This window comes from Pirellula sp. SH-Sr6A, from assembly GCF_001610875.1.
Classification (GTDB): Bacteria; Planctomycetota; Planctomycetia; order Pirellulales; family Pirellulaceae; genus JBKCUI01.
Genome location: NZ_CP011272.1, coordinates 3,852,260 through 4,313,632, shown reverse-complemented (window position 1 = coordinate 4,313,632; position 461,373 = coordinate 3,852,260). Strand labels below are relative to the sequence as shown.

Annotated in this window: 346 protein-coding genes, 4 tRNA genes and 1 pseudogene (2 of these 351 only partly in view); 193 read left to right on the top strand and 158 right to left on the bottom strand. The window is 54.5% G+C overall.

Translation table 11 applies throughout. The features are described from left to right. Positions 1-216, bottom strand: the 5' portion of a protein-coding gene (locus VN12_RS16490) for a hypothetical protein (protein ID WP_146677863.1). It extends 1,299 nt beyond the left edge of the window; 216 of the gene's 1,515 nt are visible here — the first part of the coding sequence; the start codon lies at positions 214-216; the stop codon falls past the left edge of the window. Positions 217-496: 280 nt separating this feature from the next. Here VN12_RS16490 and VN12_RS25900 point away from each other — a divergent pair, with 280 nt between their 5' ends. From VN12_RS25900 to VN12_RS16460, 5 genes are all read left to right on the top strand, one after another. Next, complete coding sequence (locus tag VN12_RS25900; RefSeq protein WP_168164467.1) at positions 497-2,470, top strand: hypothetical protein; 1,974 nt, start codon at positions 497-499, stop codon at positions 2,468-2,470. 268 nt (positions 2,471-2,738) lie between these two features. Then, positions 2,739-3,830, top strand: coding sequence for a Flp pilus assembly protein CpaB (gene cpaB / locus VN12_RS16475; RefSeq protein ID WP_168164466.1), 1,092 nt, complete (start codon positions 2,739-2,741; stop codon positions 3,828-3,830). A gap of 175 nt (positions 3,831-4,005) precedes the next feature. Next, positions 4,006-5,520 (top strand): type II and III secretion system protein family protein, encoded by a 1,515-nt coding sequence (locus tag VN12_RS16470; protein ID WP_168164465.1) that lies wholly within the window; start codon positions 4,006-4,008, stop codon positions 5,518-5,520. Between the two features lie 27 nt (positions 5,521-5,547). Next, positions 5,548-6,783, top strand: coding sequence for a CpaE family protein (locus VN12_RS16465; protein ID WP_146677859.1), 1,236 nt, complete (start codon positions 5,548-5,550; stop codon positions 6,781-6,783). Positions 6,784-6,788: 5 nt separating this feature from the next. Then, on the top strand, positions 6,789-7,808 hold the full coding sequence (locus tag VN12_RS16460) for a nicotinate-nucleotide--dimethylbenzimidazole phosphoribosyltransferase (RefSeq protein ID WP_146677858.1): 1,020 nt from the start codon (positions 6,789-6,791) through the stop codon (positions 7,806-7,808). A gap of 78 nt (positions 7,809-7,886) precedes the next feature. Here VN12_RS16460 and VN12_RS16455 read toward each other — a convergent pair whose 3' ends face one another. Beyond that, positions 7,887-8,924: a zinc-dependent alcohol dehydrogenase gene (locus VN12_RS16455; protein ID WP_146677857.1), complete on the bottom strand. Its 1,038-nt coding sequence runs from the start codon at positions 8,922-8,924 to the stop codon at positions 7,887-7,889. Positions 8,925-9,118: 194 nt separating this feature from the next. On the opposite strand from VN12_RS16455, the gene VN12_RS16450 reads away from it, so the two are divergent. From VN12_RS16450 to VN12_RS16430, 5 genes are all read left to right on the top strand, one after another. Beyond that, a complete protein-coding gene (locus tag VN12_RS16450) occupies positions 9,119-9,862 on the top strand; it encodes an FKBP-type peptidyl-prolyl cis-trans isomerase (protein ID WP_168164464.1) in 744 nt (247 codons plus the stop codon). Between the two features lie 15 nt (positions 9,863-9,877). After that, entirely contained in the window at positions 9,878-11,275 is a 1,398-nt protein-coding gene (locus VN12_RS16445; protein ID WP_146677855.1) for a UTP--glucose-1-phosphate uridylyltransferase, read from the top strand. Between the two features lie 81 nt (positions 11,276-11,356). Then, complete coding sequence (locus VN12_RS16440; protein WP_146677854.1) at positions 11,357-12,436, top strand: mannose-1-phosphate guanylyltransferase; 1,080 nt, start codon at positions 11,357-11,359, stop codon at positions 12,434-12,436. A 52-nt stretch (positions 12,437-12,488) separates the two neighbouring features. Further along, positions 12,489-13,964 carry a sulfatase gene (locus VN12_RS16435; RefSeq protein WP_146677853.1) on the top strand — a complete coding sequence of 492 codons (1,476 nt, stop codon included), beginning with the start codon at positions 12,489-12,491 and terminating at the stop codon, positions 13,962-13,964. A gap of 42 nt (positions 13,965-14,006) precedes the next feature. Then, positions 14,007-14,687, top strand: a complete 681-nt coding sequence (locus VN12_RS16430; RefSeq protein WP_146677852.1) for an ABC transporter ATP-binding protein — start codon at positions 14,007-14,009, stop codon at positions 14,685-14,687. Here the strand turns inward: VN12_RS16430 and VN12_RS16425 are convergent. The 4 genes from VN12_RS16425 to rlmN all read right to left on the bottom strand — a co-directional run bounded on the left by VN12_RS16425 (position 14,684) and on the right by rlmN (position 18,760). Beyond that, positions 14,684-16,078: a glycerate kinase gene (locus VN12_RS16425; protein ID WP_146677851.1), complete on the bottom strand. Its 1,395-nt coding sequence runs from the start codon at positions 16,076-16,078 to the stop codon at positions 14,684-14,686. The two genes, VN12_RS16430 and VN12_RS16425, sit on opposite strands and share 4 nt — an antisense overlap. Positions 16,079-16,152: 74 nt before the next feature. Further along, positions 16,153-16,458, bottom strand: a complete 306-nt coding sequence (locus VN12_RS16420; RefSeq protein WP_146677850.1) for a hypothetical protein — start codon at positions 16,456-16,458, stop codon at positions 16,153-16,155. Positions 16,459-16,604: 146 nt separating this feature from the next. Next, the gene (locus tag VN12_RS16415; protein ID WP_146677849.1) at positions 16,605-17,612 is read right to left on the bottom strand and encodes an FAD:protein FMN transferase; all 1,008 of its coding nucleotides are present in this window, start codon (positions 17,610-17,612) and stop codon (positions 16,605-16,607) included. Between the two features lie 23 nt (positions 17,613-17,635). Then, entirely contained in the window at positions 17,636-18,760 is a 1,125-nt protein-coding gene (gene rlmN / locus VN12_RS16410) for a 23S rRNA (adenine(2503)-C(2))-methyltransferase RlmN (protein WP_146677848.1), read from the bottom strand. Positions 18,761-19,042: 282 nt separating this feature from the next. Here rlmN and thiC point away from each other — a divergent pair, with 282 nt between their 5' ends. The 3 genes from thiC to VN12_RS16395 all read left to right on the top strand — a co-directional run bounded on the left by thiC (position 19,043) and on the right by VN12_RS16395 (position 22,111). Next, entirely contained in the window at positions 19,043-20,389 is a 1,347-nt protein-coding gene (gene thiC / locus VN12_RS16405; protein ID WP_146677847.1) for a phosphomethylpyrimidine synthase ThiC, read from the top strand. 77 nt (positions 20,390-20,466) lie between these two features. Beyond that, a complete protein-coding gene (locus VN12_RS16400) occupies positions 20,467-21,402 on the top strand; it encodes an alpha/beta hydrolase family esterase (protein WP_205855065.1) in 936 nt (311 codons plus the stop codon). 133 nt (positions 21,403-21,535) lie between these two features. After that, positions 21,536-22,111 (top strand): tRNA-(ms[2]io[6]A)-hydroxylase, encoded by a 576-nt coding sequence (locus tag VN12_RS16395; RefSeq protein WP_146677846.1) that lies wholly within the window; start codon positions 21,536-21,538, stop codon positions 22,109-22,111. Positions 22,112-22,230: 119 nt separating this feature from the next. On the opposite strand, the gene VN12_RS16390 is transcribed toward VN12_RS16395, so the two are convergent. Beyond that, positions 22,231-25,644, bottom strand: a complete 3,414-nt coding sequence (locus tag VN12_RS16390; protein WP_146677845.1) for a tetratricopeptide repeat protein — start codon at positions 25,642-25,644, stop codon at positions 22,231-22,233. 281 nt (positions 25,645-25,925) lie between these two features. Between VN12_RS16390 and VN12_RS16385 the strand changes: the two genes are divergently transcribed. Continuing rightward, the gene (locus VN12_RS16385) at positions 25,926-26,906 is read left to right on the top strand and encodes an NAD-dependent epimerase/dehydratase family protein (protein ID WP_146677844.1); all 981 of its coding nucleotides are present in this window, start codon (positions 25,926-25,928) and stop codon (positions 26,904-26,906) included. Positions 26,907-26,934: 28 nt separating this feature from the next. Here VN12_RS16385 and VN12_RS16380 read toward each other — a convergent pair whose 3' ends face one another. From VN12_RS16380 to VN12_RS16365, 4 genes are all read right to left on the bottom strand, one after another. After that, entirely contained in the window at positions 26,935-27,801 is an 867-nt protein-coding gene (locus VN12_RS16380; protein ID WP_146677843.1) for a hypothetical protein, read from the bottom strand. A 34-nt stretch (positions 27,802-27,835) separates the two neighbouring features. After that, a complete protein-coding gene (locus tag VN12_RS16375; RefSeq protein ID WP_146677842.1) occupies positions 27,836-28,630 on the bottom strand; it encodes a hypothetical protein in 795 nt (264 codons plus the stop codon). Between the two features lie 43 nt (positions 28,631-28,673). Next, positions 28,674-29,357, bottom strand: coding sequence for a hypothetical protein (locus VN12_RS16370; protein WP_146677841.1), 684 nt, complete (start codon positions 29,355-29,357; stop codon positions 28,674-28,676). A 101-nt stretch (positions 29,358-29,458) separates the two neighbouring features. Beyond that, the gene (locus tag VN12_RS16365) at positions 29,459-29,941 is read right to left on the bottom strand and encodes a DUF2752 domain-containing protein (RefSeq protein ID WP_168164463.1); all 483 of its coding nucleotides are present in this window, start codon (positions 29,939-29,941) and stop codon (positions 29,459-29,461) included. Positions 29,942-30,084: 143 nt separating this feature from the next. Between VN12_RS16365 and VN12_RS16360 the strand changes: the two genes are divergently transcribed. From VN12_RS16360 to VN12_RS16340, 5 genes are all read left to right on the top strand, one after another. Further along, positions 30,085-30,837 carry a flagellar hook-basal body protein gene (locus tag VN12_RS16360; RefSeq protein ID WP_146677839.1) on the top strand — a complete coding sequence of 251 codons (753 nt, stop codon included), beginning with the start codon at positions 30,085-30,087 and terminating at the stop codon, positions 30,835-30,837. Positions 30,838-30,896: 59 nt separating this feature from the next. Then, positions 30,897-31,700, top strand: a complete 804-nt coding sequence (gene flgG, locus VN12_RS16355) for a flagellar basal-body rod protein FlgG (RefSeq protein WP_146677838.1) — start codon at positions 30,897-30,899, stop codon at positions 31,698-31,700. Positions 31,701-31,704: 4 nt separating this feature from the next. Continuing rightward, positions 31,705-32,964 carry a flagellar basal body P-ring formation chaperone FlgA gene (gene flgA, locus VN12_RS16350; RefSeq protein WP_146677837.1) on the top strand — a complete coding sequence of 420 codons (1,260 nt, stop codon included), beginning with the start codon at positions 31,705-31,707 and terminating at the stop codon, positions 32,962-32,964. A gap of 9 nt (positions 32,965-32,973) precedes the next feature. Next, positions 32,974-33,804, top strand: a complete 831-nt coding sequence (locus tag VN12_RS16345) for a flagellar basal body L-ring protein FlgH (protein ID WP_146677836.1) — start codon at positions 32,974-32,976, stop codon at positions 33,802-33,804. 208 nt (positions 33,805-34,012) lie between these two features. Further along, positions 34,013-34,381 (top strand): hypothetical protein, encoded by a 369-nt coding sequence (locus VN12_RS16340; RefSeq protein ID WP_146677835.1) that lies wholly within the window; start codon positions 34,013-34,015, stop codon positions 34,379-34,381. Positions 34,382-34,979: 598 nt separating this feature from the next. On the opposite strand, the gene VN12_RS16335 is transcribed toward VN12_RS16340, so the two are convergent. From VN12_RS16335 to VN12_RS16325, 3 genes are all read right to left on the bottom strand, one after another. Further along, the gene (locus tag VN12_RS16335; protein WP_146677834.1) at positions 34,980-35,528 is read right to left on the bottom strand and encodes a hypothetical protein; all 549 of its coding nucleotides are present in this window, start codon (positions 35,526-35,528) and stop codon (positions 34,980-34,982) included. Between the two features lie 516 nt (positions 35,529-36,044). After that, positions 36,045-37,454, bottom strand: a complete 1,410-nt coding sequence (locus tag VN12_RS16330; RefSeq protein ID WP_146677833.1) for a BNR-4 repeat-containing protein — start codon at positions 37,452-37,454, stop codon at positions 36,045-36,047. Between the two features lie 82 nt (positions 37,455-37,536). Continuing rightward, positions 37,537-38,799 carry an NAD(P)/FAD-dependent oxidoreductase gene (locus tag VN12_RS16325; protein WP_146677832.1) on the bottom strand — a complete coding sequence of 421 codons (1,263 nt, stop codon included), beginning with the start codon at positions 38,797-38,799 and terminating at the stop codon, positions 37,537-37,539. 97 nt (positions 38,800-38,896) lie between these two features. On the opposite strand from VN12_RS16325, the gene VN12_RS16320 reads away from it, so the two are divergent. Next, positions 38,897-40,222 carry a coproporphyrinogen-III oxidase family protein gene (locus VN12_RS16320; protein ID WP_146677831.1) on the top strand — a complete coding sequence of 442 codons (1,326 nt, stop codon included), beginning with the start codon at positions 38,897-38,899 and terminating at the stop codon, positions 40,220-40,222. After that, positions 40,219-40,701, top strand: a complete 483-nt coding sequence (locus VN12_RS16315) for a glycine cleavage system protein H (protein ID WP_146677830.1) — start codon at positions 40,219-40,221, stop codon at positions 40,699-40,701. Before VN12_RS16320 ends, VN12_RS16315 begins: the two co-directional genes overlap by 4 nt. Positions 40,702-40,706: 5 nt before the next feature. On the opposite strand, the gene VN12_RS16310 is transcribed toward VN12_RS16315, so the two are convergent. Together VN12_RS16310 and VN12_RS16305 are read right to left on the bottom strand one after the other, a co-directional pair. After that, positions 40,707-42,230, bottom strand: coding sequence for a S26 family signal peptidase (locus VN12_RS16310; RefSeq protein ID WP_146677829.1), 1,524 nt, complete (start codon positions 42,228-42,230; stop codon positions 40,707-40,709). After that, a complete protein-coding gene (locus tag VN12_RS16305) occupies positions 42,220-43,491 on the bottom strand; it encodes a PQQ-binding-like beta-propeller repeat protein (protein ID WP_146677828.1) in 1,272 nt (423 codons plus the stop codon). The genes VN12_RS16310 and VN12_RS16305 overlap by 11 nt, the downstream gene beginning before the upstream one ends. Positions 43,492-43,530: 39 nt before the next feature. On the opposite strand from VN12_RS16305, the gene VN12_RS16300 reads away from it, so the two are divergent. The 3 genes from VN12_RS16300 (at position 43,531) to VN12_RS16290 (ending at position 48,491) form a co-directional block, all read left to right on the top strand. After that, the gene (locus tag VN12_RS16300; protein ID WP_240491168.1) at positions 43,531-44,472 is read left to right on the top strand and encodes an SMP-30/gluconolactonase/LRE family protein; all 942 of its coding nucleotides are present in this window, start codon (positions 43,531-43,533) and stop codon (positions 44,470-44,472) included. Between the two features lie 71 nt (positions 44,473-44,543). Next, entirely contained in the window at positions 44,544-47,315 is a 2,772-nt protein-coding gene (locus VN12_RS16295) for an FAD-binding and (Fe-S)-binding domain-containing protein (protein WP_205855064.1), read from the top strand. Then, a complete protein-coding gene (locus VN12_RS16290) occupies positions 47,316-48,491 on the top strand; it encodes a galactose oxidase (protein WP_146677826.1) in 1,176 nt (391 codons plus the stop codon). Positions 48,492-49,592: 1,101 nt separating this feature from the next. On the opposite strand, the gene VN12_RS16285 is transcribed toward VN12_RS16290, so the two are convergent. Beyond that, the gene (locus VN12_RS16285; protein ID WP_146677825.1) at positions 49,593-50,744 is read right to left on the bottom strand and encodes a trans-sulfuration enzyme family protein; all 1,152 of its coding nucleotides are present in this window, start codon (positions 50,742-50,744) and stop codon (positions 49,593-49,595) included. After that, a complete protein-coding gene (locus VN12_RS16280; protein ID WP_146679960.1) occupies positions 50,741-51,934 on the bottom strand; it encodes a trans-sulfuration enzyme family protein in 1,194 nt (397 codons plus the stop codon). Before VN12_RS16280 ends, VN12_RS16285 begins: the two co-directional genes overlap by 4 nt. Positions 51,935-52,538: 604 nt before the next feature. Here VN12_RS16280 and VN12_RS16275 point away from each other — a divergent pair. Both VN12_RS16275 and VN12_RS16270 read left to right on the top strand, forming a co-directional pair. Then, entirely contained in the window at positions 52,539-53,846 is a 1,308-nt protein-coding gene (locus VN12_RS16275) for a hypothetical protein (RefSeq protein WP_146677824.1), read from the top strand. A gap of 2 nt (positions 53,847-53,848) precedes the next feature. Beyond that, positions 53,849-55,075 (top strand): class I SAM-dependent methyltransferase, encoded by a 1,227-nt coding sequence (locus VN12_RS16270; protein ID WP_146677823.1) that lies wholly within the window; start codon positions 53,849-53,851, stop codon positions 55,073-55,075. Here VN12_RS16270 and VN12_RS16265 read toward each other — a convergent pair. The 6 genes from VN12_RS16265 to VN12_RS16240 all read right to left on the bottom strand — a co-directional run bounded on the left by VN12_RS16265 (position 55,072) and on the right by VN12_RS16240 (position 61,403). After that, positions 55,072-56,247, bottom strand: coding sequence for an ATP-binding protein (locus tag VN12_RS16265; RefSeq protein WP_146677822.1), 1,176 nt, complete (start codon positions 56,245-56,247; stop codon positions 55,072-55,074). The two genes, VN12_RS16270 and VN12_RS16265, sit on opposite strands and share 4 nt — an antisense overlap. A gap of 76 nt (positions 56,248-56,323) precedes the next feature. Then, complete coding sequence (locus VN12_RS16260; RefSeq protein ID WP_240491167.1) at positions 56,324-57,226, bottom strand: anti-sigma factor; 903 nt, start codon at positions 57,224-57,226, stop codon at positions 56,324-56,326. Next, positions 57,223-57,879 carry an RNA polymerase sigma factor gene (locus tag VN12_RS16255; protein WP_240491166.1) on the bottom strand — a complete coding sequence of 219 codons (657 nt, stop codon included), beginning with the start codon at positions 57,877-57,879 and terminating at the stop codon, positions 57,223-57,225. The genes VN12_RS16260 and VN12_RS16255 overlap by 4 nt, the downstream gene beginning before the upstream one ends. 121 nt (positions 57,880-58,000) lie before the next feature. Beyond that, entirely contained in the window at positions 58,001-60,013 is a 2,013-nt protein-coding gene (locus VN12_RS16250) for a heavy metal translocating P-type ATPase (RefSeq protein WP_146677821.1), read from the bottom strand. A 4-nt stretch (positions 60,014-60,017) separates the two neighbouring features. Beyond that, positions 60,018-60,362 (bottom strand): translation initiation factor, encoded by a 345-nt coding sequence (locus tag VN12_RS16245; RefSeq protein ID WP_168164461.1) that lies wholly within the window; start codon positions 60,360-60,362, stop codon positions 60,018-60,020. 108 nt (positions 60,363-60,470) lie between these two features. Next, entirely contained in the window at positions 60,471-61,403 is a 933-nt protein-coding gene (locus tag VN12_RS16240) for a hypothetical protein (RefSeq protein WP_146677819.1), read from the bottom strand. A 386-nt stretch (positions 61,404-61,789) separates the two neighbouring features. Between VN12_RS16240 and VN12_RS16235 the strand changes: the two genes are divergently transcribed. The 4 genes from VN12_RS16235 to VN12_RS16220 all read left to right on the top strand — a co-directional run bounded on the left by VN12_RS16235 (position 61,790) and on the right by VN12_RS16220 (position 66,397). Further along, positions 61,790-63,094: a putative sugar nucleotidyl transferase gene (locus VN12_RS16235; protein WP_146677818.1), complete on the top strand. Its 1,305-nt coding sequence runs from the start codon at positions 61,790-61,792 to the stop codon at positions 63,092-63,094. Between the two features lie 81 nt (positions 63,095-63,175). After that, positions 63,176-65,134 carry an ABC transporter ATP-binding protein gene (locus VN12_RS16230; protein ID WP_146677817.1) on the top strand — a complete coding sequence of 653 codons (1,959 nt, stop codon included), beginning with the start codon at positions 63,176-63,178 and terminating at the stop codon, positions 65,132-65,134. 30 nt (positions 65,135-65,164) lie between these two features. Continuing rightward, on the top strand, positions 65,165-65,716 hold the full coding sequence (locus tag VN12_RS16225) for a YqgE/AlgH family protein (protein ID WP_146677816.1): 552 nt from the start codon (positions 65,165-65,167) through the stop codon (positions 65,714-65,716). Positions 65,717-65,719: 3 nt separating this feature from the next. Next, complete coding sequence (locus tag VN12_RS16220) at positions 65,720-66,397, top strand: hypothetical protein (protein WP_146677815.1); 678 nt, start codon at positions 65,720-65,722, stop codon at positions 66,395-66,397. 5 nt (positions 66,398-66,402) lie between these two features. Here VN12_RS16220 and asd read toward each other — a convergent pair whose 3' ends face one another. The 5 genes from asd to VN12_RS16195 form a co-directional block, all read right to left on the bottom strand. Beyond that, positions 66,403-67,530 carry an aspartate-semialdehyde dehydrogenase gene (gene asd / locus VN12_RS16215; protein ID WP_146677814.1) on the bottom strand — a complete coding sequence of 376 codons (1,128 nt, stop codon included), beginning with the start codon at positions 67,528-67,530 and terminating at the stop codon, positions 66,403-66,405. Positions 67,531-67,566: 36 nt separating this feature from the next. Next, the gene (locus VN12_RS16210) at positions 67,567-68,856 is read right to left on the bottom strand and encodes a glucuronate isomerase (RefSeq protein WP_146677813.1); all 1,290 of its coding nucleotides are present in this window, start codon (positions 68,854-68,856) and stop codon (positions 67,567-67,569) included. Between the two features lie 13 nt (positions 68,857-68,869). Beyond that, complete coding sequence (locus VN12_RS16205; RefSeq protein ID WP_146677812.1) at positions 68,870-69,121, bottom strand: MoaD/ThiS family protein; 252 nt, start codon at positions 69,119-69,121, stop codon at positions 68,870-68,872. A gap of 51 nt (positions 69,122-69,172) precedes the next feature. Continuing rightward, positions 69,173-70,234 carry a phosphoribosylformylglycinamidine cyclo-ligase gene (gene purM / locus VN12_RS16200; protein WP_146677811.1) on the bottom strand — a complete coding sequence of 354 codons (1,062 nt, stop codon included), beginning with the start codon at positions 70,232-70,234 and terminating at the stop codon, positions 69,173-69,175. A gap of 204 nt (positions 70,235-70,438) precedes the next feature. After that, complete coding sequence (locus VN12_RS16195; RefSeq protein WP_146677810.1) at positions 70,439-70,738, bottom strand: hypothetical protein; 300 nt, start codon at positions 70,736-70,738, stop codon at positions 70,439-70,441. Positions 70,739-70,947: 209 nt separating this feature from the next. Here VN12_RS16195 and efp point away from each other — a divergent pair, with 209 nt between their 5' ends. After that, positions 70,948-71,520 (top strand): elongation factor P, encoded by a 573-nt coding sequence (gene efp, locus VN12_RS16190; protein WP_146677809.1) that lies wholly within the window; start codon positions 70,948-70,950, stop codon positions 71,518-71,520. A gap of 92 nt (positions 71,521-71,612) precedes the next feature. Next, entirely contained in the window at positions 71,613-72,857 is a 1,245-nt protein-coding gene (locus tag VN12_RS16185; protein WP_146677808.1) for a protein-L-isoaspartate(D-aspartate) O-methyltransferase, read from the top strand. Between the two features lie 239 nt (positions 72,858-73,096). Here the strand turns inward: VN12_RS16185 and VN12_RS16180 are convergent, their stop codons facing one another. Continuing rightward, entirely contained in the window at positions 73,097-73,960 is an 864-nt protein-coding gene (locus VN12_RS16180; RefSeq protein ID WP_146677807.1) for an alpha/beta hydrolase family protein, read from the bottom strand. Between the two features lie 77 nt (positions 73,961-74,037). Beyond that, on the bottom strand, positions 74,038-75,960 hold the full coding sequence (locus VN12_RS16175) for a hypothetical protein (RefSeq protein WP_146677806.1): 1,923 nt from the start codon (positions 75,958-75,960) through the stop codon (positions 74,038-74,040). Between the two features lie 180 nt (positions 75,961-76,140). Between VN12_RS16175 and VN12_RS16170 the strand changes: the two genes are divergently transcribed. The 3 genes from VN12_RS16170 to VN12_RS16160 all read left to right on the top strand — a co-directional run bounded on the left by VN12_RS16170 (position 76,141) and on the right by VN12_RS16160 (position 79,204). After that, positions 76,141-76,743, top strand: coding sequence for a phosphoesterase (locus VN12_RS16170; RefSeq protein WP_146677805.1), 603 nt, complete (start codon positions 76,141-76,143; stop codon positions 76,741-76,743). 41 nt (positions 76,744-76,784) lie between these two features. Beyond that, positions 76,785-77,744: a prenyltransferase/squalene oxidase repeat-containing protein gene (locus tag VN12_RS16165; RefSeq protein WP_146677804.1), complete on the top strand. Its 960-nt coding sequence runs from the start codon at positions 76,785-76,787 to the stop codon at positions 77,742-77,744. 137 nt (positions 77,745-77,881) lie between these two features. Beyond that, positions 77,882-79,204 carry a sugar porter family MFS transporter gene (locus VN12_RS16160; RefSeq protein ID WP_146677803.1) on the top strand — a complete coding sequence of 441 codons (1,323 nt, stop codon included), beginning with the start codon at positions 77,882-77,884 and terminating at the stop codon, positions 79,202-79,204. Here the strand turns inward: VN12_RS16160 and VN12_RS16155 are convergent. Next, positions 79,197-79,700 (bottom strand): peptidylprolyl isomerase, encoded by a 504-nt coding sequence (locus tag VN12_RS16155; protein WP_146677802.1) that lies wholly within the window; start codon positions 79,698-79,700, stop codon positions 79,197-79,199. The two genes, VN12_RS16160 and VN12_RS16155, sit on opposite strands and share 8 nt — an antisense overlap. A 151-nt stretch (positions 79,701-79,851) precedes the next feature. On the opposite strand from VN12_RS16155, the gene VN12_RS16150 reads away from it, so the two are divergent. After that, positions 79,852-80,571 carry a hypothetical protein gene (locus VN12_RS16150; RefSeq protein ID WP_146677801.1) on the top strand — a complete coding sequence of 240 codons (720 nt, stop codon included), beginning with the start codon at positions 79,852-79,854 and terminating at the stop codon, positions 80,569-80,571. 12 nt (positions 80,572-80,583) lie between these two features. On the opposite strand, the gene aroB is transcribed toward VN12_RS16150, so the two are convergent. From aroB to VN12_RS16135, 3 genes are read right to left on the bottom strand one after another with little or no spacing between them, the layout of a single operon-like run. Then, the gene (gene aroB / locus VN12_RS16145; protein ID WP_146677800.1) at positions 80,584-81,675 is read right to left on the bottom strand and encodes a 3-dehydroquinate synthase; all 1,092 of its coding nucleotides are present in this window, start codon (positions 81,673-81,675) and stop codon (positions 80,584-80,586) included. Beyond that, entirely contained in the window at positions 81,672-83,243 is a 1,572-nt protein-coding gene (locus VN12_RS16140) for a protein kinase domain-containing protein (RefSeq protein WP_146677799.1), read from the bottom strand. The genes aroB and VN12_RS16140 overlap by 4 nt, the downstream gene beginning before the upstream one ends. Positions 83,244-83,292: 49 nt before the next feature. Then, positions 83,293-84,414 carry a fatty acid desaturase family protein gene (locus VN12_RS16135; RefSeq protein ID WP_146677798.1) on the bottom strand — a complete coding sequence of 374 codons (1,122 nt, stop codon included), beginning with the start codon at positions 84,412-84,414 and terminating at the stop codon, positions 83,293-83,295. Between the two features lie 389 nt (positions 84,415-84,803). Between VN12_RS16135 and VN12_RS16130 the strand changes: the two genes are divergently transcribed. Beyond that, positions 84,804-86,885, top strand: a complete 2,082-nt coding sequence (locus VN12_RS16130; RefSeq protein WP_146677797.1) for a vWA domain-containing protein — start codon at positions 84,804-84,806, stop codon at positions 86,883-86,885. Positions 86,886-86,921: 36 nt separating this feature from the next. On the opposite strand, the gene VN12_RS16125 is transcribed toward VN12_RS16130, so the two are convergent. Then, the gene (locus VN12_RS16125) at positions 86,922-88,067 is read right to left on the bottom strand and encodes a type IV pilus twitching motility protein PilT (protein ID WP_168164460.1); all 1,146 of its coding nucleotides are present in this window, start codon (positions 88,065-88,067) and stop codon (positions 86,922-86,924) included. Between the two features lie 127 nt (positions 88,068-88,194). Between VN12_RS16125 and yhdJ the strand changes: the two genes are divergently transcribed. Further along, positions 88,195-89,055 carry an adenine-specific DNA-methyltransferase gene (gene yhdJ, locus VN12_RS16120; protein WP_205855063.1) on the top strand — a complete coding sequence of 287 codons (861 nt, stop codon included), beginning with the start codon at positions 88,195-88,197 and terminating at the stop codon, positions 89,053-89,055. Here the strand turns inward: yhdJ and VN12_RS16115 are convergent. The 4 genes from VN12_RS16115 to VN12_RS16100 are packed head-to-tail and all read right to left on the bottom strand — an operon-like array spanning position 89,052 to position 94,377. Then, on the bottom strand, positions 89,052-90,176 hold the full coding sequence (locus VN12_RS16115; RefSeq protein ID WP_168164459.1) for a type III polyketide synthase: 1,125 nt from the start codon (positions 90,174-90,176) through the stop codon (positions 89,052-89,054). The two genes, yhdJ and VN12_RS16115, sit on opposite strands and share 4 nt — an antisense overlap. Next, complete coding sequence (locus tag VN12_RS16110; protein WP_205855062.1) at positions 90,173-91,333, bottom strand: NAD(P)/FAD-dependent oxidoreductase; 1,161 nt, start codon at positions 91,331-91,333, stop codon at positions 90,173-90,175. The genes VN12_RS16115 and VN12_RS16110 overlap by 4 nt, the downstream gene beginning before the upstream one ends. A gap of 38 nt (positions 91,334-91,371) precedes the next feature. Further along, entirely contained in the window at positions 91,372-92,100 is a 729-nt protein-coding gene (locus VN12_RS16105; RefSeq protein WP_146677793.1) for a methyltransferase domain-containing protein, read from the bottom strand. Then, positions 92,101-94,377 (bottom strand): efflux RND transporter permease subunit, encoded by a 2,277-nt coding sequence (locus VN12_RS16100; RefSeq protein WP_146677792.1) that lies wholly within the window; start codon positions 94,375-94,377, stop codon positions 92,101-92,103. It abuts the gene before it with no gap. Between the two features lie 121 nt (positions 94,378-94,498). Between VN12_RS16100 and VN12_RS16095 the strand changes: the two genes are divergently transcribed. The 5 genes from VN12_RS16095 to VN12_RS16075 are packed head-to-tail and all read left to right on the top strand — an operon-like array spanning position 94,499 to position 98,397. After that, the gene (locus VN12_RS16095; RefSeq protein ID WP_168164458.1) at positions 94,499-95,239 is read left to right on the top strand and encodes a YceI family protein; all 741 of its coding nucleotides are present in this window, start codon (positions 94,499-94,501) and stop codon (positions 95,237-95,239) included. Continuing rightward, the gene (locus tag VN12_RS16090; protein WP_146677790.1) at positions 95,236-96,072 is read left to right on the top strand and encodes a class I SAM-dependent methyltransferase; all 837 of its coding nucleotides are present in this window, start codon (positions 95,236-95,238) and stop codon (positions 96,070-96,072) included. Before VN12_RS16095 ends, VN12_RS16090 begins: the two co-directional genes overlap by 4 nt. Next, the gene (locus tag VN12_RS16085; RefSeq protein ID WP_146677789.1) at positions 96,069-96,806 is read left to right on the top strand and encodes a methyltransferase family protein; all 738 of its coding nucleotides are present in this window, start codon (positions 96,069-96,071) and stop codon (positions 96,804-96,806) included. The genes VN12_RS16090 and VN12_RS16085 overlap by 4 nt, the downstream gene beginning before the upstream one ends. A gap of 59 nt (positions 96,807-96,865) precedes the next feature. Beyond that, complete coding sequence (locus VN12_RS16080) at positions 96,866-97,759, top strand: sensor histidine kinase (protein ID WP_146677788.1); 894 nt, start codon at positions 96,866-96,868, stop codon at positions 97,757-97,759. Next, a complete protein-coding gene (locus VN12_RS16075; protein ID WP_146677787.1) occupies positions 97,756-98,397 on the top strand; it encodes a response regulator transcription factor in 642 nt (213 codons plus the stop codon). The genes VN12_RS16080 and VN12_RS16075 overlap by 4 nt, the downstream gene beginning before the upstream one ends. Positions 98,398-99,327: 930 nt before the next feature. On the opposite strand, the gene VN12_RS16070 is transcribed toward VN12_RS16075, so the two are convergent. Beyond that, positions 99,328-100,758, bottom strand: a complete 1,431-nt coding sequence (locus VN12_RS16070) for an IS4 family transposase (protein WP_146677786.1) — start codon at positions 100,756-100,758, stop codon at positions 99,328-99,330. Positions 100,759-101,050: 292 nt separating this feature from the next. Here VN12_RS16070 and VN12_RS16065 point away from each other — a divergent pair, with 292 nt between their 5' ends. The 3 genes from VN12_RS16065 to VN12_RS16055 all read left to right on the top strand — a co-directional run bounded on the left by VN12_RS16065 (position 101,051) and on the right by VN12_RS16055 (position 107,764). Continuing rightward, on the top strand, positions 101,051-102,208 hold the full coding sequence (locus tag VN12_RS16065) for a hypothetical protein (protein ID WP_146677554.1): 1,158 nt from the start codon (positions 101,051-101,053) through the stop codon (positions 102,206-102,208). 1,128 nt (positions 102,209-103,336) lie between these two features. Beyond that, positions 103,337-106,228, top strand: a complete 2,892-nt coding sequence (locus VN12_RS16060; RefSeq protein ID WP_146677785.1) for a PSD1 and planctomycete cytochrome C domain-containing protein — start codon at positions 103,337-103,339, stop codon at positions 106,226-106,228. Between the two features lie 24 nt (positions 106,229-106,252). Then, complete coding sequence (locus tag VN12_RS16055) at positions 106,253-107,764, top strand: DUF1501 domain-containing protein (protein ID WP_146677784.1); 1,512 nt, start codon at positions 106,253-106,255, stop codon at positions 107,762-107,764. A 6-nt stretch (positions 107,765-107,770) separates the two neighbouring features. Here the strand turns inward: VN12_RS16055 and VN12_RS16050 are convergent, their stop codons facing one another. From VN12_RS16050 to flgC, 3 genes are all read right to left on the bottom strand, one after another. Next, positions 107,771-109,483 (bottom strand): flagellar M-ring protein FliF C-terminal domain-containing protein, encoded by a 1,713-nt coding sequence (locus VN12_RS16050; RefSeq protein WP_146677783.1) that lies wholly within the window; start codon positions 109,481-109,483, stop codon positions 107,771-107,773. Positions 109,484-109,553: 70 nt separating this feature from the next. Continuing rightward, the gene (fliE, locus tag VN12_RS16045; protein ID WP_146677782.1) at positions 109,554-109,883 is read right to left on the bottom strand and encodes a flagellar hook-basal body complex protein FliE; all 330 of its coding nucleotides are present in this window, start codon (positions 109,881-109,883) and stop codon (positions 109,554-109,556) included. A gap of 2 nt (positions 109,884-109,885) precedes the next feature. Beyond that, complete coding sequence (gene flgC, locus VN12_RS16040; RefSeq protein WP_146677781.1) at positions 109,886-110,305, bottom strand: flagellar basal body rod protein FlgC; 420 nt, start codon at positions 110,303-110,305, stop codon at positions 109,886-109,888. A gap of 199 nt (positions 110,306-110,504) precedes the next feature. Between flgC and VN12_RS16035 the strand changes: the two genes are divergently transcribed. The 5 genes from VN12_RS16035 (at position 110,505) to VN12_RS16015 (ending at position 118,659) form a co-directional block, all read left to right on the top strand. Continuing rightward, positions 110,505-111,998 carry a hypothetical protein gene (locus VN12_RS16035; protein ID WP_146677780.1) on the top strand — a complete coding sequence of 498 codons (1,494 nt, stop codon included), beginning with the start codon at positions 110,505-110,507 and terminating at the stop codon, positions 111,996-111,998. A 110-nt stretch (positions 111,999-112,108) separates the two neighbouring features. Further along, positions 112,109-112,549, top strand: coding sequence for a hypothetical protein (locus VN12_RS16030; protein WP_146677779.1), 441 nt, complete (start codon positions 112,109-112,111; stop codon positions 112,547-112,549). Positions 112,550-112,628: 79 nt separating this feature from the next. Next, positions 112,629-114,092 (top strand): IS66 family transposase, encoded by a 1,464-nt coding sequence (gene tnpC / locus VN12_RS16025; RefSeq protein ID WP_146674972.1) that lies wholly within the window; start codon positions 112,629-112,631, stop codon positions 114,090-114,092. Positions 114,093-114,102: 10 nt separating this feature from the next. After that, positions 114,103-115,947 (top strand): serine/threonine-protein kinase, encoded by a 1,845-nt coding sequence (locus tag VN12_RS16020; protein ID WP_146677778.1) that lies wholly within the window; start codon positions 114,103-114,105, stop codon positions 115,945-115,947. A gap of 39 nt (positions 115,948-115,986) precedes the next feature. Further along, positions 115,987-118,659, top strand: a complete 2,673-nt coding sequence (locus VN12_RS16015) for a hypothetical protein (protein WP_146677777.1) — start codon at positions 115,987-115,989, stop codon at positions 118,657-118,659. Here the strand turns inward: VN12_RS16015 and VN12_RS16010 are convergent. Then, positions 118,629-120,113, bottom strand: coding sequence for a hypothetical protein (locus tag VN12_RS16010; RefSeq protein WP_146677776.1), 1,485 nt, complete (start codon positions 120,111-120,113; stop codon positions 118,629-118,631). The genes VN12_RS16015 and VN12_RS16010 overlap by 31 nt on opposite strands. Positions 120,114-120,155: 42 nt before the next feature. Further along, positions 120,156-122,789 (bottom strand): DUF11 domain-containing protein, encoded by a 2,634-nt coding sequence (locus tag VN12_RS16005; RefSeq protein ID WP_146677775.1) that lies wholly within the window; start codon positions 122,787-122,789, stop codon positions 120,156-120,158. Between the two features lie 618 nt (positions 122,790-123,407). Between VN12_RS16005 and VN12_RS25895 the strand changes: the two genes are divergently transcribed. The 3 genes from VN12_RS25895 (at position 123,408) to VN12_RS15980 (ending at position 129,980) form a co-directional block, all read left to right on the top strand. Continuing rightward, the gene (locus tag VN12_RS25895; RefSeq protein ID WP_168164457.1) at positions 123,408-127,730 is read left to right on the top strand and encodes a vWA domain-containing protein; all 4,323 of its coding nucleotides are present in this window, start codon (positions 123,408-123,410) and stop codon (positions 127,728-127,730) included. Positions 127,731-128,010: 280 nt separating this feature from the next. Then, positions 128,011-128,700 carry an RNA polymerase sigma factor gene (locus VN12_RS15985; RefSeq protein WP_240491164.1) on the top strand — a complete coding sequence of 230 codons (690 nt, stop codon included), beginning with the start codon at positions 128,011-128,013 and terminating at the stop codon, positions 128,698-128,700. Then, entirely contained in the window at positions 128,697-129,980 is a 1,284-nt protein-coding gene (locus tag VN12_RS15980; protein WP_146677774.1) for a zf-HC2 domain-containing protein, read from the top strand. The genes VN12_RS15985 and VN12_RS15980 overlap by 4 nt, the downstream gene beginning before the upstream one ends. Positions 129,981-129,987: 7 nt before the next feature. Here VN12_RS15980 and VN12_RS15975 read toward each other — a convergent pair whose 3' ends face one another. The 3 genes from VN12_RS15975 to VN12_RS15965 are packed head-to-tail and all read right to left on the bottom strand — an operon-like array spanning position 129,988 to position 133,448. Beyond that, on the bottom strand, positions 129,988-131,526 hold the full coding sequence (locus VN12_RS15975) for a glycoside hydrolase family 10 protein (protein WP_146677773.1): 1,539 nt from the start codon (positions 131,524-131,526) through the stop codon (positions 129,988-129,990). 12 nt (positions 131,527-131,538) lie between these two features. After that, complete coding sequence (locus tag VN12_RS15970) at positions 131,539-132,045, bottom strand: YaiI/YqxD family protein (protein ID WP_146677772.1); 507 nt, start codon at positions 132,043-132,045, stop codon at positions 131,539-131,541. Further along, a complete protein-coding gene (locus VN12_RS15965; protein ID WP_146677771.1) occupies positions 132,042-133,448 on the bottom strand; it encodes a polysaccharide lyase family 1 protein in 1,407 nt (468 codons plus the stop codon). The genes VN12_RS15970 and VN12_RS15965 overlap by 4 nt, the downstream gene beginning before the upstream one ends. A 366-nt stretch (positions 133,449-133,814) precedes the next feature. On the opposite strand from VN12_RS15965, the gene VN12_RS15960 reads away from it, so the two are divergent. From VN12_RS15960 to VN12_RS15875, 18 genes are all read left to right on the top strand, one after another. Further along, complete coding sequence (locus tag VN12_RS15960) at positions 133,815-134,846, top strand: threonine aldolase family protein (protein WP_146677770.1); 1,032 nt, start codon at positions 133,815-133,817, stop codon at positions 134,844-134,846. Between the two features lie 48 nt (positions 134,847-134,894). Beyond that, positions 134,895-134,978, top strand: a tRNA-Leu gene (locus tag VN12_RS15955). Positions 134,979-135,788: 810 nt separating this feature from the next. After that, the gene (locus VN12_RS15950; RefSeq protein WP_146677769.1) at positions 135,789-136,040 is read left to right on the top strand and encodes a helix-turn-helix domain-containing protein; all 252 of its coding nucleotides are present in this window, start codon (positions 135,789-135,791) and stop codon (positions 136,038-136,040) included. Positions 136,041-136,237: 197 nt separating this feature from the next. Then, positions 136,238-136,314 (top strand) — tRNA-OTHER (locus VN12_RS15945). Positions 136,315-136,569: 255 nt separating this feature from the next. Beyond that, a tRNA-OTHER gene (locus VN12_RS15940) sits at positions 136,570-136,663 on the top strand. A 158-nt stretch (positions 136,664-136,821) separates the two neighbouring features. Next, positions 136,822-137,166 carry a carbon storage regulator gene (locus VN12_RS15935; protein ID WP_168164456.1) on the top strand — a complete coding sequence of 115 codons (345 nt, stop codon included), beginning with the start codon at positions 136,822-136,824 and terminating at the stop codon, positions 137,164-137,166. After that, a complete protein-coding gene (locus VN12_RS15930) occupies positions 137,150-137,671 on the top strand; it encodes a GNAT family N-acetyltransferase (RefSeq protein ID WP_168164455.1) in 522 nt (173 codons plus the stop codon). Before VN12_RS15935 ends, VN12_RS15930 begins: the two co-directional genes overlap by 17 nt. Positions 137,672-137,673: 2 nt before the next feature. Beyond that, complete coding sequence (locus tag VN12_RS15925) at positions 137,674-138,195, top strand: GNAT family N-acetyltransferase (RefSeq protein ID WP_146677766.1); 522 nt, start codon at positions 137,674-137,676, stop codon at positions 138,193-138,195. Next, entirely contained in the window at positions 138,170-138,511 is a 342-nt protein-coding gene (locus VN12_RS15920) for a hypothetical protein (RefSeq protein WP_146677765.1), read from the top strand. The genes VN12_RS15925 and VN12_RS15920 overlap by 26 nt, the downstream gene beginning before the upstream one ends. Then, positions 138,508-138,918, top strand: a complete 411-nt coding sequence (locus VN12_RS15915; protein ID WP_146677764.1) for a hypothetical protein — start codon at positions 138,508-138,510, stop codon at positions 138,916-138,918. The genes VN12_RS15920 and VN12_RS15915 overlap by 4 nt, the downstream gene beginning before the upstream one ends. Then, positions 138,905-140,005: a tyrosine-type recombinase/integrase gene (locus VN12_RS15910; protein WP_146677763.1), complete on the top strand. Its 1,101-nt coding sequence runs from the start codon at positions 138,905-138,907 to the stop codon at positions 140,003-140,005. The genes VN12_RS15915 and VN12_RS15910 overlap by 14 nt, the downstream gene beginning before the upstream one ends. A gap of 473 nt (positions 140,006-140,478) precedes the next feature. Then, complete coding sequence (locus VN12_RS15905; protein ID WP_146677762.1) at positions 140,479-140,793, top strand: hypothetical protein; 315 nt, start codon at positions 140,479-140,481, stop codon at positions 140,791-140,793. Next, positions 140,786-141,154, top strand: coding sequence for a hypothetical protein (locus tag VN12_RS15900; RefSeq protein WP_146677761.1), 369 nt, complete (start codon positions 140,786-140,788; stop codon positions 141,152-141,154). Before VN12_RS15905 ends, VN12_RS15900 begins: the two co-directional genes overlap by 8 nt. A 40-nt stretch (positions 141,155-141,194) precedes the next feature. Continuing rightward, positions 141,195-141,794, top strand: coding sequence for a hypothetical protein (locus VN12_RS15895; protein WP_146677760.1), 600 nt, complete (start codon positions 141,195-141,197; stop codon positions 141,792-141,794). A 344-nt stretch (positions 141,795-142,138) separates the two neighbouring features. Next, positions 142,139-143,215: a hypothetical protein gene (locus VN12_RS15890; RefSeq protein ID WP_146677759.1), complete on the top strand. Its 1,077-nt coding sequence runs from the start codon at positions 142,139-142,141 to the stop codon at positions 143,213-143,215. Positions 143,216-143,303: 88 nt separating this feature from the next. Then, a complete protein-coding gene (locus VN12_RS15885) occupies positions 143,304-144,992 on the top strand; it encodes a ParB/RepB/Spo0J family partition protein (RefSeq protein WP_146677758.1) in 1,689 nt (562 codons plus the stop codon). Beyond that, positions 144,986-145,177 carry a hypothetical protein gene (locus tag VN12_RS15880; RefSeq protein WP_146677757.1) on the top strand — a complete coding sequence of 64 codons (192 nt, stop codon included), beginning with the start codon at positions 144,986-144,988 and terminating at the stop codon, positions 145,175-145,177. The genes VN12_RS15885 and VN12_RS15880 overlap by 7 nt, the downstream gene beginning before the upstream one ends. Positions 145,178-145,302: 125 nt before the next feature. Next, complete coding sequence (locus VN12_RS15875; protein WP_168164454.1) at positions 145,303-146,508, top strand: helix-turn-helix domain-containing protein; 1,206 nt, start codon at positions 145,303-145,305, stop codon at positions 146,506-146,508. A 62-nt stretch (positions 146,509-146,570) separates the two neighbouring features. On the opposite strand, the gene VN12_RS15870 is transcribed toward VN12_RS15875, so the two are convergent. Beyond that, positions 146,571-147,200: a hypothetical protein gene (locus tag VN12_RS15870; protein WP_146677755.1), complete on the bottom strand. Its 630-nt coding sequence runs from the start codon at positions 147,198-147,200 to the stop codon at positions 146,571-146,573. 115 nt (positions 147,201-147,315) lie between these two features. Continuing rightward, a complete protein-coding gene (locus tag VN12_RS15865) occupies positions 147,316-148,044 on the bottom strand; it encodes a DNA-methyltransferase (protein WP_146677754.1) in 729 nt (242 codons plus the stop codon). A gap of 275 nt (positions 148,045-148,319) precedes the next feature. Here VN12_RS15865 and VN12_RS26835 point away from each other — a divergent pair, with 275 nt between their 5' ends. The 16 genes from VN12_RS26835 (at position 148,320) to VN12_RS15785 (ending at position 162,402) form a co-directional block, all read left to right on the top strand. Continuing rightward, the gene (locus VN12_RS26835) at positions 148,320-148,571 is read left to right on the top strand and encodes a helix-turn-helix domain-containing protein (protein WP_146677753.1); all 252 of its coding nucleotides are present in this window, start codon (positions 148,320-148,322) and stop codon (positions 148,569-148,571) included. Between the two features lie 4 nt (positions 148,572-148,575). Next, the gene (locus VN12_RS15855; RefSeq protein ID WP_146677752.1) at positions 148,576-149,706 is read left to right on the top strand and encodes a trypsin-like peptidase domain-containing protein; all 1,131 of its coding nucleotides are present in this window, start codon (positions 148,576-148,578) and stop codon (positions 149,704-149,706) included. Next, positions 149,694-150,194 carry a fatty acid desaturase CarF family protein gene (locus VN12_RS15850; protein WP_168164452.1) on the top strand — a complete coding sequence of 167 codons (501 nt, stop codon included), beginning with the start codon at positions 149,694-149,696 and terminating at the stop codon, positions 150,192-150,194. Before VN12_RS15855 ends, VN12_RS15850 begins: the two co-directional genes overlap by 13 nt. Continuing rightward, positions 150,191-150,508 (top strand): hypothetical protein, encoded by a 318-nt coding sequence (locus VN12_RS15845; protein ID WP_146677750.1) that lies wholly within the window; start codon positions 150,191-150,193, stop codon positions 150,506-150,508. The genes VN12_RS15850 and VN12_RS15845 overlap by 4 nt, the downstream gene beginning before the upstream one ends. A 115-nt stretch (positions 150,509-150,623) precedes the next feature. Further along, positions 150,624-150,776, top strand: coding sequence for an HNH endonuclease signature motif containing protein (locus VN12_RS26830; protein WP_409994283.1), 153 nt, complete (start codon positions 150,624-150,626; stop codon positions 150,774-150,776). After that, positions 150,777-151,232, top strand: a complete 456-nt coding sequence (locus VN12_RS15835; protein ID WP_146677748.1) for a P27 family phage terminase small subunit — start codon at positions 150,777-150,779, stop codon at positions 151,230-151,232. Continuing rightward, positions 151,229-153,022 (top strand): terminase large subunit, encoded by a 1,794-nt coding sequence (locus VN12_RS15830; protein ID WP_146677747.1) that lies wholly within the window; start codon positions 151,229-151,231, stop codon positions 153,020-153,022. The genes VN12_RS15835 and VN12_RS15830 overlap by 4 nt, the downstream gene beginning before the upstream one ends. Before the next feature lie 2 nt (positions 153,023-153,024). Next, positions 153,025-154,602 (top strand): phage portal protein, encoded by a 1,578-nt coding sequence (locus VN12_RS15825; RefSeq protein WP_146677746.1) that lies wholly within the window; start codon positions 153,025-153,027, stop codon positions 154,600-154,602. Continuing rightward, positions 154,599-155,252 (top strand): HK97 family phage prohead protease, encoded by a 654-nt coding sequence (locus VN12_RS15820; protein ID WP_146677745.1) that lies wholly within the window; start codon positions 154,599-154,601, stop codon positions 155,250-155,252. Before VN12_RS15825 ends, VN12_RS15820 begins: the two co-directional genes overlap by 4 nt. Then, positions 155,243-157,186, top strand: coding sequence for a hypothetical protein (locus tag VN12_RS15815; RefSeq protein WP_146677744.1), 1,944 nt, complete (start codon positions 155,243-155,245; stop codon positions 157,184-157,186). The genes VN12_RS15820 and VN12_RS15815 overlap by 10 nt, the downstream gene beginning before the upstream one ends. A gap of 856 nt (positions 157,187-158,042) precedes the next feature. After that, positions 158,043-158,339 carry a hypothetical protein gene (locus tag VN12_RS15810; protein WP_146675972.1) on the top strand — a complete coding sequence of 99 codons (297 nt, stop codon included), beginning with the start codon at positions 158,043-158,045 and terminating at the stop codon, positions 158,337-158,339. Further along, the gene (locus VN12_RS15805; protein ID WP_146675973.1) at positions 158,339-158,746 is read left to right on the top strand and encodes a hypothetical protein; all 408 of its coding nucleotides are present in this window, start codon (positions 158,339-158,341) and stop codon (positions 158,744-158,746) included. Before VN12_RS15810 ends, VN12_RS15805 begins: the two co-directional genes overlap by 1 nt. 23 nt (positions 158,747-158,769) lie before the next feature. Then, positions 158,770-159,693, top strand: a complete 924-nt coding sequence (locus VN12_RS15800) for a hypothetical protein (protein WP_146677743.1) — start codon at positions 158,770-158,772, stop codon at positions 159,691-159,693. A 33-nt stretch (positions 159,694-159,726) separates the two neighbouring features. Then, positions 159,727-160,302 (top strand): hypothetical protein, encoded by a 576-nt coding sequence (locus VN12_RS15795; protein ID WP_146677742.1) that lies wholly within the window; start codon positions 159,727-159,729, stop codon positions 160,300-160,302. 200 nt (positions 160,303-160,502) lie between these two features. Continuing rightward, positions 160,503-161,978 carry a phage major capsid protein gene (locus VN12_RS15790; RefSeq protein WP_146677741.1) on the top strand — a complete coding sequence of 492 codons (1,476 nt, stop codon included), beginning with the start codon at positions 160,503-160,505 and terminating at the stop codon, positions 161,976-161,978. Positions 161,979-162,054: 76 nt separating this feature from the next. Continuing rightward, positions 162,055-162,402: a hypothetical protein gene (locus tag VN12_RS15785; RefSeq protein WP_146677740.1), complete on the top strand. Its 348-nt coding sequence runs from the start codon at positions 162,055-162,057 to the stop codon at positions 162,400-162,402. Here the strand turns inward: VN12_RS15785 and VN12_RS25890 are convergent. After that, positions 162,399-162,572, bottom strand: a complete 174-nt coding sequence (locus tag VN12_RS25890) for a hypothetical protein (protein ID WP_168164451.1) — start codon at positions 162,570-162,572, stop codon at positions 162,399-162,401. The genes VN12_RS15785 and VN12_RS25890 overlap by 4 nt on opposite strands. 95 nt (positions 162,573-162,667) lie before the next feature. Here VN12_RS25890 and VN12_RS15780 point away from each other — a divergent pair, with 95 nt between their 5' ends. The 11 genes from VN12_RS15780 to VN12_RS15730 all read left to right on the top strand — a co-directional run bounded on the left by VN12_RS15780 (position 162,668) and on the right by VN12_RS15730 (position 170,871). Continuing rightward, positions 162,668-163,270 carry a head-tail connector protein gene (locus VN12_RS15780; protein ID WP_168164450.1) on the top strand — a complete coding sequence of 201 codons (603 nt, stop codon included), beginning with the start codon at positions 162,668-162,670 and terminating at the stop codon, positions 163,268-163,270. Beyond that, positions 163,267-163,587 carry a phage head closure protein gene (locus VN12_RS15775; protein WP_146677738.1) on the top strand — a complete coding sequence of 107 codons (321 nt, stop codon included), beginning with the start codon at positions 163,267-163,269 and terminating at the stop codon, positions 163,585-163,587. Before VN12_RS15780 ends, VN12_RS15775 begins: the two co-directional genes overlap by 4 nt. Next, entirely contained in the window at positions 163,584-163,988 is a 405-nt protein-coding gene (locus tag VN12_RS15770; RefSeq protein WP_146677737.1) for a DUF3168 domain-containing protein, read from the top strand. The genes VN12_RS15775 and VN12_RS15770 overlap by 4 nt, the downstream gene beginning before the upstream one ends. Beyond that, positions 163,989-164,450 (top strand): hypothetical protein, encoded by a 462-nt coding sequence (locus VN12_RS15765; RefSeq protein WP_146677736.1) that lies wholly within the window; start codon positions 163,989-163,991, stop codon positions 164,448-164,450. 29 nt (positions 164,451-164,479) lie between these two features. Beyond that, the gene (locus VN12_RS15760; protein WP_146677735.1) at positions 164,480-165,031 is read left to right on the top strand and encodes a hypothetical protein; all 552 of its coding nucleotides are present in this window, start codon (positions 164,480-164,482) and stop codon (positions 165,029-165,031) included. 250 nt (positions 165,032-165,281) lie between these two features. Beyond that, complete coding sequence (locus tag VN12_RS15755; protein WP_146677734.1) at positions 165,282-165,881, top strand: HK97-gp10 family putative phage morphogenesis protein; 600 nt, start codon at positions 165,282-165,284, stop codon at positions 165,879-165,881. Then, complete coding sequence (locus tag VN12_RS15750) at positions 165,882-168,101, top strand: hypothetical protein (protein WP_146677733.1); 2,220 nt, start codon at positions 165,882-165,884, stop codon at positions 168,099-168,101. Positions 168,102-168,141: 40 nt separating this feature from the next. Then, on the top strand, positions 168,142-168,975 hold the full coding sequence (locus tag VN12_RS15745) for a hypothetical protein (protein WP_146677732.1): 834 nt from the start codon (positions 168,142-168,144) through the stop codon (positions 168,973-168,975). Positions 168,976-168,981: 6 nt separating this feature from the next. After that, positions 168,982-169,302, top strand: coding sequence for a hypothetical protein (locus VN12_RS15740; protein ID WP_146677731.1), 321 nt, complete (start codon positions 168,982-168,984; stop codon positions 169,300-169,302). A gap of 4 nt (positions 169,303-169,306) precedes the next feature. Continuing rightward, complete coding sequence (locus VN12_RS15735) at positions 169,307-170,497, top strand: hypothetical protein (protein WP_146677730.1); 1,191 nt, start codon at positions 169,307-169,309, stop codon at positions 170,495-170,497. Beyond that, positions 170,476-170,871, top strand: coding sequence for an ERV1/ALR-related protein (locus tag VN12_RS15730; RefSeq protein ID WP_146677729.1), 396 nt, complete (start codon positions 170,476-170,478; stop codon positions 170,869-170,871). The genes VN12_RS15735 and VN12_RS15730 overlap by 22 nt, the downstream gene beginning before the upstream one ends. Here the strand turns inward: VN12_RS15730 and VN12_RS15725 are convergent. Together VN12_RS15725 and VN12_RS25885 are read right to left on the bottom strand one after the other, a co-directional pair. Then, positions 170,845-171,141 (bottom strand): hypothetical protein, encoded by a 297-nt coding sequence (locus VN12_RS15725; protein WP_146677728.1) that lies wholly within the window; start codon positions 171,139-171,141, stop codon positions 170,845-170,847. The genes VN12_RS15730 and VN12_RS15725 overlap by 27 nt on opposite strands. Continuing rightward, entirely contained in the window at positions 171,128-171,691 is a 564-nt protein-coding gene (locus VN12_RS25885; protein WP_168164449.1) for a tyrosine-type recombinase/integrase, read from the bottom strand. Before VN12_RS25885 ends, VN12_RS15725 begins: the two co-directional genes overlap by 14 nt. 238 nt (positions 171,692-171,929) lie before the next feature. Between VN12_RS25885 and VN12_RS25880 the strand changes: the two genes are divergently transcribed. Continuing rightward, positions 171,930-172,117, top strand: a tRNA-Phe gene (locus VN12_RS25880). 285 nt (positions 172,118-172,402) lie between these two features. Here the strand turns inward: VN12_RS25880 and VN12_RS15715 are convergent. The 6 genes from VN12_RS15715 to VN12_RS15690 all read right to left on the bottom strand — a co-directional run bounded on the left by VN12_RS15715 (position 172,403) and on the right by VN12_RS15690 (position 188,537). Further along, positions 172,403-174,217, bottom strand: a complete 1,815-nt coding sequence (locus VN12_RS15715) for a phosphatase PAP2 family protein (RefSeq protein ID WP_146677726.1) — start codon at positions 174,215-174,217, stop codon at positions 172,403-172,405. A 12-nt stretch (positions 174,218-174,229) separates the two neighbouring features. Further along, on the bottom strand, positions 174,230-183,613 hold the full coding sequence (locus VN12_RS15710) for an RHS repeat-associated core domain-containing protein (RefSeq protein ID WP_168164448.1): 9,384 nt from the start codon (positions 183,611-183,613) through the stop codon (positions 174,230-174,232). Positions 183,614-183,638: 25 nt separating this feature from the next. After that, positions 183,639-183,878, bottom strand: a complete 240-nt coding sequence (locus VN12_RS15705; RefSeq protein WP_146677724.1) for a hypothetical protein — start codon at positions 183,876-183,878, stop codon at positions 183,639-183,641. Between the two features lie 34 nt (positions 183,879-183,912). Next, complete coding sequence (locus tag VN12_RS15700; protein ID WP_146677723.1) at positions 183,913-184,713, bottom strand: pentapeptide repeat-containing protein; 801 nt, start codon at positions 184,711-184,713, stop codon at positions 183,913-183,915. 83 nt (positions 184,714-184,796) lie between these two features. Beyond that, positions 184,797-186,656 carry an SUMF1/EgtB/PvdO family nonheme iron enzyme gene (locus VN12_RS15695; protein ID WP_146677722.1) on the bottom strand — a complete coding sequence of 620 codons (1,860 nt, stop codon included), beginning with the start codon at positions 186,654-186,656 and terminating at the stop codon, positions 184,797-184,799. 456 nt (positions 186,657-187,112) lie between these two features. After that, positions 187,113-188,537, bottom strand: coding sequence for a hypothetical protein (locus VN12_RS15690; RefSeq protein ID WP_146677721.1), 1,425 nt, complete (start codon positions 188,535-188,537; stop codon positions 187,113-187,115). An 87-nt stretch (positions 188,538-188,624) separates the two neighbouring features. On the opposite strand from VN12_RS15690, the gene VN12_RS15685 reads away from it, so the two are divergent. Both VN12_RS15685 and VN12_RS15680 read left to right on the top strand, forming a co-directional pair. Further along, complete coding sequence (locus VN12_RS15685; RefSeq protein ID WP_168164447.1) at positions 188,625-189,278, top strand: ECF-type sigma factor; 654 nt, start codon at positions 188,625-188,627, stop codon at positions 189,276-189,278. 112 nt (positions 189,279-189,390) lie between these two features. Continuing rightward, positions 189,391-192,738: a serine/threonine-protein kinase gene (locus VN12_RS15680; protein ID WP_146677719.1), complete on the top strand. Its 3,348-nt coding sequence runs from the start codon at positions 189,391-189,393 to the stop codon at positions 192,736-192,738. Positions 192,739-193,265: 527 nt separating this feature from the next. On the opposite strand, the gene VN12_RS15675 is transcribed toward VN12_RS15680, so the two are convergent. Together VN12_RS15675 and VN12_RS15670 are read right to left on the bottom strand one after the other, a co-directional pair. Further along, positions 193,266-194,747: a serine/threonine protein kinase gene (locus VN12_RS15675; protein WP_146677718.1), complete on the bottom strand. Its 1,482-nt coding sequence runs from the start codon at positions 194,745-194,747 to the stop codon at positions 193,266-193,268. A 237-nt stretch (positions 194,748-194,984) separates the two neighbouring features. Then, complete coding sequence (locus VN12_RS15670; protein ID WP_240491163.1) at positions 194,985-195,326, bottom strand: transcriptional regulator; 342 nt, start codon at positions 195,324-195,326, stop codon at positions 194,985-194,987. Between the two features lie 278 nt (positions 195,327-195,604). Between VN12_RS15670 and VN12_RS15665 the strand changes: the two genes are divergently transcribed. Continuing rightward, the gene (locus VN12_RS15665; protein ID WP_146677717.1) at positions 195,605-198,343 is read left to right on the top strand and encodes a hypothetical protein; all 2,739 of its coding nucleotides are present in this window, start codon (positions 195,605-195,607) and stop codon (positions 198,341-198,343) included. Positions 198,344-198,356: 13 nt separating this feature from the next. On the opposite strand, the gene VN12_RS15660 is transcribed toward VN12_RS15665, so the two are convergent. Continuing rightward, a complete protein-coding gene (locus tag VN12_RS15660; RefSeq protein WP_146677716.1) occupies positions 198,357-199,592 on the bottom strand; it encodes a M48 family metalloprotease in 1,236 nt (411 codons plus the stop codon). Between the two features lie 264 nt (positions 199,593-199,856). Between VN12_RS15660 and VN12_RS15655 the strand changes: the two genes are divergently transcribed. Next, positions 199,857-201,362, top strand: a complete 1,506-nt coding sequence (locus VN12_RS15655) for a PPC domain-containing protein (RefSeq protein ID WP_146677715.1) — start codon at positions 199,857-199,859, stop codon at positions 201,360-201,362. Here the strand turns inward: VN12_RS15655 and VN12_RS15650 are convergent. Beyond that, on the bottom strand, positions 201,355-202,785 hold the full coding sequence (locus VN12_RS15650) for a 2-oxo acid dehydrogenase subunit E2 (protein WP_146677714.1): 1,431 nt from the start codon (positions 202,783-202,785) through the stop codon (positions 201,355-201,357). The two genes, VN12_RS15655 and VN12_RS15650, sit on opposite strands and share 8 nt — an antisense overlap. 101 nt (positions 202,786-202,886) lie before the next feature. Then, on the bottom strand, positions 202,887-205,616 hold the full coding sequence (gene aceE, locus VN12_RS15645; RefSeq protein WP_146677713.1) for a pyruvate dehydrogenase (acetyl-transferring), homodimeric type: 2,730 nt from the start codon (positions 205,614-205,616) through the stop codon (positions 202,887-202,889). 399 nt (positions 205,617-206,015) lie between these two features. Here aceE and VN12_RS15640 point away from each other — a divergent pair, with 399 nt between their 5' ends. Beyond that, a complete protein-coding gene (locus VN12_RS15640) occupies positions 206,016-207,392 on the top strand; it encodes a metal ABC transporter permease (protein WP_146677712.1) in 1,377 nt (458 codons plus the stop codon). 1,459 nt (positions 207,393-208,851) lie between these two features. Here VN12_RS15640 and VN12_RS15635 read toward each other — a convergent pair. Together VN12_RS15635 and recQ are read right to left on the bottom strand one after the other, a co-directional pair. Continuing rightward, positions 208,852-210,030 (bottom strand): exo-beta-N-acetylmuramidase NamZ domain-containing protein, encoded by a 1,179-nt coding sequence (locus tag VN12_RS15635; protein WP_146677711.1) that lies wholly within the window; start codon positions 210,028-210,030, stop codon positions 208,852-208,854. A 93-nt stretch (positions 210,031-210,123) separates the two neighbouring features. Next, a complete protein-coding gene (recQ, locus tag VN12_RS15630) occupies positions 210,124-212,376 on the bottom strand; it encodes a DNA helicase RecQ (protein WP_146677710.1) in 2,253 nt (750 codons plus the stop codon). Positions 212,377-212,613: 237 nt separating this feature from the next. Here recQ and VN12_RS15625 point away from each other — a divergent pair, with 237 nt between their 5' ends. From VN12_RS15625 to VN12_RS15600, 6 genes are all read left to right on the top strand, one after another. Beyond that, the gene (locus tag VN12_RS15625; protein ID WP_146677709.1) at positions 212,614-213,642 is read left to right on the top strand and encodes a zinc-binding dehydrogenase; all 1,029 of its coding nucleotides are present in this window, start codon (positions 212,614-212,616) and stop codon (positions 213,640-213,642) included. Between the two features lie 168 nt (positions 213,643-213,810). Next, entirely contained in the window at positions 213,811-214,788 is a 978-nt protein-coding gene (locus VN12_RS15620) for an ABC transporter ATP-binding protein (RefSeq protein WP_146677708.1), read from the top strand. 39 nt (positions 214,789-214,827) lie between these two features. Further along, positions 214,828-217,146 (top strand): ABC transporter permease, encoded by a 2,319-nt coding sequence (locus VN12_RS15615; RefSeq protein ID WP_146677707.1) that lies wholly within the window; start codon positions 214,828-214,830, stop codon positions 217,144-217,146. A gap of 59 nt (positions 217,147-217,205) precedes the next feature. Further along, positions 217,206-218,939: an Hsp70 family protein gene (locus tag VN12_RS15610; protein ID WP_146677706.1), complete on the top strand. Its 1,734-nt coding sequence runs from the start codon at positions 217,206-217,208 to the stop codon at positions 218,937-218,939. 3 nt (positions 218,940-218,942) lie between these two features. Continuing rightward, complete coding sequence (locus VN12_RS15605; protein WP_146677705.1) at positions 218,943-219,641, top strand: hypothetical protein; 699 nt, start codon at positions 218,943-218,945, stop codon at positions 219,639-219,641. Positions 219,642-219,671: 30 nt separating this feature from the next. Next, positions 219,672-221,297 carry a J domain-containing protein gene (locus VN12_RS15600; RefSeq protein WP_146677704.1) on the top strand — a complete coding sequence of 542 codons (1,626 nt, stop codon included), beginning with the start codon at positions 219,672-219,674 and terminating at the stop codon, positions 221,295-221,297. 39 nt (positions 221,298-221,336) lie between these two features. Here VN12_RS15600 and VN12_RS15595 read toward each other — a convergent pair whose 3' ends face one another. Further along, positions 221,337-221,867: a hypothetical protein gene (locus VN12_RS15595; RefSeq protein ID WP_146677703.1), complete on the bottom strand. Its 531-nt coding sequence runs from the start codon at positions 221,865-221,867 to the stop codon at positions 221,337-221,339. Between the two features lie 93 nt (positions 221,868-221,960). Between VN12_RS15595 and VN12_RS15590 the strand changes: the two genes are divergently transcribed. Both VN12_RS15590 and VN12_RS15585 read left to right on the top strand, forming a co-directional pair. Beyond that, positions 221,961-224,129, top strand: a complete 2,169-nt coding sequence (locus VN12_RS15590; protein WP_146677702.1) for a M3 family metallopeptidase — start codon at positions 221,961-221,963, stop codon at positions 224,127-224,129. A gap of 187 nt (positions 224,130-224,316) precedes the next feature. Next, positions 224,317-226,788, top strand: a complete 2,472-nt coding sequence (locus VN12_RS15585; RefSeq protein WP_146677701.1) for a hypothetical protein — start codon at positions 224,317-224,319, stop codon at positions 226,786-226,788. Here VN12_RS15585 and VN12_RS15580 read toward each other — a convergent pair. Both VN12_RS15580 and VN12_RS15575 read right to left on the bottom strand, forming a co-directional pair. Continuing rightward, entirely contained in the window at positions 226,785-227,795 is a 1,011-nt protein-coding gene (locus tag VN12_RS15580) for an AAA family ATPase (RefSeq protein ID WP_146677700.1), read from the bottom strand. The genes VN12_RS15585 and VN12_RS15580 overlap by 4 nt on opposite strands. Before the next feature lie 14 nt (positions 227,796-227,809). Beyond that, entirely contained in the window at positions 227,810-230,854 is a 3,045-nt protein-coding gene (locus VN12_RS15575; protein ID WP_146677699.1) for a VWA domain-containing protein, read from the bottom strand. Positions 230,855-231,078: 224 nt separating this feature from the next. On the opposite strand from VN12_RS15575, the gene fhcD reads away from it, so the two are divergent. From fhcD to VN12_RS15525, 10 genes are all read left to right on the top strand, one after another. Beyond that, on the top strand, positions 231,079-232,008 hold the full coding sequence (gene fhcD / locus VN12_RS15570; RefSeq protein WP_409994282.1) for a formylmethanofuran--tetrahydromethanopterin N-formyltransferase: 930 nt from the start codon (positions 231,079-231,081) through the stop codon (positions 232,006-232,008). Between the two features lie 193 nt (positions 232,009-232,201). Continuing rightward, positions 232,202-233,473: an excinuclease ABC subunit UvrC gene (locus tag VN12_RS15565; RefSeq protein ID WP_240491437.1), complete on the top strand. Its 1,272-nt coding sequence runs from the start codon at positions 232,202-232,204 to the stop codon at positions 233,471-233,473. Between the two features lie 2 nt (positions 233,474-233,475). After that, entirely contained in the window at positions 233,476-235,026 is a 1,551-nt protein-coding gene (locus tag VN12_RS15560) for a pectate lyase (RefSeq protein ID WP_146677696.1), read from the top strand. A gap of 21 nt (positions 235,027-235,047) precedes the next feature. After that, a complete protein-coding gene (ggt, locus tag VN12_RS15555; RefSeq protein WP_146677695.1) occupies positions 235,048-236,820 on the top strand; it encodes a gamma-glutamyltransferase in 1,773 nt (590 codons plus the stop codon). A 39-nt stretch (positions 236,821-236,859) separates the two neighbouring features. After that, positions 236,860-237,420, top strand: a complete 561-nt coding sequence (locus VN12_RS15550; protein ID WP_146677694.1) for a GNAT family N-acetyltransferase — start codon at positions 236,860-236,862, stop codon at positions 237,418-237,420. Positions 237,421-237,531: 111 nt separating this feature from the next. Further along, positions 237,532-238,644, top strand: a complete 1,113-nt coding sequence (gene dnaN, locus VN12_RS15545; RefSeq protein WP_146677693.1) for a DNA polymerase III subunit beta — start codon at positions 237,532-237,534, stop codon at positions 238,642-238,644. Between the two features lie 35 nt (positions 238,645-238,679). Continuing rightward, positions 238,680-239,642 (top strand): deoxyhypusine synthase family protein, encoded by a 963-nt coding sequence (locus VN12_RS15540; protein WP_146677692.1) that lies wholly within the window; start codon positions 238,680-238,682, stop codon positions 239,640-239,642. A 4-nt stretch (positions 239,643-239,646) separates the two neighbouring features. Continuing rightward, positions 239,647-242,835 (top strand): hypothetical protein, encoded by a 3,189-nt coding sequence (locus VN12_RS15535; RefSeq protein ID WP_146677691.1) that lies wholly within the window; start codon positions 239,647-239,649, stop codon positions 242,833-242,835. Positions 242,836-242,998: 163 nt separating this feature from the next. Then, the gene (locus VN12_RS15530) at positions 242,999-243,628 is read left to right on the top strand and encodes a sigma-70 family RNA polymerase sigma factor (protein ID WP_146677690.1); all 630 of its coding nucleotides are present in this window, start codon (positions 242,999-243,001) and stop codon (positions 243,626-243,628) included. Between the two features lie 10 nt (positions 243,629-243,638). Further along, a complete protein-coding gene (locus VN12_RS15525) occupies positions 243,639-246,029 on the top strand; it encodes a serine/threonine protein kinase (protein WP_146677689.1) in 2,391 nt (796 codons plus the stop codon). A gap of 62 nt (positions 246,030-246,091) precedes the next feature. Here the strand turns inward: VN12_RS15525 and VN12_RS15520 are convergent, their stop codons facing one another. Continuing rightward, positions 246,092-246,778 (bottom strand): MIP/aquaporin family protein, encoded by a 687-nt coding sequence (locus VN12_RS15520; protein ID WP_146677688.1) that lies wholly within the window; start codon positions 246,776-246,778, stop codon positions 246,092-246,094. Positions 246,779-247,033: 255 nt separating this feature from the next. On the opposite strand from VN12_RS15520, the gene VN12_RS15515 reads away from it, so the two are divergent. Continuing rightward, positions 247,034-250,657 carry a beta strand repeat-containing protein gene (locus VN12_RS15515; RefSeq protein ID WP_146677687.1) on the top strand — a complete coding sequence of 1,208 codons (3,624 nt, stop codon included), beginning with the start codon at positions 247,034-247,036 and terminating at the stop codon, positions 250,655-250,657. Between the two features lie 193 nt (positions 250,658-250,850). Here VN12_RS15515 and VN12_RS15510 read toward each other — a convergent pair whose 3' ends face one another. The 14 genes from VN12_RS15510 to VN12_RS15435 all read right to left on the bottom strand — a co-directional run bounded on the left by VN12_RS15510 (position 250,851) and on the right by VN12_RS15435 (position 265,921). Further along, on the bottom strand, positions 250,851-251,261 hold the full coding sequence (locus VN12_RS15510) for a hypothetical protein (protein WP_146677686.1): 411 nt from the start codon (positions 251,259-251,261) through the stop codon (positions 250,851-250,853). Then, the gene (locus tag VN12_RS15505) at positions 251,251-251,613 is read right to left on the bottom strand and encodes a hypothetical protein (RefSeq protein WP_146677685.1); all 363 of its coding nucleotides are present in this window, start codon (positions 251,611-251,613) and stop codon (positions 251,251-251,253) included. Before VN12_RS15505 ends, VN12_RS15510 begins: the two co-directional genes overlap by 11 nt. A gap of 59 nt (positions 251,614-251,672) precedes the next feature. Beyond that, the gene (locus VN12_RS15500; protein ID WP_146677684.1) at positions 251,673-251,861 is read right to left on the bottom strand and encodes a hypothetical protein; all 189 of its coding nucleotides are present in this window, start codon (positions 251,859-251,861) and stop codon (positions 251,673-251,675) included. A gap of 60 nt (positions 251,862-251,921) precedes the next feature. Then, on the bottom strand, positions 251,922-253,034 hold the full coding sequence (locus tag VN12_RS15495) for a hypothetical protein (RefSeq protein ID WP_146677683.1): 1,113 nt from the start codon (positions 253,032-253,034) through the stop codon (positions 251,922-251,924). 238 nt (positions 253,035-253,272) lie between these two features. Next, positions 253,273-253,701, bottom strand: a complete 429-nt coding sequence (locus tag VN12_RS15490; RefSeq protein ID WP_146677682.1) for a hypothetical protein — start codon at positions 253,699-253,701, stop codon at positions 253,273-253,275. A 314-nt stretch (positions 253,702-254,015) separates the two neighbouring features. Beyond that, positions 254,016-254,741: a hypothetical protein gene (locus VN12_RS15485; protein WP_146677681.1), complete on the bottom strand. Its 726-nt coding sequence runs from the start codon at positions 254,739-254,741 to the stop codon at positions 254,016-254,018. 183 nt (positions 254,742-254,924) lie between these two features. Next, on the bottom strand, positions 254,925-255,419 hold the full coding sequence (locus tag VN12_RS15480) for an SHOCT domain-containing protein (protein WP_146677680.1): 495 nt from the start codon (positions 255,417-255,419) through the stop codon (positions 254,925-254,927). A gap of 764 nt (positions 255,420-256,183) precedes the next feature. After that, a complete protein-coding gene (locus tag VN12_RS15470) occupies positions 256,184-256,606 on the bottom strand; it encodes a hypothetical protein (protein ID WP_146677678.1) in 423 nt (140 codons plus the stop codon). A 788-nt stretch (positions 256,607-257,394) separates the two neighbouring features. Beyond that, the gene (locus VN12_RS15465; RefSeq protein ID WP_146677677.1) at positions 257,395-258,012 is read right to left on the bottom strand and encodes a hypothetical protein; all 618 of its coding nucleotides are present in this window, start codon (positions 258,010-258,012) and stop codon (positions 257,395-257,397) included. Between the two features lie 486 nt (positions 258,013-258,498). Further along, positions 258,499-258,993 carry a hypothetical protein gene (locus tag VN12_RS15455; protein ID WP_146677675.1) on the bottom strand — a complete coding sequence of 165 codons (495 nt, stop codon included), beginning with the start codon at positions 258,991-258,993 and terminating at the stop codon, positions 258,499-258,501. 151 nt (positions 258,994-259,144) lie between these two features. Next, positions 259,145-259,549, bottom strand: coding sequence for a hypothetical protein (locus VN12_RS15450; protein WP_146677674.1), 405 nt, complete (start codon positions 259,547-259,549; stop codon positions 259,145-259,147). Positions 259,550-260,194: 645 nt separating this feature from the next. Further along, positions 260,195-260,602 (bottom strand): DUF4279 domain-containing protein, encoded by a 408-nt coding sequence (locus tag VN12_RS15445; RefSeq protein WP_168164446.1) that lies wholly within the window; start codon positions 260,600-260,602, stop codon positions 260,195-260,197. Positions 260,603-261,422: 820 nt separating this feature from the next. Then, complete coding sequence (locus VN12_RS15440; RefSeq protein WP_146677672.1) at positions 261,423-262,865, bottom strand: DUF1501 domain-containing protein; 1,443 nt, start codon at positions 262,863-262,865, stop codon at positions 261,423-261,425. Between the two features lie 8 nt (positions 262,866-262,873). Further along, positions 262,874-265,921, bottom strand: a complete 3,048-nt coding sequence (locus VN12_RS15435) for a PSD1 and planctomycete cytochrome C domain-containing protein (protein ID WP_146677671.1) — start codon at positions 265,919-265,921, stop codon at positions 262,874-262,876. A gap of 210 nt (positions 265,922-266,131) precedes the next feature. On the opposite strand from VN12_RS15435, the gene VN12_RS15430 reads away from it, so the two are divergent. Continuing rightward, the gene (locus tag VN12_RS15430) at positions 266,132-267,553 is read left to right on the top strand and encodes a N,N-dimethylformamidase beta subunit family domain-containing protein (protein WP_205855060.1); all 1,422 of its coding nucleotides are present in this window, start codon (positions 266,132-266,134) and stop codon (positions 267,551-267,553) included. A gap of 27 nt (positions 267,554-267,580) precedes the next feature. Here the strand turns inward: VN12_RS15430 and VN12_RS15425 are convergent, their stop codons facing one another. The 5 genes from VN12_RS15425 to VN12_RS15405 all read right to left on the bottom strand — a co-directional run bounded on the left by VN12_RS15425 (position 267,581) and on the right by VN12_RS15405 (position 273,266). Further along, positions 267,581-268,858: a hypothetical protein gene (locus VN12_RS15425; RefSeq protein WP_146677670.1), complete on the bottom strand. Its 1,278-nt coding sequence runs from the start codon at positions 268,856-268,858 to the stop codon at positions 267,581-267,583. Between the two features lie 14 nt (positions 268,859-268,872). Further along, positions 268,873-269,814: a GGDEF domain-containing protein gene (locus VN12_RS15420; protein ID WP_146677669.1), complete on the bottom strand. Its 942-nt coding sequence runs from the start codon at positions 269,812-269,814 to the stop codon at positions 268,873-268,875. Further along, the gene (locus tag VN12_RS15415) at positions 269,811-271,082 is read right to left on the bottom strand and encodes a serine/threonine protein kinase (protein ID WP_168164445.1); all 1,272 of its coding nucleotides are present in this window, start codon (positions 271,080-271,082) and stop codon (positions 269,811-269,813) included. Before VN12_RS15415 ends, VN12_RS15420 begins: the two co-directional genes overlap by 4 nt. Before the next feature lie 130 nt (positions 271,083-271,212). After that, positions 271,213-272,394 (bottom strand): glycosyltransferase family 4 protein, encoded by a 1,182-nt coding sequence (locus tag VN12_RS15410; protein ID WP_146677667.1) that lies wholly within the window; start codon positions 272,392-272,394, stop codon positions 271,213-271,215. After that, positions 272,391-273,266, bottom strand: coding sequence for a DMT family transporter (locus tag VN12_RS15405; RefSeq protein ID WP_256388144.1), 876 nt, complete (start codon positions 273,264-273,266; stop codon positions 272,391-272,393). The genes VN12_RS15410 and VN12_RS15405 overlap by 4 nt, the downstream gene beginning before the upstream one ends. Before the next feature lie 266 nt (positions 273,267-273,532). Here VN12_RS15405 and VN12_RS15400 point away from each other — a divergent pair, with 266 nt between their 5' ends. The 3 genes from VN12_RS15400 to VN12_RS15390 all read left to right on the top strand — a co-directional run bounded on the left by VN12_RS15400 (position 273,533) and on the right by VN12_RS15390 (position 275,550). Then, positions 273,533-274,069 carry a MaoC family dehydratase gene (locus tag VN12_RS15400; protein ID WP_146677665.1) on the top strand — a complete coding sequence of 179 codons (537 nt, stop codon included), beginning with the start codon at positions 273,533-273,535 and terminating at the stop codon, positions 274,067-274,069. 4 nt (positions 274,070-274,073) lie between these two features. Continuing rightward, positions 274,074-274,868 (top strand): M90 family metallopeptidase, encoded by a 795-nt coding sequence (locus VN12_RS15395; protein WP_146677664.1) that lies wholly within the window; start codon positions 274,074-274,076, stop codon positions 274,866-274,868. A gap of 202 nt (positions 274,869-275,070) precedes the next feature. Next, a complete protein-coding gene (locus VN12_RS15390) occupies positions 275,071-275,550 on the top strand; it encodes a hypothetical protein (protein ID WP_146677663.1) in 480 nt (159 codons plus the stop codon). A gap of 304 nt (positions 275,551-275,854) precedes the next feature. Here VN12_RS15390 and VN12_RS15385 read toward each other — a convergent pair whose 3' ends face one another. The 5 genes from VN12_RS15385 to VN12_RS15365 form a co-directional block, all read right to left on the bottom strand. Further along, entirely contained in the window at positions 275,855-276,310 is a 456-nt protein-coding gene (locus VN12_RS15385; RefSeq protein WP_146677662.1) for a hypothetical protein, read from the bottom strand. A 246-nt stretch (positions 276,311-276,556) separates the two neighbouring features. Further along, positions 276,557-279,379 (bottom strand): VWA domain-containing protein, encoded by a 2,823-nt coding sequence (locus VN12_RS15380; RefSeq protein WP_146677661.1) that lies wholly within the window; start codon positions 279,377-279,379, stop codon positions 276,557-276,559. 7 nt (positions 279,380-279,386) lie between these two features. Next, the gene (locus VN12_RS15375) at positions 279,387-281,807 is read right to left on the bottom strand and encodes a BatA domain-containing protein (RefSeq protein ID WP_146677660.1); all 2,421 of its coding nucleotides are present in this window, start codon (positions 281,805-281,807) and stop codon (positions 279,387-279,389) included. A gap of 4 nt (positions 281,808-281,811) precedes the next feature. Continuing rightward, positions 281,812-282,714 (bottom strand): DUF58 domain-containing protein, encoded by a 903-nt coding sequence (locus VN12_RS15370; RefSeq protein WP_146677659.1) that lies wholly within the window; start codon positions 282,712-282,714, stop codon positions 281,812-281,814. After that, positions 282,683-283,729, bottom strand: coding sequence for an AAA family ATPase (locus VN12_RS15365; RefSeq protein ID WP_146677658.1), 1,047 nt, complete (start codon positions 283,727-283,729; stop codon positions 282,683-282,685). Before VN12_RS15365 ends, VN12_RS15370 begins: the two co-directional genes overlap by 32 nt. A gap of 307 nt (positions 283,730-284,036) precedes the next feature. On the opposite strand from VN12_RS15365, the gene VN12_RS15360 reads away from it, so the two are divergent. The 4 genes from VN12_RS15360 (at position 284,037) to trxA (ending at position 288,879) form a co-directional block, all read left to right on the top strand. Then, positions 284,037-284,768, top strand: a complete 732-nt coding sequence (locus VN12_RS15360) for an ABC transporter ATP-binding protein (protein ID WP_205855059.1) — start codon at positions 284,037-284,039, stop codon at positions 284,766-284,768. Continuing rightward, the gene (locus VN12_RS15355) at positions 284,731-287,142 is read left to right on the top strand and encodes an ABC transporter permease (protein WP_146677657.1); all 2,412 of its coding nucleotides are present in this window, start codon (positions 284,731-284,733) and stop codon (positions 287,140-287,142) included. Before VN12_RS15360 ends, VN12_RS15355 begins: the two co-directional genes overlap by 38 nt. Beyond that, entirely contained in the window at positions 287,139-288,371 is a 1,233-nt protein-coding gene (locus VN12_RS15350; RefSeq protein ID WP_146677656.1) for an efflux RND transporter periplasmic adaptor subunit, read from the top strand. The genes VN12_RS15355 and VN12_RS15350 overlap by 4 nt, the downstream gene beginning before the upstream one ends. A 178-nt stretch (positions 288,372-288,549) precedes the next feature. Beyond that, positions 288,550-288,879: a thioredoxin gene (gene trxA / locus VN12_RS15345; RefSeq protein WP_146677655.1), complete on the top strand. Its 330-nt coding sequence runs from the start codon at positions 288,550-288,552 to the stop codon at positions 288,877-288,879. A gap of 801 nt (positions 288,880-289,680) precedes the next feature. Here the strand turns inward: trxA and VN12_RS15340 are convergent. From VN12_RS15340 to VN12_RS15325, 4 genes are all read right to left on the bottom strand, one after another. Then, positions 289,681-290,838 carry a hypothetical protein gene (locus VN12_RS15340; protein WP_146677654.1) on the bottom strand — a complete coding sequence of 386 codons (1,158 nt, stop codon included), beginning with the start codon at positions 290,836-290,838 and terminating at the stop codon, positions 289,681-289,683. 813 nt (positions 290,839-291,651) lie between these two features. Continuing rightward, on the bottom strand, positions 291,652-293,082 hold the full coding sequence (locus VN12_RS15335; protein ID WP_146677653.1) for a c-type cytochrome: 1,431 nt from the start codon (positions 293,080-293,082) through the stop codon (positions 291,652-291,654). A gap of 191 nt (positions 293,083-293,273) precedes the next feature. Next, a complete protein-coding gene (locus VN12_RS15330; RefSeq protein WP_168164443.1) occupies positions 293,274-295,952 on the bottom strand; it encodes a cation-translocating P-type ATPase in 2,679 nt (892 codons plus the stop codon). Between the two features lie 239 nt (positions 295,953-296,191). Beyond that, positions 296,192-297,244, bottom strand: a complete 1,053-nt coding sequence (locus tag VN12_RS15325; protein ID WP_146677651.1) for an RluA family pseudouridine synthase — start codon at positions 297,242-297,244, stop codon at positions 296,192-296,194. A gap of 270 nt (positions 297,245-297,514) precedes the next feature. On the opposite strand from VN12_RS15325, the gene VN12_RS15320 reads away from it, so the two are divergent. The 3 genes from VN12_RS15320 to VN12_RS15310 are packed head-to-tail and all read left to right on the top strand — an operon-like array spanning position 297,515 to position 301,385. Then, positions 297,515-298,660, top strand: coding sequence for a substrate-binding domain-containing protein (locus VN12_RS15320; protein WP_146677650.1), 1,146 nt, complete (start codon positions 297,515-297,517; stop codon positions 298,658-298,660). Then, positions 298,657-299,880, top strand: coding sequence for an ABC transporter permease (locus VN12_RS15315; protein WP_146677649.1), 1,224 nt, complete (start codon positions 298,657-298,659; stop codon positions 299,878-299,880). Before VN12_RS15320 ends, VN12_RS15315 begins: the two co-directional genes overlap by 4 nt. Next, on the top strand, positions 299,877-301,385 hold the full coding sequence (locus VN12_RS15310; protein ID WP_146677648.1) for a sugar ABC transporter ATP-binding protein: 1,509 nt from the start codon (positions 299,877-299,879) through the stop codon (positions 301,383-301,385). The genes VN12_RS15315 and VN12_RS15310 overlap by 4 nt, the downstream gene beginning before the upstream one ends. Before the next feature lie 70 nt (positions 301,386-301,455). Here the strand turns inward: VN12_RS15310 and VN12_RS15305 are convergent, their stop codons facing one another. Continuing rightward, entirely contained in the window at positions 301,456-302,478 is a 1,023-nt protein-coding gene (locus VN12_RS15305) for a BON domain-containing protein (RefSeq protein ID WP_146677647.1), read from the bottom strand. Positions 302,479-302,858: 380 nt separating this feature from the next. Here VN12_RS15305 and ybeY point away from each other — a divergent pair, with 380 nt between their 5' ends. The 8 genes from ybeY to VN12_RS15265 all read left to right on the top strand — a co-directional run bounded on the left by ybeY (position 302,859) and on the right by VN12_RS15265 (position 312,891). Next, positions 302,859-303,350 carry an rRNA maturation RNase YbeY gene (gene ybeY, locus VN12_RS15300; RefSeq protein ID WP_146677646.1) on the top strand — a complete coding sequence of 164 codons (492 nt, stop codon included), beginning with the start codon at positions 302,859-302,861 and terminating at the stop codon, positions 303,348-303,350. A 150-nt stretch (positions 303,351-303,500) separates the two neighbouring features. Beyond that, positions 303,501-304,703, top strand: coding sequence for a 3-dehydroquinate synthase (locus tag VN12_RS15295; RefSeq protein WP_146677645.1), 1,203 nt, complete (start codon positions 303,501-303,503; stop codon positions 304,701-304,703). A 107-nt stretch (positions 304,704-304,810) separates the two neighbouring features. Beyond that, positions 304,811-305,434, top strand: a complete 624-nt coding sequence (locus VN12_RS15290) for an anthranilate synthase component II (protein WP_146677644.1) — start codon at positions 304,811-304,813, stop codon at positions 305,432-305,434. A 79-nt stretch (positions 305,435-305,513) separates the two neighbouring features. Beyond that, entirely contained in the window at positions 305,514-307,049 is a 1,536-nt protein-coding gene (gene aroE / locus VN12_RS15285) for a shikimate dehydrogenase (protein WP_146677643.1), read from the top strand. Continuing rightward, entirely contained in the window at positions 307,030-307,566 is a 537-nt protein-coding gene (locus VN12_RS15280; protein ID WP_146677642.1) for a YraN family protein, read from the top strand. The genes aroE and VN12_RS15280 overlap by 20 nt, the downstream gene beginning before the upstream one ends. Positions 307,567-307,662: 96 nt before the next feature. Beyond that, entirely contained in the window at positions 307,663-308,673 is a 1,011-nt protein-coding gene (locus VN12_RS15275) for a cytochrome c (RefSeq protein ID WP_146677641.1), read from the top strand. 47 nt (positions 308,674-308,720) lie between these two features. After that, positions 308,721-309,596 carry a DUF4339 domain-containing protein gene (locus VN12_RS15270; protein ID WP_146677640.1) on the top strand — a complete coding sequence of 292 codons (876 nt, stop codon included), beginning with the start codon at positions 308,721-308,723 and terminating at the stop codon, positions 309,594-309,596. A 106-nt stretch (positions 309,597-309,702) separates the two neighbouring features. Beyond that, complete coding sequence (locus VN12_RS15265) at positions 309,703-312,891, top strand: PSD1 and planctomycete cytochrome C domain-containing protein (RefSeq protein WP_146677639.1); 3,189 nt, start codon at positions 309,703-309,705, stop codon at positions 312,889-312,891. Between the two features lie 317 nt (positions 312,892-313,208). Here the strand turns inward: VN12_RS15265 and VN12_RS15260 are convergent, their stop codons facing one another. Continuing rightward, positions 313,209-314,693, bottom strand: coding sequence for a sulfatase (locus VN12_RS15260; RefSeq protein ID WP_146677638.1), 1,485 nt, complete (start codon positions 314,691-314,693; stop codon positions 313,209-313,211). A 151-nt stretch (positions 314,694-314,844) separates the two neighbouring features. Here VN12_RS15260 and VN12_RS15255 point away from each other — a divergent pair, with 151 nt between their 5' ends. From VN12_RS15255 to VN12_RS15245, 3 genes are all read left to right on the top strand, one after another. Next, entirely contained in the window at positions 314,845-317,355 is a 2,511-nt protein-coding gene (locus tag VN12_RS15255; RefSeq protein WP_168164442.1) for an FtsX-like permease family protein, read from the top strand. An 87-nt stretch (positions 317,356-317,442) separates the two neighbouring features. After that, a complete protein-coding gene (locus VN12_RS15250; protein ID WP_146677636.1) occupies positions 317,443-318,339 on the top strand; it encodes a DUF58 domain-containing protein in 897 nt (298 codons plus the stop codon). Further along, positions 318,336-320,324 carry a vWA domain-containing protein gene (locus tag VN12_RS15245; RefSeq protein ID WP_146677635.1) on the top strand — a complete coding sequence of 663 codons (1,989 nt, stop codon included), beginning with the start codon at positions 318,336-318,338 and terminating at the stop codon, positions 320,322-320,324. Before VN12_RS15250 ends, VN12_RS15245 begins: the two co-directional genes overlap by 4 nt. A gap of 82 nt (positions 320,325-320,406) precedes the next feature. Here VN12_RS15245 and VN12_RS15240 read toward each other — a convergent pair whose 3' ends face one another. The 11 genes from VN12_RS15240 to VN12_RS15190 form a co-directional block, all read right to left on the bottom strand. Further along, entirely contained in the window at positions 320,407-320,817 is a 411-nt protein-coding gene (locus VN12_RS15240) for a hypothetical protein (protein ID WP_146677634.1), read from the bottom strand. A 640-nt stretch (positions 320,818-321,457) separates the two neighbouring features. Next, entirely contained in the window at positions 321,458-323,449 is a 1,992-nt protein-coding gene (locus tag VN12_RS15235; protein ID WP_146677633.1) for a flotillin family protein, read from the bottom strand. Between the two features lie 9 nt (positions 323,450-323,458). Further along, on the bottom strand, positions 323,459-324,154 hold the full coding sequence (locus VN12_RS15230) for a hypothetical protein (protein ID WP_146677632.1): 696 nt from the start codon (positions 324,152-324,154) through the stop codon (positions 323,459-323,461). A 99-nt stretch (positions 324,155-324,253) separates the two neighbouring features. After that, the gene (locus VN12_RS15225; protein ID WP_240491162.1) at positions 324,254-325,279 is read right to left on the bottom strand and encodes a class I SAM-dependent methyltransferase; all 1,026 of its coding nucleotides are present in this window, start codon (positions 325,277-325,279) and stop codon (positions 324,254-324,256) included. A gap of 87 nt (positions 325,280-325,366) precedes the next feature. After that, the gene (locus VN12_RS15220) at positions 325,367-328,726 is read right to left on the bottom strand and encodes a DUF6797 domain-containing protein (protein ID WP_146677631.1); all 3,360 of its coding nucleotides are present in this window, start codon (positions 328,724-328,726) and stop codon (positions 325,367-325,369) included. A gap of 105 nt (positions 328,727-328,831) precedes the next feature. Further along, positions 328,832-330,259, bottom strand: a complete 1,428-nt coding sequence (locus tag VN12_RS15215) for a M28 family peptidase (protein ID WP_146677630.1) — start codon at positions 330,257-330,259, stop codon at positions 328,832-328,834. A gap of 154 nt (positions 330,260-330,413) precedes the next feature. Then, the gene (locus tag VN12_RS15210; RefSeq protein ID WP_146677629.1) at positions 330,414-331,784 is read right to left on the bottom strand and encodes a DUF1552 domain-containing protein; all 1,371 of its coding nucleotides are present in this window, start codon (positions 331,782-331,784) and stop codon (positions 330,414-330,416) included. Then, positions 331,774-334,203: a DUF1592 domain-containing protein gene (locus VN12_RS15205; RefSeq protein WP_168164441.1), complete on the bottom strand. Its 2,430-nt coding sequence runs from the start codon at positions 334,201-334,203 to the stop codon at positions 331,774-331,776. Before VN12_RS15205 ends, VN12_RS15210 begins: the two co-directional genes overlap by 11 nt. A 135-nt stretch (positions 334,204-334,338) precedes the next feature. Beyond that, positions 334,339-335,451, bottom strand: a complete 1,113-nt coding sequence (locus VN12_RS15200; protein WP_146677627.1) for a serine hydrolase domain-containing protein — start codon at positions 335,449-335,451, stop codon at positions 334,339-334,341. Beyond that, complete coding sequence (locus VN12_RS15195; protein ID WP_146677626.1) at positions 335,448-335,897, bottom strand: carboxypeptidase regulatory-like domain-containing protein; 450 nt, start codon at positions 335,895-335,897, stop codon at positions 335,448-335,450. The genes VN12_RS15200 and VN12_RS15195 overlap by 4 nt, the downstream gene beginning before the upstream one ends. Before the next feature lie 54 nt (positions 335,898-335,951). Further along, a complete protein-coding gene (locus VN12_RS15190; protein WP_168164440.1) occupies positions 335,952-337,031 on the bottom strand; it encodes a DUF1559 domain-containing protein in 1,080 nt (359 codons plus the stop codon). A 544-nt stretch (positions 337,032-337,575) separates the two neighbouring features. Here VN12_RS15190 and VN12_RS15185 point away from each other — a divergent pair. Further along, the gene (locus VN12_RS15185; protein WP_146679952.1) at positions 337,576-338,148 is read left to right on the top strand and encodes a DJ-1/PfpI family protein; all 573 of its coding nucleotides are present in this window, start codon (positions 337,576-337,578) and stop codon (positions 338,146-338,148) included. A gap of 78 nt (positions 338,149-338,226) precedes the next feature. On the opposite strand, the gene VN12_RS15180 is transcribed toward VN12_RS15185, so the two are convergent. The 3 genes from VN12_RS15180 to VN12_RS15170 all read right to left on the bottom strand — a co-directional run bounded on the left by VN12_RS15180 (position 338,227) and on the right by VN12_RS15170 (position 343,786). After that, entirely contained in the window at positions 338,227-339,582 is a 1,356-nt protein-coding gene (locus tag VN12_RS15180) for a hypothetical protein (RefSeq protein ID WP_146677624.1), read from the bottom strand. 63 nt (positions 339,583-339,645) lie between these two features. Next, a complete protein-coding gene (locus tag VN12_RS15175; protein WP_146677623.1) occupies positions 339,646-341,124 on the bottom strand; it encodes a DUF1501 domain-containing protein in 1,479 nt (492 codons plus the stop codon). Beyond that, complete coding sequence (locus VN12_RS15170) at positions 341,102-343,786, bottom strand: PSD1 and planctomycete cytochrome C domain-containing protein (protein ID WP_205855058.1); 2,685 nt, start codon at positions 343,784-343,786, stop codon at positions 341,102-341,104. Before VN12_RS15170 ends, VN12_RS15175 begins: the two co-directional genes overlap by 23 nt. A 167-nt stretch (positions 343,787-343,953) precedes the next feature. Between VN12_RS15170 and VN12_RS15165 the strand changes: the two genes are divergently transcribed. Then, the gene (locus tag VN12_RS15165) at positions 343,954-344,955 is read left to right on the top strand and encodes a redoxin domain-containing protein (protein WP_146677621.1); all 1,002 of its coding nucleotides are present in this window, start codon (positions 343,954-343,956) and stop codon (positions 344,953-344,955) included. A 58-nt stretch (positions 344,956-345,013) separates the two neighbouring features. Then, positions 345,014-345,427 carry a GxxExxY protein gene (locus tag VN12_RS15160; RefSeq protein ID WP_146677620.1) on the top strand — a complete coding sequence of 138 codons (414 nt, stop codon included), beginning with the start codon at positions 345,014-345,016 and terminating at the stop codon, positions 345,425-345,427. A gap of 591 nt (positions 345,428-346,018) precedes the next feature. On the opposite strand, the gene VN12_RS15155 is transcribed toward VN12_RS15160, so the two are convergent. Both VN12_RS15155 and VN12_RS15150 read right to left on the bottom strand, forming a co-directional pair. Next, positions 346,019-348,037, bottom strand: coding sequence for an FG-GAP repeat domain-containing protein (locus tag VN12_RS15155; protein ID WP_240491161.1), 2,019 nt, complete (start codon positions 348,035-348,037; stop codon positions 346,019-346,021). Between the two features lie 71 nt (positions 348,038-348,108). After that, positions 348,109-348,561: a bis(5'-nucleosyl)-tetraphosphatase gene (locus VN12_RS15150; protein WP_168164439.1), complete on the bottom strand. Its 453-nt coding sequence runs from the start codon at positions 348,559-348,561 to the stop codon at positions 348,109-348,111. Positions 348,562-348,723: 162 nt separating this feature from the next. Between VN12_RS15150 and VN12_RS15145 the strand changes: the two genes are divergently transcribed. The 5 genes from VN12_RS15145 (at position 348,724) to VN12_RS15125 (ending at position 356,186) form a co-directional block, all read left to right on the top strand. After that, positions 348,724-349,494, top strand: coding sequence for an MBL fold metallo-hydrolase (locus VN12_RS15145; RefSeq protein WP_168164438.1), 771 nt, complete (start codon positions 348,724-348,726; stop codon positions 349,492-349,494). Between the two features lie 75 nt (positions 349,495-349,569). Then, entirely contained in the window at positions 349,570-350,313 is a 744-nt protein-coding gene (locus VN12_RS15140; protein WP_146677617.1) for a hypothetical protein, read from the top strand. A 70-nt stretch (positions 350,314-350,383) separates the two neighbouring features. After that, entirely contained in the window at positions 350,384-351,547 is a 1,164-nt protein-coding gene (locus tag VN12_RS15135; protein WP_146677616.1) for a hypothetical protein, read from the top strand. 115 nt (positions 351,548-351,662) lie between these two features. Beyond that, positions 351,663-353,765 (top strand): hypothetical protein, encoded by a 2,103-nt coding sequence (locus tag VN12_RS15130; protein ID WP_146677615.1) that lies wholly within the window; start codon positions 351,663-351,665, stop codon positions 353,763-353,765. A gap of 102 nt (positions 353,766-353,867) precedes the next feature. Continuing rightward, on the top strand, positions 353,868-356,186 hold the full coding sequence (locus tag VN12_RS15125; RefSeq protein WP_205855057.1) for an ABC transporter ATP-binding protein: 2,319 nt from the start codon (positions 353,868-353,870) through the stop codon (positions 356,184-356,186). A gap of 19 nt (positions 356,187-356,205) precedes the next feature. On the opposite strand, the gene VN12_RS15120 is transcribed toward VN12_RS15125, so the two are convergent. The 5 genes from VN12_RS15120 to VN12_RS15100 all read right to left on the bottom strand — a co-directional run bounded on the left by VN12_RS15120 (position 356,206) and on the right by VN12_RS15100 (position 363,109). Continuing rightward, a complete protein-coding gene (locus VN12_RS15120; protein WP_146677614.1) occupies positions 356,206-357,888 on the bottom strand; it encodes a hypothetical protein in 1,683 nt (560 codons plus the stop codon). Continuing rightward, positions 357,885-358,844 carry an ATP-binding cassette domain-containing protein gene (locus VN12_RS15115; RefSeq protein WP_240491160.1) on the bottom strand — a complete coding sequence of 320 codons (960 nt, stop codon included), beginning with the start codon at positions 358,842-358,844 and terminating at the stop codon, positions 357,885-357,887. The genes VN12_RS15120 and VN12_RS15115 overlap by 4 nt, the downstream gene beginning before the upstream one ends. A 170-nt stretch (positions 358,845-359,014) precedes the next feature. Then, positions 359,015-359,956, bottom strand: coding sequence for a cysteine synthase A (cysK, locus tag VN12_RS15110; RefSeq protein ID WP_146677613.1), 942 nt, complete (start codon positions 359,954-359,956; stop codon positions 359,015-359,017). A gap of 49 nt (positions 359,957-360,005) precedes the next feature. After that, positions 360,006-361,652 (bottom strand): cysteine desulfurase, encoded by a 1,647-nt coding sequence (locus VN12_RS15105; RefSeq protein WP_146677612.1) that lies wholly within the window; start codon positions 361,650-361,652, stop codon positions 360,006-360,008. Further along, positions 361,652-363,109, bottom strand: a complete 1,458-nt coding sequence (locus tag VN12_RS15100) for a family 2B encapsulin nanocompartment shell protein (protein WP_146677611.1) — start codon at positions 363,107-363,109, stop codon at positions 361,652-361,654. The genes VN12_RS15105 and VN12_RS15100 overlap by 1 nt, the downstream gene beginning before the upstream one ends. 413 nt (positions 363,110-363,522) lie before the next feature. Between VN12_RS15100 and VN12_RS15095 the strand changes: the two genes are divergently transcribed. The 5 genes from VN12_RS15095 to VN12_RS15075 all read left to right on the top strand — a co-directional run bounded on the left by VN12_RS15095 (position 363,523) and on the right by VN12_RS15075 (position 370,228). Further along, complete coding sequence (locus tag VN12_RS15095; RefSeq protein ID WP_146677610.1) at positions 363,523-363,762, top strand: hypothetical protein; 240 nt, start codon at positions 363,523-363,525, stop codon at positions 363,760-363,762. Between the two features lie 903 nt (positions 363,763-364,665). Then, positions 364,666-365,610, top strand: a complete 945-nt coding sequence (locus VN12_RS15090) for a DUF1559 domain-containing protein (protein ID WP_146677609.1) — start codon at positions 364,666-364,668, stop codon at positions 365,608-365,610. A gap of 47 nt (positions 365,611-365,657) precedes the next feature. After that, positions 365,658-366,056 carry a hypothetical protein gene (locus VN12_RS15085; protein ID WP_205855056.1) on the top strand — a complete coding sequence of 133 codons (399 nt, stop codon included), beginning with the start codon at positions 365,658-365,660 and terminating at the stop codon, positions 366,054-366,056. 31 nt (positions 366,057-366,087) lie between these two features. After that, positions 366,088-368,775: a DUF1553 domain-containing protein gene (locus tag VN12_RS15080; RefSeq protein WP_146677607.1), complete on the top strand. Its 2,688-nt coding sequence runs from the start codon at positions 366,088-366,090 to the stop codon at positions 368,773-368,775. Positions 368,776-368,872: 97 nt separating this feature from the next. Beyond that, positions 368,873-370,228: a DUF1501 domain-containing protein gene (locus tag VN12_RS15075; RefSeq protein WP_146677606.1), complete on the top strand. Its 1,356-nt coding sequence runs from the start codon at positions 368,873-368,875 to the stop codon at positions 370,226-370,228. A 27-nt stretch (positions 370,229-370,255) separates the two neighbouring features. Here VN12_RS15075 and VN12_RS15070 read toward each other — a convergent pair whose 3' ends face one another. After that, entirely contained in the window at positions 370,256-370,759 is a 504-nt protein-coding gene (locus tag VN12_RS15070; protein ID WP_146677605.1) for a hypothetical protein, read from the bottom strand. A 368-nt stretch (positions 370,760-371,127) separates the two neighbouring features. On the opposite strand from VN12_RS15070, the gene VN12_RS15065 reads away from it, so the two are divergent. After that, complete coding sequence (locus tag VN12_RS15065) at positions 371,128-373,347, top strand: YXWGXW repeat-containing protein (protein WP_146677604.1); 2,220 nt, start codon at positions 371,128-371,130, stop codon at positions 373,345-373,347. Between the two features lie 67 nt (positions 373,348-373,414). Here the strand turns inward: VN12_RS15065 and VN12_RS15060 are convergent, their stop codons facing one another. Continuing rightward, positions 373,415-374,344 carry a universal stress protein gene (locus VN12_RS15060; protein ID WP_146677603.1) on the bottom strand — a complete coding sequence of 310 codons (930 nt, stop codon included), beginning with the start codon at positions 374,342-374,344 and terminating at the stop codon, positions 373,415-373,417. Positions 374,345-374,511: 167 nt separating this feature from the next. Here VN12_RS15060 and VN12_RS15055 point away from each other — a divergent pair, with 167 nt between their 5' ends. Then, positions 374,512-375,345: an NIPSNAP family protein gene (locus tag VN12_RS15055; protein ID WP_146677602.1), complete on the top strand. Its 834-nt coding sequence runs from the start codon at positions 374,512-374,514 to the stop codon at positions 375,343-375,345. A 109-nt stretch (positions 375,346-375,454) separates the two neighbouring features. Here VN12_RS15055 and VN12_RS15050 read toward each other — a convergent pair whose 3' ends face one another. The 3 genes from VN12_RS15050 to VN12_RS15040 form a co-directional block, all read right to left on the bottom strand. Beyond that, positions 375,455-376,747 (bottom strand): PQQ-binding-like beta-propeller repeat protein, encoded by a 1,293-nt coding sequence (locus tag VN12_RS15050; RefSeq protein WP_146677601.1) that lies wholly within the window; start codon positions 376,745-376,747, stop codon positions 375,455-375,457. Between the two features lie 73 nt (positions 376,748-376,820). After that, positions 376,821-378,131: an SPFH domain-containing protein gene (locus VN12_RS15045; protein WP_146677600.1), complete on the bottom strand. Its 1,311-nt coding sequence runs from the start codon at positions 378,129-378,131 to the stop codon at positions 376,821-376,823. A gap of 130 nt (positions 378,132-378,261) precedes the next feature. Next, a complete protein-coding gene (locus VN12_RS15040; protein ID WP_146677599.1) occupies positions 378,262-379,155 on the bottom strand; it encodes an NAD(P)-dependent methylenetetrahydromethanopterin dehydrogenase in 894 nt (297 codons plus the stop codon). Between the two features lie 188 nt (positions 379,156-379,343). Between VN12_RS15040 and VN12_RS15035 the strand changes: the two genes are divergently transcribed. The 6 genes from VN12_RS15035 to VN12_RS15010 all read left to right on the top strand — a co-directional run bounded on the left by VN12_RS15035 (position 379,344) and on the right by VN12_RS15010 (position 385,575). Then, positions 379,344-380,051: a hypothetical protein gene (locus VN12_RS15035; protein ID WP_146677598.1), complete on the top strand. Its 708-nt coding sequence runs from the start codon at positions 379,344-379,346 to the stop codon at positions 380,049-380,051. Between the two features lie 318 nt (positions 380,052-380,369). Beyond that, positions 380,370-382,205: an HlyD family efflux transporter periplasmic adaptor subunit gene (locus VN12_RS15030; protein WP_146677597.1), complete on the top strand. Its 1,836-nt coding sequence runs from the start codon at positions 380,370-380,372 to the stop codon at positions 382,203-382,205. Between the two features lie 23 nt (positions 382,206-382,228). Then, the gene (locus VN12_RS15025; RefSeq protein ID WP_409994281.1) at positions 382,229-382,996 is read left to right on the top strand and encodes an ABC transporter ATP-binding protein; all 768 of its coding nucleotides are present in this window, start codon (positions 382,229-382,231) and stop codon (positions 382,994-382,996) included. A 53-nt stretch (positions 382,997-383,049) separates the two neighbouring features. Next, the gene (locus VN12_RS15020) at positions 383,050-384,318 is read left to right on the top strand and encodes an ABC transporter permease (RefSeq protein ID WP_240491159.1); all 1,269 of its coding nucleotides are present in this window, start codon (positions 383,050-383,052) and stop codon (positions 384,316-384,318) included. A 38-nt stretch (positions 384,319-384,356) separates the two neighbouring features. Further along, positions 384,357-384,668: a bacterioferritin-associated ferredoxin gene (locus VN12_RS15015; protein WP_146677594.1), complete on the top strand. Its 312-nt coding sequence runs from the start codon at positions 384,357-384,359 to the stop codon at positions 384,666-384,668. A 445-nt stretch (positions 384,669-385,113) separates the two neighbouring features. Continuing rightward, complete coding sequence (locus tag VN12_RS15010) at positions 385,114-385,575, top strand: hypothetical protein (protein ID WP_146677593.1); 462 nt, start codon at positions 385,114-385,116, stop codon at positions 385,573-385,575. Positions 385,576-385,604: 29 nt separating this feature from the next. Here the strand turns inward: VN12_RS15010 and VN12_RS15005 are convergent, their stop codons facing one another. From VN12_RS15005 to VN12_RS14990, 5 genes are all read right to left on the bottom strand, one after another. Next, positions 385,605-386,030 (bottom strand): hypothetical protein, encoded by a 426-nt coding sequence (locus VN12_RS15005; RefSeq protein ID WP_146677592.1) that lies wholly within the window; start codon positions 386,028-386,030, stop codon positions 385,605-385,607. A gap of 1,019 nt (positions 386,031-387,049) precedes the next feature. Continuing rightward, the gene (locus VN12_RS26640) at positions 387,050-387,184 is read right to left on the bottom strand and encodes a hypothetical protein (RefSeq protein ID WP_256388090.1); all 135 of its coding nucleotides are present in this window, start codon (positions 387,182-387,184) and stop codon (positions 387,050-387,052) included. Positions 387,185-387,320: 136 nt separating this feature from the next. Continuing rightward, a complete protein-coding gene (locus tag VN12_RS15000) occupies positions 387,321-390,044 on the bottom strand; it encodes a DEAD/DEAH box helicase (protein ID WP_146677591.1) in 2,724 nt (907 codons plus the stop codon). A 25-nt stretch (positions 390,045-390,069) separates the two neighbouring features. Then, positions 390,070-391,563 carry a malate dehydrogenase (quinone) gene (gene mqo / locus VN12_RS14995; protein WP_146677590.1) on the bottom strand — a complete coding sequence of 498 codons (1,494 nt, stop codon included), beginning with the start codon at positions 391,561-391,563 and terminating at the stop codon, positions 390,070-390,072. Positions 391,564-391,697: 134 nt separating this feature from the next. Next, complete coding sequence (locus VN12_RS14990; protein ID WP_168164437.1) at positions 391,698-393,086, bottom strand: basic secretory protein-like protein; 1,389 nt, start codon at positions 393,084-393,086, stop codon at positions 391,698-391,700. 88 nt (positions 393,087-393,174) lie between these two features. On the opposite strand from VN12_RS14990, the gene VN12_RS14985 reads away from it, so the two are divergent. Next, complete coding sequence (locus VN12_RS14985) at positions 393,175-394,275, top strand: NAD(P)-binding domain-containing protein (RefSeq protein WP_146677588.1); 1,101 nt, start codon at positions 393,175-393,177, stop codon at positions 394,273-394,275. A gap of 70 nt (positions 394,276-394,345) precedes the next feature. On the opposite strand, the gene VN12_RS14980 is transcribed toward VN12_RS14985, so the two are convergent. Beyond that, positions 394,346-395,050 carry a DUF1080 domain-containing protein gene (locus tag VN12_RS14980; RefSeq protein WP_146677587.1) on the bottom strand — a complete coding sequence of 235 codons (705 nt, stop codon included), beginning with the start codon at positions 395,048-395,050 and terminating at the stop codon, positions 394,346-394,348. A gap of 2 nt (positions 395,051-395,052) precedes the next feature. Continuing rightward, positions 395,053-396,372 carry a hemolysin family protein gene (locus VN12_RS14975; protein WP_146677586.1) on the bottom strand — a complete coding sequence of 440 codons (1,320 nt, stop codon included), beginning with the start codon at positions 396,370-396,372 and terminating at the stop codon, positions 395,053-395,055. Positions 396,373-396,684: 312 nt separating this feature from the next. Between VN12_RS14975 and VN12_RS14970 the strand changes: the two genes are divergently transcribed. Next, the gene (locus tag VN12_RS14970) at positions 396,685-396,903 is read left to right on the top strand and encodes a BON domain-containing protein (RefSeq protein ID WP_146677585.1); all 219 of its coding nucleotides are present in this window, start codon (positions 396,685-396,687) and stop codon (positions 396,901-396,903) included. A gap of 32 nt (positions 396,904-396,935) precedes the next feature. On the opposite strand, the gene VN12_RS14965 is transcribed toward VN12_RS14970, so the two are convergent. The 3 genes from VN12_RS14965 to VN12_RS14955 all read right to left on the bottom strand — a co-directional run bounded on the left by VN12_RS14965 (position 396,936) and on the right by VN12_RS14955 (position 399,678). Next, the gene (locus tag VN12_RS14965; RefSeq protein WP_146677584.1) at positions 396,936-397,361 is read right to left on the bottom strand and encodes a GNAT family N-acetyltransferase; all 426 of its coding nucleotides are present in this window, start codon (positions 397,359-397,361) and stop codon (positions 396,936-396,938) included. A gap of 62 nt (positions 397,362-397,423) precedes the next feature. Beyond that, positions 397,424-398,710: a TCR/Tet family MFS transporter gene (locus tag VN12_RS14960; protein WP_146677583.1), complete on the bottom strand. Its 1,287-nt coding sequence runs from the start codon at positions 398,708-398,710 to the stop codon at positions 397,424-397,426. 11 nt (positions 398,711-398,721) lie between these two features. Beyond that, entirely contained in the window at positions 398,722-399,678 is a 957-nt protein-coding gene (locus VN12_RS14955; RefSeq protein ID WP_205855055.1) for a sugar phosphate isomerase/epimerase family protein, read from the bottom strand. A gap of 341 nt (positions 399,679-400,019) precedes the next feature. Between VN12_RS14955 and VN12_RS14950 the strand changes: the two genes are divergently transcribed. The 5 genes from VN12_RS14950 to VN12_RS14930 all read left to right on the top strand — a co-directional run bounded on the left by VN12_RS14950 (position 400,020) and on the right by VN12_RS14930 (position 409,843). Continuing rightward, positions 400,020-401,321, top strand: coding sequence for a DUF1501 domain-containing protein (locus VN12_RS14950; RefSeq protein WP_146677582.1), 1,302 nt, complete (start codon positions 400,020-400,022; stop codon positions 401,319-401,321). A 21-nt stretch (positions 401,322-401,342) separates the two neighbouring features. After that, the gene (locus VN12_RS14945) at positions 401,343-403,772 is read left to right on the top strand and encodes a PPC domain-containing protein (protein ID WP_146677581.1); all 2,430 of its coding nucleotides are present in this window, start codon (positions 401,343-401,345) and stop codon (positions 403,770-403,772) included. 119 nt (positions 403,773-403,891) lie between these two features. Then, entirely contained in the window at positions 403,892-406,405 is a 2,514-nt protein-coding gene (locus tag VN12_RS14940; RefSeq protein ID WP_146677580.1) for a DUF1549 domain-containing protein, read from the top strand. A gap of 16 nt (positions 406,406-406,421) precedes the next feature. After that, positions 406,422-408,878: a c-type cytochrome domain-containing protein gene (locus tag VN12_RS14935; RefSeq protein ID WP_205855054.1), complete on the top strand. Its 2,457-nt coding sequence runs from the start codon at positions 406,422-406,424 to the stop codon at positions 408,876-408,878. A 14-nt stretch (positions 408,879-408,892) separates the two neighbouring features. Beyond that, complete coding sequence (locus VN12_RS14930; protein ID WP_168164435.1) at positions 408,893-409,843, top strand: phosphodiester glycosidase family protein; 951 nt, start codon at positions 408,893-408,895, stop codon at positions 409,841-409,843. Here VN12_RS14930 and asnB read toward each other — a convergent pair. Both asnB and floA read right to left on the bottom strand, forming a co-directional pair. After that, entirely contained in the window at positions 409,817-411,739 is a 1,923-nt protein-coding gene (gene asnB, locus VN12_RS14925; protein ID WP_146677577.1) for an asparagine synthase (glutamine-hydrolyzing), read from the bottom strand. The genes VN12_RS14930 and asnB overlap by 27 nt on opposite strands. A gap of 45 nt (positions 411,740-411,784) precedes the next feature. Beyond that, on the bottom strand, positions 411,785-412,768 hold the full coding sequence (gene floA, locus VN12_RS14920; protein WP_146677576.1) for a flotillin-like protein FloA: 984 nt from the start codon (positions 412,766-412,768) through the stop codon (positions 411,785-411,787). Between the two features lie 284 nt (positions 412,769-413,052). Here floA and VN12_RS14915 point away from each other — a divergent pair, with 284 nt between their 5' ends. Then, positions 413,053-414,396, top strand: coding sequence for a Gfo/Idh/MocA family protein (locus VN12_RS14915; protein ID WP_146677575.1), 1,344 nt, complete (start codon positions 413,053-413,055; stop codon positions 414,394-414,396). A 97-nt stretch (positions 414,397-414,493) separates the two neighbouring features. On the opposite strand, the gene VN12_RS14910 is transcribed toward VN12_RS14915, so the two are convergent. From VN12_RS14910 to VN12_RS14890, 5 genes are all read right to left on the bottom strand, one after another. Continuing rightward, entirely contained in the window at positions 414,494-416,425 is a 1,932-nt protein-coding gene (locus VN12_RS14910) for a CehA/McbA family metallohydrolase (RefSeq protein ID WP_205855053.1), read from the bottom strand. 127 nt (positions 416,426-416,552) lie between these two features. Beyond that, positions 416,553-417,065, bottom strand: a complete 513-nt coding sequence (locus VN12_RS14905) for a DinB family protein (protein WP_168164434.1) — start codon at positions 417,063-417,065, stop codon at positions 416,553-416,555. A gap of 40 nt (positions 417,066-417,105) precedes the next feature. Then, on the bottom strand, positions 417,106-417,972 hold the full coding sequence (locus VN12_RS14900) for a universal stress protein (RefSeq protein WP_168164433.1): 867 nt from the start codon (positions 417,970-417,972) through the stop codon (positions 417,106-417,108). A 237-nt stretch (positions 417,973-418,209) separates the two neighbouring features. Further along, positions 418,210-419,697, bottom strand: a complete 1,488-nt coding sequence (gene cls / locus VN12_RS14895; RefSeq protein WP_146677571.1) for a cardiolipin synthase — start codon at positions 419,695-419,697, stop codon at positions 418,210-418,212. A gap of 21 nt (positions 419,698-419,718) precedes the next feature. After that, positions 419,719-420,429 carry a metallophosphoesterase gene (locus VN12_RS14890; protein WP_146677570.1) on the bottom strand — a complete coding sequence of 237 codons (711 nt, stop codon included), beginning with the start codon at positions 420,427-420,429 and terminating at the stop codon, positions 419,719-419,721. A 140-nt stretch (positions 420,430-420,569) separates the two neighbouring features. Between VN12_RS14890 and VN12_RS14885 the strand changes: the two genes are divergently transcribed. Both VN12_RS14885 and VN12_RS14880 read left to right on the top strand, forming a co-directional pair. Then, on the top strand, positions 420,570-422,045 hold the full coding sequence (locus VN12_RS14885; RefSeq protein WP_146677569.1) for a S1C family serine protease: 1,476 nt from the start codon (positions 420,570-420,572) through the stop codon (positions 422,043-422,045). Positions 422,046-422,153: 108 nt separating this feature from the next. Then, positions 422,154-422,876 (top strand): pyridoxine 5'-phosphate synthase, encoded by a 723-nt coding sequence (locus VN12_RS14880; protein ID WP_146677568.1) that lies wholly within the window; start codon positions 422,154-422,156, stop codon positions 422,874-422,876. A gap of 16 nt (positions 422,877-422,892) precedes the next feature. On the opposite strand, the gene VN12_RS14875 is transcribed toward VN12_RS14880, so the two are convergent. After that, the gene (locus tag VN12_RS14875) at positions 422,893-424,257 is read right to left on the bottom strand and encodes a sigma-54-dependent transcriptional regulator (RefSeq protein WP_240491158.1); all 1,365 of its coding nucleotides are present in this window, start codon (positions 424,255-424,257) and stop codon (positions 422,893-422,895) included. 380 nt (positions 424,258-424,637) lie between these two features. On the opposite strand from VN12_RS14875, the gene VN12_RS14870 reads away from it, so the two are divergent. Then, complete coding sequence (locus VN12_RS14870) at positions 424,638-426,041, top strand: MFS transporter (RefSeq protein WP_205855052.1); 1,404 nt, start codon at positions 424,638-424,640, stop codon at positions 426,039-426,041. Here VN12_RS14870 and VN12_RS14865 read toward each other — a convergent pair. Then, on the bottom strand, positions 425,976-426,548 hold the full coding sequence (locus tag VN12_RS14865) for a hypothetical protein (RefSeq protein WP_146677567.1): 573 nt from the start codon (positions 426,546-426,548) through the stop codon (positions 425,976-425,978). The two genes, VN12_RS14870 and VN12_RS14865, sit on opposite strands and share 66 nt — an antisense overlap. Before the next feature lie 195 nt (positions 426,549-426,743). Here VN12_RS14865 and accB point away from each other — a divergent pair, with 195 nt between their 5' ends. Genes accB through VN12_RS14850 form a run of 3 tightly spaced genes read left to right on the top strand, consistent with a single transcriptional unit; the run spans position 426,744 to position 429,559 of the window. Continuing rightward, on the top strand, positions 426,744-427,259 hold the full coding sequence (accB, locus tag VN12_RS14860) for an acetyl-CoA carboxylase biotin carboxyl carrier protein (protein ID WP_146677566.1): 516 nt from the start codon (positions 426,744-426,746) through the stop codon (positions 427,257-427,259). A 21-nt stretch (positions 427,260-427,280) separates the two neighbouring features. Beyond that, positions 427,281-428,636, top strand: a complete 1,356-nt coding sequence (accC, locus tag VN12_RS14855) for an acetyl-CoA carboxylase biotin carboxylase subunit (protein WP_146677565.1) — start codon at positions 427,281-427,283, stop codon at positions 428,634-428,636. An 11-nt stretch (positions 428,637-428,647) separates the two neighbouring features. Beyond that, positions 428,648-429,559, top strand: a complete 912-nt coding sequence (locus tag VN12_RS14850) for a dihydrodipicolinate synthase family protein (RefSeq protein WP_146677564.1) — start codon at positions 428,648-428,650, stop codon at positions 429,557-429,559. A 156-nt stretch (positions 429,560-429,715) separates the two neighbouring features. Here VN12_RS14850 and VN12_RS25875 read toward each other — a convergent pair whose 3' ends face one another. Continuing rightward, a complete protein-coding gene (locus VN12_RS25875; protein WP_168164432.1) occupies positions 429,716-431,209 on the bottom strand; it encodes a DUF11 domain-containing protein in 1,494 nt (497 codons plus the stop codon). Here VN12_RS25875 and VN12_RS25870 point away from each other — a divergent pair. The 6 genes from VN12_RS25870 (at position 431,208) to VN12_RS14820 (ending at position 439,293) form a co-directional block, all read left to right on the top strand. Next, entirely contained in the window at positions 431,208-432,053 is an 846-nt protein-coding gene (locus tag VN12_RS25870) for a hypothetical protein (protein ID WP_168164431.1), read from the top strand. The two genes, VN12_RS25875 and VN12_RS25870, sit on opposite strands and share 2 nt — an antisense overlap. Before the next feature lie 397 nt (positions 432,054-432,450). Next, positions 432,451-433,926, top strand: coding sequence for a decarboxylating NADP(+)-dependent phosphogluconate dehydrogenase (gene gnd, locus VN12_RS14840; protein ID WP_146677562.1), 1,476 nt, complete (start codon positions 432,451-432,453; stop codon positions 433,924-433,926). Between the two features lie 39 nt (positions 433,927-433,965). Next, the gene (locus tag VN12_RS14835; RefSeq protein WP_146677561.1) at positions 433,966-434,895 is read left to right on the top strand and encodes a hypothetical protein; all 930 of its coding nucleotides are present in this window, start codon (positions 433,966-433,968) and stop codon (positions 434,893-434,895) included. A 107-nt stretch (positions 434,896-435,002) separates the two neighbouring features. Continuing rightward, positions 435,003-436,733: a DUF1549 domain-containing protein gene (locus VN12_RS14830; RefSeq protein ID WP_146677560.1), complete on the top strand. Its 1,731-nt coding sequence runs from the start codon at positions 435,003-435,005 to the stop codon at positions 436,731-436,733. Positions 436,734-436,773: 40 nt separating this feature from the next. Then, positions 436,774-438,144: a DUF1501 domain-containing protein gene (locus VN12_RS14825; RefSeq protein ID WP_205855051.1), complete on the top strand. Its 1,371-nt coding sequence runs from the start codon at positions 436,774-436,776 to the stop codon at positions 438,142-438,144. Between the two features lie 39 nt (positions 438,145-438,183). Next, the gene (locus tag VN12_RS14820) at positions 438,184-439,293 is read left to right on the top strand and encodes a WD40 repeat domain-containing protein (RefSeq protein ID WP_146677559.1); all 1,110 of its coding nucleotides are present in this window, start codon (positions 438,184-438,186) and stop codon (positions 439,291-439,293) included. Positions 439,294-439,431: 138 nt separating this feature from the next. Here the strand turns inward: VN12_RS14820 and VN12_RS26825 are convergent, their stop codons facing one another. Together VN12_RS26825 and VN12_RS26820 are read right to left on the bottom strand one after the other, a co-directional pair. Continuing rightward, positions 439,432-439,863 (bottom strand): fasciclin domain-containing protein, encoded by a 432-nt coding sequence (locus VN12_RS26825; protein WP_409994280.1) that lies wholly within the window; start codon positions 439,861-439,863, stop codon positions 439,432-439,434. Then, positions 439,849-440,301: pseudogene (locus VN12_RS26820) on the bottom strand (fasciclin domain-containing protein); the annotation flags it as partial. The gene VN12_RS26825 and the pseudogene VN12_RS26820, both read right to left, overlap by 15 nt. A gap of 258 nt (positions 440,302-440,559) precedes the next feature. Between VN12_RS26820 and VN12_RS14810 the strand changes: the two are divergent. Further along, positions 440,560-441,465 (top strand): DUF4105 domain-containing protein, encoded by a 906-nt coding sequence (locus VN12_RS14810; protein WP_146677557.1) that lies wholly within the window; start codon positions 440,560-440,562, stop codon positions 441,463-441,465. A 162-nt stretch (positions 441,466-441,627) separates the two neighbouring features. Beyond that, positions 441,628-443,133 (top strand): TolC family protein, encoded by a 1,506-nt coding sequence (locus tag VN12_RS14805; RefSeq protein ID WP_146677556.1) that lies wholly within the window; start codon positions 441,628-441,630, stop codon positions 443,131-443,133. A gap of 501 nt (positions 443,134-443,634) precedes the next feature. Here VN12_RS14805 and VN12_RS14800 read toward each other — a convergent pair. Next, a complete protein-coding gene (locus VN12_RS14800; protein WP_146677555.1) occupies positions 443,635-445,263 on the bottom strand; it encodes a hypothetical protein in 1,629 nt (542 codons plus the stop codon). A gap of 447 nt (positions 445,264-445,710) precedes the next feature. Between VN12_RS14800 and VN12_RS14795 the strand changes: the two genes are divergently transcribed. Further along, a complete protein-coding gene (locus tag VN12_RS14795) occupies positions 445,711-446,868 on the top strand; it encodes a hypothetical protein (protein ID WP_146677554.1) in 1,158 nt (385 codons plus the stop codon). Positions 446,869-447,456: 588 nt separating this feature from the next. Here VN12_RS14795 and VN12_RS14790 read toward each other — a convergent pair. Continuing rightward, complete coding sequence (locus tag VN12_RS14790) at positions 447,457-448,290, bottom strand: transposase (protein WP_168164430.1); 834 nt, start codon at positions 448,288-448,290, stop codon at positions 447,457-447,459. Positions 448,291-448,560: 270 nt separating this feature from the next. Between VN12_RS14790 and VN12_RS25865 the strand changes: the two genes are divergently transcribed. Beyond that, a complete protein-coding gene (locus VN12_RS25865; protein WP_168164429.1) occupies positions 448,561-448,965 on the top strand; it encodes a hypothetical protein in 405 nt (134 codons plus the stop codon). Between the two features lie 166 nt (positions 448,966-449,131). Further along, entirely contained in the window at positions 449,132-450,442 is a 1,311-nt protein-coding gene (locus tag VN12_RS14780; RefSeq protein WP_240491436.1) for a flavin monoamine oxidase family protein, read from the top strand. Positions 450,443-450,463: 21 nt separating this feature from the next. Here VN12_RS14780 and VN12_RS14775 read toward each other — a convergent pair whose 3' ends face one another. The 7 genes from VN12_RS14775 to VN12_RS14745 all read right to left on the bottom strand — a co-directional run bounded on the left by VN12_RS14775 (position 450,464) and on the right by VN12_RS14745 (position 460,821). Then, positions 450,464-450,751: an adenosylmethionine-8-amino-7-oxononanoate aminotransferase gene (locus tag VN12_RS14775; protein ID WP_146677551.1), complete on the bottom strand. Its 288-nt coding sequence runs from the start codon at positions 450,749-450,751 to the stop codon at positions 450,464-450,466. 111 nt (positions 450,752-450,862) lie between these two features. Next, positions 450,863-451,747, bottom strand: a complete 885-nt coding sequence (locus VN12_RS14770) for an S-adenosyl-l-methionine hydroxide adenosyltransferase family protein (protein ID WP_168164427.1) — start codon at positions 451,745-451,747, stop codon at positions 450,863-450,865. Then, positions 451,740-454,580 carry a TlpA family protein disulfide reductase gene (locus tag VN12_RS14765; protein ID WP_168164426.1) on the bottom strand — a complete coding sequence of 947 codons (2,841 nt, stop codon included), beginning with the start codon at positions 454,578-454,580 and terminating at the stop codon, positions 451,740-451,742. Before VN12_RS14765 ends, VN12_RS14770 begins: the two co-directional genes overlap by 8 nt. 56 nt (positions 454,581-454,636) lie before the next feature. Further along, positions 454,637-455,689 (bottom strand): squalene--hopene cyclase, encoded by a 1,053-nt coding sequence (locus tag VN12_RS14760; protein ID WP_240491435.1) that lies wholly within the window; start codon positions 455,687-455,689, stop codon positions 454,637-454,639. 59 nt (positions 455,690-455,748) lie between these two features. Beyond that, complete coding sequence (locus VN12_RS14755) at positions 455,749-456,663, bottom strand: hypothetical protein (protein ID WP_146677547.1); 915 nt, start codon at positions 456,661-456,663, stop codon at positions 455,749-455,751. A gap of 13 nt (positions 456,664-456,676) precedes the next feature. Further along, the gene (locus tag VN12_RS14750) at positions 456,677-457,522 is read right to left on the bottom strand and encodes a hypothetical protein (protein WP_146677546.1); all 846 of its coding nucleotides are present in this window, start codon (positions 457,520-457,522) and stop codon (positions 456,677-456,679) included. Beyond that, complete coding sequence (locus VN12_RS14745; protein ID WP_146677545.1) at positions 457,519-460,821, bottom strand: hypothetical protein; 3,303 nt, start codon at positions 460,819-460,821, stop codon at positions 457,519-457,521. Before VN12_RS14745 ends, VN12_RS14750 begins: the two co-directional genes overlap by 4 nt. A gap of 281 nt (positions 460,822-461,102) precedes the next feature. Between VN12_RS14745 and VN12_RS14740 the strand changes: the two genes are divergently transcribed. Then, positions 461,103-461,373, top strand: the beginning of a protein-coding gene (locus tag VN12_RS14740; RefSeq protein ID WP_146677544.1) for a hypothetical protein. 806 nt of this gene lie beyond the right edge of the window; only the first 271 of its 1,077 coding nucleotides appear in the window; its start codon is at positions 461,103-461,105; the stop codon falls past the right edge of the window.

Genomic DNA, 461,373 nt, shown 5'->3' with positions numbered 1-461,373 from the left:
TGAAGATCGGAGCCTGGAGGGCTCTTTCGCCTTGCCGGAAACAGGCAATTCTTCGACCGGAACCGGAACCGGAGCAGGGGCAACCTGCTCGATCGGGGGAGTCACCCCTTTCGAAGGGGATTCGGTCGTTCCTCTGGCCCTCTCCGATTTTTTCGATTGGGGCGAAAGGGAAGGGGTTCCGAGCATATTTGCCAAGCTATTCCAATGGTCCGACATAACCAATTTTCATCGAAAAAGAAGTGTTGGAGGGTGCGCTCGGATCGGGCAACGCGCTGGCCAATGAACGGTCTGCATCCCTGCGCTCCGAATACCCGCATTGTAGCAGTCAAATCCGCTTTACGGGATAGAGAGTTCCTGGAGCGTGGGGATAAATTCATGCTTCCGCGCGAAACCTCAGGAAGAAAGTTGACACTCGCCCGCGCGGCGCCTTAATCTAAGTATGGTGCGCCTTCCTATTTCCTCTTCTCCAGCTGCCAATCTTCGGCGGAGCGGTCCTATGAGCAAGATACATCGAAAGTCCCCGAAACGTGCCGAACTGCGTCGTCGGTTTGTCGCCTTGGTGATCGGGATCGGTCTTGTGACCCCTGTCTCCTGGTCGGAGCCCCTCCACGCGCAGGGCAATGCTCCCACTCGGCTCGAGGTGAAACTGACAGGCAAAGCGCGCGACGCCAAACGATCGGATAAGAGCAAAGAACTGAAGGCCGGGACATCGCTCGATGCGACGATGCAGTACTACAGCGAGTACCTGATTCCCCTGCTCACTCAAGTGGATACCAATCCCGCAAAACCAGATGGGAGTGATGACGCCGTCGGGAAGATCGCGGACGTCAATTTGGCGAGGAAGGACATCGTCGATGATGACATTGGCCAAGCCCTCGCGAGAGCCAGCAAGCCGTTTCGAGCGGAATACAATCGTCGATTGCTGGGGGAACTCTATAAAGTCATACGAAAAGACGCGGGATTCAGCACGACGTCTCGGGTGTTGACGTTCCATATCGCCATGCAGCTCTACAGCGAACCCGCCGGAAACACCCCCGCCGTTACCGAGCCCCGCGTATACAACTTGATCGAAATCGCACTCGACCCGACGGAACTAGACGCAATCCAGTACATGGCCGTCGATACCCTCGAAAAGTCCTTGAAGATCAAACCCACCGATCCAAAGGATGCTGCGACCGAGGAAATTCGACTCAAAATTACCAATAAACTGGCACCTCTGCTAACAGTGGTCGCTCCCTATCACCGGCTTCCAGAAGCCCATCAAAAAATGATGGAGCAATCCCTGCTGGCGATGACGGCGCTGGCAACGACGGGTGATCCCAAGGCGGAATCGACGAAAATTGCGACCGCAAAAGTGGCGAGCTTCGTTTTGGAAGTCCTCCAAGACGCTCGCTCATCGGAGTGGCTCAAAGAAATTAGCTGTATGTGCTTCGGCCATATCAATCTCGCTCCAGATACTTACACCCCCGAACAAATCACGACCATCTCCAACGAGATCGCAAAGTTCGGCCTCAAATCCGACAAGTTGTGGAGAGCCAAGGTCGCGAGCTCGGGCCCCATGGGAATGGGCTCCGGTGGTTCGGGATACGGCTCAGGTGGATATGGGAGCGAATCAGGTGGATATCCAGGAGGGAGCGGCGGACCCGGAGGCCCTGGAAGCGGTGGTTATGGCGGTGAAGGGGAAGGTAGCGGAATATTCGGTGGGTACGGCGGAGCTCCCACTCAATCGCGAGCTCCTCAACCTGCCGATCTCAAAAATGCTCGCCGCCTACTCAATCAAAGACTGGAACGCATCCACGTTGCGCTCAACGGCGCCACGGGTGCAGCGTCTGCGCAGACGGCAAGCCGCCCCGAAAGCGGGCTGATAAAAATCATTCCGGAAGACGAAAAGTACAAGATCAAGTACGCGATTGAGAAATTGCAAGAACTCCAGAAGGTTCTCAACGACACCGCTAAGTTCAATGACTTGAACGCACTTCGAACGCTGGTCGCTTCACCGATGTACGAGTTGCGAGTCGCGTTCAAGGATTTCTCGGGCGAGCAAACTACGACCGAAGATCCCACATTCTCGCCTTTTGGACCGTTTGGCGGCGCGGGGGTGGTCGGTCCTGGTGCAGGCGGTCCTGGTGCAGGCGGTCCTGGTGCAGGCGGACCTGGTGCCGGTGGACCTGGTGCCGGTGGACCTGGTGCCGGTGGACCTGGTGCCGGTGGACCTGGTGCCGGTGGTCCTGGTGCCGGTGGTCCTGGTGCCGGTGGTCCTGGTGCAGGCGGTCCTGGTGCAGGCGGACCTGGTGCAGGCGGACCTGGTGCCGGTGGTCCTGGTGCCGGTGGTCCTGGTGCCGGTGGTCCTGGTGCCGGTGGTCCTGGTGCCGGTGGTCCTGGTGCCGGTGGTCCTGGTGCAGGCGGACCTGGTGCAGGCGGACCTGGTGCTGGCGGACCTGGTGCTGGCGGACCCCCTCGAAACAACTAAGACGCAATCTCGATCGCTTGCATAGCGAGCGTTGCTTCATCGAAACGGCAGGGCCCAAGACAGAGTTTGGGTTCTGCCGTTTTTTCATGGGGCAAGGATTCTCCCGACAACAGCGGCCGGCTGGGATTTTGTCATCGCGCATCGGACGAAGACTCGATGAGCAGAGTCGAGTGAAATCGCATCCTCTGGTTCAAAAATGAGCTAGGTTTGCATTGTTGGCATGGACGCCTATCCCTGTTTCTTCGGTCGATCCGATGAGAGGCGTCTCATGCGTGCCAAGTCGTTGTTGTTGTTGCTTATAGCGCTAGGGTGTGGCATCGTCGCCTCGGTAGCGGTCAGCCAAGTCGTTTTGGATCAGAAGGGTGGTGTGGCAGTCCAGACTGCCGAAATCCTCGTGATCGCCAAAAATGTTTCGGCTGCTTCCAAGATCACACCCGATTCCGTGCGAATCGAGAAGTGGCCAGCCGACAAAGTTCCCCAAGGAGCCTTGGTCGACCTGAAGCAAATCGAAGGCAAATTTGCCAAGCAACCACTCTATGTCAACGAACCTTTGATCGAAATCAAGCTTGCCAACAAAGGGAAGGAGCTGGTGATTCCCGAAGGTTACCGCGTCTTCGATTTGGTCGTCAACGAGCAAAATGGTGGTAGCGGTTACATCAGCCCCGGAGATCGAGTCGATGTTTTCGGCTTCTTTGAAAAGGGGATGAAGATCAAAACCTCCGGCACCGTTCGGGTACTGGAGAATTTAGAGGTATTGATGGTCGACGGCATTGCGTCGATCGATCCCGATGCCCCGACGACCGCGCGTCGTTCTTCGAGCACGTTTCAATTGCTGGTGAAAGACAAGCAGTATGCGGTGCTGGATACCGCAGCAAACCTTGGGAAGCTACGCGTTGCACTTCGTCCGCCCGAACTATCGGAAGAAGCGAAGAGCAGGATGGATGACGGCGAAAGCTTCATGGCTTGGTTGAAGGAATCCGAGGCACCTCGCTCCAGCGAGCCGAACGCTGTCAGCTTGGTTCGAGAAACTGTCGAACAACCAGCTGCACCGAAGATCGAACACGAGATGATGATCATCACACCGGAGGGTTCGAATCGGTTCCGTTGGAAGGAAGGCGACAAGATGCCGCGCAAGGTGGATGAGGGGGCTGAAGAGGGAATCGAAGGCCTTTCGACCAGCGGTATTCAGAGCGGTACACCATCGGCATCCAGTTTTGCACCTCCCGCATCCGCTGGAGTCAAAGAAGTAGCCGATTCGGGTAACGCGAAGGGAAGCGAACGCCCCAATCTCAACTGGGATCCGGCTGGGGGGAGTTGGCAACTTGGGGGATTTAAGGCAGCCTACCCACCCTCGAAGTAATCTCCTACGAGCCGAACGGTCGATACTTTCATGTGAATCCGTTTAGTCGTTAAATGCTGTCTAAACGGAGTCGCGATCGCAGGATGCCGGTCGCTGGCAATGGAATGCCAAGAGTGGGATGGAACCGAATCGGAGGCTATCCCGACGCCTTCTTTCACAGGGAAGTGAATTGCAAATGGGACGCGGACTTAACTCTCTAAACGGAATTCTGCGAGCGTGCGCCGTCATGGGAATCCTCTGCGTCAGCGCAAGGCTGTCGGCGGGGGAAGGGGATAAACCGATTCCAACGGGGAGGATGACGGTGACCAAGCAGCAGGAATCGCTGCGAATGATCGTCTCCACTTCGCAGTATCTCACTTTCCCCCAGCCCATCGTGACTGCCACGATCAACAATCCAACCGTTCTCAATGTCCAAGCGACGCAGAAGAACGAAGTCTTGGTTTCCGCCTTGGCCACCGGCGTGACTCAAATCGATGCCAAGGGATTGGATGAAACGATTTACAACGTTCAAGTCGTCGTGACGGGCGATGCTCGCGAATTGCAGTCAATCTTGGACCAGCACTTTCCCACTGCGACGCTCAGCGTTCAACCCATACGCGACGCCGTTATCATTTCAGGGCAAGTCACTTCGGACGAGCATGTCGAGCAAGTCGTTACCATCGCAGAAGAGTTTTACCAGCGGGTTATTAACAAGATTGAGGTCATCGGCGTTCATACGATCATGCTGCAGACCCAGGTCATGGAAGTTTCGCGAACGAAGCTTCGGCAGTTGGGAATCGACTGGAGCATGAGTTTCGGAGACGACTTTGTCACAACCAGTGCGAGTGGCCTGATCGCCCCCGGTGCAACGACTGGTGCGCTGCTGAATGCTGGAAATGAAACGTTTAAATTCGGTGTGGTGGATAGCGGCAATCAGTTTTTCGGGCTGGTAAGATCGCTCCGTCAAAACAATCTCGCTAAGGTTTTGGCGGATCCGACGGTGGTAGCGATCGACGGCCGACCAGCCAGTTTCAACTCCGGCGGCGAGTTCCCGATCATTGTTCCTGCAGGGTTGGGGCAAGTCGGTATTGAATTTCGTGAGTTTGGAACCCGTCTGGACTTCGTCGCGAAAGTGCGTGGCGATGGTCGGATTTGGTTGGAAGTTCGTCCCACGATCAGCGAAATCGATCCCGGGCGAAGCGTAACGATCGCAGGGACCAGCGTACCTGGCATACGAAGCCGATTCGTGGACACCGCAGTCGAAATGCGAGCGGGGCAGACGCTCGCTTTGGCTGGTCTGCTGCAGGTGCGAACGGAGGCGGAGAGCAGTGGACTTCTCGGGCTATCTGATCTTCCCTATCTCGGCGCTCTCTTCCGAACCAATCGCGAAGTACAGAACGAGGTCGAGCTTTTGATCTTGGTGACACCTAACTTTGCGGCACCGATGGATTGCCACGAAGTCCCCATGGGTGGCCCCGGATTCAACAGCGACAGCCCCGTCGACAAGGAGTTGTACCTGAAAGGCTACATCGAGGTTCCACCCGCTTGCGGACCCGAAATTTGCCCGCCAACACAATCCCAATCCGGAACAGTTCTTTACGGACAGGCCTCTTCGCCGACCGATACCTCCTCGGGAGTTCGCCAGGCGTCGCCTGTTCAAGCGACCAATGCAAGCTACGCTCGGCCTCTGCCACCCGTTCCTCGCCAATAACCCGTCAAACTCGATCAACTTTCCATCATGAGCAATGTTTTACGGTTAGCGATTGTCGATCCCAACGACCATTCTCGCGAGAAGCTGAAATCGATGCTCCTCGGGATGGACATTGTCTGGCTGGATGCAGAATGCTCTCGCTATGAGTTCTTTGCGGATGTCGTCGAACAGTCGCACCCCGATGCAGCAATGATCTGCCTCGATGGGGGGCCAGATCGGGCACTCGCTTTGATGGACAAGCTTCGGATGTCGGCCCCGGACTGTTTGATCTTCGCCGTGTCATCCAGCACCGACGGTCAGATGATTCTGAAATCCATTCGGTCGGGGGCTCGCGAATTCCTACCGCTGCCCATCGATGTGGAGGAGCTGTACTCGGCTCTTGAACGCGCGTTGCAATCGAAGTACGGGAGCGGGGATAGCAAAGCGCGTGGCTGCAAAGTAATCGCGGTTTCCGGGGCAACCGGTGGCGTCGGCTGCACATCGATCGCCGTCAATATCGGTTGCAATTTGGCTCGCAAACCCGAAAACTCTGTGGCTCTCGTCGATCTCGACTTGGCCCTCGGAGACGCCGACGTTTTCCTGGACTCGATTCCCGACTACAGCCTGGTAGACGTAACCGAAAACGTTTCACGACTCGACTTCCAGCTGCTTCGAAAATCGTTGACCAAACACTCTTCCGGTTTGTATTTGCTCCCGCGACCCGTGCAATTGCAGGACTTGGATTTGATCAACCCGGACAGTCTACGACGGGTGTTCGGGCTCCTGCGAGCATCCTTCTCGCACGTCGTCATCGACATGTCAAAGGCTTTTTCGCACGTCGACTTGACCGCGCTCGAGATGTCCAACGAAATCGTCTTGATGGTTCAGCTCGATCTACCATGCCTCCGAAATATGGTTCGTCTTCTGATGAGCCTCCAACAAATGGAATCGATTCGGGATAAAATCAAAGTCGTGGTGAATCGGGCTGGGCTCGAAAGTGGGCAGATCAGTTTGAAGAAAGCGAAAGAGACCATCGGTCGCGAGGTCTTCTTTCAAATCCCCAACGACTATCGAACAATGGTCGAAATGCGGAACAACGGGCAACCGCTGATCGAACAAGCTCCCAAGGCTTTGATCACGCAAGCGGTCATGCAATTAACTGAACTCCTGGACAGCGGAGTCATTACCTCCACCGAGGAAGCCACCAAAGGAACCATCGACAAGGGTATCGCGAGCGGCTGGAAGAATTTTTGGCCCGGTCGATCCGCAGCCAAAGCAAAGTAACGGTTATGTCATTGAAGTCGGCACAAATCCAATCTCATCTCGATTCCCTTGCGAAATCACACGGAGCGTTGGGACGATGGGAAGAGTTAGCTGCCCACCTTTGTCGAATAGAACAATCCACTGCACCTGAGATCCGACCTGCAGAGTTGTTGGTCTTTGCCGCCGATCACGGTTTTGCCTTGTCCGGAATCGGTGACGCGGCGCGCGGCATGACAACGGTGATGATGGAGCAGATGGCGATCGGGGGAACGGTCGCGGCAGTCGTCGCCGAGTCGTACGGAATCGATCGTCGGGTGGTCGACGTCGGAGCAGCTCGGCCAGCGCGCATCTCCCACCCGAAGCTTGCAAACCGCTCGGTTCGAATGGGAACCGACGATATTTCTCACGCTCCCGCCATGTCTCTCTCCGAGCTTCGCGAGAGTTGGAAGATTGGCATGGATGAGGCCCGAATGGCCCAGCTTCGAGGGTCCAAGGTTTTGATTCTTGGCGCGATGGGTACCGGAGGAGAACTCGTCGCAAGCTGCTTGGCTAGGCTGTTGGCAGACGCGCCGCTCGATTCGGTTTGGGATACGGAATCCACCCCACTGTTCTCGGAGCCCGCCGCCGCAAGAAGCTTGATCGAGTCCGCGACGGATCGCGTTTTGCAGCGGAGCGGGTATGAGATCGATGACGCAGGGCTCGCAGAAGTCTGTGGTCTGGAGATCATCGCGATGGCTGGCGCGATCGCGCAGGCGGCCAAACAACGGCAAGTCGTCTTGCTGGATGGAGTCGTTTCGACCTCGGCGGCTTTGATCGCCGAACGTATGGTCCCTGGTTCCGTTGGCTCGATGATCGCAGCGGGGCGTTCCGGCACTCGAATCCACGACCTTATGCTTGAAAAGCTGGGGCTCTCACCCTATTTGAATTGGAATATCCGGCAGGACGAAGGATCGAATGCACTCGCCCTTTACCCGCTGCTGCTCGGTGCGGCCGCTTGGTGCCGCAAGACAATTCCGACGAGCGAATTGATATTCCCCAATCCTTGATCGATCGCGCATCAGTCAAGTTCCCCGCTATTGCGAGAAACCATGCCAAACGGGCATCTCTTCGCCGCGATCCGACCTTTAGCGATTGGGCGTGACGATGACCTTCATCGCCCCCTTCTCACCCGCATAGAGCCGATCGAACCATTGAGGCACTTCCTCGAGCGATGCCGTCGCGGTGATCAATGGCTGCACTTGGATCGCCCCAGAGGATAACAACTCAATGCACTGAGGTATTTCGCCGTTCGAGGCACAGGATCCGAAGACCGAGAGTTCGCGTGTGACAACAGTCTGAAGAGGCAGTTCCACAGCAGGAGTTAGATTTCCAACCAACGTCACCGATCCTCCGCGCCGCACGACTTGAAAACAAGTGCTGACAGTAGGTTTTGCACCGACGACTTCCATGCTCGCGTCGGCACCTCGTCCGTTGGTCCACTGCATGACGCGTGCAACTGGATCCTCTTTTTTCGGATTGACCGAGTGGGTCGCACCCAACTTCAACGCCAGTTGCAGCTTTTCGTCCTCCAAATCGATAGCGATGATCTTGGCAAAGCCCGCAAGCTTCAGTGTTTGAATACAAAGCAGTCCGATCATGCCTGCACCGACAACCACTACCGATCCCCCGAGATGCTTGGGTGTGCGGTTCGTCGCGTGGACGGCGATCGAGACCGCTTCGATCATGGCGGCGTGTTCAAAAGGGAGCGATTCGGGAATCGGGTAAGCAATGTGCTGTGGTACCGTGACGAATTGTGCAAATGCACCTTGCCTGCGGAACTCGTTGCAAGCCACCCCGAGGACTTGTCGGTTCTCGCACAAGTTGATCGAGCCCGCGCGGCAGAAATGGCATTTCCCACACGAGACGGTGGAGTCAAAGGTCACGCGATCGCCGACGGAAAATCCACGCACCGCTGAACCGACTTCCACGACGATTCCTGCTGCTTCATGCCCCATCACCAGAGGAGGAATACGCCGTCCCGAGCTGCCATCAAAACCATGGATGTCGCTGCCGCAAATCCCACACGCTTTGACTTGTACCAAAAGGTCCTCAGGACCGCATTCCGGTTGAGGAAGGTCGACAACGGCGAGTTTCTTGTACTCTTGCAGCAGTAAGGCTTTCAAAATGCAGGTCCTAGAGAGGTATAGAGGAACAAAAACGAGAAGAAAAAATGGTTTCGCCAGCGGGGGTTGGCAGAAAATGCCCTGGGATCGCATTACGATGTCGGGTAGTCTCTACCAAATCGCTGATTGTAACCATTCTAGCGACGCCCCCTAGTTCGTTTCACGATCGATTTTTTGTCTTAGGAAAATACGTTATGTGTTGGAAAATAAAGCTCGTTGGCCTTTTCATGATCGGTATGGGGACCGTGGCATCAGCTCAAGAACCAATAGGCGGACAAACTCAAGCTCCAGCTCCGATCGTCGCGGGTAATCCCCCCGCTGCGAATGCCTCCAAGGCCGATTGCAGCTACTTCCTCGGCTTCGATTTCGGATCAGGTTTGGCCAGTCGGAAGATGACCGAACAGGACATCGATGCCAAGGAACTGCTCGCCGGTTTGGTCGATGCATTGGCTAGCAAGAAACCTCGATTGAGCGAAAAGGACATGGATAGTGTCGTCGCCACCCTCAACAGCTTGATCCAAAAGAAATTGATGGAAGTAGCCAAGGCCAACCTGGATAAATCCAATAAGTATTTGGAAGCGAACAAGACCAAGGAAGGCGTCCAGACCCTCAAGTCTGGTCTGCAATACCAAGTCCTCGCGACCGGCACCGGCAAACAACCGACCGTCGCGGATACGGTCATGGTCCACTACGAAGGCAAGTTGACCGATGGAACCGTGTTCGATTCGTCGATCGCACGGGGTGAGCCTGCCAAGTTCCCTGTGGGCCGTGTCGTCCCGGGCTTCGCCGAAGCGCTCCAGCGCATGAAGGTCGGAGACAAATGGTTGGTCACGATTCCACCAGGACTCGGCTATGGCGAGCAAGGAGGACCAGGTGGTTCGATCGGTCCGAACGAAGTCTTGATTTTCCAATTGGAACTGCTCGACGTTCTGAAGTAAACAAAGGTCCCAGGCATGATGCAGCTCGAATGGGAATCCCTCAAGGAACGATTGCAATCGTTCTGCCAAGACCAGCTCCTCGCTCACCTGCAATCGCTTTCCGATCCCGATCGGATTCGCTTGCAGGAGGAAATATCCGCAATCGACTTTGACGAATTGCGCCGTACGATCGAGGGACAAGGCCAAAGCGTCGACTGGCATGCCCTGGCCTCCCGGGCCATGCCGCCCGATGCGATTCGATTGAACGAATCTGCTTCGGTGCAGCGAGCTGCTTATGATGCGGGTGAGAAGGCGATTCGCGACGGAAAGGTCGCGATGATCCTCGTCGCAGGCGGACAAGGTACCCGCCTGGGGTTCGACAAACCAAAGGGAATGTTCCGAATCGGTCCGGTTTCCCATCGCAGTCTCTTTGCGATGCATGCGGATTCCCTTCGAGGCGCCATGAAGAAGTTTGGAGTTTCCATCCCGCTTCTCATCATGACTAGCCCCGCGACCGACGCAGAGACCCGCGAGTACTTCGAATCCCACCATTGGCTGGGGCTTTCCAAAGACCATGTAACGATCTTCCAGCAGGGAACCATGCCGGCGGTCGATCGCGAAACGGGTGCAGTTCTATTGGAATCCCCCGGTCGCATTGCGATGAGTCCCGATGGCCACGGCGGTATCGTCAAAGCATTGAGAACTCACGGCATTCTCGATGCGTGCCGAGCCGAAGGCATCGAGTATTTCTTTTACGCGCAAGTCGACAATCCACTTGTTACTGCATGCGACCCCACGCTTCTCGGACATCACATTCTGGCAGGGTCGCAGATGACGACCCAGGTCGTTCAGAAGCGGTTCGCAACCGAGAAAGTTGGAAACGTCGTCTCGATCGACGGAAAAACACAAATCATCGAGTACAGCGATCTTCCCTCCGAATTGGCCGAGCAAACCAACGAAGATGGATCCCTCCGACTCTGGGCGGGCAATATTGCGGTTCATGTGATGGATCGAACATTTCTGGAGAGGTGCAGCCAAGATCCTGATTCCCTTCCAATTCACCTCGCCAACAAAGCGGTCCCTTACCTTGATCCATCGGGCCAAATCGTTCGTCCCACCTCTCCCAATGCGATCAAATTAGAACGATTTGTATTCGATCTTTTGCCGAGGGCCTCGAGAGCGATTGTCGTCGAGGGGGACGCAAAGGATGTCTTTGCTCCTGTAAAGAACGCTGACGGAGCCCCGACCGACACTCCCGCGTCTGCCAAACAAGCCATCAGCGATCGAGCCAAGAGATGGCTTGCCGAGGCTGGGGTAGAATGCACCCCGGAGTGTCTGGTAGAAATTCATCCTATGTGGGCTTGGGATGCCGATGACGTCAAATCCAAGATCCAATCCCAAGGAACCATTCATTCGGACACCTATTTCGCGTGATGGCCCACGAAAGCTTGGAGTGAGTTTCGAAGGCGAATCGATTCGCCGGTATTCAAGATTGAACGAGCGAGAGAGTGCAACATGCTGCATGCAGTGATCATGGCAGGTGGTTCGGGGACCCGTTTCTGGCCTGCGAGTCGGCAGATCAAACCCAAGCAGCTGTTGAAGATGGGGGGGGCACGAACCATGCTTCAAACGACTTTCGATCGTTTGAATGGATTGGTTTCCAGCGAACACGTCTTGGTTCTAACCAACCAACAACTCACCGACGCAGTCGTTGCGCAGCTGCCCGATCTTCCTGTTGAACATATCGTGGGCGAACCGTGCAAAAGGGATACCGCACCCTGCATCGGTGTCGCCGCGTCGCTTGTCCAAGCCGCTGACAAAGACGGCATCATGGTCGTGATGCCATCCGATCATGTGATCGAACCTCGCTCCGAGTTCCACCGCGCTATCAAAGCCGGGGTCAAATTGATCGAACAAGATCCATCGCGCATCGTTACCTTCGGCATTCGACCGACCTACGCCGCAGAATCGTTCGGATACATCCAACGAGGCGCTGGGATCGATAGCGTTCCGGGAATCGCCGCTTTCTCCGTCGAACGGTTTCGCGAAAAACCCAATCGGGCAACTGCAGAAGAGTACATGGCCGCCGGCACCTTTTACTGGAACAGCGGTATCTTCCTCTGGAAAGCATCGACCATCCTCGAAGCGCTGGAGTCGTTCGAACCCGAGATTTACAACCACATCGAAAACATCGCGAAAGGCATCGGTACCAAAGATTTCCAAACCGTCTTCGCGACCGAATTCGCCAAAATCCAGGGCAAGTCGATCGATTTCGCCGTCATGGAACGCCACCAGAACGTTTGCGTCATCGAAGCTCCCTTCGCATGGGACGACGTCGGAAGTTGGCAGGCGATCGCACGCTTGATCAAACCGGATGGACAAGGCAACGCGGTCGATGGTCCCTATCTACCGATCGACTCCTCCAACATGATCATTCGCAGCGAAGCCGATCACCTGATTGTGACCATCGGCATGAAGGACACCATTGTCGTCCATACCCAAGACGCCACCCTCGTTGCCCCCAAGGAAGAGGAAGAACGCGTGAGGGATGTGGTGAAACAATTGACTGAGCTCGGACATCAGCAATACCTGTAAGACGACTTCATTTCCATCGCGCTGGCTCCCTTCCTCCTACAGGCTACGCATCATGCGAATTGCGACTCTCCTAGCATGTTGGTTTGGTTACTTATCGGCATGTCTCGCATCGAGCATTGCGTCTGCAGCGGAGGTTCGATCTCCGAACATCGTTGTGATCTTCATCGATGATATGGGTTACGCCGACATCGGCCCCTTCGGTGCACAAGGTGTCGTGACTCCCCACCTGGATCGAATGGCGAAGGAGGGACGCAAGTTCACGGACTTCATTGTCCCAACTGCTGTCTGTTCGGCATCGCGCGTCGCACTGCTCACCGGTTGTATTCACGAACGGGTCGGAATTCGTGGAGCGTTGGGACCGCAAGCGAAAATCGGTATCTCTTCATCGGAAACGACCATGGCAGAGATCTGCAAGTCGAAGGGATACGCTACTGCGTGCTTCGGCAAATGGCATCTGGGCCATCATGCTCCATTCCTACCTACACGCCATGGGTTTGATGTCTACTACGGCCTACCCTACAGCAACGACATGTGGCCCTTTCATCCCGAGGACATTGCTGCAAGGAAAACAAATCCAGCTCGCAAGCCAAACTATCCCAATTTGCCGATGTTCGAAGGCGAAGCAATCGTCGATGCCGAAGTCACCGCAGAAGATCAAAAGCGAATGACGCGAGATTACACGCAGCGCGCCGTTCAGTTCATCACGGCGAACTCGCAACAGCCCTTCTTCCTCTACTTGCCACACAACATGGTGCATGTACCCCTTTACAGCTCCGAGGACTTTGAAGGGAAGGGGGCCGGACCCTTCGTGGATGCCGTTCGCGAGGTGGACTGGTCCGTAGGAGAGATCCTGAAAACGCTGGATGAACTCCACCTCAGCGAGAACACTCTGGTCGTATTCACATCCGACAATGGCCCTTGGTTGAGCTATGGATCCCATGCAGGTTCCGCCGGTCCTTTGCGGGAAGGGAAAGGGACATCCTGGGAAGGAGGGATTCGCGTCCCCGCCATCATGCGTTGGCCAGGTAAGATACCCTCCGGGACGCAAAGCGATGAATTGATGTCCACCATCGACCTTCTCCCTACAATCGCCTCTCTGATCGGAGCCTCCCTTCCCTCGCACAAAATCGACGGGCAGGACATGACCCTAACCATGACCCGCACCGATCTCAAACCCCCACCTGACGGAATCGGGGACCGGACCATTCCCATTTATTACGCCGATGGCCAGCTGCAAGCTTTGAGGAGCGATCGCTGGAAAATGGTCTTCCCTCATACCTATCGATCCTTGGGAGACCGACAAGGTAAATCGGACGGGACACCCATCGCCTACCTAAACGAATCGGTCGAATCGACCGAACTCTATGACCTCGTTTCCGACATCGGCGAAAAGAACAATGTTGCGGCCCGACACCCGGAAATCGTCCAGCAATTGGAACGTCTAGCTGAGGAATGGAGAGCGGATCTGGGAGATTCGCTCCAAAAGAAAAAAGGCAGCGGGGTGCGTCCTGTGGGCAAACTGGAATAATAGAACGAGAATCCAAGCCCCCCTTTACCCGCAAGGTTTGCAATGAGTGCACTGATCGCTCGAAATATCTCCAAGTTCTATCCAACACCGGCAGAAGACCTCGTTATCCTCGAGCATGTCGACCTCACCTTAGAAGCCGGTCAAAATGCAGCCATCATCGGACCCAGTGGTTCGGGCAAGTCGACGCTCCTCCAAATCCTCGGAGTTCTCGACCGCCCAACCAGCGGGACCCTTTCGATTCGGGATCAAGATCCGTTTGCTCTCTCGGAAACCGCACAAGCTCGCTTTCGTAACGATCACATTGGTTTCGTCTTCCAAGACCATCATCTTCTTCCGCAGTGGAACGTGCTTGAAAACACCTTGCTTCCTGGTTTAGCGCAGGGGAGACCAGATGCCGCGATGCGCCAGCGCGCTCACTACCTTCTCGAAAGGGTTGGGCTACAAGATCGATTGCATCATTTGCCAAGCCAATTATCGGGCGGTGAGAGAGAAAGAGTTGCGGTGGCTCGAGCGCTTCTTCGCAAGCCTCTATTGGTCCTCGCGGACGAACCGACAGGGAATCTGGACGAAGAGAACGCGGCCAAGATATCGGACCTCCTCCTCGCGATGCCTCGCGAAGAGAACGCCATCTTGATCGTGGTTACCCACTCCATGGAATTGGCCCGCAAGATGGAACGCTGCTTTGAGCTCAAGCAAAAAAAGCTTCAGCCGAAATCGTTTTAATCCCGGATCAAGATCACGCGTAGATCGCAAACATTCGTGTTCGTTGGCCCGGTCACCAACAGCCCATCCGCTTTCTCGAAAAAGGAATACGCGTCGCACCGCGCCAGATAGTCCTCGGATTCCAGCCCCTGTTTTCGGGCTGCCTCCACGACCTGATGATCGACGAACGCCCCCGCTGCTTGCGTCGGCCCATCTTCTCCATCCGTGCCGGCGCACACGATCGAGACGCAACGCGCTTCGCGGAGTTTCGGATGGGAATGATTCTCCAGCAAATGGAGCAGGGTGAGCGCAAGTTGCTGATTGCGTCCGCCGCGACCGCAGAGCTCGATCCGTGGCAATTGCACCGTCGGCTCCCCACCGCTAATAAGACAATCGGGTTGCCCGGTCTCCACGGCCAGCTCCATGGCGCGTAAAAGCTTCTCCGCTACCCCGCGCACGTCTCCTTCGCTCGCGCGATTCGATTCCATCCAATACGCGTACCCCAACGCGACAGCTTGCGTGCCCGCAGCATCAACGGCCGTCGCATTGTTGGCCAAGACATGCGTCTCCACGGGACATCCTTTCGACCCGAGCGATTCGTCCGGCGATTTCGATCTCGTCTCGAGACATCGTCGAATCGACGGAGGTAGCTCTCGGTGAGGATCGAATCGTGCAATGATCTCCAATGCGAGCTTTGGGTTGGGTGGAGGTTCCAGAATGGTGGGGCCTGATCCAATCAAATGAAGTGGGTCGCCAAGCACATCGGACAAGACCAATGAAACAACACGTTGCGCCCGAGAACATGCGCGCGCCAGCCCTCCACCTTTGATCTGACTCAGCGCACGTCTCACTTCGTTGAGCTCTTCAATTTTCGCTCCGTTTCGACTGAGATGCCGGGTGAGAGCCACCTTGTCCTCCAGCAGAAGTCCGGGAAGGGGCGAGGGCATCAATGCACTAGCGCCGCCCGAAAGGAGGCATAGAACCAATGTCTTTTCGTTCGCGGAGCGAGCCAATCGGAGCATCTGCTCGCATCCCAGCATCCCTTCCCGCGTCGGCTCGTTAATTCCCGCAGGTCGCGCCGCATGCAATGCTATACGGCGATGGGCCACTGCCATTGGCGACTCGTCAAAGCTGCCGCGTGGGGCATGCAACCATCCCTCTAGTCTTTGACGAGGTGGGTTGGAAGAATTCCATATCGATTCGAGCCCCGCAGCCATTGCCGCAGCGGCTTTCCCTCCTCCCAAAACGAGGATGCGATCGATCCCACGCAAGGAATACCGACCGATATCTTCGATCAACAATTGCTCTCGATCGAATCGAATGCTTCGCTCGATGAGCCGATCACCCCGAACCGATTCGACTCCGGCATTCCAGATATTGATGGCTTGTAGAGTTCGTGGTTTGATCGTCAATGCAATCCAAAACAGAGAAATACATGAAGAATCACGAACCAACTCGCCAAGTGGTACCCATCTACCGTTCGCAATTAGTTTTTGCTGAAACCGAGCGGAGAGGATACTTCCTTGGCTAACGGGTTTTTGATGTACTGTCGGAAACAGTCTTTGCAGAGATCGAACTGTTTACGTTGGTAGATTTCATCGCTGAACACCGAACTGCAAATTTCATCTGCGGAATCCAGCATGTCTTGAAGATCATCCAGATGATCGGGATCGTCGACCAGCTCATGCTCGTCTCCGTCGACACCCGCTTCGATCTCGATGGTAACTGTGTACCGCAAATCGCATTGAGGATCGATATCTCGTTTGCAACGATCACAGCAGTATCGAATCACGATCAAACTCCTTGGAACGAGGGAGAGAAGAGAGTGTGCGGGAGTGAGGTTAATCCTACACCCTAATTCCCGACACTCGCAACTATTTTGACGAAAAGTCGAGTGTGCGTCCTACCGCATCGGCTATCCCTGTTCGATCCCCGCGGTTAAGACGGAATCCATTGTCCCTGTTGCAAATTGCAAGTAACTATTTCGACTTGCCCGCTGCGCTCGCCGGGAAGAATCGCCAACATCGCTGTATCCGGATTGTTCTCACAGTACGCGATAGCGCGATCGATCCCCAAGACATACAGACCGGTTGCGAGCGCATCAGCCCATCCAGCGTTCGGATGCAGGATAGTTACGCTCAGCACTCCTTCGGCAGGCCATCCGGTCCGTGGATCGATGATGTGTCCGAAGCGTTTCCCTTTGAAGTAGAAGAATTGGTTGGCCGGCCCGCTAGTTCCAAGCGATTGATCGAACAGCCTCAGCATCCCCAACAATCGCTCGCTTTGCTCCGGATGTCGCACTGCAATGCTCCAACCGGTCTTGATTTCCGAAAACTCTTGCTCCCCTCGACATCGAATACTGCTTTTCCCTCCGTGAAACGCATATTGCTCGACACCTTGGTTCTCTAACCAGTCCGCAGCCATATCGATCGCCAATCCCTTGCCGATCCCACCGGGATTGATCTCGACCGGAGCCTCGTAGCGAATGGTGTTCGCATCGATGTCGAGATGAATGTGATGGGTCCCCACCTCGCGAAGTGCTTGTTCGATTTCGGCGGCACCCGGCATGATTCCTTGCCTGCGAAAGAACCCCCATGCTTTGGAAAGTTTGGTCGCAGTAAGATCAAACGCACCCTCTGTACGTCGGTGCACTTCCAGGCCCAATGCGACCAATGCTTTGGTCGATTCCGAGATCGGCATCGCGGTTGCCTCTGCCCTCGCATTGATCAAACTCAATTCGCTGGCAGGTTTGTAAAGACTCCATTGTTCTTCGAGGTAGGAGATCGTCTCGAGGGCATGGCAGGCCAACTCGGGACCATTCGTCGGCTTGCCTGGATGCAACAGAACTTCAAATCGACACGCCATGGCGTCGCGACCGATCTCTAACAGATACCCGGACGACCAAGGTGTGGGGCCGCTAGGTCCATTCGACGCCGAAGGTTGCATAATCGGTGTTGGTGCGGGGTAACCTAGGGCTCAAGCGTGACCAACGAAGGTCCTGCAAACGGTTCGTTCTGCCGCAATCGCCGGAGCTGACCACAAGCGGCTTGGATGTCATTTCCCTTGCGTTGACGGAACATGACATTGATTCCACCGTCCACCAGCGTGCGTCGGAATTCATAGATCGCGTCCGGGGACGGTGTTTCGTACGGCAGACCAGGAACCGGGTTGTAGGGAATGACATTGAGCATCGCGGTGCGTCCACGAAGCAATTGCACCAGCTCTCGAGCGCACTCGGGAGAGTCGTTCAAATCTTTAAGAAGAACATATTCAAAGGTCAACCTGCGCCCGGTCGCTTGAAAATAACGATCGGCGGCAGCCAGAATGGGCTCGATCCCGATCTTCTTATTGACGGGGACCAGCTGGCTTCTCAACAAATCGTTCGGAGCATGGAGGCTGATGGCGAGATGGTAAGGGGACCGATCCTCCGCGAGCTTGTCGATCGATGCGGGTATTCCCACCGTACTGATGGTGATCCGTCTGGGACTGATCCCCAATCCGATTTCAGGATCCTTGGCCACCGCCAATGCATCGAGAACGCGTGGTAGATTCGCCAAAGGCTCTCCCATCCCCATCATGACAATGTGGCTCAGCCGTTCGTCCGGAGGGAGCAGCCGCTGCAGTTTCAACATTTGCTCAAGGATTTCGGCCCTCGTCAGATTGCGATCCACCCCATCGAGACCACTCGCGCAAAACACACATCCCATCGCACAACCGACTTGACTGCTCACGCAAATGGATCGACGAGGGCCATCCCGAAGCAAAACGCATTCGATGCGTCCCCCATCGTGCAACTGCAGGAGTAATTTTTGCGTTCCATCTTCGGAGTCCTGCGTCTCCACGGTCGTCGATCGAAAGAAATCAAAGGCTTCTTCCAATTCCAATCGCAACGCCTTCGGCAAATCCGTCATATCGGCAAACGAAGCCGCGCGGCGATGGTACACCCAAGCCAAAATTTGCTTCGCTCGGTACCTGGGGTGCCCCCTGCCGCTGAGCCAAATGGACATGGCATCGAGGGATTGCTCCAGGATGGAAGGTTTTTCGATGGGATTGCTGATGGGTTTGCTGGGAGGCGGAGTAAGTTCGAGAGTCATGCCGTCAGGCCGAAAGAAGAATGAAAGCCGCGTTGAGAGTGCTTCCTTATTGTAGTCCTGTCGGCCAGGAAGGGCTAACGCAAAGCTTGCCAGCCGAAACATCCGGTTCAAATTTGGGCGAAAGCGAACCAATTGCTGGTTTTGTGGAATTCCGCTCTTCGGTAAAATCCGGGTGCACCGCGAAGGTCTGTCTCAAGGGAGGAGATGCAATTTCTCCTTCAAAGGGACGGTCAACCAGCGGACAATCTCTATCCCAAAACTCTATTTGGAGTATCCCAACGAGTGACTACGAATTTAGGTTCGACTCAATATACGGCAGCAGTTGCAGGCGAAATCACCCCGGAAATGGAGTTTGTCGCCACGCGTGAGAAACTCCCTGCAGAGACCATTCGCTCCGAAGTCGCTGCAGGACGCATGGTTATCCCTGCAAATAAAGTCCACTTGGCGGGCCGTTTGGAGCCGATGTGCATCGGAATCGCTGCCAAATGCAAGATCAACGCGAACATCGGAAACTCCGCCGTCACCAGCAACGTGGCAGAAGAATTGGAGAAACTCCACGTGTCGGTCCACTATGGAGCCGACACCGTCATGGATCTCTCCACCGGTAAAGACATCGACAACATTCGCAAAGCCATTATCGAAGCGTCTCCGGTTCCGATTGGTACGGTCCCCATCTACCAAATGTTGGAGGAACTCGGCGGCAACATTGAAGACATGCGGGCCCAGCATTTCCTCGACATGGTCGAACATCAAGCCAAGCAAGGGGTCGACTACATGACCATCCACTGCGGTGTGCTGCTCGAACACCTGCACCTTACGGTCGAACGAGTAACGGGCATCGTTAGCCGCGGTGGATCCCTCATCGCAAAGTGGATGATGGCCCACCGTAAACAAAATCCGCTTTACGAAGCGTTCGACGATCTTTGCGACATCATGCGTCAATACGATGTGACTTGGAGCTTGGGCGACGGCCTTCGCCCCGGTTCGATCGCCGACGCGAGCGATGCGGCGCAGTTCGCGGAACTAGATGTTCTCGGCAAACTTTGCAAACGAGGATGGGAGCGCGGCACCCAAGTCATGGTCGAAGGGCCGGGGCACATCCCCATGGACCAAATCGACATGAACATCAAGAAGCAGATCGAAGTCTGCCACGGCGCCCCCTTTTATGTTCTTGGACCCTTGGTCACCGATATCGCCCCTGGCTATGACCATATCACCAGCGCTATCGGTGCTGCCATGGCGGGCTGGAGCGGAGCAGCCATGCTTTGCTACGTCACCCCGAAAGAACATTTGGGGTTGCCCAACCGAGAGGACGTCAAACAAGGGGTGATCGCTTACAAGATCGCTGCCCACGCGGCCGACGTCGCGCGCCGCCGCCCCGGTGCACAAGAACGCGATGATGCTCTCTCCCGTGCTCGTTTCGGTTTCGATTGGAACGAACAATTCCGATTGTCGCTCGATCCTGAAACCGCACGCTCCTATCACGACGAAACGCTTCCCCAAGACACGTTTAAGAGCGCTCACTTCTGCAGCATGTGTGGCCCCAAGTACTGCTCCATGCGCATCACCGAAGACATCCGCAAAATGGCGGCTGAATCGGGTGAAAATGAACTTGTTCAACTGAAGTAGTGTCACATTCCACCAAAAGCGGGAGCGACGCTCCCGCTTTTTTTATATCGATTCCTTGTCGAGAGAGGTCGCCGATCATGCGATACGATGCAGCCAAATTGCTGCCCCCGTGCCTCGTCCCGATTTTCATGGCCCTCGTCGTGATCGACACAGCGGACGCCCAACGGAGTCTACTTTCTCCCGGAGGCGTCTCTCCCAAAACTCTGCGAGTCCAGGAGGTGGATAGGGAGTACCTTCTCGCATTGCCAAAGAATCTGCATCCGGCACGGCGAACAGACCAAGCGGATTCGCTGCCCCCTTCCAATACGAATGGGGACAATTCGGTGCATCCAATTGTTTTTGTCTGGCACGGACATGGAGGAGGTATGAGGCATTCGGCCCGAACCTTTCGGATCCACGAACTCTGGCCCGAGGCGATTGTGGTGTATCCACAGGGACTTCCCACTCCTGGCATGACGGATCCCGCTGGAAAGAAGAGCGGTTGGCAGAAGTTTGATGGTGATCAAGACAATCGAGATTTGCTATTTTTCGATGCCCTCCTGGCGGATCTAACCCAGTCGTATGCCGTGGACCGCATGCGTCTGTTCTCAATGGGCCACTCCAACGGCGCTGCATTCACGTATCTCCTCGCTATGGCAAGGCCTGGAGTGCTCGCTGCCATCGCTCCCTCGGCGGCCCCCGCGCGAGGCGTCCGCGCAGGTCTTTTCGCGGGTGACCCTCTCGCCAAAATTCCACCTCTCCCTGTCATGCACATCGTCGGAAAGGATGACAAGGTAGTTCCCCGATCATGGCAAATCCCCACCATTGACGCCTTCCGGAAAAAGAATGAATGCTCCTCCGATTCAAAACCGTGGGAATCGGGATGCGTTATCTACGAATCCAAAGTGGATGCACCCGTCGTGGTGATGGAACACAGCGGAGGACATACTTACCCCCAAGAGGCAAATGCAAAGATCGTTCAGTTTTTCAAGCAACATTCTCGTACAGACCGGGTAAAGCAACCCCCTCCATGACGAGAGGTATTGGTTTTCTGTCCCCGAAGCGACGGGCCGAAGAAGACCCTCGACATGCGCGATCCAGTTGGTTTCGTGTCACCGTTATAAGTCGTCCCGTCCCGTTCCTTGACATTCGCGGTTTCCTTCCCTCATGTTGCATCTACAAAGCGAGTCCCAAACGCGTTGGCTTCGACAAGTCGATGCCCATTTGGAAGAAATCCTGATCGATCATGCGCATTGCGAATACAAGGCGGCAGCGACCGCGATGAACTTGCTCGGCGCTTACATCGAAAACACCGAATTAACTCGCGAGATGACGCGCATCGTGGAAGAGGAGCTTGAACACTTCCATATGGTTCTTGCGTTGCTAGAAAAGAGAGGGATTCCGTTTCGCAGGCAACGGCCCGGCAATTACGGCAAATCGCTAAACGAATTGGTCCGTCCCACCGAACCGCACCGGGCGGTGGATCGGCTCTTGATCGCAGGGTTGATCGAAGCCCGATCGTGCGAACGATTCGATCTGCTCCGTCAACATGTTTCGGACTCTGAGCTAGCCTCGTTCTACGGCTCTCTATTCGAATCCGAAGCCCGACATCACACCACCTACGTTCGATTGGCCAAGCTCTTTGATACGGATGCCAACGTCCGCGCACGCCTTTCCGAACTTTCGGCCGAAGAGACAAAGATTATTTCTATCGGAAATCCGTTGCCGCGAATGCACAGCTAATTACGGGCGGATCCCAGCTAATTTCTGAGAACTCGCAGTTAGTTTCCCCGCAATGACCGCGAGTTGCTTTCCAATGCAACGCGAGTACCGTCCCGATTACTCGCGTCGCAGGCCACAGGCTATCGTCGCAACTCTGCGACTCGTTCTGACGCTTTGCTGGCCAATTCGTGAGAAGCATGGTTTTGGACGACAAACTCGTAGAACTTCACCGCGTTGTCAATCGCCTTTTGCTTTCGCTCGCCTGTCAAGTCGGATATTAACAACTCGGTGCACCGCCCCGCTTCAAACGCTGAGCGAGCCTGCCAATTCTTGATTTCCTCGGGCGCTTGCGTGGCGCCATATCCGTACATGACCTTCTGAAATTCCGCGATGGCCTTGGCAAAGTCGCGTTCTGCGAACAAGACTTCACCGATCATGAAGCGAGATCTCGCACCAAGCTCGTTGCGATGGTTTTCCGCGACCTCGCTATACGCAGTGATTGCTTCCGCTGGCTGTTTCAGATTTTGTCGAGCATAGGCGAGCTCGTAGAGGGCGATGGGGCGGTAGGGAGACTCCGGATACTTCGACACCAAGTCGCTTGTCCAAGCCTCCGCTTCCTTCCAGCGTTTGAGCTCTCGAGCTGATTGCCCACCGTGGAGCAATGTCAACGCTTCGATTTGGTCTCCTACAGGAACACCGTTCGAAGAGGCCTTTTGAATCGATGATCGAAGGCTTTCATATTCCTTCCAAGCGTCGGCGAAGTTGCTTTGTTTCAACAGACTTTCGGCGATCATAAAGCGAGCATCGGTCGAGAGCTCCCCTTTTGGAAACTCTTTGAGTTGCTGACGGAACTTGGTCGTCGCGGTCTGGAAATCTGCTTGTTGGAAGAATGCCCAGCCCATTTTGTAAAGAGACTTTTCTTGCAGCTCCAAATCCAGCGTCTTGCTCGCGGCCACTTGATAGGCCTGGATCGCTCGATCGTATTTCGAGCTATCGTACTCGGCTTGCCCTACGTGAAAGTAAGCTTCCGCCGCCAGAGGACTGTCGGGATATTGCTCGACCAACTTCTCGAACTGCTGAATGGCGCTCGCCGTGTCTCCCTTGGCCTTGTAGGTCCACGCAAGTTCATATTGCGCTTTGTCTGCCAGCGGGAAGTCGAGTTTCTTTTCTTGCACCAATCGCTGAAGCTTCGAAATCGCTGCGATCGCTTCATCGTGCTTTTCACCGGCCACCCAACTCAACGACTGCTCGTACAGAATCTTGACCGCGATATCGTCGGTAAGCGATGCTGTCGCGAGTTGCTCTAATGTCGCCAGTGCTTCGTCCGCTTTGCCAAGCTGACGAAGGCAAATGGCTTTTGCAATCTTTGATTCCACTCCCAGACTATCGGTTCGATCCGATTGAGCTAAGGGAGAGACCAGTTCGAGAGCAGGCTGGTACGCCTCCTGCTGGATCAAGACGAACGCTTTTCCGTAGGTTGCATAGTCGCGGAGCCCCGATTCCTTCGAAGAATCGAGAACGCCGTCGTATGCACGGAGGGCTCGCGGGAGATCTCCCATGCCGGCCGCAATCTGTCCGATGCGGAACTCTGCCTGTCCGCGGAGACGGGATTGGGGAGTTCGCTTGACGAGCCCTTCGAGAGCCGCAATCGCCTTCCCATCCTCCTTTTTCTGAACCATCGCTTCGGCCAGCGTTATGGCTGTTTCATCCGCCTGTGGCCAATCCGAGGAAGCTGCGAGGGACTCCTCCAACGAACGGATCGATTCGACCAGCTTGCCAGTCTTCAGTTGGCTGGCACCTTGCAGGAACAAGGCTTCCGCTTTGGCTGCCGGTTCCAAATTCTGCTTCAGGAGCCGCTGGCTGGTCGCGATGGTTTTCTCCCACTGTCCGGCTAGATAATGAGCAACCGCGAGACGTCCTTCCCACGTCGGCCGAAGCGGATCGTTAGGCTGAGCGGCAATCAGTTGCTCAAACGCATTGATTGCCGATTCATGTTGGCCCAATTGCAAAGTGGATTCGGCTCGGATGTAAGCCACATCGGGGGCTAACGGATCACCTGCGTATCGTTTTGCAAAGGCTTCGCTCCAACGCTGCGCGTCGGCAAGCTCGCCGAGTTGCAGACCGCAGAATGCGGCATTGTAAACAGCTCGCGGGGCTAAGGCATCCTCGGGAAACTCGTTCGCGATCTGTTCATAGATCTTCTTCGCCTCGCCGCGCTTGGCGGGCTGGGTGTTCAAACTATCCGCCAAGTCCATGTAAAGCAAAGAAGCCGACGGAGTCTTCGATCCCCAAGTCAACGCGTCCTTCGCGACCGCAGCGATGGCCTCTTCTTTTCCTTGCAGCATCTTGATCTGGCAGATCCAGTGGGCCGCTTCCGCTGCCCTTTCGTCTCGCAATGGAAGCAATTGCTCAAATGCGAGAACCGCCTCGTCGTATTTCTTCTCTCGCATCAACGACTGGCCCGCCGCTAGGGACGAGTTCTTCGCGTACTGAGAACTGGGGTATTCGTCTGCGAGACGCTGATACGCCTTAGCCGACTCGCGATAGCGACCGTCCTTCGCCATGGCAAACCCGTATCGATAGAGAACGTAATCCGCGTTTTTCAAGGTCGCAAACGAATCGGACTGGAGCAGTGCATCGAAAAGCAGAATGGACTTCTTCGCATCCCCTTGAATCAACGCCAAGTCGGCGGTCCGCATGAGGACTTCGTTCTTCAAGGAATGATCCGAATACTTTTGCAGGAAGGACTCGTATGTTTCAATCGCCAGCTGCGGCTGCTTCAACTCCTCATAGGTGAGTCCGAGTCCAAAGATAGCATCTGGCCTGACTGTAGAGTTTTCGAGCTTTTTGTTTTGAATGAGTTGGCGATAAAGACTCACCGCCTCCTCGGAACGTCCCAATCTCGCTTCCGCTTCTGCAGCGTAGTAGAGCGCTTTATCGAGGAAGCTCCCATCCGGATATTTGGAGACGACCATTGCGAGGACCTTGGCCGCCTCGCGCAGAGGCGAATCAGCCGATGCTTCTTTGCCGACCGGCGCGCTCGACAGGAAATGACTTTGGTAAAGACTCCATCCCAGATTGACGAGGGCCTCTTCCCGTTGCTTCAGATTCGGATCCTGCAACGCTAGTTTGAACTCTCGCACCGCGCTAGGGAATTCAGGCATGTCCTGCTGAAGGTAGCACACCCCCAGGAAATGGTGCGCACTCGCTACCGAGGGGTCGTTGGGGTATTCCTGAAGCAGCTTTTTCCAGTTCTCAATGGCGAGAGGGTAAGCCCCGTTGTTCTGGGCATTCGCGGCATCCGCAAACAACTCGCGGGCCCTCTCCGCGTTCTTTTCCTTGTCCGAAAGCTTCTTCAAACTCGATGCTGGAGCTTGGGAGGCAGGTGGCTTTTGCTGGGCTACACCCGTCAATGCCGTACACTGGAATGCTAGGGATGAAACCAATAGGAGGCGGAGCCGCCTTCGCCAACTCCTGCGCGAAAAGTCAGCGACTCGAGCTTGGAAGCAGGGAAGTTGACGAAGGGTTCGCAATAAGGAAGACTTCTGGGCCATAACGGTTCCGACGGTCTTATGGATCGAGACTAGGGTTACAACTAGGGAAATCGGCGTTGGCCAAACCCATCCCGTAGTTTACCGTAGTAGGATGCAGCCGGAAAGTTTGTGAGGGTGCAGCAGCAATCCCGTAAACGTCAGACTCGCCCCTGTCCGTCTTAACTCTCCGACGCAAATCTTTTCCCTTATCGCTCCAACTTCACACCCGCTTCGACTCTTCCCATTTCGCACCCGCCTACCACTTCAAACTTTCGGCCTCCCGTTTTTGCTATCTATTCTCCATGCGCATTCTTATCACTGGCGGCAGCGGCTTCATCGGATCCCATCTCACAGACTATTTGCTGGCTCAAAATCACTCGGTCATCGTTGTGGACGATTTCAGCACGGGTAGCCGCAACAACTTGAAGCACTTGCGCGGCCACTCCCGTTTGGAGGTGATCGATGCGGATTTGGGAAATCCCCAGTTGGTCCGTGATGTGTGCGAAGGGGCGGATCAAGTCTACCACTTGGCAGCCGCCGTCGGAGTGGCATTGATCGCGAAGCAACCGATTCAAACAATCCATCGCAACATCTACCCCACCCAGCTTCTCCTGGATGAATTGCGCCGAATACACTTAGCAGGAAAACCGGTTCCGCTCTATTTGGCGAGCACGAGCGAAGTCTACGGAAAGAACCCAAAGTCGATCTGGAATGAAAACGACGATCTCGTCTTTGGTTCAACCACCAAACCCCGATGGAGCTATGGGGCCAGCAAAGCGATCGACGAATTTCTTGCTTTGGCCTGCGTGCGAGAGTGCGGCATGAAGATTATCGTCGGTCGGTTTTTCAATGTCGTCGGGCCACGCCAGACAGGAGCGTACGGAATGGTACTCCCACGATTCGTCGCGGCCGCGATGAAGAACCAACCCATCGTGGTCCATGACGATGGTCACCAGGAGCGTTGCTTCGCGCATGTGCGAGATGTCGTCTTGGGCTTTACCACATTGATGAATACCGAGTCCGCCTTCGGCCGTATTTACAACATCGGCGCAGACTCCCCCATCTCGATCTTGGAACTGGCCCAACGAGTCCAACAGATCGTCAATCCGAATGCCCCGATCGAGTTTCAATCCTATGCTAGGGCCTACGACGAGGATTTCGAAGACATCCGCCGCCGAGTTCCGGATCTTACTCGTATTCGCGAAGCGATTGGCTACTCCCCTTGTCACTCTATCGATGACATTATCCGGGATGTCTGGTGTACGATGCAATCGATCGACTGACCTTCCAGCGATTTCCTTGTTGGAATTCCTACCGACTCAATCGTGCGGACTTGCTCATCGCACGCCTTTCGTTCAGACCGTTCTCACTCGAATTGGCTCGAGGTTGTTGGTAGAACTGAATGAATTGCTCTCTCCAAGTTCGGCGCGTTTCCTCGCTCAACCGACGGCTTAAAAAACCTGCCGCTGTCCCTTTTTGCAAATCCCCGATATACGTCTGGAGCGCAGAACGACCATCTGCACCTTGGTTCAACAAAAACGCTACAACGCTCCAAGCATCCCGATACCCTTTTGCATCGAGTGTTTCCAGTCGCAATTCTTCGAGCTCTTCAAGTTGCACGATCTGACCAAAACGAAGCTGAGCACGGACCGCAGGTCCATGGATGGGATGATGCCACGAATCGGAATGGTCGGTTTCGAAGTACTCGGCGAGCCCTTCATCTAACCACAACGGAAGCTGGATTCCCGACTGGTGCAGTAGCGCATGGGTACACTCATGCCGCGCATCCTCGATCCAATCGGAATGGAAGTAGGTGATGACGAGGCTTTGCCCGCGATTTTGTATGAACAAGGCGCGCCGTTTGGGAACGCTGGGAAAGTGTTTCGTCAAATACAATTCGTATTCATCGAAGTTTTGAAGAACGACGACTCGTACGGCATCGGAGCTCAAGCTGACTCGGAGTTCTGTCTCAATTTGCTTGGGAAGCTGCTCCAGTTTCAGAGCAACCGAATGAAGGTTTGCAGCTGCGACCGTGCTATAGACCGCAAACGAACCATAATGACAGCATGTTGGCCACTTCGACAGATCCGGTATCCCCTGCTGTGCCCGCAATGGTCTGGATGCCAAACAGAAAGCAATCATCACGATCAGGGACCAAGGCCATCGGGCTCGAGTCATTACCGGAACCTCCTGCTAGAATCGTGAGGTTCGGCTATTTCACACCGAAGAAATCTGTGGCACGTACAAACGCAAACTGATTCTTCCATCCTTGAATCAATTGCAACTCTTTACGATCCTCTTCGCTCAACGAATCCTTCTTGAGCATTCTCGCTGTCAGCTCTTGCGCCCCGGAACTCGTACGCGTCACCAGCTTGAGCTCCATCGGCAGCAGTCGCTCATCGAGCAACAATTGATTGAGCTTCATTCGCAATTGCGGCGGTTTGTAAGGGGGGAAGACGGCCGCGAGCTTTGTCGCCGCATTGGCATAATCGGCATAACGAACGGCCATAATCTCCATCGATGGCTTGCTCGTTTTGACACGATACTCCACCGTCGCATCACCGATCAGCAAGCTGTTCGGGTCGGGGCGACTCTCTTGGAATTCGACAGGTTTGGTGCGAGCCAACAACTCCGTGAGCATCGAATCGAGCGATGCGAGTTCGATCTCGGTCATCTTCCGTTCATGGGTGTTCAAGAGCGTCAGCATCTGACTCTGCGAATCCAATATGGTCACCTTGCCCTGCTGATCATTGAGCTCGATCGACAGATGTTCGGTGAACAAGGTTTGGAACTGGGCAACCGGTGGTTTCGATGCGTCGCTATAAATATCGACATCCAATCGAAAGCCCACAGGAATGGCTTGAAAAGTATTGGCAGTTGGAATTGCACTTTTCGACGAGACAGTTCGAACGTCTTGCGCTCGGAGCATTCCAAATCCTCCACCAAGGAACATGATTGCCGACAGGATGAATCGGAATGCAGCAGGGATCGACATTGGTTTTGTCATTCGTTCCTCACTCGAACAAGCACGACAAATAGGAAGGGCGACTCTAGAAGCCTGCCGAGGAAATCGCCGCATCACGTGCGACATCCGTGGCCGGGTCGTACGGATAGAAACTTCGCGAGACTCTCTCGGCCAAGGTCATTAGATAAACTCGGCGAAAGGTCGCTTCATCCATGTCGGTAACCGGGGCACCTGTCTTTGGATAAATGAACTCCGGATGCAGCTTGCGAAATACAATCTCTCTGCCATCCTTGCACTTGTAAGTCGTGACCGAGGCTGAGCACTGACCTTTGTAAAGAGTCTTCCCATCGTAGAGCTTCAAGTCCGAGACATCGATATCAATAACGAAATCCGCCCCGAGCCTTTCTCCGACTTGAATCGGATCGACTTTGCCAAGCTGCTGATCTTGGATCATCCGATCCACTTCGTCTTGACTGATCATCCGAACCTTCTTCACCTTGTTCTGCAAAAGCAAATTGATGTTTCGGGCCAATACCAAGCTCGAAGCGTCCGACGTATGCACGCCGTTGTTGCTAACAAGAACCGCGACCTTCTTTTCCTCTAAGCCCTCAAACTCGGCCGGATTGTTCCGTCCCTTGATCGCATAGAGTAGATTCGAAGCCAACCGGACACAGCCGGTGGTGGTAATACACAAGAGGGAAAACAGACAAGCGATCGCCCAAGCAGATGGGAACGAGCGACTCGCTTTGACTTGTATAGTAGGAAGCATGCAATGAGCCCGTCGCAATGACTGACCGGGATTAAGATCCAACACGTACTGGGCTTATAGAAAATGTCCTATGCGGTCGCCATCCCAACTTCCACGTTCTTTTATACCGTGAGCTTCCACAACCAGTCGGCAATCGCCACCACCAACGCGACCACCATTAGCCCGACGGAACCCATCGCAAACCATCGACTTCGATAGGAGGTCCCCCTTACGCTCGCCCACGCCCAGTAAAAAGCGGTAATCCACGCTTGGAAGAATAAAAGTAGGCCAGCAGGATTCGCTCGGGCGGCAGCAACCCAATCTCCCCGCATCGCCAAGGACCAAGAGGTCGTCATGCCACACGACGGACATCGCACTCCCCAAACCTCCATCCAGGTGCAACCGGGCAGTCCCAATTGACGATGCGTTCCCAACCCCTCCGTCGCAGGACTGAGCTGAGCCGCAATCGTGAGCAAGGCAAACAAACCGCAGCTCATCAAACCATAGGCGCACCGTACGGACCGTGTGAGTTTCCGTCCATCCGAAAAACAATCCAACCGCCGCTCGGTGGTCTCGGCATCGTCGAAATCGGGTTTCGCAGGCAAGCTTGGTCGACCGGGTAGGATGGGAAACACTCCTTGGAATCGAAGAATCGTCTTTGTCTCGGAACGGGAGGGAGACTGATGTTTCGGCGATTTGCAGGAATCGCTAAAGTCGCCGAACCGCATCTGTCGCCGAGGAGGTCATTATGCCATACGGAATCTACTTGTCAGCTGCCGGAGCGCATGTCCAGAACCACCGATTGGAAGTCCTCAGCAATAACCTAGCGAACATCAACACACCTGGGTTCAAGCAAACGTTTGCCGTGTTGCAAAGCAGGCATAACAAGGCAATCGAAGAAGGCATGATCTCGCCCAATTCAGGAACCTTAGCCGATATTGGGGGCGGAGTCCGAATCCAACCGACCGAGACTTCCTTCGAGCAAGGCCCCATGGAGCGGACCGGCAATCGCACCGACTTTGCCATGAACGACACCGACAGCTTCTTCGTCATCCAACGAGGCGATGAGCAGTTTCTGACTCGCGCCGGCGGATTCGTTTTCAATTCCTCCGGACAACTCACCACCACTAACGGCGATCTGGTTCTCAGCACCGAAGGGAACCCGATCCAGATCGATCCGAGCAATCGATACGATGTCCATGAAGACGGCACGATCCGACAAAATGGGGCAGCTACCGCCCCCATGGTCGTTCGTCCTCAGAACTTGGGAGACCTTTCTCGAGCCGGGGACAATCTTTTCAAGCCGTTAGCGGAGACGCAACCTGTTCCGCCGAATGAACGCGCTGTCGTCAGCGGTTTTCTAGAGCGATCCGCCGTCAACCCGACCATGGCCATGATGGAACTCATCGAAGCTTCCCGAGCCTACGAATCCAATCTTCGCCTCATACAACATCAAGACCAAGCCTACGGGAACTTAATCGGTCGCATCCTTAAAGAATAGCCTTACAGGCCGATGCGAACGATCGAAAGCATTCCCCACTTACCACGGAGACCGTATTCATGAGCGTGCAATCACTTTACACCGCAGCGACCGGCATGGATGCCATGCAAACCAAGCTGGATGTGATCGCTAACAATCTTGCCAACATGAACACGACCGCCTTCAAACGGGATCGAGCCAACTTCGAAGATTTGCTCTATCGCCAAGAGGTCTATCCCGGGATTCAAGATTCGCAGCAAAACCCAACCCCCGTCGGTGTCGAAGTCGGGCTCGGGACGCGCGTTCAAAGCACGCAAAAGGACTTCACTCAAGGGACTATCGAACAAACAGGTCGAGAACTCGATATCGCCATCGAAGGAAGGGGATTCCTGCAAGTCTTCGACCCTGTGACCCAAACGCAGCAATACACCCGAAGCGGCAATCTCGATATCAACGCAAACGGTCAGTTGGTAATCGGATCGGCCCAAACGGGCCGATTGCTCGATCCCCCTATCGCGATTCCACAAGACGCGACATCGGTCGTTATCAACTCGAACGGGCAGGTCATGGTGCGGCAAGTCGGACAAACGCAGCTTACTCAAGCAGGCGAAATCCAAATGAGCGCGTTCATCAACCCCGATGGATTGCTCAAAGTAGGCGAGAACCTCTACCAAGTCACCGACGCCAGCGGTGCCCCTCTCCCAGGCCAGCCCGGCCTCAACGGCCTAGGCATCATCCGCCAGAATTCTCTCGAAAAGTCGAACGTGGAGCCGGTCCGCGAACTTATCGACCTGATCACCACGCAGCGCGGTTTCGAACTGAACTCGCAAGCGATCCAGGCCGGAGATCAAATTCTCCAGCAGATTGCGAATCTACGCAGATAAAACGATGGCTACCCACGTAACCGTTTCCCGTATCCTGTGCATTCTATTCGCCGTCAGTTGCTTCACAGCTCTGAACCGTCGGTCCTGGGGACAAACTGCGCCCCCCTCGCCACCGCGTGCGCTCTTTGAATCCAAGACCACGATTCGATTGAACGCTTCCTCGAAATGTGCCCATAATATCTTGCGGTTGAAAGATATCGCAGACGTGCAAGGTTCGACGGCCTCATCAAAACGACTCGCCGAACTCCCCATTGCCCCGACCCCTCCAGCAGGTCGCCAACAAGAGTGGTCCCGATCCGATGTCGAGAAGGCCCTCCAATTGCGAGGAGTCGATGTGTCCACTGTGCAATGGGAAGGAGCACCACTCTGTCGAGTGAATCGAGTCGCAGCGACCCAAATCGTAGATCGACCTCCTCCCGACCCCAACATCCTACCTGCGAGCGCAGTTCGAGCTTCCGGTACGATCGCGTCCGAACAAAAAAATGCACCAAACCTTGCCACCGACGCGATGTCGATCGATGACAAAGGATTCGTGACAGCCTTTACAACGCCAGGTGCCGTCGCACAAGCCGAACGGATCGCGCAGACCGCTATCGAAAACTATCTTCAAACCCAGACGCAGTCGTCCGCCGAGTTCCTGGTCAAACCTATCCTCCCACCCAACCTCGCGCAGACCATCCTTCAGCGGCGGCAAATTATCGGAATCGCGGGGGGGCAACCTCCGTACGAAGGACTTCAATCCTTCGAATTCCTCGTTCGATCCCCTACAGGCCAAGAGAAGATCACCGTCCATGCGGAGATCAAGCTCCCGGAGTTGATCCTCGTCTGCACCAAGGCTCTTCCGAAAGGGCATTGGATTCGCGCGGAGGATTTGACCTACCAGACCTTGCCCAGAGGCTGGAAGGACGGAATCCAGAACTGCTATACCGACCAAGACGAATTGATCGGTAAGGAACTGAAACGGGGCGTGAGCGCCAATCAAGTCCTCAAACGAGGCGATGCTGGAGCCCCTACGTTGGTCGAATCAGGGGATGCCGTCAAAATCGAACTGGTCCTCGGAGGTGTGGTGATCGAAACCAATGGAAGAGCGGTGGAAAGTGGCGGGCAGGACGATCTCATTCAAGTCGAAACGGCAGAACACAAGAAACGACTGCTAGCTCGCGTCCGATCCGAACGGGTTGTGGAAGTCTACTCGAGCGGGCATTCTCCCCTCCCCCCATCGCCATCCTTATCGTCCAAATCCAAACCGCGCATGACGCGATAGGTGAACATAATGAAATCGCTTGCCATCCACCTCGGTCTGATCGTCGCCGCAACCTCCCACCCAGTCACCTGCTGGGCACAGTCGGGTAGTCTGTACCATTCGCCTGTTCGACAAGTCAGCTATCAACAACCGGCCGCACCGCGCTCAGCCACTCCCACCGCTCCTGGTGCTATGCAACCAGGTAGCATCCCACCGGGCGCGATACCCCCGGGGGCAATTCCTCCCGGCGCGATTCTCCCACCGGGCGGCTCCCCCTACATGCACTCCGGTCCACAACAGACCGCATCAGGCCTAGCGACCTCGTGGACTTACATTCCACCCGCCCAAGCTCGGACCGTCCGCATGCATGACATCGTCTCAATCCGGGTGGACGAATCAGCGACTTCCTTGCTCTTAGGGAATGCGACCTCTCGCAAGACGACATCCTATGATGCTGTTGTCCGCGACTGGATCCGGATGGTCGGACTGGATACGATCAAACCAGCACCCCAATCCGATGGCGACCCGCGAGTTCAAATCAATGAGAATGAGGTCTATCGCGGAGACTCTACGTTGAGAACGAGTGAAAACATCACCTTCAATATCGCCGCGCAAGTTGTGGATATCCTTCCCAACGGTCTCATTGTTTTGGAGGGGAATACCACCATTTCGCTGAACGATAACAGCATGGAGGTCTCCCTCATCGGCACTTGTCGCAGTGAAGACATCCAAGCCGACAACACCGTCTTGAGCCGAAACTTGGTCAACAAACACATCAAGAAGCGGGAGGACGGTCACGTGCGAGACGGTTATGCACGCGGATGGCTCACCCGACTATTTGCCAAAGTTCGCCCCTTCTAATCCCATTTCTGAATCTGCCTGACCATGCGTGCCAACGACGGCTCTCCTGTCTTTGACATGACAAGCGCCTGAATGATCTCAGGTTCAGCAAGGAGTCGAAGAGACCAGTTACCGAAGGGAACACCACGAACACGAATGGAGTCACCCACGGAATGCAAAAAGTGTCGCTGCGGTTCGCCCCAAAGGATCTGATTCCAAGAATCCCATCTTGGCAGCACCGACAGCGACGACGATCAGCGAGCAAAATGCAGCTTGGGCGAAGTACGAACGGGTCGAAACGGAATTAGAGCAAACTCGTAAAGATCTCCTTAGATCACTTCCGTCGAGAACCAAAGAGCTCCTTCCAGGGAAAGAGTTCGGAGAACCCAAATTCCGTTTTCATTTCAATCAAAGAGAATCGTTTTACAAAATCGTGGCAACTGGTGACGACTACATCTTGGTGGAAAGTTCCATTGCTCCCACGAAACGACGCGTCATGGCAATGCGGTTCATTTCTTCGATTTATTGGCGCGATGAATTGGAGTTTAGCTCGTCGGTAGAGTATATCGACAAAGGAAATGAGAAAGCCAAGCGATGAACGGCGATAGAGCGAACCTTCGCTCTCTACCTCATTGTCCCTCCTCGCCTTAGCGCCTTGGCGAGAAACGGATTTGTCGGCCCCGATCTGGGAATCGCAAATGGGGATAAGAGAAGAGGGGTGCGTGCCAAGGCGCAAAGCTCGCAATCGGAAATGTCTTGAGAGCTCTCTCTTCCGTGTTCGCCGATCACCACTTAGTTTCCTTGCGACAAGCGAGAGCCCCCGACTGTTCCCTTCTTTTTCCATTCGGTCCCCACTCTCCCCCTCCGCGCCTTAGCGCCTTGGCGAGAAACGGATTTAAAGTCCCCGATCTGGGAATCGTAAATTGGGATGAGAGAGGAGGGTTGCGCGCCAAGGCGCAAAGCTCGCGATCAGAAATGTCTTGAGAGCTTTCTTCTCCATGTTCCCAACCGCTACTTTTCCGTACGACAAGCGAGAGCCCACGACTGTTCCCTTCTCTTTCCATCCGGTCCCCACTCTCTCCCCTCCGCGCCTTAGCGCCTTGGCGAGAAACGGATTTGTCGGCCCCGATCTGGGAGTCGCAAATGGGGATAAGAGAAGAAGGTTTCTCGCCAAGGCGCCAAGCTCGCAACCAGATTTAGTTGGTCGCTTGCTTCCACTTCCACGATGAGCGGATATGTGAAACGGCATCACCGATATCGACTCCTTCCGTCGCACCAGCCATCAGCAAATAAGCCTTTCCATCACGATAGACGATAATCATATTTCTAGGTGTTCCAAGGTCATTGCTTGACGTTGTTGCAACAACAGCTTCCTCGCCATCGAAATCCAGAGCATCGGACGAAACGTTGCCGCCAACACTTTTTGCGAAACTCTCGGCAAGCTGTCTTGCAGTTGGGGCCGCAGGCATTCCAACGTCAATTTTGATCATCGCTTTCGCGTTTTGACCATCCGTTCCATCGAGCAACAGCATCGCCTTTGTCTTCTCACGATCCGGAGGAACAGCGGTCCATCCCTTCGGTATCGAGAAAGAAAAATCACCAAAGGATTGCGCTGCGTCCGGCTTGTATGTTTCGGTGGAATTCGTGGCAAACGAATTTTCGGTACCTGCGGGCAAGGAATCGGTATTTTCTTTGCAACCCGCGACACAAAACATAGCGAGCAACAAGTAAGAACGTCGTTTCACTTTGATCTCATCTTTCGAACTGGGGGGTCTATTGTTTCCCATTCCGGGGGTAGTCATTGGATCTTGGACGGTTAACGAAATCACTCGATGCACCCAAGCTACGACATACGGGAGAACGGTATACGGGAGAACGGGCAATTAAAGAGTTCGGATCATAGCATCTCTCCGAGCCAGAATGTTATCGTTGCGGGCGATTCAAACACCAACGCTGCGATCCACCATGCAGGGAGCGAGCATGGACGCTCCTGAAAACCAAAACAACTGACCAAGAGTCCGTTCACCGAAAAAACCAGACTGTTTCAGTATGGGTTTCCAAAGCCTAACGGGAACAACAAGACTCGAACCATTGAATGTTTTCCGAATGCTCTTTGGCACTTCAAGAGGTACAGTGAACTGCGACAGCGATTGATGAAGAAGGCGGCGTTAAAACGCATCTCTATCGCGAGGTGAGGTTGGCAACTTGGAGATTGCAATAACAAGCATGCGTTACAGGTGTCTCTAGCCGGAATGGGCCAATTACTTGCGAGGAACAAGCTCGGGAGTGCCGAAGTCGCCATCGATTTTCTCCGGCAATCGCCAAACCTTGTCCCCATGCGAATCGGTGAAGTACAAGCGCGATGGGCTAAACGAATCTGGATTGCCATCTGCCCAAAATGCATAAAACGGGTCCTTCGCAAATCTGGGTCTGCGGACGTAGTTGTGATTGAGCTTGCTTCCTCGCGTCACTTCGCGTGCATCGCTCCACGTCACGCCGCCATCGCGACTTTCCATCCACACGATTTCACCACCCCCTCCCCAAGCCTGCGGGCCAGGTCGACTTGGGATCAGGATGCGCCAGTGGTTTCCCTCCACATAAATACTCCCCATATCGTAATTGTGATCGGTCGTGGCGATCATTTGCGTTTTCCACTCGGAGCCTGTCCAGCGGGTTAATCGAAACTCGCGCGGGCTGTTTTCTGGCCCCGGTTCATGCCCCTTGCTGGTCACATAGAGCAGGACAGGGTTCCCAGCAAAATCAAAATGGAGATCGCAAGCGTACTGATTCAGTCCCTCCTTCGCATAGTCGATCACCAATGCAGGGTTGACTACTTCGGTCAGAGGAAGATCGAGCGATCGACCATCGACGGTGACCCAAGTTTCACCACCGTCCCTGGTTTCCATGTAATACAGGTTGGTCCGCTCATCGACGTTTCCACCTGGGTGGTAATTGAAAAAGGTTCCAATCCTCTCATCACCTGTAGGACCGAGAAAATACTCGCTCACTTGGTAGTGACCACCCATCCCCGCTAACTTCTTTGATTCCGACCAATGCAATCCGTCGCGACTTGATTCCCAATAGAGTTCTCGCCCTTTCGTGTACTTGGTAAACAAATGAACCCAACCATTCCGTTTCGAATACCACGGTTGCGGGTAAGTCATCTCCGTTTCGCGGACCAGTTGAAATCGATCGATTGACCAAGGTTCTTCGCTGCGATAGAGGAAGCCAGGTCGTTTACGACCGCGTCCGCTGATAAAGACCCACACATAGCCACGCTCGTCAAGCTGCAAACTCGCGTTGTCGTGCGGATCGTCCACTCCTTGCTTGTCATGCACGACAACTGGTCTGGGAACTTGACCTGTTTTGTGATCGAAGTAGGAGACCATGATCAGCAAATGCCGTTGATCGGCTTGCGGCGTACCACCGTAGGTGAAGAAAGTCCGATCCACTTTCGGCGAATAGACTGCGAGAGGATTGTGGCTCGAGGTGTAAGTTCCTAGTCCACCGGAATACTTGTCACCATGCTTGGAGAACTGGCCAAGGGTGAACCATAAACCTCGATACCCGTCCAACCGCTTGTCTTGCCCGAATGAGTGCGAAGGTGGGGTGATTATCAACAGGGAGAGTCCGACGATGACCCATCGCACGCACGAATATCCCAAACGCATGTCGCACTCCTCCGTAGCAAGAAAAGGTAATGATCACGCAAAATTGGTTGACAAGGTTAGCGAGAGGTCGCGAGGCCAGTGCCTAGAGATGCAACCCCGCTGCATGACCGGTGCTCCAGGCCGCTTGAAAATTGAATCCACCGATTGGACCATCTAGGTCCAAAATCTCTCCAGCGAAGTAGAGCCCTGGTTGTTTGCGACTCTGCATGTCCTGAAAGTTTACCTCGCCGAGAGCCAGGCCGCCTGCCGTCACCTCTGCTTTCGGATACCCACGCGTTCCGTGGATAGGCAAGGACAACGCTTTGATCCGTTCCAGCAATTGGTTCCGATGCTTCTTAGAAAACTCCGCCGCATGAACTTCTTCCGGCGCACCGATTTGTTTCATCAAGCAAGCGGCCAGACGTTTCGGAATATGTGTGCTCAACAAATTGGTAATCGATCGATTCGAGTTTTGCATCGCGTCTAAAAGCCATCGCTCGCACGCTTCCCGGTTTAGGTCGGGGAGCAAGTCGATGTGGAGCGACAATTTCCAATCCTCCTTTGCATCGGAAAAGCAACGTGATACGTTCATAGCGGTCGGACCGCTGCACCCAAAGTGAGTCCAAAGGAATCCGCCGCGAGAAACGGACCGTTCCATTGGGATCGTCTTACCGTCGGATTGAAGCACTTTCGCCGTGATGGAAATATCGTCGAGCGTCAAACCGCTCAGCTCCTGGGCCCAAGACGTATTTGAAAGGAGAGGGGTAAGGGCGGGGCGCAGGGGTGTAATCGTATGCCCGAACTGGGCGGCCCAAGGGTATCCGTCCCCGGTCGTTCCACAGCCACTGAAACTGAGCCCTCCGGTCGTAATGAGAAGGGAGTCGCAGCTCAGCTGCAAATCTTCACCGTCCCGTGATGCGAAGACCGTAAAACCGCCCGAGGGATTCGGTACGACATTTTGGACGGGTACGCCGGTCCATAAGGCGGCGCCGGCCTGTGCAAGCCGCCTGACGATCGCGTCGCGAACATCGAGAGCGCGATCGCTCGCCGGGAAGACTTTTCCGGTCTCCTCGACTTTGGTGGCCACACCCAACGCCTCGATTTCTCGAACGACATCCTGGGGAGAAAGTCGCTGCAGGACGGACAAGAGGATCTTTCCTTGCTTGCCGAATGCGTCGGCAATCTTCCGTTGATCGCAATGGTGGGTGATGTTGCAACGTGTCCCACCCGACATGAGAATCTTCACACCCGCTTTGGTGTTTTTCTCCAGCACCAAGATTTTTTTACCGCGTGCCGCAGCGGTCCCTGCTGCCCACAAACCAGCAGCTCCTCCTCCGACGATGATGGCGTCCCAATGGTGATGCATAAGCGAATTCAAAGGAGTTCTATCGAGACGAAGGGAACAATGTCGGGTAAACTAGTGGGACTCTGAGTCCAGAACACAAAAACACTTTGTACTCGCGATGACGACTGAAGCAACCAAAACCGAGATTGGAAGTTACTTTATTTCCAATTATCCACCCTACTCCCAATGGAACTCCACATCGCTCCCATTGATTGAGGAGGCGATGAAGCAGCCTCCGCGCGACGTTCCACTGGGGCTGTATCTGCACATACCCTTTTGCCGTAAACGTTGCAAATTCTGTTACTTCAAGGTTTTGACCAACGTCAACGCCGAAGAGATCGAACGTTATGTTTCGGCTCTATCGAGAGAAATCGAGCTGGTCTCCAGTCAGCCTGCCATGGGGGGACGGCCCATCCGCTTCGTCTACTTTGGAGGCGGAACACCGAGCTTCTTGAGCGTCAAGCAACTGCGATCGTTGTTCGAACGGTTGCACCGAAGTCTTACTTGGGAAAAAGCGGAAGAGGTTACCTTCGAGTGCGAGCCTGGCACGTTGAGCGAGTCGAAAGTGCAGACGCTCCGCGAGCTGGGAGTCACCCGTCTCAGTCTCGGTGTAGAGAATTTTTCCGATGCGATTCTCGAGGAGAACGGTCGCGCCCACCTGACCAAAGAAATCTATCGTGCGTGGGAGTGGATCCGCACCGCCGGCTTCCCAAACGTCAACATCGACTTGATCTCCGGTATGGTGGGAGAAACGTGGGATAACTGGAAAGAGAACATTCGACTGGCACTGGAACTCTCCCCGGAGAGCCTCACCATTTACCAAATGGAACTCCCCTTCAACACGGTCATCTCCAAAGGGTTGCTCGAGTCGAAACAGGAGGCCCCCGTCGCGACTTGGCAAACCAAACGAGATTGGGTTCGCTACGCGTTCGAGGAATTCCAAGCGGCCGGGTACAGCATCAGCAGCGCCTACACGCTCGTCAAGGACCCGAACAAAGTAAACTTCTCGTATCGGGACAACCTTTGGACAGGTGCAGATTTGCTTGCAACCGGTCTGGCCAGCTTCGGGCACTTGTCCGGAGTCCACTACCAAAACGTCCCCGAGTACGCGCAATACTTATCGATCTTGCTCGACGAGAATCGACTTCCTCTCGGCCGAGCTTACCAACCGACCCCAGAACAGAGCCTTATTCGCGAGCTGATCCTGCTCCTGAAAAAGGGTTACTTGGATGTGGAATACTTCGAAGGCAAACATGGTGTTTCGATCGTCGAGAAATTCCAATCGCAATGGAACGAATTGGTCGACGAGGGCTATGCGACGCTCGTGTCCAACGACGATAGCAAAGTAGTGCGGATCGAACTCACCATCGACGGACTCCTTTGCGTTGACGGCTTGCTCCCTCGGTTTTTCGAACCCCACCTCCGCGGAGTTCGCTACACATGAGCGAGCAACTCACTTTCGCGATGGGGGAGTTCATCGCCGAGTTGCCATGCGATCGACACTATATCAAGAACCACATGTGGGCTCTTGAAGTGCAGCCCAACGTCTTTCGATTCGGTTTTTCGGCCTATGCCGTTCGGCTGCTCCAAGATATCTACTTCATCGATTTTGATGTAACCCCCGGCAGCGCGCTGTCCAACCGACAAGAGTTTGGGAATATCGAGAGCAAGAAAGCGGAGAGCGGCATGTACGCTCCCATCCCAGGCCAAATCGTTTCGATCAATGAGCGTTTGCTCGACGACCCGTCTCTTATCAATGTCGACAAGTACGGCGATGGTTGGCTTTTAGAAATAACCCCCCCGACGGGAGATCATCAAGATCTCGGCATCCTCACGCCAGAGCAATATGTCGAACACCTTCACGCCGCCTGGGATGTTGCCCAAAGAACCATCAAAGGCCAAGCCAACACGGACGAAGAGTAGTCTCTTCACGGCCCGTGCGATGGTATGCCCTGAGAATCAGCGGTGTCCGTATCCGTTTGCTCACGCTGCGGGAGCAACTCCCGCTGCCGAAGAAGATTTTCGAGACCGCTGCGGTCCCATTCCATGACTCCAGCGATATCGGTGAGCTCAAGCCCTGTTTCCCATCGTTGTCGCGAGTCGTTGGAAAGGGTCACATTGTCGCCGAGCAATACCAAACCTTCGGAAGAATCAAATCGCTGCACCGGACCATCTCCTGCTCCACGGTAGTACGTGTCTCGAAATACTAAAATCTGACCCAAATCCATTTCACCAAATAGGCAGTGCAACTCCACAGGAGCGACTTGCCCTAGCCCAATCTCGGTTTGTGGAGATGGCTCGCTACCGATGGAAGAAATCTCGCCGAGGGAAACGCGGAGTAACTCCCGGTGGTTCAGACAAAGAATTCCATCACCATCGACGCATGCCCACACAAGCCACGCAGCCTTATCCCGGAAGTCTTGCGAGGGGACGATGGCGTTGGCTTCCGTTCCAAGACTCGAAATCGACCAGTCGCTGCCTGAGACGTCGATGGTCGACATCCACTCCAAGCTTGGGGAGCGAAGGGTGACGCGCATCCCCCACTCTTCGCTCCATCGATCCAGCTTGATAGCCACGCCGATATCCTCGACCGCGACCAATGCGTGCGAGTCGTGAAGATTCCCGATATAGCGGTTGTCGATCCAGCCCCCGTCCGATGTTTGAAAGAACAGATCGGAGTTTTGGCTACCCAGGCTAATCCTTCCGGAGTAGAGATGGGAGCCGTCGGTCCATCGATGGCGTACGGGTAAAGAAGCTGTATCGATAGAATCTTGTCCTTCCGAGGCCACGGAGATCGAAGGTGCTGGATCGTTGGCATGCAGGAGAACCGCCTGCTGTAAGAGCTGTGTGATCGACTTCTTCCAGGGTCGATCGTCGACCCACACGTTTCCCTGCCGGATTTCTACGCGTTCGTTAGGAAACCCTACCACCCGTTTGATTTCTCGCAAAGTTTGATCGGGTGATTGGAGTACCACCAGGTCGCCTCGTTTCAGCCCTTCGAAGTCCGTTGACTCACGTCGACTCGATCGCTTGGCCGCCATGAGGCGGCGCGGCCAATAAGTGATCCGATCCGTCTGGCCGAATGTTTCGAGCGAGGTAGAAATCTCGTTCGGCTCTTCCTTCAGGGAGATGGGGTCGCTCGAAAGGGAACCGCACGTAGGACATCGAAACGGAGTATCGCTCCATACCGAATCGCGCCCGAATCGATGACTCCAGCGACACTCGGAGCAGCGCCAATTCATCGAGGGCCCCAGAAGCGTAGGTTCCATCGAGTTCCCTGCCACCAGCGCGGTCCGGGGCGTCTTGCCACGTCGCATCAATACCAGACCTGCGACCGCTAACGATACGGCGAGGAAGAGCAGTAGACCTATACTGCTGCACAGAAACCATCGGCTTGTTTTTCCGATGGTCGCATTGCCGCGATGTTCGCTGAGAGTCAGGTTACTGGCCAATCCGATACAACCCCTTCTCCGTGCGAATGATCCAGTCCTTACCGAGGACTGCATACGTTGCGAAGATACGGCCAGGGAGTTGATTGCGGTGCAATTCCTCCAATGCCTCGCCGACTCGATACACGATCGCCTCCCCGGTCTCGCTCTGCATGATGAGTTTATCCCCTAAGAGCATGAGCGATGCGGAATAGTTCCCCCCGATGCGTTTCTTCCAGTTCTCTTTCCCTGACTTGGTGTCGACCGAAGCGGCGATACCCGAGTCGCTTACCGTCAAGATTTCATCTCCGTACGGCACGAATGAGGGGGTATTCGGCGCACCACCGCGATAGGACCAACGCAAATGGGTTTGGGTAACATTGCCGGATCCGGTAGGATCGATCGCGAGAATTTTCGGAGTCATGTAGCCTGTGCTGATGTACACGAGACCTTGATGGTAGACCGGACGGGGGATGACCGAGAAACCGTCGTAGGTCACATACCAAAGAACTTTTCCGGTTGCTGGATCCAAACTTTGCACGATATTCGACCCAGGTGAAACGACTTGTTCGGCTCCATTCACAACGATCCACTGGGGTGTACAAAAGGAAAAGGGCTTGTCGCAAGTGATCCCGCGAGGCGTCTTCCAAACTTCTTTGCCGGTCTTCTTATCGAGGGCGAGCGTGTAAGGCTGATCTCCTCCATCGCAAGTTAGAATCAGAAGATCTCGAACCACGATGGGCGAGCCTCCATTTCCGTGCGTGGGAGGGTAGACGTGATCGCGATTGGTCCAAACGATGTTGCCATCTAGGTCGGTACACGCGGTTCCTTGATGGCCAAAGTGGAGATAGAGTCGATCTCCTTCCAAAACGGGAGTGGGACTGGCATGCGAGTTCTTCTTATGAATCGAAGGGGCGTCTTCGGGCTGCTCCAAGATCGTTTTGCTGAAGAGTCTTGCTCCGTTCTCGGCGTTGTAGCATTCGAGCACGAGCTTTTGAGCTCCCGCAAGCGGATCGGGGGATTTCGACGAAACGTCTTGGATCGCCGTCGTCACATAGATTCGGTTCCCGGAGATGACAGGTGAGGACCAACCGAGCCCATTGGTCTGCGCGACCCACCGAACGTTCTTTTCTTCACTCCATTCCAACGGCAAATCGTTGGCAGGGAGGACTCCGTTTTGCAATGGGCCCCGAAACTCCGGCCAATCCGCCGCGGAAGGTGTCGCGAGAAGAGCGCTCGAGATGGCTACGGACAAAAGGCTTGGCAAGTATAATCGACGGTTCATAAGAAATACGTTCTCGGAAAAATGAAGGAGAAGAGCACCTTGTTCACAAAACCTACGGCCCGCAAGTCGCCGATGAATTGGCTTGCTTGCCCTATGCTGCTCGGAGTTGTCTGGTTCGGACAGAATCTTTCCCCCGCGAGGTTGCTGGGACAGGATTCAGTCACACTCTCTTCGGACGCCAAGGTAACGTTAGTCGCCGATGGCTTCAAGTTTACCGAAGGCCCGGCGGCAGACGCAGACGGGAACGTTTACTTCACCGACCAGCCCAATGACCGAATCATGAAAGTGGATTTGGAGGGGAAGGTGACGGAGTTTCTCAAGCCAGCAGGGCGCAGCAATGGCATGTTCTTCACCGCAGACGACAAACTGATCGCCTGTGCGGACGAGAAGAACGAGATGTGGGAGATTCTCTCCGACGGAAAGCACCGAGTTCTGTTCAAGGATTTTGAAGGAAAAAAACTCAACGGACCCAATGATTTGTGGATCGATGGGAATGGAACGATCTACTTTACCGACCCCTACTACCAACGCCCTTGGTGGGAGCACAAAGAAAAACCGCAGTCGAGCAGCTGCGTCTACCGAGTCGACCGCGATGGCAGCAACATCACACGTGTCGACGATGCGTTGGTCCAACCCAACGGGATCGTAGGAGATGCTAACAAACGACTGCTCTATGTCGCCGATATCGGGGATAAGAAAACCTACCAATACACGATTGCGAAGGATGGATCGTTGGTGGACCGCAAACTCTTTTGCTCACAAGGCTCCGATGGGATGACCATCGATCGAGATGGGAACGTCTATTTGACGGGGGGAGAAGGCGTCACGGTTTTCAATAGCGAAGGGAAAAAGATTCAAGTGATCGTGGTTCCTGAACGATGGACAGCCAACGTTTGCTTCGGTGGAAAGGATCGCAAGACCCTCTTCATCACCGCATCGGACTCTCTCTACACCATCCCCGTTCGCACGCAAGGCTTCTAGTGCTTCATAACGCTTCTCAACAACGTCTTGTGTCCCATTCCTCGTCTCGACCTCTTCCCTGTCGCCATAGCTTGACCGAGCTATGGCAGCGTTATGCGTTTGCTAACGACGCGGGCCCTTACCTCTTGGTCCCGCAGGCGGTGCTCCAGCCAGAGAACGAGGTAGAGATTCAACAAATCTTTGCTGCCTCCCAGCGAGAGAGAGTTCCGGTGACATTCCGTGCCGGCGGAACGAGCCTCTCTGGACAATCGGTCACCGATGGTTGGCTCGTCGATATCGGACGTTACTGGCGCAACATTCAGCCCATCGACGGTGGCGCTCGTGTGCGCGTTCAGGGTGGAGCGATCGGAGGTTTGGTGAACGCCAAACTGCGTCCCTTCGGTCGAAAGCTTGGCCCCGATCCCTCCTCCATCGGATCCGCGATGATGGGGGGCATTCTTTCTAACAACTCCAGCGGCATGTGCTGCGGCGTCGCGAACAATGCTTATCACACCGTCGAATCAATCCGATTCATTCTCCCGGATGGATCCGTTTGGGATACAGCCCTCGAACACGAAGCGGATCGCTTTGAAAAAGAGCAAAGCGGTCTCGCATCTGAGTTGCGGGCTCTGCGCCATGCGGTACTCACCAACAGCGACTTGCACGACAAGATCCGGCGAAAGTACTTGCAAAAGAACACCGTTGGATATTCGTTGAACGCATTGGTCGACTACGAGCGGCCATTGGATATCCTCTCCCATTTGCTGATCGGTGGTGAAGGGACCCTCGCCTTCATTTCTGAAGCTGTGTTGCGAACGCTCCCTGATCATCCTGAAAAAGCCACCGCGCTCGCCTTCTTTGCCGATGCACATGCGGCTTGCGGGATCATTCCCGATTTGATCGATGTCCAGTGCGATGCAGTCGAATTCATGGACCGAGCATCCCTCGAGTCAATTCGAAACTTGGATGGAGTCCCAGATGGACTTTCCGACAGGCTGCGAGATCATCAGCAGCTCATGGGATTGCTGTTTGAATTCCAAGCTCCCGACGCGGATGCCCTCTCGGACAAACTGGAACGATTCACCTCGCAGTGTGCACCGAACATGCGTGCCCTGTCTTCCGTTCAATTTACTCAGAACAAAAAAGAGCAGGCCAATCTCTGGAAGCTTCGCAAAGGAATGTATCCGGCGGTGGCAGCGGTCCGCGGACGTGGTGAAGCAGCGATTCTGGAGGATGTAACCTTCCCACTTGAAAGGCTGGGGGAAGCGATCGAATCATTGCAAGAGCTCTTTGCCAAACATCAATACTCCAATGGCATCATCTTTGGACATGCGCGCGATGGGAATCTGCACTTTGTCATCTCGCAGGCTATGAATGGGCAGAAGGACATCGACCAGTACTCTCGATTCATCGACGAAATGGTCGATCTCGTGGTCCATCGATTCGATGGTGCTCTCAAAGCGGAACATGGCACGGGACGAAACATGGCTCCCTTTGTCGAAACCGAATGGGGAACCGAAGCGGTGGAGATCATGCGGAGGCTGAAACGTGCCGTCGATCCCCATGGACTCCTCAATCCCGATGTAATTCTCTCCAGCAAACCAACGATTCACCTGGATCACATCAAAGACCTACCGGTAGTAGAAGATGTCGTCGACAAGTGCATTGAATGCGGAGCCTGCGAGCCCCGATGTCCTAGCCGCGATTTCACCCTTTCGCCCAGGCAGCGTATTGTCCTTCGCCGCGCACGAGCACGCATGATAGCTGCAGGACAAATCGAGCTCGCGAAACAATTGGATCGAGACTACGAGTTCGCCGGAAAAGCGACTTGCGCGACCGATGGCTTGTGCGCACTCGATTGCCCAGTGGCCATCAACACCGGTGATTTGATCAAACAGCTACGAGCCGAATCGAAGACCTCTGTAGAACGAGAGGTTGCTAAATCGGTTGCGAAGAATTTTGGTATCGCGGAAGGTCTTGCCTCGAGCGCCATTGCCACCGGTGCAGCAACTAGTTTTTTTCTCGGCGATGACTTGCTGACCTCGCTGACCTCCTGGATTGCCTACGTTCTACCCGGTTTTCCGCAATGGCACGCAGGGATTTCGCAGGACTGGGATCCAGCCTACCGTTCGCTGCTCAGCGACGCCGAGACCGCGGAATGGATCTATATGCCCACGTGCATGTCCCGCATGTTCGGGGGAACCATAGCACCGCTCGTCCAAGTCGCCGGGAGAGCCAACGCAAAGATTCATATTCCATCGGGCATGCAAGGGCTATGTTGTGGACAAGCGTTTGCGTCGAAGGGGTTCATGGAACCGGCGCTCGCCAAACAAGCGGAGTGGGTTGATGCTATGTGGGAATGGTCCGATCGTGGCGAGCGCCCCGTCGTTCTGGATCTCGGTTCCTGCACGACTTTCTTAAAGACAGGGATGATCGATCTCGATCCGGTTCGAAAGGAAAGATTGCAACGTTTGCGAATTCTCGATTCTGTTGAGTTTGCCGAGGCGATGCTTCCTCATCTTCGAATCCGTAAAATAAGCGACCCGATCGCCATCCATTCGGTCTGCTCGAATCAGAAGAGCGGTCTGGACGGCTCGATGCTCGCGGTCGCGAACGCTTGCTCCGATCAAGTCATACAGCCGCACGAAGGCCGTTGCTGCGGCATGGGGGGAGACAGAGGATTCGAAATCCCGGGCTTGATACTCAGCGCGGGGGCCAATGTAGGCCCCAATATGGAGCAGGCGGGTTGCTCGGTGGGGTACACCAACGCGAGATCGTGCGCGATCAGTTTGTCGAGCAGCAGCGGCAAGCCTTGGCATAGCCTTATGCACTTATTGGAAGAATGCACCCGCGAGGACGATTAAATGGGTGCATCTATTTGTTCCATTCTTCAGCGAATCCGCTCGTGTCGGATAGATGCTCTTGGGATCGCACTTGGAGTGGGATTGCTGTTTTACGGAGCATCGCAGGGGCAAATGGATTGGCAGAAGCTGCCCCCGTTACCCGATCCGCATGGATTCGCCGGTGCTTTCGTCGGGCTCGTCGACGAGGAACTGATTGTCCTCGGGGGAGCCAATTTTCCGATCGCGCCGCCTTGGGAAGGTGGTATCAAACAGTGGAGTCGCAAACGGTATCGCTTGACGAGCCCGGACTCGTCGTGGGTCCAATCAGACGACTTCCGCGAAGAGATTGGGTATGGTGTTTCCATCACGACCGCCGAGGGAATGGTGTGCATTGGCGGAAGCAACGCCCACAAGCACCGCGATGCCGTATTTCTATTGCAACGCGATAGAAGTTCCGATCGCACCAACGCTTTGGAAGAGATCCCGCTTCCATCGTTACCCAAACCACTCGCCAATATGTGCGGAGTGCAATCCGGCGGGTATCTGTATGTGATGGGCGGGAGCGAGACTCCGGATGCCACGCAGTCTTCGTCAGCCTTTCTCCGACTGCGTTGGGAACGCAAAACACTTGAAGCGTTTGCGACGACCGATGGTTCGACCGATTGGCGATGGGAATCGCTCCCAGCCTGGCCTGGGGCTCCTCGGATGCTCGCCACCGCAGCAGCGATCAACGACACAGTCTTGCTCGCGGGAGGAGTCGCCTTGTCAGCCGATGCGAAGGGAAAGCCGGTCCGACGCTATTTGCAAGACGCTTTTATTTATTCCCCACAACGGGGTTGGGAGCAGATTCTCGATATGCCGACGCCGCTCGCAGCATCCCCTTCGCCGGCTTGGGTGCAGCAAGGAGTTCTGCGCATCTTTGGAGGGGATACGGGTTCGCGGGCTTCTCTCGCTCCTTCGAGCGATCACCCGGGCTTTTCTGGGTCGGAGTATGTTTATGACATGGAGAAACGTCAGTGGAGCGTTGGGGGAGAATCCCCCGTGGCTCCTGTCACGACGACGACCGTTTGGTGGCGAGGGAAATACATCATCCCAACAGGAGAAGTCCGTCCAGGTGTTCGAACGCCCAGTGTTTGGGCCGTTGGAAAGGGATCCAATCCATACAAGGAAACGCCCCCGGATCCGGGAAAGTTTTGATTTCAAGCATGGAAACGCGGGGGCGCTGATTTTTCTTACATGGCGCTAGTGGCAACGTGTGACTCTTCGAAGAGTCCTTGGCGGACGAACTTTTGGAAATCGTCGGCGTATTTCGGCCTAGAAAACGATTCACCGCGGAGGGCGAGGAGAGACGCGGAGGGAAGACCTATGATGGGACCAAAGAATAGGTGCCTTCGATTTCTTTAGCCTATCGTCCGCTCACGCCGAGGTTTAAACCGAGCGCTTTGTAATGCCAAATGAATGCCGAAGGCATAGCAGCTTGTAGCCGGCGGTTGAGCGTTAGCGACACCGCCGGCTTGTTTCATAAAGGATATTGCATCCAGAATGGATGCCAACCGATGCCGTTCCGTAGCCTCGTGAACCGGTTTCCTTGGCTTTAGTCCCGGTAAGGACGTTCTGGTCTTAGTCCCGGTAGGGACGGCATAGAATAGCCCAGCCCTTTAGGGCTGGGTAAAAGGCGAACGCCTCTCAAGTCCCGGTAGGGACGAAAGATGGTTTTCCACGCCCCCCGTCAAGATCTCACCCGCACGCGATTCGAATTTTTCAAAGCACCCCGATACCATCCATCGCGTACGGCGCATACCAAGAAGCCACACCCATTCGATATTGCCTCGCATCGTGACGACACAATTTCACGATGCCGGGATATTCTTTCGTCCCTACTGGGACTTCGGGCATGGGTTGCATCCCACCCAGCCCTGAAAGGCTGGACTAGTTTATGCCGTCCCTACAGGGACTAAAGCCACTCGCCACTCGCGGAGCCCAAAGGTTGGGTGTCTTCTCATGAAACCGATTTGGTGGTTCAACCGCGGAGGGCGCGGAGAGGATGCCGAGTCGTTGTTGAGAGCGCGCGCTTTCCGACGCGTTTGCTGAATCGTCGCCTTCTCTTGCGTTCGGTTCTTTTCTTTGCGCCTTAGCGCCTTGGCGAGAAACTGTCCGCTCCAATCTCCGTTAGCCAACATCTCCACACATGAACGTCTGTCTAGCTGGAACCACGGGCTTGGAGGTCCCAGCACTGCAAGAACCTTCATCGCCCCCTCGATATCTCGCGTGTGACTTTCTTGGTCTTCCAATACTTGATCAAGTGCACGCGATGTGGAGGGCTTGATCGATATCTGCCTTGAGGTCTTCGATGTCTTCGAGCCCAACCGAAATTCGGATGAGGGAGTCGACGATTCCGAATTTGGCGCGGGCGGCCGCATCGTAGCTGGCGTGGGACATCGAGGCGGGTTGCTCGATGAGCGATTCGACGGCTCCAAGGCTCACGGCGAGTCCAAAGAGCTTGGTCGACTCACACACTTTCTTCGTCTGAGCGAAATCGCCTCGAATCTCAAAGGATACGACAGCACCAAACCGATCTCCCATCAGTCGCTTTGCCAAATCGTGTTGCGGATGGCTTTCGAGGCCAGGGTAAAGGACCCGGCTGACCAACGGATGGGTTTCGAGCCATTGCGCGATTTCCAGCGCCGCTTGGGATTGCTCCTTCATGCGAAGGTCCAGGGTCTTGATCCCGCGTTGAAGCAGGAAACATTCCAGACCGGCGAGAACCGCTCCGGTTGCATTTTGAATGAAGTAGAGCTCTTTATGCAACTCCGGATCCTTGGTCGCCAACACTCCGGCGAGGCAATCGCTGTGTCCGCCAAGATACTTCGTCGCTGAGTGCATTACGATGTCGGCACCGAGTTCGAGCGGTCGCATGATGGCTGGCGATGTGAAAGTGCTATCGACACCCAACCAAGCACCATGGCGGTGCGCGATCTCGGCGATCGCGGGCAAATCGGGGATCGACATCAATGGATTGCCGATACTCTCGACCCAGACCATCTTTGTGTTCGGCCGCATCGCCGCTTCGAACTGCTTCAAATCGTTGACCGGGGTGAGCGAAACAGAGATCCCGGATCGGTTGCAAATCTTGTGGAGCAATCGGTACGCTCCGCCGTATATATCGCTTCCGGCGACGATGTGATCACCGCTGCGGAGCAGCATCGTCGCGCCGTGAATGGCTGCCATCCCGGAGGAGAATGCCAGCGCCCCGCAACCTCCCTCTAAATCCGCGAGGGTGCGTTCGACACCCGCTCGCGTCGGCGAACCGCTTCGGGAGTAATCGAAAGCCCCCCACGTTCCCGCACCGGGCTGAACGTAAGTGGTAGCTAGATAAATGGGTGGTACGACCGCGCCGGTAGCTGGGTCAGGTTCGGAGCCAACATGGATTGCCCGCGTGCGAAATTTCATGATTCCAATGCTTGTTTCAAGTCTGCGATCAAGTCGTCTGCGTCTTCGATTCCACAAGCCATTCGGATCATGTTGTCCGCGATCCCGAACTTGGCCCGCTCCTCCGGCTTGTAATCGAAATAACTCATGACCAGAGGTTGCTCGATCAACGACTCCACACCCCCCAAACTCGGAGCGATGCGAGGGATTCGGCACGCATCGATGACGGCACCTGTTTCTTTCCAATCCGCATCCTTGACCAAAAACGTGATCAAGCCACCGTAACCGCGCATCGTCCTCTTCGCGACTTCGTGCGTGGGATGCGATTCGAGGCCGGGATAATAAACGTGTTCGATCCGAGGGTGATTGGCGAGGAATTGCGCGATTCGCATTCCGTTTTCATTGTGCCTTTCCATTCGCAGTGCGAACGTCTTCAAGCCCCGTTCCAGCAAATACATGTTGTGCGGAGAATTGATCCCTCCCAGGATCCCACGGAGCTTGCGTACATCTTCCAGTTTCTCTTTGCTACCGCAAATGACGCCGGCGAGCAAATCGTTATGGCCCCCCATGTATTTCGTCGCGGAGTGCCAAACATAGTCGACACCATAGTCAATCGGTTGCAGATTGTACGGAGTCGCCAGAGTCGCATCGATCAATGTCTCGACTTCATGCGCTTTCCCAATCGCAACGAATTGTTCCAGATCGATGCAGCTCAAGTGAGGGTTGGTCGGCGACTCGCTGACGATCATCTTGGTCCGCTCGTTGATCGCAGCCTCCATGGCAGCATAATCCCCCGTTTTGACTTGCCGGGTGACCACGCCAAATCGCGACAAGTGCTTGGCGCAAAACTCGCGGCTTCGGTGATAGCACTGGTCAAAGAAAACAATCTCGTCGCCGGAACTGAGTTTGGCCATCAGTAGTCCGACAATCGCTGCCATTCCGCTAGAATATATGATCGCATCCTCTGCATGATCGAGAGCGGCCAACTTTCGCTCGACCACCTTCTCGTTTGGATTTCCGTAACGACCATACTCCTCACGATCTTGCTTCTCCGTGATGTAGTCGAGGATGCTTTGAGTCGACTCGAAGGTGTAGGTGCTGGCACAGCAAATCGAGTCGGTGATGGCAGCATTAGGCTTTTGACGGGCCTCGCCAGCATGAACGCTGGTGGTACTGAATCCTGCTCGCCGCGCGGTGGGTTCGAAATTCATGCGATCGGTATTGGAACTGGAGGAGGTTTGGGTGGAAGGGTCTTTCTCTTTCGAAGACAACGCGGATTCAGCATTCATGAACGGAGCACCCTTGTGGAGGAACCATGCCTTGCTCGATCGAACAATCAACAAACAAGACCCATGGAATGTTTCCCGAGAAAACGGATCGACAACAACTCGGTGTCTGAGAGCGACTCTCCGCGTAGAAGCTGGTGTCCGAATGGGACGAAGGCCCTGGCAAGAAATCCCTCCAGGCACCCGCGGGTAAGAACGCTGTGGCTCGACCGCAAAATGGCGTTCGGCGAACAACAGTGGCTTTTTAGCAGTGAGGCTGCAAGCGGCCGCAAATCCCTGAAAACATCACTAGTCTACCTCGCTCGTACGAGGGGAGCAAGAAGTTTTGTTGCGGGCCGCGCAGAGAAGTTCTACGGTCGAGCGTTGAAGCGCGAGGACTTTGCCGCCTAGCGAATCCGCGCAAGCTCCTTTTGGCCGGTGGCATTCCAACGGGAAAGTCCCTATCCTTACACTTGGACGGCGTTTCTGCACCGAGTGCAAAACGATCTACCGAGGCCACCCCTGAACGCATTCACGTTTCGACCACCCTATGACCGACGGCCCCCCCGCTTATTCGACACTCCTTTTCGATCGCCCGAAATGGACGCGTGGCTGGATCGTTGGGTGTCTTGGGATGGCGTCCTTTTTCTCCACCGTCCGAGTTGGTCTCGCTCAAAATGGACAAGACGCGGCCACCCCGACGGAACAGCTTGGTCTGGTAGTGCCCCCGCGCGAGAATGCCGAGAACCGAAACGATGAGGAGCGGGGCCAACTAGCGAAGTGGATCGAAGACCTTTCGGCACCGCGGTTTCAGACACGCGAAGATGCCACCGAAGCGATTGCTGCCCTCGGCGAAGATTACCTTTCCGATCTTGAAAACGCTCTCGGTTCGCTCCGCTCTCCGGAAGCCAAAGCCCGGCTGAGTGGAATCGTCGCCAAGCGAAAGGAGGAACGCAAACAACGGATTACGCGTGAATTCCTCCGCTCCCGAGAGCTTAGTCCGACACATGAATTCCAAGGTTGGATCAGCTTTAGCATGGCTACCGGGTTTTCCGATCGGAAGACCAAGGCGATGTTCTTGCAACTGCTGCAACCGTTTCCTTCCCTGATCTATACGAAAATCGAAACGGCCGACGAAGCGTATAAGCAAGCCAGTTTGGTCGCGGGGAATATCTCCCAACGGCTCGACATCGCGGGGGAAGTGACTTCCGAAGATGGCATCGCACTGGCTTACTTAGTGGCCCTTTGCGAAGACAAACTGGATCTGGGCTTGGAACGAACCAGCCACCGCGTTTTCTCCCGGAGTCCCTTCGCGACCTACCTGTCGCTCAACAAACAGACCCCCAACGCTTTATCCTCTCTCTACTCCAAATTCGCCGTCCGCGCCACCGACAAGCGAATGGTTTTTTTAACCTGCTTCAATGGTGAGATTCCCGCGGCCCGGCAAGTGGCCATCGAGTACTTGTCGCAGGATGACGCAATCAAAGATTCCGAGTCGTTCGAACTGGCCATGCAGGCTCTTGCGAAATTCGGGACCAATCAAGACATCCCCATTGCAGAGCGGTGGATCGAGAACGCGACCGTCATCAATCAATTCCAACGTATCGCGTCGCCTGACCCGAACGAATTTCGGTCGGCGAATTACATCATTCAAGCAAGAGACTTGGCCCTCATCACAAGTATCCTTCTTCATCGCGAGAACCCGTACCTCTTCTTTCCCCTCTTTCGCGCCCACCCATTGCGAGGCTTCACGACCGATACCGTCGGCTTTCCCGAAGGAACCACCGAGGAGACACGGCAGCAGATTCTCAAAGACTGGCGGGATCATTTGAAAAAAACTCCGAAGCCGCTTAGCTGACCATGAACGCATTCGAGGTTTTCGGGAAGGAATTGGCAGAGGACTGCCAGTGGTGGACCTCTGCAAACGGGCAGTCCGTTTGGACCTCCCTGCTCGCATCCCCTGCGTTCCAACCTACACAGGCGGGGATGGACAAATCCACGCTGCGAAGACGACTGGATTTCCTGCGTCTGCAACTTTCCTTTCAAACATCGGCGAAGCAAAAGTTCCCAGACCCGGAGCGTTGGTTTTGGACTCGCCAGCTCCTCGAACAATCCAGTGATTTTTGGTGCGCTACGGAATCTGCCCAAGACTTTCCGGCGGGTGAACTCGTTGCCGATCTCTGCTGCGGTGCAGGTGCCGATGCGATCGCGTTAGCACGGCGCAGCAAACAAGTGCTGGCCTGCGACTGTGACCCGCACGCACTGCAATTGGCATCGCTCAATGCAGCAATGCACGGTCTGGATTTGAAATTCATTTTGAATCGTGCTGAGTCGGTAGAACTAAGTCGCGACAGCTGGATTCACATCGACCCTGATCGTCGCGCAGCAGGGAAGCGCGCGACCTTTCAACACGCCTTTGCGCCCGAATGGAAAGACGTCGAGTCGATGATCGATCGATGCCGTGGTATTTCGATCAAGGTTGCGCCGGGAACGCGTTACGAAGGGGACAGGCATCCTCCCGTCGTTCGATTCTTGTCCCGTCAGCGATCCGTCCGACAACAGCGATGGCTTTGGAATTTGGACCGTTGGCCTCAAGACTCGATCGTCGTTAGCGCCATGAGTAGGGAGTCTTGGCATCACGAGATCTTCAGACGATCGGAATGCGAAACGAGCGAATGCCTTGCTGACCGGGAAGTCGAACTCAAGAATTACATCGGGGATTACGATCCAGCCTTCCGAGCAGGAGGTGTCTCAGCCCCATTCGCCGAACGTCTTGGGTGCAACATTCTGTTCGAAAACGGATATCTGACATCTGGAGCACCGCTCGAGCACCCGTTGGTACGATGGTTCAGAGTATTGGAGCTTACCAGCTTGGATCGTAAAAGGCTTGCCGCCTATTCCCGATCCGCAAACGCAAGAACCTGGGAACTGAAGAGCCGAGGTTGCGATATTGACTTGGACTCCCTTCGCAAACAGCTGCGGACCGATCCGACTTCGGACCGGACGCTCACTCTTCTTTGCACCCGAGTCGAAGGCAAAAACCGCGGAATCATCGCCGAAGAAGTCCACGGTCTGCCCGTTGTCTAAAGATCGAGACTATCGAGCTGATCGATCAAGGAATCGAGGGCGTCGCGAGATGGCTTCGTCGCGCCACCGTTTTCTGCCACCAATGAAGCCGCCGTCGCGGGCTTGGAACTGCCAGGAGACGTCGCCGAGCCAACTGCAGCCCGCCCAGCGAGAATCAACTGCTCGTCTCGTTCTCGAGCGGCAGCGGCGACGGGATCTTCATTACGATCCGGTGCACCGAAGAGCTTCGACAAGTCGATTTTGAACGCACCACCCGATTCCACAGGCGCACCAGCGATCGCGGGCGATTTGTGTTGGGGGAAAATGATCGCGTTTTCTGGACAAACGCGGGAGCACGCGGGGCAGCCCTTTCGACAATTGTCAGGTTGCTCGACGAGTATCGTTTCCGCACGATCCACTCCGTAGACTCCGAAGAGGCAGAAGTCGATGCACTCCATGCAGTTGGTGCAACGACTGTAGTCGATGACCGGATACCATCGTCTCGCAGGATGCTCATCGATCCGAATCGGAGTAATCCCGAGAGGAGACTCGTGGACGATGGGAAGTAGATTCTCCTGGAGCGTGCTCGGAGGTGTCGTCGAGGATGTGGCATCGAGCATCCCGAGCCTGTCCGTCGACAACGCGGTACTGTTGGTGGGGTGCAGGAACCGCTCGAGAGTCAGCGTTTCACGATCTTCGGTGGAATCCAATCGCTCCAGATTCAGGATGCGGCGAAACTCCGTTTCAAAGGCTTCTAACCGATCGCTGGCTCGAAGATCGATCGAGTAGATCCCGCGATTCGGACGGGGATGGATTTTGACAACGCGATCTTCCTCCCGTTCGTCGACTGCGTCCTCGGTTTCGTCTTCGTCGTCATCCGCATCCAACTTTGCGTCCGGATTGATCAACTCGACATCCCCCGGAGTACCGCGAATGTCCATGCGATCGAGAATCCAATGGGCAGCGCGATCGAAGAGCCAAGTCAAAATGACGAGTGGACCTTTCCACTGACGGATACGAGCCAAACTCTCGCTGTCGTTCCCAAGGTCGTAGAGATGCGGGACAACGAGTGATACCGTATTAGGGAGCCGAGCCGCCATGTCTGCGATCCCTTCCTCCAAAGCCCGCTTTTCTGGGCTACGGCTTTGCCCCTGGGAGAGAATGACCAGCAGTCCATGGTTTTCTTGGATCATACGTCGCGCGGGGATGGAGGATCGATGCGTTGGAGGGTCCTATAGAATACCAGTGCGCTGCGCAGATGGACAGCGTTTACCGGGCAGAAACAACCGCGAGCAAGGGGAGACGCGATTGATCGGAGACGACAACCCCGCCTGGCTTTTCGATGGTAATAGCGAACAAGGTCGGATCGTCTACTTTCAATTTGGCGTGGATGGGCAATACGACTTCACCTGCTTGATCAATATCGAAAACGCCGCCATCCACCGGTTTGCTGTCTCGATTGGGATCGAGAATCCAAAGCTGGTACTGTTCCTGGGTTGGATCGTTCGGCTTCAAACCTTGGATGCGCATGTAGCCCTTTTGAAATTTGGAACTCCACACGACGTCGCCCAAATCCGAACTCTCCTCCGAAGTCGTCGCCGATGCGTCGCCTGGACGAGTCCACGATACGCGCACCAAATCCTCGGCAGAGGCGAGCAATGCAGCGCGGTCGACCGCCGCTTGTTGGAGCGAACCGGGTCGAGCCCTCCCCCCCGCTATTCCATCGTTCCAATTGGGGAGCCAACTGGCAATCGCCAACGCGGTCGCCGCAACAGCTGCAAACCATCCCACCATCTCGCGCAATTCCATGGAGCTAGTGGGCTGCGTCCGCTGGGTTACTTCCACAGCAGGCGATGATGACGTTGCAGAAAGTGCCCCGCCCAAGGTGGAACGACTGAACAACCGGAGCTCATCGCTCGCCGTGTGGGCGCTCCATGCCTGGGATGAAAGTCGCTTTCGCAAGTCATCAGGCATGGGGGCGATGCGAGAGGATTGGCTTTCGAAAGTGAGCAGGGCTCGAGCCGCTGCTACTTCTGTTCGCTCGACAGCAGACTCCACCTCTTCGGACGAATAGGACTGGAGTTCTGCCATTTCCTGATCGTTGAGATCGCCCAAGACAAATCCCGCGATCAAATCCTCGAATCGTTGGTCTTGGTTAAAGGTCGCTTTCATCGTGACACTCCCTGCCGCAACGCTCTCCGTTCCATACACTCCCTCAGCTGAATCAAGCTTCGGCGCGCGTAAGTTTTTACCGTGCCGAGTGGAAGACCAAGTTGCTCAGCGATCCGTGAATGCGAGTCACCAACTTGAATCGATCGACGCAAAACGTCGCGATGCACGGAATTGAGTCGATCTAAACATTCGAGCGCCTTTTCCGATTCGTCTAAGATATCGACGAGCTCGCTGGAGTCCGCCGCAGGCAACTCCGCTTCCGAACCGATACTGGCGACTTCGAGCGAGCGACTCGACTTTCGAAAACGATCGATCAGCTTTCGTCGCGCGATCATCGTAATAAATGTGGATTCGGCCGATTTCTCCGCATCCCATCGATGCGCTTTCTGCCAAATCTCGACGAAGATTTCCTGCGTCGCATCTTCGGCGTCGGCATGGGTCGACGTGAAGCGATTGGCCAATGACCATACCAGCGATCCATAGCGCTGGATACACTCCTCGAAGGCTGCTTCCTCGCGCATCGCGATGCGTTGAAGGATTGAAGCGTTGGACATCTCGTTACGCCGTGAACCGGACTGTCTCGCCGGCTGCAATGTTTTGGTGCGGGATGGGGGGGAAACTGACAAGGTATCCCGAATCGATAGCGTCGACATGGTGGTGAGGACTCCTTCGCAAGAACCGTAGCGTTCTACGTCAGAACCGAGACGACGGATTCAATAGTTTAGTTCAGCGCAAGCTTTCTCTGCAGTGCTGACGCCAAAAAGTGTGCCAAATTTAACCGTCCAAGTGGCCGGTTGTTCCCTCTCGACCCACACCGCGCAGGGAATCGGGAATACGGGTCCACAACAGTCGGATGCCGTTGAAGACAACCAACAAGGTGCTTCCTTCGTGCCCCAAAACTCCCATCCACATCGGAAGATTGAAAAACGACGAAGCGACCAACAATCCAATCATCGAAAACGAGAAGAACAAATTCTGCCGAACGCGACGGTTCGCCACGCGACCTATCCAAATGGCGATCGGAAGCGCGCTCAAATTATCTCGCATCAACACCACGTCTGCCACTTCGAGCGCCACATCGGACCCCACTCCCCCCATCGCAATGCCGACGTCCGCCGTAGCCAGCGCGGGGGCATCGTTCACACCATCCCCCACCATCGCAATACATTTTTGTCCCTCGCCGAGTCGAACAAGATGCTTCACCTTTTCGTCCGGCATCAGTCCGGCGACGATTTCGTCGAACGGCAATTTTCCAGCGATCGCCTGCGCAACCCTTGGATGGTCTCCCGTCAACAAGACAATCTTCGGAATCGCCAACCCCTTGAGGGTCTTCAGCGTGGAATCGGTGTCCGATCTCAATGGGTCGGTAACGCTGATGATCCCGAACATACCCGGATCGGAGGTGACGACTGGCAAAGCCGTCTCGCCACGCTCGCGCATCTTGCTGACTTGCTCTTGAATGGAAGCAGGGAAGGGGTGGTCATGGCTTTCAAAGAGAGATTCCTTTCCAATCCCAACCCATACACCATCGATGCTCGCATGGACGCCTAGCCCCGTATGGCTATGAAACTCTTGAAGCACGACGTTCGGAATGGGTTCACCCCGTTTCGCGAGCTCATCGAGGATGGGCTGAGCCAACGGATGTTCGCTCTGCGTTTCCACCAGTGCCGCGTACGCGAGTAGTTTGTTGGGGGAGCAACCGGGTGGTGTCCAAATTTCTTGAACTGTCGGTTTGCCCATTGTAATGGTCCCCGTTTTATCCATGGCCAGGACATCGATCGTTCCGAGATGCTCGATATGAGTCCCCCCCTTGACCAGTACTCCATGCCGTCCCGCGAGGGCGATCGCGGAAAGCATCACCGATGGGGAACTGAGGACCACGGCGCAGGGTGAAGCAGCGACAAGCAGAACCATCGCATGGTAGAACGCATCGTTTGCATCCGAGCGATTCCAAAATAGCGTTGCAAAGAAGGTGACCAACGCACCGACGATGACAGCGATCACATAAGGCTGTTGCCACGTATCGACGAATCGTTCGGTGGCCGTCTTTTTGGTTTGCGCCTCGTGAACCATGGCGACAATTCGTTCCAAGGTTGTATCGCCGATCTCTTTGCGCATCTCCACCACGACGGTCCCAGCGCCGTTCATGGTTCCCGAGTAAACGTCAGCTCCTTTTTGTTTGGCAATCGGACGGCTTTCTCCCGTCAACGTGGATTCATCAACCCATGTCTCCCCATCCACAATTTTCCCATCGACCGGATATCGCTCTCCAGGTCGAACTCGAACGCAATCACCTACTGCCAGCGATTCGATGGGGACCGATTCCTCCTGCGGCGCAGTCGATTGACTCGAATTCACGACAAGCCGATTCGCGGTGCTGGGGCGCAGACGAATCAACGCCTCGATAGAACGATTGGTACGGTACGAAGCAAACGCTTCGAGTGTTCCGCTCAACGAAAAGAGGAACAACAGAATGACCCCTTCTACCCAATCTCCAAGGATCGCAGCTCCTAGTGCGGCCAAGATCATGAGCAGATCGATGTTCAATTTGCGATGCCACAAACTAATCGCGGCTTCTGTTGCCGTCTTGTTGCCACCGGCCAGATAAGCACCCACGAGAGGGATCAACGCCCCGTATTGATACTCGGGCGATAGAAAACGTTGAAGCAAAAAACCAGTCAGTCCAAGCGCAAAACAAACGAACGTTTGAATCGCCTCCCATTTCGGTGGCTCGGAATGCTCGCGCTTCAAACTCTTCGAGGGAATAGCTGGAATATTCTTTTCCATTGGGTTATTTCCCTTTTCCCTTCGCAATGCGATAACCGCGGTCGATCAATGCCGATTCGATTTTCGTCTTATGATCCCCTTGGATTTCCAACCAATCCTCGCCGCAGCTACCACCCGCACCGCACTGATTTTTAAGCTCGAGCAGAAGCTGTTGAATTTGCCCGAGTGGGCACGCAAAGCCTGCAACTTGGGTGACGAAGCGTTGATTCTTTCGCTTTTCCAGTCGAACCGAAACGCGCTGTTTGCCTGGGGGAACATCCGGAGGCGGACACGTGCAGACCTTGATGTCTTGATGACAACGCTCGCACAGGACCGGGCGTTCTAATGATGTTCCGTCGAATAAACCCAAAGCAAACCACCGAACTTTAGAATGGGAAACGAACAAAGGGAGCGCGATCGTGCACTCCCTTCATTGTAGCGGCTTCCCTGTATCGGCTCGAAACCGAACTACCTGGTCTTAACGATAAAGATTGTTCGGTTGAGGCAATCCTGTCGCCGTTTGAGGCACATTCACGCCGGGCAGCCCGGTGTTGGGTGCCCCGGTCGCGGAAGGCTGGCTGAAGTCATAAGACGTTTGGCGAGCGGTGCTTCCCGGACGATAAGGAGCAGCACCGGCATAGATGGGTGCAGCATTCTGCTGTGGCGTGTAGGAAGCGGGAGCTGCATTGGGCATGGAACTCATCGTTCCTGCTGGCATGCCTGCTGGAAGGCTTGCCATGTTCGTGCTGCTCATACCAACCGGCAGAGCAGGCACTCCGGCGGGAGCGCTCGGCATTCCATAGGGAGCTGTTGGTTGGGGGGCGCCATAAGCTGACGCGGTCGCCAACGTCGGACTGCTCGGTGGAGGTGCCATACCGTTCGAACCGGCCCCCGGAAGACCAAAACCAGATGGAGCGCCTGCAGGTGCCCCGTTCATCGCGAAGCTACCCGTGGGAGCTCCCGTCGGTACACCAGTGGGTGCTCCCGTCGGTCCATAGCCCGTTGGCGCAGTGAACCCGGTTGGACGGTTACCCGTGCTCGTTACGTAAGGCCCTGTTTGATAGCCATTTGAAGCAGCCGCTCCACCCGCGACGGGACCCGCGGATCCAGCCATGCCAGTTGGCGTACCGTAAGGCGATGTCTTGGCCGTCGAAGCCAACATGTTCGGAGTGTTGCGTAGCGCAGGACTAGTCGGTGCACCCGAGGCAGCTAATCCAGATCCCATCGAAGCAGCCGACGGTGAGCTAATGCTCGGGTTGCTACCAGCCAATGTCGATTCCGATGGCTTTTTGCTCCACGAGAACATGCTCGCACCCGGCATTTTCCATCCGCTCTTGCAACCGACTTGGGTACCGCCCACGATGAGCACAACGAGAGCGAGTTTGTTCCAATTTGCGATTTTCGTTCGCATAGCTAACAATCCTTTGATAGCACTCAACCCCGTTTCCAACCGCGAAGGTTCTTCGTTGTCAGGGCATTCGATGACTTGTGACAGGTCTGCCTGGATGGGCAGCGATGGCGTGACCTGCCACCGTTGCTTTTTCTTATCGGACCGTTGTCTTCGTTTTTTTAGTTACAAACGGAAAAAATTACCAAGTTTACCGGGCGAGCAATATTTCCATCGAGGTGTATAGACAAAGCGTCTCGCACGGGTCAATAGGTTTGCTGGCGAGTTGCCGTTCCATTTTATGGGAAGGGTCTCTATTGTCACGACGCCCCAAACATTTCGGTCCGCGGCATCGCGCCGCATTGGCATCACCCCGATGGACTCCGAACTTTTCCTGCAGGGAACCGAACATGACCATCGTCGTCTTTGAAGATCCACAGTGCGAACTCTTGGCTCCCATTACCCTCGCACGCTTGGCCGCGACGGTGACTTGCGGTAGCTACCGACTGGTCGACTTTTTGGAACTGCTATCCGACGACGTTTTCGCAGTGTCGCGTCCCCACTTGCAAGCGATTCAACGGATCGACTTCCCCTCCCTCAAGTCATTGGAGTCGGAAGCGAACGGGATCGCCGAGGACCGACCCGTCTCGGTATTCCTCAACGCGCGAGTAGCTCCTACTGCAAGCAACTTGGCGACACTTCAAACAATTCTCGATGGGTTGCAGCAAGGGGATGCTCCTCTCCCTCCCAGCGTCATCATGGATCGGGAACACGTCGCGGCGGTGATCGGTCCTCCTTGGTCTCTGCACGATTTGTTTCAGTCCGGCTATCTGGGGATGGAGGAACTCCTCGAAAAGGCAAAACAATTTCACCCGATCGATGCTGCGCTTTCGACGATCGGACTGCCGCACGAATTGATCCAAATTCATATGGATTGCATCCGAGAGAACTTAGACCTGCGGATTCGTCTCTCGCAAATGGAGTCATCCGGCTCCCCGGCGCTGACCCAACTCAGCGATGGATTGTTCGTAGCCGAAGGCGCGACGGTAGGGGATTATGTGTTGAGCGACACTCGAAAGGGACCGATTATCGTCGACCGAGGCGCGGAGATCGGTCCCTACACACTTCTCCGCGGTCCGATTTATATCGGTCCGAAATCACGGATCTTGGAGCATTCGGCCATCAAGGATGCGGTCTCCCTCTGCCATACGACCAAGATTGGTGGTGAGGTAGAAGCATCGATCGTCGAACCGTATACGAACAAACAACACCACGGATTTCTCGGACACAGTTACCTTGGCAGTTGGATCAATCTGGGAGCGGGAACCTGCAACAGCGATCTCAAGAACACCTACGGCACGGTGAATATGGAATACGGCTTTGGAAAATCCCAAACGAATATGCAGTTCCTGGGCTGCATTATGGGAGACTATTCCAAAACAGCGATCAATACCGGGATCTTTACAGGTAAAGTCATCGGGGTCTGCAGTATGATGTACGGATTCGTGACGAGCAACGTTCCGAGTTTTGTGAACTACGCGCGACTCTTCGGTCAATTGGCGAGCCTACCGCCCGAAGTGATGGTTAGCTCCCAACAACGCATGTTCTCCCGGCGCAATGTCCAACAACGGGGATGCGATGTTCAATTGATCTACGACATGTATCGCTTGACGCAGATCGAACGGGATCGACAGGGAGACGCCCTCGCCCTGTGAGGGTCCTAGCCCTTTCTCAACATCCGGCTACTGTGTAGCATCGAGGGATCCCATTTACCCTTTGCAAGCCGGATTTTAAGCATGCCAGTCAGCAAATCAGAGTTCCAGAAATATCTGGCAACTCTCCCCTCCCGGATCAAGGAGGAAAAGAAGTCGAAAGAAATCGACTCCTACCACGCGTCGATGTCTGGCAAGGACAAAGATGCTCTTGTCAAACGGACCCACCGCTCCTTCTGGCAATTGTTCCGAGCATTCTGGCAATTGCTCGCCGGCTACCAAACGAAGATCTATCTCGGTTTGGCTTCTCTGACGATCTCCACCCTGCTAGCTCTGCTCCCCCCGCTCGGTACCAAAGTCGCCATCGATGGCGCGTTGACGAATCCCCCGGCCCCTCTCCCCGACTCCCTTGCACGATGGGTTGGTTCTCCCGAACCGATCACGCTCCTCGTCGGCATCGCCATCGCCGTTGCCCTGGTGACCTTGGTCCGCACCGCGATCCACCTCTATGGACGATGGCTTTGCACGCAAGCGGTCAACCAAGTCCAAATGTCGATTCGCCGCCGAGTCTTCGACCACATGCTCCACATGCCGCTTCACAAAATCCAACAGCTCAAATCAGGCGGCGCTACCAGCTTGATCCGAGAGGATGCGGGCGGAATCGCTGACCTTATCTTCAGCATGGTTTACAACCCATGGCAAGCCGTTGTACAGCTTCTGGGAAGCTTGTTGGTCCTGATGTTGGTGGATTGGCGATTGTTGGCAGCCGGTCTTCTGCTATTGCCTGCAGTCTATTTCAGCCACCGTACCTGGATTTATGCCATTCGCCCGCTGTACCGGGACGTTCGCAATCGTCGTCAAACCATCGATGCCAACACGACGGAAACTTTTGGGGGGATCCGAGTCGTTCGAACCTTTGCGCGTCAGCGGAGTGAATCGAAACGATTTCTTTGGTGGAGCCATGTGCTCGTCCGCCAACAGCTCATGGTTTGGTGGCGAACCAGATTGATTGAAATCGTTTGGGAAGTCATCATCCCCCTGGCTTCGACATCCCTGCTTGTCTACGGCGGATGGCAGATCCTCCAAGGAGAACTGACGCTTGGTGACCTGATGATGTTCCTTGTCTATCTCACCATGCTTCTCGGTCCGATCGCCACGCTCGCGGGGAGTGCGGTCCAGTTCCAGAACAACTTGGCAGGGCTCGATCGCATCCTCGACCTTCTGGCGTCTCCCCGGGAACTGGTCGATCATTCCGGATCCAAACGCGTTTCCCGGTCACAGGCGAACGGCCACGTCGAGTTTGAGAATGTCTGGTTCAAGTATCCAGAAAATGAAAGTTGGGTTCTCCAAGACGTGAGCTTCGACGCCGAACCCGGGACCACCATCGCCATCGTCGGGAGAAGCGGCGCGGGAAAGAGCACGCTCTGCAATCTTGTCGCCCGTTTCTTTGATCCGGACCGTGGATCGATTCGCCTCGACGGGACAGACCTCCGCGATATTCGACTCCATTCCTATCGCCAACTCCTCGGAGTTGTCGAGCAAGACGTTTTCCTGTTCGATGGAACGATCGCGGAGAATATTGCGTATGGACGTCGCCACGCGACCCAAGATGAAATCGAGGAAGCGGCTCAAGCGGCAGCGGCCCACGAATTCATTCTGCAATCCCCCCACGGGTACGAAACCAAGATCGGCGAGCGAGGCTTTAAGCTCAGCGGAGGCCAGCGACAACGGCTGGCTATCGCCCGCGCCATTTTGGCGGACCCCCGTATCTTGATTCTCGACGAGGCGACATCCAATCTGGACAGCGAAAGCGAAAAACGCATTCAAGAAAGCTTGAGTATCCTGCTTCGTAACAGGACTTCGTTTGTCATCGCGCACCGACTGAGTACGATAATCCATGCAGATCAAATCCTGGTGCTGGACGCAGGGCAAATCGTTCAACGCGGAACTCACCGGGAGCTGATGGAGCAAAACGGCGTCTACCAGCAAATGGTGCGACTCCAAATTGAAAGCCCCATCATGCAGGAGTTTGTGGACGAATAATCGATTGGTTGCGTTCTAGCCGGTAAGCCTATGGATATACAACTTGCAGGAAGATGTCTTCTCGCTTCCCCCTTCATGGAGGACAGCAATTTCAGCCGTTCCGTCGTGCTCATTCTGCAACACTCCGAACAGGAATCATTCGGGTTGGTACTGAATCGTCCTACGGACTTTACAATGTCCAAAGTGGTTTCGATGGTTTGCGAATTGGAGTGCGTGCATTCCGAGCCGCTCTATTACGGTGGCCCCGTCGATGGCCCTCTCATCGCGATCCATGACAGCCCCAACGTGGGAGGTCACCCCTTTTCGGAGATGCTCTATGTGACAAGCGACCAAGACGATCTCAAAAAGCTGTTCGTCACCAAATCGGCCCGCGTGAAACTCTTTGACGGATTCTCGGGTTGGGGCCCTGGGCAATTGCAATCCGAACTCGACACCGGAAGCTGGTTGGTATCCGACATTACCGTAGAAGAGATCCTTTCCACATCGGATCTCTGGGACACCATGGTCAAGCGCATCGGACACCAAATCCTGGCTACAGGACTAGACCGAGCACAATCGGTCGCCGACCCGAGTTGGAACTGATCGATGGGACGCGCCCCGAGAGCCAGCGAAGGGGGCTTCCCCTATCTAACGGTCTGCCGAGGTCTCGACGGGCTGACGATCTTCCCCGACGACGAAGCGTTCCAGGCGTTCACGAGCATCCTGCAGGAGTCGCTGGAGCGATGTGAGCCACGCCTACTCGCTTATGCGCTATTGCCGGACCAATGGCTTGCGCTGGTGGTCCCACGCAAAGATGGCGACCTTTCGAAATGGATCGGATGGATCACTTCGGTGCACGCGATGCGCAATCGCCATTTGACACCGGACGCACCGAGTCGGGGCATCTATGAACGCCGCTACCGTTCGTTTCCCGTTCAAGATAACGAGCGCATCCTCGATGCGATACTGTATATCGAATCGCTTCCATTGAGGCTCGGCATTACCTCGGATCCGACAGCATACCATTACACCTCGATGCACCCAAGAGCTTCGGCGGATTCGAAGACATCGAACTGGATTTCACCTCCTCCCGTTCATTTGCCTGCATCCTGGGAAAGCCAGCTTCGAGAAGGATTAGACAACGAGAAACTGGCGGCAATCCAAAAGTGCATCAAACGAGGCGCACCTTACGGAGATCCCGTTTGGGTCGAACGGATGGCAAAGCGATTCCGATTGGAATCGACGCTCCGCCCTCGCGGTCGCCCACGCAAGCCAACCGACTAGCGACTTTAGCCTTCCAACCAGATGCGGAGCATGCGGCGAAGAGGTTCGGCAGCTCCCCAAAGAAGTTGATCTCCCACGGTGAATGCAGAGAGGAAACGCCCTCGGTTACTCGGTTCTAAATCCAATTTTCGCAGTCGACCGACAGGGCAAACGAGTCCGCCCGTTACCGCAGCCGGTGTAAGCTCTCGCATGGAGGCTTCACGCTCGTTGGGAACGACCTTAGCCCACGGATTGGCGGTTGCCAGCATGTCTACGATTTCGTCGATCGGCACATCCTTTTTTAACTTGATCGTCAGGGCCTGACTATGACAACGCATTGCACCGATGCGCACACAGACTCCGTCAACCGGAATCGTATTGGGTGCCAGGCCCAGGATCTTGTTCGTTTCGGATCTCCCCTTCCACTCTTCTTTGCTCTGACCGTTCCCTAGATCTTTATCGATCCAAGGAATCAAACTCCCCGCCAAAGGGGCGCCGAATTGAGAGGTTGGATAGTCCGACGAACGAATCGTACCAGCAACTTGTCGGTCGATTTCCAAGATGGCCGAAGCTGGGTCTGCGAGGAGATTGGCAACGCTGCCGTGCGCGACTCCCATTTGTTGCAAAAGCTCGCGCATGTTTTGCGCGCCTGCGCCCGATGCAGCTTGATAGGTCATGCTGGTGAGCCACTCGACGAGATCATTTCGGAAGAGCCCGTGCAACGCCATCAGCATCAACGACACAGTGCAATTACCACCAATATAAGCGAGGACGCCCTTCTTCAGTCCATCGCGAATGACATGGTCATTCACGGGATCGAGAATGATGATCGAATGCTTGTCCATCCGAAGGGTCGATGCCGCGTCGATCCAAATCCCGTTCCATCCGCTGGTACGCAATTGCGAATAAATCGACGATGTGTAATCACCTCCTTGGCAGGAGACGATGGCGTCCATCTTCGAAAGAATCGATATATCGGTTGCCGATTGCAGAATCCCCGACCCGGACCCGCCGACCTGAGGCGCTGCACCCCCTGAATTTGATGTCGAGAAAAAAACGGGTTCGAAGTGCTGGAAATCACTCTCCGCCGCCATGCGCTGCATAAGGACGGACCCGACCATCCCACGCCAACCGACCAAACCTACCTTCTTCACGATACCCTCGATTCCTCAGGTGCTGCCTGGAGTGTTTTATTGAATTTGGAAGATTGTCTCGACGTTACCCCGTAGGATTTGGCGTCCCAAGTCGATCGCTTTGGCTTCGCTCCACCCTCGTCCCACGCAATATTCGGATGCCAAGGTCTCCGCCAACAGTCGTTTGTACATTCGGAATTTGGGGAGAATGAATTCCAGTTTGTAAGCATCGCTGTAATAGCCGATCTGCTTATTGCGAGGTATGGCTTCGATGCGCCCTCGCAGGTCATGCCGGATGTAATTGGGAGTATTGCTATACCACCAATGTCCGTGTGTGAGGACGTTGGGAAAGATCCACGCGAAATCGACGAGCTCTTGGTTGGTGACCGACGCGAGCACCGAAATCGGGAACATAAGCTTGGTAAATGCATTAAACAACTCGCTGTACTGAACGAGTGAAACGCGCGAGTCATACAAATCCTGGCCTTGGAAAACGCCCCCAGGATAGACCTTCCTGTTCACCCCAATCATCAAATCGAAAGGGAGCCCATGAGCGTCGGAAAGTTCTGCAATCTTCCAAAAAACCCATTCCGCTATCGTCTGCTTGGCGGCATCGGAGGCATCGAGCCCTCGCGAAAGGATTTCGTCCATCGCTTTGGCGGCGACGGCGGAATCATCGGTGTATGCCTTGGGGGAAAACCACGGCGGAAGAGAGATCGCGCAGGCTCTGGCTTGGTTCGCGCAAAAGTGTTGGAACAACTTGGCGATTGCCTGCTTGAGAACCGATAGATTAGAAGATTCCAAGCCGGTCGCTTTGGCCAAACGCTCCCGAACCGCAGGATTCGCCAAGTGAAACACCAGGTCATCGGTTCGCAAGCAAGGGACATAGCGCTGGGTGTCGAAGCCCTTCAGCGAATCATCAAAATCGTTCGTCAGAAAAACTTTTTCCACACCGCTTTTGCGTAGGACTTGTTCTTCCCAGTCAGGCTGTTGCATGCACTCGGACGCGAGGTCATACACCTCTTCCCAGTTCGAAGAATCGATTTCTTCCCCCTGAAACCCGAACAGTTCTCGAGCTAGCTCGAGGAACCAAGACCACTGAATCGTGTTGTCGATGTTTCCTAAGTGCGTGAAGAGACGGGAGACTTTCTCTCGCGAAGAAATCCCCGGCTCCTCAATCTCCGTCTTGGGCTTTCCAGAGGAGTGAGCCAGCTCCGTGTAGTAATGGTACCCGAGCAAATCGGCTAGATCGCGCGACGCAGCGCTCGTGGGATTGATATGGGAGTGCGAGTCGATAAGAACGATCGCGTCGAGCTCTTGAAAAAGGGTTGTGGCCTGAGAATTCATAGGGAACAGCCTTTCAGCCTCCACTGACGGGAGGAATCAATGCGACTTCAAGGTTAGGAAGGTCGGGAGTGATGAGAAACTGGGAATCAACGATCTCGTGGTTGACCGCGAAGCGAGACGAGGCAAGGTAGGACTTGAGCCCTGGGACCTGCGCCCCCAAAGACTCTGCGATCTGTGCAATCGTGACAGGCAATTGAAGTTCGACTTCGACGGTAGTCGCGTCGGCGGCTTCCCTCGCCCCTCCGAACAGCAAAATTCGCATCATGCCCCCAATAAATCAAAATCGAGCGAGGCTCGAGTTGGAATGCTCGAAGTCTTACGAACGGTAGCGACTCTTTCCGGTACCCTCGACTGCCTCCCCGATGACGGAGCAAGCAAGACCTTGCGAGCGAATCAACGCCTGCACGCTGTCGGCATAGTAAGGACTTACAGCAAAGACCAAGCCGAGTCCCATGTTGAACACATGCTCCATCTCGTGCTGCTCGATTTCACCCAATTGCTGGAGCCATCGAAAGACTGGGAGAACTTCCCATGAGCCTCGTACGAACTCCAAATCGACGGTTGGGGGTAGGATTCGCTCGGTATTTTCCAGCAGCCCGCCCCCTGTGATGTGCGCAATCCCGTGCACGACCGACTTCACTTTGTATCGGCTCAAGACAGATCGAACCACTTTGCTGTAAATCAAGGTGGGGGTGAGCAAGGCATCGGCTACCGTGGTGCCCAAGTCAGCCACATGGCTATCGATATCGAGCTTTGCCTTATCGAAGACCACTTTGCGGACCAAGCTGAATCCGTTGCTATGTAGCCCCGATGAAGGGACTCCTATCAACACATCCCCCGCCGCGATGGCATTTCCAGAAACCAAGCGTTTTTTATCGACAACCCCAACACAAAATCCCGCGAGATCATACATGTCGTCGTGGTAGTGACTCGGCATGATCGCGGTCTCGCCCCCGAGCAAGCTGCACTCGGCATCGATGCATCCATCGGAAATTCCTCGCACGATCGCTTCCAAGAGAGGGGGATTGTCCTTCCCCATCGCCACGTAATCCAGAAAGAACAACGGCTCAGCGCCGGTGCAAAGAACATCATTTACGCACATCGCGACCAAATCGATCCCGACCGTGTCATGCTTGCCCGCCCGCTGAGCGACCTGCAATTTCGTACCCACTCCATCGGTCCCCGATACCAAAATCGGTTCTTCGTAGTTGCGAGCAAACAGCGACTTGGCAAAGTCGAGCGCGTAGAGACCTGCGAATCCTCCATCGTTGCGAACGACGCGAGGTGTGAAGGTGCGGTGCATGAGCGACGGCAGCTTCTGCATCGCTTGTTCATAAAGCTCGAGATCCACCCCGCTGTCTTTGTAAGTCGTTGCCATCGGCGAATCTAAGATTTTCTGGTTGGGAGCCGTTCACACGCTGAGCCGCAGCGAAACGATGTGCGAGAAGCAGTGCGACAAGCGATTGGATTCAGGGAACAAAAGTCGGGCTATTATGGCCTTTTTTCTCGCCTCGTGAAGTCAACTCGGGAGACCAACCGAAGAGATGTTTCCCACGCGAGCAAGGACTGGGGCAAAATCGAACTACTCGAGCCGAACGTGGGTTACCCCATGCGCTACCATCCACTCGAGCCAACGCTCCTGATCCTCGGTCAATTCGATTTCCGCGACCGACTCGGCATCCAGCGGCGAAACCAGGGTGAAGATCCCGTCGTCGAGCCACCGCTGGGCGTCCGCCGCCTGAATCCAGTACTCGCTCCGACCGCACGCCGGTGCTCCAGGCGTATCGGAAGGGGTCATGAAGTAAACGATTTCCTTGCGAAATCGCTCCGGCATGTCGATGGAACCTGCCTTCGACTGATCGAGCGAAACGACTTTCACCATGGTGTTCTGGGTTGGTTTGTGAAAAGGGCCTGGAAATAATCAGGCATCGACCGGCAGGGCAAACGCCGACGGGGGCTCAAGATGGCGTAGCCGATCGCGACAGGATCGCCTAAACTTTCGGTTTTCAGGCAAGGTCTCGGGAGAGGTTTCCCGACGGGCTTCGCCGACGTTTCGACGACCTACTCCCGTTCCTCATTAGCGAGTTTTCTGTGGCATCTTACAAGACCAGTGACCTGAAAAAGGGCCTCAAAGTCCAAATCGACGGCGAACCATACCTCCTCTCCGAAGTCCACTTCGTCAAGCCAGGCAAAGGAAACGCCCTCTACAAATGCAAACTGAAGAACTTGATCCGAAACACCGTCCTCGACCGAACTCTCAAGGGTGGTGACGAATTGGAAGTGGCCGACGTCGAAGAAGTCGAAACCCAATTCCTGTACAACCAAACCGGCACTTTCGTCTTCATGGACATCGTTTCGTTCGAACAATTCGAACTGTCGGCCGATCAAGTCGACGAGAACTGGAAATACCTCAAAGAGGGAATGCCGGTGGCGATGGTTCTCTTCAATGGAAACCCCATCACCATTTCCCCACCTTCCCACGTCACCTTGAAAGTCATCGAGACTGAGCCGGGCGTCAAAGGGGATACTGCCACCAACGTCACCAAACCTGCGAAGGTGGAAACAGGGGGAGAGTTCAACGTCCCTGGCTTCATCAAAGAAGGCAACGTCATCAAAATCGACACCCGCACCGGCGATTACGTCGAACGGGTCAGCATGGACTAACGCTTTTTCGTTGTCCTCACCATTAGCATCGTGGATAATGCACCGATTCCCTCGGTGCATTTTTTGTTTCCCTTTCGGAGACTGCCGGTACTATGCGACTCCCCCTTCTTCCCCTCGCTTTCGGTTTCCTTATCGCCATGCCGATCATCACCTCCGCGCAGCCCCCCGGACGTTTCTTCAACAATGACCCCGAAGAACAGTTCCGCATCCTGCGCGAACGACTGATCGACAATGTTCTTATCCCAGGTGGCATCACCGACCAGCGAGTCCTGAACTCGGTAAAGACCACGCTTCGCCATCAGTTCGTTCCCAAACAGCACATCGCCAAGTCCTACCAAGACATCGCGATCCCGATCGGCGAAAGCCAGACCATCAGCAGCCCCTTCATCGTCGCACTGATGACCCAAGCGTTGGAACCAAAGCCGACGGACAAAGTTCTCGAAATCGGAACCGGGAGTGGCTACCAAGCGGCGATCTTAAGTCCGCTCGTCCAGGATGTGTACACCATCGAAATCGTCGAGGAACTAGGCTACCGAACCAAACAACTGCTTGCAGATTTGCAATACACCAACGTCCACTGTCTGGTCGGCGACGGTTTCAAAGGCTGGCCCGAACATGCCCCTTTCGACAAGATCATTGTGACATGCTCCCCTGAAAAGGTCCCGCAACCTCTACAGGATCAACTCAAAGAAGGTGGGGTGATGATCATTCCCGTCGGAGAGCGCTACCAACAAATGCTCTGCCGAATGAAAAAGATCAACGGGGTCCTGGAAAAGGAATCGCTACAACCGACGCTGTTTGTGCCGATGACAGGACAAGCGGAGGCGAGCCGGGAGATCGCCCCAGACCCAGCGAACCCCAAACTTCTCAACAACAGCTTTGAGGAAGATCTCATCAAAGAGTTTCACGTTCCGGGATGGTACTACCAGTTCGGTTGCACCGTCGTGGAGGACCCCGCGGCGCCCGAAGGAAAACGAGTCGCTGAGTTTTCAAGCGACGACCCCAGCCAACCGAGCATGCTGCTGCAAGGCCTGGCTCTGGACGGTCGCGTCGTGAAGCGAATCCGCCTAGGAGCCTGGATGAAAGTCGATGAAGTTCGAATCGGTCCAGACCGCACGCGTTCCCCCTCCGTAGCGATTCAGTACTTCGACGAAAAACGCAATCTGATCGGGTACAACTACGTCGGTGGACTCAAAGGAACACTTCCATGGAAACGCCATGAAGATGAATTCCGCGTCCCCGCAGCGACCCGCGAAGCCATCGTTTCGATCGGCCTGTTCGGCGCCCAAGGTACCGCGCGTTTCGATGGCGTTTTTCTCATCCCCAATACCAAATAACCCCCGGCCGCGACAATTCGCTGAAGCAGCGAGAATGACTACAAGCGTGATCGGGTCACGGTTGCGCTTTGGACTGCTCGGGCTCTAATTTGGGGCTCTGTCTGCTGGCGGGCGCTGGATCGATGGGAGCTACTGGGCCGTTAGGCATGACGGGAGCACCAGAGGAGGGGGCATTAGCCCGATGGAATCCGTCGGCACATGATTCCATGGAACAAACTGCGGCGACGGGGCCGATTCGATCAACGAGCAGCAGCTTTCTTGGCGTTTTCGATGGCGAAATCAACAAGGCGTTGTTCGCGAAAAAATCCTTCCCAAAAACTGTGGCCTTGGCCCGGTGCAACGATGAGTTCCACCAAATCACTAGCACCGGCCTTTTCATAGCGACGCTTGAGCTCGGCAGAGTTCTCGTCGAGTGGCACTACTTTGTCCTCGTCGCCATGGATGAGGACAATCGGGATTTTCGACTTTGCCAGAACATTGATTCGGGAGATAGGATTCAGTTTTTCGTTCTGCGAGACCAGTTCGTCGGATGTGAGTCCATATGCTGGAGCCGCTTTGTCTAATTTGGGATACGTCCTGAAATCGAACACAGGATAGATACCAATGATTCCGCTCACCTTTTCTGGATGAGCGATTGCCCAACTGCTGACCCAAAGGCCGCCACGACTTCTACCAAAACAACAGGCCTTCGGTGCAAAGCCGTGTTCTCGAATCAATATCTCGTACAGCTTAAGAAACACTTGATGACTTGAGGGATTCCCATAGGCTTCCCCAACATTCACGCCCGCGACGGCAACTCCCGCCGTCAAGAACTGTTCGTGCATCCAACGCTCCGCTTCATCGGGGTAAGCGGGGAGAGTAGGAGCATAGAAAATCCAAGGCTGCGGCTGGGAGCGTTTCGACTCTTCCGGCAGGAAAACAAAAGCGCGGTGGCCGTCGATCGTCCACGATTTACCGGGAAGCTCCAGCCGAGGAGGTGCACCGGTTTGTTTTGGTGCGGCCCGTTGCGTTTTGGATTCTCCCGTTTGGCCCAGGACTGCCGACGGATTCGTATTGCTCCATCCCATGACGAGACAGAGCATGCAAATAAGCGAAGAACGCATCAGCGAGGCAACTCCTAGGACGGAGAAAGGATTCGAAAGGTGAGTGCGCACGGGGAACGAATCCCATCCACAGGGGATTACTTTTCTTCTTTTCGAAGCACGTAACTCTGGATCGACCACCCGTCTTCTTCGGTTCGGATCACGCTCCCTGCGGGCATAAAGTAGCCACGGATTTCGTCGAACGGCGGCAACGTATCTCCCTTGAGCTTTTGCTCCTGCTCTCGATTTTTATGCTTGGGATCGAGCAATCGATCGAGAACCGTTGCGAGAATACTTCGGGAAGCGTTCAACTTTCCTTCGCGGAAAAGTTCATATTGCATCTCAAACGACCTGTCGGTTCGGTCGATTTGCAATGCACTGACAGGGCTTCCACCGGAGATGGCATCCATGGTGCTCCGAGCGCGTTGAACGTCAGGCTGCTTGTTGAACTCTGACTCCGAAGGGGCAGACTTCACGCGATCGATAAGCTCTTTGATCAATTCCGTATCCGAGCCGAAAACAAAATAGCCTTCGACGATGCTGATCGCATACTGCTCAAGCAACGGCTCGTCGGATTCTTCTTCTTCCTCCGCATTGCCTGCGGTTTTGGGACTACCGAAATCGAGTTCCACTTCGACTTCTTCTTCGTTCTTGAAGCTCCATATCCGGTAGCCTTCGTAATCCTCGGGAGTGCTGATAGTCTCGTTGCTCCCGTAACGATCCACGACGCGGTTGAGTTTTTTGTCGGGATCGTTCAATCGGAGCAAGACCAAAGAACGTTTGCTCTCCGGCGTGACGGGTTTCACGATTTCGGTGGAGAGGAATAACTCGGTCGAAAGGTAGGGAAGCACCTCCTTGGTTATGTCGATCTGGGGACCCTGTGAGTCATCACGAATCCCCTCCATCATCGCTTCGAAAGTTTTATCGCCGATGTAGGCATCGACGATGTACTGGAACTTGGGGAAGGCTTCTTTCAAATTCCATGAAAAACCAAGGACCAATGCGCTTTCTTTGTTGAGCCAAACCGGGGGCTCCAGCTTTTCGACATTTGGGAAATCCAAGATCTCCACCGAGGGCTTGACCGGTTTCTCCAGCTTCACAAACCCGTGATGAAAGACATCGAAATCGCTTTCGTTGAAATGAACGTGTCCAATGGCACAGCGAATCGCATCGAAGCCTTGCTCTTCGAGAAGCTTGATCAAGTCCTGTTGGTTCTTGGGTGGTTTGCCGCTGATCGAACGAAGGAGTTTGGCGATTCCAATGGGTCGGACGAAATACTCGACTTCGGCCGGGCCATCACCTTTCACTTTCGACAAAGCGTCTTGGTAAAGAGGGGAGTCGGCGAGCGCACCGGTTCGATTCCCACTCTGGGCAGCCAACAACTCGGTCATCGTCGCTACGTCATCGGTCGCGATCAATTGACCACCATGCACGGCATAGTTGGACTCGAGGATTCGATTCTCATCCGAGGGGGATGGGACAAAGTATTGCGTGATCTTGACGCCCTTATCCTCCCATGTCTTGACCTGGGCTTTGCGATCCTTGAGCTGCTGTTCGACTCGCTTGAGAAATTTGTCGGCTTCGTCCGTGTTGTCGCCGATATCGATGACCAACCCGATGGAATAAGGCTTCTCGCCCGTGCGTGCAATCCATCCCAAGGTGGTTTGTCCGGCCGAGAGATGTTCCAAGTCATCGACTTGAAGGCTCAGCTGCCAACCTGCATCGCTGAACCGAGACTGAAGTTCTTTTCGCTGCGTTTCCCAGAAAGACACCAGCTTGTCATCGATGGCGAGCTTTCCGAGCTGGGTTTTGTTCCAGAGCTCCAAAAAAGTGGGGGTGTCGGGAAGAGTAATCAAGGCCTGCGTGGTGTCTGGAAACATCTTGCTGGCCGGAACAGACTCCGCCCATGCATCGCCCGCAGGCAAGCCGAGCGATACAAGCCCCATCGACAAGATCACCTTCCTCAATTGTCGACGAATTTTCCCGTGCGGTCGGATGGCACTCTTATGTGAGCTTGGCACCGATGTCCCTCCTCGTTGCATTTTGTATCGAAATCCTAATAGTCAGCGCGATTCAAACCGTGTATCGTATCGCAAACCCATGGGAGATGGGAGCCCGGCTTGTGGATGGAAGCCTGTCGGCATCCTGCACTCCTCTCTCTCGTCTCGAGCTCGAATCCTCCTTATCTCCCCTCAATCGCGATGGCCAAAGACGAAGAAGTACTCGTAGTGCCCGCACGGCTCCTTGACGAACTAGGTTCCTTTTCCGGATTTCAGCACAATGTCGATCGCTATCTGCCTGCGATCTTGGACCGAAACAATCAGTCGTTTCTTCCCCGGAGCATGGTCGAGGACGACCCCTCGTTCAAACAGCTGATCCCCTACATTATTCTGGAATGCAGCGATGCGAATCAAACGCAACTCTTCCAGTACACCCGTGGAAAAGGACAAGGGGAAAAACGTCTCCATGCTAAAAAATCGATCGGGATCGGAGGGCATATCTCCATCGAAGACACAACGGGAGACGATTGGTACAACACCGGAATGCAGCGAGAGCTAGAGGAAGAAGTAAAAATCGAATGCGGTGGGCAACAACGGGTGGTCGGTTTGATCTACGACGACAGCACCGAAGTTGGTCGCGTTCACCTCGGTGTTGTTCACATCATGCAACTTTTCTCCTGCAAAGTTTCCAGCGCTGAAGAGGATCTTCAATTCGCAGGTTTCCAAACAATCGATCGGATCCGAACCGAAATCGGTCGCTTCGAAACCTGGTCGCAGCTTTGCATTCAGCACCTGTATTCCTAGTTCGGTTTCAATCCAAGACCCCAACCCATCCTGATAATGCCATGCACGACAGCTTGGAATTCGGATATCTGGAGCGTCTTACGATTCAATTGACCGCCGGCGCTGCCCTTCTGCCGGACACGTTGCGAGAGCGGCATGCCGCCTATATCCTACGCTCGCAACGTGAAGATGGAGGTTGGGGAGGACGCGAAGGGAGTAGCGATCTATACTACACCTCGTTCGCGCTTCGCTCGTTAGCTATCCTCGGTGAACTCCAAGGAACCGTAGCTGACAACGCGAGCCGCTTTCTGTTCTCGCGCACCGAACACCAAGAATCGATTATCGATCTCCTCTCCTTGATCTACGGTGCCTCGCTCATCGAAGCGTCCACGGAAGCCCATCCCCTTGCGTCCCTTTCCATCGATTGGAAAGGGCGATTGAGCGATCTGCTTCATCGCCTTCGCCGCGACGATGGTGGATTCGCGAGAATCGAACAAGCCAATGTCGGGAGCACGTACCAAACCTTCCTGGTTACTATCTGCTTGGAACTGCTAGAGCATCCACTTCCAGCCGACGACCCTGCCGTCGCTTTTTTATTGAAACAACGGCGCGACGATGGTGGGTTTCTCGAGGTTCGAGTTGCCAAACGATCGGGAACCAATCCAACGGCCGCTGCCATCGGCGCCCTCCGAACCTTAAACGCTCTCGAACCCGAGGTGGCATCGACGGCTGCCGAGTTCCTTTTGGATGTTCAGACCGACGAAGGTGGCTTTCAAGCCAACACGCGGATGCCACTCCCCGATTTGCTCAGTACCTTCACCGCCTGCGTCACCCTTTGGGACCTGCAACGCCTCGACGACGCGGACACTTTTCGTGCCTATCGATACGGAACGAGCATGGAACGAGAAGCCGGAGGATTCGCCGGTTTTGAATTGGATGACTCTCAAGATGTCGAGTACACGTTTTATGGTCTCGGATTGCTCAGCCTGCTTTCCCCGTGGATCGCCGATTCGCCACTCTGATTGGGCTATACTGCTCATGGCTTCTGATCGCGTCACGTCTCCTGATCGCGGCTAACGCACGCACCTGGCTATTCGAACGTTATCCGGAAGCTCCGAATTTCCTTGCACTCCTCTCCCCTGTCGTCGAAGGCACCTCGGTGAACGCATCGAATAAACTCTTCTTCTGGTCGTTGACATCGGCTCTCGCGGGATTCCTCTTCGGATTCGATACCGTTGTCATCTCCGGTGCAGAAAAAACCATCCAGTCGCTGTGGCAACTATCGGATTTCGAGCACGGTATCGCGATCAGTTCTGCCTTATGGGGAACCGTGCTAGGATCGATGATCGGACAGTTTCCCACGGATCGTTACGGCCGTCGCAAGACACTGCTTTGGATAGGAATCCTGTATCTGGTGTCCGCGGTTTGGTCCGGACTGGCTACCGGCCTCTGGACTTTCTCGATCGCTCGTTTTATCGGAGGCGTCGGTGTCGGAATCTCCACGGTCACCAGCCCCCTCTACATCGCAGAGCTATCCCCTCCGCATCGACGCGGACGATTGGCCGGTCTTTTTCAATTTAATATCGTCCTTGGAATTCTTATCGCACTCATTTCCAATGCATTGATCGCCCAATCCGGGAGCGAACACGCATGGCGATGGATGCTCGGCGTCGAAGCTTTCCCGGCACTTTTGTATACCGCCATGTGCGTTGGGTTACCCGAGAGTCCTCGCTGGCTGGTCGCATTTCGAAACGACACGCAGGGAGCCCGCGAAGTGCTCCGAACTCTCGATCCCGACACTACACCGGAACAACTCGACCAAGACTTGGCTGCACTTACCGCTGGAAGGGATACCTCCCACCCTTCGAATCGGTCGTCCCACGCTCCCTTCTGGTCCCGATCCCTCGCACTCCCTATCGCGATCGCCTTCCTCGTCGCCTTTTTTAATCAGATGTCGGGCGTCAATGCGATCCTTTACTTCGCGCCTCGTATATTTGAATTGACGGGACTGGCGGAGCAAGCTGCATTGCTGCAGTCGGTTGGCATCGGTGTCACCAATCTCATTTTCACCTTCGTCGGCCTATGGCTTATCGATCGATTGGGACGCAAAACGCTGTTGATTCTAGGCTCGTTTGGCTACATCGCATCGCTCGGCCTGTGCGCGTGGGCGTTTTCGACCAAGACCTATTGGTTGGTTCCTGGGTGCATCTTTGCGTTCATCGCCGCCCACGCGATGGGGCAAGGGGCCGTGATTTGGGTGCTCATTTCCGAGATCTTCCCCGACCAGCACCGAGCCAACGGTCAAGCCCTCGGGAGCTTTACCCATTGGATCTTTGCTGCCCTGCTAACGCTCGTTTTCCCGATCGCAGTCACCCAATTTGCTCCGGAAGTGATCTTTGGGTTTTTCTGCTTCATGATGTGCCTGCACCTGCTTTGGGTTTTCGCCATGGTCCGCGAAACCAAAGGTGTGCCCCTTACTTAATACGCTTGATGATGTGCCAACCGAACTTCGATTTTTCGGGATCGTACTCGGCTAATCCATACTCACCTACCTGCAATTTGAACCCGACATCGCCGAACGCGGCCACCATGCCTCCGCGAGGAGAAACCGAACGGGTCGGATCCGCAGGGACTCCATGATTTGCCATCGAGTAGATCCCTGGTGCGGAATCGTCCGTGAATTGACGGACGATTTCATCAAACTTGTCTCCCGCTTCCAGCATCTTCATAAGGTCCTTGGCTAACGCTTCCGCTTCCTCCTTGGTTCGACGCACGGGCTGATCTCCCAAAGAGCCTTGGAAGGCGATCAAGCAATGTTGAACCGTTACCTCCTTAGGCTCGCCATTGGGAAGGAGCTCCTCGGAGGTCGCGGTTGGAGAAGCTGCCGGCTTTTCACTCGGAGGCGTACCCGGGGAGCAGGAAATTCCCACAAATGGAACTAAGATCCATGCACAAACCAGTATTTTTCGATGAGTCATAGTAGATTGAGAAGGGATGGTGCTGAACAACTTTCTAGTAGTGTAGTACTAGTCCCACCATGCGGCAAACAGAGTTCGTTCTCCACCGTGTTTCGCGCCCGCCTCCCCAGTTCCTGACTCACTTTTTCCTTCTTCGTGGCTCCTTTCCCCTATGTTCGCATCCATCCAATACGCCACTGTTCCCTTGCTGATTCTATCCGTTTGCTTGACCACCAACGCTCGAGCGCAAGAGAAGGAACCGAACCAGCTGCGAAGCTTTTTCATCTTCCTCACGACAGGACGCACCACGGCAGGAGTCGAAAAAGAGGAAGTGCAAAAAATGCAAAAACTCCACATCGATAACTTCGTCGCACAAGGCAAAAAAGGTCTGCTCTTTGCCGCGGGTCCCGTCGCCGACCCTCAAAAAACCTTGCGAGGCATTGTCGGAGTTCGGGCGCAAGATCGAGAGCGAGTTCCCGAGCTATTCCGCGATGACCCATACGTCGACCAAGGATTCATGAAACTTGAAATCAACGGTATCGATCGCGAGCTTGGGAAATTCGAAATGATCTTGGATCCGGTCGGCATGGAGGAGCATCGACTCGCTCTCTTCACGAAGAAAGAGTCCGTGGAAGCCCCTTCGCAATCAGAAAGAAACCAACAATGGGAATATTGGCAACAGGTCGCGCGAGAAGGCAAAGCCTCCGCCGCATTTCAATTCGACGATCGTTCCCCACGGCTCTCCGTTGCGATCCTGAAAAATACAGGAGAAGCTTCGGTGCAAGAGTTAGTTCAGAAGGACCCGCTGTTGGGTGGCGGAAAAGTGGATAGTCAGATCATACCTTTGTATGTGTCGAAAGGTGTCTTGAACTATCGAGCCGAAAGCAATTAAACCGCGGTACCACTAGAGAAATGCTTCAATAGCCCGTCGCACCTCGTCCGCACCCATATGCTTGACCGAGCGAACTTCCCCGATTTTCACGGGGAGAATAAGGGTCAGTACTCCATGCTCATTTTTCTTGTCCGATTGCATCGCCGATAAAATTGCTTCGCAGTCCATTCCTGGCTCGCATCGGGTGGGCAACTCCAGACGTTTTAAAAGCTGAGTCTGTCGCTCCCACGATTCGCGCGGCCAGAGGTTGTGTTCGGCAGCCAGCCACCCGGCCATCGTCATCCCGATGGAAATCGCCTCTCCATGCAAATACTTACCATAGGTGGTGATGGCCTCGATGGCGTGGCCAAACGTATGACCGTAATTGAGGACGGCTCTTAGTCCCGTCGTTTCACGCTCATCGCTCGATACCACTTGGGCCTTCAACTCGCACGAACGTTGAATCAGTTTCTCCATCGCCTGTGATTCCCGGCTCAGGATAGGTGCAACGTTTTGTTCTATCCACTGGAACAGCTCCGGATCGAGGATGACTCCGTATTTGACGATCTCCGCGATTCCGCTGCGAAATTCTCTTTCTGGCAAAGATTGCAACACGGTTGTATCGATAAGAACTGCATGGGGCTGCCAGAATGCACCGATTGCATTTTTGGATTGCGGAAGATTGATGCCGGTTTTCCCACCGACGCTGCTATCGACCATCGCCAAGAGCGTCGTGGGCACCTGAAAGAATCGAACGCCTCGCATGTAGGTCGCCGCGGCAAACCCAGCTAAATCGCCCACCACTCCCCCGCCGATCGCAATCACCACGGATTTGCGATCCATTCGAGCAGCTAACATTGCCTCCCATATGGACGACAGGGATGCGACGGATTTGCTTCCTTCACCGCTGGCCACTCGATAGCCCTGCACGCGGATACTACGACTAGCAAGTCGATCGGTAAAGGCTTCTCGCAATGAATCGAGATGCTCGTCCCAAATCAAGAAAGCATGCTGTAGGGATTCCAAGGAATCCAAACATCGCTGCAGGTTCTCTTCCCATTGACCGGTACCGATCCAAATGCTGTAGCTTCGTTCTTGCAAGTCCACTCGGACCGATTTTGTCATGACCTGTGAAGTTGGTTAGAGTGTTGTTTCTCAGTGGCGAGCACGACGCGCGTTCTCGACAAGTAATCATGAAGGGATTGACGATCCTTTCGGAAAATCGCCAAGGCAGCATCGGTAGCCACAAATAGGACTAAGGCCAAATCGGGCCACCTGCCAATTCCCTCATAATAGAGAGTCAGATAAATCACCAAAGGCCCAATCCACGAAATCGCATTGCGGAGCACTTCGCGGGTCACCATCTGTTCTCGACGAGGTGTCAGTCCATTCTCCTCGACAATTCGCAATTGAAACAAATATCTTCCGATCGATCGCCAACCGCGATAAATGAATGTCAGATAGATCGCAGGTACGATGAGCGAAATAAATGCGATGATCGGAACCATCCACTGAAACGCCTTGAACGCCCGATCCCGCAGCAGAAGAATGACGATGGCGAATGGTAGCAAGCACACGAGTAGGAAAAGTTGGTCCACCAAGTACGCCATCACGCGGGATGCCATCCCTGCTGTTGTCGTACTCACTGGTTCGATCGCTTGCAAATCCTCCAGCAACTCGTCGTAGCTGCGATAGCGATCCTCCGGCTTCTTCGCGAGAAGTCGAAGGACAACAGATGCGAACTCTCGAGGGATTTGATTCGGCCACACTTGAGGGAAATCGATGGTGGCAGTGATATGGGTGCTCAAACGCTCGCGCACCGTATCCCCTTGCAAAGCAAAAGGTGTCCTTCCAAAGACCAGCTCAAAAAGAGTCACCCCCAGTGCGTACATGTCAGACTGGATCGTGTTGGAACACTGCAACAACTCGGGGGCGAAGTAGGCCGGGGTTCCAGAGACCGATTCGGTGCGATTCTCAGAGGTCGTATTACTCGAAAGTCCGAAATCGGAAAGCTTGATATTGTTGTCCAAGGTAAGCAAGAGATTTGCCGGCTTGATGTCTCCATGCACGATCCCGAATTGCGACGCGTGATCCAATGCCGATACAACCTGGATACCGTATCGGATCGCGTCTGCGTAAGGAATCTTGCCGTCCTGTTTCAACTTCTCGGCCAACGTAGGTCCGGGCAATAACTCCATCGCGAGAAAAGGCTCTTCTCCCTCGCGCCCGACGTAATAGATTGTCACGACATTGGGATGGTTCAGCCGAGCCTGAGCAATCGCTTCGCGCAGGATAGCAGCCACCCGCGAGTCGACGGTTTGGTTTGGCTGCCGCATGACCTTCACAGCAACGAAACGTTGAAGGGACGTATCGAGCGCTCGATAAACCGAACCCATCCCTCCCACACCGAGCTTTCGGTCAAGTCGAAAATGCCCGTAATGATCTTGGGGCAGCTCGTCGGATTCGCTTAAATCAAAACAACTGAGATGGGAGGGCTCCTCCAAGCCGGTGATAGAGACCGTCGCGCTCATCGCCGTCTTCAACGCTTCCGGCTGCACGTGCCTTTGGCAGTCAGGGCACCTGCCACCCAAATTCAGATCGACCCGAAACTCCGTTCCGCATACGCAGCGATAAAGCAGATTGCGTTGCGCTGCGATGTGCGGAGTGAGATCGGCGGTTTCGGTGGGGTCCATGCCCCAAGTTTACTCGGAGCCCGGATATTTTGCAGTCGTTTTGCAATCGCTACGCAGCTTGCGATAAGCCCCCAGAACGAGAACCTGTGACTTTGGGACGGGACTGCTGCGATGCAGCACTCCGTTTCCAAAGCCCCGCAATCTCAGCGATCAAACTCTTCTTGACCGTCTCTCGGAAGATGCTGTCCGCAGGAAGCCCCGCCATCAGACTTCGGTGGGCTTTCCCCAAATTATGGTAAGGAATGCTCGGGAAAAGGTGATGGGTCGCATGATAACGCGTTCCCGTCGGGCCCCATAATTCGGTGAACCAAGGGCTGTATGGATAATCGCACGAATCTAATAGCTGCTGCTCAAAGGAAAGCTCGGACCCTTCCCCCGTCCAACGGTGCGCACCGAGCGTTCGGACATTGTTCATGACAATCATGGAAACGCTTACCGCGTACGCATAGAACCAAAAGGGATCCCACCAAGTCCCAGCAATCACAGGGCCATGCAACAAGATGAACCACGCAATTGCGAGGCAAGCGACCTCTTGCAACCGCATGATTCGGTAGACTTTCTCGCCCGCCTCAGGGCGGACATAACTGATATCCATAACCATCGTCGAGGCACGCGCGAACGTCCATTGGCGCACAGACGGATAAACCCAAGCGATGGGAGTGAGTATTCCCCAACGGATCAAAGCGACAAACGGCGTGACCAATGTGCCGAGCATGTACCAGACAATGGCGCTCGGGGGTTGATGGCTCAAATTCAGATACTCCGCGTCCTCTTCCGTTCCATAGGACTTCCTGCGGTGATGGTCGATGTGGGGGTAGTAAGTGAATGAAGGAATCATAAAGGGAATCCCGCACAAAGCGTTCCACACGATCCGAAACGCTGTCCAGCCTTCCTTGGGCAAATGAACCAACTCGTGGGTGAACATCGCGGCCCGGAGGTACAGCAAGACATTGGCCGCAAACAATCCAGCCTGGATTGCCCACGAAACCGGGGATGAGAGGTCGAGCCACCTCCAAGAATTCACATTCAGCGAAAAGCACGCGTGACCCGCGATAATAGTCACCAAAAAATCGGTCCAAAAAACCCAAGGCACGGGCCTATGGAGGTCTTTCACAAGCTCTTTCGCTTGTCGGATGGAAAACTTGGGCGTCTCGAGCGAAGTGAGTTCCATGGTATCGGTCCGGAAAAAAGTTCCGCAAAGGAAGAATCACGGCAAAACCATTATCGACCTTCAATCCATTTCCATACGTTCTCGCCACTCCAGGCTGAAATCCTTTTCCAGATTACCCAAATCACGACCACTTTCAGCACCTTCCCTACCACTTTTTTTAGGGGGCTTTCAACATCGCTCGCTGGACCGAACTGCCGCCTTGACGTTGGAATCGAGCGATTTTCGGGACTCCCCGTAAAAAGTGAGTATTTTTGCTACGCTCCAAGACCTTAAATCGTTGAACGTACTCGGCGGAGACGGGAGAATAAAAAAGCTCGGCAACGACTAGTGGGTTCGCCCCCCAAAATCGGTTCCCCCTAAGGTCCCATCAGTTCTGAAACGCAAAAACCATGCTACGACGACCAAAGGATCACACCGACTCCAACCCACCAACTGATCTCCAGCCCGCTCCCGCAGCGGAAATGGGCACGGAAGGTCTCGAAGAGGATGGGGGAGACGAGGAGTCCGGTAGCTGGGTCGATGCGGACACAAAATCCTTCTTGGTGAGCATGCTGGTCCATGTCGCCGTGATCGTCGGTTTGGCCTCGTTTACCGTCGTCACGCAGCCAGAAGTACTGCAAATTCTCATCCAGTCGACTCCGACGGAAATCGAACCCCCTCTTCTCGATGTCGTCAGTGACTTGGCCTACTCCGAAGCCCCCTCCGAAGAGATAGGGGCAAATTCGGAAGGGCTTGCCGATATGGCTCTCTCCACCGCAGCCTCCTTAGCAACAATCTCCGAGCTTCCATCGACGCCTATCGACGTATCCATTCCAACCGGAGAATTGAACGTGTCGATCGATATCCAAAAAGCAATCGGCATCACCGAAGCCCCCAACGCGGTCAAGGGTATGACCGGAGTGGGAGTCACAGGGACCGATGGAGCCGTCGACCGAATCACCTACGAACTCCTGCAAGCGATCGAGCAACGCCCGACACTCGTGGTCTGGTTGTTCGATAGCTCCGTCTCCATGGCGAAACGACGCGATGAAATTCGCAACCGATTCGATCGCATCTACGAAGAACTTGGAATCGTTCAAGAAGAAAAGAAAAAGAGATCCGCTGGCGTCGACCTGAGCCAACCCCTTCTGACAGGAATCGTTTCGTTCGGACAGGACGTTAAATTCCTCACGAAGAATCCCACGGCAGACTTGGGCGAAATCCGTGAGGCAATCGAGGGGATCGAAGTCGATGAATCAGGAGTCGAAATGGTCTTTACCGCGGTCAAAACCGTCGCGGACAAGTACAAAACCATGCGAGTCTCCCGCGGTCCCGATGACCCAGAACGCAACGTAGTCCTCATCACGATCACCGACGAACGGGGCGACGACGCGGCTGCAGCAGACGAAGCGATCGCGCTGTGCAGGAAATTCGGAATCCAATCCCACGTCCTCGGTGTTCCCGCCCCGTTTGGCCGCGAATTCACTTACATCAAATTCGTCGACCCAGATCCCAAATACGATCAGACGCCCGACTGGCGGCAAGTCGATCAAGGACCCGAGACACTCGTTCCCGAACGCGTCCAACTCGGCTACCAAGACAATTACTACGAGGAACCGGTCATCGACTCGGGGTTCGGTCCCTACGCTCTCTCACGCATGTGCTACGAAACAGGTGGTATCTATTTCTCGATCCACCCGAATCGAAAAGTGGGACAGCGCGTGCAAGCAAGCGACGTGGAAGCCTTTGCATCGCGAATGAGCTACTTCTTCTCCCCCGATGTTATGGAGGCCTACCGCCCCGATTACTTGTCTGACTCCGAATACATGAACCGCATCAAAAAGAGCCCGCTGCGCGCCGCATTGGTTCAAGCGGCTAAGCTTTCACGCGTCGGCACACTCGACAAACCTAAACAAGTCTTCATCAAACGAGAAGAAGCGACCTTCATACGCGATCTCACCCTCGCCCAACAAGAGTCCGCGAGACTCGCGCCGGAACTTTTTCAAATGTGCGCCATGCTTGCAGAAGGCGAAAAATTCCGATCCCGCGAGACCTCGCCGAGATGGCTGGCGAGCTTCGACCTCTCCTATGGCACTGCCCTCGCCGCCAAAGTCCGCGCAGAATCCTACAACGCGATGCTGGCCAAAGCGAAACGAGGAATGCCTTTCGAACAGAAGGAGAGCAACACATGGAATCTCAAACCGAGCGACTCCGTGGGTGGCGATAGTAAATTGGAAAAGGAAGCGAAACTGGCTCGCGAACTATTGCAAGGAGTCGTCGATCAACACCCCGGTACCCCCTGGGCACTCCTCGCTTCGCGTGAACTCGATCATCGCGTCGGCTGGGAATGGGAAGAGAGCTTCACCGATCTGAATCCGCCCCCACGCAACAATAACCGTCCCGCCAATAACAATCCGCCACCTCCCGCACGCGACGACGAAGCTCGCATGCTTAAACCACCACCTCCCAAGCGCCCTGCGACCAAAATCTAGCACTGCCACTCTGGGATGTCTTGATAAGATCTCGCCCTACGATCGATCGACCATCCATAGCTCGGCAACTTCTTTACGGACCAAACCGCCAGCTACCAACCTGCGAAGGGACTCGTCCATGGTGACCATCCCTTCGTTTCGACCTGTGAGTATGTAGTTGTCGACACTTTCGAGCTTTCCATTTCGGATCGCTGCGCCGATCGGCGCGTTGTTGAAGAGAATCTCCAGCGCAAGCTCTTGTTTTTCGTTCGGAGTAACGCTCTCGATCAATCGCTGGCAAATGACAGCGCGGAGCGAAGAAGCCAACTGCGATCGGACTTCATTCTGTACCGACTGCGGAAAGAAATCCGCATAACGGGAGATCGCCCCCTTCGCGTCGCGTGTATGCAAGGTGGAAAAGACCAAATGCCCCGTCTCGGCAGCGCTCAACGCCATCTTCGCTGTTTCTTGATCTCGAATTTCACCGACCAAGATCACGTCGGGGTCTTGCCGAAGCCCATACTTCAAACCGTCATGAAACGTCTCCACATCGGTCCCTATTTCCCGTTGCGTCACCAAGGAAGCGGGACAAACGGGAAACCGATACTCGATCGGGTCTTCAATCGTGACGATCCTGGAACCACCCTGTCGATTCAATCGCTGGATAATCATCGCCAGCGAAGTGCTCTTTCCCGCCCCTGTAATCCCGGCAAACAGAACCAATCCATGGGGAAACTCAATCAATCGACGTGCAATATCTTCGGGGAACGATGCCCAAGAAAAGCTAGGGATTTGATCTGGAATGAAACGAATGCATGCACCGACCTTTCCGTTACTCAAGAAGAGATTGATCCGCAATCGAATCGTTTCTTCATCGAATCGAACTGCGATAGCAAGATCGCAATTCTTAACAGAGGCCATTCGCGTCAGCTTCTCGTCGGTGACGATAGGTCGGAGGGCATCGAGAATCCGCTCTTCTGTGAGCGATACATTTTCGATCGGGACTAGCTTTCCAAAAGTTCGAAGCATGGGTGGATAGTCCGCGATCAGGTGAAGATCCGACGCTCCTCGCTTTGCTCCTTCGCCAAACCAAGTGCGAAAATCTCCTTGGATTGAATCCCATTCCCATTCGATGGCCATTTCATCCTCCAGCCGCTCTGCAGCATTTTCGATCGTTGTTTTGTTTGGGCGGGAGGCTATCATAACCGCGTGTCGCCAAGGAGTGCGCGACATGGAGAACGATTCAACCACATGACTATGGCCGATGATTCCTATGGAATACCATCTCCATCACTCGCTAGTCTGGCGAGGCAATTGAGGAGCACTCACTTTGCGGGATGATCACAAGACCATCGAACGATTCAGCCGAGACGAGGAGCATGCCATCTATTGGGGAGATGTCCTGAAAGTCATGGAGGAGTGTGTTCCCGATCAATCCATCGATCTTCTTTTCGCGGACCCACCCTATAACATCGGCAAGCAATACGATTCGTTTTTGGACCGTTGGGAATCCGACGAAGCCTACGCGGATTGGTGCTATCAATGGCTGGCACTCGGGCTCCGAAAACTAAAGCCAACAGGATCGCTCTACGTCATGTCCAGCACACAAGCGATGCCGTATCTCGATTTGTTTCTCCGCAAGCGATCCACAGTGCTGGCGAGAATCGTGTGGCATTACGATAGCTCGGGAGTTCAAGCGAAGCGGAAATTCGGTTCGATGTACGAACCGATATTGCACTGTGTTATGAATCCGAATCAATACACCTTCAACGCCGATGCGGTACGTGTGGATGCCCCCACGGGCTCGGTCCGACGCTTGATCGATTATCGCAAATCTCCCCCCGTTCCCTACAATAGCTCTAAAGTTCCAGGGAACGTTTGGGAGTTCCCCCGTGTTCGCTATCGTATGAACGAATACGAACATCACCCAACTCAGAAACCGGAAGCACTTTTGGAACGGATGCTTCTCGCTAGCAGTCATCCTGGAGATTGCATTCTCGATCTGTTCTCTGGGACCTTCACCGCGAGCGCCGTCGCAAAACGCTTGGGACGCCGATCGATCGGAATCGAACAATCGGGCGAATACGTCAAAATTGGTTTGAGAAGGCTTTCGATCTGCGAAACCTTCCAAGGAGAACTCCTCGTTCCCATCCAAAAACCTTACGTCCGAAAAAATAAGAGCTTGCGTTAGCCGGGAACCTTTCGGAGAAGCATGAGCTCCGCATGAAGCCCAGGGCCGAACGCAATCATAAGACAATAAACCGGGGAGGTAGAAGCGGGATCCAAGCCAGCGGTGATTCGTTCGAGAATGAAAATCACGGTTGGGGAAGACATGTTTCCGCATTCCCGAAGGACTGCTCGCGAGTCCTCCACCTTGCTGGCCGGCAATCGAAAAGCGGCCTCGCAAGCATCCAAAATGCGAGGGCCTCCTGGGTGGATTGCCCAGTGATCGATCTGCTCGATCGACAGTCCGTGCGAAGAAAGCCAATGGGAAACCGGTTCATGCAAGCTGTTTCGGAGTACGCTTGGCACTTCGGGGGAAAGCTGCATGACAAATCCATGGTCGCTGATCTTCCACGACATGGCTCGATCGGTATCAGGAATCCAAATCGAATGGGTCGATAAAATCTCCCACCCCTTGTCAGCGGCCGTCACGGCGTGATTACGATGGACCACCATTACTCCTGCTGCTCCATCCGCAAACAACGCATTGGCGACGAGTTGCTGTGGGTCGTCCGTGTATTGCTGATGAAGGCTACAAAGTTCGACGGCGCCGACGAGCGCAATCGCGTTCGGATCGGCTCGAACAATCGCATCCGCTGTTCGCATTCCGTTGATCATACCGTGGCACCCCATAAACCCAACGTGCGTTCGGTGAATGTGGGGACTCATTCCGATCGCACCCATAAGCCGATGATCGATACCAGGCGCGCAAAATCCAGTGCACGAAACTGTGATCAAGTTGTGTATTTCCGTGGGATGGATACCGGCATCTTCCATCGCGTTTCGACACGCAGCTTCCAACAACGGAGGCGCGAACTGTTCATAGGCTGCCATGCGTTGACTAGTCGATGGGCCATTCGTCGATTCGGCCCTAGGTAAATAGAAGTCCTGGGGAACTGAATCCGATTCGGCTTGATCATGAAGCAAAACGGAGTAACGATGACCGACTCCCGACTTTCGATACAAAGCAGGTATTGCATGATTCCACCGCAAACTGATCTCCAGACTGCTCGCGAGACGCGCGGCATCCTCCTGATCGATTCCGATCGAAGGGAGCTGTGTTCGAAACGACCGCAGACACGCCGTCATTGCATTGCCTTTCTGACGAGAAAGCGACGAACTGGAGGGAATACATCCAGTCCTCGCAAAATCCATTTGCATCGATTGGGTTTTCGCGCCTGCGCAGCAACCCATGTCGCCACCCAAGTCTTCGTCGAGCGTTCCTGCCGCGCCCAGTCGTTCCAATGCTTGGCTAATTGCATCCATCCTTCTTCTTGAGAAGAACCAAACAATGCAGCCAATCGCTTCGCACTAGCGAACGCCCAGGACATGCCTTCTCCCGTGAATGGCTCGACGTAACCGAGCGCATCTCCAACTAAGAATGTTCGTCCGATCCCCACCACGGCAGAGCTACGGGTCAGGGGTGGAGTTGCGAACCACTCTGTATGGAGTCTCCCAAAGAGGCTATCGCGCTGGCAATCTTGAAGAATGGAATCGACCGTCCCCCCGATACATTGCCGGTTCTCAATTCTATCGGGATCGATGGCTGCAGCGAAATCAACATATCCGTCATCCGAGAGACAAATCCCCAAATATCCGGACTTGCCCACGAGCATATGAAGCTGCCTTTGGGCGACGAGCGATCGCAACCATTCGCAGCTTCCAAGCTGAGAATGCAAATCCGATAAATGACAAAGAGCGTGTACACCAATCCTAGAACGATCTGAGATCTGTTGATTCCATCTCGGATCCTTTTGAATAGGAGAACGGGTCAGTCCAGCCGCGACGGCCACCATCCCTGCGTGAACAAATGTTGCCGCACGTGTCTCCCCTTCCTTCTGCAATTTCACAGTCGCTGGTCCCGATTCGCCTGCCTCCACGACTGTTCCGCGTGTGTTCCAGCGAATCTCGCATCCCGCAGCAATGGCTGTCTCTGCCAACACTTGATCGAGTGTCGAACGTCGAATGCTAAGCATGGTGGGCACTTTCCACGAAGACAAAGTCCCTTGGCAATCAACGACGAGTTCCTCGATTGGAGTTCCTAGCGCCATGACCCGTCCCAGGATTCCTAGTTCTTTCAAGTGCCCTTGAGCACGACGGTTCAGACAGCCACCACATACTTTTTCACGTGGAAACGTCTTTGCCTCCAGAATCAAAACCCGATGCCCGCCTCGAGCCGCTCGGATCGCAAAACTAAGGCCCGCCACTCCAGCACCGATCACGACGCAGTCCCAATCAGTTTCCAAAATTGGATGCGATTTTGAATCGTGGGTGACTGCCTCCATTACTCAGTCCGCTCCCATCTTAAAAGGAATCGCATTGGCCAACATCTTCGAACGGAGATGGGATGCAGTCCAGCATCCGCAGCGATCTCGCGAATTTCCGAGATAGTGAACGCGGCTCGAACCGATTGCGGACCATCGAAATGAACGATCGGAGAACGGGAGAGCAATCGGCACCCCGATTGAGCTAGCAGCCAACCTCTTCTCGATCGGATCAAATCGTCCACGACCAAAGCATGCTCCGCGAGCGATGCCATCCGAGCTAAAAGTTCCAACGATTGCCCATCGGTAAAGTGATGCAAAAACAGCGAGCAGTAGACGATGTCAAACGGTCGAGGTTTCTGCGCCGCTAAGCTCGTATCTAACGCATTGCGACATTCGAATCGAACTTCGCATGCATGCTTCGTTGGGGCAAGTCTTCGATCGCGATTTGCGGTCGCTTGCGCGACGGCCGTTTCGCTAAAGTCCCATCCGGTTACCGATATGGGATGGTGATTTGCTATCCGACTTGCAACGTCGCAAGCGATGTCGCCGCTCCCGCACCCCAAGTCGAGGATACGGCAATGTTTTAGCTTCCTCATCTTGATCAATGCGTTGATTTCGGCGGCGATGCGCTTCGCCGTTCCACTCCATTGATTGATGAGTCTCAGACCAGCCAAAGCCAATTGGTGTTCGGCGATGTCCAGCTCTGGATCGTCCATTAGCTCGGGGACTAGGTGACGTGTATGCATCTACGCCTCGACCGCAGGAGATAAGGAATCAGGTTTTCGATTGGGCGCCACCCAATGACCGAATCGCGTCTGTAACAAGGCAGGGAGCAAACAAAGGTCCCCTACCAAAGCGAGGGATAGGATCGAAATCATCAAGAACGCGAACTGTCTGGTTGGGTTGAAATCCGCAAACAAGAAAGGAAGCATCGCGCAACATGCGATCACCGTCGTTTGGATCATCGCTTGCGCACACGCGACGAATGTGCGTTGGACCGCGTCGGCAGCAGAGTAACCAGCCTCTTTCTCCTTGCGATACCAACAAATGAAATGAAGTGTATCGTCCACGGCAATTCCAAGTGCGATACTTGCAGTCAAGATCCCGGCAATGTCCAGCGAATAACCGAGCCACCCCATCGCTCCAAACGCCATGGTTACCGGAAGTACGTTCGGCACCATCACCAACAATCCACCCTTCACACTCCGCACGATCCACATCATCACCGGCGTGATCAATGCAAACGCGGAAAGAAAGCTGTAACCCAAATCGGATAGTAACGCTACTTGTGTTTCATGCATCACGGGTGCTAAACCCGTAACCGTGACGACCGCATCGGATTTTTCCTGGTCGAGACACTTATGGACAGCGGCCTCCAATCGATCGGTCGCCTCTCGATAACTCATCGATGTTAACGCAGAGACTTTCGTCGCCAACCGCCACGAAGTCGCCGTGGGAGAATCATGCAGGAAGCCACGCTCCTGTAATTCCGAAAATGCCCCTTCGATCCTCTGCTTGTAGACACCCCGTTGGGCAGCACCTCGCACCCCCCTAGCCTCCCCGATTTGCGGTAGAAAGGTCGCCGCGGAGAGGGTCGCACCAACCTCCGAGAGCTCGTCGACTTCTCGTTGCACTATCGAAACCAATCGAGCTTGCTCTAAAGAATTGGCTGAACTGTTTGCGTCAAATCGAAGTACAATCTCCACCGAAGCAATCGGCCCGAGATGATCTTCAAACCAATCCATATCCTGCGACACGGGGTCCGAAGGTGGGAATAGATCGCAAAACTTCGTCGATGCATTCAACTGTGTCACTCCCTCCAATGAAAGACAAAGCAACAACATTCCGACTGTAGAAATCCACGCCGCGTTCTGCGACTGCCATCGTAGGTAGCGAATGGCGAGGAACAAGAACAGCGATGGTCGCCCGGTATCTTGCGACGTATCTTGAGGCGTATCTTGAGGCGTATCTTGAGGCGTATCTTGTGACGGGTGGGAGGGCCTGGCAACGCCGAGCAAATACGGAAAGTAAACGAGCAACATAACGGTCGCTATCCCAAGGGCAACTGCAGACAACCCTCCAAACTCCCGAACTGGGGAAAGCTCGCTCACGAGCAGCGACCCCATGCCGAGCATGGTTGTCCCTGATGAAAGGATACACGGCCAAAATCCATGTCTGACCGCTTCCCATCCCGCTCCCTGTTTGGTGGGCTGTCTGGAATCTCGCTGGTAGTTCACAAGGTGAATGGCCCCCGAGAGGGTCAGCATAAAGATCAACGTCGGCAAAACGATGAGCACCGCACTGAATTGAAATCCACCGTAGTAGACCAAGGAGACCGATACCAGTTGCCCAGCCGTTGCCAAGAGGAATGCAATCAATGCGTAACGCCAACTTCTTAACAACAAGCAAGCCATAACAACCGCAGCGATCGAAGATGGGATCACCAACTGCGATAGACTCTTTGCCGATGCGACATCGATTGCGTATGACTCGTACAAGGAGCCTACCATGCGGAGCGAATCACTCCCTAAAGACTCCGTCTCGTCTGCGGCCCGTCGCACGCGCCGGATCAATTCCGCGTGATGATCGACACCAGTAGGCGAAGCGATGAGAAACAACGCACACGTCCCATCAGCACCTAGCAACGTTCCCTGCAACCGCTCTCTCGCCTGCTCGGGGCGAAGCCGCAGTGGTTCTCCTTCGAGAGTCGCCAACACCTCGGGAGTCGTCACCATCGAACTCACGAAACCATCATCCACCACGGAATCTTGAAGCTTGGATGCCAGTGCCGGAATGCGAGGATCATCGATAGTCGCACCGTCCCAAGAAACCAATAATGTCTGATCGCTGCCGAATTGTTGCTGAAAGCGATCGTACGCTCTTTTTTCTGGACGGGAGGAGGGAAGCCATTCATGCACCCCAGCCGATCCTATGGGCAAGTGAACCGTGGCATTCAGTGCAAAGGGGATCGCAACCATCGCAATGAGCGCGACGATCCAAGTACGATGACAAAAAAAATTCACGGTCTCTGCTTTTCCGACTAGTCAATGATGCCGACTGCATGCTAACGTGATCCGCATACTTCTTTTGCAATCAGGCGCTCCATTGCAACCAGTCTCATCCTAACGACGAAAGGATTTCGAGGTGAGAGCAAATCTATTATTCGCAAACACTTGCAAGCAGATCGCATGGCTCAAGGAGTCATTAACCCAGAAGCGATCAGTCTTGGCGTGCAAGATCACAATGTCTGTCCTTCTGCTGCTAGGTTGGTTTGTTTCCCACGCGACCGCGCAGAACGGGACTGAAAAAAATTGGGTAGCAGGGGAAATCAACACCGAATTCAGCCGCGTTTTCATTTTTGTAGACAAGGCAGGTTTGGTAGGCCATCAACACGCAGTCGAGGGGCGACTAAAGGATGGACATCTAGTTATTAATGATGACAAAAAATCGTCCATTACCTTTGATATGAAAAGCTTTGATGCGGATACGCCTCTTGCCAGGAAATACCTGTCAATACAAAGTGAAATTGATGAAGAAACAAGAAAGAAGGTGAATGAGAACATGCTTGGTCTCGAAATACTCTCGGTCGAACACTATCCTGAAGCGACGTTAAAAAACGTCAAATGGAAACCGACAGGAAAGACCTCGAAACGGAATCTGCCAGAGTATTTACTGGAGGGTAACTTCACGTTGCATAAAACAACACGACCTATCCAGGCGGTATGCGATGCCGAGCTCAAAGATGGTTGGCTGCATGTCCGAGGCGCATTTCGCATTTTGCAGTCGGACTACAGAATCAAACCATTCAGCAAAATGATGGGGACTGTCGGAGTCAAAGATGAGCTTCGAATCTACGGGGATCTTTGGGTCGTTCCAGCATCATGATTGAGTGTCCAGCGATTGAGAAGCGAGTGATCCAAAGTCACTACGATGTGAGCACCTTGTTCTATCGACTCTTATGGGGGCCACACATCCATCACGGCTACTGGGAGGGGAGCGAACCACCCGCCACAGCGCAACTCGCATTGACAGAGCGCCTCGCCGGGCTCGCGGAAATACGGAATGGCTCCGTCGTCTACGACATTGGCTGTGGAATGGGTGGTTCTTCTATTTGGTTGGCTCGAAAGAGAGATTGCCACGTTACAGGGGTTACGCTCAGCCCGGTACAGAAGCATTGGGCAACCCTCGCGTGCCTGGGCCGTTCGTTTCACAACAGACCCAAATTCCGCTGTAGCGACGCGGAATCCATCCACTTCGACGCGCAGTCGGCTGACTATGTATGGAGCATCGAGTGCACGGAGCACTTGTTCGATAAGCCAGCTTTTTTTAAACGGGCTGCAAGCTGGCTTAAGCCTGGTGGGAGATTTGCATTGTGCGCATGGTTAGCGGGCTCACCACCTTTGGATTCCGATCGTGTTTCGCAAGTCGTAAAAGTGTGTGAGGGGATGTTCTGCCCATCGCTCGGTACCCAAGACGACTACGTACAATGGTTTGAACAAGCAGGTATGCGCGTGGTGCACCAAGGTCTGTGGACTCGCAATGTCGAACGTACTTGGGAGATTTGCAAACGCCGTGTCGAACAATCGGGTGTGCGTCTGATTGCCAAACTACTTGGCCGTAACCACACGCTGTTTCTGAACCATTTTGATGCCATTCTCAATGCGTATCGAAGTGGAGCCATGGAGTATGGATACTTTGTCGCGGAGAAGGTCGGATGATACGTTTGGCAGGGATGCTTTTCGGAATTGGGACACAATTGCTGTTTCTCTACACGGTTGTTTTTCTTTTTCTCTTCCTCCGATATGGGACCGAACAGGGCTTCGCCTCCTGGTGGTTGACGGATTTGGTGCTTGCAATCGGATTCGCTTTGCCACACAGCCTGTTGTTGGCACCACCGGTTCAAAAGCGGATCAAAGTTTACCTCCCTGCCGCTTGGATTGGATGTGTTCACTGCTCGGTGACCTGCGTTAGTTTGCTGGTCCTGTTTCACTTTTGGGGGCGCAGTGACACCTACATCTGGAATCTGCACGGAGCTAGCGAGTCTGTCGTTCTAGGGCTTTTTTACCTTTCGTGGGCGGCGCTTTTTTACAGTCTTTGGTTAACGGGGCTTGGCTATCAGACGGGATTGACTCCTTGGTGGTATTGGCTCCGAGGAGAGAAACAACCCCAGCGACAATTTGTTACCCGCGGAGCCTTTAAGTGGATGCGGCACCCTGTCTATATGAGTTTCCTTGGGTTGATCTGGTTCACTCCCCAGATGACCTTGGATCACGCAATCCTGACGACGGTTTGGACTTTCTACATCTATCTGGGTAGCTACTTCAAAGATCAGCGATTGATTCGTTATATAGGGCAACCGTATGTGGAATATGGAACGCGAGTCGTCGGATTCCCCTTGATCGGTTTCGGTTCATTGCGGAAACTACCATCGACGATGAAAACCGAATCGTAATTCGCATAGAACCTTTCGGAACATGACTCTGCTCCCAATCTGCCATCGCGGTCTCAAACATGACCGATAGGCTCGACCTGACCCCGTACCCGGTTAAGCCCCTTAAACTTTACGCGATCGTCCTGTTGCTCTCCTTTGGGGCGGAGTTCGTCGTGATGTCGCTCCTGCCGTACATCCTCCCAATCGGTAGCAGCGTGGTCTTCGAAGCAATCATCGACTCCTGCCTGCTGACCCTTCTTTTAGCACCTGCTCTTTGGTTTTGGATGATCCGACCCATCCAGCAGCTTGCACAAAGCCGCATGCTCTTTTTGCGTCGGTCCATGTTCGCGCAAGAATCCGAGCGGCAGCGGCTTCGGCAGGAATTACACGACGGAATCGGGCAATCGATCACCAGCGTACTCCTCCACCTCCGCGCTATGGAGGAATCACCGCAGTCCGCCGAAATTCGCAGTGAACTATCGGAAGTCCGAAAAACCGGAGCCGATATCCTCGTTGAATTGCGTCGACTCGTGTCGGGACTTCATCCTGCCGTTCTCGACACTCTAGGGTTGTCGCAGGCGATTGAAAAGTTGGTTCGGGATATGCAGCCATCCTCCAAAGCAATTATCTCGACGGCATTCAAGGGAATGGATACCATCTCGTTCGAACGCAACTACGCCACAACGGTGTATCGAATTGTTCAAGAAGGGCTGGCGAATGCGATCAAGCATGCAAACGCCGCACACATTCGCGTAGAGTTGTCCAATGATCAGCAAGAGCTTCACGTCCGTGTGCAAGACGATGGTATCGGCATGGCTCTTTCTCGGGCGCTACCGACGGCATCCGGAAATGGCCTCATTAGCATTCGCGAGCGAGTCATGTCCGTGGGAGGGCAGGTGGAGGTCTTGAGTTCCGAAAAAGGGACTACTGTTCATGCGGTCCTACCCGCTCGCACAGAGGACGTATCATCGTGACGCAAACGCAAGTGCTACTGGCAGACGATCATGCCTTGGTGCGGGCAGGTATTCGACTACTTATCGAAACCCAGAGGGACTTCGAGATCGTAGGGGAGACGGGATCGGCAAGCGAAACGATCCAAGCAGCCCAGAATTTGCAACCCGATCTGATTCTCTTCGATCTTTCCATGCCTGGTGGAGAACCATCGCAGACGATCAACCATCTTCGATACCAAAATGCGAAGAGCAAGATACTTGTTGTGACGATGCACGATGATCGAGAAATAGTAAGAAAGATGCTTGCAAGCGGTGCGCACGGGTACATCGTTAAATCGGTAGCCGATGTCGACCTCCTCAATGCAATGCGATCGGTGATGGACGGAAAGCTCTATATCAATTTGGGAATTGCAGCCGAGACCCATGAAAGAGCATCCAGTCAAGCTCCAGAGAAAGATCCATTGGAAGACCTCAGTCAACGAGAGAAAGAAGTTCTCGGACTCTTGTTGCGGGGATACACGAATCAGGCCATCGCAGACCAATTGCGTGTTGGTGTAAAATCGATCGAGTCGTATCGATCGCGCATGATGACCAAACTCAACCTTGCTTCGAAATCAGATTTGATGGAATTCGGAATCCGCCACGGATTGATTTACTAGCTTTGCCCCTACCCGCTCTCGTTTTGCCTCCCCACGGAGTCACCAACGTCGCGCCATCGCGACGAAAAAAACAGCCCTTATAACTTGTATTGAGCATTTTCCAAAGCGACATCAATCAAGGTTAGTAAGCTCCCCTGGCCCGAATCAGCTCCATTAGATGGGTGCCTCCCAACGCTGGTAATGATTTACGAGAGCATGTTGTTTGCGAGCGATTGAAGCTGGTCGTTGATCGAGCAAAAATTGTGGGTGTCTCCTATTCAACTCCCCCCTCAAAAGGTGGGTGCCTCTTATTGAGGTGTTGCGTCTTGGCGCCGTTGCGAGAAAACTCCCTCCATCCTGTTGGATGGGTGCCACACAACGCTGGTAATGATTTGCGAGAGCATTTTGTTTGCGAGCGATCGAAGCTGGTCGTTAATGGGCTTTATGTTCGGCTCGCCGGTTTGACGCATGCGTTTCTTGCGTGGATAAGTGCGGCTGTTCTTTTCGCTTTGCCGGGACGACTCGTCAGCAAGAACACACAAAGACAGTTGCCTAGAAAGATCCACCTTGATACCACTCAATCGAGAGACCAGCTCCATTAGATGGGTGCCTTCTATTTCCCTCCCCCCAATCTCCCCCCGTTAGGTGGGTGCCTCGAATCCCCGCCCCCTCAAAAGGTGGGTGCCTCTTATTTACTTATTTAATCGAGGAAGGTGCGACCATGGTCCGCCTTGGATCCACACAGTTTCACTCTTCGATGGTGTCCTAATGCCGATGCGTCTACGCCCCCCAAAAGGTGGGCGCCTCCTATTTCCGCTATTTCCGCCCCATTAAGTGGGTGCCCCGAATCCCCGCCCCTCCCCTTTTGCGTCTTGGCGCCTTCGCGAGAAACCCTCCCCCCCATTAGGTGGGTGCCTTGAATGGCACTGTAATCGATTTGCGTAAGTCGTTTCATTCAAATCGGTTATCGCCTTTATAGAGTCGCTTTTGGAGTTGTTTTCTGGGTTCGGTCATCAGCGCGTATTGGTCGCGGCGTCGCTTTACAACTCGCGGTTCAATCCGCCCCGGACGGTTGCCAACCTTACAGTTCGCAATCCGCTCGAGGAGAAATCTGGCGTAACGCTCAAGTTGCTTGCCGCGAAGATGAGCCGTCACCTCCTGCCAACTCGCTAGGATGTACTGGCTAGCACAGACGAAGCTGATCTCTCGCGGCCGCTTTCCAGAGAGCGAAGCGGCAGAGCAAATCGTTGTTCGAATCAAGTTGTAGGCAAGAAGCGTCGTCCATAACTCTCGCCTGACCATCTCGGGCGATAAGCATCTCACAAAGTTTAAATTCATAAACGTCTTGATAGAACGGATGTCAAGTTCTGCATTCCAACGAAAGCTAAACAGATCGGATATCTCCTCATAGCTAACACCCTGGTCACCCTTGTGCTCTAGCAATGTTGTCACAATGATAAACGGGCCTGATTTACGGCCCGGAGCTTCGACCGTATATCGCAACTCCCGTAATTCGATCACGAGCGGTAAGGATTGGTACATCTCGTGGCTCATCCAGGCCGGACGAGCGGGACGATACCACTGAATCAAGTGATCTTGTTTACCCAATCGCTTTCCAGTTCGAAAATCTGTGTGTCCCTTCTTCCTGCGAAAACAAACATGAACGTTCAATTTCATGAACATCGCGATCAACCAGTAGTTACAAAAGAAGCGGTCAGCAATCACGATATCTCCCGCTGAAAAACCTTTGAGCAACCGACGCAGAAGACTGGTTTCGCCCGTTTCTTTTCCGCTGAAGGGACCGACCGTTGCATCAAGCAAACAACCTGTGGCCAACGACATCACAGCCAAGACACGAGCAATAGGAAAACCAATCCCTGGCTTTTGGGCAGTATGCTGCGGATACTCTTTCTGGTTCTTTCGCGTATCGGGCATTTTGAAAGTAAATCCATCAATAAGCTTGGCATGCATAGACTTCCAGAGCCATTTGGACTCCACCTTGGCTTCCGCTTCAGAGGCAACACCAAGGCATAGTTCTTTCAAAGCGTCCTCGGGAAGCTTTGCTCTTGCGCGACAGTAGTTCCCCGTATCGGCCCCGGGTGCTGACTTCCCGTGAAGAGTAAAGAATGCCGTAATACGAGCGACGGCGGACTGGCAAGCGGCTTCTTTCCCATCACGCATAATTTGCGACATGAACGCCCACAAGACAATTGCGGTGGAATAGATCCCATTCATCGTGCAACCGTGCTTGCGAAAAACATTTCTGATGTGCTGCTCGCAAAGAATCGATGCAAACGGCAGTCCGGGTTGCAGCAGGAAAGCCTTGATGGAATCTCCAAAGCTGAAATTGGCTTGAGATCGCCTTGGTGGTATAGAGACCAAAACAAAACCCTCCTTGGTTTATGTTTAGGCAACTTAACCAAGGAGGGACGATCAAAATCATAGCCAAGAAAATGGGTTCATAGCCAGAACAATCTTCAAGGCGAGCGAGATTCTAAAGAAAATTCCCGCTCTGTCGCTAGGGGGAACTGCGCGATCATTGGAGATTACAGTGCCATTCGTGGGTGCCTCTCATTTACCCCTCTCCAAAAAGTTCACCTATTTGGTTGCATCCCTTCCTTCAATCCCATAAGGTGATGGGATCTACACCCCGAACTTCTTGGAGAAATCCACCATGTCCAGCACGCTCCGCTGTGAGCAGTTCGTCAGCGACGAAATCTGCCTTGTTCATTGCTACCATCGCTGTGTCCGTCGTGCCTTTCTTACTGGCTTCGATCAGCTCACCCAGAAAGACTACACCCACCGCAGAGAATGGATTCGCCAGCGCCTGGAGTCCCTGGCCTCTGTCTTCGGTATCGACGTTCTCCAATATGCCGTCCTATCCAATCACCTCCATGTCATCCTCCGCAATCGCCCCGATGTCGTGAAGACTTGGTCCGACGTAGAAGTCGCCACCCGCTGGCTAAGACTCTTTCCAGGCACCCGAATCCTCGATGTCTTGGCCGAGCCCAACGAGGAGGATGTCCGAAGCGCTGTAGCCAATCCCGAGAAGATCCAAGAGTATCGCAGCCGACTCTCCGATATCTCTTGGTTCATGCGTTCTCTCGCAGAAGTCATCGCCAGGCGAGCCAATGCAGAAGATGAATGCAGTGGCTGCTTCTGGGATGGCCGATTCAAAGCGAAGCGGCTACTCGATGAAGCGGGTTTGCTGGCCTGCGCCATGTATGTGGATCTCAATGTCTTGCGCGCGAACCTGGCCGCAACAATCGAACTCTCGATGCACACGTCGGTGTTTGATCGAATCGAGGCTGCCAAGGGAGCGATGATCGAATCCTCGGCTCTGGATCGTATTCCCTTGTCCCGGGAGGAATCGATCGCGAGGAGGACCAAGATGACGCTCGAGGAGCAGAAGAAGGCTCGTAAGCAGACTGGCCCCCGTCCACTGGTCCCCCGAGACGCCTGGTTGGCCCCTTTGACGCTCGACCCCGAAGTGGACGCGTTTGATCCGCAGGCCAGCACCAATGGTCTGCGCGCCAGCAACCGAGGGTTCTTGACGATGAACCTGGAGGACTATGTGAAGTTGTTGCAATGGACAGCTAAGCAGCAGGATCATCCGCCAGGGAGCGTGTGTCCGGTTCCTGAATCCTTAGAGCCCTTGTTTACCGGCTTGGGAGTGGAACCGAGCATGTGGTGCGACTTGGTGTGGAACTACACCAAGTACTTTGGGACAAGCCGTTGTAGTGGGAATCCCAAGGCGATGATCGCCGACGCGGAGCGGACCCACAAGCGCTGGAGTCGCGGCCAGCGCCAAGCTGCCGCTTGCTTCGCCTAGCGGGCAGCGCTTCGCGACAACTGGCCAGTAGCAAGGAGCAAGTAGCAAGTGGCTCCGCTAGCTCCGGTTCCCCACCTTGGAGCCTGAGCCAGAACCCCGCTCTCCAGTCTCCCGCTCTCCCATCTCCCTCACTTCGCCCTCCTGCATCTTCGGGGCCGGTTCGCCGCTGCGCCCATCCGAGCCCAATCCCCCCGAATTCCAGCCCCCCAGGCCACTTCAGCCCCACCCCCCTCCGTCCCCCCCAAAAGATGGGTGCCTTCTATTGGGAATGACTGCCTTGGTTAGGTGGGTGCCCCGAATCCCCGCCCCTCCCCTTTTGCGTCTTGGCGCCTTGGCGAGAAACCTCCCCCCCCCCCATTAGGTGGGTGTCTTCTATTTAATTAGGTGGGTGCCTCTCATTTACCCCCTCCAATCGCTGGGTGCCTGCTATCGGGAATCGGGGCCGGAATCGGGAATGGGTGGGTGCCTGCTATCGGGAGAAGGGCTTAGGCTGATGCGACCAAAGATTAAAGTCACGAACAATACGGTGTACGGGTTCTTTCGACCGCTGCAATAGGTGAGTGCCTACTATTTGTTTGGGTGGGTGCCTACTATTTGAAGAGCGATTGCGCCGCAATGAGTGGGTGCCTCGGATTTGGTGATCGCGTTTCGTTGCGTCTTGGCGTCTTTGCGAGAACTCTCCCTCCAAAAGATGGGTGCCCACTATTAAGCCTTGGAGTCTGAGCCAGAACACTCGCTCTCCAGTCCCCCTCTTTCCCATCTCCCTCTCTTCGCCCTCCTGCATTCTCGGGTCCGGTTCGCCGCTGCGCCCATCCGAGCCCAATCCCTCCGAATTCCAGCCCCCCAGGCCACGTCAGCCCCCACTTCCACCCCAAAACCCCGTCCCCCCTCCATCCCCTCCCTTCAAAAGATGGGTGCCTACTATTAAGCCACTTCCGCATCCACTTCCACCCCACCCCCTCCAAAAGGTGGGTGCCTGCTATTGGGAATGCTATCGGGATAGATGGGTGCCTCAGATTTGGTGCTATTGAGAAGGTGGGTGCCTGCTATTTGCCTTTGGGATGATTGGATAAGGTGGGTGCCTGCTATTGGGATGATAAGGTGGGTGCCTGCTATTGGGATGCCTTTTTGAGTAGACTAGAGAATGAATTGATCCTCGCTGTACGCCCTCCCTCCCACTTGTACCGCCTTGCCGGACCCTTCATGCGATTTCTCATTACTGGATGCATTGTCTCCATCGGATGTCTTGGCATCCTCATCAGCCAGCCATCGCTGGCCTCCGGAGCGCCCCAGGACGCACGAAAACCTAATGTACTCCAATCCGATTCGACCAGGCTCGAAAAACGGGTGCGAGACCTATTCGCAGGAAAATGCTTGGAATGCCACGGCACAGATGCTCAAGAAAGTCATCTGCGACTTGATCGACGTCGATCCATGCTAGAAGGTGGAGATTCGGGGGAACCGGCAATCGTGGTCGGCGATGGTGCCCATAGTCATCTCATTGCGTTGGTTCAAGGAAAAGAGGCTGGCAGGATTATGCCGCCAGAGGAATCCAATCGACTTTCCAAAGAAGAAATCGAAGTCCTCATCGCGTGGATCGACGCTGGCGCGCCATGGCACTCTCCTGACTCCGAGGACCAAAAGGATCCTCCACTTCCCAACCATTGGGCGTTTCAACCTCTGCAGTCTCCCGAACCACCTTCGATCGCCAGCCCCTTTATCGCAAATCCAATCGATTCCTTCATCCTCGAACGACTCAACGAACAAGGCATTGCACCGAGCCCCGTCGCATCTAAACGCATGCTGATCCGAAGACTCTATTTGGATATGCTGGGGGTCCCGCCCACTCCGGAAGAGATTCTCTCGTTCGAACAAGATCATTCACTAGAGGCTTATTCGAATCTCGTGGAACGAGTGCTTCAAAACCCCCATTACGGGGAGCGATGGGGACAGCACTGGCTCGACTTGGTTCGTTTCGCAGAAACCAATGGCTTCGAAACCAATCGCGAACGCCCCAATGCTTGGCCGTACCGGGATTACGTCATCCGCGCATGGAATGCGGACAAATCCTTTTTTCAATTCGTTCGCGAACAGATTGCGGGAGACGCGTTGGGAGTTCCGGAGGCGACTGGTTACTTGGTTGCGGGTCCCTACGATCTTGTGAAGAGCCCCGATCCTTCGTTGACGCTCATGCAGCGACAGAACGAGTTGGACGATATGGTCGGGACTACGGGGACCGTTTTTCTCGGGCTTACTGTCGGATGCGCTCGTTGCCACAATCACAAGTTCGATCCGATCCGACAAACCGACTACTACGCGATGCAATCGATCTTTGCGGGCGTCCAACATGGGGAACGAAAGCTATCCTTCAGCGAATCAACTCTGCAATCTCTGGCGCACATCGACGAGCGATTAGCAGAGCTCCGAGAAAGCTTGGCCCCCTTTTTAAAAGATCCCTACCGATTTCGCCCCCCAGTGAACGCCGCCAGAAATACGGAATCGTTTCCTTCGGTGGAGGCACGGTTCCTCCGCTTTGTAGTTGAAGATACCAATAGCGGAGAACCTTGCATCGACGAGCTTGAAGTCTTTTCCAAAGAAAAGAACGTCGCTCTCTCCTCCGAAGGATGCATTGCGACCGCATCGAGTTCCTTACCAAATTACGAGATTCACCAGCTCAAACACATTCACGACGGCCGGGGGGGCAATTCTGCGAGTTGGATCTCGAACGAACCCGGTAAAGGGTGGGTGCAGTTGGAGTTCCCGGGGGCGATGCGGATCGATCGTGTTGTTTGGGCTCGCGATCGAGACGGGCGATTCTCCGATCGGCTGGCCACTCGATATCGAATCGAAATCGCGGAAACGCTTGGTAATTGGAAACAAATCGCTTCATCCGAGGATCGCATGCCTCCCTCGGACGCAGCGTGGACATCCCGTTACGATTTCGGTCGCCAGGCAGAAATCGACGCCCAGCGCGGAAGAAGCTTGCTCGACGAATCTCTTGAATTGGAACAACGCCGTCAGCAGTTGATCGCATCGCGGACCGTGTACGCGGGAGTCTTCGAACAGCCCGCACCGAGCCATCGCTTGTTTCGCGGCGAGCCCACATCCCCACGCGAGCGTGTTGCACCTGGCACGATAGCAGCCTTAGGTAGCCTCGCGATCGACGATACGACACCCGAACAATTCCGCAGGCTAGCACTGGCCGACTGGATCGCATCGCCGGACAACCCGCTAACGTCTCGCGTCATTGTGAATCGAGTCTGGCAGTACCATTTCGGAAAAGGGTTGGTGGAAACTCCCAATGATTTCGGAGAAGCCGGCATTGCACCAACGCATCCGGAATTGCTCGACTATCTCGCTCGGTATCTAGTGAACAACGACGGTTCGCTCAAGCAGCTGCACCGGCTCATCCTGCATTCCTCCACTTACCGTCAGAGTAGTGAATCGCGAGCGGAATCGATGCAAAGGGACGGAGGGACGCAGTGGTGGTGGCGATTTCCTCCTAGGCGATTGGAAGCGGAAGCGATTCGCGACGGTATCCTCGCAGTTACCGATTCACTAGATCGTCGCATGCACGGCCCGGGTTTCAGCGGATTCGAAGTCGAATTAGAAAACGTACGCCATTATTTCCCAAAACAGAAATACTCAAGCGAAGATTGGCGGCGTATGGTCTATATGACCAAGGTCCGCATGGAACGAGAATCGGTCTTCGGTGCATTCGATTGTCCTGACTCTTCTATATCGGTTCCGAAAAGAAATCGATCTACCACACCGATGCAGGCCCTCAATCTGTTCAACAGCCCTTTTGTGCTGCAACAGGCGCAGCTTCTGGCGAATCGATTGAATAAGGAATGTGGTTCGGATCTGGGATCTCAAGTCGAACGAGGATATTGGCTGTGTATGGGGCGGCCTCCTTTGCCGGACGAGTTGCAGGATGCTCTTTCATTCATCGATGCAGAAGGAATCGTTCCCTTCTGCCGGGTCCTTTTGAATTCAAACGAGTTCGTCTTTCTCCCTTAAATCGCGTCCCAATCGGTACCAAGCATGTCGACATTCACGATCCCGCAAAGTTCGCACTTGCTCGAGCGAAGGGCATTCTTGGCTCACTCAGCAACAGGACTAAGCGGAATCGCGCTGGCAGCAATGCTCTCCGAGCAAGGATTGTTACGAGCTGAAGAAGAACTCGATTCAACCGTTAGTGGGAAGGCTCCAATTCGTCCGCCGATCGATCCTTCCAAACCCTTTGCAGCTAGGCCGACGCACTTTCCTGCAGCGGCCAAGCGAGTTCTCGTGATTTTCTGTTCAGGGGCTTGCAGCCACCTTGACACCTTTGATTTCAAACCCGAGTTGATCCGACGTCACGGGCAGCCACTCCCGGGCGCCGACAAGTTGATCACATTCCAAGGAGAGCAAGGGAATGTGACGAAGAGTCCTTGGACCTTTCGTCCCAGGGGAGAGTGCGGAAAGATGGTTTCCGATTTGCTACCGCGTTTAGGGGCGTTGGCCGATGACATGTGTTTCGTTCACTCGGTACATGGGAAGACCAACACCCATGGACCTGGAGAGAACTTCATGTCCACGGGCTTCACGCTCGATGGCTTTCCTAGCATGGGGGCGTGGACAACTTATGCATTGGGGACCGAGAATGAGAATCTTCCCGCATATGTCGCCATTCCGGATCCAAGAGGCACCCCACAGAATTCGGTCAACAATTGGGGGCCAGGCTTTCTCCCGGCTGCATACCAAGGAACCGATTTCAATGCCTTAAAGCCGATTCGCAATTTGGCGATACCCGCGTCCGTCTCACCGGAGTCCGATCGCCGTGCCCGCGAGTTTTTGAAACAGATGAACGAGCGGATGCAGGAGCGTTATACGGGGGACAGCGAATTGGCGGCTCGCATTGCGAGCTACGAGTTAGCGGCTCGAATGCAACTCAGCATCCCAGAGGTGAGCGACCTTTCGACGGAAACCGCCGCAACGCTTGCGAATTACGGCGCCGACGACACCACCCATCCCTTGAAAGCCTCTTACGCCAAGAACTGCCTTCTCGCTCGAAAGTTGCTCGAGAAAGGAGTTCGCTTCGTGCAGCTTTTTAACGGTGCCTACCAAACAGGAGGAGAGGGAGTAAGCAATTGGGATGGTCATAAGGCACTGGAGCAACAGTACAACTTGCATGGCCCAGTGCTCGATCAACCGACAGCGGCGTTGATCCAAGATTTGAAACAACGAGGAATGCTTCAAGACACCTTGGTCGTTTGGTGCACGGAGTTTGGGCGAATGCCAACCTTTCAGAAGGGAGCGAGTGGTCGGGACCACAACCCCGAGGGCTTCACATGCTGGATGGCGGGTGCCGGCGTCAAGGCCCCATTCAGCTTCGGTGCAACCGACGAATTCGGTTACAAAGCCGTCGAGAACAAAGTATCGGTGCACGATTTCCATGCCACCATCTTGCACCTGCTGGGATTGGACCATGAACGTTTGACGTTTTACTACAACGGTTTAGAACGTCGCTTGACCGATGTGCATGGCCAAGTCATCCGCGAGATTCTGCGCTGAAGTGAACTAGGTTTGCGTTCCGCCGATCCAGTTGCGAAGGAGGGTGGCTGCAGCGTCCGGATTTTCGCGAACCATGGTTGTAAGGTTTCCTTTCAAGTCACCGCCGGTGATCTTGAATTTAGGTGGCACTCCTGGTTCAGAACTATTCGATGCACCCGAGCCCAATTCGTCATCGTCCCCTGTGAGGCTTGTCAGATTAAGGTCGATTGCGTCATCGATCGGGATATCAAAACCGTTCTCAAACGGTCGGTCGTCGGTCGATGGCGCAGTTTTCGCGAAGCTTCGCATCGACACGATTGCGGCGAGTGCGATGGCAGCCAGCATAAGTGTCTGCCACGACTGTTGGAGCCAATCGACTGTCTGCGTCATGACCGAGGGGCCTGCTATCTCTTCGCCGGGGAAGTCGACGTAGTGGCTGACGGTGATGTTTGGGACTTTGGCCTCTCCTTCGACTGACGTTTGAACGATAGCCGTCAATACGCTTTTGACGTTTGCCTCAACCTTTTGCTTCACTGTCGCCAGCGTGGCTTCATCGAAGGGTGGGGCATCTTCGGTCTTCTTGTCCGGGTTCAGTTGCATCCATTCCCCGAGGTAAGCGGTTCGATAGTAGGAAAACGGAAGGAGGATCGAGAAGGATACTTGTTTGGTTTGCAAACCTGCTTCGCGAATGGTGGAAAGAGTGCTACCCACGACTTGTTTGGAACTTTCCGTCGACTCCTTTTCCTTATTGATTTGTTCGGGAGTCGGGCTGATCGATGCGCTGCGATTGGCCAAAGCGTTCGGTTCGGTTCCGGGTCTTCCCCCTGGCCCCATTTTTTGTAGATCCGAATCCCGTTTCGATGTGCTGGATTGCACTGTGGTCGGTTTGGGATCGTATTTGATGTTGCTTGTTTCTTTACCCAAGGTCGGATCGATGTCGACGTTGACTTCGATTCGAACATTTCCGTAGTCGGTAAGTAGCTGTTGGGCCCGCCGCTTGAGGTCTTGCTCCCTTTGTTTTTTGATCTGGTAGTAGCGTTCTTGTTCGAGAGCGAGTGGGTCGTCTTCTCCTGTCCGTGTTTGCCCGGTGCTTAGGTCGAGCAGAGCAATGTCAGCGGCACCGAGTCCAGCGATGGACTTTTGCACGTACTGCATAATGCTTCGGGACTGATCGTTGGTAAGTCCCGTGTTGTGTCGAGGCAGGATGGCGATCGAAGCTACTTTGGGACGTTTCGATGAGAAGCCTTCCCTTTTTTCATCGAAGGTCACAAACGCTTTGTGAACAAAAGGCATCGTTTCCAAGGATCGCGAGATCGAGGAGAGTTTGGCTGAGAGTTGCTTGGCTTCGGTTGTTCGGGTCGATTCCAGGAAATTGCTTTCCTTCAATGCCTCATCTAGTTGCGAGTGGAGGCCGCCAGGCAGAACTTTTGCTTCCGCGACGGCTTTCAGGTATTCCGTTTTGTTAGCCGCAGGAATTTGGATCCGGTATCCCACGCGGTCCCATTCGCGGAGCCCAGCGGCGCTAAATGCCATCTCGAACCGGCTAAGCTGTTCCTCGCTGAAGCTCTCGCCGTCGAACAAATAAGTCGTCTCGCCACTGCCGGAGCGGTAGTTCGTGGCGAGCATCCCTACGCTGGCCGCGATCGCGGCAACGAGAAGAACGGCGAGAACCCGAGCTTGTGCCGTCATCCCTGCAAACAGGGTTTGCAGTTGTTGCGAGAGCTTGGTGAGTTGATTCATGTTCTGCGTTTCGTGTTATGTCGGCGGTTCTTTTGGTTCGATCGGCGCGGAGCCGGTGGCTCCATCCGCTTTAGACTCGTATGGAATTCAATTCTTCGTAGGCTTGCATGAGTTTGTTTCGGATTTGGACCAGCAGGCGAAAGGACATGTCCGCTTTCTGAACGCTCGTGAAGACTTCCGCTTGGTTGACGTCGCCGCCTGAGAGTAGCTGTTCGACTAGGTCTTGAGAGTCCAATTGGTGCGCGTTCACACGACCGATTCCTTCGGTCATTAGCGAAGCGAAGGGAGTCTCTTCTTGGGGTTGATCGTCAACGATCTTTTGGCGTGACGCGATCTGATCCAGTAATTGCTGGACTCGATCTTGGTGATGGGAAAAGAGTTCCTGGCCTCGCAACTGCATGATTAAGCCAGGATGCTCAGGGTTTGACGGGTCATCCCTTTGGTGACTTCAATCACCCCGACGTTTGCCTCGTAGGCGCGCGACGCTTCGAGGGCATCGACAAACTGTTCATTCATGTCGATATTCGGGTAGGCAACATACCCCTTCCATTTCCCTTCGGTGATAGCCAAAGGGTGATCGGGTTGGTAGCGGTATTTGGGCTCCGATTGATCGATCTCAACCTTGTCGATTTTCACACCAGCCGCTCCTCCTTCGGCTTTGTCTTCGTCGGTTTTGAAGACCACGAAGCGAGGTTGATACGGTTTGTTTTCCCCCTCTTCGTTTTTCAACGTCGACATATTTGCGATATTGCCGGAGATCGTGTTCAAGCGGACGCGCTGCGCCACCAAAGCACTGGTGCTAATATCCAATGGAGAAATCATGTCGGCCTCCTGCCATAGTTTGCAATCGACGGCGGTTCAAACTCCCACCCGGTCACCGAAGCGGCTCGGAAGTGGGGAAGTCGGTGCAAAGCGCACCGGTTTGTTCGAGCTTTAGCAAATCCCAGAAAAATTTCCAAGATGCCTTCTAGAAGCGTGGTAAATTGGGGAGACTGAACAAGCAGAGAGGTTGCATCCAGGTATGACAGAACAAGAATTTTTGCAGCATCACCAGCTGACTCGGAATCCATTTTCCGACGAAGACGCTCAAACGGACGCCGTTTTCCGGGATTATTGTATTTCTGGGATTTTTCATCCGTCCTGGAGCAAGGTCGTTGGCGACGCTAGCCAACCCGCCACCTCGATCGTCTTCGGCCCGAAAGGCTCAGGGAAGACCGCCATCCGGTTGCAACTGAAGAAGCATATTGCTAGCCACAACGAGAAAAACCCGAATACGAAGGTCTATTTGGTTGAGCTCGATGATTTCAACGCTTATCTAGGACCGTTCCAGCAGCGGTTTTCCAAGCGGGTTCAGGCTCATCCAGAGAAAGTACTGCAGGGGTTGCATCTGTGGGACCATATGGACGCAATTCTGTCCGAGGCCATGACGCCCCTGGTCGACCAGATCCTGGGCGTTCATTCTTCGGTGCGACCGATTGAACATAACCTTGCCATCGATATGTTGGCGACGTTGGACCGCGGGCAGAAACGGGACCTTTTGTTGTTAGCGTCGGTGTATGATCGATCGTCGGTGGGAACGCATGCCGATCGAGTCCAGCGGCTTCGTTCCAAGCTTCGATTCTACTCACTGTCGACATGGCTCCCTCTTATCGTCGGCGTTTTAGGGACGTTGCTGGTCATTGGACTTGGTGTCTTCCTCGTGCAATCGGAGGTGCTTCAGCTCAAGCGGATGCTATGGTTCATCCCCATTGGACTGGTCATAGCTTGGGCACTCTACGCGCTTCGATGGATTCGATGTTTTCAGTTGGCTCGACGCATTGTTCGCAATCTACGCGTCATCCCGCGAGACGTTGGGCAGCTTCGAGGGTTGATGATGCGATTTTCCGGCAAGGAGCTTGATGAACAGCCGCTGCCAGTTTCGAATCGTTCTGACGATCGCTACGCGTTGCTAGAGAAACTGCAATTGCTGCTCCGGTCCCTCGGTTACCCAGGGATGATTGTGATTGTCGATCGGGTCGATGAGCCCGATTTGGTCAATGGCTTGGCCGAGCGGATGAAGCTTCTGGTTTGGCCGCTGCTCGACAACAAGCTGCTCAAGCACGATCATTTCGGAATAAAAATGTTGCTTCCGAGCGAGTTGCAGTATTTCGTCGATCGGGAAACTCGCGAGTTCCATGAGCGTGCCCGGTTGGACAAGCAGAATGTCGTTCCATCGTTCGATTGGACAGGGGAGGCGTTGTACGATTTGCTCGCCGCCCGCATGAAAGCTTGCTCGAATGGCGGCAGTCCGGTAAGCCCCAAATCCTTGTTCGAGAATGGGCTAACCGAGAGCAGAATGATCTCTGCGTTTCAGTCGCTGGGAACTCCTAGAAACCTTTTCCGCTTCATGTACAGGCTGATCACGGAACATTGCAAACGATACCGTTCGGAGACACCGCAGTTTCAAATTTCCGTTGAATTGTTCGAAGCGACGCTCGCCTTGGCTATTTCGGAAGAGAAGCGAACGACTGGCTGAGCGGCGTTCCAGTGGAGCGAGAAAGAGGAATCGGGTATTCTAGGAGGTGATTTGGCACGAACGAGTCACGGACTCTTCGCCTTCACAATCCTTCGGATAAATCTCTTCGCATGAACGATGAACCTGATGATAACTCCGAGTTGGAGTTGGATCGAGCGCTTCTAGAATTCATGCGCCGCTATGACGTGGGGAATCCCGAGGATCGCGAAACGTTCCTGCAGCGTTATCCTCAATACGCAAGCCACCTCAGCGAGCTTTTGGATACGGCGGACTGGATCGAATCGATGGCCGGACCGATGCTGGCCCAAGCCGAGGAACTGGATCGAGAGTCCCGCGCGCCGAAGCCAATCGAGGACGAGAGCTTGCCGTTGTCCCAGTCGATTGCGGATCCGAACGCAGTGACTCTTCCTGGCGTCGGCAGTGGGAACCTCAACGCGAGGTCCTTATCCCCGGACGAATCAACCCTTCCCCCTCCTACGCGGACGCTTTCGCGGCAAGGTAGCTTTTCGGCACTCCCCAATCTCGACAATACACAAGCCACGTTGCCGTAACCGTTCACGGGTCGCGCCAACAAAATGGAAAAACTGATCTAGACACGGAAGAGGTGTTTGGGACACGACATAGATTATCGTGTCTCCACCAACATCATCCCATCCGCTGATCCCTGCTGAAATCGACGCCGAGATGACTCCGGCGGTTCGGGCTTTTGTGCACGCGTTGATTGCTGGCTTTCAGTCCCAGATCAACATCCTGCAATCGCAGATCGTTGATTTAAATGCGAAAATCTCGGATCTCGAATCTCAAGTCAAGAAACTGACCCCTCAGAATTCCTCAATACCGCCAAGCAGCGTGCATCCCCACGCCAAAGCTCTTAAGAACAAACCCAAGAGCGGTAAAAGTCGTGGTGGACAAAAGGGACACCCTCGCCACCAGCGTGCGTTGGTCCCGGTTGACCAATGCGACTCTATAATTGCGCTGATGCCTTCGACGTGCCGTTGTTGCCAAAAACCACTGTCCGGCGAAGATTCTTCACCTATCCGTCACCAAGTTTATGAACTTCCGGTCATCAAGGCTTTCATCACCGAATACCAGCGTCATCGACTCCATTGCACCCGATGCGGCACAACAACATGTGCTGAGCTTCCAATAGGTGTACCGAGTGGACAGTCCGGACCGAGGCTGATTGCATTTACCGCATTACTGATGGGACACTTTCGCCAAAGCAAACGCCTAGCGTCGGAATTTCTACGCGACCTACTGAACATTCCCTGTTGCCCTGCAACCACCGTCAAGATGCAGGACATCGCATCGGCAGCGCTCGCCAAACCGCACGAAGAACTCCGGCAATCGCTTGCATCAGAGCGCAACGTCTTTATGGACGAAACCCCCACTAAGCAGGCCAACACCAAGGCCTGGCTGTGGACGGCCGTAGCAAATCAATTCGTCGTTTTTTCTGTTTTCGCCAGTCGCGCAGCAACTGCGATCGAATCGCTTCTAGGTTCTAATTTTGAAGGCATCATCAACTGCGACCGTGCGAAGATGTACTATGTTGCGAAACATCTGCAATGGTGCTGGGCTCACTTGATTCGCGATATCCAAGCGATGATCGATTCGAAGGTCCCGGATCGTGTCGGATTCGGTACTCAAGTCATGAAAGAGGTCAAAGAAGTTTTTCGTCTATGGCATCGATTCAAGCAAGGCCAGATCGAATGGGAGGAATTCCAGAATTCAGCGATCCCAATAGCCAAGAAGATCAATGAACTTCTGTACGCAGGAATGGGAAGTCACGATTCGAAGTTGCGGAATCAGTGTAAATCGCTGTATGTGCACCGAAACCGGTTATGGCTGTTCATCAGCAATCAAGGGCTTGAACCAACGAACAACCGCGCCGAACGAGCGTTGCGCAAGGCTGTCATTTATCGAAAGTTATCTTTTGGAACGCAGTCGGAAGGCGGCAGCAGGTTTATCGAGCGCATCTTTAGCGTTGCAGCAACATGCCGCATTCAAAATCGAAGCGTCTATCAGTACCTTGTTCGAGCCATCGAAGCCAAACTAACAAATCAGCCAGCCCCCAAGATACTCCCCACCCCGTGAACGGTTACCGTTGCCCTGCCGTTTCGGTGACTATGTATTAGAAAAGGTATTAGGGCGAGGTGGTATGGGCGTCGTTTACTTGGCGACCCAATCCAACTTAAGTCGCCAGGTCGCAGTCAAAATGATCCGTTCGGGTGCGTTGGCGAGCGACGATGAAGTCATCCGATTCTATGCTGAGGCCCGCAGCGCAGGGAGCTTGATGCACCCTTCGATCATCACGATCTACCACTGCGGGGAGCACGAGGGACATCATTTCTTTTCGATGGACTACGTCCCCGGAACCGACTTGGCCAAAAAGCTAAGCGAGGGGCCCATGAACGTCCGGGAGGCTGTTCGGTATGTTCGAGATGTCGCTCGGGCCATCGATTACGCACATTCCCAAGGGGTCGTTCACAGGGATTTAAAACCGGCCAACGTTCTGATCACACAGGATGATGAGGTCGTCTTAACCGACTTCGGATTGGCCAAACGCATAGGCGCCGACGAAGGCCTCACCGCGACGGGGGCGGCTCTAGGCACCCCCAGCTACATGTCACCCGAGCAAGCCGCGGGGAAGAGCGAAGAGCAGGGCGCGTCGACCGATGTTTATGCGATGGGGGCGATTCTTTATGCGTTGCTCGTAGGCAAGCCCCCTTTCCAAGCCGAGACGGTCCTGCAAACCATGATGCAGGTCATGAACCGTCCAGCCCCTAGCGTTCGTTTATCCAGGCCGGATGTCCATCCCGATCTGGATACGATTGTCATGAAGTGTTTAGAAAAAACACCATCGCGACGCTATGCCACGGCCCGCGAATTAGCGGACGATCTCGAACGCTTCTATCAGGGGTCTCCCATTTCGGCGCGCCCCCCATCGATGTGGAGACAGGCCAAGTACTGGCTGTCCAACGTACCGATCATCGCGGCTCTATCGGGATCGCGAAATGTCGAGCCCACGCGTTCCCAACGCATGACCCAAAATATCGTCCTCTTCCTGCTCTTCGCCGGATTGGTGACTTGGCTCGTCGGTCCCCGAATGCTGGAAGTCGTTCATGACAACACGCTTCCCCGACGCGTCACGATCGCCTCGGGGTCCCCGGGAGGGATGTATTTCCAGTTTGCAGGTCAAATTTCTGCCGAAATCGAACGCGAAACTGGATTGCACCCCAATGTGATCCCAACCAATGGTTCCCTAGATAATTTGAAGCAGCTTCAGGACGGCAAGGTACACCTAGCGATCATGCAGGAATCTGCCGTACGATCCGATCAAGTCGCGGTGGTTGCACCTTTGTTTTACGAAGCAGTGCATATTTTGGTGAGAAAGGAATTGGGCATTCGTCGTATCGAAGATATCGCCTCCAGACGCGTCATGCTCGGTTCCAAGGCCTCGGGTACTCGACAAGCTGCGATACGTTTGATTTCTCATTTCGATATGGATGTCGATGAACTCTCCACCATCGATGGCGATTGGTTTCAAGAGGATCTGCGCCGCCAAGCGGAAGTGGTGGTCGTTGTGGTGAAAGTAGGGCAACAGGGCGTACGGGATATGCTGCATGCAGAAGGCTTCGAAATGTTACCTATCAGCAATGCGGCAACACTGGCACTTGAGGAGCCGATGTTCCGCCCGTACGAGATACCCATGAAGGATTATGGCCTCGACGGGGCAGGTTCGGTGCAAACGCTTGCAACGACGGCATTGCTCGTCGTACGACGAGATGCACCTTCCAGATTGGTCAGCGAGTCACTTCAGGCGATCTATCATCAAAGCCCGGCCGGCGCGAGTATCAGTGGCCTGATTCCGTTGGAGTTGGCTGTCAACTGGCAAGGTCTCCCTTATCATGAGGCAGCGCGTCGATTTTACCAGCAGTACGAACGTTGATTCGAGGTTTCTCAGAGCTTTCGCTCATTGGATGGTCTTATGCCCCGTAAACCGAGAGAGCGATGGTACAGCCTGGATGGCCAAGCAAAATCCAGATCAATAGCCTACGAGAAATCGACGGGAACGAGGCGATTGGTCTCGCTCGCCATGCTGCTTGCCCTGGTGATTATTTTGATCCAGCGTGTGTCCGACGTGAAGCAGATTGAGAAAGTAGGGCGTGCGGTCGGACTCTTTCCGGCCTCCTCTCCAACTATCGAAGAGTCCCTCCCCACTGCTACGGCGTCGGATTCGACTCCTGTATTGCCAACCGGCGATTTGGTGAATGACTCACTTGTTTCGGAATTCGAGTCACTGCGTTTGCGGAGCCGAGCCGCAGCCCTGCAGTCCCGAGTCGAAATGTGGACCGCACTCTTGAAGACTCTTTCCGATGAAGGCGTCACATCGATGGCGACGAAGCGATGGGCCGATGCCGATTCCGTGCAGGAACTGTCGCCATCCATCGAGGTTTGGAGAGAAAGCAGCCTCTCGAAAGTGCGACAATGGATTCGATCGACTTCGAGTTCCGATGCGGGGGAAACCGAATTACACCGGTCCGCCTACCACGAAATCGAGGCGTTACTCGAAACGGCCGATGGATGGAATCAAGTATCCCGACCGTTGCAACTCGCCCTGGAGCTTCGTGTCTTGCAGGAGTTTCAAGATAACAGTATTTGGCGACCGTCGGAGCAGATCGCATTGCTCCGCACCGGGGCGCGGGCTAAACGTCTGGCAGCCTTACTACAAAAAGAAGCATGGCTTTGGAACGATATCCCTGTCGTTCAAAGCTCTCAACTGATGTCCCCGTTCAGCGAATCAATTCGAGGGGTGCCGATTCGGTTTCGAGGTGTCATTGGGAAAAAGGACGAACGGATCGGAAAGATCGATCGACCAGGCTGGGAACCATTGGAATATGAGGTGCTCTGGGTAAAACCAAATGATGCGAGCAGTCAACCGATCGCCATTCTCCTTCCTAAAGACGGAAAGAGTCCGCTGAAAACTATTCAAACTGGGGAGAGCATCGACGTCGTCGGACTTTATTGCAAACGATTCGCATATCAGTCTCAACGAGGCAGCGAAATTGCACCTGCCATCCTCGCTGCAGAAACCCGAAGTGATTTCGAACAAACCGCTGCACCACCAGGGCCCTATGCCGTATGGCTTCGCAATCTGCTTAGCGTCGGAGTGTGGAATCCGCCCCAGGACGTAGAAGCTCCGTACCAGGCGATTTTGGGTGCAGTCGCACCTGTTCTTCAGAATGCGACCGAAGAAGATTGGGAAGCGAACGAGCAATCGCTTTCCAACGTCGTCGCGTCGTTATTGGTGGAATCGCAGCGTCTGCATGATCTTGCAGACACACTTCTGACCCTCCACTCCCCATGGAGAATCACGAATGAAATCGAGCTCGCAGAAAGAATCGGCATTGTAGTCAATGTCGAGCGAATTTCTTTAAGCACTGCTCCCCTATCAGAAGCAGCGTCTTCGAGTGGAATGGCTGCATTGCTTCGATCTGGTATGGATTCGGCATACCGATTGAGAGTGCAGGTTACGGGCCAACTCGAACAGCGGACCCAAAACGAACCGTCTGATGCACCGAAGTCCCAAGAGATGATCGTATATTGCAACCAGATCCCCAAAGAATGGACTGCAGGCATCCAGGGTAGTGTGGCGGCAGTACGTCAACCGGTCGTTCTGCGTGGATTTCTTGGCAAACGCACGGGTAGTGATTCGATGGCGGTAACTTGGTTCGTCGCCGACCATCTTCGTTGGCAGATACCCCCCGATCGGTTATCGAATCATGAGTACGACGGTACGAATTGGATACCGCCCCTCTCTCGAGCCACGCAGCGGCTTTTGCAAATGGGTTGGTCGCTCGATCGCAAGGAACTCGTTTCCCAATTGCAGCGTCCTCCTCGTGCCCTTGCAGGCTCCGAGCTACCTGCTTTGTATTCATTGTTGCGGCTAGAAACCGAGGGAGCATCCAAGCAAGACTCGGAGTGGGATTTCAAAAAACTGGAACGGGAGGACTTGGCAACTTTGCTGAAGCGATCGTTGCGCAATCAAAGGGAATTGGGCGACGCGACTTGCATGCAACCCGTGAAATCAAGTGGTCGGATCGTTCGCATTTCCAAGATCGAGGTCGAGGACTCGTCGCAGCGAAAACTTTTGGGACGAGACCACTACTACCAACTGGATTGCATGGTGGATATCGGGAATACCACTTTTGAAATCCCTACGGATCGGGACCCGATACTTTATCACCACGAATACCCAGCGACGGGATTGGTGAGGGACCTTCCAGAGTGGTTGAGTCAAGCTCCATCGCCGGATCGGGGCGGAACGATCGGAGACGAGCTTCTGGATACCTCGATGAGCTTTCCGCGGCTTCGTTTTGCGACCAACGCTTGGCTCTATCGATTCTGGAGTTATAAAACCGAGGAGATGACGGGGAGTATGGGACAGCAGCATAGGCAGGTCGTCCCCCTCCTTGTGATTCATGACTTCCAACCGACAGCGGTCGGTTTCGTTCCCACGGCCTCGGTACCTGACTCGTCGGCCACTCTTTGGTCTCGCACGCTGAGTTGGATCATCCCACTCCTCGCGATTGGTGCCATGTGGTTTTACGTTCGTCGCTATAGCAAGAATCAGCCCCAACGTCGCCAGCTCAAACCATAGGTGGTGAGGACGCTGATTGCTACGAGGCCGAGCGCCAGCCCGGCATCTTGGTTCTGGACACCGTAATGGAGCAATTCGAACATCCGCATCGAAACCGGTGTGACGCTAGGTGGAAGCACGAGCAAGTAGGATTCGAGATTGGCGAATCCGACAAAGAATGCAGCGAGAACTCCTACGCAAAATGGCCGTGCGAGCGCTCTCCAATGGGCTTTGCGCGCCGTCCCGTCGAGAGCTCGTAGATCACCGAATCGTTGTTCCCATCTCCAGGCAGCAACCCAAATCGATCCGAAAAGAACCGGAGCGCAACGGGTTTGAAGAGCCAGGACGGGAGCGGCGAGCGTGTCGTTTCCCATCCAACCGAGCCAACCGGTTTGATCCACGAGGCATTGTTGAATCGACCAATTCACCAGCGGGCCGGGGAGTGCAAAGCAAAAGGCGAATGCCGCAGCAATCCAGGCGCTTCGGTAGAGAATCGAAGTGCGAGACCCGGCGAATGCAATTGCGATTGCAATGAGCGAGATTCCGATCGCCAGCAAGGTCGTATAGAAACTGATGGCCAGACTCCACTGCAACTCGGGAATGAACTCTCGGGTTGCAATAAGAGAATCCAAGACGGAGCGGAGACTCCAAGTCCGTTGGATGGTGCCGTCGATTTGAATGACCTGCCACCCAGCCTTGATCACCAGCGCGAGGACAGGCAAACCGACAAAGCAAAACGCGATGCACCATGCGAGAATGCCAGCTCCCCACTTCATCGAGCGAGGGGATAGGTGCGAAACCAAGGAATGGTTATCGAATTCTCCCCCAATGCGCGTCGCCAAGGAAAGAAGTGTTACTCCTGTCATGATGGCGATCGCAGCAGCATAGAGGAACATACCCACCATGGGTGCCGATCGCGTTTTTTGAAATTGAACTTGCTGGTAAAGCGTTTCCGTCCACGTGGGAACACGAAACAAATTGGTCACTACCATATCGTTAGTCGTTAGCACGGCGATCAAGAGCCATGCGAGAGCGATCCAAGGAAAGGAGTCCCGCAAGGCTACTCTCCAGAATGCCGAAACCAATCCTCGTTCGAGCAGCGCAAGTCGAAAGGAATCGTTGAGGGACCGTTCGAACGCGATGGAGACGAGCAAGAAACCAAGCGGCAGCCACGAAGCAGCTTGAATCCAAATGCAAGCCAGGATGGCATAGCCAGGATGAAGCGCCGCGGTGACTTGATTCCATCGCAGCACACTTTGATCACCGAATCCAGCGCTCCACGCAGTCGCTTGAACGTAGAGGGGAACCAACACCAACGACAGAATGGCTGGGCGGAGCAATCGTCCTCCAGGTATACCGACAATCACCGTAGCAAAGGCCAACACGACACTCAGAGCCAGACAGAGCGTCGCGGTTCCTAGACTCACGTACAACGAGTGAAGCGAAGCATCGAATGCGGGTGTGTCCCAAAGCATAGGGTTTTCTGCAATTGCCAGGACGCTCCGCCCGGAGCGTCATCAGTCTTCAGTTTCGATCGGTCCGCTTGCAAGAAATCGGGTCGATTCTTCTTGGAGGAGATTCGCATCTCCAGCGTCGCATTTTACTTCTGCGCGGAATCGATGCACCCCTTGCTGCGAAGCTTCTGCAAAAACACGGAGCGTGAGCTTGGTCCCTGCGTCGACGCTACCGATCGGTTCAAAGAGGACTTGCCCCGGCTGAATTCGCCCTTCGGCACCTTCAAATCGTACGGGTTCGATCCCTTCCGAAAACTGTGCAAGGACTTGGACACCGGTGGCTGCTTTGCTTCCACGGTTATGGATCTCGATTTCATAAACAACAGGCTGCCCCACCGGTGCGGGCGCGATCGGATCTTTGACGGTGAGTTTCAAATCGACAATCGAATCGATCAGTGTCGTATGCGATGAAGTGAGTGGCCGTCCGTTTTTGCAAGCAGCTGCGAACTCCAAAACATTCCCTCCTGTTTCGCTCATCGCAAGTCCGAATGGAAATGAGACCGATTCTTGCGGTTGTAATCGTTTGATGTCCCAATGGATCGTATTCCCTTTGCGAATTGCCCCGGATGGCAAGTTGGATGGGCTCGCGCCGTCGGGAATTCGCAAGGTGCATTCGGTGTTTGAGGCAGCGACGTCACCTCGATTCACGACCGTGACTCGGTATTCTGCGGCAGTTCCTTGGAAAAATTCATTGGGGCCAGTCCACGAAGCTTCGAGAACAGCCTGTTTGACCTTCACCTGGATTTCCCCATTGGCCTCCAGATTGGCAACTTCACTTCGCGCCGTCGCCGCGACAGGAATCGTACCGTTTTGTTCGAACAGCAGTTCGACGTCGATCACCTTCTCGTCACCGGGTAGAACATCACCTACCTTGGATTGATTGCTGCCGTAGTTACCAGCCTGGAGAACCACTTCTACATTCTTTGCCACGGCGTTGCCTGGATTGCGGATTCGCAATCGGTAATTTTGAGGAGCTCCAAATTCGGCTTCGGAAGGTCCTTCGAGAGCAACTTCAAGTTGTGGTTGTTGTACGCGGATCGCGTATTCTTGGGACTGCGGGACGGCGGTCCATTCGATTCCCATGGCGAAATGCTCGGGTTTGACCGTGCGCAGGATCATTCGCAGGGAAACTTGCCCACCCGCTTGGAGCTTTGGGATCTCCCAACCAATCGCATTTTCCTCGGGTGCATTCTCTGGTTCCGATTGGCCATGTGAAGCAGACAGTTGTCCGACTTCTACTGAGGCAGGGACGGAAATGCGGAGCAGGAGCCCATTCAAGTCGACGTTTCCTTCGTTCTTTGCCAAGATCTCGAAGGCCGCATCTTGTCCCACCAACAATGCATCAGGGCCTTGTACGGATACGCGAACCCCGGGCAGTTGCATCATGCCGAGAGAAGGTTTTGTATTCCTGGTGTCGAGGTTTGATCCTTTTTGGGGCGATCGTTGTTGGGGCGGGGACGCTTCAACTGGATGGGTAGTCTCTGTAGTCGTATTTGATGGAATGGAAGTCGTCGTGCTTGTTGAGTGAGTCGCTGTAGGGAGAGTTGCCTCGCCCTTTGCTGCACGCGAACTGATCGGTTGGGTAGGAACTTTGGTGTTACTCGAGCGTGTGGTGAAGACACGAGGCACCTCTAGTTCGTCCGCCCTCGCTGTTTCGATAGGTCGTTGGAGCGGTGTGGTAGTGTTGGATGGATTTTGGTTGGTGGTAGCTGGAGAACGTTTCGAATGGGAATCGCTCGACAGATCGATGAGGCTGGGCACTTCATCCTTTTCCCTATCGTTGCGAACGGAAGGGCCAGGAGTAGGAGCGAGCGGCATGGAGTCCGAGCTCCGGCGCGACGAGTTGTTCACTGGTAGACGTGAAGCTGGCGTACTGCTGGAAACCGGTTCGGAACGCGTGGAGACATCGGACTTATTGGGGTTGCCAGCACCTCGGTAGGATAGCGGGGAGTCGTCTGCATCCGGTGTTGCGAAGGTACCGGGCGTTGAGAAGGTACCGGGCGTGCTCCGACTTACGACGGGAGGTGCGACCTCGAGTGGCGAGTTGGATTTGGGTGAACGAGCAGGAGTTGGAGGAGGGATCACGATTTCCTCCAGTTCGATCTCGCTTTCCTCACGGTTGGGAGCTAAGCGGGGCCGAGGGAGATTTTTGAAGGGCTCGCGGAAAGGGCGATTGGGTTCCTCGGAAGCAGCGGATGGCGTAGGTGGAGTGAGCGCCGGGGTATCGTCCGTTGGATTCGGCTCGTCGACATTTTGGCGAAATACGCGGTTGGTGAATGATTTGAGGGGTACGAGCAAGCCGCCACGGGTTTCGGGTTGGGCCGCGGCACCTTCCTCTGGCAATGAGGGTTTGGTGCGTGCGGGGCGAAAGAGGGTCGAACCGGGTTTGAGTCCAGTGGCCGGTCGGGCGGGTTTCGGCGCCGGTTCCGAATCATCAGCAGGTTTGCGGGCAAAGAGTTTGCCGAATGGGTTGGAGAATGAGGGCTTCGGCGAGTCCAGTTCGTTTGCCCTCGCGTCGGGGGCGTCGTCCGATTGTGCGGGGGAGGCCGAGGGAGAAGATGCCACCAGGAGCAAGGCCACGATCAAGCATCCTGGCAGGGTGCGCGAGCGAACGGGGGTGTTTCCTAAAAGCGACATCGATCAACTCCGTGATTTTTTCTGTTGCGAAGGGGGTACCTCAACAAAGAGTCTTGATAAGGAGAGAGCCCTTCCTCTCGTCCTATCGGGAATCGGGAGTGGGAAGCTGAAACGAATAGGCAGAAGTTGCCGACTTTTCCGAAATCGCCGGCCATTCCCGCGTACGATATTGCAACACCCCGCACAATCAACAGCAGCAAAACGAGCCTTCAATCTTTCCTCCGCGGGGCTTGCAAATCCCCTCTTCGGTTTTCCAAGTGGTTTTTGGTGGGCAGCCGAACTTTCTCCCCAGATTTTCCATTTTTGGAACGGAATACGCAGTAGCTTCCTAGAGCACCCTTATTCCGCAGTTCCTTTTGGCTTGACCATCCCGCCTCGCCGGGGCTTGGCCCTGTCACGACGCGGCTTGGCAGCGACATGGGGATCGGAGGGGGTGTTCAAGCGTCTAAAGAATGCGTCAACCGGAGGTCGATCGCGGAAGATCGGCTTAGGGTTGGGGCTGTTTTGTTAGGGAATTGCGATGTTTTTAATGGCATCCGGCCTTGGCGAGAAATACGATTAGACGGTAGTTGGACCAATTTCTTCTCATCCATTCGAGCCGGTTTGGAGCGAATCGTTATGCGACTGTTTCTGGGTATGAATCGAGCTCTTTTGCTCGGCGTCGGGCTTCTTTGGAGCTGTTCGGCGTTGGCAGCGGATCAGAGTTCACGCATGCTGACTTTTGAGGATCGTGGGCAGACTCATTTTGCGTTGAGTTTGACGACTTCTCAGTTGGAAGCGGTACCGGGCAAAGCGAAGCGTGTTGCGGTGGTAGTCGACACATCGGCGTCGCAGAGCGGGACCTACCGCAGCGATTCGCTGGAGCTTGCCGAGCGAATTTTGGCAGGTTTGTCGGACGCATCGGTGGTCGCGTTGTTAGGTTGTGACATCGAACCGTCCGTGTTGGGGGTGGGTGCTCCCGGGAGTGCGGAGATCGCTTCGGGAATTGAAAAGCTGAAGCAGACTGTTCCATTGGGGACGACCGATTTGGTGGCAGCGTTGTCGAAGGCGCGCGAGGTGTTAGGCGAGGGGAACGACGCGAGTATTTTGTACATAGGGGACGGGTTCCATCGTTGTAATTTGTTGGAGCCGAAGGGATTTGAGTCGTTGATTCGGACGTTGCGAGAGACCCGAACAACGGTGAACGCGATGGCGATTGGGCCGGACGCCGATGTGGAGTTTTTGGCGACGATTGCGAATCACACGGGTGGTATGGTTCACGTCCATCGCAATATTGCGGGCGCTTCCAATCAGCAGATGGCGGTGCAATTGGCGAAAGAGTGCACGGCTCCCGTGTTTTGGCCCAGCGATGCGACTTGGCCCGATTCGATCGAGGTAGCGTATCCCGAGATGGTCCCTCCGTTGCGAACTGACAGGGATTCGATTTTGGTTGGAACGCTAAAGGGACCGACAGCCGAGGGTCGAGTGTCTTTGCGAGGCGTCATCGCAGGCAAAGAAGTAGGGTTGGACTGGTCGGTTCAAACCGAGGGGCTCAATCCCGACTTAGCTTTTCTTCCGAAGGTGGTTGAGAAGGCTCGACTGGACGGTGGATTGCTTTTGCCGACGGCGGGCTCGGACGCGTTGAAGTCCTTGGGAAGTGTTTTGATGTCCAGTTCGGAAGAATTGGTGAAAGACGCCCGATATGCGTTGGGGAGCGGGGATCGCGAGTCGGCGATTGCGATTGCGACCGAGGCATTGAAGCGTTCGCCGAACAGCCTCAGTGCTAAAAACGTTTTGGACGCCGCGATGGCGATGGAGTCGACGGATAATCCTGCGAGACGCCCCGCAGCTTCGAGCGACGCATCGAAGGGGGCCGAGCTTCCGAAAGAGAAGCCCGTGAAGGCGCCGAGCGCCAGGCCGAAGATTGTGAAGTTTATCGCGTTCCAGGCTGGAGACGATCCGTTTGGTGCACCGGCGACGCAGCCAGCCCAGGACCCTTTCGAAGACGACAAGTCAGCGGCTCCGCCATCGAATGTTGTCCCGCCATCGACTCCTGTCGTTCCAGCGGAACCGGCTCCTGCTCCTGCTCCGGCGTTGAGTTCGGATGCTGGCAGTATGCTGGGCGCTCCCGGTGTAGCCTACGATGAGCTTGCTGATGCCGGAGAGCTTTTGCGAGAAGATGAATCGTTGCGAAGAGTCGCAGCCCAGCAACTGGAAGCACAGGTCAAGGCGGAGATTGCCTCGGCTCGTCGCGCCAGCATGCCGGGTGCGCCGTCGACAGATTACAGCGCCATGAAATTGTCCTTAAAGGCGTTGCTGGACCAAGTGAGAAGAGCTCCTGAGCTGGACGCAGGGAGCCGGGTTCGGCTTGAGAAGTCGGTTGCGGAAGCGATTCAGCGGGCGGCGCGCGCTGAGGCGGCCAAACGGGAAGAGATTGCTCGGGAAGAGGCAGTTCGATCCGCGCAGTCAGCGACTCAGCGCCTGTTGGCCGAGTCCGAACGGCGTGAAGAGACGATCAAGCAGTTGGTAGACCGTTACGATTCGCTGATGCGACAACAAATGTACTCCGCAGCGAATACAGAGGTTGCCCCCCAGATCACCTCGTTGGATCGGGAATCGGTGATCGACGTGGTGACGAACTTAGAGTCGAACATGGCAGCAAATGCCCGTCTGATCGAAGACGTCATCAACCAACGCAACAAAGCCTTCGTCGATTCTCTTTACTTGAATGAAGTGGGCTTGGTGCCGTTCGTCGACGAACCACCTATCCGTTATCCACCGCACGATGTTTGGCAAGCTTTGAGCCGTCGTCGCCTGGAGCGATATGGTTCGATCGATTTGTCCGGCGGTAAAGAATCCGAGCGCAAGATCTATAGGTCTTTGGATGAAAAGGTCAACGTGGACTTTAACGGTCTGCCCCTTTCTGCGGTTCTCTCTCGGTTCGCGGACGATCAGGGTATTCCGATCGTTCCCGATGAAAAGGCTTTGGAGGAAGAAACGATTTCGTTGGACGAACCTATCACTCTCCAGTTGGCCTCAGACGTCTCCTTCCGATCAGCTCTCAAGCTGATTCTCGAACCGTTGAATTTGACTTATGTCATTGAAGACGAAGTCATGCGTATCACGACCAAGCAGAGCTCGGCCAATGTTGTCCGTGTTTATCCCGTCGGTGACCTTGTCATTCCCGTTCTTCCCGGCATGGCTGGTGGCGGGATGATGGGAGGTATGGGTGGCATGGGAGGCATGGGCGGTGGCATGGGAGGTATGGGCGGCATGGGTGGAATGGGCGGCATGGGAGGAATGGGCGGCATGGGCGGCATGGGTGGTGGCATGGGCGGGATGGGTGGCATGGGGATGGGTGGTATGGGAGGTGGAATGTTCGACGTGAACGACACCACCCAGAAATCACCCTCCGCTGCGAAGTCGCCCGCTCAACTCGTCGATGAGATTTCTTCTGACGATGAGAACGTAAAGTTGGCTGCTGAAACCGAGCTCTCCAAGTGGGTCTTGTCGAAGATGACGGCTGGGAAGAAGGAGATTGAGGCGGGGAACACCCAAGAGGCTACACGTCACTTCCAAGAAGTAATCGACACGGTCAACGAGGCGATGCGTCGCTCACTGCCGGCAGCTTGGATGTATGACGCGCTTAGCACAGCCATGCAAGCCAACGAGTACTCTCCGCAATCGATCCGTCGTGTTCTCCTGTCTGCTCTCGATTATGGCGCGGGAGAGGAGGATGCGATCAAGATCGCTCGGTACCTGAGCGGCGCGGGCATGAAAAAGGAGGCATTGAAGGTGCTGCGAGACGTCCATGTCTCGAGTCCGATGAACAAGGATGCCCTTTCTCTAGCACTGGCGATTGCCACCGATACCGAAGACTTGGATGGGATGCGTTGGGCTTCGGCTGGCGTGCTGCGTCAAAGCTGGACGGATGATGCATTGCCATTGATCGAAAAGGCCCTACTCACTGCGAGGGCTTGCTATATCCGTATGACCGACAACAAAGAAACGATGAACGCGTATACCTTCGAGCAGGAGCTCAAGGATGCACGTACCCGCGATTTGATTGTCCGAGTTGTTTGGACCGGGGATGCCGACTTGGATATCTCGGTGGAGGAGCCTGCTGGAACGGTTTGCGATCAACAGAATTCGCATACCGCATCGGGAGGAGTTCACTTGGGTGACGGTTCGTCCTTGGGCAAGTCTGCGAAGGACGGCTACTCTGAGTCGTATGTTTGCGGTCAGGGGTATGCAGGAGCCTACAAGATCATCATCAAGAAGATTTGGGGCGAAGTCGCGGGTGGTAAAGTGACCGTCAACATTTTGTCGGATTATGGTACTCCCGAGGTAAAGGTGATCCAACAGGTCGTTGAGATGGGCCCGACCGCTCCGATGGCGGTCGTCATTGCCCACGTGAAAAACGGTCATCGATCTCAGCCGATCGAAGAGGCCTATTTGGCAAAGGTGAGAACCGCGAAGAATGCGATGGGTGCCGCGATTCTCGCGCAGCAAGCAGGGAATGCAGCCAACAATGGCGCCCCGAACAACGGTGCTGCCGGCGCGAACAACAACGCGGACGCCGGGTCGCTCAGCGATCTTGAGCTCTTTTGGGCGAGGTATTGGGCAGCCCAGAATAACAATGGCGGACTCAACAACGGTCGACTGCCGTTCTTCGGGCGCGGCGCCGTCGGTTACCAGCCACAGATCACCGTTATCCCGTCGGGTGCATTCATGACACCGCTGGCGGTCATTTCAGGTGATCGACGATACGTTCGAATCGGCTTTTTGCAGCCTCCTAGTTTCAACGACATCATCTCGGTGGATACGTTCAATATTTCCACTGGAACGACCGGCAACGGAGCGGGTGGTGGATTGGGCGGTGGAGGTCTCGGTGGCGGCGGTCTCGGCGGTGGGGGTGGTCTTGGCGGTGGTGGAGGATTCGGAGGAGGCGGGTTGTTCTAACCCCTTTTCGACGAGTTCCCCGATCGGGAGATACCTTCGGCGTGTAGATCGACGCCGAGACGTTCAATTGCTTTCATAATGAGGGCTCGGGTTTTCCGGGCCCTCTTTTTTTGCTTGTAGCAGGAGAATCGGACGCCGGAAGAAAGAACGAACGGGGGGATTGCTCGTCCGTCCGCCTCGAGGTGTTATGATAGGAGCACAGAAAGTTAGTTCGGAGCGTCAGGAACTTTTCCGATCTCGCCGTGTTTCTAGCTAGACCCCAGTTGCAAGAGCAGACAATTTGAGCGATCAACCCAACCCGACGGAAGCAGCAGCTATCGATCCGGACGTAAGTCTGATGCTGCGCGTCCGCGAGGATGATGCTGTCGCGTTCGAAATGTTAATTGACCGGCACCAAGGGAAGATTATTCGATTTATGCTGGGTTGGGTTTCCAATCCCCAGCAGGCAGAGGACTTGGCACAGGACGTATTCCTTCGAGTCTTCAAAGCTCGGAAAACGTATTCTCCCACCGCCAAATTCACAACTTGGCTTTATCGTATCGCCCACAACATTGCCTCGAATCACCTTCGAGACAGTTCCCACCGAAAAGAATATCAGCTTTCCAAAGGAGCGGATACATCCACCTCCGGCGTTATGCTGGAGAACATGGCTGTTGCTCCTAGTGGATTTCAGCCAACCCGCTCCATGGAAAGCAATGAGAGATCCAACATTGTTTTGCAGGCGTTGCAAGCGTTGGGAGAGCGTCAGCGCACCGCTATCATGCTAAGCAAATTCGAAGGAATGAGTTACCAGGAAATCTCGGATACCATGGGAATGAGTGTGCAGGCGGTTAAATCATTGCTGAGCAGAGCCCGAGTAAACTTAAAGAATTTACTCGAACCCTACGTTTCTGACGGTTCCCCGCTCGGCGCGACCTCCGTCGAATCCGACGAAATGCCCCAATCCAGTAGCGAGGCATCGCGAGAATGAATCCGAATCTCGAACCCTCTTTTGCCGACGAAATCGATGAGCAGCTCACCGCCTACTTGGATGGTGAACTCTCTGCATTGGAATCCAATCGACTTGAACAGAAGCTCGTGCACGACGAGTCGCTTCGTTTGCGTTTAGCGGAGCTTCGACGAGCTTACGATCTCCTGGATGATTTACCCGAAACGCCTCATGATCAGAGATTTACTCAGAGCACGATCGAGCATGTAATTCAGAAGGTTAAGGAATCGCCAGGGTCAGACGATGCCCTTGGTTCGGTTTCCGATGCATCCGGACGCACTGACTTCTGGAGAGCCATGGTTTGGAGCAAAGTGTGGGGGAGGTACAGGTTACCCATCCTCCTAACCACCTCGGTCCTGATAGGCGGATCCGCAGGATTGATCGCCAGAGGTTTGGTCAATCAGGCAGAGCTTCGCCGCTTGAACCTAATCGCGAATATCTCAGGTCTCGTGGACGTCAACGAGTTGGACGTTGCCAAACGGCTCAGCCAGGAGTCCGTAGCAATTCGCTACTTGAAGGCACGTTATTCGGACCGGATTACTTCCAACGTTCCTGTAAGAATTCGAGAACTTTCGGGCTGGATCGAGCAGCTTACCCCTGTGCAACAAGCCCATTTGATGAGCGAGCGCGAGATCGTTCAACGCATGAATCCCGAATCGCTTGAAAAGTATCGCGAGCTCGAGGATCGAATTGAAGAGCTGCCCAACGGAAACGATGTTCAAGAAGTGGTGAGGCTCATTGGTCTCGTTATGGATCAGCTCGCTAATTCGGAGCGCCGCGCTCTAGACGGAATGCCCATTGAAGACCGCATCCAACATTTGAAGGGTCGAATTTATTTCAAGGCTGCGGACTACTATTTCACACAGTCTCTTTCGCACGCGGACCAACAAGCGATCACCGATTGGAGCGCCAATCATTTAGAGCCTGCTATTCTGTCCAGCAACAACCGATTCAGCGAGCGAGACATCAAGAAACTGATCAATGGATTCTTTATGTTCATGATCCGAAACTGGGACGAGGAGCGGCAGGCATCGCTGGTAGCTCCCTTGATGGCAAACCTCTCCGATGACGCCATTGTGTTGATGTCGGGATTGAAGCCGATGGAGCAACTGCAGATCCTGTTCAATAACTTGGCCCCGAATCGTCAACCTTCAAGAGAACAGATGCTCGATTCTTACAGTCGCATTCCGCCGGCGAATCGAGAGGATTTCGATCTGAAGGATCCCACGATCAGCCGTATGTATATTCAGAGAACTCGCTAGGTCGCGTTCAATTCTCAGGTAGCGAAACTATCTTTGGCGTCCCCATGAAACCAGCGCCATTGATTGCAGCGATCGCGATCGCTCGCGGTTCCTTCCCTGCTTCGCCATCGACATGGTAGTCCCGTGTCGCGCCCCCGACGATGGTGGTCCTCCAGGCTGACTGGTACAGGACATACACACACCATTGCCGGACCGCATCCGGATTCGATGTTTTCCACGTCACTTGATAACCGTCAGAAGGATGGCTTTCGATTTGAACCATGGGGGCTTCCAATGTTTGCCCATCGATCCACTTGCATTCGGGCGTTAGTGCCACGTTCGAGTAAGCGTTCTCTCGTAATCGATCGCTAATCCCTTCTCGATTTCCCATCAAGGCCTTCATGCTGAAGTGAATGGCTCCATGGCTGCCCGGCATGTATCGGGAGAGAAAGACTTGGTTCTCAATCTGCTCGGGCGAGTAAGGACGTCCCTTGTCACCGATGCGGCCCGTGTAGAGACCCGGCGCGAGATGACGATTTTGTAGGTTTTCTTGGCTCCACCAAGCGAGTAGTGCTGGAAAGCTTTGCTGTTTGGCCGTGATAGACCAGTACAATTGAGGAGTGTAGTAGTCGCACCATCCTTCATTGAGCCAGAGCTTCGCATCCGCGTACAGTTTGTCATGTTGGGAAAATCCCGCGACGCTCTCCGGATACCCGGGTTTCCAAATACCGAACGGGCTGATTCCAAATTTCACGTGCGGCTTCGTCTTTTTGATCTCCCCATAAAGTTGCTTGATAAAAGCATTCATGGAATCGCGTCGCCAATCGTCTCTCGCGAGTTTTCCTCCAGCCGATTGGTATGCGTTCCAAGCAGGATCATCTGGAAAGGGAATATCGTCGACGGGGTAGGGGTAAAAGTAGTCATCGATGTGTATGCCATCGACATCGTAACGACGAAGTACGTCTAGAAAAACAGCCAACGAATGCTCGCGTGACTCTGCCTCACCTGGGTCCAGCCAAAGGTAATTCGTCTTATCGTTCCCATATCGCTTCACGAGCTGAGGCTTGGTTTGGCTGATATGGCTCGAGCTGTCGGCATAAGTCTGTCCCGAGTTTTTTGCCCGGAAGGGGTTGAACCATGCATGAAGTTCTAACCCGCGGCGATGCGCTTCGTGAATCCAAAACTCCAATGGGTCGTAATAGGGATCTGGCGCGGCGCCTTGTTTTCCGGTCAAAAAGTAGCTCCAGGGCTCCAGTTTGCTTTCGTACAACGCATCGCAGCTGGTTCGCACTTGAAGCACTACCACATTCATTCGCAACTCCGCGACCTTGTTCAATATCTCGATCGCTTCTCGCTGTTGCTCTTGAGTAGATAACCCTGGTTTGCTCGGCCAATCAATGTTTGCAACGGTCGCGACCCACACTCCGCGGTATTCGCGTTCGACTTTGGGAAGGTTTGGAAGCTTTGCACCTTCGCCAGCACTTTGGGGCATGGCCATGTTCTGAAGTACTGCGAACGACAGAAGCAAATATAGCCACCTAAGGAAGCGGTATGAGTTCGAATTCATCGTTATCAATTCCTAGGATTTCTTTCGCATTGCTTTGGTAAGGATTCGATCGAGGGCGGATGCAAATGCCGTTTTGTCTTGAGCGCTATAAGGAGAGGGCCCAGACACTTCCATCCCCGCCCCACGCGCCGCATCGAGCAAGTCTCTGGCAGCCAGACGACTGCGGACATTATTGGCATCGAGGATCAATCCGCGAGGGTCTAAAACCAATATTTCTCGATCAACCAGTTGGGAGGCTAAGGGGATGTCTGCGGTGATCACCAAATCACCCGGGCACGCATGGTCGACGATATAACGATCCGCCATGTTCGCACCACTCGCAACGGCGATACTTTGAACTCGTCCGCCGGAGGGTGGTGCAAAGATACTTTGATTAGCGACGAGACGGACTGGAAGACCCAGCCTTTTGGAAGCGCGGAAAACAATTTCTTTGACTTCGCGAGGTGCCGCGTCTGCATCTACCCAAATCGTGAAGGCAATGCTCTCTTGCAAAGGAGTGTTGCTGGTATCGTCGTTCATCGATCTGCTAACTCGTTGAGGTAGAACTCTACAAAGGTGTAGCCAGCGTGGCGGTCGTCATCCGATTCCCCGTGAGAGACGACTCGTTGGCCATCGAGCGGGTCCATAGGATTCAGCCGATGCTGAAGTTCCCAAGCGTCGGGCATTCCATCTTGATCGGAATCCTGGGGAGGAGCAGCCTTCTCGAGACCTTGTAGGAACCAATCGTCGCTCGGTGCCGGGGGAGCGCTGCGTCCCCAGCTGCCAGTCTGAGATCGGACCTCTTCAATAGTTTGTTGGGTCACGTGATCTCGAGGCCAGCAGCCTGCTTTGCGGAGTACCAACTCGTAGGCATCCTTCGGTCTCACAAGCTGGATCGGGGGCGTAGCAGCCGGAACATCCAACTCACCTCCGTTGTTGTTGAACTGCAACCATTTCGGCGCGCTACCCGGCTGAGTTCCCCATTTCCAATACTTGGGATGCCCTTGGACGCCCCAATCTTCGAAGTAGTTCTCGTGGACGAAATAGTTCATCTTGGGTGATAAAGCAAAGGGATAGATCCTATCCTTCGTTTGAGGCCCCCGACAATAGTAGTTTTTGTGAAGGTTGACAGCACTTTTCGCGCGATCGCCGTGACCATCGTCGGTGTAGCCACCCCTGCAGTTGTAGATCACGTTGTTGCAAAAATCGCCTGCAGCATCTTTGCGGTAAGGTGCCATACAGGGGACCCTTCGAGCATGATGCGCCCACAAATTGTGGTGAATGGAAACGGCGCCGCTATCCTCCGCTGCGGAAATAACTCCGTAGTTGTGTTCTCCTTTATCATGCCCTTGGTTATCCGACTGTTCTATGGTGCACCATTGGACGGAGATATGGTGCGCATGATAGAGGTCGATCATCTCGTCGTTTCCCCAACTGAGCGATAGATGGTCGAGCATGATGTTGTAAGTGCCAGTTTTTCGTGGGCCCTGGCCCCCTAGTTGGATGCAATCGCCGCCGGCTCCTGTTGCGCGGCGAGGACGCACCCGCAGGTGTCTCAAAATCACGTCGTGCACCCCGTGGTCATAGCTGGAGACAACTCCTTCAATCGTGATCCCGGCTCCCGGGGCAGTCTGTCCTGCGATCGTGATATTGGGGTGGGTGATCCGAATGTCGCCTCGAATAACTCCGCTCACTTGGAAGACAACGATGCGAGGTCCCTCCGTGCGACAAGCTTCGGCCAGGCTTCCGGGCCCCGAAGCGTCGAGATTCGTAACGGCGATCACTTTGCCTTCTCTCCCACCTCGACTAACGGCTCCCCATCCCTCTGCGCCGGGAAACGCGACGACAGCTATTTCCGCCCCGCCATTCGCTTCGGTGCCGAGTGCGAAAAACGATGCCAGCCCAAAAACAAACGAAATTCGAAATGCATCGCGGACAAGCATAGGACAGATCCCACCACAAGTTGCATAAAAAACGGTTGGAAGAAAATTAGGAGGGACAACTCAACTCGAGGTTGTAGGCATCGCGATGGAATCGATTGGCCCGCCGTTCGTTTGGCTCTGCATGCCGTTGAACCGTTTGAACGCGAAACCAATATCAAGACGTGGCATTGTAACGTATGCGAGTGGCTTCCAGCGTTACGTCCGAGTGCCAACAACATTGGAAACTTGAACAGAACCGCGAGCTCTGATAGAAAACGTCGAGCCCATTCATCGAGCCGTGACGTCGAGCCTGTTCGGTGTAGCAATCAAAAGCCCCACGATGGTTCGCCATCGCATCCACTACTTCTGCATCCACTACCATCATCCATGATTGATCTTCGCAGCGACACCGTAACGCGACCAACAGCCTCGATGTTGAAGGCAATGATGTCCGCGCAGGTAGGGGACGACTTGATCGATATCGATCCGACGGTAATCGCATTGCAGGAGAGGATCGCATCGATGCTTGGAAAGGAAGCAGCGATTTTTATGCCCAGCGGAACGATGACCAATCAGATTGCGCTGCGATGCCACTGTTCGCCGGGTGACGAGTTTCTTTGCGAGAGCCAGAGTCACATTTACAACTACGAGCAAGGAGCATTCGCTCAGTTGAGTGGACTTGTCGCGCGGACATTGGAAGGATCGAAAGGATTGCTTGCTGCTTCGCAATTGACAGGAATTCGGCGCAACGAAGACGACCATCTCGTATCGACTCGACTACTTTGTTTGGAGAACACGCATAATCGAGGAGGTGGGAAGGTATATCCGCTCGAGCTGACGGAAGCGATTTGCACTCAAGCAAAGCAGCAAGGAATCGCGTGCCATTTGGACGGTGCAAGGCTCTGGAATGCGAGTGTCGCGATTGGCTGCACGCTGGAGGAATTATCGAAACCATTCGATTCGGTCAGCGTTTGCTTCAGCAAGGGGCTCGGTGCACCTGTGGGGTCTTGCCTAGCTGGGACCAGAGAGTTAGTCCGAAAAGCAAGACGTGCGAGAAAGTTGTTTGGGGGTGGGATGCGGCAATGCGGGTATCTCGCGGCGGCGGCACTTCACGCGCTCGATCACCACATCGAGCGGCTCGTCGAAGATCATCATCACGCCGCGATGCTCGCCGAATCCATTGCTGGAATTCCGTTCTTTCAACTTTTGGACCCGGTTCCAGACACGAATATCGTGATTTTCCGAATCGAGCAGGAATGGGGGAGTGCTAAGGATTTTGCCGATCGATGTTTGGAGCACGGGGTAAGGGTCATGGCATTTGGACCGCAGAGCGTCCGGTTGGTAACTCATTTGGATGTAACGAAGACGGAGATTGAAGCGGCATGCAAAGTATTTCGCCAGGTTTCGAAGATGGCTTGACGAAGCTCGGATAGGCTTTAAACTTCGTCGATATTGTAGCAATCCATTGCGGCCGTGGCGAAACTGGCAGACGCGCTAGCTTGAGGGGCTAGTGGGAGCAATCCCTTGGAGGTTCGATTCCTCTCGGCCGCACTGATAAATCTGGATGCGAAAAGAACGGTAGTTCGAGAACTACTGAATTCAACATGTTTTTCCCAATTTTGTCCGTTTCACTGGGCAGGACACGCCTGCCGTTTACCAATAGATCAGTGATCAGCCAAATCTCGAAAACCGTCAGGCGACGGTGCATTTCTCGATCTGGCTTCAAGGATGGCGATCACTTCATCCAATAAGGAAGGAGTTCGATGCTTGTGAAATCCATGCGCATGTATGTCGCGTTCACGCGCGACTGGACGTTTGGCGAAGTTTCTACCCAAGAAATTTCTAAGCGCTCGTGCTGTGGGGATTCTGCTAGTCGCAGTCATTTTTATGGCGAAGGAATACGCCGTCTCCTTCAATTCAAATCGCTCCTCTTTGGGCACGGAGGCGTCTAAGTGTCAGATTCTAAACCACTAAGCTCGAAGTCTACGGACATAGGTAAGACTGCTCGCACTGACCGAAGTCACTCGAAAGTCGAGTGCTCTGAAAGATCTTTCGAAACTGGTGCGAGTGTTATGTTCGGTAAGTCGAACCAAGCAGCCCTTCATAACTACGAGATGGTAATAAACCGAAGTGTTGGCGATGGGTTATACGAGTGTCTTTGGACGGACCACAAATCCATCTTCCGCTCTCACGTTTTTCACAGGTCCCTATTGACGGAATACGATGAGGACGTGGCGACTCAGCTTGAGGAATATGACGAGGAAAATCCACCTGTCGGGTGAAGAGTTACGTGATTCGGAATTTAGCTAGAAGAAGATTTGCTCGTTCAATGTTGATGGCTATCCTTAGGGGATGATCGAAATGTCAACTGCACTAAGCCCCTCAAGTTCAACCCAGTGCTTCATTCGTGGTGTACGGGTCATGATGGGGCACAAAGGGATTTCAGAAACTCAGCTCGCGAAAAGCTGGGGGCGCACAATTCAGCAGGTGAATCAATTCTTGCTCGGGAAGAATGGTAACCCTTCCCTCAGAACCTGCGATCAGCTCGCGGAGGCTTTGAACGCCACGACAATCGAAATCCTCCAAGCCGGGGCAAAGGAAATCGAGGACTAAAAAAAATCTTTTACCTCCCCTTGCATCGCTAAATAAATTCTTTTAGAACATTGCCCGCTGAATCTGATTCAGCGGGCTTTGTTCGTTTCTGGGCCGCGTGGTCCGCGAGCTTTGCCTCATCGCGATCGACGCACTGGGCGCGTCAACGCGATTTCTGAATCAGGCCAAGCCCCGATGACTCCAATTCGTATCGGGTAGCCGCCTTAGCTCTGTCGGTAGAGCAGTCCCTTTCCTCCTACTGGGACCGGCGCGGGTTCGACTCCCGCAGGTGGCTTGGTTTCGATTTCCATTGTCGAAGATTCAACATGCTCACCAACTCAGAAACGACCGGTCTGAAAGCTTTTCGGGAGGCGATGCGATCTGCAGACGCACCGAGGCCCGAACCACCAAAGCGGAGCTCGCAATCATGCGAGTCAGTCTGTGTCGTTGCTAGTCGGGGAACGTCGGTGCAGGTCTGTTCCATGAATCAAAAGACGATCGGACTTCGGGTGCCATTTGGTGCGATGGGATTCCGTCTCGTCGAAGTTTCGCTGCCGTAGCTCAGAAGGAAGAGCGTCCCCATTCTTTGCCGCGCCAAGGGCCGAAGAGGGGGAAGGTCGCAGGTTCGAGTCCTGCCGGTGGTTTGCCCTCAACACGCCAAGATAGGTTTCGGGCGTGACTAGCGAAAGCGTGTTGAGGGCTTAACTCCTAGTTGCACCGAGTGCAACTTGCAAGCTGCATCGCCAGTTCGTAAGGACTGGCGATGCAGGATTTTCAGAGTCCCCAACATGGAGGAGGCGTCATGCTATCCCTTAGACGCAGGGTAGGTCAGTCGATCATCTTGGTCGCTGACGAAATCCGAATCAATCTTAGGTTGATCTGCAGGAACGGCGATGAGGTCTTGCTGCAAGTCAGTGCTGTCGACGACTCGGCCGCTGGAGACGGAGAAATTGCTGCGGTCGTGAAAAGGGTCCGCAAAGAAAGCTTTCTCCTGAAGATCGGAAAGATTGATGTGACGATCTGGGTCGTCAATTTCAATGACCAGGGAGTTCTTCTTAGCTTCGATGCTCCTCCCGAAGTTGTTATCTATCGTCGCGAAATCACGCGATCCGTCGCGGCAGGAGGCAGCAATGGAAGCTCCTCGTGACGCCACACAGTCCCAAGCTCGCTGGAGATGGATGCTTCGCTCCGACATCGAGGCAGTCGCGAGAATCGAACGTAAGGCGTTTCGCTTTTCAAAGCATCCTTCGTTCCAACCATATTCGCTGCAGCAGATCGCCAGATTGCTCAGAGAGGGGCATGTCTCCGGATGCGTGCTTTGTCAGGATGGCTGCGTCGTAGCCTATTCGATTCTAGGGCACTCCAGGGACTACATCGCCATATACAGAATCGCAGTCGATCCGGACCATCAACGGAGCGGTCTGGGAACTCGACTCGTCCAGGGGGTCAAACGATCCGTGGAGGCCTGTAAACGCAACAAGATCCTAGCGGCAGTGCCCGATGATTTGGTCCGAACACAAATCTTCTTCCGCTCGATGGGGTTCAAGGCGTTGCATCCCAATGGAAGCGACCTTTATCGATTCATCTGGCTGAATCCACCCTCTCGAATGGAAACGGAGGCATTTCATGCAATCATCAAGAAAGCGTTTTAATTGTGGAAGATCAAATGGACATCCCGCAGCACGAAGTCAGGTGGAGACGGATGCTTCTCTCCGATTTTGAGCTAGTTTCCCGAATTGAGCATAGGGCTTTTCTCTCTCCAACGCATCCGTATTTCCAACCATATTCGCGACAACAGTTCGAGAAATTACTGCGAGAGAGATTTGTCTTTGGCTTCGTGCTTTATCTGGGTGAGTGCGTTCTGGCTTATTCGATTTGCAAGTTCAGCCAAGAAGATACTTTTATTTACCGAATCGCAGTCGACCCCGACCATCAAAGGACTGGTGTTGGAGATCTGCTTGTCCAACTCATCAAAGCATCAGTAAAGGGATCCGGACGCCACGATGTGCTGACCGTTGTGCCTGCCGATCTACTCGTGGTGCAGTTGTTCTTCCGCTCAATGGGCTTCAACGCGTTGCGTCCAAGAGAAAGTGACCTTATTGAATTCATCTGGCTGTACCCACCCTCTCGCATGGAAACGGAGGCATTTCATGCAATCATCAAGAACGCGTATTAAGGTTGCGGTCGAACCGCCGATTCCGATGGCTTTCGCTGTCGAACGAGTGTCCAAGTCATGGCTCATGGAAATCGGTGGTTCGTTGGGCTCCGACCGATGGAACGGTTTTCAATACATCGATTTTGGGATCAAGGAGACGGATGAAGCGTTTTTGTGGCTCCGTTGCGTTCTTAGTCATCCCCTGGAGTTTCATGTTCTTACAAGTCGTAAGATTTTCCCGATGCCCAGCGGTCTAGCGCTCGGCGGACGAAAGTATCGAACACGTCGCGACGTCATCGAGCTCTTGAAAGCCCTCGGTGCGAAGGTGAAGCCATGAAGCGTATCGCAGACGTTCAAAAACAATTGATCGCGGCGAGCGATGTCCTCTTGGTGGCAAGACTCAAGCGGGGAGATCTCGTTTCAATATCGGTCTCTGGCTGCTCGAAGTCGCTCACAAGAGTAAACGTTGATCCCGACGCGTTCTTGAGATTGCTGAAGACGCTGGCGGTTGATGTGCGAAAGGTTCACGTGGAGCATGAGAACGATTTCGTCTACGCGAATTTCGAGTCCAAAGGGTTCCTTTGGGCGACGTGCGCCTGGAGCAAATCCAATTTCAATCGTGCCGCCTGGGAAACGCTCTCTAACGGCGTGGGCGCCCTTCTCGAGACGCAGCAGGCCAAGCTCGTCGATCGTCGCAATCTAGCTCGGCTGCCGGCACCGGAGGTAATCGATGTTTTGCCGTGACCAACGACATCAAATCATCTTTCGCCACTACTGCGGTCCTCGCGAGGGTAGACAAGACACGTTGAGCTTGGGTCGATTCCGTCTCAGCGATCGCGAATGGTCGGGCATGAAGCGACATGTGGAGCGGATACTCGAGGCGCAGCGATCGGAGGCTCCGGTACCTCGATCCACCGCGGACTGGCTCAAATCGATTCCGCGGAAACAGTTCGAGTATTTGCAATCGCGCCTTCTCGAGAAGCAATCGAATGGGTGCGAACCGGCTCGGCTTGCGCTAGCGGAATGGATCGACGAATACGAAGCAGCTCGGCAGGAGATGAACACGAGCGTTGCAACGGACGAGGCAGTGCTTCGCGATGTTCGCAAGCTGCTTCGCTGCGGCAACGACGTAAGTCACATCGATGAAGGGTGTCTCTCTGATCTCATGGTCGACCTCGGTGAAGAGAACCATTATGTCGAGAACACTCTAGCTCGGCACGCGAAGCATTGGAATCTATTTTTCGAATGGCTCCGTACTAACAACCCGGACGCAATCGACTCCAATCCTTGCGAAGCTCTCAATCGATCGATTGCACCTCGCGAGAAAGATACAGTGCAGTGGGAATGGATTGACCAACTGGTCGCGTCCTGCCGCACGGTGGAGGAACGGTACTGGCTGCGGTTCGTACAGTGGACAGGCTGCCGGCTGCGCGAGGGGCTCACGCTGCGTGCTTGCGATGTTGAGTTGAATCGCAACCGAATCCTCTTGCAGGAGAGCAAGAACAACCGAATTCGCATCAACCCGATCTACCCTGCAATTCGCGAATATCTGCCCGATCTGCTCAGAGGGCTGGGCCCAGGCGATCGGGTGCTCTCGAGGATCACCGAGAACAACTGCTACGAATGGCTCTACGAATTACAGGATCGCGTGGGTGTGCCAAGGTGGAAGCCTCCTTACAACGCGTTTCGCGCGACTCGTGCGAATCAACTCGCTGCAGATCCTACCATCACCGAGCATCAAGCTGGATTGCTCCTGGGGCATTCTCCGGCCGTCGCTAGACGCAACTACCTATCGATCGACGATTCGCTTCTCGAGAGGTTAGCGTCATGAGCAAGACCCCGCGACAGAGAGCTTTCGAGCGAGACGATTCCGAATGGCAGCCGGAGCTAGGAACGGTTGTGTTCGTGCGATCGAGGCAACGTCATCTTTCGCGAGTGTGTGGAAGAGGAACGGTAACAAACCAAAGTTTGCTGATAGGCGACTGTGTTGAGGTAACTATCAAGTCCGGAACGAGGGTTCGGACTGAAATCTGGTGTGTTGATGATCTACGACCGGCGATGAGTCCGGGAGGAAAGATTTCTGGAGGTAACGAATAACATGTGCGAATTCACTTCCGAACGGATGGATCCACATCGTGTCGAAATCTATCTATCTGCGTTAACGCACTCGGAGCTGAGCAAGCGAGCTCTGTCCCCAGAGGAGTCGCGATTCATCGCACGAATGCGATCGCAGCATCCGGATCAGTGCAGGCGACTCGATCGACAAGTAGAACGAGACCTAAAGCGCAAAAAGGAATCCTCACCGTGGTAGCAATGGACATTCCTAAGGACGACCCGCAACGCGAGCTATTCGCACTGTTGAAATCGGCGTCCGTCGTCGTGTTAACGATTGGAAGCGGTGATGACGTCAGTCCCGCGACTGCCATGCAATTGGGCGTTGCCGTCGCATACGACAAACCGATCGTCGCAATCGTCGATCAAGGAATCAAGGTTCCTACAAAGCTATCGAAGCTCGTCGATGTGATGATCTACCGTGGCGACAACCCAATCAAGCTGGCTGAATCGATTCAATCGGCAGTGCTCGCGCTATGCAAAGGAAAGGCTACTGAACATGGGTAGAACTCAGACTATAGATTCCATCGCATTGATTCTATCGAAGATCCAGTTTCGCGACTGGGAGTTCAGCGTTGGACCGAGCGGAGAGTCATATCTCATGCAGGTTTGTTTCACCGCGATCGATTCAAAGACTTCCGTTCCGGCAAAGCAAAGCGGCCGCAAGTGGTACATATCGAGGTTTGCGACCAAAAGCGAAATTGTACAAACAGCGCTCAAGGCGGTTCTGACCGCACTCGAACACGAGGCGAGGGAAGACTTCAAGTACCGCGGCGAGACAATCTTTGCTCCCCATTTCGACGTGGACTCGATGGTGGAGGGATGTTTTGATATCGACGTGAGAATACCTCCCGGAGCGATTTTCTAGCAGCACCTCACATGCGCGGACAAGAAAGGAAGCATCCGGAATGATCGATGAACGAGTCAATCGAATTGCTCACGTGCTCTGGGCAGCTAATACCGCTCCTATATTGCGCATGGAGTTCTACTGCATCAAATCAACCATCTGTCATCGCCTGGGAACCGACGATGGGTACGACGTTCAGCGGATCGATCACGAATGCTGGACGTGTGGAGGCGATGGAATATTTCATTCGTTTGACGCTGCCTTTTCCGATGAATGCTGGAAGTGCTGCGGCACAGGAGTGTACAGCTCTCTATTCGTGGAACTGAAGCGATGGAAGCTAGGGAAGCATGTGTTTCACGAGCCAATACGGCGTCTCTCTAGAATCGAGGCCCAGCCTCGCAATGTCAACATTCGAGGCAAGGTCCAGCATGCGAGCTGCTCCTGGTCACAATCTGCCAATGTGGCGATAGGCCGGTTATTCGATCGGTCGTACTACTGGAACTGCATGGGCACATTGCCCGATCAACGCTTTGGATTGGCGCTCCGCCAATGTGAAGCACTCAGCAGATGGATATTCGGTGAAGATTGGAACCGAATGTATGTCAACGTACCCGCAGCCACGACATGGCTTGAAAGGAAGGAGGTGATCATGAGCCCCTAGCGATCGAGTTTCGCGACGATCAATCCGAATGAGCATTCCTCGCGTGTTCGAAAACGCCTGAGTGAGATCGCGGACTGTTCGGACAATTCGACTTCGGTGAACAACGGTGTTCGCAAAAACTGAGCTTCGGCTTGGACCGTTCGTTGTGTGCCACTGACTCAGGAAGCTTTGCTTTTTGAGACCGCTAAAGGCACGTCTTGATGTGCTTAGCATGCTAGTTCAAAAGTACTGAAAACCATAGTCCTATTCAGACTATGGTTTCCACGGATTAAGCGTTGAAAAAGTGCGACTTTACAACGCGAGTTACAACACACCATTCCGACACGATGCCGGAGGCAAAAACGATGAAAGAGCAGAATCTCCCGCTCTTCGAATACGCAAATGGATGCGCTCGCGACAACGAGGTTCAGGAAATCGCGAGAAGCAGCATGATCTCTACGACGGAGGTCGCACTGGACTTCCTAGGCATTGGACGCGAGGACGCGGCAGGGAAGCTGCTGAGGACGGTAGTGAGGCTTTGTGGTCTTCGACCATTCACTCGGACTCGGATGCAACTACTGAAGGAACTGGATTGCAGCCAAAGAACGCTGCAGAGAATCCTGCGACGCCTCCAAGACTCCGGGTTGGTTCGAGTTGGCCATGTGGCTGGCAATCAAAACATCGTCGCCATTCAAGCGGTGTGGACGAACATCGTTGAGATGGCTGAACAGACCTCCGAAGTCATATGGGCATCGGATGCCCGGAACCATTCCAAGGAATCTTCAAAGGTGGCTGTGGGGGCGACATTTGACGCGACATCGACCGCGACATCAGGGGCGACATCGACGCGACACGAAGCCGGCATCGACGCGACACGAGAGGCGACATCGGAGCGACATCGCGACGACATCGGAGCGACATTTGAAAATCCCTCTTTATATAACGCTAATACGCTTAATCGCTGCCGCAGTCGCTTTGAAGAAGCGGCGACGACGGCCGTTGATCGAAACATCGGAAGACAAGAAATCGAGGAAGCATTTCACCAGATCGTGAAATGCGTACCCCGCCACCAGCAGACCTTGGTTGCCGACGTGGCATGGGAACTCGCATTCGTCTGCCTCGTCGCGCAACAACTGACCGGTTGCGATCACCTCGCCGAACAACGTGATTCGATCCGCTCCAAGGAGCGACTGACTTCCCCAGCGAACTACCTGCGGAACAGCGCTCGTGGGATCTGCGATGACGTAGGGCTCGGATACCTCGACCTACGGTCTAGGTGCCCCAAGCGGCCGCCCAGCCCCGCACTGGAGCGACGAACGCTCTCGAAGCCGCCGGCGAGTCCAGTCTTCGTAGAACCACCACAACGAGCCACCGGCTTCAGCGACGAAGAACGCCAACTAATCGCGAGCTTTGGCCGGCGAACCCGCGACGCGCCTACCTAGCTAAGAACTCCACGTTTCGTCTCATCAAAAAAGGGCCGTGAGACTTCACCTCACGACCCCCTGGCATCCCCGAAAGGACAATTGAACTATGGCATCCACGACAGCAAAACGCAAGACAACCAAGCCGACCACAAACAAAAGCATCCAACCCCGGTGGGAGGAAGTTTCCGGATCCGAACAGCTGCACGAGCTCACCCAAGCGAATGAAATCCAAGACATACCGTTGTCGAAGATTCGGCCGCATGCGAACAACCGCAAGCTGTGGAATGATAACTCGATCGACGAGCTCGCCGAGTCGATACGCGAACTCGGACAGCTGGAACCAGCGACAGTGCGAGCTACGAATGATCCGCAGTATCCATACGAACTGCTGAGTGGCGAGCGACGATTTCGAGCGCTAGGCAAGCTTGGCAAATCATCAATCAGAGCGACGATCGTTTCCGAGGAAACGCCAGACGCCTTGGTGCGCATGGCAGCCGCAAACAGCAACCGTCGTGACCTGGATCCAATCGAAAGGGCAGAGCTTATCGTCCTGCTCATGCAACCTATCGAAAAGGGCGGCTCCGGGCTCGATAGACTCGCCGCAGGCAAAGCCGTAGGTTTTCAAAGCGAGAGTGGAACCAAGAATGCACTCCGAATGCTTCGGCTTCCGAAGTCGATCCGTGACATGGTCAAGAACGGAAAGCTAAGCGAACGAGCTGCTCGAAAGTTGATTCCATTCGTCGACTATGACGACTTCATGCGTGAAATTGAATCAGAATTGCGGGACGACGATTCAAGGGCTGATCTCATCGCGGAAGATGGTTGGCCCTATTGGCTCACGCGACTGTTCGATCAACACACGCGGCCGATGGATGAACGCGAGATATCAACGGGAAATCTCGTCCACGGGTACTGGGGGCGTCACAAGATGCTCTTCACTCCAACTGAAGAGCAAATGGTGATGCTGGCTCCAGCGACGTTCAGCGACAACGGCGAGAAGATGATCGTCACATTCAATTGCGACCTTTGGGACAAACTACAAACGCCTTTTGTGAAGAAAATCTTCGAGAAGGGAAACCGACTCCCCAATCGTAAGGCATCCGCGACCGAACCAGAGAAGCCCCTTTCACCGGAGGACAAGGCTACAGAAGAGAGCTTGAAGAGGATCGAAGCGAACAAGCGACTGAAGGACTACTCGGCAAAATGGGTGTGCATGGCACTTCGGCTGCAACTCACTCAAAGCGCCCTAGGGGCGGACATGATGACAACGTTTCCGTTCGTGCTCCGGGCGTACCTTTACTCAAACCGATTCGATCACCTCGCTGATTGGGCGTTTGCCGAATGTGACATTGAAACAAAGCCCATAAGCGGCCCCTGGGGACCACCCACAAAGATGCCCATTACCGCCAACACGACAGCCATGGTTTCGATGTGGAGGCTCATGCTTTGGCCGGTGAGTTCGAAAGAGCGATCGCATGAGGGACTGGCAGCGAAAGGGAATCTCCCTGATCTCGACAAGCTTCCGCACATTCAGGATCACCTTGTGAAGGCACTCGCCAAAAGATGCTCGGTGGGCATGTTGGACTTCTGGCGAGACGCTGAGCATGAGGATGGCCCACAAAAGCGACTCCTCGGAGTATGGCTCGGCCGACATACCACTGAGCAGCTGCTGAAGCTTTGCAAAGAGCTAAAACTTCAGCCTTCGGTGTCTAAGAAATCGGAGCTGGTGGAATTCGTGTTGAGCTCGCATCAATCCAAGAAGTCTCTACCGATTCCAAAGGCAATTTCATGTTGAAGCAGATTCGATTGCGATATCGAGTCCTCGCCAAGAGAGGCGGAAGGGTGCTCTACACCGGCGGATTTGGTGGACCAAGATATGGGACCATCAAGTCCGCTCGGAACGGGTATCTACGCATTCTCTTGGATGATGACAAGTGGGCAGGAAGCTACCATCCGACTTGGGAGCTGACCTATCTTTAATCGTCGCTCAAATCGATCTCCGACTAATCGCAAATCTGTTAGAATCCGAGGCTTCTGGTTCTGACACGCAAGTATGCGTTTTCAGTTTTGAATTGCCCGATACATGCCTTGCCCGGAGAATAATCGTGATCGACAAGAGTTTCAATGAAATCACCGGTTCTGATATTCAACGACTCGTCGACGAAAGAGTTCCAGAGTCACGGATTCTAGACTACAAGGAGTGCATCAATTTCAAGTCAATTGACGAGAAGTTGGAGTTTCTAAAAGACCTGTCTTCATTAGCGAACTCCATCGGGGGATATCTGATTTACGGTGTGTCAGAAGAAAGATCAAAAGAAGGTAAACCAACTGGACTCCCGAAAGAAACTGTTGGCGTGAACGTTTCAGAGGCCGATAGCATTATCCAACAACTTGAGAGCATCGCGCGAGACGGGATCGAACCTCGTCTGCCCGATCTGCATTTTCGGGCGGTTGCGATAAATTCAACGAGTTCTGTCATTCTTGCCCGTGTAGGTGAAAGCTGGTTTAAACCCCACTATGTATCCTACAAAGCGAGCAGCAGATTCTTCATTCGTACGAGTTGCGGCAAGATGCCACTAGATTTCCAAGAGGTAAAAAACCTAGTTATTGGCTCGGAGGAACTTCCAAACCGTATTCGGTCTTTCAGGAACGAAAGGATATCTAAAGTCCTGTCCGGAGAAACATTACTGCCGATCAGCGAGAAGTCACCAATCGTCGTCTTTCACATAGTTCCCGTTAGTTCATTCAGAATGAAGCAGGAGGTCGACTTTACCAAGTTCTCGACCAATCTACAACTTCTGCCGACCGCTACGGGAATGCAACACTTCTGCCGCATGAATCTCGACGGTTTAGCACGATACGAAGTCGGTGGGACGGACTCCAGGCTTTATGGGCAGGTACAGCTCTTTCGTTTTGGAGCTGTCGAGTTCGTTGATGCATTTACAATCGCGGACAGCGACAGCATCCCACAGCGAATTGTTCCGGAAAACGAAATCGAAAAGAATCTACTAACTTGGATGAAGAGCTCCTTCAACATGTTTAAGACTCTTGACATAGAAGGTAGGTGCTTCTGCTTTTTATCAATCTTGAATGTAGACGGGTATCGTCTTGGCGATACACGTAGCATTAGCTTAGGCCTTAACTTCACTACAGACAGAAGGCACTTGTTCATTCCAGAGCTTGAAGTGGACATTGCGGATCGTTGCGAATCAGCGGTAAAGCCTCTCTTCGACGCGTTTTGGCAATGCTTTGGTTTTTCTCAGTCTAAAAATTTCGATGGTGCTGGAGAATCGCTTTGGAAGTTTTACTAGCTGTACCGATTGAGCCATCGGAGTCTTGAGGCTTCGGGAATGTGGTCGTAGTCCTATCGGTTTCAACTTTCATCTGACTCCGGCTCAAGATACACACAGGGCATAAGAATTGTCATGCCCTTAATGTTACCAGACCCTTCCTTCACGACCTGATACTCGACGTCAACGACACGCATTGCCGAACCATTTCGCGGAACGATTCTTTCGCCAACACGAGGTACAGCTGGAGAGAAGCAAGCGTGTAATTTCTTGTGAGTTTCTGGAGTTCCGTCGAATAGCTCTAAGTAGTGAAGAGCTCCGAGCCAATCTGAACCATTTTCGATACCTCCTTTTAGCCCATGGAATGGCATGCCAGGTTCCGTGAGCTTACGAATGGCTGTTACAAATCGCCCTTCTAACAAACACAATTCGAGTACCGCCCAGGCTACCGACTCATCCAATCCAAGGCGCCTTAGCTCATCCTTCACATACATCGAGTTTGGCTCGTTCGGATCCTTGTCGATTGCATCCAGAAAATCTTCGACAGCCTCCTGTTGATCAATCGAAACAGAAAACTCGTATTCTTCCGAGGAGAATGCCGACTCGAATCCACTCTCCAGCGCAAAGGCCCTTGCTAGAAGTTGAGGATTGCCTGATGCCCATCTGCGGAGTCTCAGGATCTCTGCAAGTAAATGCCCGATGTGAACTGCCATGTCTACGCCAATGTTGTTAGGAAGTAAGTGATTCCAAGGACTTCGCACGAGTATAGAGGACAATCACGTATGATGCTATGAACCAGGATCGCCTTGAGACGCAATTTGCTATCCCTCATTTAATCCCGACAGTGGGATCGCGATGTGTCTCATCAAGCCTCTCGACAATGCTGTCGCAGTAGACTTGATTGAGTTCGATACCGGTGGCTGCAATCCCCAACTTCTTGCAGGCAACAAGTGTTGTTCCCCCTCCCGCGAATGGGTCCAATACGGTTCGAACACCATCAGCGAATCCAATACACCATTCGATCAACGCTAAAGGTTTCTGAGTTGGATGAACGCGATGATCTCTATTGGCTTTCGCTCGATGGTAGGTGAAGATCCGTGACGCCTTCCAAAAGTTTGTCCATGCAAACTCACAGTCCGCGAGGGAGAAGTTCCTCTGACCTTTGTCCCATACCAACCAACGCATTGAAGGTGTGAGCATGTCGCTAAAGTAATTGCCTCCCCAAATGATCTGATGCTTGCACCGTTCCATCATGAGATTGAAGCAAGATGCTGGCGGCCGTTCGCGGTCCCAGTCCGTGTCTCCATAGTCTCTCCATGTCCCCTTCCCCTTCTTCGCTTGCTTCCTGCCACCGCAGTTGTCAGCTCGAATGCCATAGGGTGGATCGGTGAGGAGTAGATCGAAGTTGTCGAGGTAGGGAAGGACGTGACGACAATCAGCATGGTAGAGCGTGATACCACCTGACGAGTAATAGGGCTTGATGGGAAGTTCAGGACGCTTGGCAGGCTTCCAACTCTCGGTGGACTTAGACAACAAAGCAGCGGCAGACGATGCCATGATTAACCTCGCTTGGATCGAACTTGATGCAGACTCATGATGAACGTCAACGACAGACAAAGAGCGTTGACGTTGGGGCTGTATCGTCCACCCATCAAGGTGAGTTCAATCTCACATGAGGAATCCCAACAAAGAATCTACTGCGATTGCCCTCACATGCGGAATGAGGATGACGGCCGAACTCGGCGACGGTAGGGGGGCAAAATCTTAGCGTCCGCGAATTAGCGTTGACCGCGTAGCAGGCGCGCACATTTTTGAGAGTGTTTTAGGGGGGGGTGTTTAGGTACATTGCAACCACTCCCCTCGCCCTTTGTATACTCCTCGCCGGATTCTTAAACGTGAGATCTCGTCAGTGGCAAAGGTTCAAGGCTGGGCTACAACGTAAACAGCTCAGCCAGCTCGATCGGATTCGAGTCGTCGCAGCCTACAGGGCTGGCGGACGATCGGTCGACATCGCAAGACAATTCGGTATACACCGCGCCACGGTCTGGAGAATCTCAAGGGTTCTTACGAAACGAAAGAGGTGAGAAGATGCTGCGCGCTGCAGTAATCGGTGCAATCGTTCTGATGGCATCAACGGCCTTTGGCCAACGACGAGTGGTGGATTGCCCGACGGGAAAATGCCCACTTGTTGCGGCTCCGCCCGCCACCGTCAGCAGCGGAGCTGCGGTCACGATCGCCACGCTCAATACGGAAGATTCCAAAGACTTGTCCAGTTCGAATCAGATTCGCTCCGAGGTAGCGAGCGCTGGGGGAGGCGATCCCTTCGAGCAAGTGATCAGGGCAACGGTCCGCGTGACAGTCAGCGGTGTTTGCGGGAGTGGAACCGTAGTGGGACGGGACAAGTCCGGGCGGGCTTTGATCCTAACTAACGCCCACGTTGCTGGCACCACGAAGGGACGGACTGTCAATGTTGAACGTTGGGAAACCAACGGAAGGAGCGAGAAGAGCACCGCATCGATCATTGCCAGCGGATACGGCCGCGGAATGTCGTTGGACTTTGCAGTACTCCGAGCGGCCGATGGATTCGCTGGTGACGTTAAACCCGTACCCATGGCGAATCGGCAGCCGGACACAAGCACTCTGATCACAACTTACGGATGCCCGCGGTGTGAATGGCCATCGCTGCAAGTACTCCGACTGAATCGATCGGAGGGACAGATTCTCACTTGGCACCCCGAAGCCATTGGCGGCCGATCCGGATCGAGCGTGATCGATTACACGGCAAATGGCCCGGAGGTCGTTGGTCTCCTCACGTGGGGTGGTGGCGGGGAAGGCTTAGGTCAATCCATGCCTTTCGTCTTGAATGCTCTCCAAGGTCGATTGCCAAAAGCTCTCGAGTCTCTGCCACCCTATGCGAAAGAGGTGAGCGATTCCGCGGAAACGCGTTTCGTTCGAACCGCCTGGCCGACGCAGGACATTGAGCCAGGCGACGAGGATCTCCTCGAGAACGTAACGGGTGGCAAACTCGGGAGGAAGCCCCCAAAGGAAAATCCTCCTGCCGAACCGGACACTGGAATCCTGAATCGCAACCCGGATCGCCCTGTGGTTCAATGGATGGGAAGCATGTTTCTATTCGCCCTGGCATTCGGGTTCGGACTCTTCAACGGTGCGATACTAGGCTTCGTCTTCAAGGAGAGAATCAGCAAATGGTTTTCGTAACCGAGCTTTTGGTAGCTTGGTTGCTCGCTGATTTTCTCTCGGGTGTCTGGCATTGGATCGAGGATCGATACTTCGAAGAATCGTGGCCGATCATTGGCAAGTACATTGCCAAGCCCAACACCCTGCATCACGCACAACCAGCTGCATTTCTTCAGAATGGCTATTGGACACGGAATTGGACAACCATCCTTCCGGCCGCAATCGCATTCGCACTTTACCCCTCGTGGGTGTTCGTATTCGTTTCACAAGCAAACGAGATTCATGCTTGGGCTCACCAAATATGCAGCTCATTCATTCGCATGCTTCAAGAGGTCGGTTTGCTTCAGAGTCCTCGCCATCATGGTGAACATCATCGGAGCCCGTTCGAAGTCCGATATTGTGTCATGTCGGATTGGTTGAATCCATTCCTTGATGCGATTGAGTTTTGGCGATGGTGTGAATACTTGCTCAGCCCTTTCATACGTGTGAAAGACGATAGGACAGCATGACTCTCGAAGAGAAACTCAAGGAATGGCATCGCTGCAATACGAAGCGACTTGAACACACGCGTGAAGCGAAGTCTCTACAGAGTCGCTGCGAGCAGCTCGAGCTAGATTTTGAGGCAGAGCTAAAACGCTCCAAGCGATCATCGATTGTTCGATGTGGATTTACGCTTTGCTGGACCAAAGGTAGGGCTTCGGTCGCTTGGGCAGAGGAGTACTTGAAGGCCTTTGGGCCCGAGAAGGTTACGAAACTGAAAGCACAAGCGGCTGCGGCAGCATCCAAGGTGCTTAGCATAGAGGCGCCGAAAAGCGTTGGCTGATCGCGCCCGTCGATTGCAGAAGCGTACTTCATTGCGAAAGAACAGCGCGAAGCGTGGTTACGATCGACAGTGGAGGAACGCTCGCATCGGTTTCCTCCGCGAGAACCCGATCTGTGTGGAGTGCGCTAAAGACGATCGCTACATCGCTTCAACAGTTGTCGACCACATAACTCCGCATCGTGGCGACGAAGTTCTGTTCTGGGCCCGATGGAATTGGCAAGCACTCTGCAAGCGATGCCACGACAGCAAGACCGCACGAGGTGAATAGATGGCCAAGAAAATCGCCAAGAAGTCGACGCCTTCCAAAGTCGCAAAAAAGTCCCAGCCAATCAGACAGGTCCCTAGCCCTGCAGGCTTTGATCTATGCCCAATCGGTATTGCTTATTGGGAACGGATCGCCCCACAACTCGTTGAAATCAACTTGCTCACGGAACTACATCTCGAAACGTTTGCCGAATTGTGCAGGACCTACGGAGAGTATCGCACCCTGACAAAGTGGCTCATCGATGATCCTTCGAGGGCGACCTTCACATCCGAGAGTGGATACGAGTCCGAGTCTCCCCAAGTTCGAATGAGAGAAAAGGCCCTTGCAACGCTGCAAAAGCTCTGGCCCAAATTCGGTCTTCATCCATTTAGCCTCGCACAAATGCGAAAGCATGGCGGTATTCCTTCTAACAAGGGCGCCGCCATCCAAGCATTCGCCCATAGAAAGTACGATCGGTGATCGGTCCTAAAAGCCAAAAGCCGAACAGCACAAACATTCTATCTCTTCGCAATAAAGCACGGCGAGAAGGATGGCTCAAGTACTTGCGCCAGGGCGCTGGGGAGGAAGCCGACGAACGAGCAATGCTCGAAGGTTGCGTATTCGATCCTCGTCGGGCCGATCATTGGCTTGAATTCGCAGAACAACATGGCACATTGACGGAAGGGGCCTGGGCCGGACAACCGTTCAAGCTCACCCCGTGGCAAGCCGTGTGCTCCTCGCAATTCTTCGGCTGGGTCAAATACAGCGAGGAGTGGGGCTTCTGGGTCCGCCGGTATCGAATGTGGTACCTCGAACTTCCGAAGAAGAACGGCAAGACTCCATTCCTTTCGTTGCTCGGAAACTATTTGCTGTTCGCGGATTCGGTCGGATTCGGCGGGGTGATGCGTCAGATCGCTTTGTACCTTGCAGCGACAACGAAAAAGCAGGCACAGAAGTGCTTGATGCATGCCATTCGGCAGATTCGCAACAGCCCAACACTCGAAGAAGCTTGCAAGATCAAGAAGCTTGAGGGCTTTTACACCGTTGAGTATGGAGACTCTACGTGGGAAGTCATAGCTGCGGATCCAGCATCGGCAGACGGCGTGAACGGCCATTGCCTAGCGGACGAGTTTCACCGGTGGAAAGGATTCGAGTTTTACAACGCATTGAAGTGGATGCTTGCTTCGCAGCCGGAGGGCGCATTCATCGCCTGTACTACCGCTGGGGAAGAAGGCGAAAACGTTTGCAAATACACACACGACCATGCGGTCGACGTGAATTGTGGTCGCGTGATCGATGAAACGTTTCTCGGTACTGTTTATGGACTGAGCCAAGACGATGACCCACATGATGAAGAGAACTGGAGGAAGGCGAACCCTTCGCTCGGTACCGACAGAGATTCCCCGCTCAAACTAAGTACCTTCCGCGCCGACTACCTAGCCGCGAAGGACGATCCATCGACATGGTCGGATTTCAAACGATTGCGGCTCGGTATTTGGGCGACTTCTTCCAATAGTTGGATTGCTTCGTCTCTCCCACGCGGCCTGCAGGATTGGGATGCTGGGCCAACGGAGCGAAAGAACGCAAAGAAGCGTATCGATTGCTACAGGAACTACGATGATGATTACCTCAAGAAAATCGACGCTGTCAGTAGTTCGTTGGGACTCGACTTAGCGTCGATTCGAGATACGGTTTCCGCTGCGTTATCCATTGAAGATCAGAACGGAATCGTTTGGACAAGGATGTGGTTTTGGCTGCCGGAGGCAGAAGCTAGGAAGCAAGCGAAGCAAATCAACTACTTACGATGGTCAGAGCAAGGGTTCATTAAGCTCACTCCCGGTAGATCGATCGACTATCCCATTCTGACCGCGGATCTCGTAGAGATCATTCGAACGTTTCACGTAAACGAGTTCTATTACGATCCGCATCAAGCGGAGCACATAACTCAGGAGCTCGAAGCCGCGACCGAGGCTGAACGTGTCGAGTTCTCGCAACAGATCATTCATTACGGTCCCGTCGTCCAAGAATGCGAACGTCGCATTATCGCACAGCGAATACGCCACAACGGAAATGCCGTGATGACTTGGCAGATGGGAAATGCAGTTGCGATCACCAACACCAACGGGTTCAAGCGATTGGTGAAGAACAAAAAAGGGGGCATTCAAAAAGTGGATGGACCTCAAGCACTGCTCATGTCGTTGCAAACAGTAGCAAGTCGCGGAGTCGAAGTCGATGACGACGGCGAAGACGACGTCTTTACTTTGGATTAACTATGGGAAACTGGATTACAAGAACACTAAGCCGAGCGGCTTCTTGGGTTTCGCGTTCCCTCGAAGATCCTAGTCAACCTGTGACGGTCGATTCATTACTCGCCGATAGCGGTGAATCATTCGTTGGTGATGCGGGCGCAACGGTCACCGCATCGAAAGCACTGGGGTATGCGCCACTCCACCAAGCTGTTTCGATGATCTCAGGGGATTGTGCGAAGCTTCCACTCAATGTTTATCGTCGGACTGACATGGGGCGCACGGTTGCCACTGACCATCCAGTGCAACGCGTTGTCCATCGTTATGGGATGGCGAATGAAGAAATCAATTCCTACAAGTTTTGGAGACGGCATTTCGCGTGTGCTTTGCTTTGGGGTAACGCCTACGCTTGGATCGACCGAAGTAACCGCGGAGATGTGGTCGGACTCTACCAACTGCTCCCTGACCGGACTTGGCTGGAGAGAGTGAACGGAGTACTCGTATGCCGAACCCAAACCCAACGCGGTACCCGGACCTTTTCGAAGGACGACATTCTTCACCTCGAGGGACTTTCGATCGACGGTATCGCTGGGGCCCACGTGATCCGATGCTTCCGGCAGGACTTCTCAATTGCTCTGGCAGCTAAACAATTCGAATCACGGTTCTTTAAAAACAATATGAGCGCGGGCGGTATCCTGCAGGTGAAGCAGGGGACCAATCCCAACAAAGTCAAAAAGACTCAGAAGGAGATCGACGAGAAATTCGCGGGGTCAGACAAGGCATTCAAAACACTGGTCATTCGCGACGCAATGCAATGGATATCAACCCAAGTCGATCCACAAAAAGCACAGCTGCCGCAACTGAAGGAAGACCAGGTTCGCGAAGTTGCGAGAATGTACAACCTCCCTCCGTCGAGGCTGGGCCTGAAGGACTCGGTGAGCCACAATTCTCTCGAGGCGGATAAACAAAACTACCACGATGGGGCGTTGTCCCATTGGCTCGTTGGCAACGCGGCCGAATGCACCACCAAACTTCTAACTCAAGAGGAACGTGATGCAGGAATGTACATCGAAAACAACATCAATGCGTTGTTGTGGGCGGACGCGCTGACTCGAAATACCATCGCCATCACCGGTATTCAGTCGGGGCGATTCTCGCCAAACGAAACGCGAGGCTGGGAGAACTACGACAGCTACGAGGGTGGCGACACCAAGTACATCCCACTAAACCTACAGGCGATCGAACCGGGCGTTTCCGCGGAAACGGGTTTCAGGTCTCGACGCCGCAAACGCACTTCTCGCGTCCACTCATCTCACGGTACCGCATATCGAGCTCTCCTCGAGGAGGCTTTTGGTCGAGCGATCAATCGAATCTGCATACGCAGCGATCGCAACAAGCCTCTCGAGGAAGATCGACAGAACGTCGTCGCGATCGTAGAGAACGTCATGAGAAACGTTTCCGCCCTGGTCGGATCGACCTATGCGAACGAGGCGAACGAGTGGTTTGACTCGCTTCTCGGTCTGGACGCGTCTAGCCTTCGCGTCCACGCCGAGGCGAGCAGCCGAGAATGGATCGACAAACTCCTGAAGGGTGAAAAGCCATGATGCACCATAGACGATTCTCTGTGCCAAATATGAAATCAACCGAACGTCGGTTGGTGATTCAGAAGCGTAACGCCACTAGTGACTCGAATGTTATTCGGGGTTACGGCGCCGTGTTTTATAACGAGTCGGATCCTCAAACTGAGTATTGGCTTTGGGATGATTTGGTGGAGAGGATCATGCCAGGAGCCTTTGACCGTGTCATCAAGGAAGGCCAGGATGTGCGGTGCTTGTTCAATCACGATATGAACTACGTCTTAGGCCGAACGCTTTCGGGCACGTGCCGTATCAACACCGACGGGGTCGGACTGTACTACGAGTGCGACGAATCGACGAACGATCCGCAGTGGCAAAGCGTGGCCGAAAAGCTAACACATGGCGATGTGACCGGATCTAGCTTCTCGTTCTATCCATCGGCCACCATCTGGGAAACGATCAAGGCCGAAGGAAAGACCTTCGATGTTCGATGGATCAAGGAAATTGGAGTCTGCTATGACGTTGGTCCCGTAACCTTTCCCGCATACAACGCTGCGACGTCGAGTCGATCGATTTGTCCACAAGAGCGAACCTCCCTACTCGGAGAACGAAACGAGTTCTGGCGATCCCGTGACGACGTGTCGGTAAGATTAAGGGAGCTTGAGAAATGGGAGTAACCCCAGGCGTACCTCGTCAAGGTGGACTCAGTACTGAAGATGTACAGTCAGCGATTACGGCCGCTCTCGCTGCATACACTCCAACAGCAAACCTCGCACCCATCGCGACGTCTGGCTCCGCATCCGATCTCATCACCGGCACGCTCGCAAACGCACGGCTCTCGCCCCAGGTTGTCCGCAGCGACTTCTCTTACTCGGATCCAGCGTGGATTAACGCGATCGCGGCGAGCAAGCTTAGCGGAACGATCTCCGATGCAAGACTATCGGCCAACATCCCTCGCTTAGATACCGTCAACGCATTCATTGCGAGCCAGGTTTTCAACGCGTCCGTGGTGATCGGCGGATTGCTCGGTCCTCGAATTCGCCAATCGACGGGGCAAGTATTTCGCCTCAACACCAACGACGACTTAGCCCGCGCAGGCCTGGAGCTTGGGGACCTCAACGCTAGTGGTAACGGGTCTATCACGGGAACCCTCCAAATCGGTGGAGCGGCCGGGCATCTTCTGCGCTGGAACGTGGGTGCTGCCGCGCTGGAGGTTCGCGATTCGGCCAACGCGTTCTACCGCAAGACGCGGTTAGGCGAGTTGCAAATCATTTCTGATACTGGCGGCAACTTTGGTACGCCATCAAATGCCAGGCTTGGGTTCTTAAGTCAGGTCGGTGGCTACATCGCGGGTGCGATCAGTGGTCGTACTTACTCTGGCAGTGCGATCTACGGTGACATCGTAATATCTGCCAGCCCATCTATCGGTACGGGCCAAAATGACTACTCCGGCTTAACCGATGACCTCGCGATTCGCGGCAACACGGGCAACGTGGAAATCAATCGAGGTCTCCTTGGGATTGGAATGGCGGGCCAATCAGCTCGCTCAGTCTCGATCCTTCCCGTAAACACAGGCGATCGAACCGGCGTGCGAGTCTATGACTATGGGGCATTCGCGAGTGCGGTTTCGCAAACGGGATTCGAGGTCGCGTACCTCGGAGGAACGCTGTCCGCCCCGGCGACTCCGGTATCAGGGCACTACCGAAACATTCTTAGCTTCAAGACTGGCGGGACCAACGGTTTGGTATCTGGGTCGCCGTCCTTTGCAATCCGCAGCACCATCGGAAGCGTGATTGGCTCGTCGCTTTGCGAAGTAAACACCTCGTTCATGGTGACTCCTACCATCACGGGCGTGACAACTGCCGTCCAAACGATCTTTGGACAGTCAGGCCTAGTTGATTTCCCAATCGGGCAAATCCAACTCGGTACCAATGTTCGCCTTAAGAACAACGCAGGCTCGCTCCAAGCACGCAACAGCGGGGACTCCGCATTCGCGAATCTCGAAGCGGCCGTCATCACCTCGGCGTTCCAAACCCTTGCGGGCGATCCGAGCACGCTTGATATTGCTACTGGCTTAGGGCGTCTCGTTAAGAACACTCTCACAAACGAGATCGCCAAGTTCATCAACGATGCTGGCGTGATTCGAAGGATCACCACGAGCCCGCCCTGGTCGTCGATCCTCAGCAAACCAACAACGCTCGCGGGATACGGGATTACCGATGCTGTCGCTTCGAACGATGCGCGCATCACCAATGGAGCCATAACATTCCTGATCGATGGGGGAGGCTCTGTGATCGCAGTCGGTGAAAAGTCGCTCCTCTTCCGCGTGCCTTACAACTGCACAATCACCGGCTGGGAGCTCGTCGCGAACGCATCCGGATCGATCGTAATAGACGTCTGGAAGGACTCGTACGCGAACTTCCCACCGACGAACGGGGATTCGATCGTCGCGGCCGCAAAGCCCACGCTCGCCTCCCAGGTCAAGGCTCAATCGTCGACGCTGACCGGATGGACCACCGCATTGAACGCTGGGGACTACATCAAGCTCGAAGTCGAATCAGCATCGACCGTAAATGTCGCGGTACTCACTCTCACGGTGACGAGGACATAGCATGGCAGTGGTGACTCGATGGTTTTCAACGACATCGGCAGGGGCAGGCGATGGGACATCGTGGGCTGATCGTGCTCAATTGGTGAGTGGTGCTACGTGGTCGAGTGTAATCACCGGCTTTAATTTCTCTTTAGGTGATTCGCTTGAGTGCAGAATTGGGCCAGGAACTTATGCGTACACAGCAACGTTGACCAACGCTTCATTTACAACCCCCCCTACAAGATCTAACCGAATATACATTATTGGATCAGATTCGTGGGGAATGCCGATTCAACCCAGCGGTTGGATTTCGCCAGTACCAATCTACCCGTCAACTAACTACCCGTTATTCACGTCTAGCTCCGGAGTGGGGTTGTTCGGGGTAACCTGGCTGGAAGTAGCTTTCATCAAAGCAATAGTATCGTCTAACGGAAGCATCATCGGTGCCCCAGTAGTTATGTTTTGTGATTTAGAAAACACGGCTAGCCACGCGTCTGCAAGATGCTTCTCCATAACCCGTCTTGGTATGCACTTTGTAAATAACAAACTTAAATGCTCTGGTTCAATCTACGACAGAATCATAGACATTCAGGATTCAGGGTACGCCAACATTATAAATTGCCGACTAGAAGGAAACGCGTCTGCTTCATCCGGCGGAAGGCATGGACTGACCGCCAATTCATGGCAACCGGCAAATAACTATAAAAACCTAACTATCGTGAACAATCCGGGTACAGCGATTCACATAAACGCAGGCAGTCCAAGTTGGTATGGAGAAGGTCTAACGAATTCCATTTTGAGCAACAACGGAAGAGGTTATTACGTTGATCCAAACGCAAGTATAGCTGGAAGTATTCCAATTACTTTATCTGGGAACATGATAACTGGCAACGCGACTTATGGCGTTGAGCTAGGAACCAACAACGACGAAGTATGGCTCCTCAATAATCGATTTCGCAACAACGGAACTGCTGACTACAACTCACTGCTAAACGTCCCATTCACTAGCAACTACACCGCAGCCGGGACCGATGCCGATGAGTTCGTCGATGCTCTCAATGGTGACTACCGAATCAAGCTAGGCTCCGCGTACTGGGGCAAAGGCATCGGTGCAGGCGACGAGCCCTCCAGCGGTTCTTTCATTCTTCCTTCTAACTCCGCATGGGTAGCGTAATGTTTGCATCACCGACGATTCCTACGAATCCCGAGTCTTTGCTGATCGCGAAAGAGTTGCTCGATTCCAGCAATTCGACACTCGCTAACCTCGCCAAGTTCAGACGGGAGCAGTTCCAACGGTTCTGGTACCAATCGCGCCAACAGCTTCGGACGCGACAGGATGTTAACGAGATTCTCTCTCAAATGGACGCGGCATCGCCCGGTCAATCTGCTCGGTTTTTTGCAAGTGCGAAGGCACTAGTGGACCTCATCGAAGCCATTTCGGGCGAACCGATGGAGCCTGAAGAATGGATGCCTCCTTATGAATACACGATTGATCCGGAGACTTATTCACTCCGAATGACGATCCCGCCTGAACCCGAGTCCGAGCCTGAGCCCGAGCCTGAAGCTGAACCCAACGAGTAAACGCTATACCTACCGAGGAAACCATGTCAGAAGTTCGTTCCGCATTGCCTTACATTTCGCACCTTCGCGTGACCAAGCGCCCCACGATCAAGTGGGAGCCTATCGGCTACGACGCTCAAAACGGTGAGGATCTTTACCGCCAGGGGGTCGATCTCCCCGGCATCGAGTGCGAAGTGACGCCCTACATGGGAAGCGTGAAGGGGCCAGCCGCAACGTATCGATTCCCCCTGAAGGCCTTCTTCGAGGCGAACTTGGCCAAGCTGCAAGCCAAGCCGCAGAAGAACGACCAGGACAACGCTGCGATTGCCAACTTGCAAGCTACGATCGCCAATCCGGAGACGATTTGGGCCGAGTCGATTCTGCTCGCCGGAGGCCTCCCAACGCTCACCGCATTGTGGCAAGACGTGTTTAGCGACGCGCTCGACGAGTTCACGGAGTGGAGCGAACCCGAAGTAGCGGCCGGTGGAATCCCACTCTACGTGCGCGAGATGCAATGGGACGCTCGCATCCCCTACGAGTCTGCCAAGTCGATCACCCTTAAAGTGGGCCTGTTCGATACCGAACAGGAGGAAGGCGCTCCTGCGTTGTACACGCTCAGTTTCGAGGACGCCGCGACGCGGGCCCAACGCGAGGCCTACAACGCGCAGCTCGTTCAACGCATCACGCAGCTGACGGCCGCGATCGCGGGACTTCCTGAAGGTCCAAGCGAGACGCGAACGCAAATGGAACAGGAGCTCGCTGGATACCAAGCCGAAAAGGCCCAACGCGACGCAGTCGAGAACGGACTCATGAGCGATCTACTATCCAACGCGTCCGTGCAGCAATCGCTCCCGACGTTGCTGGTGGCGATCCTCGGTGCATTGAAAGCCGTCTATTGGCCCGACCTCGACATGCAGATGGTGCAAGAGCGACTGGCCGAAACGCTCGGAGAGTTGGCAGCCGCGTAAAAAACTTCTCTTCACAACAAATAGTTGGCAGCGATGGAAACACTCACTTTTACCGCACAATCTGGTGTCCTGGACTTCTACGTTCTCCCTGAAGGCTCCTCGCTTGCCGCGTGGGACACCAACGCGGAGTATCCGATAGAAGGTGAGAGCGGGCATTACAGCGTGGAAGTCGATCCCAGCATTGCTACGGTGTGGAGGTTGTTTCGTGGATCAACTCAACCTTCATCCTGGAACGATTGGCTTGAGGTATTTCGTATCCAATCGATTGCGGTGCTACCGACCCAAGGTATGGACGACAGGGATTACTCTGTTGCAACAATCCAGGCGAGCGTAGACGCGGATCTTTCGATAGCCAGAACAGTCCGCGATGCCGCTAACGAACCAGTTCTCTTACCAACTTGCGACTTCGTATTATGCGACAAGAACCAGAAGCACCTCGCAACGATCCCGCCCACGATCTCGGGCGCTAGCTACACGGTTCAGGTGCCACGATCGCTGACCAAGTTGGAACGAACGATCTTCTTTGCACTGAGGATTCGCGACAGCTCGAACCTTGATTTGGATCGAGGCACAATCCAGTTTGTCTACGCGGCGACCGCGCCGGTTTAGGTACTTTGCAACCGTAAATTTTGTGCCTGTATATTGTCCCCGGAATTTGCCCAGTGACTCTCACGGGCCAGACGTCTAGACGCTGGCACGTTGGACTATCTCACTTTTGCCAGCGTTCATACGCGACGGTGGGCAGCAATCGCAGCCGGTAAGGCTTGCACCGTCAATTCATAGTGGGTCCGACATTCCGAGGTAAGACAATGAGTGTAATTGCAGAGAAGCGTAAGAAGGCTGCTGAGCTTGCGGCAGAGATCAAGAAACAAGGCTCGGCGTATAACGAGCGAAAAAAGGCTTCCGAGAAAGATCCAGCAGTCAGTCTCTGGCCTGATGAAACGCGATCCGCGTGGGATAAGGTCAACGCCGAATACGATTCCTTGAAGAATGAACTGAAGTCGCTCGAGGATGACGAGTCGATCAATAACCGCATCACCGAGATCAACGAGTGGGAAGGACGTTCGACTCAACACGGAAAACAAAAGCCTGGACTCGATGACACCAACCCGGCCACCGGTCGAGCTTACGGTGAGGATTTCGAGGATCGCGAGGAGGCTCGTGCTTTTGCTCAACGTCAAGCGGACCAGCGGCAGTTCATGCGGGCCTTCATCGTCTCGCACATCAATCCCGATCTGATTGATCGCGATATGCGTTCGGCGTGCCAGCGACTCGAAGTAGAACCTAGCCGTCCATCCATCCGTTGCCAATTGCTCGACACCGAAAAGCACAAACGGCTTCAACGGGCTGCAAGGCTCACAAACCACGCCCTTCTTGAAGATCGGCTCGAAGAAGAACACCGGAGCATGAGCAAGGGTGGGGTCGGGACCGGTTCTGAATTGGTCCCAATCACCTTCATCAATTCGATTGAATTGGCGATGTTGGCAACGAGTCCATTCTTCGCATATGTGGATTTGATGCGAACCGAAACGGGCGAGGAGATCAAGTGGCCGATTGGTGATGACACAGCGAACGAAGGGACTCAGATCAACGAGGCCCAGGACATCAACGCGCTGGCTCAACCAGATGCCGTCCTACAGCAACTCTCTCTAAAAGCCTACGACTTCACCTCGAACTTCATCAAGGTTTCCGAACAACTCAGTCGTGATTCCCTGCCCCGAATTGATCTGATTGTGGGGAGCATGATTGGAGAGAGACTAGGACGCATCAAGTTGCGTCGCGCAACGTTGGGCAACGGAACCACCCAGCCAGGAGGGGTCGTGACACAGGCTGCAGCTGGAGTAACGGCCGCACTCGCCGCCGCCATTGGCGCAGACGACACGGTCAAACTGCAGCATGCTGTGGATCCAACGTATCGAGGGAATGGCATGTACATGGCCCACGATATTGTGATTCAAGCTTTGCGGCTGCTGAAGGATACCCAAGGCCGATATCTTTGGGCATCCGGATTGAAGGATGGAGTCCCAGACACTCTGAACGGCCAAGCGATCATTTACAACCAGTACATGGCTAGTACGATCGCTACCACACAAATAACGATGCTCTACGGAGACTTCCGATACTACAAGGTTCGAGAAGTCGGGAACATCGTTATCAAGAAGCTCATTGAACGCTTCGCGGAGACAATGCAAGTTGGGTTCATGGGGTACCAGGCCATGGATGGACGATTGCAGCGCTGGACCGCTGACGCCCCATGCCCAGTGAAGAAGCTCACCCAAGCTTAATCATCGTTTGCGTTTCAAGTCTCCCTTCGTGCTCGATCGACTCGCCCCGATCGAGCATTTTCTAGGATCAATCTTTATGGCTCATGTGATTGTGCTCGCATCGTTGGGTGGGACCGATTTTACCATCATCCCCAACCAACTTTTGGAATGTACCGACGAGGAAGCTGAAAGGCTTGTTGACTCGGGTCAGGCCCGTCGACTACTCAAATCCGAACCGACTGAATTGCAGTTGGAAACGGTCTTTCGACTGCCAGTAACGGTGGCGATTGAAGAACCTGGCTCGGAACGGACCGACGAGTCCGACCTAGAAACCGAATCGTCCGAAGACGGTGGAGACTCGAACTCGGACGATGAAGTCAATTCGAAACTCGAATCGGAAACACAACCATCACAGCCATCCAATGGACGTCGCCGAAGGAACTAACGTGTTTGCTGGATCCGGAGGACTTGGAAGAAGAGTCCTTCGGAGACATCTACCTCAGTTGGTTCGATCTCTCGAAGCGATTTCGACGTGACTTCACCATCGAATTGCTTCGGTCCCCGATCGCGAGAGCCAAGCCAAGGCTCGGGGTTATGGAGTTGGAATGCGATCACCACCTCCTCGCCACAGCATCTAGACGATGGGTGTTGTTCAGCTTCGCAACGAAGCGATTGTTTCGAGACCTTTGGATGTACAGGGAAGCCTACGAATGCGCATCGCGAGAATTTCCGAAAACACGTTTTGGGTGGTCACTCCCGAACGTGTTAGACGCAATTCGCGAATTCCCGATACAACCGAAGACGATTGGATCATCGAAGCAATCGAATCAGCCCACGAATACATCGAGGAGTATTTAGGATGTTGCATCGCGATGGCAGATTATCGGATGACGCTCGATCGGTTTCCGCGGAAACGAGGATCGATCGATCTGCCCGTATGGCCTGTAAAAGAGGTTGCGAGCGTGCAGTATGTGGATCCGACCGGTGCCGTGCAGTCGATCGAACTCGACAAGATAGTACAACCGGCGGACAACGGCCGATTCAGCCTCCGACTCAAGGACCATGAGTGCTTCCCAAGTACTCGAGCTACCCCAAACGCGGTGAGCATTACCTTCACTGCGGGTTGGAGCGAGGTTGAAAAAGTACCCAAAACGTTGACGCGAGCTGCTCTGATGCTCACTTCGCACTGGTACGAAAACCGCGAGACCGTGCTCATTGGAACGATCTCGAAAGAGATTGAACACGGAACCGTCGCAATGCTCGAGCAATTGAGACCCGCGGAAGACTACACGGCCGGAGAGGTGTGCGAATGAGGGCGGGTAGGCTTCGCCATCGAATCACGATACAGCGACGTGAACAAAACTACGATGACTTAGGTCACGAACAAGGGGACTGGAAAACAATCGCCTCTGGGCACCCTGCGTTGGTCGAAGATCTTAGCGGGCGCGAACTCGAACGATATCGTCAGATCGTTGCTGAAGTGACGACGAGAATTACCACCCGACGAAGCGCAGCCAACTTTAAAGACCGCATTCTGTTTCGCGGACGGATCTTGAACGTGTTGTCCCAGACTTATAACGAGATCGAAACCGAGCAAGAGATACTCTGTGCGGAGGTCCTGCAAGGATGAGCCACGCGACCCTACCCGACCTCATCCGCGAACGATTGAAATCGATTCCCGAGATTCACCAGAAGATTGCGGGGAGAATCCATTACCAACAGATTCCCCAATCATCGACCTATCCGCATATATGGTTCGCTCGCCGAGGATCGAACACCGATGACCTCATGGACAGCGATGGGATTCTGAGGGATCGATATGTGGTCGAGATCGTAACCAAAACATTCGATGACCAATTGGTCACTGCCGTGATTGATGCACTTCAATTCGATGGAATCGCACTACCTTCCATGACCGTCGCAACGAGCGACCTCGACGAGGTAGATGACGAATATGCGTTTGAATCCGGCAACGGTGATTCCGCCCTTTGTATGCACGCATTCGTGCTAACGCTTTATGTAGGTGACTAAATGCCAAAGAAGAAGAAGCTTGGAGCAGGAACGCGGGTCTCGATTAATGGAGTAGTCTTTGAGTTCTTCGAGGAGTTCACACCTCCAGAGCGTTCGCGGGGACTTACGGATGTCACCACCATGGAGGACGATGCTGTCGACTCTCTCGACCATGACCCACCAGACTACGGTAGTTTAAAACTGGTCGGTATGTACGACCCCGACGATGCGGGCGATAAAGCAATCGAAGACTTCTTTGACAATGACGACATCAACGAACGCGAGGCGACGATCGTTGTCTCGTACCGTCGAACCGGAACAGGAACTGCCCCCGCGGCGTCTACCTGGACCTACAACACCATCACTTATACCTGCCGAATCAACAAGATTGCGCCAAGTGGCGTCAAACGCACCGAAGGTATCAAGGTGGAAATCGAAGCGAAGGTTACCGCGAAACCGGTACGCGCAACTACTGGGGTTTAATTTCACACTTCAACCAACACTTGAAAGCCATGGATTACCTAACCAAACTTCGACAGAACCGCGAAACCGCCGTCCGAGCAAATCCGGTGGCGGTACCTGAGCTGCAACATTTGTTCAAGCCGGGTGAGCCAACGCTCTTCTATATCGCGACCTTGACCGCCGTTGAAAAGGATCGAATGGATGACGCTTATTCGTCGTTCTTGAAACGCAACGAGATCTCAGACAAGGACTCCCGAGACCTGTATCGATCCTTCGTCGTGGCATATTGCCTGTGCGATGATAAGAACGAACGGAGTGCGACCGATGACGACACACTCGACCAGTTGGTCTCCTATGTCGCGGAGACCGGTAACAAAATCATCGGCCGATTGTTCACAGTCTGCAACGGCGCGAATCGAATCTACGGTCTCGATGAGGAATTAAAAAAAAGCACCGTAGCGGGAGCCCCGCAGGCGAAGAGCGAAGATGGCAGTGGCGAACAGCCCTCTACCTCGGCTTCCCGTCGCGGACCGCGTGGCTCAGCTGCATCAGTGCAGCCGAATACGCAGAGCTCCGAGACCTCTGTCAGCTCGAGTTCCTAGGACTCGATCGACTGGATCTGCATGCGGCGTCCATATCGCCGCTCGGGCTGGAGCCATCGCAGTTTCAGTATGAGGCTACCCCCGAGGCCTCCGACGATGACTTCGATGATATCTGCGAGGCTTCAGGGATTTAGTTTCCGCGGAAACGATTCCTACTCAGACTCCTTGGAGGCCGTCTCTCTATGTCAACACTTACTCAGGGCGAGACTAGAGGGACGGCTTTCGTGTTTACGATCATCAAGACAAGAGCATGCCTCGCAAAATCACGATGGTTCTGACCGGATCCGAAGAACTCAACAGAAAGCTTGAGGAGCTCACAAGCAAACAAGCAAAGGAAGCAATTCGCAAAGCGGCGAGGCCCGCTCTTCAACCCACGTTGGCTGCCGCACGTGCGAACGCCCCGAAACGATCTGGCAGGCTCCAGCGATCGATCAAGATTCGAGCGATCAAGCGATCGAGGAGTCGCATCGGGGCACGAGTCACCACCGCCAAGAGCGATAACCAATTCAGTGGCAAGACGTTTTATGCGGCTTTCCAAGAGTGGGGATGGAAGACCGGCAGCCGTCGGGGGGAGCTCAACGCTGTCGCTCGCCGAATAGCGAACCAACTCCGACGCGAATCCCGAGCGGCCAAGGGATTGAAGAAGCGTGGTTCAGACTTCCGAGCTCGGCAGGAGAATTACTTCGCGAGCGAGGGAGCTCGCCGAGCTGCTCGACAAAAGATAGCCATCCGGCGACAGATCCCAGCCAAAGAGTTTTTGCGGCGAGCGGCGCGGAGCACGAAGAGCCAGGCATTGAAGCTCTATTCCGACTCCATTCGCACCTACATTCGATCGATCGCGAGGACCTAGATGGCAGTCGTTGAAACGCTAGATATCGTGCTAGGTGCAAAGACCCAGCAAGCGGACTCGGCTCTTCGCGATTCGATCAACGAAACGCGCGCGGTAAAGAGAGAATTCGATTCTCTCTCATCCAGCATGTCCTCATTCGAACCGATCACCGTGGCAGTCACCGCCGGTATTACGGACATGCTAGGTGCGATCCCCGGAGTATCGGCCGGGATTCAAGTGTTCCAAGCGACTGCACAAGCACTTAATGCGGTATTTGCCGCACGGCATGCAGCTGGAGCAGCTCGCATCGAAAAAGCTCTGGAGGGCGTTAAGTCTAAATCCAAGGATGCTGTCCAAGAAATCAAGGTGATGAGGACGGAGCTTGAAAGAGCAGCCGATGCAGCAGACGACATCATCGACGTCGACTTCACCGTGATCAACACCGGTGCGCCCAAAATTGGAGCGGGACGCGGATTGATACCGCGTCCAACTTCTCAAAACAATTCCCTGAAACCTTTTGAAGTTGGGCAGGGGCGATCCCCAGAAGCTCAGAAAGCCTACGAGAGATCAATCGATGAGGCACTCGTAAAGACTGCGACGTATCGGAGTACTTGGACGGCGGCCGGTGGTGCATCTCGTGCCGCCACCGCATTGGGTGCGGCCGGTGCGGCCGCCGTGGCAGCTGGTGTGGGCATCGCCGTCGCAGGGATCGCCGGAATGGCAATCGCCTGGAGCAACGTCAGTGCACAAATGGCCGTCGTCGATGAGATCGCAGACTCTGCGAGCAAACTGGGCATGTCGTTTCGCGACCTTTCAACGATGCGACTCTCGCTCGCTGAGACTTCGGGAATGGATCCCGCTTCGATTGACAACGCGATCCAGAAGATGACCGTCGGGCTGTCTGACGCCGCGAGCAAACAATCGGGAGAACTATTCGACAAGCTCTCGGCTGCCGGACTCAACGCGGGCGAGCTTTTAAAGATGGGCCCAGCCAAAGCCATGGAAGAGATCATGGCGAAAACCCAGGACCTGCAGAATCCGACCGACCAATTGGTACTCGCGTATGAGTTGTTTGGGAAACAGGGTGCTGCTCTGGTCTCGAGCCTTCGCGATGGCCCAGACGCCTTACGCGATATGGCAGACTGGGCCGATCGGACGGGTGTCAATCTGAGTAACGCGCAAGCGGAACAAGTGGGAGCCGCGAACGATGCCTGGGGTCGACTCGAAATGATTGCGACGGGTGCATGGCGGCAAATCGCGGCGGAGTCCTCACCGGTACTGCAGGTGATCTACGAACAGATCGGCCAGGGGGTGATCAGTTTCAGCGGCTACCTCGACTATCTGCCCAGCATAATCGACAACACAGCCTACTTTGCGGGAGTGCTCTACGATGTCTACGAACTCGTGACCGTGGTCCAATCGACGATGCATAACATCGTCACCCTGAACTGGTCGGAAGTCGGGAAGGATATTGAATCTGCCTTCACCTTCAACACGGGACGCAAGAACATCGAGGCGATCCAAAAGGCCCGCGATGAGGCTGCCGATTCCGCATCCAAGAAGGAAAAGAATCTTACCAACAACGAGAGTCAATTCGCTGCTTACGAAGAACAGAAGCAGAAGGCCAAAGAAGCGGAGGCGGCCGAAGCCGAGCTGACGAAAGAACAGAAGCGACAGGCAGACGAGCGACAGCGAGCTGCCCAGCAATCCGAATCGGCCGTGAAGAAGCGTTTCGACGCCTATCGTCAGGAAATTGAGATTCAAAAGATTCTTGGCTCGATGTCAGCGAAGCAGGCCGAGGAACGTGAGCAAGAAATTCGCGAACGTGTCGCGCTGCATTCAGAGTTACGTGAACATGGCATGTTCAACTTCTCTCGAATTGACGCGTTGGCCGATCAAGCAAATGCCCTCAAGAAGCAAAACGAGGAGCGTCAACGATTAGAGTCGAAAGCTTCGGACCTCAACAAGCAGTATAACCCCGCCTCTCAATTGCGAGAGACGATGCGTGAACTGATGGGCATGCGGCAGCAGGGGTTGATCAGCTCGGACACCTTCCGGAAAGCCGCTCTCGAAGCGGGGAAGAAGGATATGCCCGACTACAAGGGGGCTGTCAGTGCTCAAGCAGGATCGGTCGAGGCTTACAAAATACTCCTCGATCGCGAGAACAGCACGAAGTCGGAACAGATCGCGATAAAGCGTGCAACAGAGGCTTCCGTCGATGTGCTACGCAATGCTTACTGAGTGTCGTGCAATCAGGCGTAACAGTTGGAAGGGCAAGATAATGGCGACGTTACTTAAAGGAGTTCAAAAGGGCAAAGGTGGATCCATACGGAAGTCTGGATCGAATATGGTGTACACCGAACGTCATCGCTACATCGTTCTGTCCGATGTGAAGAATGAGTCAGTACTGGCTGTTCTATCAACACCTGGGTTGCCGCAGGTTATGGTCTCGTCGATCAGCGGGACTGGCGGACAATGCGTATGCGTAGGCCTCGATCCCAAACAGGACGAAGGTAGCCCATTCACATGGTTCGTTGACAGCGAGTGGTCGACGGAGTCGGAGAATCAAACTACTTCATCCAATCCGGATCCCACGACCTGGGTCCCACGATACTCGGGTAAGGTCGAGACCTATCCCGAGGTGATTTACAAAGACTTCTCCACGCCACCAAAACCCTATCTCAATTCGGCAAAGGACAAATTTCCAGAGCCGTTGATCGTTCGAAGACCTGTGATCGTCTACGACTTCTTTCAATACGAAGCCCCGACGGTGACGGACGTACAGATCGGCGATCGCAACGACACCATCAACTCCGCGACCTTCAAGGGCTTCGGTGCCCAGACTCTGAAGCTCACGGTGACGGGGTTTGAACGAGGGTTTTACTTTGGGTACGACTGCGTGCGAATCAATTACTCGGTCGCTTACAAAAAGAACAAGTGGCTCAACACCCCTCTCGATATGGGTTATAGCTACCTCACGTCGACCGGAGAGCGGATCGCAACAGACAAGATCGTTTGCCTGAATTCGGACGGAACAAAGAAGTCCGACAACGCCACACCCGATACGTTGGAGTTCAAGGAATTCCCTGAAATCGCATTCTCCTTCTTACGGTAGGGAACCATGAACGCTCGGCCTGATATCGTCGGATTTAGCCCATCGGATGCAGACCTACTTCTCGCGATGATCGGAGCAGCTGGCGGGCAAGAACTTTCGGTGCAAAGGAGACCACGCCCCCTGGGTATCAAGTGGGGCTTCACGAAATCGGGAGGGCTGGGAGCAAACACGAGTGGTGCCGTTTTCCTGCAGGAGCCAACAGCAGCGGGCTGGGCAAATCACACAGAGGTGATTGCATGGAACCGTGGCTCTGCAATCGCAGCAAGCAAACTCTTAATCCTCATTTCGATCGACAGTCGATGGTGCGCCTTCGAAGTCTGTCCATAAAACCATGAAGCTCTTTAAGAAGTGTTGCTCCTGTTGTGATAGCTCCGTCAATCCGGATATCTCGCAAATGAGCTTCTCCAGTTTGGATGGACTCCATCCCGTTTCTTTCTCTGCCACGCCGATACGCGTCGCGAAAAACCAAGTCGCTTCGTTTGGAATCACTCCGGGGTTCGAAATTGTTCCCCCAAGTTCTGCGAACAATGCGAGTTGCCCTTGGCCATCCACGCCGAGTTCGGACTTCCACAACAGCGGATCGCGGAACATAGGCAGCGACATCGCCGCAAACTGTTGTTGGGCTGCCGTCGCGGTACCTTCGACGCCGGTCAGCTCAGCCGGTCAGGAGTATCGGTACCGATGGTCCTTCGAAAGTACGGTTGTGAATGACAAGCTATGGAGAGCAACCGTCAATCACCTTTGCACGACGGACGGATTCGAATGGCAGGATTCCACGCGAACCAGCTACTACGACCTAGTGACGAAACGGCATCTCATCGCAAAGAGATACTTGTTCGCCGTGGGCGTCAAAGCATGTTGGGTTGATTCCCAAATCCAGCTGACTGCTCGCGTGTGGTACAAGGACTGGCGGAGGCTTAGCAATTTCTCGTTCTTCCGAGAACGGTTTATCTCCTCGGGATCCGCAACGTTCACCGGCTATCGATCGGATCTAGGCACTTGTGGTCCGAAGACCGGGCTTGCAGCAAGCGACTTCTGGACATGCGGATCCAGCACGAGGCCCACCGAGCCAGACTGGCTTGATGGAATCAACGTTTCCAATTGTCTCGACTGCAGCACATCGACGGGATTGACGGACGCGACCATCAGTCCGCTCAATTGCAATATGGAGTTCGCGGATCGAACGATGACTCTACCCACTGGGGTTTGTTCCGTCGCTGGCACCCATGTCTTCTCAAGCGGATTCGGTTCCTCTCCAAAATACGATGGCAGCTTTGCTTGCATCACAAGTTCTCTTCTCCCGTGCACGTGGAGATACCCCACTCCGAAGTGCCCGCTCGGGGTCGATCCCTATCCAGTGTTTCCTGTTCCGATCGACGAAACCAAGCCTGTGACGGGGAACGTTGACTTCGATGAGTATGACGAGGTGCAGACGGTCGACACGGCCGAAGATGAATTCGAGTCAGGAGTTCCAGTCGTGATGAACTGGTGGACAGAGCCATGGACAATCACGATCAGCTAAACATCTCACGACCTGCCCCATCCGGTTGGGTGGGAAGCGAATCAACCATCCCCAGAATCAATTCGTTCGAACTCGCACCCGGTTGGGAATCGCTACATCGCATTGCGAGCGAGCTCACCGACTGGGGGCTCATCTCAGCATGGTTTCAAGAATGGGAGTTTAGGTCCGTTCCCTGCGGTGATTGCTGGAAGCACTGGCGAGAATGGAAGAAAGGGAGTCCGCCACCGTTCGACGACCGGCTCGCGTTTTACTGGTGGAGCCACCGGGCGCACAACGCGGTGGCCGCTCGGATCGGCAATCCGGTCTGGAGCAAGGAAGAGTTCGATGCGGAATATGGGGGCTACGAACTAATGGGGTTCATCGACTCGGAGTGATGTATCGCCATCCTCGTCCCATCCCTCGTCGTCAAAGAGCTCTTCGTCGCCATCGTCCTCGTCGTCCCAGTCTTCATCGTCTTCGCCAAACATTTGGGTGAAGAAATCGGCTTTTGCAGGATCTATCCCCAAGGAAATCTGGTTCTTAACCCTATTCCAAGTCGGCTGCTGCTCTGGCGTCGAGAACACGCTGTCGTAAAACTCCAGAAGCTTTAGACAACGTTCACGTTCCTCCTGAACTGCTCGTTCGATGTCTTCATCGGATGTCATGTGGGTGGCTCGGTACGGAGTATTGCCGAAGAGCTCGATGGTCGATGTAGTGCTTTCTAACGATGCGAGTTCCGCTCGTATGGCCCAACGACTCGGCCGCCGCCGACTCTCCATGGGAAATGTAGATTTGCGTCGCGTTCGACTTTCTCAGTGTACCAAGATTCTTGCCGCGAACTCGCTTGAAACCGTATCGTTGGGCGTCTTTGAAAATCTTCTCCATCCACCTTCTTGCGCAGCCCCATGTCAGCGGAAAGATGCGATCTCGCGACGGATCTTTGATCGCCGCGAGTGCTTGAATAGATTCTTCGCGTAGGAAGGTGATGTGTGGTTTTTGCGTTTTGTTCTGAACCAACAAGATGGATTTCTGATACGAATCAAATTGGCTCCAGGTCAATCGAAACAGATCGCTCGGCCGTAATCCCGTGTCGTACGCGACCCATATGAGCGCATAGAAAAAAGGCCCTGCAGCAACACCGAAGTGAAGGCTTCCACTAAGTTCCTTCGAGGCTCGCATGACGGCAACGATCTCTTCAGGCGTCCAGGCTGTCACTGGCTTTTCGACCGGTTTTGGACGCCTCAATCTTCTGATTTCGTATGAAGATTTCCCTTGAGTTTCGGTCAAATAATTCCAAACACGACACAGTCCTCTTCTGTAATTACCAGCGGTCGTATTCGAGACTTGACCCTGCATGTGCTGAATGAATTTGTTGAGATTTGCTGTATTCAAATCCTCATCTTCAGTCGCTCGTCCGAGGAATTCGGAGAATCGCTTTACTGAGCGTCTGTACAGTCCAATGGTTGTGACATCCAAATCGCATTCCGTTGTGATTTGGTCAACGATCGTGGTGAGTAGCATCGTGACCTCCGCGTGAAAAAGGCTAGGAAAATCAATCTAGCTCGCGATTTTTGACATGCCAGATATTTGGACCATGGACTGAAAATCCATGTGTCGCCGGTTCGATCCCGGCCCTGACCACATTCGAACCTCTGCTTTTGCAGAGGTTTTTTCATTTCTGGGCTAACTGCCATACTTCTCGCAGGGTCTCTCGCCAAGGCGCAAAGCTCGCAACGGAGCAAAAACAGTGAATCGATTACTAGATTAACGGTGCCAATCGGTTTTCAATCTTGGCGGGCTTGGCGCCTTGGCGAGAGAATGGGGCATGACGTGGGGAACGCCCTCGTCGCTAGATGGCGGGCTGCTTTTCAGTGAGCTTCACGAGGTTCACGCTCTGGATGGTGACACCATCGGGCAAACCCACCGCTAATTTTTCTCGAGAAGCAAACGCTCGGTAACGAACGCACCGATTTGTTCGCCTAAGTTACGACCTGCCAGATCGTCGAATTGAAAGTGGATTCCGCCAAAAATTCGGCTCTGTGCGGCCTCCTCCGCCGCTTCGCTAAAACTGGTGAAGTGACGTGTCACAATCTGCCTCGGATCCAATGGCCGTTGCTCGGCTGCCCCATGGCCATCGCTTTGGCTATAGAAAGAAACATGATTGCCGAACAAGTGTGTTAACACCGCGCTGGCGGCACCGCTAAAGGTGCTGTGCCCAGAAGTGTACGATGGAAATGGTGGTGTCTTGAGCAATGGAATCCAAGTAGGATCCCTCTGAGTATCCGTGCTTCCGTCTTGATCGGCTTGCCGAATGGCATCGATGGGTCGCCACACACCATAATAGTACTTGGCATCCCACGACGCGATCCCCGCGTCTGCCATCGCGATATTCAACAACGCAAACGTCCGAGCCGTTTCTATTAAATCGGTCGATTGTTCGATCGTGACATCCGTAGCAATGCTATTCCAATGCCCTGGCGGGGTCGCGGTCCCACCTCCATCCGCCCAAAACAATGCGATCTCGGTCTGTTCGGTGGTTCGCTCGCTACTATGAAATCCCCCCATCCGCATCACTTCATCCACAGCGGTCTGATACTCAACGCTGGTGATCGAAGGAGGCGGTTCAGGACGAAGCGAATCGCCACGCTCCAACGCAAACGGCTTAACATTGGGCCATTGAGGAAGGAGGGGGGGCAAATAGTCGGGAAATGTGCGTCGCCATGCTCCCACTGCGGACGACGGTTCGTAGATCGAACTCGACTTCATTCCATCATTGACTCGATCCGCGAGAATAGCTTGTCCAACCCGCTGCCCTAATGCAACTCCCAAGGTTTTTGCAGGGCCATCAGGTATCTGTACAAGCGTCTCTTGGAGCGACGCTTGCCAAACAGCAATTTCGTCTACCGCCGAATAGAGCGATTTGGCAACTTCGAAAGCGGCCGCTGCAGCCGCCGCACTCTCAGACGCATCGGTTTGTTCTGACAAATCGACGCGATAGCCTTCGTATTGCCCCGTGACGGCGTTCGCTGCGTCGAACATCGCACTGTGAATCATCGCCAGATTGCGGGCGACCATAGGTGGTTGTGCCGTGACGATGCGCCCTGGGTAGGGATCGTTTGAAGTCGTCGTCCATTGTCGAACGATATTGAGCACCGAAGCGTTCCAATCCTGAATGGTGTTTCCGCGTCGGACTTCCAATGTCTGCGTCGATTGCCGTCCCAATTCATCGCGAGCCGATAGACGCACGGTCTGGAGCCCTCTCGAAAGCGATAATGCAGCGGAGAATCGCCCTTCACCATCCGAAGTCATCGATTGCGAAACGCTATCGTCTCCAAGCACCGACACCGTGACCACGGAATTCGCAAGCGTTTGCCCTTGGATGGTGATACTTGGAGATAAAACCACACCATTGTTATTGGGGTCGGATGCGGGTGCGACTCCTCCAACGACGGTTGCCTGTATGCCTTGGTATCGATTGATGGAGTTGATGACCATCAAGGGGTCGAGGGGCGTCACCCACCGATCGCCATCGACATCATAAAGTGGAGTTGTGGAATGCTGGGAGCGAGGTGACAACTCTCGCGAGCCCTCGCTATTGATGCTGTTGATGAGCATCAAAACATCTTGTGGCGTAACAAGCGACGATTGGTCGACATCACACAGAAGCCCGGTGTTCTGCCAATCGCTCGCCAACAAGTCGCGGGATTCTAATTGCTCTATCGTTCGCAGGCGGTGTTTCATGACGAATGTTCTCTAGTACTGTACACCCATGAGTTGCGCTTCTTTTGCCATCAGCATTGTTCGCATGGAAAGTAATTCATCGAAGTTCTCAATGGTCTGCCGACCAGCAGGACGGCAGGACTTTGCGTATCGAGCCTTATATCGCTCAATTTGTGCGGTAAGCTGACGAATCATCCGTCTAATCTCATTTAACTCCGCCTGCCGAGTTGCAAACTCTACGGGTGAAAACATGAAGCCATGAATCCCAGCAAGTGCATTGCTCAGTCCAGCAACACCTTCCTGGCCAAGGTACCCCGCGGTATCGAGTGTTTCTCGCAACCTAGGAACACTGGGGGTTTTGGAGCGAATATCCCGGACAACACCATTCATCGCCCTTTGATTGGCGGCTGATCCAGAAGACGTTTCATCGAAGGCACTCATCCCGCTCGGATCTCGATTGCTAACTGGATTGCTTTCCACATAACGGTAGATATTCGCGTCCCCCCCTTCGAATCCAATCGGATCTTCGCTTAGAAAACGCCCGATCGCAGCGTCGTAGTACCGCGCGCGGTTGTATTGCATGGCCGTTTCGGCATCAAACTCCCGGCCGGTGTATTTGTATCGCGTTTCAACCGTTGGATTCGATTCGGATAGAACATTGCCGTAACTGTCGTACTTGAACTGATTGACCACTTCACCGCGATTGTTCACCAAGTCGCGAACGGTACCCAAATGATCGGTCAGCATCCACTGAACGCCGCCACTTGCGGACTCTTGCGCCAGGACTTGATCGACCGAAGGACCATGCAGATAACGCATCGCCATGGCCAACGGTGCTGGACCGCTGCCATCCGAGTCGAGCAAGTCGGCGAGAACATTGTCTCCATCGTAGACGAAGGCCGTGATCGCTCCATCCACTGCATCGGCAGGTGTCGTGTCGACCTTCCTCGTTAATCGTCGATTCATGGCGTCATAGGTGTACTCGACAACCTGCGCGGGCGCCCCCGTAGAACTTGACCGGTCTATTACGCTCGCCAAGCGATTGCGATGGTCCCAGGTAAACTCGCGGACCGCTCCGTTGTCGATTCGCGTACGAGATATCAAGTTTCCTTCGAGATCATACGCGTATTGATTCGTACCATCGCTGGTGAGACGATTGTTTCCACTTTTTCCCGCAACTCCATCCCCTACAACATAACGGGTACCATGTTGGTGCGATGATGTTCGATTGCCCGTCGCGTCGTACGCATAAAACTCATCCGGATTGGCCGGGTCCACGTGATTCGCCGAAGTCAATTGATCGCGTTTATCGTAAGCGTAATTGATTGCGCCATCGATATCGACAACCCGTGTGATCCGATTTGCGGAGTCGTAAGAAAATGCAAAGGAATTGAGTAACGCATTGACGGGATTGCGATGCGAAATGTCCGTCAAGCGATTCAACGTGTCGTAGATAAAACTCGTTGTTGCTACCGGCTGTACACCGGCCATGTCGCCGAAACGCGAGAGCGACGCGAATTGTCCCTGTCCGTTGTACTTTATGTCGACGCGCTTTTCTGAAATAGTCACCATCGAACCCACGGCGCGAGCCTGCGTCAGCGTGGTCAAACGATTGAGGGCATCGTACGAGTATTCGTTGATACCCCCGATAACACCATCGATGGTATCCATCGTGGATAGAACATTACCTACCGAGTCGTAGGTTCGATCGAGAATGGCCGATGGTGCTCCGTTTCCCCCACCCGTCTGCTCGCGTACTGGTCGGTCGAGCGCATCGTAGGTGACTTGATAATTGCTGCTGCCATCTTGAACACGGGTAAACCGACCCGCTGCGTCATAGGAATAGAGGACGGAGTTCGTCTTCACATTCTGCGCATCGAACCAATGTTCCTGGACCAATCGGCCGAGATCGTCGTACTCAAAACGGGTCGTACGTCCCACGCGGTCGACCTGTGCGACTAATTCGTTCGCCCCGTTGTACGAATACGACTTTACATTCCCCATCGGATCCGTTTCCGAGATAAGCCGATCGCGTGCGTCATATAGAAATTGCGTGATATTGCCACTCGCATCTGTCACCGAAGTCAGATTGTTGTCCGCATCGTATTTGAAACGAGTCGCGAAGCCAGCGGCATCAATAGTTGTGGTAACACGATTGCGATCGTCGTACTGCATTCGCGTTACGTTCCCGAGCGGGTCCGTGACGCTGGTAATATTCCCCGCTTGATCGTACGCGTATTTCGTGGTGTTCTGCCCCGAATCTGTTTCCGACGATAAGCGATTCAACGAATCGTAAGTCGACGAGGTGGTTCGTCCCAGCGGGTCGGTAACTGTTCGCAAATTGCCTGCTGCGTCGTAAGTGAACGTCGTGATGGGAGACGCAAGTGGTCCACTACCGTCCGGGTCTGGTTGCGTAAGCCGCACGATTCGGTTCATCGAGTCGTACTGGTAAGTGGTACGATGGCCATTTTCGTCCACCACTGCCGAAATATTGCCGGCGGCGTCGTATTCATAAAGGCTTCGTGTTTCTAGCAGCGTTCCTTTTGCCTCTTTTCGCGATCGGAGTCTTCCCTGCGCGTCGTAATCCAAGTCCAAGACTCGTCCCAAAGGATCGGTCTCTGTTTCGATTTGCCCCGACGCCAAATACGTAAAGCTTGTCAACAAATCGTCGTCACCTCCCGGCTGGCCGACGATCCTGGTGACCGATCGTGTATTGCCATTCATGGGGTCAATGTCGAACTCCGTGCGCCGCCCTTGCTGATCGGTATGGCTGGTCAGTTGACTAAATGTCGGATCGTACGTTTGCTTCGTCATGCTCAATGCTCCACCCGACAAAGGCGAAACAGGCTTGATCGGTTGAGATGACAGGACGATCCCGTATTCGAGCGGTGCTTGCGAGGAACCGCTGCGTCGCAACGTATAGGTCCCCGCTTGAGAGAATTCCGCCGTACCCTCCCATTGAAAAGTATTGGGGCCTGTTTCAACGTAGGTCCAAACAATCTCATTATTTTCCCAGTACCCCTTGGTCTCGGAGTGCCGACCAACCATCCACTGGGTGCTTTCGGTTTGGAAACGAATACTCTCCCCTGCAGCCACATCGAAACGACGAATCACATCCTCAAATTTCAATGAATTGGTCCCGGAGAGTAACGTGTCGCGCGATACCTTGGGGGCTGTATCGATACGGAGTAGCCGTAGGGCTAAGGGTTGGCCATTATGCACGTAAACTCGAACTAAATGAGTACCGCTTTTGGCAACAGAAAAGGGACTCGATTCGAGAGATGTGGTTGATGCGAGCATGCTACCATCGGGTGATTCGATATAAAGCGACACTGGTGAATAAGGCATCCCGCCATGGAACGAATTCGGCCAGATCATGTCGATCGTCAGCTCCTGACCCGCTGTGGCTTCGAAGGCGAAGGTCTCGAAAATGCCGCGCGGGCTCGGAGCAGGAAGGGAGTAGATGGTTCCCGGATTCATTCGCGTGATGGAAGAGTATTTCGCGAGGATAAATGCGTAGGGGACCGTTCCCAAAAACGGCGCATTTCGACCTACGACACGAACGGAGTAAACTCCTGAATCGGGTAATACCAAATTGAGATCGCCGTCCGTGGGGGCGGTGGCGAAGATGCTGCCGGAGGGGCCAGCAATTTGCACACTGTCACTCCGATACGGGTCATAAAACCCGGTTTGCCGAAAGAGAATTTGTTGACCTGCATTCCCCGAGAAGGTTGCCACGATGTCACCATCTCTCGCAGTCCCTGCTATCAAGGTGTCAAATCCCAACATGGAAACGAGCGTGTCGTTGGCTAGCGAAATGAGCCACTCATAAGAAACCGGTGCGACCGAATTCTGGTCACGTCCCATCACGAGGATACGATGCAGACCTGTTTCCGAAATCCCAATATGTTGAACTAGGTTCGTTCCCGTATCCGAAATCAGCCTACCGCTGGGGGAATACACTTGCAGCCTTGTTGACGCAGTGGATTGTTCCAATCGCACACGTTGACCTGCACCCGCGTCGAATTGCAACCAGTGAGCCTCCGAACCGCTATCGAGCTGACCCGAAAAAGGACTTTGAATCGACGCGCGGGGAACAGAGGCTATATCCGTTAATCGAAACTCATAATTCAAAGGCTGGGTACCGTACGGGTAAGACAACCGCAATCGATACGATCCTGTCGCAGGCAGGGTAAACGGTCCGAAATCCATTTCCGCATTACTCTGCAGGGAAAGTTGATTTCCGTCAGGCCCAATCCATTCCCACCTAAGTCCGGTGGAGATGGGGCCTGCCATCGAGCGTCGATCGAGATGGAGCGTAGTTCCCCTCCTTCCCTGAAAGGTGAAACTCTCGATTTCATTGATCTCCAAACGACCAGAGACCGTCTGTCCGAAGAGGATAGGATTTTCGCTCTCCGATGGTGGTAACAATCGAAATCCAAAATTGTGGGGAGACCTATCGTCTGCATCCAGCGGATATTTGGCGATGAGGACAAATTCATTGGAGTCACTCTCCCCCCGGTAACTTGTAAGATTGGCGTACTGATTGTAGAGACCATCAAATAAGGTCACTCCTTCTCCCACAATCTTCGCACCGGTGATGAAGGAGATGCCAAGATTCTTTACGAAGACGTTCGAGTTCGGGGTAGCTTGGAATCGAAAGTACTGCAGCTCGCCCCGAGTCGTGAATGTTCCCTTGATGTCTTGGGTCATATCGACCATGGGAATGCGATTCAAACCAAGGCTGCTAAACGTAAAAGTCGTCGGACTACTCGTTTTGTCAAAGATTAAAAAGTACTCACCTGTGTGGGGAAGGGTAAGGATTCCATCCAGGTAGTTTTCTTGGTAGGAAGAATCGGAGGAAATGATTCGTGGGGATGCATTTTCCATGCTTAAAACAAATCGCTGACCGGCGACGCCGTTCAGTCGATAGATTGCCGATCGGTCGTTTGCTAAGGTACCTTTGATCGTGGAGTCGAATTGGGCCGGCGTGGCCGATTCGAGATCGACGATGGTAAAGCCGTAGCCGGTAACTTGATTGAGCGGACCTTTCAGTAGCAGTTTGAACGTTCCAGAGCTCGGTAACTGAAAGACTCTGTTGCGAAATGAATCTATCTCGCTCTGTTCAAGAATTCGATCCTGTGGATCCCGCAATTCCAGTATTGCACCGCTATATGCACGTTGGAGGTCGAAATAAACAAGTGCCCCTTGCGAACCGCTAAACTTGTATTCGCGTTCCTCGTTGGGTTGCAACGAGCCTGAGTAAGTCGTTCCATAGCCCATTTTGGTTTGGGGGACGGAATCGATCAGATTCGCCGTAAATTGTATCGTCTGCGGATTTATCGAATCGCTTGCCCGAACCTCATAAATCAAATAATACTCTCCGCTATCCTGCATTAGGATTTGGAATTCATCGACTGGACCGTTTGGAAAGCGAATAGGCCATACCTCGGTCCCATTCGGACCAATCACGATCCAACGATCCGACTCAGCGGGCGATGAGTGTTGAAACACCAGCCTCTGATCTCGCTCGGCGTTAAAACGGTAGACGACGTCTTCGCCCGCTGCGATCGAAAGGTGTGTTTGCTTTCCCCATTCGATCTGCTCCGCCGAACTCATCGACCGAATGGCCCCAAAGTACGCGCCTTGCGGGCCCGTGACCTGGACCGTGTACGTTCCGTTCTCCGGAAGTCGATCCATATCTTCTCGGAGTTTCGTACCCGAAGGGGTATAGACCGTAATGGCCAGCGAACTGCTGTACTTTTCGCGAATTTTGTCGATCCAGTAGCGTTCTCCAACCTTGCCAATAAAACGATACAAATCCTTCTCACCGTTTCTCCTGAAGTCACCTGCCATAAGTCCAATCATCGAGGGGTTTTCACCTAGCCGGACCGAAAGATTGTCTTGAGACGTCAGTAGATTGCCTTGTTCATCAAACGTATTCAAAGTGACGTATCCTCTCGCGTTGGTGGCGGTGACTGGCAAGTTGCGTTGGTCGCGGGAAACGTTAGGAAGCAATCCAAGACTATCGCGTTCGGATACACTCTGGCCGCGATCATCGAGCAGGCTTTGCGTCAGATTCCCGTTGACATCGACGAAAGAGGATTGCTGTAGAGAGATTCTCCCGGCGATGGGATTGGCCAATGGAGTGAGAATCGGATCCGCTGCCGTTTGTTCGGGTCGAAATAAACCTTGGACCTCGATCGGAAAATACTGTCGCACGGATCCATCCTTGCGAACGACGTCGGTTACGCGTCCGTGAAATCCATAGTTGGAACTTTCGACGTTGCCTAATGGGTCGGTTTCACCTGTCATGCGATGCTCGCTATCGTAGCGCCATTGGCGCGTCGAACCGTCAGGATCGGTGACTCGGATGAGATTCCCATTTCCATCCAGGTTAAGTCGAGTCTTGCGGGACGCTGGATCGTTGATCTCCACCAGGCCCGGTGAGTAGGATAGCGTTGTCTCTAAGCCGACGGGGTCAGTAAGCTTTGTAAGCCGCCCGGCACTGTCGTACGCGTATCGGGTCTCATTTCCATTGCGATCCGTCAAAGAGATCAGCTTTTTATTGGAACCATATCGCTCTACCGTCTGATCTGGCCAAACACGTTGGAATGTTCCGTTTGGCAACTTGCTCAACGTAGCGAACTCTCCCGATGGGCGATCGTATTGTCCATCGGCTTGCTTAGGATAGAGTGTTTCGCTGCCATCACCGTTGATAATCAAAACAGATCCATCACTGTTCTCGACGAGCTCCAGGAGCCCGTCGATTCCCCAGCCCGATCCCAGATAGCTGCTGCGGCTATTGACCGATGTGAACTGCCCCTTTGATTCGTTGAGCGTGCCAATGAATCCACGTTCGCCAGCATAGCCCAACATGCCGGACCGAAGGGTATAGTCGTAGACTCCTGTCGGTTGGTCACGCAAATCTACTTGCAGAGCGGCACCGACCGAGCCTGCTTCTGGTTCCAGACGCCAAATGTTTTTGTTGCCACTCAGCCCGTGGCCGCCAGCGAAACCAGGAACTTCCGTTGTGATTCCATTTCGGCTCACATCGAGTTCTGCGATCAATCGTACCGCACTCGGGACCGAAAACTGATTGGGATCCAACTCATCGAAGGTAAAGCGAACGATCGGTCTAGGGTCAGCACGCAACGAATCGTACGACAACACAATCCCTCGCGAAACTCCTTGCGACCGGTACGTGACCAATTCATGAGTTTCGAGAAGTGCTCCGGAGTACATCTCGCAACTGGATGTCGCCTCAGCTTGGACCGGACAGACCTCGGGCTCTTTCTTCTTAATTCGAGGTCCCGACGAGGCCGGTGGGCCAAAAAAGTGCCAGCTAGAATTTCGAATGCCACCGCTGATCGTTTCGATGACGCTACCGTTGGAACTGACTTGTCCCGTACCCACGTTGTCGAACTCGCCCGTGATCGGATTGATGGACCACAAATCCATGAGGCTACCGGGTGCGTAGCCTCCTCGATTGGGAAGCGACAAAGGAGTCGGTGTGGTGAAGACCATTTCTCCCGGTTGAATGGTCACGACTAGATCGGCGAGCAAGCCTTCGGGTAGCGCAGCAGGGGTCAGAGTAACAGGTACCTCTGTCATGCTAAGAATGCCGGTGAACGGGGTCCCCTGCTGGTTCATCAAGGTGCTGGCCGCGACCTCGACACTAGCCCCGGGAAGGGCACTCGATGTGACGACGGTATTGCGTAAGGGATCGATGGTTTTTCCGCTGGCAACGTCGATCTCGGGCAGATAGATCGGTCGTTCGATCAGGTTATTCACATTCGCATAGACTTCATGCTCAAGAATAAACGCAAGCTTCTCCGCAATGAACGGATACACCTTTGTGCCGCTATAAAGCTCGCCACGGACCTTGATTGCATCGCTGACGACGGTACTGGAACCGAGATCGAGCGTGAACGAACCATCTGCGGATGTGAGGCCTTGGACAGACCCAATCTGGATCGGCATTCCTGCAATCGGCTGCCCGTTCACTTGCAAGATCTTTCCAGAGACTCGAGTCGTTGTTATTGGATCGGGCACGACGTTCAGCACTACCGAACGGGTTGTTTCGAGCACACCGTCGCTGGCAGACACCTCAAACTGATAGGTTCCGACTTGCGATGGACTGGGCTTAAAAGTCAAAACTCCGGATGAATTGATTTCACCCGTTGCCATGGAAACACTACCGTCGCTCGTCTTCATCGAGTAGGAAACGAAATCGCCGTCGGGATCGGAAGCAGAGAGTCTCACCTGGAGAACCCCGCCGGGCATGACCGTCAGCGCAGGAATCGTCGCAAGCGTCGGAGCGCGGTTGGCCGAAGCAAAAAGCTTGGGACGAATCGAGAAGGGAACCAAACTCGGATTATCGAATTCGATAGCGACAGTCTCGGACCAAGAACTCCGAGCCAATCCCCCGCGTTGGATAGCAGGTTTTACATTGAGGTAAGGGTAGCCCTCTGGCGTTGTCCCAGACCGGCCGCGAAGTGAAACCGAAAGAGGAAGACCGGGAAAGGAAATGGCAACCTCTCTTCCGATCGAGTCGCCATCGTTTCGAAGTTTTAGTTCAGCAGAAAATCGTCCCGTCAAAGAATCGAGTCGGACGTTTTCTACCTGTACATGAATGGTATCCACTGGTGACAGACTCGCCAAGTTAAGCGATCCACCTGCTGCATTGGGGGCGCTGGTCATCGACCATTTCGGAGCGAGAGTTCCTTCTACGTCTACCTCGTTACTGAGAGGTTGAATTGCGACACGCGACCCGCTGTCCGCATCCGCCTTGAGCAACTGAAACTTGAGCACCCCTGTGTCTCTGGAAGCGAGTTCGCTCACATTGATCGTCAGTACGGAACCGTCCCATCGGACTCGGCCTGGAATAAACTCAGCCTTCGTTCCCGCGAGCGTAAACAAGGCGGTTCCATCGATTCCTCGATCCAGGAGCGTTTGGGTGGGATCAGCAGGATCCACCAGATAGACAGCCAGCAGATCCTCGAGAGCGGATGACCGATCCGACGTGTCGAATTGGCTATCGATACGAACACGAAACTCCCTCGTTCCACTCGATTGCCCCAAAGTAATTGTCACGCTGGTTTCTTGAACGAATCGGCTTTCATTCTCAGTAAGACTGCGTATGCCAACGCCGTGGGTGTTGATATGGTTCACGACATTCAGGACGTCCAATGCCGACACCCCGTGGTCACCATCCACGTCCAAGTAGGGCAAACCGGTACTGCGATTTGCTGGAAGAGTTCCGGTCCCCTGTGCATTGATGTAATTGATGACGGTTAATGCGTCGAGAGGCGAGATCGCTCCATCTCCATCCACATCGATGGAATCAACGGGATTGCGCCAATCGGCATTGAGCAATCGGCGATCTTCCAATGTCTCAACGAAGAGACTTCTCAACTTGGATCGCTTGTAGTGAGCTCTCCTAGACCGAGCGGAACGATTCGTCGAAGATGCGAGGGAGCGAAAGGAGGGAGTCATGAGGAAGCACGAGTCTTGAAGCAGGATCGAAGAAGGTGGATCGGGGAGGCATTGGCAAGGTCAGCGTCGTAAAGGTCCACCCCAGCAGCGGTGCAAATGGCTTGACAGCCGTCGAGATACGATCGCTTTGAGCGAGGAAAGCGATCGTATTCAGCGAAGAAAGCAGAATTGCAGGACTTCGCATGCGGTGGACGGCGTTTGGTCGAAAAGTATTCGATTTATTTAGATTTACCAAGGAATTCGGCCAACGTGACTTCCCCGTCTCCATCGGCGTCTTTCTCCTTCAAACCTTTCATCTCCGAGCCAGACAAAACGCCATCTTCGTTCTTGTCCAGTTTTTGAAAGGCAGCCTCGTCACCAGACTTGTTCGTTGAAGGCGTCTTTTTGGGTTGAGCTTCCTCTTCTGGTTTGGTTTCAACCAAGACGAGTCCTTTACCTTCGATGTCAAAGCCCTTTGGCCAACGTGTGAACTGATCGTATTGAGCCTTGCGAAAGTTTGTGCGATCGAAAAGTGTAGCAGTCGACAGGTCCGCACCTCGCAGATCCGCCATGTAATAATCGGTTCCGTAAATCTGATTGAAGCCCTTCGTACCCCGCAGCTTCGCTTCTCTCATTTTCATTTCCACTGTATTGATGTTGTTCAAATCGACCCCCGAGAGATCTACTTTATTAAGGATTGCCATGTACACAGATGCTCTGAAATCGCAACTTCGGAAGTCAGAGCCGGTTAGATCAGCGTAGGCAAAACTTGTACCCTGCAGCACAGAACCTTGGAAATTGCAGTCATGCAGGCTGGAATTATCAAACCTGGCATTGGTCAAAATGGCATCAGTGAAATTGGCGTCATTCAGGTTTTTCTTGCTGAAGTCCCGGCCGGTTAAATCTTGACCTTCAAAGTCGTGCTTGTACACGCGAGGCTTCTTGTCCGCTTTGTCCTCTTTGTCATCTGCGGAAACCACGGCAGCTGAGAAAAACAGCATGTATGTCGCAATGAAAGAGGTTATTTTTAGTGAGTGCATTCGATATTTTCCTTTCGAGGGATAAAATAAAACGTGTACGTTGAGCCATAACTACCATCTGGGCATGTCGATCTAATGCGCTGCTATCGACTGATATTGGATTGTTCGCAAACGACGCGAAAACCTAACGCCTTATGCGTATATCCAGGCGACTGAGCTCGGCGCGACGCGGATCGGCATTGACCGACATCAGAAAGATAGGATCCTCCACGGATGACCTTGCTATTTCCACTAACTGGCCCCGTGGGATCTGTCGCATCGCTCCACATGCGTTGCTTATTCTCTACCGTGAACGAAGTGGAAATTGGCGTTGTGAGCAGCTGGTGCATTTTTTCTAAGAGAGCTCCAGGATCGTCATCCGTGTCATATATCGAAGAGAGATTCAGGCCCATCGGCTCTTCTCGGTAATTGTCATAACACCACTCGGTGACATTACCATGCATGTCATAAAGTCCAAACAAGTTGGGTGCGTGTCGTCCCACCATTTGCGTTCTTCCCATCCATTCGCCCCGGCGGGCATACCAATAGGGTTGGTCGCATCGAATGTTCGCCTGCTCGCCGTCGATAACTTGACCGGTGGAGAACGCAGAAACGCTTCCGGCACGACAGGCGAATTCCCATTCGGATTCGGTTGGAAGACGATAGACTCGCCCCGCTGAAACTTCTTCGGGTCGTTCGGTCAGCTTTTTGCAAAACTCAAAGGCGTTCAACCAAGAGACTTGTTCGACAGGGAATCGCCCGGTCCTAAGATCCCCGACCTCCGTGGCACCTTCCCCGTCGGGGGCATGGTAGCTGGGGTTATAGCCCATCACCAATTCAAACTCGGATTGCGTCACTTCATGGGTACCCATGAGAAGTCGCTTGGAAATGATGACGGCACGAAGTGATTCATTTGGATGTCGTTTGTACTCCGACTTTGCTGAACCCTTGATATAGCTGGAACGTGGGAGCAGGACTAAAGACATGCCGAGCGAGTTCTTTACCACTTCGCCCGGTCGCAATCGTGCGAGAGCCGCTGTGATTTTCGGTTTGGCCAGAACAGGCGCTAGGGCAAAGACTCCGACGACATCATGACCGATCACCCGGATAGGAGTTTGATTTCGGCCTGGGAACAACGCGCTGACATGAGCCGGGACTTCGGCCAAGACATGTCGATAAAGTTCGTCGCTGTCCACGATTCGGTTCTGATCAAAATCAGCTTGCCCCTCGAGACCTCGGACAAAGCTCAAGGTGAATGCCCCGTGCCCCACCTCTCGATCTTCGCTCGAGACCTCATCGCGACGGCAAGCGGCAAAGGTGATCAAACCTTGAGCCTTCTGGAAAGTCTGATCGACGTTTTCTGTTATCGTGAAGCCGGAAGTGATTCCGCCACCGCCGGAGTGACAAGAGTCCAAAACTAGCAACTTTTGAGCAGCGAGACACTCTTGAAGCATCGTTCGTAAGTCGTCAATCGTTAGGGATGTTTCTTTCGCACGCTCCCCATCGAAATCGATTGGACACACAAATCCGATTCGTTTTGGATTCAGAATCGTTCCCTCCGTCCACAATCCGCCATGACCGGAAAAGCTGATGAGGATGGTATCTTTCGATGTTGCGTTCGACAGAAACTGTCGGATTTCACGACGAAGATTCACGAGTGTCGGCCGCAGGGCAGGATTCTCCTGCTGGTCCGTCATCTCCAATATGCCATCCGGATCGTAACCGCAACGATCGCGCAGAGTAGCCGCCAGAAGCTTGGCATCCTTCACGCAGCACTTCAACGGTCGGGTTTGATACGCATCGATCCCAATAACAATCGCTAGTCGACGCCCGCGAGTCAGTTGATTCTCCAACTCCTTCGTAAACGCTTGATGCGCATTGGCGGTAGGCTTCTGTTCCTGGGCTTGGGCCCACGAACTCAGAAAAAGAGCGATGGTGACCGTGCATCGTATAAAAAGCTTCATGAAATGAACAACCTAACCTGATGAGCCATACCATTCCCGTTCTGCTTAATCACCATCGGCAAATTTCTAGTGACAGCGGTTTTAAAAACATCTAGCAATAGCCTGTGGCTTTGATCGCAAGGAAAAAAAGCGTGAGACCAATCAAGCAACCGTGATAAACAAGCAACACCCTCATCCATCTGTCCCACGGTGAGTCCTCCCAAGTTCCGAGGCGAGCTACATCACCAATACAAACCCAGAGGAGTGATAAAGCCAAGCAAATTGCGATCGGAGTCAAGGCCAGCAGGACCTGTGCGAAAAGTTCTGGCGGGGCAATCCGATGTGCGATGGGAACCCAAACGGCGAAATGGAACCCGTACAACACGAGAAGGAGTTGTAACTCAGGCCTAACAAATCGTTGCCCCATCGTCTTTCGATTGCCCTACAGTGGAATTGCTTCTGCTCGTCCAAGGAGTTTTACGGTTTGGGTGGCACAATAGTGTCGACAGCCGACGGGAGATCGGCTCCATCGTTTGTCGGTGCATCGCTTTCGTCTTTTACAGGCTCGATACTCATCGCAACAAAGAATGCCTTCAGTCCGACAAACTGCATGTTGTGCGTGACGAGCACTTTGCCTTTTGGACCTGAAAGGCGGTGCGAGATAGTAAAGAACTTCCCTTTATTATTCTCATCAAAATCCACGCCTGCTGACTCAAGTTCCACTTGAACCGATTGGGTTCCACACTGATTGCGAATCGTTCGGAAGATTTCCAAAAACGGCTTATCCCCCACTTGCTTTTGAATGTCAGGATGGAACATTTCGAATGCTGCCGTGTCTTCTTTGGCAATAATATGCCGAATCATAACTTCGCATGACTTGCTATAGAACTTTGCAAATCTGGAAAGGAGTTCATTTCGATCAGCAAGCAGGTCTGCAAACATCTTTTCATGGAGCTTCTCGATTTGAGGACTTTTTAAGTCGATTCCGAGTAAAGCGTTATCGAACACCGTTAAGACAATCGACACTTTTCCTTTGTCGCAACGAAGCTGTGCAACGTGCAAATACTGCCCCTCCCTTCCGGCATCTTTGATTTCGACTTGATCGTTGGACGGAGGGCTAATTTTGCCGTGGCTTTCGAAGACATGCTGCGTGAGATATTGAATGATCACGCTATCGACGATTTGGTTAAGCTCGGGCCGAAACATCTCCTGAAGCGCCCTCCCATCTCGCCCATTGATCGCTTCCACAACAGAGAGCATAAGATCACCGCTTTTGACATCTATCGGTGGAGGCGGCAAATCTTCGCCAACAGCGGCATCCAAGAAGACGTTTGCCATGAACTCGCCCAGCAAGATCTTCTGATCGTGGTCCGTATCCCATTGGCTCAAGCCCCGTGCTTCCGAACCGGTGAGTTTGCCATCCTCGTTGGTATCGATCCAATTGAATCTGCTAACCCCGAATTCGACGATGCCGTTGTAAGCAAGCTCTTTTAGCTTAGCCGCATCGATACGGACTGCGCGATCCAACTCTTCCAAGGTAATCCGACCGTTACCATCTTCATCCGCGAACTGATAACCGTTGATTTCAGTACCTGAAAGCCTGTCGTCCTCATTGGTATCTCTCGCGTCGAAGATGGCCTTTATCTGTTCAGAACGCGTTTTTCGATGACGCAGTAACCCGGCATCGAACTCTTTCCTTGTAATTTCGCCATCGGGTTCATCGGAGGGCTCGAAATCCAAAGTCAAAAATGGCTTCGCCTCGTTTCCGCTAAGGACTCCATCCTCGTTCCAGTCGAACATTTTGAATACATCGGCCCCCATGAGGCTTGTCGAAGTCCAGAGCGTAAGCAAAACGGCGACCGTCAGTGCCGAGAGGGAGGATAACCGAGAAATTGCTGTCATCGCTGTTCTTTCCGTTTACAATGGGGAGCACGCCGTACCCCGCAATAGAGGCGAGCCAATTCCTCAATCACGGTTTATGGAATCTTTGTGACATCTCAACGCGAAATTCTCGGCCATACTGAGCAGGAACCCGTTTCCGTTTGGATTGAGCAGCTTGCCGCCGCTGATCATGATGCAGCGAGTCGGTTGTGGGCCCATTTTTGTGAGCGATTGGTAGTCTTTGCACGCAGTCGAATGAATCCGTCTGCGCGACGCATTTACGATGAAGAGGACGCGGCCGTGAGTGCGTTTCGCAGCCTCTGTCGAGGAATCGAGGCGAAACGATTTCCAGATGTTGGAGACCGCGGGAATTTGTGGGCGTTGCTGGTAGTTATCACCAGCCGAAAGATTGCCAATCAGTTTCGCTACGAACATCAGCAACGTCGAAATGCGAACTTGACGCTCAACGAATCGATGCTGCAGTCCAGCGACGGATCGGGCTTTGAATTGCTACAATCCTTGCCGTCGCACGAGCCGACTCCGGCATTTGCTGCAGAGGTTGCCGAGATGTCCGAGTACCTCATGAGCAAGCTCCCTGAACCGGACTTGAAGAAATTGGTTCTGCTCAAATTGGAAGGGCACACCAACGAAGATATCGCAGAACTGATGAATGTCACGCGACGAACTGTGCAAAGGAAACTGGAGAGAATAAGGCGCATTTGGCTCGAGTTCCCGGAACTACTTGCCCCTCAAAAAAGCTAACTCTTACCTGTCACCCTTTTCCCGGCAAGAGTTATTCTAACCACGGAGGCAGGTCTCTAGCCTTACTCTCCTTCGCCAAACAAATGGGCTCGTCCCCCCTACCCGTGCCTTTATGAATTCATTCGATCCTGATTTTTCTGAAATCTCCAACGAGCAGTTGGCAGAGATCGATTCGTTATGCAGTGAATATGAATCTCAACGCACAGATGGTGCAAACGTCACGATCGAATCGTTTCTTCAGACGGCGAACAACGCAATACGCTCTCCGCTACTCCGCGAGTTGCTCCAAATCGAAATGGAGATTCTCGATGCGTGGGATCAGCTCTTTTCTCCTTCTCTGCTCATTGAGCGATTCCCTGATCAAGAGCAATTCATACTCCGTTGCTGGAAATCTCTGAAAACAAGACTCGAGCTTGAATCAACATCGAAACCAGCGAGCGACACACTCGATAAGCCTTCTTTGAATGGCAGTACGCATGACGAGAGAGCTTCGCGTCCGACTATGTTGCAAACTCTCAGCGTGGAGTCCTCGCATGGAAAGCATTCTGATCGCTTTCGTATCATCAGAAATCTTGCACAAGGGGGAATCGGTAACGTCTATGTCGCCTTCGATCATGACCTGCAGCGCGAGGTCGCCCTAAAAGTACTCAAAAGAAAATTCGCAACCGATAAGGCCATCCTGCAACGTTTCGAAGCGGAAGCGACAGTTACGGGCAATCTCGAACACCCGAACATCGTTCCAATCTATGCAACTGGAAGGCGGTCCGACGGCCGCCCCTATTACGCGATGCGATGGATTCAAGGGCGATCGATGCAGTCCGCGATCTCCGATCTGCACGGCCAAACCGATCTGTGCCTCGATTTCCGAAAGAACACTGCGGCACGCGATCTTATCCTCCGATTTGTAACCGTTTGCAGAGCAATGGGATTTGCACACTCTCGAGGTGTACTTCATCGCGATCTCAAACCCAGCAACATCATGGTCGGTGAGTTCGGTGAAACCTTGATTGTCGATTGGGGGCTTGCAAGAGTCATTGGCTCTACCTCAAAAGACCCTCAATCATCTAGTCTGCCCCGGGTAGACATTCGATTCGAGTCAAATAAAACCTTAGACGGGACCATCGTCGGAACACCTGGATACATGAGCCCCGAGCAAGCCATTGGGTGCAATGAAGAGGTCGCGGTTACGAGCGACATCTACTCATTGGGAGCAACGTTGTATCAAATCGTTACCAATACAATTCCCCATGCACACACGGGTATTGTGTCTTCGCCGGAATCCTATTGCGATCGCTGCTCCCTACCTGCCGATCATCAGTCGAACACCCACGTCTGCGTTGAGCACCAAATCAAGAATGGGAATCGGCTTGACGTAGGTCCCCTCACCAAGGTCCCACCTCCGTTGGCTGCGATTTGTCGACAAGCGATGCAGCAAGATCCACATAAGAGGTACCTGAGCGCGGGATTGATGGCTGCGGATTTAGAAGCTTGGTTGCTGGATGAACCGGTGTCTGTTCTTCCTGAGACAAGCTTTCAGAAAGCACGTCGTTGGGCGAGAACACATCCCTCTTTAGTAACGGGCGCTCTGGCTAGTCTTCTCGTTGCTTTTGTTGCAATGGGAATCACTTTGAATGTTCTGTCAGTGAAAAATGAATCTCTAGAGCAGTCCAATCTCCGTGAGCAAGCGTCCGCAAGGGCGTCGGCTCAGAACGCCGCAATCGCAAAGTTTCAGAGCGAAGAAGCAGTGCGGCAACGCCATCGTGTCCTCGGAATCTTGAACGCATTTCTTGTCGATGTCGAACGCGGATTGGCTCAGGTTCCAGGCAGCGCTGCCGTCCAAAAAAATGTCTTGGTTACGGTGCTCAATCAACTGGGTCAGATTTCAACCGAATTTGCCGACGACCAAGTCAGCTTAAGCAACGCCATGGCGTTAATGGACTTGGGGGATCTCTTTTCAAAGGTCGGCACCAAAGACATCAAACTCGATCTCCCTCGCTGGAAACAGCTCCCCATCTCGCCATTGGAGGCAGCGGGCGAAATGTATGCTGAAGCGATGAGTATCGCCCTTCGCAGTGAAAGCGAGAACGGCGAAATTCCCATGCGATTGATCGCAACGATTCAATTCAAGCAAGCGGATATATTGCGTCAAACCGCTCGCTCCTCGGATGCACTTCTCTTGCTCGAGAAATCTCTAGCAACCCGGAGAGAATTGCTGGCCAATTCTTCTGATTCCTTAGAAGCAGCTGTCGATGTGGTCTCCTCCATCGACCTCCTCGGACAAATGCGATTGCAAGATCAAGATATCCATGGAGCTACGGAGGCTTTTGTGGAGTCACAAAGCATCTTGCAATCATTGCTGACAAAGTTTCCCGATACGCTCGACGTCAAACGTCGATTAGGTGTCACGTATTCGAGGCTTGCAGATATCGCTTTTAAGCAAGGAGATCTCGATCTCGCATCTCAACTATATGATCAAGATCGCGCCATTGCCGAAGAGATGTATCGCTTGGATCCAAACAACGGGACTGCGAAACGCGACTTATGCGTCTCTCTCGATCGTTTGGGGAATATGTCGGCCGAACGTGGACAATTAGAGCCAGCCATGGTTTCGTATCTAGAATCCCGGCGCCTTCGAGAAGAACTCATCGCGGCCGAGCCCACCAATTCCAAATTGATCCGCGAACTATTCGTTTCGTACATGAAATGCGGGGACACTCGAATGCTCTTGAAAGCGATCGATCTCGCAAAATCGGATTACGTAAAAGCCTTTGAGCTCGCGGAAAAAATGGCAAAGCTCGATCCGCAAAGCATCACTGCCAAGCGATTTCAATCCCTATCGGCTGAAGTGCTGGCGGATGTGGCCCTCGCTCAACTGCAATATGACGACGCGATTGTCTACGCAAGAAAATCACTGGATATCAGCTTAGAGCTTGCAGAGAAGGACCCGTCGGATGGGCAGATGCAACGCGATCTCTACATTTGCTATGTCAAAGTAGCTAAAGTGCTTATCATGAGAGGGGAGTTCGACGAGAGTGTCACCCAACTCAATCTCGCGCTGTCAATCGTCCAATCGATCTTTGAAAAGCAGCCCGAATCTCTTGAGGCTGTTCAAGACTATGTTTTTGTGCTGCTAAAAAGGGCAGAGGCTTATCTCGAGTCGAAGCAATCATCCCTGGCCCGAAAAGATTGCGAATCAGTCATTCGCATCGTGACCGCTATTCCTGAAACCAATCGACAGGACGCGATGACACGTCGTAGATTATCGAACGCGTCGACAATGCTCGGAAAGGCTTTCCTACAGGAGGGCAACGTCGATCAAGCTCGAAGTGCATGGGAACAAGCTCGTAAGTTGACTTTGGAAATGATCGATGAAAATATTCGAGTCGAACAAATGGAGCTCGATTTAGAGGAAATCGACAACCTTTTGACCTCCTTGGATCGCAAAGAATCGAACGAGTAACATCCGTATAGAAATGAAAATGCACGGATGGAGCTTTGTCGCGAGCTCGGAAGCAAATAGGCCTGCAGCGCATTTGAATGGAGAGGGCTTTTAAATTCTGATGGCATGCCTATCGAAATGGAAGGAGCACCTCGATAGAGGGATGTGTAAACACCGCCATCTATTTCATTCTCGAGTCGATTGGATCGACAGAATTCACTATAGATGAGCCCTATTTTCAAAGACACTTGCGACGCGCACTAGGACAAACCGATCCAATCGCGGAACTCAAGTAGCAACACCTTGAACTGACTCGTGGGTCAGAATCCATCCCTCTTGCTTCCACTTCCGTCACGCATCCGCCTGATACTTCGACATTCACAGCAGTCCTCACCCATCTAATCGGCCTCTCGCCAAGGCGCCAAGCTCGCAGCGGAGCAAAAACAGTGAATCAATCACTAGATTAACGGTGCCAATCGGTTTTCAATCTTGGCGGGCTTGGCGCCTTGGCGAGAGAATGGGGCATGACGTGGGGAACGCCCTCCTAGCTAGATGGCGGGCTTCTTTTCGGTGAGCTTCGCGAGCGCCTGCCGCAGCTCACGGACTTTTAGAGGCATCGGCAAAAGCACATGCTTCGCACTGGTGTTGGCACCCCGGATGATATGCTGCTGTTTGGGGTCCACGAGCATGATGGCAGGAATGTCCTTGGTATGCTCCTGCTCGCTGAATGTGTTGAAGGCTTGCAACGCAAGGTTCCCGAGATCGGGTGCGCAGAAGACGATACAATCCGCTTGCACCGACTCGTCCGGAGTGAACTTGCTCAACGCGCGATCGGGATCGCTATAAATCAAAACACGATAGCCGCGCTTCTTGAGCTTCTCCCGCAAGATGTCTTGCAACTCTTGCTTGCTCTCCACGATCATGACGGTCTTCCCTTCACCTTCCTTTGCCTCCTCCTCGTCGATGACCATGATTTCGTGTCGTTGGGTGATTCGCTTTTCCGCTTCCGGATTGTCTAACTTCTTGATGGCCGATTGGACATCGACCAGCATTGCACCCGGCGTTTGATACCTCTTTTCAGGATCGAATTCGAGCGCTTTGTTGCAGATGGTGTAAACCGACTCGGGCAATTCCTTTACCACTTCGGACAAGGACGGGAAGTCATGAAATCGTGTTACGTTCAATCGTTGCGAACGCTCGCGCGTTTCCACTAGCGCAGGCTTGCCGGAGAGGACGTTGTACATCATCACCCCGACGAAATAGATGTCGGAGCGCGTATCCCCTTTGCGAACCCCTGTCCCGCGTTCCAACGCAGCGTAGTCAATCGCCCGGGCACTAGGACAGTCCGCGATGGCTTTATCGGAAGAGGTATCGGCTAGTGCTGCGAGACCAAAGTCCACCAGCTTGCAACGGCCGCTGGAATGAACCAACACGTTGGACAACTTCAAGTCACGGTGAGAGATACCCTTTTGGTGGGCGAAATCCAATCCAGCACAAATGTCTTGAACGACCTGAAGACCTTCTCGAACTGCGAACTGCTTTCGAATCTTTAGAATTTCTCGAAGCGTCTCCCCTTCGACAAACTCCATGACCAAGTAGGGGGCGCGAGGATCGTTGACGATCTCATGAATCGTGACGATGTTGGGATGCCGCAATTGCAATCCCATGCGGCCTTCGCGCAAGAATTGCTCGATCTGCGACATGTCTCCACGATGCCGACTGCGGAGGACTTTCACGGCGACGACACGTCCCGTATCGCGATGCACCGCGCGGAACACCCGGGCGAACGTCCCCGCTCCAATCATGTAGAGGACTTTGTAGGGCCCGTAGTAATAGCCTAGCCTCTCCCCGGTGAGCAGCCGATCCAACTGAAAATTGGTGAGCAACCCTTTTCTCAACAACATGGCCTTCACGTCTTCCAAACTCACGTTGTCGGACCGAAGCTCGGTCCATACGCGGTCAACATCGACGGACGATGCCAAGTCGAGGTCCAAGACCCGTTGGGTTAAAGAGCGAGGGGTGAATTCCATAGGAGGCAATGTTCAATCGGAGGAGGATGGAGGATGCCAGGGCTCACGCGGTGGATCGAGCGTCCTGAACACCCCCTCTAGCATAGTTCAAAGTGGTTCCGGCGGCCAAGGAAACAAAACAAGCGGGCTGACAAGGAAGTGGCGATTCCTCGTCAGCCCGCTTGAAGGCTCTTTCGAGTTTGCATTGTTCGAGTCGGAGTTCGTCCAATGCAATCTCGGCCCTATCCAACCCCATCACTACTCGGAATCATCTTCAGGTCGAAATTCGTCCTGACTTTCTCCTTGGCTACTGTCCCCCAACATCTCCGAAATTTGCTTCTGATACGTATCTCGCTCGCGACGAGTCGCTTCCAAATCGAACACGAGATACTTCATGTCCAATCGGAGTTGGCCGATCGACTCCTGAACCAACTGCAGAATCTTGCGGCGTCGGTTCGTGCTCTCCACGACACGTTGGAAAGCTGGCTGAATGGCCAACCGGTGCTCCGCGGGCAAGGCGTCGATCACCCGTTGCAGATCCAACAATTCGCTCGGCGTGTCTTGAACCGCGTTGTCGGTGGAATGAGCTGCTTGACTCATGATCGTTTCCTAGTTTGTTGTGGGTGACGGCTTTGCCGAAAGGTTGGTTACCGAAGATATTCCTCAAGAAATGCAGCAGCCGTGCCGAACACCCTAGAGGCCCGCTAGCATTCACGCTAAACCTATGCTAGTCAAGGACTTAGGAAAATCGAGATAATCCGTGCACTTTTCCTAAAGCGCAGAGCTTGTTGCCGATTCGCAACACGAATCCGTGTGGCATTCAAACTTAAGTCCTGCTAGAAGTGAGACTTAGGATGAAAGTCGCCAGGTGGATCAGGATGATTCGATTTCTCTACTTACTCTTCGACGATTGTTGCGAAAAGTCAACCGACGGGCCGGTCGTGCGCCGGGGGTTGGCTTTGGCGATTGTTCTTAGCTACCTGCTGATGGCCTCTGGATCGATCGCATCGGGACAATGGATCGAGACGTTTGATCGTCCTGGCGAGTATTTCCGGCTTTGGCGCGATGACTGCCGAGCGGTTCTCCAACGTCCCGCACGATCCGAGCCAGGTGTCGAGACCCTGGAACTGAGCTTCGGACACGGAACCTATGTCCACCTCCTCTATCCCATCGAGCCATGCGCGGTGGTCGATGATCTCGCCGCCTCGATCCGTCTGCGCTGCGTCCATGACGGCCTGAGGCTCGCTCTACGCGTCGTCTATCCCCATTCGTCCCACCAAGCGACCAGCGATCCGCTCTACACGTTGGTCTTTGGGACGGCCGCGGAGGGTAATGGGCGATGGTCCACCTCGACCGTTCGCAACATACGGCGAGAAGTGGAAACGCATCAGCGACTCTTACGGGTCAAACACGGCCCCGATATCGACTTCAGCCAACCCTATGTCGACGCGGTGGTTGTCGACGCTTACCGGTTTCCCGGAACGACCAAATTGCAGATCGATGACCTTCAAATCGAAGGAATGATCGCACCCTCGAACTTGGCCTCCACGCCGAGCACCGAGCCGCGACCGAACGAACCACCCCTTAGCGCAGCAGAACGATTGAACTTGATGCAATCGACGGTTCCTCGATGGATCCAATATCACGGAGAAAGTTTCGAACTCCTGCAACAACTCGGATTCAATGGGGTCATTGCACCGCGAGCCGATGATACACGGTTGGTCGAGCAAGCTTCCGCCACCAAACTGGCTGTCATCGCTCCGCCCCCCTCCTTCGTTCCCGCCGATTCCCTACAAACCGAATTCTCGCACGTTCAAGCTTGGATGCTGGGTTGGGAACTGAACGAATCGAACCTGGATTTCGCGCGACACCAAGTCGCCAAATTAACCCAATTTCCTCCCTCGCTCGCACGTCCGACGATCGGAGAAGCGATGGAAATGTACGGTTCGTTCAGCAGACTGACCGACTGGTTGGCGGTACCGACCCCTCACACGACGCGCGTTCGATCCTTTGACGAGACGGATGAAATCCTTCGCTCGGAATCCCGCTCGCTCGCGGGTAGATCCATGCCCCTCACCTCGATGGTCACGCAAATGTCCAGCGAATGGATGGAACAAAAAGCGATGCTCCAAAACATCGTCGGAGGGGATGCGATCGGACTGCCGGACTACGATTTTGTGGGCTCTCGCCTTGCGGTCTATCGAGCCATGATGCAAGGGACACGAGGCTGGATCTTTCGCTCCTCAGGCCCCCTCGATCGAGGAGATCCCACGACGACCGCCCGCGCTCAAGGCTACAAGTCGATCAACAGCGAAATCGATCTATTTAGCCCTTGGATCCATTCCAACCAATACGCTTGGAAGTCCGTGACAACCGATTCTCCCCATCACCGCGCGGCCGTACTCACCGCTCCGAACAGCCAACTCACTATCGTGGTCGCCAGTGGCCCGATGGACCAGATCTGCCCCGTCGCCCCTGACACCGAACGATTGCAAATCGCAATCCCAACCGCGGGTCAAGTTCGACACGTGTTTCGTATCACTCACGGTCATCTCGAAACGCTCCGTTCCGAACAACGAAACGATGCGGTTTACGCCTTGATCGATCGCCCCGGTCTGATCGAGCAAATCGTCACGGTCGTCGATCCCAAACCGATTGAATATCTAAGAACTCAATTGGAGTTACGTGCATCGACCATGATGGAAGGGAGAATCGACGCGGCCGAACAAGCCCTCACTCTCTCGCAAATGGCTTTCGTTGCCCAGAAACTCCCCCCTTCCCACCCGAACTGGGACCGAATCCAACGCGCTAGAACACTGCACCATGAAGCTCTCCACGCGATGAGCCGATCAAACACAGTTACAGCATTGAAGAAAGCGGACGAATCGATCCTTCTCTCCCAACGGGTCATGCGTCAATCCTGGGAAGAAGCCGTTGCCCAGTTCCCCTCGTTCCAAAGCAGCCCGTTCGTCGCCTCTCCTCTTGCGCTCCCGCTTCACTGGGAACTGAACCGAATTCTGCAAGGCAGACCGTGGCCCCCTCTCGGTATGCCAGGAGTTCCTATGCTCAGTTGGGAAGCGATGCAGCAGCAAGGTTGGCGCGTCGATCAACGGCTCACCGATTCCATCTCCACGCACGTCACCGTCTCAATGACGGAATCGGGGGGAGCTCCGGTGCTCACTCTTGTTTCGGCCTCCGCATCCGGCCAACCGGTACCAACCGGATACGCAGGGGCAGCAATGCGAGTCTCCAGCGCGCCCATCGTGGCCCCCGTCGGTTCGATGGTCCATATCCGTGGCGAGGTCCTCATCGAATCTCCCCCCAACGAACCTCAAAGTGGACTCCTTATCAGCGATTCCCTCGGTGGGGAATCCCTCGGCCAACTCCTCTCGGCCGCAGATCGAGCCGATACACCTTGGAGAACGTTTGGTCTCTACCGCATGGTCACCAATCCAGCGGGGTTCCAAATCCACTTCGAGACCCGAGGAGCCGTGCAAGCACAGATCCGAAATTTGCAAACCGAGATGATTATCCCAAGCCCACCTCGGGGCATCCCTGTCCGCTCCCTCGAGCCAGACGAACAGCCCGAAATCCCCGACGAACTGCTTCGCCCCTAAGCCCGCAAGAAACTCAAAACGCCATGGGACTCTGATAAGGTGCAATGCGTTGTTGAAGACTCGGATGCGTCCAACTCGTGCGTTCCATACGATTGTCGCGATAGATGCGACCCAGTACCTGGATATACTGCGACGCGGCCTCTTCGGAGTTCATCCCAAACCACCTCTCTCCCATCCGTATTGCAGCCCGATCGGCATCCATCTCGGTCCACCAGCATGTCGCAATGACGAGGATGCCGAATACCAATCCAATCGAGAGCATCGCGCACACCAAAAGCCAACCTTCCAAAGTCTGCAGCGTCCCGAGCATCGCTGGAACTCCGATCCAAGCAGGAAGCAGTCGGACCCACGAATGAAAACGTCGAACATGCGCGATTTCGTGTAGCACGATCCACTCGATCTGCCGCATCGTGTAGTTGAGAAGAAGCCGGTCGGTAATTAGCAGCCGCTTCCCTCGAAAACCACTGACGATCGCAGCATTTGAAAAGCGGCATCCCGTGGGCCACAACAGCACTCGAGGAGGACGAACTCCTGCGCGGCGCCACAACCCTTGTATGTGATGGGCGAAAGTTGGTTCCATCTTGCCTGCCCCAGTCACCCAGATCATCCAATAGGGCAGGATCCATGAAGTAATCGCCCCAGCCGCGACGAGCGTAACGCAGAGCCAAAACGTGTCTTTCCAAACCGCACCTTCCAATCGTTGGTTTCCCCATGGGATAAGCGATACCATCCCGATGTCTCGCTGAAAAAGCCACGATATGGACTCTGTCGCGACGGAAACACCCACCAACACGATCCCCAGCACATTCCCCTTCAAACATCTCCAGCCCGAACGATCAAATAGAACGAGAAGAAACAAAACCGTGGGGAACGCGGACAACACAAGCGTACCCGTCCAGTGCCCTGCGACTCCCCCCATCTGGCCGAATAATTCTGGCCACCCTAAAAGGGCCAGAACAAAAGGTTGCACCAGAAGCCAAATGGCAATACAGAACGTCGGAGATGCGCAGCACGCCATCCAACGGTTCTCATTCCGGTGCGCGATCGCATTTCGATGCAGCGTCCGCATCGATAGAAAAACAAGAAGCAGCGTGAGAACATGGATGAGGAGGATCCCGACCAATCCGATGCGATCCAAGGTTGGACTGGCTGCCATCCCAAACCTTGCCCGAACGTTTTCGATCAACCACGCTGCAGGCCAAGCAGCCAGCACGGAGGGTATCCAGAATACATTCAAAACGGGGGTCATCGCCTTCGACTCGCTCCTGAGAGGGTGCGGTTCCGAAAGAAATCTTTACGGTCGAGATTCCATTGTCCTCCCATCGTAAAAAGCCAGGGACCCTTCTCGCGATGGAATACCGGCCACGAAACTTCACTCAATTTGACTTCGTTCCTGTTGTAGCGAATGCGCAAAGGTTAACTGGGAGAAGCGGCTAGCATCCCAGTCCAAGGGAGACGATAATGAGGTTCTCGCTCGCCCCCCCCATTGACTCCCCTCCCGCCGGCTCCCCTCATGTTTCTTCTGCCAAACTCGCTGCTGCGATCGGTTCATCGCTTCCGTTCCAGCCTCGCCGCCGCATCTTTTCTAACGACACTTGCCACCACAACTTTCCTCCCGGCGGCCGAAAAACCGCAGTGGACGAGGCTCATGCCGGCGGGTGCGACCGCAGGCGCATCCACTCCGGTCGACGCCTCGGGTACGTTTACCTCTTGGCCGGTCCAAATCTGGTGCAGTCACCCCGGCGTGCACTGGAAATGCTTGGAAAAAGCAGGTTCTTTTGAAGTCTCCGTGAATGCCGGTGTACGTGACCAAGTCGCCTGGGTCCGCCTCTACAACGAAGCGGGAGCCACGCCAGCTAAACCGTTTTACGTTTCCCCCCGCGCGACGAAGACGGAAAAGGAGCCGAACGATCGGATCCTGGAAGTCACGGAAACATTGCACGACAACGAGGTCACCTACGGTCTGCTCGAGAAGAATGGCGATGTCGACCATTACCGACTGGCGCTCCGGGCGGGCGAACCCTTTTCCGCCACGCTCGACGCTACCCGCTCGCTTCGCTCGCCGCTCGACGCGCACCTCCAACTTCTCGACGAACGGGGCTTTGTCCTCACGGAAAATCTCGACCGATACGGCTATGATCCGGGAATTGCTTTCCAACCCAAAAAAGACGGAACCTATTATTTGCGAGTCTTCGGGTTCCCGGTCGAGCCCGATAGCACCATCTCGTTCCGCGGAGGCGCTGACTGGTGCTACCGACTGCAATGGCAACGAAGCCAGCTTCCATTCGATGCGTTCAATGCAGAAGGGATCTTGTTACCATCGGTTGCACCCGAGGGCCCATCTCCCACATCCAAGGATTCGGCCGCGACCGTCTCCCTCCCTTTGGATACCCAACGCGCGATTCTTCACAACAAAGAAACACACTTCTATCGGATTCAAAACTTAGGGGGCAAGTCGCTGGAGATCCAATTGCTCGCCCAATCCATCGGTTCGTACCTCGATGCAACGCTCACCATCACCAATAAGGAAGGAAAGCAAGTCTCGTTTCAAGATGACGACAAGACGAATCGAGATCCCAAACTGGTATGGCAAGTCCCCGATAACGAAGAGTATTGGGTGAGCGTTTCCGATTTTCATAAACTCGGTAGCGAGGACCGCGTGTACCGACTTCAAATCCGAGAACGCCTCACGAGTTTGCTTGCAACGGCTCCCGCCGAACTAAAAGAAAGCAAAGCCAATGAAGAATTCGAATGGAGCATCGCCCTCGAACGAATCAATAATTGGACAGGAGACGTCGAAGTCCTCGGAGTCGGGCTCCCTGCCGATGCAGTACTGACCAATACCCAATTCGCCGTGACCAAAGATGGTCCCAAAGCGCACGCGGTTAAAGTCAAGCTGCCGACGCCGTGGCAAGGCCCGTTTGCACTGCAATTGAAGCTGGCCGGAATCGAAACGCCAGTTACCGTCGCCGGCCCCACTCAGGCCGGCGTATGGATTTCCAACGTGGTGACTAAATAGCGAGCAGCAGTCTGCTCGGAGCTTCGAGATACGCAATAATGTCGTTCAAGAATCGGGCAGCTGTCGCACCGTCAACGAGACGGTGGTCATAGGCCAAACTCAAGGGCATCATCAATCGCGGTTTGATGGAATCGTCATCCATCACCACAGGAAGCTTGCGAGAACGACCGACAAGCAAAATCGCCACTTCCGGTACATTCACGATCGGGGTGGAATAAGTCCCACCGATCGCTCCGAGATTGCTGATCGTGAAGGTTCCACCTCGCAGATCACTCACGGCAAAGTCATTGCTACGAACTCGATTTGCGAGATCGGCTAACGCGTATGCAACGTCTGGAATCGACATCCGGTCGGCGTTCTTCAGGGTTGGAACGACCAATCCGCGGTCGCTATCCACGGCGATACCGAGGTTCACGTAGTCCTTGTAAATGATCTGCTCATTTTCCATATCGAGCGCCGCGTTGAGCGCTGGGTGGTGTTTGAGCGCCGTCGCCACAGCCTTGATCAAAAACGGCATCGTCGTGAGTTTGATCCCTCGCGAGGCGTAATCATCTTTGCTGGTTTGTCGGAACGCTTCCAGCTCGGTAACGTCGGCATCGTCAAAGTTCACCACGCGGGGAACCGACTCCCACGAGCGATGCATTTGATTAGCGATCGTCTTTCGAATCTTGGTCATTCGATCCACGCGAATCGGACCGTAGTCGTCTTGCGAGGGTGTGCCAGGCAGATTGGCCGCCGGGCTCTTCGACGCGCTCTTGGATTCACTGATTCCGGACGTAGGTGCGGGTGCCGCAGGAGCTGGTGTTCGGGCTGCTTGGCTCGCGTGGCGCACGACAGCCATCACGTCTTCACGCGTGATGCGACCTCCTTCACCTGAACCGACCACACTGGCCAAATCGACCCCCACTTCCCGTGCCAAGCGGCGGATGGCCGGACCCGCGGGAATCACGTCATCGGCGAACGGTGTTCCTTCGTTGTCAACCGCAGGGGCAGGTGCGGGAGCCGCAGCGACAGGCGCTGCAGGAACGGCGACTGGCCGAGCAGGAGCGACGGGAGCAGGACGGACGGGTTCTGGTTTCGGTGCAGCCGCTTGTTGCGGAGCTGCTGCTGGGGCGGGTGCTGCAGCCGGTTGTGGCGTTGGTGCTGCAGCAGCGGGGGCCGGGGCTTTGGCTGGAGCAGGAGCGGCTGCTCCCGATGCTTCAATGGTCGCGATAACGGTCCCGACGGGAACGCTCTCCCCTTCCTTGACCGTGATGCTCAGAATCTTGCCTGCTGCCGGCGACGGAACCGAGACAGTTGCCTTATCGGTTTCCATCTCGATGAGCGATTGTTCTTTCTTGACGACGTCACCAACGCTCACGAGGATTTCGAGAACGTCGCCAGATTCGATGCCTTCGCCAAGGGAGGGAAGCTTGATTTCCATGTCAGGATTCTGTTGAGTGAAGCGAACGAGTTTTGAAAATGTCCGAGTTCGGTTCCGAACTCCGATAGGGGAGCCGACGTTGCATGAAGCAACACGGCGCACTAAGCAAACAGGGGATTCGGTTTCTCGGGATCGAGTCCCAAATCTCGAATCGCTTGGGCAACGACCGCAGGTGCGATCTTTCCTTGTTTGCTCAATCGATACAACGCTGCAATGGTGATCGAGACCGCGTCGACTTCGAAGTGACGACGCAGAGCAGGTCGCGTTTCGCTGCGCCCCATCCCATCGCATCCAAGCACGTAGTAGTCTTGGCTGAGGTAAGGGAGCAACTGCTCACCGACTGCTCGAACGTTGTCGCTCGCGGAAATGATCGGCCCCTCGACTCCGTCCAACACCGATTGAATGTACGACTTCATCTCGGGCTGATCCGGGTGAAGCATGTTCCAGCGCTCGCAGCTTTGTGCATCGCGACGCAGCAATGTGTAACTGGTCACGCTCCAGGCATCGCTGGCGATTCCATAGTTTTCAGCCAGAATCTGTTGTGCTTCGAGCACGTGTCGCAATATGGCTCCACTACCAAACAGTTGCACCCGAGCTTTGGCCCCGTCGACTTCTTGAGATTTGAAGCGATAGATACCTTTGATAATACCGTCTTCGACACCTTCCGGCATCGCCGGCATGTCATAGTCCTCGTTGTGGACCGTGATGTAGTAAATCGCCGTCTCACCTTCTTGATAAAGTCGTCGCATACCATCGAGGACGATGACGACCGTTTCATACGCCCAAGCCGGATCGTAAGCTCGAACGGTTGGGAACGCGATCGCGTTGAGGTGGCTGTGGCCATCTTGGTGCTGCAGGCCTTCCCCGTTGAGGGTCGTCCGGCCTGCAGTTCCTCCAATAAGGAATCCCTTTGCCCGCATGTCAGCGGCTGCCCAAATCGAATCGCCGATTCGTTGGAAACCAAACATCGAGTAGTAGATGTAAAACGGAATCATATTGATCCCGTGAGCCGAATAGGCGGTGCCTGCAGCGACGAAGCTACTGATCGAGCCGCACTCGGTGATCCCTTCTTCCAGGATCTGTCCGTCCTTGGCCTCTTTGTAATAGGCGACCTGATCCGAATCGATTGGTTCGTACAGCTGCCCCGCATGGGCATAGATGCCGATTTCGCGGAACAAGCCTTCCATACCAAACGTCCGGGACTCGTCAGGCACGATGGGAACGATCTGCGACCCGATTTGCTTGTCTTTGACCAACCGACCCAACAAGCGGACGAAGCCGTTGGTTGTACTGATGGTCTTGCCTTCCAGCTGGGCACCTATGAACTTGCGATAATCCTCGAGCGAAGGGGTTTCCGTCTTCGGATGAATGGTGGGGCGGCTCGGGAGAGAACCACCCAATTGCTTGCGCCGGTCCTTGAGATATTTGATCTCATTGCTCGACTCGGGCGGCTTGTAAAACGGTGCATTCGCGACTTCCTCATCCGAAATCGGAATACCGAATCGGCTGCGGAACTCCAGAAGTTCCTTTTCGTTCATTTCTTTTCGGTTGTGAGCGATGTTCCGTCCCTCGCCCGCTTCTCCCAAACCGTAGCCCTTGATGGTCTTCGCCAAGATGACCGTGGGCTGTCCTTTGTGCTCAACGGCTGCCTTGTAGGCTGCGAAGACCTTCTCAGGATCGTGACCGCCTCGCTTCATCTTCTCCAGCCGCTCGTCGGAGTAGTTCTCGACCAGCTTGAGAAGCTCGGGATATTTCCCGAAGAAATGCTCGCGGATGTAGGATCCAGGCATACCGGTGTACTTTTGGTACTGACCGTCCACGACTTCGGTCATGCGTTGCACGAGGAGACCCGATTCGTCTTTTTGAAGCAGCGCGTCCCAATCGCTTCCCCAAACGACTTTGATCACGTTCCAGCCGGCTCCTCGGAAGACCGCTTCGAGCTCTTGCATGATCTTGCCGTTTCCGCGCACCGGACCGTCGAGCCGCTGCAGATTGCAGTTCACAACAAAGATCAAATTGTCCAGCTTTTCACGGGAAGCAAGCGTAATAGCCCCGAGGGTTTCGGGCTCATCGCATTCGCCGTCCCCAAGGAATGCCCATACTTTTTGCCCCCGCGTGTCCTTAAGACCGCGGTCGTTGAGATACTCGTTGAACCGGGCTTGGTAGATCGCCATGATCGGCCCGAGCCCCATCGAAACGGTGGGATACTCCCAAAAATCAGGCATCAACCAAGGGTGGGGGTAGCTGCTGAGGCCCCCTTCCGGTTGCAATTCGCGACGGAAGTTCTCAAGCTTCGCCTCTTCCAATCGGCCTTCGACGTACGCCCGCGAGTACATCCCTGGGGAGGCATGCCCTTGGAAATAGACGATGTCGCCGCCGTAACCGGATTCGCCCCGCCCTTTAAAGAAGTGATTGAAGGCGACTTCGTAGAGAGTAGCGGAGCTGGCAAAAGTGCTAATGTGCCCCCCTTGCCCTTTGTTTTTCGTGTTCGCGCGAACGACCATCGCCATGGCGTTCCAGCGGATGATGCTCTTGATCCGCCTTTCTAGCTCCCGGTTTCCGGGGTACGCGGGCTGCTTAGTCGCAGGAATCGTATTGATATACGGGGTCGTCGTTTCGAAAGGGATATCGACCCCTTCTGCCCGAGCCCGGTTTTCCAAAGCCTTGATCAGATAGCGAACGCGCTCCTCGCCCTTGCTTTTGCGAACATAATCCAAGGATCCGAGCCATTCGCCCGTTTCCGCTGGGTCCACATCGATAGGCGCTGCGACTTGGCCCGCCGCTGCCAACACCGAAGGGTCGACTTCTCCCAAGACTTCTGCGTCCGACATATTCCGTCTTTCTCAATGATCCAAAACGAGTTAGCAAAGGCAGTCTCCTGCCCCGCTAGGATAATTGCAAAACCTAGCATTGTCGCGAAATTGGTAACCTACGTAAAGATCCGAAAAGCTTATGGAGCTAGGTTCTCTTCAGACAGACTGCATTACAAGTGCGACTAATACTGGTTTGATTCTGTTTTTGCTCGTGCGATTTTCGCTTTCGCATCCCCCCTGCCTAAGCTGGATCCGGCGAAGCTAGCGGACTTCTGTGCCCACGGCGGCTCCACGGAGAGCACGAGACGACTGGCTGGCGACTTATTAGGGAAAATAGGCCCCGCACCACAAGACGTCTCGCCCCGATTCATTACAGTAAGACCTGCAAGAAACTCCACCCAATAAACTCCACAATGGATGAGCAGGTTCGAAGTTCGCATGGTTTGGGATTGGGAAATCGATGGTTGGATCGTCTTGGCCGGCTCTCTGGCGGCTGCCTGCGCGGCTGTTTTAGGCTCTTTCCTACTGCTGCGGCGCTTGAGCTTGCTCGGGGACGCAATCAGCCACTCCGTATTACCGGGAATCGCAGCCGCCTACCTTTTCACCGGAGAACGAGCCTCTTGGAGCATCTTCATCGGCGCTGCGATCACCGGGCTGGCGACGGTTTGGCTGATCGAATCGATCCGTCGTTTCGGAAACGTCGAGGAGTCGGCCTCCATCGGGATCGTCTTCACGTCCATGTTTGCGGTGGGGCTCGTGATGATTGTCCGTGCCGGCGACCACGTCGACCTTGACCCCTCCTGCATTCTCTACGGGAACCTGGAGACTTCGATCCTGGACACCGTGCCCACGCCCATCGGGGACATCCCGAGGGTTGTGCTCACGCTCGGGGGTGTGATGATTTTGAATCTCGCGGCGGTAGCCATTTTCTACAAGGAGTGGAAGGTGACGACTTTCGACGCCGCTTATGCGCAGTCGCAAGGTATTCCGAGCCGCTTCTTTCATTACCTTTTGGCTTCCCTCGTCGCCGTCACCTGCATCGCAGCCTTCGAAGCAGTCGGTAACATCTTGGTCATCGCCGTCTTGATCGTCCCCGCAGCGATCTCCTTCCTTTGGACCGCCCGTCTTTCCGCCATGCTGGCGTGCTCGGTTTCGGTCGCCGTTTTGATCGCCATCACCGGACACCTTGCTGCAATCTGGCTACCTCCTCTAGCGGGCCTGCGCTCGGTGAACTCGGCAGCCATGATGTCCGTCGCCGCCGGTCTATTCTTGGCAGCAACAATCTTGATCAGCCCTCGCGGCGGCTGGCTCTTTCAACGATGGCAACAGCTCGCGATCGCACGAAAAATCCTGCAAGACGACGTTCTTGCCTATCTTTATCGTTTGCAAGAACAATCGGCTGCACCGACCGTTCACCCCTCAACGAGTGCATCCACTCCCCCGATGTCGACGCAACCGTTCCATAGGAACGAGATTGCGAAGAAACTGCATGCCTCCCCTACGAGAATGGCGCAAGCTCTTCAGCAACTATCAACTCGCCATGCCATCGCGGTACGGGGTGATGAAGTCGAGCTCACGGAACAAGGATTGCGCGAAGCCCAGAACTTGGTCCGTTCCCACCGATTATGGGAGCAGTACCTCTCTATCGAAACGAACTTGCCGGACAATAAAGTCCACCCGCACGCAGAGTCCTGGGAGCACTTCACCAACTCGTCAATGCGGGGCGAATTGGACCAACGGACCGGCAACGCTCCTACCGACCCCCATGGACGTACGATCCCTCCGGAATCGTGAGATGGCTCTTGAACGTCTCTCGGTCGTGGAAGAGCACGGCTCGCTAGGGGGGGATTGAGAATGGAATAGTGGTCGAGCGTGCAGACGCTGTCGAGGACGACAGCTAGACAGAGAACACCAGCTCGACGTCGAACGGCTCGTCCTCGACCGTTCTGCATCGCCTTGTGGCTCCTAACAACTCAGCAGCGCAACCGGTTTTGCTTTCTGGCTTTCGAGACGTGGTCTGGCGTGCACAAGCTGTCGAGGACGACAGCTAGACAGGGAATACAGCTTACAAGCCGAACGGCTCGTCCTCGACCGTTCTGGATCGCCTTGTGGCTCCTAACAACTCAGCAGCCTAACCGGTTTTGTTTGCTGGCTTTTGGAATAGCGATCTAGCATGCAGAAGCTGTCGAGGACGACAGCTAGACAGGGGACGACAGCTACACGTCGAACGGCTCGTCCTCGACCGTTCTGCATCGCCTTGCGGCTTCTAACAGCTCAGCAGCGCAACCGGTTTTGCTTTCTGGCTTTCGAGACGTGGTCGGGCGTGCACAAGCTGTCGAGGACGACAGCTAGACAGGGAACACAGCTACACGTCGAACGGCTCGTCCTCGACCGTTCTGGATCGCCTTGCGGCTTCTAACAGCTCAGCAGCCTAACCGGTTTTGTTTGCTGGCTTTTGGAATAGCGATCTAGCCTGCAGAAGCTGTCGAGGACGACAGCTAGACAGGGAATACAGCTACAAGTCGAACGGCTCGTCCTCGACCGTTCTGGATCGCCTTGTGGCTCCTAACAACTCAGCAGCGCAACCGGATTTGTTTTCTGGCTTTCGAGACGTGGTCTGGCGTGCACAAGCTGTCGAGGACGACAGCTAAACAGGGAACACAGCCTCATGTCGAACGGCTCGTCCTCGACCGTTCTGCATCGCCTTGAGGCTTCTAACAACTCAACAACGCAACCGGTTTTGCTTTCTGGCTTTCGAGACGTGGTCGGGCGTGCACAAGCTGTCGAGGACGACAGCTAGACAGGGGACGACAGCTACACGTCGAACGGCTCGTCCTCGACCGTTCTGGATCGCCTTGCGGCTTCTAACAGCTCAGCAGCGCAACCGGTTTTGCTTTCTGGCTTTCGAGACGTGGTCGGGCGTGCAGAAGCTATCGAGGACGACAGCTACACGTCGAACGGCTCGTCCTCGACCGTTCTGCATCGCCTTGAGGCTCCTAACAGCTCAGCAGCGCAACCGGTTTTGCTTTCTGGCTTTCGAGACGTGGTCGGGCGTGCGGAAGCTGTCGAGGACAACAGCTAGACAGGGAACACAGCTACACGTCGAACGGCTCGTCCTCGACCGTTCTGCATCGCCTTGCGGCTTCTAACAGCTCAGCAACGCAACCGGTTTTGTTTGCTGGCTTTTGGAATAGCGATCTAGCCTGCAGAAGCTGTCGAGGACGACAGCTCGACAGGGGACGACAGCTAGACATTAGGGGTACAGCCAGAACGGTCGAAGCTCATGGCGGAACGCTTGTTCCTCCTCTTCCCATACACTTGCGATTTCCTCCCAAGGAACTTCAGCTTCGATCGCCAACCGCTCGCGATCCGATCCAAATAGCAAATCGATCGCGATGGGATTCTCCACGAATTCATAGATTTCGGTGCGCCATCGAAATTGCTCGATCGATTGGCGACGCATGGATTGCAAGAGCGCTAAACCAACTCGAACGGGTCGAAAATCGGCGCGATCGAGAACGTGGATTTGCACTCCACCACAATCGCTATTGGCGTGTTTCTGAAATGTCGGTCGGAAACAAACCGGTCGAAAATAAACACCGGGTATCCCCTGAGCGTTCATTTCTTCCGCCAAACGGGAAGCATCGATCCACGGTGCGCCACAGATTTCAAATGGTCGGGTAGTCCCTCTCCCTTCGCTCAAAAGGGTTCCTTCGAACAAGCACTGCCCCGGATAAACCAATGCCGTGTCGAGAGTCGGCATATTCGGCGAAGGCATCACCCACGGCATGCACGTTTCGTCTGCGTAACGATCCCTCTCCCACCCCTGGCATCGCACAACCTGCAAAAGCTCACCGGGCAACCCAAGTTTATCCGCATAAAAGTGCGCCAATTCGCCCATGGTCATACCATGGCGCACCGGGATGTTATGCGCACCGACAAAACTTTCATAGCCCGGCCGCAATACAGGACCTTCGACCTCCAAACCGCCCAAAGGATTGGGGCGATCAAGGATCATCACGGGGAGTCCCATCGGCAACGCGACTTGCATGCAATACAACATCGTCGCTTGGAACGTATAGAATCGAGTCCCGATGTCTTGCAAATCGATCACCAGAACATCCAAGCCTTCGAGGGACTCTTTGCTGGGATGCAAACTCGCGACATCCTTGCCGTACAAACTCACCACGCGTGTAACGGTCCTGGATTCCTCTTCCGTGACACCGATCAAGTCCTGTGCTTGGCCATGCAAGCCGTGCTCGGGCCCGAAGATGGCTGACAATGTCAACGGGGCTTCCGCGAATCGCTCGAGCGAACTTCGCAACGTGCGATCGACAGCCGCTGGATGGGTAACCAACCCAACTCGCTTGCCCCGCAACGGCTGAAACTCCTCGTCGATCAAAACATCCAACCCGCTTTTCACTGAAACCATCTATTCACTGTCTTGCCGTTTTGGTTTTTAGAAAAAGGAAGATCGCCAAATGGTTGAACCATTCGAAATCCTACTGCTCACCCCGTGACGGATTTAGCGACCGACCTGCGACCCTTGAAACGATAACACGATGCGGATCGTTTCGTAATCCACCGTCCCCTTCAAGTATTCGAAGATGGGCTTCAGACGATCGGCCTGCGTCACCCTGGCCGCCTCCAACACCTTCGCCTCCACGTCGCGACTCACCCAAGGCTCGATGCTCTCGCAGGGTTCGGATTCCAGCCACTCAACCAGATATTTCGCAATGGTGCTCTTCGAGAGCTTCAGGGCAGTCGCGACCGCGTCGATCGACTCCTTGCGCCGAAAGTATTTCCTCGCATCTTGCTGTCTCCCTGGAATGACTTCGGGAGGAGCACCCACCGATCCCGCCCCAACGCCCCGCGAATCACTCGCGCGGATATCGCTGAGCACCCGAACATCGCGATTCAACGATCTCTCCGCGGAGATTCGTTCGATGCATGCAAAAAAGGCTTCGCCGTATGCCTTGCATCGCGACTCACCCATGCCATGAATCGATCTCAATCCGTCCCGTGAACTGGGACGGACCGCCGCCATCTCCAAAAGGGAGCGATCGTTGACGATCACATACGGGGGTAAGTTCGCGTCTGATGCAAGCTGCTTTCGAACTTGCCTCAACGCCTCGAAAAGGGACGGATCGGCAGCTTCGGTGAGCAAATTCGCGGTTTGCGTCTGGTTGATTTTCTTCGGAGCCGATCGCAGCAAAATGGGGGTGACGGTGCCTCGCAGAACTCCCTTTGCGTCGCTTCCAAGCTTCACAATGGGGAACTCGCCTGCCTCGATCCGCAACATCTGCTGACCTACTAACTGATAGACCCAATCTTGGATCTGCTCCTTCGTGTGGCCTTTCAAGATACCGTAGGTACTCAATTGATCATGCTTGCGCGCTCGCACCTCTTTCGTGTTGGCTCCGAGCAAAACTTCGGTGAGGTATTTCACCCCGAATCGCTCGTCGATGCGAAAGACGCAGGACAGGATTTTCTGGGCAACCTCTTTGGCTTCATGGATGCAATCGGTTTCCCCAAGACAGACATCGCACGCGCCGCACGACGGCCTAGGATAGGTCTCGGCAAAGTATTCGACCAACGCTCGGTGCCGGCACTTGGGAACTCGACAGTAATTCACCATATCTTCCAAATGCTGCAACGTGGACTGCAGGATCGCTTCGTCGGCGTGGGCATCCAACAGACTCTTCTCGGTCAGTCTTCGGATGGTGATGGCATCGGCCGCGGAAAAGAACAAGGTGCAGTCGGCGGGAAGCCCATCTCGTCCTGCGCGGCCCGTCTCTTGTTGGTAGTGCTCGATCGATTTCGGCATCGCCGCGTGCACGACGAACCGAACATTGGAACGATCGATCCCCATCCCAAAGGCGACCGTCGCGACCACCACGTCCACGGTCTCGCCGACAAAGGCCTCCTGGGCTCGCTTCCGTTCTTCGTGGGTCATACCAGCGTGGTACCCGACCGCTGAGATTCCCTTCGAGACAAGGTACGCTGCGTGCTCCTCGACATCTCTGCGACGCATGCAATAGACGATTCCGCCGGTCCCTCGCGCTCGATCGCAAATCTCGTAGACCTGCGTGAACAAGTTCTCGCGAGGGATAATGCGGTAATTCAAATTGGGGCGATCAAAGGAGCTGACGAGCACATTGGGATCGCGCAGCTGCAGTTGTGCCACGATGTCCTGCCGCACACGTTGTGTGGCCGTCGCGGTGAACGCGTGGATCGCGGCTTTGGGAAAACTGCCACGCAGTTGACCCAGTTGTCGATACTCAGGACGAAAATCGTGCCCCCATTGGGACACGCAGTGGGCCTCGTCGATGGCAAACGTATGGGGCGGATACTCCGAGAGAAAGCGAAGGAAGTCGTTGGTCAACAAACGCTCCGGTGACACGAACAGCAACCTCGCTTCGCCGGAACGGACCAAACGGGCAGCTTCCCGTTTTTCTTCGGCGTTCAACGTGCTATCGACTCGCACCGCGCACACTCCCACCGATCGCAACGCGTCGACTTGATCTTTCATCAATGCCAACAACGGAGAAACGACAACCGTCAATCCACCGGAGTAGACCGCAGGCGCTTGATAACAAAGCGACTTGCCACCCCCAGTCGGCATAACGACCAGCGTATCGCGTCGTTGCAAAATCGATTCGACTGCATCGCGCTGCGATGGCCTAAGAGAATCGTAACCCCAGACTTTCATCAGCATCTGGGAGAAGGCGGATTCGGTGACGATGGAATCCACGGGAAGAGCGGGCGTGCTACTCATGTTTTTTGTCCTTCGAGTTTTACATTGCAAGAAACCTGTCAAAGCGAATACAACTCTGTATCCCGACAGAGTTCATACCTAAAAGTGTATCGAAATCGAAGCCGCAAATCGACCGGCAGCGACAAAGTTCCCGGCATATGCTTTAATAGCTCGCCGGTTTCCAAAACCGGTTTCACCCAGTTTGCTCCTTGCTTGCTCCTTGTTTTCCTCCCCCTCGCTGCCGTTGGATCCCCCGCTATGTCGACTTCTCCTGCCGTCGTGAATTTCGCACCCCAAAAGGGCTCCGTTGAGATCCGAGAAATCGAAACTCCCAACATCGGAGATGAAGACGTCTTGCTCGAGGTAAGCAACGTGGGAGTATGCGGCAGCGATCTCCACCAATGGACCGCCGACCACTCCTGGCCCGTCAACTACCCCGTGGTATTGGGGCACGAGTTCGGTGGCACGATTGTGGAAAAGGGCTCGCGCGTTGTCGGTTGGGATATTGGAGATCGAGTCGTTAGCGAAACCGCTGCGATCATCGACCCCAACAACCCGATGAGCCGGCAGGGGCGGTACAACCTCGATCCCACTCGTAAAGGATTCGGGTATGGTGTCCATGGTGCCATGACGCGTTACGTCCGAGTCCCATCGCGAATTTTGCATCATGTTCCCGACCATCTTCCCTTTGAGCAAGCATGCCTCACCGAACCATGTTGTGTCGCGTATAACGCCGTGGTTAAAAACGCCCACATCGAACCGGGGGATCGCGTCGTCGTCCTCGGACCTGGCACCATCGGTATTCTCTGCGCTGCGATGGCGAGACTTTGCGGTGCCGAGGTAGCCATTGTCGGCTTGGAAGCGGATCGTCATCGTTTGAACATCGCCGCCGAGAACTACGGTTGCATCCCCATCATCGGCGACGCGAAGGCTTGGGCGATGGAACGCGACGGCATGGGAGCCGACGGAATTATCGACGCGGCGGGTGCGAGCATTACGTTGAAAATTGCCCTGGATCTCGTCCGGCCCGCCGGCTGGATTAGCAAGGTCGGTTGGGGCCCTCAACCACTCGGTTTCAACATCGATCCCTTGGTGCAAAAGAATGTTCGCCTGCAGGGAAGCTTCAGCCACCACTGGGCGATTTGGGAACGGGTAATCGCCATCCTTGCTAGCGGCCAACTCAACGTTCGCCCGATCATCGGCGGAGTCTGGCCCATCGAGCAATGGCACGAGGCATTCGAGAAGATGCATTCCGGCGAGGTCGTGAAGTCCGTACTCAAACCGTAGGCGATTCGCCATGGTAGAAACTCGGTGGGAATAGACGGCTTTTGATTTCCGCAGCCTTTTCTTTCTGATAGGATTCTCGAGGACGTCTTCAAGACGTTCCCCAAGAATTCGTGACCCTCGACGAATTCGAATCGCAATTCTCGTCTCCACTCGATCGATGGGTACCCTATGGCTGCAGCCATCTCTGTTGAGCAACTTTCTAAGACCTACAGCGAAGGCATCTTGTTTCGCAAACATCACAAGGCGCTTCAAAACGTCAGCCTGGATGTCCGAAACGGTGAAGTCTTCGGACTCCTCGGCCCCAACGGCGCCGGCAAAACGACCTTGATCAAGATCCTCCTCGGCATCCTCCACCCGAGCAAAGGAAAGGCGACCGTCCTCGATATGGAGGCCGGAAGCAAAGCGGCTCGACGGAAAATTGGCTACCTTCCCGAGAACTTGATCTTCCCCCGACACCACACCGGTCGCAGCGCCCTGTACTTCTACGGCCGCCTCAGCGAATTGACCGATTCTCAAATCGCCGCCCGCGAGCGTGAAGTCTTCGACATGGTCGATCTGACCGGTCGGGAACACGAACCGGTTCGCCGCTACTCGAAAGGGATGAGACAACGGTTGGGGCTAGCCCAAGCCCTTTTGCATGATCCCGAACTGCTCATTATGGACGAACCCACCGACGGCCTCGATCCGATGGGACGATCGCAAATCCGGGACTTGCTCACCCGCCTCAAAGCGCGCGGAAAGACGGTCTTCCTCAACAGCCACATCCTGCAAGAGGTCGAACTTATCTGCGATCGCGTCGCGATCATGGCATTGGGACAACTGCGAGGCCAAGGCCCCATCGATGAACTGATTCGCCAAAACCCGCTCGCCCAACAAGGTGCGGTGATCCTCGAACTGCAATGCCCCGAAGGAACATCGATCGAGGCATTCTTCTCCCAGACCCATCCAGTCAGTATCGTCCCCCTTTCGGAGACCGAGCGCGTCTATCGCGTGGAATTGAGTTTGCCCGATCAGATTTCCTTGGACCATTTGATCGACCGCCTCCGAACCCAACAAATCAGCATCTTGGCCGTCGAGCGATTCCGACCGAGCCTAGAACAAGTCTTCATGAGCTTCGTAGGTTCTGTTCCTCCCCACTTACGATAACGCCCCGAACAAAATCCCCGGACCTCATCTTCTGTACCTATGAAACCCTATATTGCCGTTCTCTACGACAGCTTCTTAGAGTCCATTCGCTCTCGCGTCCTGTGGATGCTCCTGGCCGCTTGGACATTGCTCTTAGCTGCCCTCTTTCCGTTGACTATTTCGTCGACGGAGAGCTATCGCATCGCGCGCCGTACCTTCTCGTCGGAGAATAGCGCCAAAGCCATTATGGACTCGCTCGCCGATGCGTCCGCGGGCAAAGGTTCAAAAGCAGCTCGGGCCATCTACGCGAAACTTAGCGAAGAATTCCAAACCATGCTCCAACAGCGCAAAGAGAGCGATCGCAAGATCGCAATCGGATCGCTGCTGGAAGAACTCAATCGATTGCTCACCATCGAAGACCTCTACGACGCAGAAGCTTGGCCCACCGCCGAACGACGCAAAGAGATCAAGGAATTGGTGGAGAAACCCGCCCTCAGCGAAAGCGAACGAGAACGGCTCAATCGCCGACTCATCGATCTCGCGTTTCCGAACCGACTCAGCTCGTCGGACGGCCAAGCCACTTTGATCACTTGGGCCAACATACCGCTCGGCCAACCTCTACCTCTGTCAATCGATGGGTTACGCCCCATCATCGAGAGAACCATATTCCCGTTGGTTATGCGAGTTGGGCTGGGAATCGCAGCGATGCTGATCGCAATCATCATCACCAGCCCCATGATCCCTGACATGTTTCAAACAGGCTCTCTCCATCTATTGCTCAGTAAACCCATCTCTCGGAGCCTCCTCTTTCTCACCAAGTTCACGGGCGGTTGTATCTTTGTCGCCGTCAATATCGTCTACCTCCTGATCGGTCTCTACTTATTTGCCGGCTTACGACTTGAGATTTGGAACACCGGAATACTCTGGTGCATCCCTTTGTTCGTTTTTATGTTTATGGTTTACTACTCGGTTTCGTCGCTCGTCGGACTGATCTGGAAAAACCCGATCATCTGCGTTGTCGTCACCGCCGTTTTCTGGGCGGTTTGCTTTGGTGTCGGGACGATCCATTTCTTCTTCGATGTGGCGATCAATATCCAACCCCAGGCCACTCGCATCTATGCGATGAACGACACGGTGGTGATGGGGAACGCCCAAGGACGGCTGCTTATTTGGGATGCAAAGGAATCGATCTGGCGCACGGCCTATGGTGAAGTCGACGGTCAGCAACTACTCGGTCCTGTATGGCTCCCCGAACAGAAGAATCTTTACTTCGCTCGGATCAATGCCACTCCCTTCGGCTTGGGCAGAACCTTCGATACGAAACTTGAATTCGCGAGACTCCCCGATGTGGCCGATGCCAACGATAAAACCTTTCGCTCGAAACCTTGGGCAGATGGCCGAATCGATAGCGGTCCCGAGCTCCCCAGCAGTCCCACGCAAATCATCCCTTGGAAAGATTCTCTCGCCGTCGTGACTCGAGATGGGCTTTTCGCCTTTGACCCAACCAAGAGCGCCAGTGAAGAAACGCAATTTCCGGGTTTGTCGTCCATGTTCCAAGCCTTCGGGGTAAACACAAACAAAGCCGTCTCAGCCTTCCGACCCATTTTGAAAGGGACAGAATTCGGGAAGTCATTCGATCTGTCGGTATCCCCCTCCTTTGCGACGATTTGTTCGATCAGCAATGGGGAAGTAACCATTTGGAAGGAGTCGGAAAAGGAATTTGAATTGCAAAGCTCCTTCCCACTCGAGGGCGACAAAAGCCTTGTCAGTTTGATCGCCTGCAACGACCAAATCGCCATCGTTTGCCCGAACGGCGAAGTTCCTATACTCGTCGATGTCGCCAGAAAGGAAGTCGCTGGCAAACTGGATCAACTCGGGCGAACGTCGATCAAACAGATGCGTGTCGACGCCGAGGGACGATTTGCGCTTTTGGACCAAGACGGATCGGTATGGATCGTTTCCTCCGATGGCAAGTCGCTGGAAAAGCCCCGACTAACCGGACAAGGTGCCGTGCTAGCCATCGCATTCGCACCAGACAATCAACTCTGGGTATCGCATCACGTCACGCAAGCGGATCGATGGGATTTGAACGCAACCCGCTCGACAGCCGCCGTTCGACCTTCATTAACCGGGCTCGAGATGGCCTTCCGTTATCTGATTGATCCTTTTTACCTGCTCAATCCGAAACCCGCTGCAGTCAATCAAACCATCGAGTACATGTTGGTCAAACCCAATAACAAGGCACTGGCGCTAAGTGCCGATGATTTGAATCGGCCCAAGGAACAATTGGATCCTTGGCAGCCGATCTACAGTAACACCGCATTCATCCTCGTCATCCTCGGAGTCAGCTGCTGGTATCTTTATCGACAAGACCTCTAGGACAAATCATAATGTCATTCATCGCGATGACGAACTTGCCTTTTGCGTGAACCACCCCGATGTCGAACGTTATTGGAATCGACCTAGGTACGACCCATTCCCTGTGCGCGGTTTTTCGAGAGTCCGGCCCCGTTCTTATCCCCAATTCGCACGGTGGATACCTCACCCCCTCGGTCGTCGGGATGTTGGAATCGGGGGAGATCGTCGTCGGGAGCGCGGCAAAGGAGTTGCGTGTTACCCACCCCGAACGAACCGCCTCCTGCTTCAAACGCTACATGGGCTCCGACCGAAAGATTCAGGTTGGGCCAAAAACCTTTCAACCCTACGAGCTCAGCAGTCTTGTACTGAAATCGCTGGTAGCCGACGCAGAGAACTTCCTGGGTGAAGAGGTCACCGAAGCGGTCATTACCGTTCCAGCCTATTTCCATGACCACCAACGGCAGGCGACCAAAATCGCAGGCGAGCTTGCCGGCCTGCGCGTGCGGAGGATCATCAATGAACCGACGGCAGCAGCGCTGGTGTATGGATTTCATGCCCGTGACCAAGAACGCCAGCTATGTGTGATCGATCTCGGCGGCGGTACGTTTGATGTGACTGTCATGGAGGTCTTCGAAGGGACTTTGGAGATTCGCTCCACCGCCGGGGAAAGCATGCTCGGTGGCGAAGACTTCACCGACCGCATCGTCTCAGCCGTCCTCCATCACGAGAAACTTCAACTCGAGATTGCAGAACTAAAACAACCCCTCCGCGTCGCTCGTCTGCGCGTGGAATGCGAACAGGCCAAACGAAAACTCACCGCCGAGGAAGTCGTTCGGATTCGATTGCCCGACCTCGATGGGTCCATCCCGGAGAATCCAAAGGAGTTCCGAGTCGATCGACAAACGTTCGCGCGTTTGAGCGAAACCCTGATGAAGAGGATCTCGACTCCGATCGATCGAGCGCTGCGCGATGCCAGTCTTTCACCCGGAGAAATTGATGACGTCCTGCTTGTCGGTGGAGCAACCCGAATGCCTGTTTTGCAGGACTATGTCCGATCCTATTTCGGCAAGCCGGCGATCATGGAACACAACCCCGATGAAGTCGTCGCGCTCGGAGCCGCCATCCAAGCAGCCTTAATCGAAAACGATGCTGCAGTAAACGATCTCGTGATGACGGATGTATGCCCCTTCACACTCGGCGTCGAAATCGCAAAAGAGTTCGGAGGCCAAACCACTGCAGGCTACTTTTATCCCATCTTGCATCGCAACAGCACGATCCCTATTTCCCGTGAGGAAGTCTTCTACACCGTTTCACCGAATCAGAAGCAAGTCGAGGTTAGGGTATACCAAGGGGACGCCAGAAAGATCGTTGACAATATTGCATTGGGCTCGCTTTCGGTGAAGGACATCGCTCCAGGACCAGTTGGGCAACCGATTCACATTCGGTTCACCTACGACTTAAATGGCCTGCTCGAAGTGGAGGCCTACTCGGCGGGCGGTAAAAAACATCGCACTGTTTTGACCAACCATGTCCACGGCCTCAATGAAGATCAAATACGCGATGCCGTCGAGCGACTTCAAGCCCTGAAGATCTACCCTCGCGAGAATTTGGAATATCAAAAACTCGCTCGGTTCTGCGAGCGTATGCTGGGGGAAATCAATCGAGATGAACGAAAACAGCTTGATCGTGCACTGGACTATTTCGAGGAAGCGATGGCGTCGTGTGACAAAGAAGAATGCGAAAGAGCCGAGAGGGTGGTGCGAACGGTCCTCGAGGAACTGGGTATTGAATACTTCGAGAACGACGACGAGTAGTGAATGATTAGCGAACGAGAACGCGATTACTTGCAGACAACACTCCGCATGAACCCGATGTTCGAGTCAGGGGAACTTTTGACGCTTCGTCGAACCCTCCTGCAAAAAGAACGACTGGATCACGAAGACGCTATCGCCAACGACGATCGACGCACCCAACGGGACGCACTTCGAGCCCACATCCGAATCATCCAACGCGACTTTTGGAAACTGCCTATCGATCAGCTTGACCAACTAATCGGCGCGTTGGAGACCAAAAACTTTCCTGAACTCGGACCGGTTGCGAATCGATTGCGAACAGTCGCCAAGTGCCGAGTAGACTTTCCGAAACTAGGACAAACCCCAGGTATGGATATGGGTTTGTTCAACGCATTCAAAACCATCGTGGTCCTGCCTCCCGGAGATGCTGTCCGCGTCAAATCGCAATTCGCTCGATCCATACCAGACAAAAAGCATCTCAAAGCAATTCAAAAAGGGGTGCAAGTAGTCCAGAGAGAGTTTCCCCATCTGATGGAATTGGAAAAGGATTGGTTTACCACGCTTTCCAATATGACCCGAGTGAGTGCGACTGCTCAATCGAACGCGACGGGGTTGGAGTCGGTCAAGAATGCACTCTCATCGATCTTCGAACTCCCATGGTACACCTGGTGGATCGCTGCGATGGTGATCAAAGCGATTCTCCTTACGACGCAACGTCCATAACAAGGCCCAAAGAGGAAAGAGCGATTCAGTATGGCTGCGGACGACGTGCATTGGGACCGATTGCCAAACGACCCAACAGGCTTTTTTGACCTGCCCAACGGCTTCGACCGCAAAGATCTTAAACGCTCGTACGGCCGCCTGATTCGCATCTATAAACCGGAGACACACCCGGCAGAATTTCAGCGAATTCGCGAAGCGTACGAAAGTCTGGAAACAGAGCTTCGATACGGTGTGACTCGCGAGCTCGAACGAGAAAAAAGTTCTGCATGGGAAATTGAAAAGCAACCTTCGACAGGAGACCAGACACACCCCACCCACGCGACAAACCAACTAGACGTCCCTCCGCCCCCCGTCGCTCCGAACGTTGAAGTAGAACCAGAAGCGTACTACAAACATCTCATCCGATCACAAACAAAATCCCCTCGAGACTACTTTGAGTTGGCCATTCTTTCCGACCTCCTCGATCGGGAAGACCCACAACGTTTCTTGAAGTGGTTGCTGACGGGACTCAAGCAATATCCCACGGACCCCGGATTGCTTCGACTGGTACGAGAACATTTGACGACCGACGTGGACACCGATTCTGCATTCTCCATTCTGGTGACTTTGAGCAAGATCGTTCCCCCCAACGCATTCTTCCCAACCAGCGAACCTCTCTGGGAGAGAATCTATCGCGAAGTCCCATTCGCCAAGGTATCGCGATGGCTCGAGGCATGTGAATCCAACTTCCAGCAGCGGCTGACCATCCATCATTTGATCTTCTACATCCACAGCCTCAAGCGACTGGCTTGGACGGCAAATTGGGACTGGATCCAGGAGAAGTGGCAATGGATCCAGTCTCACGGAAGCGAGATCCCAAACGGTTTCGATCAGGACCTAGAGTTCTTGGAATTGCTTCTCGACTACATCCAGATTGACAGGGAAAAGATCGGAGAGAATTCGATCCGGCAGTGGATCGACGACATGCTTCGAGCCTATTGCATGGATCCCTGGATCGTCGCGGCGGGAAAGATCGCGGAGGCGCAAGATGAGATCGCTCGCAGCAACCAACGCTTCATGGAAACATTTCCAGCTTTGAATTCCAAGGATGATTATCGTGTACTGCTTCTCACGCAAATGGCGGCTTGGGACGCGATGGATCAACTCAATTTATCTCTATCCGACCAAACATCTCCGTCGCTCATGAGGCAAGCGGACTTGGCCGTCGCCGAGCTTCGCAAAGAATACGAACTGCTCGAACGGAGCCTTACTCGGATGGAAAACCAGAAGGTTGTACTCCCATTTTATGGCGTCATGCTCGTCCCATTGCTCTTGGCTTGGGGGATCGGCGGCAACGGTACATTTGCCATGTTGAGCATCTTCTGGATTTTAGGCATCAGCCTGTGCTACATCACTTTCTTCAAACGACGCGTTGTGAAGCCTTGGGTGGAAAAGAAAGCGAGAGAGATGTGCTTCGATGCGTACGAAAAAATGTTTCGTCCTCGTCTTTTCATGTATATCCAAGGCAGTCGCGTCACCCCGAGCGCCGCAGCCGAGTGCTTAAAGGAATCCGCACACCAAACAGGTTCGGGGAATGTGATCGACGTAATCTTCACCTACGCGGCAGGGGATATGGGATTGCGAGGATACCACGTCGCGCAATGCTTCCTTCACTAACCGTTGGCCCACTCGAACCGTCTTCCTCGAAAGTTCGGATCAATTCGAGTTGTAAGCGATATACATCACTCCTGATCGATAATAGACTCGCAATTGTTTGCCATTCGGAGCGGGCTCGGTGGCATACGTCCTCTCTGGGTTATCGAGTTTCAGTTTCTCACCATCGTTAACTTGCATCCCGTTCTCCACGGCACGGAGGTGCCAAGCGTGCGAGGCGACCCAACGGTCCAGATTCTCCGGATCCATTCGATAGGAGGCATAGAGACGATAGAAACTCGGCTCGTACGTCAAACATTGTTCGCTCGGCAGAGCATCGTTTTGCCACCGATGCCAAACCGCAAAGACGGACGGCAGGTAAGAATCCAAGCAAAAGACTCCCAGAAAAAACCATATGGGTATCGCGACGAATGCAATAGTTCCCCACCCCACACGCCAGACCTTCAGGATGGCCGCCAAGAGCAGCGCAACTCCGTAGGTCGCCCCGAGAATGGCCATCATCGAACAAAGATAAATCAGACCAAGGTTCATATCGTTTCGGAGGGAGGCGATCCTGGTATTTTCCGCTATCATTGAATCATTCCGATCCGGAGTTTCTTGGGGCCGGATTGCTATGGTCGATTCTATCAACGTTTACGTCACTATCCCAGAAGGAGTTTCGCCGTGATGCGAGGTCGAATTATCCGGTTGCTCGCAGCAGCCACCCTGTTGCCATCCCTTCCTTCCTTCGCCCAAGACTTGATTCAACCCAACTTGAAACTGCCATCCACCCTTCGTTTTGCTTCTATGACCAACTCCAACCCTCTGATGGTTCCCAGCTCCCTACCCCATTTGGCACCCGAGTTTGGCAAGATCCAGGACGAGCACTTCCTCCCGGCCTTCGATGCGGGCATGCGGGAACAAATCGAACAGGTCGAAGCGATCGCAGAGACGAAGGCGGCTCCCACTTTCGAAAATACGCTGGTCGCATTGGAGAAAACCGGTGAGATGCTGCGCCGCGTCCAAGCCATCTTCTTTAACTTGGCATCCGCTCACACCAACGAAAAGATCCAGTCGATCGAAGAGGAAATCGCCCCCAAACTGGCCTCCCACTACGACGATATCTACCTCAACAAAAAACTGTTCACCCGTGTTGAAACGCTTTGGAACAATCGCCAGTCCTTTCGCGACTGGAATGAAGAACAGCAACGACTGCTAAAGGAATACTACGAAAGCTTCGTCCGCGCAGGAGCCAAACTCAACGATCAAGAGCAAAAGAGAATCCGCGAGATCAATGAACGTCTTTCGTCCTTAACGACGCAATTTCAGAACAACCTGCTGGCCCTTACTAAGGAGCGTTCGGTCTGGATCGACGATGCCGCCCAATTGAAAGGCATGTCGGACGGGGACATAGCGGCAGCCGCTGAAGCGGCCAAAGAGAAAGGTCGCGAAGGGAAGTACCTGCTCACGATCACCAACACCACGCGTCAACCGGTTCTCATCTCTTTGAAGAATCGCGACACGAGAAAGAAAGTATGGGAGGCCTCCGCCAATCGAGGGCTGGGAGAAAATGGTGGTCTCGACAACCGTCCTTTGGTGCTGGAGCTGGCGAAGCTCCGAGCCGAACGAGCGAAAATCCTGGGGTACGCGAGCCATGCAGCGTTTACGCTAGAGAATCAGATGGCGGCGACACCGCAAGCCGCTTTCAAAATGCTGCAGGATTTGGTGCCAGGCGTTGTTTCGAAAGCGAAAGCGGAAGCAGTCGAGATCGCTGCCGCCATGAAAAAGGATGGAATTGCAGACGACGTACAGCCTTGGGATTGGGAGCACTACGCGGAGAAGGTACGGGCAGAGAAGTACGAGGTCGACGAGAGCTTGATCAAGCCCTATTTCGAATTGGAGAATGTGCTTCACCAAGGTGTTTTCTACACGTTTGGCAAGCTCTACGGAGTCGAGTTTCGGGAACGAAAGGATTTACCGGTCTATCATCCTTCGGTGCGCGTTTTCGATGTCCTTTCGAAGGACGGAAAGCAGATCGGTCTCTTTTACGCCGACTACTACCAGCGTGACTCCAAGCGCGGTGGGGCCTGGATGGACGCGTTCGTCAATCAATCAAAACTGCTTCATCAACTGCCGGTGGTCGTCAATGTGATGAATATCCCCCAGCCTGCAGCCGGGGAGCCAACGCTACTGAGCCTGGACCACGTTATGACCATGTTCCACGAGCTCGGTCATGGAGTGCACGGTCTCTTCTCGAACGTGGAGTACCCCTTGCTCTCCGGTACGTCGGTACCTCGTGATTACGTCGAGTTTCCATCAACCTTCCATGAAGATTGGGCCATCGATCCCGAGGTCTTGGCAAACTACGCCAAGCACTACAAGACAGGCGAATCGCTTCCGATCGATCTTCTTAACAAGAGTATTCTCGCGAACAAATTCAACAAAGGCTACGAGACCTTGGAATACCTCTCGGCTGCGTTGCTCGATCTAGGATGGCATTCAGTAGGGTCCGACACTTCGATTTCAGATGTCGAGTCGTTCGAGCGCGAACTGCTGGCGCGGTATGGCGTCGACTACAAACCCGTTCCACCTCGCTACCGAACCTCCTATTTCGCCCACGTTTGGTCAGGTGGCTATTCGGCAGGCTACTACGCCTATCTCTGGAGCGAAGTCCTGGCTGCGGACGCCTTTGCCCACATGCGGGCCAATGGTGGCCTCACGCCCGAAAATGGTCGAAAGCTTCGAGAAACGGTTTTGTCTCGCGGCGGATCCCGGGAAGTCATGAAGCAGTACATCGATTTCCGTGGCAAAGAACCGACTGTCGACGCATTGCTGGAGCGACGCGGACTCAAGTAATTTGCAGCAATCGACGGAGATCGAGCAAAAAAGCAGAACCGAGCGCCTCAGCGAGATGTACAGTCAGAAAGGCCAAGGAATTGTCCTTGGCCAAGCGACAGGGGTACTCCAGGTCGCTCGATAGCGATTGTCGGAGCTGTAGCGATGAATCCGACAGCGATGGCGTGAAGAGTCCGTTGAGGTTTTTATGCAGACCAGATCGAATCCGTTGGCAAAGAGGTGCTGGACGGCAATCGTCGCACTCGCGGGCACGCTAGCCGTCCCTTCGTATTCTCTCGCACAGAACCGCGTCTACTTCACCCTCAACAACGGCATTACGATTGGCCCGGCTCTCCGGTCCGATATTGAATCGATCAAAAAGGAGGCTTCCATCAACAGCAGTGCGATGGGGGGTGCCAAGGTGATCGTGGAAGCGGACGACGATTTGCGCCGTATCTACTTCCACCGGATGCAGATCACCGACGGAAACAACGAACGATGGACCATCGCTCGGCCTCAGGTCAAGATCGAGTTGCCCAACAAAGATCGGGCCGCCGACACCCGCCGCTCACAGCCCATCACCGCCTTTGCGGAAACACCGCAACCCTTTGAGTTCAGCGATCTCGGACGTCGCTTCTATCGATTTAGCGATGGCAAGATTGCGGTCCAAGGGATCACGGAAATCGCACCGAGCTATGTCCGGGTCGAAGGTCTACAAGGTGCCGAAGGAGACTTTGCGTGGGATATGCGACTCTCTCTCGACGCCATCCCCCCCGAAACTCTCCGAGCCATCCTCTTGCGAAACGCAGACCCGACCAAAGCGCGTTCGTACCTGGATATTGTCGAACTCTACGAGACAGCTAAACGCTACACCGAAGCCCGCGAGATGCTGGTCTACGCGATGCAAAAATTCCCAGAGCTTGAGAACAATCGCTCCAGCTTGAAACGCTACGACCAGTTGGCGGCCGATCAGCTTTTCACGATTGCCGACATCGCAAAACGTCGCGCGGGTCAGCACACATTCGCCAAACGGGTACTGGACAGCTTCGACTACGAACTCCTATCCCTCGAGACCAAACTAAAGGTGGAGCGTCAGAAAGAACTGATCGCCGAAGAGAAGAACGAACTCGACACTGTCATGCAGTGGATTCGAGAGGATTTGGATCAAATCAAAGATCCAACCATCCAGTCGGAATTGAAACCGCTCGCCGACGAAATCCAGCGATTCTTGACTCCGGACACGTCAGAACGGTTCGCCGACTATCGCCGATTAAGGCAGAATACGAAACCGGAATTGAGAGCCGCATTAGCCATTGGCGGCTGGATCTTCGGTCCCGGTAGCGCCGATGACAACATTTCGCTCATCGCATCGGCGGTCAAGGCCCGGCAGATCATCCAGGACTACTTGGGTGCACCGACTCGCAACGATCAATTGCTGGAGGAGCTAGCGAAGCTGGAGGCGGGAACACCTCGGTACGCTTCAAAAATCGTTGCCTACATGGCGCCACCGGTCGTAACTCCCGATGCGAACATCTACCCCTTTCGTTCGATCCCGGACCCTAATCAGCCCGAACAGATCGCTGAGACCGTTGTTCCAGGACGCTACCTCCTGGAGGTCCCATTGCGAGGTCGATTGCAGGGTCAGTCAGCATCCTATCTCGTTCAGCTTCCCCCTGAGTACAACCCCTACCGCCGCTACCCGTGCGTGGTCACGATGCACGGGGACATTTCCACCCCCGAGGATCAAATCAATTGGTGGTGCGGACCGGTCGACCCTTCCAATCAACGCTGTTGGGGAGAGGCCTCGAAAAACGGCTACATCGTGATCGCTCCTAGTTGGGGCCGAACGACGATGCCGAACTACAACTATACCGAAGACGAACATATGTTCGTCCTGAGCTCGCTGTTCGATGCCAAGCGGCGCTTCAGCATCGATACCGATCGCGTCTTTTTATCGGGGCATGAATCGGGTGGTACCGGCGCCTGGGATATCGCCCTTGCTCACCCTGACCTTTGGGCGGGTTGTCTCGTCGTATGTGGCACCGTCGACAAATATGTCAAACAGTATTGGCCCAACACGCGATACGTCCCGTTTTATTTCGTCGATGGAGAGCTCACCGCAATCGCAACGCGGGAAGGGATCAAATCGCACCACATGGCGAATGAACGCGTCTGGGATAATCTCTTAAAGGACCGCAACTACGACGTGATGATTTCCCTCTATCGCGGTCGCGGACTTGACCATTTTCAGGACGAAGCAGCCCGCATGATCGAGTGGATGAACGCCCCAGGTCATGTACGAAAATTTGCCCCCGATCGATTTGAGGTGAAGACCGCAAGGCACGGAGATCGCTATTTCTGGTGGTTTGAGACCGAGCAGCTCTTTGCAGACAAACTAGTCCACCCGCTCCTCTATCGCGACGGATCGGAGTACAAAATCGAAAGCCGAATTCTCAAGGAATCCAACACCGTCGACTTGGAAATCGTCCCCGCAGATCGCTACACGGTGAACCTGACATCCGATATGGTCGACATGACCCAAGTCATCACCGTTCGACACAAAGGGGGACCAACGAAGCGAATCGAACCCAAGTTCGATTCGAAGACATTGCTGCGCGATGTCCGAGAGCGGGCCGATCGGCAGCATCCCTTCTGGGTTCGAATCGACATGCCTCGCTAATTCAAATCGTCGGCTCGTTCGGAGACTTTCTCCAAAATATCGAGCAATACGCGATCGGTATCAATCCCCTCGGCCTGGGCCTCAAAGTTCAATAAAACCCGATGCCGCATGGCCGGCAAATAAACACGTCGTATATCTTCAAAGCTGACATTGTATCGGCCATCGAGCAATGCCCGAACCTTGGATGCCAATGCGATGGTCTGAGCCCCGCGAGGACTGGAGCCCCATCGTATGTATTGATTGGTGATGTCGGGTGCCAACTTCCCTCCCGGATGTGTCGCGAGAATGAGTCTGGCTGCATAATCTTGAACGTGCTTCGCCAGAACAACCTGCCGCACCAAAGCCTGCCAATGGCGAATCTCTTCGCCATCCATCACCTTTTCAGGCTTGATCACCTCTCCACGCGTGGTCCGATCGATGATGGTATTGAGCTCTTCCCGCGAGGAATATCCCACCACCAACTTGAAAAGAAACCGGTCCAATTGCGCCTCCGGCAATGGATAGGTTCCTTCTTGTTCGATCGGGTTTTGCGTTGCCAGTACGAAGAAGGGCTTTTGAAGCTCGTAGCGATGCCCAGCGACGGTAACCGTTCCCTCTTGCATCGTTTCAAGCAAAGCGGATTGGGTCTTCGGAGTGGCTCGGTTGATTTCATCCGCTAGACAGATCTGTGTGAAGATCGGCCCCCGCTGGAATTGAAATTCGCGGCGTCCATCGTTCTCCACGATCATATTGGTCCCGAGGATATCGGAGGGCATCAAGTCGGGTGTGAACTGAATCCGGTTGAAGTCGAGCGACAAGGTCTCCGAGAGCGTCTTGATCAACATCGTCTTACCAAGCCCCGGTACTCCTTCGAGCAAGCAATGGCCGCCGACAAACATCGCGGTCAAGACGCCGTTGACGATGTCATCGTGTCCCACGATGACGCGGCCTATCTGCTCGCGAACAGCGGCGTAGCGATTGCGAAAGCGATCGGCTTCTTGTTGCATCGATTCAGCGACATTACTCATGGAGTCCTCGGTCATCAGGGTTGTTTCTTCGCTTTGCGTTTCGCTTCTAACAGCCGAGAAGTATAGCTAGTTTCTTCTTCGGGCTGCATCGACGGAGCAGAGGCGGACGGGGCATGGGGAGAAGGCGATTGGGGCGATGATGGATTGAACAGATCTTTAGCACTGGACGATTCAGAGTCCAACACCGTTTCGGAGAAAGTCGTATTGGCAATTTGACGATTCATGTCATCGGCAACACCGCTCTTGCTCGAACGGAGTCTCTCCAAACTTTTCGCGCGTTGCACATCGACCTCGCGGATTTCTTTGCCCGAGAATCGGCTCGCCAGCTTCTGAATCGGCTGGATGAGATCGACCGCAACTCGGCGCACGAATACATCGGCAAAGAAAAATGTGGCTCCGATTGCGACTGCAAATGGCCAGACATCTTTTAAACTTTTCGCCGGAGGTAACCCGGGTCGATACGTATCCATTTCCACAATTCTTTCTATCGATTCGGTTTCGAGCGGCTCTTCCAAAAGCCCTCCCTCGCCGCCGACGGGTTGGTTTTCAGCAAGCTGACGTAGCAACCTCATATTCGCTTGGCGAACTCTATATTCATCAGAAAAGGGGATAGTGATCCCGGTCGTGATCGGTGGCTTATTCGGCCCCGGAATGACACTCAACATGTAGCTGCCCGCTTGCTCGGGCACCATCTCTCCGACATAGCGACCGGGGGCGGTTTGTTTCATCGCGACATTGACAGGCTTCAAATCGGGACCGACTGCAATGGCCCCCATATCGAGATAATTCAAAAAACCATCTTCGCTGTCGAGTGCCGTCACGACGATCTGGACTCGCCCATCCTTCATGTTCGTGGCAATGGAGTATTTTCCGTCGTCTGCCGAAGGTCGCATGACCCATCGGATCAATTGGGAGTAGAATTGATCATAGATCCCGGAATCGACCCAATCCTTGGCCCATCGATGCCCTGCGTCGGTCGAAACGACAGCCGTCCGGCCGAGGCCATACGTCCAAGTCGCCAGTATCGAAGCGTTCTCCTTTTCATCCGGCTTAGGAGAGAGAATCGGCACTTCGACGAGCGGGCTCTCCTTCAGCTCGGTGAATACGAAACCGCTGATCGGAGGGAGGTTGCGAGGCAGCCCCGACAGGATCTCATGCGGGGACTGGACATAAGGAGTCACGCCACCTTCGGGCTCGTACACCAAAGGCTTCGCGACGCGTCGCGCTTCGCGCATGAAGATTCGCGGTAAGGCATTCGGATTGGTGACCACGTAGTAATTGCCCCCCGTCTTGTTGGCAATCCGTTTCAGCTCCGCATGACCTGCGGGGCCGTGCGTCCCTACCGCAACGGTCGAAATTTTGATTTGAGCCGATACGTATCCGTTCAATACAGAGTTTGTAGCCTGCGCGGGATCGCCGTCGCTGATCACGATCATGTGTTTGAGCGAGGCGGGTACGACTTTAAGTGATGTGAGCGCCATGCTGAGAGAAGAGTCAAAATTCGGCATATCTCCTGGGGTCATGTTGTTGATTTTGGAACGCATGGCGGACCGGTTCTCTCCCACCTTAAGCATCCCCGTTTTTTCCCCCCATAGCCACTTGTCCCCCGACATGTCGTACTGGACAACTCCGCAATAATCCTGGGGACCGAGCGCATCGAGTGCCGCTTTGCCGATCATCTTCTGCCAGTAATTTCCACGTTCCATCTCGGACGCGTGCATGACCATGGCCAGGGCGCCCACGGCCTCGATCTTGTTGTTCTTGATCGCGAAGTTCACAGGCATGGCCTCCTCCAATTTGGAGTTGGTCCAACCTCCGGCACCGAATGCCTCTGGCCCTCCAATCATCACGATCCCCATCCCGAACTGCTGGACGCTCTGCACCAGCATGTTGATTTGCTCGTCACTGAACGCGACGACTTGTGTCGACTCGTCCCCCGTCGTGCGTGGGGTTCCGGCCAAGATAACCGCGTCGTAGCTCTGCAGCTCGATTAGACTCGTGAACATGGTCGACGTCGTCCGCGCGTCCACTTCTAAATCGTTTCGCCGAAGGGATTCGATCAAGTTCTGGTATTCCCCTGGACGGTTTGCATCCTCGATCAACATCACGCGTCCCTTGCCCCGTGCGTAGGTGAACGCCGTGGCTTTGTTGTTCTGTGGGATCGTATCGCTTGATTTGTCGTCCGGGATAAATTCCGCTTCGTAAACGAAACCTGCATTCGTCTCGATCTTGTGAGGAATCGGAATAACATTGGTGTCGCGATCGAGCTGGTAAGGGGCATCCGCGAGGACTTCGGTTTGATTACCGATTCGGCGCACCACCTTCAATCGACCGTCCACCGGCTCGTCGTTCCCCGACTCGTTATAGCGATTGATGACAACGCGGGCGTCGACGGTTTGCCCCTCGCGCACGAAACCGGGTATATCGATCTTCTCGACCAAGATCTCGGTATTCGAATCCAAACGGATCGGGACGACATCGATGCCGATCCCGTTTTCGGCCAAGCGCTGGGCAGTCGATTCGGCGGCCCCAAGCGTTTGATTGCCATCGGTGAGGATCACGATCCGCTTGGACGAATCTTCGAGAAAGCTAGCCTGTGCTAATTTGAGAGCGCTCTCCAAATTCGTAGCATCGGTCCTACCTATGTTCGCCTCAGGCCGTGAAATATTCGGCAAATCCTCGTCGAGGGGTGGAAGCTCGATCGACGCTTCTCGACCAAAGATAATAAGACCGGCGCGATCGTTGCGATTGGTCCGCCGATGCTTCTTCACACTTTCGATCGCATAGTCGAGCATCAACTGCCGTTTGGCAATCGGGATCGAGTCGCTCTGGTCCAGCAAATAAATGACCGTCAACCGATCGCTCGACCAGATCCATTGAACCCCAGCGATCGCAAGCACAATCAGCAGCAATACCACCGAACGGAAAACAAGGGCCAGCGATCGCCTCCATGGTCCCAAGCCGGCTAGGGAGCGTCGACCGATCCACCACGTGATTGGGATCACGACAAGCAGCAGGAGCGCCCACGGGGTTTCGAATCCGATTTCCATTCGTCCCATGATAGTGGCGAGTCCAGTGATGGCGTTTTCAGCGTGCGAGAACGGGGAAGCTGACAGAGCCTACCCAAATCCATGCCCATCGGGCGACGCTATTATGCCTCAAAACGACCTGGGTTCGCCAGTAACCGAAGCAATAAATAGAGAGTCTCGCTCTTTAGGCTTCTGTTCGATCGACCATGGTACGTAGAATAGTGGTCTGCACTTCCTGCCCTTCTCCACACAAGATTCATCCCCCGCAGGTTTTATCGTCAGGAATGAAGATTCACGGAATCGAGATCGAAAATACGTTCGCCGAGGCTTTTGACATGACAGCGACACGGATCGTCATCACCGCTGCCGAATTGGCGTGGGCCCTGCGAGCCGCGGAAGCTATGACGGGGTTCGCTACCAGCGTCATCGGCTGCGGAGTGGAGGCCGGGATCGAAGGAGAAGTCTCGGAATCGGAGACCCCAGACGGTAGGCCAGGTGTCTCGGTCCTCCTGTTCAGCATCTCCGGAAGCGAACTGGAAAAACAAGTTGTCCGACGTGTGGGCCAATGTGTACTGACTTGCCCGAGCACATCTGTGTTCGGAACCATGCAAGGCGAGAAGCGGATCGCCATGGGATCCAAACTACGATACTTTGGAGATGGATTCCAGATTTCGAAACGGATCGGAAACGAACGCTATTGGCGAATCCCAGTGATGGATGGTGAATTCGTTTGCCAAGACACCATTGCCCGACAAAGCGCCGTCGGAGGCGGAAACTTTCTGGTGCTGGCCGAAACCATTCACGGAGCCCTCCGCGCCTGCGATGCAGCCGTTCAAGCCATCAAGCAAATACCGGATTGCATCACCCCGTTTCCGGGAGGGGTCGCGCGAAGCGGATCAAAAGTGGGCTCGAAATACAAAATGCTCGGTGCCTCCACCAACGATGCGTTCTGTCCGACCCTTCGAGAATTGACCGATTCCCTCATCCCGAACGAAGCCAGCGCCGCATTGGAATTGGTGATCGACGGCCTTTCTCCCGCGGGTGTCGCCGAAGCGATGCGAGTGGGCATCCTCGCTGCATGCCAAGCCGGGGTGCAGTGCGGTGTTCAGAAAATCACCGGTGGGAATTACGGCGGAAAACTCGGCAAACACCATTTTTACTTGCACCAAATCCTCCATGGATGAACGAGAACCGACTAACGAGTTGGAAGAACTCGAAATCGAATGGGATGCGAACACTCCTGAACGAGACGAGCACCTAGCCGAGGACACGCCTGAATTAAGACGGCGCGTCGATGACTTGCTCCGCAACAACCTTGGATTTCGCAGATCGGCCGAGAAAGCTCGCGAGTTTCCACAGTCCCCAGGCGTCTATCTGATGAAGGACACCTCCGGGGTCGTTATCTACATTGGAAAGGCCAAGAATCTTCGTTCCCGAGCTAGCAGCTATTTCCACGCTGCGGCAGCCGAGGAAATCCGTACCGCCGAATGGATTCACGAGATTGCTGATATCGACTTCATGCTCTGCGCTAGCGAAGTCGATGCATTGCTGACTGAAAATCGATTGGTCAAGGATATCCAACCTCGACACAACAAAGATCTGAAGGACGACAAGACATTTCCTTATCTCATGATCACGACCCATGAAGATTTCCCTCGCGTCGAAGTAACCCGTACCCCCAAGGACCGAGGGGCGAAGCTCTACGGACCCTTCACGAGTGCGGGGCAGCTGCGTGGTGCATTGCAGGTGATGCAACGGATCTTCAAATTTCGCACCTGTTCGCTCGATATCGACGAAGGGGATCCTCGTTGGGATTGGTTTCGTCCCTGCTTGCTCGCTTCCATCCACCAATGCACGGCACCTTGCAATCGACGTATCTCCAAGGCCGATTACAAACGAGACATCCGCCGGCTCCAAACCTTTCTCGAAGGGGGAAGCGAAAAGCTACTCAAACAAATGCGAACGGAGATGCAGGATGCATCCAAAGCCCTCGAGTTTGAAAAGGCGGCGCGTTTGCGGGACGAAATCCGCCTGCTGGAGAACTTGGGGGACCGGGGCGATATCGATGTCCACGCGCAACCCGAAGTATTTTATGTCGATCCCAAGAAAGGTATGCGTGCGTTGCAACGGGTCTTGCAAATGGATCGCGAGCCCCGCGTGATCGAAGGTGTCGATATCGCCCACCTAGGCGGAGATGATACGGTCGCCTCACTCGTTCAATTTCTGGATGGCCTCCCATTCAAACCCGGTTACCGTCGCTACAAGATTAAAGATGTCAAAGGAATCGACGACTTCCGCAGTATCCATGAAGTCGTCTCCCGGCGATTCCGTCGCATGAGCGATGAGCAAGACACATTTCCCGACCTGTTGATGATCGATGGTGGAAAAGGACAACTGAACGCCGCCCTCGCCGCCTTTCGGGACCAAGACATCGAGCCTCCCACCATGATTTCGCTGGCGAAACGGGACGAAGAGATCTATCGTCCGGGAGACAGCGAACCCATTCGATTGGGCCGAGAATCCTTCGCTCTCCGACTGTTACAATATGTCCGCGATGAAGCCCACCGATTCGCGCAGCATTACCACCATATCCTGCGCCAGAAAAGCACCTTTGAACAAACGTTTCGCCCTGGCCCCAAAGGATCTTAGCCGTGGACAAAACCACACCTTGCACCGAGGCAACAGCGAGTTCCGCGACAAACCGTCCCGGGTCCTGGCCGCGGACGCTTCGAACGCTTTCTCCCGCTATTGTTTTGATCATGTTTTTCGCCGGGTCGATCGGCATGGCACAAGAGAGTGGGTCCGAAGTACCCCGCACGGAGATCCTCGAAGCGATCCAAAAATCGGTGCGCTACTTCCGTACCCAAGTCGCGGTCCAAGGGGGTTACGTCTACCAAGTTAGCGCAGACGGACGTTATCGAGAGGGAGAAGGAGATGCTCGTAACGACATCGTTTGGGTCCAACCTCCGGGAACTCCTGCCGTCGGAATGGCGTATCTCGAAGCCTTTCGCGCTACCAACGAACCGGAACTTCTGGATGCTGCCAAGGAGGTCGCCGAGTGTTTACAAAAAGGACAACTGCATAGCGGAGGCTGGCAAAACAATATCTTGCTCGGCAAAGAAGATCGAGCCAAGTTTGCGTATCGTACTGAGGGTCCCATCCGAAAGAAGGCAAAGAACTGGTCCAGCCTCGACGATGATCAAACTCAATCGGTCATTCGTTTCCTCGCTTTGATGGATCACACGCTGAAGGGAGAGGACTCTCAAGTCCACGCAATGCTGGAATCGGCACTGCAAGGATTGTTGGCCAACCAATTCCCCAATGGGGCTTGGGCTCAAGGTTTTGAGAAACTTGACACGACCAAGGTGCATCCGATTGTTCCTGCCAGATTCCCGAGTGATTGGCCTCGTCAACATCCGGGAGGGGATTATTGGGTTTATTACACGCTGAACGACAACGCGCTGGTTCGAGTTTTGGACACGCTGTGGATGGTCTATGATTTGACAGGCCGGGTCGAAATTCGAGAGGCAGCGCTGCGCGGAGCGGATTTTTTATTGCTAGCCCAGATGCCGGAACCACAGCCCGCTTGGGCTCAACAATACAACTGGGACATGGAACCGGTATGGGCTCGCAAATTTGAGCCTCCCGCCATCAGTGGCGGTGAATCCCAGCAAGCCATCGAGCATTTGCTCGATGTGCTGGATCGAACCGACGATCGCAAATACCTCCACGCTGCCGAGAAGGCTCATGCTTATCTCAGCGGATTGGAGGATGGCAAACAACTGGCCCGCTTCTACGAGCTTCAGACAAACAAGCCTCTCTATTTCACACGGGATTACCAACTGACCTACGACCCGTCCAATGTTCCCACGCATTACGCCTTTCGCGTTCCAAGCCGGTTGGTAGCCATAGGGAGACGGATCGAAAATTGGAAAGAGCGAGAGGATGCGGACCAACCCCCCGATGCGATTCCCCGCGAGCGGCCCGACGCAAAGCCTCGCCAATGGAAGGACCGCTACCCCAAGCCATCGCAGGAAGAAGTGCGGCGTGTGATCGATAGCATGAACACCGAGGGAGCTTGGATGGAAAACGGAAAGCTACGATACGTCAAAGCAACCGACCATGATGGACGCGTCATCCGATCCGAAACCTTCCTCCGCAATCTTCGTATCCTCAGCGGCGCCGCAGCGCATTCGAAATAACACGCAAGACAGGACTATCAGATGATTTCAAGACGATACTTTCTGGGAAACACGGCGGCGGTAGCGGCTCTCGCACCAGCATGGTCTTTGGCCCAAGACAAGACTGCTCCATCAAGTGCTTTGCAGCGCGTCGATCAAGGCTCCAATGTGGCAGCGACCGTTCACCCAATCGCATCCTTGGCATCGGCCGAAATGATGCGACGGGGTGGAAACGCGATCGATGCAGCGGTTGCCGCAGCTGTATGCCTGTCGGTGGTAGATGGTCATAACTCGGGAATCGGCGGCGGATGCTTGATGATGATCAGGCTGGCGGATGGCTCGCTCCACGCCATCGACGGCCGTGAGAAGGCACCAGCCTCCGCAAACCGCGACATGTTTCTTCGCAACGGAGTGGCTGATGTGAAGCTGAGCCAAGACGGAGCGCTCGCATGCGGCGTTCCCGGAATGATCGCCGCACTCCACTCAGCCCACCGTCGATTCGGCAAACTCCCTTGGGGGGATCTATTCGAGCCCGCCATTCGAGCTGCTCGCGACGGGCATCCCATGTCCAGATCGACCCATGCGTCGATCAAAAACGAGGAATCGGTTCTGAAGCGATTTGCGGCTTCACGAGAAGCGCTCTTCAAAACCGACGGCAGCTTGTACGCCGTAGGGGAAACCTGGGTGCAAGCCGACTTGGCCAACACATTGCAGCAGATCGCGAAAAAGGGCGTGGACTACTTCTATCATGGCGAGTTTGCGTCGCGATGCGCCTCGCATTTGAAAGAACAAGGGGGTGCACTGACCGAGAAAGACTTCGCGAACTATCGCGCGGTGGACCGAGTTCCGCTAAAGACCTCCTATCGCGGGTACACCGTAGTCGGATTCCCTCCACCAAGCTCTGGCGGAATTCACATCCAGCAGATGCTGCAGATGCTTTCTCATTTCCCTCTTAAGGAATGGAGCGCTGAGAAGGGGGGCCTCCCCTTTTATCACGTGCTAGCCGAGGCGATGAAACTGGCCTTCGCGGATCGAGCGTACTACTTAGGTGACAGCGATTTTGTCGAGCTCCCTGCGTTCTTAACCGAAACGTCTTACACGGATGAACTAGCCAAGAGGATCCAACTCGATCGAGCTACCGCGGTGCCGGGTCATCTTCCGTCGAAGAGCAAGGAAGCGGACGACGGCAAAAAGCACACCACACACATGACCATGGCGGATGCGTTGGGAAATTGGGTTGCCATGACAGCCACAGTGAACACCGGCTGGGGGAACAAGATGATCGTTCCAGGAACGGGCGTTGTACTCAATGACGAGATGGACGATTTCAGCATCTCCCCGGGGGTTCCCAACGCGTTTGGGCTGATCGGATCGGCCGCTAACGCGATCGAACCGGGTAAACGCCCCCTATCGAGCATGAGCCCCACCATGGTGCTCGATTCCAAAGGAGAGCCTCGCTTGACCTGCGGGGCCGCAGGCGGCCCGCGTATCATCAACGCGACCTTGCAGAACGTGGTTCGAGTTCTAGATCTAGGAATGACAGTGGGTGATGCGATTGCAGCCTCTCGACTCCATCATCAGTGGCAGCCTGATGTACTGAGTTGTGAAGGAAGTCTAGGAGGACCATTCCAAAGAGACGCACGCGCCGAGAATTCGGTCTTGGAAGAGCTGAAAAAGCTCGGTCACGATGTTAAGATCTCGGGATCGATCGCTGTCGCGCAAGGGATCGAGCGCCTCGCGCCGCCGCAGTCAGGAAAATCGACTTGGCGGGCCGCATGCGACCCCAGAGCCGATGGACGGGTCGCGACAGCTTAACGTTCCCGTTTTCGCATAAAGTGTTCGCAGTCTCGATCGATGCCAGTTGTTTATTTCAAGCGTTATCGAATGCACTTCGATCTTCGAGAGTCTCCGATTCCAGAAGAGAGGCCTCGCGCATCGATCGACTACCTCGGTTGGGATGAACGGCTCGTGGCCCATCATGGATTGGCAAAATGGGAAAGCTTTCGCCGCGAGATGGACGTGAACGTCTTCCCCTGCTTGGGCGATCGCGAGGGGTGCAAGCAGTTGATGCGGGACATTGCCCGTCGGGACAATTTCGTACCCGAGTCGACTTGGCTGGCCGTGCAACGGAACGAGCAAGATCGGTTTGGCATCGCATTGGGAACCATTCAGGGGCTGCGTGTGAGCGCCGATGTAGGAGCGATTCAAAACATCGGCGTTCTTCCCTCGTACCGAGGCTTAGGAGTAGGGCGTGAGCTCATCCGCCGCAACTTGATAGGATTTCGCGATGTCGGGTGCCGCAAAGTGCAGCTCGAGGTCACCATTCACAATTTCGCCGCGATTCGACTCTACGAATCCATAGGTTTTGAGCGAGTAGAGACGGTATTCAAAATTGGGAATGTGCCGGTCTCCTGACCCACCTTGAGGACCGACATGCACTTTAAAAACGCAGGTTTTCTGGTACAACGTCCGTTCCCCCGAACGCTGGTTTAGCGTTTCGATTTCCCTCTTTGGGTAGGAATTGCCATGAAGATCGTTTGCAACCGAGAAAAATTCCAAAGCGCCTACCAGATTGCGGCGGCTGTGGCCCCGATTCGATCCCCCAAAGAGATCTTGATCAATGTGAAACTGGACGCGCGCGGCGACAAAGCCGTGCTGATGGCTACCGACTCCGAAGCGGGCATTCGATTGGAAATGGACGATGTCGAGATTGCGGTTCCCGGCGTCGCTTTGTTACCCCTGCAGCGAGTTGGCAACATCCTCCGAGAGTGCAGCGATGAAGTATTGACCATCGAACTTACGGAAAATTCTCTCGACATCCGAGGGGACCACTCGGAATTCCATCTGCCCAAGATCAATCCCGATGAGTTCCCCAGCGTCACTCCCTTTCAAGAATCCGCGTACTACGAAGTCCCAGCTAGACTCTTCAAGGAGTTAGTAAAACGAACGGTGTTCGCAACCGATGTCGAGAGCACCCGATATCAACTCGGAGGCGTTCTCTTCGAAATGGAGGACGACCAAATCACGACGGTTGCAACCGATGGCCGCCGACTAGCCTGCATGCACGGCAAAGGTGTCGCGATCGGAGGCTTCAAAAATAGCGGAAACTCGACAATCGTACCAACGAAGACGTTGCAGTTGATGGAACGATCCATCTCGGATGGAGACGATCTCGTCTGCATCGCAGCTCGCGCCAACGATATTCTCATCCGAACCAATCGATGCACCATCTTCTCGCGACTCGTGGAGGGGCGTTATCCCAACTGGAAACAAGTCATGCCAAGTCGTGAGGGCCGCACCAGAATCGATGGATTGGCGGGCCCGTTCTTCACAGCGATTCGTCAAGCTTCGATTGTGGCCGACACCGAATCCCGCGGCGTCGACTTCACCTTCGGCAATGGCACACTGGTCGTCGCAGCGAGGGCTGCCGATATCGGCCAATCCCGTATCGAGATTCCGATCTCGTACGATGGCGAATCGATCAATATCACGATGGATTACCGCTACGTAATGGATTTCTTCAAAGTGCTGGATCCGGACAAGGCGTTCGCACTCGAGGTTCGCAGCAATGCAGAACCGGCATTGTTTTCGACCGACGACGGATACACCTACGTCGTTATGCCGATGGCCCGACAATAAACCACTTGGACTGCGAGAGACGAGGATCTAGAGCGATGAGTATTTCCGCCTTCATGGAAAAACACTACCGGCACTTCAACGCACGAGAGACACTGGCTGCCGCGAAGAGCTACCGACAGTTCATGGACCAAGGCGGGGCGATGATGGTCTCGCTGGCGGGAGCCATGAGCACCGCAGAACTAGGGGTCTCGCTCGCGGAAATGATACGCTCGGGAAAAGTCCACGCAGTGTCATGCACAGCGGCAAACCTTGAAGAAGATCTCTTCAATTTGTTTGCTCACAATGAATACAAGGTCATCGAGAATTGGCGAGCGCTCACCGCTCAAGACGAATTGGCTCTGCTACAGTCCGGGTACAATCGGGTTACCGATACCTGCATCCCCGAGACGGTCATGAAGCATATGCAAAGCCGACTGGTCAAGTATTGGAAAGAGGCCTCGGAGAAAGGGGAGAGCTACTTTCCCTACGAGTACATGTTCAAAATTCTCGATGAACCGGATCTGAAGCAGCATTACCAGATCCCCATCGAACACTCGTGGATGATGGCCGCCAAAGAAATGGGGATCCCCGTCTTTTCTCCTGGAATCGAAGACAGCACCCTCGGTAACATGTTCGCGGCTCGCGTCATCGATGGCACGGTCAAGTCGCATCATGCCCTCAAAAGCGGCACCGAACAGATGCAGCACCTCGTCGAATGGTACCGCGGCATAGCGACGGATCGCAAAGTGGGATTTTTTCAAATCGGAGGAGGGATTGCAGGAGACTTTGCTATTTGCGCCGTCCCTTTGCTTATCCAAGACCTCGAGGAGGAAATCAATCGCTGGGCGTACTTCTGCCAAATCAGCGATGCCGAAACCAGTTACGGCGGTTACTCGGGAGCGGTACCCAATGAGAAGATCACTTGGAATAAACTGACGGTGGAAGCGCCCAAGTATATGATCCACAGCGACGCGTGCATCGTCGCACCACTCATCTTCGCTTACGTGCTCGGACAATAATGCGGTGGAACTGAACTCAACCCAGTTTTGGGAACGGCTCGAACAATCTGGCTTGGTCACGCCGGAACAAGCAACGCAATGGCGTGAGGACATCGAGCAATCCGTCGGAGGAGCCAATCTGCTGCATCCTAACAAGGTTGCTTCCGAACTCATTCGAACCGGCCGTATCACTCCCTTCCAGTTCAACGCTCTTCTCGAACCCACAGTTCCTCGACTTCGAGTGGGCCCCTACCTGCTTCAAGACACTCTTTCAGATCGACTGGGTCCGAACTGGTATGAAGCCATCGAGTCGATTCGAAACAAAAACAAGTGGGCCTTTGCACTCTCACCCGAACAGCTATCGAGCGATGCCATTCGAGCCAATCCGCCCTCTATCGAGTGGGGGCGACTCCACGCCAGATTAGAAGCACCAGGGCTAGATCGCTGGGAGGCTACTTTGCTCGAACCGGGAATCCTCGCGGTATTCTGCGACCCGATTTCCGGCGATTCGCTATCCAACAAGCTGGCTTCTGCCCCGATCGACTTCGCTCCATCGATTGCATGGATTCGATCCCTCGCCGCGTCGCTCGGAAGATTGCATTCGAATCAATTGGTTCACGGTTGGCTCGCTCCGGAAGCCGTGTGGATATCCTCAAACGGAGAAGCCACCCTTCGCCGCGATCCTATCTTTCCTCCCTGCTCCCCTTACCATTGCGATTCGATCAGCTGCTTAGCGCTCGATAACGTCGCTCGCTTCGGATCCGCATCGCCCGAACTTTCCCTGCCGGATTACCTACCCGACCCCTCTTGCGATTTGTACGCATTAGGCGTCCTTTGGGCGACCATGCTGCTGGGAAAATCACCTTGGCCCAATTCCCATCGCCTCGATAAAGCGGGTTGGCGCAAAACGCATCAGCAAGTGCTGCTGGAATTGCCACCCTCGATACCGGAGAACGTTCGCCGCTGCATTCACCATTTGGTCGCCAAGAATCGTCCAGCCCGATTCCCCTCGGTCGACTCCCTCTTGAAACAACTCGATTCCCTCACCGACAAAGTCAAACTGGTAACATCACCGAATGACTCCGTCGCGCCGGCCAGATTAGCACCATCTCCGAGGGAATCCACGACACCAGTCCAAAGCGCCACATCACCGAAAGAATCGAATACCGCAGCGAAACCCGCTTCGTCACAGAAAGTCTCCGCCGCCCCCACACAGCGCGCCACATCGCCGAAAGATACCACCTCCCAAACCCAACCTGCGACAAAATCGAGCGACTCTGTCACTCCGTCAAAACTAGCACCTTCAGCGAAGGTATCCGCCACACCAACACAACCCACGCCATCACCGAGAGATTCAGCAACTCCCACAAAGCCCGCTGCACTTCCGAAGGAATCTCCAACATTAGCCCAGCCCGCAGCAGCGCCCAAGGAATCCGCCGCTCCAGCCCAGCCCGAGACTTCACCTAGGAACCCCTCCGCTCCGCGTCCCCCGACCGGCACGCGCAGCGCGTTGGTTCACAAGAAACGCAAACGCAAACCCAAGTGGGTCCTACCCGCGCTCGGGATCGGATCGGTCGTCTTGCTGGGCGGGCTTATCGCGGTATTACTCCAGTCGGGAGGATCACCCGTTCCAAGACCCGAACCCGAGGTCAAGATAGTTGAAGTCCCATCGAACTCGGGTGCATCGCCTAGTTCCAGCAACACCAATACAACCACTGCGCCCAGCGATCCGCTCGCCGAGTTTTACACCGTTGTGAAAGACGACGGGACTTCTCTGTGGGCGCCACCCCATGCAGGGGTTCCATACTCCATCGACATGTTCCCACCCGGCCCCGAAGCCTTGGTGTATTTCTCAACGGACGCGTGGACTGGCAAAGGTCCCTTTCAGTCGATCCAACCCTGGGTACTGGAAACTCTTCCTGATTGGAAGCGATTGATCGATAGCGTTCCCTTTGCAAAGGACGACTCGATTTCCCAAGTTGCGATTGCTCTCTACCCAAAAAGTGGCTCTGAGGTTTTTGAAATCGCTCTTCGATTCCACTTAGAGAATGCAAAGACCGTAGAGTCTCTCTTGGAAAAGCTTCCTGGATTCGAGGCCAGCCCGTTACCGAACGAGCCCAAACAAGGAGTGTGGACCAACGGCGAATGGTCCATTGCCATCGAAGGCCTTTCGCTGGACAAAGCGTATTCAACAAAAAAACTAACGGTTGCACCGAAACAGCTGGTGCAGACACTGGTAGAAATAGGTGGACGAAGTGTGCCGTTGCGAAGACAGATGGACATGCTTCTGCAGTCCAGCGATAGCCGATCCGATCTCTTCATTTTGGCAGCTCCTAGCTTTCTTTGGGGGGAGGGTCGCTCGTTATTCCGTCAGACACCACGTTTGCAGTCGTTAGCGCAAGGACTGTGGGGGGATGAGGTTCAAGCGGTCTCTTTCACTTGCACAGCCTCCACCGAATTGTATGGCGAATGGCGCGCGGCATTATCCGATTCGACGTTGTTGGGTAGGAAGGCCGCCGAGTTGAAACAGGCTCTAACAACAGCTCCTGATTACCTAGAACAACAATTGATTGCAGCTCCCCCACCTGCGTACTGGCGAGCCATTGCGCTGCGTATGCCCCAGATGGTCCGCGCCGTGATGAACAACAGTCGCTTCGGCTTGGAAGATGGGCAGATCGTGAGTAACGTCTACCTTCCACCGGAGTCGCTCGGCAATCTTGCAGTAGGCGTTTGGATGAATCTGCAAAACTCCAGTGAGGGATCGCCGGCTATCGCTGCGCAACCTAAACCGCAACCTAAACCAGAGAATGTCGAGGATCTGCTGGACCGCCCGATTTCCATTGCATTCGAGCAGGAGTCCTTGGAAATGGGTTTGGCGGCGATCGCCTCCGAGTTCAACGATTCGGTCCTCAAGGGAAGTCCGCCCGTGAATTTCACCATCAACGGAGGTGCTTTTCAAAAGGATGGGATCACACAGAACCAGCAGGTCCGTGCCTTCAACCAGAATGGAATTCCGCTTCGAACGGTCCTCACCGATTTGGTTCGACGAGCCAATCCGGTAACCACCGTGCAGTCTCCGACGGAGAAGGACCAGAAAGTCGTTTGGGTTCTGGTCGAGGATCCGAATTCCCTGGGCGGAAAACGTATCGAGCTCACGACTCGAACCTGGGCCGAAACCAACGGAGTGACGCTCCCGAAAGAATTTACCCCGTAATGGTTGCCGATGGGCTCGCCGGTTTCCGATTACCTTTCATCGCTCGTGCTCAGCTTCCATCCCGATTTCGGACCGCTTCGGCTGTGAAACTCTTGCATTAACGACGCCTCTCATGACAATAGACTGGGCCTCGAAGCGTTTTCCTGCCTAAAGGATACCCCCATTGTCGTCCGATCCCGTTGCTTCACCGCATTTGCCGCGTGTCAGTAGTCTGCTGCAGAAACGAAACCTCGAAGCTTTTGGTAAGGCGCTCGAGATGTATCGTCCCATGCTGCGAGACCTCGTTCGCGATCTTGACGATCCTCGCTTAGCCGCCAAGGTCGATGTTTCCGATTTGGTGCAGCAGACATTTCAAGATGCGGTTGCCGGCTTTGATCAGTTGCGAGCCAACCGAACGTCTCAGTTTTTTGTTTGGATTCGGACACTGCTTTTCAACAATCTCTATGCGGCGAAGCGGAAATTTTTGGCGACACAAAAGAGAAATATCGCCGTAGAGTGTTCGATTTCCGAAGACTCTGCTCTCTTTCGAGCGATCGCGGATCCCACTATGGATCCCGAGCGAGACATCCTCACCGAAGAACTTCTAAGCCAACTCGATGAAGCGGTTCGCAATTTGCCAGAAGCAGTGCAAACCGTATTGAAGTGGCGCTACGAAGAGGGCCTTACTTTCAAAGAAATCGGTGAGCGAGTCGATCGAACGGAGGATTCGGTGCGAATGCTTGTTACGCGCTGTTTGAAGAACCTCCGAGCGACCGTTTTTGGCGGTGAAAGCGATCAGTTGGCCCTGGGATAAACCTTTTGTCATGACATCCGATCCAGCGCATTGCGACACCCAACTCATCCGGGAGATCCAGTCCTGGATCGACCAGCCCAATCGGGCACTCCCATCGCAAACTCTCGATGAAAAAGCCTGCTGGGATCTTCTCGATCGGTCGACCGCGCATGTGGAAAGTTCCGATGCGGACCACTCCACGCGTGCTTTCTCCGGACGCGATACGACAAGTACAACGACCGCGACGCCATCCAATCCTGAAACCAATACCAGTCGGCCCTCCGTCCGTTCCCCTATTCCAGCGACTCGACGATACGAACCCGAACGCTTTCTCGGCGCCGGAGGCTTCGGGGTCGTGATCCAAGCCAAAGATACACTGCTGGGACGCGATGTTGCCATCAAAATGATCCGACCATCCCGGGCAAACCAACCCTCGCTCCAACACCGATTTATTCGAGAAGCGAGAGCAGTAGCATCCTTGGTACATCCAGGGATTGTTCAAGTCTATGAGACGGGCACGATCGACGGACAACCCTTTCTGGCCGGCGAATTGGTAGACGGGCCAAACCTAGCCCAGTTCCTGGAACAAACAAACAACTCCCTCTCCCCCACGCAATCGGCTTGGCTCGTCCAACAGATCGCGGTGGCCGTCCAGTACGCCCACTCGCGCGGGATTCTTCACCGGGACCTGAAACCGAGCAACATTCTTCTAGCTCCCGCGGACAAGGAAACGACTCAGGGGATAGGTTTTGTTCCGAAACTCACCGACTTCGGACTTGCAAAACGCTTTGGTGCTCAAGGGGATTTCACGGTCGATGTCAGCACCGAGTCCGTGGCCGTCGGAACCATTCGATACATGTCGCCCGAACAAGTTCGCGAGAAACACCAGGACGTCACCAACAGATCCGATATTTTTTCGCTCGGCATCATCCTTTATCAGCTAACAACAGGACGCATGCCTTTCGACGGCGATTCCTTCTTCGAGATCTCGGAGAAGATTTGTCGGCATTCTCCAGAGCGCCCTCGAACGTGGAAACCGACTACCCCACGCGATCTAGATGCCGTGATTCTCAAGTGCTTGAACAAGGCACCTGATGATCGATATCAAACGGCTGCGGAGCTAGCGAATGATCTCGATCGATGGATGAAAGGCGTTCCGGTCGAAGCGACCAAGCCATCGCTCGCGAAAACGATCCGCTACTGGGCCAGGACTTCTCCCCGTACACTAGCCGTAACCTCAATCGTTCTCGCAACAATCATCGTCGCCTTCATCGCGATCAACACCTCCTGGCTTCGCGAGAGAATGGCACACGAACGTGCCGAAAAAAGTCTCAAACTAACCTTGGATGCGATCGATAACATCCTCTTTCCAATGACCGAGAAGTTCAATGAAGGATTGACGATCACACGTCAAGATCATGAAACCATCCTCATGAACACGATCGCCTTCAATGAAGCGTATTTGCGGGTCAACCCAGACGACTTGCAAGCCCTGCACCGGCTAAGCATCGCGCATCATTACTGCGCGCACGATTACTCCCATATGAACCGAATGGACGATGCAAACAAACATCGAAAGGCCTCGCTAGAAATACTGAAAAACTTAACTCGCGTGGACAAAGACCGAGCCCACCAGAGCAAATACTTATACCAAATCTTTTTTGGTTACCTGCAGCTTAGCGACTACTACTACGATGCGGATATTGAAAAGAGGAACCAAGTCCGCTACGAGTATTTGATCCAAGCAAAGCACTTTTTAGATCGAAGCTTGGAACTCGATCCAGATAATCTGGATTACCAAGAAGCCCGGTTGGAGCTGAACTTCCAATTGTCGTTTGTCGATCGTCACAAATCCGAGGAATCGACAGCTCGACTCAATGAGAATATCGTGGAATCGGTCGCGCTTTGGAAAAAACAACCTACACAACCGCGCTACCTTAAACACGCGCTCATGGCGAAAAGAGTGCTCGCCATTTTGGCCTTTCATCGCAGTGAATTCGATCTAGCAGACAAACTCTTTGACGAGGCGTGTGAGATAGAGGAGTTGGCCTACCCGCCTGACGCTCCGGGAACCTGGATTCTCCACTATCGCTTCATCAACAGTTACCACCGAGCCCTCGTCAGTTATTGCGCAGGCAATATGGACGACTTCGGCAGGTATGCCCAGGATGTAAGGAACTATTACGACCAGTGCATCGCGCTCCCGCTCGATAAGGAATTCTTCGCGCCCTACCGACTGGGAGTTCTCTACTTAATGCAGAAAGCCTACGAACACATTGGCAATCAAACCGAATTCAATGACCTCACCGCGCAGATCGACTCGATCGAACCCATGATTGGACCTGGCCCCGAGTTGGACACCGCTGCTTGGATTCACAAAATGCTTGTGACCCAAAAACCCTCCGAAGCGACGCCGTTTTAGACCTCGAACGGCATGGAACCCTCTAGCGACGCTTTCCAATTTGCTCTGCGACGCCCACCATCTCAGATGGGCCTCTTCTTCTCCGGATGAGCCCTAAACTTGGCGTGGTACACGAAACCATAAAGGGGCACCGCGAGAGCGGAACCGATACACGGGGCAATGATGTACACCCACAATGACGTCAGATTCATGGTGATCAATGCCGGACCGATCGAGCGAGCCGGATTCATGGAAGCACCACTGATCGGACCTGCAAACATCGCCTCCAACGCAATCACCGAACCAATGGCGATCCCAGCTATCATCCCGTTGGGACTCTCTTTTCTTGTCACACAAAGTATGACGAACATCAACAGGAGCGTCAGATTCAACTCCAGAACAAACGACTGGAGTATAGAACCACTCGGCAGTGTTGCTCCAAGCGTCCGATGATCCGGGAACAGAGCTCGCATCGTAAGGCTCGCCAGACATGCACCTGCGATCTGACTCAACATATACGGAACAACCAGCCCCCTCCCGAAGCGACCGGAGAGAAACAAACCAGCCGTCACTGCAGGGTTCAAGTGACAACCGGAGATTTCTCCAATCGCATAGATCAACGCGAGCACAATCAACCCAAATGTGATGGCGATCCCAACGTGGGTGATCTGCCCATGGCTCACATGATTGATCACGATAGCGCCCGTTCCAGCGAGAACCAGCGAGTAGGTTCCAAAGCACTCCGCCACCAACCTTTGCCACAAATCCATGCTCAGCTCCACTAGAAATTCTTTTATCGTTTACCAACGATAAAGCAATCGCTCCCCTCGGTCAAGTAATGTCCATATCTTGCATGGCAACGCTCGGTTGAAGGCTTGCACGCATGGTCTCAAAACAGAAGCTTTAGCGGGTCGGCCATTCTTGACCAAATCTTAACTCGCAATCCGTTGCGGACACCGCGCTCGAAAATTAATCTGCTCGTTCATTGATTTTCATCGTGGAGAAGTATCGCATCGGAGTGAGTGATGAAGGGCGAGAGCAAAAAGTGCCAAGCGAAAAAGCGTCGAATTCTTAGGACGCTTCAGAAACGCAGGAAAATCCTTCTGAAGTGCTTCTTTTCTAGCACCCTCGCGGTTCTAGCGTCGTTATCGGCCCACGTTGCTCATGCCCAAAGCGTGTGGCAGAACCCAGTAAACGGCAATTGGGATGTGGCGAGCAACTGGAGCTCCTTACCCGTTAGTTCGAACACCACTCAAGTGGTCTTCAACGCGACCGGAGCGGAGAGCTATGCAACGACCAATAACATTGGCCCCCTAATTCTCAACCGAATCACGGTCAATAACACAGGCACTGGCACCGTCACCATCGCGGGTTCGGCTACGAACACCTTTACTCTCGCGGGTGCCGATCCTCAGTTGGATATCACAGGAAATGCACTCTTTTCCGGTCTCTTCGCCGGTGCTGGCACCATGCGGAAAACGGGTACAGGAACGTTCATTCACAACAGCAATAACAGCGGATTTACTGGTACCCTCGTCATCGACCAAGGCACCTTCGTCAACAGCTCGACAGGGATTGCTACCACCAACTTCAACCCCGTCTCGATCGTCGTTAACAATGGTGGTACCTACCAATTCGGTGCTAGCACAGTTGGAGATCCGAATCTGCCCAACTCGACCTACATCACCGTCAATTCCGGCGGGACCGTCAATTGGCAGGAAGGGGAAACCTTTGGAGGTGTCAACCTGAACGGTGGTGTCGTCAACCTTCAACAGGGAAGTATGACGATGTCGGGAGCTACGGCTCAGAACTGGACGAACGGAAGCCTCATCGGAGGTAATTTTACGGTCGGCGGAAACACGGCTATCAATAAGACGACGGCCGGTACCGTTACCCTCGGAGGAAATGTCTCCATCACAACGGGAACGGGTCGCTTGAATATTCTCGATGGCACCTTGTCCATGCTCGGCGCATCGAATCTTGGAACCGCAGCAGTGAGATTGGGCGCAAGCGATGGAACGACAGCAGGCACATTCGACTATCAAGGTACGACAGCTACCCGTGCAGGAGCTTTCACTCTTCAGGCAGGAGGAGGCGCTATTCATGTTGCAAAGTCAGGAACTGAATTGACTTTAAGCGGTGCCTTCGATGGCGCAGGCGGCTTAGCAAAAAATGGCGTGGGAACCTTGGCTCTGACCGGTGGATTGTCCAACACAGGCCTGATCAACATTGAGCAAGGAACTTTGGTGTTGGCACCAACGGCTTCCAACGGAGGAACGATTGCAACCGCCGCGGCAGGGGGATTCACCGTCGGAAACGACGCCACCTTGTCGATAGCAAGCGGTGCTGGCACAGGTTCCCTAACAGTTCAGTCGCTGAACCTATCTGCTCCTGCGTCCACTCTCCAATTTGGACTCGACGCAGCGATCTTGCCCACCACACCTCTGCTAGTAGTCGCCGCATCGGATGGACTCGCCGCGGGTGGAACACTAAGGGTATCGAATACTCAGCCCATGTCGTTGGGTAGCTTTACTCTGATCGATTACAACGGGGGGGCCATCAATTCAGGATTCAATCTTCAATTGCAAGGCCGCACTGCAGGATCGCTCATCTATGACACGACCAACACAAGAATAGATCTCAACGTCACTGCCTTGAGCGAGAATGTAAAATGGAGCGGGGCAACCAACGCAAACTGGGACGTGGGCACCGCCGCCAACATCGGAGGCACGAACAACTGGCGATTGGAAACATCGCTGGCTGCCACCAATTTCATTCAAACCGATTCTGTTGTTTTCGATGATTCCGCATCCGGAAATTTCGCGGTCAACCTTCAAGGAGCGGTGGCTCCCAGCTCGGTGGTCGTGAATAACTCCTCCAATAACTACACTTTCCAAGGTACTGGATCCATTGCTGGATCAGGGACTTTGACGAAGTCCGGTACCGGCACCCTGGTTGTTGCCACAGACAACAGTCAAAGCGGTAGCGTCACGCTTGCAGGAGGTACACTGCAAATCGGAGCAGGTGGAACAACTGGCAGCCTTACCAATTCATCGTTGAACATGTCAGCTGGCACGACCTTAGCCTTTGATCGGACGAACGAGGTCAGTTTTGCTGCCCCTATTGCCTTGGATGGCGATGCAACCATCAGAAACAACAACAGCGGAGTCGCGTCCCTCTCGGGTACCGTTGGCCTCGGCGCGAATACGCTGAATTTGGACGGTTCCGGAAATCTGGTTTTTGGCGCAACAGTAAGCGGCACCAATACCATCAATAAAAACGGGACGGGAACGGTCAGCTTCCAAGGCAACAGCAACTCCTTCACGGGCACTCTCAATGTCAATGCCGGTCGCTTCATCCTTCAAGACGTAGCAGGAGGAGATCTCGGAGCATCGGGCATCGTGATCAACAACGGTGGAACCTTCCAATTCGGTGTGAGCGCTACGGACAATCCGGACCATCCAGACTCGACCTTCTTCACCGTCAACGACGGCGGGACTCTCGATATGCGCATCGGCGAACAAATCGGCGGTGTTAACTTGAATGGTGGAACGATTCTCTTTGATGGCCTAGGCACCAATCCAGGAAACATCAATACCAACGCCGCTGGGACGCAATCCTTCACTTCGGGATTGCTCAATGGTGTCGGTGCGAACCAATCGACGTTCGGAGGTGTTCGTGTTATCGAAAAAACGACCTCTGGGACCGTTACCGTACAAGGCAACATCGCTTTGACATCCGTGACCAACATCCTTGATGGCACCGTTGTCTTGGCGGGCACACAAAACCTGGGTAATAGCGCTATCAACCTTGGCGGTACCAGTACGACAGGTACCCTAGAATACGGCGGTGGTACTGCGTCCCGCTCCGCTGCAATGACCCTCAACGATGGGGGCGGCGTGGTGCGTGTCTCGAACGCATCGTCCAACCTGACGCTCTCGGGTGTCGTCAGTGGAAATGGCGGTTTGGCCAAGCAAGGATCTGGGGCTCTCACACTCTCTGGAAACAACACATACACCGGCGCGACAAGTGTTCAATCTGGTTCCCTGATCATCAACGGTAACCAATCGACCGCGACTGGAAACCTCACCGTAGCCTCCGGTGCATCGCTGGGTGGGTCTGGCACGATCGGTGGATCAACCACGATCTCAGGTTCTCACACGCCTGGAAATAGCCCAGGAACGCAAACGTTCTTGGCAGGCTTAACCTACAACACCGGTGCAGATCTTTCTTGGGAATTGGTGGCGAACTCCAACACCGGAAGCGGCACCAACTTCGACGTCATCAACGTGACCGGTGGAACGCTTGTCATCAACACCGGAGTCACTTCGAATCTGGTCTTCAACGGGACCGGTTCCACAGTCCAATGGGCCGATGCCTTCTGGGACACGGATCGCCAATGGTTGGTCTACGCCAATAGCGCTGCACCATCCCTAGCCACAAACTCCGTGTTTGGTAGCATCAATGTATCCGCAGATAGCGGAAACAACTCGCTCGCGAGCATTCGCTCGGCCGCAGGCTTCTCCTGGGGAACCGTTGGCAATGACATTGTTCTGAACTACAGCGCTGTTCCCGAGCCCAGCTCCATGATCCTCCTCGGCCTCGCAGGTGGCATCGGGATAGGCCTCCGAAGACGCATGAAGAAATAAATGTATGGGGAACTACACTTCATCGACCGTGCGAAGAGGATTGCCTAGGTTTTCACTCCATTCGAAAAGGAGGACAACTTACCTCAACTCATCGACTTTCGCATCGGCAACAGCCACACGACCAGAACCGGCGTAGCCATCGACAATGAAGCCATGCTGCAAATCTTGACCAGCCTCAAGGAAGGTCGTGAAACTACCACGAGAGAACATAGAAGTAAACGTACCCTTCCTGCCAATCCGCTATGGCGAAGTACTCCTCTCCTTTCGATGATTCAAATCGAACACCCGCCAAGGATTCAGGAGGATCCCACCACGATTCCTCACAATGGCCCCAGTGAATCCCCAAGTCAGCATGACGTCCCGGATCATAGATTTCGGTGAGCATAAGGCGAGTTGCATAGGCGTCAAAATCCCTCTCTTCCATCTTCGCCTTTAGACAACGCTTAAAGTCCGATCCGAATCTCGCTGCTTCGTAAAACTCATGGATGTCCGTTGCATTCCATGGAAGCGAACGCCTCGCGCGCGAAGGCACCATCCAAAACCCGGCGAAGACGAACAGAATCGCCCCTAAAGTAATCAAACATCCAACATTTCTACGTTTCATCGCATGGTAAACCAGGCAATGAGCGCTCACGCTCCAATCGAAGCGATGGCGATAGCAACTTCAAAGCCCAGGAACGTTTGGTTCGCTCGTCATGGAATTTCAGATCCTCCACATAGACGACATGAAAGAGGGACCGCATCTCTGGATAACTGCAAACCAGTACACGATCGGCCATTCCAAATAATTCCTCAACTCGACGGCTGTCTTGATTGTCGATTGCGACTTGCGTGTGATTGCGAAATGCCAGAAACGCCGAGTACAAGCGATTCTCCGCTGACGCCCCCAGAAACTCTACCTCAAGCTCGGGGAATGCGTCGCGCGCCCAATCCAAAAAAGCTGTGCGAAAGGTCATAGTTATTCCTGGTAACACTCGAACCCAATGACTTCGAGTCACATTCCAGTAATCAAGGTCTAGTCCGATTCCGCAGCCGGCACGTCATGCCAATTGGCGACGATGCGAAAGGAATTATCACGAAAGGGAATGACCAGTCCAAAACAAACCATCATGAACAGTACCGTCCCTATGGCAATCACGAGTACACGCCGCTGGAAACGATTGCATTCGCAAACATATCGATCAACATCAAACGGTGCCTTCATAGATGCGATCGCTCCAGTAGTGAGAAGCGGTTTTGCACACGATCTTCGGTGCGTGTCTTGTTATGGCTCCCGGCTGCGCGCGTCGAGTTCCCCCTTCGACTGATACTCGAGGGTTATTCGCGTCTTCTCTTTACCTCGTTCGCTCATACCTAGACGCACCATGTCTTGAGCACGATTACGAAAAGTCAGTACGAACTGCTGAGAATTGATTTCACGCACGGGCTTCTCCGCAATGGGTTGCCAGTCGAATGCAGCCAGAGAGTTCTTGTAGAATGTGGCGATTTCGTCCATGCTACCCACGGCGACCAGCTCAAGGCGATTCCGGTCAGACTGATAGAGAATCGATTCCGATTGGGGTGGCACCGGCAATTCCACCGGCATCTGAGTCGTCCAGAATGCGATCCTCGTTACGCCAGGCTTTCTCGTACTGGTGATCGATGCTGTGAGTAGAACAGCGTTCTGCTTCATGTCCATCGCATCACCTCTCATTCCATACGGCTGCCATCCCTGGTCCATCAATAACGCGAGAACCATGTCTCTCGCTTCTTGCACACTGGCGGCAGTCTCAAAGTCCGCAACGTTGTAGGCCGTTTTTATGTACTTGGTGCCCTTTGGTACGGGTAACTTGCTCACATTGACATTGCCATGGTTCTGCAGCTTCACGACCGCCTTGCCCGGTTCGTCATGCGTTTGAACCGTTACATAAAGGTGAAATCCCGAACGGGTGAATTGCCCGTCTCCATCGGGCAATTCCTGCCATTGCCGTGCCAACAAATTACGGCGCTGAAACTCATACTCGCTCTTCACATCAAACGACTTGAGACTTACCACATATTCCAAATGCCCGACAGACCTGGCATGAATCGCCAACACATTCGGGAGAAGTGGAAATGTCGAGAGATCGATGACCTGCGCTGCTTCCTCCACGGAAGCAGGCTTTCGCACTTCCTGGTCTGCATTCGCTGCCTTCTTGGCTTCGTTCGCTCGATTCGCTGATCGCGGCGGCTTGTCGCCTGATTTCGACGGAGACTGTTGAGCCAACGACGATTGGGCCAAGCAGGTGACAGATAAGCAGACCGCTAGGAACAAGCTGGATTTGAGCCACTCCTGCGAGGGATCTCTCCCAAACTGGGGGGCATGTCTGGCATTGCAGCAAGAACTTTTGAGATTCATTTTCACGCGCTCCACCATAAGAGAGTCTGATTGTCCTCAAGTTAAAAAAACGCCTCGTCGACGCCGAGGCTCGCTTCCTGCACACTTCGTGGTTTGCTCACCATTGCAAGAAGCGCCTGGAACGCGACATCCCGTTCAACGGTATCCCAACTCAGCCGACCATCGATGCATGCCCTGGCAGTCGTCGTTCTCTTAAAAACAGTATCGACCCTGCACGACAACGTGACGCATACGCGAGTCAGTCAGCACGTCCGAGCGCGTCCTGTGCATTCGATGGCTCTTTCACCGGTTCGACACGCCCGTTGCTGCCCGGCCATTTACCCTTGATTGCCATTGCACCTCCAGCAATGGCAGCCACGACGAGCAACCCCCTACGAGAACGCCCCTGTCCATCATTGACGGGATTAACAAAGGTCGTGATGAACGTACCCACACATGCGGCAAATACAATACCGCCAATCACTCTCAATGCTATCGTCCGCTTACTAGGCAACAAGCACGCTACAGCAATGAGAGCCGGAAACAATGCCGTACTCCCAATAACCAAACAAGTCAGTGGGGGCGTTTGGAGTAGAAGCATCAGTGCAGAGAAAACGAACAGAACGACGGCAAAGATCAGGCAAAGCCAACCGACAAGAAATGGCAAAACACTACGCGAGGTACTCAATTCAACGACTCCTAAAGTCAGGCGAACAACAGGTTTCCGTTTGGATTCGGTCGAAAGCAAGCCCGAGTATATCAACTTGCCGGATTCCGTGGTGGCACCCACACTTTCGAATGTTCCGTGTCCAAAGACCAGGAACGCAATCGTCTATTATCAGCCCGATGATCGAACCTATAAATCATCAACCATTGAATACATTCCCAATCTGCCGAACCAAGGGAGATGCGGCCGACGACCAACTCTCGACAAGACAGCTCGTCTTGACCGCAACACCACCAGGCACCCATCCCTCACTAAACAAAAACCAACATATCTAACTATATCTCTTGCGATGTTTTCGAAAATCGCACAAAGAGCCAGCGGAGGTACGCCGCAAGCAGCAAGGCAATCAATGCGATGAGCGTCCAAGCGACACGCATTTCTGAGTGACTCAGCAACGGACCCAATCCAGGCCCTTTCTCCAAATGAACGAGTCTGATCAAAAGCAGTTCAATCAACACCAGAGCAATGACCGGTAGGGAAAGCAAAACGGCTATCAACCAAGTAAGCGCCGACGAAATCAATTGCGATTCACCGTACCATTCGTCCGTACTTTCGGCAGCGACGGATCCTAGGATTGGAACCAAACATCTTGGACATTTGCCTGATTTAAGTACTACCTCTCCTCGTTTCCACAAGGTCAGCGATGCGTGGCACGCCGGACACTTCTTTCCCACAATGCGGTCGGCGATTGCAACAAACAACAAAGGCAAAAGGGCTGACGGAGCTAAGAACAACGCACCTATCAAGATACCAACGATCGCACCGTACCTACCGTCATCCCCGACGGTCTTTGCTGGATCGCGGAAGACGAATGCAAGCTTCTGAATATCGGGGAACCACACGCAGCCGACGCCAAAGAGGAAGAGCATCAGCACCACCGCAGTGATCGCGTAGACGCGATACGCCCAACGCCTCGCGCGTTTCAATTCAGCTGAGAACTCGGAAAGCGCATCCGACCGATCAAGAATCTGGAGTCGACGATTTGATCTTGCGAACATCATGACTTTCAAAGCTCAAACGAAGAGCCCCCTTGCAGATAGGCCACCGAAAAGTATTGGTATCAAGAAACGCGCGGTCCAAACTCCCGGAGTGCTTTTCAGATTCGTCAGCACAATCCGCAGGGACGCTTCAACCAATGCAAATCGCAATTAGCAATACTGCGACGTGCGCGCGTTGCATCACGCTCATGATGTCTTTTGATTCTTGCTCTGGAGCTCCCGACGACGACGCTGATATCGCTCGTGAGCCTCTTCATATTGCCCCGCTTTGACAAAGGCCATAAAACTCATGCCCGCACCGAAAAGGACGAACAAGACACCGAATAGAGGAAAGATGCTGAAGACTCCGGCCCCACCGATTCTTGTCACGGTCGCAGCTATCACCGTCCAGATGACGCCAAATCCAACGACAAACAATCCTCCAAAAGCGCTACTGGCCTTTCCTGGTATGTATTTGTGGCCATACCTTCCAGCCACCATGTAGTTCTCTCGCTCCAACTCCCATTCACGATCGAGCTGGGCAAGTTCATTTTGAACCTTGATTTCTTCAAGGTGATCAGACCGTACGGAGTCCTCCGATCCTTGGAGCACCAACCGTTTAGCAATCTCGAATTCATCGAAGGAAAGGGCACCATTTCGTCGAAGCTCATCCAGCTTTTGCAGCTCGTCGGAGATACTCATGAGTCGAACTCCTGAAGAAAGTTAACCGTTCCGCGCATCGCGCCGACAATGCTTGGCAACATATCCTCCGATGTATGATATAGGTTGTCGTCGGGTCCCATACCAACTACGTAGCAGCATCTGTACAAACCAACCCTGTAACGCTGCCGATCAACGTCGGCGAGGACCACGGGATCGCCAACGAAAAAGATTATGACAAGAGTTCGTGCGAAACTACAATTCCCATTGGCGGCAAAGGTTGAGAATCCCGTTAGCCCAAAATGTACCGCCCCCACTCTCACGGGAATAACCCAAACTGTTGATAGCCAATTCATGCCGAATTCTCGTGCCATCACAAGCATCAAACCACTTGGATAAACACGAATGTCCCACGCCAAGGCGCCAAGCTCGGTCCTCTCGCCTTTGCGTCTTTCTTGCGCCTTGGCGCCTTGGCGCGCGGGATTTATTTCCTCTGGCATTCCTCCGTACTCGGCATCGTGGCGATCGTGCTCGTAATCGTCCTTGGATTATAAAACGATCCAGTGTGCTCCACTCCGTCATTGATCCCGAGCATGGCGATGACTCCCATCCCGTGAAAATGACGCACCAAAAGACTAGGCGACGGGCTCGATCGAAAGACGACAAACATTACGTCGTTCATGATCAAACAAGTAGCCTGTCATGGTTGCCTGGGTTCGAGCACGAGCACCGTTTCACTGAGCGCGCGCAATGCGCATGAATGCCAGAACGTCTGAAAGGACGTGGCGTTCGTCAGCCATTGCGTATTAGGAAATCCATGACGATTGGAAAACCAATAGCTGAGCCAGTGCAAGCAGTCCGTTTGCAATCGCAAGGACGGTCACAAGCCGAGAAGTCGGTGTTCGCACTGCAAGCCACGCACTGAAGAGCAACGAGAACGCGAACAGCAGTACAGATGCCGCCGATAAAGCGGGAACAACCATCTGACGCATATCCATACCGATTGGAATCCGAACGTAGTACACCATTGCGATGGATAGGTTGGCGACCACAAGCAAGACCAGCAAACCTAAGCGGTTGCCTGCACGACGATCGTACCGACTGGTGGGACTATAGGCGTTCATACTTTTCTCCTGACGAACGGTACTATTGACCGATGGGTGAGGGGTCAGCTCGACGCAAGCCAGAGCCGGACGATTGAGCACTTCGGCTAAATGCTGTGCTCTCATTTTTTTGGTTTCTTCGAGACCAATGCTCGACCACTGTCACGGTTTCATCAGAGAATTCTACGATTTCTGATGTTGCGCTGCAATCATTGCTCTTCAGGCAAGACCTGGATAGCGAACAAGTCCCTCGCACGGCTGACTCCGATTCGACATACAAGAAGGTCTCTCGCCAAGGCGCAAGGACGCAAAGCATTCAAGCCACAGCATTGCGCCTTAGCGCCTTTGCGAGCAACTGATCTCCAACCTGAGAACGAAAAGGATCGCTCCCGTCGAGTGAGGAAAGATAGACCGTCCAATGACCGTGGACTGAGACGTTGAGTGCGTCCGCCTGCTCTGGCTCTTCGTCGTGCTCGCGCTCAGTCCGCGGCGGACGGTGCTCGTGCTCGCAATTGTCGATCCAATTTTACTCACACTGTGCTTCATGTACACCGTCGAATTTCATCGCCACTTGAGTCAACACTGCAACGACTCTCCCAGGTTAGATTTGAGCGAATGCTCCGTCGCAGGACTCACGCCTCCTCAAGCAATAAGCATCTGCCAAATGACAGCAACGACTCAAGGGCCGAACTACACGCAGAGCGAGTATGCCCCAATAACAATCGGAAAGTATTCCACGCATTCGACCGCAAGGCGAGAGGCGTCGAACCGATCGCGGTCGAAGAATGGTTCTGCCGTATTTGCCTCGGTTCGATTACGAGCACCAGCACCGTTTCACTGCGAACGAGTACGACCAATGCGAGTAAATGCTTGAACGACCCCGATCACTGAGCGGGAGCAAGAAAAGTTTTCTACTAGGAGGCGACCGATCCACGCGTTTGGTGCAGCGCTTTGTTCGCCATTACTCCTCTGTTTCTTGCGTTGTAGCTTATCGAAAAGACGAGAGATCCAATGAGTATGGGCGGCAATAAAAATATCGAAAGATAAAATGGAATGACTGTCCATGCGAGCGATGGATATTGCCCGATCGTAGACGGCCAAACCCACAGCACGACTAATGCGACGAATCCCAGGACTATATGAATAGAAATCGATCGACCGTTTGAAGGAAATCCGAGCTTCGCGATAAGTGGTGCGATCGCGAAAGAATTGAGTGGTATGACGAAGATAGTTGCAACAAGACACATCATCATATAAATGGGAATTCCCGCTGGACTGCCGATTGGCTTTATCAAGTCGACGATTGTGAGGAAACCGATAAACCAAATAGGTATTGCAGCCAAGGTCGTCAAGGAACACAAAATCCACGGGGCAACAGGCAATCGCTCCGAAATTGTGTCGACTTCGAAGCCTTGGGCATTTTCGTTCATGGCGGTTTCCCCGGACGAACGGTTGGCATCTCCGTAGTCGCGGTGAGTGATGCTGATTTGAAAAAGCAACCGACCCGCGACTCCGGTGCATGTGATTGTCAACCGAGTGTGTGCTCTTTGATCCGTTTAATTGAATGCTCTAGGCAGTCCGCACAAACAGCTGCCCTCATTTTACCACGCGAAGTGATATGAGAGGAGGTTTGTTCATCACAAAGTAGGCGTTGTACGGTACCGGATTCGATCGCAGGCGGTCGATATGGGTTTTCATCCTCGGCTTGTTGGATGAAGCGATTCGTTACCAAATTGAGGTTTAGGTCGACACCATGTGCTGGTGTAAATCGCTGAATGCATGCGGCGCAAATCAGAGCGCCTGTTGATCCTTCGACAAGTCGCTTTGCGTCGTTGTAACGAGAATCACACACTGCGCAGTGCCGCAACCGGCGTCCGGTTTGTACGTAGTCGAGGAAAACGAGAAACAGTTTGCGCATGGCTATTTCGGGTAACGGTCCCGTTCGCCGGGCCGGGGCGAACGACTTTGATCTAACCAAACCGCGCAGCCCGCGGGTCCGTGTGCAACGTCTGGCTCTGTTACGATTTCACCTTTGATTCCTCGGAAACCAATACGCTCCATTCCACACGCCAATCGTCAGCACGGTCCACGATCTCACGAAGCGATTCGAGATCACGGGTCGATGCTACGATTCCAGTTACGACAAGCCATTGTCCCTTACGATTTGCCGGAGCCTCATAGCTGGCAGAAACGTTGTAGAATCGAGAGTCTGCCGCAAGTATCCGATTTAGTGTGGCTGCTGATCGCTCTTTGTTGCCGACGTAGGACATATGATCGAAATCGGTCATTACCATTTTCGGAAAAGTAATCGGAATCAACGGCAAGCAGACAATGCTGATACCGACGAAACGCGCTTTATTCCATCGTCGAATGAGAAAGAAGGCAAGAATCAACGCTGCAACTGCGAAAACAGAGAACAACCACATACCGCGTGAACCGAACAATTGATAACCACGCATGAGTGCGGCCATCAGGCCAGCGATGCTCGCGATGCCGATAAACAGCTGCTTCATCGTGAGTCTCATCAAATTTCCAATTCACGTACGTGATAGAACGTCCGAATTCAGCCAGTGCGAGCAGTAGACTCGACGCAAGCCAATACGGTTGATCGAGCACTTGGCTGCAATTCATTACTCGTCGAGTGTATCATAGGGTAATCGATTGTTAATGTGTTGTCGTCGTAGCGCGGACGAGGCAAAGCGCCCAGATCTCAGTCTTGATGAACCAAGCCGCAATAAGTGTGATGAGAATTCCTGAGGGGATCGGGTATTGATAGTATCCACTCAAGACGACCAACACAACGAATCCAGTGGCACCAAGGAAGTACAACGCAAGCCACACGAATGCAAATGGTTTAGCCGTTTTAATCTCATCAGCTGTCATGTTTGTATTCCAAACACGTCCAAGATAGCTTCGAGCAGCGAATTTCCAAATGACCAGCATCAGAATGATGGAAACCGCAAACGTCCACCATATTGCTTGAGGGATAACCAATTGGGCGGCAGTTAACACCACCAATCCAAGCAACCCTGAGCAAGCAGTCGCTAGCCATGTAGAGTTATTCAACATTGCAGGGTTCTAGCAGTCTTTTTCTAGGAACAACCAAAGTCACCCGGTTGCCGCCAAGAGGCTTTGAATTGAGGAAACGCCCCATCGGCAATTCGGGGCCATTTTTTTGTCCTGCGTTTCATATTGCGTTGACGTCGCAAAGCCGAGTCACTCATCTTCGTTCGGTGTCGAGTATAGACCGATACGAATGCTAGCGCCGTTTTGACACACCAATTCCAAAGTATCAGAGTCGATATGTTCAGTAAAGCAAGGCGGGGCTTCGCCGGCATGGTATCCGATGAAAAACTCTCTTTGTTCCGCGTCAGCCCATTGGCGACGAACGTTTTCAGGCAATTCGTTAATCTCTTGACACAATCTGCGAATTGTCTGGTTTGCATCACTCGAGGGTAATGGCGCGAAGTACACGAACGATTCGTGGTTCTCGCCCGACATCATTGTGACGCAGTTGTCCAAACGTTCAAACCATGCGACCCAATCCTGGCAATCGGCGTTTGTCCGGATTACCACTTCGACACTGACAAAACGTGTTTGCTTCGACATCATCTTGTACTCAGAACCCCACCATTCATTGAGTGGAGGCGAGTAAAGTTTCTAAAAGTCCTGATGGTAGATCTGCCATTTCGATGCAATGGATGGTTCGTCCATTCATAGTTCACATTCGATCGTCTTACGATCGTCGACATACCCATCATAGTCAATCGCGATTCCGAGTTGACCTAATAGCCGAGTTTGGTCACGCGTTAAATGCATTCCAAAGGTATCCGATGCCCGGCAGCAAATATGCAAAGTCAAATCATATTCGTCGCAAAGCTCTTTTACAGCACTTGGTCGTCGGTTAAGCCAAAGCAATATTGAATCAACATGCTGTTGGACAGAAGCATCGTCAGGTTCGCCGCTGTCCAAACGCCATTTCATGACACCCCACGGGCATTTTGTTTTCGGATTGATTTCTGCTGAGGAGTTACAACTCGACGGATCGATCCCCACCGCTTTTGTAACGACTCCTGGATCTCCACATCCTGTCACCTGAAAGTATGCGTATTGTGAGGTCATTCTTCGCAAGCCTTCAAGCATTCAACGATGGGCGAGGGGTCAGCTCGACGCACGCCAGAGCTGGACGATCGAGCCCTTCGGACAAATGCAGTGTTCTTAATTTGTTTTTGGGTTCTTCGAGACCAATGCTCGACCTCTGTCACAATTTCATCAGAGAATTCTACGATTTCTGATGTTGCGCTGCAATCATTGCTCTCCAGGCAAGACCTGAATAACGAACAAGTCCCTCGCGCGGCTGACTCCGATTCGACATACAAGAAGGTCTCTCGCCAAGGCGCAAGGACGCAAAGCATTCAATCCACAGCATTGCGCCTTAGCGCCTTTGCGCGCAACTGATCTCCAACCTGAGAACGAAAAGGATCGCTCCCGTCGAGTGAGGGACGATGGACCGTCCAATGCCAGTGGATGGAGACCTTGAGTGCATCCGCCGGCTCTGGCTCTTCGTCGTGCTCCTGCTCAGTGAAGCGGTGCTCGTGCTCGACCGGTCAAGCGATTGTATCATTCCGTATCGGTCGACACGCCGCACACGAGAAATGTTGCAACCGGATTGGGGAATGAAGATGTGGCGCGTTGCCGCGGTTCGCGTTTGTAGCGTCCATCGGCTGGGTTCTGGTGGTCTAAGAACCACTGAACACACGGAACACACGGAAAGATGGCTACACAAATTCGATGCTCCCTTTCCGTGTATTCCGTGTCGTCCGTGGTTAAAAACCCCACGCGACTCGGGCGGCCGTCCTTTACGAGCGAAAATGAGGAAGTTGCATTGGTCGCTTGCACGAGCCCTAACAAGCTCCAGTACTTCATTAGCTGGGATGAGGAACTACGCCAGGATGCCGTTTACGACGGTACCATGCACGTCAGTTAATCGATAGTCGCGGCCTTGAAAGCGGTAGATCAATTTGGTGTGGTCGAATCCCAGCAAATGAAGCAACGTGGCATTGAGATCATGCACATGCACCGGGTTTTCGGCGACATTGAAACCAAGCTCATCCGTCGTTCCATACACACACCCCGGCTTGATCCCGCCCCCTGCTAACCACATGCTAAAGGAACGATTATGGTGGTCCCGACCATCGTTTCCTCCTTGTACCATCGGCGTTCTCCCAAACTCCCCTCCCCAAATAACAATCGTGTCCTCGAGCAACCCTCGATCCTTGAGATCCTGCACCAAGGCCGCGCTGGCTTGATCTGTCTCGAGCGAGTTTTGCTTCACCCCGGCCGTTAGCCCACCATGCTGATCCCAAGCCTCGTGAAACAATTGAACAAATCGTACCCCACGCTCGATCAAGCGACGTGCGAGCAAACAGTTGCGCGCGAAATTCGCTTTGGACGTATCCTTGATGCCATAACGCTCCAAAGTCGCGGCCGATTCACTCTGCAGGTCCATCAACTCGGGTGCACTCGTCTGCAATCGATATGCCAGCTCGTAGCTCTGTATGCGAGCCTCCACTTCGGGATCACCAAACTGCTGATGGGCTAACTGATTCAGTTGCTGCATCGCATCGAGCGAAGCACGCTGCGTCTCTTGGTCAATGCCCTTCGGGTTGGACAAAAAGAGCACGGGGTCTCCGGCGTTTCGCAACGGGATGCCACCATATACGGTCGGTAAAAACCCGCAGCCATAGTTGCTGGCACCACCGCTTGTTCCTTTCGCACTCGTCAGCACCACGAATCCCGGCAGATCCTTCGACTCGCTCCCCAGTCCATACAGGGTCCAAGCACCGAAGCTGGGGCGGCCGAATTGCTGCGAGCCGGTGTTCATCATGATCTGCGCCGGGGCATGATTCACGGCATCGGTTTGCATGGAACGAATCAAACAAATATCGTCCGCGATCTTCGCGGTGTGAGGCAAAACCTCGCTCAGCTCCATCCCGCATTTACCATGTTTGGAAAACGAGAATTTGGGACCAAGCAACGCTGAATTTGGATTGATAAACGCAGCCCGGTACCCCTTCAACAAATCAGCAGGTGGAAGCTGGCCATTTCGCTTGGCAAGCTCCGGTTTGTAATCGAACATATCCAAATGGCTTGGAGCGCCCGCTTGGAAGATATAGATCACACGTTTTGCCTTCGGCGCAAAATGGGGCGCGCGAGGAGCCAAGGGATCCGTGGCTGCTCCCGGAGACGGGCTCGCCGAGGCGGGTTCACCCATCAGCAGACTGGAAGCTGCGATCCCTCCCAAACCGACGCCACATTCCTGGAGAAACCATCGGCGCCGAAGCCACTTGGCATGGGCATCGTGTATCGATTCGTTGCTGGTCATGCTGGAGCCTAATTCTTCGTAATGGTTTCATCGAGGTTGAGAAGGACCCGGCTAACGACAGTCCAAGCCGCGGCATCTTGAGGCGTTGTGTTCGGTGGAAGTGCGGGAGCGACACCCGCATCTCCCGTCGCGATTTCTTTTGCGTTCACCCACCCTTCGGCCAATCGCTTTCGTTGGGATTCCAATAATTGCTCGATGACGCGAGACTCGTCGCTCGACGGAAGACGCGAAATGCAAAGTAGGAAAGCGCGTTCGATTCTTTGACGATCGTTCTCACCACCCTCGCGAAGAATTCGCAAGGCAAGCGCTCTGGCCGCTTCCACAAAAATGGTTTCATTTAGCCCTGTGAGTGCCGCCAAAGGTGTATTGGATCGAACACGCCGAGCGCAGGACAAGTCCCCATTGGGCGCGTCGAACGTCGATGCGACCGGATCCGGCATGGACCGCTTGCGGAATCCATACACCGTGCGTCGATATCGCTCCGGTCCCTCCGCCGCCTTCCAATAGCTCGGGTACGTGTAGTTGTAATCCAGGACGCTTTGGGGCACGGGTGGTATCACGCTCGGACCTCCCATCTTGTGATGGATCAATCCCGATACACTGAGTGCAATATCTCGTACCACTTCCGCCTCCGCCCGAAATCGGGGCCCTCGAGCAAGCCATCGATTGCGTGGATCATCTTCTCGCAAAGATCCCGCCCCCTTGGAGGATCGCTGGTACGTTTCGCTCAAGACCATCTGGCGAATCAATTTCTTATGGCTCCAGCCTTGTTCCATGAAATCGACAGCCAGCCAATCAAGGAGATCGCGATATTCCGGTAAAGGAGCACGCACTCCAAAGTCATCGGGGGTCTCCAACAACCCTTCCCCAAACAAGGCCTGCCATACTCGGTTGACCGCGACGCGGGCTGCAAACGGCGACTCGGGCGCAACAAGCCACTTGGCAAAGCCCAATCGATTGTTCGGCTCTCCCTTCGGCAATGGATGGAATGCGGCAGGTACATGGGGCTCGATCGGTACAGTCGGCTGATCCCAATTGCCACGATCCAATATCTTGGTGATCCTTGGATCGCGAGACGGGCGCTCGTGCAGATGGAGAATCGACGTGGCCGCGACCGGGAACTTCTTCCAAAGAGCTTCCACTTCCCCGAGTAGTTCGCCCCACTCCGGAACCGATTTGGCCCAAGCGCGAAAGACAACCGACTTTTCCGCATCGCTCCAATCTCGATCCTGCACTCCCATCGCCAATTGTGCAGCATAATCAATCGGTGCAACCGTTGGTTCCAATGCATCGGTAAAACTCCAACGGCAGCAGCCCACCATGTCGGACATGCGCATCGCAATCTTGATCTCCGTCCCGGCAGTCAACTCGATCGGGGTCTCCAATCGCATCACCGCCACCGAGGGTTGATTACGTCTGCCGACTCCTCGGTCCGCCGTCCAAGTGGTGTCATCGGTGCCATCGACCAAATAAGTCACGGGGCCCGTCGCCTTCTTTCCATCCGCACTCTTCTGTTCCTCATTGGAAAAATCGGCAACAGGCTGAACGAGTTTGTGCTTGACCCACTCCTTTCCATCCGCCCCCTTGGTGAAGAGTTCGATTTCGTGGATGCCCCATGTCCCAAGCTTGCTCCGCCCTGGTCCCGTATGGGGGAAATCGAAATGGGTGAGAAGCTCGATTCGCAATCCCGTTATCTTTTGAGCCTCAGGCTTGGACACGAAGAAAATATCGCCGCTCGTATGCCCCTTCATCAAGATCGAGTGATCGGGTTCTTGGGTGGGATGGTTCAATCCGCTTATGCTCTCCAATTGATGAAAGCTGGGGAAACTCCATTTCGCCTGCTTCGAGACCCATTCCTCGCGCCACCGCCCCAGTTCTGTTTGCCAATCAGGGTGCTTTTCCCGAACTTTTGCGTCGATCTCGTTTAGCTTCTGTTCGATATTCGCAATTTCTTTTTGCTGATCGTCAGTGTAGACCCACGACTGAGCCTCGTAGGAATTGTTCAAGTAAGCGAACATTCCAAAGTACTCGTGGTGCGTAATCGGATCGAACTTGTGCGTATGGCATTGGGCGCACTGAGTGGTTAATCCCAGCACCGCTTTTCCAACGCAGTCGATACGATCGAACATTTCCACCATGCGGAATTGTTCGGGGACGATCGCCCCCTCTTCGTTGATCATGCTATTGCGCAAGAACCCGGTGGCGATCATCTGGGATTGCGTTGCATTTGGAAGCAGATCACCAGCGATCTGTTCGATCACAAAGCGGTCGTAGGGCATGTCGTGATTAAAGGCATCGATGACCCAATCGCGATACATCCACTGATCGCGTTGCAAATCCTTTTCGTATCCATTGGTGTCGGAGTATCTCGCCAAATCCAACCACAATCGCCCCCACTTCTCCCCAAAGCGATCGCTCTGCAAAAGAGCGTCCACGGTCGATTCCAGAGGCTCGCCGACAGCCGTTGCCAACTCTTCGGGGCTAGGAGGAAGCCCGATGAGATCCAGATAGACGCGGCGTACCAATTCCTCTTTCGAAGCTTTCGGAGTGGAGATCCAGTTCTTCGATCGGAGCTGGTGATTCACAAAGGAATCGACGGGACCCTCGTCTGGTTTACCGGGTAAAGGCTTTTTGGTGGGCGGGGTAAAGGACCAATGGGTATCGTAGGCTGCCCCCTGGCGAATCCACTCCTTCAACTTGGCTACCCCTTCCGGCCCAACCGGTTTCTTCTCGCTCGGGGGTGGCATGACTTCGTCCGGATCCGTGGACAAGATGCGTCGCAAAATTTCGCTCTGGTCAACATCTGCCAGCGCGATCGCATGTTTCCCGGAATCTCCTCCCCGCAAGGCATCTTCGCGGCGATCGAGACGCAATCCACCTTGCCGAGATCCTTCATCCACTCCATGGCAATGGGTGCAATGTTCAGCTAGGAGAGGTGCAATGTCCTTTTGGTAGTCAACCTCCGCGGCCCCTACATCTTGGCCCACGGTTCGGTCCCAGCAGCACAAGAACAAGACGAAAACAAATCGGAGGGAACGGGTATTCGAACCAAACATGGCCTGGATTCATTCTGCGGGGGGAGGCGAGGAAGGCATCGTTATCCTAATAGACGTGGGGGTTCGAGGCAATCTTTTCGGGTCCGAAACCGTCGGCAGCGAGGCCCTACTGCACGGATCCGACATTCGACAGGTACAATCTGTCGAAGCCCGAATGCCCGCCGCTCCTACCCTCCCCATAAACTCCCTCTCCGAATGAAGGTCCTCGCCATGCTCTATCGCCGTAGAATGCTCTCTCTATTCGCAGGCGCTTTCGCGCTGCAGGCTTCATTCGCTCCGTATCTTGTTGCCGATCAAGCCGAGCCGCGAACGCCTTATCTCTTCGCCTATCCTGATTCCCTGAGCGTGAAGCCCGGGGAAAGCATTTCGTTGCACCTTTCCTCGAGCGAGCCCACGTCCAAGCTGACGGTTCATCGCCTGGGAGCCACCGACGAACTCGTGCAGAGCGTGGAGGGGATCGCGATGCAGCGACGCCCTATTCCCGATCGCGCGTCCTCCCACGGATGTGGCTGGCCAGCCTCCCACTCGCTCACCATTCCGCAAGACTGGCGATCGGGCTATTACCGCGTTACGTTTGCAGCCCCCAACGCTCAAACGCCAGACAAACCCATCCAAACGACTTGCTTCTTCGTCGTGCGAGCTGCTCAACCGGGCACGACGAGCAAGATTCTTCTGCAGTTTGCGACCAATACCTACAACGCCTATACCAACTGGGGCGGGCATAGTTTATACGCCTATCACGACCGCGACGGTCTTCAAGGACATCGCGTTTCCTTTTCTCGCCCCATTCAGTCTCAGTTCGAGAACTGGGAAGGCCCGTTTGTTCGTTGGGCCGAAACAAATGGATACACCTTGGAATTCGCTACCAACGCGGATCTTGAATTCCATCCCGAGATGCTGGAACACTACAAACTGGTTTTAAGCGTGGGGCATGATGAATACTGGTCGTCCCCGATGCGCGACCACCTCGAGGCATTCATCGGGAAAGGCGGAAATGTCGCATTCTTCAGCGGCAATACTTGCTGCTGGCAAGTCCGAAGCGAAGAGGATGGCAAAGCGTTGACTTGCTGGAAGCAGTGGTACAACGTGGACCCGCACTATCGCACCGACAAAGAACGATTGCTTAGCACCCTATGGAGTCATCACTTAGTGCAACGCCCGGAGAACCAGCTCACCGGTGTTGGCTTTCTATGGGGCGGCTATCACAAGAGCCACGGGCAATGGATGGACGGTCCTGCTTCGTATGAAGTCCACCGACCGGATCACTGGCTATTTGCGGGAACAGGTTTGGCCAGAGGATCGCGATTCGGTGGCAAAGACACGATCGTCGGTTACGAATGCGACGGCTGCGAAATGGAATGGCGTGATGGCCTCCCGTTTCCTACCGGAAGCGACGGCACCCCGAAAGACTTCACCATTCTCGGAACCTGTCCCGCTACTTGGGCGCCCGACGATGCGTTCTGGTATGACCGGTTTCCGAAAGATCGTGTGGGGGCCGCCGTGCTAGGCACCTACACGCGCGGCGGAACGGTCGTAACCACAGGAAGCACCGATTGGGCGCACGGGCTCAAGGGCAAGGACCCCACCGTCGAGCAGATCACGAAGAATGTACTCGACCGACTCGGCAAATGATCCGCAATCGTTAATTCGATCTAGACTTTATTCTTCGTCGTCTTCTTCGAAATCCTCATTCGAATCTTCTTCTTCCGACGCCATCTCTTCGTCCGCGGTGGTGTCGCTCGCTTCGGTGTCCGTGGATGTGAAATCGATGGCTAGGAATTCTTCCTGGCCTCGATAGGGAATGGGGAGAATCCCAATCTTTCGTGCATCTCCAACATGAATCACGCGATAGTCCATATCCGACTCAAACTGCTTCGCATGATCCAGAATATGCTTTGTCCCAACCTCCAAGGCTTGAACGAAACTCGGCCATGAATATTCGTCTTGGCAGTCTTCCGCTACCGCATTCTCAAGACCTTCGGGTACTTCCTCCGGCCAATCCAACGATTCGCCCATCAAGGTCGTTTCCAATCCCAACAACTTCGATCGAGCGGGATCGAGATAGACTCCGACATAGCAGTGCCCCGGAACGAGAATGAGCACTGCGTCGATATCGATCTTTCGAAGCATCGACACCATCAAGACCGAACCATCGACACAATTCGCTTGCTGATTATTAATCGTTTGCTCGAGCAGGCGAATGTTTTGACTGGCCACTTCGTCCGATTCGGCAACTGTCGTTGTGACGCTGCTGTATCGAACATCCCGAGCGACGAGCAGATCCCATACCGCGTATGTTTGCCGGATGACCTCATCCTCCGAGATCTGGTAGCCCGTGAATTTATCCACAACTCCGATATCCAATGCTTCTCGCAGCAGTTTATCGAGAAATGGATGCTGCTCATTCACATAGGCGGCAATGGTAGGACTGGTATCCAATCCTTCCTCTCCGGCCGCGACCCGGATCGGACAGTCGTTGACAGACCGAAAGGTGAGTGTGGAGGATTGCTCTTCGGCAATGGAATCACCGAGTTTGACGGTGAAGGTGACGGTTGCTGGAGTTGCTTGATCGCATTGGCTCAATCGGTCAAAACGATACTTGATCTTCGGAAAAACCGAGTAGGCCTCCCCCTTGTTCGGCAGAACGCCAATGTAGTGACTTGTTTGCATAAAGTCCTCGCATTCAATGGTCACCTGGATGGGCGTATTGTTGCGAGGTGCGGTCACCTCGACCCCAAGCAAACCGTTGGGATCGCCCAAGTGATCGTCGCCGATTTCGAAGATGGCGGTTCTGGATGCTGCAGAGGCGATTAGGTAGGAAGGAAAGAGTTGAGAATCCCATCCGGCAATCGCCGTAAAGTCGGCGTGCAGTTTTCCATGCAGACCGAGTCCAACCAAGCAGGCCAGAGCAAGCGAACAGACATATCTCTTCATCATTTCACCGGGGAGACTTAAATAGATTCTTGAATAGAAGTTTGGAAGCGGACTGGGGATGGTGCAGCGCTACGCACACAGACCTGATCGCGGCCATTTTCTTTGGCGCGATAAAGCTGTTCGTCCGCTTGCTGAATAAGGGTTGCAGAGTCACACGTATCGACAGAGTGATAGCAAGCGACTCCGATACTGACGGTGACAGGAATCTCAATCGATTCAAAATCAACAGGAGTTGCCGCGACGGCAGCTCGGATACGTTCCCCGACTGCAGCTGCCTGCTCTTCATCGGCGGGTACACAAAGAAGCGCAAACTCTTCGCCTCCATAGCGAGCGAGTATTTCGCCAGATCGCAGTACAGACCGCGCGCGTCGGGCGAACTCGCACAGAACCCGATCTCCCGCAAGATGTCCGTGTTGATCATTGATGGATTTGAAACGGTCCAGATCGAGGAGGAGCAATGCAAAGGACTGGAGGCCTCGTTGCGATTGTTGTAATTCTCGTTCAAGGGAGTCGAGAAAGAATCGACGGTTGTAAACTTGAGTCAGCGCATCGGTTGTCATCATCTTGTAGATAACCTCGTGATACTGCAGCTCGAAGCCTTCTTCCGTAACCAACTTGAAGATCTGATTGCCGAATCGAATACGATCTCCAGCCTCCAAGGACTTGGATCCATGAACGCGTTGCTCATTGACGAAGACGCCATTGGTACTATCCAAATCATCGACGCAGATCATCGGACCTTCGTATCGCAATCTCGCATGGCGCCGAGAAACCGAGTCATCCAGGAGTTTCAAGTCGCAGGCGTCATCTCGCCCGATGATGAGTCCCGCGCTGGGAATCTCCGATGGCTTTTCCATCCACTCCATGGGGTGGATCTTGACGAGCAAGCCTTTGCAGTTTGCACCTGCTGGAAGAGGCATTGCAAACGTGTTCGAAATGCGAGTGGACAAAAGGCTCATTCCGATGACTCCTGCAACGAAGTATGGGGTAACCCCGACCAAGTGGATTTCGACGAGTGCGGATTCATTTTGACGCTTCGAACTTGGCTACGAACCGTTTGAACACCGCCCTCAGATCGGTTTTCGTGCGAAGTTGGCTGTTCCACGGTTTCCACTTCCGATGAGTTAGTGGAGACCAAATCAGGAGCCGATTGCTGCGCCTTTGACTCGACAACACTTAGCGGGGAGCCCATGGATGCGAATGCGACAACCGCGAGACCGACGAGACCGATTGCGGCCGTCAGCAGTCCGGCAATGCGATATCGACCCGCGATGCGATAATGACTCATACCGTGAGGGATACTCATCGGCTTCGATAGGGATTCGATTCGTCGTGCCAGTTCGGCTGCGGACGAGGGGCGATTCTCAGGTTGTTTGGAAACCATCGTGTGTAGCAATTCGAGCATGCCCGCCGGCAGGCGTTTCGATTCTGGGGAATCCAACCAGGGAGGCGTATCGGCCATATGCCCCTTCAGCTTTGGCATGAACCCAGGATACTGGGCGTCCGCATACGGAGGCTTGCCAGACAGCAGATAGATCCAGACGCATCCCAGGCTATAAATATCGCAGGCTGCCGTGACACTATTCGGTGCAGTCGCTTGTTCTGGTGCCAGATAGTCGACGGTACCCAAGAATTGACCGTTTTGTGTTGAGCTTATATCGGAATGAGACAGGCGAACGATTCCAAAGTCGATGAGCTTGATGAGAGTCTGCTGAACAAGGAATAGATTCGACGGCTTCACATCGCGATGAATGAGTCCTTGCTGATGGGCTGCTTGCAATCCCAATGCCGCTTGACGGATCCATTCCATCGCTGTGCCTGGTTCAACGGGTCCGAATTGTTCGATGTAGCGATGAAGGTCCAGGCCATCGAGCCATTCAGTTACCAGGTAGCGATCGCCAAGCCACTGGCCGGCGTCGAGGGCGCGTAGAACATTGGGGTGATCGATTTGAGCGACGGATCGATACTCCCGTTCGAATCGTAGGGCCGCGTCTGATGATCTCTCGTCATCTTGCTTCAAGAACTTGATCGCGACTCGTCGATCGAGATGGCGATGATGGGCTTCGTAGACCGTACCCATGCCACCGCCCCCGATCTTTTGGAGGATCGAGAGGTTCCCGATGATGGCTCCCACCTTCGGATCATTAGGATCTCCGGATCGGGGAAGCGACGGATCCTCCAGAACCCTGACGGGCGTTAGGCATCGAGTGGAGGATGTGGGGAGCATCGACGGAGGTTCCGGACAAAACATGCACGCATGCCCCCCGACGGGGAAGCAACGGCATACCGTAGGTCAAACTCCGAGAATGATGCGTGGAGATGCAAAGCAAGTCGCAGCGATTACGCCCTAGATCCTGTCAACCTCTACGGGTTATACCGGTTGCGCCAGCAAGGACGCGTTGGTAGAGCTCTCGAATGGATCGGGTCATCGATTCATGGCGAAATTGCTCCGTAAATCGCATTCTCCCTTCCTCGCCAAATGCTTTGCGATCCGATGGGGATAACCCTAGCGCACGCATAGCGTCTGCGAGCTGATTGATGTCCTTGGGCGCAGTGAGGTATCCAGTGATACCTGACAAGACCACCTCACGAGCACCGTCGATATTGAAACTGATCACCGGTTTTCCCGACAACAACGCTTGCGGCAGGGCGCGTGCTAAGCCTTCGCGAAGCGAGGCGTGAACCAGGACATCCATCGCGCTGATCAATGCCGGGATCTCGGCGGGTGAAACGAGCCCGGTGAAAACAAATCGATCTCGCAGTCCGGCCGCTTCGATTTGGGATTCGAGCTGCGCGCGGAGCAAACCATCTCCTACGAACAAGAACTTGGCATGGGGCAATTGGTCTCCAATACGCCGGGCCGCCTCGATGACATACTGATGGCCCTTCAAGTGGAACAATCTCGCAATCTTGCCGAACACGATGTCTTCGCTTGCGAACCCCAATCGCTTTCGCGTATCGTCTCGACAGGAGCCGGAGGTCAAGAAAGGCTCCACATCCATCCCACTGTAGATCGTCGTGAACTGGCTTCGATCAGCGACCTTGGCGTCGACCATCAAGTCGGTCATGGCATCGGCGACGGAGATCATATGGTGGCAGCGTTTGGCTGCCCATCGTTCGCAAGCGATGAAAAACTTGCGTGCGAGCACGCTTTGGTAGGGATGGAACGGGGCCCCGTGCACCGTATGGACTACGCACGGAACACGGAGTTGCCAAGCCGCTGCGCGACCGAGCAATCCCCCCTTGGCACTATGCGTGTGGACGACGTCGGGACGCCACGATTGAATGCTCCGTTTCAGAGCTTGATAGGCCCTCCAATCGTGGTAGGGGTGGATGGCGCGGAGGAGCGATGGGCTTGTTTCGATTTCCACTCCGGTAACATCCGACCGGGAAAGCAATTCCCCTTCAGAACCGAGTGACGGTCCTGTAAGCAAACGCACTTGATCACCATGGTGGCGGGCCAAGTCCAGACAGTTGAAGAGCGTGTTCTCTTGTGCCCCCCCAACGATCATGCGCGTGATGATATGCAATACTCTCATGCAGTCGCGCTCCGCGCCGGTTTGCGAATGGTTACATAGCGAGTGATGAGCCCCAGGAGGATAAACCCGGCCCCCACCCAAGTCCACCAACCGGGCGGAACGTAATCAGGATCCCCGAATCGAGTCCAGTGCACCCAGATGGGAAGCAGGATCGGCTCCAACAAGGTGATGAGTGCCGCGATATGACTCGGAGTGGATTTCAGACCGTGCGCAAACAGATAGTAGGGAAGTCCCAATTGAAAGATGCCCAACGCCGCGAGGACGAGCCATAACGATCCGGTCGGCAACGAGGATCCAAACCAGATCACAAACGGGGCGACCACGAGTGCCGTCACGATATGATTGACTGCGATCAGCCAAGCTGGATCTTCCTTGGGCATGGAACGTATGCTGAGGATAACGCCAGCATACGTCACTCCCGACAGGACCGCTAATAGCGAGGTCCACCAGGGATAAGTCTTCTGTCCTGCGGTGGGGAGATTCTCCATCACAAGGATGAACACGACCCCTGCGGTACAAAAACCGAGCATGATCCAATCGCGCAGCACAGGCCGATCTCCAAAGATCCAGATCGCTCCCAATACCACCCAACTGGGAGCCAAGTTCTGAAGCCAAATCGTGTTGGCAGGTGAGCCGACAACAACTGCGGTCAGGAAGGTCAGATTCATAGCCGCAAAGCAGAATGCCATCGGAATCATCCTCGCGTTCCAACTGACGCGTCGCGCGAGCGGTAGAAGCAGGCAAAGGGCAAATACAGCTCGCCAAAAAGCGATGGCTAAACCTCGCGTTTCTTGCGGCCAAACCTTCAACTGCGGGACTTGTGTGAAGAATCCGCTCAAACTCCAGAGGAAGGCTGCAGCGACGACAAGCAGCAGTCCACCCCATCGCGGAGCACTGGTTTTGCTATCAGTAATCGAGTTGATCCTGTCATCTCCTAGGGGCCCGTGCTGTTCCCGTTATTTTGGTCATCATGGACCGTATTTTGCACAATCTACGGAAACTTCACGGATTGTAAGGGATCTAATACTTTTAGCTAGGATTTCCTTTCTATCGATTCCTTTTCCGGGGTTGCGAAAATGGCGAGCCCCACTGACAATTCGATACATCGGAGATTCGGGCTGCACGGTCAAGGATTGCTATGAAAGAAACAATGCCTCTCGGGTTTGAAGATCTGCACCTAGGCGATCGATGGATTAGCGCTGATCGCGTTATCCATGAAGAGGATATCCAGCAGTTCGCTGACCTGACCGGCGACCAAGATCCGCTTCACACCGACCCGGTCTTCGCAGCCAACGGTCCCTTTGGAAAGCCGATCGCCCACGGGCTCCTTGGCATCTCGTTCTTGGCAGGCCTAAGCTCTAAAGCCCCATCGGTTCAGACCAGCGCGTTTGTCGGCATCCGCTCCTGGTCGTTCACCAAACCGGTTTACGCTGGCGATCGCGTCCATGTCATCACCGAAATCATCGACCTAAAGCCGCACGGCAGACGGCATGGCGAAGTCCACTGGTACAGGCAACTGATCAACCAAGACGGACAAAAGGTGCAAGAGGGGATCCTCGTGACCTTGGTCTCTCGACGCGCTCCCTTGTCGCTACAACGGCACCGCATCGGAGAACTGAGCCAGTCGCAGCCGGCCTCTACCGAACCCGTGCTGCCCGAGTCGGTTCATCTCTAATTCCATGGTATTCCAATGGCTTTTTGGTGGGCGTCGTCGCATCACGCAGGCACCTATCACCCAAGATGAGAGGGAGCTTCTCCGGCATTCCCTTTGGCAATCTCATTACCTCCCCGATGGGTCGCGAAGCAAACTGATTCGTTGGTGCCGTGTCTTCATCCAGGAAAAAAATTGGGAAGGGTGCAATGGGCTCGCCGTTACCCCTGAAATCCAATGGGGCATCGCATCCGCAGCCGGCTTGATGGTGCTCCATTACGATGGCTGGTTCTTCGATCGCACTCAGACAGTACTGGTCTACCCAGCACCCTATGTCGCGAGGGAAGAGGGGCATTCAAGCTTACTGAACACCACGATCCCGGCCATCATGGGTGAGTTTCCGAGAGCCGGTCAGACGATCTACCGCGGGCCTGTCGTAGTCAATTGGCAAGATATTCAAAGCGACCGTAGCAGCGGCGACAGCGGCGATCACTTGGTGATACACGAATTCGCCCATCAAATCGATTTGATCAACAGTCCCTTCGCTGACGGATTGCCTCCCCTCCCCGAGGAGATCGACGAAGATCGCTGGCGCAAACAGATGACTAGCGAATTCAATGAGGCTCGCCGACTCGTCGAGCGCGGATACGAAGTGCTCATCGATGATTACGGTCTAACGTCGGAGAGCGAATTTTTTGCGGTTGCGAGCGAGCACTATTTTCAGATGCCTCACGAAATGGCCAAGTACCATCCTGGCGTCTACGAATTGCTCCAACAATTCTATCGAATTGATCTTCGCGAATTCGTCCCCATCGACAACTAAACACAAATCGCGATCTGTTGAACGAACTATCGATAGAACCATCGACGCAGTCAGCAGATCATTCTCTCCATCGCATCGCGCTAGGTGTCCACATCCTCGGATAGAATCAACATCTGCTTATCTCGCCCGAATAGGGCCTTGCAGACGCCATCGGTTGCAATGACTGCACAATCGTGCCCCAATCAAAAGAGCAAGATGACCAATGATGGATAGATATATAGGGATCGCACTCTTTGTTTTTTCACGGTCACCGTCCATCGCATGCGGCCAAGACAACGGAGCCCGACAATCGCATCCGGATAAGTTAATCGTCAGGTTTACGGATCCGATCCCAAAGAGCTTGGTCGTAAGAGTCCAAGATCATTCGATGATGGATGTTCCCTTCGACAAAAGTGTCTTGCCCCCCAATTCAGCATTTGCCGTAGAGATTCCATTCCCAACGACGATCGTTCTCTCGGAAGAGCTGCTGCGATTGCCCTCAAGGGAAGTGGTTGGAGGCGCATTGGTTTTGGCGACAACTGCCCACGAACGAATGAGAAGGCAGGAAATGCTCGAGACGGTGGCGATGCAACGTGTCGCAGATAGTATCGGACGTCCCCAAGGGATGGAGGTTCGATTCGAGCTATCGCCAGCCCACCCTGACGGAAAGGTTAGAGTTCAGGTGAGAGCTGCTTCCAAATGAAGTAACCTGAGATTACTTCACATCCAACCAGAAGTCTGGCGTCAAGAAGGCGAGACATGGGTGCTGGAGGAGGCTGGAGCGCTGGCGTCCATGTCGCTTTAATCGCTACCAGGTGAGATCGACCGTTCCACCGGTCCACCTAACTCCATCATGTCGAATCGATTTGTTTCCCAATTCCCTGAATCGAGGACGACCTATCGATATCGACAACGATCAGCGTCTCAAGCATTGACTGTTCCGAAACTCCCATCTGCCGAGCGGGGAGCTAATACCCCCCGCAATCTCTCACTCCTTAGATTCCGCTTTATCGTCCGATGTAAAGCGAAAACCCTCGGTTGCTTCCTCCGCCCCAAGATGCTCCTGGTGGATAGCCACCTACTCCGTACCCACCCCAAGGTAACGACGGAGAGACGCGATAGGAGCGATAACTGTAGGGATAGGTGTAGCTGTTACCACCGTAGCTGGGGCGGTAAGAGTAATAGCCGTAGTTGGGGCGATACGAATAATACCCGTAGCTGGGCGTCACAACGCTCGGACGGTAGGAACGGTAACTTGTACCGTAATAGGCGCGCGGCCCCGAGTAATATCCGAGACGACTACGACCTTGATATCCTCCCGCTTCCGCGGTGGATGCCCCCACTGCTATCACCGAGCTTGCCACCACAGCAGCCAATCCCAATCGTCTGGTCCATTTGGTAAACATGTTCTTACCCACCTTTAAAACGGTTCCATTATGCGACTCGTCACGCGATCGCCGCATTTCGTTTACATCCCTTTGCGTGCACCCAGACTCAACTACAAATACCATGCCAAACACAGAATTTTGTCCGTTTTTTGGAGAATGGTTCAAGTTCTAAGCAGTTGAAGAACAGGAAAGGCCATCGAGGGCGCGTTGACCTACGATTCGATCCACCCCTCATCCTGTCGGTGGTGGATCAACTAGCACTCGTGTTCCCCGTGAGTGCTGTCATTTTGAGTCCAGTCGGTATCAATCTGAAAAGTTCGACTACGCGAGCTTGCTCATCCGGCGAATAAGCCACTCGAAAGACAAGCATCCGATGATCCAAGCCATGAGGATCCCCATCCAGCGTTGTTGAAAATCTCGATCGGGTGTCCCGGGCAAGAAATTGGTTTGGTCTCGCGATTCGATCGATTCTACAAGCCCTTTTTCGCCGACTGTCGCGGCTCCATTCAAGCCATCCACGCCAATCCAATATTTGCCTCCGGTTCGACTGGCAAGCTCCGTCAGAACCGGGTCGTTTCGTTGGGGTCGTTGGATCTCGATCGCCGGTACGCGCACGGTGAGTTGCTGCGTTAAAAGAACTTGTTCGGCCAAACCTCCCACGGGCAGTTGCACCTCGTAATTGCCTGTGGTCTTTACGAAAAACTGTCCGATATAGACGCCCGGCTGCGAAGGATCGGGGATGGGTGCCAAGGGCAATGGGGTGGACCTTCCGCTCGGGTCGATCAGCCGAGCGTTGGCTTCCGGTATCACCAGTGGCTGGAACTGCGCATCGCGGAGAACCGCCCGTACCATCACTTGCTCCCCGACAATCGCTTGTTCCTTGTCCAGCAATAAGATGCCTCGATCGGAGTCTCGCAGCAAGCGGCCTTGCGCGGCCCAGCGAACGAGTTTCGTGTAGTAGGTGTCGAAGTATTCTTCGCCAAGATCTCGCAACCGCCAAAACTCACCACTTCCTTGAAAGGAAACGCGGCCAGCCCCATAGAACTGCGTCGCCAAGTAAATAGGCAGGGTACCATTGACCGAAGTTTCAGGGTCGGAGAAGTTCGCGATGGGAGTTGCCCCCGGCTTGGGTTCGTAGCAAGCATAGTAGCTGTAGACGCCTGCGAAATCCTCCCAAGCTTTCTTGCTTGTCTCCAACGTTTTGCCGATCTGCATGAAGTCGCTTTGAATCGCATCACTGGTCAGTTGAAGCGGCCAAGCTGTTTCGGATTCAAACCGTCCCATCGATACCATCCGAGCTCCACGCGAATCCAAAATGACGGGAGCCAAATTGCGGATGACCTCTGCCTTGGGATTACCGTTCCCCGCTGCCCCGGCCCATTTCGGGGTCGCTACCGAACCAGCGATCAAAGCGAGACCGCCCGCCTGCTCGCTCACCCATTTCTCGAGCACATCGATCTGCTCCTTGTCGAGATCCATCCAAGCGGCATCGAATGCGATCACGCAATCGTATTGGCTCATTTCCGCGCGCGTTCGAGGAAACTCAGTTAGAAGCTTTTGGGACTCTTGCGAAACACCTGGTCCACCCGTTTGCAAATAGACGTGCGACTGCATGGTCGGGTCGCGATAAAGGAGATTTCGGACGAATTGGTACTCACGCGTGGGTCCACCCGCTATTACGAGCACGGTAGCCTTAGGCTCGACGACGCGCACCTCTCGCTCCATGGCATTGTCGAGGGGATTGGTGTCCTGAGACGCAGGAACGGCTTTGACTTCGTAAATCCAGGGCCCCACTTCGCGAGGCATGACATCGAAGACCACACTCGTAATTGCATCATCTCCTCCCAACGTGACCACGCGTTCCTCGTCGATGGTCATGGTATTGGACTGCTGTCCACCCGCGCGACGCCGAAGCTGCAGCGAGACCTGTTTGCCTTCCAATCCGGAGGCTTGCACGAGCGCGTTGAGTCGGAAGCGATCTCCCGGAAAGACCCGCTTTGGGCTTTCGACATCCAAGACCCGAACGTTGACCGGATTCTTGTCGGTTCCCAACCCGATAGTGTGGATTGGAATTCCTTGCACAGCCGCCTCTGCGACGGTGGTGAGCGGGTCCAGTCCCGCATTGCTTCGGCCATCGGTGAGCAGAACAATCGCCGCCAATGGCGAGCCGCGTTCTTGCTCAAGGACCGCATGGATGGCATCGCCGACCCTCGACTCGGATCCGGTGGCAGCCAGAACCGACTCCCAAGCGACTTGCTCCGGTGCAGTAGGTTGTAATTCGCCGGCGAGCTGGCCATCCTTCGATCCTGCTTGAGGTTGCTCCGGGGAAGCTTTTTCGACACCCTCCAAGATTGGCGGTTGCGAACTCCATAGCGATTGCCACGGGATACCATCCGCTCGGAGAATAGACGTCGAGATCAAAACGAATCCCGCGATGCATCCGATCAATGCGCCCATGAGAATATAAGGAATTGCAGGGGTGCTATTGCCTCGGACACGAACCACGAGACTCACTAACAGAACCGCAGCCGACACACCGAGTAGCAATGTCCCTCCCCACGCTGCCCAACGAACCGATTGCCATACGGCGAGTCGATTGTCGACACTACCTTGGTCCGTCGGCCTGGGCTTCAAGAAATTTGCGACCGCGGTAGGGCGAGTGCTTTGGTCGAATCGATAAACGGCGACATCGTGCTTCTGCTGAAACTGCTTCAAAATGGGATCATCCCGAAATAGTTTCTGAACGGCCGCGATTCGACTCGCAGCCGGATCGATGATTTCCGCCCCCCCTTCGCGTTCCTGCTGAGGCATCGTCATGCTGAGCGAAGTGTCGACGAGTACAGCCAGTTTGGATGCACGCGTAATCTGCTTTTCCGTTCGCTTCTGCAGATCGAAAAAGAAGACCAGAATCCCGATAATCGCGAGTATTCGAAGTGCTAAAAGCGACCAGCCAATACCCTTGGGTAGCTCCTTCCAGTCGCGGCGATACCAAAACACCACGTAGCTAAAAATCAACAAAAGAATGCACCCGAGTCCAAACCAATGGATCCACTGGTCCATTTGTTCGACGCGCATCCACTGGTAGAAGACGCGAGAGTCTTCTTGAGCTATCAACCAAGGAAACACGGGATCAACGAGGTGCATGCGTTCGCTATTTCGAAGGGAGATGGTACGAGGCGCTCCAAGCCAGCCATTGCTCGAAGAGGAGCAACATTAAAAGCATGACCATAAGAAGCATGTTGCGATTGGCAAATCCAGCGAGAGTGGTCGTGGCACCCACTGCATCCACCGATCTGTAGCTGAAAGGGATCCCAGCGAGCTCTCGATTGAGATCCGGATTGGCAATCTTTTCAAATGCTCCTTCCAACGGCGATACGTTTCTCGCCATATTCCGAACAACTCGATCCCCCTGAGTCGATGTTCCCCACCACTCGTATACTCCCGCATTGAGGATAGCGCGAATCGACTCCTCGGTTTCCCCACTGCGGCTCGAGTCGATTACGGACGCCAGAGAGGATTCACCGGAAGGGGCCGCATTGATACTCAAAATTGGTCGAAGCGTCGAACCAGCCAACGGGGGACAAATCACTTGCACCTCGGGAAGCATCTCCTGCGACGAAAAATCCCACCGCATAGGGGTTCCTGCAACCTTGGACGTGTCCATCCCACGAAAGGATGACAGATATCCAACCATCTTCAACGCGGCGACGACAAACGTGGGGTCTTGCGGCCAATTCGTCCACTGTCGGTCCAAAGCGGTCATGGTGAACAGGACTCGCCCATTGCCGACAGAATGATCGATCATCAGGGGCTTCTGATTCCGCAGCGCCAGGACCGTTTTCCAAGTCTTCGAAACCGATTCGCTGCCTCGCTCGGAGGGGACAAACAGCGAACCGTCGAGATCGACAAATCGATCGACTCGGACAAATTGAAACGGAGAATTGCTCAATCCCAATAAAGGCTCAAAGATGGGATGCTGTTCCGCAACCATATCGGGCACCCCTGCATCGCTGGACCGTGGGAGCGTCGCCATCCCAAGGATCTGGAATGGCATCAGGGGGGTCGAATCCGATGCACCGATGGGAGCTTTGGTCCACCCCGCGTTGTATCGAGCATAGTCCGCATCGGTCATGAGCTCGCCGAAGAAGACTGCTAAACCTCCGCCTCGCGAAACATACGTGTGAAGATTCTCCAATGCCCGACCGTCCAATCCGGGAACAGCTTGCATCAGGATACAAGCGTAACTTTCCAGTGCAGAAGGATCCGCGTCCCGCAGAAACTCAGGCCCTTCGCGGGTCATCAACAATCCGGTTTTCGCCGTCCCGCCCGGATCCAGGGCCGACTCGATGAAGAATGAGTGCTTCCCGGTCGGATCCCCATCGATGAGCAACACTCGCAAGCCATCCTGCAAATCCAAAACGCAGTGCGCTCGGTTATCAGCCTGCAATGGATCGGGGGGCAACTGGGCTTCGACCACATGGGAGCCGCTCTTGGGAAACAAAACCTGCGTGTGCCGCGTGACCGATTCACCTGGTTCGATTCGGTCGATAAGCAATGGAGGCAGTTCCGTGGTTAAACCGGAATAGGAAGCGGTCGGTTTCTGCTCCAAGTCGCTTCCACTGTAGTCGGTCGCCAACACGCGGACCGTTACGTTTCGAGCCGGTGAAACCCCTTCGTTGCGAACCATAATGTTGATCAACGCAGGAACACCCGCAACGAGCACTTCTTGCTGTGGGGCGATCGAGGCGATGGTCAAGTTCTCATGCCGGACCGGGGAGCAGTCGATGAGTTGCAGTTCGGACTCACCCTTAGGCAATGCGAGAAGCTGCTGCTGCAGATTTGCATTGCTCTGCCAATCTTTGATACGATAGTCGCTCAAGAGATACAGCACCGCCTTCTCCCCCACCGATTGCTCCATGACCGGTCGCACTAAAGCGATCGCTTCATGAAGGGGGGCGTCGATGGCGCTCGGCTGCGTCCCAATCAACCGGGACATCATGCTCGACGGGTCGGACGGGACCGATCGCGCGAGAAGATCGGCCACCGCGTCGGCCGTGACCGATGGCTTTGCATCGATAGATTCCGAACTGCTGGTCTGCGAACTGCTGGCGGGAGACTTCTTGCCAGATTGGGCCGCGAAGGCTCTTGAGGCCCGGACCACGCTGACCAAGTGATTCCCTTCCCGCGAAGGCGCGGCATTGAGAATCGTCTGAATCGCCCCAAGCGCGGATTGGTAGGCACTTCCCCCCGATCCGGTGTCCCCCATCGAAGCGGAATCGTCGAGGATGAAGTAATGATGCGTGGTGGATTGGCTTACCCAAGACAGCCACTTCGAGCCGCTCACCCATTGCGCCAACATGGCGACCGCAATAGCGACGGCCATCATGCGCGAAGCGATTAATAACGCTTGCTTGAGCCACACCCAACGACGATGCTTGCGGTAGCTCTCCAGCAAGAACTCCATCGCAGCCCACTCGGTTCGACGATGGCGAACCATATTGATGAGGTGGATAAGAAGCGGCACCAGGACCAGCAAAAATCCCCATGCTAAGGGTTGAAACAAAAACTGCATCGGCCTACCTCTTCCTCATGTGTGCCATGCGAGACGAAAGGTAAGCCGTCAATGCCGCATCGATATGCTTGCTGGTTCGAATCAACTGATAATCGACTTGGTAGCTGGCACAAGCGTGGCGAATTCGATCCAAGAAACGCTGCAACGCTTCCATATAACCATCGCGGAGGGCGCGCGGGTTGCATGTCAAATGATCCATCGATTCCATCCCTTCAAATCGGGTCGGGTCATTGAATGGGAAATCGAGCTCGTCATCGTCCATAACATGAAAAACCAGAATGTCGTGTCCGGCTTTTCGAAGCTGCGCTAACCCTTTGAGGGCATCCTGCTCTGCACCGAGGAAATCGGTGATCAAAATCATGAGGGATCGCTTGGGATATGTGTCGTTGATCTCGCGAAACACTCCTGTCAAATTGGTTTTGTCTTTCGGCGCAACCTGCTGTAATGCTTTGAAGATGCTTTGAAGGTGTGTTCGGCTCGATCGCCAAGGTAATTTTGTTCGGACCTTTTCATCGAAAACGGAAAGTCCAACCGAATCTTGTTGACGAAGCGTGAGATAGGCGAGGCATGCCGCGATGGTGGCCCCGTAATCGAACTTATTCAGCGCACCGCGACCATATTGCATGCTCTTCGAAGCATCCACTAGGAGAGTGCACCGAAGGTTGGTGTCCTCTTCGTATTGTTTGATGTAGAGACGATCCTGCCGCCCGAACACCTTCCAGTCGATATGTCGAAGATCGTCGCCCGGTGCGTATTGCCGGTGCTGAACGAACTCGACCGATTGACCGAAGTACGGACTGCGATGCATACCCGACAGAAAGCCCTCCACGATGTTTCGGGCTCGGAGCTCCATCGAGTGGATGCGTCGGATTGCTTCAGGATGCAAGTATTCTTTGGAATCGGGCATCTCGCAGCAATTCGTCTTGAGCCGTGGGCGTAACAGAAATAATTTTGTCGATCACCGCATCGCTGGTGATCCCGTCGCTTTCCGCAGCAAAGTTCACCACCATGCGGTGACGCAACACAGGCTTTGCACAGAACTGGATGTCGGCCGTGTCGACGTACGATCGACCCAACATGGCCGCTCGAGCTTTCGCACCCAAGATCAAGAATTGAACGGCACGAGGGCCAGCTCCCCAAGCCACTTGCTCCCGGACAAAGTCGGGAACGCCATCCTGTCCGACCCGCGTTTGCCGAACAATCGCGAGCGCGTAGCGAATCACGTTTTCGCTTACTTCGATGCCCCGAATGAATTCCTGGAGCGCGAGGATCTCTTCTCCCGACAGAACCGATTCGATGGTCGATTTGGTCCTGCCCGTGGTGCGCCGCGCTACTTCGAACTCGTCAGCGAAGGATGGGTAGGAAACATGCACCTTGAACATAAACCGGTCTTGCTGGGCTTCGGGCAAGGGATACGTCCCCTCTTGCTCGATGGGGTTCTGTGTGGCGAGCACAAAAAAGGGATCGGACAGTTGGTGCCGAATCCGACCCACCGTGATCTGACGCTCCTGCATGGCTTCCAACAAAGCTGCCTGCGTTTTCGGTGGCGTTCGATTGATTTCGTCGGCTAGAACGACATTCGCGAATAGGGGCCCTTCCATGAAACGACGTTCGCGCGCCCCGGTCGATTTATTTTCCTCGATGATCTCAGTCCCAGTGATGTCGGCTGGCATCAAGTCCGGGGTGAACTGGATTCGACTAAACGACAAATTCATCGTCTGAGCGAGCGAACTGATCATCAACGTCTTCGCCAGACCAGGTACCCCCTCTAGCAGACAATGCCCTCGGGCGAAGATGCTAATCAGCAATTGTTCGACGACATCCGTCTGTCCAACGATCGTGCGAGAGAGTTGGTCAAGAATCTGCTCACGGGCCTTTTGCAGTCTTTCCAAGTCCGCGCGAGCGGAATCTTCATGGGTCATACCAAACTTTCATCGTTTCTAGGGATCAATCCGTTTTCTCACCGACAAGACCGCTTCTATTCTTCCCTGGCAAGGATCGTTGCCAAGCACTCCGAAGGGCCGTTTCCGCCACATTGTAGCAAATCCGATCCGTTCGACGACGAGAAAGTCGAGTTCGCGCGCGTGGAGGAGAATGGCAGCATCCGACCTCCGTCGCGCGTGGTCTTCCACTGCACAACGTTCTCCGCAAACGGCATGGAACTCCGGCCATCGACACGACTCTCCTCGATTCGGCACTGGAATCGAAAGGAGGGTAGAATGCCCCACTATGGACACAAGCTTGCTAGATATGGCATCGGATGCAGTGTTTCGCGTGCGAGGTGTAACGAAGGTCTACCCGATGGGGGAGGTTTCGGTTCACGCGCTGCGCGGGGTCGATCTCGATCTGTTTGCAGGGGAATTCGTGGTGATCCTCGGTGCATCTGGGAGCGGCAAGTCGACTTTGCTCAATATCCTTGGAGGGCTCGATGTTCCGACTTCAGGGAGTGTCCACTTTCGGGATCATGACCTTACCCAGTCCGACGAAAGTGAGAGAACCCTGTTCCGGAGAGACCATGTTGGATTTGTATTCCAATTCTACAACTTGATCGCCGGCCTCACCGCGTTCGAGAACGTCGCCTTGGTCGCCGACATTGCGAAGAATCCGCTCCCCCCGATCGAGGCCTTGCGATTGGTGGGGCTGGAGGAACGAAGAGATCATTACCCATCTCAACTTTCCGGTGGGGAACAGCAGCGAATCGCGATTGCCCGAGCAATCGGCAAACGCCCCGATGTCTTGCTTTGCGATGAACCGACCGGCGCTCTGGATGTCCGAACCGGCGTGATCGTTTTGGAAGCGATCGCGAATGTCAATCGCCAGCTCGGAACCCTCACGGTGGTCATCACGCACAATGCGTCGATCGCCCAAATGGCCGATCGCGTTATCTCAATGACCGACGGACGCATCTCGGCAATCGAACGGAATGCGAATCAAATCCCTGCCTCGCAATTGGTATGGTGATTCGATGCGTTACCTCGACCGAATGCTATGGTACGATTTGAAGAGACTCTGGCGGCAAGAGCTTGCGATCGCAATTCTCGTCGCGTGCGGAACTGCAATCTTCATCATGGCGACCAGCTCGACACTCTCGGTCGAGACAAGTCAAAAGCGTTACTACACCGCCTACCGCTTCGCAGATCTTTTCGCAGGCCTAACTCGAGCTCCGATGTCGATGAAGGATCGGATCGAGGAGATTCCGGGAGTCGCGACGGCGCAGTGCCGCATCGAACACGCCTCGCTGATCGATATGCAGTCGATGGTCGAACCAGTTTCATGCCGCCTCGTTTCGATCGACCGAGATGCCGCATCTGACTTAAACGGAATCTGCCTGCGAATGGGTCGGCTCCCTGCCCCGGAACAGGAAAAGGAAGTCGTCGCGAGCGAATTGTTTGCCACTGCCCATGGATTGCTACCGGGAGATTCGATCGATGTCACGATGGACGGACGTAGGGATACGCTTCGCATCGTCGGAATCGGTATGTCGCCGGAATATGTGTACGCGGTGCAACCTGGATTGCTTCTCTCCGACAATCGACGCTTTGGCATCCTTTGGATGTCGCGCAAAGCCATGGAAGGGGCCTTCAACATGGAAGGGGCCTTTAATAGCATCGCCATTCGCCTGGAAGCTTTCGCCTCGGAGAAACAAGTTGTTTTTGAACTTGATCGTCTGCTAAAGCCTTTTGGTTCCTGGGGGGCATATACGCGAGAAGATCAATCGTCCCATCGACGACTCTCCGATGAGATGCATCAGATGCGAGCCATGGCCTATGTCCCTCCCTCGATCTTCCTCGCAGTCTCTTCCTTTCTCGTCAATTTGGTTCTCTCTCGATTGGTGCATCAACAAAAGGACCAGATCGCGGCCCTTCGCGCATTTGGGTTCACCCAGTGGGAATTGGCCGTTCACTATGCGAAGCTCATGCTAGTCCCGGTCTTGGTCGGTTGTTCCATCGGAAGTATTGTCGGGATTCGAACCTCTTGGTGGATGGTGGATATCTATGCCATTTTCTTCCGCTTTCCGGTGATGGAATATCGCATTGCCTACACCGAAGCTCTTCTCGCCATCCTGGTTTCTGTTCTCGCGGCAATTCTCGGAGGGGCGAATGCGATTCGTACCGTTGTTAAGCTTCAGCCCGCAGAAGCGATGAGACCGGACACGCCGAAAGCATACGGAAAACTGTTCGTCGATCGCATGGGATTGGGCTGGTCCATGTCGACGATGACGCGCATGATTCTTCGACGATTGACCGGGAATCCCGGAACGACGGCACTCTCCGTATTAGGAATCGCCATGGGAGTTGCGGTGCTCGTATTGGGCTCCTTCATGCGAGATACGATCGAGTTTGTTCTTGAAGTGCAGTTTGGAAGATCGCAGCGTCAAGACGTCATGCTCACCTTCAACGACACCCTTTCGGCCGACTCGATATACGATGTGTCCCATCTCCCAGGCGTTCACCAAGTCGAACCGTTTCGCAGCGTCGCTGTAAAAGTCCGAAATGGAACGGCCCAACACCGGCTCTCCCTCATGGGGTTGGAACCGGAACCCTTCCTTTATCGCGTACTCGATGCAGACAATCGGCCAGTATCGTTTCCACCCAACGGCGGTGTGACCATCACCGAAAAACTCGCAGAGATCCTTCATGTGCAGCGTGGAGAATCGGTCGACATCGAGATCCTGGACGGACAGGGAATTGTTGTTCGTACCATGGTGTCCCATATATTCACCAATTACACAGACCCAGCCTGTTACATGAATCGCACAGACCTGCACGGGCTTCTCAAGGAAGGGGAACGACTCTCCGGTGCGTTTATCGCGGTCGCCCCCGATTCCCTGAATGACCTCTATAAGGCGGTGAAAGAAGTTCCGACGGTTGCTGGTGTTCTCGATATTCAAGCCGCCGAAAAGAACTTTCGGGAGCTGGTAACCGAACACACCAAAATCATGCGACTAATGAATTCCATCTTTGGTGCCCTGATCGCCGTTGGCGTCATTTATAACGCGGCCCTGATTGCCCTCGCTGAAAGCGGACGAGATCTAGCGACCCTGCGGGTCATCGGCTTTTCCCATCGCGAAGTCTCCCTCATCCTGATTGGAGAATTGGCAGGTCTCACGCTCATGGCGATTCCTGTCGGATTGCCGATCGGCATCTTGTTCTCCTACTTTGCAACGCTGGCTCTCGATACCGAAACACATCGATTCCCCTTGGTCATCCATCGGTCCACGTTTGCGTACGCAGCGACGATTATCCTAATCGCTTCTTCGACATCCGCATGGGTCGTTAGCCGCATGCTCCGCCGAATGGAGCTTGTATCCGTATTGAAAGTAAAAGTCTCTTGAAACGACTTCGTGAAAAAATGCCGTGGCTTTTTGCTGCGGTGATCTTGATTGCTCTGTTGGTCTACGGGTACTGGCCTCGCCCCGTGTTGGTCGACTTGGCGGCAGTGAAACGTGGCAGCATCGCCATGACCGTCGACGATGACGGAGAAACTCGCATTCGAGAACGTTATCGCATTGCAGCACCAGTGACGGGCAAACTCTTGCGGCTAGAACTTCATGCAGGGGATCGTGTCGAACGAGGTACCACCGAGCTGATGCAAATCCTTCCCATGGACCCCGCCCTGCTCGACGCTCGAACGGTTGCGGAAAGCCAAGCGAGATTGGCCGCAGCCGATGCGGCCATCGAGGAATCGCAATCCCTCCTCGCGAGCGCCGAATCCGCAGCTCAATTGGCGGAGGATGCCTACCAACGCGCCAATGCCCTCCACAAAACCAAATCCATCGCGACTTCCGAATGGGAGGAAGCGGAACACGACCATCGCGCGGCACAAGCCAATTTACGCTCCGCCAAGTTTCGGTCACTCGTTCGCAACTACGAACGAGACATCGCCAAGGCGGCACTGCTCAAAGTCTCGAACTTCAGCGAGACCCCGACGGATTTGCCTTTTAAAATAATCTCGCCAATAGATGGTGCCGTCCTGCGTGTCCTACAAGAGGACTCAAGCGTCGTGGCCGCTGGAACGCCGATTTTAGAAATCGGCGACCCTCGAGATTTGGAACTGCAAATCGACGTTCTTTCCAACTACGCAGTCGCCATCGAACCCGGTGCCACTGTAACGATTGAACATTGGGGTGGACCGAAGCCCTTGCATGCCAAAGTACGTGTCGTCGAACCCTCCGCCTTCCTCAAAGTCTCCGCGCTCGGTGTGGAGGAAAAACGGGTTCGCGTCATCGCCGACTTCCTCGAACCTTGGGAAGAACGACAGACCCTCGGAGATGGCTATCGGATCGAGGCGCGCATCACACTGCGAGAAAGCGACCCACAGTCTTTGCATGTTCCCGCCGGCGCGGTGTTTGAGCTCGCGGGCAAGCGATACGTGTTTCGAAGTCGAGCCAACCGAGTAGAACGGGTCGAAGTTTCCATCGGGGATTCCAACGGAAGGCAGACCGAGATCCGCTCCGGTTTGAAGGAAGGGGATCGAATTATCCTGCACCCCCCCGACACGCTGCGAGAAGGGGACATCATCGAAGCTGCTCCCTCCTCATCACAAATCGATGCACTGAATTAGGGCACCCATCGATTGGTGGTACAAGCTTTTTGTCGCGGCGTTAGAGACCCTCCTTCGCCCCGGTCGAGAGCAACAGCATTCCAGAAAAAGATAATCTCTTCATCCTTTGTAACTTTCGATGTGGATGAGGATCAGAAAGGGTGTTGTATCCCATTTCATGTCCACAAGGAGATTGCGAATGTCTACAGCCAAAACAGTAACGGGTTTTAATTTTCAAGACGAAGTCGTCGCATCGGCGACCCCTGTCATTGTCGATTTCTACGCGGATTGGTGCGCGCCATGCAGGATGCTCGGTCCCGTGCTGGACAAAGTTGCGACTGCGTTTGAAGGCAAAGTAAAAGTGGTCAAGATCAACGTGGACCAAGACCCCGAATTGGCTATGCGATACCGCGTCTCCTCCATTCCGAAACTGGTATTCATTCACCAGGGCCATGTCGTTGGGCAAACCGAAGGGGTCCTCACTGAGCGGCAATTGACTGGGGTCGCGGACCAAATGGTCGCGTTGTAATCTCCATCCGTTGCATGCAATCGTACTCCATTGCAAAGACGCTCCGACGTACCGCGGTGTGCAATTCGTTGAACCTTCAAGACATCAAAATTGGGACGTTCTCGTCCCGACATGGTTGATCTCCAGGAACAACCCAATAGACAGTGCATGAAAACAAGAGACAGTGCATGAGATACGGCTCTTGGGTTTGGGACAAATGATCAATCGGTAGCAATGTAAGTGGACGGGCAATACCTTCCCAAGGGATTGACGATGCCTTCGTCCTAGAAAATCTATTCCGAGGCACCCACCTAAGAAAATCTATTCCGAGGCACCCACCTAACACCCACCTTCGGAGGCACCCACACCTTCGCACCCACCTTCGGAGGCACCCACGTAGTGGCGGGGACACACCTTCGGAGGCACCCACGTAGTGGCGGGGAGGAGGTTTCTCGCAAAGGCGCCAAGACGCAACGAAACATTCCCGATAACAGGCACCCATCTTTTCAATCGTTCCTCAAATAGCAGGCACCCTCCTTTTGATAGAAGGCACCCATCTTTTGGAGCAGTTCAATCGCAGGCACCCATCTTTTGGAGGGGACGGAGGGGGGACGGTGGGGGCGGAAGTGGCCTGGGGGGCTGGAAGTCGGGGGATTGGGCTCGGATGGGCGCAGCGGCGAGCCGGACCCGAGAATGCAGGAGGGCGAAGAGAGGGAGATGGGAGAGAGGGAGACTGGAGAGCGGACGTTCTGGCTCAGGCTCTAAGGTGGGGAACCGGAGCTAGAGGTGCCACTTGCTCCTTGCCAGTTGCTGCGATGCCCGCTAGGCGAAGCAAGCGGCAGCTTGGCGCTGGCCGCGACTCCAGCGTTTGTGGGTCCGCTCCGCGTCGGCGATCATCGCCTTGGGATTCCCACTACAACGGCTTGTCCCAAAGTACTTCGTGTAGTTCCACACCAAGTCGCACCACATGCTCGGTTCCACTCCCAAGCCGGTAAACAAGGGCTCTAAGGATTCAGGAACCCGACACACGCTCCCTGGCGGATGATCCTTCTGCTTAGCAGTCCATTGCAACAACTTCACATAGTCCTCCAGGTTCATCTTCAAGAACCCTCGGTTGCTGGCGCGCAGACCATTGGTGCTGGCCTGCGGATCAAACGCGTCCACTTCGGGGTCGAGCGTCAAAGGGGCCAACCAGGCGTCTCGGGGGACCAGTGGACGGGGGCCAGTCTGCTTACGAGCCTTCTTCTGCTCCTCGAGCGTCATCTTGGTCCTCCTCGCGATCGATTCCTCCCGGGACAAGGGAATACGATCCAGAGCCGAGGATTCGATCATCGCTCCCTTGGCAGCCTCGATTCGATCGAATACCGACGTGTGCATCGAGAGTTCGATTGTTGCGGCCAGGTTCGCGCGCAAGACATTGAGATCCACATACATGGCGCAGGCCAGCAAACCCGCTTCATCGAGTAGCCGCTTCGCTTTGAATCGGCCATCCCAGAAGCAGCCACTGCATTCATCTTCTGCATTGGCTCGCCTGGCGATGACTTCTGCGAGAGAACGCATGAACCAAGAGATATCGGAGAGTCGGCTGCGATACTCTTGGATCTTCTCGGGATTGGCTACAGCGCTTCGGACATCCTCCTCGTTGGGCTCTGCCAAGACATCGAGGATTCGGGTGCCTGGAAAGAGTCTTAGCCAGCGGGTGGCGACTTCTACGTCGGACCAAGTCTTCACGACATCGGGGCGATTGCGGAGGATGACATGGAGGTGATTGGATAGGACGGCATATTGGAGAACGTCGATACCGAAGACAGAGGCCAGGGACTCCAGGCGCTGGCGAATCCATTCTCTGCGGTGGGTGTAGTCTTTCTGGGTGAGCTCATCGATGCCTGTGAGAAAGGCACGACGGACACAGCGATGGTAGCAATGAACAAGGCAAATTTCGTCGCTGACGAACTGCTCACAGCGGAGCGTGCTGGACATGGTGGATCTCTCCAAGAAGTTCGGGGTGTAGATCCCATCACCTTATGGGATTGAGGGAGGGGATGCAACCAAATAGGTGAACTTTTTGGAGAGGGGTAAATAAGAGGCACCCACCTAATTGGGGAGGGAATAAGAGGCACCCGTAATTTTTGGTAATTTTTGAGGCAACTGTCTTTGTGTGTTCTAGCTGACGAGTCGTCCCGGCAAAGCGAAAAGAACAGCCGCACTTATCCACGCAAGAAACGCATGCGTCAAAAAGGGAATAGGGGGCACCCACATTTTTGATAGCAGGCACCCACCTTTTGAGGGGAGAGTTGAATAGGAGGCACCCGTAATTTTTGAGGCAACTGTCTTTGTGTGTTCTAGCTGACGAGTCGTCCCGGAAAAGCGAAAAGAACAGCCGCACTTATCCACGCAAGAAACGCATGCGTCAAAAAGGGAATAGGGGGCACCCACATTTTTGATAGCAGGCACCCACCTTTTGGAGGGAGGTTTCGCGCGACGGCGCAAAGACGCAACGAAACATTCCCGATAGCAGGCACCCACCCATTTTCGGAAGGGCATAATAAGAGGCACCCACCTTTTTGATAAGAGGCACCCACCTTTTTGGGGAGCGGTGGTTTGCTTGCAAAGGCGGAAAAGGGGAGGGGGTTGGGGGCAACCAACTTTTGGAATGCTCTGCCTTGAGAGGTGCGACATGTGGATGTCGCTGTGTGAAGATCTCACTGCCCGAAGAAGTCGCCGCGTGAAGATGTGACGGGGTAAAGTGATGTGATGTGAGAGAGAATGGGGGGAAGATGTGGCGGGGGGGAATTACAGTGTCTTCAGGTATTCGAGGAGATCTCGCTTTTCTTCCTGGCTGAGGCGAGCGGGGTAGTCATGCCCCGATGATGATTTTCCGGTGGCTCGGGTGTCGAAATAAAGCCGTTTGTCATAGGAATTTAATCGACTCGGTGTCTTGTCCAAGACCTCGATAGCCAAACCAACTCGTTGGGTGTCGAGTGAGAGAGATGTCCGTCTCCAGACAACCGGTCGTTGCTCGGGATGGAGGAGATGCCAGAGTGTCGGTACGCTTCCGTTGTGAAGGTAGGGGGCCGATGCCCACACACCATCTAGAGGAGGAGCAACGTAACCGTCGACTTCGGCAAGCGTGTCTTGCTTCCCCATATCCGCAAACCAACTGGCTCCATAGTGCGCACGGTGGGTGGGCGTTAACGCTTCAAACCGAACACGATCCGTTTTGATGTCTTCGATGTCAACGTGTGTGTTCGGGAATTTGCTTCCATCACCATAGGTACCATGGCAGGAGGCACAATTCTTTTCGAATACGACCCGGCCTCGCTCGGACATGACGTCATCGATAGGGAGCGGATATTTAGGAGGTCGCAGTTCTTCAAGAAAACTATAAACGTCGCGGAAGTCTGTTTCCCATTCGCGAAACTTCTCTGGTCCATTTTCACGAACTAGCATGAACTGCATCAGCCCTTTATGACCCTTCTCCGCGAAGCCATCGATGTAGATATGATGCTTGCGATGGAAATGCCACCAGGGAGGAGCGTCCATATCGTGGTGCACCATGCTGGCGGGAGAGCGATTCGGGTAGATTCGCAATTCCTCATCTCGGTAGTTCATCAAGGCGACACCAAACATGACCGCATTGCTTGTCCCCATCGTTCTGCCGAGAGGCATGACAAACGATCCGATATCCATGTGCCCCAATGGCTTACCCAGCTGAATCTTGGTCTTTCGCACCGATTCGGTGAGGGACTCGAGCATGTAAAGTGTGTTCGGCGCTCCGGGGTAGGTTGCTCCGTACAAGTTTCCTCCGTGGCAGGCGAAGCAATTCATAACAAACCGATTCTCCGAAGTTTGTACGTACTGCAGGGGGAGCTCCGGTGCATCGGGGCGACTTGACAATCCAAAGCGTGCAAAGAATCGTTGTCTACCCGAAAGGTCGTCCGAGAATCCCTCCACGGGTAATCGGGCAGTACGATTCTGTTCCAATTCCTGAACGACTTCCAAATCGAAATCGTGTGGGAGATACGGATTCGAAACCAAATGTTGGTAACCCCGTTTGGCTCCGGCGGACATGCCGGACCAGAGTTCCGCGAATTGTTGATGAAGACTCGTTGCGATCAAGGACGCTTCCTCTGGGGTTCCCGGCTCCACTCGCTCCGGGGGTTCTCGCAATGCTCCCGAGTCATCCGCAAGGGAGCATGCGCCAGCATAAAGGCCGATGGACATAGCCCCTCCCCAGCAAACCGAGTGGGCGAAAGTCGATCGAATTGACGTCATCAACGCGAGAAACATAACACTTGGGGAGAGAAAGGGATAGAGACACCGATCCACCGACGCAACAAAACGGTGCTTGCAAGGAGTATACCGTCATGGGTAGTGATTCCCCAACTGGCCCAGCACGCTGCCTGTCGCCTCCCTCAACGCTCGTCTCCATACCGGAGCCACCAAGTCCATTTGTGGATCTCGATTGTGACAAACGCGGTCAGTGAGAGGGCGAACATAGCTCCCCAGACTTGCCAGCTAACCGGTTCGATCCGGAGAACGGCCTGCAACGGAGGGAAATGCATGGCGAAGATGTGAATCCCGAGCGCCCCGATCGCACCTGCGAAAAGGAATGGGGTTTTCAGTGGCGATTGCCTCAAACCGCTCTTGGTTTCTGAGCGGCAGTTTCCGATGTGGATGTTCTGGAAAAGAACGGTAAGCAGGAGGAGGGCGTTTCGTGCCGAAGCTTCGCTCCATCCCGCTTGAATCATCCACCAAAAGGCTCCGGTGCCGACAACCATCATGGTGATGGCGGCGATGATGATCCTTTCGAGCATCAATCGATCGAAGATTGGTTCGCTCGGGCTGCGCGGCTTGCGGCGCAAGACGCCTTGCTCGCCCGGTTCGAACGCCAACGCAACACCTTGGATACCATCGGTTACCAGGTTAAGCCACAATAGTTGTACGGGCAGAAAGGGTATCGGTAGATACGCGCCCATCACAAAGGTGGCACCGATGAGAAGGACTTCCGCAAATCCCATCGAAACGAGCAGATAGATGACTTTGCGAATATTGTCATAGGCGATCCTGCCTTCTTCAACTCCGGCGATGATGGTTGCGAAGTTGTCATCGGAGATAACCAATTCGGCAGCTTCTCTCGCCACGTCGGTTCCCGATTTCCCCATTGCAATGCCGATATTCGAAGCGCGCAAGGCGGGCGCATCGTTGACGCCGTCGCCGGTAACTGCCACAAAGTGCCCTTCGGCGCGGGCTGCGTTGACCAACTCTAATTTCTGTCTCGGTGTGACGCGTGCGAAGACCCGTTTGGTTCGGATCATTTCGCGCAGTTCCTCTTGAGAGAGCCCGTTGAGCGACTGGCCCGCGACCACGCTAGCAGGTGAATCTGCCATGCCGAGGTCCTTTGAAATGGCGAGCGCGGTGACGGGGTGGTCTCCGGTGACCATGCAGACCGTGATGCCGGCTAACTGACACTGTTCCACCGCTTGTTTCACACCCGGCCGAAGCGGGTCGATCATTCCGATGAAGCCGAGAAACGCAAGGCCTTGCGGGGGCCGTTGCGGATCGAGATCAATCGATTCTTCAGGGCGATTTCCCGAGGCGATCGCGAGCACGCGGAAACCTTGTCGAGCCAACTCCTCTGCGTGGTGCATCCAATGTTCCCATGCCTCGGTTTGTTCCGAAATGGCGCACATGCGAAGCACTTTTTCGGGGGCTCCTTTGACGCATATGCGAGTCCCTGTCTCGATGCGATGGGCGGTCGCAGCAAACTGGAACTCTGGCTCGAAGGGAATTGCTCCCGTTTCCGGATGCTGGTCGCGAATCGTCTGTGGATTCAACTTTGACTTGATAGCTAGGCCGAGCAAGGCGATGTCGGTGGGGTCTCCATGCCATTTCCAATCCGATCCGTTCTGATGCAAGTCTCCCTCGTTGCATAGTACTCCCGCTTCGATCAGATCGACCAGAGGCGGGTATTTCGTGGCATCGAGCGGTTTGCCATCGATCTGGGGTTCTCCGATCGGCTGAAAGCCACTCCCCGTCACAAGAATCGATGCGTGATCGGCGGCCAGGACCCGCTGGACCGTAAGTTCGTTACAAGTGAGAGTGCCGGTCTTGTCGCTGGCAATCATTGTGCAGCTTCCCAATCCTTCGACGGCTGCTAGGCGCCGGACGATCACTCCACGCTTGGCCATGCGCGTCGTGCCAACGGCCAAAGCGACCGTCAGTGCGGCTGGCAGCCCTTCTGGTATGGCGGAAACAGCCAGGGCGACGCCGAACAAAAGCATCTCTTGCAGCGTATGTCCATGCACGAAGATCGCGATAAGCGAAACCGCCACGACAGAAACCAGCACGACGTAAGCGATTGCTGTGGAAAACTTCTCCATGCGCTCGATGAGCGGAGGCTTGCCACCCGAACTGGAAAGAACATCTACCGCTAGCTTGCCAACTTCGGTGTGTCCTCCTGTTCCGACAACCACCCCTTGAGCGCGACCTCGAACGACAATCGATGCCGCAAACGCGAGGTTCCGTCGATCGGCCATCGGTGTTGCGTCTGTTCCCAGCCATTCGCTGTCCTTCACAACCGCGAGCGATTCGCCGGTGAGAAGCGATTCATCGACTTCGAATCCAGTAGCTTGTAACAATCGAAGATCGGCGGGGACTCGATTGCCTGACTCGAGTGAGACGATATCTCCGGGGGCCAGCTCTTCCGCATCGATCTCCGTGGTGTCGCCATCGCGAGTCACGGTCGCCCGAATTTGAAGAAGCTTTTGCAGAGCTCGGCTGCTCTTCTCCGCGCTCCATTCCTGATAGCCCCCGATCACGGCATTGAGGGCGAGCACGATGGCGACGAAGATGGCATCTTTGTCTTCCCCTAAAGCAACCGAGAGTATCGTCGCACCAACCAAAACGTATATCAGCGGGCTTTGGAACTGGCGCAGGAGAATCTTCCACCAAGGGGTCGGCGGTTGCTGCGGGAGGCGATTCGGGCCGTTCTCTTTCAGACGCTTTTCTGCTTCGGATTTTCCAAGGCCCTTTTCGTCCGTGGAAAGGACCTTCAAGACCTCGTCGTGCCCCAGTTTGTGCCAATTCGTCACTAGTAGCTCCTGTTCCGAACTTTGCGTGTCTATTTGTCTCGGTTCATCTCCGTGCAAACCAACTTGATCCGATCTCAAAAGCGATCATCGTCTCATTAGTCTAGCGGAAATCCGAGGGCGAGCGGGAAAAGCCCGCCGCGCCGCAAAGCGGTGGCCGCAAACACTGTACCTAACCGGCTCGTGCCTCTTGGCATCGGGTAATGTTTGACTCGCAGTCAGGACGCCAAGGGATCGTCTTGCTAGCGATGATCGCTGCGCAGTTGTTTGAGCCACTGAAACAAATCAGCAGGCCAAGGCATCTTGAAGCGAAGCGACTCACCGGAGATCGGGTGCTTGAACACCAGCGTTGCGGAATGAAGAGCCTGACGGGGCGCGCCGCTCACATCTTCCGTTCGGCTGCCATCCCGATTGCGACCATAAATTGTGTCACCACATAGCAAGTGACCTGCCTCGGCCAAATGAATTCGGATTTGATGCGTGCGTCCTGTTTCCAACTGGCACTCCACCAGCGAATAGGGACCGATCTTCTCCAAAGGTTGAATATGCGTGATCGCCCTCTGCTCGGTTGGGTCCGGTGCATCGGTTTGTTTGCTTCCTCGGACCCCATCGCCTCGATCCCTAACCAGGATATTGTCGAAGGTTTGGGCTTCGGGATAACCGTGAACTACAGCGTGGTATTTTCGGACCACCTCGTGCTTTCGAAACATTAACCCCAACGTTTGAGCGACAGATGGAGTTCGTGCAAAGATCATCAAACCGCTGGTATCACGATCGAGTCGATGTACGGCGATGACCGAATACTTCTTCAGCCGATGCTCTCGCTGTCGAGCCGATTCGTAAAGCTGCTGTTTGCGGGTGGGCGAAGGAATACTCGATTGCTTGTATGCCTGGAAGTGATCGATGAGGGCTTGGGGAACCAATTCTTCAAGTGTCGGTTGTAGTTGTCGCCGCTTTTTAGAAAGGTCCCGTTCTTCGAAGTGGCGTGTGGAAGTAACCGCTGGTGGTTTCTCCACGACAACGAGGAAATCGTCGACATAGGCAAGTCGGATGGCCGTGGCATCGACCGGTTTAGGAAGCGAGTCTTTCCAGAGTTTCACCACATCCTTCGGTGTTACCTTGCGAGCAGCGTCCAAGCATAGATTCCCGTTGACCTGCACCCGTCGCTTCAAAATGGCGTCGCGAACCGACCCCCAAGTCCATTCGGGCAAGTGACGTTTGAGTGACTTCGATAGGGTGAGCCCATCGTCCTCGTCGTCGAGGTGAATCAGTTTGAATTTTTGGGAGGAGTCCATAAGGGGGTCGATTGAGGTGGATGTCGGCGACGTATCGTTCACTACGATAGTGCGTCACTCGCCTTAGATCGCAAGTCTGTCATGGATAGAAATGGAGTAATCGACTGAAAAGCTTGCGTGTTTCGACGATCCTTACAAGCTTACTGCGAGAAGAATGTTTCTCAACGCTTACTGTGTGCTTGTCACGCTTCGTCGTGAAAATTACCATTAGGCCGTCGATCCGGTCGCGGATCTAGTCCTTAAATCCTCCGTCGCGCGGGTGCAAATACTGTGAAGACTTCCTTTCTCTCCGCGGCATGGCTGACCTTTGGCCTGCTCCTCACGTTCAGTATGGGATGCGATTCTGCGTCCGACAAATCGACCGGCACGTCGTCGGGGGATGCCTCGGCGAAAGGGGACTCCAGCGGCGGCGGCTCCAAGATTAAGGCGGGGCGGATCGTCCTTTTGAACAACACCGACTCCCCTTTTTGGGATGCGGCTCGGGCCGGGATCAAGAAGGCTGCTGAGGATCTCAAGCTAGCGGACCACGGCATTACCGCGGGGATGGACTCCAACGACGGCACCGAACAAGGTCAGATTGAGAAGCTTCGGCAGTACGGGACGCAGAGCGACGTGCTGGCGGTGATCATCTCGCCCCTCTCCTCCACCAACCCGGCGATTGCCGACGAGTTGGAGAATCTCAAGAAGAAGGGTGTGATCGTCGGTTGCTTTGACAGCGATCTCGAAGAGAAGAACCGATCGATTCGAGAGTTTTATGTCGGAACCAATAACATCACCGGAGGCAAGGTGCTCGGAACGGCTGCCAAAGGGATCAAGCCGGATGCGGAATATGCCCAGTTTGTTGGGACCGACAGCCAGCAGAACGCCATCGAACGGATGAATGGATTTACATCCGTCTACGGTGAAGCGACACAAAAGGATCGAAAGCTAGATGACGCTGATCGAAACCGCGCCCGCGACAATGTTCGGGATGTGATTGCCAAGCACCCAAATCTTTCCATGCTCGTAGGGATTTGGTCGTACAATGCGCCCGCCATCGTGGATGTCGTCTCCGAGAAGAATGCACGGGACAAGTACAAAATCGTGGTTTTTGACGCAGAGCAGTTGGCAATCCAGCAAATGGCGGATGGGATGATCGACGCCATGGTAGTCCAAAACCCCTTTGGAATGGGGTACGATTCGGTGCGTTACGCGTTTGCGAAGCTATCTGGTGATCAAGCGACCCTCTCGGAACTCTTCCCCAAAATGGGGCAGCCTGGTGGTGATAACCGAGATACGGGCCTCAAGGTCGTCGTACCCGATCAAGGTTCCCCATTGACCAAAGAAATGTTTGCGGAGTTCGGACCGAGCGTTGAGTTTGTGAAGTTCAGCGAATTCCAAGATTGGCTCAAGAAGTACAACCTGACCAGCTCATGATTCCCAAGCCCTCTCTTTGGCGAACTTTTTGGGGATCGGTAGAGTTCAAGCTGCTATTAGCATGGTCCGCCGTGGTCTTGATCACGGCATTGCTCGACAGCGGTCACACTTACTACTATCAATCGGCAAGTTCCGCGGAGTTGATCCTACGCAACACGGTCCTACTCGGATTTTTCGCGTTAGGTAGTTCCGTCATAATCATCTCGGGAGGGATCGACCTTTCGAGTGGATCGGTTATCGCCCTCAGTGCGACGGTCTTCGGAGCCTTGCTCATACTCTTGGATCCTGAAGGCTTTTCGAAGGGTTCCATCAGCACGAGCGCCGTAGTGCTCGCGATAGCGGGAACGTTGCTGGTAGGCGTGATGATCGGAACGCTGCATGCGTGGCTCATCACAGCGGTCGGGCTTCCTCCGTTCATCGCTACCTTAGCGACTTTGGTTGGACTGCGAAGCTTCGGCCGTGCTCTGGCACCTATCATGATGAACGGAAAGTCACAAATCGACTTCCCCGACCGAGCCCTTCGCAATGTTCTCAAAGATGTAACGAGCATTTCGATCTTGTTCTTGATCCTCGCGATCCTCGTCTGGATTGTCATGAGCAAGACGGTAACGGGACGGCATCTCCATGCCATGGGTGGCAATGAGCAGGCCGCTCGTTTGAGTGGCATCCGCACCGATCGGTTGAAGTGGTTCGCTTATGTTCTGGGGGCGGTGACCGCATCGATCGTGGGAATCATATCATTTGCCGATCAAGGGTCGGCGAAGCCGGACATCATGGCCCGCGGATACGAATTGAACGCGATCGCCTCCTCCGTGATTGGAGGCTGTTCGTTGCAAGGAGGAATTGGAACGATCCCGGGGGTCGTGCTGGGATGTTTGTTTTTGAGAACCGTTATTGATGCGGTGAGCAAAATCGTCGGGACAGGTTCCGATGTGTACGAGGGCATGATTGTTGGGATCGTTGTCGTTCTAGCCGTCACGTTCAGCCAACGCGTCGATCGGAGCGCGATCAAGAAGTACTTTTCGACGCCGATCGGTTGGGCCAGCATTCCCATCTTGGGAATCACAGCAGGGATTGGACTGTTGCTCTTTTTTGGCAATCAAGCTTGGTATAGCCCTCTGAAGGGGATTCTTTTCGGCGTCTTCGTCACGATCTGTTTGGCAGGTCGCGCTCTCTACGAGACGGTGATTCACAAGCCGGTGATCCACAAGCCAAAATGACCGCGGATACCTTGATCTCAATTCAAAACATCGGCAAGCGCTTCGCAGCTGTTCGAGCGCTCGACGGTGTTTCGTTTGATGTGGCGCGCGGAGAACTGGTGGCCATTTGCGGGGAGAATGGCGCTGGGAAGAGCACGCTCATGAAGATTCTTTCCGGTGTCTACACCGAGTACGAAGGGCGTATTGAGCTCGATGGCAAACCGGTGCGGTTTTCTGGGACCCGCGATGCCGAGGATGCTGGGATCTCCATTATTCATCAAGAACTGAATCTAGTCGAACAGTTATCGGTGGCTGCGAATATCTTCCTCGGACGGGAGCCTCGCAATCGATGGGGACTGCGAGACGATCGTGCGATGCAGCTTCGGGCCAACGAGTTGTTGCGCGAATTGGAATGCAATATCGATTCGAGGCAATTGGCAGGTTCGCTGCGCGTTGGCGATCAGCAGTTGGTCGAGATCGCGAAAGCTCTCAGTGTCAACGCGCGCATCCTGGTGATGGACGAACCGACCAGTGCCCTCACGGAATCCGAGGTGGAGAGGCTCTATCGCGTCATCGCCAAGCTGAGGCAGCGTGGGACGACGATCCTTTACATCTCGCACAAGATGGAGGAGGTCTTTTATTTGTCCGATCGCATTGTCATTCTTCGCGACGGTCAATTCATCACGCAGCGCGATACCAAGTCAATGAGCCCCAAGGAGGTGACGGAGTGCATGGTGGGGCGATCGTTAGACACTATCGATCTTGGCCCTCGGCGCGAACGCGGAGAGAAGCTGCTTGAAGTGAAGAAACTGGGGCTTCGATGGCCCGGACACGCGCGCGGATATCGGTTGAAGGATATTCAATTTGATCTTCATGCCGGTGAGGTACTCGGTATTGCTGGATTGATGGGAGCGGGACGGACAGAACTACTCGAGGCGATCTTCGGTGCCTCCAAAGAGCCCCCATCCGGCGAGGTCTATGTATGCGGTAAGCGCATTCAGCCTACGCATCCTAAAGAAGCGATCGCGGAGGGAATTGCGCTGGTGACCGAGGACAGGAAGAGACTAGGCATCTTCACGGCCATGAACGTCGGCCGAAACATATCCCTATGCACGCTGGGAGGCATGCGATCCGGTCCGCTGTTAAACGACGGCAAGGAGCGCAATGCAGGGCAAACGATGGTGAGCAAGCTCAAGATCAAAACGGATGGTTTGCGAGCCAGCATCCTGAGTTTGAGCGGAGGCAATCAACAAAAGTGCATCGTCGGCAGATGGCTGTTGACCAATCCGAAGGTGTTGCTGCTCGACGACCCGACGCGGGGCGTCGACGTGGGAGCCAAAGCGGAGCTTTACCGTATCATCCGCGAGCTATGCCAAGAGGGCATGGGAGTGATTGTCACCAGCAGCGAGCTACCCGAGATCTTGACGTTAAGCGACCGCATCATGGTCCTCAACGAAGGGCGTCAGACTGCGATCTTTTCGCGCGAAGAAGCGACGCAAGCGAAGATCATTCAGGCTGCGACATAAAAAAAACACGCCATCGAGATATCGATGGCGTGTCTCATTCGAATTGTTCGCGTCCGATCGTTTCCCACGCTTATTTGTGGGTGAAGTCCAAGTACCACAGACCGTCATCCCATTCCAGAGCGACCTTCCGCCATCCCAAGGGAACTTGCGGGTAGGGATAGAATGGTCCGATGTAAGGCCAGGCCGACGCAGAGTATTGCTTCGGATAGGTTACGGCGGAGTAGTTCGGGTAAGCCGCGTAGCTTGGCCAAGCGTAGTTTGGCATGTTGGGTTGGTCGTAGCGAGGAACGCCACCACCATAGCTTGGTCCACCCTGCATCGGAACAGGAGCGGCAGCTCCGTATCCGACGGGAGCAGCGGGAACCGATCCATTAACCAGGGTGCTAGGGGCGAACGCTCGCGGTGCTCCGCTGCCGACAACCGGCATGGCCGAGGGAGCTTGTTGCATCCCGCTCACGGGTCGAACGGTTTGTCCCACGGAGACTTCATCGACCACACGCACAACGCCTGGAACGCGCTGGACAGTGCCGAGGACCATGCTCTTTTGGTCTGGGGAAGCGACGTGGCCACGAACCCAAACTTCGCCTTCGATCGTCGAGACATCGATATCGAAATTGCGGAGTTGGCCGTTCTTCTGAGCCGAGCCGAGTCGGGTGAGGACTTCCGAAGTGATGTTAGCATCTTCGGCGCGAACGGTCGGTTCTTCGCTTTCTGGAAGCGTCATCAATGCGGGAGCATCATCGTTGGCGGATGCCGGTACAACGACTTGTTCTGTCGCGGGAGCTGGTGCAGCTTGCGGCAGCGAGGACTGCTGAACCTTGACGTTGTTAACAACTTCCTTCACTCCTGCGGTTGTCGATGCAACGCGGAGGATGGAGTCGAGTTGGCCTTGGTTGGCGACAGCACCGTCGACAATCACCCGGCCTTCCTCAACGCTTAGGTTGATATCGAACCCTTTTAGACTGCCCGTCGACTGCTGTTGCTTCAACTGAGTGATGATGGCATCGGCGATCTCGCGATCTCCACCGAACGCCGTCATTGGTGCACCGGCGGTCAGCGAGGCGATCGCCATGCCCATAAAAAATCGTCGCATGGAAACCCTCCTACGGTTTTTTTGCGGGAAAAACGGCGCTTTGGAGCTGTGTTTCAAACCTCAGCACCTGCAAACTTCCTCGCCAGTTGTATGCGAAGGGGATATCACGACCAGCTGTGCTAGCGTACGCTATGCGAACCGCCCACAACTGGTATCAGAGGCCCCCCTCGTACTACCAGACTCATGGTTTGCGAATACAAACTATGTTTCGGCAAATCCGGCCGCCAAGCGAAGTGTTTTTACCAATTTTGACGGGCATCGCGGTGATTCTGGTCATTCGGGCAATAACGGGGCTCGCAATGTTTTTCCAATCGTTCCAGGACCCTTGCGCGGCAAATTCTCGCTGACCCGAAGTTCCTCTCTAAGTCCCCTAAGTTGTCATGCCGCTCCAAGTCCTCCTGCATCAATCCGACGAAATCGACCCGATGGATATTCCTCTCATGAACGAGGTGCTTGAGCAGATGGCGTCGGACGCGGGGGTCGAAGAGGGACGCATGTCGGTCGCCATCCTTTCCGATCCCGAGATCCGAGAGGTAAACCGCAACTATCTGCAGCATGACTACGAGACCGATGTCATCAGCTTCGACCTCAGCGATGACGAGGACTTTCTCGACGGCGAGTTGGTTCTTTCTGCGGACACGGCGAGGCGGATGGCCAACGAGGTCGGTTGGGCACCTGAAGCGGAGTTGATCCTCTATGCCATCCATGGAATGCTGCATGTTCTCGGGTACGAAGACGATACTCCGGAAAACCGGGATGAAATGAGGCGGATGGAGGTCCATTATTTGAAGCGGTTTGGCATCGAAGGGTGGGAAAAACATCCCACCCATGGAGAGGCCGAACCCGAGTCGAAAGTCGACGAGAAAGGCTAGCTTTCGCGACTCGCCACCGGGGAACGGGCCGACTATCATGAAGGGGCTGGGGATCGCGCCAGTTTGCGCCCTCCCCGCTGCATCCTCCCTTCCTGCAAATCGCCGACACCGCGATTGCGTCCCTCCCAACAGAACGATGCTGCAGTAGCCATGTCTTCGATTCCTTGGTCCATCGCGCAAGACGCCCTCGATGTCAATTTTGCCGTCCCGCAAACCATGCGATTGCGGTTCACCCGAGAGTGTTTTGAGAGCGACTGGGATCAGATCCTCTCCCTCTTCGCGACCGATTCCCAGCGTGCCCGCGTGCAGTTTTGGGTGGATCGTTCCGTCGTGGAATCCAACCCTTCGATTCGGGAGTCGCTCGAACGGAGGCTTATCGGGTCCGCTGATCGGCTGGAACTGACGTCCCCCGTTCGGTACTTGGAAGGGGGCGAGCAGATCAAAAACGACTCCGAGCAAATTGAGGCCATCTTCCGCGCGATCGATCAGGATGGATTGGATCGGCGAAGCTACATGTGCGTGATCGGCGGGGGAGCATTGCTCGACGCGGTTGGGTATGCAGCAGGCATCGCGCACCGCGGCATTCGTTTGATTCGGTTTCCCACCACGACGTTGGCCCAAGCCGATTCGGGGGTTGGGGTGAAGAATGCCATCAATGCGTTCGGCAAGAAGAATTGGAAAGGGACCTTTTCGGTTCCTTGGGCGGTCGTCAACGACCAGTCTCTTCTCTCGCAATTGCCGCAGCGAGATTTCGTCGCCGGGTTTTCCGAGGCTGTGAAGGTTTCGTTGCTCAAGAGTCCAGGCGCGTTTCGATTTTTGTGCGAACACGCCCACGCTATTGCTCGGCGCGAAGGGGAGGCGGTTTTGGCGGCGATTCGCTCCAGCGTATTGATGCATCTCCATCACATTACCCACGGTGGAGATCCGTTTGAGATGCAGGAAGCTCGCCCCTTGGACTTTGGACATTGGTCGGCTCACAAACTGGAGCACTTGTCCCAATTCCGGCTTCGCCACGGGGAGGCGGTCTCGATTGGGGTGGCCCTCGATACCGTCTATTCCCATTTTGTGCACGGTCTGGAGCAGTCCGATATGCTCGCTACCCTCTGTGTGCTGAGGGATCTTGGGTTGCCGATTTATGATCCGATAGTCGGCGCCGAAACCTTGTTCGATGGTCTGGAGGAGTTTCGGCAGCATTTGGGGGGGCGATTGACTGTCACCATGCTTCGAGGGGTCGGGAATTGCATCCACACGCACGAAATCGACCGAGATGCGATGTTGCGGTCGATGGAGTTCATTCAGCAGTTTGCGGAATCAAGCTCGGGGACCGAGGCGTCGTCGACCGTTTCCGCCTAGGGCCGCCTGGTGAGGGGAGTCTACCCAACTAGAGGTCGTCGACCGTTCCTCGCTCGACTACACTACTGCCGTTGGAATGATCCCGTGCCGAATTTCCATGGCTCAACATGATACTGCTGATCGATAACTACGATTCTTTCACTTACAACATCGTCCAAAGGTTGGGGGAGATCGATCCCCGTCTGGACGTCCGAACCTACCGCAATGATGAGTTGACGGTGGATGAAGTCCGGGCCATGCGTCCGGAGCGGATCATTCTCTCCCCGGGCCCTTGCACTCCCAACGAGGCGGGGATTTGCGTTCCGATCATTGAGCAATTGCACACCGAGTTCCCCATTCTGGGGGTTTGCCTGGGGCATCAATCGATCGGACAAGCCTTCGGAGGAAAAATTGTCCGGGCACCGGAATTGATGCACGGAAAAACCGATCGCATCTACCACAACAATCGAGGGATGTTCGCCGGTTTGCCTAATCCATTCGTCGCCACCCGCTATCACTCCTTGGTCATCCTTCCGGAAAGTCTCCCCGAGTGTTTAGAAGTTTCCTCGTGGGTCGACGATCCGGCAGGCAATCGAATTATTATGGGAGTGCGGCACAAGCAGTACGCCATCGAAGGGTGGCAGTTCCACCCGGAGAGTTTCTTGACCGAACCAGGCCCCACGCTCCTGGAACGGTTTCTGACTTGGCAGGGGCCACCTGCTCCTGTGACAACTTCTGGAGCCAAGCCCTGAGGCCGAACCCGTTTGCCAATAACTCGTAGCCCTTCTCGACAGTCGGATTGCTTCCTCTTCCCCTAACCGCCCTGACAGCATGCTTTGCGTAACGATCGCTAGAACTCGACATAAACACACCATTCAAGAGCACCAGCAAGTCGCGGAGTTGGGTGCCAAACTGGCGGAGCTTCGCCTCGACTACATCGGTCGCAGTATCGATTTGGGACGATTGTTAAAAAATCGTCCTACTCCGGTCGTCGTCACTTGTCGACGCAAGGAGGATGGTGGGCGCTGGGATCGAACCGAAGAAGAGCGATTGATGCTGCTTCGGTCTGCCATCGCGATGGGCATCGAATATGTAGACTTGGAAGAAGACACCGCGATCAAGATCCCTCGCTATGGCAAGACGAAGCGCATCGTCAGTTTGCATAACTTCGAAGGAACTCCGGACGACTTGGAGTCGATCCACGAACGATTGGCTAAGGCGGATGCCGACATCGTCAAGATCGCGGTGCAAGCGAACTCGTTCGGCGACATGGTGAAAGTCCTGGAGCTTATGCGAAATGCAAAAGTTCCGACGATCGGGATTGCGATGGGCGACTACGGAACGCCGTCGCGCATCCTCGCAACGCGGTATGGCGCACCCTTTACCTACTGCGTCTTCAATTCAGAACGCAAAGTTGCACCTGGGCAATTGAGTTTTGATCAGATGACGAACGTTTACCGTGCGGAATCGATCCAGGCCACCACGCGATTGTTTGGAGTGGTAGCCGATCCGGTAGCCCATTCGTATAGCCCGCTCATTCACAACGCGTCGTTCCTCGCGCACGATCTGGATTGCCGCTATCTCCCATTTCGCGTGGCATCCGGTGAGTTGCCGGAGTTTTTGAAATGGTGCTGTCGAGAGAACATCGGCGGTTTGAGCGTGACGATTCCGCACAAGCAAGCGATTCTGCCGTTGCTCACCCAAGCGGAGTCGGCTTCGCAAGGGATCGGAGCGTGCAACACGGTCGTCTTCGCGGGGGAAGAAATGGTCGGTTACAACACCGATTACCGCGCGGCGATGGATTGCCTCACCGAAGCCTACTCGAAGATGACGGGGAAGGAGGATCCGTTTGAAAGAGCTTCGGTCCTGCTCCTCGGAAGCGGAGGTGTTTCGCGGGCCATCGGCTACGGTCTGGCCCAACGTCGAGCCCTTGTCACCGTGACCGCGAGAAATCCGGAGACTGCGAAAGAGTTGGCGGGAGTTGTCAACGGCAAGACTATCCCTTGGAACGAGCGTCATTCCATCGCACCGGATATCCTCGTCAATGGAACTCCGGTTGGGATGTTTCCCGACATGGACGAAACCCCTTTTCAAACGAGCAAGCTTAAGGGGAAGACGTTGGTCTTCGATACCATCTATAATCCCGAGCAGACTTTGTTTATCAAAGGAGCGCGCACGGCAATGTGTCCAGTCATCACGGGACTGCAGATGTTTGTGCGTCAAGCGGCTTACCAGTACCGGCTGTTCACAGGAAAAGAGCCACCGATCGATGTGATGGTCAAGACGATCAAAAAGGCTATTTCCCCTGTGAACTACAAAGACCTCGATGAGGACGACGACACGGAGGATGGAGACGACGAAGCATAAAGGCAGGTGGCAGTCGATCCAAACATCGCTCCGCCGGTCCTGCACCCCAACCGCATGGCTGGACCCATTATGGTCCGGTTGGGTTCGATTCCAATTAAGCCGCCCCTATCCGCCCCCTTACCCCAACGAAAGTGTTGGAGCCTTTGGCGAGCGGTTGGCAGCCGTCTATTTGGAACGGAAAGGGTATTTCATCCTCGAACGCTCGTTCCGAACCAAGACTGGAGAAATCGATCTCATTGCGGTCTGGAAAAGGCGTCTGCTGGTATTCGTCGAAGTCAAAACCGGGGAGCGTGCAACGCCTGCAGGGGAGGGGCCGTCAGATCGGGTTGATGATCGCAAACAGAAGAAGATTACCGATACGGCGCTTCGGTACATGAAGCAGCATCGGTTGTTCGGCACCTCGGGACGGGCGGATGTGATCGAGGTGGTTCTCGAGCCGGAAATCGGGAAAGGCCCGACATTTAGGCACTTCGAATCGGCTTTTCAGGCCGCCGGACAGTTTCAGATGTTTTCGTAATCCGGTGGATGTCGTCTATAATGGAGCGAGTCTCCCTCTCCGGGGGTCTTGCACTGAGCCCGCTCGTCCTATCTGGTTTTGGAACCCTGAGAACCGATGCACTCCCAACCGCAGAATCCGTCGCCCGTCTCGACACGCATGCCCTTTGTTCGATGGCTGCTGGTCGGATGCGTGCTGCTGGGCATTTCGCTGCCCGCCCACGCGCAGCGGACGGTGAAGCGACCTGTTCGTGCCGCTCCACCTACCTTTCGACCGGGCGAATTCTCCGGCGTCTTCTTCGACGCCCCCTTGTCGCAACTACAAGGGACCAGACCGGATGCGAGCACAACCGAAACCAAGATGGCGAGCGACTCGCCCAAGGTTGGCAAGAATGTCGAAGTGGCGAGTGAACCCACCGGCGAGGAGGCATCGTCGAAAGATGGTGTTTGGAAAAGTCTCATCAGCGGCAGCTCCATCGAAGATTTGGTCAAGGAGTCTAAGACGAGGCTGGATTCGGTCATTACGACACCTGCCAAGTTCGCAGCGGGAGGATTCAAAGACGTGCGTCGAGAATTTACCCTGCTGGCAAGCTTGATGGCGATCATCGACCGATATCCCGACGAAATTCGCTGGAAGAGTTCCGCACCATACGGTCAACGGTCATTTGCCAAAATGGCCTCCAACTGCAAAGTGGGGACGCAGCCGGTCTTCAATGAAGCCAAATTGCGGCACCAGGATTTAGCGGAGTTGTTGAAAGGCTCCAAGCTTTCCGGAACCACCGACGAGGTGACTTGGGAGGATATCGCGGATCGCGGCCCGAGCATGCAGTTGCTCGAGTGGGCGCTTCGTGAACATCTGGCTCCCCTCACCAGCAACGATAAAGAGTTTCAAAATGGCCAAGAGGAGGTCCTCAAGTACGCTGAGCTCGTCGCAGCCTACGGTCAAATTCTCCAACAGGAGGGGATGACCGATGCCGATGACGACACGTACGTCGAACTCGCTGGTCAGATGGTGAACGCCGCGTCCGAGGCCGCGAGAGCCACCAAGCAAGGGGACGCTGAGTCGGCGAGGTCCGCCGTGAGCAAGATCGATCAATCCTGCAACAAGTGTCACGAATCGTATCGATAACGCGTCGAAGGTCGAGCCCTTCGAATAACCAGTCTGCGAGAGGAACTATGGGAATCCGATTTGCTTGCCACCATTGCTCTCACGCGATCCATGTGAAGGATTTTCAAGGTGGGAAAAGGGGGAAGTGCCCCGAGTGCGGTCAATCCTTTCGCATTCCTCTCCAAGACGCGACCTATTCCTTGGCGATTGACGAGGAGCTGGGAGAGCCTGTCCCGCAAATCGCCGTAGCCAGTCCAGCCCCTAAAGTAGCGGCTGTCCATGCGAGCACCTCTGTGGGAGCTCCCACGCAGACAGCGACCAAACCACAACCTGCGGTCGCTAGCGTCAAGGGGGCCAAGCCGGTTGAGAAACCGGTGGTGAAACCAGTTCCAAAGCCCCCTGCGAAACCAGTTGCAAAACAAAATGTTGCACCTCCGTCGGCCCCGCCATCCGCGCCGCCGGTCAACGCAAAGATCAGACCGCGAGCGTTCGCCGAAGCGGCGGGAGCTCGATGGTATGTTCGACCGCCGAGCGGTGGAGAGTATGGCCCGGCGTCCGAAGAGCTCCTAACGGTTTGGATCGAAGAAAAGAGAGTGACGGCGGATTCCTTGCTATGGAGAGAAGGGCAGCCTCAATGGTTGACGGCAGATCAGCTTCTGCCCGAGCTCTATCCGGCCGACTCCGACTTCTACGAGGAACCGAACCGCAGGCACACCGACTCCGATAGTACGATCGGATTCCCTGAGATGCCCTCGACGGGACCTTCGATCGCTTCCGAACCGGAGTCGGCAGCAAAGCCATCGCCGGCAGCCCTGCTCAAAGCCCAACGCAAACAACGTCAAAAAAGAAATCAGTGGTTGCTGATCGGAGTCTTGTCCTTGATCTCCCTGCTGCTTCTTGCCGGACTAGTATGGGTTCTCATGTCCAACATGAAGAGTGGGTAGCCTTGTGAACCTATTCGCCCGATGAAATGTCGACCCGATGAGATAGAAATACGTGCGCCCACCCCCCCCACCATCCTGCCCCGCTTCACCCTCAGGAAAGCCAAGCATGTCATTTCGACTGCTTCCCACAACTTCTTCCCTTTGCATGGTAATCCTTCTTCCCATTCTTTGGATCGGGCAGAAGGGATTGGCTCAACCGCCGCTAGAAGACGAATTCTTCGAGAAACGCATCCGTCCGATCTTGGTCGAGCGTTGTTACGAATGCCATAGTGGAGATGCGCGGCGATTGGAGGGAAGTCTGCGGTTGGACCATGGGTCCTTCTACCCATCCGGAGGGGATTCGGGGGCCGCGGTGGATGGGGAGAATCCATCGGAAAGTCTCTTTCTGCAGGCGATCCGTTACGAAGGATACGAGATGCCACCGTCCGGCAAGCTTCCGGCTGCTGAGATCGACGACTTGACCAAATGGGTGTTGGCTGGTGCTCCTTGGCCAGAAGAGCCGATCCCGCAATCAAAGAAAGAGATTGCGACATTTGATTTGGCGTCTCGGAAGGATTCGCACTGGGCATGGAGCCCAATCGTTTCCCGGCCACTACCTGAAATGGTGAAGGCCTGGGGACCACAATCGCCTATCGATGTATGGATCCACGAAGGACTCCGCTCGAAAGACTTGGCACCTGTCGGGCCGGCAAGTCGAGAGATACTTATCCGCCGATTGCATTGGGACTTGTTGGGCATCCCTCCGACGGATCAGGAGTTGGCGCGTTGGGGAGAGGAGCCGAGCGAGGATTGGTATGAGCAGATGCTAGACGCCCTTCTCGCGAATCCGCAGTTCGGCGTTCGCTTTGCACGGCACTGGATGGACTTGGTCCGGTACGCGCAGTCCCGAGGTCACGAGTTCGACGAAGATATCCCGGGAGCCGAGCACTACCGCGATTATCTCGTGCGCGCTTGGAATGCAGACCTTCCCTATTCTGATCTGGTCCGCGAACACGTCGCAGGTGACCTGCAGGAGCATCCACGTCGCCATCCGACCAAGCGATGGAACGAATCGATCTTGGCGACCGGGTTTTGGTTTCTCGGAGAATGGGTCCATTCTCCCGTCGATACTCGCAAAGACGAAACGGACCGGTTCGACAACATGGTGGACGTTTTTTCCAAGTCTTTTTTGGGCATGACCGTCGCATGCGCGCGATGCCATGATCACAAATTCGATGCCATTAGCAACGAAGACTACTACGCGATGTACGGTTATCTGCGGAGTAGCCATTACCGGCTCGTTCGGTTCGAAACGGATGAGGCGGAAAAGAAAATTCAAAAGGAACTAGAGCACACACGAAACCAATATCGTGGTCGCATCGAATCGATTTTAAATCAATGGATTCCGACACTCGACGAGTCCAAACGAGGCGAATTGGTTCAATCGATGGTTTCATCCAAGCAGGGACCGTCGCCGCTTCCATCTCATGACCCTCGAGTTCGATTTGACGCAGCTACACTGCCGCCCGAATCGTTCCGAACCAATGGACCAGCGTTTGGGCTACACGTTCAGCCGGCAGGCTGGTATTCCCTTCGCCTCCATCCCCAGACTCCCAATCGAGTGCGGGCCTCTTCGTTTCCATCGATCGCCTTCGACCCCTTTTGGTTGAGACAAAAATTGGTACTGGATCGAATGAATACTCAAAATCGATATGCTCAAGTGGACCAAGCAGGGGGGACGTTCCTTACCCCATCGTTTCTGCTGGAATCAGATCGCCTCGCCTTTTGGGTGCGAGGGAGTTTCCGGGTATTCACGGCTGTCGACTCCCACCGGTTGATCGCTGGCCCGCTGCATGGTGAAACCGTTTTTGAATCCAAGGCTGAGAAAGAATCGGGTTGGAGATGGGTACTCGGTCCCAACCTAAGCCGTTATCGGAACAAACGAGTGCACCTGGAGTTTTCGGCCATTGGTTCCGATGGATTCGAGCTGGCGCAAGTTGTCAGTGGGCCGGTCCCGGAGGGGGCTCGGCCAGCGTGGGATGCCGATCGTATCGAAGAATCCTTCGTGAGGCTTCAAAAGGGAAGCGATGCGTCGATTGGGAATCAGTCCGAGGATGAACGGAAGCTGGACGCGTGGGTTATTGCGGAGTTGTTGGATCGATGGAGTGAGACGCAATCGGATTCCACCGCCGCGGCATTTCGAGAGGAGTGGCAGCGGGCGGTCGAATCGTGGAGCGAAGCCGAAGATGCTTTGGCCAAAAAAGCCCCTTGGGAATCGCGAGTAGCGATGGCCATGCAGGATGGATCAGGCCAGAACGATTTCCTTCTCATTCGCGGCAATCCCGACAAACCGGCAGAGGAAGTTCCCCGTCGCTTTTTAGAGGCGCTCGGAGGAAAGGAGACGGTACGCAACGATATTCATGGGTCGGGGCGGCTGGAGTTGGCCGAACAGATGCTTGCGCCGGAGAATCCTCTCGTTGCACGGGTGATCGCGAATCGGTTGTGGCATCATTTGATCGGGCGCGGAATCGTCGCGACGACGGATGATTTTGGGGTGCAAGGGAAAGCGCCCACACACCCAGAGCTGTTAGATGAATTAGCGATTTCGCTCCGAGAACGGGACTGGTCGCTCAAGTCGTTGATTCGGTCGATTTGCCTTTCGAACACCTATCGTCAGCGAACGGCTTCGGGGGATGACTCTCCGGTGGATCCCAGCAATGAGTATTTAGCGTTTGCGCATGTCAAGAAACTACAGGGTGAAGCCGTTCGGGATGGATTGTTTTTGGTGTCGGGGCAACTTGATAACCAACTGGAAGGGGGGACGGTACGCGTGCACCTCAACGATTTCTTAACAGGCCGGGGGCGACCTAATCAAAGCGGCCCTATGGATGGTCGAGGGCGACGGAGTCTTTACTTGGAGGTTCGACGTAACTTCCTCAATCCCATGTTGACGGCGTTTGACATGCCCACTCCATTTAGTTCGATGGGGCGTCGCAATGTGTCCAATGTTCCCGCGCAGGCCCTCACGATGCTCAACGATCCGATGATCCATGCGTTGGCGGAGCGATGGGCCGATCGCATGCTAAAAAAGGATTTGAGCGACCGCCAACGCGTTGTCGAGATGTTGCGGGATGCGCGAGGGCGAGAGCCAAGCGATGGCGAAGTGACCCGTTCGCTTGCGTTCATCGAGGATGCGGGTGGGAGGTCCGATCAAGCCTCCGCGGAGATTGCTCCATCTGCGTCGCAGCGCCGCGAAGCGTGGAAGGACTTCGCCCATGTTCTTCTCAATTCCAAAGAACTTCTCTTCTGCTTCTAGCGCGCCGCTATTTTGGTTTTGACGTCCGCGTGAACTGGAGCAGCGACCACGAATTCACTTTTGTGTTCGAGGATCAATGAACCACGGAACACACCGAACACACCGAAGGAAGGCCACTCCATTCCTTGTGCCTTTTCCGTGTATTCCGCGTCGTCCGTGGTTGAAGCATTCCATGCATCTCAGGCCAACGATTACTTTCCAAACTAGCTTGTCCTACTTCCTTTGCGGGCATTGCGCTTTTGCGAGAATCCGCCTTCCTCGACCTCCAGTAACATGAGGCTTCTGACACGCACATTCATTAATCCAAGGCCATCGCACTAGGGGCTGTCTAGCCCGGGCGGGCGGAGTCCCGTCCCCTTGGACTGCGTGAGAGAATCTCCAAGCTCTTGTTTTGCTGCGCGTGCATACTCGGACAACCTCTTCACAACATCAGGATGCGCCGAAGCGACGTTTTGCTGTTCTCCTGGATCCTTGCTAAGGTCATAGAGGGAGAGCTCGAGATGTTCGATTCGATATCCATGCCGTGTTGCGATTCCTTCGACACCCGACTGCACAATGGAAGCAGGGGCGAGCTTCCCGAAATTCGATGGCTTTCCCGCCCGCCCCGGCTCTCCTGCTGGCGTGATATATGGGTGTGCGAAGTGCAATTTCCAGCGGCCGCTCCGGATCGCTTGCAATGCAGTACCCGAATAGAAGTAGAGAGCTTCATGGGGTGCCTGCACATCGGGTTCAGCAAGGATCAGTCCTTTGGCGGATCGACCGTCGATCGGTAGCTGAGCGGGCTTTCCACCCACGATCTCCGTCAAGGTCGGTAGCAAGTCGATCCCCATAAAAGGTTCCGCGCAGACGCGTTGGGCTGGGATCGTTCCCTTCCATCGCATCAGGCAAGGAACACGCACGCCACCTTCGAACGTCGTCAGCTTCCCCTCCCGATGTGGCGCCGCAGAACCTGCGTGCTCACCATAAGAGAGAAAAGGTCCGTTGTCCGAGATGAAAATGACGAGTGTGTTCTCGTCCAAGTCCAATCGATCAAGCGTTCCGAGGATCTCGCCGACCGACCAATCCAATTCTTCCATCACATCGCCATAAAGTCCCAACTGGCTTTTCCCTCGAAATTGTTCGGAGGCAAAGATGGGAACATGAGGCATCACATGCGGTAGGTAAAGGAAGAACGGGCGAGTCTTGTTCCGTTCGATGAATTCGATCGCACGTTCGGTGAATCGCTTTGTAAAGAGAGATTGATCGGGATCGAGTTCGACGATCTCTTCACCATCATACAGAGGCAGAGGAGGCATTTCCGCAGCGAGTGTCGGATGATATTTCGTGTTGTCGTTCGAGTAGGGAATGCCGAACCATTCGTCGAAGCCATGGCGGAATGGATGGAATTTCAAGCGAGTTCCAAGATGCCATTTCCCCATACCTGCAGTCGCGTATCCTCGATCACGCAACATCTCTGGCAGCAGCCATTCTTCGGCGGCGATCCCATCGCGACTGGTATGGTTGTATGCACCGTGCATACCGAGCCGATTTGGGTAGCAGCCCGTCATCAGTGCCGTCCGCGATGCCGTGCAGACTGCTTGGGCGACATAAAAGTCCGTAAATCGAGTTCCTTCCTTGGCTAGCTTATCCAGAGCAGGGGTTTCGAACCCCTTGGCGCCTTGAACGCCCAGATCGGCGTAGCCCATATCATCCGCGACGATCAAGACCACATTGGGAGGGGCAAAAGCATGAACCGCGGAAGGGAACGAAAGTTTCGCGAATCCTATGGCGATCAAGACCGCGCAGGCAAGCAAGCATTTCATGGCGGGAGAATCTTGGAGAGGGGAAGTGGGCGACCCGTATAAGATAACGCAATCGGGAGGGTGGGTTTGGCTGGTTTCGAGTACAATGCAGGGAGGAAGGTTGGGGCGGAAGGACGGCTTCCACGCGTTGAGGTTTGAACAGGAGAAATCGATGTCGTTTTGGCGTATGACGCTTCGTGAGATCCAGCATCGGGCGGTTCGTACCGGTCTGACCGTACTCAGTGTTGCGTTAGGGACGGCCGCCGTGATTTCCGTCGCTTTGACATCCTCCACCGTTCGCATGGCGCAATCGTCGATGTTCGCGGCATTGGTAGGTAAGACGGATTTTATCATCACCGCGGAGGGGGGAGCGAGTTTCGATGCGGACCTTCTTCCATCGGTCGCCCAAGTATCTGGGGTTCGGGTCGCGGTTCCTACGGTGCAGCGTTCCACGTTGTTATACGTAGGGGACAAGCGAGCTAAAACGCAGATCTTGGGGGTCGATTCCGAAGTCGATCAGTTGGTCCGAGACTACGAAGTGGTCGTTGGAGAGATGCCATCCAGTGGTTCCGCGTTGGCGTTGGATGAGCGATTCGCCAAGTCGATGGGGATGGAGTTGGGTTCGGAGGTCAAGTTGCTTACTCGATCGGGCTTGCAAGCTTGGAAGGTGGCAGCGTTACTGCGGCATCAAGGAGCGAGCAGTCTATCTCAAGGGGGTGTTCTTTATGGTCCTTTGCGCACAGTGCAATCGCAGTTTCGGATCCGACAGAAGCTCGATCGCATCGAAGTGTTGAGGGACCAAGAGGGTGATCGCGATCGAGTTCGTGAATCGATTGCGGAGATTCTCCCTGTAGGAATCGGGGTCAAAGCTCCGGCACAAGACAATCAGATGGCGGATCAGACCATTCGTGCGGCGGAACTGGGGCTGACATTAGCGACCGCATTCGCACTGATGATTGCTGTGTTCACGATTTTTAATACGTTTCAAATGGTCGTCGGAGAGCGTCGTCGGCAACTCGGCATTCTGCGAGCGATCGGAGCGACGAGGAAGCAAATCGAAGGCTTCGTGATGCGCGAGGCATTGATGCTGGGGGCGATCGGTACGGTGGTAGGTTCGTTGGTCGGTGTTGTCGGAGCTTTTTTCCTCGTACGAGCGACTTCCCAGGTGTTGCAGACCGGCATGCCAGATCCGCAGGTGCATTGGTGGCCATTCGCTCTCGCCGTTGTATTTGGTTTGGGTATTTCCTGGGCGGGCGCTTTTCTTCCGGCGCGGCGGGCGGGAATGCTATCCCCGGCTGAAGCCATGCAAGTGGTGATCGCATCGGAGATGCGGGGGTCGAGTTGGCGATGGCCTGCCCTTGGGGGACTGTTGGTCGCTTTGGGCGGGGGGTTGCACCTGGGCTGTTTTCTCGAGTTGCTTTCGATGAAATGGACGATCGCAGCGTCGGTATCGATTTTGGTGGGCATCGTATTTTTATTGCCATTGATCGTGGAGCCAACTTCTCGATGCGTGCAACGGTTGATCCGGCCATTGCTAGGGGTGGAGTCGGGGCTCGCCCATCGTCAGCTGTTGAGGCACCGCAGTCGGACCGCGATGACCGCGAGTGTGCTGTTCATCGCAATCAGCACCGGAATCGGACTGGGGTTGACCATCATGGACAACATTCGGGATGTCGATGTCTGGTGTTCTCGGGCGCTCGTGGGGGACTTCTTTGTGCGAGCGACCATGCCGGATATGTCGACGGGGCGGTCCGCAGATCTGTCGGATGCGGTGGGTGAAGAGCTCCGAGCGATGGAGGGCGTGGAGAAAGTCACGCCCCTTCGTTTCGTTAGCGCCAGGTCGGGTGAGAATTCGGTGATTGTCGTGATTCGAAAGTATCAGGAGGCCGACGCGGTCTATTTCGATGTTGTCGATGGAAAGACCGAAGAGATCGGTGCTGGGCTAGCGAACGGAGAAGTGGCGATTGGAAGCGTTCTCAGCGAGCGATTAAAGATTCATCGCGGCGATGTTCTGCCGATGGAAACCCTTTCTGGCGTTCGGGAGTATCGCATTGCGGGTGTGGTGAACGATTACATCGCGGGTGGGCTCACGGTTTATATGGACCGAGGTGCTGCCGAAGTTGCGTTTCAAGTCGAGGGGCAGGATGCCTACATCGTCGATGCCATGCCTGATCGCGCGAGCGAGGTGGAGTCGCGTGTTCAAGCCTTGTGCGAGGCGGAGGGGCTTTTGTTTCAGTCCAATGCGGACTTGGTGGAGATGATTCGTTCGATGTCGCGAGGGGTGAATGCGGGGCTTTGGGGATTGTTGGCATTGGGCTCGGCGATCGCATCGTTCGGGCTTGTGAACACCCTTTCCATGAACATCATCGAGCAAACGCGGGAGATTGGGTTGTTGCGAGTCGTTGCGATGACGCGGGCCCAGGTTCGTCGGATGATTGTCTCGCAGGCGTTGCTTCTCGGGATTGTTGGTTTCGTTCCTGGAGCCTTGATGGGCGGAGTCATTGCCTATCTGATCAATCTTTCCACCTACACGGCGACGGGCCACGATGTGGAGTTGGTGTTGCGACCTTGGTTCTTCCTGTCGAGTATTGCGTTAGCCATGATCATGGCGGTAGCAGCGTCCTTGATCCCGGCGGAGCGAGCAGCCAGAATCCACCTGAAGACTGCATTGGGCTACGAATAATCCATCCATTGCGACTCTGGTATACTGGCGGTGCGGAGCGATCCTCCGAACCATCTTCCTTCACAAAAACTTCTTACGGTCAGCCCTATGGACTCCGCTTCACGCACCAGCGCACCGCTGCTCACGCCCGAATTGATGAGCAAATTGGAGCGGATGGAGTTGGTCAGTCGTAAGATCTTTCGCGGGAGAATGAAGGGGGAACGGCGGAGCAAGCGGAAAGGGCAAAGTGTCGAGTTCGCCGATTTCAGGAACTACTCCTCGGGGGATGACCTCCGGTTCATCGATTGGAATCTTTACGCTCGCTTGGATAGGCTCTATCTCAAGCTCTTTTTGGAAGAGGAGGATTTGCACTTCTATGCAATCCTCGACGATTCACTTTCGATGGGTTTTGGGGATCCTAGCAAGTTGCATGTGGGGAAACAGATCGCCGCGAGTCTAGGTTACATCGGACTTTGCAGAGGCGATCGAGTTTCGGTCTCGGGGTTCGCATCGGCTGGAACACCTGTTGTTCTCCGCGGGAAATCGAACTCGCATCGACTGATGGGGGCATTGGAAGCCATCGAGTGCGGATCAGGTGGAGTGGAAATGCAGGACGCCATCAAGCGTTTTTGTTTGCGGAATTCCGGCAAAGGGATCGCGGTTGTGATATCGGATCTCATGAGCAAGGCCGGTTACGAGTCAGCCCTTCGAATGTTGGTAGCACGCGGGATGGATGTCTTTATGGTCCATATTCTCAGCCCTGAAGAACTGGAACCGAAACTGGTGGGAGACTTGAAGCTCGTCGATTGCGAGGATGGCGATGTGCGCGAGCTGTCGATATCGACCCCCATCCTTCAGCGATACCAACAAACCTTGAACGCGTTCGTCGATCAAGCCAAGACATTCTGCAATCGTCTGTCGATCACCTATGTTCCGGCCAGAAGCGATCGAGCCGCCGATCAGCTAGTCAATGAGTATTTGAGAGCCAGGGGGCTTGTTCGATGAACTGGATCAACACGCTCACTTGGCCATGGTGGTTGTTAATGGCCGCTATACCACCAGCGGTCCTTAGCCTGTACTTCTTAAAGCTCCGCCGCCGCCCCATCGAGGTCCCGAGCACTTTGTTGTGGAGGAGGGCTCTTGAGGACCTACATGTTAATAGTATATGGCAGAGACTTCGGAACAACATTTTGTTATGGCTGCAACTGTTGTTCTTGCTGTTGGCGATTCTCGCTTGTTTACGCCCAGGATGGCAGGGGACCGACGCGATAGGGGACCGTCGCATCTATATTATCGATCAATCGGCCAGTATGCAGACGGTCGAAGAGGGATCCAGTCGCCTGGAAAAGGCGAAAGAACAAGTGCGGAATTTAATCTCTCAGACAGGCAGCGATGATGTTGGGATGGTGATTGCTTTCTCGGATCGTGCGGATGTTCGTCAAGGTTTTACTAAAGACAAAAGCAAACTGCTCGCCGCGGTCCAATCGATCGAACCGACGCAAAGGACGACCGATATCAGCGAAGCGCTGCGAGCTGCGGCAGGACTCGCGAACCCCGGCAGATCGAGTTTCGATGAAGTCGGGGATGTTCAAGTTGCCGATGCAATCCCTGCGAAGGTTTTCGTGATGAGCGATGGCGCATTTAGCGGATTGGAAGAAGCCGATTTGGGGCAACTCCAGGTGGAATACGTTCCTATCGGTGAGGCGGGGACACCCAATGTCGCCATTGTTACATTCGCTGTGCAACGCAACGACGAGAAGCAAAACGCCATGGAAGCCTTTGCTCGAATCACCAACTTTGGGGACGAAGCGGTCCGGTGCACCGCCTCTCTCGAACTCAATGGAGAATTAGCGGATGCAAACGAAATCTCAATCGAACCGGGCAAAGAAACTGCCTTGCTGTTCGATTTGCAGCAATTGGACCAAGGTGACTTGAAGCTCACGCTCGACTACGAAGATCCACTAATGATTGACAATGTGGCCTACGCCGCCATCCGACCGAGCCGCCGTATCTCGGTGCTCGTTCTGACTCCAGGGAATTCGGCGTTGGAAGCGGCCCTCCAGACGGAGCGGTGTCAGCGCATCGCGACCGTTCAAGTGGAACCGGTAGACTTCCTTGCGAAACTGGAGACCAGCGAAGCCGAATTGGCGGCATCCTACGATTTGATTCTGTTCGACCAATGCGCACCGAAGAAGATGCCGAATGCCAATACTCTGTTTCTCGGGATGCAGCCTCCCGCGTCTACGGATGCCGCGGCGCCCGGATGGGGAGTGGGACCTGATGATGGGCCCCTTTTTATATTGGATGTCAATCGGCAGAATCCGATCACGCAGTATTTAGAAATGGCATCGGTGACGATATTTGAAGGTCATACTGTGACGCCACCGGAGGGAGGGACTGTTCTGATGACCAGCAATAACGGACCTGTTTTTGCTGTCGCCCCCCGAGGACCTTTCCAAGATGCCGTGATGGGGTTCTCGCTGGTGGAGAGTTCGGAACGGGGCTTGGAAATCAACACCGACTGGGGGCGAAAGCGAAGCTTTCCTGTGTTTGTGTACTCCGTCATCGAGCACTTGGGTGGCGGCATTACGGAGGCGACAGCGCCGACGGTGCTACCGGGGCAAGCGATCGGGTTAACTCTTTCAAATCGCTTCGATGCGTATCGAGTCGAATCACCCAAGGGTACGAGTTATCCATTAGAACGCAATTCGGAGTCTCGATTAACATTCACTCGCACCGACGAACTCGGTTCCTACCGCGTTTATGCGGGGGATGAAAAGGAGCCGATGGAGACCTTTTGCGTAAACTTGTTCTCACCCCAAGAGAGCAAGTTGGAAGTGACGGAGGGGATTGAAATTGGGGGCAACAAAATTGCGGCGACCGAGTCCGTCATCCAAGCTCGCCAAGAGATTTGGCGTTGGCTCTTGGTCGTGGGGTTGGTCTTGCTCATGACGGAGTGGTTGGTCTTCAACCGACGCATCTTCGCCTAGAAGCATTAAGCAAACAAAAATAGGGTAGGGGATCGTAAGACCCTCTACCCTAATCGGGGGTGTGTTGATGTTGGCGTACCGGTTAGTCAGGGATGCTCGGCTTAGCGGCCTCGACTTTTTCGATTTGATCCGCCTTCTTCTCACCCTTGGCTTCGATCAAGTCCGCGCGGTTTTCACCGACGCGTTCCAGTTCGTCTGCTCTCTTTTCGCCGGCTTTTTCAATCGCGTCGGCTCGCTTCTCAGCGTTGGGATCTTGTGCTGCGCCGGTCCACGTCTTGCCAGCGTTTTGACGAACGGAATCCGCTGTCGCATTGGCGTTTTCGCGTGTTGCATCGGCGGCCGATTGCGAGGCGGATCGGACATCGTCCGCCTTGTTGTTGGCTTCGACACGAACGGGGTCAGCCGTGGTGCTGGTATTCATGGGTTCGCAGCCTGTGAACGCTAGAACCGCCAAAGAACCGGCTACAGGCAGCGACCAAATGTGCTTTCTCATCGTAATCCTCGTCTAGAAAAGGGTTTTGCTTTGCGTTGATTGTCTACTTTCGCTTCGCCATACGATCGACCACAGGGTCCTGTCGTTTGGCTCTGAATGACATGAAACGCAAGCCCCGTGCCGAAGACGGAGAGGAAATAGAATTGCATGTTGTTCATGCAATTCAAACGCTGTGCACAGGGGCTGGTGACTGCTGAAAGATCAATGCTTGGTCAGCGGCAGCGAGAGATGGTCGATAATCGACCGGCAACACATTCCCTTATTCGCCACATCGGCGAAGGTTTCTATCCCTCCGACCGGGGGACGACATGGGGCAGCTGAGACGGATTGAGCTTTCGACGAAATCCGATCCATTCTTAACGCAGTCGATTCCCGAATCTTTTCCTTGCGTTGTCCCAGCTACCCTTACGGCCCAGCTACCCTTACGGGTAGTCCAGCAGAAAAGGAAAATCTTCGAATCCAATTTCCGGATGCCGTTCACTCGGATCGAGTCCCACTGCATCCGTTTTCGAGGTCCATAGTGGATAATCGAAGGACACCCGTCGAGCACGGGAAATGTGATTGACGATATCGGCAAAGCTCGAAACCACGATCGACCGTTATGAAAGGTCGAGGCATTGAACATCCTGATCGGATGCGACTACTTCGCCAAAACCTCTTTCACCGGTTTGTTTCCAAGCTGCAGCTGCGTGGCCATACTGAGCAAGTTGCTCATCGTGCCCAGCGCGGTATCGCTCGGAGTCGCACCCACAAGGTCGCCTGCCATGAGCTTTCCGATCAAGGCGGCTACGCTGAGATCGCGAATGCTGGTGGAATCCAGGTGGAGTTGATCCAGGAGATTTCCAAGTGCGTTTTTAAACTGTTCAGGGTTTCCCGAGAAGAACGTGTTTTTGATATCGTTAGCGACGCTGGAGTTCTGAACAAAGCGGTCGATCGACTTCCCTGCCTGGACGGCAGCGGTGATTTGTTGGAAGAACTCCCCGTCTCCACCCACGATATCGATCTTGGCCGCCTTCAACGCTTCGCCGAGCACAGCCGCTTGGCTCGAGGAAATGGATTGCTGGGCTTGGATCGCAGCGATTTCGATCTGCTTGTCCTTTTCCAGTCGAAGCTTGAACTCTTCGTGTTGTTTGCCGACGGAGTCGAGTTCTTTCATCGCATTGGCCTTCTCGGTGATACCGAGAGCTTCTGCGGAGAACTTTTCTTTAAGCACACGGGCTTCGGCCAGTCCTTGTTCCTGCAACGCGTTTGCCTTAGCCTGCATGACCTCTGCCTCAGCCATACCTTCAGCAGAGTATTCGGTGCGGGATGCTTCCGCCAAGAGTCGGACTGCTTCGGCTTTCTTCTCCGCTTGATCCCGTTCGGCTTGTGCGACGAGGCGCATCTGCGCGGTCCTGCTCTCGGATGCTTTGAGTTCCGCTTCGGCGGCTTTAATTTGCTTAACGAGCGATTGTTCGGCGGCCATTTCTGCCGCGGTGATTTCGACCTTCTTGGTACGTTCTGCCGTCGCGAAGGCTTCGGTATCTTTCATTCTTTGCTGTTCTTCGACGACAGAGCGCTCGACCATGACTCGTTCGCGGATCACCTCTTGGATGTTGCGACGTTCCAGTTCCAGCGCCTTTTCTTTTTCTACGCTGGCAAGCCCCACAACCCGTTCGCGTTCGATCGCTTCCAGGTTTCGGTCTCGCTGAATCCGTTCCAGTTCGACTCCGTCGGTTCGTTCTTTGTTACGTTGTGCGACCAGAATCTGTCGATCTTTGTTCTGGGTCGCGACCCCAATTTCTTCATCTGCAGCGATGCGAGCCTTTTCCGATTCGAGTCGATTCTCCTCTTGGACTTTCGCAGCGCTAGCGGTCTCGCGAGCATGTATTTCGGCAACTTCGCGGGTTTGTCGTTCTGTCGCTTCGATGCGTTGGCGTTCCAATTCCAAGATCGCTTCTTGAGCTTCGACGTCCTGCTTCTTGAGGGTCTTTTCTCGTTCTCGTGTGAAGTGGTTCTCTTTGATCTTCTCCGCCGAGGTCAGTTCGGTGATCTTCTTAATCCCCTCGGCATCGAGGATGTTATTGGGATTGAGGAGTTCGAGTCGGGTCTGCTCGAGATAGTCAATCGCGCAGTCGTCGAGTCGATACCCGTTTAAGTCTGTGCCGATGACTTTGAGGATTTCTCCTTTGAACTTGTCCCGCTTGTCATAGAGTTCGACAAATTCAAATTGCTTCCCGACGGTCTTGAGTGCTTCGGAGAATTTAGCGTCAAACAATTCTCGCAATGTCTCCAATTGCGATGCTCGCTTGCATCCGATGGACTGAGCCACTTCTTTGATTTCATCCTGCGTCTTGTCGACGCGGATAAAAAATACGGTTTTGATATCCGCTCGGATATTGTCTTTGCATATGAGGCCCTCGGATCCCTCGCGAGAGATTTCAAAGCTCTTGAGGGTGAGATCCATCTTCTCGTAGCGGTGGACGACGGGCCAAATCAAACGGCCTCCATCGATGACGACCACCATCCCTCCCATTCCGGTCTTCACAATAGCTTCATCGGGACCTACCTTCACATAGAATCGGCTCGCAACGATCCCAAGAGCGAAGAGGAAGACAAGAGCACAGACAACAATAACAAGAGCTGCATACATAGTGGGCACTTAGTGAGAAGTAATCGAAGTGGTCGTTGTCGTAGCGGAAACGATATAGATACGGGTTTTAGGATCGTAATGCGCAATCCATGCCCTGGTCCCTTTAGGGAGAATCGGTCCATCGGTTTTCACATTGAGCAACAGCGGGGCGCTGTCGGTCTTGTATTTGGCTTGCCCATGCGTCGGCGATGCGTCGTACGAAGCGATAATGACTTCTTGACCAACGAGATCGACCGCCTTCAATTCATGGTTGATGAACCAATTTTTCATCGGTTGGGTGATCAGTTTGGTGACGAGCAATGCGATGGCGATATTCCTAATAAGGATCACTGCGCTCCAACCGAAACCCGGGTCTTCTCCGAAAAAATAGGGGTCGCAACAAAACCAATTGGTGATCGATACGGACCACCAAACCAGTGTAAATACGCCCCCCCAGACCACGATGGGCAAATCCTTCAAATTCAGCCATTTCGCCGGGGTGAGCACCACACCCCCGAGCGCGTCTCCCACGGTGTGTTGGACCGTTTGCCATGTTCCGTCGGTATCAGGACCTAACGAGGGCTCTCCTGGGAACCAGTCTCCTAGCGTGAGGTCGCTACCCACTCCCAGAACGATTGTGCTGATACTCCAAAGTAGGAGCAGGACAAGGAGAATGGTCGCGGGGAGCACCGGTCCCGATATGGCTGCTTGGTAGAGTTCGACCATCGATGTCCCCCACTGGGAAAATGCCGTCTTTGTGATTGTCCCGCATTCCGCGTCGCCAGCGGAATAGTTTGGCGGTGGGCGTCGCGCCCCAGTCAAGAATTATCCTTTGACCGCGAGAACGGCGTCCAAGGGGACTTGGGTTCTCGCAACGGCAATCTTCGAAAACCCTACGTCGCGGAGAAGTTGAGCGTATTCCGCGCCGGATCGTTCCTTTCCCTCCGTGCACACCAGCATGTTGAGGCTCTGCATTTGAGCCCACCGAGGCCCGGAGCGATTCTCCCAAAGCACCTTCTCGCCGATCAGAAGTGCGCCCCCTACCGGAAGGGCCTCGTAGATTTTTTGGAGCAAGACGCGGATCTTCGGCTCATCCCAGTCGTGAACGATTCGCCCCAATGCGTACAAGTCGGCGTGGGGTAAAGGGTCCACAAAGAAGTCGCCTCCGACGATTTCGATCCGTGCGTCCAATCCCGCCTCCCGTGTCATCCGCCGCGCGAGATCCAATGCGTGCGGGAGATCAAAGACTTTTGCGGACATCGAAGGATAACGCTCGCATGCAGCGATGGCTAAATGCCCCGTCGCCCCGCCCAAGTCGCAAAGGACTCGATACGGACTCAAGTCAAATAGCTCGACCACCCTGGGCGAAGTGATCATTCCGAATCCATGCATTCCCATCAAGAACTCTTCCATCGCTTCCGGCGTTCGGAAGAAATGAGAGAAGATGGGGCCATCGAATCCGAATGTTTGTTTCCAACGGTGTGTCCCCTCGCGAACGGCATCTTCGAGATGCCCCCACATTTTCCACATCACGTGATTGGAGTATTGAATGTATCCCGTCATTCGCCGTGGGCTGTCCGAACATAAATACGCTCGCGATACGTCGGTGTTCCGAAATCCACTTTCCGTTCGCTGGAGCAAGCCCAATCCTACGCAACTCTCCAAAAGCATCCTTAAGGAGGGTTCATGACAACTTAACTGAGCTGCAAGCGATTCGCTGCCGATGGATTGATCCGCCAAGGCGTCGAAGACGCCGAGATCGACGGCGGCGAACATGGTCTTCGACCTGCGAAAGGCTTCTAGATGATCAAGCACAATCGATGGGTCTGGAATGGAAATGTCTTGGTACATCTTCTTCGTGTGGGTTGGTGTTGATATGTTTCGGCTTGGCAAGATCCGCGTTAGGGCGCGGAGAATGCACTTTTTTATGGATTGAATTCAATCTTTTGGAAGTTCTTCCGGAATAGCATGAATCGTCCAATACACCTCCTCCTCAAACGACGTCCCATCCTGAGCTTTCACTCGCAGCGTCACATGAAGCTGGTCGACAGGGCGTAATTGGGGGGCCTCGATCCGCAAAACAGTTCCTTCCTTGTCCAAGGCAATCCGCTTCAAGGCGAGTGAATCCACACCCGGCTTTCCGGTTGTCGGGGAATACTGATCGGAGCCGTAGGCGGAACTCCATCTGTAATTCCAAGCCTCAACGGTCACCGCTCCCTCCCTCAGGATCGAATCGGCGGCGATCGGGAAATTGCATTGGAGGACGATCTCCCCTCGCTTGACCTTGGCGTCTGAAACCATTTTCCAATCGCGACCCGTATAGCGGAGCCGTTGGATCCCTTCGTCTCGCAATCCGATTCGCCCGCTCCCATTCCAACCCTGCAGGCCGACTGCGTAGACCTGTCCATCCCGCGGATGGGTGCGAGCCCGCATAATTCCAGTCTGGAAATCGAAGGGGAGTTTGATAATCGCCCCTTGCGTCCTATCCCCCACCTGCTGGGTCAGGACGTAATACATCCAACCTTTCCCGAAGCTTGTATGGAGCAAATGACCCGACAGAGGCCCCCATCGGGAGTCTCCGGCCCAAAGTTGTCCGCCAGACGAGTTGTCGAACTCATGGGGAATCCATACCAAGGGACGATCGAAATCCTCGGGAGGGACGACTTGGGACAAATCGATCTTTCCTCCATCCGTCGACCATTTCCCCTTCTGCCCGTACGTTGGGACCCAGCCGTAGTAACCGCCCCGTCGCAAGAGATTGATTTTGGAAGCTGGCATCCACTGGCCTTGATTGTCGCTACAAGTCAGCCGGCCATCGGGTAAGACCCCCATCCCGTTGGGAACTCTGAATCCGGTAGCGAACTCCTCTTTCCGTGTACCATCGGGCGAAATGCGAAGGATTGCGCCAGGAATGGAGTAGTCGGCACCGTGTCCCCCTTTCGCATACACCAGCCAACCCTCACGATCGATCTGCAAATCGAAATTAAAGGCGTGGAAATGGGTCGAAACGTCGGGGTCATCAAAGAAGTTCTCGTAGAAATCTGCTTCGTCATCTCCGTTGGTGTCGTGCAGCCGGACCACCCGATCCTTGCAGGTCACATAAGGAACTTCGTTGACAATCTTGATCCCAAGAGGTTCATAAAGACCTGATGCGAATCGCTTCCACTCAATCTGTTTGAGCGTCGCATCGATACCTGACACCAACCAGACATCTCCACCATACGTCGACACCACCATGCGGCCATCGGAAAAAAAGTCGATCGCTGCTGTTCGCAACCATGCATTCCAAGGATTCGATTTCGGGATGGATATCGTATCGAGTGCATAACCCTCTTGCTCCAGTCCCAGCCATCCGACCGTCTGGAGGCGTTCTGGCCACAAAGCACTCCCCTGTTTCCAATCTTCGAAATCGGAATCCTTCCATCCCGTCAAGATTCGGGCGAGCCGATCACCCAATGCGTCGGAATTCGAAACCGTCTCTGCCTTGCCGACTTGCGCAGGATCCAGACCGGCCGGTTGGGTCGGGCTCAAAAGAATCTCGCACTCCAACGGACTCTCCGACTCCGGAATGGTCCATACCACACGTCCCTCCCGGTCGATGTCCAGTCGAACCGAATCGGAGTCGACCACCACGGTAACCCAAGGCGATTCCGCATCGCGTTCTGGATTTGATGGATCACTGCGATGTCTTACTTGAGCCATCGAGTAGACACGACCATCGCGATGGATCGTTCTTTTCTCGACAGGTGATGAACCAGTCGTTGCACCCGACCATTTGGCCACGGATAGAACAAGCTCCCTGCCTGGTGCAATGCGCATGCGTCTTCGAAGAGCGTTCCCATCGAGCGTCCTATTGGAATCCTCTTTCACCGAAATCAACTTCTCTAAGACCGGACGCCGGTCGATTTCGTAGCTCAACATGATCTCTCGACCGTGGCGATAGTAGCCTCGATAGACGAGCCATTCTCGGGGCATCGGTCCGCGTGGAGGCAAATGGTTTCGGTCGTAATCCAGAGTCCCGTTGTGTCCCCATTTCCAGCCCATCATCGTTTCCACAGGTGACGCCCCCGGTTCTGCGACTCCTTCCCCTCGGCCTTTCTGATGCTGAGTCTCGGAAAGATCGAGAAAGGCATTTCGCCACACGCCAGCAATGTCCATCGAGTGTAAATCGTAGGATAGGGTCCACGAACCTGTCGAAGTGGTCAGCGCGCTAGGATGATTCCGCTGAAATTGTGAACCAAGGGCGGCACCGTAGTCGCGCGAGATCACGGGAATCTCATCTCCCAACTCGGAGCCGGTCGGTAACGAATCCAAGTAAGTCGCGTCCAGGGGTGTGTAGTCCGGATTCGAAGGCTTCATGAAGGCTTCGCGAATGTAATGAATGACTTGGTATCTCTGGTAGGGAGTCAAATGACGCATGCTCCCCATCAATCCGTTCCCCTTGGTAAGTGTCAAAAACATGCGGTAGGGATCATTACCGAACTTCAGTGGCTGCTTTCCAAACGCGCGGGCGGTAGGGAGATTTGGTGTGTTTCCGTCCTTCCCGTGGCAGTCGATGCAGTAGCCCTGGTAGATCGCTTGCCCCGCCTCAAAGTCTTTCTTCGCGAGCTTCGTGAGGATCCCCTTGTGGTTGAGATCGAGCCAATCTTCTTGTACGGCAATTTGATCAGGAAGCGGCATGAGTTCCTGCTCCGTATCGGGACCACCTTCGGCTACTGCGAAAACGTAGGCGGCGAGATCGTAGAACTCTCCTTGATCGCGCAACGTCCCGATCAATCCATCAGGCATCAAGGAAGCCTTCGACTCGACACGGGATTCGATTTGCGATTTAGGGATCGAATGCAGTTGATTCAGATCGTTGGAAGCGCGGAGTTGAACGGAGTCGGCAGTCTCTTTGACAACGAGCCCAGAGAAGATCGAATCCTCGTCTGTTCGAATCGTGTTGACTCGAAATTCGGGGCGAATATCGCGAGAGGGTTCAAGCAGGGCTGTGAGCAAGTAGGAGCGATCGGAAACGAGACGCGAGTCTTGGCTTCGAATCTCCGAAAGTCTTGGCCCAACGGGAGCTTGTCCTTTGTCAATCGCATGACAGCGGACGCAAGCAGCCGCGGAGGTATGGAAGAGGATGGCGCCTCGCCTCGCATCCCCTCTCGTAAGAATCTCGTCGATCAACCATGGCTTCGGTGCACTTTTTAGCAATGCTTCCAGCGACTGTGCCTTGCGAACCGTCTCGCCAGAGACCGAGCTCGCGACCAACCATAAAAATAAGGACGTCAATAAGGCGACTCGGATTACCATGGCCGTCACATCGAAAGAATGGGAGGAGTGGACAGAGGGCTAGGATGCGACGGGGGCAATATAGCCCCCCGTCTGAATCCTACCTGATAGATCGGCGGGTGTTCGCTACGGCTTGGCAGTTTTCGGAGTGAGAGATCCGTCGACCAAAGGGAGGGAGCCGACGAACAAGCCTTGGATAACGCGTGTCATGTGGGGAATCTCGAGCCTATCCCACTCGTCGTCAACCTGGTGATAGTCCGCATGCAGCGAGCCAGCAGAAAAACTGTGAGCAATGACCCCTCGCTGAGCAAAGGACCAGTTGTCGCTGGAACGATAAAGCATGGCACTGAACTTGGGGTGTTCAAAAATCTCGACACCCCATCGGTTTGCCGATTCACGCATTAGAGGGCCCAGGTCGGATTCGTTCCAACCTGTTACCCAAATCTTGCCTCGGGCCCCATCTTCGGGACGGCCGATCATCTCGATATTGACGTTGGCAATGATCGACCCGAGTGGCCATGTGGGACGATCCACATAAGCCTTGGAACCGAGCAACCCGGACTCCTCTCCCCAGAAAGTCATGAAAAGCAATGATCGTTTGGGTGGCGCCGGCATCGCAGCGAATGCATCTGCCAAGGTGAGGACGGCGGTCACTCCCGAGGCGTCGTCGTCGGCACCGTTATAGATGACGTCTTGCTGGTCATCGCCCGAAACATTCGGGGCCCCCTCGCCGAGATGGTCCAGGTGCGCCGAAAAGAGTACCGCCTCCTTGGAAAGAGTCGGATCGCTGCCGGGGATCACGGCGATCACGTTTCGCATCGCTTGCTCCACTAGGCGAGCCGGTGGCACCACCATATCGATCTGATCAGGGACCTTCGTTTGTTGATCGATCAGCAAAATGGGGATGCGAATCGGAACCCTCGCTTCCATGCGAGCTTTGCCTTGCAGCTCTTTGGCCAGCGTTGTCCATTCGCTCGCTCCGTCGGTCCGAAGAATCAATCCCTTTGCGCCTGCAGACTCCAACGACTGTGCGAGTCGACTCAATTGGGCCATCGCGCGTGCCCCTTTGCCGGTAGGCTCAAATTCCCCCGTGACGAATGGTGGCAAATCCTTGAGTTCGCTCACGTTGGCAAGCTCCACGGCTTGAAGCGGGCCGCGGTACATGGCTTTCTCGTCCGACGCACCCAAGATTCCCAGGATTGGCATCGACTCCCCTGCTCCCGATCGAAGGGTTGCTTCACCGGGGAGTTGCTTCAGCGTCTGTTTGGTCAAATGAAAGAACGTTCCATCGTCCCCAGCACCCTGAAGGCCTGCGGATCGGAACCGGGATGCAACGTAGGCTGCTGCGACGTCGAATTCGGGAGAACCTGTGCCGCGACCAGCTAATTCATCGCTGGCTAAAAAGGAAATAGTTCCCGCCACTTTCGATTCGCGAATCGTCTCGGCACCGGCCGGGAGGTCCCGTTTCGGGGACTCTTTCTCTTGGGCAGAACTTGTTGCGCTCGCGTCAAAAGCCAATGCAAAACCAATCAACAACAAAAAACAAATGCGCATAGGTTCGAATCTCGCAGCTAGCGTCGGATGCAATGAGGAAGATTGTAGCTCCCTCGCATTGTATTCGCTGTCGATGGCGGCACAGAAACAAAAACAGCCGAAGCGGTCGGTCGCCTCGGCTGTCTGATTTCGGTGGAGTTGATTGGCTCGTTGACTAGCTTAAAACGATCTTTCCATTCCCATCCCCGAACACGATGTCGTTCATTCCAATATGCTCCAACATCGTCGAGTAAAGATTGTTCATCGGGGTGTACTCGGGGAAATCGATCAATCGTCCTGTTTCGATACCGCGACCTCCGCGACCGGCTAGCAGCACGGGGAGATTGTGGTGATCGTGACGGTTTCCGTCCGAGATGCATCCGCCGTAGACAATGAAGGAGTTATCCAGGAGTGACGAACCGTCGGCTTCCTTGGTCTCTCGCATCTTGTTGAGGAAATAGGAGAACTGCTCGGAGTAATAGGTATCGATTTTGGCGATATCCCCAATCTTCGATTCGTTGTTCTCGTGGTGGGAGAGGGAGTGGTGCCCGTCCTTCACCTCGATCATAGGAAACGTTCGATTGCTACCTTCGTTTGCGAGCATGAAGCTGGCCAAGCGAGTGGTATCGGTTTGGAAGGCCAAGACCATCATGTCGTACATCAATCGAATGTGCTCGGTGATGTTCTCTGGTTTCGACTTGGGCTCCAAGGTTCCGTCGGGGAGCTGAACGGGAATGGTGAAACGCGTCATGCGTTGTTCGATCTCGCGGATGCTGGTGAAGTACTCATCCAGCTTGCGATGATCCTCAGCGCCCGAGATGCGTTCCAACTGTTGGCGTTGATCGGAGACGAAGTCCAAGATGCTGCGTTGCATCTTTTGTTGACGATCGCTCATGGATTCTTGATTGGCGGCGTTACCAAAGAGACGTTGAAAGGCCTTTTGAGGGCTGATCTCTTTACCGGTTGGGAGCGACTCGCCTCGCCACGAAATGTTGTTCGAGTAAGCACAGGAATAGCCGGAATCACAACCGCCAGCATCGCGTCCCTCTTCCGTGCCGAGTTCGATGGAAGCCAATCGCGTGGCTCGACCATAGACGTCGGCTGCGATTTGGTCGACCGAACGTCCTACCTTGATCTTCGATCCGTCGGTCTTGAACGGATGCGCTCCGGTCAAGAAAGCTGCAGCGCTGCGAGCGTGATCGCCCGGTCCGTCTCCGAGAGATTGCGCGTTGACTTGAGCAAGCCCCTTGAGGACGTTGAAGTCACCGCGGTTGCCGGCCAGAGGAGCCAAGCTCGGGGAAAGTTCCCAATCCTTACCTGCCCCTTTCGGCAGCCATCGATCTGCATTGGTCCCGTTGGGGAAAAAGATCCACGCCAATCGCACCGGGGCCTTCGCAGCTTCGCTGGCAACCACGTTAGAGGGTCGCATCAATCCCAAAGAGGGCAACGCCATGCTGACCCCCATCGCGCGCAACAAAGTGCGGCGACTGATGGAAGTGCATTTCCCGGATCGATCTAAACGGACAGAGAATTCGTTATTGGACATCCGAAGAAGCTCCTAAGTTGGGAGAGGGATTTAAGGTGGGGGTTTGTTGGAAGGATCCGCTCAACACGATCGCCTCAACAAGGGACCGAACTGTGCGGTTATTCGTCTCAGTATACGCCATGACGCGGTCGATTGCACAACGATCTTCACGTTGCAATCCCCGGCCAAGCGAATAAGTCATCATCCGTTGGGCCAAGTTAAGCAAGATTTGGTCCTGCTTCTTATTCAAAATACTAACCAGTTGTCTAGGGGTTTCAAAGGTGCTGCCGTCGGTCAGCTCCCCCTTGGCGTCGATTGGCTGGTTGTCTTCCTTCTCTCTCCATCGACCAATTGCATCGAAATTCTCCAAGCCTAAGCCGATCGGGTCCAAGATTTTGTGGCAGCCTGCACAGCTTGGATTGCTGCGGTGAATTTCTAAACGTTCTCGGAGAGTCGCCCCTTGCTCGTGTTTTCCCTCCTCCAAGGTTGGGACGTTCGGGGGAGCCGATGGAGGTGGATCCCCCAAAATGCTTTCCAAAACCCACTTCCCTCGTTTGACAGGGGAGGTCCGGGCCGGATTGGACGTCAGCGAAAGAACTGCGGCTTGGGTAAGCAATCCGAGTCGCTGTTCCGGAAGTTGGACTCGGATCCATTCGTCCTCTTTGTCATAGAGACCCTGGCGACGCGAATCGCCCCCCCGTCCTGCTCGTCCTCGGAACATTTTCGCGGGGTCTTGGTCCCCATAAGACACTCCGTAGAACTCTGCCAACCGCGGATTGACAAACGTGAAGTCGGCCGAGGTGATGTCGTCGATCTTCCCGTCGCGTAGCAAGTACTGGCAAAAGAGCTCCGTTTCCCGCATCATCGATGCGCGGAGCCGGTCGTTCCAACCCGGGTACTTGGTCTTATCGATGTCGATCTTGGGCAAGTTCCGCATACCGAGCCATTGAGCAAAGAATCCCTTGACCAACGCGTCGGATCGATCGCTCTCGAGCATCCGTTTGACTTGGCCCTTTATGACATCGGGATCGCGCAGCTTGCCTGCATCCGCGAGCTCCATGAGTTCCGCGTCTGGCATCGTGGACCACAGGAAATACGAAAGCCGTGTGGCCAACGCGTAGTCATCGATGGTCGCGACACCATCGACAGGAGGTTCGTGTCGGAAGAGAAAGTTCGGGGACACCAACGCGGCCTGCACTCCGTATTGAATCGATTCGAGATACGTGAAGCCCGCCTCCTTGGCCGCCTCACAGACTCGCACAATCGCCTCGACATCCCCGGTGGAAGGTGGACGCCGATACGCTCGCTTCAAGAACCCTGCAAAGACGCGACGCGAAGCTTCGCGAAATCCGATCTCGGCTCCCTCGGGCGAATCTTTTTGTTCGGGATACGCAATCACGATATCTTGGTGTCGCTTAGGGAACGCGGGCTCGCCTTGAAATGGACCCCGAGTTCGGAAGGAGTCGACGATCAGTCGCCTTGCACCGTCCCCTTTTTTGGATGGATCTTCATCGCTCTCGTAAGCGATCAGCACTTCGTTGTTCCCTTCGAGTGCCTCGAAATCGACATCGAAGTTCTGCCCTCGCGTGGAGACATCCCATTCGCGATGCTTTTCGCCGTTGATGTACAAGAGGACAAAGCACTTGTCGGGCAGATTGTCCCCAAATCGCATGCGAATACTGAGGTTGTAACGGCCAGCTGCCAAGTGCATCGGTACGCGATGGTCTTGCGAATAGGTAAGCTGAACGCCGTCGAAACGTTGATTGCGGAGCTTCTCCCGGTCGGTCTCAATCGTCTTCTTGGCCAAGTACGCGGCAGACTGCATGTACTTTTCCATGACGATCGGTGGAAGCGTGAGCACCTCCCCTTGATTGTCAAAGCCATTCCCCACGTCGTCGGACACAAAACCTATGTCCTTCGATGGGAGCACATCGAGCTGGAGCAAATCCCGAACCGTGTTGTCGTATTCCACTTGGTTCAGTCGTCGGAGCGTGACCGGTGGGGTTTTGATCTCGCAGTTGCAATCGGTCTCGTGGAGAGCTCTTTGAATCCAATCAACTAGTTTCTTGCGATCCTCTGGCTTCATTTCCGAGTCTTCGGGTGGTGGCATGGCGTCAGCCCTGACAACCCCTCGGACTTGCTCCCAAGTGCTCGCGTGCTCTCGGATCTTGCTGATCGATGTGTAGTCTTCGAAGTTCACGCCGGCTTCGTTGGCGTCCCCCATATGGCAATCGCCGCAATGGGCAACGAGGAGCTTGCGAATCTCGTCGCTGAACTCGCGATTGAGACGGGTGTCCAAATCTTCTTCGGCAACCGCTGGAGTGGGCGCAGCATCCTGCGCACAGGCCAGGTGGTTGGCAAAGAAGGAGATCGGAGAGAGAAGAACGACCGCACTGCAAAGCCAGCGGTGCGGAACGTTCCGGAGATCAAAAAGAGGCATAGCCAATTCCAGCTGATTTGGTTCGGTAGGTAAGGCGGGACACGGTCGCGCTATCGCGCAACAGCGATTGGGGAGGCGGGAGGATCCACCCATAGTATATCCAGAGGACCCGTCTGTCCCAAGCTGGATTCGCTGTTAGTTGCTCTGCGCAAGACCGCAGAAACGCTCCGTGACCAACAACCTCGGATGGACTTCTAGGGCGCGCGCAGGGAGAGACGTGAGAACGACGCAAATGCGATCGTGTGCTGGATCCGCCCACCCAATGGTGCCTGTCGACCCTGTATGCCCAAAAGCGCGCTCCATTCCGGCTACTTTCAACTCTTCCAACCCGACGTCCAAGCCCAATCCCCGAGTGGGCAATCCGTTGAGGTTGAAATTCTTAACCATGAGACGGCTCGTCTGCGGCTTCAAAATCTTCCCGTCGTGCCGCAAAAAAGTCTCCAGGAATTTGCCGACATCTTGAGCGGAACTGTGCATTCCTCCCCATGGCGCTCCGAGTTGCCTCCAAAATGGACTGTTCCAATCCCAGCTTTTGGATTCGGCTGAGCCACCGCCTGCTTCGGGAGCACCGAATTCGGTTTGAACCGAAACCAGTTGCTCCGGTCTCAACCCTGAAACGCCCAGAGACGAATCGGACATCCCCAAAGGCTTGGTCACCTTTTCCGAGACCAAGCGATCGATCGTCTTCCCGGAGAGACGCTGGGCGATCTCGCAAGCCAAGAGAATGCCCATGCTCGAGTATTCGTACGATGTCCCCGGTTTGAACGCGGGTTTTAACTGGAGCGCTGCCGCGACAAATCGACTCAAGGGCGCGTGCCCTCGTCGCAACTCCGCATTCTCGGGAACTTGATCGGGCAGCCCCGATACGTGGGTGAGGAGGTGCTGAATCGTAACGGAGTCGCGCCCTTCACCTCGAAACTCGGGGAGGAATTTGCTGACCGGATCGTTCAACCCGATCGCCCGATCGTCGTAAAGCGACATCACTGCCGCGATTGCGATCGGCTTGGAAATCGAACCGAGCAAAAAGGAAGCGTGCTGGTCCGTTGCCTCCCCGAATGATTCGCCATAAACGGCTCCTCCCAATCGGCCATAAAACGCCGCCGCTCGAACTTGCCCACGTGCGACGGCATCGCGCAAGGGCTCGACGACGTTTTGCCAAGAGATTTCGCTTCCGAACGTGGATGAGGACATGGCAGCTCCTACCGACGCGGCGGCGATCGTTTGAGAGAGGAAGACTCGGCGATTCATTTTGTTTTAGCCTCAAGGTGAAAGTCGATAGCATTGCTACCTCGCTTCACCTCGGCTGTCAATGCACCTGGCTGCCTATAGGCTTTCGGAATATCCACCGACTTGTCTGGCACCTCCATGCCTTGCGCCTTCATCTCCGCCATTTCTTCCTTGGAAATGCGTTGCATCTCAATACTCACTTGGTGCGTCCCCAGCATGGCACCTTGTTTGGTATCCGTGAACATCAGCGCATAGTGCCCATCTCGGCTCGTCTGACCGTAGGAAGGAGACCCCTCCTCCGGTACGAACGTCAACACAGCATTCGGTATTGGCCTACCATCGATCGTGACAACTCCTGTCACCGAAGCCAGCTCTGGGCCACCATCGCTACAGCCAGTGCATATCGCAAAACAAAGGGCCACAGCGACGTAATAGGTGGATCGATTCATCATTGCAACGGGATGCACTGCCAAGCTCCTTGGTTTGAATTCGTATACAAAGTCCCACTATCCCAATCGTCTCTAGAACTCTTCCGAGATGACTTGACCATCGTTGATTCCTGCCAGACTCTGATAGGTTCCGTAAGGGCCGTTTAGCGTCGCTGCCGTGTAGTTGGTATTGGTATGTTGGATGTTCTCGCTGATGAATCGGACGGAGCCGTCTCCCAACGCAAAGTTCGCTCCCCCCGTGTGATAGCTATGGAACGATCGATGCTTATCCCCACCTACAACGGGGCCATTGAGCTTTTTGCGTGTGGAACGAAGGTGGATGAATGCCCCGTTGGTTCCGGCACCGTTGTTATTGCAATTCACTGCACCGGTGGTGATCACATTGCCGAGAATGAATTGACGATCGGAACCTTGGCCTGCGGCGTTTAACGGTCGCCAACTCACTTCGCCGATGGCAATCGTGTTGGATGTTCCGTCCGTGATCTCACCAATGCTCCGCGGTCGATTCACGACGAGCAGTCCGGTATTTCTCGCTTCAGGGCCCATACGATTGCCCGCCTCCACGCCGCAATTCGCTCCGTCGAACGGTCCCATCGAACCGCAATAGCTGGTGATCGCGATGGCATCGATCCCCCCGGGCGAATTGGCATTGATCGGACGCGTCAAAGGAGCCAGGTCCGAAGGGCAGCGAAATGAAGCGAGGGGAGTCCGGCAAGCTTCATTATTACGGCCTTGTGGGTCGGAAACGATTCCAGGCGTTCCATAGGGGGCGTAACGCAAGTCCAATGTTTGGTACAACGCTCCTTGCTCGATAAAGGAAAGGACAGCCGACATCCATGACCATCCTCCATCGCCGCCAGGAACCCCGGCCGGCGTGCCGCTATTGGCGAAATTGTCGGTATAGCCGATCGGAAACCGGCGGTACGAAGACTCGTAATTGTGAAGCGACAACGATAATTGCTTGAGGTTGTTGCTGCACTGCATCCGCCTGGCCGCTTCCCGAGCCGCTTGCACGGCCGGCAAGAGCAGGCCTACCAAAATGCCGATGATCGCAATCACCACGAGCAACTCCACCAGGGTGAATCCGCGTGCACGACTCCAACCATTTCTCGCAGCATGAGCATCCTTGCGAACCAGCATGCGAATCTTCATAACTAACCTTCCCTCTTCCAAAGCGTTTGACTGATAGAAACCGATTCGTCGACCAATCGGTAAGGCAGTTCCCGTTCCAATCGTCAGTGCTTTTAGAAAAATGTGATCGGGCGAAGGCGATCGCATTTGCTTTTCGAGGAAAAACAAGGTTAGGAACTCTTCCGTCGCAGCTACGGAATAGGTCGTTCCCTATAGGCCTACCGGCTCGCCAGTAAATGCGATGGATTGGCGTTCCATAACGAGGGCTGTTCCCGGGAAGGATCACGGGCAGGATCTTCCGCTGAGAGCGAATCATCCTACAGGGTAGTGGGACAAGGGGATACCGCGTTGGGTGCGACTGCGAGGAATGATCCGCTATACTGTTTGGAAACCTATACTGCTAGGAAACTTACCCACTCGATTCCTCCCAACAGAGTTTTCTTGTATGACCATCGACCGACGAGGCTTCCTCCTGCAAACCGCAGGGACGTCGCTGTCCGCGGTGGCCGCCTCCGATTGGGATGCTGCCTCCACCCTCGTTTCCTCTCTCGGATTTCCTCAAAATATGAACCGACCTAAAGTATTGATCATCGTCGGAGATGCAACCGAAACCGTCGACACGCTCTACCCTTACTACCGTTTGATTGAAGGGGGGTACCAACCCGTCGTCGCAGCTCCCGAAAAGCGACTCTACAACATGGTGATGCACGAAGTGAAACCGGGTTGGACTATTACCAAGGAATGGGAGGGCTATACCATCCAAGCCGACATCGCATTCCATGACATCAAGCCCGAAGAGTATGTCGGTATCTTCTTCAGCGGCGGCCGAGCTCCCGAATACATACGGGAAGATCAAGACTTGCTCCGCATTACTCGCTGGTTCTGGGAGAACAAGAAGCCGTGCGCGAGTGTTTGCCACGGAGTCGAAATTCCTGCTCGCGCGGGAATCGTAAAAGGTCTTCGCATGGCGACGGTAGCCAAATGCAAATTCGATCTAGAAGTCTGCGGTGGTATCTACGTCAATGAGCCTTGTGTTATCGATCAACACATGTACAGCGGCCGTACCTACCACGATCACGGCTATTACATCGGACCTTGGATCCAAGCCCTCGATCGAGCTTGCGGAAAGTCCGCCTAGATTTGTCGCGATTCGCATGAAGACCTTGTCGATGGCAGCCGCTGATCGGGCGTCCGTCCTGCAAGTTCCGTCAGTACGTTACAAAACAGGTGGCGTCGCAATCGGCGGCGGGAGAAGCTCCAAGGATTGATTGAGTTCGTACGCGATCCATTCGATTTCCGCATCGTTAAGTTGCGTAAGGCACCCAAACGTTTTTTCCCCCTTCTCGACGACAGCTAGCTGCATGACGGCTCGGTCATTGACGGACATCCCGCTGGGTGCAATCTCGATCCGAGAAATTCCCTCCCGTTCCCATTGCCGAGTTTTCTTCCCAAAGATGGAAGTCGTCGAAATAAACAGCATTCCATAACTGGTCGCGATCGTCGATGTTCGTGTTCCCATGTGAATCGATGCCACCAGCATGACGATGCCGATGAGTTCGAAAAAGCTCATCACCAAAACCGCGATGAAGGGACTGCCATCCACTTTGCCAGGTATCGCGCCGGTCATCGCCAACGCAAATATCACGGTCATAAAGGTCGAGAATACTGTCCAGAGAATGGCAAAGAAAAACAATCCTTTCGACCCCTTCAACAATCCTTGACTGGGAATCTGGATCGTAAGACCGTCCTCACGTTTTTCGAGCGAGACCTTGGAGTCTTCAGGTTTTGTGGGGAGAGTGCCCGCCTCGAGCGATGACCAAGCTTCGTCGTCATCGTCTTCACCACCCTCCGAGATCGGAGCAATGGACACAAGACCCTTCTCACGGATGGTAGCGGGAGCCAATCGCAATAGTTGCTCCATGTCCTGCGCTAATGCCCCAAGAATATCTGCGGAATAAGCAAAGGAAACAACAAACATGTCGGCGTCGCTTCTTTTGGCAATCAACATGTATCGCAAATGCTCTGGGAGAGGTACGACCGTTGCTCCCCCTTCGGACGAGACCCGACGTCGCAGCTTGGCCCATTCTTCGCCGGTTACGACTGCCAAGGAACGCAGCGTCTCGCGATCTTTCACTTGGCGTCGGAATTTCTTCCAGCCTACGACCTCGCGACAGACCAAACCTTTTTCATCTAGCTCGATCTCGGTTCGAGTCGATTGCGAAAGAACGCCAACGCCGATTGAAACAACCTTAAGAACCTGCCATAGAATCCCGAGGAATACCAGCCCAATTGGAATCACGAAAATGAGAGGAATCCAGTCCACCAAACCGGCTGGACCATTCCCCTTTGGATTGCCAAAGATCTGCAGCCCAAACCCTTGGAAGAATCGAAAGATGTTGTAGACAAACGGAAGCAGAATCAAGCCAGGGACGAATGCCAACCACCCGAGATGCCGCCATCGTCCCAGATCGCGAGGGGGCAAAATCCATTTCTTTCCTGCACCACCCCAAGGAGTTGTCACGATCCCAAGCGTCTCCAAATCCGGGGCGTTCCGATTCGACGATCGTTCCATAGCTTTACTCGTCAGGCGGTATCTGCATGCACGTAGTGAGACTTCTTAAATCGTCTCGATGAACTACGCAATAATAGCATCGATCGGGACACCGTGATCGATGTCCAATCGCTTCCGTCCCGGGATCTCCAGTTTTCTCGAATCCAAACCTAGCTGTTTGAGAATGGTCGCGTGAATGTCGGTTACGTAGTGGCGGTCCTCGACGGCGTGGAACCCAAGCTCGTCGGTGGACCCGTGAACGACTCCACCGCGAATCCCGCCCCCTGCCATCCAAACGGAGAATCCATAGATGTGGTGGTCTCGGCCATCGGAACCTTGCGTCCCAGGTGTGCGCCCGAACTCGGTTGCAAAGACAACCATGGTGCTCTCGAGTAGCCCTCGCTGTTTGAGATCTTGGAGCAATCCGGCGATCGGCTTATCGACCGCTTGAAAGTTCTTCGTGTGATTGGATTTGAGCCCTCCATGGGCATCCCAAGCCCCCGCGCCGCCCCCGCCATGTTGAACTTGGATGAACCGCACGCCGCGCTCGACGAAACGTCGGCAAGCCAACATCTGCATCCCAAACTCCTTGGTCTCAGGCGCGTCGATGCCGTACATGCTGAGGGTCGATTCGCTCTCGTCCGAGAATCGCAATGTCTCGGGTATCGAGGCTTGCATGCGAAAGGCTAACTCGTAGGAACGGATCCTGGCCTCCAAAACCGGATCGTCGGGGTACTCGACTGACCGCAATTCGTTGAGATCGCGCACCAAGTCGAATCCGAGTCGCTGGGCGTCTCCCTTCATCGCGCGATGACTGGTCCCGTAGTCAAGCGGATTGGCAGGATCAACACGGATGGGGATCGCATCATGCGCAGGGCCCAAGTAATGACCATCTCTGGCATTCCAGTATTCGCGAGTTCCCATCGAAAGAAATTGCGGAAGGTTTTCATTGAGGGTCCCCAGCCCGTAATGGACCCAAGCTCCCAACGTGGGAAACTCTCCATCGAGCATATGCCTGCCGGAATGGAATTGCGTTTGCGCGCCATGGTTGTCGTCGGTGGTCCACATCGATCTCACAAAGGCAATATCGTCGGCGCAGCTACCGATGTGCGGTATCCAATCGCTCAATTCAATGCCTGACTCTCCATACTTCTTGTAGCCGACTTGCAGAGGATAGATCTTGTTCCTCTGTTGGCCGTTCGCGTCGTTGATGACGGTGACGCGGGCTAGTTTGAGCTTTTCCGGATTCTGGACATCCGCAAAAGGTGTTTCGCCGATCGTTTTGTCCGCATACTGGGTGAGCATGGGCTTCGGATCAAACGACTCCATGTGGGATACCCCGCCGTTCATGAAGAGCCAAATGACACTTTTCGCTTTCGGTGCAAAGTGTGGTTTGCCATCGGGAGGGACCCAAACGCCATCGGAAAGAGCCCCATGCACGGTGCGTTCGCCCGCTAACATGGCTCCGAGCGCCAGACCGGTGAATCCCATCCCGAGATCGGATAGGAAGGCACGTCGCCCCTGTGGGACGACGAGGCGATTATCGAATCGTGATGAAGTCATTGTGATTGAGGAGCGCTAAAAGGAAGGCGGCTTGGGGAGGAAGCGGATCGCTTTTCTGGGAGGCCACATCCGGTGCAGCATCCTGATTCACCGGCATTGCCTGCCGCAGGGACTCCAAGAAACGGATCGAACGTTCGATCTCTTGCGGGTTGGGTTCATAACCCAGCAGTTTGCGAAATGCGAGCACCACGAAATCGCCATCAGGAATATTGGAATTGGGGGAGGTTGCCCCGATTCGCTGCGCAATCTTGATCGCTAATTCCTGGGCTAATTGGCTATTCTCCAGTGCCAAAGCTTGCTGCGGTACGATGGACGTGGCCCGTCGATAGCAGTCCAGTACATTCGCATCGTCGAAGACCGATAGGAGTTGGTTATGCTCGTTCTTCGAGTGGAAGTAGTAGAGGCTCCGTCGTTTGGACATCGCATCGCTCACGGGAACCGAGGGTCCTCCCGTTCGCATATCGAGTTCCTCTGCGAGCGCGAGCAAACTATCGCGAAGGACCTGCGATTCCATCCGGATAGGATTCATTCGCCAATACAATCGGTTTTCGCGATCCGATCGCAATGTCTCCTCGGTCGCTCCCTTCGAAGATGACGTTCGCGCGTAAAGTGAGGACGTGAGCATGAGGCGGTGCATGTGCTTCATACTCCAACCGCTTTCCATGAATTCGACCGCGAGCCAGTCCAGTAACTCCGGGTGCGTTGGAGGCGATCCCTTGCGACCAAAGTCAAAAACGGTCGGAACAAGTGGTGCACCGAAGTGCCTCGCCCAAAGGTGATTGACTGCCACCCTCGCCGTAAGCGGATTCTTGTCGCTCGCGATCCATCGCGCCAGCGCCGAGCGGCGGCCGGTCGATTGTTTTGGAAACGGTTTCTTTCGGGACTCCTCGCTTTCGATATTGGACTCCGCGGTCTTTTCGGATCCGACCAAGCTCGGGTAGTCGGTGCCTGGCGATTCGTGCTTCTTCCTCGCTTCGTCTAGCTGTTTGTTGGCCGTCTCCTGCTTCTTCTGAAGTTCTTCCTTTTTCTTATTGTCGGATTCTTGGGACGTTTGCCAATCCAGTTCTTTGCAAGCCAACTCGGCCCGGTAGACGGCCAACTGGGTCACCGAGCGAGCGGCTTCCGCTAGGACTTGATCCGGGGAACCATCCATTGTCTCAGCCAGGTAGCGAAGGCGATCCGCGGTATGCCGAAGGTCGATGGATTGCAGTTCTTGATCGGCGATCGATTTCTTTAAAAGAAGGATCTCCCGCTCCAGGGGGGATTTCGTTTCGCCCTCTTTATTCATTCCCTCGACAGCAGCTGTTGCATTTTCTTTCTTTCGGATCGCTTGTTTGCGATAGGCTGCTGCGACCTCATCCCGAACACCCGGATGCACGGCGCGAACAGGTAGCTGGACCGTTCGAACCTCGAACGGAGCGGTGGAAGAAAGAAAGCCGGGGACATTGGGTGCGAGCGGTCGGTCGGTTTGTGGGTTCCGTTCGTCTCCTCGCACATGAAGATAGGTTGGGGCATCCAGATTGCAGTCGAAGGCGCGTGGGATCCCATTGTTTTGAAGATCCGTCTCATCCCCGATTATGTCCATGCGGACTTGGTAAGGTTCAAAGATCGCGCGCAACTCGTAGTAGTTCTGTTGCGTGATCGGATCGTACTTGTGATCGTGACATTTGGAGCAGTTGACCGTGAGACCGAGCATTCCTTTGAAAGTGTGTTCGATCGTTTCGTCCATCCAAGTCGTTCGGTTGAACTTGAAGTACTGGCGGGCTAAGTAGCCTGTTGCCCGCAATCGGCTCACATCCTCGGGATAAAGTTCGTCGGCGGCGAGCATCTCCAGAATCATCTGGTCATAGCCTTTGTCCTGCTGCAGGGACTCGATAATCCAATCGCGCCAATGCCACATATGTTTTTGCGAATTGCGCACCTCTGCACCGAGGCCCCACCAATCGCTGTACCGCCAAATATCCATCCAATGGCGTCCCCAGCGTTCCCCGTATTGAGGACTTTCGAGCAAGCGATCAATGACCTTGCCTCGCGCATCCGGGGAGTGGTCTTCGAGGAAAGCGTTTTGGTCGGCATCGCTGGGTGGCAAACCTGTCAGATCGAGTGAGACTCGGCGAAGCCACAGGCGTCTGTCGAGGGGGCTGACGGACTGAACCCCAGCGATTTGCTGCTTCTCTGCCAAAAATGCGTCGATGGGATGTAGCGTCTCTTCGGTGGGGGGCGAGATGGTCGGAACCATGGGGCGCACCGGTGCTTGAAAGGACCAATGCTGTTCTGGATCCTGTTCAGGCTCTTCCTGCTCCGGAGCGGGAGCACCGGATTGGATCCACTTCTCGATAGCCGCAATCTGGTTCGCTTTTAAAGGCTCTCCTTCGGGAGGCATTCGGAGATCTGGGTCCGTGGACGAGACGCGAGTCCATACCAAGCTACTATGGGAAGCTCCAGGTGTGATGGCTGGTCCACTGTCTCCACCGGTCTTCATGAAGGCGGCTGTGTCGAGGCGAAGCCCGGCTTCTTGTTTGAGAACGCCATGGCAAGCAAAACACCGTTCGGCGAACAGGGCCTTTACGTCCTTCTCGTAGTCGACCGCCTCAGCCAAAGGTAGAGGAGCGGACAACAAGCTCGCGACCATCAGGGCAAGCGGGAGGGGTACAGCACGCACGATGAGACGCATGAGGGATGGGTGGGAGAGCGAGGCGGGAGATGGAAACGGCGCGGCGCTAGCCGACCGCTCGCTTCTACTATAGTCTATCTCGCGGTGAATCGCACGCGGATGAACGCGGTTCGAGCGGGAGCACTCCTTCCTCCACACCCAAAGAGAGCAGTTGAATGGACACGACAAGCGACCGATCCCGGCAGTGGCAATGGCCACAATGGATACTGCGCGCCGCGGCCATCTACAATTTGGTTTGGGGGACTTGGGTGATCCTGTTTCCACACCATTTGTTTGATTGGACGGGTGTAGCTCGTTTGAATCATCCTGGAATTTGGCAGGCGGTGGGGATGATCGTCGGTGTGTATGGGATCGGTTATTGGATCGCTTCATCCAATGTGCTGCGTCATTGGCCGATCGTCTTGGTCGGGTTCCTTGGAAAGATTTTTGGTCCGATTGGATTCTTAGGGGCCGCATTGCGAGGCGAGTTGCCTTGGTCGTGGGGTGCCACGATTCTGACAAATGATTTGATTTGGTGGTTGCCGTTTGCCGCCATTCTTTATGGTGTGTTCAAGATTCACAGCGATCCAGCCAGTCGCATTCCCAGCGTGACGCGAGGTAGTCTGGAACAAGCGGCCGACGCGATTCTTCCTCGCCCTCAATCGTCCAATGGGAAATCGATCGACTCGCTGTCCCGCGATCAACCGATCTTGTTGGTCTTCATTCGACATGCAGGCTGCACCTTCTGCCGCGAGACATTGGCGGTCTTGGCGACTCGATTGAATGAAATCCGCGGGTTGGGATTGGAGCCGGTCGTGGTGCATATGAGCTCCCTCGAGGAAGGTGAGCGGTTGCTCCTCTCGCATGGGCTCCATGACACCACTCACATTTCGGATCCTGGTTGTGTGTTGTATCGCCACTACCAGTTAGAGCGAGGAACGGTTTCCCAGCTGTTTGGACCAGCAGTTTGGTGGAAAGGCTTTCAAGCGGCGATTCTTCGCGGACATGGAGTAGGAAGACTTTCAGGGGATGGATTCCAATTGGGTGGCGCGGCGATTGTCGATCAAGGAAGAACGGTACAAGTCTTTCCGGCAGCCAATGCAACCACATCCCTTCCGATCGCCTCCGAGCTGCGCACCACACTGCAATGCGCTGCACCGATCCCGAAAGCTCTGTAGCATCTTAGAAGAATCCCAGCATGACCAATTTGCAGCTTGATCATCGGACGGCATGAACATGGATGAGCAGGATACACAGGATTTGCAAAGCCAGTCAAATCTGAAGTTCGGTTCCATAACAGAGGCGATCATCGGATGCGCATTCGAAGTGATCAATGAGTTGGGTGTTGGATTCCTGGAATCGGTCTACGAAAAAGCACTCGCGATCGCTTTGCAGGAAAAACGACTGACAGTCCAACGTCAACATCCCATCCAAGTCCGTTTTCGAAACCAAATCGTCGGTGACTTTTATGCGGACCTATTCGTCGAGGCCAAAGTCATTGTCGAGCTCAAGGCTGTCAAAACTATTGCTCCAGAGCACCAAGCCCAAATCATCAACTACTTGAAAGCGACAGGAATTGAGGTTGGCTTGCTGATCAACTTCGGTAGTCCAAAGCTGGAATACAAACGGTTTACGCGAAGCAAGCAATAGTTTGCACCGGTAGACATTATCCTGTTCATCCTGCGCATCCATGTTCATTCGAAAACGCGGTGATCTTCGCTTCCGATCGCCTCGGAGTTGCGGACTACAATGCAATGCGTTGCACCGATCCCAAAAGCTCTGTAGCATCCAAGAAGAATTCCAGCTTAACCAATTTGCAGCTTGATCATCGGACAGCATGAACATGGATGAGCAGGATACACAGGATTTGCAAAGCCAGTCAAATCTGAAGTTCGGTTCCATAACAGAGGTGATCATCGCTTTGCAGGAAAAACGACTGACAGTCCAATTTTGCACTGTTGAACATCATCCTGTTCATCCTGCGCATCCATGTTCATTCGAAAACGCGGTGATCTTCGATTCATGCCCATTGCCACAGGCCACTCGAGTGTTCTAACATCCGGAGCCAAAGAAGCTCGGTAGCTGACCGGGCTGGCAGGTATCCGCCTGGGGCGTCGAATAGGGGACCGGCAAGTCTTTACTTTCAGCATGGGAAAGGTGCGCTAGCGAGCCGGTATCTTAACGAGCCGATATGCTAGTTCGCCTGCGACGTAGCTAAACCGTTTGCGGCCAAGCAATCGATTAATCGTTCTTGAGCGAACGAGGGTTTTGCATCCAGTAGAGGCGGCCATCCTCGGCCCCTCCTAAGAATTCAGGGATGCCATCGCCGTCAAAGTCTGCGACGCTTGGGCTAACGTCGTGACCTTCGATATTCTTTTTCGCAAGCGTTCCGACTCGCTCCATCACCCATTTCCCGTTTCGCTTTTCCGCTTGCACCAGCAGATCCGCATTGGAGGAGTTGAGCAGCAAATCGAATTTTCCGTCGCCGTCCCAATCGGACGCGCAAAGTTTTCGCCGTCCGCTCTTCCCCGCTGTACCACCGTTGAGTTGCAGCGGCCGCCCCTCTGCATCGATGAAGTTCCTCTTCGGTGATTTCAGGGTCAGTACCCCGCCCGATTTGGCGCGTTCAAAGTATGCGAGATAGCCCTGCTGATCCAGCATCGCCAAGTCTCTCAGACCATCTCCGTTGAAATCAAATACGACCGGTGTCGTTCGCCATTGGGTGAGGATCGCTTTGCCTTGCGGACGGACCCACCCCCAAGCCAGAGGAGGTTGCTTCCCTTCCCACTCCACGTCGATGCTCTGAGGTTTCGCAAGCTTCGGCGCACCTTTTTGTCCTATGTTTTTGAGCCATTCTACGCGTCCCAGAATGGAGTTGTAAACAATGTCGGCCAATCCATCGTGGTCCCAATCGGCAACCGACAAAGTGGTATAGCCCCATTTCGCTTCCGCCGGTCCTTGAATCGATCCATTCGGGCCGGCCATCACTCGAAACGGCTTTCCATCGACTTCCAGTCGCTTCGGAGCGTTCCATACAAGCTCTTTTCCATCTCGCGGACTGGCGTTCTCAAAAAAATCGATATAGCCAGCCGTGTTCCCGCAGAGGATATCTAAATCACCGTCGCTATCCCAATCGAAGGGGAACGGGGTTGCGAGGGCACCGCATTTGAGCGTGTCCGCTTTCTGTTGGAAGTAATCGGGTTGCAAGAACTTCGGTGCACCATTTTGTATTCCAACATTCTCGACGATCGCCACACGTCCGTCTTCATCTCCTACGATCAAGTCTACATCGCCGTCCCGATCCCAATCGATTGCGACGGGAACGATCATTTCGAGATCCATCGCAACGGGGGCTCCCTCCGGCGTGGTAATGCGTTGGCCCGCAGCGTACTTGGGTTGCTGTCGGGAACCGACATTCTCGAAGTACGTGAACCGATCGAGGAACTCCCCGCAAAGCAGGTCCAAGTCTCCATCGGAGTCGAAGTCGACGAAGTTCTGGGAAGGACAACCGAATACATCAAGTCGCTTCCCATCCGCTTCGATCAAGAACGGTTCTTCGTAGTCGGGTACTTGGTCGGTGCCTGCATTGCGAAAGATATAGATCCATCCGTGGAGAGGTCCGTTGATCCAATTTCCGTTGGTATCGTAGGCGTCGTCCCAGCCGTAATAGCTCCAGTCTTCGATCCCTACCGAGAGGTCCAGAGCGCCATCGCCATCGAAGTCGACATAACGCCATTGGTTGTGTCGAATCTTGGGGCCTTTTGTTTGTCCTCCACGCGGTTGATGGAATTTGGGATCGATGGGGAGTTTGATTTTGACGTCCGTCCCCTTTGTCAGGAATTCAGGATATTCCCAGCCTGCGGAGAGAACTCGAACTTGATCCCCGACATAGCTCGGCATCACGTAATGCACGGTGGCGCTGATGCGTTTGGCTGGTTCGAATACAGGTCGTTTGTGGACCGAGGTATCTCCCTGTTTGTTTTCGAAATACCAGACCCCGTTCGAGGGTTTGTCGGGGCAGGATACCAGCAAATCGAGATCGCCATCCCCGTCGGCATCGCAGGGGACAGGCCAAGCCCAAAGGCCGACTCCCAGGTCGACGGTCAGGCCTGGATGGTTGTAAGCCAGAGGCCGAAGTTCCTGGGAGCGAGCGACGCAGGGAGCGAACACGAGACAGCTAGCTGCCACGTATGCGACCATCGATGCGTAACCGGCTCCGCGTAAGAAGCGGGCCGGGAGTGTTGCCAAAAGGATTCGCATGGTTTTGAAGGGTGGACTGGGAGAGGTTCGAGATGGACAGTGCGCCACCATTCGCTTGGGCGATGTGCATTCTAGCGTTGCGCATCCAGGCTGGGCCATGTTTTGGCAGCCTGAAGATGCAGTGCGACCGAATCCAAAAGCGGGTCGATGGTTTGTGCCTGAATGCGGTGGGGTGGGTTCCAGGTGAGCCATTCGAAGCCCGTGTGTTCCGTTAGCTTCAGTTCGACATCTCCGGTGAGGAATCCGAGAAACAACGTCAGTTCTTTGAAGCGAGGGGCGGGGTCCTTTGGGTATCGGACCCAATAGCGTTGCTGGTATTCAAAAGTCGGGTCCACCCAAAGGCGCGAGTTGGGGATACCCGTCTCCTCCCAGAGCTCTCGCAAGGCGGCCTCCCGTTTGGTTTCGCCGAAATCGAGATGCCCTTTGGGCAAGTCCCAGCGGTTCGGATGCTTCATCAGCAGGAATTCAAGCTCGGTGGCCCGGCGAAATACAAGAAAGCCGCTGGAATAAAGCGAAGGTCGCATCGACACCATTTGCAGTAAGGGGGGAATCCGGAGTTTGGGGAATCGGGTATCATACGCCGGTGGCGACGAGGAGGGTATGAGCGCGCGAGAGGGACTTCGATCGCGCGTCGGATTCCCAGCATGGAATATCTGCTAGCTAACGATGATCGGAGAGTGGCCTGGATGAAACTGCACTGCCTCGGTACAGCAGGCTATCACCCGAGCGAGACTCGACATACCAGTTGCTACGCCCTCCCGGAATGCGACTTGGTTCTCGACGCGGGAAGCGGTTTTTTTCGGGTCGCTCCGTTGATCACGAGACCCGATCTTCACATTCTGCTATCGCACACCCATCTCGATCATGTGTTCGGGTTGACGTTCGTGCTCGATTTGCTTCCAACGACGCCGCTGGAACGCATCCATGTCTATGCGCAGCGGAAGAAGATCGAAGCACTGTGCAGCCACTTGTTCCATGAGGATTTGTTTCCGGTGATGCCTCCCATCGAATGGCATGCATTGGAAGACTTGGGAGATGTATTCTCCGTCGGCGAAACGAGAGTCGCTTGGTTTCCCCTCCAGCATCCTGGCGGAAGTGTGGGGTATCGATTGGACTGGAACTTCACCTCGCTTGCCTATGTTACCGACACTACCAGCCGCGAAGATGCGGAGTATTGGGGGCATATCCAAGGTGTCGAGTGGCTGCTTCACGAGTGCAACTTCTCCGATCGCTATCGGGAGCTCGCAATCCGGACGGGGCATAGTTGGACTAGCGCGGTGCTGGAGAATGCAGCCCGCGCCAAGATTCGCAGGCTGCTGCTTAGCCATTTCAATCCTCTCGAGACAGGCGTGGATCCCATCGAACTAGGCGCTGCGACGGCAAAGAATCTCAAGCGAACGCCGGAACAGATCTTGCTAGCTTCGGACTTATTGATTGTTGATCTCGCACGCCTTTGATTCGCAGGCAACCAGCGCTATACTAAGGCCTGCCCAATCCGATCTTTGACGTAATTCCACTGAAAGCGCAGCAACATGAATCCGTATGCATCTTTGAGCGACGATTTTTACGTCAACACTCACCTTCATACCGAGATGGATTTACCCAGCTCTCGGGAATCGGTGCTTCATTATTTTGAGCAGTTGCAACGACGCTATCCCAAGATGGGGCGGTTTTACCAGCGTGAGAAGGGGGAGTTCATCCTCGAAGAGGATAAGTCGCACGGAGCCTACCGCTGGGCGTCTGTGGAACTGCGCCGCATTTGTAGCGGAGTGGTCAATCCCAACTCGTTAGAAGAAGGGATGGAGCAGCACCAACAAATTTTGGAGTTGGCTCCCTACCTTCTGTCGGTCAGTAAATTGGATTGCGAGTCCATAGGGTTGATGTATGGCTTTGATTACGGTTATCGCGGTAACCACAATCAGTTGCTGGCCGAGACCATCGGTCTGCCCTTGGCAATGGAGTCGATCGCCAATCGACCTGGTTCCCTTTTGATGAGTTACGAGCCTACGATCCAGATTTCGCTTGACGACACTTTCCGCACCCATGCCCGAATCCATTTCGAGCCTCGCACCACGGTTTATCAGACCAAGTCGGGGGATTACAACGAAGAGTTGCTGAGCGTTTACATTACGATCCGTCGTTTCGAGTCCCTGGCTCCGGACGAAAACTTTTCTGAAGAATTGTTCAGATTGGAGGGTTTGATGCGGGATCTTATGGACAACTATGTTGTGGACCATATCCTTAGACCTCTTCAAAATGCCATCGCGGCCCGGTAGATGGGCGGACTGGCCGTTTTGAACGTGAAGCCCTCCTTCCCCTTCGGCCATCTAACCCCTGCAAGCGGTCATGATCAAATTGCCTTTTGTCTTGGCGTTCACCGCGCTCACGGCTCTTTCGTGGGGCGTTTACGGAATCCTGTTGCACCGAGGTACCGATCTCCTCGGTCATAGCTCCTTAAGAGCCTTCGTCGGCGTAGGCATCGCATACTTCTTGATCGCTGTCCTCATCCCCGCTATTTGGCTCGGGAGCAAAAAGGAGAAAGGCTTCTGGTCCATCACCGGCACCATTCTTTCTCTCTTTGCCGGGACCGTCGGGGCGCTCGGGGCGCTCGGAGTCATTTTGGCCGTCGCGTTCAAAGGCTCGCCCCTCTACGTGATGCCGATCGTTTTTGGCGGAGCACCAGTCGTCAACACATTGGTCACTTCCTGGATCAACAAGTCCTTTTCGCAGATCAAGCCGATGTTTATCGTCGGCCTGGTCCTCGTCGCCCTCGGTGCGGTGGGTGTTTTGATCAACAAGCCTGGGCCTTCCAAGGCTCCCGCCGTCGCACAAGCCGCGGAGGGGGCCAACGAGAGCGTTCCTGCCCTCCCGACAACAGGGGAATCCAGTGAAGGTGATGCCGCCGCGAGCGCTGCGGCAGCCACTCAGCATGCTCCGGACAGCCACGCCCCCGCGTCGAACGAACCGGTTAATCCGATTGCCATCGGGGCTTCCATTCTTCTCGCCGTCGTTTGTTGGGGGGCTTACGGTCCTGTCCTGCACATCGGCCAAACCAAAATGGGAGGCTCCCGTCTGCGGCCTTTCTGTTGCGTGGGAATCGCTTACTTCTTTATTGCAGTCGCCGTACCCGTGCTCATTCTGATGACCTCCTCCGATGGTCTTCAGTTGACCATGCGCGATGCTGCCCCTGGCATGTTGTGGTCCATTCTCGCAGGGACCGCTGGAGCGGTGGGCGCACTCGGAATCATTTTGGCATTCAACTACGGCGGCAAACCGGTTTTCGTAATGCCACTCGTATTCGGGTTTGCGCCCGTGATCAACACCCTTACCTCGATGTTGGTCGGCGGGACCCTGGGCTTGATTTCGCCCTACTTTATCGCCGCGCTGCTATTGGGGATCTCCGGTGCCGTGACCGTGTTGGTGTTTGCCCCCAAGGCGAAGCCGCATGGAGCGCCCGCGGCGGCAGGGCAAGGGGCTTCCCCGGCTCTCGAGACAAAACCAACGACCTGATCGATGTAACAAGAATTCCGCAAGGGAGAGGCGATGCTCTGAGCCCGCACTCCGGGCGACGAAGTAGAATGGAGGGCCCCGATTCCCTCCCTTGTTCTCTCACCTCGGTCTTGCCATGTCTCGATTTCGTCGCATCAGTTTTTCGTTGGCGCTCGCATCCTCGCTCTTAACCATTCCGTCGTACGGGGATGGGCCCGCCGACAACCAAGTCAACTCGGTTCGTCCGGTTCCCCCTTCAGGGATCGAGATCTCCCCGGAGTTGCGAAGCGAACTAGAAGCAGGGCACGAGCAACTTGCGAGATTGGTTTCGGAGCTCAAGAAAAACCGCTCGACCCGAGTTACCAAGTATCTGCCTGACGTAGAGATCTTCGAAAAGGCTCTTCGGCTCGCCCTCACTGAGAACGGCTTCTTTGAGCCCCGCGACGGAGAGAATGCAAAACGAGTGCTCGTCGAAGGGCTTCGGCGAGCGGACTTCCTGCGTAGCGGCGGAGAGGTAGACTGGGCCGGGCCCCTATCGCTCCGAGACGACTTGGTAACCGTTCGTGGTTTTCGTTCCAAATTGGATGGTTCCGTTCAGCCTTACGGTGTGGTCTACCGTGCGAATGGTTCGGTGCAGAACTCTGTTCGAGCCGATGTGTGGTGTCGCGGACGGAGTGAAAAAGGTCTCGAACTTCAGTTTCTTGCCCAGCGCATGACGGCAACCGACCCGATGCCAGCCCCAGGCGTTTTGATGATTCACCCTTTAGGCCGGTATTGCAATGGCAACAAATTGGCCGGCGAAGTCGATACGTTGGAGGCGCTGGAGCATGCGAAAGGGGAATACCCCATCGATGCGAGCGGAGTCGCGATTCGAGGTTTCTCGATGGGTGGCGCCGCAGCCTGGCATTTGGCGGTCCACTATCCCGATCGATGGTTCGCCGCGAATCCTGGCGCTGGATTTTCAGAAACGCCGAAGTTCTTAAACGTCTTCCAATCAGAGAAACTCGAGCCAGCTCCCTATGAGCAGATCCTTTGGAAACTCTACGATTGCCCGTATTGGGTGAACAATTTGAAGAATCTTCCCACGATCGCTTACAGCGGGGAAATCGATAAGCAGAAGCAAGCGGCCGATGTCATGGCCGAAGCTGCTTGGAACCAACCCGAGGCCGATCGCTTCGAATTGACGCACTTGATCGGTCCTCGCACGGCCCACAAAATCGAGCCCAACACGGGAAAAGAGATCGAGCGACTGCTAGGGCTGCTCTACGCGAATCGGTCCGCCGGCGCTCCAACAACTGTCGACTTTACTACCTACACGTTGAAGTACAACCAATGCCACTGGCTCACCATCGATGGTTTGGAGAAGCATTGGCAACCAGCTCGGGTGCAATCGATTGTTCGGAAGTCGACTACGGAAAATGGACGGGCTGCAGTCACCGTTCACCCCCGTGGAGTTACCTCTTTCACCCTGCGCTTCGATCCAGGATTTTTCCCAGAGGATATTTCGGAGGTGTTTGTGAGTGTTGACCGTGGAGAAGATTTCCCCGCAGACTCGCGTTATACCCAGATCAAAGCCAAGCTGCGTTCTGACAAATCGGTCCGCGTTCGGCTCGTGCAAACCAAAGTCAATGGGAAGATCGATTGGGTCGAGCGATCCCCTCTGGACGAGTCCCAGTCGCTTGCCAAGGTTCATGATTTGCAAGGCCCGATCGACGACGCATTCATGTCCTCCTTTCTATTCGTTAAGCCCACCGCGACAGGCCAGCACCCGGAATTGGACCGATGGGTTCAAGCGGAATTTGAACGAGCGGTTCGAGAGTGGCATCGTCAAATGCGAGGCGATATCCGGGTGGTCTCCGCGGAGGACCTCAAAGATACGGACCTCGACCAGAACAACATCGTTCTCTGGGGAGATCCGAAGAGCAATCCGAGAATTGCCGCAATCCTCGGGAAACTACCTTTGCAATGGGACGCTGGGAAACTCGCAATAGGGGGCAAGACCTACGAAGCATCCCACCACGTTCCGGCCATGATTTATCCCAATCCTCAGAATCCGTCACGCTATGTCGTCCTCAATAGCGGCTTCACCTATCGCGAGTACGATTATCTCAACAATGCTCGCCAGGTCCCCAAGCTGCCTGACTGGGCAGTCATCGATATCCGGACCGCTCCGGATGCACGTTGGCCAGGCAAAGTGGCCGCGGCTGGGTTCTTTGATGAGGCTTGGCAGGTTCGTTAGAGACGGCGACGGGGATTGCAAACCGCTCGCGACAGCAGAATTGTTTTCGGCTACGATTTGGGACAGTTACGACCTTTTCCAAACCGATGAATAGCATTCGAAGTGACATTAGCCGAAGAGAACTCCGATTTTCTGTCCGTGGAGGAGCTTCCAGCTCCGGTCCGTGATGCACTTCGATCGATCCTCGAACCGGGCGAAGGAATCGTCGCTTGGTTCGAGCCGAATCTGGACGAACGGCTACATTTCGGCCAGGGTATTGTCGTTCTGACCGATCGAGCGGTCCTCGGGTATCAGCCGATTACCGGCGATGTGAAAATCCCCCCGTTGATGCGATTTCCGCTGAGTGAAATTGCGGAGATAAAAAAACTGGATCGATCCGGTCTAGCGTTGCTCGAATTGTTGGGGCACGACCATCGCATCGCCGCTTGGCGATTCACCACGAGCCAGAGCAGCTCGGCCGCCGCGTTGGTAAACGAGTTCAAAAGTCTGAGGCTGGGTGTTGTATCTGAGGAACGGGCTCCTTCGATTTGTCCTTCCTGCGGTGGAACGATGGCGCGCGGACAATCGGTCTGCTCGAATTGCGCTCCTACCGCGGCCCCCGACACCGGTCGATCGCTATTGCGACTCAATCGATTCGCCAAGCCTCATTTGAAGATGATCACGCTCGGCTTCTTCCTGACGCTATTGAGCACCAGCGTCGGATTGCTACCGCCCCTTCTAACGGTCCCGTTGGTCGATCGTGTGTTGTACCCCGCGCAAAAGCGGCACGATCTGGTTCAAGAAGTCATGGACAATCCCGCTTCGAAGATCGATCTCAACACGCTGCCGGAAGCGGAGTTTGGATTGGTTCCCTGGCTCTTGCTAGGGATGTACGGCGCCGCAATCTTGAGCTGGCTCCTCAGTTGGTGCAAGACGTATGTCCTGGCCAAGGCGAGCGAGCAGATCGCTGCGGACCTGCGGAATGCGACGTATGGACATTTGCAGAAGCTGTCGCTCGAGTTTTTCGGCGGTAAACGAACAGGTGATTTGATTTCTCGTATCAGCAATGACACGCAGCGAATCTGTGATTTCCTATCGATTCATCTTCTCGATTTCGCAACCGATATCCTCATGATCTTGATGACGGGTGTTGCGTTGTTCTGGATCCATCCAACACTCGCCTTGGTCGGTCTTCTCCCGTTTCCGTTCATCGCTTGGATGGTCGCCAGCGTTCAGAGCAAGATGCGGGCAGGGTTCGCACGCGGTAGCGCTGCTTGGGCAGAGATGGTCAACGTCCTGGCCGATACCATTCCAGGTATCCGGGTGGTGAAGGCATTTGCGCAGGAAAAGCGTGAAGTCAAACGCTTTTCCGACAGCAATGACCACGTGCTCGGTGCGAATCATCGCGTGAATCGCGTGTGGGCCGCCTTCTCTCCGGTGATCACGCTGCTCACGGACATCGGATTGTTGGTCGTATGGGGATTCGGTGCTTATCAAGTCTTCCACGGCACGATTACTTATGGGGTGGTCGCCGCGTTCATCGCTTGCATCGGTCGGCTTTACATTCGCTTGGACGATATGAGCCGACTGCTTGCCAACGCGCAGCGAACGGCCGCTGCCACGCATCGCATTTTTGAGATCTTGGACCGCGTCCCCAGCGTTTCTGAGCCCGAAAAGCCCATCCATCCAGGACGCGTAGCGGGGCAAGTCGAAATCCGGGACATCACGTTCCGTTATGGAACTAGGCAAGTCATTCACAATGTGACTCTATCGGTCCAACCCGGTGAGATGATCGGTCTCGTAGGCCCGAGTGGTGCTGGAAAGAGCACGTTGGTCAATCTGGTCTGCCGCTTCTATGATGTCTCCGGTGGCGCGATCCTCGTCGATGGCAATGACATTCGCTCCTACCCTATCAATGAATACCGAAGCAACATCGGCATCGTGCTGCAAGAGCCCTTTCTCTTCTTTGGTTCCATCGCAGACAACATCGCCTATGGAAAGCCTGGCGCAACGCGAGAAGATATCGTTGCCGCCGCCCGTGCCGCCAAAGCCCACGACTTCATCCTTCGGCTCGCGGATGGTTACGATTCACTGGTGGGAGAACGGGGTCAATCCTTGTCGGGAGGAGAGAGGCAGCGGATATCGATCGCCCGAGCGTTGCTCACCGACCCTCGCATCCTCATCTTGGACGAAGCGACTTCAGCGGTGGACACCGAGACCGAAAGACAGATTCAAGAGGCCCTCGATGTGCTGGTCCAAGGAAGAACGACGATCGCCATCGCGCACCGGATCAGCACGCTTCGGAAAGCGAATCGCATCGTCGTATTGGAGAAAGGGCGGATCACAGAGATCGGTTCGCATGAGGAGTTGCTCGCACTCGGAGGAACCTACTCGCGATTGAACCAAGCCCAGCATCAGATGAACCTTCACGAAGAGCTGTAGATTCGAGTCCATTGGGTTCTCATGCCAAGGGGTCGATCTCCTGTTCGGGTTCTTGATCGACCGCGCGACGATTCTTTTTGTCGTGTTCCGAAGCAACTCTCTCAGGAGTTTCGATCCGTTGGATCACGATGTCTTTTGCGGATAGGAAAAGGTTGAGCATGAAAATTGGCAGAGTGACGACTCCTAAGCAAAAGACGGCGAACTCCTCGGTATTGTTGGTGGTGCGTGAGATAAACGGGACGATCTCGCTGAGAGTCCACCAAGGATTCACAAAGCAAAACCATTCGTAATCCATTCGCATGTAATTGCTACTCATCAGGCTGAGGGTGCAGGTTGCGAGAATGGCGATCACGTTGAGCACGGCAATCAGCACGGCGGTCCCGAACATTCGACCACTTCGAGAACGCCGAAAGATCATCCACGAACCAAGTCGCCCTAGTCCCAGATAAAAGGCCAAATATAGATTGGTGGCAATCGCATACCAAATGAGTGCAAACCAATAATCCCAGTACCGCTCTGAGGCCAATATCTGGCTCATGACCAACGCGATTGATGCTCCCAGAGAGCTCAACACGACAAACACATAGCCAGTACCGGGACCCGGAATCAACCAACTGAAAAAAAGCTTAGAAAGGATCCCTGACGGAAGCGTTCTCTTGGCTCGCGTCGAAATGAACCCTCGTTCGCCCACAATGAACGAACCCGCAATTCCCCAATGGATTCCCAGTAGGATCATAAAAAAGCTTGTCGCTTCGGGAGAGACGAGGATCGCCATGGCAACACCGACCATCGCAATCCCCCAGCCAGTCACCATCAAGGAAACGCGGATCGGGGTCGATGTGTTGGCACTGGAAACACCGATCAATGCGGACGAGCAGGCGAACAGTACCCACATGTAGAGTCCTAGAAACAATGCGGCCGCTCCGAGGGCGATCCAGCTCGCCTGGCCTTGATCAAATCCACCGAACCCAACCCCTTGCCACGCCACCGCAATAAGCAACGAACAGAGGATAAAGGTCAGGATCAGTTGCAAAAGAATCAACACCAGCGAGAAGACAATCTGTAGCGCTCGGCTCCTCGAAAAGGAAGCGAACGCGATCGCGATCATGGCCAATCCCAAGGTCGTCATCACCACAACGAGCAGCTCGAAGAGAATGGTTTCGAGCGTGACCCCTCGCAGCAGGTAGGTGAGTGCGATGCAAGGGGCGATCACCGAGAGATAAATGATCAACTGCAAGGCCGCGACGTTCAGCTTGCCAAGAATAATATGGCGCGGTCGGAGCATCGACAACGACAACGTCTCAAACGTCCCGTCATCCAGCTCCGAGGCCATTGATCGAAAGGAAGCCTGCGGAATGATCAACCAAGCGGGTACGACAAGGATGAGTAGATAGCCGCTCAGCAAACCGCGCCCATCGGAAGCGTAGTAAATATTGGGAATGGAACTGAGCAACCCCAACAGAGACCATGCGAGGACGACGATGATTAGCAACCCGAAGGTCCAAGTAAACTGCTTGCTCTTCAGAGCTTGACGCGTCTCCTTGACCAAAATGGGGTTGAGCCAATTGCTCCACTCGATCAGGCGCTTATCCCAACGGCTTTGGCCATCCAGCAATTGTTCGATGATTTGTTTGTGGGGGTCGACGGCCCGGGCGCCAGAGTGGGCTATCGATTCGTTCGGATTGGCATCGATCGAACTCATTGAACCGCTCCTGTCGTAATTTTCATGAACACATCTTCAAGCGATTCGGTGTGCGCGGCAAATTCGAGAAGGGGAAATCCGGCTTGGATCAAATCGGTGAGCAATTGGGATTGCTCGACCTCGCCTCCTTGCAACGAAAAGGTGATCAAACTCCCCGAGGGTGCCAGTTCCCCGACTCCTTCGCGCTGGGTGAGCCAAGCAGCGATTTCTTCCTGTCGGCTCAGTGGCACGATGCGAACTCGCAAGTGACCGCGCATGGTCCGTCGAATTTCCTCCACACTTCCCACCGCCAGCAGTTTGCCCCGTTCAATAATCCCGACTTGGTCGCACATCTCGGCCAGTTCGGTGAGGATGTGCGACGAAACGAGAACGGTCGTTCCTTCGGACGCCAACTGTTGGATCATCTGTCGAAGTTCAATGCGAGCGCGGGGATCCAGTCCATTGGCAGGTTCATCGAGAATCAGGACGGTGGGCTGATGGATCATGGCGCGTCCTAGACAGAGTCGCTGTCTCATCCCTTTGGACAGACCCGTGATCGGCTTGGAGGCAATTTTGTCTAGGCCCGTGAAGCCGAGTGTCCGCTTGATAGCCGAGATCCGGTCCTTTCCTATCAAACCGTAAGAACGGGCGAAGAAGTCGAGATACTCGACGCAGTTCATGTTGGGATAAACAGAGAAGCCGTCCGGCATAAACCCGAGGCGTCGGCGTACCAAGTCCGGGTCGCTCACGGCCGAAAATCCGTCGATGAAGGCATCTCCATAGCTTGGGAGTTCGAGCGTGGACAAGATCCTCATGCTGGTTGTTTTCCCAGCGCCGTTGGGACCAATGTATCCGAATACTTGTCCGCGGTAGACTTCGAACGAGACGTCTTGAACTGCCTTCGTCGCACCGAAAAAACGGTGCAAGCGACGCAGTTCGATCATCGGCGTCGCCGATGTGTGCACGGCATCAACCATATTCGTGCCTTCGAGCGTGATCCATGAGAGACAAGGTAAGCCAGAGAGTCGCTGGCTTTAGGACATTTCGTCCCCCATTCTAAACCAAGTCACCCTCAGAAAGGCTACCGCCCCAACCCGCCGGCCAGAGAAAGTTGAAGGATAGGGCGTTTAGGACGAAACGATTGTGGTTAGCTGGTGAAGGGAGCAAAAAGTGGAGTGGAAAGGTAACGTTCACCAAGAGAACACATGATGGTGACAATCCTCTTTCCGCGAAACTCTGGTCTCGACGCGACTTGAGCTGCAGCACACATATTCGCACCGCTACTAATCCCTGCGAGGATACCTTCTTCGCGTGCGAGTCGTTGCCCCCAAGCAAATGCTGCCTCGTCATCAACCCTGATCACTTCATCTACGACGGATCGATCCAGATTTTTCGGGATGAACCCAGCGCCAATCCCCTGAATGCGGTGCTTTCCAGCCTTGCCTCCGCTCAGAACAGGAGACGAAGAGGGCTCAACAGCGATCGCTCTGAAATTTGGATTGAGTCTCTTGATGTATCGGGCCACCCCCGTAATTGTCCCACCCGTTCCAACTCCCGCGACGATCGCATCGATTTCCCCTTTCGTATCTTCCCAAATCTCTGGCCCCGTCGTTTGCTCATGAGCTTGAGGATTTGCTGGATTCTCAAATTGTTGGGGCATCCAGGCGTGCGGGTCGTTCAATAAAAGCTCCTCGGCTCGGGTGATGGCACCTCGCATTCCTTCCGCAGAGGGAGTAAGGATCAGGTTCGCCCCAAAAGCTCGGAGCAACGCTCTTCTTTCAATGGACATTGATTCGGGCATCGTTAATGTAAGACGGTACCCCTGGGCTGCCGCAAGAAAAGCAAATGCGATGCCAGTATTACCACTCGTTGGCTCGATGATGTGCGTTTGCGGGGTGAGTCGACCGGAGGCTACCGCCGCGTCCAACATAGATCTCGCAATCCTGTCCTTCACGCTACTCATGGGATTAAAGAACTCACACTTCGCGTAGACGACGGCCTGATCGGCTGGAATCAAGTTCTGAATCCGAACCATTGGTGTATTCCCAACGGCACCAGCAATACTGGAGTAAGTCTTGTCGTGAGGCATTCCGCCCTCCTTGCATTGGTTTAAAGTTGATCTCTCGAAGTGTTCCAAACTATGCTTTCCGCGCGAGTCGATGAATGACTTCGATCATTCGATCAATCTCTTCGTGGGTGTTGTACAAGGCGAAAGATGGTCGCACGGTCGATTCGAGGCCGAAATGTCTCAGTGAGGGCTGTGCGCAGTGATGGCCAGTTCGAACGGCGATTCCTTGCCGATCTAACTCCTTGCCTACTTGATCGGTCGTGTAACGATCTAACACGAAAGAGACCAATCCAACCTTGTTGCGGCTGCGCCCGAGAGTCGTCACTCCAGGGATGGATTGAAGTGAGGTCGAAGCATGTTCCAATAGGGAATGCTCATGCTGAAGCAAGGATGCGGAGTCGAATTGCATGAGGTAGCGCAAAGCGGCCCCTAAACCAACGGCATCTCCAATACTGGGAGTCCCCGCCTCGAATTTTGCTGGGGGATCTGAAAATGTTGTTCCATCGAATGAGACTCGGTGGATCATGTTGCCACCCCCTTGCCATGGCGGTAACAACTCCTGAAGGTCGGGATGGATGTAAACCACCCCGATGCCCGTCGGTGCAAAAACTTTATGTCCAGAGAATACAAAAAAATCGCAACCCAGGCTTTGAACATCGATTGGCAAATGGGCAACTGATTGCGCTCCATCAATGACGAATCGGGCCCCTTTTCGGTGCGCCATGGAAGCCATTTCTTCCACCGGCAAAATGGTTCCTAGCGTATTGGATGCGTGCGTAACGCTCACAATTTTGGTTTTATGCGTTAACAACCTTCGGTACTCGTCCATCATGATGTCTCCGTCATCGTTGAATGGGATGACGCGAATACGAAGTCTCAATTCATCGGCAAGCAGTTGCCATGGAACAATATTGGCGTGATGCTCCATCTCCGTAAGCAGCACTTCATCCCCTTCCTTCAAAAACGACTTGCAGGTCTGAGCGATAAAGTTGATTCCCTCCGTTGTCCCGCGAACAAAAACGATGTCGTTCGTCGATTGTGCATGGACAAATTCCCTGACTGTTTCTCGAGCCAGCTCGTAGTGGTCCGTGGCTCGGGCTGCAAGCGTGTGGGCTGCTCTGTGAATGTTGGAATAGTCGCACGCATAGAAGCGACTCAATGTCTCGATCACTTCGATTGGCTTATGCGTTGTCGCGCCATTGTCAAACCAAACCAACGAGTGACCATTGATATCCTGGTGTAGTGCAGGAAAGTCTGAGCGAACAGAACGTACATCCAGCGTTCGGGCCGCCCCAAGTTTTGATTTGTTTTTCCGGATCGCATCTCTTTGAAGTTTCGGCGCATTGAGCGAACTATCCGCTTGCTCCTGCTCTCGAAAATTCACCTTTCGATGGAGTGCTGCCTCCGATTCACTTTGAAGAGAACGAACTGTTCGCTGGATATCCGCATCGGTAATGTCCTGCGGAAATCGCTTGCTATCGACACGTTCTATCGCCCGTCGAACGGGCTCTGGCAATACTGCGGGCTCCGTCGGTGCAACGGCCGTAAGTTCTTCTGCATAGAGAATATCTGCGGGAGTTAGCGAGCCTGGGATACGCGATAACTGTTCCGTGCCAAAGATTTGATTCAATAATCGAGACGAGATCTCATTGGTCTCGGTGGCATCGATCGAAGTATTTCTCTCTGTAGATCGGGCTGAATAATTGGATTCGTTCATCAGATCCCCGATCCATGGTCAAAGGATTTGGGGATGCGTTGCAAGTAGTCGTGGTAGTAACCAACCTCCACATTCTCCAGTACTCCAACCGCATCGTCAGTAAGAACCGCAGCGGAGAAGTAGAGCGTCAGCAAGTAGGAACTTACCCCTAGACTATCCAGTCCCATTAACCTTGCCGAAAGGCTAGGCGCTATCTCACCCTCGATGCCAGCTTGATGCAATCCCACGACGCCTTGATCCTCCTCTCCAACTCTCACCAGCAGAATATTGGTGGTTCCGGAGGATTGCCTCGAGTGGTATCGATTCGTGACCTCCAGTTTGTCGCAAGGAACGATCGGGATCCCTCTCCAAGAAATCATAGGAAAGCCAAATACGCTTACCGTGACGGGAGGAACGCCGCGCCATGTGCATTCACGTAGAAAGGCTGCGATCGCTTTGGGGTGCGCGACAAAGAAAGCTGGCTTCTTCCAAACGAGCGCTAACAATTCGTCAAAGTCATCCGGAGTAGGTGCTCCATAGCGAGGACTGATCCTCATCGCTGGGTCGACAGAGTGAAGCAATCCAAACTTTTTGCTGTTGATCAGTTCCCATTCCTGCCGTTCCTTGATGCCCTCAATCGTCAACCGCATCTGCTCTTCCAGCTGATTGAAGGGACCGTTGTAGAGATCCGAAACCCTCGTGTGAACTCGCACCACGGTCTGTACGGCGGATAAAGAGTATTCGCGTGGAGTTGGTGAATAGTCGACAAAGGTTTCTGGAATCTCCACATTCTCCGCAAAGCCCGATACCAAGTCGATATTACGCTCCCCATATCGATTGACGCTCGAACGAAGCTCTTGATGCTCATCAATCGCTTTCTGAAACTCGGCGACTAGGTTTGGATTCTCACCTAGCAGTGACTCAAGGTCCTTCCGCGACAGAGTAAGCAGCACGCAAGGGGTAATGGTGCGTATGGTTGCATCGGAAGGCTTTTCTGCCGTCAAATCCGCTTCGCCAAAGAACTCGCCTTCGGTCAGAAGAGCAATGCGAAGATCGCTTCCATGCACCCCTTTGCTAAGAACTTCGACTTGCCCCTGTGCGATGATGAAGAACTTGCTCCTGTCCTCACCTTCGACAAGCAGCTTGTTACCAATGGCCACGCTCTCCGTCCGGAAGTAACTGACCATACGATCGAGAATGGCATCGGGAAGCTTGGAGAAGAGGGGGACACGTCTGAGCGCATTGGGTGGAAACGACGCAGCCCCATTCACGATGTCAACGGCAATCCGATCGGCTTTCGCCAGTTCGACTTTTGTTCGATTCACCCGATAGGTTCCACCATCGACCTGGACCCAAGGTACGAGCTTGAGCAAGTATCGGGGGGTGATCGACATCATCTTCGGTGATGTCTTGGTCGTCGTCGCAAGGTTTCTCGCAACGGCTGTTGTTACGCTTCGTTGTAGTAAGCTATCAGTCATGAGTTCACTAGTTGATTCATTCGATGGAAATTGAGGCAATGGGGGCTATCGGTATAAACGATGGGATTACCCAAGCAAAAAAGTCTTCGATTCCCAGGTCCAATAACTCCTCCAAAGAGCTTCTTCGTCAGCGATGGATACAAACGAAGACACGACTGCCAGATCGCACATCACGTGCCAATTGTCTCGTTTAAGTGAACTATGGTGTCTAGTCCCTAGTTATCGACGAATCTTCTTTCAGGAATCATCCACTCGGCCTTGATCTCACGTGGTGCTGTGATCAGGCACGGTGAAATATCACGGACGCGCCGTGTCCTGCTCTAGTTTCTTTCTGGGCATTGCGAGTGAGAAGAGGATTGGTATTCTCCAAATATCTGATAACAACATCCTTAAGTGAATTCGAGGTATTGGTTATGGACGTCTCGAAACTTACTCCGCACGATGAGGACGGCGATTGGATCCTGCCCGCGTCGTTACTTTCCAGCAATCCTTCGTCGGAACTCATCCATAAGCTTGCTGTTCCAATACTCGTCGTCTTCCTTGTAAGCGGACTTGTTCCACTGCTCGCATTCAGCGTCTCGCGATCCTACTCCGAGCAGAATTCGAACCAACCCAACTCGCAAACGGCAATTCCCTTCCCCGCAGAGCAATAGACCTCCACGACGAGAGGGGGCCAGGTCCCTTCCTACCAAGTGTTATTGGATCGAAGTGTTTTGAGCACGGGACTAGTTTGTCTAGACCGGATCGTGGCACCAACCATAGGTCGCGGTCGAGCCTCTCGAATCCAAGCGGGGCCATCGCAAGAACAAGCTGGGATGGAATGCAGATGGAAGCTAGTTCACCGCTGGCTCCAGGTCATGGGCTAGGACCAGCGATGGGTACCTATCAAGGATGCTAAGGCACCAGCAAAAGCGAATGACATCACCGCGATAAATCTTTTGTTAGTATCGCGCACTTCGCTGCGATGAAAAAATTCTCAATCTCATAGCCACTTGAATTTGCAAGGCGAAACGCCTTGTCATCGGTGAAATTTCTTTGGAGTGGTTCCGATTGGAACACCCCTTGCGTACCCATTGACTCAGAGTGAGTCCAAATGGATGCGATCCCCTCCGGTTCGTCTCAAGCGACTCGCAAAATCAATGCTGGATCACTTCGAGCGTGTGAGGCACAAAGCACCAAGATGAAACTTCCAAATCTTCTTCGACTCCTCCAATCGAAAAACAAGTCAGGCCAAGTACCCCTCGAATCGGAATGCCGTAACCGGGACATCAAAGATTCAAATGAAGCGAGCGGGGCACTACAACGAAATCCCTTGAAACAACTTCAAATGCACCTGAGGGGTGCTACCGCTCGTCACGAAAATCAGTCCGACGAGTCTGCTGTATTGCTCGCTACTCCGTTTAGCCGGTTTTGTCCTCGCGGACCTGTCATCAATCGGTGTGAGTATGTCTTGAGCTGTTGAGCCAATTGAAATGCCGCCCCAGATTCACATTTCCCACAACTCTACGAAATCAATTCATCCCTAGACATTAAACGAAACTATTAGGACTAAGAACATGAAACGAACAAACCGAACATGGAAGTCAACAAAAAGAGCATTCACCTTAGTGGAGCTGCTTGTCGTCATTGCGATCATCGGGATTCTCGTAGGCTTACTTCTCCCTGCGGTGCAAGCTGCACGCGAGGCGGCGAGGCGAATGCAATGCTCGAACAACTTGAAACAGATCGGTCTAGCAACACATAACTTTGAAAGCGCTTTCAAATTCCTACCACCCGCATTCATTGGGGACAATTCCGATTCATTGAACAGCTGGGCGACTTGGAATGCCTTGATTCTGCCGTATGTTGAAGCTGGAAACCAATTCAACCTGATCGATACACACTATAGGGTGGCTGATTGGCCCGCCGCAGCTTACCAAACACAGCTACCATTCTACCTCTGCCCTTCCCGCCCGCCCGCAGTTCTCAGTGTCGGTGACTTCGCAACACCAGGTGGTGCTTTGACCGACTATGCGGCGAGTTTCGGTACTGCCGCTCTCTATACGAATTCCGTGGGTGCAATTATCCCTGCGATTCCGGAAAGTATCACTACGGATAGTTCAGGAAAACCATACCTTGCAAAATGGAAAGCGCAGGTGCGATTCGGCTCCTTAACGGATGGCACCAGCAATACCACCCTCTTTGGTGAAAAGCATATACGCCCGAAGTCTCTTCGAGGTCGCAACGAAGATCGGAGCGCATTCAGTGCAGTTCGAAATACGCACCGCAGGATGATGGGTACCTACGTCAACGGGACGACTCGCGAGGATCGGCCGCTGTTACCACCCAATGCGCAAACCCCGACTCTTGCCAACTCTAGCTTCGGCAGCGCGCATTCCGGACTTTGCCAATTCGTGTTCGGCGACGGCAGTGTCCATTCCCTTGCCATCAACACCGACCTAGAAGTGCTTTCTCGCTTCGTCGCTCGGAACGATGGAAATGTTGTGTCCATTCAGCAATAGAAAGAGGTGCGATTATGGTAACCCATCCAATTTCATGGCGATCGCTTATGCCAGTCGCAACCGTGGGGATTCTGTCTGTCTGCGTTCTGGGATGCGGAAGCAAGTCCGATGTACCTCTTGAGGGTGTTGTTGTGATCGAACCAGAAATCGATTTTCACTTCTCCGGAGATACCCTCGAAATTCGGTCAAAAGACCGGCCGGCAGAAGTAGCCTACGGAGAAATCAAGGCTGATGGCTCGTTTCGAGTCGAATCACTTCGTGATGGGTCGATTGTTAAAGGTACCTCAGCAGGCGAGTACGAGGCACGCATCGTGGTGTCCGATGACGATAGCCGACATAAAGCGGCCGCTCTCAAAGTGATACCCAAAAAGTACATGCAGTTCGCCTCATCGGGTCTCAAGGTAACTGCCCCAAATACTCAAGTGACCATCACGATTTCCAGATAGCAGATTCAAAGCCCCAATGCAGGACTCTCCCATGAAACGGATCAATCATTACAACCGCCTCGCCTGGATGGCGGTCGCTTGTATTGCAGGCGGTACACTCTCCGCCGAAGAGGCGGCCGGTCTTCCGCAAGCCAATGACAAAGAAGTCGAATTCTTCGAAAGGAAAGTTCGTCCGATACTCGTCGAGAATTGCTACATCTGCCACTCCGAACATCACAAGGAAGCGGGGGGACTGCGAGTCGATGATTTTAAATCGATTACGAGCAAAGGGAGAAATGGTTCCGCTGTGGTTGCTGGCAACTCGGCGGAAAGCATCTTGATTCAACGGGTGACTCATGCAGACGACAGCAAAGCGATGCCCCCGGACCATCGGCTTAGCGAGCAGCAAATCCATGATTTAAAGAGTTGGATTGATCGCGGAGCGGCATGGCCTCCCTTGGTGATTCCAACGGACATCGATCAAACACTCGAGCCAGGAGTTGTCCCCCATGTCGAACGAAAGGAAAGTCACTGGGCGTGGCAACCTTTGAAAAATCCGGCAGCTCCAGAAGTTGCTCCCGGTAGTTTTTGGGCTACATGGGCTCGCAGCGACATTGATAGATTTGTAGCGAGTCGGCTGCAGGAGGAGAGTTTGACTCCTGTCGCAGACGCGGCAAAAAGCTCGCTTCTTAGGCGACTGACATTTGATTTAACAGGGCTTCCTCCCACCGAACAGGAGTTGCTGGACTATCTGCTGGATGAGTCGGACAGAGCTACGGAAAAAGTAGTGGATCGTCTACTAGGCTCAATCTCCTTTGGCGAAAGATGGGGAAGGCACTGGCTCGATGTGGCTCGATATGGTGAGTCGACGGGATCTGCCCGAAATCTACCCTATCCACATGCTTGGCGATATCGCGACTACGTTATCGAGTCCTTTAACGAGGACAAACCCTTCAATCAATTCTTGCAGGAACAGATTGCGGGTGATCTATTGCCAGCCAATTCGCCGAGTCAAAAGCGAGAACAACTGATCGCTACGGGCTTCCTTGCCCTCGGAGTGAAGGATGTGAACCAGCGGTTCAAAGTCCGATATGACATGGACAACGTCGATGAGCAGATAGATACCGTATCGAAAGCGGTACTTGGGTTAACCGTTAGCTGTGCGAGATGCCATGATCATAAGTTCGATCCCATTTCGACAAGAGATTACTACGCGTTAGCGGGTATCTTCACCAGTACGGAGCTTTGCGACGCGCTCCGAAACCAGATGGGAGGTAGCGGATTAGCATACTATGTCCCCAACAGACTGATCCAGTTATCAGACGAATCCGATCAGCAGCCATCGGAAGAGGTTCGACTAGAGATTGAAGAGAGGCGGAAGGAATTTGAGGCAGCAAGAGCCAAGTTTGTCCAGATTCGCGATAGCGTGAAACAAGAAGACCGAACCGCAGATCACACGAAGAAGCTACAGCAAGCGCGTCAAGCGATGCAGCGAAAGCAGGCAGAATTGGTCGCCCTTACCGACCCCGCAGCAAGAGGTCTCGTTGCAATCGGAGTTCGAGATGCGGAGAAGACGGGTGATACAGAGATCCGCATACGAGGCGAGGCAGAAAAGCTCGGCCCTACGGTCCCGCGCGGTTTCCTGACCGTACTCGATCACATACCAACACCCTCTATGGAGGAAGGACGCAGTGGTCGTTACGAGCTCGCGAAATGGCTAACGCATCCCTCCAATCCCCTTACGACTCGCGTGGCAGTAAACCGCATCTGGCAACGGTTGTTTGCTGAGGGGCTGGTTCGTACAGTCGACAACTTTGGTGTCATGGGCGATGTGCCAAGCCACCCTGAATTACTTGACTATCTCGCTCAACAGTTCATTCGTAACGGTTGGTCTCAGAAGAAACTTATCCGCGAAATCGTTCTGTCACGGACATATCAACTGTCTGCAAGCTCGAGTGAGACTGCCATTGCAAAGGACCCTTCTAACAAATGGCTGTGGCGACATGCACCTCGACGACTCGACGCAGAAGAAATTCGTGATAGCATCCTCGCAATTTCAGGGGAGCTTCAACGTGGCAGTGTCGCCTTGGATGAGTCAAAGAAATTGCCCGTGATCGAGATTCGCAACAATGGCCCCGAATCTCGCAAGCTGCTTGCTGTATCGAGTTCGAGCGTCCATCGAAGCGTATACTTGCCGATGGTGCGCGGGATTCTCCATGATGCGTTGCAAGTGTTCGACTTCGCAGAGCAGGGGATGGTAACTGGGAAAAGATCCAACACAACCGTTCCCCCCCAAGCCCTTTTTCTTCTCAACGACCCGCTCCTGCAAAAAGCAGCTCTGGCTAAGTCGAAAAGAATTCTTGCCGGGTCAAGCGATCCAGTTGCGCAATCGATTACGTCTATTTACCGAGAGGCGTTTCAACGCAATCCGACCGATCAAGAAATGATCGATGCTGTTTCCTTTATTCAGTCTTATGAAAATCAGTTTGAGTTGATTTTGGAAGAGTCGAAGGGCTCACCATCATCCGCCCAGACGACGGAATCGTCCCAGGGTGTGAAACTGGTCAGTAGTGAATCAAATTCCTCGCAGAATGTCGCGGCGCCTGAAGACGGCCGCGGCGAAGATGCAGAGCCGATGGTCGATACGACCCATATCGAACCCGCGTCGAGCCGAGAAGCCGCAATGGCAGCATTGGTCCAATCCCTCTTCGCATCGGCCGAATTCCGCTTTGTTCGCTAAGGACCTATCCGAGTACCGAACACAAACTGTTCGTTCCATCTACGCAACAACACATTTGTAAGACCAATCAACCTACGATTATTAAGAAGGTAAATTTATGAATCCGTTTTTTTCACGCCGCGAGATTCTTCGCACAACCGCAGCAGGATTTGGATCGGTGGCATTGGCAGGTTTGCTGGGGAGCCAAGGGCAATCTCAGGAGAAGATGCTACACCCCCTTGCCCCAAAAGAGCCCCACTTCCAACCCAAAGCAAAAAGGATCATCTTCCTCTTTTTGGAGGGAGCATTCTCACAGCTTGATACTTGGGAGTACAAGCCGCAGTTGGCAGCCGATCATGGAAAGCCGGGCCCAGGTGGCGGAACCTTGGTCGCCTCGAAATTCAAGTTCCAACAGTATGGAGAAACGGGAACTTGGGTCTCTGAACTTTTTCCCAACTGCGCGAAGCATGTCGACAAATTATGTTTCATCCGTGGGATGCACACCGATACGCCAGCGCATCCCCAAGCCGTCATTCAGTTGCATACGGGAACTGCGATTGCCTCCCTGACACGACCATCCATGGGTTCGTGGCTTCTGTATGGCTTGGGCTCGGAGAATCAGGACTTGCCGGGATACATCACCATCAATCCACCTCCCAATTTTGGAGGAGCGATCAACTATGGCAGTGCATTCCTACCAGCACACTTTCAAGGAACGAAACTGAGCGATCGGGGTGAGCTAACGAATATCAAGCCGTCGAGAGACGCGAGACTACAGCGGAAGCAACTCGATTTCATTCAAAGCTTAAATGAGAACCTAAAAGGTAATACCGGAGCTCCTGAAGATTTGGAAGGAATCATTCAGTCGTTTGAGTTGGCGTTTAAGATGCAGAGCAAAGTACCAGAGATTCTCGACTTCGCTTCGGAATCTCAAGAGACTTTAGACGCGTATGGCATCCAGGACGGCCCTGCAGGAAGTTTTGCTAGGCAGTGCCTGATGGCTCGCAAACTTAGTGAAGCGGGGGTCCGGTTTGTGGAAGTTTGCGACCCCGGATGGGATCACCACAACAACTTGAATCAAGGTCTGCTCACTCGAACTAAATCCGTTGATCAACCGATTGCAGCATTGCTTTCCGATTTAGAACAGCGAGGAATGTTGGACGACACATTGGTTTTGTTCGGTAGTGAGTTTGGGCGTCTGCCACAGGCTCAAGGCCCGGATGGCCGCGATCACAACATCACGGGTTACCCTATGTGGCTCGCGGGTGCTGGGGTCAAACCAGGCTTCTCCTACGGGGCGACCGACGAATACGGGCGAGTTGCAGTGGACGGTCGTATGCACACCAATGATCTTCACGCCACGCTTCTAGCGTTGATGGGGCTCGATCACGAAACGCTCACCTATAACTACGCTGGCAGAGACTTCCGACTCACCGACGTCGCGGGGCGGGTTGCGAGTGAGATCCTCACGTAGTAGTCCCTCAGAGCCAAACCATCTTGATTATCGGCCGAGGATTGGCATGCTGTGAAGCCGCGGGTCATCGCTGACGGGAATCGAGATCACGCCGTTGGCCGGGTTCGGAAGCTCCGCGATCTTCAAGACATCGCGGCAATGGGTGTGGCAACTCACGCAGGCCCCGATCGCCTGGGTGTACACGAATGCGGCTCCCTCCAAGTTGTGCTGCTGGGCAAGCTCCGCCAGTTTGCTCGCTTGCCGACCGAGCTCCTCTTTGTAAGCGACGTAAACGGGGTCGGCATTGGGCTCCCATTCAGTCGCCTTACAGATCTGTTGAAGATTCTCCGCGGCACGCTGGATAGCCCCAAAGTCGTTCGAAACGAGACCTGTCAGCATCTGTTGCGTGCTTCCCAGTTTCGCCAGCATCAGACTTGGAAGCGGAACCTCCCGGCGATTCTGAAGGACGGGCGGATCCCCAGCAGCGATGGAAAAACAGACGGCACACAGGGCCAAGCTGATGACGGAAGTGATGGCGATCGATTTCTTCATGATTCACTAATCCCTACGATCCGATTCTTTTGACTTTTTCCAAAGTTTCTATCGGTTCGCCCGACAGGGAAAATCGAGTTTTTGCTGCCGTTCGATCAATTTGGTCGATTGCAGATCAGACTGATAGCGCACCTAGATGCCGGATGCTCGCTTGCATGGCCCCCCACTCAGATATATCTACGGGGAACCCATGGCGTGTCGAAGCCCTGTTTTTCTGCAAAATCCTTGGAAATTACGGGTGCGTTGGGTGTTTGGGGAAGCCGTAGGCTACCGGCCCGCGCAGGTTGAGTGGTTCGTGGTACACCGATTGCGTTGCTAGGAGGGATACGCAATTCGTTTCCATTTCAAAAAATCATTGAGAGCTCATCATGAAATCTCGTCAGCCCCATTCGCTACGTAAACGACTATGGCTTGCATCCCTCATAACCGCCGTGGGCGTGGTGGGGGGAAGTGGGTCGCTCCATGCCCAGCTCTTGCTGGATCCTCCCCCAGAACCTATGCCAATCCCTCAGGCAGACGCGAAGCTCGGGGTTCAGGCTTCAGGTCAGCTCGATGGGGAGAACGAGGGGGTGGAATCCATCCCCGAGGAAATCGAAGGCATCACGCCGCTTCTCCGAGGACCTGTCCACGAGGCGTATGCAGAACGCTTTGACATAGAGCAAGAGGACCCGATCGTTGTCGGTAAGGAGCCTCCTTCCCTGGTCGACGAACAACCGCCTGAATACCGTCCCGAAGGGGAGGATTACATTTGGATTCCCGGTTACTGGGGATGGGATATCGTCGACGAGGACTACATTTGGGTCTCCGGCATTTGGCGGCAAGTCCCTCCGAATACCCAATGGGTTCCCGGTTACTGGACTGAAGTGGATGGTGGATGGCAATGGGTCAGTGGCTTCTGGACCAGCACCGAGCAAGAAGAAATTGTCTATCTTCCGCCGCCGCCCGAGAGCATCGACCATGGCCCCAGCTCCCCAGCCCCGGGTGATGACTATTTTTGGATCCCAGGCTCATGGCAGTACCGCGGGGGCAACTATTCATGGCAGTCTGGTTACTGGAGCGTCGGTCAAAACGACTGGGTTTGGGTCCCTACTCGCTATGTCTGGACTCCGAGCGGTTATGTGTGCCGACGAGGGTACTGGGATTATCGATTGCCCAATCGGGGTGTGCTCTTCACGCCGGTTCGATTCGGTTCGAATTACGCCGGTCTTTACCGCCCTCGATATGTCGTCGATATCAATCCATTGTGGTTGGCCAACCTTTTTGTCGCTCGAGGAGTTCCTCAGTACTACTACGGAAACCACTTTGGCTACCAAGGTCAAAGACAGATCTATCCGTGGGTAACGTATTACCAACATGGGTACGATCCACTGCTCTCCTACTATGCTTACCAAGGTCGGCACTCGAATTGGTTGAGACAGCTGTCTCAGTTGGAACGGGAAATCGCGACAACACCTCGTTTGCAATCGCAATCGACGGTATCGGCCCAATTGCGAGCCCAACAGCAGTTCCGAGGAGAACCCTCCACTGTCGATACTTTGTTGCGAGTCGCCACAGCCAGCGCGCTGGCGAGCGGTTCGCGCAGCGGCTTCAAAGCCCCTATCTCGCTCCAACTGGATAACAATGCGTCGGTTCGATCCTCGCAATCGATCGCTTCGCCGTGGCGTGATTTGGCTTCGAAGCGCCGCGAGTTGGAAAAAGCGGCAAACGATATCGATCGAAACAGATCGATGCGCCGAAGCTCCGAGGGGCCTGGCTCGAAGGGAGCAGGTGCAGATCTGCAATTGAATGCGGATGGTAAAATCGAGTTGAAGCAGCTGTCGCTGCAACGACCGGATCAAGGGTCTAACCGAGGTCCCACTGCCATTCCGAGTGACCTGAAACTAGGAAGCAAAGTCGAAGCTAGAGTCGAAGCGGATGCAGGCGCCAATGTCCCGCGTGGTAATCGAGGGGATGGAAACGAGCGTCGATCTACCAACGCGGATCGTGAACAACGAATTCGTCAATTGGCTCCTGTCTTCGGGGAAGGCCCCAATGCGAAGCCTCTCAATTCCGACCAGCTAAAATCCGTTCGCGATCAACTACTGGGCAACGAACGCAGCGACCGCAACGAGCGCTCAGATCGAAATGACCGCACTGACCCAAATCAACGCAGCGGTCGCTCGGAAAATTCACGCTCTCCTGGGAACGCAACTCGCAACGCACCAAATCGCAATGCTCCCAATCGCAATGTACCGTCGAACCGAGTGGAGAACGCAACGCGCAACCTCCAGCAACCGCTCCAACAAAATGCACCCCGAGAGCGGGATGCCACACGAAAGCAGCTCGAAGTGCCAGCGGTTCCGGCATTGCCAAGTCCCAGCCGCCGGGAGGGTTCCGAGCCCTCTCCACGGATTCCTCGATCTCTTCCCAATGTCAATCCAGGTTCGGGGGGAAATAACCTCAACATCCCCGGACTCAACGGATCCAGAGGGGGGAATGTTAACCCCGTCCGCAACATCCCAGGACTCGGGGGCGATCGCGGCAAGTCGGAACGTGGCAACTCGGATCGAGGATCTGGTCGAGGTGGCAATCGAGGCAAAAAGGACTAGCACCCCTTTTTACATCCCCCCTCCTCCTTCGCGGAGGAGGGATTTTGCGCTTCGGTGCAACATCTAGTTAATCTATTGGCGATTGAAATCCGTCGGGTTTTACGGTCAACACGCTGCATGGGCTCATTGTTAAGATTCGCTCCGCCGTGTTCCCTAACAGCAGTCCGCTTACACCCCCCCGGCCGACGGTTCCCATTGCGATCAAGTCGAATGACGACTCGCCCAATCGGTTTGAGATAACCTTCCAAGGAATTCCCCACTCCAGATGCCGAACGACGCGCAGGTCTCCCAGGAACTCCTTCTCGATCGCTACTAACTTCTGGGCAGCAAACCGTTCCATTTCGGACTGCATCTCGCCTCCCTTTGGAATTTTGGTGAGCAAGTCGTCCACCACGTCGCTCGAATCGACTACGTGGAGCAGATGAAGCTCGGCGGATGCCGCTCGGCATATCTCGGCCGCCTCGAGCATCGCTTTGTGACTGACATTGGAATAGTCAATCGGCACCAGCACTTTCTTGGGAGGAAACGGGCTATCCGCTTTCACAACCCACACGCTGCACGGGCACTTTCGAACCAATCGCGATGCGGTTCCCCCTAGGATGCGATGCCGCCAATCCGCTGTGTTACCGGCTCCGACCACGACCAAATCATGGGATCGCTTCTTCACGGCTCGAATGATCTCGACGTAAGGATCTCCGACTGCTGTCTCCCGCGTTAGTTGGGCGGAAGTATTGCCACGATGAAAGATAATCTTGTCGAGCTTCGCATCGGAATCGCGAGACACTTCGCGAATGAACACCTCTCCTTCCCCTTCGAGCAAGTCCATGCGAGCGTTGAAGGTCGCAGCGTGGACTAAGGTTCGAATATCGGGCAAGGAATGGAACAGTACGACTCGGCCTTGGCTTTTCTCTCCCAACCAGAATGCTTGCCCTACCGCTCGTTCAGCAATAGAAGTGAAATCGGTTGGAACGAGGATGTTTTGATAAAGGCTTGGCATACAAAGGTTCCAGTGAGGGGTCGTTCATGGTCAGTCCAAGCGGCTAATCCAGCTCGCTGGATCGTAGGTCGGATGATCGTTCGCATGTTTCGTCTTGTCGCGTATAATCGGAGCCTTCCTCGACGACCTTTCATCGTACCACAGACTTGAAACCAGGAGTCCTTTCCATGATTCGATCCCTCTGTTCCTTGGTCATCGCTTTGATGATCGGAGTTGTCAGTATGGCCCAAGATAGCCACGTCTACGAACTTCGTACCTACACATCCGAACCAGGCAGGCAGGCCGATACGCTCAAGCTGATGTCGTACGAGGGACTGCCTTACATGAAAAAACATAAAATCGATTTGGTCGGGGTATGGACTCCCGTGGAAGCGACAGACGAGCGAGTGTTCATGTTGGTTCGTCACAAAGACAAGTCCTCTTCGGACACCGCGTGGACGGCCTTTCAAGACGATACAGGCTGGAAAGAAGCGGTCGAAAAGTCGCAAGTGGACGGCAAGAAGCCTGTTTCAGGAATCGAACGTGTTTTCTTGACCACCAACGGATATAGCCCTGTTCTCAACACCGAGAAAGTTGGGAATAGGATCTTCGAACTGAGAACCTATATCACCACACCGAACAATCTTCCCAACCTCAACGCGCGATTTCAAAACCACACCATCGAGCTTTTCAAAAAGCATGGCATGACCAACATTGTTTATTGGTCGGTTCGAAGAGGAGAGACGACCAATTGTGGCGATCTGCTCAAAGCCCTTTCGCCTCTCGGAAAATCCACGGCCTCCGTCGATTCCAGTTTGCCAGCTGCCGGCAATGCGTTGGTTTACCTGCTAGCCCACGCATCCCCCGATGCGGCGAAGGAGTCGTTTGGTAAATTCCGAGAAGACGCTAACTGGCAGAAGGCGTTGAAAGAGTCCGAAGCTGCAGCGGGAGGCCCGCTCACCGTCAGGGACGGTGTAAAGAGCCTTTACCTCAAGCCCGTTGGGTTTTCGCCGTTGCAGTAGTTTGCCAGTTTTCCTTCGAGCGCCACCGCTCGAAGCGTTTGGTCGGTGAAGAATGATGCTCCGCAACAATTCCATGCGGAGCAAAAACCAAGTGTTGGGGCACGCTCTACTACTTGCTCGTCAAATTGAAGCACTGCAGAAATTGCTGATCGCGTATGAACAATTTCCCTTCCCATACAACAGGATGAGGCCAGCTCTCTCCTTCGTGGGTAGGGAGTTTAAAGGATCCCAGCAGTTCGTACTTGCGAGGGTTCGCGTCGATCATCGCCATCGTACCATCCTGGTAGCGAAAAAAGAGCTTGCGGTCCGCCGCCACAATGGCAGCCGAACCAGAACCTGCACCGCGGGCCCGTCCCCAAAGGTTTTCGCCTGTCTTCCAGCGGATACAAGCGGGAAAGCCATTGTTGTGGCCATGTCCCAGGTAGACGAACTCACCGATCATAATCATGCCACCATGATGGTTCTGCAGTTCCTTGTTGGTCTTGTAATACACCTCGCGAATTTCGACTTTCTTACCGCGTTTGGTCATCTGCAGTAGAGCCGTTCCTCCATCGTCGTATCCGGTCGAGCAGAAGACATAATTGTCCTTGACGATCGGAGTGGGAATATTCGCAGTGCGATTGGCAACGCGATCGTAGTGCCATAGCAATTCGCCTGATGGAGCGTCGTAGCTCACGACCCCGTGGCCAATCAATTGGATGTACTGTTTGATCCCGGCCCCTTCTGAGATCACGATCGATGAATACCCTGCGCCATCGTTGCCTCGCAAGTCACCCTTGGGGGCAGGACCCTTCCAAATCGTTTCTCCTGTGTTCTTGTCCAGCGCGACAACCATTGCGTCCGCCGCTCCCGGTGTACACAAGAGTCGGTCGCCATCGATCAGAGGGGACTCGCTATATCCCCACACCGATTCCATCTTGCCACCGAAGTCATTTTGGAAGCTCCGTTGCCAAAGGATTTCCCCGCTGTTGGCATCGCAACAAACGAGCAAACCGTCGAAAGAAACGGCATAGGCCCGTTTGGTTTCCAGGTCCAGAGTTGGGGTTCCGTTGGGCGCCCCTTTTGCTGCGCCGAACGGTGTCTTCCAAAGAACGCGCCCATTGGCCACGTCACAACAAACCAGTTGCACCTTCCCGTCCGATTCACCGAGCGTGTAAAGCTTGTTGTCTCCGATGACAAGGCTCGACATGCCGCGACCCAGTCCTTCGGATTGGTAAAGGAGAGCGGGGCCATCTTCACTCCATTTCGAAGCCAAGCCCTTGACCTCGGCGATTCCGTCTCGGTTAGGACCTCTCCATTGGTACCAATCGTCCGCACGAAGTTCGAGCATGGCAGCCAAATTCGAGAAGGCTAACACCGATCCAAAAAACATGGCACGATGGCAAAAGGATTTGGCTCGCATAGAAACCTCGACGAATGGAATGACTGAATTGGGGATCGAAATAGGGGTGGCGATCGGTCCGTTGCAAGTCGCCTTAGTGGTGGTCGACGGAGCTGCCCGACAGTTGTTGTTCGACTTCATCCGCTTGCCAAGCGACAGCCGAGATGATTTTGGCTAGCTCGCTCGCATTGGTCAGATTCGACAATACATTCGATTTGAGAACGAGAATTTCACCCTCGTCTACGCGTTTCATTGCGAAAGCACCATGCACAACAGAGTCGTTATTTCGAAGGATGGTCAAGGCTGCTGCCGGGTTGATCGCTCCACAGGGGGACCAGATTCCGATCATCTCGTTGCCATCTTGGTCCTTTCGGTTCAGCTCTACAAACACCCGTTGTCGACGCGATGCAGCCAAAGGTACAGCGACTTGTAACGATCCACCTTCGCCTTGCTGAATCGTCCATCCCATCTTTTCTCCGAGGGACCGAATCGAGGTTGCCAAGTCTTGTTCGCTGGGGACCCGGGCGTTGCTGAAGTCCAATTGGGCGGGGCCGGTAATCGGTGCTGCGCCTGGAACCCCTGCTACCGCATTTTGCGGTTGCATGAAATTCGGGAGCATCATCCCCAGCCCAAACCCCATTGGGCCTTGCATTCCAGCCGCTCCGGCGGTTTGCATGGCATTGGCTGCGCTATAGGTGGCGTACGCGCGCAGATCGCCGAGGACCGCCATGCTCGCCCTCGCATCGATCGCCTTTTGCACTTCTTCGGGGGCCGAGATGCTGCTGATAAAGAACTCCGTCAATTCCAGCCCATACTTGGAGAACTGGTCTCCCAGCTTCACCCGAGCCGCGGCGCTCAGATCGTCCATACGGGATGGCATATCCAACAGTCCAATTCCGGAGCTTGCTAACAGATCCGTGAGACCAGCGATGATGACATCTCGAAGGTAGTTCAGGATCTCGTCGGTGGTAAACTTCCCTTGGGTGCCGACGATGGAGTTGAGCAACAACGAGCCATCGACGACGCGGTAGGCGAATTTGCCATAGCCCTTCAGTCTTACAATGCCAAACTGGGGGTCTTTGATCGTGATAGGAGTCCGTGTTCCCCAGCGCTGATCGATGAACGTTTGCTTTCCGACAAAGTACACGCACGCTTGAAACGGACTCTTTTCAAAAGGGATTGTGAGGAGTTTCCCCAGGATCGGTATGTTCGCGGTGGTCAAGGTGTAGCGACCGGGACCAAAAGAATCCATGGCGCGACCATCGCGAAAGAAGATCGCTTCCTGGTTTTGCTGAACGATCAATTGAGCACCGTATTGGATCGCGGCCGTGCCCGACTCCGGTACGCGCGCGATGAGCGATTGATTCGATTGATCGATGTAATCGATGACTTCGAGACGAAACACTTGGTACCCCGGTTAAATCAGAAAAAAGGGTGCAATCAGAGAAAAAGGGCGCAATCAAAAGACAAGAACTCCGAACTCAGCGCCAGTATTCTACCAACTGTTCTTGATATGCGAGCCAATGGCCGTTCGATTAACCGCCTCTGTTCTGCTGAGCGAGAATATCTGTGCCGATGGAAAGCATCTCTTGGCAGTCCAAGAATCGGTGGTTGGATTCAAACAGTGCTGCGATCGAGGCCTTGTGGATCTTCATCTTCAATCCGCCAACGCCGAGAGCCCCGTAGTCGACGCGGTTTCCTCGTTCCACAGCTTTGTCGAACACTCCAATGCTTTCGATCCCTTCGGGCGGCACCGCGTTCAAATCGACAGCTACGCGAAGAGAACTGGCGGAGGCCAAACGTTCGGCGGTCAAGAGTCGGATGCCTGCCGCTCCGCAAGCAAAAACGGCTTGCGATCGGATCAAGGCCCCAGTCAACGCCTCTTCGTCTTCCGATACCAGCGGAATCAGACGCGAGCGCTCAACATCGGCTTGGACCAACTCGTCAATGGTTTCCTCCGCCCTCTCTTTGGACCTTGAACCGATAAAGACTTTTCCTCCCAGATTGGCAAGGATGCGAGACACGCGTTGCCCCACGGGACCGGTCGCGGCAAGAACAACAGAGAAGGAATCGCGGATTTCTAAGTGTTGCTGGGCGCAAAGAACGGCGGCAGCAGCGGTGCTGTTAGAGCCATTGCTGTCGAGCATGATCGAGACACGAAAGGGATCGTGCAGCGTCTCGAAGGCTGCTTGCGCGATCGCTTCACCATGCGCTACGCTCCCCCCTCCTACGAAGATGGCGGTATGCTTCAGGTCTTGTGGGCCGCGGGTGTACATCGCTCCGTGGACCAAGGAGCGGACGTCTTCCTGCTTCACATTGCTGTACTGCAAGAGATGATCGACGCCAGCATCGATAGCGACGACCGCGTCAAAGACGCTCGCCTTGGAATTGGTGTCCAGTTGAATGAGGATCTTGCGCTTGTTCGACATAGGGATCAGCTCGCAGTTCCACTTGAATGCGGGAAAAGACATAGACTCCGACGGGGCGACGGTAGCGAAAAGCCTAATGGTGGTGATTCGGTTTGACAAGCGACGGGGCTCCAGGTCCAGTAACGTGTCGGGCGGGATTGGCTACTCCCGCTCAACCTATCGCGCGTTTCTCAAAAGCATTGCACGTCATGACGAGGATTTCATCTTTCTTAGCTCCCGCTATTGTTGCGTGCATCGGGGCTGCCGTTTGGATGGCAGTGAGCGTTATGGGAAGATGGGAAATCGGGCTATTGGCGTTGGGGATCGGTGTGGCGGTCGGGGGGGCTACAAGGTGGAGTGGTCGGAACGGTGGCTTCGCGTACCAAGGCTGGGTTGCCGTTTGCCTGACCTTGCTCGCCGTCGGTGGTGGGAAGTTGGGTGCAGCATGGATGGAAGTTCAGCGAGAGTATGGGGAGTTTCGCGCGCAGGTCGAGGAATCGGCGGGGATGGTTGCCACGGCTGAGACGGCCCAGTTTCACCTTGCGCTCGACTGGATCGAGCGGCAGGAGTTGGCAGGGGAACGTTTGGCGTGGCCTACAGGCGGAGACGCCGACACCGCTGCAAGCCCAGCCGACTTGCCTGCGGAGGCTTGGGTGGCGGCAACCCAAATGTGGGAAGCCCTCCCCGATCCGGAGAAAGAACGGCAAATTGCGATCTCCCAAGCTGCTTATCGGGCCTTCGGCGAGACCGAGGCCACCGGATGGGGACTGGCGGACCTGGGGGCGATCGCATGGAAAAATATGGACCTCGGCGACGCCCTATTTGCCCTGTTAGCTGCCTTGGCGGCCTACCGAATTGCTCCTCCAAGCGGCTGCGGTCCCTCCCGTTCGAAAGACGAAGTGGGAGCCAGAGCCTAGTTTTGCCTCGATGGACCGGAACCCGCTGCCAATTGGTGGGTTTAAGGTGGCCGGACTTTGGGTTCCTCGTCGCGGTGCCAATTGCCTTCGTGCGATAATGAACTGCAGTCCGTTGTCCACGTAAGCCCTCCAACTCCCAAACATGCTGCCCAACTCCTGGATTTTTGACGAAGCGTCCAGTATCTCGCTTCGATCCAGAGGCCTTGGCAGGTATCATGTCAGATCCGTTTGCATTTCACCGATGTAGCGTCCCTCCGGAAGTTCTGGCTTCCATCGGCCCACCGATCATCCCTTCGCGACCTCCATCCCCCAATCATTATGAAATCTCTCAGGTTCTCCTCCCGTAGCAACCCAACCGCCCAAACGGTCCGAAATTCGAATTCGAGACGTCGTCGCGGGGCGGCACGTCCCATTTTGATTGCTTTGATCGCGGCAACCCTGGTCGGTGGCGGTGGGTATTATTGGTGGAAAATGCGTGCCGAATCGACCGCGTCCACCGAAGGAAAACCGATTCTGGAGCAGATTTCGAAAGGGCCGTTCGATCACATCGTCCTCGAACAAGGAGAGGTCGAGAGCAGTAGCAACAACGAAGTGAAATGCGAGGTCAAAGGACGTGGGGGGAGCGGCACTCCAATCCTAACGGTCATTCCGGAAGGCACCTTTGTGAAGAAAGGGGACATCCTTTGCGAATTGGACTCCTCCGCGCTGGACCAAGAAGCCAAGAATCAACGCATTATCGTTAGCGCTGCCGAGTCGACGGTGATTTCGAGCGAGGCTGCCGTGAGCAAGGCCGAGATCGCGCGCCAAGAGTACTTGGAAGGCACCTACTTGACCGAGCGCAAGACGATCTTGAGCGAGATTTCGATCGCTAAACAGAATCTCCGAAAGGCCGAATTGTCACTTCAAAGTGCGGAGCGGCTTGCGGCGAAGGGGACCCTCAAACCGCTTCAAATCGAAGCGGAGCAATACGCGGTACAGAACGCACAAAGCACGCTCGAGTCCGCGGAAGCGAGACTTCGAGTTCTTGATGAACTGACCAAAGCGAAAATGCTCGTACAGCTCGATAGCGATATCGCCACGGCCAAGGCAAAGCTGGACTCCGATCGCAACACCCTGATTGAGGAAAAAGAAAAACTCGATGAAATCCTCACCCAAATGGCTGCTTGCCAAATCAAGGCGCCTGCGGATGGGCAAGTTGTTTATGCGAACAAAGTAGGTAGCCGGGGCGGTTCGGACTTCGTCGTGGAACCAGGAGCAGTCGTGCGCGAGCAGCAGACAGTTTTCTTGCTTCCCGACCCGAGCAAGATGCAAGTCAAAGCGAAGGTGAACGAGTCACGAATTACGTTGATCCGAGAAGGCATGCCTGTGAAGATCCGCGTCGGAGCGGTCGAGAACGAGCTTCTTGGACGCGTTGTAAAGGTCAATAAGTACGCAGAACCAGGCAACTGGTGGGGCTCGAACGTTAAAGAGTACGCTGTCTTTGTTCAGATTGTCGATCCGCCGGAAACGATTCGCACCGGGATGACGGCCGAAGTTCGCATCTTCGTCGAGCAGATTCCTGAAGCCATCCAAATCCCCATTTTGGCCGTCTACGAAACCAAGGGGCATCATTTTGTTTTGGTTAAGAGCGGCGATGGTTGGGAAACAAAGCCGATTAAGATCGGTGCGGCAAACGAAAAGTTCATCACGGTGGACACTGGGATTGAGGTCGGAGAAGAGGTGGTCTTAAATCCCCGAAACCACCTTGCCAAGATGGATATCCCAGTCATTGAGGAAACCGATGACCGCGAGCAACTGGCTCGTATCGCGGCTGAGCCATTGCCTGCCGCCGCAAAAACAGATAGCCAATCCGCAGGCGGTGGCATGGATCTGTCAGGGATGATGCAGCGGATCGATACCGACTCCGATGGAAAGATCAGCAAGACCGAGGCGAGCAGCATGGGCCCGCTCGCAGCCGGTTTCCCCCAGGCCGACGGCAACCAAGATGGTTTCTTGGACATGGGGGAACTCACCAAGGCAATGCAGAAATTGCGAGCCGCCCGTGAGCGAACGCCTGGAGCAGAGGGTGCTCCCGGCCCTGATGGAGGCCCCGCAGGACGTGCTCCAGGCGGAAGCAGCGCGGACCGCCCGATTGGCGCGAGAGGATTGCAGTAGAAACGGTCATGACCCAGTCCACCATGAACCCTCCGATCGCTACCAAGCGGTACGCATGTCGCGTTGTCGACATGAAAAAAGAGTACGTGCTAAAAAGCGAGACAGTCCGCGCGCTCCGAGGAGTTACTTTCGATGTCCCGGAAGGTGACTATGTTGCCATCATGGGACCCTCAGGTTCCGGCAAAAGTACTTTGCTCAATATGCTCGGGTGCTTGGATAAACCCACCTCCGGTAGTTTGTTATTGGGTGAAGACGATGTCGCCCAAATGAACGACGATCAATTGGCGGATATCCGTTCCAAGCGGATTGGTTTCGTTTTCCAAGCCTACAACCTGATCCAGCAGCTGACGGTGGTTGAAAACATACAGGTGCCTCTCTTCTACCAAGGTCGTTCGCTCAGCAAGGAGCAGCACGCCAGGACAATCGAGCTGGCAAAATTAGTGGGACTTGGAGAGCGTTTGGACCACCGTCCCACGCAGCTCAGCGGTGGACAACAACAGCGGGTGGCTATCGCTCGTTCCCTCGTGAACAACCCGTACTTCATTCTCGCAGACGAACCGACGGGAAACTTGGACTCTCGAACAACAGAAGAGATCCTGCAACTCTTCGAACGACTGAACGACGAAGGTCGAACGATCATTCTCGTGACTCACGAAGACGAAGTATCCAAACGGGCCAAGCGTGTCGTGCGACTGAAAGACGGTCGTTTGCAATGGGATCGCACCAACACGAAAGAAGTTCGGGATGCGGCCGCGAAATACGCAATCGATAATATGCCGGTGGAAGAATGAACATTTGGCTTGGCACAATACAGTTGGGCGTAAAGAGCCTTTGGTTGCACCCCATGCGATCGATCCTGACCGTCCTCGGGATCTTTATCGGCGTAGCGAGCGTCATTTGGCTGCTGGCGATCAGCAAGGGAATTGGAGACGAGGCACAGCGACAGATCGAAAGCCTGGGGGCCGATACGATCATGATCCGCACGATCAAACCGCCCAGCGAAAAGATGTCGGCGCAGGGGCTGACACCTTACGGCCTCACTCGCGATGAATTCGATTTGCTTTCCACGAGTGTTCCGACCGTGAAAAGCGCTTTGCCCATCCGTGAATTGCGCCGTCAGTTTCAATTCAAAGACCGAAAACTGGATGGCCGACTCGTCGGATGTACCCCGGAGTATTTCGAAGTCAATCGACTTGAAATGCAAGACGGACACTTCATCACCGACGCCGATTGCTTCCGCCGCGAAACCCATTGCGTCCTTTCCGCTAAAGTTGCAGAACGCCTCTTTTTGCACGAAGACCCAATCGGTCAACGCATTTACATGCCCGAAAATCAGGACTTCTATCTCGTTGTGGGTGTCCTCAAACCCAAAGGCGCGACGGCTGCGGTCGGCGGTTCGATGGCTGCACAAGACTTCACGAACGATGTCTATATCCCAATCCAAACGCTGCACCAGCGAATCGGAGATATGGTGATGAGCGTTCGATCGGGATCGCGCGAAGGCGAAGTGATTGAGCTCAATCAAATCACCCTGCGAGTGAACCAAGTGGCCGATGTAAAACGGACTGCAGAGCTCGTAGAATCCGCCCTTTCGGGCCATGCCAAGATGGAGGATATCGCAGTCGTCGTGCCGCTGGAACTCCTGGAACAGGCGCGAACTACCCGCGCCATGTTTATGGTCTTTATGGGAATGATCGCAGCCATCTCGCTGCTGGTCGGGGGGATCGGGATCATGAACATCATGCTGGCTACCGTTACCGAACGAACGCGTGAAATTGGAATTCGCCGTGCTCTCGGAGCAAAACGTAAAGATATCATTCGCCAGTTCTTGATCGAAACCAGTGTGCTGAGCTTGGCAGGCGGAATCACGGGGATCTTGTTTGGATTGCTCTGCGGTCCCGCAGTGCGCGGCGCGCGCTGGCTAGCGATGGAGTGGTTTCCAGAGCAAATGGCCGGGCTCCCCGATGTGGTGAGAACGGTCGAGCCTTCCATTGTCCCAGAAAGCATTCCAGGCGCCTTTCTTATCTCGCTCATTGTAGGGGTTGTCTTCGGAATCTATCCCGCGATGAGAGCGGCAAAGATGAATCCGATCGAAGCCTTGCGGCACGAGTAATTATCGCCAGCAGATCCATCTCGATGTGCAGGTAGCTTATGAAACCAGACGACGAACTTTGCCTCTGTTTTCATATCAGCTGGAGGAAGGTGATCAATTACATCCGGGTGCACCGAATCCAACGCCCGAGTCAATTAGCGGAATGCGGTGGAGCAGGGACTGGCTGCGGCTGGTGTCGCAAACAGCTGGAACGCTTAACTCACTTGGTAACCGAAGTACCACCCCCGTCCGACGAAGTCGAACAGTGGCTCGCCGACCGATCTCCCAACAAAGAGATCTACGCCCAAGGCAGAAGCAAGTACCGGCAAGAACTCGGATTGGAAGATAGACCGTCAGACCCGTCGCATTGACCCGTCGCATTGACCGGTCGCATTGAACCGGGGCGTTTTCCCGTGGAAACGTGGATTGAAGGCGACCGAAAAAAGAAACGCGTGGTCTACAAACATGTTGTATCGCCATGCCAACCGCGATGGCCTTGCAGCGTCTCATCAGCCACTTCGACTTTGAGTCTCAGACGAAGCCAACCACTTCATTCTTTGGTGTCTGTCCTTGCGTTGCAGCTGCAGGTCGTTCCGATCTCGCATGGCAGATCCGAACTGAAAAGAAGTGCCACAGTTTCGCTGATCGGTAAACTTGGTAAATTTTAGAGATTCCCGAGAAGCGGTCAGACAGCAGCGAACTGTGTCGACGCAGGAATCCGCGGCTTCTGATTCAAGTCTGTTTGCTGCCCGACATGCTAGGACTACATTTGTAGGTCCCTTAGGTGTCCTCAACCTTTACAGTCATGCACGATTCATGGGAACAAAGCAAGTCACATCGGGTTGCAGCGATGCAGCAGAGTTGGTAAGCCGAGTGATTCGAATTCAATCATGTCGGCTGCATTGTTCCGAGACGTTGGGTCCGGAAATTCAATTACGTGAAGAATTGGCAGAGGTCTTTTACGAAAGCGACGAATCAAACTGGGATGGATACGGCAGCCTTCCTGTTTCAATCGACACTCTGCGTCAAGCATTTTGCTTGTTGGCAGAGCTGCCGCCGAATATAGCTGCTCCCAGTCTTGCAGCCCTTCCCGATGGTGCCGTCTCGATGGAATGGTACCATTCAGATAGTCGTCAAATTGTATTAAGCATCGTCAACGGTGAAATTCACTACGCTGCTAAGCTAGTAGAAGATCGACTTTGCGGTAGCTTCGCAAACATCGACTGTTGGCCTAAGCCGTTGTTGACCTTGGTTTATCGCTGTTCTCATCAAGACTAACGTTTCGCGCCCGTTCTGGTTGGGTGCCGCTAGCTGGCACCAATCAGTTCGTTGGAATGCGCAGTTGGACGAAGCTCGAATGGGTCTGCAATGCTCTTGCGGCCAAAGCGTCGTAACATCGCAGCGACATCGTCGTAGTCGAGATGCTCTTCTCGAACCGTCCGCTGGACTTCTGGTCGCGCGATACTCGGAATCCGAACCGAAAAGAAGGGCCACAGTTCGGGCGAACGATAGATCTTGTTCACATCAGGAAATGGAACCAGCGGAGCTATTCGGCTTTGCTTCTTGAACGCTTCGGTATATCGCATGGTCCAACCTTGCGGATTTCGACTAAGAATAAGCATCGGAAGCCGACCCAAGACGAGTACGAATTCTGCATCGTTGGAGCGGTCGATCCCTTCAGTGCCACGCCCCGAAGAAACACCGCGTAGATAGCGCAAGACTTTGTCAAGCATTTGTCGGTTCTCCTTGGATCGTGAGCCGAAACTGTTCGGTACGGTATTCTAGTAATCGGCAGATCCATGTCTGCCGCAATGGCGAAATCAAGCGAGCAAATTCTCCTTTGAGCAAGTTCTTCAACAATTCTACGGGTTCAGAGTCAATACCGACCAGAATGTCGAAATCAGTTTTCGTTGCTGGGTTACGGTTAAGGACAGACGCCAGCAACGCAAAGTGGTTGACTCGACCTTCGCCAGTGGCCCCAATTTTGGAGTAGGATTCCCGGCAGTATTTGCGAATCTGGTCAGCCGGACGACGCCCCTTCTCTTCGAGTTTAGACAAACTTGCCTCAGAGTGTTTCCAAATAAGGGCTCTAGCTGTATCGAAAATAGGGCTAAAGCGGGAAATGTGCCGTCCGGTTTGGTGGCAGATTACCCCCCAATTGAAAAAATGTCGGTCGTTGTTACCGATTAGTGCGTCAAAGGCTAGCAATTCGGTGGAACTTCGGAAGGATGGCATCGGCGGTGCCTGGAAGCATCTCCCTTATTGATGCAGCCACAAAGTCGTAGTCAAAGTAATCGGGGGATTTGCCTTCGTCTTCGATCCCTTGGACAAAAGTTTTGTCGTGGTCTTCCAGGTACGAGGCAAAAATATCTGCTCCGTGAAGGAGGTATTCGGTCCTCTTAAGAAAGTAACGGCTAAGAAACCTGACCTGCCCTCTGACATGCACAGTCCTAGAGTCGGCAATATCCATATTTAGGGACTGACCAAGCCGAGTGATGAGATGCTCGGTGATTGATTCGTTGGGATACCATTTTGTGCCCTACCTTGGCGATATAACGCGGCCACGACTTTTGTCGTCCTCGCTTACATCCAGGTGCACCGTATTCGTAGACTCCTAGAAAGTCCTTGGGGGCGTCGCCGGTCATCGCCCTATCCGATGCAAACCAATGACCGTTCTTTAGATGCGGGCAATGGCGGTGCGCACGAATCCGGCTGCCGCTTGAGTTCAATATTGCCGGGATCTCAATCAATGCTATTTGCCCCCAATGAGTTGCTTGACGTTGTGACGAATGATCGACGCGAGTTCGTTGGCTTTCGTATCCTGAGCTTCCATATACGTTTGTTTTTCGGAGAGCCCATTGATGAACTCTTCCTCAGGTCTTGCCATCTTCTTCGATGACAACACCAACGTAACGTCCTGGGTTGATCGAGTAATCTTGCTCCTTGATCTCCGATCCCTCTGATCGAGTTCTGAGTTTGTGACAGGACTCAATGCGACGAAGGGGTAACAAACATCCTTCTGGCTAGGAGGATGGAACAAGCAGGCGGGCGAGCGTCTGTGCCAAGCTTCGCAACGCTTCGTCACTATCGAGACGAATCGTCAGTTTGGGTTTTCCTGATTCGTCTCTTTCCACGCATTCGTTCAAGCTGTTTGTCAACTGACTGACAACAACGGTATCCGGAGCAGGTCCGTCTTGGGTGGAAACTAGCTCGCCTACTAGCTGCAGTGCCGCGGCCAGCAATTGACCTCCCACAGCAGAGACCTTCTCACGGCGATTGTCGATCTCCTCAGCCTGCGATTCCAACCGGCGTTTTTGACTAGCGTCTACAGGTGCTTCTGGAGCCGGCACCAAAATCTTTTCGAGCTTCTCTCGTATGTTTGCAATACTACTCTTCATCGTGACCGCATCGGTCTCGGACGAGAAATCAATAGCCGCATTCGCCAACTCTTGCTTGTTCGCCAACGTATCCAGCAAACGCTCTTCAATCGTATCCTCGGTAACAAGATTATAGATGTGAACCGGGTTCTTCTGCCCCATCCGGTGGGCGCGCGCGATACGCTGTTCGAGCACGGCGGGATTCCAAGGCAAATCGACATTGATGACCGTGTTGGCGCTTTGCAAATTGAGGCCGGTACTGCCTGCATTGGTCATCAAGATCAGTCGACAATTGGGATCGTTCTGAAATTTGCTAACGATGGCCGGTCGCTTCTTTTGAGGTACCGAGCCATCCAGTCGAACGAAATCGCAGCCCAGCTGCGCAAGCTTGATTTCGATGCGATCCAACATCAGCGTCCACTCGCTGAACATCACAATCTTACGAGTCGGCTCAGCAATCAGTTCCTCGAGCATCTCACCCAGACGAACAAGCTTACTACTAAACTCTGGTTCTTGTTCATCGATGAGATAGGTGCTATCGGCAACCATCCTCGCCAGCAACAGCGACTTTTGTAGTCGTAGCAGATCCATCTCCGTAAGAAACTTCTTCGCGGCGATTCGCGCTGCAATCGATAGCTGCGATTGGCTTACGTCGTACTGCTCGGCAGTGGGGCGAATGCGAACGACTTCGTCGATACGATCCGGCAATTGCTTCGACACTTCGTCTCGCGTTCGACGAAGCAAGATAGGCTTGAGAGCTTCTCTTAACTCATCCAGTTTCTTATAGCCGATGGGCTTCCCGCGATCATCCACTTCTCGGTGCTTATGAAAGAATCGGTACGCGGGCCCCAACCGGGTATCGTCGACAAACCGGACGATCGTGTAAAGGTCGTCCAGTCGATTCTCAAGGGGAGTGCCAGAGAGCACCAGCGCGAATGGACTGCGAAGGCATCGCACCATCTTGCTCACCTTGGATTCCCAATTCTTGATCCGTTGGCCTTCATCGAGGATGATCAAGTCCCAGGAGGCGCTTTCAACATGGCTCAAGTCACGAACCACTTGCTCGTAATTGCATATAGTAAAGAAAACATCTTCCCTATACTGCTTAGCTCGTTCGCTTCCTGATCCCATCACCAACTGCGAACTGCGACCGCAAAAGCGATTTATCTCCGCTTGCCACTGACTCTTCAGCGAGGCGGGGCAAATGACTAACACCTTTTTGATGTCAGCTTCTTTCGCCAACAACTCAGCTACGCCAATACCTTGAATTGTCTTTCCCAATCCCATATCGTCCGCGAGGATCGCGCGACCAGCCCCAACAGCAAATGCGATCCCATCCAACTGATAGGGCAACAATTCGACGGAAAGCAATTTCTTGCGCAACGGATGCGTCGCTGGCGATTTCCGGATCTTGGCTGATACTCCTCGCAAATGCTTTTGGAGCAACCGGGTATGAATCAGTTCCTCGGCATCGGGATAAACATGGACGCTCACTCCGGCTTCCTCAATAGCTTGGATACGCTCCATCATGGCAGTCCCCTCCAAGGGGATGCGATCCGCGTTTCCAATCAAACTCGAGATCTTAGGTGGTAGCATCTCCGGAACATTGAAGAGCAAACCGAAGGGTTGTTGATAATGAACTCGCACCGACAAGCTCTTGCGCACATATGGCTTTTTCAATTGAGCTGCCGAGAACTTTCGGCGAATCTTTTGAATCACATGGAATATGTGTTTGCAGATCCCGAGTTGATTGGTTCGAAAGTCTGGGCAACTGCAATACGAAATCCCGGGCTCGGTACCTCGCAGCGCAACACGATACGTCTTACCAGAACCAGCGCTCGTCACTACGTAGTCGGTCCATGGCGTATCGGCTTTCGAAGCCCGAACCGTCATACTCTCTTCTTCGGCTCGCTTGCGACGCTCGGCCAAAGCTCGTTCGAATAGCTCATCCTCCGTCAAATGCTCGAGAGCGACCGACTCGTCAGGAGGAGCTGCTAGCCCTAAGTCAGATTTTGATTCGAGAAGATACGACAGTGCCGCGCCCATATGCTCACAATGATGAGTGCAATGAGAGCAATCTATCTGCAAATGTTTGTCGCGAGCGCTCTGCAAAGTGACTGTAACAGTCTGACCGGATGGCAAGCGGACGCGATACATGTCATCATCAAGCAAAACATCGCAATAGGGATCGATCTCAAGATCACCACCTGCCATGAGTAGCGTCTTGCTATTCTCGCCGAGCAATTGATTCGCCTGATGAACCGTCAGTCTCGCCAAACGTTGATGCAACGCGTTGACCTTGCGCTCCGTTGAGTTCTTTTTTCTTTCCGAAGCTCGCTTGGTATTTGCTTTGGTCTTAGTGGCAACCATATTCGAACTCCATTTCTGGTTTATCTCATGAGAAGAGATTTGATTCAGCTTGTTGATCGAGGGAAGGGAAGCGTTCCGAATATTCGGGTGAAGCGATGTTTTCTCCATAGCAAGGGAACATTTCCAACAACGCAGGCTTGCGCTGCGGATCATTCACCAAGTCCGGGAAGCATTTCTTGATTACTTCCAACATCAAATAAACCGAGACGGAAGCCCCCGGCGATGCTCCGAGAAGCGCAGAGATCGTATGATCGGCGTCGGTGACGATTTCCGTCCCGTAGTGAACGATCCCCGCCTTTCCGTCTTCCTTCTTGATGGCTTGCACCCGAATCCCAGCATCGATCAACCGCCAGTCGTAGTCCTTCGCATCGGGATAGAACTCTCGCAAGGACTTCATGCGTGATGCCATGCTCTGCGTCCCTTGCTGGATCAAGTAGCGAACGAGCGGCAAGTTGTAGAGACCTACCTTGATCAACGAGCTAACATTGTCCAATCGCATCGAACCGGGAAGATCAAAGAAGCTGCCGTGTTTGTGCAGAAATTTGGTAGTCCAAGCCGCATAGGGACCAAACAGAAGGGATTTCTTTCCGTCGATGACGCGCGTGTCCAAGTGGGGAACTGCCATGGTCGGAGCGGCGCCAGGGCTCTGTCCGTATACCTTTGCCTGATGCCGAGAGACTATATCCGGGCTATCGCAGACCAGCCATTGACCGCCGATGGGGAATCCGCCAAATCCCTTCCCCTCCGCGATCCCCGACATTTGCAAGAGTGGGAGGCTGCCTCCCCCCGCACCGACAAATACGAATTTGGCACTGCTTTGAATCCTGTTGCCACCCTTGGCTTGGATGGTCACATCCCAGCCGCGACTCGTCCGCTTTAGACCGACCACGCGATGGTTGGTCGCGACGCCACAGCCTGGTTGCTCCGAGAGCCAATGAATCAGTTTGCGAGAGATCTCGCCAAAGTTCACGTCGGTGCCGTTGTCCATCTTGGTCGCGGCGACCGGGATCTTTTCGCGCCCTTCCATGAGCAAGGGTGCCCACTCGTGTACGCGTTCCGGGTCCGTGGTGAACTCCATCCCTTGAAAGAAATGATGCGCTGTCAGCCCCTTGTAACGGGCCTCAAGATACTGCACCGATTTTTCGCCATAAACAAAGCTGATATGAGGGACGGGGTTGATGAAGTCCCTGCCGTTTTGGATCATCCCCGACTTGAGTGCATAGCCCCAAAACAGTTTCGACAGCTCGAACTGCCCAAAGATTTCAATCGCTTTGGAGACGTCGACGGTCCCGTCGGGTCGCATGAATGGAGTATAGCTCAGCTCGCAGATTCCGGCGTGACCAGTCCCTGCATTATGCCACCCGTTCGAACTTTCCTGGGCCAACTCATTCGAGACCTCGTAAAGCTGGATTTTGAGCTCGGGCGCGATTTTCTTAAGCATCGCTCCGAGGTTGGACGACATGATGCCGCTACCGATGAGGATGACGTCCGGGGACTCAACGTGCGAATTGTAGGTCATGCTGCGTGCTGGAAGGCGGGGGAGGCAAGGTAGATGCGAATTCGATGGCTACGACACTCGATGCAAACGGCGTCGCGGCCCCTTAGACTATATCAACGTTTTCCTGCTGTCCTAGCACGAATTCGCATTCGGGACTACTGACTCTTCCATTGCGAAGCCAATTCGTCCTCGCTCTTTCCTGTGAGTTCTTGCCAAATCTCGTTGGAATAACGTCCCTCTCGCGCGGCCGCGTTGAGCTTGGTGAGGAGGGTGCCGTACGGATCATGCGTCCGAATAACCCAGTCGATGAAGTTGGCCGAAACGCGGTAGCTTGCGTCATGCTTTGCTTTCGATAACGCCTCCTTGCTCAGCACAGCCCCTTTGGATTGGGGCTCGTAAAGGAACCAACGGATATAATCGGGAATTCCCTCTACAATCCAGCCTGGTGTCGGTTCACGCCGCGCTCCGCGATTGCGACGGCCTTGATAGCTCTGCACGACGTGGACCATTTCGTGAACCACCGCGCCTCGTGCCTCGCGGTTTTTCTCTCGATTCATCCATCCCGCATTCAGCGAGATCGTTCCCCCTTGTGCATAAGCAGGAATGCCTTCCATCTTCGCGCTCGGTTGATACCGGAACGTCACTTTGGTGGGGGCTGTAAATCCTTCGCTCGGGAGCATCGCGACAATTCTAGGATACCATTCCAAAATCACGGGCTTCAACTCGGTCTCTGTCCAATCCGCCAGCTCGGGGGCTGCCGTAACATCGATGACATACTGATACTGTCCATCCGAAGAGGAAAAAGCGAACGACTGCCTCTCGGGTGCAACAATACGTTCCGGCAAGTCGACGCTTTTTGCAATGAAGTCGATTTCGCAGAGAAATGTATGAGCGAAAGGATCGTTGGCTGCCGTCGGCTGGACTTCCACAAGCCAGTAGCGATAGGTGCCGAGCGAGCCGGATTCATCGGTCACACGGCTGGCATGTTGTCCACCGGCTCCTCGTCGAGTGCGGGTATCGACGTCGGCTATGCGTTTCCATCCCTGTTGCTCCGGGGATCGGTCGTTATCCAATCGATCCCAAACGAAACCCTCGTGTTCCCCTGTTGCAGCATAGAGCGTGAAACGTTGAGGGGCTCGCGAGCTCGGGTGCCACGAATAGGTAACGACCTCCGCAATATCCTGTGTTGCACCTAGGTCCGCGGCCAAACATCCGCCCCCACTACCCGCTGCAAAGAAGCAATTCTCGCGAGGGGAATCCTCGGTTTGGGGTATTTTGCCATCCCCCAAGGCTGGAGTGCCGATCGAGTTCCCGTCCAAGCGACCGCGGACGACAGCCCATTTCGCTTTCATCCCAAGATCATTCACTGCAGGTCGCTGGATCCGCTCGAACTCGAAGAATTGGCTTTCATTCGATTGTTCCGCATCCACTCGCACTTGCGCGGCCAGTGACGGTGCGAGGATCATGGCAATGCAGGTACTGAAAACGGTCGCAGCAAATTGGTGCGACGACCAGGGATGGAGCGAGCTGGAAGTGGTGATCATGTTAGAAATCGGTGCGAGGAGTTGGTGATGCAGGTCGATTCTAGTATCCTGAGCGAGCTGATCCATTCCTTTTCTCGCAAGGATTCCAATGTCTTTTCCACTTCAAACAGACATTCTGCTCGTCGGCGCAGGCCCTATCGGGATTGAACTGGCTGTGGCGCTCCAAAGAAAGGGATTCGATTGCGTTCATATCGAATCGGGAGTAGTCGCCTCCACAATCGCTTGGTACGCCCCAGGAACACCTATCTTTAGCTCACCAGAACGCATCGCCCTCGCTGGTATCCCATTTCAAACCTACCCGCACGGGAAAGCGACACGCGAAGATTACCTGAACTATTTGCGCGGAGTGGTTCTCTCCGAAGATCTCACCATCCATCAAGGCCAACGGCTTGTCACCGCACAACGCTCGGCAGAGGGATTCCGGTGCCGTATCGTGGAATCAAGAACGGCAGTTGGTGGCCCATCCTTCCGCTCTCTCGATGAAGAGCACTCGGGGGGAGTTTCCGTGGTCTCTTGCCGTCGCATCGTTCTCGCCATTGGAGATATGCATCATCCGCGTCAGCTGGGAGTGGCAGGAGAGGATAGGCATAACGTTTCGCACTTCATGCCGGACATCCATGAGCTATTCGGCAAACGAGTTGTGGTTGTCGGCGCCAAGAACTCGGCAGCGGAGGCGGTGGTCCGTCTCGCTCGCATCAATCGCCAATTGATCGTCGTGCATCGAGGCGAAGGATTCAGCCCTGAAAGGGTGAAGCCCTGGCTGCTCCCCGAGATCCGAAGCTTGATCGCCGATGGTCGTGTAGAGTTCTTGCCCTACACCGACGTGAAAAAGATCGAGCCTCGAACCCTGCAATTGCAGAATCGACAAACTCACAGGGAAACATCCATTCCCTATGAGCATCTGTTGCTTTTGACGGGTTACGATCAGGATCCCAGCCTATTTCAGCGTTTGGGGCTCGAACTCGATGGTGAGAATCTTAAACCGAAACTCGACCCTCTGACGATGGAATCCAGCGTCCCTGGCGTCTATGTGGCGGGAACGGCTACGGCAGGTTCTCAACGAGGAGGCGTGAAGGTCTTTATCGAGAACTGCCATGTCCACGTCGCTAAGATTCTCGCTCATCTTAGTGGCGCGGCTCCGGCCTCCTCTCTTGCCATCGACCGAGACGAGAAGCACCGCGAGCTGTAGTAAGAAGCCTAGGTTGCCCCGAAGGCTTCGAGGAACATGGTATGAAGAGAATGAAGAGTCGGGTTTGAGCCTATTCCGATAGCATGATGTTTCGGAATTGGACCTTCATCGGCGGTCCGGCGTGCACTTGCAAGGCGATGATTCCTTCGCTGGCTCGCTTTGCGGCTTCACCGTCCTGCAATTCCGACATCAGTACATCGTTGATGAAGTGCTGAAGTTTGTTCCCTTTGGCCACGATTCGGTATGAGTTCCAATCACCGAATTTGATCTTTCCTAGAAGCGCATCGGCATCGCCGCACGTTCCGACTTTATTCTTCGCACCTTTGTCGTCGACTGCAACGATCTGACCTCTCTCGACCATGATCCCGCGTCCACGCTCTTCGTAATTGATGCCCATGTAGCGTTTGTTGGCATCGATGTCGGCTTGGTAGCCACCGACGATGAATTTGTCTGCATCGATCAGTTTGCTGCGATACTGAATCCCCGAATTCCCTCCGTCGATTTTGAACTCGAGGGTCAACTCAAAGTCGGAAACCTTCTTGTCGGAGACGAGGAATGTGTTGTTCTTGAGAGGATTCTCAGCGGTATTCACGCCGGTGATCGCACCATCCTCCACTTTCCAGTTTTCGCTCAGACCGGACCAACCTTTGAGGGTCTTGCCATCAAAAAGACTGACTGGCTTTTTTGTGGAATCTTGTGCGAGGGACAGTGCGCTAGATGCTGCGAGGGCAGACCAAGCCAATACGGTGAGAAGGGTTTTCCAGGTGTGCGCCATGATTATTCAACTTCTTCTGAGGAAAGGAGGGTGAATCTGACCTTGGTCGCTCGGTCGTCAGAAACGGAAAGGACCTTTGCCTGCACACGTTCATCGAAATCGATGACATCGCCTGCGACCAGCATGCGTTCGGCTTTATGCAATAATAATCCAGAGACTGTGTCCACGTCAGCATCTTCAAACTGAATTCCCAAGCGGGCTTCCAGGTCGTCGACGGCAGTCGACCCGAGGACGATGAAGTTCCCAGGGCCGTCGGGTACGATCTCCGGTTCGACGACATCGAATTCGTCTGCGACATCGCCGATGATCTCCTCCATGACATTCTCGAGCGTGACGATCCCAATGATGGTGCCATACTCGTCGACGACAAAAGCCATGTGCTGGTGGGTACCCTGAAAGTGCCGCAGCAATTTGCTGATGGGCATGTTTTCTGGGACCTTTTTTGGCGGTCGCATGATCTTCTTCCAATCGAACCCGTCCTCGAGTTCCGTCGCGACGATGTCTTTGACGTGAAGCACTCCGATCACTTCATCGAGAGAGCTATCGCAAATTGGATAACGGGTGTGTTGGGTTCTCTGGATCATCTTCAGAGTTTCCGCTGTCGGTTCGTGAATATCGATGAAATCAATATCCGCTCGCGCGACCATGATGCGTCGGCAGACCAAGTCGTCGAACTCGAATACAGCGTTGATGAGACTATGCTCGCTGCGGGTCAAACTACCGTGCACGTGGGCTTCTCGTAGCAAGGCCCGTATCTCTTCTTCGTTGTAGGGAATCCCTCCACTTTCTTGAGAATTGACACCCATTAAACGCAGAAGAGCTGCCGTCGTGACATTCAGCGACTGCATCAACGGATAGCTGGCGATGTAGAACAACTGCAGCGGTACGGCACAGGCGAGGAGCATCGATTCGGGTTTGCGAATAGCGAAAATCTTCGGTGCCTGCTCTCCAATTACCAAATGCAACGCGGTGACGAAGGTGAAGGAGACGGCAAACGCGACCGCGTGGAGGGCTGCTTCCGAGGTAATCCCCACCGCCTTGATGGGTGTTTCCAATAAGGCCGCAAATGCAGGTTCCCCGACACGGCCGAGCGCGAGCGAGGCCATCGTGATGCCCAGCTGGCAAGCCGACAGGGATTGCTCTAGCCGAAGGGCCAGCCATCGAGCGGTTTTGGAAAAGAGCTTCTTCGAGACAACAAGCTGTTCGATGCGACCAAGGCGAACTTTGACTAGGGCAAACTCAGCTGCGACGAAGAATCCATTGACTGCAACGAGAATCAACGCAATGACGACAGATCCGAGATCTGGAAACCACTCAGGCATTCGTTAGTACTGCAATCCTCACACGGTATCGAACAATCACGCACAACCATCCGACTCCACCCTGAAGCCGGGATAATACAGCCATGCGGTCTTCCTAGTTCGCAACGCAAGACCGAACGGTATCTTACCGCAGATTGATGGTTCCTGCTTGGGTTTGGTCGGAAATGCACTCGATTCCCCCGGCAAGAAACTCGCAAACCGACTAGCTCACCGCTGTTCCCGAAAATTCGCTCGCCATTTCGTTCGCATTGTGCCGGTCCTGTGGCATCTTTCGGCATCCCTCCTACCACTCTGTCCGACGGAACCGCAGTTATGTCCCACTCCCCGTTATTGCATCGCATTGATCGCGTGATCCAATCGAGCCCTCACGCTCCACGCCGTAAAGTCTTCCTAGAAAGCGCAGCGGGGCGGATCGTTCTGCGTGGAAAAGTCGATTCGTTTTATCAAAAGCAAATGATCCAGGAATCGCTCCGAGGAATCGAAGGAGTCGAACGGATTTGCAATCAACTCGAAGTCGAAGAGCCCCGATAACTTCGGTTCGGCCGCAACTTCGGTTCGGCCGCTCATGTTTGGCGAGGAATGATCCAGGCGCTGGGGTGCTGCTCTAGTCCAACATGCGGATAGTAGGTAGTCGCCTTGGGAGCTGATAGCAGTATGAGCGTCGTCCCCAATCCCGCCGCTTCGTGGCTCCGTCGCAATAGTTCACGTCCGATGCCCTGTTTCTGATGCGCTTCGTCGACGGCTAAATCGGAGAGGTAGGTGCAGTACGCAAAGTCGGTGATCGCGCGAGCCACCCCGACGAGCAAGCCCGATTCGTCGCGAGCCGTCACTATCACTTGCGCGTGGCGCAGCATACTTTCGATGGTTTCGATCTGATCGACCGGTCTTCGCTGCGCGAGCGTCGAGCGTCTCAAGCAATCGATGAACTCTGTTGCGCTGAGATCGGGCTCGATCCCATAAACGATCACGCGGGGGCTGGCAGCATCCATAAGAACGGTCCAAAGCGAATGAGCGGAGAGGAAGACAGACGACTGGCTCTTCCCCACTCATGTCACGGTTGTGTGGAAACCGCAGCTTGCGCGGTCGCTCGCTGGGGTACGGTGAAAAACGCCAAGATCAACGCGAGGACTAGAATACCGCAAGCAACTGCGAACGGTGCACCTTGCCAAAGCGGGGAGCGGTCGGGATGGACCGACCAAGCGAAAACGGTGGCGTAAAGAGACGGCCCAATCAGCCCGGCGATTCCCATCATGGAGCTATTCGCACCCGATAGGCGTCCCTGCTCCGATGGCCCCAATCGTGTGGACATCACCCCGTTGATAGAAGCTTGAAAGAATCCCATCAACGCAAACAAGATCGTACACCAATAAAACGTCGTCCCATCGCGCGCGAGGGTGTAGGCTGCGAACCCAATGATCCCACCTGTCAAACCGACAAAGACCAGCTTCCGTTCACCGAACCTCCGAATCGCGGGTCGGATCAAACCTCCCTGTACGATCATGTTGAGGATGCCGACCGTTCCGAGCGATAACCCGATTTGCCAAGGCTCCCATCCAAAGTGCGTATCGGTATAAAGAACAAAGACGTTCTGAAATGCCAAGTGCGCGAGCTGGTAGAGCAAGAGGATAATAGCCATGGGTAATAAACCTGGCTTGGATCGAAGCAATTGAAGGGAACCGAGCGGATTGGCTCGCTTCCAGCTGAAGGCACTGCGTTTGTCCTTGGGCAACGACTCGGGCAATACGAAGTAACCGTAAAAACCATTCGCCAAGGTCAGGAATGCGGAAGCCCAAAAGGGAAGCCGCAGATCGATCGACCCAAGCATCCCACCCACCGCCGGGCCTAGCACAAACCCGATTCCGAATGCCGCCCCAAACAAACCAAACGCTGCCGTTCGACGCTCCGGCGGAGTGACGTCGGCGAGATAAGCCTGCGCGGTCGAGAAGCTTGCCGCGGTCATCCCGGTGATAATCCGGCCGATCAACAACCACGTCAAATTGGGAGCCAGCGCGAGCAACACGAAGTCCAGCCCCAACCCAAAAGTCGAAACCAATAGCACGGGGCGCCGGCCGTAGCGGTCGGAAAGAGCACCGATAATGGGCGAACAGAAAAACTGCATCAACGCCCAAAGCGTTCCGAAAAGCCCGATATAGAAGGCAGCCACCGACTCGTCGCCACCGACAAGCTCTTTGATCAACTTTTGCAGTACCGGAATGATCAACCCCAACGAAAGAACGTCGAGGATCACTGTGATCATGATGAAGGCGATCGCAGCTTGACGAGGCGGTTTCGTTGTCCCCTTCGTCGATGATTCGGAATGGTTGGGAGAATCGGACATTCGTAGGTTGGTTATGGTTGGTTGGCGGCCAGCTTGACTCGCACGGCGGCGAGAAGCGAGCGGAAGACAGCAGTCTGTTGCTTCATGGCAGCGACTTTGTCTTCTGGATTGGAGTGCGCTTCGAGCAACACCCATCCTTGGTAATTCGCTCGTAGCAACAGTTCGAATAGCTCGGCATAGGGATAATCACCATCGTCGAGTTTGCGGACATGTGTTGTATCTCCCAAGCGCGATTTCACCATTCCAAAATGGGTCGCAAGGCCTGGCGAAACCAAATCTTCTTGATTGCTGTTCCAGCAGACGGCCGCGTTGCGGTGCTCCGCCACTTGAAAGATGTCCCGAATCACATCCAGTCGACTGGTGTTCGAGCCATGCACCTCCAATCGGATTTGCTGACCATAGCCTTCTCCATACGCGGCAAGCTCTTGAAGGGCTTTGCCGATTTGCTCGATGGTCTTTTCCCTAGGAACTCCCGATGCGAATCCGTTCGGTTTCACTTTGACCCCGCTCCCCCCGCAATCGTGCATGAGGTGGATGAGCTCTTTGGTTTGCTCAATATTCTTTTGCACCACAGCTGGGTCGGCCGAATGGAATTCGCAGTTGGAACCGTACCCAATCAACTCGATCCCGCTGTCCGCAAAGCGCTTTTTTACCTCGGATCGCTCAAGCTTTGTCAGCGCGGGTTCGACCCGGTGCCGATGCTCGGTCCGCAATTCTACCCCTCCCATTTCAGCCGCCTGGCAAGCAGCGATCACCGTAGGCAGGTCCATATCCTTACCCCACTGGTAGGTTACCAGCCCAAATCGCATCTCGTTCGGGGCCGGAACCGACGTATTCGATGTGGTTTGAGCAAGGACTTGCCAGCTAGACCCGCCGACCGCGAGCCCCGCGAACGCAGTGGAGGCACCGGACAGAATTCGACGGCGGCCCATCTGGAAATCGGGACGCAAAGGTGATTGTGAGGACATCGAGTGTTGCCTTTTGGATACAGGTGTGCTCGAAACGAGACAGGGGTCCGCGGGATAACTTGAAAATTCGCAAGTGTTTCACACGGGATCCGGGTACAAACCACATTCGGCGAGTACTATAATAGCCGGATCCCCGCGGAGGACCTAGCATAGGTTCTCCCATCCTCCCGCCTTACGTTAGATCAACCGTCAGCCCGCCTTGATCATGGCACATCCTCTTGGCACCATAAACCGGCCTTGTGGAACCACAAATCGGCCCGAGGGTCGATAGATCGGAAAAGGAGTGGGTGGCTGTGTTTGGTAAAGCCCAATCGAATTTCTCAACAGGAGAGTAGGTCATAATGCGATGTCTCGGTAATCCGCTTGGTCGTCGAGGTTTTCTCACCGTGGGTGCTCTGGGAGGGCTCGGACTCTCGATGGGTGATCTGTTCCGGTTGCGAGCCCAGGCCGACCAGAAGCACTACGACTTTATCGATGCGAAGGCGGACAGCGTCATTCACATCTTCCTCCCTGGCGGTATCGCACACCAAGAAACGTTCGATCCAAAGCCTTACAGCCCGCTCGAGTATCGAGGGGAGCTCGGAACAATCAAAACCAAAACCGGCGACGTCTTCTGCGAAACCTTGCCGAGGCTGGCGTCGCTTTCCGATCGCTTGACGGTTATTCGATCGATGACCCACGGTGAAGCAGCCCACGAGCGTGGGACGCACAATATGTTCACCGGTTACAAACCATCGCCGGCGTTGGTCTTCCCAAGCTTTGGTTCCGTCATTAGTCACGAATACGGCCCCAAGAACAACTTGCCTCCGTATGTGGCTATTCCAAACTCCGCCAACGAGTATGCCGGCACCGGATACTTGAGCTCTTCGTTTGGCCCATTTAGCTTGGGAGCCGACCCAGCGAACAAGGGTTTCCGCGTCCAAGACCTGAATTTGCCCAACGGCGTCGATATGACTCGCTTCGAGCGACGCCGCACCGCATTGGATGCGGTCAACATGCACTTCCAAAAGAAACAGAACGCCGACGCGATCAATGCGATGGACACGTTCTACCAGCGAGCTTACTCCCTTATCAGTAGCGAGAAAGCGCGCGAAGCATTCAATATCGAAGCGGAAGACAATGGTCTCCGAGACAAGTATGGACGCAATGCTGCTGGCCAACGCCTCCTCATGGCGCGACGATTGGTCGAGGCCGGCGTTCGATTCGTCACCGTGACCTACGGCGGCTGGGATATGCACAACCAAATCTCCGCCGGGATGCGCCGGGATACGCCGCCTCTCGATCAAGCCATCGGGACATTGATCGAAGACCTTGAGTCGCGCGGGCTTCTCTCTCGCACCTTGATCATGGTCAGCAGTGAATTCGGCCGTACGCCGAAGATCAATAATGAAGCAGGACGCGATCACTGGCCCAAGGTCTTTTCGGTCATGCTCGCCGGGGGTGGCGTGAAGGGTGGGCTGGTCTACGGTTCGTCGGATGCGACCGCGACCGAGCCTGAGTTCGATCCGGTTTCTCCGGAGGATCTCGCGACCACCATGTACCACTTGCTCGGAATCGTCGCAGACAAAGAGTTGATGGCACCGGGCGACCGTCCCATCGAGATTTGCGACGGCGGAAAAGTTCTCTCCGATATCCTTGCCTAATTGGCCTTCACGGACTCCACGATGAAAATGAATCTTTGGCGCAACCTGCTTGTAGGGTTCGGATTGGCGTCGGCGGGTGCTTTTGGCACTGCACCGACCCGAGCCAGCCATCCAGACGCGAATGTTCTATCCCTTTCCGGAATCCAGCGAGGAACCTCAGCCGAGGTCACCATTTCGGGTGCGCGGCTCGGGGATGCGAAGGCCTTGCTGTTCTACTCGCCAGGCTTGACGGCGACAAACATCACCAAGGTGGATGCGAATGTGATCAAAGCCACGATCGCAGCAGACGCCACCGTGACGCCAGACCTGCACCCCTTTCGTGTCGTGACCGATACGGGAATCAGCAACCTGCGACTGTTCAATGTTTCCGCAATGCCCAGCGTTGCGGAAACAGAACCGAATAACGAATTCGCCAAACCTCAACCTATCCCTATCGGTTCCACGATCGATGGCGTCGTGCTGAGCGAAGACGTCGATTACTTCGAGGTCGAACTCAAACAGGGGCAGACGCTTCATGTGGAAATCGAAGGGCTTCGACATGCCTATCTCAACGACTTCTTCGATCCCTACATCGCCATTTACGATGACAAGAGATTCGAGATTGCCTCGAGCGATGATTCGGTCTTCCTGCAACAGGATTGCTTGGCCTCCATCGTGGCGCCACGCGACGGAAAGTACATCATTGAAGTCCGCGAAAGCAGCTTCGGTGGAAACGATCGATCCCGTTACCGACTGCATGTCGGTGGATTCCCTCGCCCCGTCGCGATGGTCCCCAGTGGAGGTCGCCCAGGTGAAAAGCTTGAAGTCACCTGTATCGATAACCTCGGCAACTCTTGGAAAGAAACATTCCAGTTGCCGAACGAGCCAACCGAGGCTTTCAAGGTTTGGTCGCAGCGCGATGGTTTGATGGCCCCGTCCCCGAACTACCTGCGCGTCGTCGACGTCCCTAACGCCCTCGAGTCCGAGCCGAACGACGACCACAATAAGGTGGAGATCGTCAGTGCGGTTCCTGCGGCATTCAACGGGCTGCTGGAAACCGAAAAAGATCGGGATTTCTGGGTGTTCGAAGCCAAAAAGGACCAACAACTCGAGATTCGTGTTCACGCGCGATCCCCTATTCGATCGCAAGTCGACTCGGTTCTCCAGGTCTGGAAAGTCGGAGGAGGGGCACTCGCCGGAAACGATGATTCGGGCGGCCCCGATAGCTACCTCCAGTTCAAAGTACCCGAGGATGGCAAATATGCGGTTTGCGTCTACGATCATTTGGGACGCTTTGGAAAGCAATTCGCTTATCGCGCCGAAGTCCTTTTGCAAACGCCGACTGTCGAAGCGACGATCACCGAGCAAGAACGCTACGTCGCACAAACGGTCGAGGTACCGCGCGGCGGAAGGATGGCCATCTTGGTCAACGTCGCACGTCGGTTCGTGGGGGGAGAAACGAAGATCGAAGCCCTCGATCTTCCTCCTGGCCTGACCCATTTGGAAACCAAATGCGACGCCGATTTAGGAAACGTTCAAATGCTCTTCCGAGCGGATGCGAATGCCGCAAACACTGGGAAAATTGTCGACTTTATCGCTTCGATCCAAGCCTCACCTGAACAAAAGATCACGGGTAATCTCCGTCAACGATCCATGTTGGTCCGAGGACAGAACAACGTGGATGTTTGGGGGCAAACCGATCATCGATTACCCGTCGCCTTGATCGATCCAGCCCCATTCGATGTGGCGGTAGTCGAGCCTCAGGTTCCATTGGTTCGCAATGGGTCCCTCCCGCTCACCATCAACATCAAGAGAAACGAAGGATTCGATAAGCCGGTGACCGTGAGATTGCTCAACGCTCCACCCGGAATCGGTGCCTCCACCGTTACGATCCCAGGGGACAAATCCTCGATCGAGATGCCTCTCACCGCCAACAACGGTGCAGCGATTCGCAAATGGCCTCTGATCGTTCTCGCGACAACAGACAACGGATACGGTCCGATTGTGCTGGCGAGCGAGTTCTTTCATATCGATGTGACCGAACCGTTGTTCGAGTTCAAATTTGCTAAGACGATGGCGGAACAGGGAAAACCTGCGGACGTGATCTTGGGAGCAAAACTGAAACGACCGGTGGAAGGTAAAGTCGAAATCGAGATCTTGGGTGTCCCGCCAGGTACCACCGCGGTGGCTCCGAAACAAGAGCTTGCACCGGATGCAGAGCGTCTCGCCTTCACGCTGCAGATCCCACCCGAAACGCGAGCCGGAAATTACAAAACGATTGTCTACCGAGGCACGGTCACGACCGACAAGGGAGTGATCACGCAAGTCAACGGCAACTCGGAAATCCAAATCGACGTTCCAATCGCACCTCCCGCTACGACCGCCGCAGCAACCACTGCTGCAGCCCCGCCTCCACCGACCGACAAACCGTTGACTCGGTTGGAGCAGCTAAAGCAGCAACGCGGTCGCTAGTCCGCGGACGGCATCCAGAATGGACAACCCTTCCGCCTCGGCAAGGTTGTGCAACGGTCGGGGCCACGTGCCCCGCCAATGAGTCTTCAGCAGCAGTTCACCTTCAGGCTACCCACCCTATGAACAACCCGTTCTTTCGCACAGCTCCTTGGGCGAACTCCCTCATGCTGATCGGTGTTTCCGGAGCCATCGCTAGCGCGGCCTTCGCCCAGGAAAGCACGCCAGCGCCCGCCGCGACACCCGAAGCTTCGGTTCCCGCCGCAGCTCCAGCGCCGCAGCCAGCATGGAAGTCGATCGCGGTTTACCCGCCCGTCATCAAACTCAGCGCCAAAAGCGACATACAACACGTCATCGCGGTTGCGACCCGCGAAGACGGAGTAACCCAAGACGTCACTCGCATGGCCGAGTGGAAATTCTCCGCCGACACCGTCGCGGACTGGAAGGATTTTGTTCTCTCTCCCAAAGGAGATGGAACTGCCGAACTCACCGCGACTTGGAACGGTCAAACGGCCAAGGCCACGATCGAGTCGACTAACTCCTCCCAAGTCCGGCCGATCAGCTTCGAACGAGACGTGATGCCAGTATTGACCAAAGTCGGCTGCAACACGGGCTCCTGCCACGGCGCGGCTCGTGGAAAAGATGGCTTCCGACTCAGTCTGTTCGGGTACGATCCCGTCGGCGATTATCAACGTATCACACGCGAAATCGGTATCCGTCGCATCAATCTTGCGGTACCCGACCAAAGCCTTTTGCTCCTCAAAGCCACCGGGGCTGTTCAGCACTCCGGCGGTAAAAAAGTGGAGCCAGGTAGCAAACATTACGACACCATTTTGACTTGGCTCAAGAACGGGGCCCCGGCCGATGCAGCGCGCTCTCCGATCGTCACCCAAGTGGACGTTTATCCGAATCAGGCGGTGATCGAGGGTGAAGGACAGATGCAACAGTTGGTCGCTGTCGCGACCTACGCGGACGGGGTCCAACGCGACGTTTGGGATTTGGCCAGTTTCACCACCAACAACGAACGCAGCGCGGCAGTCGATGCCGATGGCAACGTGAAGAGCGGCGTGCGAGGTGAGGCGTTTGTAATGGCCCGATTTGATACCCACACCGTGGGATCTCAAATCCTGGCCTTGCCTGAGAACATCGCATACAAAGCCCCGGATCATTACGGCAATTACATCGATTCCCTGGTCAAAGCAAAGCTCCAAAAGCTCCGATTGCCAGAGAGCGCTATTTGCACCGATGAAGAATTCGTTCGTCGAACCACGCTCGATATCACAGGTCTCTTGCCGACCGAAGAAGAGACGGTGGCCTTCGTGCAAGACACGACCCCGGACAAACGAAGCAAGTGGATCGATAACTTGCTCGATCGCAAAGAGTTCAGCGAAATCTGGGCGATGAAGTGGTCCGATCTCCTCATGATCAAGAGCAACAATCAGGTCAGCTACAAAGCGGCTTATCTTTATTACAACTGGTTGACCAATAAGATTGCCTCGAACACACCGATCGATCAGATCGTTCGGGAACTCATTACCGCCACCGGTGGAACCTTCCAGAATCCAGCTACGAACTTCTACCAAGTCGAACTGGATCGATTGAAGCTCTCCGAAAACGTCGCTCAAGTCTTCATGGGAATTCGAACCCAGTGCGCCCAATGCCATAACCATCCATTCGATCGATGGACGATGGATGATTACTACGGATTCACCGCGTTCTTCTCCCAGATCGGTCGCAAACAAAGCGAGGACTATCGACAGCTCCTCGTCTTCAACAGCGGTGGTGGAGAAGTCAACCACCCTGTGGGTGGCGCCGTGGTCAAACCGAAGTTTCTTGGAGGGGACGTCCCCGATGTCGCCGGAAAGGACCGCCGTGAAGTCTTGGCCCAATGGCTGACCAGCGAGGAGAACCCGTTCTTCGCGAAAAGTGTCGCCAACCGTATCTGGGCTCACTACACGGGAGTCGGAATCGTTAGCCCGGTCGACGATTTCCGCGCGAGCAATCCACCGAGCAACCCTGAGCTCCTCGACGAGCTTGCTAGGAAGCTGGTCGAATACAAGTACGACATTAAGAAACTGGTTCGCGATATTTGCAACTCGCAAACCTATCAGCGTTCTTGTACCCCCGTCGAAGGGAACGAACTGGATGACCGAAACTATTCACACGCCGCAGTTCGCCGTATTCCTGCAGAGAGTTTGCTTGATTGCATTTCGCAAGCTACGAATACAAAGGACAAATTCCGAGGATTGCCGATCGGTGCCCGCGCGGTGCAGATCGCGGATGGTGCGACGAGCAGCTACTTCCTCACCTCCTTTGGTCGAAGCCAACGCACGACGGTTTGCGCCGACGAAGCCACGACCGATCCATCCTTGTCACAGGCCCTGCACTTGATCAACGGTCAAACCACCGGTGGAAAGATCAACCAAGGAGGACTGCTGAAGACTTGGAAAGAGCAAGGGCTCACACAAGAGCAAATCATCGAAAAGATTTATATGCGTTGCGTGAGCCGAAAGCCCACCGAAGAGGAACGAGCCACTTTGGTGAAAGCGATTGCGGAAGCGCCTAATGCGGACCAAGGAATCCAGGATATTTTCTGGGCTATCCTCAACAGCCGTGAGTTCATTTTCAATCACTAGTTTGATGTACAGCACTATGAAGAAGCGTCTGTTTTTCGTCACAACGTTCATTGCAATCGGCTGCACCCGTGCCTGGGCACAAGAGCCGACGAAGATTACGTACGACGATCATGTCAAGCCGATATTGCGCGAGCATTGCACGTCCTGCCACAATGCGAACGACAAGAAGAGCGGTTTGGCGCTCGATTCCTACCAAGGCCTGATGGCCGGAGGAAGCGGGGGCGAGGTGGTCGTCGAGGGAGACTTGGATTCATCTCGTTTGTACGCACTCACCGCGCACAAAGAGCAACCCTATATGCCTCCCAATCAAGACATGATCGCCCAAGCGAAGGTCGATCTCTTGAAGACGTGGATCGAGCAGGGGATGCCCGAGAACAGCGGTTCGGAAATCAAGAAGCCGAAGGCCAGTGCGATGGCTCTCTCGGTCAAGATCGGACGCCCCGAAGGGGCGCCTCCGATGCCGACCACCATGCTGAGGCAAACTCCCTTCGCAACCAATCGAGCGGCCACCACGTCTGCCGTGGCTGCCAGCCCTTGGTCCCCGCTCGTGGCGGTAGGGGGGCAGATGCAAGTCTCGTTGTATCACAGTGAAACGGGCAAACTGCTTGGCATCCTTCCATTTCCAGAAGGGGAACCTCAGTCGATCACCTTCTCACGCGACGGAAAACTAATCCTCATCGGGGGAGGAAAGCACAGCCATTCCGGTTATGCAGCCCTTTATGAAATTGAAACCGGGAATCGTATCGCGCGGGTCGGCGACGAGTTGGACATCGTCATGTCCGCAGATATCAACGACAACAACCAGTTGATTGCGCTGGGCGGCCCGCAAAAACTTATCCGCGTCTACGACACCCTCACCGGTGAACTGAAATACGAACAGAAAAAGCACACCGATTGGATTTATACGGTTCGATTTAGCCCCGATGGATTGCTCCTCGCCTCCGCCGACCGAAGCGCTGGATTGGTGGTTTGGGAAGCGGACACAGGGAGACTGTATTTGGACCTCCAGGGACACAAAGGGGAGATTCGATCTCTCGCTTGGCGACCGGATTCGGCTGCCCTCATCAGCGCCTCCATGGACGGGACTCTCAAGATGTGGGAGATGAACGAAGGAAAGGTCATCAAGTCGTGGGACGCTCACGGGGGTGGGGCCCTCGCCGTCGATGTCTGCAACGACGGAACCATGGTCTCCACCGGCCGTGACAACAAAGTCAAAGTTTGGGATATCGGAGGGAACGCTGCCGGAGAAATGCCCCCGTTGGTCGAAGCAGGACACGAAGTGGCCATAACCGTGGATGGCAAACAAGTCGCCGCAGGGGACTGGGCCGGTAATGTCCGACTTTGGCAGCGAGCAAATCCTAAGGATGAAAAGAGTATCCCTGCTAATCCACAACCACTGGAAACCTTGCTCGCTGCAGCCCAGTCCGAGTTGCAACAATCCTTGACCAAGCAAACGGAGCTCAGCAACGACTATGCTGCGAAAAGTTCGCAAATCACCGCTATCCAGCAGCAGCTCACCCAGCTGCAAACCGATCTGACGAAGACCGACGAACAGCTCAAGGCTTCCACGGAAAAACAAACGCAACTCAAACCCAACTTCGATGCGTTGTCGGGAATGTTCAAAACCAAGAACGAAGAGCTGCAAGGGCTGCGTGGGCAAGTTGCTCCGAAACAGAAGCTTCTCGAAGTCGCCGGGGAGAATAAAAAGAAACTGGACGAGGAAGCTGCTCTTCTCGTGAAACAAAAAACTGAGCCGGGGGCAGACGTCGCATCCCTCGATGCAAAGATCCAATCGACTCAAATGCAGATTGCGATCCACGTAGCGGCTCTAACCCAGATCCAGGAAGAAGTTGCTCCCCTCGCAGGGCCGCTCGCTGCACGCGAACAGGAGATGGCTGAACTCCAACCTAAGTTTGAGGCAATCACGAAGGAATGGAATGAAACGGCGGCCGCGGTAATCCAACTTACCGAAATGCGCAATGGGCTTGCTCCACGGGTGGAATCCACGACAGCCGCATTGAAAGCAGCAAACGATGCTGCCGCAGCAGCCAAAGCCCAGGTCGATTCGATCAATGCCCAAGTCGCCGCGCTGCAAGCCCGCGTTGCCGAACTCCAGAGCGACCTTCAGGCCTTCGCCAATCGCCCCACCGAACTAGCGAGCAAGAAGACCACGATCGAGCAGTCCCTCGCTGCAATCCAACAGCAAATCCCGACAGCCGAGTCGTCAATCACTGAAACGAAAACTCAGGCGGATGCCCTGGCGGCGGAGATTGGCAAACTGGAAGCGCAGCTCGCAGATCTCCAAAAGCGAATGGCCGAAGAGCAAGCCAAAAAGATGGCTGTCGTCACGGATATGACCGCCAAACAAGAAGCGCTCGGCAAGCTGAAGGATCAAGCCACACAGCTTGAATCGGATGCGGCCGCTTCAACCGCTCAATTGGAGTTGTTCCAGCAAGCGTTCGGAAAGAAATAATGGCGATGCCCTGCATGCTAACCACGGACGTGGAACAGATCAAAGCCGATGTGGGCCGGTCCCGTTTGCGTGCAGATTGCCTTCGAATGATGTTCCGCGCAGCCGTGTTCCGTGCAGCCGTTTTCTGGGCGGCCTTTCACACCGTGTCGATCGCTGGCCTTGTCCGAGGCGATCAGCCCACTTGGCGATTACCCAGTGGTGCTGTGTATTCTTTCGAAGAGAGATCTTCGCCTCGCCCTCTTCGCATCCATCGACTGGTATTGGACCTTTCTACCAATCCATCGATTCCGCTGGGCGTTAGCGTTCCTCCCGATCCCGATGGGGAAGGCCCTGCCGAAGTCGCATTGAGAGCCCCAGATCGCCATGCCCGCGATGCTGGGTTCTTGGCGGCAATCAACACCAATGCTTGGGTCATGCTCCCGGACCCGGCGACCGGCAAACCACCTGGATATGTCGTCGGTGGCCATGCAGATGTCAAAGGTTGGACCTCCACCGGCATCCGATTGGTAAGTCCTCCGGAACAGGGATACTGGTCGGTATGGCAAGAAGGTTCCGGTCGGATCCGACTCGATGAATCTGCTGCAAAAGAAACAATCAGTCGCACCGAAGTTCGATGGGCAATTTCTGGCTTTCGCGGGATCCTTCAACACGGCAAGAAGCTGGTAGAGCCAAGCAGTGTGCTGCACCCAAGAACGGCGTTGGGTATATCCCACGCGGGAATGCGAATGGTCTGGCTGATTGTCGATGGCCGACAACCTACGGTAAGTGAAGGGGTTAGCGAAGAGGAATTGGCGGAGTTGATGCTCGAATCCGGTTGCGACGACGCGATCAACTTGGACGGCGGCGGTAGTTCGATTCTCCTGATGACCGACGAGGAGGGGCAATTGCGAACCGCCAATCGCCCGTCAGGACGTACCCCTCGACCTGTCCCTGTCATGCTAGGGATTCCAGCGTCGAAGCCATAACTCGAACATGAGAAGATTCCACAGCCGATAGGCTTGATTCTCCCGACCTGACATGTGCGCATCGACCAGAGACTGGATCGCTTCTTTGCGAAAGTAACGGTGGCACTTTGTTTCCGATGAAAGCAGGGCATCGTAGGTGCGATCGCGAAGAGAGGTTCGGAACCACCTGGCGATTGGTACACCAAAGCCCATTTTCGGTCGATTCCAGATGGCAGCCGGCAGCAGGTCAGCAAAGGTTTCGCGGAGCAGGTATTTACCGACGCTTCCCCGCAGCTTCAATGAACTCGGGAGCGACGCAGCCCACTCGACCAATCGGTAATCCAGGAGCGGTTGCCTTGCTTCCAGGGAATGGGCCATCGAGGCGATATCCACCTTGGTCATCAAATCGCACGGCATGTAGGTTTGAAGATCAGCGGCCGTCGCACAGCTCACCAGATCTCGTTTGCCAGACGCTTCCCAAGCTCTCCTCAAAAAGTCGACGGGATCGCGATCGGGCAACTCGGTGACGAAATCATCGCGAAACAGATCGAGCCTCTGAGCTTCTCCGAATATCTGAATCCAGTTCATGTACCTCTCGACCGGCCCTTGGCCGAGCGCCTCACAGAACCGCCGCACTCGCCGCAGCAGGGATCGACGAGCCGACGAATCGGGCAAGCGCTGCAGGATCCCTGTCTTTTGAAGCCACTGAACTGGGAACCAATGCTGCAATCGATGGCTGAGCACGAGGGCTCGATAGCGCTCGTAACCACCGAACAGTTCATCACCACCATCACCGCTGAGCGCGACGGTCACGTGACGCCTGGTAAGCTCCGAAAGATACCACGTTGGCACGGCGGAAGAATCGCTAAAGGGCTCGTCGTATTGGTAACTCAGCTTGTCGATAATATCGAGCGCATCGGGTGTTACTTCAAACCGTTGATGCTGGGTCCCCACATGGTCGGCCACTTGCTGGGCAAATCCGGTTTCGTCGAAATCCGCCTCCGAGAACCCGATGGAGAATGTTTGGATCGGCTGCTGGAGCTCTCTCTGAGCAAGCGCGACGACAAGCGAAGAATCGATCCCGCCTGATAAAAAGGCTCCGAGGGGCACGTCGCTACGAAGACGCAGTCGGATGGCATCGGTGAGAAGCTCACGAAGTTGCTCCTTCGCTTCCTTCAGAGGGAGTGGACGCTCGAAGGACCAATCTACCGACCAATACTTCTGGACGGTTAGCTCACCCGATTGGAACACGGCGCAATGTCCAGGCTCGAGCTTGCGAATCCCCTTGTATATGGTGTGAGGGTGAGGAATGTACTGATACGTCAGGTAGAGGTCGATGCTCCCAGGGTCGATCTCGGGCCGGATCGCGGGGACCTGCAGTAAACTCTTCAACTCGCTGGCGAAGTAAAGAGTACCATCTTGGAGGGTGTAATAGAGCGGTTTCTTACCCATCCGATCGCGCGCGAGCACTAACCGATTCTCCCTCGCGTCCCAAATGGCGAGAGCGAACATTCCGTTCAGATGATGGAAACATTCCAGCCCGAGATCTTCGTAGAGATGGACGATCGTCTCGGTGTCGGAGTGGGTCTCAAAGCGATGCCCGGAGCCTTCGAGTCGATGGCGCAATTCGCGATAGTTGTAGATCTCTCCATTGAAGACAATCTGCACCGAGCCATCTTCGTTACCGAGGGGTTGATGGCCGGTGGAGAGATCGATGATCGAGAGTCGCCGAAATCCGAGAGCGACTCCGCAACGGTCTCGGGAGTCGGCGTGGAGCCGAACGGATTCCGCCGGCGAAATCCACGCGCCCTCATCATCGGGCCCGCGATGGACTAATGCCTGGGTCATGCGTTGAAGGATATCGGGCTCGATCCCCACGGATCCGAATGGCCAGACGCCTCCTGCGATGCCACACATGGATTAAACCCCGAGGATTGACGCTTTGAATCGACGACGAACGCGTTAGGTTGCAGATTGGAAGTGGCCAGCGATAAACGCTTTTGCCATCGCCTGGGGGACTTCCGCTTCCGCCAGCACGAGATTGGAACGGTTCTCGGCGACTTTAGCCTTCATGACCTGCTCTTGCGCAATTGCCTCGGCACGGCGTTGTTCCGCCTGCGCTCGAGCCATGCGAACATCCGCCTCAGCTTGATCGGCTCGGAGCCTGGCCCCGATGTTCTGTCCTACTTCGATGTGGGCGATATCGATCGAAACGATAGTGAAAGCCGTTTGGTTATCCAGCCCTCGCTTGAGCACCGTGCGGGTGATCAGGTTTGGGTTTTCCAACACCACCAAATGATTCTCAGACGATCCAATCGAACTGATGATGCTCTCGCCCACCCGTGCAATGACCGTCTCCTCGGTCGCACCACCGATGAGCTGGGCCAAGTTGGTTCGCACGGTCACGCGAGCCTTTACCTTCAGTTCGATCCCATTTTTTGCAATCGCAGAAAGGAATCCGTTGCCGCTATGCCTCGGATCAGGGCAGTCGATCACACGGGGGTGCACCGAAGTTTTCACGGCATCTAACACATCGCGTCCCGCAAGATCGATTGCGGCGGCTCGTTCGAAATCGAGATCGATTCCTGCGCGCTGGGCAGCGATGATAGCGTTTATCACGTTCATCACATTCCCTTCGGCCAAGTAATGTGCTTCAAGGTCCTGCGTGGTGATTCCGGTGCGTCGATTGGTGTCGAGCCCAGCCTGAGACGCCATGATGATGGCGTTGACAATGACGTGCGGGCGAACCTGCCTTAAGTACATTCCGATCAAACTCATCATGGAAACGTCCGCGCCGCTGGTCTTGGCCTGTAGCCACAAACTTCCGAAATTCCAGAAGATGACCAACGCGATCAAGCCGATGACGACCGCGCCGATCGCAAGCCCAATCATGAGGATGCTTCGAAAGTCCAACTGGATGTTTTGCGCGAGGAACAGGAAATCCATGAAGCAGTCCACTGTAAGTAAATCGTGAGTGCAAGCGAATCGTGAGAGCAGGAAAGGGGCGATTGCCTCGCGATGTGAATCGACCTTTCAAGTCCATTCCACCGCTAAAATCGACACCATCCCACTATTTTGATAACCGAGGCGTGTTCAGTATAGCACGGAATTCAGCCCCTCCGCCGCGTTTCGCGACCAGCTCGGATTTATTGGGGGTTACAATGGTGTCTTCCCCACCGCCCACTCACCGATCCGTTCACCCACCCACCGCATAGGAGCGTCGCGTCTCTATGGCATTCCAGCTTTCTCGCCGTCGCGTTCTGCAGTCCGCCGTCACCGCCGGAGCCTTGGCAGGCCTCGCTCCCCAACATTATCGCCGCGTCCTGGGAGCCAATAGTCGGCTCCGAATCGCGAGCATCGGAACCGGGGGCAAAGGATGGAGCGATCTGCTCGGGGTGGCCGCCAGCCCTTCGGTGGATGTCGCCGCCCTCTGCGACATCGATAGTTCCAAAGAGCATCTCGGACGAGCTGCGGAGAAATATCCTCATGCCGCCACCTTTGACGACTGGCGCAAATTGCTGGATACGTCCAAGGATGTTCAGGGAGTCCTCGTATCCACCCCCGACTTCATGCACGCTCCTATCTCGCTGGCAGCGATGCAGCTAGGGAAACATATCTTCTGCCAAAAACCTCTCACGCACACAGTGTTCGAAGCTCGCCAGATGAGACTCGCAGCCAAAAAGGCGGGTGTCGTCACGCAAATGTGCAATCAGATTCAATCCCACTCCGCATATCGCACCGCCGTTCATTGGGTTCACTCCGGTTTGATCGGAAAGGTAAAGGAGGTTCACTCCTGGCAGTCGAACAATCCGACTTGGCCGCGACATATCGACACCCCTGCAGGAGCAGATCCCGTCCCCTCGCATATTCGATGGGATCTTTGGCAAGGTGTTGCACCCGAGACGGCCTACAAAGCGAATCTCTATCACCCCTTCAATTGGCGGGGTTGGCAAGCCTTTGGGACAGGGCAACTGGGGGACTTCGGTTGCCATATTCTCGACCCCGTCTTCAAGGCCTTGAAGTTGACTTCTCCTGTCTCATTGCAAGTTGCTGCGCCTGCTCTCAAGAAAGAGAGTTGGACAGACCGATGCACGGTCCAATATCTATTTCCGGGAACCGAATACACCACCGCTGGACGCCTGCCTGTGACTTGGTACGACGCTGCAGGTGTCGAGCCACCGCGAGATCGCATCCAGGATATCCCTTCGGACGTCGCGCTCCCGAAAGCTGGCTCGGTACTGATTGGCGAAAAAGGTTCGCTGGTCATTCCTCACGTCGCTATGCCGAGCGTCTACCCGAAGGAACGGTTTTCTGCTGAAAAGCTGGAAACGCTTCCGAACGTTGATCACTACACCCAATGGGCCGACGCTTGCCTGGGGAATGGGGCTACGACCTCGCACTTTGACTACGCTGGTCCCCTGACCGAAGCCGTATTGCTCGGAACGATCGGCATTCGCTTCCCCGACCAAGGCCTGGATTGGGATGCCGAAAATTTGCGGATCACCAATGTCGCTTCGGCCAACGACTACCTGAGCAAGACCTACCGCAAAGGCTGGGAGCCGACTTGGTCCTAGTCCACCGGTTTCCACAGATGGTTTCGGTTGCCGGAACCCAACTGCATGACAGGAACGGTTTGGACACGAGAGTTGCTGCAATGGTTTAACGCGAGGCTTATCGCCCGGTCGATTGCAGCGACTCGACTTGCGTCGTGACGCTGCCATCGAAGCGATCCAAATCCTTCGCTAATGCCGCTCGGTCCTCACCATGCTTTTCTAGCAGCCGCGACGCGTACGCGTAGGCTGATTGAAATTCACCGTCTCCGTCACCATCCACCCAGATCGGGTTGGTCAATCCGATCACGCGCGATGCGATTGTTTTACTGGTCGGTTGCCAGGGTCTCGGTAGTGCCCAATGCGCGGATGCCACACCTGGACCGGTCGCAATCACCACCACATGCACATCGTGAGCAGGCCTCGGTATGCGCCAGCGGATTTTCGCTTTCTCTCCCGCCTTACCCTGATCGTCAATGTCCACCTCGCGCAGAAGTATGCCATTGGCGTAGAGGGCCACGTGATCAGCCTTTGCCCAAGACGGTCCCGAAACGAGGGCCTCGACGTCCAGATGGCTGCCAAGCTCGGTCGCTAAATCGCCTACCGCAAATCGATTGTTGATTCGGAATTGAGCCAGCAGGCCCATACTCACCAACAGTCGTCCTTTCTGATAACTTTGCCAAACCTCTTCCAGATCGAGATGAGCCGGGTCGGAGTCTTTTGCTGCAACATAGGTGCGACCTTGTCCCAGGATGAAACGACTGACGTCATGGGTGTCGCTGGAGCCGATCGCAGCGATCCGATGCCCGCGATTGAGCAATGCGAACCAATCGCGAATCAGCTGATGGATATCCGACTGCAAGGCGGCAGATGTCACCACTTCGATGGCATCGACACTTTTTAACGCCTTGGCATCGTCGTGCTGTCCCGTCTTTGGATGGAAGTGTGTTCCTTCTAATGGGATAAAGCCGCTGTGGAGATCCCGCGGGTGATTGAGAGTGATAACCTCCACGCCAGGCGTCGATCGGATCGCAGGCAATAGCTTCGACCAATCTTCCAATTTATGATCGACGACCGGTGCACCGGGTTGGATTGGAAACGCGTTGAAATGCCCCCGCTTGGTTGTGACTTCATTGCCGATCACCGATGTGAATCGGTCTTGTAAATCCATACTCTTCTGCACCGGCCCATAATCGACATGGTGGTTGTGATCGGTCGCAATAGCCAGCTCGATCCCTTCACCTGCAATGGTGATCATCCGTTCATCAAGTCGAGCGTCACCATGACCGCTGTGAGTCAGTGTATGAATGTGGCTGTCTGTAGCGATCCAGCCCTCGGTGGAAACTTCGCGACGCAGAGAGAGTACTATGCGTTTCGATTCTCCTGGACTCAGCGAAATGCGAGTCGTGTCCGTTCCCCACTCGAAACCACGTCCTGCCGTGAGGACGTATTCTCCTTGTGGTAGCGACAACGAGGCCTTGCCTTCGCGCGCGTAGACGACACCCACGCGCGTGGCCACATCGCGCGCGGGCTCCGCTAGCAACGGCTGCAATGTTCCGTCGGGTTTGGTTAAGGTAAGGCGAGAAGGGATCTCGCTTCCTGTCTCCCTGTCGACAACCGAAACTTCGATCCGTGTTTCCTTCAGCAGCTCGTTCCTCGAAGTAGGAACGATGGCAATCGGCCCCACCTCGATATCGTCGAGCGCGGTGGGGGCCTCGATTCTCAAAACATTCTCTCCTTCGCGAAGCAAGCCGGGAGGGACCGCGCACAGGCTTTCCATGGCACCTTCGAAGGACTCGAGTGTCCCAAGCTTTCGGTCATTGAGCTTGATCGTCCAAGACAGTTTGACATCGCGCTGCCATACTCTCAGGGTTTGCTCCGATGCGTTGGCCTTCGATGCGAAACGTATTTCTAAGGACTCCGCATCGACGGGTACTCCTTCGAAATGGTCCCATTCCCACTGACCTGGCTTACCCAAATGGAGACGGCCGGTCGTGAGCACCTGTTCGTCACCGGCTTGAGAAACACCTCCCAGGCAGCAAAACAAGGCCATGGCAAGGGAGCTGGGGACTCGCAGCACAGAGCCGCAACGGGACGATGAAATCATGAGTCGGTGGCGTCGATGGAGGTAAGAAAAGGGAGGGAAACACCGATCGATTAAAAATTCGGTGAATCGCAATCTATCGCGAGGTTTCGGAAAGCAGCCTGCTCCGAAGGATTTCAAAATGATGATCCAAATGTCCGAATATCATTCCGCAAAGCATCGTTACATCCATCTTATAACCCGCCGCGATGCCGGCACGTTTCCACGCATCGGGAGGCAAATTGCCAAACAGCGAAACGGATGCGGCACGAACCGAGTGGAATTCATCGACCAATTTCGTCCAATCGATTTCATTCGCGAGGGAGTGACGAGAGAACGCGTGTTCATCGAAGGAGGGCAGTGGCTCGTTAGCGCCGCGCGCAAACCACAGTGCCCGAAAGGCAAATACGCGCTCCGTATCGATGATGTGCTGGAGCACTTGGCGAAAGGTCCATGTATACGGCGCGTGAACCACCGTCGTGGCAGCCGGTTCGACCCGCTCCGCCCAGTGAACCAAGTTTCCTGCCTGCGAGCGAAGCTGATCCACCGGCTCCGCGCCTGCTACGACGCGATTCAAGTACTTTTGAAAATAAGGCTCTACGCTTTCCACAAAGACACGGCCCCGGGGAAAATTCCGAATGACGTCAGGATCAACGGCTGATCCAGATGGAGCAAGGGGCATTCCGCAAAACATATCGGGTGACGCTTCCTAAGAGAAACCGTCCCATCAGTCCCTTGCCGGTATCCCCTAGCATCATCAAATCCGAGTGATGCTTCGTCGCGAATCGAACCAGCGTGTCCCCTACATGGTTTGCTTCTTCCACATGGATCGACGCCGCAGGAAACCGATGTTGGCATTGAACGACGGTTTGAGCGAGCTTCGCTTGCATGCTCTTCTTGCTGTTAGACGTATCGATCGCGATGGGGATGTCCGAATAGGTGTAAGGGAGCCGAACTACTCCCACAAAATCGACCTGGGCAGGAACCGTCCACCCTGCTTCGCAGAATTTGCTGAACGCATTGCTGGACCGGTCCGAGTCGTCGATACCGACACAGATCCGAAGCTCATGCTGCTTCAGCTCTTCTAGCATTTGCGAACGGGCCACCAGCACTGAACATTTCGCATGAGTCGCAACAAAATCGCTGACGCTCCCTAGCAGAAAGCGATCGATTTTCGTGTGGCCGGTCGCTCCAAGAACGATCAAGTCAACTTGTTTGTCTGCTGCCGTATCGACGATCGTCTCCCCCGGATGGCCATCGACGACTAGCGTCTCTACGGTCGCGTTCGCACCTTGAAATAAATGTGCTGCGCGTTGGCAAGCCTCCATACCACGCGATTTTTCTTCTGCGATACAACGATCTACAACGCTTTGCGACTCGACAACTCCAAAGAACTCGTACGCCTGATTGACGAATAAAATCGTGAGCTCCAACCGGTCGCGATGGGGCAATCGCGCTAGAAGGGATGCGGCATCCATCGCGGTCGAGGAGCCGTCGGTAGCAAGCAATACTTTCATCGCTGAGTTTCCTTGATGTGCGGAAGTGGGAGGGAGTGCAAAGAGTCGAGCGCGGAAACATGCCGCTCCCGCTTGGTTATAACACGAACCCTGCAATCGCAGTACCAGCCATCGGATCCTCATGCAAACCGTGCCATTTCGAAACAACTGGACGGTCGACTGGAACCCAAGCGCTCCTTTTTTGCGATCCCGACCCGCTCCACGCGCAGGTGGGCTTTTCATGGATATCGAAGGAGCTCAAAGAAGCGGCCCCATAAGCCGAGCTGTCTTTTCTCCGAATCGAGTTAGGAACGAACGACTGAACCAAGCAACCGGATCGATCATTTCCGATTGGTTGAGATACTCCTGCTGCAATGCTCGAAGGGTATTGGTAAAGGTGATATCGTACACCGCGAGAGTGAGCTCAAAGTTCAAGCGAAAGCTTCGCGGATCCATGTTGAGCGAACCAAACAGGCTGATATGCCCATCGATCGTCACGCTCTTAGTATGCAAAAGACCACCGTGAAATTTGGCGATGAAGACCCCCGACTGCATGAGGTCACCCATGAAGGCTTGACTCGCCCAGCGGACCAACAACGAGTCGACGATTGCAGGTACCACGACGATTACCTTTACTCCTCGCTGCGACGCGGTGGCCAACGCCATTTGCAGCGCCTCGCTCGGAACAAAGTAAGGAGTGGTGATCACGAGCTCTCGGCGCGCGAGATAGATCGCGGTGATTAGCAATCGCTCGATCGCTTCCACTTGATTGGCCGGTCCCGACGGGAGGACTTGAACCGCCGCGGTCCCGCGTTTGCGAATCAATTGATCTCCCGTCACGTCGGGTAATTCGGTTCCACCCAAATCGGTTTCGACATACCAATCCTGCTGGAATGTGATCGCCAACGCTTCGACGGCGGGGCCTTCCAGTCGGGTCATCGCATCGATCCATTGCCCGAACCCAGCCTCGCTTTTGAAGAACCTAGGATCGACCAGATTGAGACTCCCGGTCCAAGCGATTTGGTCGTCGATCAGCACGAGCTTGCGATGCATGCGGAGATCGAATCGCACAAAAGGAATGCGCCAAATCCCCCCTGGCAACGCCGCCTCAACCCGTATTCCCTTTCGGCGGAGCACTTGAATGGTATCGCTGCGAAGGAATGGCAAGCTACCGATGCCGTCGACCAGAACACGACACGTTACCCCACGCTCGGCAGCTCGCATCAACGCCTCGGCTACGTCGCGTGTCCGCCCGGCATCATGCCAAATATAAAACTCCATATCGCAGCTGACTTGCGCACCATCGATGTCTTGGATCATGCGATCAAAGACATCCTCCCAATCGCTTAGCAGTTCAAAGTGATTGCCGGGCAACGCTGGTACTTCGAGCATGCGTTCAGCAGCCCTGGCCAACATTTCACAATCCTCTCCAACGGAATGCCAATGCACCCGCAGGTCCCCTCGATCCAGTTTTCGATATCGAAGTCGCGAAGGTTCTCGGAGTTGCCTTACCAATCTCGCGCGGCGCGAACCGAGTCGCAACTCGCCGATCAACAAGTAAACTCCCGGCCCAAGCATCGGAAACATGAACACCACGGCGATCCAGGAAAGAGTCGCCCCTACCGAACGATTGCTCATGATGACGCGGATAACGATCGTCATCGTCAATCCGGTATGGAGCAATAATGCGATGATGCCCCAATAGAACTCAGGGAACTCGTTCAGACTCGGCAGAACACTCAGCATCGCGAAAGTGAATCCTGTTGTTTAACTCGCAAGCTGCAGTTCCAGGATCCGAAATGGAAGTCCCTTGATACACGCTCCTCCGTTGTGAAACACCAAGCCATCATAGCGGACGGATGTCATTGAGCGATGCGTATGCCCGAAATAGACATCCGTGACTCCCTGCGTCGCGTCGAGCCCTTGCTCTCTCAAATACCGGGCGAGCTTTTTCAAGACCCATGCTCTCCTCCTCGCAAAGGTGGCCACGGCCCGATGCACCTTCACTTGAACCGCTACGTCGTACAACCAATGCCGATACGATTCCGGTACAGGATCGCCGCTGTGCTTTTTTCTCCGTTCGTCCACTTCGTGATGATCCATCCCACCATCCAGCACATCTCCATGCAAGAAGACAGCGTGTCCGAATCGAAGCCAGTACGGCTGCCACTGCAAATTCTTCTTCTCGAACACCAAACGGTCCAAGGCTGAAACGTAGCGGGGGTGGGAATCGTGATTTCCCAACAGATAATAGAAGCTGCAGTTGGGGTGTCGATCGGTTAATTCAGAAAGCCATTCCACGGCTTTTTCGATCGTCGAGTCGAGCGATGGATAACAGCTCCACTTAAAGTCAAAGATATCACCACCCAGAATGACTGCGCCCGCCCGGTCGGCTGCTTGTTCCAAAACCCGTTCATATCGACCGAAATCAGTCCTCCTCGAGAACAGGTGCAGATCCGAGAGGAAGTAACATCGCATCGGTTTCCTGCTTTTACCAAACCCAAAGAGAGGGGAATTCTTTGCATCAGAAGCGTTTCCAAGGTACAAATTATCCTATGCGAGGGTCGTTTATTCCGCGAGGTAGGCCCCCGAAAAATAGCCAGTGAGGAACTGTGCCTATGGCCCCCCATCCCACCGATCAGCCTGCTGACTCGTTCAACGACCGGCCCATCGCCGAAGAATCTCTGCGGGAGGGCTCGATCGATCGCTCCCCGTCCCCACCCCCATTCCTATTTCCTACCGATGCCTCGCCATCCACGCCGCGAGAGGGTGTGGAGCCCGCGGAAAATGCTCCAGCAAATGGAATCCCAGGGATGCAGACGGAGGGCTTGCCACGCGACGAGGAATTTCTGGAAGAGGTTGCCTCCGAACCCTCTCCTGGGAACGCCTACTCCAGCGCCAAGTCCCTGTTTTTATCAACCTTGACGAGCTTAGCGGTCGTCGTCGTCCTCCTGGCCGTCCTCCGTCTTCTCCTCCCGGCGACCTTGGAGTTGTCTCGGTATTCCTGGCATCGGGGCCAATTGCGCGCCGAATACGAAGTCGCCGGGGAACAACTCCAACAAGTATCCTTGGAAGGGCTCTCCAGCATCTCTCAAACGGTCGCCAAACGAGTCGTCCCGAGCGTCGTGCATATCACCACGAGCATGGCCGAATCACCCCTGACCAGCGTGATCGGCCGCCGGTCGATGACCGGACACGGCAGCGGAGTCATTATCGATAAAGGCGGTTGGATCCTCACCAATAGTCACGTGCTCGACGACGGGCCGGTCATCCATGTTTATTTGGCGGACGAGCGCAATTGCCTCGCAGAATTGGTCGGGAGCGATCCTTTGACCGATCTCGCGGTTCTCAAAATCAAAGCGGACGACTTGCTTCCGATCGCTTGGGGGGACAGCGACGTCGCTCAGGTCGGCTCGCCGGTTTGGGCCGTCGGTAGCCCCTTTGGATTGACTGGTTCGATTACTTTTGGAATCGTGAGCAGCAAACATCGGCTGGATTTGTCCGGGACGCAATACGACGACTCAGGATCCGTCCGCACCGGACGAGATCGCAAACGTGGTCCCACGGCCCGATACAGCGACCTCATGCAGACCGATGTCGCGGTCAATCCTGGCAATAGCGGCGGACCTCTCGTCAATGGGCGCGGCGAATTGATCGGGATCAACACCGCCATCATCGGGGAGTCCTACCGAGGTGTCAGTTTTGCGATCCCTAGCAATGTGGCCCGCCAAGTCTTCGACGAAATTGTTCAGAACGGAAAGATGCGCCGCGGCTGGCTAGGAGTGGAATTCGTTTCCGTCTCGCGATACCAACAGCTTCGAGGGGAGGAAATGCCTCTTGAAACAACCTACGAACTGACGAAGGAGCAAACGGGAGCAATGGCCAATCGGATCTTGCCCGGTTCTCCCGCCGAACTCGCTGGGCTCGCCGAAGGAGACTGCATTATCTCCGTCAACGGCATCGCAATCCGAGGCGTCGAAGATGCCATCTTCCGAATAGGCAATAGTCAGCCAGGATCGAGCGTGGACCTGGAGATCGAACGCAACGCCGAGCGACAACGCCTTTCGATTACGATTGGACAGCGTCCCGATTGATCGTATAACGACGCTATCTCAAGATTGATTTGCCGAGCGGTTTGCAAATGGGTTTCCCAATTTCCAATCGCCCTTCTTCCCCATGGAAAGCTTAAGACTGGATTCGGAATGGTAGAGCTAGGAGTCAATATTGACCACGTTGCCACAATTCGTCAAGCGCGTCGCACGGTCGAACCCGATCCAGTCGCAGCGGCATACTTTGCGGAGCTAGGTGGTGCCGACACCATCACGGTCCATCTCCGGGAAGACCGCCGACACATCCAAGACCGCGATGTGCGAATTCTCAAAGAAACGGTGCATATCAAACTGAACTTTGAACTTTCGTGTGCACCCGAGATTGTCGATATCTGCTGCGCGACCCATCCGCGTCAGGCAACACTGGTTCCCGAACGCCGCGAGGAAGTCACTACCGAGGGTGGACTCAATCTTCTTCGAGGAGACGGGGTCGTAGAGCAAGCGATCGAGAAACTCCGTGATCAAGGGATCGAAGTCAGTCTGTTTATCGATCCCGATCGCGAACAAATCGAAAAGGCGGAGGCCCTAGGTGTCCACGCGATCGAATTGCACACAGGCCAATATGCTTTGGCCCGGGGTGCTGATCAGCGGCGGGAGTTGGATCGACTCACTCAGGCAGGTGTCATTGCCACCGATCTGGGGCTGCGTCTGCACGCAGGGCATGGTCTCACCTATCAGAATGTGATTCCCATCGCGTCCATCCCTAACATGTTCGAGCTCAACATCGGTCACAGCATCGTCAGCCGGGCAGTGTTGGTAGGATTCCAGGCAGCTGTAGCCGAAATGAAACGCTTGATCCAAGTCCCTCGAGCATAAAGACGGAAAAGACCGGTCACGCCCGCTCGAGGTCCTTGAGCTTCTGCTGCAGACTCTGGCGATGGATTCCAAGCCGTCGTGCAGCGGCGGACACATTGCCCTGCTCTAGCTCCAACGCGCGCTCGATGGCGACGCGCTCAAACCACTCGACCAATTTTTGTTTACCCTCGGTGAGAGGGACTTCCAAGTAGGGAGCCAACCAGTCCGTGTTCGAGCCCACTTCCGAGTCGGGGCGAGGAGGGGCCAGTCCAAGATCTTCCGGTTCGATCGCCGACGACCTTGCCATGGCTGCCGCACCCTCGACTCGCTGCTTGAGTTCTCGGATGTTTCCGGGCCATGCGTAGCGAAGGATCGCTTCGGTGGCTTGAGGGCTGAATACCAATTCCCCTTGGAGGAAATGGTTGGCCAGGAGCAAAATATCCTCGCTGCGAGCGCGGAGGGGAGGGAGTTTGATCTCAATTCCTCGCAAACGAAAATAGAGATCGGCTCGAAATCGTTTCTGTTCGATCGCCGATTCCAAGTCCTGGTGTGTGGCGCTGATCACCCGCACATCGACCGGTATCTCTTCTTCGCTCCCGACCGGGGTCAATACGCCTTCCTGCAATACTCTCAGCAATCGCGTTTGTACAGAGACCGGCATGTCTCCGATTTCATCGAGGAACAGCGTGCCCCGATGCGCCTTGCGAAAGACCCCCTCGCGATTGCGATCGGAACCAGTGAATGCACCTTTCACATGGCCGAATAATTCGCTCTCAATCAAGTGTTCCGAAAGAGCCGCCGTGTTGACGGCGATAAAAGGACCGGTGTTGCGAGGACTGAGGCGATGCAGTTCGCGCGCGACCAACTCTTTGCCCGTACCGCTTTCACCCCGAATAAGGATGGGTAGTGAAGTGGAAGCGGCTTTGCGAATCTGATCAAAGACTCGGTGCATCGAAGGGCTAATGCTCAAGAGCGCGCCGAGAGACGGAATTGAGTCTAGCTGCGATTGCAGTTCCAGGACGCGCGCCTCCAGTTGCCATCTTCGTTGGCTGCGCGCAACGATTGTTCGGATATGGTCGAGGTCGTAAGGCTTGACCAGGAAGTCGGAAGCTCCGCGACGGATGCATTCGACGGCGATGTTCACACTGTCGTTGGCCGTTACCACGATGATCTCTGGGAGTCGCGAAGGTGGTGAGTCCCGAAGAGCATCGAGTACCCCCAATCCGTCTTGAACAGGCATGTTGAGGTCGAGAAAGACTAGATCGGGCTGATTCTCGTGGATCTTCTCAATGGCTTGCCCTCCATGCTCGGCTTCCAGGACCGTGCGAGCATCGTTTCGTATAGCGCGATGGAGCGCGTAACGAGCGGTGGGATCATCTTCAACGATCAGGATCTTCATCATGCGCATGCCGGGCTTGAGGGGGGAAGCGGATCTAGTTTACACCGCCCACGTCCTGCACATGGAGCCATTTCATGGAACCACGTCAATTTGTCACTGCGCATGGGGTTCGATGCTCGATCCGAGATTTGGTACTGTTGTCCCAACGTCGAGAGCATCGCTTGCAAGGGTCTCGTTGATCGTCCCGAGTTCGACAAGTCTCGCGATGGGAGAGGAATGGTTGAACAAGTTGCAATGAAAGGGCGGGATGTCGATTCGCAAAAAAGCAACGACGAAGTGAGGTACTGGCCGCTTACGTCCCGCTGATCTCGAAATATGCTATAACGATCGCCGTTGAACCTTCCCCGTTTTCTCCCTTCACCATATCCCACCGGAGGCATCCAGTGCCAACTCCTGAGTCTACATCAGGTCCTGCTTCGACCTCGGATATCGCGTGGTGGAAACAGCTCAATGGCTACCATTGGTTTGTTTTCATCATGGCATCCTGTGCGTGGATGTTCGATTGTTTGGATCAGCAGTTGTTCATCCTCGCGAGGAACAATGCGGTCGTCTCGCTCGCGCCCGACTTGGATGCCAAAGCCTACGGTGGGTATGCAACGTCGATCTTTATCGCGGGTTGGGCGATCGGAGGATTGATCTTCGGTGCGGTGGGGGATCGTATCGGAAGAGCGAAGACGTTGGCTATCACGGTGCTGATGTATTCCATCAGCACGGGACTCAGCGCATTATCCAACAACATCTGGGAGTTCTTCGCGTATCGATTGCTTACCGGATTAGGTGTGGGGGGCGTTTTCGGGCTCGCGGTGGCCTTGATATCAGATAGTTTGCCGGAACATGTACGGTCGAAAGCGTTGGGATGGCTGCAAGCCCTATCGGCAGTCGGGAACGTTACGGCAGGGATGTGCAGTGTGGCGTTGGCCAAAATGGATCCAAACGTTTCCTGGAAGTATTTGTTTCTCATCGGCGCGACCCCGGCCTTCCTTTGCATCTTTATCATGGTTCGATTGCGGGAGCCCGAGAAGTGGGTGCGCGCCAAGCAAGCCAGCAAGGAGGTTGGGGGCAAGGCAATGGGATCCTACGCGAGCCTCTTTGGTGAACCCCGTTGGGCCAAACCCGCGTTGCTCGGGATGATCCTTTGCGTCGCGGGAGTCGTCGGCGTCTGGGGCGTAGGATTTTTTAGCCCGGAGTTGGTCGGAAGCGCGCTAGACAAATCGCTCCGAGAAGCGGGATTGACCGGAGCGGAATTGCAGGCAGAGAAGACCAAGTGGACGGCTTACGCGTTGATCATTCAAAACATCGGTGCGTTTTTTGGCATGCTCGCTTTCGCCCGATTAGCACAAGCCATCGGTCGCAAACCCGCCTTCTACATCGGAACCTTTGTGGCGATGGGCGCAACCATCTTCTTCTTTCAGTCTTTTAAAACCCGTGCTGACATTTGGATGAACGGAGTGATGGGCTTTGCCCAGCTGGCATTGATGGCAGGCTACGCGATCTATTTGCCAGAGCTTTTCCCGACGCGACTGCGGAGCACGGGGACTAGCTTTTGTTATAACGTCGGGCGTTTCATTGCCGCGACCGGCCCGTTTACGTTGGCCGTATTGCAATCCTGGTTGGGGGCCGCCGCCGTCGCCAAACTGCCGGAAGGGGCGGATGCGGCAGCCCAAGCCGCCGCAAAACTCGACGCGTTCCGATTCGCCGCTTGCTGCATGAGTGGTATCTACCTAGTCGCGTTGTTTGTTCTGCCTTTCTTGCCAGAAACGAAGGGCCAGCCTCTTCCCGAGGACTAGGGCGAGCAAAACAAGCGTGGCTCCGATGCCGAACCATCGGAGCCATCCCGACTTGAATACCGCGGTGGCATTCAGCGCGATAAAGCACAGGAAGCCGAGCGAGAGAGCGTGGTAAAGACGCGGTAGTCGCTCGTGCCGCTCGGACGCGAAAGCTGCCAGCACGGCGTCAAGGGACCAAACCGCCAGAAATGCGTAGTTGACATAGAGCCCGGCTCCCAAGGCGATTCCAAGCAGGTCCTGGGTTTGATCAGCCGTCGACTGGAATGCCTGTTGTTGCGATCCATTATGGAAGGTCAGCAAAGCGCCCAGGCTGTGCCAAACAGCGAGCCCCGCACCCAGCAGCCACATCGCAGCGACCGGTCGAGCCGAACGTTTCCCGCCGAGGGCTTCGATCGCGAGTACGGCAACGAAGAACGCCAACGAGGCTCGGATGGCCAGAAGGGCAGCGAATTGCCAAGGAGTTTCAGCGGTGGGTGCGACAGCGAGGAGCCAGAAACCGATTCGCATGGCCTTGTGCCTAGGGCTTCCGTGGGCGGAACGTGGACGGTATAAAACGTGGTCTTTTAAGGAACTATGACGGCAAGACGCAGCCCCGGGAATTCTAATCGAAGTCCGAGGAGGTGCGAACAGCTGGTCTCTATTCTGCTTACTGCACCTCCGGTTGAGAAACCTACCCATTTTGGATCCGAAAGGCCCTGTCCGATGACGGAATCGAGCAAAGCTGACGATGTGTTTGACATCGATCGCATCCGCAAATTGATCGAGTTGATGAAAGAACACGATCTTGGCGAGATCGATTTGCGTCAGGAGAACCAGCGCATCCGACTTTGCGGTGCAGGACATGGGCACCCGATTCTTGCCAGCGGGATGGCTTCCATGCCGATGATGGCCGCACCCGCTCCCGTAGCAGCACCCGCCGCTGCCATTGCACCTGCAGCGCCCGCTGCTCCTGCATCGGATGTCGATGGTCCTCACATCGAGATTATCAAATCACCGATGGTCGGAACGTTCTACGCACGTCCCAATCCGAATGCGAAGAACTTTGTCGAAGTCGGGTCGTCGGTTCAAACCGATACCGTCGTGTGCATCATCGAAGCGATGAAGGTATTCAACGAGATTCCAGCAGAAATACGCGGAAAGATCGTTCAAGTCCTCGTGAAGAACGAAGAGGCGGTCGACTACGGCAAGCCGTTGTTCAAAATCGACACAAGAGGCTAACTTTAACAAGCTGACGGAACTATGTTCAATCGTGTCCTAATCGCCAACCGCGGCGAGATCGCCCTTCGTGTCATTCGAGCCTGCAAAGAAATGGGGATCGAAACCGTTGCGATTTATAGCGAGGCAGATCGCGGTTCGCAGTATCTGGAATTGGCCGACCAATCGTTTTGCGTCGGACCTCCCAAATCGGCGGATAGCTACCTTCGCTTCGAACGCGTCATCGCGGCTGCCGAAGCCAGCGGTGCCGATGCCATCCATCCCGGTTACGGGTTCCTCGCCGAAAACGCGCAGTTCAACGAAGCCTGCCGCAGCTCGAACTTCGAGTTCATCGGGCCATCCCCCGAAGCGATGGAAAAGCTCGGTGATAAAAACACGGCTCGCGAAATGGCTGTCGCCGCGGGGGTTCCCGTCGTTCCCGGTAGCGATGGACTCCTGGATTCCGAAGCAGAGGCCCTGCAAGCGGCTCGGAAAATCGGCTTCCCCGTTTTGATCAAAGCCACCGCGGGTGGCGGTGGCAAGGGGATGCGCGTGGCGACCGACGAAGCCTCGTTGCAGACGTCTCTGTCCCAAGCCCAAACTGAAGCCAAGGCTGCCTTCGGGAACGCAGGTGTCTACCTGGAGAAGTACATCGACCGACCTCGACACGTCGAGGTGCAAGTCATTGCGGACCAACACGGAAATATCATTCACCTTCACGAACGAGACTGTTCGGTTCAACGACGCCACCAAAAGCTGGTCGAAGAAAGCCCATCCCCTCGACTCCCCGAGGCGACGCGCAAAGCGATGTGCGACGCGGCGGTTCGAATGGTGAAGCAGGCCAACTACCACAACGCAGCAACCGTCGAGTTCATTGTCGATCAGCAAGACAATTTCTACTTCATCGAAGTCAACGCTCGGATCCAAGTGGAACATCCGGTCAGCGAAATGGTTTCTGGCGTCGACTTGATCAAGTCCCAGATTCTGGTCGCTGCTGGCGAAAAGCTGCCGTTCTCCCAAAAGGACATCCAACCCATCGGTGCTGCCATTGAATGCCGCATCAATGCCGAGGATCCCGATCGCAATTTCCAGCCTTGCCCAGGTCGTATCGAAAAAATGTACATCCCTGGGGGCTTGGGAGTCCGTGTGGATTCGCACGCCCATCCTGGTTACACCGTTCCCCCTTACTACGATTCGATGATTGCCAAAATCATCGTCCATCGACCCACTCGCGATCAAGCGATCGAGTGCATGCTTCGCAGTTTGTATGAATTGCGAATCACCGGTATCAAGACGACAGCGAGCTTCCATCAAATCGTGTTGCGACAACCCGAGTTTGTCGAAGGCCGTGTGGACACGAAATGGGTGGAACGCGAACTACTACCACGAATCAAAGCTTAGAGAACCAAACCATGTGGACGATGCCGGCTACCCCTGAGAAGCTTTCCAGCAGCGTAATCGCTGTTCCTCCCATGGCTCGCAATGAGAAAGGGGTGATCTGCAAAGCGAACAACGCCAAGATCATCCAAGCCATCGAGGCGGGTGGAGTCCATATTTTCTTGTACGGTGGCAACGCAGTCTTCTATCACATCCGTCCGTCGGAGTACGCGGATGCTTTAGCGGTCCTGGCCGAATGCGCGTCAGCCTCCTCCCTCATGATCCCCTCGGTTGGCCCGACCTATGGCGTCATGATGGATCAAGTAGCACCGCTGCGCGACTTCAACTTTCCAACCGTCATGATCCTCCCGCAAAAAGAGATTGCGGATGAAGGCGGTATCGCGACCGGAGTACGACGCTTCGCCGAAGCGTATGGCAAGCCTGTAGTTCTCTATCTCAAACACGATCGTTGGTTGAGCCCTGAAACTGTCGGCAAATTGCACCGCGATGGGTTGATCAGCTGGATCAAATATGCTGTGGTCTTGGATAAGCCGGAACACGATCCTTACTTAAGGGAAGTTCTCGATGTCGTTCCATCGAATATCGTCATCAGCGGTATTGGGGAACAGCCCGCCATCATTCACATGCGCGATTTCGGCGTTGCAGGATTCACCAGCGGTTGCGTCTGCGTGGCCCCCAAACTTTCGATGGATATGCTGCGGGCCATCCAAGCGAAGGACTATGCGAAGGCGGAATCGATTCGCGAGATCTTCCGGCCTCTAGAAGATTTGCGAAACGGGATCCAACCGATTCGCGTTTTGCACCACGCGGTCGCAGGAGCTGGCATCGCGTCAACCGGTCCGATGCAGCCATTGCTCGGCGAATTGACCCCAGAACAACAATCCCTTGTCGAAGCCGCCGCCCGCGAACTCCGTTCCCATGCCTAGCCCTGGGCTGCCACCTCGAACACCCCATCGTACGTTGCGCTAGATCGCTGGTAACCGAACGCCAGCGCGATACCGGCCCATAGAGTCGCAATTCGCTTCTGCAAATTCACGCGACTCGTACGCACGTTGTTCGCAACAAGCTGATCTGTAACAGCTTTAGTTGTCCGAATAGACCTGCGTGCTTTCTTCTTTGATGACAGGAACCGGGCGATTCTTGCTCTTGAGTTGCGCTCGAACCACGTGCGTCCCTTCACGCGTGTGACGAATCGAGACGCGATAGACTTGCTGGTCCTTTGGCTGCATCGCTGGAATCGGCGCGAAAACGATCGCTTTCTGCGACGCTTGATGATTGACAGGTGCATGCACTTGTTCGGATCGCGATCCTTCGGGCAACTCCAGGACCAATTGCACTTCGCTGTCCATTCGCGTCCCCGTGTTGGAAACCCGAATGAGATAGGTCGTATAGCCATCGGTCTCGATTGGGTCATTGTCGTCCTCGATGGAGAACGCCAATTCGCTCTGTCCCTCCACTTGCACTTTCTTGTCGATCGGATCGGAATTCACACCGTCAGCAGACCCTTGCATACGAAGGACAAAATCTCCTTCTTGAACCGGGAGGAGAGCCACTTCCGTGGAAGCCATCGCGCCGGCTGCCAGTTCGGCGAGAGACCATTCCACAGCGTGCTGATCGGGCATGTAAGTCCCTTCGTTTGCCGCGCTGATGAACTCCATGCCTCGCGGAAGGTAAACGGTAAGTCCGACATTGTTGGCCATGGCGGTTCCGGTGTTCGAGATCGTCGCGCGATAGCTCGCTTGGCGTTCAAGGTATCGAAGGCGCGGACCTTCGAGTTGGACCGCAAGTTTCGGTAGGACCACGTCGATCGTCGCCGACGATTCGCAGACTGCTTGATTGGTCGAGATGGCCCGAACTTTATTGACTGCTTGGCCGGCCGAAACGGCGGTCAATTCGATCTCGACCCGTTCCGATTCTCCAGGAGCAAGATCGCCGAGGGTCATGCCGAGGGTAGAAACCCCCGAGGCATGCCGCATGTTGGCAGGAACATCTTCTTCCAATTCAACACCCCGCGCCGTTCCGGTCCCGGTGTTGGTCACTTCGATTTGAACGCGAACGGTTTCCCCTCCCAGAACCGATTCTGCGGCAGTCTGTTTGACAGCCAGTTTGGGGAGGGTGCTCATGGTTCGAACCGAGGCTTGCGCGGCAAAGGTGACGCTCGCAACCGATCCGAGCTCTCCCTCGGCTTCTGGAACAAGCTCGACCGTAAGGACTTGTTCGGCTCCGGCGGCAATCTCGCCGAGCTTCCATAGCAGTTTGCCGTTCCCGTCCACTTGTGCGGTGGGATTGGTGCGGACCAGTTTCGCACCGCGCGGCACTGCGTCGTGCACCGCTACGTCAAATGCGGTCGCGCTGCCGACATTGCGAACCAGAAGTGTGAAAGTCGCAGGCAATCCTACTTGGACCTCCGCCGGTGCTCGCTTCTGAATTTCCATGCTGGGGTTTTGTGCGCCGTCGAGGTGCCGCACACCCGGGGCAGGGCTAGCGAGCACGCTATTGGCCCCAACGGGAACAGCCGAAAGGGAGGCACTTTCGCCTCGATCCGACAACGAGCTTCGCGTGGATGCCGAAGGCATGGTTCCTGCTGACGAACGTGGGGTGGGCATCGGTTCTGGCACATCGGAAACCGAACGTGTTGCTGAGGATGAGCCGAAGCTCTCTGGGGCGAGGGGTGTTGCGAACGCATTGGTTGGAGATCCGAGCGGCGAGCTTGGCAGCGGCTGGCTCGGAAGGGATTGGTTGGGCAAGGTCGGTGGTTGCAGTCTCGCGGTCGCGGGCCCCTCTCCCGACCCCAATGGGTTCGATGATGAATCGGTCTCTAAACGACTGGATGCACCCGAGCTGGAAAGTTCAGGTGGCAGCGAGTTAGGCAACGAGTTCGTCAAAGGACTTGTCGTTTCGATGGAGGGAATCGACGAAGGGGTAGCTGTGCTGGGGATCGGCGAACTGGTTGGAGGGAGCGATCTTGGCGTGGAGAACGGAGAGGGCGAAAGATCGGATGGTACCACTGGGGACGCATCGCTCGGCAGCGCATTCGCGGAGGGGAACGTACGAGGTGTAGGTGCTCCGTCGGTCGACGTCGGGGTACCAGGCAAGGGATTGCTCGGAATAGGGCTAGGCAAAGGGGAGCCCGGGAGCGATGGGGAACTGTCCCCGAGGGACGGGAGGCTCGGACCGGATCCAATCCCCGGCGGTTCCGCCAGCGACGAGGCTTGCGATTCCCTCTGCTGCTGGCTGTACGCGACGAGCGAGGCGGGAGAGCGAAATGGGTTCGACGGGTCTGCGATCCGAGAGCTACTACCCTCCATCTCCGATCCAGGCATCGAATCGTTTCCGCGGACGACCGGGGGAGGAGGGGGCCACGATTCAGGGGTTCCGCTCAAATCGTGGGAAATGCCTTCGACCGTTTGGTTTGCATAGGAAGGGGAACCGTCGATCGGCACCAAATCCTGCGTTCTGGCGTCGCGCTGAGCTAACGCCATCGCAAGAAAAATCATGGTTACGGTTGCCGCGATCCCGCTTCCTGCGAGGGAGTACGCTTTGAGTTTCGAACCGTCCATACGATTGGATCCATCCCAACATTTTTGGCTGCAGAAGCTAATGGTTTCGCCGCATCATCGCTACGATTCGCTGGTTCCTTAGCTGCCCGGCGATGACTCTTCACGCTTGGGTCATAGCAAATAGCCGCCCGCAAAGGGAAGATCACTCTGCATCGATGTTGCTGAGAACGGGCTTAAGGACTAAAATCCGGCCTCTAAATCAACTGGAATTGCCAGCTTTCTTTCCGATTCCTCTTCTTTCTCCAACCTGCACTCCAATGAGCGAACTTTGCGATTTCGGCCTGATCGGCCTGGCTGTCATGGGTGAAAACCTTGCCCTCAACGTAGAAAGCCGTGGCTACCGAGTCGCCGTTTTCAACCGCACGACCGACAAAGTGGATGAGCTCATCAAAGGGCGAGCGGCCGGAAAGAATTTCGTCGGATGCCACTCCATCGTCGAGATGGTGAAGAATCTCAAGCGTCCGCGTTTCGTCATGATGCTTGTCAAGGCAGGACCAGCCGTCGACGATCTCATCGAACAGCTTCTCCCCCATTTGGAACCCGGGGACATCATCATTGACGGGGGGAATACCCACTTCGCGGACACAGAGCGACGTACGTCTTACGTCGAGAGCAAAGGGCTCCTCTACGTCGGAGCTGGAGTTTCCGGAGGAGAAGAGGGTGCTCTCAAGGGACCGAGCTTGATGCCCGGCGGCAGCAAAGCGGCTTGGGAAACTATCAAACCTATTTTCCAATCCATCGCCGCCAAGGTAGGGCCAAACAACGATATCCCTTGCTGCGAATGGGTAGGACCTCGCGGTGCAGGTCACTACGTGAAAATGGTTCACAACGGGATCGAATACGGTGACATGCAGCTGATCTGCGAAGCCTATTTCCTCCTCAAGGAAGCAGCCGGCCTCACCAACGACGAACTTTACAATGTCTTCGCCGACTGGAACCGTGGGGAACTGCAAAGCTATTTGATCGAGATCACTCGCGATATTTTCAGCGCGAAGGACGATCAAGGTGGTAACGGATACCTCGTCGATACCATCCTCGATGTTGCAGGCGCGAAGGGGACAGGCAAATGGATGAGCCAACTCGCTTTGGATCTCGGCGTCCCAAGCACCCTCGTGACCACCGCTGTCTACGCCCGCTCGCTATCGGCCATCAAAGAAGCACGGGTTCGAGCTAGCAAAGTCCTGCCCGGTCCTGCGTCATCCCACAACGCATCCTTTGATGGTCCGGTCAAAAAATTGGTGTCGGATAAGAAGGCCTTTGTCGAAGCTGTCAAACAAGCGCTCTACGCTTCCAAGATTTGCTCGTACGCCCAAGGCTTCGTGCAATTGCAAGAAGCTAGCAAAGAGCACAAGTGGGATCTCAACTATGGTGACTGCGCACTCCTGTGGCGCGGAGGCTGTATCATCCGTGCTCAGTTCCTCGATCGCATCAAGGAAGCCTTCGATGCACAACCAGATCTAGAGAATCTCCTGCTATATCCTTACTTCCAACAAGCCATCGAGAAGGCACAAGAGTCCTGGCGAGCCGTGATCATGGCAGCAACCCATCTCGGATTGCCCGCGCCCGCGTTCACCACGGCATTGGCCTACTACGACAGTTATCGCCTCCCGCGATTGCCTGCGAACTTGCTCCAAGCACAACGCGATTACTTCGGTGCCCACACGTATCAACGAGTCGATAAACCTGGCACCTTCCACAGTGAATGGCTCGATCTTCGCAAGAAGCCTGAGTAGCTATTCACTCCGTTTAATGTAAGAGAGCCCCTCCCCATCATGTCAGAATCCAAGCCTCTTTCGGTTCGCTTGGATCCATTGGTGGAGGGGGCATCGGCGTTGGGCAACCGTGCACACGCCTGCCAAATTGCAGCCAATGGCAAGCCAGGATTTGCTGCTCCTTTGCCGATCTATACCCGTGTGATTCACGATGGGCAATTGAGCGCAGGCCTAGTCGACGTGCTGATCCAGGCGAGTGAAGAGCATCGGATACCATGGATCGATGCCCCTGCGACGAACGCCCCGACGAACTCTCCGACGGGCGTCGCACGGATCGCTACGATCGAAATCGATACGCCGATCGATTTCGAATCGATCGAGCGCGCTGCGGCGATCCAATTGCAGTTCTACGGCATCCCGTTTCATAAAGGAGCGGCAAATCGTTACTCTCGTTGGAGGCCAGCGATGCCGATCGAAATCCATGCGATCGAAGATCTGGCACACAAAGTGGATGCAATCCGCGGTTGTTGCAAACCCGGTGTGCCAGTCGGAGCCGCTATCATCGCATCGGAAGGAACCATCTACGAAGACGTGCGATTCATGGTCGACAGCGGTGTGGACTGGATCGAAATCATCCACGCTCCTTGCTATGACTTGCTTCCCGAAGCGTGCTTCACTTTCGACGATGTCAGTCGCTGTTTGACGAAAGGGGTAAAGGCTCGCAATGACTCCAAACGAACTTGCCCGCTCTGGCTTACGTCGTCATCCGCTCAATTGAACGACTGGCTCCGATGGTTTGATCAAGGAATCCAAGCGATCTCTATCGATGCTTACCTCGCATCCCATCGGCCAGTTCACAACGCTCCTCGCGATACCTTGGCGGGGATTCGGGTTCAAAACACCAACCCCCACGCCGCCCATCTGTGGATTCATGATACCGTGAGGGAACTAGTCGACCGCGTGAGCGATTTGGTCGTTTTCCGCAGCTAAGTGCTTTCGCCTTCAGTACAATAGAGACTCCTCGCCTTACCCACCCCATTGCCTCTCCCCGATGGCTGCGGCGACACACAACGCCGTGGCTTCCGTAGGTTCTCCCCATGGTTCGAACTCGAATCACGCATTTTGATCACCGGTCCAAGTCTTTGTCGATGCGAACCAACCTGGCCGCCACCAATAGGCACTGGTTTCCAAACAAGATTCTGTGGTGCGTCATAGCGGTTGCAATCGCGGCAGGTTTGCCTTCAAAGCCATCGATCGGACAAGATGCTGCACCGGAGGGTCGGGCATTCGAGTCTCCGGTCGCGGCCGCTCCGAGCCTGGATTACAACGCGATCGATCGTTTTATCCAAAAGGGTTGGCGAGACGCCAAAGTGGCGGGGAACGAGGTCTGCACTGACGAGGAGTTTGTCAGACGCGTCAGTTTGGATCTGATCGGGCGAATCCCGACCCTGGCAGAACGCGAGGAATTCTTGAAGGAGAATCTCGCCAACAAACGGGAGAGCCTGATCGATCGCCTCTTGGCAAGTCCCGAGCATTCCATCCATTTTGCGGAGGTATACGATGCGATCTTGATCGGTCGCACCAGCCGCGAAGAATTGAGCAAACGGACCGAGGCGGGATGGTTCGCCTACTTGGAACATTCCATCGGGGAGAATAAGCGATGGGACCGTGTCGCCGAAGAGATTCTGCTAGCGCGCAGTGAAGAGGATCGAGGAGCCCATTGGTATCTGTTTGCACGCAAGGAAAAACCGGAGGCAATCGCAGAGGCTGTCTCGAAGGATTTCTTTGGTGTTCGGATCGATTGCGCCCAGTGCCATGACCACCCCCTATCGTCCGAAATACTCCAAAAACACTACTGGGGCTTGGTGGCCTTTTTTAATCGGACCAAGAATGTTGGCTCCCACGAGAAGCCCATGTTGTCGGAATCTGCGATCGGTGGATTCTCCGAGTTCAGCAACGTGGAAGGGGAATCATATCCCAACGAATTGGTGTTCCTGGGCGATCGGCGGGTGGACGAGCCGCGGCCCGAGAAAGATGCGAAAGTAGAAGATAGCCCCGATCTCTATGTGTCGATCGAAAAGAACGAATATCGCGTTCCGAAGTTTTCACGCCGACAAGCGTTCATCGACAAAGTGCTTCACGATCATCCGCTATTGGCCAAGTCCATGGTGAATCGAATGTGGGGCTGGATGATGGGGCGTGGACTCGTTCATCCCGTGGACGCGATCGACAGTTACCATCCTGCGAGTCACCCGGAGTTGCTCGAGTGGCTTGCACAAGACTTTGTTGCATCGCGATACGATGTCCGTCGCTTGATCAAGGGACTGGCGATGACCCATACTTACCAATTATCCTCTGCGGTGAGCGGATCGGTCGATCCCAAGTGGTTTACCCATTCGATTCCAAAGCCACTTACGGCGGAAATGCTTCAGCGGTCTCTGTTAGCAGTGCTGGAGCCTAAAGAGAAAAATAAGTGGAACAATAGGCAGCACCGAACCGACTTTGCAAAGCGATTCCCCGATGTTCTACCCGAGGAATCGATGTCGAACGTGTCACAAAGTTTGATGCTCACCAACGGATCGTGGCTCAATGAGCTTCTCGCTCCGGAAAATTCGTTGTGGATGGAGCGACTGGTCGGGGAAGAAAGCAGGGCCGAGGATTCCTTGGTGATGGAATTGTTCTTGCGGACGGTCGGGCGACAACCTGACAAGGAAGAATCAGAGCGATTGCGTAGTTTCTTGGAGGATCGTCGAGAGCGGCGCGCTCGTGCAGTCAGCGACCTGGTTTGGGCGCTCCTCACCAGTGCCGAGTTTCGATTCAATCACTAGATGAATATGAGTTTTGCCCTGTTAAAGGGAACAAACGAACATGGAAAGAGCTTCGACCAACAATCTAGGATTTCCGAGCCCGTCATCGGAACCGATGTCTTCGGTTACCGCTCCGTGCGGCAGTATTGACCATCGGTTGCACCGGAGGCTTTTTCTCCAAGGAAGTTTAGCGGGCGCTGCATCCGTCGCCAGTTTCCAAAGCCTTTTCAGCGTACCCACCTTTGCCGAGAGTGCGACGAAGCGAGGAAAGAAGTGCATATTGCTTTGGCTTTGCGGTGCTCCAAGCCAGTTCGAGACATGGGATCCCAAGCCGGGACGACCGACCAGTGGTCCATTCGGGACAATCCCGACTTGTATTCCCGGAGTCCGAATTAGCGAGTTGATGCCCAAGTGCGCGACGATCCTCGATAAGTTAGCGGTCGTGCGTTCGATGTCGACCGATGCGAGCGAGCACTTTCAAGGGATCGATTTGCTCACACGCGGTGAGCCCCCTCGCCCCCCGTTCACGCGACCCATTCTCGGTTCGGTACTGGCGCAGCAGTTGGGGCAACTGGATAGTCCCGTTCCGCAGTTTGTGTTGCTCGATCCTTGTCCAGAAGGGAATGAATTCAAATCCTTCAAAGCGGCGAACTGGGCTGGATGGCTTGGGGCTGAATATGGTCCAGTCCGCTTCGGTGGTCAGTACAAGATCGAAAACACCGAGTTACCCGCTGGGCTATCCGCTGCAGATCATGCCGATCGCGAAGCGGTACGTGCCTTTCTAAGCAAGAAATTCGAAAATGATCATCGATCGGCGGCGATAGGTTCCTACAACGCAGTCTATGAGCGGGTGAAGGGATTGATGCAGGCAGCACCCTTGTTCGATCTCGATGCATTGCCTCCGACCGATCGCGCGAAGTACGGGCCCGGAACCTTTGGAATGCACACGCTTCTCGCTAGGCACCTGATTGAAAATGGATCCACCTTTGTGATGGTGGCCAATGGAATGCCATGGGACTGCCATGTTCTTAATCACGAAACCCACCAGATGCTGGTCCCTGAGTTGGATCGCATCGTGTTCCATCTGATCCACGATTTGGAGGAGCGAGGGATGCTCGACGATACCTTGGTCCTCATCATGGGCGAGTTTGGACGAACGCCTTGGCTGAACGAAGCGAGGGGACGCGACCATTTCCCAAACGCATGGAGTTTGGCGATGGCGGGGTGTGGAATCAAGAAGGGAGTGGTTTATGGATCGACCGATGAGAATGGAATGGCAGTCTCGGACAGTCCCGTCGATCAACGGAGACTGTTTGCGACGATTTATACAGCCCTCGGACTGGATCCCTATGAGACCTACAACCTCCCCGACTTCCCGACCTTCAACCGCGTCGAAAAAGACGCTGCGCCGATCGCAGAATTGTTGGCCTAGTTATCCATCCTCCTTCGTATCGTTTCCTGCAATCTCCCTATGTCTATCGAACTCACCCGCACGCGCCGCATCCAATTTCCAATGGGAATTCTTGATATCGCGGTGGAGGAGGATTCAGGCAGCGTATTTACCGCTTGCATGGATGGCATCTACCGCTGCGAAATTCCGGTGGAAACAGACGGACCCAAACCGAAACCCATTCGGATCGGTTCCCACGCCAGCTACGTTTCCAGCATCGCGATTCGCAAAAGTTCGAAATCTCTGATCACTGCGGCCTATGACGGCACCCTTCACGTCCGGTCAATGGATCCGAGTCCCTCTCAGACGGAACTACCCCTCAGTCTTGAAAAAAAGATCCACCCGTTTTGGTCATGGGATATGGCGATGTCTCCCGACGAAAAGTGGGTCGCTTCCGTAACCGGTCAATATTTGGCAGGCTCGGAAAAATACGAGCCACTTCCTTCGGAAGAGCCAACCGTCAGGGTGTTCGATGCCGCCACCGGAGAAACGGTGCACGCCATGCACATGCTGCCATCGGTGCAATGTGTTGCAATCGACGCCAGCTCTCGATTCGTTGCGGCGGGAAATCTGATGGGCGATTTGGCGGTCTGGGAATTGACAACCGGAAAAGAATTGGCACGCTGGAGGACACCGGCTTTTTCCAGTTGGGGAGTGATCAAGAGCCACTGCTATATCGGCGGAATCTACGCTGTCTCGTTTTCGCCAGATAGTGAAACGCTGTACGCAGCCGGCATGGGGGAGATGGTGGATCCGATGGCCGGGAACGGAAAACAGCGATGGCAAAAATTTGCTTGGCGGGCGAATCCGGTAGAGAAGGTCGCGGAATCCAAAGATGATCAAACGGGTGAAGGTCTAATGGAAACGCTCGCATGGAATCCCCAGGGGCATCTTTTTGTTATGGCAGGGCGACTGAGGGGAGGCAATTGGAATCTTGGAGTATTCGATGGCAAGTCGGGTGAATTGATCGGGCAGGCCAAGACAGGAATGCGAATTACCCAGGCGCGATTTAGCCGCGATGGAGCGACCCTTTATTTGGCTGGCATGCAAGGCCAGCCGCAGCCCAAAGATGGAAAGTTTCCCGACTTCGGGTATCTCGAAACGTACGCTCTCAAGCAACCTGTTACATAATGGGACGCTGTGCGAAGAAGTTGCTTCGTGGAGTGGGTCGAATCTGCTAGGCGTTATCTATAAAAAAAGGGTAGGTCAAAAACCTACCCTTCTTGAATATGGAACAGACGATGGAATCGCAATCCAATCCGTCCAAACTTACTTGGCTGGGGGCATAATCACCGAATCGATGATGTGGATCACACCGTTCGACGCGTCGACGTCGGTTGCGATGATCTTGGCATCATTGACGAACGCACCCTTGTCGGTTGCCTTGATCGCAACAGCAGCACCTTGGAGGGTGTTCGCAGACTTGGCAGCAACAGCGGCTTCAGAGTAAACTCGTCCCGATACCACGTGGTACTTCAGAATCGTGGCCAGCTTTTCCTTGTTCTCAGGCTTGAGCAAATCGTTGAGGGTTGCAGATGGGATCTTTGCGAAGGCTTCGTCGGTAGGTGCGAAGACGGTGAAAGGACCTTCGCCACTCAATGCTTCAGCCAATCCAGAAGCTTTGACCGCTGCCAGCAATGTCTTAAACTTACCTGCTTTGTCAGCAACTGCAGGAATCGGATCGGAAGCAGGAAGGATCACGGAATCGATGACGTGAATCACACCATTGGTGCAACCAATATCGGTTTTCACAACATTTGCATTGTCAACGCTGACCTTGCCACCATCGACCTTCACATCGATACGTTGCCCGTTGAGAGCAACCGCTCCCTTGACCTTGACGACGTCTGCGGCCATGACTTTGCCGCTGACAACATGGTACTTCAAGATGTCTTGCAGCTTGCTCTTGTTTTCTGGCTTGAGCAACGTTTCGACAGTCCCCTTAGGAAGCTTTGCGAATGCTTCATCAGTAGGTGCGAAGACAGTGAAAGGACCAGGCCCCTTCACTGCGTCAACCAAATCTGCAGCGGTCAGCGCGGCCGCCAAGGTCTTGAAGCTACCAGCCTCAACAGCGGTTTCAACAATATTCTTTTCAGCCAACACGAAGGAGCTGAAACCAACGAAAGAAGCTAACGCCATACCGAAAATTTTTGTCTTCATTCTTGCAATCCACTACGTTTGATCTGGAGAAATGATCGGTTACCGATTGGTAACTGGAACTAACGGTCGCGAGCCATCGTGGGGATTGTACGGCGGTGTCAACCGGCTGGATTCAAGAATTTGTTAATTGAAATCACGAGGAGGGAGAAGCGACGTAGATGATCCATCTTGACCCCGCATTCCTACAAGTGCTATCACTTGCCGCTTCCTAGAAGCGATCCAGCGGTTGGAGGCCCCATGAAACGAGAAGCTATTCCCATCGCACGGATGCTCGCTCGCTTCGTATCATGGGCCACGTGTTTTGTCTTGGTCTCGGGCTGCACAGGACGCTGGATCGAGCCTCGAAGCTCGGACTCCCAAGGGATTCTTGGAACGCTTCGTCCGAATCGCCAAATCCCCAAGTCGATGGATCGAATCTGGCGCCCCGATTTAACAATTCTCCCTTTTGCAGAATTCGATGGGAGCGAGATAACGATCCGTCATGTACGCGATTGCCGCTATCGAAGCGAGCATGATTACGACGTCAGGCATTATGATCTTCGGTTCCAACTCCAAGATGTTAGAACGATCGATTTCATTGTCGTTCCTTTTCGCGAAACGACCCTGCTCGCGCACACGATGCTCAGCTTCGGGCTTGCCAATGGCCAGCACTTTGCCATCTCCGTGGAAGCTAGGCTCGATGAAGGGGAGTCGTACTCTCCTCTACGTGGTGCATCGAATCGTTTCGAATTGATGTACGTTATCGCCGACGAAAGAGATGTCATTCCCCTCAGGACCAATGTACGCAATGTGGAGGTCTATCTGTATCGCGGCAGAGCGACCCCCGATCAAGTACAAGACTTGCTGGTAGATATGCTCGCGCGCGCCAATAAGCTACAACGAGAGCCCGAGTTCTATGACACGCTCCGAAACAACTGCACGACGAATTTGGTGCAACATGTGAACAAGCTACGGCCGGGCAAGATCCCCTTTGATTGGCGCGTCATTCTCCCCGGTCATTCGGACCGGCTTGCCTACGAACTCGGTCTGATTGAGACCATTGGCGGCTTCGAGGCCACCAAAGCCGCTGCGAATATCACATGGGTTGCCAAGCAAAACTCCGATAGCCCCGATCTCTCTGCACGGATTCGCGCATTACGCTAGCGTTTCTGAGTAGCTAGCATTTCCACGTGAGTTAAACGACTGTGCGTTTTCTTTGGTGCGCCGCGACAGGCCCCGCGCAAGAAAGCGGGTTGGGTTTGCGATCCTTGCACGAGAAACACCGATACCTCCACGGCTACAAGTGTTCGTTTAGGAGTTCATCGTATGCAAGCAAAGCCAACTTCCAAATCCGAATGGTTTCGACGCAGTCTGCTGATGGGGTTGTTGATACCAACGATTGGGTGCGCAACGGCCGGTAAGACAGGGCCATCGATGAAATTCCCGAACTTTGCTCCCTGGTCCAAATCGGTGGATATACAAAGCGAGCCGGTTCCGCAAGCGCGTGTGGCTGATGCAACAGTACCTGCTGTGGTGAAAGAACCCTCAGCTGTGCAGCCTGCGGCCTTCGAAGCGTTAGCAATCGCCAAGGAAGTTACTCTCGATACAACTTCGACCGCGAACCTTCGTCTTGAGGAATTGGAAGATCTTGCTATTCAAAATAGTCCTACACTTCGGCAGCTTGAGTGGAGCGCTTGCAAGGCCGCTGGCTATCGACAGCAGGTCAGTCTGCGACCCAATCCGAATTTAGGATACTCGGGGCAACAGCTGGCGGACCAAGGGACCGATCAGCACACCCTATTTCTGGAACGCGAGTTTGTCACTGGAGACAAGCTGCAGTGGAGCCGGCGTGTAGTCAACGCTCGAGTCCGAGGCCAGCTCAGCGAGGTGGAGTCGCAGCGAAGCAGGATTCTCGCGGATGTACGCACTGCCTATTTTCAGTTGCTGGCGGCCCGGACCAAAGAGGTAGCATTGGCTGAATTCACGGATGCATCGCGGAAGGCCTTGGAGTTGACGGAATTGCGCAAGCAGGCCAAAGAGGGGTCGCAAATCGATGTCCTCCAGGCAAGCACCCAATGGAATCAAATCCGAATGCAACAGGAGCAGGCCCGTGCGTTGGCGAATGGATATGCGGCTGAGTTAGCTGCCTTAGTTGGTATCCCACAGATCAATCCGTCTGAAGTTTCTGGACAACTCGCTGCACCGGTCGATTCGATCGATTGGGACGCGATGCTTGTTCAGCTTCGCGGAACGAATCCAGAGTTTCAAGTGGCTACGGCGAATCTCGAAAGAGCCTCGGCCAATCTTCGAAGGCAGAACGTGCAAGCGACACCGAACTTAACATTTCAGATTGGCGCTGGTGTCGATAATGGAACCGAGTCGGGGATGATCAACACCCAGGTCTCCGCGCCCCTGAATACGCACAATCGCAATCAAGGTAACATCGCGGCAGCCCAAGCCGATTACAACATCGCGCAATTGGAGGTGGAGCGAATCGATAGAGCTCTGCGCGCTCGAGTGGGAAGGTTGTCAGGAAACTACGAATCTGCAAAGGCCGCATTGATTCGCTATCGCGAACAACTCCTTCCCGATATCCAACAATCGCTCGATCTGGCTAACCAAGCCTATGTAGCAGGCGAAACGGACTTCTTGGAAGTTCTGATCATTCGCCGGACCTACTTCGAACTCCGCCTTCAAGCCATCGATGCAGAACGAGATCTTCTGTTGGCACAAACGAGCGTCGAGAACTTTGGATTGACCGGAGCTTTCGACCCGATTCAGGACAATAGCGGCGACGCTTCGCTCCGCGATCAAGCCTTCAGTCAGCAATAAACAGCGGTTGGAGAACGAAGGACCGTCGCGATCGTTCTTCACAATGGCTACCTTTGCGATGGATGCACACCGCTCGGCAACTCGTAGACGGCGGTTGAGTCCTATCGCCCCGCAAGCGAACTGTTCCTCAATAAAGAGGCATCCCGCAAGTCTGTTGCTCCATTTCAGCTAACAGTCAAGCGCGTACCATCCTGTAACGCCGTCATAAAGCACCCGCGAACAATCGTGGAAAGCGTTTGCTTTCCCTTGAACGATCTGCAGGGCTGATCGCAAAACGGATCAAACGAATGGCTGACCGCGCGCCCGCTGCCACGATGTTCCCAAGCATTCTGGAAACTCTCCCTATACCTGGGCGCCACGTTCCCTCCCCCCAAAAGGTGGGTGCCTTCTATTTCCCTCCTCCCCCCAAAAGGTGGGTGCCTCTTATTTCCCTCTCTCGTTAGGTGGGTGCCTGCTATCGGGGGGTGCATTTGCTTTTATGGCACTTTTGCGGTGTGGTAATCATTGAGATTTCTGAGTTCTTTGACGCGCATCGGATTTCGGTCTTGGCGACTCGTCAAGTTTTGGGAGTGCTTGCTTTCGGTTCCGCTTCATTTCGTACTTGACCACCGCTCGGTCATCATCCCATCTGCCACTCAGTATCGATGATCGGATCGTAAGTATCTTCTCTGCCTTTTGAATTCGCCAAAACGTTCCGCTGTTCTTCATCCGAAGATTGATCACTCGACGTATCGCGCTCTCAATCGATCCACTTCCAAGTGGGAGTCCCATCAGCTTGAACTTCGGATAGCCCAGGCGTCCTGCCTCCCCGTGGCTACGAATGTATTCGATGACTCGTTTGATTTCTGATCGATCGGCAGAGGATAGATCCTCGGCCTGACTTAGCCGAGCAGTGAGCACTTCGACAACCTGCGACCATTGACCATCTCGCAATCGACTTCGCAGTTCATTGGAATTCGATGGTTCACTTTCCCCAGCAGCATTCAAAGAACGATCCAAGGGCTGGAGGGCTTTGCCTAGGTTCTCTACGGCGTGGCACACGTCAAGCACTTGATTGACAACCACTGCGGATTCCACCTTCGCTTTAGCAAGTATCGAATCGATCCGTCCCCAGATCCAAGTCGCACCGTCGCTATTGAACGTAATCGTCTTTGCTTTATTGGCTCCCAAGCGATGGAGGTGCATGCTGATTAGTCGTTCCATATAGTCCGCGTCACCGAATGAGCCATCGATCAGAACTCGAACCGCTTCGTCTCTTCGTCCATTGTCATCGTGCGCGTAGATGATTAGCAGTTTTGGTTCTCGCCAATCGGCCTGAAAACGACTGGATCTACGCGTTTCCTTGGAGCGTCCCGCACTTAGCTCGCCTGTGACTTGCGATTGGGTTTTTCCAAAGTTTTCCACAGGATCGATCCATTCCAGGACGCCGCGTGTTCTCGTCCGGCCACCGTCAATTTGCACCGATACTCGCCTTCCAGTGAATTCGCAACCTTGCTTCATATCGCCGCGCTCAAATTGCTCCAGCATTCGTTCCCGGACGGTTAGGGATTCCGATCCTGCGCGAGAGACGATACGGTCGATCGTTGTTCGCGTTAACTGAATACCGTCTCGTTGCAATTCGACGTATGCTTGATCAAGCGATGGGGCCAACGCCACTGTCCGACACACTTTCGATACAAGCCAAGGAGAAACGTTCTCTGAAAAGCCATACTGGCTTAGATCGATATCGAGTCCCGGCGTATGATCTTCGCGACTTGCGGCTGGAGATTTCGGTTGACAGTAGAGGGTAGCTGCGTAGCTGATATGGCCAGCGCCGAGATGGACTTCGACTTGTCGTTCATGTCCAGCTCGCAGCGGTATTGCGTATTCCAATCGTGTTTCCTCGCAACGCTTACCGTGCTCCTTGGAATTCATGGAATTGGCAATCATCCCAGTAAGACACAGCCCCGCTCCGAGGTCGAACAATTCTTTGACCTGCTGTTCGACGAACTCCATTTGCATGGGGTCGTTGTTGAGAATCACTTGTAGCTGGGCAATTTTTTGATACGCCTCGGCAAGAAACATCCCCATTGTTTGATTGGGATTATTGACTTCAGGTCCTACGCGGTCGAACACATTCCACCTTCGCATGATCGCCTCCGTGTCGTTGGGAAGAAACCCCAATCATCACAGCACGGTAAGCGGTAGTGATCATTATAATGCGAAAGCCGTCGCAACACTGTTTGCTAGCATCAAACAAGACATGCTAGCTTTAGGCCATAAAAGCAAATGCACCCGCTATCGGGAATGTTTCGTTGCGTCTTTGCGCCGTCGCGCGAAACCTCCCTCCAAAAGGTGGGTGCCTGCTATCAAAAAGGTGGGTGCCTCTTATTCCCCCCTCTGACTAGGAGGGTGCCCCGAATCCCCGCCCCTCCCCTTTTGCGTCTTGGCGCCTTCGCGAGAAACCTCCCTCCCCCCCATTAGGTGGGTGCCTCTCATTTACCCCTCTCCAAAAAGTTCACCTATTTGGTTGCATCCCTTCCTTCAATCCCATAAGGTGATGGGATCTACACCCCGAACTTCTTGGAGAAATCCACCATGTCCAGCACGCTCCGCTGTGAGCAGTTCGTCAGCGACGAAATCTGCCTTGTTCATTGCTACCATCGCTGTGTCCGTCGTGCCTTTCTTACTGGCTTCGATCAGCTCACCCAGAAAGACTACACCCACCGCAGAGAATGGATTCGCCAGCGCCTTGAATCCCTGGCCTCTGTCTTCGGTATCGATGTTCTCCAATATGCCGTCCTATCCAATCACCTCCATGTCATCCTCCGCAATCGCCCCGATGTCGTGAAGACTTGGTCCGACGTAGAAGTCGCCACCCGCTGGCTAAGACTCTTTCCAGGCACCCGAATCCTCGATGTCTTGGCCGAGCCCAACGAGGAGGATGTCCGAAGCGCTGTAGCCAATCCCGAGAAGATCCAAGAGTATCGCAGCCGACTCTCCGATATCTCTTGGTTCATGCGTTCTCTCGCAGAAGTCATCGCCAGGCGAGCCAATGCAGAAGATGAATGCAGTGGCTGCTTCTGGGATGGCCGATTCAAAGCGAAGCGGCTTCTCGATGAAGCGGGTTTGCTGGCCTGCGCCATGTATGTGGATCTCAATGTCTTGCGCGCGAACCTGGCCGCAACAATCGAACTCTCGATGCACACTTCGGTATTCGATCGAATCGAGGCTGCCAAGGGAGCGATGATCGAATCCTCGGCTCTGGATCGTATTCCCTTGTCCCGGGAGGAATCGATCGCGAGGAGGACCAAGATGACGCTCGAGGAGCAGAAGAAGGCTCGTAAGCAGACTGGCCCCCGTCCACTGGTCCCCCGAGACGCCTGGTTGGCCCCTTTGACGCTCGACCCCGAAGTGGACGCGTTTGATCCGCAGGCCAGCACCAATGGTCTGCGCGCCAGCAACCGAGGGTTCTTGACGATGAACCTGGAGGACTATGTGAAGTTGTTGCAATGGACAGCTAAGCAGCAGGATCATCCGCCAGGGAGCGTGTGTCCGGTTCCTGAATCCTTAGAGCCCTTGTTTACCGGCTTGGGAGTGGAACCGAGCATGTGGTGCGACTTGGTGTGGAACTACACCAAGTACTTTGGGACAAGCCGTTGTAGTGGGAATCCCAAGGCGATGATCGCCGACGCGGAGCGGACCCACAAACGCTGGAGTCGCGGCCAGCGCCAAGCTGCCGCTTGCTTCGCCTAGCGGGGAGCGATTCGCGACAACTGGCCAGTAGCAAGGAGCCAGGAGCAAGTGGCTCCGCTAGCTCCGGTTCCCCACCTTGGAGCCTGAGCCAGAACACTCGCTCTTCAGTCTCCCACCCATCACCCTCCTTCATCTTCGGGGCCGGTTCGCCGCTGCGCCCATCCGAGCCCAATCCCCCCGAATTCCAGCCCCCCAGGCCAATCCCGCCCCCACTTCCATTTCAAAGCCCATGCTCCCCCCTCCGTCCAAAAGATGGGTGCCTGCTATCAAAAGGTGGGTGCCTGCTATTGAGTCATTCCATTCCGACAAAAGGTGGGTGCCTTCTTATTGAGAATGCGCTGCAATAGGTGGGTGCCTACTATTTGAAGAACGATTGCGCCGCAATGAGTGGGTGCCTCGGATTTGGTGATCATTGCGCCGCAATGAGTGGGTGCCTCGGATTTGGTGATCGCGTTTCGTTGCGTCTTGGCGCCTTTGCGAGAAACCTCCCCCCAAAAGGTGGGTGCCTGCTATCGGGAATGATCGGGAATGACTGGCAACCGGCAACTGGCAACCGGCTCCGCTAGCTCCGACTCCCCCCTTGGAGACTTAGCCAGGATGGTGCTTAGGTGGGTGCCTGCGATTGAGCCTCCTTAGGTGGGTGCCTGCGATTGAGCCTCCTCGTATTCGAATGCGTCGGAAGCCTCCAGCGATACAAGTGCAGATCGCCTTATCTAAGTAGGCTGCCGCGTTGTGAGCGCTGTGAACCGAACCGCTGCGATTCACAATCGCAAATACTTCTTTGGTGTTGGCTAAGCTGACCAGCAAAGGGTGGTATCCCCAGCTCCCCTTGTACGAGATATCCATTCCTTCTTTGCACTCGGCTGTAGTTGCCACGATAACGCCATCGACATCGATAAGGGCTTGGTCAAAGAACGCATCATCCTGTTGCCTCCATACGTTGATCCTGGCTTCGTTAATAGCTTGCATCAGGGAGTCGATGTCGGATTGATGGAATCGACGGCAAAAATCGCCTGCCGTGGTTGGATCAGGAATCGAATCGGCACCGATCGCATCGAGGAATGTCGAATCGTTTCGAAGACGCTCCAAATGCTCGAGCCTCGATCCATTGCATAGAACATTCGTAACCATCGCGAGGACGTGGTCGGATTCATGATAAGGAGCATGTGACTTTAAGAGTTGGACACGATGATTGATGGCATCGGTCAATCCGGCATGCTCGGCGAGCTTGAGCTTGGCGGAGACACCAGCGTAGCTGATGGCATGGGTGCGATCTGCAAGTTCGTATTTGACAGAGTTGGTAGCGAGAACCGGATTCGGATTCGAGATACCACGAGAGAATCGATTCTCCCTTGCTGCTGCGAGCCTTTTCAGGGTTTGCTTCTTGCGTGCGCCGATACGTTTTGCGAAACTTAACTTCACCTGAAACCCTCCGTGTGTGTGGCTTAATCGATTTGTTGTTACTTCGTTAAACTGCAAAAACGCCGGGAGGTTTCAGGTTTTTTTACGCAAATCTAAAACGACCTCAACCAAACTTCGCTTGATCGAGGACTAGGAAGCAGGATTGGCGGGCAATTAGGATGCCAATGTGGCTTGAATGTATGTCCAGCGGTGCACATGGCGGCATGACGCTCGAGCAAGGCTTCGATTGCCTGACGTTCGTCGCTCTTGGTGCTAAGAGCTAGGAACAAAGTGAAATATGTCGAGGCGTCCAGTCCCACCCCACTCGGCTATATTGAGCGGTCCTGGAAACCCGCTCTACAAAACATCACACTTCGCCACATCACACTTCGCCACATCACACTTCGCCACATCACACTTCGCCACATCACACTTCGCCACATCACACTTCGCCACCACACACTTCGCCACGTCACTTCGCCACGCCACTTCACCACGCCACTTCACCACGTCACTTCACCACGTCACTTCACCACGTCACTTCACCACGTCACTTCACCACGTCACTTCACATTGACCCGGCACATTGATCTATTACAACTACTGCCTGTCGACGACGATCAGGACTATTGCAAAGCACTCGTAACTAACGAGCTTGGCGACTCGTTCAACGTGAGATCGGATTGCGAGTTATGAAACGCCTTTTTTTTCATCTGCACGGATCGCTGAAGCGCGAGCCCAGTCCACTCTCACCCGGCGTGAGCTTCTGAAACTGGGTCTCGCGTCGGGCACCGGACTTTTGTCGTCTCAAACACCTCTCTTCGCCCGATCGACGGGGCTTGCACCCAGGCCAACAGTCCTTGTGGTCGGGGCAGGTTTCTCGGGACTCGCGTGCGCTTACGAGCTGGCGAGCGCTGGTTACAACGTAAAAGTCTTCGAGGCCAGGAGACGTGTGGGAGGAAGAGTCCTTAGTTTGAAGAACTTGATTCCTGGCAAGAACGTTGAGGGAGGGGGTGAACTGCTGGGATCGAACCATCCTCACATCCTAGCGTACGCTGCCAAGTTTGGATTCGAGTTCCTCGATATCCAAGACGAGGACGCCGCCTTTCCAATGATCCTCGAGGGTCGGAAACTGCCCGACGAAGAAGCGCGCCGAATAGAGGCGGAATGCGATTCTGCTTACTCTCAGATGACCAAAGAAGCCCTCGAAATCGACGCCGAGGAGCCTTGGAAGAGCATCGATGCCGCAAAGCTCGACAGGCGTACCACAGCCGATTGGATCGCAGACCTTCCAGTTTCCGATTTAGCCAAACGATTGCTGACTCTGCAATTCACATCAGACAACGGCGTGTCGGCGAGTCGTCAGAGCCATCTCTGCAATCTCGCGCAGGTCAAGGGTGGAGGTTTGGACCGCTATTGGACAGACACGGAACTATATCGATTGGACGGAGGGAATCAAAGCTACGCACATCGCCTCGCTGAGGAACTTGGCGACCAGCGACTCCGACTTGATTGCCCCATTCGCGAGATTCAGATCCATAAACAGCACGTGACCATCGTCGATGCGGGTGGTGAGCGTCATGAAGCCGATGACGTTGTGTTGGCAACACCACCGAGCACTTGGTCGTCGATTCGATTCACCCCCGAATTGCCTGAAACTCTTCTGCCTCAAATGGGAGCCAATGTCAAATTCCTCTCCGTCGTCCGCGAGCCTTTTTGGCGAGCTGCCGGTTTATCACCCGATGCCACTTCAGATGGTGAGATCGCACAAACTTGGCATGGAACCGATGGTCAGGACGAAACGGGATCGGTTGCGCTCGTCGCCTTTAGTGGTGGTCCGGGAGCGGAAGCTCTGCATCGCCGCGCCGCTGCGGAACGGCAACCAGCTTACGTGAAGGAACTGGAGCTGTTGTTCCCTGGATACACAAAGTGTTTTATGAAAGGGCAGTTCATGGACTGGATCGCAGATCCTTGGACCCGAGCCGGGTATTCGTTTCCGGCTCCGGGAGAGATCACCACGCTGGGCCCGGTACTTCACCAAGGAATCGGGCGGCTTCATTTCGCCGGCGAGCATTGCTGCTACCAGTTCGTTGGTTACATGGAAGGCGCGCTGCATTCCGGTGCGTCGTTAGCAAAACGCATTGCGAGACGGGATGGAGTCGAAGCCGACTGATACGAGCGAACAACGAATGTTCTAGTGGACTTGAACGGGAGCCCCTTTTTTAACCCCCAACATCATCGACGCCGAATCGGAGACCAAGTGCAATCGCAACGGTTGGCCATCTTCCAAAATCGCGATGAGCGTCATTTCCGGCTGCTGATGTTCGGGACCATAAATACCGAAAGTCTCGAACTCATCATCGACCACAATCTTCGTCTCTTCCGAATGGCCGATGCCAACGAGTCGCTCTGCCGTGAGATCCGTAATCAAATCACCGCTGGGACTGATATCTACGACGCTTCCGGTAATCTTTGCTGCCACGGCTGACGACTTTTCAATTGCGAATTGGAAGTATGCAGATCAACGATCGCGAAACGGGGGTTCTTCGGGTCGACGCATTGTAGCAAAGTTCCATGTGACGAGGGTGTTTAGCTAGCGTGAAAAACTTGACGATGGATCAATCGTCCCCTTCCGAACCATATGAAAGCGACGAAGACCGCCGGCAAGGCAGTCCCGAGCGTTGCCATTTGGAATACTGATTTCCAGCCGCCCCGACGAGCCAATCAAGGCGACCCATTCGCCAGAATTGGCGTCTCCATAAGTGTTCACGATGGAAATCTCGCGTCGATCGATTCGACCCGGATGGGGATTCTCCAAACCTTCGATAACGAGTTTCCATTCATGAATGGCACGAGGTTGCGTCAACGCAGGCAAGTCCTGAATTCGTACATTGGTCAGAACATTACCGTAGCGGTCAGCCATGCAGACCACTCCTTCGATGATTTCCAAGTCCGACTCGTATCGATACGCCACTTGGGGGATAGGGCTCGGATGCAAGGTCTGTAGCGGATCGCCGAGCGCTTCTACTTCCCCACCATTTGCTAAGTACGCAGCCACTGGCGCCATGATGTCTCGCCCATGGAAGGTTGCACTCGGCCGTGTGGCCCAGTATTCGGGTTTGTTCAGCTGGACAATTCGTCGTGGAGGGCTGTCCGCAGCGAGGGCTGAGAGAAGACCATTATCGGGCCCGATTACAAGTCGACCGTCGAAGTCGGCAACGACGAGCCTCCGATCGGTTCCGACTCCGGGATCCACCACCGCGATGTGGATGGAACCTTTGGGAAACCAGGGTATCGAGTCCTGAAGAACGATGGCACCGTGACGAATGGACTGCGGTTCGATTTCGTGTGTCAGGTCGATTACGCGAGCTTGCGGAGCCAAGGTGGCCAAGACTCCTTTCAATTGTCCGACGTAAAAGCTCGCTCCAAAGTCGGTTGTCAACGCGATGATGGCGGGAGAGTACTCGTTACTACTCAACGCTGGAGTCTCCCGCGAGGGCTTTCGCAATCGTCTCCCTCAAACGATTGGCGGTATCGGGTGTGCTACCAATAAACACAGCCCGAATGATCCCGTCTGTGCCGATCACAACGGTATAGGGAATAGCGGCTGCACCATACGACTTGGCAATCGAACCATCGCGATCAATAGCAGTCCATTCCTGCAGTCCCATGGCAGATGCCACCGCGCGCGCCACTTGCGGTGCTTCCTCCAGGTTCAAGGCGAGGAATTCGACGTCGCTCGGAGCAAAGTCGCTCGCGATCTTGGCAACTTCGGGCAAGCTCTTCATGCAGGGTCCGCACCAGCTCGCCCAAAAATCAACGACCACGACTTTTCCCTTCCGACTCGTCAAGTTCCAGGGGGTGCCATCCAGCCGTTCGACTTGGATATCTGGTGCTTGTTGCCCAATCCATTTCGATCGTCCAGCGGCTGCATCGGCGGCTTCTTTTTCTTCTAAAATGAATTTGGGGTCGATGGCGTGGCGGAGCGCCCATTTCGAGTATTGGCTCGATCGGGCGTTGGAGGCGATCTCGTCTCCAAAAAGAATCCGAGAGCAGCTTGTAAGAGGCAATCTGCATTCCCCCAATTGTGGGTGGCGACCGCAAATTACCCCCTCGGCAATCGATTCGGGAACGATGGAAAGGACAGTCCCCAGTTCCATCACGACTTGGCAGGTCATGGGTGCATCGACTGGCGGCTCGGGTTGAGAGTTGGCTTCTAGCCCGATCGGGTCTGTTGGCGCAAGCTCCGGGGGCGGCGCGAGCCAAATGACTTCCGCGATGTTCTTGCTCCAAAAGCGTTGAGGGGTACCTCGCACATCGAGCACCAGGGAATCCGGGTCCAATTCCATAAGCTTGCCTCGCACCACATCCCCTTCCCGGGACACAACTAGATGCGTTGGAGGATCGCTGCGTTGGGCTCGAGGAACCGTGAGCAATCGTTGCAGGACATCTTCCTGCAGTGCATCGGTTCCCGTATAGACGAGGTAACGGAACCCACGCACATGACTCGATCCGATGGTCGTGTTTCCAAAGAACTCGCTCGCGACTTCGAGAAGACCATCGCGAAGCTGATCCAATCGAGCCGGAATACTGTCCCCTGAAGTTAGGTAAAGGGCTGGCTCACCCGGCTGGAGAAGACGGCCAAATCGCTCCATGCGAGACTGGGGGGAAAGCTTGGCGGCCGCCGGGTTCTCTCCACCGGAAGCCGGCCTCGTAAAGATATCGATCGTTCCACTCACCTTTTCATTCAAAGGGAGCGAAAGAAGATCCGGTGCGATGCGCCACCCGAATACAGAGATCCCTCGCTCGGACTTATTTGGGTGCGAATGCCCGACGAGTTCTCCCAAGGCGGTGACATGTTCGGTTGAAATCCGCATGGATCGTCCCGGCTGAGTGAGCCAACCTGCTGGCTCTTCGTTCCATCGCTGAGCATGAATGGCAATGATCTCAGACGTTGGGCAGACGATATCGAGGGCGATCGGCGTATCCTTGAGAAGAAACGTATTTCCTGCCGCTTCGATCCGATGCGACGAATACCTATTCCCATTCTCCAGCTCTACGAAGAAAACCGATCGATTGGACACCGGCTGCTCTGCTTTGCGAGGGAACTCGATGCGTTCTACATTTGCAAGGGAAATGCGCCCGAGTGCGCTGGCCGATCCGGCCAAGCCAAAACTGCTATCGGCAGATTGAAAGTCGGTTGGAAATCCCGCGAAGTCTTCGCTATTGAAGAGGATGATTTTTGGAACCGAAGAATTCTCCAAAGCGACTGGATCCAACGAACTCGAATCGATGGAAAACGTCGAGCGCGAGATCCGCAGTTCTCGCAACTGCATTCCACCTGGCGCGACATTGGTCAAAACCAGGGACTGCACCCCAGCGCTTCGCTGCTTTTCCTTACCTCGAATCTCCGCAATTGTCTTTCCCTTCCAAACCAGTGCGAATTGTCCACGGATATAGTCTGAGAGAATTCGAAGACGCATGGACTCCAAACCTTCGAACGGAATGATAGCGGTTGCCAAATCGGCGTTTTCATTCTCTTCGAAAAGCAATGTGACACTCAGAGCGTTGCGATGCTCGATCTTGCGCACATGCAACTCCAATTTCTTTGGAGCCCCAAGTGTTAGGATCCAATTCGGGCTGGAGTGTGTCCAAGCGACATCGATCTCCATCGCATTCACATCGGGCAGAAAGACACGCTGCTCGATTGAAGTGCCTGGAGTTTCGGTTTGGATGGATCCGACACGAACGTTCCATCGTTGATCCGATTCGGACTCGGCTCGTGGAATGGTTTGTGTCCAAGATTCGGGCGGGATCATCCCAGCCTCTTTCGCGGGCCCATCTACAACCCGCAACAATGTCCGGATCGAGGTGAGGGGAATGTCTTTGCTACCAAAGCGGCTGGATCTCAATCGAATAGAACTCTCGTCCATCGATTCCACTTCGCCCGTGACACAACCACCCGACCAGTACTCCACAACAAACCGAGGAACCCCTTCGCGAGCCACGGCAGTGGCCGACGTTGTTTCAGCAGACGGCAATGGTCGGTCCAATGCAATCGATTCTACTTTCTCCCACGGGATGGCAACGGGCATCGCGAAACTGGGACAATGCCAATGCAACCCTCCATCCGAACTACCTGTTGCACCCGAGACCTCAAAACCACCTTTGAGTACATCGCCACCGACGAGTCGAAGGGTTCCAAGCCTTTTCGGCGTATTCTCGTTTACTTGTGCGAACGAATGCGGAGCGCTCGGCGCGATGCCAAGCAGGCCCAGCGCGAGCCCGAGACATACTCCGATTTGGAGCATCCAGGAAGTTCTTTGGCATGGAAAGAATGCGGCGCAGCGGAGGGGGATCATGCAGTCTAGCGCTCGTAAATTGGAAGGAATCGAAAGTTGAGTGCCAAGGATAGAAGCGACAGGGAGGTCGCGACGTTGGGGCCGAAGCTACCATCGAATCGGCCGTCAGACTTTTGACTTTGGCGGAGTTCTTGAATCAGCAGTTTGTTCCATTTCTCCCAAGCCTCAATGTCGGCTTGGAATAGTGCTTGTGCTTTGTAGTAGGCCGTATACTCGCCATAGTGATCACCGACTTTGATCGCATCTTTGGCTTTGAGAAAGGCTGTGCAGGCTTTGAACTCGGTCAAATCTTTGCGGCCTGCGATCGAGTAGACGAGGGCTGCGATCGACACGCGAGCTTGCGACTCATCGTAGCCACCCAATCCACCCGCATAAGCAACTTGCCCGCTTTTCGAAGTCATACTGGTAAAGTATGAAATGGCTCGATCGATGTTCTTGTCGGGTACCTCGATCCCTGCATTCCTCGCTGCGAGGAGAGAAACGAGGATGGCTCCGGAAACCGAGGTATCGGCGTCCGTGGAGTTCGGGGCGTATCGCCAGCCGCCCGTGCTATTTTTGTCTTGGCTGGTGATCGACGTTCGCACCGCCAATTCGAGGGCTTGACCAATCGAACGCCGTCGGTCAACCGGAGTATCTGCGCCATCCCACAATCGTTTCTCATCCATCGCCCCGTAGGCTTCGGCTAGCGCGAGGGTTGCAAAACCGTGGTGATACATACTCCCACCCAAATAACCGGTCTTCGGATCTTGTTCGCGTATCAAGGACTGAACAGCACGGCGCACTGGAGTTTCATGAACTCCGAAATTGGGATCTTCGCCGTAGGCTAGGAAAGCCATCACACAAAGGCCCGTTGGACCGGGACCAGGATTGTTGGGCGAAGGCCACGCACCATCGGGCGTTTGGCTCGTGATGAGCCAATCCAATCCCTTTTCATAGATATCTCGTACTTCGCGCGACACCCCTTGCCCTTGGACCGGGTTCTCCCGTCGTAATGCCGAGGGGGTCTGTCCCGATGCGATGGTCCCCCAGCAGATGAATAACAAAATCGCCAACCACACCCATCCTTTGGGATGGGTCTGTGTGGAGTCAATCCAAGGTATTCGTGAGTCGCAAAAAATCATGGTCGAGCCGTCGCTTGTTGCTTCCACGCTTGGAAGGTCTCTTCGGAAAGAATGGCATTGCGTTGGGAATCTGAAAGCTCGCTCAACGCTTCGAACAGTGTAGAAACCGACTGGATCGAAGAATGTTTCGGGTCCAGTAAAAAGGCTAAAAGACGCTGTCGATCTGGAGTGGTCAGTCCCACTTTGCGCTGCACCAACAAGAGCAAACGGTATTTGCCTGACCGCTCCCGCGTCGCCTCGACTCGCTTCTCGTCTTCGTCAAGCTGCTTTTGCTGTTCCGCGGTCAAGGTCGCATGAAGGACTTTTTTCCACAGGGCATCTTGGTCGAGCGTGTCTTGTTGTTGCATGGTTCGCAAGCGTTGCCAAGCATTGTTGTAGATGGCTTGCTTCTTCTCGGGCGGGGTATCCTCTCGGATTTCGCTGAGCAGAGAGGTGATCGTCGACTCAATGCGAGCGATATCGATCTCGATCGAGCCATCGATCTTCTCCTTTTGGGAATCGTTCAATTTGCAGACTTGGTCGACTCGATCGATGGACCGTTGGATCGCTTCTCGACGCAGTCGGCGAAACGCTTGACGCGAACCTCCTAGCAATCCGTAAAGCATTTCTTCCAATTCGGCTCGACTCAATTTTCCATGAATAGTGAGCCCACCGTTGTCGGCATTTTGCAGCATGCGCGCTTGAAGGACAGCAGGGACCAACGGTAGGCGACGGGGTTGAATGCGAGGAATCGCTTCCTTGCGAATTTCTGTTTTGGGTGGATCTGCTGGTTTGGAGTCTTGGGTTGCTTGCGAGAAACAAACAGAACCGCCCGCTGCGACCAGGGAGGCGGCAATCAAAGCGAGCCGAACCAACAGGAAACGAGCGGACAGTCGCCTCAATGCCAGCCATATTCGATCGATCGATTCCATAGGACGGTTCCCTCTATTTGGATGGTTCGGAGGGAACAGGCTGTGTCGGCGAAACTCGTCGCGGATCGCTAATGGCATTTCCAAGTCGAAGCGGTGCATCCAGCGGGTGAACTGGGTACTCGAGCGAGTAGCTTGGAGACCTTTGAAGAGGGGTACGTATGGCCAGCGCGTTGCGTTGTGCCTCGGTCAGGATCGTATCCAACCAGGAGCGATTCAACTCCGGCAGCAATGTCTCATTGTCGTAGACCCCTTCGATCGACCGAAACCATCGATCTTTCCATTTCTCCTCCAGTACCTTGCGAACACTCTCTTGCTGACCGCTGGACAGCTGCAATTTGTCATGAAGCCAAACGAGCATTTGTTCGATCAATGCTTCGCGCCGGGCCGCGAGGCGGTTGCTTAACTCCTCCTCGTATTTTGCCGACTGTTCGGGAAGCAAAGTCTTGGCCACCCAATCCTGCATGGACCGTTCGACTATTCCGTCGAAGTCAATGGTCCCGTGAACGTGGGACTGCAATCGTTTCGCCACCTCGCGAGCCGATTTGGTTCTCCATTCTTCTTCGATGATCGTTAACAAAGTGCGGGATTGCGACTCCGTGGGATCGCATGTTCGAGCAAGGATTCGCAACTCGTTCTGAACCAGGCCCCGCACCTGTGCCATCGCCGTATCTCGATCGATTTTGTTGGGGAAGTTTTCTCCCGCAGCCATGATGACACCATCTGCGCGGACCCGAACTTCCTGTGCCTGGAGTGTCGACTCTAGACAGAATGTCGTTACTACCGGTATGCAACATGACATCCAGCTGATCCCAAAGGTCGCATTGTCGCGATGCCGGCGTGCAAGTCGCGGTGTAGTCATCGCGATGGACCCTTGCTTTCCAAACGCTGAAAATACTCGTCCAATCCGCTTCGAAACTCTTCCGGCAGTCCGGTTCCAGTGCTGCCGGTTTCTTGCGAAACGTTCCTTTCCTGTCGTTGTTCGTTAGGGTTCACCCCGGGTCCCACCAGCGCGATTGCCGCTTCGTCGGTGGTCCCCCCCCCTCCGCCTCCCGGGTCGGTTCCTCCTCCCCCTCCTGATTTTTGGGGACTTGAGCGTCTGGCTTGCAGCAGCAGCTCAATGGCTTCGGTTTCCGCTGCGACCGCTTCGCGTCCGGTACTGGGTTTGCTTAGAATCCCGGCGGCTTCCTGCATGACCGCATCGACTTGTGTGAGGAGACCTAGCTCTCGCTCGAACTCAGCCTGCGCGTCGGGAAGCTCGGAAATCTTTTGCCGTGTGGAGGCGATTCGCTCACGGAGCAAAATTTGAGATTGCGTCAGTTCGTTCGCCATCGCCCGATAGTCATCCGCCGTCGCCGCCTCTTTTGATTGCTCAGCGACGCGAGTTCTATCGCGTAAATTCATCTCTTGCTCCAGGACTTGCATAACCTCGAGCACCAGTGCGGGGGGAAGCGACTTCTTACCCTTCTTGCCCCCTTGCCCCTCCCCTTTCGCTGCGGATTCGACGATATCCTCCGCCCATCGATCGAGGACATCGGACCAGTACTCCGCTTCCGCGATCGCTAGTCCTTGCTGAGCCGTCATACGTTGAGCGAGGCGTTGTAGGTTGCCGAGCAGATCTTTTGCCTTCATTTCCTCCACGACGTCTGCCATCCGAGGAGAAGGCCGTCGCTCCTGAAATCCCTGCATATCATCGACGATCGTTGCCACATACTCGGACGCTTGCAACTCCCGTTGACTGAGCCCTTCGAGTCGCATTCTTTGCTCGGATGTCAATCGTGCGGTGGTCGATCCAAAAGCTTCCGAAAGCTCGCGATTTGTGCCCTCTGCGATTTCAAGTTGCTCTCGCGATGCGGCCTTCAGTCGTTTGACTAGCGTGCTTCCCTCTAAATTCCCCATGACGTTATTCAAGGCATCCGCAACCTTTTCAAACTCGGCGAGCAGTGCTTCCTGTTCTTCCACCGCTTGCTCGACCGGCGTCGCTTCTTGTCCCTCCTCCTCTGGTTGAGCATCCCCTTGGGACCCCATCAAGGTGGTCGAAGGGAGCCGCAAGGCCGCGGGGCTGTTTGCAGAAGACTTACCCCCTTTTTCTCCCTCGGGACCGGATGGCTGCTGAGACGTTTCCTGGTCGTTCAACTTAGGTGCAGTGGATTGCTTCTCCTCGTCCGCACCCGATTCGCCAGCAGGATCTCCATTTTGAGTTTTGCCAACTTGAGGCGTCGGCGTGTTGTTCGATGCAGTCTCCTTCGATTCCTGTCCGGCGGTTGTATTCGCCCGAGCGCTCTGCTTGAGCAAATCCGCGACGGAAGGCATCCGATTCGAAGCGATATCCTTAAGGACTTGCTGCATTTGCGCCCAAGTCTCCAGCTGATTAGGATCGATCTCTGCATTGCGAGCCGCTTGGCGCAGAAGCTCGTCCCCCTTCGCTGTGAGATTGTTCAATCGTCGGCCATTGGACTGCTCTGCCGAAGCCTGTTCTTCCAATCGCTTGCGCGTCGCTTCTTGTCCAAGCTCCGATTCTGGCAGATCTCGCAACTGGCGATTGATCGCAAGCAGTTGCAGTTCACAATCTCGCACCTCCAACGATTCACGTTGCCAACGGTTGACTTGATCGAGAATCCAGATCGCGTGATCGTTGGGATTGAGAACGTAAAACACGCAGGGAGAGGAATAAGCGCGTTCTCGTTCCGGATGGTAGTCTTCGGCAAACAATCGAACCTCGATGGCCTTGGCAGGGATATTCATCGCAATCGCTTGAAAGACCGCCATGGCATCCAATGAAGACTGAGTAGGTCCTCCCTTGGCGAGCATCACTTCACCCGACATCTCCGATCCGGAAGGAACGGGATTCTCCGGTGCTACCAGTTGTTCCTCTATCGCTTTCCAAACAAGTCCGACCCGTCTTACCCCAAAGTCATCCATTGCGCGAACTTGGAATTGAATTTGCTCGGAATCCAGGACCACCTTGGATTTGGGCAGTCCGTCACCAAACACGAAAGGTGGTTCGTCCTCGACCGACTGGATCAAAAGTGGAAACGCTGACCGGCTTTCCAGGCCATCCATATCGCGCCAACGGAGTTCCAATATAGTGGTTTCCGAGACGACATAATCGGGAATCGCGAACGCTCCATCGCGGATGGGAAGGGGCAGTGCGTTGGCTTGGGCAGAGGAGAGCGGTTTGTTGGTTTTGGAAAGCAATTGAATCGTAGAGCCGCGAACGGAAGAGATAACCCCTCCCCGAATATCCTTCTCGATCGGTGAGGCAATTTCTAGATACGATGGAAGTCGGATGTTCGCGACTAAACTTTGAAGCTCGGGACGAGGCGCCGGCTCGACATCGATGGAGGGGGAAGCATCTCCAATCGCAACTTGTATCGACGTCTTTTCTAATTGTGCCGGAACGGAGAATGAGTAGCGTCCTTCGTCGAGTCCCACTGAGAACGGATCCTGGCCTTGAAGCCGAATACGTCCCTCTTGGGGAGTCCAACGCGACTCCGAGGCAAGCCTAAGCTGAAGGGGGAACTCTTCTCCGATAGGAACCACCAACCGGGCGGGGACCTCTTCGAGACTGGTAAAGGTGTAGCGATCGATATGGGCCAACGGAAGCGAGAATCGCAATGCAGCGTTCCAAGCCGCGGCTGGCACTGTCGCTAGTACAAAGGCCCCCAATACGACAGCCACTGCAGCTAAGCCTCCGAGCGCCCGATGCTTGGACGGAGGGAGCTCGACGAGTAAATCTCGCTTCGCGACCGATTGCGCGACTTGATGAAGAGCCGCCTGACACAACACCGGTGAACGATTTTGTTCTTGATGATTCTTGGCAAGCTCCAGGACACCTAACAGTGAATCGCCGAGTGCCGGTTGCCTTCGTTTGAGCAATCGCGCAACCGATTCCCAAGTCGACAAGTGAACGATCCAGCGGTAGCACGCCCAAGGAAACGCGGCGATACCGCCAACCGCCATCAACCAGCATGCGAACCGGAGCGTGAACGGTGTGTCCAAGAAGCGATCTAAGAAAAACACGGCCAAGTAAGAAACTAGCACGATCAAACTGGCAGCTGCGATGGACTCCCCAAGCTTGATGCGCCGGACAGTTTGGCGATACTCGCTCATCTGCTTCAGCAGGGAGACGGGCAATTCGATCACGCGCTTACTGTCCATCCATCAACCATTTGCACTCAACAGGGATCGAACCGGCGAGTCTGCGGGGAGGATCGCCGAAGGCCACTCGAAGCGGACCTTTTCGTGGGGAAGGGGCCGGGTTGCAATTTACCCCGGCGAGTCAGCTCCCTAGTATAGACGTAGCCGACCGCATTTTTGAGAAGATCTTGGCCCAATTTTTGCAACGAACGGAAGGCTGGTCGGTTTCAGGGCAGTATAGTAGGGACGGGGCGGCTAGCCACAGGTCGCCAGGATCGGAATTTCCAGGAAGCAGGTGTCGAATGAGAGTGTCCATTTCGAACGCGTTGGCCATGCTCCTCGTTTTTGCAGGAGGGGCCCCTGTTGGATGGACCTCCGATAGCGCCCTACGAAAAGCTTCTAGCTGGAACTGGCCGAACAATGCCCAAGTTCTGAGCAATCTCGGCCGCTTCTTGGATGCTTCCCCTGGCGAGAAAGCCCTCCCCAACCCTTCCCAAGGAAACTTGCTCAACGCCGAATTGGAATCGGTTCGCGGCATCGCCTTGCTCGAAGGGATTGTCCGGGCTGCCGCCG

Excerpts from the sequence above, each read along its gene's own strand:
- VN12_RS25900 (WP_168164467.1), top strand. The coding sequence starts at position 497 with ATGAGCAAGATACATCGAAAGTCCCCGAAACGTGCCGAACTGCGTCGT.
- cpaB (WP_168164466.1), top strand. The coding sequence starts at position 2,739 with ATGCGTGCCAAGTCGTTGTTGTTGTTGCTTATAGCGCTAGGGTGTGGC.
- VN12_RS16470 (WP_168164465.1), top strand. The coding sequence starts at position 4,006 with ATGGGACGCGGACTTAACTCTCTAAACGGAATTCTGCGAGCGTGCGCC.
- VN12_RS16465 (WP_146677859.1), top strand. The coding sequence starts at position 5,548 with ATGAGCAATGTTTTACGGTTAGCGATTGTCGATCCCAACGACCATTCT.
- VN12_RS16460 (WP_146677858.1), top strand. The coding sequence starts at position 6,789 with ATGTCATTGAAGTCGGCACAAATCCAATCTCATCTCGATTCCCTTGCG.
- VN12_RS16450 (WP_168164464.1), top strand. The coding sequence starts at position 9,119 with ATGTGTTGGAAAATAAAGCTCGTTGGCCTTTTCATGATCGGTATGGGG.
- VN12_RS16445 (WP_146677855.1), top strand. The coding sequence starts at position 9,878 with ATGATGCAGCTCGAATGGGAATCCCTCAAGGAACGATTGCAATCGTTC.
- VN12_RS16440 (WP_146677854.1), top strand. The coding sequence starts at position 11,357 with ATGCTGCATGCAGTGATCATGGCAGGTGGTTCGGGGACCCGTTTCTGG.
- VN12_RS16435 (WP_146677853.1), top strand. The coding sequence starts at position 12,489 with ATGCGAATTGCGACTCTCCTAGCATGTTGGTTTGGTTACTTATCGGCA.
- VN12_RS16430 (WP_146677852.1), top strand. The coding sequence starts at position 14,007 with ATGAGTGCACTGATCGCTCGAAATATCTCCAAGTTCTATCCAACACCG.
- VN12_RS16415 (WP_146677849.1), bottom strand. The coding sequence starts at position 17,612 with ATGCAACCTTCGGCGTCGAATGGACCTAGCGGCCCCACACCTTGGTCG.
- rlmN (WP_146677848.1), bottom strand. The coding sequence starts at position 18,760 with ATGACTCTCGAACTTACTCCGCCTCCCAGCAAACCCATCAGCAATCCC.
- VN12_RS16400 (WP_205855065.1), top strand. The coding sequence starts at position 20,467 with ATGCGATACGATGCAGCCAAATTGCTGCCCCCGTGCCTCGTCCCGATT.
- VN12_RS16395 (WP_146677846.1), top strand. The coding sequence starts at position 21,536 with ATGTTGCATCTACAAAGCGAGTCCCAAACGCGTTGGCTTCGACAAGTC.
- VN12_RS16390 (WP_146677845.1), bottom strand. The coding sequence starts at position 25,644 with ATGGCCCAGAAGTCTTCCTTATTGCGAACCCTTCGTCAACTTCCCTGC.
- VN12_RS16385 (WP_146677844.1), top strand. The coding sequence starts at position 25,926 with ATGCGCATTCTTATCACTGGCGGCAGCGGCTTCATCGGATCCCATCTC.
- VN12_RS16380 (WP_146677843.1), bottom strand. The coding sequence starts at position 27,801 with ATGACTCGAGCCCGATGGCCTTGGTCCCTGATCGTGATGATTGCTTTC.
- VN12_RS16375 (WP_146677842.1), bottom strand. The coding sequence starts at position 28,630 with ATGACAAAACCAATGTCGATCCCTGCTGCATTCCGATTCATCCTGTCG.
- VN12_RS16370 (WP_146677841.1), bottom strand. The coding sequence starts at position 29,357 with ATGCTTCCTACTATACAAGTCAAAGCGAGTCGCTCGTTCCCATCTGCT.
- VN12_RS16360 (WP_146677839.1), top strand. The coding sequence starts at position 30,085 with ATGCCATACGGAATCTACTTGTCAGCTGCCGGAGCGCATGTCCAGAAC.
- flgG (WP_146677838.1), top strand. The coding sequence starts at position 30,897 with ATGAGCGTGCAATCACTTTACACCGCAGCGACCGGCATGGATGCCATG.
- flgA (WP_146677837.1), top strand. The coding sequence starts at position 31,705 with ATGGCTACCCACGTAACCGTTTCCCGTATCCTGTGCATTCTATTCGCC.
- VN12_RS16345 (WP_146677836.1), top strand. The coding sequence starts at position 32,974 with ATGAAATCGCTTGCCATCCACCTCGGTCTGATCGTCGCCGCAACCTCC.
- VN12_RS16330 (WP_146677833.1), bottom strand. The coding sequence starts at position 37,454 with ATGCGTTTGGGATATTCGTGCGTGCGATGGGTCATCGTCGGACTCTCC.
- VN12_RS16325 (WP_146677832.1), bottom strand. The coding sequence starts at position 38,799 with ATGCATCACCATTGGGACGCCATCATCGTCGGAGGAGGAGCTGCTGGT.
- VN12_RS16320 (WP_146677831.1), top strand. The coding sequence starts at position 38,897 with ATGACGACTGAAGCAACCAAAACCGAGATTGGAAGTTACTTTATTTCC.
- VN12_RS16315 (WP_146677830.1), top strand. The coding sequence starts at position 40,219 with ATGAGCGAGCAACTCACTTTCGCGATGGGGGAGTTCATCGCCGAGTTG.
- VN12_RS16305 (WP_146677828.1), bottom strand. The coding sequence starts at position 43,491 with ATGAACCGTCGATTATACTTGCCAAGCCTTTTGTCCGTAGCCATCTCG.
- VN12_RS16290 (WP_146677826.1), top strand. The coding sequence starts at position 47,316 with ATGGGTGCATCTATTTGTTCCATTCTTCAGCGAATCCGCTCGTGTCGG.
- VN12_RS16285 (WP_146677825.1), bottom strand. The coding sequence starts at position 50,744 with ATGAAATTTCGCACGCGGGCAATCCATGTTGGCTCCGAACCTGACCCA.
- VN12_RS16280 (WP_146679960.1), bottom strand. The coding sequence starts at position 51,934 with ATGAATTTCGAACCCACCGCGCGGCGAGCAGGATTCAGTACCACCAGC.
- VN12_RS16275 (WP_146677824.1), top strand. The coding sequence starts at position 52,539 with ATGACCGACGGCCCCCCCGCTTATTCGACACTCCTTTTCGATCGCCCG.
- VN12_RS16270 (WP_146677823.1), top strand. The coding sequence starts at position 53,849 with ATGAACGCATTCGAGGTTTTCGGGAAGGAATTGGCAGAGGACTGCCAG.
- VN12_RS16265 (WP_146677822.1), bottom strand. The coding sequence starts at position 56,247 with ATGATCCAAGAAAACCATGGACTGCTGGTCATTCTCTCCCAGGGGCAA.
- VN12_RS16260 (WP_240491167.1), bottom strand. The coding sequence starts at position 57,226 with ATGAAAGCGACCTTTAACCAAGACCAACGATTCGAGGATTTGATCGCG.
- VN12_RS16255 (WP_240491166.1), bottom strand. The coding sequence starts at position 57,879 with ATGTCGACGCTATCGATTCGGGATACCTTGTCAGTTTCCCCCCCATCC.
- VN12_RS16250 (WP_146677821.1), bottom strand. The coding sequence starts at position 60,013 with ATGGAAAAGAATATTCCAGCTATTCCCTCGAAGAGTTTGAAGCGCGAG.
- VN12_RS16240 (WP_146677819.1), bottom strand. The coding sequence starts at position 61,403 with ATGCGAACGAAAATCGCAAATTGGAACAAACTCGCTCTCGTTGTGCTC.
- VN12_RS16235 (WP_146677818.1), top strand. The coding sequence starts at position 61,790 with ATGACCATCGTCGTCTTTGAAGATCCACAGTGCGAACTCTTGGCTCCC.
- VN12_RS16230 (WP_146677817.1), top strand. The coding sequence starts at position 63,176 with ATGCCAGTCAGCAAATCAGAGTTCCAGAAATATCTGGCAACTCTCCCC.
- VN12_RS16225 (WP_146677816.1), top strand. The coding sequence starts at position 65,165 with ATGGATATACAACTTGCAGGAAGATGTCTTCTCGCTTCCCCCTTCATG.
- VN12_RS16220 (WP_146677815.1), top strand. The coding sequence starts at position 65,720 with ATGGGACGCGCCCCGAGAGCCAGCGAAGGGGGCTTCCCCTATCTAACG.
- VN12_RS16210 (WP_146677813.1), bottom strand. The coding sequence starts at position 68,856 with ATGAATTCTCAGGCCACAACCCTTTTTCAAGAGCTCGACGCGATCGTT.
- VN12_RS16205 (WP_146677812.1), bottom strand. The coding sequence starts at position 69,121 with ATGATGCGAATTTTGCTGTTCGGAGGGGCGAGGGAAGCCGCCGACGCG.
- purM (WP_146677811.1), bottom strand. The coding sequence starts at position 70,234 with ATGGCAACGACTTACAAAGACAGCGGGGTGGATCTCGAGCTTTATGAA.
- VN12_RS16195 (WP_146677810.1), bottom strand. The coding sequence starts at position 70,738 with ATGGTGAAAGTCGTTTCGCTCGATCAGTCGAAGGCAGGTTCCATCGAC.
- VN12_RS16185 (WP_146677808.1), top strand. The coding sequence starts at position 71,613 with ATGCGACTCCCCCTTCTTCCCCTCGCTTTCGGTTTCCTTATCGCCATG.
- VN12_RS16180 (WP_146677807.1), bottom strand. The coding sequence starts at position 73,960 with ATGCGTTCTTCGCTTATTTGCATGCTCTGTCTCGTCATGGGATGGAGC.
- VN12_RS16170 (WP_146677805.1), top strand. The coding sequence starts at position 76,141 with ATGGCCAAAGACGAAGAAGTACTCGTAGTGCCCGCACGGCTCCTTGAC.
- VN12_RS16165 (WP_146677804.1), top strand. The coding sequence starts at position 76,785 with ATGCACGACAGCTTGGAATTCGGATATCTGGAGCGTCTTACGATTCAA.
- VN12_RS16155 (WP_146677802.1), bottom strand. The coding sequence starts at position 79,700 with ATGACTCATCGAAAAATACTGGTTTGTGCATGGATCTTAGTTCCATTT.
- VN12_RS16150 (WP_146677801.1), top strand. The coding sequence starts at position 79,852 with ATGTTCGCATCCATCCAATACGCCACTGTTCCCTTGCTGATTCTATCC.
- aroB (WP_146677800.1), bottom strand. The coding sequence starts at position 81,675 with ATGACAAAATCGGTCCGAGTGGACTTGCAAGAACGAAGCTACAGCATT.
- VN12_RS16140 (WP_146677799.1), bottom strand. The coding sequence starts at position 83,243 with ATGGACCCCACCGAAACCGCCGATCTCACTCCGCACATCGCAGCGCAA.
- VN12_RS16135 (WP_146677798.1), bottom strand. The coding sequence starts at position 84,414 with ATGGAACTCACTTCGCTCGAGACGCCCAAGTTTTCCATCCGACAAGCG.
- VN12_RS16130 (WP_146677797.1), top strand. The coding sequence starts at position 84,804 with ATGCTACGACGACCAAAGGATCACACCGACTCCAACCCACCAACTGAT.
- VN12_RS16125 (WP_168164460.1), bottom strand. The coding sequence starts at position 88,067 with ATGATAGCCTCCCGCCCAAACAAAACAACGATCGAAAATGCTGCAGAG.
- VN12_RS16115 (WP_168164459.1), bottom strand. The coding sequence starts at position 90,176 with ATGACGGCGTGTCTGCGGTCGTTTCGAACACAGCTCCCTTCGATCGGA.
- VN12_RS16105 (WP_146677793.1), bottom strand. The coding sequence starts at position 92,100 with ATGCATACACGTCACCTAGTCCCCGAGCTAATGGACGATCCAGAGCTG.
- VN12_RS16090 (WP_146677790.1), top strand. The coding sequence starts at position 95,236 with ATGATTGAGTGTCCAGCGATTGAGAAGCGAGTGATCCAAAGTCACTAC.
- VN12_RS16085 (WP_146677789.1), top strand. The coding sequence starts at position 96,069 with ATGATACGTTTGGCAGGGATGCTTTTCGGAATTGGGACACAATTGCTG.
- VN12_RS16080 (WP_146677788.1), top strand. The coding sequence starts at position 96,866 with ATGACCGATAGGCTCGACCTGACCCCGTACCCGGTTAAGCCCCTTAAA.
- VN12_RS16065 (WP_146677554.1), top strand. The coding sequence starts at position 101,051 with ATGTCCAGCACGCTCCGCTGTGAGCAGTTCGTCAGCGACGAAATCTGC.
- VN12_RS16055 (WP_146677784.1), top strand. The coding sequence starts at position 106,253 with ATGTCGACATTCACGATCCCGCAAAGTTCGCACTTGCTCGAGCGAAGG.
- VN12_RS16050 (WP_146677783.1), bottom strand. The coding sequence starts at position 109,483 with ATGAATCAACTCACCAAGCTCTCGCAACAACTGCAAACCCTGTTTGCA.
- fliE (WP_146677782.1), bottom strand. The coding sequence starts at position 109,883 with ATGCAGTTGCGAGGCCAGGAACTCTTTTCCCATCACCAAGATCGAGTC.
- flgC (WP_146677781.1), bottom strand. The coding sequence starts at position 110,305 with ATGATTTCTCCATTGGATATTAGCACCAGTGCTTTGGTGGCGCAGCGC.
- VN12_RS16035 (WP_146677780.1), top strand. The coding sequence starts at position 110,505 with ATGACAGAACAAGAATTTTTGCAGCATCACCAGCTGACTCGGAATCCA.
- VN12_RS16030 (WP_146677779.1), top strand. The coding sequence starts at position 112,109 with ATGAACGATGAACCTGATGATAACTCCGAGTTGGAGTTGGATCGAGCG.
- VN12_RS16015 (WP_146677777.1), top strand. The coding sequence starts at position 115,987 with ATGCCCCGTAAACCGAGAGAGCGATGGTACAGCCTGGATGGCCAAGCA.
- VN12_RS16010 (WP_146677776.1), bottom strand. The coding sequence starts at position 120,113 with ATGCTTTGGGACACACCCGCATTCGATGCTTCGCTTCACTCGTTGTAC.
- VN12_RS16005 (WP_146677775.1), bottom strand. The coding sequence starts at position 122,789 with ATGTCGCTTTTAGGAAACACCCCCGTTCGCTCGCGCACCCTGCCAGGA.
- VN12_RS25895 (WP_168164457.1), top strand. The coding sequence starts at position 123,408 with ATGCGACTGTTTCTGGGTATGAATCGAGCTCTTTTGCTCGGCGTCGGG.
- VN12_RS15980 (WP_146677774.1), top strand. The coding sequence starts at position 128,697 with ATGAATCCGAATCTCGAACCCTCTTTTGCCGACGAAATCGATGAGCAG.
- VN12_RS15975 (WP_146677773.1), bottom strand. The coding sequence starts at position 131,526 with ATGAATTCGAACTCATACCGCTTCCTTAGGTGGCTATATTTGCTTCTG.
- VN12_RS15970 (WP_146677772.1), bottom strand. The coding sequence starts at position 132,045 with ATGAACGACGATACCAGCAACACTCCTTTGCAAGAGAGCATTGCCTTC.
- VN12_RS15965 (WP_146677771.1), bottom strand. The coding sequence starts at position 133,448 with ATGCTTGTCCGCGATGCATTTCGAATTTCGTTTGTTTTTGGGCTGGCA.
- VN12_RS15960 (WP_146677770.1), top strand. The coding sequence starts at position 133,815 with ATGATTGATCTTCGCAGCGACACCGTAACGCGACCAACAGCCTCGATG.
- VN12_RS15950 (WP_146677769.1), top strand. The coding sequence starts at position 135,789 with ATGTCAACTGCACTAAGCCCCTCAAGTTCAACCCAGTGCTTCATTCGT.
- VN12_RS15935 (WP_168164456.1), top strand. The coding sequence starts at position 136,822 with ATGCTATCCCTTAGACGCAGGGTAGGTCAGTCGATCATCTTGGTCGCT.
- VN12_RS15930 (WP_168164455.1), top strand. The coding sequence starts at position 137,150 with ATGGAAGCTCCTCGTGACGCCACACAGTCCCAAGCTCGCTGGAGATGG.
- VN12_RS15920 (WP_146677765.1), top strand. The coding sequence starts at position 138,170 with ATGCAATCATCAAGAACGCGTATTAAGGTTGCGGTCGAACCGCCGATT.
- VN12_RS15915 (WP_146677764.1), top strand. The coding sequence starts at position 138,508 with ATGAAGCGTATCGCAGACGTTCAAAAACAATTGATCGCGGCGAGCGAT.
- VN12_RS15910 (WP_146677763.1), top strand. The coding sequence starts at position 138,905 with ATGTTTTGCCGTGACCAACGACATCAAATCATCTTTCGCCACTACTGC.
- VN12_RS15900 (WP_146677761.1), top strand. The coding sequence starts at position 140,786 with ATGGGTAGAACTCAGACTATAGATTCCATCGCATTGATTCTATCGAAG.
- VN12_RS15895 (WP_146677760.1), top strand. The coding sequence starts at position 141,195 with ATGATCGATGAACGAGTCAATCGAATTGCTCACGTGCTCTGGGCAGCT.
- VN12_RS15890 (WP_146677759.1), top strand. The coding sequence starts at position 142,139 with ATGAAAGAGCAGAATCTCCCGCTCTTCGAATACGCAAATGGATGCGCT.
- VN12_RS15885 (WP_146677758.1), top strand. The coding sequence starts at position 143,304 with ATGGCATCCACGACAGCAAAACGCAAGACAACCAAGCCGACCACAAAC.
- VN12_RS15880 (WP_146677757.1), top strand. The coding sequence starts at position 144,986 with ATGTTGAAGCAGATTCGATTGCGATATCGAGTCCTCGCCAAGAGAGGC.
- VN12_RS15870 (WP_146677755.1), bottom strand. The coding sequence starts at position 147,200 with ATGGCAGTTCACATCGGGCATTTACTTGCAGAGATCCTGAGACTCCGC.
- VN12_RS15865 (WP_146677754.1), bottom strand. The coding sequence starts at position 148,044 with ATGGCATCGTCTGCCGCTGCTTTGTTGTCTAAGTCCACCGAGAGTTGG.
- VN12_RS15855 (WP_146677752.1), top strand. The coding sequence starts at position 148,576 with ATGCTGCGCGCTGCAGTAATCGGTGCAATCGTTCTGATGGCATCAACG.
- VN12_RS15850 (WP_168164452.1), top strand. The coding sequence starts at position 149,694 with ATGGTTTTCGTAACCGAGCTTTTGGTAGCTTGGTTGCTCGCTGATTTT.
- VN12_RS15845 (WP_146677750.1), top strand. The coding sequence starts at position 150,191 with ATGACTCTCGAAGAGAAACTCAAGGAATGGCATCGCTGCAATACGAAG.
- VN12_RS15835 (WP_146677748.1), top strand. The coding sequence starts at position 150,777 with ATGGCCAAGAAAATCGCCAAGAAGTCGACGCCTTCCAAAGTCGCAAAA.
- VN12_RS15825 (WP_146677746.1), top strand. The coding sequence starts at position 153,025 with ATGGGAAACTGGATTACAAGAACACTAAGCCGAGCGGCTTCTTGGGTT.
- VN12_RS15820 (WP_146677745.1), top strand. The coding sequence starts at position 154,599 with ATGATGCACCATAGACGATTCTCTGTGCCAAATATGAAATCAACCGAA.
- VN12_RS15815 (WP_146677744.1), top strand. The coding sequence starts at position 155,243 with ATGGGAGTAACCCCAGGCGTACCTCGTCAAGGTGGACTCAGTACTGAA.
- VN12_RS15810 (WP_146675972.1), top strand. The coding sequence starts at position 158,043 with ATGATAACTGGCAACGCGACTTATGGCGTTGAGCTAGGAACCAACAAC.
- VN12_RS15805 (WP_146675973.1), top strand. The coding sequence starts at position 158,339 with ATGTTTGCATCACCGACGATTCCTACGAATCCCGAGTCTTTGCTGATC.
- VN12_RS15800 (WP_146677743.1), top strand. The coding sequence starts at position 158,770 with ATGTCAGAAGTTCGTTCCGCATTGCCTTACATTTCGCACCTTCGCGTG.
- VN12_RS15795 (WP_146677742.1), top strand. The coding sequence starts at position 159,727 with ATGGAAACACTCACTTTTACCGCACAATCTGGTGTCCTGGACTTCTAC.
- VN12_RS15790 (WP_146677741.1), top strand. The coding sequence starts at position 160,503 with ATGAGTGTAATTGCAGAGAAGCGTAAGAAGGCTGCTGAGCTTGCGGCA.
- VN12_RS15785 (WP_146677740.1), top strand. The coding sequence starts at position 162,055 with ATGGCTCATGTGATTGTGCTCGCATCGTTGGGTGGGACCGATTTTACC.
- VN12_RS15780 (WP_168164450.1), top strand. The coding sequence starts at position 162,668 with ATGCGCATCGCGAGAATTTCCGAAAACACGTTTTGGGTGGTCACTCCC.
- VN12_RS15775 (WP_146677738.1), top strand. The coding sequence starts at position 163,267 with ATGAGGGCGGGTAGGCTTCGCCATCGAATCACGATACAGCGACGTGAA.
- VN12_RS15770 (WP_146677737.1), top strand. The coding sequence starts at position 163,584 with ATGAGCCACGCGACCCTACCCGACCTCATCCGCGAACGATTGAAATCG.
- VN12_RS15765 (WP_146677736.1), top strand. The coding sequence starts at position 163,989 with ATGCCAAAGAAGAAGAAGCTTGGAGCAGGAACGCGGGTCTCGATTAAT.
- VN12_RS15760 (WP_146677735.1), top strand. The coding sequence starts at position 164,480 with ATGGATTACCTAACCAAACTTCGACAGAACCGCGAAACCGCCGTCCGA.
- VN12_RS15755 (WP_146677734.1), top strand. The coding sequence starts at position 165,282 with ATGCCTCGCAAAATCACGATGGTTCTGACCGGATCCGAAGAACTCAAC.
- VN12_RS15750 (WP_146677733.1), top strand. The coding sequence starts at position 165,882 with ATGGCAGTCGTTGAAACGCTAGATATCGTGCTAGGTGCAAAGACCCAG.
- VN12_RS15745 (WP_146677732.1), top strand. The coding sequence starts at position 168,142 with ATGGCGACGTTACTTAAAGGAGTTCAAAAGGGCAAAGGTGGATCCATA.
- VN12_RS15740 (WP_146677731.1), top strand. The coding sequence starts at position 168,982 with ATGAACGCTCGGCCTGATATCGTCGGATTTAGCCCATCGGATGCAGAC.
- VN12_RS15735 (WP_146677730.1), top strand. The coding sequence starts at position 169,307 with ATGAAGCTCTTTAAGAAGTGTTGCTCCTGTTGTGATAGCTCCGTCAAT.
- VN12_RS15730 (WP_146677729.1), top strand. The coding sequence starts at position 170,476 with ATGGACAATCACGATCAGCTAAACATCTCACGACCTGCCCCATCCGGT.
- VN12_RS15725 (WP_146677728.1), bottom strand. The coding sequence starts at position 171,141 with ATGACATCCGATGAAGACATCGAACGAGCAGTTCAGGAGGAACGTGAA.
- VN12_RS15715 (WP_146677726.1), bottom strand. The coding sequence starts at position 174,217 with ATGAAACACCGCCTGCGAACGATAGAGCAATTAGAATCCCGCGACTTG.
- VN12_RS15705 (WP_146677724.1), bottom strand. The coding sequence starts at position 183,878 with ATGCGAAGTCCTGCAATTCTGCTTTCTTCGCTGAATACGATCGCTTTC.
- VN12_RS15700 (WP_146677723.1), bottom strand. The coding sequence starts at position 184,713 with ATGCACTCACTAAAAATAACCTCTTTCATTGCGACATACATGCTGTTT.
- VN12_RS15695 (WP_146677722.1), bottom strand. The coding sequence starts at position 186,656 with ATGAAGCTTTTTATACGATGCACGGTCACCATCGCTCTTTTTCTGAGT.
- VN12_RS15690 (WP_146677721.1), bottom strand. The coding sequence starts at position 188,537 with ATGACAGCAATTTCTCGGTTATCCTCCCTCTCGGCACTGACGGTCGCC.
- VN12_RS15680 (WP_146677719.1), top strand. The coding sequence starts at position 189,391 with ATGAATTCATTCGATCCTGATTTTTCTGAAATCTCCAACGAGCAGTTG.
- VN12_RS15675 (WP_146677718.1), bottom strand. The coding sequence starts at position 194,747 with ATGGAATTCACCCCTCGCTCTTTAACCCAACGGGTCTTGGACCTCGAC.
- VN12_RS15670 (WP_240491163.1), bottom strand. The coding sequence starts at position 195,326 with ATGAGTCAAGCAGCTCATTCCACCGACAACGCGGTTCAAGACACGCCG.
- VN12_RS15665 (WP_146677717.1), top strand. The coding sequence starts at position 195,605 with ATGATTCGATTTCTCTACTTACTCTTCGACGATTGTTGCGAAAAGTCA.
- VN12_RS15660 (WP_146677716.1), bottom strand. The coding sequence starts at position 199,592 with ATGACCCCCGTTTTGAATGTATTCTGGATACCCTCCGTGCTGGCTGCT.
- VN12_RS15655 (WP_146677715.1), top strand. The coding sequence starts at position 199,857 with ATGTTTCTTCTGCCAAACTCGCTGCTGCGATCGGTTCATCGCTTCCGT.
- VN12_RS15650 (WP_146677714.1), bottom strand. The coding sequence starts at position 202,785 with ATGGAAATCAAGCTTCCCTCCCTTGGCGAAGGCATCGAATCTGGCGAC.
- aceE (WP_146677713.1), bottom strand. The coding sequence starts at position 205,616 with ATGTCGGACGCAGAAGTCTTGGGAGAAGTCGACCCTTCGGTGTTGGCA.
- VN12_RS15640 (WP_146677712.1), top strand. The coding sequence starts at position 206,016 with ATGAGCAGGTTCGAAGTTCGCATGGTTTGGGATTGGGAAATCGATGGT.
- VN12_RS15635 (WP_146677711.1), bottom strand. The coding sequence starts at position 210,030 with ATGGTTTCAGTGAAAAGCGGGTTGGATGTTTTGATCGACGAGGAGTTT.
- recQ (WP_146677710.1), bottom strand. The coding sequence starts at position 212,376 with ATGAGTAGCACGCCCGCTCTTCCCGTGGATTCCATCGTCACCGAATCC.
- VN12_RS15625 (WP_146677709.1), top strand. The coding sequence starts at position 212,614 with ATGTCGACTTCTCCTGCCGTCGTGAATTTCGCACCCCAAAAGGGCTCC.
- VN12_RS15620 (WP_146677708.1), top strand. The coding sequence starts at position 213,811 with ATGGCTGCAGCCATCTCTGTTGAGCAACTTTCTAAGACCTACAGCGAA.
- VN12_RS15615 (WP_146677707.1), top strand. The coding sequence starts at position 214,828 with ATGAAACCCTATATTGCCGTTCTCTACGACAGCTTCTTAGAGTCCATT.
- VN12_RS15610 (WP_146677706.1), top strand. The coding sequence starts at position 217,206 with ATGTCGAACGTTATTGGAATCGACCTAGGTACGACCCATTCCCTGTGC.
- VN12_RS15605 (WP_146677705.1), top strand. The coding sequence starts at position 218,943 with ATGATTAGCGAACGAGAACGCGATTACTTGCAGACAACACTCCGCATG.
- VN12_RS15600 (WP_146677704.1), top strand. The coding sequence starts at position 219,672 with ATGGCTGCGGACGACGTGCATTGGGACCGATTGCCAAACGACCCAACA.
- VN12_RS15595 (WP_146677703.1), bottom strand. The coding sequence starts at position 221,867 with ATGATAGCGGAAAATACCAGGATCGCCTCCCTCCGAAACGATATGAAC.
- VN12_RS15590 (WP_146677702.1), top strand. The coding sequence starts at position 221,961 with ATGCGAGGTCGAATTATCCGGTTGCTCGCAGCAGCCACCCTGTTGCCA.
- VN12_RS15585 (WP_146677701.1), top strand. The coding sequence starts at position 224,317 with ATGCAGACCAGATCGAATCCGTTGGCAAAGAGGTGCTGGACGGCAATC.
- VN12_RS15580 (WP_146677700.1), bottom strand. The coding sequence starts at position 227,795 with ATGAGTAATGTCGCTGAATCGATGCAACAAGAAGCCGATCGCTTTCGC.
- VN12_RS15575 (WP_146677699.1), bottom strand. The coding sequence starts at position 230,854 with ATGGGACGAATGGAAATCGGATTCGAAACCCCGTGGGCGCTCCTGCTG.
- VN12_RS15565 (WP_240491437.1), top strand. The coding sequence starts at position 232,202 with ATGAAGGACACCTCCGGGGTCGTTATCTACATTGGAAAGGCCAAGAAT.
- ggt (WP_146677695.1), top strand. The coding sequence starts at position 235,048 with ATGATTTCAAGACGATACTTTCTGGGAAACACGGCGGCGGTAGCGGCT.
- VN12_RS15550 (WP_146677694.1), top strand. The coding sequence starts at position 236,860 with ATGCCAGTTGTTTATTTCAAGCGTTATCGAATGCACTTCGATCTTCGA.
- dnaN (WP_146677693.1), top strand. The coding sequence starts at position 237,532 with ATGAAGATCGTTTGCAACCGAGAAAAATTCCAAAGCGCCTACCAGATT.
- VN12_RS15540 (WP_146677692.1), top strand. The coding sequence starts at position 238,680 with ATGAGTATTTCCGCCTTCATGGAAAAACACTACCGGCACTTCAACGCA.
- VN12_RS15525 (WP_146677689.1), top strand. The coding sequence starts at position 243,639 with ATGACATCCGATCCAGCGCATTGCGACACCCAACTCATCCGGGAGATC.
- VN12_RS15520 (WP_146677688.1), bottom strand. The coding sequence starts at position 246,778 with ATGGATTTGTGGCAAAGGTTGGTGGCGGAGTGCTTTGGAACCTACTCG.
- VN12_RS15515 (WP_146677687.1), top strand. The coding sequence starts at position 247,034 with ATGAAGGGCGAGAGCAAAAAGTGCCAAGCGAAAAAGCGTCGAATTCTT.
- VN12_RS15510 (WP_146677686.1), bottom strand. The coding sequence starts at position 251,261 with ATGAAACGTAGAAATGTTGGATGTTTGATTACTTTAGGGGCGATTCTG.
- VN12_RS15505 (WP_146677685.1), bottom strand. The coding sequence starts at position 251,613 with ATGACCTTTCGCACAGCTTTTTTGGATTGGGCGCGCGACGCATTCCCC.
- VN12_RS15500 (WP_146677684.1), bottom strand. The coding sequence starts at position 251,861 with ATGAAGGCACCGTTTGATGTTGATCGATATGTTTGCGAATGCAATCGT.
- VN12_RS15495 (WP_146677683.1), bottom strand. The coding sequence starts at position 253,034 with ATGAATCTCAAAAGTTCTTGCTGCAATGCCAGACATGCCCCCCAGTTT.
- VN12_RS15485 (WP_146677681.1), bottom strand. The coding sequence starts at position 254,741 with ATGATGTTCGCAAGATCAAATCGTCGACTCCAGATTCTTGATCGGTCG.
- VN12_RS15480 (WP_146677680.1), bottom strand. The coding sequence starts at position 255,419 with ATGAGTATCTCCGACGAGCTGCAAAAGCTGGATGAGCTTCGACGAAAT.
- VN12_RS15470 (WP_146677678.1), bottom strand. The coding sequence starts at position 256,606 with ATGAGAGCACAGCATTTAGCCGAAGTGCTCAATCGTCCGGCTCTGGCT.
- VN12_RS15455 (WP_146677675.1), bottom strand. The coding sequence starts at position 258,993 with ATGAAGCAGCTGTTTATCGGCATCGCGAGCATCGCTGGCCTGATGGCC.
- VN12_RS15450 (WP_146677674.1), bottom strand. The coding sequence starts at position 259,549 with ATGTTGAATAACTCTACATGGCTAGCGACTGCTTGCTCAGGGTTGCTT.
- VN12_RS15445 (WP_168164446.1), bottom strand. The coding sequence starts at position 260,602 with ATGACCTCACAATACGCATACTTTCAGGTGACAGGATGTGGAGATCCA.
- VN12_RS15440 (WP_146677672.1), bottom strand. The coding sequence starts at position 262,865 with ATGACCAGCAACGAATCGATACACGATGCCCATGCCAAGTGGCTTCGG.
- VN12_RS15435 (WP_146677671.1), bottom strand. The coding sequence starts at position 265,921 with ATGTTTGGTTCGAATACCCGTTCCCTCCGATTTGTTTTCGTCTTGTTC.
- VN12_RS15430 (WP_205855060.1), top strand. The coding sequence starts at position 266,132 with ATGCTCTATCGCCGTAGAATGCTCTCTCTATTCGCAGGCGCTTTCGCG.
- VN12_RS15425 (WP_146677670.1), bottom strand. The coding sequence starts at position 268,858 with ATGATGAAGAGATATGTCTGTTCGCTTGCTCTGGCCTGCTTGGTTGGA.
- VN12_RS15420 (WP_146677669.1), bottom strand. The coding sequence starts at position 269,814 with ATGAGCCTTTTGTCCACTCGCATTTCGAACACGTTTGCAATGCCTCTT.
- VN12_RS15415 (WP_168164445.1), bottom strand. The coding sequence starts at position 271,082 with ATGCTCCCCACATCCTCCACTCGATGCCTAACGCCCGTCAGGGTTCTG.
- VN12_RS15410 (WP_146677667.1), bottom strand. The coding sequence starts at position 272,394 with ATGAGAGTATTGCATATCATCACGCGCATGATCGTTGGGGGGGCACAA.
- VN12_RS15400 (WP_146677665.1), top strand. The coding sequence starts at position 273,533 with ATGAAAGAAACAATGCCTCTCGGGTTTGAAGATCTGCACCTAGGCGAT.
- VN12_RS15395 (WP_146677664.1), top strand. The coding sequence starts at position 274,074 with ATGGTATTCCAATGGCTTTTTGGTGGGCGTCGTCGCATCACGCAGGCA.
- VN12_RS15390 (WP_146677663.1), top strand. The coding sequence starts at position 275,071 with ATGATGGATAGATATATAGGGATCGCACTCTTTGTTTTTTCACGGTCA.
- VN12_RS15385 (WP_146677662.1), bottom strand. The coding sequence starts at position 276,310 with ATGCGGCGATCGCGTGACGAGTCGCATAATGGAACCGTTTTAAAGGTG.
- VN12_RS15380 (WP_146677661.1), bottom strand. The coding sequence starts at position 279,379 with ATGCACCTCGTTGATCCCGTGTTTCCTTGGTTGATAGCTCAAGAAGAC.
- VN12_RS15375 (WP_146677660.1), bottom strand. The coding sequence starts at position 281,807 with ATGCAGTTTTTGTTTCAACCCTTAGCATGGGGATTTTTGCTGGTCCTG.
- VN12_RS15370 (WP_146677659.1), bottom strand. The coding sequence starts at position 282,714 with ATGCCCGATTCCAAAGAATACTTGCATCCTGAAGCAATCCGACGCATC.
- VN12_RS15365 (WP_146677658.1), bottom strand. The coding sequence starts at position 283,729 with ATGACCCATGAAGATTCCGCTCGCGCGGACTTGGAAAGACTGCAAAAG.
- VN12_RS15360 (WP_205855059.1), top strand. The coding sequence starts at position 284,037 with ATGGACACAAGCTTGCTAGATATGGCATCGGATGCAGTGTTTCGCGTG.
- VN12_RS15355 (WP_146677657.1), top strand. The coding sequence starts at position 284,731 with ATGCGAATCAAATCCCTGCCTCGCAATTGGTATGGTGATTCGATGCGT.
- trxA (WP_146677655.1), top strand. The coding sequence starts at position 288,550 with ATGTCTACAGCCAAAACAGTAACGGGTTTTAATTTTCAAGACGAAGTC.
- VN12_RS15340 (WP_146677654.1), bottom strand. The coding sequence starts at position 290,838 with ATGTCCAGCACGCTCCGCTGTGAGCAGTTCGTCAGCGACGAAATTTGC.
- VN12_RS15335 (WP_146677653.1), bottom strand. The coding sequence starts at position 293,082 with ATGTCCATCGGCCTTTATGCTGGCGCATGCTCCCTTGCGGATGACTCG.
- VN12_RS15325 (WP_146677651.1), bottom strand. The coding sequence starts at position 297,244 with ATGGACTCCTCCCAAAAATTCAAACTGATTCACCTCGACGACGAGGAC.
- VN12_RS15315 (WP_146677649.1), top strand. The coding sequence starts at position 298,657 with ATGATTCCCAAGCCCTCTCTTTGGCGAACTTTTTGGGGATCGGTAGAG.
- VN12_RS15310 (WP_146677648.1), top strand. The coding sequence starts at position 299,877 with ATGACCGCGGATACCTTGATCTCAATTCAAAACATCGGCAAGCGCTTC.
- VN12_RS15305 (WP_146677647.1), bottom strand. The coding sequence starts at position 302,478 with ATGCGACGATTTTTTATGGGCATGGCGATCGCCTCGCTGACCGCCGGT.
- ybeY (WP_146677646.1), top strand. The coding sequence starts at position 302,859 with ATGCCGCTCCAAGTCCTCCTGCATCAATCCGACGAAATCGACCCGATG.
- VN12_RS15295 (WP_146677645.1), top strand. The coding sequence starts at position 303,501 with ATGTCTTCGATTCCTTGGTCCATCGCGCAAGACGCCCTCGATGTCAAT.
- VN12_RS15290 (WP_146677644.1), top strand. The coding sequence starts at position 304,811 with ATGATACTGCTGATCGATAACTACGATTCTTTCACTTACAACATCGTC.
- aroE (WP_146677643.1), top strand. The coding sequence starts at position 305,514 with ATGCTTTGCGTAACGATCGCTAGAACTCGACATAAACACACCATTCAA.
- VN12_RS15280 (WP_146677642.1), top strand. The coding sequence starts at position 307,030 with ATGGAGACGACGAAGCATAAAGGCAGGTGGCAGTCGATCCAAACATCG.
- VN12_RS15275 (WP_146677641.1), top strand. The coding sequence starts at position 307,663 with ATGCACTCCCAACCGCAGAATCCGTCGCCCGTCTCGACACGCATGCCC.
- VN12_RS15270 (WP_146677640.1), top strand. The coding sequence starts at position 308,721 with ATGGGAATCCGATTTGCTTGCCACCATTGCTCTCACGCGATCCATGTG.
- VN12_RS15265 (WP_146677639.1), top strand. The coding sequence starts at position 309,703 with ATGTCATTTCGACTGCTTCCCACAACTTCTTCCCTTTGCATGGTAATC.
- VN12_RS15260 (WP_146677638.1), bottom strand. The coding sequence starts at position 314,693 with ATGAAATGCTTGCTTGCCTGCGCGGTCTTGATCGCCATAGGATTCGCG.
- VN12_RS15255 (WP_168164442.1), top strand. The coding sequence starts at position 314,845 with ATGTCGTTTTGGCGTATGACGCTTCGTGAGATCCAGCATCGGGCGGTT.
- VN12_RS15250 (WP_146677636.1), top strand. The coding sequence starts at position 317,443 with ATGGACTCCGCTTCACGCACCAGCGCACCGCTGCTCACGCCCGAATTG.
- VN12_RS15245 (WP_146677635.1), top strand. The coding sequence starts at position 318,336 with ATGAACTGGATCAACACGCTCACTTGGCCATGGTGGTTGTTAATGGCC.
- VN12_RS15240 (WP_146677634.1), bottom strand. The coding sequence starts at position 320,817 with ATGAGAAAGCACATTTGGTCGCTGCCTGTAGCCGGTTCTTTGGCGGTT.
- VN12_RS15235 (WP_146677633.1), bottom strand. The coding sequence starts at position 323,449 with ATGTATGCAGCTCTTGTTATTGTTGTCTGTGCTCTTGTCTTCCTCTTC.
- VN12_RS15230 (WP_146677632.1), bottom strand. The coding sequence starts at position 324,154 with ATGGTCGAACTCTACCAAGCAGCCATATCGGGACCGGTGCTCCCCGCG.
- VN12_RS15225 (WP_240491162.1), bottom strand. The coding sequence starts at position 325,279 with ATGTACCAAGACATTTCCATTCCAGACCCATCGATTGTGCTTGATCAT.
- VN12_RS15220 (WP_146677631.1), bottom strand. The coding sequence starts at position 328,726 with ATGGTAATCCGAGTCGCCTTATTGACGTCCTTATTTTTATGGTTGGTC.
- VN12_RS15215 (WP_146677630.1), bottom strand. The coding sequence starts at position 330,259 with ATGCGCATTTGTTTTTTGTTGTTGATTGGTTTTGCATTGGCTTTTGAC.
- VN12_RS15210 (WP_146677629.1), bottom strand. The coding sequence starts at position 331,784 with ATGTCCAATAACGAATTCTCTGTCCGTTTAGATCGATCCGGGAAATGC.
- VN12_RS15205 (WP_168164441.1), bottom strand. The coding sequence starts at position 334,203 with ATGCCTCTTTTTGATCTCCGGAACGTTCCGCACCGCTGGCTTTGCAGT.
- VN12_RS15200 (WP_146677627.1), bottom strand. The coding sequence starts at position 335,451 with ATGAATCGCCGAGTCTTCCTCTCTCAAACGATCGCCGCCGCGTCGGTA.
- VN12_RS15190 (WP_168164440.1), bottom strand. The coding sequence starts at position 337,031 with ATGAAGATTCGCATGCTGGTTCGCAAGGATGCTCATGCTGCGAGAAAT.
- VN12_RS15185 (WP_146679952.1), top strand. The coding sequence starts at position 337,576 with ATGAACCGACCTAAAGTATTGATCATCGTCGGAGATGCAACCGAAACC.
- VN12_RS15180 (WP_146677624.1), bottom strand. The coding sequence starts at position 339,582 with ATGGAACGATCGTCGAATCGGAACGCCCCGGATTTGGAGACGCTTGGG.
- VN12_RS15175 (WP_146677623.1), bottom strand. The coding sequence starts at position 341,124 with ATGACTTCATCACGATTCGATAATCGCCTCGTCGTCCCACAGGGGCGA.
- VN12_RS15165 (WP_146677621.1), top strand. The coding sequence starts at position 343,954 with ATGGACACGACAAGCGACCGATCCCGGCAGTGGCAATGGCCACAATGG.
- VN12_RS15160 (WP_146677620.1), top strand. The coding sequence starts at position 345,014 with ATGGATGAGCAGGATACACAGGATTTGCAAAGCCAGTCAAATCTGAAG.
- VN12_RS15155 (WP_240491161.1), bottom strand. The coding sequence starts at position 348,037 with ATGCGAATCCTTTTGGCAACACTCCCGGCCCGCTTCTTACGCGGAGCC.
- VN12_RS15150 (WP_168164439.1), bottom strand. The coding sequence starts at position 348,561 with ATGCGACCTTCGCTTTATTCCAGCGGCTTTCTTGTATTTCGCCGGGCC.
- VN12_RS15145 (WP_168164438.1), top strand. The coding sequence starts at position 348,724 with ATGAAACTGCACTGCCTCGGTACAGCAGGCTATCACCCGAGCGAGACT.
- VN12_RS15140 (WP_146677617.1), top strand. The coding sequence starts at position 349,570 with ATGAATCCGTATGCATCTTTGAGCGACGATTTTTACGTCAACACTCAC.
- VN12_RS15135 (WP_146677616.1), top strand. The coding sequence starts at position 350,384 with ATGATCAAATTGCCTTTTGTCTTGGCGTTCACCGCGCTCACGGCTCTT.
- VN12_RS15130 (WP_146677615.1), top strand. The coding sequence starts at position 351,663 with ATGTCTCGATTTCGTCGCATCAGTTTTTCGTTGGCGCTCGCATCCTCG.
- VN12_RS15120 (WP_146677614.1), bottom strand. The coding sequence starts at position 357,888 with ATGAGTTCGATCGATGCCAATCCGAACGAATCGATAGCCCACTCTGGC.
- VN12_RS15115 (WP_240491160.1), bottom strand. The coding sequence starts at position 358,844 with ATGGTTGATGCCGTGCACACATCGGCGACGCCGATGATCGAACTGCGT.
- cysK (WP_146677613.1), bottom strand. The coding sequence starts at position 359,956 with ATGCCTCACGACAAGACTTACTCCAGTATTGCTGGTGCCGTTGGGAAT.
- VN12_RS15105 (WP_146677612.1), bottom strand. The coding sequence starts at position 361,652 with ATGAACGAATCCAATTATTCAGCCCGATCTACAGAGAGAAATACTTCG.
- VN12_RS15100 (WP_146677611.1), bottom strand. The coding sequence starts at position 363,109 with ATGACTGATAGCTTACTACAACGAAGCGTAACAACAGCCGTTGCGAGA.
- VN12_RS15095 (WP_146677610.1), top strand. The coding sequence starts at position 363,523 with ATGGACGTCTCGAAACTTACTCCGCACGATGAGGACGGCGATTGGATC.
- VN12_RS15090 (WP_146677609.1), top strand. The coding sequence starts at position 364,666 with ATGAAACGAACAAACCGAACATGGAAGTCAACAAAAAGAGCATTCACC.
- VN12_RS15085 (WP_205855056.1), top strand. The coding sequence starts at position 365,658 with ATGCCAGTCGCAACCGTGGGGATTCTGTCTGTCTGCGTTCTGGGATGC.
- VN12_RS15080 (WP_146677607.1), top strand. The coding sequence starts at position 366,088 with ATGAAACGGATCAATCATTACAACCGCCTCGCCTGGATGGCGGTCGCT.
- VN12_RS15075 (WP_146677606.1), top strand. The coding sequence starts at position 368,873 with ATGAATCCGTTTTTTTCACGCCGCGAGATTCTTCGCACAACCGCAGCA.
- VN12_RS15070 (WP_146677605.1), bottom strand. The coding sequence starts at position 370,759 with ATGAAGAAATCGATCGCCATCACTTCCGTCATCAGCTTGGCCCTGTGT.
- VN12_RS15065 (WP_146677604.1), top strand. The coding sequence starts at position 371,128 with ATGAAATCTCGTCAGCCCCATTCGCTACGTAAACGACTATGGCTTGCA.
- VN12_RS15060 (WP_146677603.1), bottom strand. The coding sequence starts at position 374,344 with ATGCCAAGCCTTTATCAAAACATCCTCGTTCCAACCGATTTCACTTCT.
- VN12_RS15055 (WP_146677602.1), top strand. The coding sequence starts at position 374,512 with ATGATTCGATCCCTCTGTTCCTTGGTCATCGCTTTGATGATCGGAGTT.
- VN12_RS15050 (WP_146677601.1), bottom strand. The coding sequence starts at position 376,747 with ATGCGAGCCAAATCCTTTTGCCATCGTGCCATGTTTTTTGGATCGGTG.
- VN12_RS15040 (WP_146677599.1), bottom strand. The coding sequence starts at position 379,155 with ATGTCGAACAAGCGCAAGATCCTCATTCAACTGGACACCAATTCCAAG.
- VN12_RS15035 (WP_146677598.1), top strand. The coding sequence starts at position 379,344 with ATGACGAGGATTTCATCTTTCTTAGCTCCCGCTATTGTTGCGTGCATC.
- VN12_RS15030 (WP_146677597.1), top strand. The coding sequence starts at position 380,370 with ATGAAATCTCTCAGGTTCTCCTCCCGTAGCAACCCAACCGCCCAAACG.
- VN12_RS15025 (WP_409994281.1), top strand. The coding sequence starts at position 382,229 with ATGAACCCTCCGATCGCTACCAAGCGGTACGCATGTCGCGTTGTCGAC.
- VN12_RS15020 (WP_240491159.1), top strand. The coding sequence starts at position 383,050 with ATGCGATCGATCCTGACCGTCCTCGGGATCTTTATCGGCGTAGCGAGC.
- VN12_RS15015 (WP_146677594.1), top strand. The coding sequence starts at position 384,357 with ATGAAACCAGACGACGAACTTTGCCTCTGTTTTCATATCAGCTGGAGG.
- VN12_RS15010 (WP_146677593.1), top strand. The coding sequence starts at position 385,114 with ATGGGAACAAAGCAAGTCACATCGGGTTGCAGCGATGCAGCAGAGTTG.
- VN12_RS15005 (WP_146677592.1), bottom strand. The coding sequence starts at position 386,030 with ATGCTTGACAAAGTCTTGCGCTATCTACGCGGTGTTTCTTCGGGGCGT.
- VN12_RS26640 (WP_256388090.1), bottom strand. The coding sequence starts at position 387,184 with ATGGCAAGACCTGAGGAAGAGTTCATCAATGGGCTCTCCGAAAAACAA.
- VN12_RS15000 (WP_146677591.1), bottom strand. The coding sequence starts at position 390,044 with ATGGTTGCCACTAAGACCAAAGCAAATACCAAGCGAGCTTCGGAAAGA.
- mqo (WP_146677590.1), bottom strand. The coding sequence starts at position 391,563 with ATGACCTACAATTCGCACGTTGAGTCCCCGGACGTCATCCTCATCGGT.
- VN12_RS14990 (WP_168164437.1), bottom strand. The coding sequence starts at position 393,086 with ATGATCACCACTTCCAGCTCGCTCCATCCCTGGTCGTCGCACCAATTT.
- VN12_RS14985 (WP_146677588.1), top strand. The coding sequence starts at position 393,175 with ATGTCTTTTCCACTTCAAACAGACATTCTGCTCGTCGGCGCAGGCCCT.
- VN12_RS14980 (WP_146677587.1), bottom strand. The coding sequence starts at position 395,050 with ATGGCGCACACCTGGAAAACCCTTCTCACCGTATTGGCTTGGTCTGCC.
- VN12_RS14975 (WP_146677586.1), bottom strand. The coding sequence starts at position 396,372 with ATGCCTGAGTGGTTTCCAGATCTCGGATCTGTCGTCATTGCGTTGATT.
- VN12_RS14970 (WP_146677585.1), top strand. The coding sequence starts at position 396,685 with ATGTCCCACTCCCCGTTATTGCATCGCATTGATCGCGTGATCCAATCG.
- VN12_RS14965 (WP_146677584.1), bottom strand. The coding sequence starts at position 397,361 with ATGGATGCTGCCAGCCCCCGCGTGATCGTTTATGGGATCGAGCCCGAT.
- VN12_RS14960 (WP_146677583.1), bottom strand. The coding sequence starts at position 398,710 with ATGTCCGATTCTCCCAACCATTCCGAATCATCGACGAAGGGGACAACG.
- VN12_RS14955 (WP_205855055.1), bottom strand. The coding sequence starts at position 399,678 with ATGTCCTCACAATCACCTTTGCGTCCCGATTTCCAGATGGGCCGCCGT.
- VN12_RS14950 (WP_146677582.1), top strand. The coding sequence starts at position 400,020 with ATGCGATGTCTCGGTAATCCGCTTGGTCGTCGAGGTTTTCTCACCGTG.
- VN12_RS14945 (WP_146677581.1), top strand. The coding sequence starts at position 401,343 with ATGAAAATGAATCTTTGGCGCAACCTGCTTGTAGGGTTCGGATTGGCG.
- VN12_RS14940 (WP_146677580.1), top strand. The coding sequence starts at position 403,892 with ATGAACAACCCGTTCTTTCGCACAGCTCCTTGGGCGAACTCCCTCATG.
- VN12_RS14935 (WP_205855054.1), top strand. The coding sequence starts at position 406,422 with ATGAAGAAGCGTCTGTTTTTCGTCACAACGTTCATTGCAATCGGCTGC.
- VN12_RS14930 (WP_168164435.1), top strand. The coding sequence starts at position 408,893 with ATGCTAACCACGGACGTGGAACAGATCAAAGCCGATGTGGGCCGGTCC.
- asnB (WP_146677577.1), bottom strand. The coding sequence starts at position 411,739 with ATGTGTGGCATCGCAGGAGGCGTCTGGCCATTCGGATCCGTGGGGATC.
- floA (WP_146677576.1), bottom strand. The coding sequence starts at position 412,768 with ATGGATTTCCTGTTCCTCGCGCAAAACATCCAGTTGGACTTTCGAAGC.
- VN12_RS14915 (WP_146677575.1), top strand. The coding sequence starts at position 413,053 with ATGGCATTCCAGCTTTCTCGCCGTCGCGTTCTGCAGTCCGCCGTCACC.
- VN12_RS14910 (WP_205855053.1), bottom strand. The coding sequence starts at position 416,425 with ATGGCCTTGTTTTGCTGCCTGGGAGGTGTTTCTCAAGCCGGTGACGAA.
- VN12_RS14900 (WP_168164433.1), bottom strand. The coding sequence starts at position 417,972 with ATGAAAGTATTGCTTGCTACCGACGGCTCCTCGACCGCGATGGATGCC.
- cls (WP_146677571.1), bottom strand. The coding sequence starts at position 419,697 with ATGCTGAGTGTTCTGCCGAGTCTGAACGAGTTCCCTGAGTTCTATTGG.
- VN12_RS14890 (WP_146677570.1), bottom strand. The coding sequence starts at position 420,429 with ATGCGATGTTACTTCCTCTCGGATCTGCACCTGTTCTCGAGGAGGACT.
- VN12_RS14885 (WP_146677569.1), top strand. The coding sequence starts at position 420,570 with ATGGCCCCCCATCCCACCGATCAGCCTGCTGACTCGTTCAACGACCGG.
- VN12_RS14880 (WP_146677568.1), top strand. The coding sequence starts at position 422,154 with ATGGTAGAGCTAGGAGTCAATATTGACCACGTTGCCACAATTCGTCAA.
- VN12_RS14875 (WP_240491158.1), bottom strand. The coding sequence starts at position 424,257 with ATGATGAAGATCCTGATCGTTGAAGATGATCCCACCGCTCGTTACGCG.
- VN12_RS14865 (WP_146677567.1), bottom strand. The coding sequence starts at position 426,548 with ATGCGAATCGGTTTCTGGCTCCTCGCTGTCGCACCCACCGCTGAAACT.
- accB (WP_146677566.1), top strand. The coding sequence starts at position 426,744 with ATGACGGAATCGAGCAAAGCTGACGATGTGTTTGACATCGATCGCATC.
- accC (WP_146677565.1), top strand. The coding sequence starts at position 427,281 with ATGTTCAATCGTGTCCTAATCGCCAACCGCGGCGAGATCGCCCTTCGT.
- VN12_RS14850 (WP_146677564.1), top strand. The coding sequence starts at position 428,648 with ATGTGGACGATGCCGGCTACCCCTGAGAAGCTTTCCAGCAGCGTAATC.
- VN12_RS25870 (WP_168164431.1), top strand. The coding sequence starts at position 431,208 with ATGGTTCCTGCTGACGAACGTGGGGTGGGCATCGGTTCTGGCACATCG.
- VN12_RS25875 (WP_168164432.1), bottom strand. The coding sequence starts at position 431,209 with ATGCCTTCGGCATCCACGCGAAGCTCGTTGTCGGATCGAGGCGAAAGT.
- gnd (WP_146677562.1), top strand. The coding sequence starts at position 432,451 with ATGAGCGAACTTTGCGATTTCGGCCTGATCGGCCTGGCTGTCATGGGT.
- VN12_RS14835 (WP_146677561.1), top strand. The coding sequence starts at position 433,966 with ATGTCAGAATCCAAGCCTCTTTCGGTTCGCTTGGATCCATTGGTGGAG.
- VN12_RS14830 (WP_146677560.1), top strand. The coding sequence starts at position 435,003 with ATGGTTCGAACTCGAATCACGCATTTTGATCACCGGTCCAAGTCTTTG.
- VN12_RS14825 (WP_205855051.1), top strand. The coding sequence starts at position 436,774 with ATGGAAAGAGCTTCGACCAACAATCTAGGATTTCCGAGCCCGTCATCG.
- VN12_RS14820 (WP_146677559.1), top strand. The coding sequence starts at position 438,184 with ATGTCTATCGAACTCACCCGCACGCGCCGCATCCAATTTCCAATGGGA.
- VN12_RS14810 (WP_146677557.1), top strand. The coding sequence starts at position 440,560 with ATGAAACGAGAAGCTATTCCCATCGCACGGATGCTCGCTCGCTTCGTA.
- VN12_RS14805 (WP_146677556.1), top strand. The coding sequence starts at position 441,628 with ATGCAAGCAAAGCCAACTTCCAAATCCGAATGGTTTCGACGCAGTCTG.
- VN12_RS14800 (WP_146677555.1), bottom strand. The coding sequence starts at position 445,263 with ATGCGAAGGTGGAATGTGTTCGACCGCGTAGGACCTGAAGTCAATAAT.
- VN12_RS14795 (WP_146677554.1), top strand. The coding sequence starts at position 445,711 with ATGTCCAGCACGCTCCGCTGTGAGCAGTTCGTCAGCGACGAAATCTGC.
- VN12_RS14765 (WP_168164426.1), bottom strand. The coding sequence starts at position 454,580 with ATGCTCCAAATCGGAGTATGTCTCGGGCTCGCGCTGGGCCTGCTTGGC.
- VN12_RS14755 (WP_146677547.1), bottom strand. The coding sequence starts at position 456,663 with ATGGAATCGATCGATCGAATATGGCTGGCATTGAGGCGACTGTCCGCT.
- VN12_RS14750 (WP_146677546.1), bottom strand. The coding sequence starts at position 457,522 with ATGACTACACCGCGACTTGCACGCCGGCATCGCGACAATGCGACCTTT.
- VN12_RS14745 (WP_146677545.1), bottom strand. The coding sequence starts at position 460,821 with ATGGACAGTAAGCGCGTGATCGAATTGCCCGTCTCCCTGCTGAAGCAG.